This is a genomic window from Stenotrophomonas sp. NLF4-10 (assembly GCF_022359915.1).
GTDB lineage: Bacteria > Pseudomonadota > Gammaproteobacteria > Xanthomonadales > Xanthomonadaceae > Stenotrophomonas > Stenotrophomonas daejeonensis.
In genome coordinates this window covers 3145446-3578136 of sequence record NZ_JAKSEE010000003.1, presented here as the reverse complement: position 1 = coordinate 3578136, position 432691 = coordinate 3145446, and the positions used below count along the sequence as shown (strand labels likewise).

At 68.1% G+C, this 432691-nt stretch carries 372 protein-coding genes, 6 tRNA genes, 2 other RNA genes, 3 pseudogenes and 2 riboswitches (1 of these 385 running past the window's edge); of the genes and pseudogenes, 228 read left to right on the top strand and 155 right to left on the bottom strand.

Features of this window, described 5'->3' with window-relative positions:
- Positions 1–689: TonB-dependent receptor plug domain-containing protein (locus MIC98_RS16865; protein WP_239738226.1), on the bottom strand; the 689-nt coding region annotated here is incomplete at its 3' end.
- A gap of 578 nt (positions 690–1267) precedes the next feature.
- Between MIC98_RS16865 and MIC98_RS16860 the strand changes: the two genes are divergently transcribed.
- The 12 genes from MIC98_RS16860 to MIC98_RS16805 all read left to right on the top strand — a co-directional run bounded on the left by MIC98_RS16860 (position 1268) and on the right by MIC98_RS16805 (position 18471).
- Positions 1268–3712, top strand: a complete 2445-nt coding sequence (locus tag MIC98_RS16860; RefSeq protein WP_239734864.1) for a GH92 family glycosyl hydrolase — start codon at positions 1268–1270, stop codon at positions 3710–3712.
- A gap of 233 nt (positions 3713–3945) precedes the next feature.
- Positions 3946–4968 carry a N(4)-(beta-N-acetylglucosaminyl)-L-asparaginase gene (locus MIC98_RS16855; RefSeq protein WP_239734862.1) on the top strand — a complete coding sequence of 341 codons (1023 nt, stop codon included), beginning with the start codon at positions 3946–3948 and terminating at the stop codon, positions 4966–4968.
- Between the two features lie 2 nt (positions 4969–4970).
- Positions 4971–5708: a copper homeostasis protein CutC gene (locus MIC98_RS16850; protein ID WP_239734861.1), complete on the top strand. Its 738-nt coding sequence runs from the start codon at positions 4971–4973 to the stop codon at positions 5706–5708.
- A gap of 334 nt (positions 5709–6042) precedes the next feature.
- Entirely contained in the window at positions 6043–7044 is a 1002-nt protein-coding gene (locus tag MIC98_RS16845) for a LacI family DNA-binding transcriptional regulator (RefSeq protein WP_239734863.1), read from the top strand.
- Between the two features lie 38 nt (positions 7045–7082).
- Positions 7083–8393, top strand: a complete 1311-nt coding sequence (gene fucP / locus MIC98_RS16840; RefSeq protein WP_239734860.1) for an L-fucose:H+ symporter permease — start codon at positions 7083–7085, stop codon at positions 8391–8393.
- Positions 8394–8399: 6 nt separating this feature from the next.
- Positions 8400–9395, top strand: coding sequence for a carbohydrate kinase (locus MIC98_RS16835; RefSeq protein WP_057640207.1), 996 nt, complete (start codon positions 8400–8402; stop codon positions 9393–9395).
- Complete coding sequence (locus MIC98_RS16830) at positions 9392–10615, top strand: AGE family epimerase/isomerase (RefSeq protein WP_239734859.1); 1224 nt, start codon at positions 9392–9394, stop codon at positions 10613–10615. Before MIC98_RS16835 ends, MIC98_RS16830 begins: the two co-directional genes overlap by 4 nt.
- 157 nt (positions 10616–10772) lie before the next feature.
- Complete coding sequence (locus MIC98_RS16825) at positions 10773–13412, top strand: glycoside hydrolase family 2 protein (protein WP_239734858.1); 2640 nt, start codon at positions 10773–10775, stop codon at positions 13410–13412.
- Positions 13413–13438: 26 nt separating this feature from the next.
- Positions 13439–14878, top strand: a complete 1440-nt coding sequence (locus tag MIC98_RS16820; RefSeq protein WP_239734857.1) for a glycoside hydrolase family 47 protein — start codon at positions 13439–13441, stop codon at positions 14876–14878.
- A gap of 157 nt (positions 14879–15035) precedes the next feature.
- Entirely contained in the window at positions 15036–15683 is a 648-nt protein-coding gene (locus tag MIC98_RS16815) for a response regulator transcription factor (RefSeq protein WP_239737961.1), read from the top strand.
- 65 nt (positions 15684–15748) lie between these two features.
- Positions 15749–17506 (top strand): ATP-binding protein, encoded by a 1758-nt coding sequence (locus MIC98_RS17125; RefSeq protein WP_239737960.1) that lies wholly within the window; start codon positions 15749–15751, stop codon positions 17504–17506.
- A gap of 239 nt (positions 17507–17745) precedes the next feature.
- On the top strand, positions 17746–18471 hold the full coding sequence (locus MIC98_RS16805; protein ID WP_239737959.1) for a BTAD domain-containing putative transcriptional regulator: 726 nt from the start codon (positions 17746–17748) through the stop codon (positions 18469–18471).
- Between the two features lie 22 nt (positions 18472–18493).
- Here MIC98_RS16805 and MIC98_RS16800 read toward each other — a convergent pair whose 3' ends face one another.
- A complete protein-coding gene (locus MIC98_RS16800) occupies positions 18494–20689 on the bottom strand; it encodes a primosomal protein N' (RefSeq protein WP_239737958.1) in 2196 nt (731 codons plus the stop codon).
- Positions 20690–21110: 421 nt separating this feature from the next.
- Between MIC98_RS16800 and MIC98_RS16795 the strand changes: the two genes are divergently transcribed.
- The 4 genes from MIC98_RS16795 to sppA all read left to right on the top strand — a co-directional run bounded on the left by MIC98_RS16795 (position 21111) and on the right by sppA (position 26145).
- Entirely contained in the window at positions 21111–22067 is a 957-nt protein-coding gene (locus MIC98_RS16795) for a hypothetical protein (protein WP_239737957.1), read from the top strand.
- Entirely contained in the window at positions 22054–22620 is a 567-nt protein-coding gene (locus MIC98_RS16790; protein ID WP_239737956.1) for a DUF3106 domain-containing protein, read from the top strand. Before MIC98_RS16795 ends, MIC98_RS16790 begins: the two co-directional genes overlap by 14 nt.
- 183 nt (positions 22621–22803) lie before the next feature.
- On the top strand, positions 22804–24168 hold the full coding sequence (locus MIC98_RS16785; protein ID WP_239737955.1) for an MATE family efflux transporter: 1365 nt from the start codon (positions 22804–22806) through the stop codon (positions 24166–24168).
- A gap of 69 nt (positions 24169–24237) precedes the next feature.
- Positions 24238–26145, top strand: a complete 1908-nt coding sequence (gene sppA / locus MIC98_RS16780) for a signal peptide peptidase SppA (protein WP_239737954.1) — start codon at positions 24238–24240, stop codon at positions 26143–26145.
- Positions 26146–26351: 206 nt separating this feature from the next.
- Here the strand turns inward: sppA and MIC98_RS16775 are convergent, their stop codons facing one another.
- Positions 26352–26576 (bottom strand): hypothetical protein, encoded by a 225-nt coding sequence (locus MIC98_RS16775; protein ID WP_239737953.1) that lies wholly within the window; start codon positions 26574–26576, stop codon positions 26352–26354.
- A 101-nt stretch (positions 26577–26677) separates the two neighbouring features.
- On the opposite strand from MIC98_RS16775, the gene MIC98_RS16770 reads away from it, so the two are divergent.
- Both MIC98_RS16770 and MIC98_RS16765 read left to right on the top strand, forming a co-directional pair.
- Positions 26678–27451, top strand: coding sequence for an SDR family oxidoreductase (locus MIC98_RS16770; protein WP_239737952.1), 774 nt, complete (start codon positions 26678–26680; stop codon positions 27449–27451).
- Between the two features lie 360 nt (positions 27452–27811).
- Entirely contained in the window at positions 27812–30718 is a 2907-nt protein-coding gene (locus MIC98_RS16765) for a TonB-dependent receptor (protein WP_239737951.1), read from the top strand.
- A gap of 203 nt (positions 30719–30921) precedes the next feature.
- Here MIC98_RS16765 and MIC98_RS16760 read toward each other — a convergent pair whose 3' ends face one another.
- The 8 genes from MIC98_RS16760 to MIC98_RS16725 all read right to left on the bottom strand — a co-directional run bounded on the left by MIC98_RS16760 (position 30922) and on the right by MIC98_RS16725 (position 39840).
- Entirely contained in the window at positions 30922–31629 is a 708-nt protein-coding gene (locus MIC98_RS16760; RefSeq protein WP_239737950.1) for a DUF4124 domain-containing protein, read from the bottom strand.
- Positions 31630–31739: 110 nt separating this feature from the next.
- Positions 31740–32300, bottom strand: a complete 561-nt coding sequence (locus tag MIC98_RS16755; RefSeq protein ID WP_239737949.1) for a Sua5/YciO/YrdC/YwlC family protein — start codon at positions 32298–32300, stop codon at positions 31740–31742.
- A 135-nt stretch (positions 32301–32435) separates the two neighbouring features.
- On the bottom strand, positions 32436–34943 hold the full coding sequence (locus MIC98_RS16750; RefSeq protein ID WP_239737948.1) for a DNA topoisomerase I: 2508 nt from the start codon (positions 34941–34943) through the stop codon (positions 32436–32438).
- Between the two features lie 189 nt (positions 34944–35132).
- The gene (locus MIC98_RS16745; RefSeq protein WP_239737947.1) at positions 35133–36044 is read right to left on the bottom strand and encodes an RDD family protein; all 912 of its coding nucleotides are present in this window, start codon (positions 36042–36044) and stop codon (positions 35133–35135) included.
- Between the two features lie 40 nt (positions 36045–36084).
- The gene (locus MIC98_RS16740) at positions 36085–36804 is read right to left on the bottom strand and encodes a pilin (RefSeq protein ID WP_239737946.1); all 720 of its coding nucleotides are present in this window, start codon (positions 36802–36804) and stop codon (positions 36085–36087) included.
- 171 nt (positions 36805–36975) lie between these two features.
- Positions 36976–37449, bottom strand: a complete 474-nt coding sequence (locus tag MIC98_RS16735; protein ID WP_239737945.1) for a DUF494 family protein — start codon at positions 37447–37449, stop codon at positions 36976–36978.
- Positions 37450–37491: 42 nt separating this feature from the next.
- A complete protein-coding gene (dprA, locus tag MIC98_RS16730; RefSeq protein ID WP_239737944.1) occupies positions 37492–38625 on the bottom strand; it encodes a DNA-processing protein DprA in 1134 nt (377 codons plus the stop codon).
- 78 nt (positions 38626–38703) lie between these two features.
- On the bottom strand, positions 38704–39840 hold the full coding sequence (locus MIC98_RS16725) for a LysM peptidoglycan-binding domain-containing protein (RefSeq protein WP_239737943.1): 1137 nt from the start codon (positions 39838–39840) through the stop codon (positions 38704–38706).
- Between the two features lie 134 nt (positions 39841–39974).
- On the opposite strand from MIC98_RS16725, the gene def reads away from it, so the two are divergent.
- The 4 genes from def (at position 39975) to MIC98_RS16705 (ending at position 44405) form a co-directional block, all read left to right on the top strand.
- The gene (gene def, locus MIC98_RS16720) at positions 39975–40490 is read left to right on the top strand and encodes a peptide deformylase (protein ID WP_239737942.1); all 516 of its coding nucleotides are present in this window, start codon (positions 39975–39977) and stop codon (positions 40488–40490) included.
- A gap of 176 nt (positions 40491–40666) precedes the next feature.
- On the top strand, positions 40667–41590 hold the full coding sequence (gene fmt / locus MIC98_RS16715) for a methionyl-tRNA formyltransferase (protein WP_239737941.1): 924 nt from the start codon (positions 40667–40669) through the stop codon (positions 41588–41590).
- 4 nt (positions 41591–41594) lie between these two features.
- The gene (gene rsmB, locus MIC98_RS16710) at positions 41595–42932 is read left to right on the top strand and encodes a 16S rRNA (cytosine(967)-C(5))-methyltransferase RsmB (protein ID WP_239737940.1); all 1338 of its coding nucleotides are present in this window, start codon (positions 41595–41597) and stop codon (positions 42930–42932) included.
- Positions 42933–43085: 153 nt separating this feature from the next.
- Entirely contained in the window at positions 43086–44405 is a 1320-nt protein-coding gene (locus MIC98_RS16705; protein ID WP_239737939.1) for an O-antigen ligase family protein, read from the top strand.
- Here the strand turns inward: MIC98_RS16705 and MIC98_RS16700 are convergent.
- Entirely contained in the window at positions 44344–45156 is an 813-nt protein-coding gene (locus tag MIC98_RS16700) for a glycosyltransferase family 2 protein (protein WP_239737938.1), read from the bottom strand. The genes MIC98_RS16705 and MIC98_RS16700 overlap by 62 nt on opposite strands.
- Before the next feature lie 103 nt (positions 45157–45259).
- Here MIC98_RS16700 and MIC98_RS16695 point away from each other — a divergent pair, with 103 nt between their 5' ends.
- On the top strand, positions 45260–46291 hold the full coding sequence (locus MIC98_RS16695; RefSeq protein ID WP_239737937.1) for a CDP-glycerol glycerophosphotransferase family protein: 1032 nt from the start codon (positions 45260–45262) through the stop codon (positions 46289–46291).
- Between the two features lie 135 nt (positions 46292–46426).
- Here MIC98_RS16695 and MIC98_RS16690 read toward each other — a convergent pair whose 3' ends face one another.
- From MIC98_RS16690 to MIC98_RS16675, 4 genes are all read right to left on the bottom strand, one after another.
- Positions 46427–47932, bottom strand: a complete 1506-nt coding sequence (locus MIC98_RS16690) for a PH domain-containing protein (RefSeq protein WP_239737936.1) — start codon at positions 47930–47932, stop codon at positions 46427–46429.
- Positions 47929–48426, bottom strand: coding sequence for a PH domain-containing protein (locus MIC98_RS16685; RefSeq protein ID WP_239737935.1), 498 nt, complete (start codon positions 48424–48426; stop codon positions 47929–47931). Before MIC98_RS16685 ends, MIC98_RS16690 begins: the two co-directional genes overlap by 4 nt.
- 386 nt (positions 48427–48812) lie before the next feature.
- Complete coding sequence (gene ribA / locus MIC98_RS16680) at positions 48813–49937, bottom strand: GTP cyclohydrolase II RibA (RefSeq protein WP_239737934.1); 1125 nt, start codon at positions 49935–49937, stop codon at positions 48813–48815.
- 73 nt (positions 49938–50010) lie between these two features.
- Positions 50011–50931, bottom strand: coding sequence for a lauroyl acyltransferase (locus MIC98_RS16675; protein ID WP_345772168.1), 921 nt, complete (start codon positions 50929–50931; stop codon positions 50011–50013).
- Between the two features lie 63 nt (positions 50932–50994).
- Between MIC98_RS16675 and dtd the strand changes: the two genes are divergently transcribed.
- The 5 genes from dtd (at position 50995) to MIC98_RS16650 (ending at position 57394) form a co-directional block, all read left to right on the top strand.
- Positions 50995–51441, top strand: coding sequence for a D-aminoacyl-tRNA deacylase (gene dtd / locus MIC98_RS16670; protein ID WP_239737932.1), 447 nt, complete (start codon positions 50995–50997; stop codon positions 51439–51441).
- 113 nt (positions 51442–51554) lie between these two features.
- Complete coding sequence (rpoD, locus tag MIC98_RS16665) at positions 51555–53411, top strand: RNA polymerase sigma factor RpoD (RefSeq protein ID WP_057641257.1); 1857 nt, start codon at positions 51555–51557, stop codon at positions 53409–53411.
- 148 nt (positions 53412–53559) lie between these two features.
- A complete protein-coding gene (locus tag MIC98_RS16660) occupies positions 53560–55893 on the top strand; it encodes a GH92 family glycosyl hydrolase (RefSeq protein WP_239737931.1) in 2334 nt (777 codons plus the stop codon).
- Between the two features lie 66 nt (positions 55894–55959).
- A tRNA-Ile gene (locus tag MIC98_RS16655) sits at positions 55960–56035 on the top strand.
- Between the two features lie 180 nt (positions 56036–56215).
- Positions 56216–57394 (top strand): integrase arm-type DNA-binding domain-containing protein, encoded by a 1179-nt coding sequence (locus MIC98_RS16650; RefSeq protein ID WP_054659492.1) that lies wholly within the window; start codon positions 56216–56218, stop codon positions 57392–57394.
- 160 nt (positions 57395–57554) lie between these two features.
- Here MIC98_RS16650 and MIC98_RS16645 read toward each other — a convergent pair whose 3' ends face one another.
- The gene (locus tag MIC98_RS16645) at positions 57555–58484 is read right to left on the bottom strand and encodes a DUF3800 domain-containing protein (RefSeq protein WP_275584519.1); all 930 of its coding nucleotides are present in this window, start codon (positions 58482–58484) and stop codon (positions 57555–57557) included.
- A gap of 671 nt (positions 58485–59155) precedes the next feature.
- Between MIC98_RS16645 and MIC98_RS16640 the strand changes: the two genes are divergently transcribed.
- Positions 59156–64582: an ATP-binding protein gene (locus tag MIC98_RS16640; RefSeq protein WP_239737929.1), complete on the top strand. Its 5427-nt coding sequence runs from the start codon at positions 59156–59158 to the stop codon at positions 64580–64582.
- 122 nt (positions 64583–64704) lie between these two features.
- Here MIC98_RS16640 and MIC98_RS16635 read toward each other — a convergent pair whose 3' ends face one another.
- Positions 64705–65328: a tyrosine-type recombinase/integrase gene (locus MIC98_RS16635; protein WP_239737928.1), complete on the bottom strand. Its 624-nt coding sequence runs from the start codon at positions 65326–65328 to the stop codon at positions 64705–64707.
- Positions 65329–65546: 218 nt separating this feature from the next.
- On the opposite strand from MIC98_RS16635, the gene MIC98_RS16630 reads away from it, so the two are divergent.
- Positions 65547–66703, top strand: a protein-coding gene (locus MIC98_RS16630) for an IS3 family transposase (protein WP_239734866.1) whose coding sequence is annotated in 2 segments (ribosomal slippage) — positions 65547–65787 and positions 65787–66703 — 1158 coding nt in all. Because the reading frame shifts where the segments join, the coding sequence is not laid out codon by codon here.
- Between the two features lie 110 nt (positions 66704–66813).
- On the opposite strand, the gene MIC98_RS16625 is transcribed toward MIC98_RS16630, so the two are convergent.
- Positions 66814–67659 (bottom strand): HNH endonuclease signature motif containing protein, encoded by an 846-nt coding sequence (locus MIC98_RS16625; RefSeq protein WP_232528824.1) that lies wholly within the window; start codon positions 67657–67659, stop codon positions 66814–66816.
- 733 nt (positions 67660–68392) lie between these two features.
- Here MIC98_RS16625 and MIC98_RS16620 point away from each other — a divergent pair.
- From MIC98_RS16620 to MIC98_RS16610, 3 genes are all read left to right on the top strand, one after another.
- Positions 68393–69313 carry an MBL fold metallo-hydrolase gene (locus MIC98_RS16620; protein WP_239737927.1) on the top strand — a complete coding sequence of 307 codons (921 nt, stop codon included), beginning with the start codon at positions 68393–68395 and terminating at the stop codon, positions 69311–69313.
- A gap of 146 nt (positions 69314–69459) precedes the next feature.
- Positions 69460–70332 carry an alpha/beta hydrolase gene (locus MIC98_RS16615; RefSeq protein ID WP_239737926.1) on the top strand — a complete coding sequence of 291 codons (873 nt, stop codon included), beginning with the start codon at positions 69460–69462 and terminating at the stop codon, positions 70330–70332.
- A gap of 82 nt (positions 70333–70414) precedes the next feature.
- On the top strand, positions 70415–71416 hold the full coding sequence (locus MIC98_RS16610; protein ID WP_239737925.1) for a bestrophin family ion channel: 1002 nt from the start codon (positions 70415–70417) through the stop codon (positions 71414–71416).
- Between the two features lie 11 nt (positions 71417–71427).
- Here the strand turns inward: MIC98_RS16610 and MIC98_RS16605 are convergent, their stop codons facing one another.
- The 3 genes from MIC98_RS16605 to MIC98_RS16595 all read right to left on the bottom strand — a co-directional run bounded on the left by MIC98_RS16605 (position 71428) and on the right by MIC98_RS16595 (position 73443).
- Positions 71428–72315 carry an RNA polymerase sigma-70 factor gene (locus tag MIC98_RS16605; RefSeq protein WP_239737924.1) on the bottom strand — a complete coding sequence of 296 codons (888 nt, stop codon included), beginning with the start codon at positions 72313–72315 and terminating at the stop codon, positions 71428–71430.
- Positions 72316–72493: 178 nt separating this feature from the next.
- A complete protein-coding gene (locus MIC98_RS16600; protein ID WP_239737923.1) occupies positions 72494–72889 on the bottom strand; it encodes a cupin domain-containing protein in 396 nt (131 codons plus the stop codon).
- Between the two features lie 74 nt (positions 72890–72963).
- Positions 72964–73443, bottom strand: a complete 480-nt coding sequence (locus tag MIC98_RS16595; RefSeq protein WP_239737922.1) for a carboxymuconolactone decarboxylase family protein — start codon at positions 73441–73443, stop codon at positions 72964–72966.
- Between the two features lie 150 nt (positions 73444–73593).
- Here MIC98_RS16595 and MIC98_RS16590 point away from each other — a divergent pair, with 150 nt between their 5' ends.
- From MIC98_RS16590 to cueR, 7 genes are all read left to right on the top strand, one after another.
- Positions 73594–73848, top strand: a complete 255-nt coding sequence (locus MIC98_RS16590; RefSeq protein WP_239737921.1) for a sigma factor-like helix-turn-helix DNA-binding protein — start codon at positions 73594–73596, stop codon at positions 73846–73848.
- Positions 73845–74879: a LysR family transcriptional regulator gene (locus MIC98_RS16585; RefSeq protein WP_057641265.1), complete on the top strand. Its 1035-nt coding sequence runs from the start codon at positions 73845–73847 to the stop codon at positions 74877–74879. Before MIC98_RS16590 ends, MIC98_RS16585 begins: the two co-directional genes overlap by 4 nt.
- Before the next feature lie 132 nt (positions 74880–75011).
- Entirely contained in the window at positions 75012–75779 is a 768-nt protein-coding gene (locus tag MIC98_RS16580; protein ID WP_239737920.1) for an SDR family oxidoreductase, read from the top strand.
- 54 nt (positions 75780–75833) lie between these two features.
- The gene (locus tag MIC98_RS16575) at positions 75834–76331 is read left to right on the top strand and encodes an Ohr family peroxiredoxin (RefSeq protein WP_239737919.1); all 498 of its coding nucleotides are present in this window, start codon (positions 75834–75836) and stop codon (positions 76329–76331) included.
- A gap of 186 nt (positions 76332–76517) precedes the next feature.
- On the top strand, positions 76518–79172 hold the full coding sequence (locus tag MIC98_RS16570) for an EAL domain-containing protein (RefSeq protein ID WP_239737918.1): 2655 nt from the start codon (positions 76518–76520) through the stop codon (positions 79170–79172).
- An 82-nt stretch (positions 79173–79254) separates the two neighbouring features.
- Complete coding sequence (locus MIC98_RS16565) at positions 79255–81729, top strand: heavy metal translocating P-type ATPase (protein ID WP_239737917.1); 2475 nt, start codon at positions 79255–79257, stop codon at positions 81727–81729.
- 149 nt (positions 81730–81878) lie between these two features.
- Complete coding sequence (gene cueR, locus MIC98_RS16560; RefSeq protein WP_239737916.1) at positions 81879–82277, top strand: Cu(I)-responsive transcriptional regulator; 399 nt, start codon at positions 81879–81881, stop codon at positions 82275–82277.
- A gap of 190 nt (positions 82278–82467) precedes the next feature.
- Here cueR and MIC98_RS16555 read toward each other — a convergent pair whose 3' ends face one another.
- Together MIC98_RS16555 and MIC98_RS16550 are read right to left on the bottom strand one after the other, a co-directional pair.
- Positions 82468–82941: a DUF1456 family protein gene (locus MIC98_RS16555; RefSeq protein WP_239737915.1), complete on the bottom strand. Its 474-nt coding sequence runs from the start codon at positions 82939–82941 to the stop codon at positions 82468–82470.
- A gap of 75 nt (positions 82942–83016) precedes the next feature.
- Positions 83017–83445 carry a hypothetical protein gene (locus MIC98_RS16550; RefSeq protein ID WP_239737914.1) on the bottom strand — a complete coding sequence of 143 codons (429 nt, stop codon included), beginning with the start codon at positions 83443–83445 and terminating at the stop codon, positions 83017–83019.
- Between the two features lie 158 nt (positions 83446–83603).
- Here MIC98_RS16550 and MIC98_RS16545 point away from each other — a divergent pair, with 158 nt between their 5' ends.
- Both MIC98_RS16545 and MIC98_RS16540 read left to right on the top strand, forming a co-directional pair.
- The gene (locus MIC98_RS16545; protein WP_057641287.1) at positions 83604–83852 is read left to right on the top strand and encodes a hypothetical protein; all 249 of its coding nucleotides are present in this window, start codon (positions 83604–83606) and stop codon (positions 83850–83852) included.
- A gap of 94 nt (positions 83853–83946) precedes the next feature.
- Complete coding sequence (locus tag MIC98_RS16540) at positions 83947–86376, top strand: DUF3772 domain-containing protein (RefSeq protein ID WP_239737913.1); 2430 nt, start codon at positions 83947–83949, stop codon at positions 86374–86376.
- Between the two features lie 99 nt (positions 86377–86475).
- On the opposite strand, the gene MIC98_RS16535 is transcribed toward MIC98_RS16540, so the two are convergent.
- From MIC98_RS16535 to MIC98_RS16525, 3 genes are all read right to left on the bottom strand, one after another.
- Entirely contained in the window at positions 86476–88578 is a 2103-nt protein-coding gene (locus MIC98_RS16535) for a phosphoglycerol transferase I (protein ID WP_239737912.1), read from the bottom strand.
- 591 nt (positions 88579–89169) lie between these two features.
- The gene (locus MIC98_RS16530) at positions 89170–90189 is read right to left on the bottom strand and encodes an alpha/beta hydrolase (RefSeq protein WP_239737911.1); all 1020 of its coding nucleotides are present in this window, start codon (positions 90187–90189) and stop codon (positions 89170–89172) included.
- Between the two features lie 242 nt (positions 90190–90431).
- Positions 90432–92084 (bottom strand): AarF/UbiB family protein, encoded by a 1653-nt coding sequence (locus MIC98_RS16525; RefSeq protein ID WP_239738224.1) that lies wholly within the window; start codon positions 92082–92084, stop codon positions 90432–90434.
- A 180-nt stretch (positions 92085–92264) separates the two neighbouring features.
- Between MIC98_RS16525 and MIC98_RS16520 the strand changes: the two genes are divergently transcribed.
- Entirely contained in the window at positions 92265–93161 is an 897-nt protein-coding gene (locus MIC98_RS16520; RefSeq protein ID WP_057641273.1) for a DUF808 domain-containing protein, read from the top strand.
- Positions 93162–93224: 63 nt separating this feature from the next.
- On the opposite strand, the gene MIC98_RS16515 is transcribed toward MIC98_RS16520, so the two are convergent.
- The 4 genes from MIC98_RS16515 to MIC98_RS16500 all read right to left on the bottom strand — a co-directional run bounded on the left by MIC98_RS16515 (position 93225) and on the right by MIC98_RS16500 (position 97382).
- A complete protein-coding gene (locus MIC98_RS16515; protein ID WP_057641274.1) occupies positions 93225–94727 on the bottom strand; it encodes a GGDEF domain-containing protein in 1503 nt (500 codons plus the stop codon).
- Between the two features lie 342 nt (positions 94728–95069).
- Entirely contained in the window at positions 95070–95426 is a 357-nt protein-coding gene (locus MIC98_RS16510; protein ID WP_057641275.1) for a phasin family protein, read from the bottom strand.
- A gap of 68 nt (positions 95427–95494) precedes the next feature.
- Positions 95495–95851, bottom strand: a complete 357-nt coding sequence (gene queD, locus MIC98_RS16505; RefSeq protein WP_057641276.1) for a 6-carboxytetrahydropterin synthase QueD — start codon at positions 95849–95851, stop codon at positions 95495–95497.
- Between the two features lie 130 nt (positions 95852–95981).
- A complete protein-coding gene (locus MIC98_RS16500; RefSeq protein WP_057641277.1) occupies positions 95982–97382 on the bottom strand; it encodes a DEAD/DEAH box helicase in 1401 nt (466 codons plus the stop codon).
- A gap of 411 nt (positions 97383–97793) precedes the next feature.
- Between MIC98_RS16500 and MIC98_RS16495 the strand changes: the two genes are divergently transcribed.
- Together MIC98_RS16495 and maiA are read left to right on the top strand one after the other, a co-directional pair.
- Positions 97794–98783, top strand: a complete 990-nt coding sequence (locus MIC98_RS16495) for a fumarylacetoacetate hydrolase family protein (RefSeq protein WP_057641278.1) — start codon at positions 97794–97796, stop codon at positions 98781–98783.
- Positions 98784–99026: 243 nt separating this feature from the next.
- Positions 99027–99683 (top strand): maleylacetoacetate isomerase, encoded by a 657-nt coding sequence (gene maiA / locus MIC98_RS16490; RefSeq protein ID WP_239737910.1) that lies wholly within the window; start codon positions 99027–99029, stop codon positions 99681–99683.
- A gap of 163 nt (positions 99684–99846) precedes the next feature.
- On the opposite strand, the gene MIC98_RS16485 is transcribed toward maiA, so the two are convergent.
- Positions 99847–100980: a PilT/PilU family type 4a pilus ATPase gene (locus MIC98_RS16485; protein WP_239737909.1), complete on the bottom strand. Its 1134-nt coding sequence runs from the start codon at positions 100978–100980 to the stop codon at positions 99847–99849.
- A 95-nt stretch (positions 100981–101075) separates the two neighbouring features.
- On the opposite strand from MIC98_RS16485, the gene MIC98_RS16480 reads away from it, so the two are divergent.
- The 22 genes from MIC98_RS16480 (at position 101076) to MIC98_RS16375 (ending at position 125980) form a co-directional block, all read left to right on the top strand.
- Entirely contained in the window at positions 101076–101465 is a 390-nt protein-coding gene (locus tag MIC98_RS16480) for a DUF4398 domain-containing protein (protein ID WP_057641281.1), read from the top strand.
- Complete coding sequence (locus MIC98_RS16475) at positions 101462–102343, top strand: OmpA family protein (RefSeq protein ID WP_239737908.1); 882 nt, start codon at positions 101462–101464, stop codon at positions 102341–102343. Before MIC98_RS16480 ends, MIC98_RS16475 begins: the two co-directional genes overlap by 4 nt.
- 445 nt (positions 102344–102788) lie before the next feature.
- The gene (locus tag MIC98_RS16470; RefSeq protein ID WP_239737907.1) at positions 102789–103007 is read left to right on the top strand and encodes a YdcH family protein; all 219 of its coding nucleotides are present in this window, start codon (positions 102789–102791) and stop codon (positions 103005–103007) included.
- A gap of 174 nt (positions 103008–103181) precedes the next feature.
- Positions 103182–104552 (top strand): pyridoxal-phosphate dependent enzyme, encoded by a 1371-nt coding sequence (locus MIC98_RS16465; RefSeq protein WP_239737906.1) that lies wholly within the window; start codon positions 103182–103184, stop codon positions 104550–104552.
- A gap of 52 nt (positions 104553–104604) precedes the next feature.
- Positions 104605–106320 carry a type II/IV secretion system protein gene (locus MIC98_RS16460; protein ID WP_239737905.1) on the top strand — a complete coding sequence of 572 codons (1716 nt, stop codon included), beginning with the start codon at positions 104605–104607 and terminating at the stop codon, positions 106318–106320.
- On the top strand, positions 106313–107524 hold the full coding sequence (locus tag MIC98_RS16455) for a type II secretion system F family protein (RefSeq protein ID WP_239737904.1): 1212 nt from the start codon (positions 106313–106315) through the stop codon (positions 107522–107524). Before MIC98_RS16460 ends, MIC98_RS16455 begins: the two co-directional genes overlap by 8 nt.
- A 16-nt stretch (positions 107525–107540) precedes the next feature.
- Positions 107541–107987, top strand: a complete 447-nt coding sequence (gene gspG / locus MIC98_RS16450; protein WP_239737903.1) for a type II secretion system major pseudopilin GspG — start codon at positions 107541–107543, stop codon at positions 107985–107987.
- Positions 107872–108384: a prepilin-type N-terminal cleavage/methylation domain-containing protein gene (locus tag MIC98_RS16445; protein ID WP_345772167.1), complete on the top strand. Its 513-nt coding sequence runs from the start codon at positions 107872–107874 to the stop codon at positions 108382–108384. Before gspG ends, MIC98_RS16445 begins: the two co-directional genes overlap by 116 nt.
- Positions 108374–108793, top strand: coding sequence for a prepilin-type N-terminal cleavage/methylation domain-containing protein (locus tag MIC98_RS16440; RefSeq protein WP_239737901.1), 420 nt, complete (start codon positions 108374–108376; stop codon positions 108791–108793). The genes MIC98_RS16445 and MIC98_RS16440 overlap by 11 nt, the downstream gene beginning before the upstream one ends.
- A gap of 11 nt (positions 108794–108804) precedes the next feature.
- The gene (locus MIC98_RS16435; protein WP_239737900.1) at positions 108805–109395 is read left to right on the top strand and encodes a type II secretion system protein; all 591 of its coding nucleotides are present in this window, start codon (positions 108805–108807) and stop codon (positions 109393–109395) included.
- Positions 109385–110452: a type II secretion system protein GspK gene (locus MIC98_RS16430; RefSeq protein ID WP_239737899.1), complete on the top strand. Its 1068-nt coding sequence runs from the start codon at positions 109385–109387 to the stop codon at positions 110450–110452. Before MIC98_RS16435 ends, MIC98_RS16430 begins: the two co-directional genes overlap by 11 nt.
- The gene (locus tag MIC98_RS16425; RefSeq protein ID WP_239737898.1) at positions 110394–111455 is read left to right on the top strand and encodes a hypothetical protein; all 1062 of its coding nucleotides are present in this window, start codon (positions 110394–110396) and stop codon (positions 111453–111455) included. Before MIC98_RS16430 ends, MIC98_RS16425 begins: the two co-directional genes overlap by 59 nt.
- Positions 111448–112098, top strand: a complete 651-nt coding sequence (locus tag MIC98_RS16420) for a hypothetical protein (protein WP_239737897.1) — start codon at positions 111448–111450, stop codon at positions 112096–112098. Before MIC98_RS16425 ends, MIC98_RS16420 begins: the two co-directional genes overlap by 8 nt.
- A complete protein-coding gene (locus MIC98_RS16415; RefSeq protein WP_239737896.1) occupies positions 112095–112550 on the top strand; it encodes a hypothetical protein in 456 nt (151 codons plus the stop codon). Before MIC98_RS16420 ends, MIC98_RS16415 begins: the two co-directional genes overlap by 4 nt.
- A 116-nt stretch (positions 112551–112666) precedes the next feature.
- Positions 112667–114892, top strand: a complete 2226-nt coding sequence (locus tag MIC98_RS17120; RefSeq protein ID WP_239737895.1) for a secretin N-terminal domain-containing protein — start codon at positions 112667–112669, stop codon at positions 114890–114892.
- Positions 114893–115044: 152 nt separating this feature from the next.
- Positions 115045–116201 (top strand): IS3 family transposase gene (locus tag MIC98_RS16405; protein ID WP_239734866.1). Its coding sequence is split into 2 segments (ribosomal slippage): positions 115045–115285 and positions 115285–116201, totalling 1158 coding nucleotides; the frame shifts between segments, so codons are not numbered across the junction.
- A 180-nt stretch (positions 116202–116381) separates the two neighbouring features.
- Positions 116382–117782, top strand: coding sequence for a hypothetical protein (locus MIC98_RS16400; protein ID WP_239737894.1), 1401 nt, complete (start codon positions 116382–116384; stop codon positions 117780–117782).
- 179 nt (positions 117783–117961) lie between these two features.
- A complete protein-coding gene (locus MIC98_RS16395) occupies positions 117962–119050 on the top strand; it encodes an acyltransferase family protein (RefSeq protein ID WP_239737893.1) in 1089 nt (362 codons plus the stop codon).
- 117 nt (positions 119051–119167) lie between these two features.
- The gene (locus tag MIC98_RS16390) at positions 119168–120331 is read left to right on the top strand and encodes a cystathionine gamma-synthase (RefSeq protein WP_239737892.1); all 1164 of its coding nucleotides are present in this window, start codon (positions 119168–119170) and stop codon (positions 120329–120331) included.
- 43 nt (positions 120332–120374) lie between these two features.
- On the top strand, positions 120375–121172 hold the full coding sequence (locus MIC98_RS16385; protein WP_239738222.1) for an ABC transporter permease: 798 nt from the start codon (positions 120375–120377) through the stop codon (positions 121170–121172).
- 16 nt (positions 121173–121188) lie between these two features.
- Complete coding sequence (locus MIC98_RS16380; protein ID WP_239738220.1) at positions 121189–122529, top strand: ABC transporter ATP-binding protein; 1341 nt, start codon at positions 121189–121191, stop codon at positions 122527–122529.
- A gap of 415 nt (positions 122530–122944) precedes the next feature.
- Entirely contained in the window at positions 122945–125980 is a 3036-nt protein-coding gene (locus tag MIC98_RS16375) for a hypothetical protein (protein WP_239737891.1), read from the top strand.
- Between the two features lie 93 nt (positions 125981–126073).
- On the opposite strand, the gene galE is transcribed toward MIC98_RS16375, so the two are convergent.
- Positions 126074–127081 (bottom strand): UDP-glucose 4-epimerase GalE, encoded by a 1008-nt coding sequence (gene galE, locus MIC98_RS16370; protein ID WP_239738218.1) that lies wholly within the window; start codon positions 127079–127081, stop codon positions 126074–126076.
- A gap of 407 nt (positions 127082–127488) precedes the next feature.
- Here galE and MIC98_RS16365 point away from each other — a divergent pair, with 407 nt between their 5' ends.
- A complete protein-coding gene (locus tag MIC98_RS16365) occupies positions 127489–129240 on the top strand; it encodes an LTA synthase family protein (protein ID WP_239737890.1) in 1752 nt (583 codons plus the stop codon).
- Between the two features lie 40 nt (positions 129241–129280).
- A complete protein-coding gene (locus MIC98_RS16360) occupies positions 129281–129607 on the top strand; it encodes a hypothetical protein (RefSeq protein WP_239737889.1) in 327 nt (108 codons plus the stop codon).
- 74 nt (positions 129608–129681) lie between these two features.
- On the opposite strand, the gene MIC98_RS16355 is transcribed toward MIC98_RS16360, so the two are convergent.
- From MIC98_RS16355 to MIC98_RS16345, 3 genes are read right to left on the bottom strand one after another with little or no spacing between them, the layout of a single operon-like run.
- On the bottom strand, positions 129682–130113 hold the full coding sequence (locus MIC98_RS16355; RefSeq protein ID WP_239737888.1) for a hypothetical protein: 432 nt from the start codon (positions 130111–130113) through the stop codon (positions 129682–129684).
- An 11-nt stretch (positions 130114–130124) separates the two neighbouring features.
- Complete coding sequence (locus MIC98_RS16350) at positions 130125–131060, bottom strand: electron transfer flavoprotein subunit alpha/FixB family protein (protein ID WP_239737887.1); 936 nt, start codon at positions 131058–131060, stop codon at positions 130125–130127.
- Positions 131060–131806, bottom strand: a complete 747-nt coding sequence (locus MIC98_RS16345; protein WP_239737886.1) for an electron transfer flavoprotein subunit beta/FixA family protein — start codon at positions 131804–131806, stop codon at positions 131060–131062. Before MIC98_RS16345 ends, MIC98_RS16350 begins: the two co-directional genes overlap by 1 nt.
- Positions 131807–132043: 237 nt before the next feature.
- Here MIC98_RS16345 and rfbB point away from each other — a divergent pair, with 237 nt between their 5' ends.
- Genes rfbB through rfbD form a run of 4 tightly spaced genes read left to right on the top strand, consistent with a single transcriptional unit; the run spans position 132044 to position 135448 of the window.
- Positions 132044–133099: a dTDP-glucose 4,6-dehydratase gene (gene rfbB / locus MIC98_RS16340; RefSeq protein WP_239737885.1), complete on the top strand. Its 1056-nt coding sequence runs from the start codon at positions 132044–132046 to the stop codon at positions 133097–133099.
- Between the two features lie 11 nt (positions 133100–133110).
- The gene (rfbA, locus tag MIC98_RS16335) at positions 133111–133998 is read left to right on the top strand and encodes a glucose-1-phosphate thymidylyltransferase RfbA (RefSeq protein WP_239737884.1); all 888 of its coding nucleotides are present in this window, start codon (positions 133111–133113) and stop codon (positions 133996–133998) included.
- The gene (gene rfbC, locus MIC98_RS16330) at positions 133995–134552 is read left to right on the top strand and encodes a dTDP-4-dehydrorhamnose 3,5-epimerase (protein WP_239737883.1); all 558 of its coding nucleotides are present in this window, start codon (positions 133995–133997) and stop codon (positions 134550–134552) included. The genes rfbA and rfbC overlap by 4 nt, the downstream gene beginning before the upstream one ends.
- Positions 134549–135448 (top strand): dTDP-4-dehydrorhamnose reductase, encoded by a 900-nt coding sequence (gene rfbD / locus MIC98_RS16325; RefSeq protein WP_239737882.1) that lies wholly within the window; start codon positions 134549–134551, stop codon positions 135446–135448. The genes rfbC and rfbD overlap by 4 nt, the downstream gene beginning before the upstream one ends.
- A gap of 194 nt (positions 135449–135642) precedes the next feature.
- Here the strand turns inward: rfbD and MIC98_RS16320 are convergent, their stop codons facing one another.
- Positions 135643–137046, bottom strand: coding sequence for a mannose-1-phosphate guanylyltransferase/mannose-6-phosphate isomerase (locus tag MIC98_RS16320; protein WP_239737881.1), 1404 nt, complete (start codon positions 137044–137046; stop codon positions 135643–135645).
- Positions 137047–137055: 9 nt separating this feature from the next.
- Positions 137056–138402 (bottom strand): phosphomannomutase, encoded by a 1347-nt coding sequence (locus tag MIC98_RS16315; protein WP_239737880.1) that lies wholly within the window; start codon positions 138400–138402, stop codon positions 137056–137058.
- Positions 138403–138549: 147 nt separating this feature from the next.
- On the opposite strand from MIC98_RS16315, the gene MIC98_RS16310 reads away from it, so the two are divergent.
- Together MIC98_RS16310 and MIC98_RS16305 are read left to right on the top strand one after the other, a co-directional pair.
- Positions 138550–139284 (top strand): CoA transferase subunit A, encoded by a 735-nt coding sequence (locus MIC98_RS16310; RefSeq protein ID WP_239737879.1) that lies wholly within the window; start codon positions 138550–138552, stop codon positions 139282–139284.
- Position 139285: 1 nt separating this feature from the next.
- Complete coding sequence (locus MIC98_RS16305) at positions 139286–139918, top strand: CoA transferase subunit B (protein WP_239737878.1); 633 nt, start codon at positions 139286–139288, stop codon at positions 139916–139918.
- Between the two features lie 38 nt (positions 139919–139956).
- Here MIC98_RS16305 and MIC98_RS16300 read toward each other — a convergent pair whose 3' ends face one another.
- Complete coding sequence (locus tag MIC98_RS16300) at positions 139957–142023, bottom strand: glycoside hydrolase family 99-like domain-containing protein (RefSeq protein WP_239737877.1); 2067 nt, start codon at positions 142021–142023, stop codon at positions 139957–139959.
- 184 nt (positions 142024–142207) lie between these two features.
- On the opposite strand from MIC98_RS16300, the gene MIC98_RS16295 reads away from it, so the two are divergent.
- From MIC98_RS16295 to hemC, 5 genes are all read left to right on the top strand, one after another.
- Entirely contained in the window at positions 142208–142513 is a 306-nt protein-coding gene (locus tag MIC98_RS16295) for a DUF3817 domain-containing protein (protein ID WP_057641613.1), read from the top strand.
- Positions 142514–142778: 265 nt separating this feature from the next.
- Complete coding sequence (gene mdoH / locus MIC98_RS16290; RefSeq protein ID WP_239737876.1) at positions 142779–144686, top strand: glucans biosynthesis glucosyltransferase MdoH; 1908 nt, start codon at positions 142779–142781, stop codon at positions 144684–144686.
- A 449-nt stretch (positions 144687–145135) separates the two neighbouring features.
- A complete protein-coding gene (locus MIC98_RS16285) occupies positions 145136–145801 on the top strand; it encodes an alpha/beta hydrolase (protein WP_239737875.1) in 666 nt (221 codons plus the stop codon).
- A 93-nt stretch (positions 145802–145894) separates the two neighbouring features.
- Positions 145895–146614 (top strand): LytTR family DNA-binding domain-containing protein, encoded by a 720-nt coding sequence (locus MIC98_RS16280; RefSeq protein WP_239737874.1) that lies wholly within the window; start codon positions 145895–145897, stop codon positions 146612–146614.
- A 22-nt stretch (positions 146615–146636) separates the two neighbouring features.
- Positions 146637–147545 carry a hydroxymethylbilane synthase gene (gene hemC, locus MIC98_RS16275; RefSeq protein ID WP_239737873.1) on the top strand — a complete coding sequence of 303 codons (909 nt, stop codon included), beginning with the start codon at positions 146637–146639 and terminating at the stop codon, positions 147543–147545.
- 113 nt (positions 147546–147658) lie between these two features.
- On the opposite strand, the gene MIC98_RS16270 is transcribed toward hemC, so the two are convergent.
- Positions 147659–148435, bottom strand: coding sequence for a DUF481 domain-containing protein (locus MIC98_RS16270; protein ID WP_057641289.1), 777 nt, complete (start codon positions 148433–148435; stop codon positions 147659–147661).
- Between the two features lie 150 nt (positions 148436–148585).
- Between MIC98_RS16270 and MIC98_RS16265 the strand changes: the two genes are divergently transcribed.
- Together MIC98_RS16265 and MIC98_RS16260 are read left to right on the top strand one after the other, a co-directional pair.
- On the top strand, positions 148586–149551 hold the full coding sequence (locus tag MIC98_RS16265) for a YafY family protein (protein ID WP_239737872.1): 966 nt from the start codon (positions 148586–148588) through the stop codon (positions 149549–149551).
- 228 nt (positions 149552–149779) lie between these two features.
- Positions 149780–151246, top strand: coding sequence for a UbiD family decarboxylase (locus MIC98_RS16260; RefSeq protein ID WP_239737871.1), 1467 nt, complete (start codon positions 149780–149782; stop codon positions 151244–151246).
- Position 151247: 1 nt separating this feature from the next.
- Here MIC98_RS16260 and MIC98_RS16255 read toward each other — a convergent pair whose 3' ends face one another.
- On the bottom strand, positions 151248–151724 hold the full coding sequence (locus MIC98_RS16255) for a DnrO protein (RefSeq protein ID WP_239737870.1): 477 nt from the start codon (positions 151722–151724) through the stop codon (positions 151248–151250).
- Between the two features lie 176 nt (positions 151725–151900).
- On the opposite strand from MIC98_RS16255, the gene MIC98_RS16250 reads away from it, so the two are divergent.
- Positions 151901–152899 carry a peptidase U32 family protein gene (locus MIC98_RS16250; RefSeq protein ID WP_239737869.1) on the top strand — a complete coding sequence of 333 codons (999 nt, stop codon included), beginning with the start codon at positions 151901–151903 and terminating at the stop codon, positions 152897–152899.
- 10 nt (positions 152900–152909) lie between these two features.
- Positions 152910–153782, top strand: a complete 873-nt coding sequence (locus tag MIC98_RS16245; RefSeq protein ID WP_239737868.1) for a U32 family peptidase — start codon at positions 152910–152912, stop codon at positions 153780–153782.
- Positions 153783–154074: 292 nt separating this feature from the next.
- On the opposite strand, the gene MIC98_RS16240 is transcribed toward MIC98_RS16245, so the two are convergent.
- The 5 genes from MIC98_RS16240 to MIC98_RS16220 form a co-directional block, all read right to left on the bottom strand.
- Positions 154075–155499 carry an FAD-binding protein gene (locus MIC98_RS16240; protein ID WP_239737867.1) on the bottom strand — a complete coding sequence of 475 codons (1425 nt, stop codon included), beginning with the start codon at positions 155497–155499 and terminating at the stop codon, positions 154075–154077.
- Positions 155496–156524 (bottom strand): quinolinate synthase NadA, encoded by a 1029-nt coding sequence (nadA, locus tag MIC98_RS16235; RefSeq protein ID WP_239737866.1) that lies wholly within the window; start codon positions 156522–156524, stop codon positions 155496–155498. The genes MIC98_RS16240 and nadA overlap by 4 nt, the downstream gene beginning before the upstream one ends.
- A 70-nt stretch (positions 156525–156594) precedes the next feature.
- Positions 156595–157446 carry an SCP2 sterol-binding domain-containing protein gene (locus tag MIC98_RS16230; protein WP_239737865.1) on the bottom strand — a complete coding sequence of 284 codons (852 nt, stop codon included), beginning with the start codon at positions 157444–157446 and terminating at the stop codon, positions 156595–156597.
- On the bottom strand, positions 157439–157822 hold the full coding sequence (locus tag MIC98_RS16225) for a putative zinc-binding protein (protein ID WP_239737864.1): 384 nt from the start codon (positions 157820–157822) through the stop codon (positions 157439–157441). The genes MIC98_RS16230 and MIC98_RS16225 overlap by 8 nt, the downstream gene beginning before the upstream one ends.
- Before the next feature lie 260 nt (positions 157823–158082).
- Positions 158083–158685 carry a lipocalin family protein gene (locus tag MIC98_RS16220; RefSeq protein ID WP_239737863.1) on the bottom strand — a complete coding sequence of 201 codons (603 nt, stop codon included), beginning with the start codon at positions 158683–158685 and terminating at the stop codon, positions 158083–158085.
- Between the two features lie 136 nt (positions 158686–158821).
- Here MIC98_RS16220 and MIC98_RS16215 point away from each other — a divergent pair, with 136 nt between their 5' ends.
- Both MIC98_RS16215 and MIC98_RS16210 read left to right on the top strand, forming a co-directional pair.
- Entirely contained in the window at positions 158822–159124 is a 303-nt protein-coding gene (locus MIC98_RS16215) for a hypothetical protein (protein WP_239737862.1), read from the top strand.
- Between the two features lie 68 nt (positions 159125–159192).
- Positions 159193–161292, top strand: a complete 2100-nt coding sequence (locus MIC98_RS16210; RefSeq protein WP_239737861.1) for a prolyl oligopeptidase family serine peptidase — start codon at positions 159193–159195, stop codon at positions 161290–161292.
- A 200-nt stretch (positions 161293–161492) separates the two neighbouring features.
- On the opposite strand, the gene MIC98_RS16205 is transcribed toward MIC98_RS16210, so the two are convergent.
- The gene (locus MIC98_RS16205) at positions 161493–162671 is read right to left on the bottom strand and encodes a pyridoxal phosphate-dependent aminotransferase (RefSeq protein ID WP_239737860.1); all 1179 of its coding nucleotides are present in this window, start codon (positions 162669–162671) and stop codon (positions 161493–161495) included.
- Between the two features lie 126 nt (positions 162672–162797).
- On the opposite strand from MIC98_RS16205, the gene MIC98_RS16200 reads away from it, so the two are divergent.
- From MIC98_RS16200 to hslU, 10 genes are all read left to right on the top strand, one after another.
- On the top strand, positions 162798–164900 hold the full coding sequence (locus MIC98_RS16200; protein WP_239737859.1) for a S9 family peptidase: 2103 nt from the start codon (positions 162798–162800) through the stop codon (positions 164898–164900).
- 223 nt (positions 164901–165123) lie between these two features.
- Positions 165124–165507: a YbaN family protein gene (locus MIC98_RS16195; protein ID WP_239737858.1), complete on the top strand. Its 384-nt coding sequence runs from the start codon at positions 165124–165126 to the stop codon at positions 165505–165507.
- A gap of 198 nt (positions 165508–165705) precedes the next feature.
- Positions 165706–165918 (top strand): lipoprotein, encoded by a 213-nt coding sequence (locus MIC98_RS16190; protein WP_239737857.1) that lies wholly within the window; start codon positions 165706–165708, stop codon positions 165916–165918.
- Positions 165911–166753 carry a diaminopimelate epimerase gene (dapF, locus tag MIC98_RS16185; protein ID WP_239737856.1) on the top strand — a complete coding sequence of 281 codons (843 nt, stop codon included), beginning with the start codon at positions 165911–165913 and terminating at the stop codon, positions 166751–166753. Before MIC98_RS16190 ends, dapF begins: the two co-directional genes overlap by 8 nt.
- Complete coding sequence (locus tag MIC98_RS16180; protein WP_239737855.1) at positions 166750–167427, top strand: DUF484 family protein; 678 nt, start codon at positions 166750–166752, stop codon at positions 167425–167427. The genes dapF and MIC98_RS16180 overlap by 4 nt, the downstream gene beginning before the upstream one ends.
- Before the next feature lie 87 nt (positions 167428–167514).
- Positions 167515–168000, top strand: a complete 486-nt coding sequence (locus tag MIC98_RS16175; protein ID WP_239737854.1) for a helix-turn-helix transcriptional regulator — start codon at positions 167515–167517, stop codon at positions 167998–168000.
- Positions 167990–168400: a VOC family protein gene (locus MIC98_RS16170; RefSeq protein ID WP_239737853.1), complete on the top strand. Its 411-nt coding sequence runs from the start codon at positions 167990–167992 to the stop codon at positions 168398–168400. The genes MIC98_RS16175 and MIC98_RS16170 overlap by 11 nt, the downstream gene beginning before the upstream one ends.
- 118 nt (positions 168401–168518) lie before the next feature.
- On the top strand, positions 168519–168992 hold the full coding sequence (locus MIC98_RS16165; RefSeq protein WP_057641371.1) for a DUF1203 domain-containing protein: 474 nt from the start codon (positions 168519–168521) through the stop codon (positions 168990–168992).
- A gap of 179 nt (positions 168993–169171) precedes the next feature.
- The gene (hslV, locus tag MIC98_RS16160) at positions 169172–169723 is read left to right on the top strand and encodes an ATP-dependent protease subunit HslV (RefSeq protein ID WP_057641372.1); all 552 of its coding nucleotides are present in this window, start codon (positions 169172–169174) and stop codon (positions 169721–169723) included.
- 111 nt (positions 169724–169834) lie between these two features.
- The gene (gene hslU, locus MIC98_RS16155; protein WP_239737852.1) at positions 169835–171208 is read left to right on the top strand and encodes an ATP-dependent protease ATPase subunit HslU; all 1374 of its coding nucleotides are present in this window, start codon (positions 169835–169837) and stop codon (positions 171206–171208) included.
- 126 nt (positions 171209–171334) lie between these two features.
- On the opposite strand, the gene MIC98_RS16150 is transcribed toward hslU, so the two are convergent.
- Entirely contained in the window at positions 171335–171745 is a 411-nt protein-coding gene (locus MIC98_RS16150) for a hemerythrin domain-containing protein (protein WP_057641374.1), read from the bottom strand.
- A 101-nt stretch (positions 171746–171846) separates the two neighbouring features.
- The gene (locus tag MIC98_RS16145; protein WP_057641375.1) at positions 171847–172515 is read right to left on the bottom strand and encodes a TetR family transcriptional regulator; all 669 of its coding nucleotides are present in this window, start codon (positions 172513–172515) and stop codon (positions 171847–171849) included.
- 221 nt (positions 172516–172736) lie between these two features.
- Here MIC98_RS16145 and MIC98_RS16140 point away from each other — a divergent pair, with 221 nt between their 5' ends.
- On the top strand, positions 172737–173903 hold the full coding sequence (locus tag MIC98_RS16140; RefSeq protein ID WP_239737851.1) for an efflux RND transporter periplasmic adaptor subunit: 1167 nt from the start codon (positions 172737–172739) through the stop codon (positions 173901–173903).
- 12 nt (positions 173904–173915) lie between these two features.
- Complete coding sequence (gene smeE, locus MIC98_RS16135) at positions 173916–177062, top strand: multidrug efflux RND transporter permease subunit SmeE (protein ID WP_239737850.1); 3147 nt, start codon at positions 173916–173918, stop codon at positions 177060–177062.
- Between the two features lie 75 nt (positions 177063–177137).
- Here smeE and MIC98_RS16130 read toward each other — a convergent pair whose 3' ends face one another.
- Entirely contained in the window at positions 177138–177590 is a 453-nt protein-coding gene (locus MIC98_RS16130) for a nucleoside deaminase (protein WP_239737849.1), read from the bottom strand.
- 77 nt (positions 177591–177667) lie between these two features.
- On the opposite strand from MIC98_RS16130, the gene ubiE reads away from it, so the two are divergent.
- The 4 genes from ubiE to MIC98_RS16110 all read left to right on the top strand — a co-directional run bounded on the left by ubiE (position 177668) and on the right by MIC98_RS16110 (position 181728).
- A complete protein-coding gene (ubiE, locus tag MIC98_RS16125) occupies positions 177668–178432 on the top strand; it encodes a bifunctional demethylmenaquinone methyltransferase/2-methoxy-6-polyprenyl-1,4-benzoquinol methylase UbiE (protein WP_239737848.1) in 765 nt (254 codons plus the stop codon).
- 63 nt (positions 178433–178495) lie between these two features.
- Positions 178496–180430 carry a M1 family metallopeptidase gene (locus MIC98_RS16120; RefSeq protein WP_239737847.1) on the top strand — a complete coding sequence of 645 codons (1935 nt, stop codon included), beginning with the start codon at positions 178496–178498 and terminating at the stop codon, positions 180428–180430.
- 216 nt (positions 180431–180646) lie between these two features.
- Positions 180647–181381 (top strand): hypothetical protein, encoded by a 735-nt coding sequence (locus MIC98_RS16115; RefSeq protein ID WP_239737846.1) that lies wholly within the window; start codon positions 180647–180649, stop codon positions 181379–181381.
- A 107-nt stretch (positions 181382–181488) separates the two neighbouring features.
- The gene (locus tag MIC98_RS16110; protein WP_239737845.1) at positions 181489–181728 is read left to right on the top strand and encodes a hypothetical protein; all 240 of its coding nucleotides are present in this window, start codon (positions 181489–181491) and stop codon (positions 181726–181728) included.
- Between the two features lie 108 nt (positions 181729–181836).
- Here the strand turns inward: MIC98_RS16110 and MIC98_RS16105 are convergent, their stop codons facing one another.
- Positions 181837–182769 carry a carbohydrate kinase family protein gene (locus tag MIC98_RS16105; protein WP_057641146.1) on the bottom strand — a complete coding sequence of 311 codons (933 nt, stop codon included), beginning with the start codon at positions 182767–182769 and terminating at the stop codon, positions 181837–181839.
- Positions 182770–183049: 280 nt separating this feature from the next.
- Here MIC98_RS16105 and MIC98_RS16100 point away from each other — a divergent pair, with 280 nt between their 5' ends.
- The 9 genes and pseudogenes from MIC98_RS16100 to MIC98_RS16060 all read left to right on the top strand — a co-directional run bounded on the left by MIC98_RS16100 (position 183050) and on the right by MIC98_RS16060 (position 193780).
- Entirely contained in the window at positions 183050–184096 is a 1047-nt protein-coding gene (locus MIC98_RS16100) for a rod shape-determining protein (RefSeq protein ID WP_057641145.1), read from the top strand.
- Positions 184097–184274: 178 nt separating this feature from the next.
- A pseudogene (gene mreC / locus MIC98_RS16095) lies at positions 184275–185099 on the top strand (rod shape-determining protein MreC); the annotation flags it as partial.
- Between the two features lie 146 nt (positions 185100–185245).
- Positions 185246–185731, top strand: a complete 486-nt coding sequence (gene mreD, locus MIC98_RS16090) for a rod shape-determining protein MreD (protein WP_239737843.1) — start codon at positions 185246–185248, stop codon at positions 185729–185731.
- Position 185732: 1 nt separating this feature from the next.
- Positions 185733–187562 (top strand): annotated as a pseudogene (gene mrdA / locus MIC98_RS16085) (penicillin-binding protein 2); the annotation flags it as partial.
- Between the two features lie 185 nt (positions 187563–187747).
- Entirely contained in the window at positions 187748–188872 is a 1125-nt protein-coding gene (rodA, locus tag MIC98_RS16080) for a rod shape-determining protein RodA (RefSeq protein WP_057641142.1), read from the top strand.
- Positions 188873–189394: 522 nt separating this feature from the next.
- Positions 189395–190519, top strand: coding sequence for a lytic murein transglycosylase B (gene mltB, locus MIC98_RS16075; RefSeq protein ID WP_239737841.1), 1125 nt, complete (start codon positions 189395–189397; stop codon positions 190517–190519).
- Entirely contained in the window at positions 190516–191664 is a 1149-nt protein-coding gene (locus MIC98_RS16070) for a septal ring lytic transglycosylase RlpA family protein (protein WP_239737840.1), read from the top strand. Before mltB ends, MIC98_RS16070 begins: the two co-directional genes overlap by 4 nt.
- 93 nt (positions 191665–191757) lie before the next feature.
- Positions 191758–192951, top strand: a complete 1194-nt coding sequence (locus tag MIC98_RS16065) for a D-alanyl-D-alanine carboxypeptidase family protein (RefSeq protein WP_239737839.1) — start codon at positions 191758–191760, stop codon at positions 192949–192951.
- Positions 192952–193084: 133 nt separating this feature from the next.
- Positions 193085–193780, top strand: coding sequence for a hypothetical protein (locus MIC98_RS16060; protein WP_239737838.1), 696 nt, complete (start codon positions 193085–193087; stop codon positions 193778–193780).
- 46 nt (positions 193781–193826) lie between these two features.
- On the opposite strand, the gene MIC98_RS16055 is transcribed toward MIC98_RS16060, so the two are convergent.
- From MIC98_RS16055 to MIC98_RS16045, 3 genes are all read right to left on the bottom strand, one after another.
- Positions 193827–194153 carry a helix-turn-helix transcriptional regulator gene (locus MIC98_RS16055; protein ID WP_239737837.1) on the bottom strand — a complete coding sequence of 109 codons (327 nt, stop codon included), beginning with the start codon at positions 194151–194153 and terminating at the stop codon, positions 193827–193829.
- Positions 194137–194394 carry a type II toxin-antitoxin system RelE/ParE family toxin gene (locus MIC98_RS16050; protein ID WP_239737836.1) on the bottom strand — a complete coding sequence of 86 codons (258 nt, stop codon included), beginning with the start codon at positions 194392–194394 and terminating at the stop codon, positions 194137–194139. Before MIC98_RS16050 ends, MIC98_RS16055 begins: the two co-directional genes overlap by 17 nt.
- A 77-nt stretch (positions 194395–194471) precedes the next feature.
- On the bottom strand, positions 194472–195515 hold the full coding sequence (locus MIC98_RS16045; protein ID WP_239737835.1) for a lipid A deacylase LpxR family protein: 1044 nt from the start codon (positions 195513–195515) through the stop codon (positions 194472–194474).
- Positions 195516–195765: 250 nt separating this feature from the next.
- Here MIC98_RS16045 and MIC98_RS16040 point away from each other — a divergent pair, with 250 nt between their 5' ends.
- From MIC98_RS16040 to MIC98_RS15990, 11 genes are all read left to right on the top strand, one after another.
- Positions 195766–196743, top strand: a complete 978-nt coding sequence (locus MIC98_RS16040; RefSeq protein WP_057641137.1) for a CsgG/HfaB family protein — start codon at positions 195766–195768, stop codon at positions 196741–196743.
- A gap of 170 nt (positions 196744–196913) precedes the next feature.
- Positions 196914–197192, top strand: coding sequence for a DUF493 family protein (locus tag MIC98_RS16035; RefSeq protein WP_057641150.1), 279 nt, complete (start codon positions 196914–196916; stop codon positions 197190–197192).
- Complete coding sequence (lipB, locus tag MIC98_RS16030) at positions 197180–197881, top strand: lipoyl(octanoyl) transferase LipB (RefSeq protein WP_239737834.1); 702 nt, start codon at positions 197180–197182, stop codon at positions 197879–197881. Before MIC98_RS16035 ends, lipB begins: the two co-directional genes overlap by 13 nt.
- Positions 197882–197897: 16 nt before the next feature.
- The gene (gene lipA, locus MIC98_RS16025; protein ID WP_239737833.1) at positions 197898–198905 is read left to right on the top strand and encodes a lipoyl synthase; all 1008 of its coding nucleotides are present in this window, start codon (positions 197898–197900) and stop codon (positions 198903–198905) included.
- A gap of 299 nt (positions 198906–199204) precedes the next feature.
- Positions 199205–201379 carry a carboxy terminal-processing peptidase gene (locus MIC98_RS16020; RefSeq protein ID WP_239737832.1) on the top strand — a complete coding sequence of 725 codons (2175 nt, stop codon included), beginning with the start codon at positions 199205–199207 and terminating at the stop codon, positions 201377–201379.
- Positions 201380–201599: 220 nt separating this feature from the next.
- A complete protein-coding gene (gene gnd / locus MIC98_RS16015; RefSeq protein ID WP_239737831.1) occupies positions 201600–202511 on the top strand; it encodes a phosphogluconate dehydrogenase (NAD(+)-dependent, decarboxylating) in 912 nt (303 codons plus the stop codon).
- Between the two features lie 120 nt (positions 202512–202631).
- Positions 202632–204440: an ATP-binding protein gene (locus MIC98_RS16010; RefSeq protein ID WP_239737830.1), complete on the top strand. Its 1809-nt coding sequence runs from the start codon at positions 202632–202634 to the stop codon at positions 204438–204440.
- An 11-nt stretch (positions 204441–204451) separates the two neighbouring features.
- Complete coding sequence (locus tag MIC98_RS16005) at positions 204452–204892, top strand: response regulator (protein ID WP_057641131.1); 441 nt, start codon at positions 204452–204454, stop codon at positions 204890–204892.
- A gap of 6 nt (positions 204893–204898) precedes the next feature.
- Positions 204899–206410, top strand: a complete 1512-nt coding sequence (locus tag MIC98_RS16000) for a hybrid sensor histidine kinase/response regulator (protein ID WP_239737829.1) — start codon at positions 204899–204901, stop codon at positions 206408–206410.
- A 61-nt stretch (positions 206411–206471) separates the two neighbouring features.
- Positions 206472–206960 (top strand): 2-amino-4-hydroxy-6-hydroxymethyldihydropteridine diphosphokinase, encoded by a 489-nt coding sequence (gene folK, locus MIC98_RS15995; RefSeq protein ID WP_057641129.1) that lies wholly within the window; start codon positions 206472–206474, stop codon positions 206958–206960.
- A 116-nt stretch (positions 206961–207076) separates the two neighbouring features.
- Complete coding sequence (locus MIC98_RS15990; RefSeq protein WP_239737828.1) at positions 207077–209962, top strand: serine/threonine-protein kinase; 2886 nt, start codon at positions 207077–207079, stop codon at positions 209960–209962.
- A 96-nt stretch (positions 209963–210058) separates the two neighbouring features.
- On the opposite strand, the gene MIC98_RS15985 is transcribed toward MIC98_RS15990, so the two are convergent.
- Entirely contained in the window at positions 210059–210568 is a 510-nt protein-coding gene (locus tag MIC98_RS15985; protein WP_239737827.1) for an acyl-CoA thioesterase, read from the bottom strand.
- Positions 210569–210751: 183 nt separating this feature from the next.
- The gene (gene metK, locus MIC98_RS15980) at positions 210752–211987 is read right to left on the bottom strand and encodes a methionine adenosyltransferase (protein ID WP_239737826.1); all 1236 of its coding nucleotides are present in this window, start codon (positions 211985–211987) and stop codon (positions 210752–210754) included.
- A 143-nt stretch (positions 211988–212130) separates the two neighbouring features.
- Here metK and MIC98_RS15975 point away from each other — a divergent pair, with 143 nt between their 5' ends.
- Positions 212131–213177 (top strand): metal-dependent hydrolase, encoded by a 1047-nt coding sequence (locus MIC98_RS15975; RefSeq protein ID WP_239737825.1) that lies wholly within the window; start codon positions 212131–212133, stop codon positions 213175–213177.
- Positions 213178–213309: 132 nt separating this feature from the next.
- Positions 213310–213909, top strand: a complete 600-nt coding sequence (locus tag MIC98_RS15970; protein WP_057641124.1) for a nitroreductase family protein — start codon at positions 213310–213312, stop codon at positions 213907–213909.
- Positions 213910–214069: 160 nt separating this feature from the next.
- Here MIC98_RS15970 and dusB read toward each other — a convergent pair whose 3' ends face one another.
- The 4 genes from dusB to MIC98_RS15950 form a co-directional block, all read right to left on the bottom strand.
- On the bottom strand, positions 214070–215074 hold the full coding sequence (gene dusB, locus MIC98_RS15965; protein WP_239738216.1) for a tRNA dihydrouridine synthase DusB: 1005 nt from the start codon (positions 215072–215074) through the stop codon (positions 214070–214072).
- Positions 215075–215199: 125 nt separating this feature from the next.
- Positions 215200–215535 (bottom strand): YegP family protein, encoded by a 336-nt coding sequence (locus tag MIC98_RS15960; RefSeq protein ID WP_057641123.1) that lies wholly within the window; start codon positions 215533–215535, stop codon positions 215200–215202.
- Between the two features lie 73 nt (positions 215536–215608).
- Positions 215609–216559 (bottom strand): ribokinase, encoded by a 951-nt coding sequence (locus tag MIC98_RS15955; protein WP_239737824.1) that lies wholly within the window; start codon positions 216557–216559, stop codon positions 215609–215611.
- A 28-nt stretch (positions 216560–216587) separates the two neighbouring features.
- Positions 216588–217886, bottom strand: a complete 1299-nt coding sequence (locus tag MIC98_RS15950; protein ID WP_057641121.1) for a nucleoside transporter C-terminal domain-containing protein — start codon at positions 217884–217886, stop codon at positions 216588–216590.
- Between the two features lie 205 nt (positions 217887–218091).
- Here MIC98_RS15950 and MIC98_RS15945 point away from each other — a divergent pair, with 205 nt between their 5' ends.
- The 4 genes from MIC98_RS15945 (at position 218092) to MIC98_RS15930 (ending at position 223085) form a co-directional block, all read left to right on the top strand.
- Positions 218092–219063: an aldo/keto reductase gene (locus MIC98_RS15945; RefSeq protein ID WP_239737823.1), complete on the top strand. Its 972-nt coding sequence runs from the start codon at positions 218092–218094 to the stop codon at positions 219061–219063.
- Between the two features lie 475 nt (positions 219064–219538).
- Positions 219539–219736 carry a hemin uptake protein HemP gene (locus tag MIC98_RS15940; RefSeq protein WP_057641119.1) on the top strand — a complete coding sequence of 66 codons (198 nt, stop codon included), beginning with the start codon at positions 219539–219541 and terminating at the stop codon, positions 219734–219736.
- Positions 219737–219888: 152 nt separating this feature from the next.
- Positions 219889–222072: a TonB-dependent hemoglobin/transferrin/lactoferrin family receptor gene (locus MIC98_RS15935; protein ID WP_239737822.1), complete on the top strand. Its 2184-nt coding sequence runs from the start codon at positions 219889–219891 to the stop codon at positions 222070–222072.
- Between the two features lie 77 nt (positions 222073–222149).
- Entirely contained in the window at positions 222150–223085 is a 936-nt protein-coding gene (locus MIC98_RS15930; protein ID WP_239737821.1) for a DUF6607 family protein, read from the top strand.
- A 61-nt stretch (positions 223086–223146) separates the two neighbouring features.
- Here the strand turns inward: MIC98_RS15930 and MIC98_RS15925 are convergent, their stop codons facing one another.
- Complete coding sequence (locus tag MIC98_RS15925; RefSeq protein WP_239737820.1) at positions 223147–223500, bottom strand: DMT family protein; 354 nt, start codon at positions 223498–223500, stop codon at positions 223147–223149.
- Positions 223501–223638: 138 nt separating this feature from the next.
- Between MIC98_RS15925 and MIC98_RS15920 the strand changes: the two genes are divergently transcribed.
- From MIC98_RS15920 to MIC98_RS15890, 7 genes are all read left to right on the top strand, one after another.
- Positions 223639–224352 (top strand): response regulator transcription factor, encoded by a 714-nt coding sequence (locus MIC98_RS15920; protein ID WP_057641116.1) that lies wholly within the window; start codon positions 223639–223641, stop codon positions 224350–224352.
- 90 nt (positions 224353–224442) lie between these two features.
- Positions 224443–225717 (top strand): HAMP domain-containing sensor histidine kinase, encoded by a 1275-nt coding sequence (locus MIC98_RS15915; protein ID WP_057641115.1) that lies wholly within the window; start codon positions 224443–224445, stop codon positions 225715–225717.
- A gap of 235 nt (positions 225718–225952) precedes the next feature.
- Complete coding sequence (locus tag MIC98_RS15910) at positions 225953–226333, top strand: diacylglycerol kinase (RefSeq protein ID WP_057641114.1); 381 nt, start codon at positions 225953–225955, stop codon at positions 226331–226333.
- A 33-nt stretch (positions 226334–226366) separates the two neighbouring features.
- On the top strand, positions 226367–227116 hold the full coding sequence (locus MIC98_RS15905; protein WP_057641113.1) for a TerC family protein: 750 nt from the start codon (positions 226367–226369) through the stop codon (positions 227114–227116).
- Between the two features lie 145 nt (positions 227117–227261).
- Positions 227262–228167 carry a prolipoprotein diacylglyceryl transferase gene (lgt, locus tag MIC98_RS15900; protein ID WP_057641112.1) on the top strand — a complete coding sequence of 302 codons (906 nt, stop codon included), beginning with the start codon at positions 227262–227264 and terminating at the stop codon, positions 228165–228167.
- Positions 228168–228239: 72 nt separating this feature from the next.
- Positions 228240–229034 carry a thymidylate synthase gene (locus tag MIC98_RS15895; protein ID WP_239737819.1) on the top strand — a complete coding sequence of 265 codons (795 nt, stop codon included), beginning with the start codon at positions 228240–228242 and terminating at the stop codon, positions 229032–229034.
- Between the two features lie 50 nt (positions 229035–229084).
- Positions 229085–229624 carry a dihydrofolate reductase gene (locus tag MIC98_RS15890; protein ID WP_345772166.1) on the top strand — a complete coding sequence of 180 codons (540 nt, stop codon included), beginning with the start codon at positions 229085–229087 and terminating at the stop codon, positions 229622–229624.
- Positions 229625–229686: 62 nt separating this feature from the next.
- Here MIC98_RS15890 and MIC98_RS15885 read toward each other — a convergent pair whose 3' ends face one another.
- From MIC98_RS15885 to MIC98_RS15845, 9 genes are all read right to left on the bottom strand, one after another.
- A complete protein-coding gene (locus MIC98_RS15885; protein ID WP_239737818.1) occupies positions 229687–230673 on the bottom strand; it encodes a symmetrical bis(5'-nucleosyl)-tetraphosphatase in 987 nt (328 codons plus the stop codon).
- A complete protein-coding gene (gene apaG, locus MIC98_RS15880; RefSeq protein ID WP_239737817.1) occupies positions 230673–231056 on the bottom strand; it encodes a Co2+/Mg2+ efflux protein ApaG in 384 nt (127 codons plus the stop codon). The genes MIC98_RS15885 and apaG overlap by 1 nt, the downstream gene beginning before the upstream one ends.
- Positions 231057–231092: 36 nt before the next feature.
- Complete coding sequence (gene rsmA / locus MIC98_RS15875; protein WP_239737816.1) at positions 231093–231896, bottom strand: 16S rRNA (adenine(1518)-N(6)/adenine(1519)-N(6))-dimethyltransferase RsmA; 804 nt, start codon at positions 231894–231896, stop codon at positions 231093–231095.
- Positions 231893–232885: a 4-hydroxythreonine-4-phosphate dehydrogenase PdxA gene (gene pdxA, locus MIC98_RS15870; RefSeq protein ID WP_239737815.1), complete on the bottom strand. Its 993-nt coding sequence runs from the start codon at positions 232883–232885 to the stop codon at positions 231893–231895. Before pdxA ends, rsmA begins: the two co-directional genes overlap by 4 nt.
- A gap of 2 nt (positions 232886–232887) precedes the next feature.
- Positions 232888–234225 carry a peptidylprolyl isomerase gene (locus MIC98_RS15865; protein ID WP_239737814.1) on the bottom strand — a complete coding sequence of 446 codons (1338 nt, stop codon included), beginning with the start codon at positions 234223–234225 and terminating at the stop codon, positions 232888–232890.
- Positions 234222–236654, bottom strand: a complete 2433-nt coding sequence (gene lptD / locus MIC98_RS15860) for an LPS-assembly protein LptD (RefSeq protein WP_239737813.1) — start codon at positions 236652–236654, stop codon at positions 234222–234224. The genes MIC98_RS15865 and lptD overlap by 4 nt, the downstream gene beginning before the upstream one ends.
- Positions 236655–236743: 89 nt before the next feature.
- Positions 236744–237661, bottom strand: coding sequence for a histone deacetylase family protein (locus MIC98_RS15855; protein ID WP_239737812.1), 918 nt, complete (start codon positions 237659–237661; stop codon positions 236744–236746).
- Positions 237662–237871: 210 nt separating this feature from the next.
- Positions 237872–238426 carry a cob(I)yrinic acid a,c-diamide adenosyltransferase gene (locus tag MIC98_RS15850; RefSeq protein ID WP_057641102.1) on the bottom strand — a complete coding sequence of 185 codons (555 nt, stop codon included), beginning with the start codon at positions 238424–238426 and terminating at the stop codon, positions 237872–237874.
- Positions 238427–238438: 12 nt separating this feature from the next.
- Positions 238439–239020, bottom strand: coding sequence for a hypothetical protein (locus MIC98_RS15845; RefSeq protein WP_239737811.1), 582 nt, complete (start codon positions 239018–239020; stop codon positions 238439–238441).
- Positions 239021–239141: 121 nt separating this feature from the next.
- On the opposite strand from MIC98_RS15845, the gene ubiH reads away from it, so the two are divergent.
- Entirely contained in the window at positions 239142–240353 is a 1212-nt protein-coding gene (ubiH, locus tag MIC98_RS15840; protein ID WP_239737810.1) for a 2-octaprenyl-6-methoxyphenyl hydroxylase, read from the top strand.
- Positions 240350–241528 carry a UbiH/UbiF family hydroxylase gene (locus tag MIC98_RS15835; protein WP_239737809.1) on the top strand — a complete coding sequence of 393 codons (1179 nt, stop codon included), beginning with the start codon at positions 240350–240352 and terminating at the stop codon, positions 241526–241528. The genes ubiH and MIC98_RS15835 overlap by 4 nt, the downstream gene beginning before the upstream one ends.
- A 130-nt stretch (positions 241529–241658) precedes the next feature.
- Here the strand turns inward: MIC98_RS15835 and MIC98_RS15830 are convergent, their stop codons facing one another.
- From MIC98_RS15830 to MIC98_RS15805, 6 genes are all read right to left on the bottom strand, one after another.
- Positions 241659–242042 carry an EF-hand domain-containing protein gene (locus MIC98_RS15830; RefSeq protein WP_345772165.1) on the bottom strand — a complete coding sequence of 128 codons (384 nt, stop codon included), beginning with the start codon at positions 242040–242042 and terminating at the stop codon, positions 241659–241661.
- Between the two features lie 64 nt (positions 242043–242106).
- A complete protein-coding gene (locus MIC98_RS15825) occupies positions 242107–242829 on the bottom strand; it encodes a hypothetical protein (RefSeq protein WP_057641097.1) in 723 nt (240 codons plus the stop codon).
- Between the two features lie 63 nt (positions 242830–242892).
- Positions 242893–243852, bottom strand: coding sequence for an SMP-30/gluconolactonase/LRE family protein (locus tag MIC98_RS15820; protein ID WP_239737808.1), 960 nt, complete (start codon positions 243850–243852; stop codon positions 242893–242895).
- A gap of 125 nt (positions 243853–243977) precedes the next feature.
- Entirely contained in the window at positions 243978–245027 is a 1050-nt protein-coding gene (gene rlmM / locus MIC98_RS15815) for a 23S rRNA (cytidine(2498)-2'-O)-methyltransferase RlmM (RefSeq protein WP_239737807.1), read from the bottom strand.
- A gap of 166 nt (positions 245028–245193) precedes the next feature.
- Entirely contained in the window at positions 245194–245754 is a 561-nt protein-coding gene (locus MIC98_RS15810; protein WP_239737806.1) for a nucleoside deaminase, read from the bottom strand.
- A gap of 129 nt (positions 245755–245883) precedes the next feature.
- Positions 245884–247611, bottom strand: coding sequence for a glutamine--tRNA ligase/YqeY domain fusion protein (locus MIC98_RS15805; RefSeq protein ID WP_239737805.1), 1728 nt, complete (start codon positions 247609–247611; stop codon positions 245884–245886).
- Positions 247612–247707: 96 nt separating this feature from the next.
- Between MIC98_RS15805 and MIC98_RS15800 the strand changes: the two genes are divergently transcribed.
- Genes MIC98_RS15800 through msrA form a run of 3 tightly spaced genes read left to right on the top strand, consistent with a single transcriptional unit; the run spans position 247708 to position 249333 of the window.
- Positions 247708–248376, top strand: coding sequence for a glutathione S-transferase family protein (locus MIC98_RS15800; RefSeq protein WP_239737804.1), 669 nt, complete (start codon positions 247708–247710; stop codon positions 248374–248376).
- A gap of 18 nt (positions 248377–248394) precedes the next feature.
- The gene (locus MIC98_RS15795) at positions 248395–248661 is read left to right on the top strand and encodes a DUF2007 domain-containing protein (protein WP_057640853.1); all 267 of its coding nucleotides are present in this window, start codon (positions 248395–248397) and stop codon (positions 248659–248661) included.
- A gap of 15 nt (positions 248662–248676) precedes the next feature.
- Positions 248677–249333: a peptide-methionine (S)-S-oxide reductase MsrA gene (gene msrA / locus MIC98_RS15790; RefSeq protein WP_239737803.1), complete on the top strand. Its 657-nt coding sequence runs from the start codon at positions 248677–248679 to the stop codon at positions 249331–249333.
- A 103-nt stretch (positions 249334–249436) separates the two neighbouring features.
- Here the strand turns inward: msrA and MIC98_RS15785 are convergent, their stop codons facing one another.
- The 5 genes from MIC98_RS15785 to ahpC form a co-directional block, all read right to left on the bottom strand.
- Positions 249437–250393, bottom strand: a complete 957-nt coding sequence (locus tag MIC98_RS15785) for a transaldolase (RefSeq protein WP_239737802.1) — start codon at positions 250391–250393, stop codon at positions 249437–249439.
- Between the two features lie 33 nt (positions 250394–250426).
- Positions 250427–250852, bottom strand: a complete 426-nt coding sequence (gene rnk / locus MIC98_RS15780; protein ID WP_057640850.1) for a nucleoside diphosphate kinase regulator — start codon at positions 250850–250852, stop codon at positions 250427–250429.
- A 173-nt stretch (positions 250853–251025) separates the two neighbouring features.
- Positions 251026–251931, bottom strand: a complete 906-nt coding sequence (locus MIC98_RS15775; RefSeq protein ID WP_239737801.1) for a LysR substrate-binding domain-containing protein — start codon at positions 251929–251931, stop codon at positions 251026–251028.
- Positions 251932–252179: 248 nt separating this feature from the next.
- Positions 252180–253772, bottom strand: a complete 1593-nt coding sequence (gene ahpF / locus MIC98_RS15770) for an alkyl hydroperoxide reductase subunit F (protein ID WP_239737800.1) — start codon at positions 253770–253772, stop codon at positions 252180–252182.
- Between the two features lie 179 nt (positions 253773–253951).
- Complete coding sequence (ahpC, locus tag MIC98_RS15765) at positions 253952–254515, bottom strand: alkyl hydroperoxide reductase subunit C (RefSeq protein WP_057640847.1); 564 nt, start codon at positions 254513–254515, stop codon at positions 253952–253954.
- A gap of 270 nt (positions 254516–254785) precedes the next feature.
- Here ahpC and prmC point away from each other — a divergent pair, with 270 nt between their 5' ends.
- Positions 254786–255628: a peptide chain release factor N(5)-glutamine methyltransferase gene (gene prmC / locus MIC98_RS15760; protein WP_345772164.1), complete on the top strand. Its 843-nt coding sequence runs from the start codon at positions 254786–254788 to the stop codon at positions 255626–255628.
- Positions 255629–255741: 113 nt separating this feature from the next.
- Here the strand turns inward: prmC and MIC98_RS15755 are convergent, their stop codons facing one another.
- From MIC98_RS15755 to MIC98_RS15735, 5 genes are all read right to left on the bottom strand, one after another.
- Positions 255742–256425, bottom strand: coding sequence for a Shedu anti-phage system protein SduA domain-containing protein (locus tag MIC98_RS15755; RefSeq protein WP_239737799.1), 684 nt, complete (start codon positions 256423–256425; stop codon positions 255742–255744).
- Between the two features lie 97 nt (positions 256426–256522).
- The gene (locus MIC98_RS15750) at positions 256523–256927 is read right to left on the bottom strand and encodes a GFA family protein (protein ID WP_239737798.1); all 405 of its coding nucleotides are present in this window, start codon (positions 256925–256927) and stop codon (positions 256523–256525) included.
- 45 nt (positions 256928–256972) lie between these two features.
- Positions 256973–257356: a nuclear transport factor 2 family protein gene (locus MIC98_RS15745; RefSeq protein WP_239737797.1), complete on the bottom strand. Its 384-nt coding sequence runs from the start codon at positions 257354–257356 to the stop codon at positions 256973–256975.
- A gap of 54 nt (positions 257357–257410) precedes the next feature.
- Positions 257411–257767, bottom strand: coding sequence for a cupin domain-containing protein (locus MIC98_RS15740; RefSeq protein ID WP_239737796.1), 357 nt, complete (start codon positions 257765–257767; stop codon positions 257411–257413).
- A 502-nt stretch (positions 257768–258269) separates the two neighbouring features.
- Positions 258270–258926, bottom strand: coding sequence for a glutathione S-transferase family protein (locus MIC98_RS15735; RefSeq protein ID WP_239738210.1), 657 nt, complete (start codon positions 258924–258926; stop codon positions 258270–258272).
- A gap of 243 nt (positions 258927–259169) precedes the next feature.
- Here MIC98_RS15735 and MIC98_RS15730 point away from each other — a divergent pair.
- A protein-coding gene (locus MIC98_RS15730) for an IS3 family transposase (RefSeq protein WP_239738024.1) occupies positions 259170–260281 on the top strand; the annotation gives its coding sequence in 2 pieces (ribosomal slippage) (positions 259170–259365 and positions 259365–260281; 1113 coding nt in all).
- Between the two features lie 237 nt (positions 260282–260518).
- On the opposite strand, the gene gdhA is transcribed toward MIC98_RS15730, so the two are convergent.
- From gdhA to MIC98_RS15670, 12 genes are all read right to left on the bottom strand, one after another.
- Positions 260519–261862 (bottom strand): NADP-specific glutamate dehydrogenase, encoded by a 1344-nt coding sequence (gdhA, locus tag MIC98_RS15725; protein ID WP_239737795.1) that lies wholly within the window; start codon positions 261860–261862, stop codon positions 260519–260521.
- An 81-nt stretch (positions 261863–261943) separates the two neighbouring features.
- Positions 261944–263005: a 3-isopropylmalate dehydrogenase gene (leuB, locus tag MIC98_RS15720; protein WP_239737794.1), complete on the bottom strand. Its 1062-nt coding sequence runs from the start codon at positions 263003–263005 to the stop codon at positions 261944–261946.
- A 236-nt stretch (positions 263006–263241) separates the two neighbouring features.
- On the bottom strand, positions 263242–263820 hold the full coding sequence (gene leuD, locus MIC98_RS15715; RefSeq protein ID WP_239737793.1) for a 3-isopropylmalate dehydratase small subunit: 579 nt from the start codon (positions 263818–263820) through the stop codon (positions 263242–263244).
- Positions 263820–265238: a 3-isopropylmalate dehydratase large subunit gene (gene leuC / locus MIC98_RS15710; RefSeq protein WP_239737792.1), complete on the bottom strand. Its 1419-nt coding sequence runs from the start codon at positions 265236–265238 to the stop codon at positions 263820–263822. Before leuC ends, leuD begins: the two co-directional genes overlap by 1 nt.
- A 36-nt stretch (positions 265239–265274) precedes the next feature.
- A complete protein-coding gene (locus MIC98_RS15705; RefSeq protein WP_239737791.1) occupies positions 265275–266828 on the bottom strand; it encodes a 2-isopropylmalate synthase in 1554 nt (517 codons plus the stop codon).
- A complete protein-coding gene (locus MIC98_RS15700) occupies positions 266825–267922 on the bottom strand; it encodes a threonine dehydratase (RefSeq protein ID WP_239737790.1) in 1098 nt (365 codons plus the stop codon). Before MIC98_RS15700 ends, MIC98_RS15705 begins: the two co-directional genes overlap by 4 nt.
- Positions 267923–268153: 231 nt before the next feature.
- Positions 268154–268402, bottom strand: a complete 249-nt coding sequence (locus MIC98_RS15695) for an ACT domain-containing protein (protein ID WP_057640627.1) — start codon at positions 268400–268402, stop codon at positions 268154–268156.
- Entirely contained in the window at positions 268386–270113 is a 1728-nt protein-coding gene (gene ilvG / locus MIC98_RS15690) for an acetolactate synthase 2 catalytic subunit (protein WP_239737789.1), read from the bottom strand. The genes MIC98_RS15695 and ilvG overlap by 17 nt, the downstream gene beginning before the upstream one ends.
- 39 nt (positions 270114–270152) lie before the next feature.
- Positions 270153–271127 (bottom strand): ketol-acid reductoisomerase, encoded by a 975-nt coding sequence (gene ilvC, locus MIC98_RS15685; protein ID WP_239737788.1) that lies wholly within the window; start codon positions 271125–271127, stop codon positions 270153–270155.
- Between the two features lie 621 nt (positions 271128–271748).
- Positions 271749–273128, bottom strand: coding sequence for an FAD-linked oxidase C-terminal domain-containing protein (locus tag MIC98_RS15680; RefSeq protein WP_239737787.1), 1380 nt, complete (start codon positions 273126–273128; stop codon positions 271749–271751).
- Between the two features lie 4 nt (positions 273129–273132).
- A complete protein-coding gene (locus MIC98_RS15675) occupies positions 273133–273507 on the bottom strand; it encodes a YraN family protein (RefSeq protein ID WP_239737786.1) in 375 nt (124 codons plus the stop codon).
- The gene (locus tag MIC98_RS15670; protein ID WP_239737785.1) at positions 273497–275224 is read right to left on the bottom strand and encodes a penicillin-binding protein activator; all 1728 of its coding nucleotides are present in this window, start codon (positions 275222–275224) and stop codon (positions 273497–273499) included. The genes MIC98_RS15675 and MIC98_RS15670 overlap by 11 nt, the downstream gene beginning before the upstream one ends.
- A gap of 81 nt (positions 275225–275305) precedes the next feature.
- Here MIC98_RS15670 and rsmI point away from each other — a divergent pair, with 81 nt between their 5' ends.
- Entirely contained in the window at positions 275306–276130 is an 825-nt protein-coding gene (gene rsmI, locus MIC98_RS15665; protein ID WP_239737784.1) for a 16S rRNA (cytidine(1402)-2'-O)-methyltransferase, read from the top strand.
- 68 nt (positions 276131–276198) lie between these two features.
- Positions 276199–276550, top strand: an RNA gene (gene rnpB, locus MIC98_RS15660) — RNase P RNA component class A.
- A 118-nt stretch (positions 276551–276668) separates the two neighbouring features.
- On the opposite strand, the gene MIC98_RS15655 is transcribed toward rnpB, so the two are convergent.
- On the bottom strand, positions 276669–277502 hold the full coding sequence (locus tag MIC98_RS15655) for an NRDE family protein (protein WP_239737783.1): 834 nt from the start codon (positions 277500–277502) through the stop codon (positions 276669–276671).
- Positions 277503–277820: 318 nt separating this feature from the next.
- Here MIC98_RS15655 and mraZ point away from each other — a divergent pair, with 318 nt between their 5' ends.
- The 14 genes and pseudogenes from mraZ (at position 277821) to lpxC (ending at position 294080) form a co-directional block, all read left to right on the top strand.
- On the top strand, positions 277821–278267 hold the full coding sequence (gene mraZ, locus MIC98_RS15650; RefSeq protein ID WP_057640638.1) for a division/cell wall cluster transcriptional repressor MraZ: 447 nt from the start codon (positions 277821–277823) through the stop codon (positions 278265–278267).
- 14 nt (positions 278268–278281) lie between these two features.
- Positions 278282–279262: pseudogene (rsmH, locus tag MIC98_RS15645) on the top strand (16S rRNA (cytosine(1402)-N(4))-methyltransferase RsmH); the annotation flags it as partial.
- Between the two features lie 47 nt (positions 279263–279309).
- Entirely contained in the window at positions 279310–279573 is a 264-nt protein-coding gene (gene ftsL / locus MIC98_RS15640) for a cell division protein FtsL (protein ID WP_239737780.1), read from the top strand.
- Positions 279570–281429, top strand: coding sequence for a penicillin-binding protein 2 (locus MIC98_RS15635; RefSeq protein WP_239737779.1), 1860 nt, complete (start codon positions 279570–279572; stop codon positions 281427–281429). The genes ftsL and MIC98_RS15635 overlap by 4 nt, the downstream gene beginning before the upstream one ends.
- On the top strand, positions 281426–282904 hold the full coding sequence (locus MIC98_RS15630; RefSeq protein ID WP_239737778.1) for a UDP-N-acetylmuramoyl-L-alanyl-D-glutamate--2,6-diaminopimelate ligase: 1479 nt from the start codon (positions 281426–281428) through the stop codon (positions 282902–282904). Before MIC98_RS15635 ends, MIC98_RS15630 begins: the two co-directional genes overlap by 4 nt.
- Positions 282901–284340 carry a UDP-N-acetylmuramoyl-tripeptide--D-alanyl-D-alanine ligase gene (murF, locus tag MIC98_RS15625; RefSeq protein WP_239737777.1) on the top strand — a complete coding sequence of 480 codons (1440 nt, stop codon included), beginning with the start codon at positions 282901–282903 and terminating at the stop codon, positions 284338–284340. Before MIC98_RS15630 ends, murF begins: the two co-directional genes overlap by 4 nt.
- Entirely contained in the window at positions 284330–285415 is a 1086-nt protein-coding gene (gene mraY, locus MIC98_RS15620; protein WP_057640648.1) for a phospho-N-acetylmuramoyl-pentapeptide-transferase, read from the top strand. The genes murF and mraY overlap by 11 nt, the downstream gene beginning before the upstream one ends.
- Complete coding sequence (gene ftsW / locus MIC98_RS15615; protein WP_239737776.1) at positions 285415–286722, top strand: putative lipid II flippase FtsW; 1308 nt, start codon at positions 285415–285417, stop codon at positions 286720–286722. The genes mraY and ftsW overlap by 1 nt, the downstream gene beginning before the upstream one ends.
- The gene (murG, locus tag MIC98_RS15610) at positions 286722–287969 is read left to right on the top strand and encodes an undecaprenyldiphospho-muramoylpentapeptide beta-N-acetylglucosaminyltransferase (protein ID WP_239737775.1); all 1248 of its coding nucleotides are present in this window, start codon (positions 286722–286724) and stop codon (positions 287967–287969) included. The genes ftsW and murG overlap by 1 nt, the downstream gene beginning before the upstream one ends.
- Positions 287966–289405 (top strand): UDP-N-acetylmuramate--L-alanine ligase, encoded by a 1440-nt coding sequence (gene murC / locus MIC98_RS15605; protein ID WP_057640653.1) that lies wholly within the window; start codon positions 287966–287968, stop codon positions 289403–289405. The genes murG and murC overlap by 4 nt, the downstream gene beginning before the upstream one ends.
- An 85-nt stretch (positions 289406–289490) precedes the next feature.
- Positions 289491–290219, top strand: coding sequence for a cell division protein FtsQ/DivIB (locus MIC98_RS15600; protein ID WP_057640688.1), 729 nt, complete (start codon positions 289491–289493; stop codon positions 290217–290219).
- Positions 290216–291451: a cell division protein FtsA gene (gene ftsA / locus MIC98_RS15595; RefSeq protein ID WP_057640654.1), complete on the top strand. Its 1236-nt coding sequence runs from the start codon at positions 290216–290218 to the stop codon at positions 291449–291451. Before MIC98_RS15600 ends, ftsA begins: the two co-directional genes overlap by 4 nt.
- Positions 291452–291576: 125 nt before the next feature.
- Entirely contained in the window at positions 291577–292806 is a 1230-nt protein-coding gene (gene ftsZ / locus MIC98_RS15590) for a cell division protein FtsZ (RefSeq protein WP_057640690.1), read from the top strand.
- Between the two features lie 362 nt (positions 292807–293168).
- Positions 293169–294080 carry a UDP-3-O-acyl-N-acetylglucosamine deacetylase gene (gene lpxC / locus MIC98_RS15585; protein WP_239737774.1) on the top strand — a complete coding sequence of 304 codons (912 nt, stop codon included), beginning with the start codon at positions 293169–293171 and terminating at the stop codon, positions 294078–294080.
- 183 nt (positions 294081–294263) lie between these two features.
- On the opposite strand, the gene MIC98_RS15580 is transcribed toward lpxC, so the two are convergent.
- Positions 294264–294713, bottom strand: coding sequence for a DUF721 domain-containing protein (locus tag MIC98_RS15580; RefSeq protein WP_057640658.1), 450 nt, complete (start codon positions 294711–294713; stop codon positions 294264–294266).
- A 12-nt stretch (positions 294714–294725) separates the two neighbouring features.
- On the opposite strand from MIC98_RS15580, the gene MIC98_RS15575 reads away from it, so the two are divergent.
- From MIC98_RS15575 to MIC98_RS15565, 3 genes are all read left to right on the top strand, one after another.
- Positions 294726–295676 (top strand): M23 family metallopeptidase, encoded by a 951-nt coding sequence (locus MIC98_RS15575; RefSeq protein ID WP_057640661.1) that lies wholly within the window; start codon positions 294726–294728, stop codon positions 295674–295676.
- 163 nt (positions 295677–295839) lie between these two features.
- Positions 295840–298551 carry a preprotein translocase subunit SecA gene (gene secA / locus MIC98_RS15570; RefSeq protein ID WP_239737773.1) on the top strand — a complete coding sequence of 904 codons (2712 nt, stop codon included), beginning with the start codon at positions 295840–295842 and terminating at the stop codon, positions 298549–298551.
- A 396-nt stretch (positions 298552–298947) separates the two neighbouring features.
- The gene (locus MIC98_RS15565; protein WP_239737772.1) at positions 298948–299901 is read left to right on the top strand and encodes a Nudix family hydrolase; all 954 of its coding nucleotides are present in this window, start codon (positions 298948–298950) and stop codon (positions 299899–299901) included.
- On the opposite strand, the gene MIC98_RS15560 is transcribed toward MIC98_RS15565, so the two are convergent.
- From MIC98_RS15560 to grxB, 3 genes are all read right to left on the bottom strand, one after another.
- Positions 299891–300463 (bottom strand): DUF4124 domain-containing protein, encoded by a 573-nt coding sequence (locus tag MIC98_RS15560; RefSeq protein ID WP_239737771.1) that lies wholly within the window; start codon positions 300461–300463, stop codon positions 299891–299893. The genes MIC98_RS15565 and MIC98_RS15560 overlap by 11 nt on opposite strands.
- Positions 300464–300627: 164 nt before the next feature.
- Positions 300628–301458, bottom strand: a complete 831-nt coding sequence (metF, locus tag MIC98_RS15555) for a methylenetetrahydrofolate reductase [NAD(P)H] (protein WP_057640668.1) — start codon at positions 301456–301458, stop codon at positions 300628–300630.
- Between the two features lie 163 nt (positions 301459–301621).
- Positions 301622–302260 carry a glutaredoxin 2 gene (gene grxB, locus MIC98_RS15550; RefSeq protein WP_239737770.1) on the bottom strand — a complete coding sequence of 213 codons (639 nt, stop codon included), beginning with the start codon at positions 302258–302260 and terminating at the stop codon, positions 301622–301624.
- Between the two features lie 106 nt (positions 302261–302366).
- On the opposite strand from grxB, the gene MIC98_RS15545 reads away from it, so the two are divergent.
- Positions 302367–302921 (top strand): DUF3228 family protein, encoded by a 555-nt coding sequence (locus MIC98_RS15545; protein WP_057640671.1) that lies wholly within the window; start codon positions 302367–302369, stop codon positions 302919–302921.
- 104 nt (positions 302922–303025) lie between these two features.
- Here the strand turns inward: MIC98_RS15545 and MIC98_RS15540 are convergent, their stop codons facing one another.
- Together MIC98_RS15540 and ahcY are read right to left on the bottom strand one after the other, a co-directional pair.
- Positions 303026–303610 (bottom strand): YdeI/OmpD-associated family protein, encoded by a 585-nt coding sequence (locus MIC98_RS15540; protein WP_239737769.1) that lies wholly within the window; start codon positions 303608–303610, stop codon positions 303026–303028.
- Positions 303611–303774: 164 nt separating this feature from the next.
- Positions 303775–305244 carry an adenosylhomocysteinase gene (gene ahcY / locus MIC98_RS15535; protein WP_239737768.1) on the bottom strand — a complete coding sequence of 490 codons (1470 nt, stop codon included), beginning with the start codon at positions 305242–305244 and terminating at the stop codon, positions 303775–303777.
- Between the two features lie 33 nt (positions 305245–305277).
- A riboswitch (S-adenosyl-L-homocysteine riboswitch) is annotated at positions 305278–305369 on the bottom strand.
- 98 nt (positions 305370–305467) lie between these two features.
- On the opposite strand from ahcY, the gene MIC98_RS15530 reads away from it, so the two are divergent.
- Together MIC98_RS15530 and ppc are read left to right on the top strand one after the other, a co-directional pair.
- Positions 305468–307975: a prolyl oligopeptidase family serine peptidase gene (locus tag MIC98_RS15530; RefSeq protein WP_239737767.1), complete on the top strand. Its 2508-nt coding sequence runs from the start codon at positions 305468–305470 to the stop codon at positions 307973–307975.
- A 437-nt stretch (positions 307976–308412) separates the two neighbouring features.
- Positions 308413–311124 (top strand): phosphoenolpyruvate carboxylase, encoded by a 2712-nt coding sequence (gene ppc, locus MIC98_RS15525; protein WP_239737766.1) that lies wholly within the window; start codon positions 308413–308415, stop codon positions 311122–311124.
- A gap of 147 nt (positions 311125–311271) precedes the next feature.
- Here the strand turns inward: ppc and MIC98_RS15520 are convergent, their stop codons facing one another.
- Complete coding sequence (locus MIC98_RS15520; protein WP_239737765.1) at positions 311272–312009, bottom strand: pteridine reductase; 738 nt, start codon at positions 312007–312009, stop codon at positions 311272–311274.
- Positions 312010–312063: 54 nt separating this feature from the next.
- On the opposite strand from MIC98_RS15520, the gene MIC98_RS15515 reads away from it, so the two are divergent.
- Positions 312064–313248, top strand: coding sequence for an SAM-dependent methyltransferase (locus tag MIC98_RS15515; protein ID WP_239737764.1), 1185 nt, complete (start codon positions 312064–312066; stop codon positions 313246–313248).
- A gap of 20 nt (positions 313249–313268) precedes the next feature.
- A complete protein-coding gene (locus tag MIC98_RS15510) occupies positions 313269–313652 on the top strand; it encodes a VanZ family protein (protein ID WP_239737763.1) in 384 nt (127 codons plus the stop codon).
- 84 nt (positions 313653–313736) lie between these two features.
- On the opposite strand, the gene MIC98_RS15505 is transcribed toward MIC98_RS15510, so the two are convergent.
- The 8 genes from MIC98_RS15505 to MIC98_RS15470 form a co-directional block, all read right to left on the bottom strand.
- Entirely contained in the window at positions 313737–316073 is a 2337-nt protein-coding gene (locus tag MIC98_RS15505; protein WP_239737762.1) for a family 20 glycosylhydrolase, read from the bottom strand.
- Positions 316074–316284: 211 nt separating this feature from the next.
- Complete coding sequence (locus MIC98_RS15500) at positions 316285–319077, bottom strand: TonB-dependent receptor (protein WP_239737761.1); 2793 nt, start codon at positions 319075–319077, stop codon at positions 316285–316287.
- Positions 319078–319192: 115 nt separating this feature from the next.
- The gene (locus MIC98_RS15495) at positions 319193–320188 is read right to left on the bottom strand and encodes a glucokinase (RefSeq protein ID WP_239738208.1); all 996 of its coding nucleotides are present in this window, start codon (positions 320186–320188) and stop codon (positions 319193–319195) included.
- 350 nt (positions 320189–320538) lie between these two features.
- Positions 320539–322842 (bottom strand): family 20 glycosylhydrolase, encoded by a 2304-nt coding sequence (locus tag MIC98_RS15490; RefSeq protein WP_239737760.1) that lies wholly within the window; start codon positions 322840–322842, stop codon positions 320539–320541.
- 318 nt (positions 322843–323160) lie between these two features.
- Entirely contained in the window at positions 323161–323463 is a 303-nt protein-coding gene (locus tag MIC98_RS15485; protein ID WP_239737759.1) for a DNA-binding transcriptional regulator, read from the bottom strand.
- Positions 323447–323827, bottom strand: coding sequence for a type II toxin-antitoxin system RelE/ParE family toxin (locus MIC98_RS15480; RefSeq protein WP_239737758.1), 381 nt, complete (start codon positions 323825–323827; stop codon positions 323447–323449). The genes MIC98_RS15485 and MIC98_RS15480 overlap by 17 nt, the downstream gene beginning before the upstream one ends.
- A gap of 146 nt (positions 323828–323973) precedes the next feature.
- Entirely contained in the window at positions 323974–326679 is a 2706-nt protein-coding gene (locus MIC98_RS15475) for a TonB-dependent receptor (RefSeq protein WP_239737757.1), read from the bottom strand.
- Between the two features lie 74 nt (positions 326680–326753).
- Positions 326754–327779: a glucokinase family protein gene (locus MIC98_RS15470; protein ID WP_057641159.1), complete on the bottom strand. Its 1026-nt coding sequence runs from the start codon at positions 327777–327779 to the stop codon at positions 326754–326756.
- A 364-nt stretch (positions 327780–328143) separates the two neighbouring features.
- On the opposite strand from MIC98_RS15470, the gene MIC98_RS15465 reads away from it, so the two are divergent.
- The 4 genes from MIC98_RS15465 to nagA all read left to right on the top strand — a co-directional run bounded on the left by MIC98_RS15465 (position 328144) and on the right by nagA (position 332931).
- A complete protein-coding gene (locus MIC98_RS15465) occupies positions 328144–329433 on the top strand; it encodes a sugar MFS transporter (protein ID WP_239737756.1) in 1290 nt (429 codons plus the stop codon).
- A gap of 43 nt (positions 329434–329476) precedes the next feature.
- Positions 329477–330553, top strand: a complete 1077-nt coding sequence (locus tag MIC98_RS15460; RefSeq protein ID WP_057641153.1) for a LacI family DNA-binding transcriptional regulator — start codon at positions 329477–329479, stop codon at positions 330551–330553.
- A 4-nt stretch (positions 330554–330557) separates the two neighbouring features.
- Positions 330558–331583 carry an SIS domain-containing protein gene (locus tag MIC98_RS15455; protein ID WP_239737755.1) on the top strand — a complete coding sequence of 342 codons (1026 nt, stop codon included), beginning with the start codon at positions 330558–330560 and terminating at the stop codon, positions 331581–331583.
- A gap of 208 nt (positions 331584–331791) precedes the next feature.
- Positions 331792–332931, top strand: coding sequence for an N-acetylglucosamine-6-phosphate deacetylase (gene nagA / locus MIC98_RS15450; protein WP_239737754.1), 1140 nt, complete (start codon positions 331792–331794; stop codon positions 332929–332931).
- Between the two features lie 369 nt (positions 332932–333300).
- Here nagA and MIC98_RS17075 read toward each other — a convergent pair whose 3' ends face one another.
- A complete protein-coding gene (locus MIC98_RS17075; RefSeq protein ID WP_275584515.1) occupies positions 333301–333435 on the bottom strand; it encodes a hypothetical protein in 135 nt (44 codons plus the stop codon).
- A gap of 118 nt (positions 333436–333553) precedes the next feature.
- Between MIC98_RS17075 and MIC98_RS15445 the strand changes: the two genes are divergently transcribed.
- Entirely contained in the window at positions 333554–334639 is a 1086-nt protein-coding gene (locus MIC98_RS15445) for a heparan-alpha-glucosaminide N-acetyltransferase domain-containing protein (RefSeq protein WP_239737753.1), read from the top strand.
- Positions 334640–334829: 190 nt separating this feature from the next.
- Positions 334830–335636, top strand: coding sequence for a BTAD domain-containing putative transcriptional regulator (locus MIC98_RS15440; RefSeq protein ID WP_239737752.1), 807 nt, complete (start codon positions 334830–334832; stop codon positions 335634–335636).
- Positions 335637–335839: 203 nt separating this feature from the next.
- Here the strand turns inward: MIC98_RS15440 and MIC98_RS15435 are convergent, their stop codons facing one another.
- The 15 genes from MIC98_RS15435 to MIC98_RS15365 are packed head-to-tail and all read right to left on the bottom strand — an operon-like array spanning position 335840 to position 353853.
- Entirely contained in the window at positions 335840–337174 is a 1335-nt protein-coding gene (locus tag MIC98_RS15435) for a type II secretion system protein (RefSeq protein ID WP_239737751.1), read from the bottom strand.
- Complete coding sequence (locus MIC98_RS15430; protein WP_239737750.1) at positions 337171–338274, bottom strand: hypothetical protein; 1104 nt, start codon at positions 338272–338274, stop codon at positions 337171–337173. Before MIC98_RS15430 ends, MIC98_RS15435 begins: the two co-directional genes overlap by 4 nt.
- Positions 338271–341285, bottom strand: coding sequence for a hypothetical protein (locus MIC98_RS15425; RefSeq protein ID WP_239737749.1), 3015 nt, complete (start codon positions 341283–341285; stop codon positions 338271–338273). Before MIC98_RS15425 ends, MIC98_RS15430 begins: the two co-directional genes overlap by 4 nt.
- A gap of 44 nt (positions 341286–341329) precedes the next feature.
- On the bottom strand, positions 341330–342052 hold the full coding sequence (locus tag MIC98_RS15420) for a prepilin-type N-terminal cleavage/methylation domain-containing protein (protein WP_239737748.1): 723 nt from the start codon (positions 342050–342052) through the stop codon (positions 341330–341332).
- Positions 342053–342066: 14 nt separating this feature from the next.
- Positions 342067–343320 carry a type II secretion system F family protein gene (locus tag MIC98_RS15415; protein ID WP_239737747.1) on the bottom strand — a complete coding sequence of 418 codons (1254 nt, stop codon included), beginning with the start codon at positions 343318–343320 and terminating at the stop codon, positions 342067–342069.
- The gene (locus MIC98_RS15410; RefSeq protein ID WP_239737746.1) at positions 343317–345026 is read right to left on the bottom strand and encodes a type II/IV secretion system protein; all 1710 of its coding nucleotides are present in this window, start codon (positions 345024–345026) and stop codon (positions 343317–343319) included. Before MIC98_RS15410 ends, MIC98_RS15415 begins: the two co-directional genes overlap by 4 nt.
- Entirely contained in the window at positions 345013–346431 is a 1419-nt protein-coding gene (locus MIC98_RS15405) for an ExeA family protein (RefSeq protein ID WP_239737745.1), read from the bottom strand. Before MIC98_RS15405 ends, MIC98_RS15410 begins: the two co-directional genes overlap by 14 nt.
- Before the next feature lie 8 nt (positions 346432–346439).
- Positions 346440–347348, bottom strand: coding sequence for a tetratricopeptide repeat protein (locus tag MIC98_RS15400; RefSeq protein WP_239737744.1), 909 nt, complete (start codon positions 347346–347348; stop codon positions 346440–346442).
- On the bottom strand, positions 347348–349117 hold the full coding sequence (mshL, locus tag MIC98_RS15395) for a pilus (MSHA type) biogenesis protein MshL (protein ID WP_239737743.1): 1770 nt from the start codon (positions 349115–349117) through the stop codon (positions 347348–347350). Before mshL ends, MIC98_RS15400 begins: the two co-directional genes overlap by 1 nt.
- A gap of 31 nt (positions 349118–349148) precedes the next feature.
- The gene (locus MIC98_RS15390) at positions 349149–349901 is read right to left on the bottom strand and encodes a type II secretion system protein (protein WP_239737742.1); all 753 of its coding nucleotides are present in this window, start codon (positions 349899–349901) and stop codon (positions 349149–349151) included.
- A gap of 1 nt (position 349902) precedes the next feature.
- Positions 349903–350535 carry a hypothetical protein gene (locus tag MIC98_RS15385; RefSeq protein WP_239737741.1) on the bottom strand — a complete coding sequence of 211 codons (633 nt, stop codon included), beginning with the start codon at positions 350533–350535 and terminating at the stop codon, positions 349903–349905.
- Entirely contained in the window at positions 350532–351074 is a 543-nt protein-coding gene (locus MIC98_RS15380) for a hypothetical protein (RefSeq protein ID WP_239737740.1), read from the bottom strand. Before MIC98_RS15380 ends, MIC98_RS15385 begins: the two co-directional genes overlap by 4 nt.
- The gene (locus MIC98_RS15375) at positions 351071–352483 is read right to left on the bottom strand and encodes a hypothetical protein (protein ID WP_239737739.1); all 1413 of its coding nucleotides are present in this window, start codon (positions 352481–352483) and stop codon (positions 351071–351073) included. Before MIC98_RS15375 ends, MIC98_RS15380 begins: the two co-directional genes overlap by 4 nt.
- On the bottom strand, positions 352480–353025 hold the full coding sequence (locus MIC98_RS15370) for a hypothetical protein (protein WP_239737738.1): 546 nt from the start codon (positions 353023–353025) through the stop codon (positions 352480–352482). Before MIC98_RS15370 ends, MIC98_RS15375 begins: the two co-directional genes overlap by 4 nt.
- A gap of 6 nt (positions 353026–353031) precedes the next feature.
- The gene (locus MIC98_RS15365; protein WP_239737737.1) at positions 353032–353853 is read right to left on the bottom strand and encodes a prepilin-type N-terminal cleavage/methylation domain-containing protein; all 822 of its coding nucleotides are present in this window, start codon (positions 353851–353853) and stop codon (positions 353032–353034) included.
- Positions 353854–354136: 283 nt separating this feature from the next.
- Here MIC98_RS15365 and ggt point away from each other — a divergent pair, with 283 nt between their 5' ends.
- Positions 354137–355840 (top strand): gamma-glutamyltransferase, encoded by a 1704-nt coding sequence (gene ggt, locus MIC98_RS15360; RefSeq protein ID WP_239737736.1) that lies wholly within the window; start codon positions 354137–354139, stop codon positions 355838–355840.
- Between the two features lie 15 nt (positions 355841–355855).
- On the opposite strand, the gene MIC98_RS15355 is transcribed toward ggt, so the two are convergent.
- On the bottom strand, positions 355856–357421 hold the full coding sequence (locus tag MIC98_RS15355; RefSeq protein ID WP_239737735.1) for a BCCT family transporter: 1566 nt from the start codon (positions 357419–357421) through the stop codon (positions 355856–355858).
- Between the two features lie 256 nt (positions 357422–357677).
- Positions 357678–357779, top strand: a riboswitch (TPP riboswitch).
- Between the two features lie 102 nt (positions 357780–357881).
- Between MIC98_RS15355 and thiC the strand changes: the two genes are divergently transcribed.
- The 5 genes from thiC to MIC98_RS15330 all read left to right on the top strand — a co-directional run bounded on the left by thiC (position 357882) and on the right by MIC98_RS15330 (position 366703).
- Positions 357882–359759, top strand: a complete 1878-nt coding sequence (gene thiC, locus MIC98_RS15350) for a phosphomethylpyrimidine synthase ThiC (RefSeq protein WP_239737734.1) — start codon at positions 357882–357884, stop codon at positions 359757–359759.
- A 251-nt stretch (positions 359760–360010) separates the two neighbouring features.
- On the top strand, positions 360011–360277 hold the full coding sequence (locus tag MIC98_RS15345) for a hypothetical protein (RefSeq protein ID WP_239737733.1): 267 nt from the start codon (positions 360011–360013) through the stop codon (positions 360275–360277).
- 212 nt (positions 360278–360489) lie between these two features.
- Positions 360490–362796: a winged helix-turn-helix domain-containing protein gene (locus tag MIC98_RS15340; RefSeq protein ID WP_239737732.1), complete on the top strand. Its 2307-nt coding sequence runs from the start codon at positions 360490–360492 to the stop codon at positions 362794–362796.
- Positions 362797–362911: 115 nt separating this feature from the next.
- Complete coding sequence (locus tag MIC98_RS15335) at positions 362912–363814, top strand: helix-turn-helix transcriptional regulator (RefSeq protein ID WP_239737731.1); 903 nt, start codon at positions 362912–362914, stop codon at positions 363812–363814.
- A gap of 45 nt (positions 363815–363859) precedes the next feature.
- Positions 363860–366703, top strand: a complete 2844-nt coding sequence (locus tag MIC98_RS15330) for a TonB-dependent receptor (protein ID WP_239737730.1) — start codon at positions 363860–363862, stop codon at positions 366701–366703.
- A 185-nt stretch (positions 366704–366888) separates the two neighbouring features.
- Here the strand turns inward: MIC98_RS15330 and MIC98_RS15325 are convergent, their stop codons facing one another.
- From MIC98_RS15325 to MIC98_RS15315, 3 genes are all read right to left on the bottom strand, one after another.
- The gene (locus MIC98_RS15325; protein ID WP_239737729.1) at positions 366889–368004 is read right to left on the bottom strand and encodes an HDOD domain-containing protein; all 1116 of its coding nucleotides are present in this window, start codon (positions 368002–368004) and stop codon (positions 366889–366891) included.
- Between the two features lie 157 nt (positions 368005–368161).
- Positions 368162–368698: an inorganic diphosphatase gene (gene ppa / locus MIC98_RS15320; protein WP_057639274.1), complete on the bottom strand. Its 537-nt coding sequence runs from the start codon at positions 368696–368698 to the stop codon at positions 368162–368164.
- 151 nt (positions 368699–368849) lie between these two features.
- Positions 368850–370880, bottom strand: a complete 2031-nt coding sequence (locus tag MIC98_RS15315) for a sodium-translocating pyrophosphatase (protein WP_239737728.1) — start codon at positions 370878–370880, stop codon at positions 368850–368852.
- Between the two features lie 247 nt (positions 370881–371127).
- On the opposite strand from MIC98_RS15315, the gene MIC98_RS15310 reads away from it, so the two are divergent.
- Positions 371128–371628 carry a hypothetical protein gene (locus MIC98_RS15310; RefSeq protein WP_239737727.1) on the top strand — a complete coding sequence of 167 codons (501 nt, stop codon included), beginning with the start codon at positions 371128–371130 and terminating at the stop codon, positions 371626–371628.
- A 121-nt stretch (positions 371629–371749) separates the two neighbouring features.
- On the opposite strand, the gene MIC98_RS15305 is transcribed toward MIC98_RS15310, so the two are convergent.
- Both MIC98_RS15305 and MIC98_RS15300 read right to left on the bottom strand, forming a co-directional pair.
- The gene (locus MIC98_RS15305) at positions 371750–372382 is read right to left on the bottom strand and encodes an RcnB family protein (protein ID WP_239737726.1); all 633 of its coding nucleotides are present in this window, start codon (positions 372380–372382) and stop codon (positions 371750–371752) included.
- 98 nt (positions 372383–372480) lie between these two features.
- Positions 372481–373737 (bottom strand): 6-phosphofructokinase, encoded by a 1257-nt coding sequence (locus MIC98_RS15300; protein ID WP_239737725.1) that lies wholly within the window; start codon positions 373735–373737, stop codon positions 372481–372483.
- A 150-nt stretch (positions 373738–373887) separates the two neighbouring features.
- Between MIC98_RS15300 and MIC98_RS15295 the strand changes: the two genes are divergently transcribed.
- From MIC98_RS15295 to MIC98_RS15285, 3 genes are all read left to right on the top strand, one after another.
- Positions 373888–374451 carry an adenylate kinase gene (locus MIC98_RS15295; protein WP_239737724.1) on the top strand — a complete coding sequence of 188 codons (564 nt, stop codon included), beginning with the start codon at positions 373888–373890 and terminating at the stop codon, positions 374449–374451.
- A gap of 299 nt (positions 374452–374750) precedes the next feature.
- Entirely contained in the window at positions 374751–376199 is a 1449-nt protein-coding gene (gene mpl / locus MIC98_RS15290; protein WP_239737723.1) for a UDP-N-acetylmuramate:L-alanyl-gamma-D-glutamyl-meso-diaminopimelate ligase, read from the top strand.
- Positions 376196–376801: an LON peptidase substrate-binding domain-containing protein gene (locus MIC98_RS15285; protein WP_239737722.1), complete on the top strand. Its 606-nt coding sequence runs from the start codon at positions 376196–376198 to the stop codon at positions 376799–376801. The genes mpl and MIC98_RS15285 overlap by 4 nt, the downstream gene beginning before the upstream one ends.
- Positions 376802–376876: 75 nt before the next feature.
- Here MIC98_RS15285 and MIC98_RS15280 read toward each other — a convergent pair whose 3' ends face one another.
- Positions 376877–378877, bottom strand: a complete 2001-nt coding sequence (locus MIC98_RS15280) for a bifunctional DedA family/phosphatase PAP2 family protein (RefSeq protein ID WP_239737721.1) — start codon at positions 378875–378877, stop codon at positions 376877–376879.
- Positions 378878–378963: 86 nt separating this feature from the next.
- Between MIC98_RS15280 and MIC98_RS15275 the strand changes: the two genes are divergently transcribed.
- On the top strand, positions 378964–379620 hold the full coding sequence (locus MIC98_RS15275) for a serine/threonine protein kinase (protein ID WP_057639283.1): 657 nt from the start codon (positions 378964–378966) through the stop codon (positions 379618–379620).
- A 223-nt stretch (positions 379621–379843) separates the two neighbouring features.
- Positions 379844–380659, top strand: a complete 816-nt coding sequence (locus tag MIC98_RS15270; protein WP_239737720.1) for an NAD(P)-dependent oxidoreductase — start codon at positions 379844–379846, stop codon at positions 380657–380659.
- Between the two features lie 14 nt (positions 380660–380673).
- Here the strand turns inward: MIC98_RS15270 and MIC98_RS15265 are convergent, their stop codons facing one another.
- Complete coding sequence (locus MIC98_RS15265; protein WP_239737719.1) at positions 380674–381549, bottom strand: ion transporter; 876 nt, start codon at positions 381547–381549, stop codon at positions 380674–380676.
- 73 nt (positions 381550–381622) lie between these two features.
- Here MIC98_RS15265 and MIC98_RS15260 point away from each other — a divergent pair, with 73 nt between their 5' ends.
- Positions 381623–382849, top strand: coding sequence for an acetylornithine transaminase (locus MIC98_RS15260; protein ID WP_239737718.1), 1227 nt, complete (start codon positions 381623–381625; stop codon positions 382847–382849).
- A gap of 122 nt (positions 382850–382971) precedes the next feature.
- On the opposite strand, the gene MIC98_RS15255 is transcribed toward MIC98_RS15260, so the two are convergent.
- Both MIC98_RS15255 and hemL read right to left on the bottom strand, forming a co-directional pair.
- Positions 382972–383568, bottom strand: coding sequence for an HAD-IA family hydrolase (locus MIC98_RS15255; RefSeq protein ID WP_239737717.1), 597 nt, complete (start codon positions 383566–383568; stop codon positions 382972–382974).
- A gap of 138 nt (positions 383569–383706) precedes the next feature.
- On the bottom strand, positions 383707–385014 hold the full coding sequence (gene hemL, locus MIC98_RS15250) for a glutamate-1-semialdehyde 2,1-aminomutase (RefSeq protein WP_239737716.1): 1308 nt from the start codon (positions 385012–385014) through the stop codon (positions 383707–383709).
- A 147-nt stretch (positions 385015–385161) separates the two neighbouring features.
- On the opposite strand from hemL, the gene MIC98_RS15245 reads away from it, so the two are divergent.
- The gene (locus MIC98_RS15245) at positions 385162–386436 is read left to right on the top strand and encodes a membrane dipeptidase (RefSeq protein WP_239737715.1); all 1275 of its coding nucleotides are present in this window, start codon (positions 385162–385164) and stop codon (positions 386434–386436) included.
- A gap of 90 nt (positions 386437–386526) precedes the next feature.
- On the opposite strand, the gene thiE is transcribed toward MIC98_RS15245, so the two are convergent.
- On the bottom strand, positions 386527–387150 hold the full coding sequence (gene thiE, locus MIC98_RS15240; protein ID WP_239737714.1) for a thiamine phosphate synthase: 624 nt from the start codon (positions 387148–387150) through the stop codon (positions 386527–386529).
- A 69-nt stretch (positions 387151–387219) separates the two neighbouring features.
- Between thiE and MIC98_RS15235 the strand changes: the two genes are divergently transcribed.
- The gene (locus MIC98_RS15235) at positions 387220–387411 is read left to right on the top strand and encodes a rubredoxin (protein ID WP_057639290.1); all 192 of its coding nucleotides are present in this window, start codon (positions 387220–387222) and stop codon (positions 387409–387411) included.
- Between the two features lie 253 nt (positions 387412–387664).
- On the opposite strand, the gene thiL is transcribed toward MIC98_RS15235, so the two are convergent.
- The 6 genes from thiL to MIC98_RS15205 all read right to left on the bottom strand — a co-directional run bounded on the left by thiL (position 387665) and on the right by MIC98_RS15205 (position 391797).
- Positions 387665–388636: a thiamine-phosphate kinase gene (thiL, locus tag MIC98_RS15230; protein WP_239737713.1), complete on the bottom strand. Its 972-nt coding sequence runs from the start codon at positions 388634–388636 to the stop codon at positions 387665–387667.
- A gap of 52 nt (positions 388637–388688) precedes the next feature.
- Positions 388689–389168 (bottom strand): transcription antitermination factor NusB, encoded by a 480-nt coding sequence (gene nusB / locus MIC98_RS15225; RefSeq protein ID WP_057639292.1) that lies wholly within the window; start codon positions 389166–389168, stop codon positions 388689–388691.
- The gene (gene ribH, locus MIC98_RS15220) at positions 389165–389632 is read right to left on the bottom strand and encodes a 6,7-dimethyl-8-ribityllumazine synthase (protein WP_057639293.1); all 468 of its coding nucleotides are present in this window, start codon (positions 389630–389632) and stop codon (positions 389165–389167) included. Before ribH ends, nusB begins: the two co-directional genes overlap by 4 nt.
- Before the next feature lie 229 nt (positions 389633–389861).
- Entirely contained in the window at positions 389862–390710 is an 849-nt protein-coding gene (locus tag MIC98_RS15215) for a SirB1 family protein (protein WP_239737712.1), read from the bottom strand.
- Between the two features lie 65 nt (positions 390711–390775).
- Positions 390776–391228, bottom strand: coding sequence for a DUF192 domain-containing protein (locus tag MIC98_RS15210; protein ID WP_239737711.1), 453 nt, complete (start codon positions 391226–391228; stop codon positions 390776–390778).
- A 59-nt stretch (positions 391229–391287) separates the two neighbouring features.
- On the bottom strand, positions 391288–391797 hold the full coding sequence (locus MIC98_RS15205; protein WP_057639296.1) for a hypothetical protein: 510 nt from the start codon (positions 391795–391797) through the stop codon (positions 391288–391290).
- A 129-nt stretch (positions 391798–391926) separates the two neighbouring features.
- Here MIC98_RS15205 and MIC98_RS15200 point away from each other — a divergent pair, with 129 nt between their 5' ends.
- Positions 391927–392325: a hypothetical protein gene (locus MIC98_RS15200; protein ID WP_057639297.1), complete on the top strand. Its 399-nt coding sequence runs from the start codon at positions 391927–391929 to the stop codon at positions 392323–392325.
- 64 nt (positions 392326–392389) lie between these two features.
- On the opposite strand, the gene rpiA is transcribed toward MIC98_RS15200, so the two are convergent.
- The 6 genes from rpiA to MIC98_RS15170 form a co-directional block, all read right to left on the bottom strand.
- Complete coding sequence (gene rpiA, locus MIC98_RS15195; protein WP_057639298.1) at positions 392390–393037, bottom strand: ribose-5-phosphate isomerase RpiA; 648 nt, start codon at positions 393035–393037, stop codon at positions 392390–392392.
- A gap of 113 nt (positions 393038–393150) precedes the next feature.
- The gene (locus MIC98_RS15190; protein WP_239737710.1) at positions 393151–393633 is read right to left on the bottom strand and encodes an EVE domain-containing protein; all 483 of its coding nucleotides are present in this window, start codon (positions 393631–393633) and stop codon (positions 393151–393153) included.
- Positions 393630–394220: a 5-formyltetrahydrofolate cyclo-ligase gene (locus MIC98_RS15185; protein ID WP_239737709.1), complete on the bottom strand. Its 591-nt coding sequence runs from the start codon at positions 394218–394220 to the stop codon at positions 393630–393632. The genes MIC98_RS15190 and MIC98_RS15185 overlap by 4 nt, the downstream gene beginning before the upstream one ends.
- A 304-nt stretch (positions 394221–394524) precedes the next feature.
- Positions 394525–394709, bottom strand: a non-coding RNA gene (ssrS, locus tag MIC98_RS15180) — 6S RNA.
- A gap of 99 nt (positions 394710–394808) precedes the next feature.
- Positions 394809–395108, bottom strand: coding sequence for a cell division protein ZapA (locus tag MIC98_RS15175; RefSeq protein ID WP_239737708.1), 300 nt, complete (start codon positions 395106–395108; stop codon positions 394809–394811).
- Entirely contained in the window at positions 395105–395326 is a 222-nt protein-coding gene (locus tag MIC98_RS15170; RefSeq protein ID WP_239737707.1) for a TIGR02449 family protein, read from the bottom strand. Before MIC98_RS15170 ends, MIC98_RS15175 begins: the two co-directional genes overlap by 4 nt.
- 125 nt (positions 395327–395451) lie before the next feature.
- Between MIC98_RS15170 and MIC98_RS15165 the strand changes: the two genes are divergently transcribed.
- Both MIC98_RS15165 and pepP read left to right on the top strand, forming a co-directional pair.
- Positions 395452–395997, top strand: a complete 546-nt coding sequence (locus tag MIC98_RS15165) for a YecA family protein (protein WP_239737706.1) — start codon at positions 395452–395454, stop codon at positions 395995–395997.
- Positions 395998–396005: 8 nt separating this feature from the next.
- Complete coding sequence (gene pepP / locus MIC98_RS15160; RefSeq protein ID WP_239737705.1) at positions 396006–397331, top strand: Xaa-Pro aminopeptidase; 1326 nt, start codon at positions 396006–396008, stop codon at positions 397329–397331.
- A gap of 33 nt (positions 397332–397364) precedes the next feature.
- Here the strand turns inward: pepP and prfA are convergent, their stop codons facing one another.
- Both prfA and hemA read right to left on the bottom strand, forming a co-directional pair.
- Positions 397365–398450, bottom strand: a complete 1086-nt coding sequence (gene prfA, locus MIC98_RS15155; RefSeq protein WP_239737704.1) for a peptide chain release factor 1 — start codon at positions 398448–398450, stop codon at positions 397365–397367.
- Positions 398428–399711 carry a glutamyl-tRNA reductase gene (gene hemA / locus MIC98_RS15150; protein ID WP_239737703.1) on the bottom strand — a complete coding sequence of 428 codons (1284 nt, stop codon included), beginning with the start codon at positions 399709–399711 and terminating at the stop codon, positions 398428–398430. The genes prfA and hemA overlap by 23 nt, the downstream gene beginning before the upstream one ends.
- Before the next feature lie 67 nt (positions 399712–399778).
- Here hemA and MIC98_RS15145 point away from each other — a divergent pair, with 67 nt between their 5' ends.
- The 38 genes from MIC98_RS15145 to rplN all read left to right on the top strand — a co-directional run.
- Positions 399779–401473 carry a tetratricopeptide repeat protein gene (locus MIC98_RS15145; RefSeq protein ID WP_239737702.1) on the top strand — a complete coding sequence of 565 codons (1695 nt, stop codon included), beginning with the start codon at positions 399779–399781 and terminating at the stop codon, positions 401471–401473.
- Entirely contained in the window at positions 401470–402114 is a 645-nt protein-coding gene (gene lolB / locus MIC98_RS15140) for a lipoprotein insertase outer membrane protein LolB (RefSeq protein WP_239737701.1), read from the top strand. Before MIC98_RS15145 ends, lolB begins: the two co-directional genes overlap by 4 nt.
- On the top strand, positions 402111–402989 hold the full coding sequence (gene ispE, locus MIC98_RS15135) for a 4-(cytidine 5'-diphospho)-2-C-methyl-D-erythritol kinase (protein WP_239737700.1): 879 nt from the start codon (positions 402111–402113) through the stop codon (positions 402987–402989). The genes lolB and ispE overlap by 4 nt, the downstream gene beginning before the upstream one ends.
- A gap of 3 nt (positions 402990–402992) precedes the next feature.
- A tRNA-Gln gene (locus MIC98_RS15130) sits at positions 402993–403069 on the top strand.
- Positions 403070–403206: 137 nt separating this feature from the next.
- Positions 403207–404166 carry a ribose-phosphate diphosphokinase gene (locus MIC98_RS15125; protein WP_057639310.1) on the top strand — a complete coding sequence of 320 codons (960 nt, stop codon included), beginning with the start codon at positions 403207–403209 and terminating at the stop codon, positions 404164–404166.
- 108 nt (positions 404167–404274) lie between these two features.
- On the top strand, positions 404275–404886 hold the full coding sequence (locus MIC98_RS15120) for a 50S ribosomal protein L25/general stress protein Ctc (RefSeq protein WP_239737699.1): 612 nt from the start codon (positions 404275–404277) through the stop codon (positions 404884–404886).
- Positions 404887–404938: 52 nt separating this feature from the next.
- Positions 404939–405517 carry an aminoacyl-tRNA hydrolase gene (pth, locus tag MIC98_RS15115; RefSeq protein WP_239737698.1) on the top strand — a complete coding sequence of 193 codons (579 nt, stop codon included), beginning with the start codon at positions 404939–404941 and terminating at the stop codon, positions 405515–405517.
- Positions 405518–405623: 106 nt separating this feature from the next.
- Entirely contained in the window at positions 405624–406715 is a 1092-nt protein-coding gene (gene ychF / locus MIC98_RS15110; protein ID WP_239737697.1) for a redox-regulated ATPase YchF, read from the top strand.
- A 184-nt stretch (positions 406716–406899) separates the two neighbouring features.
- On the top strand, positions 406900–407922 hold the full coding sequence (locus MIC98_RS15105; protein ID WP_239737696.1) for an isoaspartyl peptidase/L-asparaginase: 1023 nt from the start codon (positions 406900–406902) through the stop codon (positions 407920–407922).
- A 120-nt stretch (positions 407923–408042) separates the two neighbouring features.
- Positions 408043–408128: transfer RNA gene (locus MIC98_RS15100), tRNA-Tyr, on the top strand.
- Positions 408129–408156: 28 nt separating this feature from the next.
- Positions 408157–408230 (top strand) — tRNA-Gly (locus tag MIC98_RS15095).
- Between the two features lie 37 nt (positions 408231–408267).
- Positions 408268–408343 (top strand) — tRNA-Thr (locus MIC98_RS15090).
- A 42-nt stretch (positions 408344–408385) separates the two neighbouring features.
- Entirely contained in the window at positions 408386–409576 is a 1191-nt protein-coding gene (gene tuf / locus MIC98_RS15085; protein WP_239737695.1) for an elongation factor Tu, read from the top strand.
- 103 nt (positions 409577–409679) lie between these two features.
- Positions 409680–409755, top strand: a tRNA-Trp gene (locus MIC98_RS15080).
- A gap of 50 nt (positions 409756–409805) precedes the next feature.
- Positions 409806–410213, top strand: coding sequence for a preprotein translocase subunit SecE (gene secE / locus MIC98_RS15075; RefSeq protein ID WP_057639236.1), 408 nt, complete (start codon positions 409806–409808; stop codon positions 410211–410213).
- Positions 410214–410218: 5 nt separating this feature from the next.
- A complete protein-coding gene (gene nusG / locus MIC98_RS15070; protein ID WP_239737694.1) occupies positions 410219–410785 on the top strand; it encodes a transcription termination/antitermination protein NusG in 567 nt (188 codons plus the stop codon).
- A 202-nt stretch (positions 410786–410987) separates the two neighbouring features.
- On the top strand, positions 410988–411416 hold the full coding sequence (gene rplK, locus MIC98_RS15065) for a 50S ribosomal protein L11 (protein WP_057639234.1): 429 nt from the start codon (positions 410988–410990) through the stop codon (positions 411414–411416).
- A gap of 4 nt (positions 411417–411420) precedes the next feature.
- Entirely contained in the window at positions 411421–412119 is a 699-nt protein-coding gene (rplA, locus tag MIC98_RS15060; protein ID WP_057639233.1) for a 50S ribosomal protein L1, read from the top strand.
- 384 nt (positions 412120–412503) lie between these two features.
- Positions 412504–413037 carry a 50S ribosomal protein L10 gene (gene rplJ, locus MIC98_RS15055; protein ID WP_057639232.1) on the top strand — a complete coding sequence of 178 codons (534 nt, stop codon included), beginning with the start codon at positions 412504–412506 and terminating at the stop codon, positions 413035–413037.
- A gap of 63 nt (positions 413038–413100) precedes the next feature.
- Positions 413101–413469, top strand: a complete 369-nt coding sequence (gene rplL / locus MIC98_RS15050; protein WP_057639231.1) for a 50S ribosomal protein L7/L12 — start codon at positions 413101–413103, stop codon at positions 413467–413469.
- Between the two features lie 295 nt (positions 413470–413764).
- Positions 413765–417958, top strand: coding sequence for a DNA-directed RNA polymerase subunit beta (gene rpoB / locus MIC98_RS15045; RefSeq protein WP_057639230.1), 4194 nt, complete (start codon positions 413765–413767; stop codon positions 417956–417958).
- Positions 417959–418047: 89 nt separating this feature from the next.
- Positions 418048–422274 (top strand): DNA-directed RNA polymerase subunit beta', encoded by a 4227-nt coding sequence (gene rpoC, locus MIC98_RS15040; protein WP_239737693.1) that lies wholly within the window; start codon positions 418048–418050, stop codon positions 422272–422274.
- A gap of 257 nt (positions 422275–422531) precedes the next feature.
- Positions 422532–422906: a 30S ribosomal protein S12 gene (gene rpsL, locus MIC98_RS15035; RefSeq protein ID WP_004145320.1), complete on the top strand. Its 375-nt coding sequence runs from the start codon at positions 422532–422534 to the stop codon at positions 422904–422906.
- 12 nt (positions 422907–422918) lie between these two features.
- Positions 422919–423386 carry a 30S ribosomal protein S7 gene (rpsG, locus tag MIC98_RS15030; protein WP_057639228.1) on the top strand — a complete coding sequence of 156 codons (468 nt, stop codon included), beginning with the start codon at positions 422919–422921 and terminating at the stop codon, positions 423384–423386.
- Positions 423387–423522: 136 nt separating this feature from the next.
- Positions 423523–425664, top strand: coding sequence for an elongation factor G (gene fusA / locus MIC98_RS15025; RefSeq protein WP_057639227.1), 2142 nt, complete (start codon positions 423523–423525; stop codon positions 425662–425664).
- Between the two features lie 99 nt (positions 425665–425763).
- Positions 425764–426954 carry an elongation factor Tu gene (gene tuf / locus MIC98_RS15020; RefSeq protein WP_239737692.1) on the top strand — a complete coding sequence of 397 codons (1191 nt, stop codon included), beginning with the start codon at positions 425764–425766 and terminating at the stop codon, positions 426952–426954.
- Between the two features lie 446 nt (positions 426955–427400).
- A complete protein-coding gene (rpsJ, locus tag MIC98_RS15015; RefSeq protein WP_057639413.1) occupies positions 427401–427712 on the top strand; it encodes a 30S ribosomal protein S10 in 312 nt (103 codons plus the stop codon).
- A gap of 11 nt (positions 427713–427723) precedes the next feature.
- On the top strand, positions 427724–428374 hold the full coding sequence (gene rplC, locus MIC98_RS15010) for a 50S ribosomal protein L3 (protein ID WP_057639414.1): 651 nt from the start codon (positions 427724–427726) through the stop codon (positions 428372–428374).
- 12 nt (positions 428375–428386) lie between these two features.
- On the top strand, positions 428387–428992 hold the full coding sequence (rplD, locus tag MIC98_RS15005; RefSeq protein ID WP_057639468.1) for a 50S ribosomal protein L4: 606 nt from the start codon (positions 428387–428389) through the stop codon (positions 428990–428992).
- Positions 428989–429288: a 50S ribosomal protein L23 gene (gene rplW / locus MIC98_RS15000; RefSeq protein WP_054663307.1), complete on the top strand. Its 300-nt coding sequence runs from the start codon at positions 428989–428991 to the stop codon at positions 429286–429288. The genes rplD and rplW overlap by 4 nt, the downstream gene beginning before the upstream one ends.
- A 10-nt stretch (positions 429289–429298) precedes the next feature.
- Complete coding sequence (gene rplB / locus MIC98_RS14995) at positions 429299–430126, top strand: 50S ribosomal protein L2 (protein ID WP_057639415.1); 828 nt, start codon at positions 429299–429301, stop codon at positions 430124–430126.
- A gap of 6 nt (positions 430127–430132) precedes the next feature.
- Entirely contained in the window at positions 430133–430402 is a 270-nt protein-coding gene (rpsS, locus tag MIC98_RS14990; RefSeq protein ID WP_057639416.1) for a 30S ribosomal protein S19, read from the top strand.
- Positions 430403–430414: 12 nt separating this feature from the next.
- Positions 430415–430750 carry a 50S ribosomal protein L22 gene (gene rplV, locus MIC98_RS14985; RefSeq protein WP_057639469.1) on the top strand — a complete coding sequence of 112 codons (336 nt, stop codon included), beginning with the start codon at positions 430415–430417 and terminating at the stop codon, positions 430748–430750.
- A gap of 2 nt (positions 430751–430752) precedes the next feature.
- Positions 430753–431487, top strand: a complete 735-nt coding sequence (rpsC, locus tag MIC98_RS14980; RefSeq protein WP_239737691.1) for a 30S ribosomal protein S3 — start codon at positions 430753–430755, stop codon at positions 431485–431487.
- A 5-nt stretch (positions 431488–431492) separates the two neighbouring features.
- Positions 431493–431906, top strand: coding sequence for a 50S ribosomal protein L16 (gene rplP / locus MIC98_RS14975; RefSeq protein WP_054663318.1), 414 nt, complete (start codon positions 431493–431495; stop codon positions 431904–431906).
- On the top strand, positions 431906–432091 hold the full coding sequence (rpmC, locus tag MIC98_RS14970; protein WP_057639419.1) for a 50S ribosomal protein L29: 186 nt from the start codon (positions 431906–431908) through the stop codon (positions 432089–432091). Before rplP ends, rpmC begins: the two co-directional genes overlap by 1 nt.
- A gap of 11 nt (positions 432092–432102) precedes the next feature.
- Complete coding sequence (gene rpsQ, locus MIC98_RS14965; RefSeq protein ID WP_239737690.1) at positions 432103–432369, top strand: 30S ribosomal protein S17; 267 nt, start codon at positions 432103–432105, stop codon at positions 432367–432369.
- A 13-nt stretch (positions 432370–432382) separates the two neighbouring features.
- Positions 432383–432691, top strand: the 5' portion of a protein-coding gene (gene rplN, locus MIC98_RS14960) for a 50S ribosomal protein L14 (protein WP_019186153.1). 60 nt of this gene lie beyond the right edge of the window; 309 of the gene's 369 nt are visible here — the first part of the coding sequence; it begins with the start codon at positions 432383–432385; the stop codon falls past the right edge of the window.

Below are 432691 nucleotides of genomic sequence, written 5' to 3'. Positions count from 1 at the left end.
GCGGTGCCGCCTTCATCGCGGCCATACCACTGCCAGCTCTCGGTGCTGGCGCCCATCGTGCGGGTGGTGCGCTTCTGGTCGGTATAGCCGACGAACACGCCGAAGCGGTCGTCCTTGTCATGCCAGGCGTACGAGGCGGAGAGCTGCCCGTCGGTCTTTTGGGTGGTGTCGGCCCGGGTGCCCTCGACGGAGACGAAGCCGGTATTGGATTCCATGTCCAGCGGACGGCGGGTGTGCAGGATCACCGTGCCGCCGATGCCGCCCTCGTCGATGCGCGCTTCCGGCGACTTGAACAGTTCGGCGCTGCCCAGCATGTTCGACGGCAGCAGCGTGTAGTTGAACGAACGGGTCGGGTCGCCGTTGGATTCGGCGGTGGCGATGTAGTTGCCGTTCAACTCGGTCAGGGTCAGCTCCGAGGACAGGCCGCGCACGCTGACGTTCTTGCCTTCGCCACCACTGCGGGTGACGATCACGCCCGGCACGCGCTGCAGCGCGTCGGCCACGTTCTTGTCGGGGAACTTGCCGACGTCCTCGGCATTGATCACCTCAACGATCGCATTGGCGTCGCGCTTCTGGTCCAGGCTCTTCTCGATGGCGTAGCGATAGCCGGTGACGGTGACCGCGTCGAGCGTGGTGGCGTCGGCGTTCTGGGTGCCGGCCTGCTGTGCGAAGGCGCCGGCCGGCAGCATTGCCGTGGCGACCAGTGCGGCCGTGATGGCCGCGGACAACGCATGGCGGCCGTGCGTGCGTGACATCTGTTTCATTCCGCTCTCCCTCTCCTGGATTGAAGTCGGTAACTGCACGAAGGTATTGAATCGATCTAAATTTGAAGCCGGACGAGGCGGGTACTTCGCCTGCCCCCGAAGGGGCGGTCCGACCCGTGGTTGTCCTGCAATCGCCGTCGAATTGATTTGGATCGATCTAAACGATTGGTGCGAAATTTTTAACACAGTGCCGGGGCCGACGCATGTTGCTGCGCAATATGGCGCTGGTCCCGGAGAGGCCGGATGAAGGGGAAGGGCCGGCCGATCCTGCCGGAAGGGCAGCGCCGCGATCAGGCGCGGGCAGAGGCGCGCCGGGCCGTGGATGTTGCGTTGCAGAATGCATCGGCCGAAATGGCCATGCTTTACTTGGATCGATCTAAATTCACTGGTGCCCGGCACTCTCCCCGTCCCGCAAGGGCGGGCCGGCCATCAACGGCCCGGCATTGCCGGGCCACCCTATCGCCGCACCGACATCGCCCCAGAGAATCCAGCCCGTGAGCCGAATGCCGTCCGCCACCGCTTCCCGTTTCCGCCGCCCGCTGGCCGCGGCCGCCTGCCTGCTGGCGGTGTCGCTTGCCCCGCTGTCGCAGGCCGCCCCGGCCACGCCCGAGCGCGAGGTCAACACCTTCATCGGCACCCAGGACGACGGCAATACCTTCCCCGGTGCGTCGGCGCCGTTCGGATTGATCCAGGTCAGCTCGATTGGCCTGCATTACGCCGGCTGGCGCTATGACGAGGACAAGATCCTCGGCTTCGGCCACTCCTTCGTCTCCGGCGCGGGCTGCTGGGAACAGGGCGGGCAGGTGTCGGTATTGCCGGTGACCGGCAGCATCGCCCCCGGTGGCGATTTCGATACCGGCGATGCGAAGAGCTTCGACCAGAAGCGCTACGGCGCGCGCTACACCCACGATGGCGAGGTCGGCCAGGCCGGCTACTACAGGGTGCGCCTGACCGACTACGGCGGCATCGACGCCGAGGCCACCGCGCTCACCCGCGCCGCCGCCGAGCGCTACACCTTCGCCGCCGATGCCGGTAGCGGCCACGTGCTGGTCAACGTCAGCCAGGCCAACAACCGCCACCGCGTCACCGGCAGCCAGGTGCGCGTGGTCGGCGACCGCGCGGTGGAAGGGCAACTGACCACGCTCAGCTTCTGCGGCGGCCACCAGTACACCACCTGGTTCCACATCGAGTTCGACCGGCCGTTCAAGGCGTTCGGCGTCTGGGGCCAGGCCGGCGGCACGCCCGGCGCGCGCTTCAGCATGGAAAGCGAGCACGACCCGTACAACGGCGCGTGGCTCAGCTTCGACCTGGAGGACGGGCGCAGCGTCACCGCGGTCAGCGCGATCTCGCACGTGGACATCGAAGGCGCGCGCGAAAACCTGCGCCGCGAGGGCAGCGACGGCAACGGCCGCCTGCTCGGCTTCGACGCCATGCGCAAGCGCGCGCAGGCCGACTGGGCGCGCGAGCTGTCCAGCGTCAAGGTGCATGGCGGCAGCAAGGACGAGCGCAGCGTGTTCTACACCGCGCTGTACCACGCCCTGCTGCAACCGATGACCGGCAGCGACGCCGACGGCCGCTACCGCGGCTACGACAACGCCATCCATATGGCCGACGGCTGGACCTACCACGAGTATTTCTCGCTGTGGGACACCTACCGCAGCCAGAACCAGCTGCTGGCGCTGCTGCGCCCGCAGCGCGCCCGCGACATCGGCCGCAGCCTGCTGGCGATCGACGCGCAGGGCGGCTGGCTGCCGCGCTGGGGCTATGCCGATTTCGACAGCAACGTGATGACCGGCGACCCGGTCACCCCGTTCCTCGCCGACCTGTGGCGCTACGGCGCACTGCAGGGCATGGAGCAGGAAGCGTGGCAGGCGCTGTGGAAGAACGCCGAAGGCGTGCCGCCGCTGGAATCGCGCCACGAGGGCCGCGCCGGCAACGCCAACTACCTGAAGGACGGCTTCGTGTTCTACGACCGCACCTTCCCGGCCAAGGGCATGGACGTCGATCCGCACCAGGGTGGTTCGGCGACGCTGGAATACGCGCTGGCCGACTGCGCGCTGGCGCCGATGGCCGCCGCGCTCGGCCATGCCGATGCCGCCGCGACGCTGCGTGCGCGCGCCGGCAACTGGCGCAAGGTGTGGGATGCCGACCTCGCCGAGGCCGATACCGGTTTCGCCGGCTTCCCGCGGCCGCGCATGGAAGGTGGCGAATGGTTCACCCCGCCCACCGGCAGCTACGACCCGCGCTCGCACTATGGCTTCCACGAAGGCACCAGCTGGCAGTACCAATGGCTGGTGCCGCAGGACCTGCCGTCGCTGGCGCAGGCGATGGGCGGGCGCGAGGCGATGGGCAGGCGGCTGGACGCGTTCTTCGCCTACGACGAACTGCTCGCCGACCCGGATGGCGCAGCGCGCAAGGCGTGGGTGGCCGGGCCGTACAGCTACTACGGCCAGTACCGCTTCAACCCGAACAACGAGCCGACCATGCACGTGCCGGGGCTGTACAGCCTGATCGGCCAGCCGTGGAAGACCGCCACCGTGCTGCGCGCGGCGCAGACGCTGTTCACCAACGCACCCAACGGCGTCACCGGCAACGACGACCTCGGCACCATGTCGGCGTGGTACCTGTTCGGCGCGATGGGCTTCTCACCGCTGATGCCCGGCAGCGGGCAGATGCTGCTGCACCCGCCGCGCTTCGACCGCATCGACATCGCGCTGGAGAACGGCCGCACCCTGAGCGTGCGTGCGCCGGGCGCCAACGACGGCGTGCGCTACATCCGCTCGGCCAGCCTCGACGGCAGGCCGCAGTCGGCGACGTGGGTGGACGTGGGCCGTTTGCAGCAGGGCGGCACGCTGGCCTATGTGCTGGATGCCGCGCCGGATACGCAGGGGTGGGGAACGCATGTTGCTGATGCCCCGCCGGCGTTGTGCCCGGCGGTGGTGCAGTGAGCTGTGGATGCTCCCTTCTCCCTCCGGGAGAAGGTGCCCGAAGGGCGGATGAGGGGCGAACGTAGTCCGTGATGGTTGATCATTCGTACTCCATTGCCCCTCACCCCAACCCCCGCTCCGCGTCCCGGCCCTTGCGCCAGCGCAAGGGCGTTCGAGGAACAGCGAACCAGTGGTTCGCGAACTGTCCCTCTCACCCCGAAGGGAGAGGGGCTTTGTAAAGCTGGAGCCATCCCATGAACACCCGACGCGAATTCCTGCAACAGATGGCCTTGGCCGGCGGCGCATTGGCGCTGCCGGGCATCGCAAGCGCGACCAGCAAACAACCAGTCATCGCCGCCGCCAACGGTGCGCGCGTCGTCTCCACATGGGATTTCGGCGTGCCCGCCAACCAGGCCGCATGGAATGTGCTGCACGCGGGCGGCACCGCGCTGGACGCGGTGGAGCAGGGCGCGCGCTGGGCCGAAACCGGTCTGTGCAACAGCACCGTCGGCCATTGCGGCTACCCCGACCGCGACGGCGTGCTGACCCTGGACGCCAGCATCATGGACGGCGACGGCCGCTGCGGCGCGGTCGCCGCGCTGGAAGACATCGACCACCCGGTCAGCGTCGCGCGGCGCGTGATGGAGCAGACCCCGCACGTGCTGCTGGTCGGGCAGGGCGCGCAGCAGTTCGCGGTCGAACAGGGCTTCGAGAAACAATCGCTGCTGACCCCGGAAGCGGTGCAGGCGTGGGAAGAGTGGAAGAAGACCTCGCGCTACCAGCCGCAGATCAACGCCGAGCGCCGCCTGATTCCCGGCAACAGCCAGAACCACGACACCCTTGGCATGCTCGCCATCGACCAGCGCGGCAACCTCGCCGGCGCCTGCACCACCAGCGGCATGGCATGGAAGCTGCGCGGCCGCGTCGGCGACAGCCCGATCGTCGGCGCCGGCCTGTACGTGGACAACGAGGTCGGCGCGGCCACCGCCTCGGGCGTGGGCGAGGAGATGATCCGTAACGCCGCCAGCTTCCTCGTCGTCGAACTGATGCGGCAGGGCCACTCGCCGATGGACGCCTGCCGCGAGGCCATCGACCGCGTGGTGCGCAAGCGCCCGGAGGCGAGCAAGTCGCTGCAGGTGTGTTTCCTGGCGATCAACCGCCACGGCGAGGTCGGCGCGTTCGCGCTGCACCCGGGCTTCGTCTATGCGGTCTGCGACGCGCAGCGGCAGGACGCGCTGCTGGACTCGGGCGCGGTGTATCCGGGCGAAGGCGCGTGAGCATGGCCGCGCGCTTCACGCTGGAGATCGCCGCCGGTTCGCTGGCCTCGGCGCTGGCCGCGCAGGCAGGCGGTGCCGATCGCGTGGAGCTGTGCGAAGGACTGGAATACGGCGGCACCACGCCGTCGTACGGCACCCTGGCCTCGGCGCGCGAGCGCGTGCGCCTGCCGCTGTTCGTGCTGGTGCGGCCGCGTCCGGGTGATTTTCTTTACGACGATGCCGAAACCGAGGTCATGCTGCACGACATCGAGCAGTGCGTGCGGCTGGGTTGCGACGGCGTGGTGATCGGCGCGCTCAATGCCGAGGGCGGGGTGGACATGCCGCGCTGCCGTGCGCTGGTAGCAGCCGCCGGACCGCTGGCGGTCACCTTCCACCGCGCGTTCGACGCGGCGCGCGCGCCGCTGCGGGCGCTGGAAAACATCATCGATCTGGGCTGCCGGCGCGTGCTCAGTTCCGGCGCGCAGGCCGGCGCGCCGCAGGGCGCGGCGCTGCTGGCCGCCTGCGTGCAGCAGGCCGGCGAGCGGTTGGCGGTGATGCCCGGCGCGGGCATCGACGCAGGCAATATCGCCGCGCTGGCGCGGGCCACCGGCGCGCGCGAGTTCCATGCCTCGGCCAAGGCCGTGCGGGCCTCGTCGATGCGCTTCCGCAACCGGGCGCTGGCCGGGCTCGCGCCGGATTGGCAGCAGACCGATCCGGCGCGCGTGCGTGCGCTGCGCGACGCGCTGGACCGGCTCGCATGACCGCGCCTGCCGCCAGTGCCGGATCGCAACGTGCGCCGTGCCGTGTCGCGGCACGCAGGGCCGTACATCGTGCCCGGTCCGTCGGCACCGGCCTTCATCCCGTATCGTCTGCAGCCCGCGCGCAAGTTGTCGGCGCGGGGACCCCGGCGCGATACGTGCCGGCCTTCCTTCCCATCCAGCAGGGCGCCGGTGCGCCGGCTGCCAGGAGCTGCCTGTCGTGACCCGAAAGTCCCCCTCTTCCCCACGCAAGCCCGCCACCAAGGCCTCCGCGGGCAATGCCGCAACCGCCGCCAAGGCACCGCGCAAGGAGCATGGCGCGCGCCGCAACGTCACCTTGTCGGACATCGCCGGCGCCATCGGCGTGTCGCGGGCGACGGTGTCGCTGGTGCTGCGCGGCAGCCCGCTGGTGCACGCCGACACCCGCGCGCTGGTCGAGGCCGAACTCAAGCGCCAGGACTATGTCTACAACCGCGCCGCGGCCAACCTGCGGCGGCGCACCTCGTCCAGCGTGGCGCTGGTGATCAACGACCTGTCCAACCCGTTCTTCGCCGAATTCGCCGCCGGCGTGGACGAGGCGCTGGGCGAGCGCGGCTACGTCACCCTGCTCGGCAGCACCGGCGAATCGCCGCAGCGGCAGCAGGCGGTGCTGTCCTCGTTGATGGAGCATTCGCCGGCCGGGGTGATCCTGTCGCCGGCCGAAGGCAGCGATGCGGCCATGCTGCGCCCGGTGCTCGGCCTGCGCGGTCACGTGCTGCTGTTCAACCGCGAACTGGACGGCGCCGACGACTGGGATTTCCTGGCGCTGGACAACGAGCGCGGCGCGCGCATGGCGACCGAGCACCTGATCGGGCTGGGCCACCGCCGCATCGCCTTCTTCGGCGGCCATGCCGATTCCAGCTCGTGCCGCCAGCGTCGCGCCGGCTTCCAGGCCGCGATGGCGCGCGCTGGGCTGGAGGTGGTGCCGGAGTGGCTGATCGAATCGGCGCCGACCCGGCTGGAAGCGGCCTCGCGCACCGCCGAGCTGTTCGGCGAGGGCGCCAGCCCCACCGCGGCGGTCTGCTACAACGACACGGTGGCGCTGGGGCTGATGCTGGGCCTGGCCTCGCGCGGCATCCAGCCGGGCAAGGGCTTCGCCGTCACCGGCTTCGACGACATTCCCGAGGCATCGGTCAGCATGCCCACCCTGACCACGCTGTCGGTGGCGCCACGCGAGCGCGGCCGCCAGGCCGCCACGCTGCTGCTGCAGCGCGTGGACAAGCCCGACGCCCCCGCGGTGCGCACCATCGCGCCGGTATCGCTGTGCATCCGCGAAAGCAGCGGCAGCCCGCGCACGTGAGCCCGTTTCCTTCCCACGCATCCCGAGGTCCGTAGCGCATGCCTGCCACTCCCACTCCCGTTCCACCCCTGTCCGCCGCGGCCGCGCCGCCGATCACGCCGCGCGCCGCGCTGGCGGTGGTCACCAGCATCTTCTTCATGTGGGGCTTCCTGACCTGCCTCAACGACATCCTGATCCCGCACCTGAAGGCGGTGTTCGAGCTGAACTACGCGCGCGCGATGCTGGTGCAGTTCACCTTCTTCGGCACCTACTTCCTGATGTCGCTGCCGGCTGGGCGGCTGGTGGCGCGGCTGGGCTACAAGCAGGGCATCGTCGCCGGGCTGGTGATCGCCGGCATCGGCGCGCTCGGCTTCTGGCCGGCGGCGGCGCTGCGCGAATACCCGGCCTTCCTCGCCGCATTGTTCGTGCTGGCCACCGGCATCACCGTGCTGCAGGTGGCGGCCAACCCCTACGTGGCGCTGCTGGGGCCGGAGCGCACCAGCTCCAGCCGGCTGACGCTGGCGCAGGCGCTCAATTCGCTGGGTACGGCGATCGCGCCGATCTTCGGCGGCCTGCTGATCCTCGGCAACACGGTCAAGGGCGCCGACGACATCGCCGCGCTGCCGCTGGCCGAGCAGGCGGCCTACCGCGCGGCCGAGGCGCAGTCGGTGCAGGGGCCGTACCTCGGGCTGGCGGTCGCGCTGTTCCTGCTGGCGCTGTTCGTGTTCCTGTTCCGCCTGCCGACCCTGAGCGAAAGCAGCGAACGGGCCGACCATGCGCGGCATACCTATGCCGACGCGCTGCGCCACCGCCACCTGCTGCTCGGCGTGCTCGGCATCTTCTTCTACGTCGGCGCGGAAGTGTCGATCGGCAGTTTCCTGGTCAACTACCTGTCGATGCCCGACATCGGCGGCTTCAGCGAGCAGGAGGCCACCGGCTACGTGTCGGCGTACTGGACGATGGCGATGATCGGCCGCTTCGCCGGCTCGGCGCTGCTGGCCCGCTTCTCGCCGAGCCGGCTGCTGGCGATCTTCGCGCTGGTCAACGTCGGCCTGCTGGCGCTGACCATGACCAACACGGGCGGTACCGCTCTGTATTCGGTGGTGGCGATCGGCCTGTTCAACTCGATCATGTTCCCGACCATCTTCGCGCTCGGCATCGAGCGGCTGGGGCCGCTGACCAACAAGGGGTCGAGCCTGCTGATCATGGCCATCGTCGGCGGCGCGGTGGTGCCGTACCTGCAGGGCCAGCTGGCCGATCGCATCGGCGTGCAGGCCAGTTTCATTCTGCCGTTGCTGTGCTACGGCTACATCATCTTCTACGGCATGGTCGGCGCGCGTGCCGCCAGCGGCAGCAGCCAGGGGGGCTGAGTCCAGATGGGCAAGATCGTTTGTTTCGGCGAAATTTTGATCGATCTACTGGCGCAGCCGCCGGCCACGCCGGAAACGCCGCGCGCCTTCCTGCAGTACGCCGGCGGCGCCCCGGCCAACGTCGCGGTGGCGGTGGCGCGGCTGGGCGCGCGCAGCCATTTCGCCGGCATGCTGGGGCGCGACATGTTCGGCGACTTCCTCGCCGACAGCCTGGCCGAGGCCGGGGTGCTCACCGACTGCATCGTCCGCACCGACGCAGCCAAGACCGCGCTGGCCTTCGTCGCGCTGGACGCCGCCGGCGAGCGCAGCTTCAGCTTTTACCGGCCGCCGGCGGCGGACCTGCTGTTCCGCGCCGAGCACTTCCAGCCGGCCTGCTTCGACGGCACCGGCTGCTTCCACGTCTGCTCCAACAGCCTGACCGAGCCGGAGATCGCCGCGGCCACCTTCGCCGGCATGGACCGCGCCCGCGCCGCCGGCGCGGTGGTCAGCCTCGACCTCAACCTGCGCCCGGCGCTGTGGCCGGCCGGCACCGACCCGACGCCGCGGCTGTGGCAGGCACTGGAACGCGCCGACCTGGTCAAGCTCTCGCACGAGGAACTGGACTACCTGGCACGGCCGCTGGGCAGCGACGGCCAGGCGCAGGTGCTGCGCCGGTTGCTGGCCGCGCAGGCGCGCTGGGTGGTGGTCACCGACGGCGCCGCGCCGCTGCGCTGGCATACCCGCGACGCTAACGGCGAGGTGCCGAGCTTCCGCGTGCCGGTGGCCGATACCACTGCGGCCGGCGACGCCTTCGTCGGCGGCGTGCTGTACGGGCTGGCCGAGCGCGGCGGCACCGGCGCCGCCTTCGCCGCCTTCTGCCACGACCCGGTGGCGATCAACGACACCCTGCGCTTCGCCGCGGCGGTGGGCGCGCTGGCGGTCACCCGCAAGGGCGCCTTCGCCGCGATGCCCACGCTGGACGAAGTACAACGACTGCTGAGCCAACAAGAGGCCACCGCATGAACGCTCCCGATTTCCGTTCGCCCGCCTTCCTGCGCGCGCACGTCGCCGACACGATGGCCTTCTACCACCCGCGCTGCATCGACCCGGCCGGCGGCTTCTTCCACTACTACAAGGACGACGGCACGGTGTACGACGCCGGCCATCGCCACCTGGTCAGCAGCACCCGCTTCGTCTTCAACTACGCGATGGCCTGGCGCGCGTTCGGCAATGCCGAGTATCTGGACGCGGTGAAGCACGGCCTGCGCTACCTGCGCGAGGTGCACCGCAACCCGGCCACCGGCGGCTACGCGTGGACGCTGCGCGATGGGCAGGTCGAGGACGACATGAACCACTGCTACGGCGTGGCCTTCGTGCTGCTGGCCTACAGCTGCGCGCTCAAGGCCGGCATCGAGCAGGGGCGCGAGTGGATGGACGAGACCTGGCAACTACTGGAGAAGCACTTCTGGGAACCGCAGCACGGCCTGTACCGCGACGAGGCCGACGCGCACTGGAACTTCACCGGCTACCGCGGCCAGAACGCCAACATGCACATGTGCGAGGCGATGCTGGCCGCGTTCGAGGCCAGTGGCGAGCAACGCTACCTGCAACGCGCATTGCAACTGGCCGACAACATGACCCGCCGGCAGGCGGCCAAGGCCGGCGGACTGGTGTGGGAACACTACGACAGCGACTGGAACATCGACTGGGACTACAACCTCGACAACCCGAAGCACCTGTTCCGGCCGTGGGGCTTCCAGCCCGGCCACCAGACCGAATGGGCCAAACTGCTGATGATCCTCGACCGCCACGTCGCGGCCGACTGGCTGCTGCCGACCGCGCGCCACCTGTTCGACACGGCGGTCGCGCGTTCGTGGGACGAGGCGCGCGGCGGCCTGTACTACGGCTTCGCGCCGGAAGCGCGGCGCCAGCCGGGCATGCACGGTGCGGCCATCGGCGGCGACAGCTTCGTCTGCGACGACGACAAGTATTTCTGGGTGCAGGCCGAGTCGCTGGCCGCTGCCGCGCTGCTCGCCCACCGCACCGGCGACGACGCGTACTGGCAGTGGTACGAAAAGCTGTGGGCGTATTCGTGGAAGCATCTCGTCGATCACCAATACGGTGCATGGTTCCGCATCCTCGACGCCGACAACCGCAAGTACGACGACGAGAAGAGCCCGGCCGGCAAGACCGACTACCACACGATGGGCGCCTGTCACGAAGTGTTGAACGTGGTGGGCTGAGCTTTGCTCCTCCCCTTTGCCTGCGGCGAAAGGGAGGGGGCACGAGACGGCGGCAACGGGCGAACGCTCGTCCGTCAAATGGCGAATCCCGCCTTCGCGGGGAATGACAGGGCAGGAGACAAACAACGTGCAGCACAGACGCATTCGATTTGGATCGATGCAAGCCCGGGTCTTCTGGCGATATGTACTGCTGCTCGCCCTGTGCGCGCTTGCCGGCATCGCGCTGGCCGCGCCGCTGCCGGCGCAATGGAGCTTCCGCCTGCTGCCGGGCGATGCGCAGTCGCAGGCGCATCCCGGGCTGGACGCGTGGCGGCCGGCGCAGGTGCCCGGCAGCGTGCACACCGACCTGCTGGCGGCCGGCGTGATCGGCGACCCCTACGTCGGCGCGGCCGAAGCCGGGCTGCAATGGATCGGCCTGGCTGACTGGGAATACCGCGCGCGCTTCGACGTCGATGCGGCGACGCTGGCCCGTCGCCATGCCGAGCTGCGCTTCGACGGGCTGGACACCTTCGCCGAGGTCAGCCTCAACGGCCAGCCGCTGCTGCGGGCCGACAACGCGCACCGCAGCTGGCGTGCGCGCGTCGATGGCCGCCTGCGCGCGCAGGGCAACGAGCTGCGCATCGTGTTCCGCTCGCCGATCCGTACCCTGTTGCCGCAGGTGCAGGCGATGCCGCACAGGATCGCCGGCAACTATCCCTCGCCCTATGGCGACGAGCCCGCCGACGCGATGGTCGGCAACTTCGCGCGCAAGCCGGCCTACCACTTCGGCTGGGACTGGGGGCCGCGCTACGTCACCGCCGGCGTGTGGCGCGAGGTGCGTCTGGACAGCTGGGATGCGCGCCGCATCACCGATCTGGCGGTGCGCACCGACGTGCTCGACGACCAGCGCGCCGCACTGACCGCGCAGCTGCAGGTGGAGCAGGGGGAAGCCGCCGGCAGCGCCCGCGTGACCGTGGAAGCGTTCGACCCGGACGGCAAGCGCGTTGCCGCCGTCGAACGCGAGGTGGCGTTGCGGCCCGGCGACAACCGCGTGCAGCTGCCGCTGGAAATCGCGCAGCCGCGCCGCTGGTGGCCGGTGGGCTATGGCGTGCAGGACCGCTACACGGTGCGCGCCAGCGTGCAGGGTGCGGATGCCGTCACCCGGCGCACCGGCCTGCGCACGGTGCAGTTGCAGCGCGACGCCGACGCCGAGGGCGGGCAGGGTTTCGCCTTCGTCATCAACGGCGTGCCGGTGTTCGCCAAGGGCGCCAACGTGATCCCGTTCGATGCGTTCCCGGCACGGGTCACCCGCGAGCGCCTGCGCCGCGACCTGCAGGCCGCGCGCGACGCCAACATGAACATGCTGCGCAACTGGGGCGGCGGCTACTACGAGAGCGACGATTTCTTCGACATCGCCGACGAACTGGGGCTGCTGGTCTGGCAGGACTTCATGTTCGGCGGCGGCATGCAGCCCGGTTACGACCCGGCGTTCCGCGCCAGCGTGGTGGCCGAGGCGCGCGACAACGTCCGCCGCCTGCGCCACCACCCCAGCATCGTGCTGTGGTGCGGCAACAACGAGGAAGAAACCGCGTGGAAGGACTGGGGCCACGGCAAGCAGCTGGCCGAGGCCGACCCCGCGTTCGCCGCGCAGGTGTGGCAGGGCTACGTCGACCTGTTCGGCAACGACCTGCGGCAGGTGGTGGCCGAAGAAGGGCTGGGCGTGCCGTACTGGTCCAGCTCGCCGGGCAATGACCTCGACGCGAAGGCCAACGACTCCCGGCGCGGCGACAAGCACTACTGGGACGTGTGGGGCGGCCCGGCGCTGCCGGCGACCGCCTACCTGCGCGAGACGCCGCGCTTCATGTCCGAATACGGCCTGCAGGCATGGCCGCGGCTTTCCACCGTGGATGCGTTCGCCGCGCGCGACGAGCAGGCCATCGACGGCCCGGTGATCCGCGCCCACCAGAAGTTCATGGCCGGCAAGGGCAACGAACGCCTGCTGCACTACATCGAGCGCGAATACGGCACGCCGCGCTCCTTCCCCGATTTCGTCTATCTGAGCCAGGTGATGCAGGCCGAGGGCATCGAGCTGGCCGCGCTGCACCACCGTGCCTCGCGTCCGTACACCATGGGCTCGCTGTACTGGCAGCTCAACGACGTGTGGCCGGGCGCGTCGTGGTCGAGCCTCGACTATTACGGCAACTGGAAGGCGCTGCACTTTCATGCGCGCCGCTTCTTCGCCGGGGTGGCGGTGGCGGCACTGCGCGACGATGACGGCGTTACCCGCTTCAGCCTGCTCAACGATGGCCGCGACGCGATCACCGCGCAGTGGCGCGTGCGGGTGATGGACGTCGATGGCCGCGAGTCCGCGCGCCAGCAGGAAACCGTCACCCTGTCGCCGATGGGCGTGACCGACGTGGCGCGCTTCGTCGATGCCGACCTGCTCAAGGGCCACGACCCGGCGCGCAGCGTGGCCGTGTTCGAGCTGCTGCACGACGGCACGGTGCTGGCGCGGCGGCTGGTGCATTTCGTGCCGGCGAAGGAACAGGCGCTGGCCGCCGGCCAGCTGCAGGCCGAACTGCGCGCCGATGGCGACCGCTATCGCCTGCGGTTGCAGGCACGCGGCCTCGTGCGCGCGGCGTGGATCGACTTCGGCGACGTCGCCGCCGAGCCGGAAGACAACGCCTTCGACCTGCTGCCCGGCGAAACCCGCGAACTGGCCGTGCGCAGCCGCGCCGACCTGCCCACCCTGCGTGCCGCGCTGCAGCTGCGGACGCTGGGCGACACCCTGCACGCTCCTTCCGTTCCATCCCGCTGAACCACTCCCACCCCGAGGACCCGATGATGACCCGAGCCCTGCGTACCGCCCCCCTGGTTGCCGCCCTGGTGCTGGCACTGTCCGCCTGCAACGACCCGCAGGCCCCCGCCCTGAGCGCCGTGCCCGCGGCGACCGATGCCGCTGCCGCCACGGCGGCAGCCACCGAAGTGCCGGCCGTCGACGACGCCGAGGCCGCGCGCATGGCCGAGCAGGTGCGTGAGGCCACCCGCCATGCGTGGCAGGGCTACATGCAATACGCCAAGGGCCACGACGACCTGAAACCGATCAGCGCGCAGCCGCGCGACTGGTACCCGGTGCCGCTGCTGATGTCGCCGGTCGATGCGCTGGACACGCTGCTGCTGCTCGGCCTGGACAAGGAGGCCGCCGAGGCGCGCGAGCTGATCGTCACCCGGCTCTCGTTCGACCAGGACATCGACGTGCAGAACTTCGAGGTCACCATCCGCCTGCTCGGCGGCCTGCTGTCCGGCTACCAGATGACCGGCGACGAGCACCTGCTCAAGCTCGCCGACGACCTCGGCACGCGCCTGTCGCCGGTGTTCGACAGCCCCACCGGCCTGCCGTACACCCACGTCAACCTGCGCACCGGCAAGACCAGCGGCACCATCAGCAACCCGGCCGAGACCGGTACCCTGCTGCTGGAGTTCGGCACCCTGGCCAAGCTCACCGGCAAGCAGGCGTACTACGACAAGGCCAAGCGCGCGCTGGTGGAAACGTACAACCGTCGCTCGAAGATCGGCCTGGTCGGCCTGAACATCAACGTCGAGACCGGCGAGTGGACCGACAAGGACGCCTCGATCGCCGGCGGCATCGACTCGTACTACGAATACCTGCTCAAGTGCTGGAAGCTGTTCGGCGACGAGGACTGCAAGCGCATGTGGGAGGACAGCATCGGCCCGCTCAACCAGTACCTGGCCGACGAGGTGCGCGAGGGCGAGCTGTGGTACGGCCACGCCGACATGGACAGCGGCGCGCGCACCTCCACCACCTACGGCGCGCTGGATGCGTTCATGCCGGGCCTGCTTGCGCTGGGCGGCGACCTCGACCGCGCCAAGCGCCTGCAGGAATCCAACCTGAAGATGTGGCGCCTGAACGGCATCGAGCCGGAATCGCTGGACTACGCGGCGATGGAAGTGCGCTCGCCCGGCTATGCGCTGCGCCCGGAGATCGTCGAGTCCGCGTATTACCTGCACCACTACACCGGCGACGCGCGCTACCGCGGCATGGGCAGGGAGTTCTTCGACGATTTCGTGAAGTACACCCGCACCGAACACGGTTTCGCCGCGCTGAAGGACGTGCGCAGCAAGGAGAAGGACGACTCGATGGAGAGCTTCCTGTTCGCCGAGACGTTCAAGTACTACTACCTGCTGTTCGCGCCGGCCACCGCGCTGGACTTCGACGCCATCGTCTTCAACACCGAGGCCCACCCGCTGCGCCGCACCTGGTAAGGCGGCACCCGGCATGGCGGGCAGGCATCCGGGCCTGTCCGCCATGTTTGCGATGGCGTCCACTGCGGCCGGCGGCGCAGGTTCGGCGTCGCCTGAGAGCATGGGAGAGGAAAGGTACACTCTGCCCATCGCAATCCGGGGAGCAGGGGCGTTGGCGTTGTCTTCCATCCTGATAGTCGACGACGATGCGGCCACGCAGGTACGCCTTGCCGGGCTGGTGCGCGAGGCGCTGGACGAGGCACCGGCCAGCGTGCGCACGGCGGCGGACCTGGGGCAGGCGCGCGCGTTGCTGGAAGCCGAACGCTTCGACCTGGCGCTGGTGGACATGCAGCTCCCCGACGGCAACGGCATCGAGCTGATCGGCTGGATCCAATCGCATGCGCCGCAGGTGCAGTCGGTGATCGTGTCCGCCTACGCCGAGGAACAACTGACCTTCACCGCGCTGCGGGCCGGGGCCATCGGCTACCTGATGAAGGACCGCGACGACGTGGAACTGGTCGTCGCCCTGCGCAGCCTGCAGCGCGGCGGCGCCCCGATCGACCCGATGATCGCCCGCCGCATCCTCGCCCTGCTTCCGGAGGAAACGGCGCCGGTGCCGGCGACGCAGGCGGTCAACCTCTCCGAGCGCGAGCGCGGCATCCTCGGCATGGTGGCGCAGGGCTATGGCAACCGCGAGATCGCCGAGCTGCTCGGGCTCTCGCGGCTCACCGTGGAAGCGCACACGCGCAACATCTACCGCAAGCTGGCCGTGGGTTCGCGCACGGCGGCGGTGTTCGAGGCGCGCGTACTCGGGTTGTTGCCGTGAGGCGCTGGCACTGGCTGCTCCTGCTGCTCTGCATGGCGGCGGGCGCGGCCCGGGCGGAGCCGGTCGTGCGCATCGTCCACGCCGAGGCCGCGCGCGCCGGCTGGGATTCGACGCGGCCGCCCGAACGGGGCTGGGTGCCGGTGACGCTGGCCGACCAGTGGCAGACCCGTTGGGCCGGGCACGACGGCGTGGTCTGGTACCGGCTGCGCTGGCGGCAGGACGATGCGCGGCAGCCGACCGGCCTGCTGCTCGACTACACCTGCATGGCGGCCGCGGTATACCTCAACGGCAGCCTGATCGACCGCGACCCCTCGCTGGTCGAGCCGCTGTCGCGCAGCTGGCACATGCCGCGCTATTTCCTGCTGCAGGCGCCGTTGCTCGAACCGGGCGAGAACGAGCTGCTGGTGCGCGTGTCGGGCCTGGCCGCCTACCAGCCGTCGTTCGGCGTGGTGGACGTGGGCGACCCGCAGGTGCTGCAGGCGCGGTATCGCCAAGGGGTGCTGGTCCGCCACGACCTGCAACTGCTCGACAGCGCCATCGGCTTCGTGCTGGCGGCGGTGATCGGCCTGTTCTGGCTGCTGCGCCGGCAGGAGACGATGTACGGCTGGTACGCGCTGAGCGCGGTGTTCGGGCGCCTGTACGACACCAATTTCTTCGCCGCCAGCCCGTGGCCGTTCGCCAGCACCGATGGCTGGCAGGCCTTCATCGGCGGTTGCTACGTGATGTCGGCCGCGGCGCACACGGTGTTCCTGCTGCGCTTCAGCCAACGGCGCTGGCCGCGCTTCGAGCGCCTGCTGCTGGGCATCGCGGTGGCGCTGATGGCCGCGGCGCTGCTGTGGCCGCAGTGGATGGGGCCGTACCGCAACGTCTACCTGGTGCCGGTCATCGCGTTCTTGTACCTGGTGTCGTTCGTCTTCATGGGCTACGCCGTGCGCAGCGACCGCCGCGACTGCCAGGTGCTGGCCCTGTGCATCGTCCTGCCCGTGGTGGTTTCGCTGCACGACCTCGGCGTGTACATGGGCTGGTACGGCGGCGTCAGCTACCTTGGCTCGTTCACCTCGCCGCTGATGCTGTTGGGCATGGGCTTCGTGCTGGCCTACCGCTTCGCCAACACCATGAAGCGGGTGGAAGGCTTCAATGCCGAGCTGAGCCGAGAGGTGCGGCAGGCCACCGGCCAGTTGGCCGAGACCTTGCGGCAACAACACGCGCTGGAGCTGGCGCATGGCCGGGCCGGCGAACGCCTGCAACTGGTGCGCGACCTGCACGACGGTTTCGGCGGCACCCTGGTCGGCGCGATCGCGCGGGTCGAGCAGGCGCCGGACGACATGCCGCGGCGGGAGATCGTCAGGCTGCTGAAGGAGATGCGCGATGACCTGCGCCTGGTGATCGACAGCACGGCGCGCGAGCATGCGGACCTGGCCGAACTGCTCGTGCCGCTGCGGCACCGCTCCAGCCAGTTGCTCGATGCCGCCGGCATCGACGCCCATTGGCACCTGGAGGGCGTCGGCGGCGTCGAGCTGGGCGCCGCCCGCAGCCTGGACCTGCTGCGCCTGCTGCAGGAAGCCCTGACCAACGTGTTCAAGCACAGCCGCGCGCGGCGCGTGGACATCCACGTGCGCCGGCAGGGGGACCGCCTGCAACTGCGGGTGGACGACGACGGCGTGGGCCTGCCTGCCGCGGGCGCCGCACCGATGCAGGGCGGTGGCGCCGGCTTCGCCAGCATGCGCCTGCGCGCGCAGCGGTTGGGGGGCGAACTGAGCGTGTCCGCGCGCAGCGACCCGCAAGGTACCCGGGTGGCGCTGGAGTTGCCGCTGGCCGCCTGAGTGGGGCCCGCTACCTGATTTCGTGGATGTGGCGCCGGTGGCACGCGGGCTAGTGTGCCCCGGCAGGCATGGCCGGGGCCGGCGACTGCGCGCGCCCCGCGCCGGGCATGCCCGGCTGATCGCCGGTGCCGACCACGGGATGCATGGGGGAAGCTATGGGGACTCGTCCAGCATGGCGGGAACAGGACGGCGCGGCTGCCGGAGGCGGAAGCATCCGGCTCCTGAGCACATGCGCCGCCATGCCGCCGCAACTGATCTACAGGAAAGGCTGGGCGTTGCTGGGCTACCTGGCCGCCAAGCCGGAACGCCGCCATTCGCGGCTGGCGCTGGCCATGCTGCTGTGGCCGCAGTTCGGCGAACCGCAGGCGATGACCAACCTGCGCCAGGTGCTGTGCAACCTGAACCGCTATTGCCGCGGGGAACTGGGGCCGGGCGTGCTGTGCGTGGAACGCGACGGCGTGGCGCTGCGGCGCGCGGGAAGGGCGGTCTTCGACATCGACCGGCTGGCCGGGGAACCGGCGGAAATGCTGGCGATACTGGAAGGGCAACGCATTTTCCTTGCCGGCATGGACGACGTGGCCGGCGTGGATTTCCGCGCATGGCTGGAAAGCACCCGCCTTGCGCTGGAAGCCGAGCTGGTGGGCGTCGCCGAGCGGCATTGCGACCGGATGCTGGTGGCCGGGAACTGGGACGCCGCGCTGCACATGGCGCGCCTGCTGCTGCAGCGCGACGCATGGAACGAAGCACATGCCCGGCGCATGATGCGCGCCTATGCCGGGCACGGCATGCGCGCGGCGGCGATCAATGCCTACGCGCGCATGCAGCAGGCGCTGCGCCGCGACCTCGGGGTCGACCCGCAGGACGAGACCCGCAGGCTGCTGGCATGGATATGCGAGGGCATCGACCTTGCCCCGCTGGAGGCGGACCTCCGCCGGCCGGATTTGCGTCGGGCGCTGGCGGTGTGACCACGTTGGTGGACGGCTGCGCTCAGTAGAGGTCTATCGGGTCCACGTCCAGCGACCAGCGCACCCGCCGCGCCTGCGGCAGTGCATATGCCTGCGGCATCAGCGCGTCGAGCAGGGCATGCAGCGCGCGGCGTTGCGGGGCCGACAGCAGCAGCTGCGTGCGCTGGAAGCCGGCGCGGCGCGGCATCGGCGCCGGCATCGGCCCGTAGCGTTCGACCGGATCGTCGGCGGGAATGGCTTGCTTCAGCGCGGCCAGGAATTCGTTGGCCTGTTCGACCTGCCTGGCCTCGGCGCGCAGCAGTGCCAGATGCGCGAAGGGCGGGAAACCGGCCGCTTCGCGCTGCGCCAGTTCGGCCTCGGCGAAGGCGTGGTAGCCGCCGTTTACCAGCGTGTGCAGCAGCGCGTTGTCGGGATGGTGGGTCTGCAGCCAGACCTCGCCGGGGCGCTCGGCGCGCCCGGCACGGCCGGCGACCTGGATCAGTTGCTGGGCGAGCTTCTCGCTGGCACGGAAATCGGCGGAGAACAGCCCTTCGTCGATGCCCACCACCACCACCAGCGTCAGCTTCGGCAGGTCGTGGCCCTTGGCCAGTATCTGCGTGCCGACGAGGATGCCGGCTTGTTCGCCGAGCGTGGCCAGCGTCTGTTCCAGCGCGTCGCGGCGCGCGGTGGTGCCGCGGTCGATGCGCAGCACCGGATGGTCGGGGAACAGTTGCAGCAGCCGTTCCTCCAGCCGTTCGGTGCCGATGCCCTGCGGCTGCAGCGCGAGGCTGCCGCAATCCGGGCAGGCCAGCGGCACCGGCGCGCGCGCGCCGCAGTGGTGGCATTGCAGGCGGCGCCCCGCGCCGTGCACGGTCATCGGCGTGGCATGCAGCGGCGTGCTGCAGCGCCTGCACGGCGCGGTCCAGCCGCAGTCGTGGCACAGCAGCACCGGCGCGTAGCCGCGGCGGTTCTTGAACACCAGCACCTGGTTGCCGGCCTGCAGGTGCCGGCCGATGCCTTCCAGCACCTCGGGCGACAGGCCGTCCTGCAACGGCCGCTTGCGCACGTCGAACACCCGCACCGCCGGCGGCCGGGCGTCGCCGGCGCGCTGCTGCAGGCGCAGGTGGGCGTAGCGGCCGGCGCGCGCGTTGTGCAGCGATTCCAGCGACGGGGTGGCGCTGCCCAGCAGCACCGGCACGTCCAGCGCCTTGCCGCGCACCAGCGCGAAGTCGCGGGCGTGGTAGCGGATGCCGTCCTGCTGCTTGTAGCTGCCGTCGTGTTCCTCGTCGACGATCAGCAGCCCGGCCTGCGGCAGCGGCGTGAACACCGCCGAGCGGGTGCCGACGACCACCCGCGCTTCGCCGCGCGCGGCCGCCGCCCAGACCCGCGCGCGCTCGTTGTCGTTCAGCCCCGAATGCAGCGCATGCACCGGGATGCCGAGGCGGGCGCGGAAGCGCGCCAGCATCTGCGGGGTCAGGCCGATCTCCGGCACCAGCACCAGTGCCTGCCGGCCTCGTGCGAGGCAGTGGACGATGGCCTGCAGGTAGACCTCGGTCTTGCCGCTGCCGGTGACGCCGTCGAGCAGGAACGGGTGGAAGCCGTCGGCGGCGGTGATCGCCTTGATCGCCGCCTGCTGCTGCGGGTTGGGCGTCGGCCCGGGATTCGGCCGGGCCCGCGGCGCCGTCGCCGGCACCGCCACGCGCTGCACGAACCCACGTTTGAGCAGGGTGCGGCTCGGCTCGCGCCAGTCGTGCATGCGCGCTTCGATCACCTCCTCGGCCAGCGCCCCGTCGGCCAGCAGCGTGGCCAGCCGTTGTGGACGGCTGCCGTTGCGCAGCCCGGGCAGGCCGCCGCGGCCGGCGTCGGTCAGTTCCCACGCCCAGCCGTGGGTGTCGGGCAGCGGCTCGCCGCGGCGCAGCGGCGCCGGCAACGCGGTGGCGGCCACCTCGCCCAGCGGCGCATGGGTGTAGCGCGCCAGCCAGCGCAGCGAGGCGAGCAGCTCGCCGCCCAGCAGGGGGGCGGGGTCCAGCCATTCCAGCGCGGCCTTCAGCCCGGCCGGGTCGTCGCTGCCGCCAATACCCTCGACCATGCCGACCAGCTCGCGGTTGCCGAAGGGCACCCGCAGCCTGCGTCCCACGTCGGCCTGCGACGGCGCGGGGCCGCCGGCCGGGGGCAGGTAGTCGAAGGCCTGTGGCAGCGGAACCGGCAGGGCGATACGCAGGGTGGGGCAGGAAGACATGGGGAGAGTGTAGGTGCCGGCCATGGGCGGCACACCTGCGGTCCCCTCCACTTGCCCGCGTTTGTTGTCGCGGCGAGCATAAATGGCGCGTAAACACCGGCCGCTACAGGGGATTTCGGTTTATCCACACAGATTGTGGATAAGTCTGTGCATCAGCCCTGTGCTCCACGCCCGCAGGGCGGTGACAGCGGCCTCTGCGTCGATTTGGACAAAAAATCGCCACACGATCAAGTCTTTTTAAATCAATGGCTTGGCCGTGAAACAAAGATGAAACAAGGCGTTGGGCAGAAAATTTGCGGAAATCGGCGCTGGCCTATTGACGCTGTGCACAAGTTGCGGCAGCCAGGCTCGGACGCGGCCCTGGGGCATCGGCAGCCGCCGGGGTGCTGGGTATCATCCGGGCGATGACGGAGTACGCCTGATGGCCGCAACAGCTTCTTCTTCCCCGGCCACGGCCAATGCTTCCTCCGCCTTCCTGCGCGGGGTCGAGCGCCGCGCGCTGGTGGTCGCCGACCTGCAGGCGGGCGCCGCCGGCACGCAGGCCGTGGCGGCGGCGATGCACGCCTTCGCCGGCCATGCCGCGGCTACCGCGATGGTCGACTGGCCGGCCCGGTTCTGGGGCCTGCTGTGCAATGCGCCGCAGCTGCGTGCGCCGGCGACCGGCACCGCCACATCGTTGCCGCACCTGTCGACGTTGCAGGCCGCGGATCGCCTGGCGTTGCTGCTGCGCGTCGGCGCCGGGCTGGACGAAGCCGTGGCGGCGGCCAGCCTGGGCATGGACATCGGCACCTACCGACAGGCGCTGGCGCGCGCCTGCCCGCTGGATGCGAAGGGCCAGCCCGATGCCGCCGCGTGGCGCACACTGGCCGAACAGGTGCAGGCGCAGGTGCGCGAGCTGTCGCCGGAGCGGCTGCGGCAACTGGGACAACTGCACGAGGCGGCGACCGCCAAGGCCGCGCCCGCGCCGATGGCGGCCAGGGCCCCGCGCCCAGCCGCGCGGCCACGCGCGCGCCGGGGCTGGCTGCTGCCGGGCCTGTTGGTGCTGGTGCTGGCCGCGGTGGCGGCCTGGTGGTGGCACGAACACGGTGCGATGCGGTCCGGCAGCGGCGGGCCGCCGGCCGAAGGCGCGCTGGGCGACAACGGCCCGATACAGGTCGAAAGCCTGCCGGACGATTCCGCGCCGGCCGCCGCCGTGGACAACCATGCGACGGACGATGCCGCGATGCTGGCCGATCCCGAACTGGCGCTGGCGCAGGACGCCGACTTCCATGCCTGGTACGCCGCCGGCGCGCCGGTGCCGGTGGACGAATCGCAGGCCGCGCCCGGCCATGCCGAACCGGCCTCGGCAGCGCTGGAGACCGTCGATGCGGAAGATTGAGGGCGCATGGCTGCTGCTGGCGTTGCTGCCGGCCGCTGTGTCGCTGGCCACCCCGGTCGCACTGCGGCCGCTGGTCGAGCCGCCACCGCGCGCGCCGCAGGCCACGGACCCGCAAGTACGCTGGGCGGCGCTGGCACCGGCGCAGCAGCGCGACGTGCGCACGCGCTACGCGGCATGGCGCGCCCTGCCCGAATCCGAACGGCAGCGCGTGCGCAAGGCCGCGGCGGAACTGGCGGCCCTGCCGGCGGCCGAACGCGACGCCCTGCGCGGGCGTTTCGCCGGGCTGGACCGCCTGTACCGCGACGGCTGGCAACTGGGGCCGCGGCTGGGCGCGCTGTACCCGAAGCTGCAGCCGCTGCTGGGCTACCTGCCGGAACCGCAGCGCGCCCCGATGCTGGCCCTGCTGCGCGAGCTCGACGCGGCGCAGCTGGCGCAGTTGGGCCTGCTGTCGCAACGCACGCCGCCGCAGGCGCGCGATGCCCTGCGCGAGGAACTGCTGGCCGTGCCCGCGACTGGCCGCGCGGAATGGCTGCGGCGGAAGCTGGACAAGTAGATGCGGGGCTTGCCCCGCATGAAGCTTTCCCGGTGAAGCCATGTGCCGGGCAAGCCCGGCACCTACGCTCGCTTCTGCGTCCGCTCGTTCCTCTTCACTCGTTCCTGGCCTTACAATGCCGCCCTTTCGCGACCCGGCAACAGCGCCTCCGCGCCGGCCGCAGTCCGCGTCTGCCGACTCCGCATGTCCACCTCTCCCGCCACGCCGCGCTTCGGCCATGAAGTGCGGACGACCGGCCTGCTCGCCCTGCCGCTGGTGCTGGGCCACGTTTCCGCCGGCCTGATCTCCTTCGTCGACAACACCATCGCCGGCCACCACGGCACCGGCACCTTCGCCGCGGTCAGCATCGGCACCGCGCTGCTGTGGCTGCCGATGCTGGTACCGATCGGCACCCTGATCTCGCTGACCGCCTCGGTGTCGCAGCTGCACGGCGCAGGCCGCGAGCGCGAGATCGGCCCGCTGTTCCGGCAGGCGCTGTGGCTGGGCGTGGGCCTGAGCGTGCTGATGTTCGCCTTCCTCAGCATCGTGCCGGCATTCCTGCCGGCGTTCGGCATCGCCGCGGACATCGTGCCCGGCGCCACCGCCTTCTTGCACGCCATCCGCTGGGGCGTGCCGGCGCTGACCCTGTATTTCTGCATGCGCTACCTCAGCGAGGGCATGCACTGGACGCTGCCGACCATGCTGCTCGGCTTCGGCGGGCTGCTGGTGCTGGCGCCGCTGGGCTATGCGCTGTGCAACGGCAGGTGGGGCTTCCCGGAGCTGGGCGCCGAAGGGCTGGGCATCGCCTCGGCGGTGACGATGTGGGTGCAGGCGCTGTGTTTCGCCGGTTACCTGTTCAAGACCCGGCGCTTCGCCCACCTGCAGTTGTTCGGTCATTTCGAGCCGCCGCGGGTGGCGGCGATATGGGACCTGCTGCGCACCGGCCTGCCGATCGGCATCACCGTGCTGATGGAGGGCGGGCTGTTCATCGTCACCGCGCTGCTGATCGGCCGCATCGGCGCGGTCGAGGCCAGCGCGCACCAGATCGCGATCAACGTCGCCCAGCTGTGCTTCATGATCCCGATGGGCGTGGCCGAGGCCACCACCGTGCGCGTCGGCCACGCGATGGGCCGCCACGATCCGACCGGCGTGCGCCGCGCCAGCTGGGCCGGTTACGCCATCGTGCTGGTCACGCAGATGCTGTCGATCAGCGGGTTGCTGCTCGGCCACCAGGCGGTGGTGCGGCTGTACACCGACGACCTGGCCGTGGCCATGCTGGCCTCCACGCTGCTGCTGTACGCGGCGGCCTTCCAGTTCCCCGATGGCGTGCAGGTGCTCTCGGCCGGCGCGCTGCGCGGGCTCAAGGACACCCGCGTGCCGATGTTCATCGCCATGTTCGCGTACTGGGGCGTGGGCATGCCGCTCGGCGCCGGGCTCGGCCTCGGCCTGGGCTGGGGCCCGCAGGGCATGTGGGTCGGCCTGACCGTGGGCCTGAGCGTGGCCGCGGTGCTGCTGGGCTGGCGCCTGCGGGTCAGCAGCCGGCGCCTGTTCCACCCTTCGGCCCCCTGACTTGAAGCCCATGCCGGCCGTGCCGGTCCTGTGTATCCTGCATTGCAACAAGCCCCATCCGGAGCCCTCATGAACCCCCCGCCCGTGCCCCGCCGCAACCCCGTCGCCCGCTTCTTCGTCGGGCTGTGGGACGTGATGAACTTCACCCGCCGGTTGATCCTCAACCTGCTGTTCTTCGGCCTGCTGTTCCTGATGCTGATCGTGCTGCTGGTGGCGATGGGCAAGGGCGCCTCGTCGGTCAAGGTGCTGCAGGACCGCACCGCGCTGGTGATCGCGCCGGAAGGGCGGCTGGTCGAGCAGTACAGCACCGACCCGGTCAGCCGCGCGCTGGCCAAGGCGATGGGCGAGCGCAACGCCGGGGAAATCCAGCTGCGTGACCTGATCCGCGCCATCGAGGCGGCCAGGGACGACAAGAAGATCGAGCGCGTGGTGCTGAACCTGGACCGCCTGCAACCGTCCGGCTTCGCCTCGATGCGTGAAGTGGCCGGCGCCCTGCAGGACCTGCGCGCGGCCGGCAAGCAGGTGGTGGCCTTCAGCGAGAACATGGGCCAGTCGCAATACCTGCTGGCAGCGCAGGCCGACGAGGTCTACCTCGACCCGATGGGCGGGCTGCTGCTGGAAGGCCTCGGCCGCTACCGCCAGTATTTCCGCACCGGCCTGCAGGAAAAGCTGGGCGTGGACGTGCACCTGTTCAAGGTGGGCGAATACAAGTCCGCCGCCGAGCCCTACGTGCTCGACGCCGCCTCGCCGCAGGCCAAGGAAGCCGACCTGTTCTGGATGAACGACGTGTGGCAGCGCTACCTGGGCGACATCGCCAGGGCGCGCAAGCTCGACGCCGCGCAGCTGGCTGCCGGCATCGACACCCTGCCCGAGGGCGTAGCCGCCGCCGGCGGCGACCTGGCCCGCTTCGCCCTGCAGCAGAAGCTGGTGGACGGCCTGAAGACCCGCGAGGAAGTGGACGCGCTGCTCACCGAGCGCGGCGTGGCCGACGGCGACGCCGATGGCGGCTACCGCCAGATCGCGCTGGGCGACTACCTGACCCAGCTCGACGCGCGCCGCTCGCCGCTGGACAAGCGCCCGCAGGTGGCGGTGGTGGTGGCCGAGGGCGAGATCGCCGGCGGCGACCTGCCGGCCGGCCGCGTCGGCGGCATCTCCACCTCGGCGCTGCTGCGCGACGCGCGCGACGACGACGACGTCAAGGCGGTGGTGCTGCGCGTGGATTCGCCCGGCGGCGAAGTGTTCGCCTCCGAGCAGATCCGCCGCGAGGTCGAGGCGCTCAAGGCCGCCGGCAAGCCGGTGGTGGTGTCGATGGGCGACCTGGCCGCGTCCGGCGGCTACTGGATCAGCATGAACGCCGATCGCATCTACGCCGACGAATCGACCATCACCGGCTCGATCGGCATCTTCGGCATGATCCCCAACTTCGCCCGCAGCCTGGACAAGATCGGCGTGCACACCGATGGCGTCGGCACCACCCGCTTCGCCGGCGCGTTCGACGTCACCCGGCCGATGGACCCGGCGGTGGGCCGGGTGATCCAGTCGGTGATCGACAAGGGCTATGCCGACTTCACCGGCAAGGTGGCGCAGGCCCGCGACCGCAGCGTGGAGGCCATCGACGAGGTGGCGCGCGGCCGCGTGTGGAGCGGCGCGCAGGCCAAGGAGCGCGGGCTGGTGGACGAGTTCGGCGGGCTCAAGGCCGCGGTGGCCGATGCCGCCAGCCGCGCCAAGCTGGGCGAGGAAGGCAAATACCGCGTGCGCTACATCGAGAAGGCGGCCACCCCGTTCGCGCAGTTCATGACCGGCTTCGCCGGCAGCCGCATGGGCGCGTGGATGCTGTCCGACTCGGGCATGGCGCGGATGCTGCTGGCGCGCACGATGCCGGAGATGGATGCCCAGCTGCGCTTCGTCGAGGACGCGGTGAAGGACCGCAACGGCGCGCCGGTCAAGGCCCTGGCCTATTGCTTCTGCGGCCTGTAACCGGCTTGGTCTGATGCAACCGACAACGCCGCCTTCGGGCGGCGTTGTCGGTTGTGGTCATCCCCTTCGCCACGGCCAGCGGTCGGGCGCTACCGCCAGCGTAGGTGCCGGGCTTGCCCGGCACGAGGCTTTCGCTGGGAAAGCTTCATGCGGGGCAAGCCCCGCATCTACGGAGTGTGGGCTTCCGCGCTGAACCTGGTAGGTCGTTACTCCGCCCCACTCTCCGCCTGCTTCAACGCGGCCCCTTCCGCCGCGGTGGCCCCTTCAACCGCCGCCTTGGCCGCCTGCGCTTTTTCCAATGGCTGAGTAATCGCTTCACGCATCGCGCCAGCCTGCGGCTCGGGGCGGCGTTCGGTTTCCGGCGGCTGCGGCTTGCCGCAGGCGGCGAGCAGCAGCATTGGCAGCATCAGTAAGCAAGGACGCAGTTTCATCGGCAGACTCCAGCGGAAACGGACTTCATCCTGCCACAACGGTGCGCACTGAAGCCCTCATTCGGTCACCACGCCCAACGGCGGCAGGTATCCTGTAGTGCATGGACACGAACCGCTGGCGGCTGGACGGACAGACCGCATTGATCACCGGCGCCAGTGCCGGCATCGGCCTGGCGATCGCGCGCGAACTGCTCGGCTTCGGCGCCGACCTGCTGCTGGTGGCGCGCGATGCCGACGCGCTGGCACAGGCGCGCGACGAACTGGCCGACGAGTTCCCCGGCCGCGGGATCCACGGCCTGTCCGCCGACGTCTCCGGCGACGAGGACCGCCATGAAATCCTCGACTGGGTCGAGGACCACGGCGGCCTGCAACTGCTGGTCAACAACGCCGGCGGCAACGTCACCCGGCCGGCCAACGACTACAGCGAGGACGAGTGGCGCGGCCTCTTCGAGACCAACCTGTTTTCCGCGTTCGAGCTGTCGCGGCTGGCCCACCCGCTGCTTACCCGGCACGCGAGCTCGGCCATCGTCAACATCGGCAGCGTCTCCGGCCTTACCCACGTGCGCAGCGGCGTGGTCTACGGCATGACCAAGGCGGCGCTGCACCAGATGACCCGCAACCTGGCCTGCGAATGGGCCGAGGACGGCATCCGCGTCAACGCGGTGGCGCCGTGGTACATCCGCACCCGCCGCACCTCCGGGCCGCTGTCCGACCCGGACTACTACGACGAGGTGATCGCGCGCACGCCGATGCGCCGCATCGGCGAACCGGAGGAGGTGGCTGCCGCGGTCGGCTTCCTGTGCCTGCCGGCGTCGAGCTACGTCACCGGCGAGTGCATCGCGGTGGATGGCGGGTTCCTGCGTTACGGGTTCTGAGGGGCTTGACCGGCATGGGAGGGCACCAGCCGGTCAGCGGCCGGGACATGCGGCTGATCCCGGCCCGGCTGATTTGCGGTGAGCCGCACATGCTTCAAGGCAGCCCAAACCCTTGCCCAGTCAGCGTTTGGGGACTTGGATAGCCAGTGCTCGGAGGAGCCGGCCCAATCTCACGGAAATTCCAATTTTCGTAAAAATTGCATTACTCTCCGTTCACCAGGCGCTCATTGTGAGTTCGTTCAGGTTGGGCGCCTGCTTGGTTGATGGCAACACTTTTGAACTTCACGGAGAGAGTCACGAATGGTTACTCATCACGGTTTCAATGTGTTTTCCAAGGGCGTGAGGCGTACCGCGCTCAGCATGGCACTCAGCATGTGCTTCGTCGGCGCGGCCATCGCGGATACCGGCGGCCTGCGCATCACCATCCGCGGTTCGGATGGCCCCGTCGCCGGTGCGACGGTGAAGATCAGTTCCCCCAGTAGCCTCATCAGCAAGACCGCCACGACGGCCGCCGACGGCACCGTGCGCGTCACCGGCCTCGACCCGGCCACCAACTACACGGTGGAGATATCGGCCACCGGCTACAACGACTTCAGCGCCAGCAACGTCGCGGTGGTCAGCGGCAAGGACCTCAGCCTGGGTTACGCGCTAGGCGGCGGTGGTGACAGCGGCAACGGCGCGATCAATCTCGATGCGATCATGGTGACCGGTTCGGGCCTTGCCGCCATCGACACCACTTCGGCCGTGGTCGGTACCACGCTGACCCTGGACATGACCGAGTCGCTGCCGACCGCGCGCAGCTACCAGAGCTATCTGCAGCTGGTGCCAGGCGTGAAGCCTTCCGTGGGCGGCAACCCGGCGTCGAAGTCCGGCGTGAACTACTCCGACATCGGCGGCGCCGTCGGCTCCTCTACCGACAACCTCTACTACATCGACGGCGTCAACGTCACCGACCCCTCGACCGGTACCTTCGGCTCCAACCTGAATTCCGAGATCATCCAGGAAATGCAGGTGCTGACCGGCGGCATCCCCGCCGAATACGCCGGTGGCCAGGGCCTGATTTCCAAGGTCATCACCAAGTCCGGCAGCAACGAGTGGCATGGCTCGGTCAACTACTACCTGCAGAACGACAGGCTGGTTTCCAAGAACAAGCATCTGGACGACTCCAGCTTCTCCACCTACGACACGGCCGTCACCCTGGGTGGCCCGATCATCAAGGACAAGCTGTGGTTCTTCGCGTCCTACCAGCGCGTCAACCGTGAGGAGGACGTGGTCGACCCGGTCACCCAGGACGTCATGCGCACGGTGAAGCAGGACAGCGACCGCAGCTTCGGGAAGCTGACCTGGCAGTTGACGGACCGCGACCGCCTGACCGCCACCTTCTTCAACGATCCGCTGGATCGCAGTGGCTCGCTCGATCCCACCGTGCCGAACAACCGCGACCTTACCCGCAAGCAGGGCGGCAACAACTACAAGTTCGAGTACTCCCACGACTGGGACAACCTGGGCCTGGACGTGTATGTGAACAAGCACGAGTCGGAGCTTTCCCAGTTCGCCGCGAGCAATGATCCGTTCAACAACGTGGCCTTCCACAATGGCCTTGACGGGGCAAGCAATACCGACATCAACCGCGGTGGCACGGGCTCCAACCTGATCACCAACCGCGACTCCAAGGAGTTCGGCGCCAGCCTGGATTACCTGCTGAGCACCAACTGGGGCGACCACACCTTCAAGGCGGGCTTCCTGAAGGGTGAGGGCACGTACGAAGAGCAGACCGTCTACCCTGCCGGTCCCCGCTATACCTCCATCAGTGCGGGGGATTCAGGCACGACGGTGGGTCAGTATATGGGGCAGGGCGGTTACGCGTGGCGAGGGCCCCGCGCCATTTCCTCAACGGACATCAGCCGGCTCATGGCCGCCACCGGCCTGAGCCAGGACGATCTGCTGGCGAAGACCTTCACCGATACCACCGGCAATCCCTACGACCAGGTCAACGTCTACCGCATCCTGCAGTCGGAGAACGAGGGGCTTGCGTACACGGTCAAGTCCAAGCAGACCTCGTTCTACCTGCAGGACAGCTGGACCCTGGACAAGTTCTCGGCCAACGTCGGTGCCCGCGCCGAGCGCACCGAGTTCGTCAATTCGGCCGGGACGTCGATCCACAAGTTCGACTGGAACATCTCGCCGCGCATCTCGCTGGCCTACGACATCAATGGCGACGGCCGCAGCAAGGTCTGGGCCTACTACGGCCGCTACTACGATCCGATCCGTGCGGACATGGCGGACTTCGCCGGCGCGGTCACCGGCCCGACCTACGACGAGCAGATCAACATCGACGGCCAGTGGTACACCTTCCGCCAGCGCGGGCCGGGTGATGCCGCCATCGCGCCCAACATCAAGACGCCGTACACCGATGAACTCATGCTCGGTTACGCCACCAACTTCGGCCAGGACTATGCGTTCTCGGTGACGCTGACCAAGCGCGAGACCAAGGACATCATGGAAGACTACGACCTGGGGCTGTACTCCGACCCCGATGGCGTGGGCGCGGACAGCCAGGCTCCGGAAGGATCGTACTTCTACCTGCCGTATTCCTATTTCGGCTATGCGGACAATCCGGGCACGAACTACGTGCTTGGCACGCTGAAGGGCGGCAAGCGCGAGTACAAGGGTCTGGAAGTCACCCTGCAGAAGGTCAAGAGCAACAACTGGCAGGGCATGATGTCGCTCACCTTGAACGACGCGCACGGCAATACCAACTCGGACGGCAACGCCGACTACCAGGGTGACTGGATCGCGCTGGACCCGCGCGCTCCCAATGCGTGGGGCCCGCAGCCGGGCAACATCAAGCGGCAGTTCAAGGCCTTCGCCACCTACTACTGGGACTTCGGCCTGGAGCTCAGCGGCGTGTTCAACTGGAACAGCGGCACGCTGTTCAGCCGTACCTGGCTGACGTCCAGCCGTCACCTGCCGATGATGGATGACCCCTACGAGTACGAAGGCGTGACCGATACCTGGCTGACGGCCGGTTCGGTGGGCAGCGAGGAAAGCCCGTCCTATTCCACCCTGGACGTGCGGGCCAAGTACACCAAGGAGCTCCCGGTGGGCAAGATGGAAGTGTTCCTCGACATCTTCAACATCCTGAACAGGCAGAGCACGACCCGCGTGCAGGATCTCGTCGCGGGTGATGGCATCTACAACTTCGGCGAAGCCGTTGAATGGGTCGAGCCGCGCCGTGCCTACTTGGGCGTGCGTTACTCGTTCTGATGGTTGGACCCTTGTAGTACAGGCTCCCGCTTCGGAAGAGGCTTGAGCGGTTTCATCGGGGAGCCCCGCGTTGCTGAAACGCGGGGCTCTTCTTCTGGGCTCGGCTCATGGTGGTCCTCCAGCCCGGAGTCCAGTTTCCGACGGAGAGGCGATGGGTTGGAAGAACACCTTGGCGAAGGAGCGATCGCCGGCGACCCGCAAGGTCAGGGAGCCGCGTCGCAATCCCGTCCCAGTCGCGCCTCGATGCCGCGTTGCTCGCGCTTCAGTTCCTGCCGCTCGCTCTGCAGGGCGCTGTTGTAGCGGCGTATCAGCTCCCAGCGGCGGTCGCGCAGGCGGTCGCAGACTTCCTGCTGCGGCAGCGGGTGGCAACTGTCGCGTATCCAGGTACCGCCTGCCACGACGGGGCCGGGCCGTGGATGCGGATGGCCGTGGCCGGGCGGCTGACCACCACGGATGGACAGCTGCCCGGAACCGAGGCTCAGGTTGCCGGAAACGCTGCCGCCGCTGCCGCGCGGCGGCGGGTAATGGCCGCCGACCCACAGCGGCACCCAGCGCGGGTTGCCGATGCCATCGTCGCTGAGGTAGCGCTCGCCGTCCGGGCCGACGCATTCGTACATGGGCTGTGGCGGCTGCACGGTGACGATGCGGACTTCGCGTTCGTTCGTGGCTGCGGCGGGAGCCGGTTGTGGCTGTGGCGGGGTGGCCGGTCGCGGCGGTGGGTCCTGCGGGCGCTGCATGTCCAGCACCTGCTGGCGGTGGGTGTCGTCGCAGGGCGTGGATTGCAGTGCCACCGTGCCATCGCTGGCCACGCAGCGGTAGACGCGCACGTTGCTGGCAGGCGGTGGTTCGGCGGCCAGCGCCACGGAGGGCGGCAGGATCAGGGAGCCGAGCAGGAGCAGGCGCGCATGCATGGGGCCATGGTGCCGCATCTGGCGGGCAACGGGTAGGAGCGCACCTTGGTGCGCGAAGGGCTTCCTCGGTAAATCCCCATCGCGCACCAAGGTGCGCTCCTACGGAGGCGTCAATCGCGCAGGGTCTGCCCGGTGGCGGCGATGCGGATGCGGGTGGGCTGGGCCAGGCCGCCGGTGGCGCCATCGAGCAGGCCGTCCAGTTGCGCGAGCAGGGCCGGGTCGAGCTGTTCGCGGCTGCGTGCCGGAGGCTGGCCGGCAAGGTTGGCGCTGGTCGAGACCAGCGGGCCGCCCCAGGCTTCGCACAGGGCATGCACCAGCGGATGCGCGCTGACCCGTACGGCGACGCCATCGTGGGCGCCGCTGATCCAGCGTGGGGTTCGGGGACCGGCTGGCACGATCCAGGTGTTGGCGCCGGGCCAACTGTCGAGCACGGCCTGATGGCGGTCGTCGGCCAGTGCGTCCAGCCGCACCCAGCCGTCCAACTGCGCCACGGCGGCGGCGACCAGGATCATGCCTTTCTCGACCGGACGTTGCTTGAGTGCCAGCAGCTTCATCACCGCTGCCTCGTTGGCAGGGTCGCAGCCCAGTCCCCAGACCGCCTCGGTGGGGTAGGCGATCACGCCGCCGGCGTGCAGGGTGGGAAGAATGGTCTGCGGATCGAATTCAAGCATGGTCGGTACCGTGGGATCTCCGCACGCTGAGCGGACGCGCAGGCGTGGATGGAGCGCAAATGGACAGGCCGCCCGGTGGGCGGCCTGCTGCGGGAGTACCGATTATCCTCCCGCCGGCATGGCGGTGGGCTGCCCTCAGAACGGCGGCGCGTCGTCAGCCGCTGCTGCTTTCTTCTTCACCACGGTCTTCTTCGCGGCGACTTTCCTGGTTGCGGTCGTCGCGGTCTTGGTGGCCGCCTTCTTCACCACTTTCTTCGCCGGCGCCTTTTTCGCAGCGGCCTTCTTCGGTGCCGCTTCTTTCTTCACCGCGGCCTTCTTGGCGGCCGCCTTCTTCGCGCCGAAGCCCTTGCGCGCCGGCTTGCCGGTCTCGGCCATCAGTTGCTGCACTTCGGCCAGGGTCAGCGAGGCGGGCTCGCGGTCCTTGGGAATCTTGCCGTTGAGGGTGCCGTCGCTGATGTACGGGCCGAAGCGGCCATTGAGCACCTGGATGTCCGAGCCCTCGAACTCCTTGATGATGCGGTTGCGTGCGATCTCTTCCTTCTCCTCGATCAGGAAGATGGCGCGTGCCAGGTCGATCTTGTACGGGTCGTCCTCCTTCTTCAGCGAGGCATAGGTGCTGCCGCGCTTGGTGAACGGGCCGAAGCGGCCGATGCCCACGCTCACTTCCTCGCCGTTGGCGTCGGCGCCGAGCTTGCGCGGCATGTCGAACAGCTTCAGCGCGTCGTCCAGCGAGATCGAATAGATGCTCTGGCCCGGCTGCAGCGAGGCGAACTTGGGTTTCTCCTCGTCCTCGACAGTGCCGATCTGCACCATCGGGCCGAAGCGGCCGATGCGCGCGCTGACTTCCTTGCCGCTCTTCGGGTCAACGCCAAGCACGCGTGCGCTACCGGCGTCGGTGCGGTCCAGCGATTCGCTCTTGTCGCTGACCAGCTCCTTGAACGGGCCCCAGAACCGCTGCATCAGCGGCACCCATTCCTCCTCGCCGCGCGACACTGCGTCCAGCTCGTCCTCGAGCCTGGCGGTGAAGTCGTAGTCGACGTAGCGGGTGAAGTGGCTGGACAGGAACTTGCTCACCGCGCGGCCGACGTCGGTGGGCTTGAAGCTGCGGCCCTCCATCTCGGTGTACTTGCGGAACAGCAGGGTCTGGATGATCGAGGCGTAGGTGGAGGGGCGGCCGATGCCGTATTCCTCCAGCGCCTTGACCAGCGCCGCTTCAGTGAAGCGCGGCGGCGGCTGGGTGAAGTGCTGCTCGGCGGCGATGCGCTCCAGCGGCACGTTGTCGCCGGGCTTCATCGCCGGCAGCTTGCGGCCTTCGTCCTCGTCTTCCGCATTCTTGTTGTCCTTGCCTTCCTCGTAGACGGCCAGGAAGCCGGGCACCACCACGGTAGTGCCGCTGGCGCGGAACACGTGCTCGCTGCCGGCGGACAGGTCCACGCTGACGGTGTTGAGCGTGGCCGGGATCATCTGGCAGGCCACCGCGCGCTTCCAGATCAGTTCGTACAGCTTGCGCTCGTCGTCGCTGAGGAACTGCGCCACCTGCGCCGGCGTGCGCAGCGCCGAGGTCGGGCGCACCGCTTCGTGCGCTTCCTGCGCGTTCTTGCTCTTGGTGGTGTAGGTGTTGGGCTTGTCCGGCAGCGAGGCGGTGCCGTAGTCGCGGGCGATCACGTCGCGGATCTCGATCAGCGCGTCCTGCGACAGGTTCACCGAGTCGGTACGCATGTACGAGATCAGGCCGACCGTGCCCTCGTCGCCGATGGCCACGCCCTCGTACAGCTTCTGCGCCACCTGCATGGTCTTGCGGGTAGTGAAGCCGAGCTTGCGCGAGGCTTCCTGCTGCAGGGTGGAGGTGGTGAACGGCGGCGCCGGGCGGCGCTTGCGCTCCTTGCTGGCCACGTCGGTGACGTGCAGCCGGCCCTGCGCGGCCTGCTGGATGCGCAGCCGCGCGGCCTCGGCGGTGTCGCCGTCGGTGATGGTGAACTGCTCGAACTTCTGCCCGTCAAGCTTGATCAGCTTGGCCGAGAAATGCTGCGTCGGATGCGCGCAGGCGGCCTCGATCGACCAGTATTCGCGTGCCTTGAACGCCTCGATCTCTTCCTCGCGCTCGACGATCATGCGCAGCGCCGGGCTCTGCACGCGGCCGGCGGACAGGCCGCGCTGCACCTTGCGCCACAGTACCGGCGACAGGTTGAAGCCGACCAGATAGTCCAGCGCGCGGCGCGCCTGCTGCGCGTCGACGAGGTCGGCGGCGATGGCACGCGGCTGGTTCATCGCTTCCTTGATCGCGCGCGGGGTGATCTCGGTGAACACCACCCGCTGCATCGGCTTGTCCTTCAGCAGCCCGCGTTCCTTCAGGATCTCGGCGATGTGCCAGCTGATCGCCTCGCCTTCGCGGTCCGGGTCGGTCGCCAGGAAGATGTCGTCGGCACCCTTGGCCGCCTTGGCGATGGCCTCGACGTGCTTCTCGTTCTTCTCGATCAGGTCGTAGCGCATCGCGAAGCCGTGGTCGGGATCGACCGCGCCTTCCTTCGGCACCAGGTCGCGCACATGCCCATACGAGGCCAGGACGGTGAAGTCCTTGCCGAGGTATTTGTTGATCGTCTTGGCCTTGGCCGGCGATTCGACGATGAGCAGGTGCTTGGGCATGTCGTTGCTTTCTTGGGGCGGGGGTGCCCCGGTGGGGCGCTAGGGTGGCGCAAACGCGCCCGTTAGTGAAGCCGATTCGGCCGTGATGGATATGCCGACGCCCGGGCAGGTGCCCGGGCGTTCAGCTTTCTTCCTTTTCTAGAGGAATCATGCCGGGGTGGGCGCTGTCAAGCACCCGCGGCCGGCGCCTCAGCGGCCGTGGCTGGCGAGGATGCCGAACAGGGCCACGATGCCGATGATGCCGACCAGCATCAGCAGGCCGAAGATCGACAGCACCACGATGGTCACCGTGCCCAGCCCGCGCTGCTGCCATTCCGGGTGATTGGTGAAGGCCCACCGGTCCACCACCAGGGTGTCGCAGATCATGTCGTGCACGCCCTGCTTGCGCTCGGTGAAGGCCACCATCAGGCCGGCGATGAACATGCCCAGGCCGCAGGTGACCAGGGTAAACAGGATCAGGGCGATGTAGCGCAGGAAGCTGCGCCAGAAGCTCAGGCGCTCGCCGTTGCCGCGCACCACCTTGATGCCCACCGCCATCTTGCCGAGGCTGGCCATGCTGCTGGACGACTGCATCCAGCCGAAATACAGCGCCGGCACCAGGATACTGATGGAGTACTGGGTCACCATGAAGCCGATCGACACGCCGGCGCCGGCCAGCTCGGACTGCGCCAGCGCGCTCATGCTCAGGCCGAACACCAGGAACAGCGGGATCAGCAGCGCATACGAGGCCACGGCGGTGACGATGCTGTCGATGCACGAGGCGGCAAAGCGCCGCCACAGCCCGGCGTGGACGATTTCCCCGCCCTGTACCGCCGAACTCCGTTCCTCCAGCGTGGCCGCCGACGCGGCATAGGGAGTGTAGGTGGCGGTACCGTTCTCGATGGCGGTGTAGTCCGCGCGCAGGTCGATGCCGGTATTGGCCTGCACCAGCAACTGCAGCTCGTCGGCCATCGCCGAAAGCGGCTTCCATTCCATCATGCCCTCGCACCAGACCAGCGTGGACAGGTCCAGTTCCCCGCTTCGGAACTTGTCGCGGATGACGCCCGCGTCCACCGGGCCGTGCCGCTCGCGCCGGGCATCGGCGTAGTACCACTCGCTCATCTCTTGGTTTTCCCCGGAAAGAATTGATTTGTGCCCGGCATCAGCCGCGGCAACCCGTGGGCAGGAACTTGTCTGCCACGTCGGAGCTGCATTGCCACGTGCCGGTGTCGCTATCGTAGTCGAGCCAGATCGCCTTGCCATCGAGCGCGTCGCGGCCGGGGACGTGCAGGCGCGCCTCGATGCCGCAATGCCCGTTCCCGAAACGGCCGACGCGCACCGAGGCCACCTCGCCGGCGGCCAGCGCTTCCGGTTCGCCGAAGCCGTCGTCGCCATTGACCGGGCAGCGGCCGTGGGCCTGCGCGAAGGCCGCCACTTCGGCCTGCAACGGCAACAGCTGGCCGTAGGCGATGGCGGTTTTCGAGCGCTGCACGTACTCGGCATAGGCCGGCACCGCGATGGCCGCGAGGATGCCGGCGATGGCGACCAGCACCACGCCGATCACCGCGACGACGATGCCGACGATGGCGCAGCCGGACAGGCCCGGTTTGGCAGGGGGCGTGGATATGACCGGGGCGGCCGGGGGCAGGTGCTGCACCGGCGGCGGCAATGGCGGCGCGGCGGGGCCGGCGGAAGACGGCGTGGCCTCGTCCAGCCCCAGCTCGGCGGCGAAGTTGCGCAGCGGCTGCCAGTCGCCGGCACCTTCGCGCCAGACCAGGGTATCGCCGACGATGCGGTCGGAACGGAACAGTTCGACGATGTTTTCGGCAGGCAGCGGGCCGCGGCGTTCGCGGTTGTCGTCGGCGTAAAACCACTGGCTCACGGGGGATTCCTTTGGTGTCAGTGCCGGGTTTTCCCTTCTCCCTTCGGGAGAAGGTGCCCCGAAGGGGCGGATGAGGGTACGAGCGAAGCCTCAAGGAGTTGGGTGCTGCGAGGCTTCGCCCGCACCCTCACCCCAACCCCTCTCCCGGTGAGAGAGGGGCTTCAGGTTGTTTCAGTGCAGGGGTTCGGGTTCGTCGACGAACATCTGGGTTTCCATCCAGGCGTAGGCGGCTTCCGCGCCGGGCTGGTTGAACAGCACCATCAAGACCACCCACTTCAGGTCGTCCAGGTCCAGCTCGTCCTGGTCCAGCGCCATCGCCCGGTCCAGCACCAGCTCACGCTGGTCGGCGTCGAGGATGCCCTGCTGTTCGAGGAACAGCAGGAAGCCGCGGCATTCCACGTCCAGCTTGTCCAGCTCGGCGCCGTGGAAGATGCGCACCGGCCCGGCGACATGTGGCCGGGCCACGGCCGGGCGTTGTTCGGCCAGGGCGTCGAGCCAGTCGAAGGCCTTGTTGATCTCGGTCGGGCTGAAGCCGGCCTGGATCAGCCCGGTCTGCAGGGAATCGCGGTCGCGGACCGGGTCGGCATCCTCGCTGAAATAGTGTTCGAACAGGTACAGCAGGACGTCCAGGATGCTCTCTTTCATTGCCCTCGGCCTGCGCCAACGGCGCTGTGGAGGTGAAGAACCTCAGATACGGGTATAGCGGCCGTGGGCGGCCGATACCTTACCTTCCAGTTCCATGACCAGCAGCATGGAGGACAGGCTGGCGGCCGTCAATCCGGTGCGTTCGATCAATGAATCCATACCGGTTGGGTCGTGACCCAGCGCTTGCCACAAGCGCTGGTAGTCCGGGTCCGGTGGGGGTGGGGCCGGAAGCGGTGCTTCCGGGTCGCTTTGGATGGGGGCGTGCAACCGCTTTTGCAAGGCGCCGGCCAGTTCCCCGGCCAGGTTGGCCACGTCGTCGAGAACGTCCCCGGTGCCTGTCACCAGCGTTGCACCATCGCGGATCAGGCGGTGGCAGCCGCGTGCCATCGGGTTGTGGATGGAGCCGGGCACGGCGAACACCTCGCGCCCGGCCTCGGCGGCGAGCCGGGCGGTGATCAGCGCGCCGGACCGCTCGGCGGCCTCGATCACCAGCGTGCCCAGCGTCAACGCGGCCAGCAGCCGGTTGCGCGCGGGGAACTGGCCGCTGCGCGGTGGCGTGCCCGGCGGGTATTCGCTGACCACCGCACCGTTGGCGGCCACCTGCTCCTGCAGCGGCCGGTGGTGGCGTGGGTAGGCGATGTCCGGGCCGGTGCCGATCACCGCGAAGGTGCCGCCGTCGCCGGTCAGGGCGGTCTGGTGGGCGATGGCGTCCACGCCGGCGGCCAGACCGCTGCCGATGGTGATGCCGGCGGCGGCCAGCGCGGCGGCGAATTCGCGCGCGTTGTCGCGGCCACCGGCGCTGGGGTTGCGGCTGCCGACCACCGCAACCGCCGGCCGCCACAGGCGGGTCGGGTCGCCATCGACGAACAGCGCCGGTGGCGGATTGGGGCTGTCGCGCAACAGGGGGGGATAGTCGGGATCGTGCCAGCCCAGCAGGTGGTGGCGCGGGTGCTGCAGCCAGCATTGCGCCCGTTCCAGCGCGGCGGCGTCGGGCGTGGCGAGGGCGCGGCATTGGCCGGGCGTGCAGCCGGCTTCGCGCCATGCGGTGGCAGTAGCCGAAAGGGCATGGGTGGCGTCGCCGCATTGGTCGAGCAACGTGCGCAACGGCCGCAGCGGGCCGCCGGACAGGGCCAGCACCAGCAATGCATCGGTGTCGCCGGGGACGAGGGAAGCCATCGGCCGATGCTGGCGTGGATACGACGACGGCGCCCTGGGGCGCCGTCGTGATGCTGCGTGGGGTTTTGCCGCGACGCCTTACTGCGCGTCGGGATGCTTGAGCTTGTAACCAACGCGGGCCGGCTTGGTGCCTTCCATCACCAGCGCGTAGCTGACCTTGTCGAAGGTGCGGAACACCATCGCGTGGGCAGCGTATTCGTCCGGCATCGCCACGCGGCCGGCGCCATGCTTGAGGGCGTCGTCGGCGCGCGAGCTGGCCATGCCGGCGACCTGGTCGTTGACGTGGCGGCCGCTGCGCCAGATGGAGAACACGGTGCCGTTGTCGATGCCGTCGCGGGCGCCGGCGGAGATGGCGATGACGTCGCGAGGGCCGCCGGAGGTGAAGGTGTCGGTCACCGCCAGCACGCGGATGTCGCCGTCGGCAAGCGTGGTGTTCGGCGCGTGCGGGATGAACTGCAGGTCGTAGGGCTGGGCCTGCACCGGCACCAGCCGGTCGCCGGCGCGCACCTCGCGGCCGCTGTCCTCCAGCAGCAGGGTGGCGACCCCGGCCTCGCCCGCGGCCACGTGGGTCACGCTGCCGAGGTTGACCTGGGCCAGTTCGTAGCCGAGCAGTTCGCTGCGGTCGCTGCTGGCGACGTAGCTCTTCCACAGGTTGCCGCTGAACCGGGTGGCGTCGCCGCGGGCGTCGAGGTCGTCGCTGGGCTTGGGCTGGCCGTAGCGCACGGTCGGGCGCACCACCATGTAGCGCTGGCCGGGCTGGGTGTCGGGCAACCCACGCACGTAGGCCTGCTGGCCGGCGCTGGCGCGCAGGCGGCTGTCTTCCAGGCTGACCACGTAGGGCAGCTCCTTGAAGCTGTCGACGATGTTCAGGTTCTTCAGGAACGGTTCAACCGCCGACAGCGGCACCGCATTGATCGGTGCGTCCTGGCGCGGGCCCGGCTCGACCTGCCCCTGCGGCGTCACCCGATCGAGGTAGGCCAGGCTCAGGACGTCGCCCGGATAGATCAGGTGCGGGTTCTGGACCTGCGGGTTGGCCTGCCATATTTCCGGCCAAAGCCACGGCTTCTTCAGGAAACGGGCGGCGATGTCCCACAGCGTGTCACCCTTCTTGACCACGTAGGTCTCGGGATGGGTGCCATTGGCTTCCACCGCCACGGCATAGGTCGTGACGGTCAGCAACGCGACGGCGGCGACCGTACGGAGTTGTTTCAGCATGATTGCGATCTGCCTGATTCCCCAACAGGTTCGCGCACTATAGTGCAGAACCCGGGGCGCCGGGCAAGCGCAGGCGCTAGAATTGGGACGTCCTGCCGAATTGCACGGCACAACCCCCATATCGGTAGCCCTTCATGGCCCTTTTGCCCATTCTCGAATTCCCCGACCCGCGCCTGCGTACCAAGGCCGCGCCGGTCGATGCCGCCGAGGTGACCACCCCGGCCTTCCAGCAACTGCTCGACGACATGTTCCAGACCATGTACGACGCGCCGGGCATCGGCCTGGCCGCCAGCCAGGTGGACGTGCACAAGCGCTTCATGGTCATCGACGTCAGCGAGGAGCACGATGCGCCGCAGGTGTTCATCAACCCGCGCATCGTCAACGCCAGCGAAGGCGGCCGCGTCTACCAGGAGGGTTGCCTGTCGGTGCCCGGCATCTTCGCCGACGTGACCCGCGCCGATGCCATCGTCGTGCGCTTCCTCGACCGCACGGGCACCGAGCAGGAACTGGCGGCCGATGGCCTGCTGGCCACCTGCATCCAGCACGAGATGGACCACCTGGACGGCAAGCTGTTCATCGACTACCTGTCCCCGCTCAAGCGCGAGATGGTGCGCAAGAAGCTGGCCAAGCAGCGCAAGCACGTGGCCTGACCGCCGGGAACGGGGAATCGGGGAACAGGGAATGATGTTTCCCTGAGCCCGGTCGGCCGCTGCGGTTCCCCATAGCCATTGGTTGCGCGCGACCGGGGGCGTCCGCGCCGTACCGTGGCGGCCCACGTGCACTTTCATTCCCCGTTCCCTGTTCCCCCATTCCCCGATCCATCACCATGAAAATCGTCTTCGCCGGTACGCCGGAATTCGCCGTTGCCTCGTTGGGCGCGGCCGCCCGCCAGCACGAGGTGGTGGCCGTCTACACCCAGCCCGACCGCCCGGCCGGCCGTGGCCGCGGGCTGATGCCCTCGCCGGTCAAGCTCGACGCGATCGCCCGCGGCATCCCGGTGTTCCAGCCGGAAACATTGAAGACGCCCGAGGCGCAGCAGCAACTGCGCGATTTGCAACCGGACCTGATGGTGGTGGTGGCCTATGGCCTGATCCTGCCGAAGGCGGTGTTGGCCATTCCCACCCACGGCTGCTGGAACGTGCATGCCTCGCTGCTGCCGCGCTGGCGCGGCGCGGCGCCGATCCAGCGCGCGATCGAAGCCGGCGATGCCGAAACCGGCGTCTGCCTGATGCAGATGGAGGCCGGCCTCGATACCGGCCCGGTGCTGCTGAGCCAGCGCACGCCGATTGCCGATACCGATACTGGCGGGCTGCTGCATGACCGCCTCGCGGCGCTGGGCGCGCAGGTGCTGTCCGACGGTCTGGGCCTGCTGCGCGCCGGGTTGAAGCCGGTGGCGCACCCGCAGCCGGCCGAAGGGGTCACCTACGCGCACAAGCTGGACAAGGCCGAGGCCAAGCTGGACTGGGCGCAGGATGCCACCGCACTGGCGCGCAAGGTGCGCGCCTTCAACCCGTGGCCGGTGGCCGAAGCCATGCTGGCCGGCGAGCGCGTGCGCATCCACGGCGCGGTGGCCCTCGACGACAACCGCGGCAAGGCGCCGGGCACGGTGCTCGGTGCTTCGCGCGACGGCATCGACATCGCCTGCGGGCAGGGCGCGCTACGCCTGCGCGTGGTGCAGCGCGAGGGCGGCAAGGCGATCACCGCCGCCGACTACCTCAACGCACGCCGCGACCTGCAGGCCGGGAGCTGAGCGCATGGCGGGAACAGCAACCGGCCCCCGGGATGGCGGCGCCGCCCGCGTGCCCGGCGTGCAGACGCGGATGCTGGCGGCGAAGGTGCTGGCCGCGGTCGTCGGTCGTGGGCGTTCGCTGAAGGCCGAACTCGCGGCTACCCTGCCGAAACTGGCCGACAGCCGCGACCGTGCGCTGCTCGAAGCCATCTGCTTCGCCGCCCTGCGCCGCCGCAACGTCTACGAGCAGGCGCTGCAGCGCTGGTTGCAGAAGCCGCTGGGGTCGCGCGATGCCGACCTGATGGGCCTGCTGCTGGCCGGCTTTGCCCAGCTCGACGCGCTGGCGCTGCCGGCGCATGCGGCGTTGTCGGCCACGGTCGAGGCAGCGCGCGCGCTGGGCCGCGAGCGGCAGGCCGGGCTGGTCAACGCGGTACTGCGCCGTGCCCAGCGCGAAGGCTTTCCCCCCGCACGCGCCGAGGACGCGTGGCCGCAGTGGCTGCTGCGGCAGGTGCGACAGGACTGGCCGCAGCAGGCCGACGACGTCCTTGCCGCCAGCCTGCAGCCGGCGCCGCTGTGGCTGCGGGTCAACCGCCAGCGGTATTCGCGCGATGCCTATCTGCAGTTGCTGCGCGAAGCGGACATCGCCGCCGAGGCTTCGCCGCTGGCCGCCGACGCCATCCGGCTGCAGGTGCCGGTGGCGGTGAACGGCCTGCCGGGCTTCGCGCAGGGCGCGGTGTCGGTGCAGGACCTGTCCGCGCAGCAGGTGGCCGACGCGCTGGCGCCGGCGGCTGGCGCGCACGTGCTGGATGCCTGCGCGGCGCCCGGCGGCAAGTCGGCGCACCTGCTCGAACGCGACCCGACGCTGCGCCTGCTGGCGCTGGACGTGGATGCGCGGCGCCTGCAGCGCATCGGCGAAACCTTCGCGCGCACCGGCGTGGGCGCCCATGCCCGGGTGCAGGCCGCCGACGCCGCCGATACCGCCGCATGGTGGGATGGCGAACCGTTCGACGCGGTGCTGCTGGACGCGCCGTGCTCGGCCACCGGCATCGTCCGCCGCCAGCCCGACGTGCTGCTGCACCGCCGCGCCGCGGACATCGATGCGCTGGTGGCGCTGCAGGCACGCCTGCTGGATGCGCTGTGGCAGGTGCTGCGCCCGGGTGGCGTGCTGCTGTATTCGACCTGCTCGATCCTGCGCCGCGAGAACCAGCAGCAGGTGGCGGCGTTCCTCGCGCGGACGCCGGATGCGCGCATCGACGCCCTGCCGGAAGCCTTCGGCCATGATGACGCGGGAAGCCGGCAGCGGCTCCCCGGCGAGCAGGATGGCGACGGGTTCTTCCAGGCGAGGTTGTTGAAGCGGCACTGAGCCTGCCGCGCTGCAGGTGGTTTTCATGGTGTTCGGCGGTGGGTTGGCGGTCAGGCTCCTGTCCGCATGCCCGCTATCATTTCGGCCTTGATGCCGGGGAAAGGACGGCCCGCCGTGAGGGACGGTTCACCGCGCAGGAGTCAATGCGTACCAATGAGTCTGCTCCCGCCACCGCCCATTGTTCCCGACGCCCCCGGCCGGCGTTGGCGGCTGCTGCACCTGATCGCGACATCGGCGCTGTTCCTGTTGCCGGCCCTCGTGCTCAGCCTGCCCGCGAACCTGCTGCCGTTCGGCCTGCTGCTGGTGGTCACCAGCCTGTTCGGGATCGACTACCTGTGGCATGCCCGCCTGCCGGTGAAACCCGTCGTGCGCCTGCTGCTGGGGTTGGCGGTGGTGGTCGTGGCGCTGGGCATGGTGTCGGCCTGGGGCAGTGACCGCTCCGTGCGCGAGGTGGACAAGGTCTCCCGCTTCCTGGTCATGCCGTGGGCGGCGCTGTGGGTATGTGCGTTGCGACCATCCAGGCAGGCCTTGTGGTGGGGAGCGTGGGCAGGGTTGTTCGCCACACTGGCGATAGCGGTGGCCCAGGTGGTCGGTGGCCAGGCGCGTGCCGAGGCGTGGACCAATGCCATCGTGCTGGCCGACGTCTCGCTGGTGCTGATGGTCCTGCTGGTGTTCTGCCGTACGCCCGGCCGTTGGGGCTGGATCGTGGCCGGCATGGCCGCAGGAGGCTGCGTGATCCTGCTCAGCGGCAGCCGTGGCGCATGGCCGGCGATGCTGGCGTTGCTGCTGGCGCTGGTGTTCTCGTTGCGCTGGGGTCGGGGGCACGTCCGCCTGGCGATGCTGTCGGGCCTGGTGCTGGCCGCCGCCGTGCTGTTGCTGGCGGTACCCGGGCTGCGCGAGCAGACCCGGCTGGACGAGCTGCACAGCGATGTCCAGCGGCTGGAACGGGGAGACATGAATTCCTCGGCCGGTGCCCGCCTGGAACTGCTGAACGTGGCCTGGGATACCTTCCGCGAACGGCCGTGGACCGGGATCGGCATTGGCCATTTCGACAAGGCCATGCAGCGCCTGCCCGATTGCATGCGGCGGGTGAGCGGAAGCGAATCACGCTGCCATCTGGGGCATGCCCACAATGATGTCGCCGAGTGGGCGTCCACCCAGGGCATCCCCGGCCTGCTGTTGCTGCTGGCGGTGTATGGCCTGCCGTTGTGGCTGTTCGTCCGCCTGCACCGGCGCAGCGGCGAGGACGGCTTCCGTGGCCCGGCCGCGGCCGGGGTGATGCTGGTGGTCGCCTATGCGCTGTGCGGCCTGACCCAGTCGATGTTCGCCCACCAGATCACCACGGCCACGTACGCCACGCTGGTGGGGGTGTTGTGCGGCCTGTCGCTGGTCGAGGCCGCCGGGCGCAGGCTCAGGACTGAGTGCGCGGCGGGTCGGCCAGGGGCTGCCCGTTCTGCAGCAACCACAGCATGATGGTTTTCTGCCGCACGTAGTTGGCGCTGACGAAGGCTTCGATCAGTCCCGGCCAGCCGTCCAGGAAGCCGCGCTTGAATACGTAGCTGCGGAAGAAGCGCCAGGCGGGCGCCGCGACCAGCTTGCCCAGGCTGGCGCGCTTGCCGCGGCTGAACTCGTATTCGGCCATCATCCTCGCGTATTTCTGCTTCTTGTCCAGCAATTGCAGGAAGCTGCGGTAGGGATGGTGCAGCAGGTCGCCCGGGAGCAGGGCGACCGGGCCATCCACCGTCACCGCCTCGTGTATCTCGCGGTCGCCGTGCCAGCCGCCGTGGCGGCGGTCGAACAGCCGCAGCACGCGGTCGGGGTAGGCGGTGCCGTGGCGCAGGAAGCGGCCGAAGTATTCCGAGCAGCGTGCGAAGCGGTAGCCGTTGCCGCGCGCGAAACCGGCACGGCGTTCGGCCTCGATGGCCGCGCGGAGCGTGGCGTCGATGCGTTCGTCCGCGTCCAGACACAGGACCCAGTCGTGGCTGGCCTGCGCCACGCAGAACGCCTTCTGGCTGCGGAAGCCATCGAAGGTGCGCTGCAGCACGCGCGCGCCGGCCGCTTCGGCGATGGCCACCGTGGCATCGCTGGAAAATGAGTCCACCACCACGATCTCGTCGCAGAATGCCAGCGAGGCCAGGCAGTCGCCGATCCGGTCGGCTTCGTTGAAGGCGATGATGCAGGCCGACAGGCGCGCGGGGGACGGCGAAGCGGACGGGCTCGGCATGAGGTGGTGGAATGGCGGCAACCGGGAGCAAAGCCTAGCAGCGACGTGCCGCACGGGCGATGCGATAATCGGCGTGTATCCGGGATATCCAGGGAGCCGCCACGTGCCACGCCACTATCTGCTGTATGGGTCCGAGCGCTATGCGCTGGCCATCCTGCGCCCGTTGCAGGCGGCGATCCGTGCGCGTGGCGACGAGGCGGCGTGGTTCTTCGATGGCCCCGGCGCGGAAGACCTCGCCGCCGACGAGACCCTACTCAGCGTGCAGCAGGTACGCGACTGGAACCCCTGCGCGGTGATCACCTCGTCGAACGCGGTGCCGCATTTCTTCCCGGGCGTGAAGGTGGAGACCTTCCACGGTTTCGATGCGGGCAAGCCGCGCCACATCTACATCCGCGGTTTCTTCGACCTGTACTGCACCACCGGGCCGCGCGATACCGCCGCGTTCACGGCGTTGTCGGAGAAGCTGGGGCACTTCTCGGTGGTCGAAACCGGGTTCCCGAAGATCGACCCGTTCATGAGCCAGCTGCACGATGAGCCGGAGCCGGTCCGCGAGCCGCCGGTGATCCTGTACCACTCCACGTTCTCGCCCTCGTGGAGCGCGGCCGGCATCCTGCATGACGAGATCCAGCGCCTGTCGCGGACCGGCGAGTGGCGCTGGATCGTCACCTTCCACCCGAAGATGGACCCGGAGATGGTGGCCAGGTACCGCGCGCTGGAAAACGACTACCTGCGCTTCGCCGACGACGACAACATCCTGGACCTGTTCCCGCAGGTCGACATGATGTGCTCGGATACCTCCTCGGCGCTCAACGAGTTCCTGCTGACCTACAAGCCGGTCGTCACCTTCAAGAACCGCCGCCCGGGCCCGCAGTTGATCGACATCGACGACCCGGCGCAGTTCGAGGGTGCCATCCGCACCGCCCTGTCGCGGCCGCCGGAACTGATGGCCGCGGTGCGCCGGTTCGCCGACCAGCTGCACCCGTACCGCGACGGCAGGTCCAGCGAACGCATCCTGCAGGCCATCGACGATTTCATCGCCGCCGGCGCGCGCAACCGCAAGCCCAAGCCGATGAACCTGTGGCGCAAGCTCAAGATCCGCAGGCGCATCGGCTATTGGGGCCCGGCGCGGCGCTGAAGGCGGGCCGCTATGCCCTCGATGCTTCGTGCCTGCATGCCGCCGTCGGGTACGTAGCCCCGACCTACTGGCTGGTCACGGGGACGGCCCCGTGCCGGGCAAGCCCGGCAGCTACGCCGCGGTGGTGGCGTTCGCTCACCAGCGCAACCGCCGCCGCGCCATCTCCTTGCCGAGCCGTTCCATCAGTTCGCGCGCCTGCGCTTCTTCGAGGAAGCGCAGCCGCAGCGGCTGCGCGCCGAAGGCGCCGGCGGTATCGAGGGTGAGCGTGGCGGTGCCGAAGCGGTGGTCCAGCGGTGAACGGTCCAGCCGCAGCGCCTGCAGCTTGTCCAGTTCGGCGATGCGCCACCAGCGGCTCCACCAGCCGCCGCGCACCGCCACCCGTCGCGCATCGATGCTGTAGGCCATGCGCGTGACCTGGCGGTGCGCGTTGAACAGCGACCACGGCAGCCACAGCAGCGGCAGCAGGCCCCAGCCGCCGAAACGCAGGCAGGCGAGGGTCGTCGCCACGCCGGTGACGAACAGCGCGGGCAGGCACAGTCGCCACCAGCCGCGGGTGGATACCGCCTGCCAGTGCGTCGGCGGCCACTGCACGCCGGGCAGCAGCTGTTGCAGCAGCGCATCGCAGGACGCCGGCGGTGCCAGCGGCACCAGTTCCTTCAGCGCCCGCCCGTCCTGCTCCCCGGTGCCGCCGCCGGCGATGTCCACGCGCAGCTGGCGACGCCGGAACAACCGGTGCAGCAGGCCTTCGCGCAGCGTCCAGGCCTGGATGCGGCGCCGGGCGACGCTGCTGCGCAAGCGGGTGAGCAGGCCGCGCTCCACGGTCAGGCGCCGCTCCTGCTCGCTCAGGCGGAAGCCGTGGTACTGCACGATCGCCAGCGCGATGGACAACAGCCGCATCAGCACCAGTGCGAGCAGCAGCAGGAGCAGGCCGCCGGCAAGCAGCGTCGGCGTAGCCAGCTGCAGTCCGCTGGCGTAGCCGAAGGCCTGGCGGCCCTGTTCGCGGATGAAGTCCTCGACCAGCTCGCGCGGGAACATCTGCCAGGCGGCGCCGACCAGCGCGGCCATCACCACCATCGCACGGTTGGAAATCAGCCCCTGCCGCACCAGCTCGGGCAACGGCAGCGTCAGCAGCACTTCGCTGGCCGGTTCGGCCGGGGCCTCGCCTGTGGCCGTGGCATGGCTGCCGTGGCGGATCAGCCGTTCCAGTTCCAGCGCCTGTTGCAGCCGCAGCACCCGCATCTCCGCCTCGGGCTTGCTGCCGGCCGCCGATTCCAGGCGCAGTTCGGCCACGCCGAACAGGCGGTGCAGCAGGTTCTGGTGGACGACGACGTTGTGGATGCGCGCGAACGGGATTTCGCGCCGGGTGCGTTCGAGGACGCCGCTGCGGATGACCAGCGCGTCGCGGCCGATGCGGTACCGGTAGGTCAGGTATTGCAGCAGCGCGCTGGCGACCAGTGCCACCACCACCGCCAGCGTGACCAGTTGGAATGGCCATTGGCCGTCCTCGCGGCGGCTGCCGAAGAACAGCAGCGCCACCAGCGGCAGCAGGAACTGCTGCACCTGCTGCTGCAACGCGAACAGCCACGACCACGGGTGCAGCCGCTGCTCCTGTCCTTCCGCCGGTGGCCCGGGGTGGTTCACAGCGCGTCGTCGTGGTCGAGCTGGCGTGCGAGCCGGTCGCGCAGGCGTTCGGCGTCGGCCTGTTCCAGCCCGGCGATGGCCACGGTGTTCATGCGGGTGCCGGCGGTATGCACGACCAGCGTCGCCAGCCCGGCGGCGCGTTGCAGCGGGCCGCGGCGCAGGTCCAGGTGCTGTACGCGCGATACCGGGACATGGCTTTCGCTGTGCCACAGGTGGCCGCGGCGCACGGCCAGCGCCTGCGCGTCCAGCTGCCAGAACGTGCGCCGGTGCCGGCGCCAGCCGAACCATGCGCCAATCAGGGCACCGACGGCGATGCCGGCAAGAATGGCCAGCAACGCCTGCGGAAGCCGCAGCACCAGCATCAGCAGGGCGCAGGCCATGCCCAGCATCAGCGCCATGCCCAGTCCGCTGCCGGCGGCGGCGAACAACGCGCCGCGCGCCGGCAGCGGTTGCCAGGGGGCGTCGGGGGGGGGCGGGAGTTCGGGTGGGTGCATGGGGCTGCGGGAGGAACGAGTGGGGAGGAACGAGGAACGAGTAGAAGCGGGTTCGCGGCGTGAAGCAACCGCAATCAAAAAGGTTGTTCGCCCGATGGCGGGGAGCCGCTTCGCGCGATGCCAAGGGTGTGCCATCTCTTGTAGAGCGGGGCTTGCCCCGCTGAGGCTCAGCCGGGAATGCCTCAGCGGGGCAAGCCCCGCTCTACGGAACATCTGCGTGCCTGCCCCGCAATCGGGCGAACCATCAGAATGCCACCATCAAGCAGGAGCCCATCATTCCCGCGAAGGTGAAAACGAAGGATTCGGGAAAAGGCGACGAACAAAGGCGGCCGACGCTTGCGGCAATCGCTGTTGCCTTTGCTCGTTCCTCTCCACTCGTTCCTGCCTCACTGCGCGGCCATGATCAGCGCGTCCACGTCCAGGTGGTGGCCGGCGCGCGTGGCCTTGGTGCGCAGGTAGTGCTCGTTTTCGGCGGTGATCTCGCCGGTCACCGGCACGCAGCCGAGCACCTCGATGCCGGCGTTGCGCAGGTGCTGCACCTTGGTCGGGTTGTTGGTCAGCAACTGGATGCGCTGCACACCGAGCGCGCGCAGCATCGCCACCGCGCTGCCGTAGCGGCGCTCGTCGGCGCCGAAGCCGAGCTGGGCGTCGGCGTCGATGGTGTCCAGGCCCTCGTGCTGGTAGCCGTAGGCGCGCATCTTGGCGGCGATGCCGGTGCCGCGGCCTTCCTGGTCCAGGTACAGCAGGATGCCGCCGCCCAGTTCCTTGAGCGTGCGCAGGCCGCGCCGCAGCTGGTCGCCGCAGTCGCACTTGAGCGAGCCGAACAGGTCGCCGGTCAGGCACGAGGAATGCACGCGCACCGGCACGGCGCCGGCCATGTCCGGGGTGCCGACGATCACCGCCACCTGGTCGCGCTGGGCCACGCCGCCGCGGAACACGGCGAACTCGGTCATGCCGATGTCGCGCAGCGGCACCGGCGAGCGGGTGACCAGCTCGTAGTCCTGCCCGGCCTGGGTGGCGCCGCTGCGCAGGTCGGCCAGCGCCAGTTGCAGGCAGCCGTCGAACGGCGTCGCGCCGGCCGGCAGTTCCACCGATATCAGCGCGGGCAGCAGTAGGCCCAGGCGCGCGATTTCGGTGGCGGCGTCGTCGAGGTCGTCGCCTTCGTGCAGGCCGTCCTGCGGTGCGGTCGCGTCGCGCAGCCATGCCAGGGCCGGCAGTTGCGCGAAGTCGTGCCCGGCCAGCGCGATGCGGATGCCGTGCGCGGTATCCAGCCCCAGCGTGCGGGCACGCGGGGCGGTCAGGAACAGGTAGTGCCGCCCATCGGCCGCCGCGGCGAAGGCGGCGTAGCCGGCCGGGGAAGCGCTGTCCAGCGCCAGCGTGGCCAGCCGCCGTTGGCCGCCGGTGACCACCACCGGCCGCCCGGCGCGCAGCTCGGCGGCGGCGCGCTCGCAGCGGATGGCAGCGGTTTCGCCGAAGGTGCGGGAGGCTTGGGAGGGGAGCGAGGCGTTCATCGTGAACCTGATGGGGGCCGCCGGCCGGGGATTCAATCGCCGTGGCGGGTGGAACGGTGTGTGGCGCGCGGGCTCAGTGCGGATGCCGCGCGGTGGCGTAGGGGTTGGCTTCGCCGCTGCCGGGTGGGCGCAGGCTGTAGCGCTTGTAGGTCCATTGGTACTGCGCCGGGTCGCGCCGGGCGATGCGCTCGACGCCGGTATTGAGGGCCGTGGCGGCGGTTTGCGGGTCGGGGTCGGCGATCCGTTTCGGCGCCGGCTCCACGTGCAGGGCGAACTGCAGGCCGGGTCCGGTGCGTTCGCACCAGGCGCAGAGCACGGTGGCGCCGGTGCGCTCGGCCAGCCGGTTGACCAGGGTCATGGTCAGCGCCTGCACGCCGAAGAACGGCACGAACACGCCGTCGCCGTTCTTCGGCTGCTGGTCGGGCAGGATGGCGACCGTGCCGCCGTCCTTGAGCACCTTGAACAGCTGCCGCACCGCCGCGCCTTCGGCGCGCACCTGGCGCACGTTGTCGCCGCCACGGGCCAGCTGCAGGAAGGCGTTGCCGGCGGGACTTTCGGGCGGGGCATAGACGAAGGCGAACGGCCCGCGCGAGGCCAGCCACTGGTTCAGCAGCTCCCAGTTGCCGTAGTGCGGGGCGACCACGATCACCCCCTTGCCGGAGGCCCGCGCCGCGTCGTACAGCGCCTGGCCGTGGCGCTCGCGCAGGTGGCGGGCAAGGTTGGCGGCGGGGGCGTGGGTCCACAGGTACAGCGTTTCCAGCGTTTGCCGGGCGGTGCTGCGCAGCACGTCGCGGTGCAGTCGCGCGCGCTGCGCGGCGGACAGTTCCGGGTAGGCCAGCTCCAGGTTGCGGCGGGTCACCCGGCTTTCCCTCGCGTCGATGCGCCGCCACAGCCATGCCGCGGCATCGGCCAAGGCGCGCAGCCACGACCACGGCAGGCCGGTCAGCGCGGCGGCAAGGCGATGATAGAGGCGGGCGGTGGTTTCAGGTTTCATCCGTGCAAGTCTAGCGGCTGCGCCCGGATGCCATGATGGGCGGCCCATCCCGCAGGAGTGTCCATGCTTGCCTTGATCCAGCGTGTTGCCCAGGCGTCGGTCAGTGTCGACGAGGCGGTGGTCGGGCAGATCGGCCCGGGCCTGCTGGCGCTGGTCGGGGTCGAACCGGGAGATGACGAGGCGGCGCTGGCGCGGATGGCCGAGCGTCTGCTCGGTTACCGGGTTTTCGCCGACGATGCCGGCAGGATGAACCTTTCCCTGCGCGATACCGGTGGTGGTCTGTTGCTGGTCAGCCAGTTCACGCTGGCCGCCGACACCCGCTCGGGCATGCGGCCCGGCTTCACCAGCGCGGCGGCACCGGCCGAGGCTGAACGGATTTTCAACCGATTGGTGGCGATCTGCCGTGAAAAACACACCGCAGAGGTGGAAACCGGCCGTTTCGGTGCCCATATGGTGGTCAGCCTGGTCAACGATGGCCCGGTCACCTTCCTGCTCAAGGCCGGCGCCTGAACCGCCGCCCGTCGACCGTGACGCCCGTGAAACCACCGCACGGCAGGCGTCCCGCAGCGCTGGTATAATAGTAGGTTCTCTTCCTTACCCCCTGCCGGTGGCGCGAGCACTACATGGCCAACGAACGTCCTGCCCAGCAATCCGATATCAAGCAACTGATCAGCAAGGGCCTGGAACAGGGCTACCTGACCTACGCCGAAGTCAACGACCACCTGCCCGACGACATGGTCGACCCGGAGCAGATCGAGGACATCATCGGCCTGATCACCGGCATGGGCATCGACGTCCATGAAGTGGCGCCCGATGCCGACACCCTGAGCCTGAGCGACGGCAACACCGGCAACCGCGAGGTGGACGACACCGCCGCCGAGGAAGCCGCCGCTGCACTTACCGCACTGGATACCGAGGGTGGCCGCACCACCGACCCGGTGCGCATGTACATGCGCGAGATGGGCACGGTCGAGCTGCTGACCCGCGAGGGCGAGATCGCCATCGCCAAGCGCATCGAGGAAGGCCTGGGCCGGGTGCAGGCCGCGCTCGGCACGTTCCCGCCGGCCGTCGAGTCGGTGCTGGCCGACTACGAGCTGCACAAGGAAGGCAAGAAGCGCCTGGCCGAAGTGATCGTCGGCTTCAACGACCTGGCCGAGGAAGTGCCGGCGCCGGCCGCCGCCGCCGACAGCGACGACAGCAGCGACGACGGCGATTCGGAGGCCGACGAGGACGAGGACGAGGACGGCGGCGAGGAGGATACCGGCCCGACCGGTCCGGACCCGGCCGAAGTCGCCAGCCGCATGGAACAGCTGGCCAGCGACCTGGCCAAGTTCAAGAAGGCCCACGCCAAGGGCGACGCCAAGGCGCAGGCCAAGCTGCGCGAAGAGCTGTCGGCCACCTTCGTCACCCTCAAGCTGCCGCTGCCGCTGACCGACGTGCTGGTGCGCCAGCTGCGCGACACGATGGCGCAGGTCAAGGCGCAGGAACGCCGCGTGCTGCACCTGGCCACGGTCACCGCACGCATGCCGCGCAAGGACTTCATCCGCTCCTGGGAAGGCAACCAGACCAACCTGGAATGGGTGGAGGACGCGATCAAGCGCAAGCAGAAGTGGTCCTCGGCGCTGCGTGACGTCAAGGAGCAGATCATCTCCGAGCAGCAGTCCACGCTGGACGTGGAGAAGGCCGCGCACCTGAGCCTGGACGAGCTGAAGGAAATCAGCCGCGTCATGGCCTACGGCGAAGCCAAGGCGCGCAAGGCCAAGAAGGAAATGGTCGAGGCCAACCTGCGCCTGGTGATCTCGATTGCCAAGAAGTACACCAACCGCGGCCTGCAGTTCCTCGACCTGATCCAGGAAGGCAACATCGGCCTGATGAAGGCGGTGGACAAGTTCGAATACCGCCGCGGCTACAAGTTCTCGACCTACGCGACGTGGTGGATCCGCCAGGCCATCACCCGCTCGATCGCCGACCAGGCGCGCACCATCCGCATCCCGGTGCACATGATCGAGACGATCAACAAGCTCAACCGCATTTCCCGGCAGATGCTCCAGCAGTACGGCCGCGAGGCCACGCCGGAGGAGCTGGCCAAGGAAATGGACATGCCCGAGGACAAGATCCGCAAGGTGATGAAGATCGCCAAGGAGCCGATCTCGATGGAAACCCCGATCGGCGACGACGAGGATTCGCATCTGGGCGACTTCATCGAGGACACCAACGTGGAGTCCCCGATCGACAACACCACCAACATCAACCTGTCCGAGACCGTGCGCGACGTGCTGGCCGGGCTGACCCCGCGGGAAGCCAAGGTGCTGCGCATGCGCTTCGGCATCGACATGAACACCGACCACACGCTGGAAGAAGTGGGCAAGCAGTTCGACGTCACCCGCGAGCGCATCCGCCAGATCGAGGCCAAGGCGCTGCGCAAGCTGCGCCACCCGAGCCGCTCCGAGCAGCTGCGCAGCTTCCTCGACATCGAGTGATCCACCCGACCCGCGCCCGTCGCGGGAGCGGCAGGAAAGGCCCCGCGCAAGCGGGGCTTTTCCGTTTATGGAAGGTCGTACCACCTTCGCGGCAGCGGCGGATGGTATTTTCGACGCCTGCATTGGATCGGTCCAAAAGGGGCGGGTGATGACGGTCGGACAGGCGAAGTGGGGGTTGGCGCTGGCGCTGCTGGCGGGCGCGGCGGTGGCGGGCGACGGTGCCGGCGAGCGCGCGGTGGCGGCGGTGGACCCGTTCATCGGCACCGGCGGCGAAGGCCACACCTACCCCGGGGCGACGGTGCCGCACGGCATGATCCAGCTCAGCCCCGACACCCAAATCAAGTCGCGCAAGGAAGGCTATGGCTGGGCGGCCGGCTACCGCCATGACGACCACACCATCGTCGGCTTCTCGCACACCCACTTCTCCGGCACCGGCCACTCCGACCTCGGCGACGTGCTGCTGATGCCGATCGCCGGCGAGGTGAAGTACGAACGCGGCGATGCCGACAGGCCCGGCAGCGGCTACACCTCGCGCTTCCGCCACGAGGACGAGAAAGCGGAGCCGGGCTACTACGCCGTCACCCTGGACGACTACGGCGTGCGTGCCGAGCTGACCGCCAGCGCGCGCGTGGGCATGCACCGCTATGCCTTCCCGCAAGGCCAGCCGGCGCACGTGCTGGTCGACCTGCGCACCAGCATGTACGACTACCCCGGCAAGGTCCTGTGGTCGCGCCTGCGGCTGCGCGCGGACGGCACCGTCACCGGCTACCGCCAAACTCGCGGCTGGGCGCCCGGCCGCCAGCTGTATTTCGCCATGCGCTTCTCGCGGCCGCTGGCCGGGCATGCCTTCCACGATACCGAGGCCGACGTCGCCTACCGCGGCTTCCCGCCGCCGGCGGAGAAGGACCCGGCCGCGCGCGCGCAGATCGAAGGCCGGCAACTCGTCGGCAGCTTCGATTTCGGCGATGGAGGGCGCGAGCCGCTGCTGGTGAAGGTGTCGATCTCCCCGGTCAGCGAGGACAACGCCATCGCCAACCTCGACGCCGAAGCGCCCGGCTGGGATTTCGACGGCATGCGCGCCACCGCCCGCACGCAGTGGGCGCAGGCGCTGGCGGCGGTGGACGTGGATGCGCCGGCGCCACTGCGCACCAGCTTCTACACCGCGCTGTACCACAGCATGCTCGGCCCGACCCTGTTCATGGACAGCGACGGCCACTACCGCGGCCCGGACAACGCCGTGCACCAGGCAAAGGGCTGGACCCACTATTCGACCTTCTCGCTGTGGGACACCTACCGCGCGCTGCATCCGCTGATGACTCTGCTGCAACCGCCGCAGCGCAGCAGCGACATGGTCAACTCGCTGCTGGCCGCGCGCCGCGAAAGCCCTTACGGCATCCTGCCGGTCTGGTCGTTCCACGGCCTGGAGACGTGGTGCATGATCGGCTACCACGGCGTGCCGGTGATCGCCGACGCCTACATGAAGGGCATCGGCGGCTTCGATGCCGGCGAGGCGCTGGAGGCGATGGTCGCCAGCGCCGACTACGGCCCCTACGACGGCATCGCCCAGTACCGTGAGCTGGGCTGGGTGCCGATCGACGAGGAAGGCGAGGCGGCGAGCAAGACGCTGGAATACGCCTACGACGACTGGAGCATCGCGCGCATGGCCGCGGCGATGGGGCGCGAGGACGTCGCCGCCGAGTTCGCCAGGCGCGCCGGCAACTGGAAGAACGCCTTCGACCCCGCCACCGGCTTCATGCGCGCACGCAAGCGCGACGGCGGCTTCCGCGAGCCGTTCGATCCCGATGCCAGCGGCTACGGCAGCGACTACACCGAGGGCAACGCCTGGCAGTACTCGTGGTACGTGCCGCAGGACGTGGCCGGGCTAGCCGCCGCGCACGGCGGCGCGGACAAGCTGCTGCAACGGCTCGACGACGTGTTTGATGCGCAGGTGGACCCGGCGGTGTTCGAGCACATGGAGGACATCACCGGCCTGATCGGCTGGTACGCCCACGGCAACGAACCCAGCCACCACGTCGCCTACCTCTATGCCTATGCCGGCCAGCCGTGGCGCACCCAGGCGCGGCTCAAGCGGATCATGGACACCCAGTACGCGCCGCGCCCCGACGGACTGGCCGGCAACGACGACCTCGGCCAGATGTCGGCGTGGTACGTGTTCACCGCGCTGGGCTTCTACCCGGTCACGCCGGGCAGCAACGAGTACGTCATCGGCCGCCCGTTCCTGCCGCGCGCCACCTTGAACCTGCCCAATGGCGAACGCTTCACCATCGTCGCCGACGGCCTCGACGACGCCCATCCCTACATCGGCGGCGCCACCCTCGACGGCAAGCCGCTGGAGCGCGCGTTCCTGCGCCACGAGGAGATCATGGCCGGCGGCGAACTGCGCTTCACCATGCAGGCCGAACCCAACCGCCAATGGGGCACCGATCCGCGGATGCGTCCCTATTCGCAGTCCACCCACTGACGCCGGCGCAAGGCCGGCGGTGTGGTCGCCCGCGCCGGCCTCCACTACACTTGCGCCCCTGCACGCGGGCCTATAGCTCAACGGTTAGAGCAGAGGACTCATAATCCTTTGGTTCCAGGTTCGAATCCTGGTGGGCCCACCATCTGCTGATCCGACCACGTCCAGATCAGTCCGAATATCCTAGCAAAGTGGCTGTGCTCCGTGGCTTTCGTGTCCGGCCGGGTCCGGTGGTGTGCACCCCCATCCGGCTGGAACGTGAGTAACGGTGCGAGTAAGATGGCCGGAAGGTCTTCGCTTACTCACATACCGGTTACTCACAGCCATGTTGACGGACACCAAGCTGCGCAGCCTCAAGCCCCAGGGCAAGGTCTATCGCGTCGCCGACGCCAATGGGCTGTGCGTCGAGGTGAGGCCTTCTGGAGCCAGGATCTGGCGTTATCGGTACCGGTTCGCCGGCAAGGCGAACATGCTGACCATCGGCGACTACCCGGCGGTTTCCCTGGCAGAAGCTCGCGCCGAGCGGGACAAGGCCCGGGCCCAGCTCAAGAAGGGCATGGACCCGGCTCTCGTGGTGAAGATCGAGCGGGCGGCACAGGAGGAAGAGGCCGGCAATACCTTTGGCGCGCTTGCTAAGGAACTGGTGGCGCAACGGGCCAAGAAGCTGACCCCCGGGTCAGTCGTACGGGAGCGCCGGATGCTGGAGCGCGACCTGGGAAGCATCGCTGATCTGCCCGTTCGGAGCGTGACTGCGCCAATCCTGCTGAAAGCCCTCCGGAAGATCGAGGCCCGTGGAGCGGTTGAGACGGCACATCGGGCTCGCGCCGCCGCGGGCATGGTCTTTCGCTATGCCATCGCCACCGGCCGTGCAGAGAACAACCCCGCCCTGAGTCTTGCCGGTGCGCTGACCCCTACGAAAACCAAGCACTTCTCCAGCCTGACGGAGCCGGGGGAGGTGGCGAAGCTTCTCAAGGCCATCTACGGCTACCAGGGGTCGCCGATCGTGTCCGCTGCGCTCAAGCTCTCGGCGCTCCTATTCGTCAGGCCGGGCGAGCTCCGTGCGGCGCGCTGGGAGGATATCGATCTGGATGCTGCTGAGTGGCGTTACATCACCAACAAGACCCAGACCCAGCACATCGTTCCTCTGGCTGGCCAGGTCGTCGAGCTCCTGGAGGATGTCCGGCCCTATGCAAGGAAAAGCCGGTACGTCTTTCCCAGCGTGCGCAGCATCCAGAAGCCAATCAGTGAGAACACGATCAACGCTGCTCTACGGAACCTCGGGTTCGATGGCGAGATGATGACTGCCCATGGATTTCGGGCCATGGCGCGAACCTTGCTGGACGAGGTGCTTGGGTTCAGGCCGGACTTCATCGAGCATCAGCTTGCCCATGCGGTGCGGGATCCGCTGGGGCGGGCGTACAACCGGACTACCCACCTGGGAGAGCGCAAGAAGATGATGCAGGCTTGGGCCAACTACCTGGACGAGCTAAGGCGTGGCACGTAGGCCTCGATCCATGGTTGAATTCATGCGTCGTCGCCAACTTTGCTCGGTGGGCGCGGATCTTGTCCGGTGCTTAGGCGGCCGCTTCCGACCCAAAGCGGACGTTAAACGAACTTCAGTCACAGGCTTGGCATGGGCCTGACGAGAAGAACAAGGTCTCGACCTAGCGCCCGAAAAGTCCGCGAAACCAGTTCTTGAATACACGAACCCGCTGCCAGCACATAAGAGCGCGGAAGTGAGCTTCGCGAGATGAAGTTGCCGGCGGTACGTAGCCTGCCGCCTGCAATCGCCGCGCCTCCTTCTTCATTCGCTGCCATTCGCCCTTCGATTTCAGGCCATCTACTCCGTCCATCAGTTCTGCCACTCCCTTGTAACTACTCGGGAGGACCATGTCGAGGTCACCGCAGTCGAGGTGAGCACCACTGCTAATGGGAGCGAGATCGTCAGATCCTTTGATCCATGAGCCGTGATCCTCATGTCTTCTGCGGAGGTGCCAGGCGAGCATGCCAGCAGCTTGAAGTGGAGCGAATGTTTTGTCGTCCTCGTATCTCGGTTTGCGCGCGATCAGTGCGCGTGCTTCTTTGGGAATGCTTTCCGCCATGTACTCAAAAAACAGATCAACCTCATCTTCGATTTCCGTCTGAGTGTCGAAGATGAACTCAATCTTGGTTGGAAGCTTATGTCTGGCGACGAACCGACAAACGGAGGAGACAATACCGAAGGTGCAGGAGAAATGTGCATTCCCTAGGCCCCGTGGGGCGATCGCCCTGAATGCCTCCCAATCAGCCGAACGACTCATTGAGTTATGAAAAGACATCGGCGCGAAGTGGTCGACGAGCGCCTTCAGGCGAGCTAGCTTTTGGCGGACCTCCTCGTGTGTCCAACCATAGAACTCCCCATCCCTGCTGTTTGCCTCACGCATCTTCAAGTAGTTAATGGGCTTCCCGGCCCGCAGTTCGGCCGCCCATGCGTCGGAAAACAATGCCCAGTTCTCGGCGGTAGAAACAAAGCCGGCCATGAACAACCTCCGGTCGCCCTTGTCGCTACCCGAGTCGTCAATCACAGCCTGGAGGCAAGTAAACGGTTCTCGCATTCCCAAAGCGTAGCCGTTGACGTCGCCAAGGGGCCACAGTCGAGGCCTCGAGTGCGGACCGGACGGCCATTATTATCGGGGCCATGAGTACAACCGACCCGACGGACCCTGACCTGCCTGGCGCTTCCCCAGGCCCCCAACGTTCCCCGACACCGCCCGGGGAAGGCGAACGACGAGCACAGCGTGGTTACACGCGGCAGTACGACGCCGCGGCCGCCGCCATTTATCACGGACTGGACCGCGGAGACCTACGCTGGATAGGCCTTGCAGATCGTTGTGCGGGAATCGCTGATGACGTCGTGTTGGGGTACGACGGTGATGTTGTGGGTCATCAGTTCAAGACTTCGCGAGACCCTGGAACCTTTCGCATCCGCACTCTACTTACGGGTGCGAATGGACTGCTACCCGGCTTGCTGGTCGCATGGGACGAACTCAGAGGCAGTTGTCCTGGACAGAACGTTCGCATCAGAGTGGTCGTGTCAGATGCGCCATCGGATAACGATGACGTGGGGGACGGAGCTGGATCTACGCGGCAGTTTGTCTCGCACTGGCAGTTGCATCCGTCGTGGAGCATAGCCGAGTGGCGAACCTCGCCATGGTGGCCGATTGTCGAGCACCTCCGGACGGCATCCAGTCTTGCAGAGCCAGAATTCGAAGAATTCTTTCGCCGATTGGAGCTGATTCATGGCGATCAGGCAGACTTTGCAACACGCTACGGCATTACGGCCCAGTCGCGACCACAGGTAGACTTGATCGCGCAACGATTGCCGAAGCTGGTCGCACGCGTTCCCGAGCAGGACCGATGGACGCGGGAGGAATTCCTCAGGGAAATGGGCTGGCGTGACACTGAGACGCGTCATCGCCATCAGTTCCCGATCGGCATTGCCGTGCAGCGCAATCCGACCTCGGAAATCCAGTTAAGACGAGCGCTGACCGCAACCCCCTCGGGCTACCTGTCGCTCGTCGGCCCACCGGGTTCGGGCAAATCGACTCTGCTCCAGATCGCGCTGGAATCCGAGCTGCAGTTGACTGTTGTCCGCTACCTTGCATTCGTGCCTGGAGCTGCTCAAGGAATCGGCCGCGCCGAAGCGGCCGACTTTCATGAGGATCTGATCGTTGGATTGAGGCGGACTGGCTTACCGGGCGTACGGTTTCGGCGAGAGTCGCCGCAAGACCGTCGAGAGGAATTCGAAGCCCTGCTGGCGGCGGCCGGTCAGCGATTTCAGGAGACGGGTGTTCGAACCCTTATCGTGGTGGACGGCCTGGATCACGTCCCACGCGAAGAGCGTCCTGAGCGATCGTTTCTTTCTGAACTCCCGCTGCCAGCCTCGGTTCCGCAGGGGGTCATCTTTCTACTCGGCACCCAGCGTCTGGACCTTCCCGGGGTCCCGCCTGCGGTTCGAGATCAGGCCGATACGGCGGCAAGACGCGTGGATATGGCCCCGCTTTCGCAGGCCGCGATTTCGTCAATGGCAGACGCCATGGGGTTGCCTGAGTCGGTGCCTAGATCGCGCCTTCGCGAGCTCGCCCACGGTCATCCGCTCGCCACGCACTACCTGATTCAGGCCTTGCTTTCGGCAGAAAACGAGCAAGCGAGAAACTCCATCCTAGATGATGGGTTCGAGTATGCGGGGGATATCGAAGCGTATTACGCGTCTGCTCTACGCGGGCTCGTCGACGACGATGAGGTCATGGACATCCTGGGTCTCGTCGCACTTGCCGAGGCGCCACTGGACTTAAGCCTCCTCGAGCACCTCTACTCACGGGCGGCGCTTGAAAAGGCATGGCGCGCCGCGCGTCACCTTCTGAAGCGTTCTCAAGGTGGCTGGTCGATTTTCCATAACAGCTTTCGGTTGTATGTCGCTCGCGTCCCTCGATTCCGGTTCGGTGAGCCGGATACCGGCTCTTCTTCGCGCCTCTACCGCCGACTTGTTGAGATTGCCGAGCAAGCGGGTCCTGATTCGCCGCAACGCTTCCTAAAGCTGCGCTATCTGATGAGGGTAGGCGAGCATGCGGACGTGCTCGCAGCTGCGACCCCCGCATCCTTTCGCGAGCAGTATCTGGCTGGTCGGTCGGCGTCCGACATTCAAGACGACATCAGGTTGGCCTTCAGTTCCCTCAAGTACATAAGGGATGCGACGGCTGCCTTCAACCTGATTCTTGCGTCCGACGAAATCTCTCGAAGGGCTTCTGCCTTCGAAGACGACCGCGAGACCATCAAAGCCCTGATTGCGTTGGGTCAGGTCGACGAGGCAGAAGCGCTCTTCGACGAGACAGGGGGCGATGGCTACGATGTCGTGGATGCTTGGCAGGACCAAGGAAACATTGAGCGCGCAAGGACGTTGTTCGAGCGCATCGAGCCATTGCACGACCTGGGCTCGGATTCCTCGATGAGCAGTCCGATGACCCGGCAGCGTGAGCTGCAGAAGTGGGCTGCACGCGCTGTCGATTTTCGCAGCTCCAGCGAGATCATGGCTGGTATCAACCGAATTGTTGAGATGGTTCGGCGCGAACGTGATCAATTCAATGACCCAGACGACCTAGGCTGGTCGATCCGTTGGGAGGCAGCGCTTGCCACGGTCACCTCAGATCCCTCGGCGGATATTGACGTGGTGATCGAAGCCTATGAGTTGGAACCATCTGTTCGCGCGACGATGCGGCTGGTTGCAGCTAGGCGCGCTCTTGAGGACGGCGTGCAGGAGCGCGCGACCTCAGCGATTGCTGAGATTGATGACGTCGCAACAGATGCTGCTGAGTTGGCCGAGGTGCCTCGCGGGTTGAGACGTGGCGTGTCACTAATTGCTGCGCGCAGCGGTGCCGTGGGAAGTGCGCAATCCTTAGCGGCCGGGTTGGCGGTTCCAGCCATCGCCGAAATGGACGACTCAACAGACTATGGACTTTCCAAGGACATCCCCCGGGCGGTCATAGAGCATGCCGAACTGGTAACCCTGCTCAATGAGGCTCTACCCACATCTTCCCCATCGAGTAAGCCTCAGCTCGTTCCGCTTCAGCAATTTGCGGAGCACGCTGGCATCCTGGCCGCCCGAAGCAGGCGCGATCCGCAAGGCATGCAGGCTGGTGAAGTTGCACAGGAGTGCGCAGCTTTCGTGCGCTACGTTTGTCGCACAGCTCCGGGTGGGGGTGGCGAATATTTCGTGATCGGCCAGCTGGACAGGGCGGCACCCGGAGTGCTGAGTTCGCTTTTGAAGACTGCGGCACGTATCAGCCGCGACGAATTCGCGCGAGCCATTGAAGCGGTAGACCGGATTCTCGGGGACCACCCGATGGTCCGTGGTCGCACGTTCTCTCTCGAGATGATGATCGCTAAGGCCGTCGCGAATCTGGGTCAGAACGCGGATGACGCGGATCGACGGCTGGATGGTTTGCTCGAGCGCCGCGACCAAGGGACGCCCGGTCAATTCCTGGAGAGCACCGCGCGCCTCGCCGAGGCCTTTGCGCGCGTAGGCCGTCCGGCACGCAGCCAAACCCTTCTGGTGGAGCAGCGAGCGCATACCTTGGGATATGCGCTGCGTGCCAAAAAAGACCCGCAGTACGCGTTCTGGATGACTTTATTACGGAAGGCCAACCAGGCGGATCCAAGTCGGCGCGCTGAGCGAGTTCGCGTGCTGGCGCGACAGGCGATTGGCATGGCCTCGACGGAGGGAAGCGATGCGGCAGGCCGGATCGCACATGGCCTGATTCTTGAGGCTGCCATGGACAGCGCGCAACTCGGCTCGAGTGTCGCTGATGCGCTTCTCGAGGCAGGTCTGATTGAAATGCCTGAAATCGTGGACGCATTGATGGCGGGCATGATCCGGCGCGATCCACGGATCGTCCTTTCGTGCGTGAAGACATGGCTTTCGCTTTGCCTGCCATTCCACCGGGCTGCCTACTACCGTGTATCCGAGGAGGGCAATTTCATTCGCGAGGCGATTCAGACCGCGGGTCCTGAAATTCTGGACGATATCGTGAGATTGCTGCTCGACAGCATCGCGATTCACGCTCAGGTTGATGTTAGGCCGGAGCTCATTGATGCGCTGAAGGCCGCGCTTTCCCTGCGCGGCGCAGACTTGGCTACCGTCGAAGCGGCGAGAGTTCGTATTGCCGGCGACGTGCCGTTGCCAAGAAGTGGAGGCAACTCCCCCATGCGCTACGACGACGCACTAGACATGCGGGAACTGGCGGATAGGTTGCACGCTGACGCTGCTTCAGGCGCCGCCAGCTTCGAAGCCGGATCGGCTTTTCGGCGGCTGGTGTCTGCCTCAGATTTCAACCTCGCACTGGAAGTATTTGATCGCCACCCAAAGATCCAGGAGGACAATCGAGCCAGATTCTCTCTCGTCGACAGAGCCTTGGTGGAGGGGCAGCGAGAGGTCGCCATTCGTTTGACGAATGAATATCAGCCCGATGCCGACCGCAGTTTCAGTTGGTCTTGGATGATGGGTGGTGGACGGCAACGCTACTTCCGTGCCCGCCTGCAATTGGAGGGGGAGAGCGTCTACGAATTGGCTTATGCAAATCTGGCCTCGAGCTTGGCCGCCGGAGACGACGCCACCAATTCGTTACTTTGGGACATCGATGACATCTGGCCACTTCTCGAATCTGCTCCAAACTGGCCTCGCATGTGGGCGTCAGTACAAGACCAGCTGCCACACACTCGTGATTACGCTTTAGGTCGGGATGTCGACCATGAAGATGGATTGTCGGATGCGGCACTGATCGCCAAGCTTTTTCATAAGGTCATATCCCTGCCCGTTTCGGAACTTCAGTGGCAAGCGGGGCGCGGAGCGCTGTCTCTCTCGGCTTCGGACCCGGCCGCCTTTGGGATTCTGATCAATTCTCTGCTGAGTGATTCGGGAGATTCGATCATCAAAGGGCTTCAACTGCTTCGGTCTACAAGCAACGCTGCGCTTCAGGAACAATTTGCCTCACAAATTGGCGATCTGGCAAACGATGACGACTTTGGAGTGCGCATTCTCGCGCGTAAGCTAGCCGAACATTGGGAATTGGAGCTCCGCGTTAGACGCAGCGCAGTACCGGCGTTTTATGGACTTGCCCTTCCTCCGCTTGAGGTGACCGAACGCGATGAAACGCTTCGCGAACGACCTTTCGGTGCGCCCCTCGTATCGGACGCTGTGGCGTGGTGCGCACCTTTCATCGACCTGATCGAGAAGATCGCGTCAATCGCCGGGGTAACCGAGGATCACATTCGCCACCGAGTCCAGCAACTGATAGACGGCTGGGGTGGTGTCCAGGCATTTGGATCGGCAGGCGCTGCTGAGCTCCGGGGAACCCTTCAGAACATGGGTTTGCAGCTGAAATACTTCGCCCCACATTTCGTTGGTGGGTTGCGCGCATTGCGACATGTGGCCGGCGAGTTGGACGGCTCCGGCCGAATCGACACCGAGGAAGTCGATTCACTGCTCGGCGACTTCGCGATTTCCCCGAAGTGGATGCGGAGTGCGATCGATCGAAGGCCGGAGTTTGTGGTCCGACCAGTACTGCCGCGCGGCTTCAGCGCGGAGGAAGAGGCTTGGCTAGCCCAAGTGGAGGAAGACCTCCCTGCCGCAGGAGGTGCCGAAACCGTCTTGGCGGAGCTGACCCACTTCCAGGGGCGATCCAGTTTCACGGCCTACGAGTGGAGTCGGATGCGCCTTCTTGGGACGAGGCTTCCTCCCGGTCGGGACCCCGTGTCGCTATTCGAGCGCCTGCCCGACTCTGGCTTTCCAGTCCGCGCCGTTACTCACCGAGGCCTTGCATCACTGCCGCGCTTTGAGTTGACACTCGATCCGGGCCTAGCCAATCGATTGGGGTGGCAGGCGGCAACGGACGGTACATCACGATGGTTCGATGCCAATGGCCAATTGGTGGCCACTGCGTATTGCTGGCGAGACGGTGGTCCGGACGGGCAAACGCACGGGGATTGCCTGCATGGCGACGGGGCGGCGATTGCGCTGACCGATGCCGGCCGCACGCAACTCGAAGAGTTGGCCGGACCCCTTCGCGTCGAGACCGTAGCTCGGCGTGCTCGATCACATAACGCGCAGAACCAAGAACGATTCGCTGCTTCGAGGACGCATGACGGGGTCCCAGAATAGTGCCGTCCAAGGCGCCGCTGGCTTTCGGAAGAAACCGTGCGGCCTTTTCGGTAGGACCTGATCGAGTGACGGCTCCTGGCCGCTCCTCGACCCTCAAAGGTCGAGGAGCGAGCCTTATGGCTTCAGACATCCGTTTGTTCGGCGATCTCCAGGGCATCATCAACCTCGATGCCCAGGTAACGCACGGTGCTTTCTAGCTTCGTGTGTCCAAGCAATAGCTGGACCGCTCTGAGATTTCGCGTCCGGCGATAGATCAACGAAGCCTTGGTCCTGCGCATCGTGTGTGTGCCGTAGGAGCCCGATTCGAGGCCAGCGTCTTCCACCCAACGATGGACAATCCTGGCGTACTGCCTCGTCGAAAGGTGACATGAGTCCGAAACTCGGCTGGTGAACAGGAAATCCGAGGACTTGAGTTCGGCATGGGTAATCCAAGCCTGCACGGCCTCGCGAGTCGATTGGGTAATCTCGAACTGGACGGGTCGCCCCGTCTTTTGTTGCATCACCATGGCGCGCGCCGCCATCTGCCCGCCATGGGAGACATCCGATACCCGGAGCTTCACCAAGTCGCAGGCACGGAGCTTGGAGTCGATTGCGAGGTTGAATAGGGCGAGGTCGCGGATATTGTGGTTCAGCTGCAACCTAATTCGGATGGCCCAGATGTCTTTCAGCTTCAGCGGGGCCTTCTGGCCTATCAGCTTTCCCTTGTTCCAAGGTTCGCGGGGCGGAGATGTGTTAAGAATTGCCATGACCAACTCCTTGTGAAGGGGTTGGTCAGCGTTCTCCTACGTCCAGAAGCTTGGCGTGATGCGACTCGCGTCAAACGTCCGGTTGTGGCCGAGAGCGGACGCACCACCTCATACTTCCAGGCTTTTGGGCCTTTTCTGGCTCATGGGGACTGACTCGGGGTTCACCCCCGTTTTCACGGACACTTACGAGAAGGCCGATCGAGGCCTGAGGAGTGTTCATGTCGAAGCGAAGGAAGTTCAGCGCCGAGTTCAAGCGCGGTGCTATTGAGCAGGCCAGCCAGCCGGGTGTGAGCTGTGCCCAAGTGGCTCGGGAGTTGGGGATCCGCGACACCCTGTTGACCCGCTGGAAGCGGGAAGCCCAGAGCCAGGGGGTGGTGGCTTTCGGCGGCAGCGGGACGCCCCGGGACGAAGAGCTGGCCCGCCTCAAGCGCGAGCTGGCCCGGGTGAGGAAGGAACGGGATTTTTTGCGAGAAGCGGCGACGTTCTTTGCCAAGGGATCATCCTGAGGTATCAGGTGATCGAACGTTGCCGCGACGCGTTTCCGGTTCGACTGATGTGCCGCTGCCTGAAGGTGTCGGCCAGCGGTTACTACGACTGGAGCCAGCGACTGCCCAGCGCCCGACAGCGCGACAACCAGCGCCTGGCCGCGCGAATCCGCGAGATGCACGAGGACAGCCGTGGCACTCTCGGCGCCGGTCGCATGCACGAAGACCTGGTCGATCAGGGCGAGTCGGCCAGCTTGAACCGCGTGGCGCGACTGATGGCGGCCGAGGGTTTGCAGGGCTGGCCGCGCCCGAAGCGGCGCGGTCAGCGCGGACGGCCGGCGCTCACGCCTCCGGGCGTGCGCAACCTGCTGGAGCGGGACTTCACCGCACTGGAGCCGGAGACCAAATGGGTCACCGACATCACTGAGATCAAAACAGGACAAGGCAAGCTGTATCTATGCATCGTGCTGGATTTGTTCGACCAGCGCGTGGTGGGTTGGTCGATGCACCACAGGCAGGACCGGCACATGGTGATCCGGGCGGTGCAGATGGCGGTATGGCAGCGGCAAGGCGCGGAGCCGGTGATCCTGCATTCCGATCGCGGCAGTCAATTCCGAAGCGGCGACTACCAGCGGTATCTGTCGAGAAACGGCCTGGTCTGTTCGATGAGCGCGGTGGGACACTGCGGCGACAACGCGGCCTGCGAAGGGTTTTTCGGCGTGCTCAAGCGCGAGCGGATCTACCGCACGAAGTACCTGACACTCGATGCAGCGAAGACTGATGTGTTCGAATACGTCGAGCGGTTCCATAACCCGAGGATGCGGCGAAGAGTCGCCAGGCGCGATCGGGAGTTCCAAGCTCTTTCACAACCGTCCGTGATTTCGGGGTAGAACCCTCCAGCGGCCGCTCGTTGCCGTTGTAACGCGCCAGGTGGACCTTGGCCTTTGACGCGTCAAACACGGGCTGCCACACCTTGAGCAGGTCGAAGAGTCGCATCGGCTTATAGCCCCGAGTGGCGAGCCTGGCACCGTGCCGCGTGATCGGCCAGATGAGCCGCGTTGGGGCGGTGGGCCCGTGAAGCGGGCAAGGCCAGTGCCTTGCCCTGCAAGCCGGCGTAGTCGGTGGTGAGTAGGGACGGCGCCAAGGCCACCGTATGCACGGGGGTGATCCACAGTAGTTGGCAATCGAAGAGCGTGTGGAGGTCGGCGCGCAGCAGAAGGCCGTTATCTACCCGGTTGCTATGTGTGCCCTTGTAGGGCAGCACGTGCGCGGCTTCCAGCACCTCAAGCGCCGAGCACCCGGTGATGGCGCAGCGACCGCCGTAGGCGTCCAGCAGCTTCGCGCGGAACAACGGCTGGCCGCGGCGCTGGGCCACGGCGCGCATCGCCCAAACGCGGGCGTCGTGGTCGCTATCCACTGGAGCGGCGAACGCCCCCGCTTGCGCATCTGCCTCCACCTGCCCCTGGTCATGGATGACCAGGGGCAGGACCTTCCACTTTCCGTCGCCACCCTTTTGCAGGGCTACGTGCCCGTGATCCGCTGGATTGAACAGCACGTAGCGGGTGCGCCGCGGCGGGCCGGGATCGACCAGTTTGAACAAGCGGTCGTGCGGGTGATCCTGGTCACTTCGCCAGTTCGTGCGCGAGTAGTTGTAGTGCACTCGACTGGGCGAGTTGACCGTGAACAGCTCCAGGTCGGCGCGGGCGTTGCCCAACGGGTCGTGAGGGTGGTGCGACAGGTCCCACTCCTCAACCTCGGCCAGCGACGCGCTGCCCAACGCCTCAATGGCGTCGACGGCTCGCCAATACTTGACGCCATCGCGTCCCGGCTTCTGTGTGGCGGCCATCGGCTACGTCCCCTGTCCAATTGTCCCCACGGCCCATGGGGGTGAGCCCCAAGCGCGGCACGATGAAGAAGACTGGAATAGTACTTTCCTGTACAGCGTGGGACCATTGCTCCACGGCTCACAGCGATCGTCAGGCTTCGAATCCAGTCCCCTTCTGGCGAATGTGAGTAACGCTGCGAGTAACCGCGGCGGGCCGTCAGAGAGAAGTTCTTCCCCAGCAATCTCTTGGGTGACGAATGTGATTGCTGGTGGGGCAACACAAGGTTGCATTCGTGCCGCGCAACGCAACCTGCGCATTCCGGCAACCCGCAGTGGCACTTGCCGACCATCAACGTGCACGAGCCTTCATTGCGATGGCCATTCTCATGATCGTCGTACCCGGGTTGATCGGCGCACCAATGCCGTCTTGAGCGATTTGCGTCACGCGGCACGTCCGGTTTTCCCGCCATTGCTGCGCAACGGGCAACACCGTGAGCCCGCCCACGGGTCTACTGCCTTTCCCCCGCGTTTCCTACGCTGATTCCACACGGCGCCCTGCCGTGGTCTGAGTCCAACGCCTGTGGCGAGGGACCTCGCCTTCAACCGAATTAGCAGCGCCGTCCTGCCGGGCACTCCGCCTCGCATCGATGTGCCCTGCGCCGGGCGAGGGCGGGCTTCAGAAACGTTCGGGCCACCGGCGACCTGCCAGCCCCGCATTGCTGCCAGCCAGCAGTCATCTCGTGGAGATCTCATCATGTTCAGCCTGGAAAGCACCGCAACTCCCACCGCCACCGCGCTCGACGAACTGGTTCCGTCGCGCTATGCACTGAAGGTCGGCGACATAGACGTGCTGGTAGTCAGCGACGGCGTGTTGCCGTTGCCGACGAAGATGCTCGGCCACAACGTCGAGCCGTCCGAACGCGCGGAGTGGTTCGAGGAAATGTACCTGCCGCAGGACGCGTTCGACTGGGCGTTGAACGTGATGGTGGTGCGCAGCGGCGACCGCACCATCCTGATCGACGCCGGCCTCGGCACGGACCCGGACCTGCAGCTGCCGCGCGCAGGCCAGTTGATCCGCCGCCTGGGCGCATCCGGCATCGACCTGGCCGAGATCACCGACGTGGTGATCACCCACATGCACATGGACCACATCGGCGGCCTGCTGGTGGACGGGGTGAAGGAGCGCCTGCGCCCGGACCTGCGGATCCACATCGCCGCCTCCGAAGTGGAGTTCTGGAAATCGCCGGACTTCACCCGCACCAACATGCCGCAGGGTTTCCCGGATGCGCTGCGCGCCACCGCCACGCACTTCTGGAGCGAATACGGCAGCTTCGTGCATACCTTCGAGGATGAGCACGAGGTGGCACCGGGCGTGACGGTGCGCCGTACCGGCGGGCACACGCCGGGCCACAGCGTGGTGCGGCTGGCCTCCGGTGGCGAAGCGCTCACCTTCGCCGGCGATGCGGTGTTCGCGGTCGGCTTCGAGCAGCCGAACTGGCACAACGGTTTCGAGCATGACCCGGAGGAGTCGGCACGCGTGCGCATCGCGCTGCTGCGGGAGCTGGCGGGGACCGGCGAGATGCTGGTGGCCACCCACTTGCCGTTCCCGTCCATCGGCCGCGTGTCCGCCGATGGCGATGCTTTCCGCTGGGTGCCGGTGTTCTGGGATTTCTGATCGCGCCTACCGGCCGTGCGTGCCTGCTTGCCCCGATGCAGGCACGCCCTTGTCCGAACTCCCACGATCAGCCTTGCGACACCGCACCCCCGTGGTTCCGGTTGGCGATTGCTGGGTTGCCTGTCACTCCCGCAGGAGACAACACCATGAACACCCTTGCCCATACCTCCATCACCACCGCCCGTACGGCCAGCTGCATCACTACCATTGATGGCGTGCAGCTGTACTACAAGGACTGGGGGCCGAAGGACGGCACGGTGGTGACCTTCAGCCACGGCTGGCCGCTCAGCTCGGACAGCTGGGAATCGCAGATGCTGTTCCTGGCCGGCCACGGCTACCGCGTGGTCGCCCACGACCGCCGCGGCCACGGCCGTTCCAGCCAGCCATGGGACGGCAACGACATGGACCACTACGCCGACGACCTGGCCGCGGTGATCGACACGCTGGACCTGAAGGACGCCACCCTGGTCGGTTTCTCCACCGGCGGCGGCGAGGTGGCGCGCTACATCGGCCGCCACGGCACCGGCCGGGTGAAGAAGGCGGTGCTGGTCAGCTCGGTGCCGCCGTTCATGCTCAGGACCGACGACAACCCGAACGGCGTACCGATTGAGGTGTTCGACGGCATCCGCAAGGCGCAACGGGAGAACCGCTCGCAGCTGTACCGGGACATCCCGTCCGGCCCGTTCTACGGTTTCAACCGTCCCGGCGCCGAGGTTTCGCAGGGCCTGATCGACAGCTGGTGGGCGCAGGGCATGCAGGGCGGGCACAAGAACACCTACGACTCGATCGCCGCGTTCTCGGCCACCGACTTCCGCGACGACCTGGAGAAGTTCGACGTGCCCACGCTGGTGATCCACGGCGACGACGACCAGATCGTGCCGATCGACGTGGCCGGCCGCCTGTCCGCCGCGCTGATCGAAGGAGCCAAGCTGATCGTCTATCCGGGCGCACCGCATGGCTTGACCGAGACGCACAAGGAGCGGCTCAACCACGATCTGCTGGCCTTCCTGCGGCCGTGACGCGGTTCCAAGGCGGGTCGGGTCGACCCGAGCTGGTTCGGCGAAGGATCGGGCCCTCCATGCCAACGAGGAGAACGCAGCCATGCATGCTGCAGACACGTGTGTTCCGGGTGACCGCATCCGCTGGACGAAACGCCCGCTGTTGCCGGCCACGGTTTATGCGGCGGCGGTCGTGGTGCTCTACCGCTGGACCGATGGCCAGTGGATCATCCTGCCGTGGAGCCTGCTGACGATGCTGGGGCTCACCCTGGCGGTCAGTGGTGGGTTCAAGGCCGCACGTGGCCATGCGCGTGCAGCCGATGCGCGGCGAGTGTGGGCGTCGATCGCCGCCGCCAGCCGCAGCTGGGCGCTGCTGGTCCGCAGCGCATTGCCGGACGATGCGGCGGCGCAGAAACTGGTCCATCGCCATCTGGCATGGCTGGCGGCATTGCGTCACCAGGTGCGGCCCGACGACGGCCGGGAAGCTGCCGGCCGTGGCATGGAGTACGACCTGGGCTGCCAGGCGCCCGGACAGATGGCGATCCTGAGGCGCGGGCTGGGCCGGCACGTCGATGCGCATGAGCGAAGCTGCATCCTTGCCGCGGACAACATGGCCGGCCAGGTACTGCAATTGCAGGGCGACGCATTGAAGGTGCTGTTGGCCGAGGATCGGTTGCATGCCGCGACGTTCCTGGAACTGCATCGCCTGTTGCATGAGCTGCAGAGGCGGCAGGCCGCCGCCGAGCGCCTGCGGGACGACACCGCCGCCGGCCGCCATGCCATCGTCGATGTCCTGCTGCCGGTCGCTTTCGGGTTGCTGCTGCCCTTCGGCCTGCTCGATGCAATGGGGCCGCTGGTGCTGTTCGACGACGACGTCATCGGCGCCATTGCGTGCTGGGCGATCGTGCCGCTGTCCGCGCTGCTGAGCTGGCTGTACCTGACGCTGGGCGACATGGGCCGCAATGCGGCGTACTGGACCGGCGACGATGCCGATGGCACGTCCATCGCAACAGCCTGTCGCGCGCTGGAGCGGGAATTGGAGATCGCGCCCGGCGTTGCCGCAACCTCCACCCCACCATCGCAGCAGGCGCCGCTCGCGCCATAGCGGCACGGGCGCTACCGGATGCTCGTCACCCGCTGTTCGAGCAGGCGCTGCAGCTTGTGCGGATTGCGCTGCACCAGGACTTCCACGATCCGCTCGCCATCGGTGTCGAAGGCCATCGCCGATTCCAGCATGCCGTCGAAATAGCGCAGCAGGCCCATGCGCCCGTTGAACATCGCCGGCACGATGCGCAGCTGGTCCCGGCGGCGCAGTTGCGGGGCATACAGCAACTGGGCGATGCGCACGCCGCCCCGCAGCGGCTGCGGGAAGCTGGTGACGATGCCGCCGCCGTCACCGACCAGCACCGCCGATTCGGCCATCAAGGTCTTCATCGTCGCGAAGTCGCCGCTGGACACCGCCTCGGCGAAGCGGCGCATCAGCCGCTGGTGCACGTCCTGCGACACGTTGTAGCGCGGCCGTTCCTGGCGCAGCTGCAGGCGCGCGCGGTGCACGATCTGCCGGCAGGCGGCCTCGGTCTTGCCCAGCGTGCGGGCGACGACGTCGTAGTCCTGGTCGAACACGTCGCGCAGCAGGAAGGCGGCGCGCGCGTCCGGCGCCAGCCGTTCCAGCACGTTGAGGAAGGCGAGGGACAGGTCGCTGGCGGTTTCCAGCACGTATTCCGGGGTGGCGCTGTCGTCGATGAGCAGCGGCTCGGGCAGCCACATGCCGACGTAGTGCTCGCGCGCGTGCCGGGCCAGGCGCAGGCCGTCGATGGCGCGGCGCGTGGTGGTGGCGACCAGCCAGGCCTCGGGGTTCGCGATGTCCTCCCGCTCGGCGCCATGCCAGCGCAGCCAGACGTCCTGCACCACGTCCTCCGCCTCGGCCGCGGAGCCGAGCATGCGGTAGGCCACGCCGAACAGGCGCGGACGCAGGCGGGTGAACAGGTCGGTGGGGTCTTCCACGCCAATGCAGACGGATGGGATGCCTGCATTGTGACACCGGCGCCGCCGGCCGCGGTTGCCGATGGGCGGACCCGTGGCGCGATGGGGCCGCGCTGTGCGTGGAGAGGGGAGCCGGGATGGCTGCGGCGGTTGCGCCGCGCTGCGCCCTCCGGAGAGGGCACAGTGCGGCGGGGTTGCCTCAGTGCGGCGGCAGCACCGCCGGCTTGCCGATGTCCTTGAGCAGGAACACGACGAACTTCGCCGGCTCGCTGGCGCTGGCGTTGCGGCCGATGGTGTGCAGGTCGTGCGGGCCCTCGTGGAAGGCCTCACCCGGGCCCAGGGCGACTTCGCGGCCGCCGGCCACGCCCATCACGATATGGCCTTCGAGCACGTAGACGAAGCCGTGTGCATCGTGGCGGTGCACCGGATCGGCACCGCCGGGCGGGTACTCGACGGTGAGGATCAACGCTTCCTTGCCGGGGTAGTCGGGCAGCGCCCGGGTCATCACGTCGTGCACGACCGGCCCGGGCGGCTCGGCGGCGGAACCACCCAGCGGCAGCAGGGCGAGCAGCGTCAGGAAGGGGAGGGAACGCATGGCGGATCTCCTGCAGTGGCCCATCGCGTCGCGGCACGTGGGCGGGATGGAAAGCGGCGCCGGCGCCACCGGCGTCAGGCCAGCCCGGCCTTGTCCAGGCCGAAGGCCTTGTCCAGCGTGCCCGCTTCGGTGCGGAAGGCGACGTTTACGCGGTTCCATGCGTTGATCGCCATCACCGCGTAGGTCAGCTCGACGATCTCCTGCTCGGACAGCTGCGTGCGCACGCGCTCGTACAGCTCGTCCGGCACGCCCTGCGCGGGCAGTTCGGTCAGCACCTCGGTCCACGCCAGACAGGCGCGCTCGCGCGGGCTGAACAGGTTCGATTCGCGCCAGGCGGCGACGTGGTGCAGGCGCAGCGGGCGCTCGCCGCGGATCGTGGCTTCCTTGACGTGCATGTCCAGGCAGAAGCCGCAGCCGTTGAGCTGCGATGCGCGGATGTTGACCAGGTCGTGGATCGTGGCCTCGATCGAGGTGGCGTGGGTGGCCTGCGAGAAGGTGGCCAGCTTCTTGAACAGTTCGGGCGACTGCTTGGCGTAGTCCAGGCGTGCGGTCATGGCGATGGTTCCTTGCGGTTGGGGTGACGGGAGCGGTGCGAGGCTACGGTCGCTCCGCCGCGGCCGGTAGGCCGGCGCGGGGACGCACCGTGGTGCGCGAAAGGCACCAATGCGCTGTCACAGCCGCGGGTGCCCGCCCGTCTGCCGGGCATGGACACCGCATCCGCCCATCGCCATGCCCTGCTGCCCGCCAGCGAGCGCGTCTGGCAGGAATTCCTTGCCGCGCTCGACGAACTGCCACCCGATGCCCGTGCGGTGCTGTTGCTGCACGACGTGCTGGGCGCCGGTTTCGACGACATCGCACCGCTGCTCGGGCTGGAACCACCGGCGTGCCGGCGGCGGCTGCAACAGGCGCGCGCCTGCCTGCGGGCCCATCGCGACCACCTGGAACCGGGAACCCCATGAAATCCACCTCGCAACCCTTCGCGGCCGCCGATGGCCGCGATTCCCTCAACGCCTCGTTCTCCACCAGCTATGCGGGCGTGCTGGCCTTCATCGCGGTGGCCGCGGAAGGCAGCTTCGCGCGTGCCGGCGACCGCCTGGGCATCGGCCGCTCGGCGGTCAGCCGCAGCGTGCGGAAGCTGGAGGACCAGCTCGGCGTGCGGCTGTTCCTGCGCACCACGCGCTCGACCTCGCTGACCGGCGAGGGCGAACTGTTCCTGGAGGGCTGCAGCCCCGGCGTGGATTGCATCCTGCAGGCGCTGGACGAGATGCGTGACCTGCGCGACGGCCCGCCCCGGGGGCACCTGCGCATCAGCGCCACCCACGGGTTCGGGCGCCGGGTGATCGCGCCGCTGCTGGCGGATTTCCGCGACGAATACCCCGAGGTTTCGGTGGAGCTGCTGCTGGACGAACAGGCACCGGACCTGGCCGCCGACCGCATCGACGTCGCCTTCCGCGACGGCCTGCTGGAGGACAGCCAAGTGATCGCCAAGCAACTGGTGCCGATGCAACTGGTGGTGTGCGCCGCGCCGGATTACGCGCGGGCCCGCGGCCTGCCGGCCAGCGTCGAGGAGCTGGCCGCGCACGCCTGCATCGGCCGGCGCCTGCCCGGCGGCCGCCTGCAGCGCTGGGACTTCCGCGTCGATGGCGACGCGGTGAGCCCGCAGCCAGCCACGGCGCTGGTGTTCAACGACGGGGACCTGGTGCTGCAGGCGGTGGTCGACGGGCTGGGCATCGCCCAGCTGCCCAGCTACCAGGCGTGCGAAGCGCTGCGCGCGGGCACCGTGGTCACCTGCCTGGACCGCTATGCGCCGCACGACCGCGGCCATTACCTGTGCTACCTCAGCCGCCGCCAGCTGCCCAGGCGCATCCGCGCGTTCATCGATTTCAGCACCCAGCGCATCCGCGCGCTGGACCTGGACGTGGTCTCGCACTGGGAGGCCCGCCAGCAGGCGGCGGCCCGGGAAGCACCGGCGCAGCCGGCGTGGGCGTGATTGCCATTGGTGCGCACGGGGCAACGCTGCGCGTCCCTGCGCGGGCCTACTGCCGCGGCCGGCGGCTTCCTAGGATGGCTTCCCGCGCCACCGGCACCCCGCGCGGCCTTCCCCACTTTCTGGAGACATGTCATGAAGCTTCTCGTCATCGGCGGCACCGGCCGCATCGGCAGCAAGGTGGTGGAGCGCCTGCGTGCGGCCGGCCATGAAACCGTGGTCGCCGCGCCGTCCACCGGCATCGACGTGCTGACCGGCGAAGGCCTGGATGCGGCCATGACCGGTACCGAAGTCGTGGTGGACCTGGCCAATTCGCCGTCGTTCGAGGACGCGGCGGTGCTGTCGTTCTTCGAGACGGCCGGCCGCAACATCCTCGGCGCCGCGGCGCGGGCCGGGGTGCGCCACCACGTCGCGCTGTCCGTGGTCGGCACCGGCAAGCTCGCCGCCAGCGGTTACTTCCGCGGCAAGATCGCGCAGGAGCGGCTGATCCGCGAGGCGGGCATCGCCTACACCATCATCCACTCGACCCAGTTCTTCGAGTTCCTGCCGGGCATCGTCCAGTCCGCCGATGACGGCGGCCCCCTGCGCCTGCCGACCGCGCTGGTGCAGCCGATCGCCGCCGAGGAGGTGGCCGACGCGGTGGCCCGCGTGGCGTTGATGCCGCCGGCCAACGGGGTGGTCGAGATCGCCGGGCCGGAGCGCGCGCCGATGGCCGCGCTGGTGCAGCGCTTCCTCGCCGCCACCGGCGATGCGCGCGAGGTGGTGGGCGATGCGCTGGCGAGCTACTTCGGTGCCCGGCTGCAGGACGACACGCTGGTGCCGGCCGGGTCGGCGTGGACGGGCAAGGTGGGCTTCGAGCAATGGCTGCGGCAGTCCGGCCTGGCGCAGGACCGGGCGGCCTGAGCCGCACATGAGCGCATCCCTGCGCATCCACGCCACCCCCTGCGGGAAGACCCGATGACCGGACTGAAGCCGCCGCCCTCCAGCGTGCTCGACAAATACCACGGCGATGCCGCGCGCCCGCTGTATACCGGCCGGGTGCGGGTGAGCGGAGGCGAGGCGCGGCACGGGCGCGCCTCCGGCGTGGTGCGCTCGGACGATGGCGCCCTTGCCGTCGACCTGCGTCTGCCGCCCGAGCTGGGCGGGCCGGGTGGCGGCACCAACCCGGAGCAGTTGCTGGCGGCCGGTTACGCGGGCTGCTTCCACGGCGCCCTGGTGCTGGTGGCCGCGCGCGCGGGGCTGGTGCTCGACAACCCCGGCATCGAGGTGGCGGTGACCTTCGCCCGCGACCCGGTGGATGGCCTGTACCTGCTGTCGGCGGAGATCGTCGTGTACCTGCCGGGCATGGATGCGACGCTGGCGGCCGAGCTGGTGCGCAACACCGAGCGGGTGTGCCCCTACGCGAAGATGTTCCATCGCGGGATCAACCATGTGGTGCGGGTGGCCGTGGCGTGATCCCGCGCCCCGCGCATCGCCGGTGCACGTTCCGCTTCCATCCCGCCGGATAGGGCGGCGCACCTGCTTCCATGTCCCGCCGCAGTCGCGGCCTGCAGTGGATTGTGCTAACAATCGCGGCGCAGGGTCATCGTGGGGCAGGACCACATGACAGGGGGAGCCGCCGGCATGGATGAAGAAGACACAATGCGAGGGCATGACGGTGTCGCCGCGGGCGTGCCGTCGTACCGCTTCGCCTCGCCGTTGTGGGCGCTGGCGGCGCTGCTGGCCGGCCTGCTGCTGACCGCCGAGCTGGCGCGGCGCGAATGGAAGGTCGAGCACCAGAAGGTCGAATCCCTGCAACGCTCGCTGGCCGACGCCGCGCCGCAGCGGCTGCGCGAATCGCTGGAAAACACCGCGCTGGTGCTGCGCTCGATGCAGACCGTGTTCCTGTCCAGCAGCCAGCCGATGGACCAGGCCGCCTTCACCGACTACCAGCGCAACCTGCGCTCGGGCGACTGGCTCCACGGCTACGTGCTGACCGGCTTCGCCGGCCGCGAAACCGCGCCGGATGACGGGCGCGGGATCTACCGCTACCTGTTCCTCGCACCGCTGCAGGGCAGCGAGGCGCTGCTGGGCTTCGATATCGCCAGCCAGCCGGAGAACATGGACGCGCTGCTGCGCGCGCGCGATGCCGACACCCCGGCGCTGTCGGCACCGTTCACGCTGCTGCAGTTCCGCGACCGTGAAGGGCAGGCGGCGCTGGGCGTCACCGTGCGCCTGCCGGCGTACACGCGCGGCCCGGCGCCGACGACGCTGGCCGAGCGGCAGGCGCGCGAACTGGGCGCGCTGGCGGTCAGCCTGCGGCTGGAGCCGATGGTCGGCAACGCGCTCAAGGGCAGCATCCTCGACCACATGCACGTGGACATCCGCGACGCGGGCGCGGCGCCGGAGCATGCGCAGGTATTCGCCACCGCGCCGCTGCCGGCCGACGATGCCGCCGCCGGCGTGCGGGTGCGCCGCGTCGAGTTTGGCGGGCGTACGTGGGAGCTGCGGCTGTGGCCGCGCGCGGAGCTGGGCAACTGGACGCAGCTGTGGCTGATCCTCGCCTCCGGCAGCGCGATCAGCGTGCTGCTGGCGCTGTTCCTGTGGTCGCAGGGCGCCACCCAGCGCCGCGCGGTGGACCTGGGGCGGAAGATGAGCGCGCGCTTCGGCGAGAGCGAGGCCCGCTTCCGCGTGCTCAACGAACTGCTGCCGGCGCTGGTGCTGCTGGCCGGTGCCGGCGATGGCCGCATCATCCACGCCAACCACGCCGCGCGCACCCAGCTCGGGCGCGTGGCCGGGATGCGGCTGGACGCGTTGTTCGCCGACCCGGCGCTGGGCGCGCAGGCGCTGGCCGCCGTCGCCGACGACGGCCATTGGGACAGCCGCGAGGCGGTGGTGCTCAACGGCATCGGCGCCGGCCTGTGGGTGCATGCCGCGCTGGCGCGGGTGGAAGTGGACGCCGCGCCGCACCTGCTGATGGTCGCCACCGACACCAGCGCGCAACGGGAAATGACCGAGCGCCTGCGCTACCAGGCCACGCACGACGAACTCACCGGCCTGTGCAACCGCCGCGAGTTCGAGCGCCAGCTGCGGCAGGCGCTGATGAACCGTGCCGGGCGTCTGGCGTCAGAGCCGTTCGCGCTGATGTACATCGACCTGGACCAGTTCAAGATCATCAACGACCTGTCCGGGCACATGGCCGGCGACCAGTTGCTGGTGCAGCTGGGGCAGGCGATGCGCGGCGGCCTGCGCCACGGCGACCTGCTGGCGCGGCTGGGCGGCGACGAATTCGGCCTGCTGGCCTTCGACGTCGATGCGGTGCAGGCGCTGGCGCTGGCCGAGCAGGTGCGCTGCTGCATCGAGCGCTCCACCTTCATGTGGCAGGGCCGTACCTATACGGTCAGCGCCAGCGTCGGCGTGGTCATGGTCGACCGCGACGGGCGCACCCTCAAGGACCTGCTGGCCTGGGCCGACAGCGCCTGCTACCTGGCCAAGGACGACGGCCGCAACCGCGTCCGCGTGCACGGCGACGACGATGACGCCACCCGGCGCATGGGCGAGATGGAATGGGCCAACCGCCTGCGCTGGGCGCTGGAGCAGGACCGGTTGCTGCTGGACTACCAGGAAGTGGTGCAACTGGATGGCACGCTGGCGCCGGCCACCCACGTCGAGCTGCTGCTGCGCATGCGCGACGAAAGCGGCGGCGTGGTGTTGCCGGGCGCGTTCCTCGGCGCGGCCGAACGCTACGGGCTGATGCCGGCGGTGGACCGCTGGGTGATCCGCACCGCGCTGTCCAACTTCGCCCGCCTGCACCCGTGCGGCGACACGCTGGCGACCTGCGCGATCAATCTTTCCGGCGCCAGCATCGAGGACGAAGGGCTGGCCGACTTCATCCTCGACACCCTCGAACGCCACGCGGTGCCGCCGCGCAAGGTCTGCCTGGAGATCACCGAGACGGTGGCCGTGCGCGACCTGCTGCGGGTGGTGCGGATGATCGAGCGCCTGCGCGCGGCCGGCTGCCGCATCGCGCTGGACGACTTCGGCGCCGGCATGGCCTCGTTCGGCTACCTGAAGAACCTGCCGGTGGACGTCATCAAGATCGACGGCAGCTTCGTGCGCAACCTCGACAGCGACCCGATGAACCGCATCATCATCGACGCGGTGGCCCGCATCGGCCACCAGCGCGGCGCCAAGGTGGTGGCCGAATGGGTGGAGGACGCGCGTTATCTGGAGGTGCTGCGCGCGCTGGGCGTGGACTACGCGCAGGGGTTCGCCCTGCACCGCTCCGAGCGCGTGCTGTTCCAGCGCACCCCGTAATGGCGTTGCCGATGGGTTGTTGACCTTCCCATGATGGGAAGCTTTATGGTGGCCGCCATCACGAATGCCTGCTGGTGAGCCGATGACATTCCCGAACAATCCGCTACCCGCCGCCGGTGGCCCGACACAGGAACTGGCGATTCTCGGCATGACCTGCGCCTCGTGCGTGGGCCGGGTGGAGCGCGTGCTGGCCGCGGTGCCGGGCGTGGCGCGGGCCAGCGTCAACCTCGCCAGCGGCCGCGCCACGGTGCAGGGCGCGGGCGTGGACCGGCAGGCGCTGGTGCGCGCGGTGGAGAAGGCCGGCTACGAAGTGGCGGCACCGGCGCCGTTGGAACTGGGTATCGATGGCATGACCTGCGCCTCCTGCGTCGGCCGCGTCGAGCGGGTGCTGGCGAAGGTGCCCGGCGTGCAGTCGGCCAGCGTCAACCTCGCCAGTGGCCGCGCGCGGGTGCTGGGCGATGCCAAGCTCGATCCGGCCGCGCTGGTCGCCGCCGTCGCCAAGGCCGGCTACGCGGCGCGGCTGCTGCAGGCCGCCGGCGACGACGCTGCGCAGGTGCAGCGCCAGGCCGATGAACTGCGCGGCCTCAAGCGAGACCTGCTGCTGGCGGCCGCGCTGACCCTGCCGGTGTTCGTGCTGGAAATGGGCGCGCACATGGTGCCGGCCTTCCACCACTTCATCGCCACCACGCTGGGCACGCGCAACAGCTGGCTGCTGCAATGCGCGTTGACCACGCTGGTGCTGCTGTTCCCCGGCCGCCGTTTCTACCGCGCCGGCATTCCCGCGTTGCTGCGCGCCGCGCCGGACATGAACTCGCTGGTCGCGGTCGGCACGCTGGCGGCTTATGGCTATTCGCTGGTGGCCACCTTCCTGCCGCGGCTGCTGCCGGCCGGCACGGTCAACGTCTACTACGAGGCGGCGGCGGTCATCGTCACCCTGATCCTGTTCGGGCGCCTGCTCGAAGCGCGGGCCAAGGGCCGCACCTCGGAGGCGATCAAGCGCCTGCTCGGCCTGCAGCCGCGCACCGCGCGGGTGCGCCGCGCGGGCGGCACCGTGGAGGTGCCGCTGGCGGAGGTGGCGGTGGGCGAGGTGGTCGAGGTGCGCCCGGGTGAGCGCATCGCGGTGGATGGCGAGGTGGTCGATGGCGACAGCTACGTAGACGAATCGATGATCAGCGGCGAACCGGTGCCGGTGGCCAAGGCCGTGGGCACCGGCGTGGTCGGCGGCACCGTCAACCAGACCGGCGCGCTGGGCGTGCGCGCCACCGCCGTGGGTGGCGCCACCGTGCTGGCGCAGATCATCCGCATGGTGGAGCAGGCGCAGGGCGCCAAGCTGCCGATCCAGGGCCTGGTGGACCGCATCACCATGTGGTTCGTACCGGTGGTGATGGCGCTGGCGCTGCTGACCTTCGCCACGTGGTGGCTGTTCGGCCCGTCGCCGGCGCTGAGCTTCGCGCTGGTCAACGCGGTGGCGGTGCTGATCATCGCCTGCCCGTGCGCGATGGGTCTGGCGACGCCGACCTCGATCATGGTCGGCACCGGCCGCGGCGCCGAGCTGGGCATGCTGTTCCGCAAGGGCGAGGCGTTGCAGCTGTTGAAGGAAGCGGCGGTGGTGGCGGTGGACAAGACCGGCACGCTGACCGAAGGCCGGCCGGTGCTGACCGACCTGCACGTGGCCGGGGGCTTCACCCGCGAACAGGTGCTTGCCGGCGTGGCGGCGGTGGAGGACCGCTCCGAGCATCCCATCGCGCGCGCGATCGTCGATGCCGCGCGGGAGGATGGGCTGGCGTTGCCGGTGGTGCAGGCGTTCGAGTCGGTCACCGGCTACGGCGTGCGTGCACAGGTGGCGGGCGTGCGCGTGGAAGTGGGCGCGGACCGCTTCATGCACAAGCTCGGGCTGGACGTGGCGGTGTTCGCCGATGCCGCGCAACGATTGGGCGAGCAGGGCAAGACGCCGCTGTACGCCGCGCTCGACGGCCGGCTGGCAGCGATCATCGCCGTGTCCGATCCGATCAAGCCCGACACCGCCGCGGCCATCGCCCGGCTGCACGCGCTGGGCCTGAAGGTGGCGATGGTCACCGGCGACAACCAGCGCACCGCGCAGGCCATCGCGCGCCAGCTCGGCATCGACGACGTGGTGGCCGAGGTGCTGCCCGAAGGCAAGGTCGATGCGGTACGGCGGTTGAAGGCTGAGTACGGCCGGCTGGCCTATGTCGGCGACGGCATCAACGATGCGCCGGCACTGGCCGCGGCCGACGTAGGCATGGCCATCGGCACCGGCACCGACGTGGCGATCGAAGCGGCCGACGTGGTGCTGATGTCCGGCAGCCTGCAGGGCGTGCCCAACGCCATCGCGCTGAGCCGCGCGACGCTGCGCAACATCGGCCAGAACCTGTTCTGGGCGTTCGCCTACAACGCCGCGCTGATCCCGGTCGCGGCCGGCGTGCTGTACCCCGCGTGGGGCGTGCTGTTGTCGCCGGTGTTCGCCGCCGGGGCGATGGCGCTGTCCTCGGTGTTCGTGCTCGGCAACGCGCTGCGGCTGCGCAGGTTCAAACCGTAACGATGGCTCTGAACTCTCCCGCCCTTTCGCGCGGAACCGCGAACAGCGTAGGTCGGGGTTACACCCCCGACGCGGCTTTACCCGGGGCAATGAACGTCGGGGGCGTAGCCCCGACCTACGCAATGCAAGAGACAACGATGGAAGACGCCATGAACATCGGACAGGCGGCCACGGCCACCGGCATCTCGGCCAAGATGATCCGCTACTACGAGGACGCCGGGCTGGTCGGCCCGATGGCGCGCACCGCCGCCGGTTACCGCGTCTATGGCCCGCGCGACATCCACACCCTCGGCTTCATCAAGCGTTCGCGCGACATGGGTTTCAGCGTGGAGCGTATCGGCGAGCTGCTGGCGCTGTGGCGTGACCGTTCGCGGCACAGCGCCGACGTCAAGCGCATGGCGCTGGAACACGTGGCGGTGCTGCAACGGCGCATCGCCGAGCTGCAGGACATGGTGCAGACCGTGCAGGCTCTGGCCGACTGCTGCGCCGGCGACGAACGGCCGGATTGCCCGATTTTGCGCGGCATCGAGGGCGGAGGTGGTCTGTAGGAGCGCACCTTGGTGCGCGATGAAGCGTTACCGACAACCCGGTGGGTGCCGACCGTTGGTCGGCACAGCCCTCGGCGCCTTGCGCCGCCGCCGCGACCAACGGTCGGGCGCCACCTGGGATGCATCTCCTGCGAAAGTCCCATCGCGCACCGAGGTGCGCTCCTGCCGAGGGCTATCGCTTGGACCAATGTCAGCCATTCCCGCGCAGGCGCGCGGTCAGGCCCTTGAGAAAGTTGCGCAGCAACTGGTCGCCGCAGGCGCGGTAGTTCTTGTGGTCGGGCTGGCGGAACAGCGCCGACAGCTCCGGCTTGGACAGCGGGAAGCCGGCCGCGTCGAAGATCGCATGCATGTCCACGTCCTTGAGCTGGAACGCCACGCGCAGCTTCTTCAGCACCAGGTTGTTGCTGATGCGCGCTTCCGGCGCGCGCGCCGGCTGGGTGTCGTCGCGGCCGCGGAAGTGGACGATCAGGCCGTCGAGGAAGCGCACCAGCGCCGCGTCCGGGCAGGGCTCGAACAGCGGCTCGTCGTCCCTGCGCAGGAAGTCGTGCACCTGCGCCTGGTCCACCGCGAAGGCGGGGTCGGCCAGCTGGATCAGCTCCACCACGTGCTTGTCGCCGAGGTCGAGCATGTGGCGGATGCTGCGCAGTACGTCGTTGTTGATCATCGCCATTCCGTCGTGGCCGTGGCGGAACCGCCCGGCGGGCGCGCATTGTAGCGCCGCGGCGTCATTGCCCCGGCGTCACCAGCCATGCCAGGGGCCGGGGCCGTAGCCGAACGGACCGGCGCCCTTGCCCTGGCTGATGTGGATGTTCAGGTCCACGCGGCGGGTGTTGCCTTCGTCGGTGGTGTAGTCCTTGCCCAGGTTGATGTCGGCCGAGGTCCAGTGGCTGTTGCCGAACGCCTTGGAATAGCCGATGCCGGTGCTGATCGCGCCATGCACCTGCAAACCATCGTCGTGGGTGGTGGCGGCAACGGCATCCCGCTTCGGGCGCGGGCCGCTGTGGTCGCCGTAGTAGGTGCCCGGCGCGTCGGACTGGTAGGACGGGTCGTTCATGTAGCGCAGCGGTGCCTGCGGCACGCTCAGGTCCAGCGCACCCGGCGTGGCGCTCTGCGCCGCCGCCGCGAACGGGGCCAGCAGGCAGGCGAGGAGGATCACGGGCGGTTTCATCGCGGGGCGCTCCGGAAGGTGTGGCTGCATCGTGGCAGGGACGATGCGGTCACGCTAGCGTCACCGGGGTGAACCCGGCCTGTCGCGCCGCGACCTTCCACCGGCCTGCCGACGGCGCTAGGCTGCAAGGCCTCTTCGCGGCAACACAGGAGGCGATGATGTACGCGGTGATCCTGCTCAAGGGGGCGCAAGGCTATGCGCGCGAACACTGGGAGCACGTGCCCGAGCTGGTCGATTACGAGGGCGAGAGCTATTCGCTGCGCGCCGGCCCGCGGCAGCCGCTGCCGACCGACCGGGAGTGGGAGCCGGTGGCGGTATACGCTCCGGACATGCTGACCGAAGAGGAATTCCAGGACCTGTACCAGCAGTACCGGCCGCAGGTCGCCGAGCTGGCGCTGAAATACTGAGGGGCGGCAGGCCCGCCATTGGCGGGGCGTGGACATCGGCTGACTTATAGTCCGCCCACGCGCGGTGGTCCGCGCATGCCGCGGATGCGCCGCCTTGTCTTCCCGTCCCCGTTTCCCGTTGTTGCGCGCGTGGTTGCTGGCATTGCTGCTGGTCGGCGCCGGGCCGTGGCCGTGCGCCGCGCTGGCCGCCGGCAACGTGGCCGACGAGGTCGACCTGCCGCAGGCGCGGCAGCGCATCGAGCAGGCCGGGGATGCGCTGCAGGCGGTGCGCCGCGGGCTGGACGACGCCGACGCGCAGGAAACGCTGCGGACGCTGTCCGAGCGGGCGCAGCAGGCGCGGCGCGACGCCGAGGCCGGGGTGCAGGCGCTGCAGCCGGCGCTGGAGCGGATGGACGCGCGCATCGCCCAGCTCGGGCCGCTGCAGGAGGGCGCGACCGAGGAGCGCGGCATTGCCCGCCAGCGTGGCGTGCTGGAGCAGCAGCGCAGCCAGCTCGACGCCGACGTCAAGCGTGGCCGGCTGCTGGCCGAAGAGGCGCGGCAGCTCGGTGATTCGATCGAGAAGATGCGCACCCAGCAGTTCGGCGCGCAGCTTGGGCGCAAGGTGGGCTCGCCGTTGTCGCCCGTGCTGTGGCGCAAGTTCGCCGACAGCCTGCCCGGTGACCTGCAGCGGATCCGCGCGCTGTACCGGCAGGCCGGCAACGCCCTGCACGACGCGGTGGCCGCGCACGGGGCGAAGGTCCCGTCGCTGGGGGTGTTGCTGGCGCTGCTGCTGGTGCTGCCGCTGCAGTTCTGGTTGCGCCGGTTCGGCCGCCGCCGCGCCGCGTCCGCGCAGGCCCCGGCCGGGCGCCTGCGCCGCACCGGGCTGGCGGTGTGGCTGCTGCTGGTCGGCACGCTGCTGCCGGGGCTGGCGGCGCTGGCGGTGGTGGGCGGCCTGCGCGCGGTATCGGCGATCCCGCCAAGGCTGGAGTCGGTGGCCGACGTGCTGGTCACGGCGACCTTCGTGTCCGCCTTCATCGCCGCCGTCGCCGCCTGCCTGCTGGCACCGCGGCGGCCGTCGTGGCGGCTGGCGAACGTGGACGACGCCAGTGCCCGGCGCCTGCTGGCGCTGGCCCGTGGCGCCGCGGCGCTGACCTGGGCGACCCTGCTGCTGCGCGCGCTGGCGCGTGCGGCGCGCACTTCGCAGGTGAGCGCGGTGCTGCTCGATGGGCTGGTCGCGCTGGGCTACGTCGCCCTGATCATGGCGATGCTGGTGACGCTGACGCGGCTGCACCGGCGCCGCGCCGCCGATGCGATGCGGGCCGAGCAGCGCGCCGATGCGGGCGCTGCGAAGCCGCCGCGGCTGCGCAGCGGCTGGCTGGTGCTGGCGCGGTTGGGTGGCCACCTGACCGTGCTGGCGGCGCTGCTGGCCACCCTGTTGGGCTACCTGAACTTCGCGCTGTTTGCCACCCAGCAGATGGTCGGGGTGACCGTGCTGGCGCTGGTGGTTTCGCTGCTGCTGAAATTCGCCGACGACCTGTCGCTGTGGCTGCTGGCGCCGGACAGCGGCTTCGGCCGCGTGCTGCGCCTGTCCACCGGCCTGCAGCCGGCGCAGCTGGAACAGGCCGGCGTGCTGCTGTCGGCCCTGCTGCGGGTGGTGCTGGTGTTGCTGGGCCTGGCCGCGCTGGTGGCGCTGTTCGGCAATGCCAGCGCGCTGTACGACTGGACCGCCGCGCTGGGCTCGGGCCTGAAGATCGGCGACCAGCTGCTGAAACCGTCGTCGCTGCTGTGGGCGGCGCTGGTGCTGGTGCTCGGCCTCGGCCTGGCGCGGATACTGCAGCAGTGGCTGGTGGGCACCTACCTGCCGAAGACCGGGCTGGATGCCGGCGTGCGCAATTCGGTCAGCACCGTGGCCCGCTACCTCGGCATCGTGCTGGCGGTGCTGTGGGCGCTGGCGACGCTGGGCATCGGCTTCGAGAAACTGGCGCTGCTGGCCAGCGCGCTGTCGGTGGGTATTGGTTTTGGCCTGCAGGCGATCACCCAGAACTTCGTCTCCGGCCTGATCCTGCTGGCCGAGCGGCCGGTGAAGATCGGCGACTGGATCAAGATCGGCGACCAGGAGGGCGACATCCGCCGCATCTCGGTGCGCTCGACCGAGATCCAGGTCGGCGACCGCTCCACGCTGATCGTGCCCAATTCGGAACTGATCACCAAGACCATCCGCAACATGACGATGGCCGGTGCGCTGGGCCGCGTGCAGCTCCAGTTCTCGGTGCCGTTGAACACCGACGTGGCGCAGGTGCGGCAACTGCTGCTGGACATGTTTGCAGGCCACGAAGGCGTGCTGGACGATCCGGCGCCCTCGGTGTTCATCGACTCGATCGCTGGCGGGCTGGTGGCGCTGAACTGCTTCGCCTACGTCTCCAGCCCGCGCAACGTGTACGGCACCCGCAGCGAGTTGCTGTTCGAGCTGCTGCGGCGCACCGCCGAGCAGGGCATCGCGCTGGTCACGCCGACCGACATCCACCTCGTGCGTGACGACCAGTGAATCCTTGAATCCCTTGCAGGAGTGACGTGAGTCGCGACGGGGCTCTCCCGTGCGTCCTGTCGCGACTCACGTCACTCCTGCAAGGGAGGATTCATGGGTTCAGGAACGCGGCCGGCTGCGGATCGCCGGCAGCAGCGCGTAGCTGTCCACCGCCAGCTTCTCGGCGTGGCTCAGCCAGGCGCGGATCTCCAGGTCGTCGATTTCCTCGTCCAGCCCCAGCGGCAGGATGATGCGGCCGTCGCTGTCGGCCTGCACCCATTGCTGGGCCACGACCACCTTGCGCTGCGATGACACCGCCTCGACCCAGAACGCACGCGCCGGGCGCTGGCTGGCGTACAGCTCCAGCACGTAGCGGCCGGGGCCGGTGTGCTGTGCCTGGCGGCTGATCATGCGCGACTGGCGCACGCTCGGGCGCGGGCCGTGGGACGGCTCCAGCGGCGCGTCTACGGCGATGCCGCGGCGCAGCTGGGCGTCGCGGTACAGGCGCATGCCCTGGTCGCTGTCCACCAGCAGCGCGCACCAGTCGCCGTCGGCCAGGCCGTCCTCGAACGCGGTGCAGCGGTCCACGTAGGCCAGCCGGTGGCCGGGGTCGGCCTCGTCGAACCTGCGCGAGGTGTTCTCCAGGTACACCGACTGCAGCGCCCACTGCGCGTCGTATTCCAGCAGTACCGGCGGCTGCACCTTCTGCACGCCGACCAGCACCTGGCCGTCGTCCAGCCGCAGCATGCGGGTCTTCTCGCCCAGCCACAGCGAGCGGGCGAAGGCGCGGTAGCGCGCGTAGTCGCTGGCGTCGTCCTTGAGCGCGGCGACGCTGGCGCTGGCCGCGCGCGGCGCGGCCAGCAGCGAGCGGCCGAAGCCGATCGCGTCGATGGCCGGGTCCAGCAACTGCAGCAGGGTGGCGCCGGAATCGAGCGTGGTGCCGGCGCTGGCCACCACCTGGCGCGGGGCGATGTCCGCGCCGAGGAACAGCAGCAGGTTCTCGCGGTGCAGGTTGGCCAGCACGTCGCTGAGGTCGTTGGGCATGGCCAGGTGGTCGGAGGCCACCACCACCAGCGTGTCCTGCCCGTATTCGCTGGCGCGGATGCGGTCCACCAGTTTCGAGATCAGCCGGTCGCTGCACTTGAGCGCGTTGAGCAGGCCGATGTTGCCGTACTGGCTGCGGTAGCGCGTGCCCTTGCAGGCCACCGGCAGGTGCCCGGCCGGGTGGTGGGTATCCATCGTCAGCGTGGTCAGCATGAAGGGCTGGCCGGCGCGGGAGAGCTCCATGAAGCGGTCGAAGGCGCGGTCCAGCAGCACGTCGTCGTGGATGCCCCAGTTGGAGAAGTGCTTGTCGGCGATGCGCTGCTGCTTGAACCACGCCAGGTCGCGCACCTCGTCGAAGCCGTGGGTGGCGAGGAAGTCGGCCTTGGCCGCGAACTGGCCGTTGGCGCCGCCCATGTAGTGGTTGTCGTAGCCCTGCTGCTTCAGGTAGTCGCCGAGGCAGAACGCCTCGGGCAGGAAGCGGCCCATGCGGCCCATGCTGTTCTCGTCGCCCTGCGCGGTGGTCAACGGCACGCCGCACATCGACGACACCAGCCCGGCGATGGTCCAGCCGCTGCCGTCGGCCGAGGCGATGTCGCGGAAGTCCAGCGCTTCGCCGGCCAGTCGCTTGAGGTTGGGCATCAGCCCGGGGAAGGCGGCTTCGTCCAGGTAGGTGCGCTCCAGGCTCTCGCCGTAGATCCACACGATGTTCTTCGGCCGCGCCAGTGGCTGCGCGGGGATAACGTACTCCGGCGCCACCGCGCTGTAGTCCACCGGCTGCATCTGCCGGTAGAGGCGCTGCGCGTCGCCGTAGAGCGGGCTGTGCAGGGTGGCGCCGACCAGCAGCGCGGCGAACGCGGCCGACAGCGCCCAGCCATGCCGCGGCAGGCGGAAGCGGCGCACGCGCACCAGCAGCAGCGGGGTCAGCGACAACAGCACCAGGGCGATGTACGCGACGATGTAGCCGCTGAAGTCGCCCACGCCGGCGCCTTCCATGTCGCTGCGCAGGTGGTAGAGCGTGGCCGAGTTGATGCCGTCGCCGCTGAGCCGGTCGATCAGCCACCACGTGCTCAACAGCAGCAGCAACAGCGACAGCAGGCCGGCCTTGAGCCGCGCCAGCCTGGGCGAGAGCAGCAACGGCAGGAACAACGCGGGCAGGTACAGCCAGATGATCCAATGCATGCGGTCACTTGGTAGTGGAAGGGAGAGAAAGCCTTCCCCTGGAAGGCCTGGCCCACGTGCCCGTGTCAGGCGCATGAAACGTGGATGACAGGATCATGCCGATGCGAACCTGACTGAAATGTTTGTTGGGACAGCTGACGGTCTGGCTCGACGCGCCGGATGTCTTTCCAGGTGGAGTGAGGTATGCGGACCGATCGTTGTACCTGCGACCGTGGTTCCCGCGACACCTCCGTGGATTATTGATTCCTGCCGATTCAGGCTGCCAGCCGACAAGGTGATGCACACGTGCCTGCGCATCGACGATTCCGAGTGGGGCTGTTGGACGACATGTGCAGCGGCCAGTCCGACTTCCAGGGCTGCCAGATGACCTTGGTATACATCGACCACCCGGGCCGCCCGCCGTTTCGAGGTGCTGGCAGATGGCGGCATGATCGAGGTGCCGCTGGCCGAGAGCTTCTCCGCCTCGTCGTTCGGGATGCTGGTCGACCGCTTCGGTCTGGGCTGGATGGTGATGGGGCCGAAAGCGATGGCGGGCTGGCCCGGCGTGACGGGATGCCGCCGGGCCAGATCGGCGGCGGCCCGGATGTGTCGTCAGTTCCCTGTTTTGCGCGACATGGCGGGCGGCAGCACCGACAGCACGACATCGGCGACCAGCTGTGGGGCGTCGAGCTGGACGTCGTGTGAGGTGCCGGCTTTCGACACGCGCCTGCCGGCGGTGGACGTTGCGGCGAGCGCGTCGTGGGTGCGTGCCTGTGCGGTCTGGAGTGCCTTGCGGACGGCGGGGTCGGCACCGGCGTAGGCATCGGTTGCGGTGATGACCACCAGAGGCTTGTCGCCGTGGGTTTCGTCGGCGGGGACCGGCGCATCGAACATGCCGATTTTCGCCTCGCTCGCCGAAAGGATGGTTTGCCAGAACGCGGGCGAGGACTTGTTGGCACGCACGGCGGCGTTGAGGTGGTCGCTCCAGGCCGGGTTCGGCGGGCGCAGGCAGCTTTGCAGGTCCGGCGGCGGCGCGGCGAGCTTGCCGTCCTTCGCGCCCTGTTCGCAGGCACGGTACGCGGCGAGCATCGCGGGTGCCATCGTGGCTTCTGCCTTGGCGTAGTCGGGTGCGGTCTCGGCCAGCCCTTGCGGCGGCGGTTCGACCAGGACCAGCGCGGCGACGTCTTCCGGATGCAACTGGTCATAGCGACGCACGATGTTGCTGCCGATCGAATGCCCGGCCAGCACCACCGGTGTCGTCAGGTGCGCGGCATGGATCAGGGCGTACAGGTCGGCGGACTCCGCTTCGATGTCGCGCGGCAGCGGCCCGGCGTCGCTGAAACCATAGCCGGCGCGGTCGTAGGCGCAGGTGCGCACGTGCGCGGCCAGCAGTGGTTGCAGCCTTGCCCATGCCATCGTGTCGGCGCCGAAGCCGGCTTCCAGTACCACGGTAGGCGTGCCGTCACCGCTGCAGCGCAGGTTGAGGTGGCGGCCGTTGCCGATGTCGACGCGCTCACCGGGGCTTGCGTAAACGTCCAGTTGCGTATCGGGTGGGGTGGGGGCGTCGGCGGCGATGCATGCCAGGGGCGGCAGGCAGGCGAGCAGGCAGGCGGCAAGGCGGGCGTGTTGCATTGGCGCTTCCAGCGAGGGTGGGGTGTGAACGCTAGCAACCGCGGCGGAAGGTTTTCGTTAGCGCAATCGCAGCCCGTCGAAACGGGATGCGCAATGGCAGGCGGGAACGGTGTACTGCGCATGGCGCGGGTTGGTGGCAACGTGTCGCTGATGCCCGGCATCTCCGTCCACCTGCTGCTGCGGGACATGGATAACCAGATCGTGCCGACGCGAACCTGACTGAAATGTTTGTTGGGGGCTCCCTAGCGGTGGCCCCGTTCCTCCCGCGCCCGGGCCCGGGTGTGGTGGTCGAACAGCAGCGCGCTGAGGATCAGCCCCAGCCCGATCCCGACCCCGAGCAGGAACAGCAGCATCGCCAGCGCCGGGTAGCCCAGCAGCGTGAACCGCGCCGGCACCCGCATCAGCAGCACCGAGGACAGCAGCAGCGCGGCGGTGATCAGCCCGGCGGCGATGCGGTTGGCGACCTTCTGGATGTTCTCCATCAGTCGCGATTCCTCTAGCCCGGTGACTTTCACCTGCAGGCGGTTCTCGGCCATCAGCCCGAGGATGTCGGACATGCGCCGCGGCCCGGTGCGCAGCAACTGCTGCAGCTCCATCGCCTCGCTGGCCAGGTTGGCCGCCGACAGCGACTTGCGCAGGCGCGCGCGCATCACGTGCTGCAGCTGGCTCTCGACCACGCCGCGGGTGTCCAGCTCCGGCGCCAGCTGCTGGCAGACGCCCTCCAGGTTGAGCAGCGCCTTGCCCAGCAGGCTCAGCTCCGGCGGCGTGCGCAGGTCGCTGGCGGTGGCGATGCGCACGATCTCCAGCACCACGTGGCCCTCGGACAGGGTGCCGTTGGCGGCGTAGCGCGCGATCATCTGCCCGGTTTCGCGCAGGTAGCGTTCCTCGTCGTAGTCCTCCAGCCGGGTGCTGATGCCGATGATCTCGTCGGCCACCTCCTCGCCGCGGCCATCGACCGCGGCGAACAGCACCTTCAGCAGGCGCTCGCGCAGGCGCGGCGGCACGTGCGCGACCATGCCCAGGTCGAAGATCGCCAGGCGCCCGTCGGGGGTGACGCGCAGGTTGCCGGGGTGCGGGTCGGCGTGGATCTCGCCGTGCACGAAGATCTGGTCGAGGTAGCCGCGCACCAGCGCCGCGGCCAGCGGCAGCATCGACTGCTCGGTGCGCCGCACCGGCGGGATGGCATCCACGCGCACCCCGTGCGCCAGCTGCATGGTCAGCACGCGGCGGCCGCACAGGTCCCACAGCGGCTGCGGCACCCACAGCTCCGGGTACGGCGCCAGGTGCCGGCCGAAGCGTGCGAGGTTGACCGCCTCGGCCTCGTAGTCCAGCTCCATGTGCAGGGTCTTGGCGAACTCGTCCAGCCAGTCGGAAAAGCGCACGCGGCGGCCGACCCGGGTCAGGTGGTCGGCGGCGCTGGCGAAGCTGCGCAGCACCGCCAGGTCCGAGCGCAACTGCGCGGCGACCTCGGGCTTCTGTACCTTGATCGCCACCTCGCGGCCGTCGTGCAGCACCGCTCGGTGCACCTGGGCGATGGAGGCGCAGCCCAGCGGCTCGGGGTCGAACGCCGCGAACAGCTTGCCGACCGGCGCACCCAGTTCCTCCTCGATCACCGCGCGCACCTGCTCCACCGGGATCGGTGCAACCTGTTCCTGCATGCGTGCCAGCACCGCCACGTAGTCGGGCGGGATCATGTCCGGGCGGGTGGACAGCACTTGGCCGAGCTTGACGAAGGTGGTGCCCAGCGCTTCGAGGTCGGCGACGAACTGGTCCGGGTCGCCGGCGGCCGGGGCCTTTTCCAAGCGCGGCAGTTCGCCGTCCAGCTGCAGGCCGGAGAAGATGCCCGAGTGCCGGTAGCGCAGCAGCAACCGGACTATCTGCTGGCGCCGGTTCATGCCGCCGATCAGCACGGGGCCGGGGGCATCGCATGCGGTGGTGGTCAAGGCCGGCCCTCGTCGTGCGTGGAGCCGGCAGTGTCGCCGGGGGGCGGTGGGCGGCGGGTGAATGCGCCGGAGCACGCCACCGCCACCGCGGATCGGCGAATATTCCGTTTTCCCATCCTCGGTGCCCCATCAATGGCCGGAGCCAGCCTGCTCGCCCTGCTCGACGACATCACCAGCCTGCTGGACGATGTTTCCATCCTCACCAAGGTCGCGGCCAAGAAGACCGCCGGCGTGCTCGGCGACGACCTGGCGCTCAACGCGCAGCAGGTCAGCGGCGTCACCGCCGCGCGCGAGTTGCCGGTGGTCTGGGCGGTGGCGAAGGGCTCGCTGCTGAACAAGGCGATCCTAGTGCCGGCGGCGTTGGCGATCAGCGCGTGGCTGCCGTGGGCGATCACGCCGCTGATGATGGCCGGCGGCGCCTTCCTCTGCTACGAGGGCGTGGAGAAGCTGGCGCACAAGTTCCTGCACCGGCACGAGGACGGCGGGCAGCGCCAGGCCGAGCGCCTGGATGCGCTGGCGAAGGAAACCGCCGACATGGCGGCGTGGGAGCGCAACAAGGTCCGCGGCGCGATCCGCACCGACTTCATCCTCTCGGCCGAGATCATCGTGCTGTCGCTGGGCGTGGTGGCGAAGCAGCCGTTCATGCAGCAGGTGCTGGTGCTGGCGGCCATCGCGCTGGCGATGACGGCGTTCGTCTACGGGCTGGTGGCCGGCATCGTCAAGCTCGACGACCTCGGCCTGTGGCTGTTGCGCCGGGGCCGCGCCGCAATGGCGGCCGGCCGCGCGATCCTGCTGGCGACGCCGTGGCTGATGCGCGGCCTGTCCGTCGCCGGCACCGCGGCGATGTTCCTGGTTGGCGGCGGCATCCTGGTGCACTCGCTGCCGGCGTTGCACCACTTCATCGTCGGGCTGGCGCCGGCGAACCTGGCATGGCTGGCCAATGCGCTGGGCAGCGTGGTGGTGGGCATGGTGATGGGCGCGGCGGTGCTGGCGGTGGTCGGCGGCGTGCAGCGTTTGCGCGGCAGGTAGGCAACCGGTTCCCGACAGTGCGGAGGGGGCTTGGAGTGGAGAGCGGATGGCGGCGGAACGCCGTTATTGCGCGCTACCCACCCGGTCGCGTCCGGCCTGCTTGGCCGCGTACAGCGCATGGTCGGCGCGCTGCAGCAGGGTGTCGGCCGCTTCGCCCGCCTGCCATTGCGCGACGCCGGCGCTGAAGCGCACCTGCACGCGCTGTTCGCCATGCAGGAACGGCCGCTGCGCCAGCAGTTCCTGCAGGCGCCGCAGCTGCGACTCGGCCTGCGCCTGCGCCATGCCCGGCAGGATCAGCACGAATTCGTCGCCGCCGAGCCGGGCGATCTGGCCGTGGCTGCCCAGCCGCGCCTGTATCGTGCCGACCATGTGGCGCAGCGCGTGGTCTCCGCCGGCGTGGCCGTGGACGTTGTTGATCTGGCTGAAATGGTCCAGGTCCAGCAGCGCCACGCTGAACGTCGAATCGGCGTTGCCGGTGGCCAGCGCGAGCTGCTCTTCCAGCCCGCGGCGGTTCAGCGCGCCGGTCAGCGGGTCGGTGCGCAGTTGGCTGTCGGCCTGTTCCAGCTGTTGTTCCAGCTGCAGCACGCGCTGCTCGGCGGCCTTGGCTTCGGCACGGGCGCGGGACAGGTGGTCGCGCGCGCGCAGCGCCTGCGCCTGCAGGCGCGCGGTGTCCTGCAGCACGTCCTGCAGCAGCTGGCCGAGGTCGGCGAGGTTGCGCGTCTGGCGCACGGCGACGGCGTAGCCGGCGATGCGGTCGTGGTACTCGCCGGTCTGCGCGGCCATGCCCTCGACCTGCTCGACGAAGTCGACCATCAGCTCCTGCATCGCCGCCTTGGATTCGTCGATGCCCTGCTTGAGCAGGCTTTGCCGGTAGATCACCTCGCGCAGGTCGTTGCGGGTGCGTTCCAGCGAGGCACGGTCGAGAGAGCCGGACAGCAGCTGGCGGATGGCGCCGATCTGCTCCTGCAGCCAACTGCCGCCGTCGATCAGTTCGGCGACGTTCTGCAGCAGCAGGTCGAACAGGCTCAGCAGCAGGTCATGCTGTTCGTGCAGCACGTTGTTGCGCACGCCTACCTGGTGGCACAGCTCGCGCAGGTGCTGCTCCACCGGTTCCAGCGGCTGCCCGCCGTGCCAGCCGCGTAGTTCCTCGCCCATGCGCCGCGCCTGCGTTTCCAGCTCCGGCGCTTGCAGCAGCAGGCTGCTGAGCACGGCGTCGAGGGTGTTGCGGAGCATGTCGCGCAGGCGCGCGGCTTCGCCGTTGCCGGCGTGTGCATGCTCCAGGTCGAGGTGGCGCAGGTACTTGTCGATCAACTGCCGCAGCAGCCGGCCGTAGCGCTTCCAGTCCCGGTTGGCATGGGCGCCGTGCAGCAGTTCCCCCAGTTGGCCGAGTTCGCCGGGCAGCGCGGCCATGCCTTCGGCGAAGACCAGCAGCAATGCTTCCGGCGCATGGGCCGCGGACTGCGGGTCGCTGGTATTGGCAGGTACCGTCGCGGCCGCTTTGCGGCGCGCGAGGATGCGCCCCAGGCCAGCGGGTTCGGGCGGCGGAGTGTCGGGGCTGTCGGCCATCACGGGCGTTCGGATACGGGCGGCAGGAAAGTGAACGATGCCCGATTATCGGCCGTCGCGGCACTGCCTTGAACCGCCGCCGGCCATTGTCCAGGCCTCCGATTGCGGGGATGGGCAAGCTGCGCGTGCCACGGCGGCGGCGCTTGGTAGAGCGGGGCTTGCCCCGCTGAGGCTCTACCGGGAAGACCCCAGCGGGGCAAGCCCCGCTCTACGAGGAAGCGGTGTACTCGGAATGGCTCCCCGGGGTTGGGAAATGAACCAAAAAAAGACCCGGCAACGGGGGCGTTGCCGGGTCCGGGATGCGCGGGGGAGGGAAACCGCGCAAATCGCTTGTCTGTTGCCTCAGCGCGCCTTGCGTGGCTGCGCCGGTGCCGGGGTGAATGGTTGCCGCGCCAGTTCGCCGATGGCGATGCCGGTCTTCAGGCCCAGGTCCAGCATTTCCTGGCCGGCATTGCCCAGCCGCTGCAGGTTGTCGCCCGCCACCTGCAGGCCCTTGGGCAGCAGCGTGGGCAGTTCTGCGCCAGCCTGCGACAGTTCGCCGATGAAGCCGGCGGTGGCATTGGCGTTGCGCTCGAAGGCGCGCAACTGCACGCCGAACGCGCTCTCGGCGTTCTCCAGCGCCAGCCGGTTGGCGCGATTGGCCGCGGCGGCAAGGTGCCGGGTGTAGTCGTTGAAGGAGGCGTCGAAGCGGGCGGACATGGCGGAACTCCAGCTTTGTTGCGTCGCAACATAACACGGCTGGCCGGGAATGCAAGCGCCTGGCGGCCTCAGTCGCCGCGGTAGCGGCAGCCGGAGGTGCAGGTCTCGTGCACGGTCACCGCGCTCAGCTGTGGCAGCGCCGGCTTGAGCCGTTCCCAGATCCACATCGACAGGCGTTCGCTGGTGGGGTTTTCCAGCCCGGGGATGTCGTTGAGGTAGTGGTGGTCGAGCTGCTCGTACAGCGGCAGGAAGGCGGCCTTGATGTCGCCGAAGTCCATCACCCAGCCGGTTTCGGCGCCCGGTTCGCCGCTCACTTCCAGGCGCACGCGGAACGAGTGGCCGTGCAGGCGCGCGCACTTGTGGCCGGGCGGCACGTTGGGCAGCCGGTGCGCCGCTTCCAGGGTGAAGTCTTTGAAGATGTCCATGCGTTGATTGTAGCGGCCGGGGTGGCCGGCCCTGTCGGTGAATAGGCGGGTGGAACATGCAAAAAGGCGGGAGCGCACGGCCCCCGCCTTTCCTGCCTGCGGCGCTGCGGGGGCCGGGCCCCCGCGGTATTCAGACCGCGCTGGTCGGCCGCGGCGCGCTGCCGGAGCGGCGGCCACCGCGGCGGCGGCGCGGTGCGCCGGCCGGCTGCTCGCGGTGCTGGCCACCGTTCTCGCTGCGCGACTTGCCGGGCTGGCCGGCATGGGCGCCGCGGCGCTGGCCCTGCGGGTTGCCATTGGGGCGCCCGGCGCCGTTGCCGCGCCGCGGCGGGCGCTCGCCGCCGGGCTGCTCGGCCTTGCCCGGGGCGCTGTTGCCCCAGCGGATCGGCGTCTGCGGCTCGAAGCCGGCGACGTCGCGGATGTCCATGTCGCGGTCCAGCAGGCGCACGATCTGGCGCAGGTACTTGGCGTCTTCCTGCGCCACCAGCGAAACCGCCTGGCCGTTGGCGCCGTTGCGGCCGGTGCGGCCGATGCGGTGCACGTAGTCCTCGGCCACCATCGGCAGGTCGTAGTTGATGACCTTGGGCAGCTCGTTGATGTCGATGCCGCGCGCGGCGATGTCGGTGGCCACCAGCACGGTGACGCGGCCGGCCTTGAAGTCGCCCAGCGCGCGCATGCGCTGGTTCTGGCTCTTGTTGCCGTGGATCGCCGCGGTCTTGATGCCGGACTTGTCCAGGAACGTGGCCAGCTTGTCGCTGCCGTGCTTGGTCTTGGCGAACACCAGGGTCTGCTCGCGCGAATCGGCGCTCAGCAGGTGCAGCAGCAGTTCGCGCTTGCGCCCGGCGTCGACCGGGTGCACACGGTGGGTGATGGTCTCGGCCACGGTGTTGCGCGGGGTGACCATCACCTCGCGCGGGTTGCGCATGAATTCCAGCGCCAGCTGCTTGATCGGGTCGGCGAAGGTGGCCGAGAACAGCAGGGTCTGCCGGTTCTGCTTGGGCAGCTTGGCGAGGATGCGCTTGATCGACGGCAAGAAGCCCATGTCGAGCATGCGGTCGGCCTCGTCCAGCACCAGCACCTCGATGCCGGACAGGTCGATGCTGCGCCGCTCCAGGTGGTCGATCAGGCGGCCGGGGCAGGCCACCAGCAGGTCCACGCCCCGGCGCAGCACGTTCAGCTGGTTGCCCATGCCGACGCCGCCGTAGATGCAGGTGCTGGGGATGCGCAGGTACTTGCCGTAGTCGCGCAGGCTGTCATGCACCTGCGTGGCCAGTTCGCGGGTGGGGGTGAGGATCAGCGCGCGCGGCCGGCGCGGGCCGTTGCGCACTTCCTGCGGGTTGGTCGCCAGGTGCTGCAGCAGCGGCAGGCCGAACGCGGCGGTCTTGCCGGTGCCGGTCTGCGCGCCGGCCAGCAGGTCGTGGCCTTCCAGCACCAGCGGGATCGCCTGCTGCTGGACCGGGGTGGGGGTTTCATAGCCCTGCTCGGCGAGCGCGCGCAGCAGGAAGGGCGCAAGGCCCAGGTCTTCGAACGACATGGATGCTCCAAAGGATAGAGGCGCCGGCCGGAAGCGGCTGGCGGTGCCGGTCGAGGCGACCGGCTGGCTCGGAGCGTTCCCGTGAACCGCGCTGCGAGGATCTGGGTGCGACCTGCGCGGTGCGCGGGCCGGAATGCATGGCGAATGGCGTCGGGTGGGAGGGGCGGGGCCGGTGGAACGGCACCGCCGGCCTTCCCGGAGGGAAACGGACGGCCGCTGGCAGACCGCGATAGTCTAGGGGAAGTTTGAGACGGGCACCAAAACCGCCCGTTCAGCTTGCCCCGCCGGATGCCGCCGTAGCGCCGGGTCTTGACCCGGCAGGCTTCCCCGGCGAGGTGCCATGCGGGGCAAGCCCCGCACCTACCTATTCGTTACAATCGAAACTTGTGCTCTCCAGAACTGGATGCTCCGATGAAGCTTGGTTCCCTGAAGGAAGGTGGCCGCGACGGCACCCTGATCGTGGTCTCGCGTGACCTGACCCGCGCCGTGCGCGCCACCGGCATCGCCGCCACCCTGCAGCAGGCGCTGGAAGACTGGTCCAACCTCGCGCCGCGGCTGAACGCGCTGTCCGACTCGCTCAACGGCGGCGACGCCGACGGCGTGTTCGACCTGGACATGCAGGCGCTGGCCGCGCCGCTGCCGCGCGCCTACGAGTTCGTCGACGGCAGTGCCTACCTGCCGCACGTGGCCCGCGTGCGCAAGGCGCGCGGCGCCGAGGTGCCGGAAAGCTTCTACACCGATCCGCTGATGTACCAGGCCACCAGCGCCGGTTTCCACGGCCCGCGCGACGCGGTGAAGGTGGTCAGCGAGGACTACGGCATCGACCTGGAGGCCGAGATCGTGGTCGTCACCGACGACGTGCCGATGGCGGTGACGCCGGAGCAGGCCGCCGGCCACATCCAACTGGTCGGGCTGGTCAACGACGTCAGCCTGCGCAACCTGATCCCGCCGGAGCTGGCCAAGGGCTTCGGCTTCCTGCAGTCCAAGCCGCGCTCGGCGCTGAGCCCGGTGTTCGTCACCCCTGACGAGTTGGGCAATGCGTGGCAGGGCAACAAGGTGCACCTGCCGCTGGTGACGCACATCAACGGCGAGTGGTTCGGCGCGCCGGAAGCCGGCGTGGACATGCAGTTCGACTTCGCGCAGCTGGTGGCGCACGTGGCCAGGACCCGGCCGCTGTCGGCCGGCACCATCGTCGGCTCCGGCACCATCGCCAACGAAGACACCGCGCTGGGTGCCTCCTGCTTCGCCGAACGCCGTACCGTCGAGGCGCTGCGCGACGGCAAGCCGTCCACCCCGTTCATGAGCTTCGGCGACGTGGTGCGCATCGAGATGTTCGACCGCGACGACAACAGCATCTTCGGCGCGATCGAGCAGCGCATCGAGCAGGCGCAGCGCCCCTGACTGCCGCTTTTTTTAAGCCCCTCTCCCTTCGGGAGAGGGGTTGGGGTGAGGGGCAACGGAGTCACGATGGTTCAACCATCATGGACTGCGTTCGCCCCTCATCCGCCCTTCGGGCACCTTCTCCCGAAGGGAGAAGGGGGCGATTGTTCCCATATCGCCAAGCGGCGCAAACAACCGACCGGCGGCAACGGCATCCCCACTGCCGGCCTGTATCGTGACCCGATGCAAGCAAGGACAACCGACATGGATGCAGCATTGACGCTCTACAGCTACTGGCGCTCCAGCGCGGCCTACCGCGTGCGCATCGGCCTGAACCTGAAAGGGCTGGACTACGCGCTGGTGCCGGTGCACCTGGTGCGCGATGGCGGCCAGCAACATGCGCCGGACTATGTCGCGCTCAACCCGCAGCAGCTGGTGCCGGCGCTGCGCGACGGCGGGCGCGTGCTGACCCAGTCGCTGGCCATCCTCGAATATCTCGAAGAAACCCGTCCGCAGCCACCATTGCTGCCGGCCGATGCCGCCGGTCGCGCGCGGGTACGCGCGCTGGCGCAGCTGGTTGCCTGCGACATCCATCCACTCAACAATCTGCGCGTATTGCAGTTCTTCGACCGGCAATGGCACGTGCCGCAGGCCGAGCGCGACGACTGGGTGCTGCACTGGATGCGCGAGGGCTTCGCCGCGATGGAGGCCATGCTCGCCGCCTCGGCGGACACCGGCCGCTACTGCCACGGCGACGCGCCGGGGCTGGCCGACTGCTGCCTGCTGCCGCAGCTGTACAACGCGCGGCGCTTCAAGCTCGATCTCGACGCCTTCCCGACCCTGCGCCGGATCGAAGCCGCCTGCCTGCAACTGCCGGCGTTCGATGCCGCCCGCCCGGAAAACCAGCCGGATGCGGCTTGAAGCACACCGCCGGCACTCGTAGGTCGGGGCTACGCCCCCGACGGCATGTTCGGGTGCACGGAACGTCGGGGACGTAGCCCCGACCTACGCCTTCGGCGACTCAATGGGTCGGGGGAAGCCCCCGTGCCGGCAAGCCGTCATGCCCCATTCCCCGTTCCCGGCTTCAAAACCCGTGCGTGATCGACGGCGCCGTCGCCGGGGCGGAGAAGTCCGCGTAGGGGTCGTGCTCGCCACTGCCGCCCTCGGACAGGCGGAACTTCAGCGCCAGCCCGTCGCGCGAATCGGCCGCGCGCAGGGCTTCTTCCTGCTCGATGATGCCGTCCTTCGCCATCCGGAACAGGCACTGGTCGAAGCTCTGCATGCCCTCTTCCAGCGACTCCTCCATCGCCTGCTTGATCGCATGCACCTCGCCGCGGCGCAGCAGGTCGCGGATCATCGGCGTGTTGATCAGCACCTCGGTGGCCGGGCGGCGGCGGCCATCCTTGCCCTTGACCAGGCGCTGCGAAATCACCGCGCGCAGGTTCAGCGACAGGTTCATCAGCACGTTCTTGTGCGCGCTCTCGGGGAAGAAATTGAGGATGCGCTCGATGGTCTGGTCGGCGTTGTTGGAGTGCAGCGTGGCCAGGCACAGGTGGCCGGTTTCGGCGAAGGCGATCGCCGCCTCCATCGTCTCCGCGTCGAGGATCTCGCCGATCAGGATCACGTCCGGCGCCTCGCGCATCGCGTTCTTCAGCGCGTTGTGGAAGGCGTGCGTGTCCAGCCCGACCTCGCGCTGGTTGACGATCGACTGCTTGTGCTTGTGCAGGAACTCGATCGGGTCCTCGATGGTGAGGATGTGGCCGGTGGAGGTGCTGTTGCGGTGGTCGATCATCGACGCCAGCGAGGTCGACTTGCCCGAGCCGGTCGAGCCGACCACCAGCACCAGCCCGCGCGGGGTCATGATCACGTCCTTGAGCACCTGCGGCAGGTTCAGCTCCTCGATGCTGGGGATGCGGCTCTTGATCGCGCGGATCACCATGCCGACCTCACCGCGCTGCTTGAACACGTTGACGCGGAAGCGCCCGGCGTCGGCCAGCGCGATGGCCATGTTCAGCTCCAGGTCGCGTTCGAACTGCGGTACCTGGCCCTCGTCCATCAGCGAATAGGCGATCTTCTTGACCATGCCCGGCGGCAGGCCGGTGTTGCCCAGCGGGTAGAGCTTGCCTTCGATCTTGATGTAGACCGGCGCCCCGGTGGTCAGGAACATGTCCGAAGCGTTCTTTTCGGTCATCAGCTTCAGGAAATAGCCGATATCCATAGGTAAAGTTTCCCCGCAGACGGCCCGGTGCCGTTGATGCACGTGGTGGCCTTGACGACAATGGCCGCGCTCATTCATTCCGCGACGGCTCCCCAATGAAACCTAGCTTCGCACAATTACGACGTCTCCTGTATGTGACCGCCTGCGCATCCGCGCTCTGTGCCAGCGCGTGGGCGCAGGACCCGGCCGCGGCCGACCTGCTGGCCGCGCAGCAGGCGGTGGAACGCGCCGACCGCGCCGATGCCGACCAGTACGCGCCGGACACGATGGCGCTGGCCCGCCAGCAGCTGGAACAGGCCCAGCGCGCCGCCGGCGACCGCCGGCAGCGCAAGCAGGCCCCGCTGCTGGCCCAGCGTGCCGCGGTCGACGCCGACCTCGCCCGCGCCCGCAGCGAGGAAGCGGTGGCGCAGGCCACGCTGGCCCAGCGCAAGGCCGAGGTGGAACGCCTGCAAAGGCAATTGGCAACCGGGGAGGCGCGCCGATGAACATCAGGAACCTGCTCGCCGCCGGCCTGCTGGCCCTGCCGCTGCTGGCCACTGCGGCCGAAGACCCGGCGGTGGCCGCGCTGAACCAGCGCCTGATCGCCCTGCAGGCGAATCTGGACACCGCCGACGTCGCCGCCTACGAGCGCCTGCAGGCACGGCAGGCGGTGGCGGAGCTGGCCAAGGCCAGGCGCAAGAACCTGGAACAGGCGCGCTACCTGGCCGAACGCCGGGTGGAGATCGCCGAAACCAGCGCCCGCACCGAGGTCGCCCAGCGTGAGGTCGAACGACTGGAGCGAACCCGCAGCGAACTGCTGATCGAGGCCAGCCGCCGCGACGCCGACCGCGCCCGCCGCGAGGCCGAGAAACTGCGCGTGCAGGCGCAGATCCAGGCCGAGGAAAGCGAGCGTCTGCGCCAGGCCGCCGAGGCCGAGATCCTGGCCCGGCAGGACGCGGAAATCGCATTGAGCAGCGTGGCCGGCAAGCAGGCCGCGCGGGTCAGCGCGGCCCAGCAGAACGCGGCCAAGCTGGCGCGCGAGGAAGCCGAACTGGTGTCCGGGCAGAAGTTGCCGAACTCCACCTTCGGCCGCCGTGGCGAGGTGTTCACCCTGCCCGGCGACGCCTTCGCCGCGGGGCAGGCCAGCCTGTCCGCCGGCGCGCAGGACCAGCTCAAGGCACTGGCCGAATACCTGAACATCGGCAAGAAGGGGCGGGTGACCATCGAGGGCTACGACAGCGCCAACGGCGTCGGCCAGCGCCGCGCGCAGGCGCTGAAGGATGCGCTGGTGGCCGCCGGGGTCGCTGCCAACCGGTTGCAGGTGAGCGGCAAGAAGGCCGCCGCCACCCGCGCCCGCTCGGCCGAGGTCATCATCGCCCCGTGACCCGGTGGCGCGCGTGATCGCGGGGCCTGCCGTACATGGCGGCAGGCCCCGTATCCGTAGGTGCGGGGCTTGCCCCGCACGGAGCGTTCCCGGCGAGGCCTCGTGCCGGGAAGCCCGGCGCCTGCATCAAGTTTGCCGGTGTCTTGAGGGCCTTCCCGAAGCCTGAATGCGCGGCCGGTCATGAACCGCGCCGATACCGGTTTTCGCCCCTTGCCGGAACCTTTTTTCAGGCGTAGGGTCAATCGTCCGGGCGGCAACGTCGTCGCCCGGACAGCAGGAGGACCGGGCCGGTGCAACAATGGCGCGAACCAGTACCAGGCAACTTCCGGGGCATGGCCCGGAAGCAGGGCGGGGGTTCGGCCATGCGCGGCCAGGTTTCTCCGATCCAGCAACGCCCCGTGCCGCAAGGCCGGGGCGTTCTTGTTTCCGCATGAAGGAGGTCACCATGTTCGAAGAGCAGCCGCAGAATGAAATCGATGCGCTGATGAAGACCAACCCCGAGTTCAAGCAGCTCTACCAGCAGCACAAGAAGCTGAACAAGAAATGCATGGATGCGGAGCTGGGCGTACTTCCCATCGACAACCTCACGCTGGGGTTGATGAAGCGCGAGAAGCTGCTGGCCAAGCAGCGGCTGTTGCGCATGTACGAAAGCCGACCCAACTGAACCTTCCCCACGCAGCACCTTTCCGTCGCGGGCGGTGGCGGCCTCCTCGTCGGCCGCCGCCGCCCGCGTCACCTGCCGGCCGCGGCACGGGCCGCGACCTTGCCTGACTTTCAGGCACATCCATCGGATAATCGGGCTCCAGCCGCAGTGCGGCGCGATTCCCAGACACATTCGATGGCCATCCATTCCTCCGTACTCGAACTCATCGGGCGCACGCCGATCGTCAAGGCGCAGCGCCTGGACACCGGTGTCTGCGAGCTGTTCCTGAAGCTGGAGAGCGCCAACCCGGGCGGTTCGATCAAGGACCGCATCGGCCTGTCGATGATCGAGGCGGCGGAAAAGCGCGGTGACCTCAAGCCCGGCGCGACGCTGGTCGAAGGTACCGCCGGCAACACCGGCCTGGGCCTGGCGCTGGTGGCGCAGCAGAAGGGCTACAAGCTGATCCTCGTCGTGCCGGACAAGATGAGCCGGGAAAAGATCTTCAACCTCAAGGCGATGGGGGCCGAAGTGGTGCTGACCCGCTCGGACGTGGCCAAGGGCCACCCCGAGTACTACCAGGATCTCGCCAGGACCATCGCCGAGCAGACCCCCGGCGCCTACTTCATCAACCAGTTCGGCAATCCCGACAACCCGGCCGCGCACGAGTTCGGCACCGGCCCGGAAATACTCGAACAGATGGAGGGCGAACTGGACGCCATCGTGTTCGGTTGCGGCAGCTCCGGCACCATGACCGGCCTGTCGCGCGCCTTCGCCAAGCTGTCGCCGGCTACCGAACTGGTGCTGGCCGACCCGGTAGGGTCGATCCTGGCCGAGTACATCAACGACGGCACGCTGAACGACAAGTCCGGCAGCTGGCTGGTGGAGGGCATCGGCGAGGATTTCCTGCCGTCGATCTCCGATTTCAGCCGGGTCAAGAAGGCCTACGCCATCAGCGATGCGGAAAGCTTCCACACCGCGCGCGAACTGCTGGCAAAGGAAGGCATCCTCGGCGGTTCCTCCACCGGCACCCTGCTGGCCGCGGCGCTGAAGTACTGCCGCGAGCAGGCCGCGCCGAAGAAGGTGCTGGTGCTGGTGCCGGACACCGGCAACAAGTACCTGTCGAAGATGTACAACGACTACTGGATGCTGGACAACGGCTTCATCGAGCGCCCGCAGCATGGCGACCTGCGCGACCTGATCCTGCGCCCGTACAGCCAGCGCGACACCGTGGTGGTCGGCCCCAACGACCTGCTGACCACCGCCTACCAGCGCATGAAGCTGTACGACGTCTCGCAGCTGCCGGTGATGGAGGGCGAGCAGCTGGTCGGCATCATCGACGAGAGCGACGTGCTGCTGCATGTCTACGGCGACGAGGCCCGCTTCCGCGACCCGGTGTCGGTGGCGATGGTCAGCAAGCTCGACCGGCTCGACGTGAAGTCGCCGATCGAGGCGCTGCTGCCGGTGTTCGACCGCGGCCAGGTTGCCATCATCATGGGCGACGGCTACTTCCTCGGCCTGATCACCCGTATCGACCTGCTGAATTACCTGCGGCGGCGGGTGCAGTGAAATCCCGAGCGGTGGATCGGTAGGTCCGGACTTTCGAACAACTGGGGAAGAGATGCAAAACAGCATGCAGGCGGGCTATACACCGGCAGCGCAACATCGGCTGCTGGGCGAACTGCTGGTTGAACGTCAACTGGTCAGCACGGGAGACGTGCAGAAGGCGCTCGCGTTCCAGGCACAGTTCGGAGGCCGGATCGGCAGCGTCCTCGTGAGGCTGGGGGCACTGTCGGAAGACAGCCTGGTGCCGGTGTTGTCGGATCAACTGGGCATTCCGATGCTCGCCGGTGATGAATGGCCGACAGATGGCGAAGGGGTACGGTCGATATTGGGCAATGCCGGTTACAACCTGGAATGGTGGCTGGACAATGGCATCGTTGCCTGGGAGGCCACGGAGGGAAAGGTTCTTGCAGTGGCGCGCGATCCGCTTGATCCATCGGTGAATGAAGCTTTGGACAAGGTGTTCGGATCGGAATGGTCCTGGCGACTGGCCAAATCCCAGGAAACGGAAAGACTGATCGACATGGTCGGGAATTCCCGCTCCCGCGGGGACATGGATCTGGATGATGATGTGAGCCATCTCCGCGAACTTGCGGAGGAAGCGCCGGTCATAGAGCTGGTCAACAACATCCTTGCCCAGGCGATGGATCAGCGAGCCTCCGATATCCACATCGAACCGGAGGAATCCGTATTCAATGTGCGCATGCGCACGGACGGCATACTTCATACGCGCATGGTGCTGCCGGCAAGCCGTTACCCGGCGGTCGCTTCCCGCGTGAAGCTGATCTCGGGAATGGACATCGCCGAACGCCGCCTGCCGCAGGATGGCCGCTTGAGCGTCCGTGTGAGTGGGCAGGAAGTGGACGTCCGCGCTTCGGCCGTTCCGGCGGTCCACGGCGAGTCGATCGTGCTGCGCCTGTTGCCCAAGGAAAGGGATGACCTGAGCCTCGAAAGGCTTGGCTTTTCCCCGCGTGACCTGGCCCTGTTCCGCACGTGGGCGGCAGAGCCTCATGGCGTTGTCCTGGTGACCGGCCCGACGGGGTCGGGTAAATCAACCACGCTTTACGCGACGCTGGAGGAAATGAACCAGCGGGATCGCAAGATCATCACCGTTGAAGATCCGGTGGAATACGAGGTGGATGGCGTCACCCAGATCCAGGCCAATTCGGATATCGGCTACACATTCGCGCGCGCACTTCGAGCCATCCTCCGCCAAGACCCTGACGTCATCATGATCGGTGAAATACGCGATCTGGAAACAGCGGAAATCGCGGTCCAGTCATCGCTTACCGGCCACCTTGTGCTTTCCACCCTGCACACCAACGATGCGGTGAGTGCGTTCACCCGGCTGGTCGATATGGGCGTGGAGCCTTTCCTCGTGGCGACCAGTGTGCGCGCCGTGCAGGCACAGCGCTTGGTACGCCGCCTGTGCCCGCATTGCTGCCGGCCGGCGGTGGTGTTGCCGGTGTTCGAGCGGATGGTCGGTCCCCTTGTTGATGAAGGCGACAATGCGTGCTGGAAAGAAGCGGTCGGCTGTCCGCGCTGTCAGGGCACGGGGTATCGCGGGCGCCTGGGTATCTATGAACTGGTCGATGTGACCCCCGAGTTGCAGGAGCTGGTCATTGCGGGCGCGACCGCCGAAAAGATGCGCAGTCTGGTCAACGCCCAAGGCGGCAGAACTTTGCGTGACGATGGCCTGCTCAAGGCGCGTGCCGGTCTGACTACCGTCGAAGAAGTCGTGCGTGTCACCGGGGGATTGGCCGCGGATGAGTGACATGCTGCAGTATCGCTATGAGGCATTGGACCGGGGGGGCAGCAAGCTGACCGGCGCCGTGGATGCATCTTCCGAAGCAGATGCGGCGCGGCGTCTGGCAGTCATGGGGTTGACTCCATATTCGCTGAAGCAATTACGCAGTGGCCGCTCCCTGTCCAGCCGTCGCAAGAATGCCTCGACACGCGAACTGCAATTGGTGCTGCAAGAGTTCACTGCGTTGCTGGAGGCGGGGGTTGGGCTCGTCACTTGCCTTTCATCGCTTGCCAAATCCAGCCATCACCCTTCCCTGACCAGCGCGTTTGCGTCGATGGAGAAAGCCGTGCGGCGGGGTGAAAGCTTCAGTGTCGCCCTGCGCGAGTCCAAGCTTCCCGTGCCGGAATACATGCATCAGCTGATGCAGGCCGGTGAGGCGACGGGGCGTATGGCCGAATCAATGCGCGGTGGTGTCCGCCAGTTCGAATACGACCAGCGTGTCCGCCAGGAAATGACCGGGGCGATGATCTACCCGGCAGTGCTCGTGCTTTCAGGGGTGGCGGCCGTTGGCATCATCTTCATGTGGGTCGTGCCTCGATTTGGTGGCTTGCTGACTCAGCATGGGGAGAGCATGCCTGCGCTTTCCCGCTGGGTCATCAGTACGGGTGTATGGCTCAGTTCCCATGCCTGGTGGGTCGTTGCCGCAGTGGTTGCCGTGGGGGCTTTGGCCCGTGCCTTGTATGTTCTTCCTGGGTTCCGGGAAAAGTTGGCCGAAGCACTCATTAAAATGCCCGTCATTGGCGAGTGGGTGCTGGAAGCGGAAGTGGGACGTTGGGCCAGCACGTTGGCGGCATTGCTGGAAGGCAAGGTCGAGCTGGTGCGTGCACTTGGGTTGTCTGCTGCTGCCGTGCGCTTTGGTTTCCTGCGCAATCGCCTTTCCGCAGTGGTCAAGGGGGTCAAGGGCGGCATGACCTTGTCTGCCGCCTTGCGCGAGCACCGTGCGCTGAATCCGACTGGCTATGATCTGGTCGCGGTGGGCGAGGCCAGCGGCGAGTTACCCAAGCTGTTGTCGGCTTTGGCCGGATTGTACGAGGCAACCGGACGCGACCGGATGAAGCGCGCCCTGCAACTTATCGAGCCGCTGGCGATCATCCTCATCGGTGTCGTGGTCGGCGTGATCATGACCGCGATCATCCTTGCGATCACGAGCGTGAATGATGTTCCCCTTTAGAAATCCGGAGAAAAAGATGAAAGTGCGCGAATATCGACGCATGCGTGGTTTTACCCTGCTGGAAATGCTGGTGGTGCTGGTCATCATCGGCCTGATTGCCAGTCTGGTTGGGCCGCGCCTGTTCAGCCGCGTGGACAGTTCCAAGGTGCAGGTGGCCGATACCCAGACACGGCTTTTGCGGGGTGCCATCGAAACCTTCCGTCTGGAAGTAGGGCGCCTGCCGACTACCGAGGAAGGGTTGGCGGTGCTCTACACTGCGCCGGCGGATGACCGGGCGCGGGCGCGTTGGCGCGGGCCGTACCTGGATGAGAGGGTGCCGACGGACCCTTGGGGTAACCCCTACCAATATGCCATCCCCGGGAGCGACGGGATGCCGTTTGCCATTTATTCCTATGGTGCCGATGGCAAGGCCGGGGGCGAAGGAAACGATGCGGATGTGGGCTTCCTGCCGCAGAACCGGTGATGTCCCGGCGGGAGCCTCGTGCAGGGGCTTTTCGTTGCTGGAATTGCTGGTCGTCCTTGCATTGATTTCATTCATGACGGCACTGGTCGCCCCGCGTCTGCAGAACACGGTCGAAGCCATCGCCCGCAGCGGCGAGCGTGCAGCGGCCGTCAGGCAACTGGAGCGGCTGCCCTTGCTGGCCCGGCGTGATGGTGCTGCCCTGAGCATCGCCAAGGGCCAGGAGCTGGCCATGCCGGGCCTGAAATTCCCCGATGGCTGGAGCGCCCGAGCCATCGATGACGTGCATGTGGCCGCCAATGGCTATTGCAGCCCGGCGATGCTGGAGGTGACCACCCCGACGGACAGCGAGCGCTGGATACTTGGCATGCCCGATTGCAGGGTGTCCGATGCGCCCTAGATCACTCCGGGGCTTTTCCCTGCTGGAAGCCATCGTCGCCTTGGCAATCGTCGCCACTGCGGGGCTGGCGCTGTTCGCCGCGATGAACCAGTCCATACAGATGGCGCTCAGGGCCGAGAACGCGCGCAAGAGCGATACCGCCATGCGCAACGCACTGGCCTGGATGGAAGTCGTCAATCCCGCGCTGACTCCCAGTGGCAAGAAGCAACTGGGGGAAATGGTGCTCGAATGGAAGTCCGAGCCCATCGAGCCGCCGCGCGACGCCATGACCGGCTATCTGCAGGCCGGCCTGTACCAGGTCGGCCTGTATGACGTGACCGTGGACGTTCGCGACAACGACGGGGTTTCGGCCTCGTTCCAGGTGCGCAAGGTCGGATACAAGCAGGTCAGGGAGCCGCCGCGGCTATGAATGCCTTGTGCATGAAAGGAGCGGGCGGTTCGCGCCAGCGGGGCTTTACCCTGCTGGAGGCGATCGTCACCTTGGTGATCGTGTCGCTGCTGGTCACCATCCTGATGCAGGCGCTGGGCCAGGCGATGAGCCTGCGCGGCCGTCTGTTGCGTTTCGAAGGCGAGGAACGAGTGGCTGGGCTGCAGGAGGTCTGGTTCCGGGAGTCCGTGGCCGGCATGCAGCGCGATCTGGACGAGCAGGGTGACGGAACATTGGGAACCCGCGACATCCTGGAGTATTCGACACCCTCACCGCTGGCCGCACAGGGCTTTTCCGGGGTGCGCTGGTGGTTGGACGGGGAGCGCCTGCATTACGCCGACACCAAGGTGAAGGATGTGGTGATCATTGCCGGCCCCTTGCGCAATGCGGCTTTTTCCTATCTGGATGAAAATGACGCCTGGGTGGACGAGTGGAAGTGGAAGGATCACAAGAACCCGCCCAGGTTGGTCCGCTTTTCCGCCAATACCGAACGTGGCTCGCTGGATTGGCTGGTGCCGATCATGGCCGACGGCATGGACCCGGAAGATATGAAGCTGGATGAGGTCGGCAGCAGTGGCATCTGATCGTCCCATCACCACCACGCGCCAGAATGGATTCATCCTGGCCGTCACTTTGTGGATACTCGCCGGTATAACCATTGCCGTGGCGTTCATGACCTTGTGGGCCGTCGAGCAGGTGCAGGATGCTCAGGTCGCGCGTGGGCAGTTCGAGGACGAAGCCTCGCTTCACGAAACGCGGGACACCCTGCTGTACCTGCTGGCCACCCGGGAAAAGACGTTGGCCGGCCAGCCTACCCGGGCGTTGAATGAGGACGAATTGGCGGTCCGCCGCCTGGATGAGTTGGGTGGCCTTTCCCGTGAGCCTGTGGGTGGGGAGCTGCAGTTGGATGGAACCTCCTACCAGGGGCTGGGTAGTTCCGTGTTTTCCTTGCAGGACGAAGCCGGCCTGTTTTCGGTGGTGTGGCCCGAGCCGGAAGCACTGGATCGCTTCCTCGATATATATGGAGTACAGCCGGAGAGCTGGCCGCGCCTGCGTGACACCCTGCTGGACTATGTCGATCCCGATGACCTGAGCCGGGTCAACGGTGCCGAAGCCCGTGATTACGAATTGGATCGGCGCCTGCCGCCGCCCAACCGCAGGCTGCTGGTGCCGGGCGAACTTGCCCGGGTGCTGAGCTGGGATCGACTGCCACCGGAGAAGCTGGCGGCCATGATCGAGCATGCGACTCCTTATTACTTGGGAGGCATCAACCCCAACACCATGCCCTTGGAGTTGCTGCCCCTTCATATCCCGGGTTGCCCGGAAACCTGTCGCCGGCTGGTCGAGCAACGCCGCCTTCGACCCTTCAGCTCCACCATCGATTTGCAGGCGCGGTTGGCCATCCGGGTGCCGGGTGACGATGCGCTGGATTACCGCTACCTGGCCGACGACACGATGCGGATCACCCTGTGGCGGCGCACGGGCGTGGCTTGGCGTATGCATGTAAGATTGACGCCCCTTGCGGACCAGCAAGGCCCTTGGTCGATCCTGGCCGCCTATCCCATCGCCCGCCCCACCTCCAATGAACCTGTGGAACAAACTGGCAGCCCTCTTTTTGCCGACAAGACGTCTGGTCAATGACGATCAAGGCAGGGTTTCACGTGGTGGCCCGTTTGGGGGCCAGCAATGGGTGGTAGGCCGGGGTAATTGCCAATATCGGCGTGAGGATCTGCAGGCATTGTCGGCAGGCAAGCGCCTGCAGGCTGCACGGCTGGCGGCGGTCCGGCATAGGCCCGTGCCATCGGCGCTTGCCTTCATGGCCTGGACCGGCGGCGTCGTCCATTTCTGGTTCTGGGACGTACCGGACGAGATCGGGACCGATGCGCGTCAGCGCTGGATTCCGGAAAGTTTGTTGTTGCCGCCGCCGGCCACCGATGGCGTGCGCCTGCTGAAGCTTGCACACGGTTACGAAGCGCAATTCTGGCAAAAGGGCATGCTTGCCGGCAGCCAATGGTGGGAACACATCCCGACGAGTGAATCCTGGCTGCGCTTCGTCCGTTCCTCCGGCCTGGATCCGACCGCCCTGCAGGATGTCCCGGATACGGTGTCCCTGTCCTGGTCCGATCAGCCGTGGGGCGAAACCAGTTGGTTGCAACGACTGGGCGGCCTGTTCGATGAGAAGGCCGCATGGCTGCTGCTGGCCGTCATGTTTGCCGCCGGGTTGGGGTGGCAGCTGTCGTCCCTGCTGCGTTGGCAACTGGCTGCCGACCAGCTGTCCACCCGGGTCGAGCGCATGCGCACGGAGGTTGCGCCGCTGCTCGCTGCCCGCGAGCAGGCCGAGCAGGCACAGGGCGAGCTGGAACGGCTGCAAGCGCTTCGCACGCCGAATGATGATTACGTGTTGATGGCCGGTGTGATTGCCCGCCTGCCCGAAGGCAGCACATTGCTGACATGGCGGCGCGAGGCGGGCAAGTTGCAGGTTTCCGTGCACAGTGGCGAAACCGATCCACGTGCCTTCGTCGTGGCATTCGAGGGTGATCCTCGTTTGTCCGATGTCGCCGTGACCCCCATGACCGGGGGCGGCATGCAACTGGTATTCGAACTGTCGACGGCTACCGCCGCCGGGGAGGAAGCGCATGGCTGACCTTCGTGGACTGCAGCAATTGCGCAGCCAATGGCAGGCCACCCCAAGGCTGCGCTATGGCGTCATGGTGATCGCGGCCATCCTGGGCCTGCAGGTCCTGTTCATGCTGTCCGACTTGGTGCACGCACGCGTTGCCGCCCATGCCGCCGACATGGAAATGCTCGCTCGGCTGGAAGGGTTGCACGGGGAGACATGGTGGCCGGAACGCGCCGGCAAGACGCAGGAGATGCTCGAAGCGATTACCGACCGCATCCCCGAGGTCGCGGGCAAGGGCATGGCCCAGGCGGAATCTCAGGCATGGCTCACGCGTTTGGCGGCGGACCAGGCACTGGCCGAGCCGCGGGTGAAGGTGGAAGACACGGTTGAGGTGGATGGCTACCCGGACATGTGGCAGGTGATCTCGCGTCTGGAAGGCAAGCTGCCGGGCTACGGCCATGAGGCTTTCATGCGTGCCGTGGCCGAAGCCTTGCCTTGGGTCCAGGTGGAGCGGATGGAAATCGCCGAGGGCAGCACCCCACGCGTCGTGGTGACCTTCCGCAGTTATTACCGCAAGGCGCCGCCAACCGCGGATGCCCCGTCGCATCCGGCGACGGACAAGCAAGAGCCCACTCCCAACCCCGATGCGGCGGACCTTGCCCGATGAAACCCCATCTGCGTATCGCCGCCGTCATCCTGCTTGCCTTGCTCGCCGGGGGGCTGGCCAATTACTGGTTGGGTGCCTCGCCTGCTGCCGTCCAGCCTGTCCGCCAGCCGCAGCAGGCCTGGGGCGAAGGGTGGGGCAGCGAGGATGACCTGCTTGCCGCCGGTAACGTGTGGCAGGAGCGGGCTCCCTGGGGGGCCGCCCCTGCTGCCCCGGTGGAGGCCGCGCCGCCACCACCACCGCCACCGACGCCAGTGGGGGTATCCAGGGACGGGCGGAACTACCAGGCCATCTTCCAGGTCAACGGCAGCGGCGTGGTTCGCCTTGGCGCCGGTGACCGGCTGCCTGATGGCGGCCAGGTGGTGCAGGTATCCGGCCGCCGCATCGTCTGGCTGGATGCCGAGGGCAAGCGGCAGCAACGCGAAATCTTCAACGACTTCCAGGATGGGCAATGACCTGTCCTGAAAGGTATCCGGGTGCGCCCCGTTCCAAGGGACGGGAGCCTGTGCAGGCTTTGAAAACGGTGGTTACCAGAATGATGAATCGGTCGCATGGGGATCAGGTGCGTGATGTGCGTACCACCTTGCGCGTTTCCCTTGGCGTTTTCCTGCTCAGCCTGCTGGCTGGCTGCGCCAGTGCGCCGGTGACCTTCCCCGAGCCACTGCGTCCGCCCAAGACGGTTGTCGGTGGCGATGAAGTGCTTGAAGGCGAGGGGGCCGTCGCCCGCAAGCGGCCCCTGGTCGAAGAGGGGCCCGTGCTGGCGCCTTCCCGGCAAGCCACGGCCGCGGCTGCAATGGCCCAGGCTCCGGACCCGGTGCCGCAGGTCATTCCGCGCAAGCGCACCGTGGCCATCGTGCTGGAAGGCGTCTCCATCGAATCCTTCATCAATGTCGTGTTCGGCATGGAGTTGGGTTTCGGCGTGCAGATCGACAAATCGCTGAGCGCGCGCCCGGAGCTGTTGAGCCTGAGCCTCACCGAGCCCCAAACCCCGGCCAAGGCCTATGCCATTGCCCAGGAAGTCCTGAATGCCTATGGGGTGAAGATCAGCGAACTGGGGGGCGTATTGCGCTTCCAGCCGGTCAGCCAGGGGCGTGGGAGCGGTGAACTGCCGGCATTGCTGGCCACCCGTTCGCTGCCGGATGTGCCGGCAGGCCAGCGCACCGTATTCGTCGCCATGCCGCTGGAAGTTTCCCAGCCGGGCGCGGTGGCCGGGCAGGTGCGCAGCCTGTTCGGTACCCATCAGGTCAACTTCACCGAGATGCTCGATGCCAACGCGCTGCTGATCAGCGGCCCCGGCGACGCCGTGCGCGCGGCCATGAGCGCGGTCATGACCCTGGACAGTGGCGGCCTGATCGGCAAGCGTTCGCTGCGCATCAATCCGCTCTATCTGCCCGCGGACCTGCTGGCCAAGGAACTGCGCGAGGTGCTGGCCGGGCAAGGCATTGCAGTCAAGGGGGGGGCGGGCAGCAACGGCGTGGTGACGTTCGTGCCGGTGTCCTCGGCCAATGCGCTGCTGGTGTTCAGCGAGTCGGAAACCGCGCTCAAGGCGGCGCAGGAATGGGCCGACCGCCTCGACCAGCCCAGCGAGGACAGCGCCGGCGGCGGCATGTACCTGTATGCGGCGCGCCACACCACCGTGGAGACCCTGCTGCCGGTGCTCCAATCCCTGCTCGGCGCGGGTTCCGGCAGCGCCGGTGGTTCCCCCGTGACCACCGGTACCGGCGCCGGCCCCGGCCAGTCCTCCTCTTCCTCATCCTCCAACGGCGGCGCGCGCAATGCCGGCAACAGCGCCACCACCATCTCCGGCGAGGGCGGGCGGGTGGCGGTCGATCCCATCCGCAATGTCATCGTCTTCCAGGGCGAGGCGCAGCGCTGGCGTGCCATCCAGGGCGTGCTGGCACGGCTGGACCAGCCGGCCCGGCAGGTGGTCATCGAGGTCACCGTGGCCGAGGTCACCATGACCGATGAATTCAGCCACGGCGTGGAATGGGCGCTGCGCAACATCACCGTTGACGGCATGTCCGGCCCGTTGACGGCCCTGCAAGGGCTGGCCGGCACCGGTGGCGGCGGGCTGGTCTGGCAGGGACTGTCCTCGTCCGGGCAGGTCAAGGCCATCCTCAACCTGTTCGCCAAGGACAGCCGCGTCTCCATCCTTTCCACCCCGCGCATCCTGGTCAAGAGCGGTGAGTCGGCCAGCATCGACGTGGGTACCGAAGTGCCCATCATCACCAGCCAGGCCACCGCGGCCGACCTGCCCAGCAGCGGCAACGGCAGCTCCATCCTGCAGTCCGTGCAGTACCGCAAGACCGGTGTGTTGCTCGATATCGAGGCGGTGGTCCATTCCGGCCAGCGCGTGGACCTGAAGATCAGTCAGGAAGTCAGCGAGGCGACCCCCACCGACACCAGCGAGATTTCCTCGCCCAGCGTGTTCAGCCGCAAGCTCAAGACCAGCCTGAGCCTGGCCGATGGCGAGAGCACCCTGCTCGGTGGCCTGATCTCCAGCACCCGCAGCGATGGCAAGACCAAGGTGCCGCTGCTGGGCGACATCCCGATCCTGGGCAAGGCCTTCCAGAGCGCCAAGCGCACCGGTACCCGTACCGAACTGCTGATGCTCATCACTCCCTACGTGGTGGAGGATGCGGCGCAGACCCGCGCCATCACCGACGCCATCCGTGCCCGCTTTGGCTCTGGTGAGAATTGGGGGGAAGGCGTACGCCAGCGCGCTCTGCCGCAACCGGAACCGGCGCCCGTCCCGGCACCGCAGGCCAGTGGGCCGGATGCGCAACCCGCACGATGAATAATGAATGGATGAAGCGCCACGTCCATCGCATTTAGGACTATTGACGGTGGCTTAACCCCATCCTATAGTTCTGCGGCACTGGGGACTGGGGTTCACCCCCGTTTTCACGGACACTTACGAGAAGGCCGATCGAGGCCTGAGGAGTGTTCATGTCGAAGCGAAGGAAGTTCAGCGCCGAGTTCAAGCGCGGTGCTATTGAGCAGGCCAGCCAGCCGGGTGTGAGCTGTGCCCAAGTGGCTCGGGAGTTGGGGATCCGCGACACCCTGTTGACCCGCTGGAAGCGGGAAGCCCAGAGCCAGGGGGTGGTGGCTTTCGGCGGCAGCGGGACGCCCCGGGACGAAGAGCTGGCCCGCCTCAAGCGCGAGCTGGCCCGGGTGAGGAAGGAACGGGATTTTTTGCGAGAAGCGGCGACGTTCTTTGCCAAGGGATCATCCTGAGGTATCAGGTGATCGAACGTTGCCGCGACGCGTTTCCGGTTCGACTGATGTGCCGCTGCCTGAAGGTGTCGGCCAGCGGTTACTACGACTGGAGCCAGCGACTGCCCAGCGCCCGACAGCGCGACAACCAGCGCCTGGCCGCGCGAATCCGCGAGATGCACGAGGACAGCCGTGGCACTCTCGGCGCCGGTCGCATGCACGAAGACCTGGTCGATCAGGGCGAGTCGGCCAGCTTGAACCGCGTGGCGCGACTGATGGCGGCCGAGGGTTTGCAGGGCTGGCCGCGCCCGAAGCGGCGCGGTCAGCGCGGACGGCCGGCGCTCACGCCTCCGGGCGTGCGCAACCTGCTGGAGCGGGACTTCACCGCACTGGAGCCGGAGACCAAATGGGTCACCGACATCACTGAGATCAAAACAGGACAAGGCAAGCTGTATCTATGCATCGTGCTGGATTTGTTCGACCAGCGCGTGGTGGGTTGGTCGATGCACCACAGGCAGGACCGGCACATGGTGATCCGGGCGGTGCAGATGGCGGTATGGCAGCGGCAAGGCGCGGAGCCGGTGATCCTGCATTCCGATCGCGGCAGTCAATTCCGAAGCGGCGACTACCAGCGGTATCTGTCGAGAAACGGCCTGGTCTGTTCGATGAGCGCGGTGGGACACTGCGGCGACAACGCGGCCTGCGAAGGGTTTTTCGGCGTGCTCAAGCGCGAGCGGATCTACCGCACGAAGTACCTGACACTCGATGCAGCGAAGACTGATGTGTTCGAATACGTCGAGCGGTTCCATAACCCGAGGATGCGGCGAAGAGTCGCCAGGCGCGATCGGGAGTTCCAAGCTCTTTCACAACCGTCCGTGATTTCGGGGTAGAACCCCTGCGCACAGTTAGATGCATGCGCAGATACGGTGCCAAGGGGGTGATTCAGGGGTTCCTGAGCGCACTCATGGCATCAGTGCCGGCGCCGGCACGTGCATGCGAGCGGCGTGTGGTGTCCAGTGATGCTGTTGTATTGCAAACAACAAATACCTAAGCTTAGGAGCTTTTCAAACATGTTGAACAAGAAGGTTCTCGCCGCCGCCCTCGTCGGCGCTCTGCTGACCGCCGCTGGCGCTGCCACCGCAGCCCCGCTGACCGTCACCAAGCAGTACTACGCCAACGAAATCGTGTTCCCGACCACCGGTCTGGTCCCGACTGCCGCTCCGTCCATCACCTGGGCTTCCGGCTACAACTACTCGATCAACGAAACCAAGTATGTCCGCGTCGAGCTGACCGGTGCCAAGTTCGTGACCGGCATGCCGGCCCCGACGGTGGCCAACGGTAACGTCGGTGCGATCAACGGCTTGGGTACCAACGTGCTCACCTTCTCGGTGACCTCCACCGGCCCCATCGTTGCTGCTGACAACTTCCAGCTGACCCTGTCGGCCGCTGGTGTCGGCTACATCAACATCCCGACCAAGGGTGATGTGTCGATCGAGGTCAGCCTGTACGACCAGGCCTCGCAGGCCCAGGCCGGCGGCCCCGATGGCCGTCTGCAGGTGGGTTCGTATGACGACACCGTGTTCCTGACCTTCAAGGACAGCTACGCGTTCACCAATGCCGCCAACAACATCATCGCCGATGTCGCCTCGGCGGCTCCCTCGGTGCTGTATGGTGACTTCCTGCCGGACGCTGGCACCACGCCGGCCACCACCATCACCGATGGTACCTTGAATGACGACCTGCACATTGGTCTGGTCGATCCGGACGGCGCCACCGGCCCGCAGACCGTGACCTTCAAGGCTGACGGCACGAACATCGGCTATGCCGATCTGTTCGCTGCGACTTCCGAGCTGGTTGTTGATGGTGACTGGTCGGCTGCGGACGCCGTGGCACTGGGCGGTACGGCCGCTACCGCGGTCACCGGCAGCGACACCAAGCTGGCTTGGGCGGGTATCCCGACCGGCGCCACTGCCGAGCTGGTGTACACCGTTGACGGCGATACCGCGATCGTTGCTGGTGACTACAAGGCGACCTTCACCCCGGTTTCGGCCGATGCGACGCAGTACACCGTCAAGGCGCTGACCGCCAACTTGGTGGGCTCGATTCGCCGCAACGGCCTGGAACTGCAGGCTCCGCTGGCCCAGGTTCCGAACGGCTGGCTCAGCCGTCTGGTGCTGACCAACACCGGTTCGGATTCGCCGAAGTACACCATCACCGTGCTGGGCGAAACGGGCAACACCATCACCACCGACGCTGCCAAGCTGACGGGTGAGGTTGCTCCGGGCACCAACGTGATCGACGTGAAGGACGTGCTGAAGAAGTTCAGCGCTGACCCGCGCGCCACCATCGTTGTCAACGTCGAAGCGAAGGATGCCCCGGGCGCCGGCAACATCCAGGGCCTGTACCAGATCGTCAACCCGGACAAGGGTTCGGTCAGCAACCACGTGATGGTTCGTCCGGGCACCAACTGATCGTTTGATCAGCGGTTGCAAGCAACATGGAAAGGCCCGCTTCGGCGGGCCTTTCTTTTGTTTCTCCGCATGGAAGCATGGCAACACTTCGATGGGATATCGCCCGGTGTTGCTCTGGCCAGGTGTGCTGCCCGGCACGGCGGGGTAAGTATTCTGAAGAACGGTTGAGAGGAGACGGCATGGGAAAGACACTGCAGCGATGGTTCCTGTCATCGCCAGGCGCCGGGGGCGGGCATGTACTGCTGCTTGATGGCCTGCGCGGCCTGGCGGTGCTGATCGTGATCGGCTCGCACCTGTCCAATGCGGGTTGGCTGCCGTTTCCCAATCTGTCAGGCATCGGCAAGAGCGGCGTCTACCTGTTCTTCGTGCTCAGTGCCTACCTGCTGGCAAATGCCATGCTCGGTCTCCCCTTGGCGGACCTGCTCACGCCCCGGTACTGGCTCAATTACGCGCTGCGCCGGATATTGCGCATCTGGCCGCTGTACCTGCTGATCCTGCTGCTGAGTTGGTGCCTGACCAGGGCTGGCGTTTCCGTCTGGCATTACCAGATCGACACCGCTGCACTCAAAAGCCACCTGGCGTTGCAGAAGGGGCAGAGCGTGCTGTGGTCCATCCCGGTGGAGTTCACCTTCTATCTCTGGCTGCCGTTCATCGTGCTGGCATTGCAACTGCTGCGGGGGCTCGCCGGAGGGCGCTGGCTCGGGCTGGCACTGCTGGTGTTGCTGGTGTTGCTGGCAAATTGGTGCTGGCCGGCGCGAGAGGCGGTTACCAATAGCGTCCTCCTGGGCCAGTATCTGGTGCTGTTCCTGTGCGGCGTGGCTGCAGCCTGGGTGCGCCGCTCATGGCTGGGCCTGGCCACGAACGGCCGCATCTGGCGGGGGCTGGCCTGGGTCCTGCTGGCGCTGCTGGTACTGGTCACGCCGTCAGTCTGGGCGGAGTTGACTGGAGGTACATTCCAATCCGAACTCAACCACCGCTGGTTTACCGCATTTGGCCTGGGTTGGGCGTTGCTGCTGCTGGCCCTGCCGTGGGGCGGTGGCTTGCTGGCGCGGTTCTTCGCCAGCGCACCGATGCGGCTGGTGGGGGTGGTCAGTTTCAGTGCCTACCTGTGGCACATGCCGGTGCTGCAGGCTGCCAAGGCGGCCGGTGTGCGGGAGTGGGGGTGGGTGGGGCTGTGCCTGCTCCTGATGAGCATACTGCTCACGGCGATGGTTTCATTCCTGCTTTTCGAGCGGCCTTGGCGCAATGTGCGCTACGGCAAGGGTTGACCCTCGGTTCTCGATCATGCGGCAGGCCATGCAAGCATCCGGTATCGCGATGCTCAGCTGACGGCAAGAACGGCTCAGGTATCATTGCGGGCTTCGTAAATGAACGGAATGGCGCTCATGGCTTACCGTATTGCAACGCTGGCCATCCACGGCGGCCAGTCGCCCGATCCGAGCACTGGCGCAGTGATGCCGCCGATCTACGCGACCTCGACCTATGTCCAGTCCAGCCCTGGCGTGCATCAGGGTTTCGAGTATTCGCGCACCCATAACCCCACCCGCTTTGCCTATGAACGCTGCGTGGCGGCGCTGGAAGGGGGTAGTCGCGGCTTCGCCTTCGCCTCGGGCATGGCCGCCAGCTCGACCGTGATTGAACTGCTCGATGCCGGCAGCCATGTGGTGGCGATGGACGACATCTACGGCGGCAGCTTCCGCCTGTTCGAGCGCGTGCGCCGCCGCAGCGCCGGGCTGGATTTCAGCTTCGTCGACCTGACCGACCTGGCTGCGTTCGAGGCCGCGATCACCCCGGCGACGAAGTTGGTGTGGATCGAAACCCCCACCAATCCGATGCTGAAGATCGTGGATATCGCCGCGGTCGCCTCGGTCGCCAAGCGTCATGGCGTGATCGTGGTGGTCGACAACACCTTTGCTTCGCCGATGCTGCAACGGCCATTGCAACTGGGTGCGGACATCGTCGTGCACTCGGCCACCAAGTACCTCAACGGCCATTCGGACATGGTCGGTGGCATGGTAGTGGTCGGCGACAACGCCGAATTGGCCGAACAGATGGCCTTCCTGCAGAACTCGGTAGGCGGCGTGCAGGGCCCGTTCGACAGCTTCCTCGCCCTGCGCGGGCTGAAGACGCTGCCGTTGCGGATGAAGGCGCACTGCGCCAATGCACTGGCATTGGCGCAATGGCTGGAAACCCACCCGGCCATCGAGAGGGTGATCTACCCCGGCCTGTCCTCGCATCCGCAGCATGAACTGGCGAGCCGGCAGATGGCCGGCTACGGCGGCATCGTGTCCATCGTGCTCAAAGGCGGCTTCGATGCCGCCAAGCGCTTCTGCGAGCAGACCGAACTGTTCACCCTGGCCGAATCGCTGGGTGGCGTGGAGAGCCTGGTCAACCATCCGGCGGTGATGACTCATGCCTCGATCCCCATTGCCCGTCGCGAGCAGCTCGGCATCAGCGATGCATTGGTGCGTTTGAGTGTGGGGGTGGAGGATGTCGGCGACCTGCAACTCGATCTGGCAAATGCACTGGACATGGCGGCAGGTCGTTGATAGTCCGGATACTGGACCTTTGGAGCAAGTAGTGGTGTCGATCATGGGTGGGCCATTTCGTGTGGCCGTTGAGCATGGGTCGCTAGTCCGCGAGCTGACCAAGCGCGAGATACTGGGCCGCTATCGTGGGGCCAATTTCGGATTGTTGTGGGCGCTTATCGCTCCCTTCCTGATGCTGGCAGTCTATTCGTTGGCCTTTGGCGGAATCCTTGGCAGTCGTTGGCCGACCGTTGGCGGCAAGCAGGGCAACTTCACCCTGATTCTCTTCATCGGGCTGATTCTTCATGCATTCCTGTCCGAATGCCTGACCCAGGCGCCGCGGCTGGTTTCCGGCAACCCAAGCTACGTCAAGAAGGTGGTGTTTCCACTGGAAGTGCTGCCGTGGCCGATGGTGCTGTCGGCGTTGTTCCATCTCTTCATGAACCTGATTGCCTATGCGGTGTTGGCGCTCCTGGTCGGACAAGGCATTGGCTGGACGCTTGCATTGTTTCCGCTGGTGGTATTGCCTCTGGTGCTGCTGGCGTTGGGATTGGGCTGGGGGCTGGCCGCACTTGGCGTGTACTTCCGGGATATCAACCAGATCATCGGCGTCTTGTCTGCTGCACTGCTTTTCACGTCCACGGCGATCGTTCCCATATCGGTGATTCCGGAGAAGATGCGCTGGATATACCAGATCAATCCGTTGAGTTTCATCATTGACCAGGCCCGAAACGTAATAATCTGGGAGCGGCTCCCGGATTGGCAAGGGCTGGCGATATATTCGTTGCTGGCGATGTTGGTTCTCTACGTGGGCTACGGCATGTTCCGTGCCACGCGCCGGGGGTTTGCGGATGTCCTGTGATGTGTCCATAGACGTGATGGACGTGGGCAAGGTATTCCCCGTCTATGAAAAGCCTCATCACCGCCTGTTGCAGATGCTGTCGCCGAAATCACGCAAGAAGCGGTGGTTTCGTGAATTCAGGGCATTGAACGGGATTTCGTTCCAGGTTCACCGTGGTGAAACGGTCGGTATTGTCGGGCGTAATGGTTCCGGAAAATCGACATTGCTGCAAATCATCTGTGGCACGCTGGCTGCCAGTACCGGAACAGTCGTTACCCGGGGGCGCATCGCCGCACTGCTCGAACTTGGTGCGGGCTTCAATATGGAGTTCACTGGGCGCGAGAATGTCTACATGAACGGGACGCTGCTCGGGCTGTCTCGTGAAGAGGTGCATGCCCGTTTCGATGAAATCGCGGCATTTGCCGATATCGGTGAATTCATCGAGCAACCGGTCAAAAGCTATTCCAGCGGCATGTTCATCCGTTTGGCCTTCGCGGTCGCAATTCATGTAGAGCCCGACATCCTGATTGTTGACGAGGCATTGTCTGTCGGGGATGAGGCTTTCCAGCGCAAGTGCTTTGCACGGATCGAGCGATTGCGTGACCAAGGGGCAACCATCGTCTTTGTCTCGCATTCGGCCGGGACTGTGCTGGAACTGTGCAACCACGCAATCCTGTTGGATCACGGCGACTTGTTGGCCTGCGGCAAGCCCAAAGACGTGGTGGCGCTTTATCAGAAGATGCTGTACGCATCGGCGGAAGCCGCGATGCAATTGCGTGCTGCCTGCCTCGCCAGGATGAACGGTACTGGCGAGGACGAGAGTGCATTGCCGCCGGCCGCCCTCGAAAAGCCACGTATTGATGACCGGCACGAGGATGAGGCCGCCCATTTTGATCCTGGGTTGGTTTCACGAAGTGTCCTGCGTTATGAGTCCCACGGGGCGCATATCGAGGATCCGCACATCCAGACCCTGGGCGGACGCAGGGTGAACGTGCTCAGCCATGGCGAGGAGTACATATATGCCTACACGGCCGTATTTGACCGGGTGGCGACGGGTGTGCGCTTCGGTATGCTGATCAAGACCGTGGCTGGTGTTGAGCTGGGTGGGGCGGTGTCCTCTCCGGTGCAGGATCCGATAGCGGTGGTCGAGGCTTCGGAACGGCTCCATGTCCGCTTCAGATTCCGTGCAATGCTGGCACCGGGAACCTACTTCATGAATGCCGGGGTTACTGGCAGGATCGGCGAGGAGGAATCATTCCTTGACCGGCTTGTTGATGTATTTGTTTTCCGTATACCACCGGATTCGGGACGAATCATCACCGGCTTCGTTGACTTCCACGTGGTTCCGGAGGTCAGTCAGGCGTTGCAGGTCGGGTAGGGGGCATGAATAACACGGGAACTGCCCCTCCCGAGGCACCGATGACAATGCTGGGCATGTGGCCGGCCAGTTGGAAAGCCGGGCTGGCCATGCATGGCAGGAGTTGGCTGCGACATGCACACGCCGTGAAAAGAGGCTTAATGCAGCAAGTTCACGCTGTGCATGATGCAAGCTTGGCGATCCTCATCCTGCAGCCTGGCGCCTGCCCGAGGCGGTGATGGGACTGGAATATCGCTCGCATTGCTTTTTCTCCGCCTATTGCAAGGTGCATGCGCCCTGCGTGCACGCTTTTCAGCGTTCTCCTGCCGGGGATGCAGGCTCCATTGGCGACGACATGCAAGCGGCGGACTCAGGGTTGCCCGATCGTGTGGTTGCGGGTTGGCGCGGTGGCGTCGACATGATTGGAATGTAAAGAATGGAACGATTGATGAAAGCAGATGGATCGGATGAAAGCCGCGGCACCGCCATTGTGGTGTTGGGCATGCATCGCAGCGCGACCTCAATGCTGGCCAAGGCGTTGCATGCGCGTGGCTGTGCGCTGTCCCGGCAATTGCTGGGGGCGAACCTGAGCAACCCCTCCGGACATTGGGAAAGCACGGTTGCCATCGACATCGATGACCGCTTGCTTGCGGTGTTCGGGCGCAGTTGGGACGATTTGCGCGCGATGCCGCCGGGCTGGCTGGAGACGGCGGATGCAACCGATGCTCGCAACCGGATACGGATCCTGGTCAACGAGGATTTCGGGAAGACACCGTTGTGGACGATCAAGGAACCGCGCATGTGCCGGCTGGCGCCGCTGTGGCTGGAAACGGTGGCGGACCTCGGCTTTGCACCCAAGGTAGTGATTGCGGTGCGCCACCCGTTCGAGGTTGCGCTGTCGCTGCTGCGCCGTGATGGCTTGCCGGTGGCTCATGGTCTGCTGCTGTGGGCGCGCCACCTGCTGGAAGCCGAAGCCGCCAGCCGCCAAGTGCCGCGGTTGGTGGTGGACCACCGGCAGATCACCGGTGATTGGCGTGCCATGACTCGACGGATTGGCGAGGCATTCGACGTGCAGTGGCCGATTGCAGAGGAGGAGGCGGGTAAAGACCTGGATGGAGTCATTTCCCGTGACAGGGTCAGCATCAATGAAGCGGCGGACGTGGCCGATGGCCAGGTGCCGGCGATGTGTTTGCAGCTCTACCGGCATGCGCTGGCGGCTGCCGAGGGCAATTGGGACGAGTTTGCTGCCCTGGCCGAGCGTTTCGAGGCTTTTGCGCAAGTCTATGATCCGGTCGTCGAGCTGGTGTACCGCAAGTACCAGGCGTTGGAGGCCGATACCCGTTCGTCGCGCGATGCACATGCGCAGTTGATCACGGCGATCAGCGAGAAACTGGATTTGGTGGAGACGCTGGAAGCGACAGGCAAGCGTTTGGTCGAGCAGGGCAAGCGGATCGAGGATCTGGATCGCTGGTTGGACGAGGCAAAGGAGCGGATCGGCTTGATGGATGCCGAGTTGGGTGCGCGCCAGGACCGGATTGGAGGGCTGGAAACGGCATTGGCCGATGTGGAAAGGCAACTGGTCGAATCCAATACGGCGGTATTGGCTGAGCGCGAGCATTTGACCACGCAGCAGGAGCACGTGGCTGCGCTGGCAACGGAATTGCAACGGATGCGCGAAAGCCGTTCATGGCGGGTGACGGCGCCGTTGCGCGGAACGACGACGCTCGTGCGCCGTGTCTATCGCCTGCTGGGCAACGGGTTCAAGGCACTGCGCTTCATTGTTGCGAATCCCGGTGACTTGCGGGGCGTATGGCAGCGTGCGCGGGAAGAGGGGCTGGTTAGTACCCTTGGGCGAGCGATTGGCTTTGCAAGGCGGGGTGGGCCACGCCCGCCGGAGGAGGCGCCGGCCGCGCCGCGCCTGTTACTGCGCGAGTCGGGTGCGGTGGTCCTGACCACACCTCATTGCCTGTACATTGCCAAACTGATGCGGCATGCATTGGCAGATGCGGGGATCGCGACGAAGATCATCCAGTCCGAACCCGGTGGCGGTTACGAGCCACTTCCGCATTTCGTGATTTGCCCGCAAATGTTCGAGCGGCTGCCCGACATGTATGTGGCGTTTCAGATGGAACAGTCGGTGAGTTCGCGCTGGTTCAACGACAGCTATTTCGAGATGCTGCGCAATTCGTTTGCTACCTTCGACTACTCGATCGAAAATATCCGTTACCTCGCCAAAAATGGCGTCAACACCAAGCAGGTCCATTATCTGCCGGTTGGTTATCTGGATGGCCATGCCGTAGATCCCGCTCCGGAAGAAGACTGCGACGTGGTCTTCTATGGTGATGCGAACTGCGAGCGTCGGCGCAATTTCCTTGATGCCCTGCGTGCGAGATTCAAGGTCAAGGTACTCTCCGAGGTATTCGGCGATGAGCTGCGGCATCAGCTTTCGCGCGCCAGAGTGGTGGTGAATATCCATTATTATGAAGGTGCGCTGCTGGAAACCACGCGAATCTGGGAGTGTTTGTCATTGGGCCGACTGGTGGTTTCCGAAGCTGCCGTGGACATGGAGCGGCACGCCAGCCTTGACGGCATGGTGGATTTCGTGGAAGTCGGTGACGTCGCGGGGATGGTCGAGCGAATCGCTTACTGGCTCGAGCACGAACCGGAACGCCGCGAACGAGTTGCCGGAAATACCTGCCGCCTTGCGTCGGGGTTTCGCGAGTTCGATTATTTCTTCCATCGCTTCCTGCTGGCCACGGACAACCTGTCGTTTGACGAGTTCTGGCAGTTGGCGGGGCGCAAGCTGCGCCTGCCCGTGGATCGGATCTGCCTGAATCTGCCCGAGTATGCCGACCGCGGCGACGACTTCAAGAAAGACAATGCATATGGATACTGGTGTATCCCCGGCCTGCGCCACGTGCAAGGTTGGATCGGTTGCGCGATGAGCTACAAGCTCATCATGCTGCTGGCGCAGCAGCAGGGCATGGCACGAATCAGCGTGTGTGAGGATGACGTACAGTTCCCGGAGGATTTCGAGCGGCGCATGGCCACGATCACGGGCTATCTCGATGAAATCGACGGGCAGTGGGACATCTTTTCCGGGTTGATGGCTGATTTCAGCAAGGATGCCCGGATCGATGCGGTCGTCGACCGTGACGGGGTGCGCTATGTGCATACCGACAAGCTGATCAGCACGGTCTTCAATGTTTATTCGAGCAGGATATTCGACCTGGTCAAGGATTGGGACGAGCGCAATCATGATGTCACCACGAATACCATTGATCGCTACATCGAGAGCCAATCCGATGTGAAGGTGGTAACGACCGATCCCTTCCTCGTCGGGCACAAGGAGGAGCAGGCCTCGACCATCTGGGGATTCCAGAACACCCAGTACAACGACTTGATCGAGGCCAGCCAGAAGGTACTGAGAGAAAAGGTCGCCGCCTATCTTTCCGGCAAGCCTTCCAGGTAGTAGTGCCGGTCGCCGGCCGGTAACCTGGCAAGACTTGGCGCCCACAATTGCCGGCCAGTGGCCGACACTGCTTGGGCCCGCGTGTTCTCGCCCTTATGCCACGCTGGCAGCGCAGCGTTGCCAGCGCCAGGCATCCCGGCACATCTCATCGAGGTCGCGGGTGGCATGCCAGCCGAGCAACTGGTGGGCCAGGGAAGGATCGGCAAAGCAACTGGCCACGTCGCCGGTGCGGCGCCCGGCGATGCGCACGGGGACCGTGCGCCCGCTGGCCCGCTCGAAGGCGTCAACCACTTCGAGAACGCTGTAGCCCTTGCCCGTACCGAGGTTGACGGTAAGGCTGCGGTTGCCGGCAGCAAGGTGATCCAGTGCCTTCACGTGTGCGCTGGCCAGGTCCACCACATGGATGTAGTCGCGTATGCCGGTGCCATCGGGGGTGGGGTAATCGTTGCCGAACACCTGGAGGTATTCGCGCTGCCCGCTCGCAACCTGGGACACATAGGGCATGAGGTTGTTCGGCGTGCCTCTGGGGGATTCGCCGAGCAGCCCCGATGGGTGTGCGCCGACCGGGTTGAAATAACGGAGTGTCGCGGCGTGTGGGCCCCGGCCCGAGGCAACGAGGTCCGCAATGATCTGCTCGCAGACGAGTTTCGTGCGGCCGTAGGGGTTGGTGGTGCGGAGCGGGGCCGTTTCCGGGATCGGGCATTGCTCCGGTTCTCCGTAGATGGTCGCCGAAGAACTGAACACGAAATGCCGGACGCCTGTCGCTTCCATCGCCTGCAGCAGGGCGATCGTGCCCGACACGTTGTTCTCGAAGTAGTCGAGGGGCCGCTGCCAGGATTCCCCGACCGACTTCAATGCGGCGAAATGGATGACTGCTTCGATGGCATGTTCGCGGAGGATGCGGGTAAGGGCGCTGGCGTCGCGCACGTCGCCCCGAAGGAACAGGGGGGCGATGCCGCTGACCATGCGAATGCGGTCGATGGTCTCGGCGCTGCTGTTGGCAAGGTTGTCGAGTACGACGACCTCATGGCCTCGTGCGATCAACTCGATGCAAGTGTGGGAGCCGATGAAGCCGGCTCCTCCGGTTACCAGTGTTTTCATTTCGTGTTGGCTTCTGTCGGTGCCCGGAGTGCCGGTTTCCTTCAAGGCCGGCACCCGGTCGGTCACCGGGCGGACGGTCAAGGGCAGCATTATTGCGCGATGTCACCGTCGATGTATGACCACGCCGGCGATGCTCGCACGTTTGGCTGCGCAGGCGTGCACGGTGGACGGTGAGCGATGGTTGGACAGGTGCGTGGCGATTTTCCGAAGGATGCAGTTGTTTGCTTGTCCTGGTCACCACGGGCGGCCATTGGAGGATGGGCGGTCGTGCTATGTCAGAATGGCAAGCGGTAACGACCCGAGGCGGATGGATGCAGGTTGCAGTGCGGCCACGATGGTGGCCATTCCAAGAAGGCCCTGTTGCGGCAGGCAGCGGGTGGTGGCGATGGTTGTGGTTGTGCCTGTCATTGCCGCTGCTGGTCGCCGCCTATGCGGCGGTGGCCTGGTACGTGGACCGCTACCTGCTCGGCGTCGACTGGAGGGCTTATTGGTCGTTGCAGCGGTTGGCCATGAACGGGTTGCCGGGAGTGCTTTGCATCCTGTTGCTGGCGGTGTTGACCCGGCGGGTATTGGTACCCACGGCCGTGGTGACGGCGTTGCATGTCGCGCTGCTGGTCGTTTCCAGGCTCAAGCTGGCTATCTTGCACGAGCCACTGGCCTTCCATGACATGCACTTCCTGACCAGCTTCGATCTTTCGTCGTTGCAGCTGTTTTCGTCCTACGTCAACCACTGGGGACGGGATCTGGCGATGCTCGCGGTGATGGTGCTGCTGCTGGGCGTGATGTGGTGGGCCGAACGCCCACGCAGCAAAACCGTGGTCGGCCCCGTGCTGGCGGTTCGCTTGGCGGTAGGTCTGGCGGTGCTATGGCTGCTGCTGGACCTGCATGCGGGGAGCTCGCCCTGGTCGAAGATCTACAGCAAGCAGAATGTGCGCCCGGTGGCGTGGGATGCCAAGATGGCACTGCTGCGCAGTGGCCTGGTCAGCAGCCTGATGCAGCAGGTGATGGCGGACCGGGCATTCACATTGGCGGTGGACTCCGATGCGCTGGATTACGTGAAGCGGGCCACCGGCTGGCAGGGCGACATGGGGAAGGCCGCGGCGGCGGGCAGGGATGATCTGCCGAACATCGTGGTCGTCCTGAGCGAATCGTTCATGGATCCGCGGGTGATGAAGGGCATGGCCGGGCTGGAGGAGAAAATCCCGACAGTGAGGCGGTTGCAGGATGCCGGCAGCGGTGGCTTGATGCGGGTGCCGACGTATGGCGGTGGAACGGTCAAGACCGAGTTCGAGGTATTGACCGGCATGCCGCTGGCGGCGTTCCCCGGCATCAATTTCCCTTATTTCACGCTGGCCGCACGTCAGCGGATTCCGGCGCTGCCCTCCATTCTGGAGGCGGATGGCTACCGCAGTGTCGCCATACATGGCAACTCTCCGGCTTTCTGGGGCCGCAACGTGATCTTCCGGAGCATGGGTTTCCAGGATTTCCAGGCGGAGGCCGCATTCGATAAACGGGGTATCAAGGATGGCCGCTGGTATTCGGACGCATCGATGACCGACCTGGTCCTGGATGAGCTCCGGGGGAGCAAGTCCCCCATGTTCGTCCTTGCGATCAGCATGGAGAATCACGGACCGTACACGGGCAAGTCGGCGGTGAGGGACCCCGGTCGCCGGGATTCGATCACGCTGCCGGAAGGCGTGGTGTCCGAGGGTGCGCGGCTTGAGCTGCGCAACTATCTCTATCACCTCGGCAATGCGGACAGCCAGTTGGCGCGGTTGATATCCGAATTGGGCAAGGAACCACGGCCCTACGTGGTGTTGTTCTTCGGAGATCACCTGCCCGCGCTCGGGGCGGCCTATGACGAGGCTGGCTTCGTCAACGGCCAGTCTGCGGGCCAGCAACTGGTGCCGTGGGTGATCGCGCGGGATCCCAGGCTGCCGCAGCACGAATTGTCCGGGGTGGCCGAATCGTGGCAGTTGCCGGTTGCCCTGTTCGATGCGGCGGGACTGGATGGCGGGGATTACCTGAGGTTGTCGCGCGAGGCGATGCGCCTCTATCGCGGAGAGGATGACCGCCAAGTGGCCCGGAAACTGCTGGATGGCCTGCATGCCGCCGCCAACCAGCACCTGGATCGGGGGTTGGAACATGGTGCACGTTAGTCTTTCACGGTGTTGCGTCCGCTGGGCGACTGCGCTGGGAATGGTCGGATTGCTGGCAGCATGCCAAGGCCAGCAGTACGACGTCGACTTGGCCATGACGCCATCGAGCGCGGGGGCATGTGAAGTGCCGGTCGCGGTCGATATCCGCTGGGATGCCTCGCGACTGGGATTGAAGGAGGCCTATCTGGAGTTCGGTTCGCTTGGCGGGCCGGCCCGGCTTTGGTACATGGGAGCCAGCAAGGGAGCGAAACGGACCGAAGCCTGGGTTCGTGACGGCACCACGGTGACGCTCAAGGCGCGGAATGGCGTGGTGCTGGCCAAGCGTACCTTCACCACCACGGTATGCCCCGGCAAGGAGTGGTTGTAGGCAGGACTCGCCGTTAGCCAGATGAGGTGCAGCCACTTCGGGTCTTCCCGGCCCGAAGTGGCCCGATTACAAGATCATTGGGGGTCAGGGTCGCACCGGGGGCCGCCGATGATGATGGATGCCAAATCCACGTTGCCGTCCGCATTGCGCAGCACGAACATCGTGCCGGGGCGGACCCATTCGTCGGTCCGGGCCTGGCCGGTTGCTCCGCTCTTGCTGAACAGCACTTCCTTGATCTTGCCGGGGCTCCGGACCATCACGTTCACCTGAGTGACGTCGTCATTGCCGCGGGCGTCCCAGCTGACGGTCGTGATGGCCCGGTCGCAGTTGGGCAGTGATGAGGGGGTGCTTGAAATCAGGTCCGAGGTCGTCGCCTCGATGACTTCCGGTTCGGCGGGAGCGGATGCCGCCTCCTGGACGGGAGGCAAGTCGCTGGGTGCCGGACCACACCCCCCGAGTGCACAAGCGAGTGCAAAGGCTGCGATGGTCTTGAGCGGGTAGCGCATGTCCATGCTCCTCAGAGAGCCGCATCCAACTCCGGCAGGATCGCGAACAAATCCCCCACCAGCCCGATGTCGGCCACCTCGAAGATCGGCGCGTCGCCGTCCTTGTTGATGGCGACGATGGTGCCGGCGTCCTTGATGCCGGTCAGGTGCTGGATGGCGCCGGAGATGCCGACGGCGACGTACAGTTCCGGGGCGATGATCTTGCCGGTCTGGCCGACCTGCATGTCGCTGGGGACGTAGCCGGCATCCACCGCCGCGCGCGAGGCGCCCACCGCCGCGCCGAGCCTGTCGGCCAGCTTGTAGATGATCTGGAAGTTCTCTTCCGAGCCGACGCCGCGGCCACCGGAAACCACGCGCTTGGCGCTCTGCAGGTCGGGGCGGTCGCTCTTGCCGGCGGCCAGACCGATGAAGCGGGTGTGCGAAGGCAGTGCGGCATCGATGCTGATCGCCTCGACCGGGGCGTTGTTGCCCCTGGCCGCTTCCGGCCACGAGGCGGCGCGCACGGTGGCCACGACCACCTGGTCGGCCGGCACTTCGACGGTGATGATGGCGTTGCCGGCGTAGATCGGGCGCTTGAAGACGTGCGGGCCTTCCACGCTCATCAGGTCGGAGACCTGGTTGACGCCCAGCAGCGCGGCCACGGCCGGCATCAGGTCCTTGCCGGTGGTGGTGGAGGGACCGAACACGTGGCTGTAGCCGGCGGCGGCCTTGGCGACCTGCGGGGCCAGTACTTGGGCGATGGCGTGTTCGTTGGCCGGGTTGGCGAGGGTCAGCACCTTGCCGACGCCAGCGATCTGCGCGGCTTCGGTGGCGACGGCGGTTGGGTCGGCGGCCAGCACCAGCACGTCGATGTCGCCACCGATGGCGGCGGCGGCCGAGACGGTCTTGGCGACGGCGCTGTTGAGCTTGCCGTCCAGGTGTTCGGCGATGACGAGAATCTTGGCCATTACAGCAACCCCTTCTGCTTGAGTGCAGCCACCAGTTCGGCGGCGTCCTTCACCATCACGCCCTTGCTGCGCTTGGCGGGGGCGGCGTAGTGGGTGGTCTTGAACGTGTCGGCAGTCTCGACGCCCAGGTCGGCCAACTGCAGCGTCTCCAGTGGCTTGGCCTTGGCCTTCATGATGTCCGGCAGCTTGATGAAGCGCGGTTCGTTCAGGCGCAGGTCGGTGGTGATGACCGCCGGCAGATCGACTTCCAGCGTTTCCAGGCCGGCGTCGACTTCACGGGTGACCGTGGCCTTGCCATCTGCAATCTCGACTTTGGAGGCGAACGTGGCCTGCGGGCGGCCCCACAGCGTGGCCAGCATCTGCCCGGTCTGGTTGGCGTCGTCGTCGATGGCCTGCTTGCCGAGGATCACCAGGTCCGGCTGTTCCTTCTCCACCAGCTTGAGCAGGGTGCGCGCGGCGGTCAGCGGCTGGATGGCCTGGTCGGTGACCACGTGGATGGCGCGGTTGGCGCCCATGGCCAGGCCGTTGCGCAGGTGCGCCTGGGCATCGGCCGGGGCGATGGTGGCGACCACGACCTCGGTGGCGATGCCCTTGTCGCGCAGGCGCAGGGCTTCTTCCAGCGCGATTTCGTCGAACGGATTCGGCGAGAGCTTGACGCCGTCGGTGACCACGCCGGAACCATCCGGCTTGACCTGAATGCGGACGTTGTAGTCCACCACGCGCTTGTACGCGACGAGGATTTTCATGTGCTGCGGGATCCTTCGGTTGCTGGGGGCCGGCGCCATGCCGGACGGATGAAAACCCGATTCTAGCGGGTGGGGGATTTCCATGCGAACGCGTATGGAAGCCTGCGCTGGCGGAGGGAGCGTTTGTCTCCGTTCAGGCCTGTCGCCGCTGCGTTGCCGGGGTGCCCTGTATCCTGTGCGGCCCGGAAACGGCGCGGACCACCGGTCCGCATGCATGACGCTACAGGAGAACAGACAGTGCCAACTTGGCTAGTGACCGGCGGCGCCGGCTTCATCGGCGGCAATTTCGTGCTGGAGGCGGTAGCCCGTGGCATCAGGGTCGTCAACCTCGATGCGCTGACCTATGCCGGCAACCTGCGCACGTTGGCTGGGCTGGAAGGCAACCCGGACCATGTTTTTGTCCACGGCGACATCGGTGACCGTGCGCTGGTTGGGCGCTTGCTGGCCGAGTATCAGCCCGACGCGGTGCTGAATTTTGCCGCCGAAAGCCACGTGGACCGTTCCATCGATGGTCCCGGTGCCTTCATCCAGACCAACGTGGTTGGCACCTTGGGCTTGTTGGAGGCTGTGCGCGACCACTGGAAGGGCCTGCCGGCCGACAAGGGCGCGGCGTTCCGCTTCCTGCACGTTTCCACCGACGAGGTGTATGGCACCTTGGGCGAAACCGGCAGGTTCACCGAAACCACGCCGTATGCGCCGAACTCGCCGTATTCGGCGTCCAAGGCGGCCTCGGACCATCTGGTGCGCGCGTTCCACCACACCTACGGCTTGCCGGTGCTGACCACCAACTGCTCCAACAACTACGGCCCGTACCATTTCCCCGAGAAGCTGGTCCCGCTGGTGATCGCCAAGGCATTGGCCGGCGAGCCATTGCCGGTCTACGGCGATGGCAAGCAGGTCCGCGACTGGCTGTTCGTGGCCGACCACTGCGAGGCGATCCGCACCGTGCTGGCCAAGGGCCGGGTGGGCGAAACCTACAACGTCGGCGGCAATTCGGAGAAGCAGAACATCGAGGTGGTGCAGGCGATCTGCGCGCTGCTCGACCAGCGCCGCCCGCGCGCCGACGGCCAGCCGCGCAGCAGCCAGATCACCCATGTTGCCGATCGCCCCGGCCATGACCGCCGCTACGCCATCGATGCGTCCAAGCTGAAGGACGAACTGGGCTGGGAGCCGAAGCACAGCTTCGCGCAGGGCATCGCCTTCACCGTCGACTGGTACCTGGACAATCAGGCATGGGTGAATGGCGTGCTCGATGGCAGCTATCGCCTGCAACGCATCGGCACCGCGGCTTGAGGATGGATGACATGACGCAACGCAAGGGCATCATCCTCGCCGGCGGCTCCGGCACCCGGCTGTACCCGATCACCAAGGGCGTCAGCAAGCAGCTGCTGCCGGTGTACGACAAGCCGATGATCTACTACCCCTTGAGCGTGCTGATGATGGCCGGCATCCGCGAGGTGTTGATCATCAACACCCCGCACGAACAGGCGTTGTTCCAGGCATTGCTGGGCGATGGTTCGCAATGGGGCATGGACATCCGCTACGCCGTGCAGCCCAGCCCCGATGGCCTGGCCCAGGCCTACCTGATCGGCCGCGAGTTCGTCGCCGGCAAGCCCAGCTGCCTGGTGCTGGGCGACAACATCTTCCACGGCCACGGCCTGCGCCAGTTGTTGCGCAATGCCGATGCGCGCACGCAGGGCGCCACCGTGTTCGGCTATTGGGTCAACGACCCCGAGCGCTATGGCGTGGCCGAGTTCGATGCCGCCGGCAAGGTCGTGGGCATCGAGGAAAAGCCCGCGCGGCCGCGCTCGAACTACGCCGTGACCGGCCTGTATTTCTACGACGGCAACGCCAGCGACCATGCCGCCGAACTGCGGCCCTCGCCGCGCGGTGAACTGGAAATCACCGATTTGAACAAGCGCTACCTGGATGCGGGCGAGTTGTACCTGGAGCAGCTTGGCCGCGGCTACGCCTGGCTGGATACCGGGACCCATGCCTCGCTGCTGGAAGCGTCCAACTTCATCGAGACCATCCAGACCCGGCAGGGCCTGCAGGTGTGCTGCCCCGAGGAAATCGCCTACGGGCAGGGCTGGATCAGCGCCGCGCAACTGGAAGCGCTGGCCGCGCCGCTGCTGAAAAACGGCTATGGCCAATATCTGAACAAACTGCTGCAACGTGGGGTAGTGCCTTGAAAGTGATCGAAACCTCTTTGCCGGGTTGCGCGGTGATCGAGCCGGCGGTATTCGGCGACGAGCGCGGCGTGTTCTTCGAAACCTGGAACGCCGAGCGTTTCGCCGAACACGGCCTGCCGACGCAGTTCGTGCAGAGCAACGTCTCCACCTCGGTCAAGGGCGTGCTGCGCGGCCTGCATTACCAGTGGCCACGGCCGCAGGGCAAGCTGGTCAGCGTGCTCGAAGGCGAGGTGTATGACGTGGCGGTGGACATCCGCCGCGGCTCGCCGACCTTCGGCCGCTGGGAGGCGGTGGTCCTCAGTGCCGAGAACCGTCGCCAGTTCTGGATACCGGAGGGTTTCGCCCACGGCTTTGCGGTGCTGTCCGAGCGCGCGGTGTTCAGCTACCTGTGCACCGACGTGTACGTGAAGGAAGCCGATGCCGGCGTGCGCTGGAACGACGCCGACATTGCCGTGGACTGGCCGCTCAGCGCGCCGGTGCTTTCGGCCAAGGACGAAAAGGCGCCGTTCCTTGGCGACATCGCGGAAGACCGCCTGCCGGTTTACCGGCCATGACCACGCTGGTATTCGGCGGCAACGGCCAGGTCGGGCAGGAACTGCTGCGCGCGCTGGCGCCGCTGGGCGAGGTGATTGCGACGACCCGTAGCGGTGCATTGCCCGATGGCAGTGCCTGTGAAGTGGCCGATTTCGACCAGCCCGGCAGTTTGCCGGCATTGCTGGATCGGCTGCGGCCCGCGCGGGTGGTCAATGCCGCCGCCTGCACCGCGGTGGATCGCGCCGAGCAGGAGCCGGAAGCGGCATGCCGCGCCAATGCGCAGGCGCCGGGCGTGATCGCGCGCTGGTGTGCGGCGCAGGGCGTGCCGCTGGTGCATTACTCGACCGATTACGTATTCGATGGGCAGGGAACGCGCCCCTATCTGCCGGATGATGCAACCGCGCCGCTGGGCGTCTACGGCCGCAGCAAACGCGACGGCGAGGAGGCGGTGCGCGCGGCCGGCGGCCGCCACCTGATCTTCCGCACCGCGTGGGTGTATGCCGCGCATGGCCACAACTTCCTGCGCACGATGCTGCGGGTGGGGCGCGAGCGTGACGAGCTGCGGGTGGTCGCCGACCAGATCGGCACGCCGACGCCGGCGGCGCTGATCGCCGATGCCACCGCGCGGGCATTGCGGCATCCGGGTGGGTTGTCCGGCACCTGGCACCTGACCGCGGCCGGGCAGACCAGTTGGCACGGTTTTGCCGAAGAAATCTTCGCGCAGGCGTTGGCTGCCGGCATGATCGGACGGGCGCCGCGGGTGACGCCGGTCACCACGGCGGAGTACCCGACGCCAGCGCGGCGCCCGGCGTATTCGTGCCTTGATACCTCGTCGCTGGAAACCGATTTCGGTATCGAACTGCCGGATTGGCGCGACGGCGTGGGCAAGGTGCTGCGCGAGTTGGCGCAGCGCTGAATCGAAAGGGCGACGTAGATGCGGGGCTTGCCCCGCATGAAGCTGTCTCGAGAATGCCCCATGCGGGGCAAGCCCCGCATCTACGGGAAAACCAGCATCTGCGAGTAGAGTAGGTCGGGGCTATGCCCCCGACGCTTTGCCCATTCAAGCATCAGGCGTCGGGGGCTACGGGTCATGCGTGGACGTTCGGGGTTTCAGCTGCGCCCGTAGGTGTCCTCGAAGCGCACGATGTCGTCTTCACCCAGATAGCTGCCGGACTGCACTTCGATCAGTTCCAGCGGCAGCTTGCCAGGGTTGCGCAGGCGGTGGGTGACGCCGAGCGGGATGTAGGTGCTCTGGTTCTCGCCCAGCAGCAGCACCTCGTCACCGCGGGTGACCTCGGCGGTGCCGCTGACCACCACCCAATGCTCGGCGCGGTGGTGGTGCATCTGCAGGCTCAGGGTGCCGCCGGGCTTCACGGTGATGCGCTTGACCTGGAAGCGCGCGCCGTTGTCGATCGAATCGTAGGCGCCCCACGGGCGGTAGACCTTGCGGTGCCAGCTGGCCTCGCTGCGGCCCTCGGCCTTGAGCCGCGCCACCACGTCCTTGACCTCCTGCATGCGGTCGGCCTTGCCGACCAGCACCGCATCGTCGGTCTGCACCACGACCACATCGTCCAGCCCGATCAGCGCCACCAGCTTCTCGCCATAGGCGTAGGTGTTGCGGCAGTCGATGGCGATGACGTCGCCGCGATGGGCGTTGCCGTGGCTGTCCTGGGTGGAAACATCGCGCAGCGCGGTCCACGAGCCGACGTCGTTCCAGCCTGCGTCCAGCGCCACCACCACCGCGTCGGCGGTCTTTTCCATCACCGCGTAGTCGATGGAGTCGGACGGCACCGCGGCGAATGCCGCGGCATCGAGCCGGGTGAAGTCGGCATCGCGGCGTGCACCCTGCCAGGCGCCGCGGCAGGCCTCGAGCATGGCCGGGTTGAAGCGCGCCAGTTCGTCCAGGTAGCGCGAGGCGCGCAGCAGGAACATGCCGCTGTTCCACAGGTAGTGGCCGCTGGCGACGTAATCGGTGGCGGTGGCGAGGTCGGGCTTCTCGACGAAGCGCTCGACCGCGCGCGCGCCCTCGCCGGGCGCGGCCTTGATGTAGCCGTAGCCGGTTTCCGGGCCGCTCGGCACGATGCCGAAGGTCACCAGCTTGCCGGCTTCGGCCGCGCCCGCGGCCAGCCGCACCGCGGCATGGAAGGCGGCCTCGTCGGCGATCACGTGGTCCGATGGCAGCACCAGCAGCAACAGGTCTTCGCCATTGCGCGTGGCTTCCAGCGCGGCCACGGCGATGGCCGGTGCGGTGTTGCGGCCGACCGGCTCGAGGATGATCGCCTGCGGCTGCGCGCCCACCTGTTGCAGCTGTTCGGCGGCGACGAAGCGGTGCGCCTCGTTGGCGATCACCAGCGGCCCGTGCGCGGCGATGGCGGCCACGCGCTGCCAGGTGGCCTGCAGCATGGTCGCCGTGCCGGCCAGCGGCAGGAACTGCTTGGGGTAGGCCTCGCGCGAGAGCGGCCACAGGCGGGTGCCGGAGCCACCGGACAGGATGACGGGAGTGATGGCGTTCATGGCAGGGCCTCAGGCCGAAAGCAGGGTGGAGATTTCGTCGGTGCGCGCGCGCATCAGCGCGGCGTCGCCGCGCGCTTCGACGTTCAGCCGCAGCAGCGGCTCGGTGTTGGAGCTGCGCAGGTTGAAGCGCCAGTCGCCGAAGTCGGCACTGATGCCGTCGGTGTGGTCGAGTACCGGCGATTGCGCGGCGAAGTGCCGCATCACCCGTTCGACGGCGGCGGTGGCGTCGGCGACCTTGAAGTTGATCTCGCCGCTGCACGGGTAGGCGGCCATGCGGTCCTCCACCCAGTCGGCCAGCGAGCGGCCCGATTCGCTGACCAGCGCGGCGATCAGCAGCCACGGGATCATCCCCGAATCGGCATAGGCGAACTCGCGGAAATAATGGTGGGCGCTCATTTCGCCGCCGTAGACCGCGTTATCGGCGCGCATCTTCTCCTTGATGAAGGCATGCCCGCTCTTGCACAGCACCGGCACGCCGCCGGCCGCCTCGACCATCTCCACCGTGTTCCACACCAGCCGCGGGTCGTGCACCACCTTGCCGCCCGGATTGCGCGCCAGGATCGCCTGCGCCAGCAGGCCGACCAGGTAATAGCCCTCGATGAAGCGGCCGTTGTGGTCGAAGAAGAAGCAGCGGTCGAAGTCGCCGTCCCAGGCGATGCCGAAATCGGCGCCGTGCGCGCGCACCGCCTCGGCGGTGGCGGCGCGGTTCTCCGGCAGCAGCGGGTTGGGGATGCCGTTGGGGAAGCTGCCGTCCGGCTCATGGCAGATGCGGATGAATTCAAACGGCAGGTGCGGCGCGAGCAGGTCGATGATCGCACCGGCGCCGCCGTTGCCGGCGTTGACCACCAGCTTCAGCGGCTTGAGTTTGGCGGCATCGACATACGAGAGCAGGTGCGCGATGTAGGCGCTCTTGTCGTGCCGTTCGACCTGCCCGGCACGCGGCGCGGTGGCTGGTGATTCATCGGCGGCCACCGCATCGGAAATGGCGAACAGGCCGGTATCCGAGCTGATCGGCCGCGCCTGCTCCTTGACCAGCTTCATGCCGTTGTAGTCCATCGGGTTGTGGCTGGCGGTGACCATCACCCCGCCGGCCGCGCCGAGGTGGTCGGTCTGGAAATAGACTTCCTCGGTGCCGCACAGGCCGATGTCGACCACCTCTCGGCCCGCGCCGCGCAGCCCGGCAGCCAGCGCTTCCTGCAGGCCGGGACTGGTCAGGCGCACGTCGTGGCCCAGCACCACCGCGCCTTCGCCCAGCCGCGCCGCCAGCGCCTTGCCGATCTTTCTTGCGAGGTCCTCGTTGAGTTCCCCGGGCACGCGGCCGCGGATGTCGTAGGCCTTGAAGGCGGGAAGCGGCATGCGGGCAACCTTGGCGACGTGTGGGAAGACTTCTAGTTTAGTCGCTTGGCGGTGGAGGGAATGTCGGCCGGGTGGACGAAGGTCCAAGAGGGCGGCCGTCCTGATGCGGCTAGAATGCGGGCATCTTTCGACTGCGGGCGTGGTGCAATGAGCGATCCCTCAACTTCGAGCGGGCGGCGCGGCAAGGTGTATGCCAGCGCGGCCGAGGCCCTGGACGGCATCGTCGCCGACGGGCAGACCCTGGCGGTCGGCGGCTTCGGCCTGTGCGGCATTCCCGAGGCGTTGATCGCCGCCCTGCGCGACAGCGGGGTCAAGGGCCTGACCGCCATTTCCAACAATGCCGGCGTCGATGGCTTCGGCCTCGGCCAGCTGCTGGCCACGCGCCAGATCAGGAAGATGATTTCGTCGTACGTGGGCGAGAACAAGGAGTTCGAGCGGCAGTTCCTGGCCGGCGAACTGGAACTGGAATTCAACCCGCAGGGTACCCTGGCCGAGCGCCTGCGCGCCGGCGGCGCGGGCATCCCGGCGTTCTTCACCGCCACCGGCTACGGCACGGTGGTGGCCGAGGGCAAGGAAACCCGCGAGTTCGACGGCAAGCACTACGTGATGGAAACCGCGCTGCGCGCCGACGTGTCGCTGGTCAAGGCGTGGAAGGCCGACGCGGCCGGCAACCTGGTGTTCCGCAAGACCGCGCGCAACTTCAACCCGGCCTGCGCGATGGCCGGCAAGGTCTGCGTTGTGGAAGTGGAGGAGATCGTGCCGGTTGGCGCGATCGAGCCGGACAAGGTGCACCTGCCGGGCATCTACGTGGACCGCATCGTGTTGAACGCGACGCCGGAAAAGCGCATTGAGCAGCGCACCGTGCGCGCGGAGGAGAACTGAAATGGCCTGGACCCGTGACGAGATGGCGCAGCGTGCCGCGCGCGAACTGACCGACGGCGCCTACGTGAACCTGGGCATCGGCCTGCCGACGATGGTCGCCAACCACATCCCCGAGGGCGTGGACGTGTGGCTGCAGTCGGAAAACGGCTTGCTCGGCATCGGCCCGTTCCCGACCGAGGCCGAGATCGACGCCGACCTGATCAACGCCGGCAAGCAGACCGTCACCGCGCGTGCCGGCGCCAGCTACTTCAGTAGCCATGACTCGTTCGCGATGATCCGCGGCGGCCACATCAACCTGGCCATCCTCGGCGCCATGCAGGTCACCGACAAGGGCGACCTGGCCAACTGGATGGTGCCCGGCAAGATGGTCAAGGGCATGGGCGGGGCGATGGACCTGGTGGCCGGCGTGCAGCGCGTGGTGGTGCTGATGGAGCACACCGCCAAGAACGGCGAGCACAAGATCCTGCCCGAATGCACCCTGCCGCTGACCGGCGTGGGCGTGGTGGATCGCATCATCACCGACCTGGCGGTGTTCGACGTCACCGAGGCCGGGCTGAAGCTGGTGGAAACCGCGCCAGGCGTGGAGCTGGAAGAACTGAAGGCCCGGACCGGCGTGGCGTTCCTGCACGGCTGATGCAGGAGGAGGGACCGGTGCGGCGCACCGGTCCTGTGTCAGTCGCGTTGCGCGTAGGCGTATGCGTCTTGTGCGTTGAATGGAATGCCAAGCAGTTCGGCGGCTGTCGTCACCTTGAAACCTGCATGGTGGGCGGCCAGGGAGAATATCCGTTCGATCGCATGTGCCAGGGTGCCATCCACCTGGCCCGCCTCGGTATCGAATAGCGATGGCTGAAGGTGGGTATCGAAGATGGGACGCAGGGCAGCCAGGCGGCCCCAGAACATGCTGCCAGCGATGAAGGTGTCGCGATCGACGTCGGGTTGGGCGATGCCGAAACGGCTCAGCAGGGTGCGTACATTGCGCTCGTTGGCTCCCCAGTAGAAATGCAGGGGTTGGACGTGGCCCTCCGGTGCGACCAGCCCCAGGTTGGGTTGGCTGCCGAAAGCCTGGATGATCTTCGATGCCCTGTCCGGCGCCAGCAGGCGCCCGGTCAGTTCGTTCCGCCATTGTTCGCCGTCCCGGCGATGGAGGGATTGCTTGGTGTGCAGCTTGAGCACCACATCCTCGCCTTCTTCGAGCAGGCGGTCGGCCACCTGCAGGAATGGCAGGATGTCCCGGCCGTGGTTGGCGAAGGCGTGTACCTCGATTTCCATGCCCCGTGCCTTCGCGATGCGTTCGATATCGGCCTGCCGTTCCGACGAGGTGGTGACCACGATGCGCCAGACCAGGCGACTGGCCGACAATGCTTGCAGCAGTTCATCGAACACGTCCGGATACCATGCATGGATGATGGCGCAGGGGCGGCCCGGGGCGGGAGGTGCCGGTGACAATGCCCGCCGCGTGGCTTCAAGCCATGCATGGCCCAGCCGCGCATCCGGCTCCAGTACCGCGCCTTCGGCCCATTCGTTCCAGGCGTTGATGAACACCAGGCGCCGGTCGGCGGGGAGAGCGGACAGCCGCTCGTGCACGGTCGTGCGCAGCCAGTCGCGGTAGCCGCGTGGCGAGGCATGCAGGTAGACGCGGCCCTTGCCGGGACGGCGTGGCTCATTGTCCCAGCCGGGGTTCACGCCGGGGTAGAGCGGGTAGTCCGGCAATGGTCGCGAAGCCGATTCTCGGGCCAGTTCGCGCCAATCGCGGACATCGCCGGCGAAGTCGGGGTTGAGCAGCCATTGCCCCTCGTTGAGACAGCGCGGATTGCTCATGTTGGGAGGAAATTCGACGGCAGCATCGAATCCGATATCGCGCGGGTCCGGGCGTTCGAACCCTTGCACGTAGGCCAGGTGGATCTCGCCGATGGCATGGTCGTGGCACCACTGGCGCCAGCGCTGTGCGGTGGCACGCGGGTCGGGCAGGAGATGCGGGCGATAGACCAGCAGCATCGGCTTGTCATCGACCTTCAGCACCCGGCGGTCGCGCAGGTAGGGGGCGATGTGGGAGATGAAGGCCAGGTCATCTTCGGCGCTGTGTAGCTGGCCGATCAGCACGTCTCCATCGCGCCCATCCCAACGCCGGGTCCAGTTCTCGTTGGCCCAGCACAGGCAGAATTGCAACTCGATGCCGTCATCCATCAGCCACTGCCGGAGCGGGGCCTCCATCAGGGTGCGGCCATTGAACCAATAGAAGTAGAAGCAGAACGCGCCAATGCCGTACTCGGCTGCCAGGCGTGCCTGGTCACGCATCACCCGCGGATTGCTCAGATCATAGAAGCCGAGATCGGCCGGAAGGCGGGGTTGGGCGTGGCCTTCGAACTGGGGCAGGGCGCGGGTGACGTTGCGCCATTCGGTAAAGCCCTTGCCCCACCATGCGTCGTTCTCGGCGAACACATGGAATTGCGGTAGATGGAACGCGACGAGTTTGGCCGGCAGTGGAGAGGGCAAGGCAGCCTTCCGGTAGGGAACGTGGCCTATCGCAGGTTCATCAGCCGTGCGCATCGGCCGGGAGATATGGGATCGGGTATCTCCGCCTTCGGGTGGGCGGCCACGCGCCTGGGCAGGAACCAGGTTGCCGTAGCGGCCCAGCAACTGGCCGCGCAGCCTGTCGCGCCGGGCATCGGAGAGTGGCAGTGCACGGAATATCCGCCGCAGGAATCGATAAAGCGTCCGATGCAGGAAGTTGAATGGCATTGATCGTGGCGTCAGGCGGTATGAACAAGAGCGTACGGCATGGAGGCTCGCGGCTCTCCGGCGTCGTTGCTGGGCGGGGATTCTAGGTCAATGGCCGGCTGGGCCAGCAGGGAACCTGAATGCATTTCCTCTACAATTCGCGGCCTTCCGAGCGAATGACGATGTGTTGATGCCCGCCAAGCCGATGTCCCCTGCCGGGAAACTGTTCGCCGCCGCCGCCTTCATCGAGGGTGCCACCTGGGCTGGGCTGCTGGTCGGCATGCTGCTCAAGTACGGTACCCAGACCACCGAGCTGGGGGTCTGGCTGTTCGGCCGCCTGCACGGGCTGGCCTTCCTGCTCTACGTGGTGGCCAGCGTGTACGCCGGCATCCGCCAGCGCTGGCCGCTGTGGGCGCTGCTGCTGGCCCTGCTGGCGGCGGTGCCGCCGCTGGTCACCGTGCCGCTGGAATGGTGGTTCCGCCGTCGCGGCCTGCTGTCGCCGCCGCGCTGAGCGATTCGCTGCCCCGCGAGCCGGGGCTGGGACGAACCCGGAGGATGGCGTCCGGGGAAGCCGACATCGGGGGCGATCGGGCGCACACTATGCCGTTTCCATCGGGGCGTCTTCGCGGTCCGTTTAGGTTTGATCTTCTAGATTTCCCCGTTTGCCTGTCCCTGGAGCCCCACGTGAACCACGGAAGCCGTGTTTCCCGCCATGCCGCCTGCCCGTTGGCGGCGCCCCCTTCCCGAAAGGCGCCTGCCGGCGCGTGGCATCGCCCATGACGGCGGGGCAAGGCACGGCCGTCGCCGTGGATGCCGGCAACGCGGTCCTGCCGGCGGAGCATCCGCTGCCGATGCCCGAGCAGTCGCTGCGGCAGGGGCGGCTGCAGGGACGCCGGCAGGACACCTCGCCGCCGAACATCGCATGGCGGCGCCTGTACGTGTTCGGCACCACCATCGCGATGACGCTGGTGGCGACGTGGATGATGGTGCAGGTGCTGGCCCGGGGCGGCATCGGCGTGCTCGAAGCCTGCCTGCTGGGCCTGTTCGTGCTGCTGTTCGCCTGGGTCGCGCTGTCCTTCGTCAGCAGCCTGGCCGGCCTGCAGGCGCTGCTGCGCGGGCGCCGCAAGCTGGGTATCCACCCCGATGCGCCGTTGCCGGAACTGCGCAGCCGCACCGCATTGCTGATGCCGACCTACAACGAGGACCCGCGGCGGATGATGGCCGGCCTGCAGGCCATCTACGAATCGGTGGCGGCTACCGGGCAGCTGGACCGCTTCGATTTCTTCGTGCTCAGCGACACCACGCGCGCGGCCATCGGCGAGGCCGAGGAGCAGGTATTCGCGCGCCTGCTTGCCGCCACCGGTGGGGCCGGGCGGCTGTTCTACCGGCGTCGCGCCGACAACAGCGGGCGCAAGGCCGGCAACATCGCCGACTGGGTGCGCCGCTTCGGCGGCGCCTACCCGCAGATGCTGATCCTGGACGCGGACAGCCTGATGACCGGCGAGGTCATCGTGCGGCTGGTGTCGGCGATGGAGAACCACCCCGGCGTCGGCCTGATCCAGTCGCTGCCGTCGGTGGTCGGCGGGCGCACCGCGTTCGCGCGCATGCAGCAGTTCGGCGGCCGCGTCTATGGCCCGGTGATGGCCTATGGCGTGGCCTGGTGGCATGGCGCCGAGAGCAACTACTGGGGCCACAATGCGGTGATCCGCACCCGCGCCTTCGCCGAGCAGGCCGGCCTGCCGGAGCTGCCGGGGCGCAAGCCGTTCGGCGGCCACGTGCTCAGCCACGATTTCGTCGAGGCGGCACTGATGCGCCGCGGCGGCTGGGCCGCGCACATGGTGCCCTACCTGCACGGCAGCTACGAGGAAGGCCCGCCGACGCTGACCGACCTGCTGATCCGCGACCGCCGCTGGTGCCAGGGCAACCTGCAGCATTCCAAGGTGGTCGGCAGCGCCGGCCTGCATTGGGTCAGTCGTGTGCACATGCTGATCGGCATCGGCCATTACTTCACCGCGCCGATGTGGGCGATGCTGATGCTGATCGGCATGGCCATCCCGCTGTTCCAGGGCGGCATCGACCTGGCGGAGGAACTGCATCTGCGGCTGTCGCCGCTGCATTACTGGCGCGGCTTGGACGAGCGGGGCGTGCTGTGGGTGTTCGTGGTGACGATGGCGGTGCTGCTGGCGCCCAAGGCGATGGGCTACGTGGCGATGCTGGCCTCGCGGAAGGAGCGCAGTGGTTGCGGCGGTGCGTTGCGCGCGCTGTTGAGCGTGCTGCTGGAAACGGTGCTGGCCGCGCTGATGGCGCCGGTGGTGATGTACGTGCAGTCGCGCGGCGTGGCCGAGGTGCTGTCCGGCAGGGATTCGGGCTGGGATGCGCAGCAGCGCGACGATGGCAGTGTTTCCTGGGCGGCGCTGCTGCGCAGCTACAGCGGGCTGAGCATGTTCGGCGTGGCGATGGGGGCGATGGCCTACGCGGTATCGCCGTCGCTGGCGGCGTGGATGGCGCCGGTGGTGATCGGCATGGCGCTGGCGGTGCCGGTGGTGGGGATTACGTCGTCGCGCAAGGTGGGTGACTGGTTGCGCCGGCATCGGTTGCTGTCCATTCCGGAGGAAAGCGTGCCGCCGCCGGTGTTGGTGCGGGCGGCCGAGTTGCGGGCCGCGGCGATGGTTGAGCCGCTTTAGGCCGCTCTGAAAGCCCCTCTTCCTCCGGGAGAGGGGTTGGGGTGAGGGGCGGCGAAGTCCTGATGTCCCTGTTGCTGGTTGGAAGTAGGTGAAAGCAAAGGCTTTCACTCCTGCTGCGCAGGAGCGAGTCACTTTTCTTTGCTTGTGCAAAGAAAAGTAACCAAAAGAAGAGCCTTTCCAACAGCCGAATGGCTGGTCAAGCACAGCCGGGACGCGAGCCGATGCGGCGCAGCCGCATCGGTCCCCTGCGCTCCTCGCGGAACGAGGGGACGGCGCACAACTCGCTTCGCTCAGACACGTGCGCCTCTTCGCCCCTCGTTCCACTGCGGTGCTCGGCTCGCTTTACGGCGGGGAAGTCAAAAGCCGGGAAGCAAAATCACGGCAACGGCAACGGCAGGCGTTCCGTTGGCGCAGGCATAATGCGTCCCGGTCCCTTGGAGTCGCATGCAATGCTGGAAACGGTGGAACAGCAGACCGGCGCGTCGCCGGAATGGTCGGTGATCTGGCTGCATGGGCTGGGGGCGGACGGGCATGATTTCGCGCCGATCGTGCCGGAGCTGGTGCGCCCGCACTGGCCGGCGATCCGCTTCGTGTTCCCGCATGCGCCCAAGCGCCCGGTCAGCATCAACAATGGCCTGCCGATGCGCGCGTGGTACGACATCACCAGCATGGATTTCCGCAATCGCGCCGATGCGGCGGGCGTGGCCGAGTCGGTGGCGCAGGTCGAGGAATTGATCGCCCGTGAGCAGGAGCGCGGTATTCCGCTCGAACGCATCCTGCTGGCCGGCTTCTCGCAGGGCGGGGCGATCACCTTGTCCGCTGGCTTGCAGCGCCGCCAACCGCTGGCCGGGCTGGTTGCCCTGTCCACCTACCTGCCGGAAGTGGATGCCGCCGCCGCGCAGCTGGCCGCAGGCGCCACCGCGCAGCCGGTGTTCATGGCCCATGGCAGCGGCGACCCGGTGATCCCGGCGCAGGTCGCCGAACACAGCATGCAGGTGCTGAAGGAACTGGGCTTCGGCGTGGAATGGCACCGCTACCCGATGGCGCACCAGGTCTGCGCCGAGGAAATCCACGCGCTGGGCGACTGGTTGCAGGCCCGTTTCGCGCAGCCGTGAGCCGCATCGCGGAATAGCCCCGCCGGCCGCCCGCATCGCACCGCGGATGGCTAACATGGGCACCTCGGGGAACTGACAGACGAGAGAAGGGCGATGCGGGTGCTCATTGCCGACGACGAACCGCTGGCGCGCGGGCGCCTGCGCGCGCTGCTCGCCGCGCACGCCGATGTGGGCGTGGTGGCCGAGGCCGGCAATGGCGCCGATGCGCTGGCGGCCTGCATGGCGGCGCCGCCGGACCTGGTGCTGCTGGACATCGCCATGCCCGGCAGCGACGGGCTGGCGGTGGCGCGGCAGCTGGCGCAACTGCAGCCGCGGCCGGCGGTGGTGTTCTGCACCGCCTACGACGCGCACGCGCTGTCGGCGTTCGAGGCGGCGGCCATCGACTACCTGATGAAACCGATCCGCGCCGAACGGCTGGCCGCCGCGCTGGAGCGGGTGCGCACCTTCCTCGCCGGCCGCGCCCCGGCACCGGGCACGCCGGCGCGCAAGGCGCTGTGCGCACGCCTGCGCGGCAGCCTGCGGCTGATCCCGCTGGAGGACGTGCTCTACCTGCAGGCCGACGAGAAGTACGTGGTGGTGCACCACGTCCACGGCGAGGACCTGATCGAGGAACCGCTGCGGGCATTGGAAGAGGAATTCGCCGCGCAGTTCGTGCGCATCCACCGCAACTGCCTGGTGGCGCGGCCGCGCCTGCGCGAATTGCGGCGCACGCCGGCCGGGCAGGTGCAGGCGCTGCTCCACGACGTGCCGCAACCGCTGGAAGTCAGCCGCCGCTGCGTGGCCGCGCTGAAGGCGGAACTGGCCGGGGCATGACCGCTGCGCCGATAATGGCGCCATGAACACGCTGCGCATCGCCACCCGAAAGAGCCCGCTTGCCCTGTGGCAGAGCGAACACGTCGCCGACCGCCTGCGCCGGGCGCACCCGGGGCTGGGGGTCGAACTGGTGCCGATGAGCACGCGCGGCGACGAGGTGCTGGACCGCTCGCTGGCCGCCATCGGCGGCAAGGGCCTGTTCCTCAAGGAACTGGAACTGGCGATGCTGCGTGGCGAGGCCGATTGCGCGGTGCATTCGCTCAAGGACGTGCCGATGGAACTGGATGCGCCGTTCGCGCTGCCGGCGATCCTGCAACGCGCCGACCCGGCCGACGCCTTTGTCTCCAACCGCTACGCCACGCTGGACGCGCTGCCGCAGGGCGCCTGCGTCGGCACCTCCTCGCTGCGCCGGCAGGCGCAGCTGCGCGCGCTGCGCCCTGACCTGCAATCGCGCGACCTGCGCGGCAACGTCAACACCCGCCTGGCCAAGCTCGATGCCGGCGACTACGACGCCATCATTCTGGCCTGCGCCGGGCTGGAGCGGCTGCAGCTGGGCGCGCGCATCGCCGACCGCCTGCGCGCACCGCAATGGTTGCCGGCGCCGGCGCAGGCAGCGGTGGCGGTGGAATGCCGGGCCGATGCGAACGCGGTGGTCGCGCTGCTGGCGGTGCTGGACGACGCCCGTACCCGGCCCTGCGTGGAAGCCGAGCGGGCGATGAACCGCGCGCTGGACGGCAGCTGCCACGTGCCGGTGGCCGGGCTGGCGCAGTGGCGCGGCGATGACCTGTGGCTGCAGGGACTGGTCGGTGGCGTCGCCGACGGCAGCAGCGTCCGCGCCGAGGCGCAGGGGGCGGGCAGCGACCCGGAGGCGGTGGGCCGGGAAGTGGCGCGGCAGCTGCTGGAGGCCGGTGCCGGCGAGCTGTTGCGGTAAGGCGGGGTGGGGAGTGAGCGTAGGAGCGCACCTTGGTGCGCGATGGGGCATTACCGGCAAGGCCATCGCGCACCAAGGTGCGCTCCCACGGTACGGTGCGTCGGGACGGTGGCTTACTTGAAGCTGTAGACCACGTTCATCGTGGTCAGGGTGTCGGTCTTGCGCTTGTCCTCGGTCACGTCGCTGTTGTAACGCGCTTGCCAGCCGGCCTTCAGCGCGAAGTGGCTGTTCATCGCCACCGAGACGCCGAAGTCGTTCTGCGCGAAGGTGTTGTACGAGCCGGACTCGACCAGCAGGGTGTTGACCAGTTCGGTGTTGTCGGTGATGCCGAACTTCAGGTCGAACAGGCCGCGGCCGATCAGCCCGGTGCGGTTCTCGTCGGTCGCCGCTTCGTGCGAGCGGCGCACGCCGGGGCCGACCTGGGTGTCCAGCACCAGCCGCTCGCCGTCGATCAGGCGGGTACCGTAGCCAAGGCCGAAGCTGCCCTGGCGGTCATAGGTGGCGAAATCGTCGCGCTCGTAGCGCACCGTGGCGGTCAGCTGGCGGTGCTCGCCCAGCTGCAGCGCGCTGCCGGCGCCGGCGGTGTAGCGGTTGGCCGTGGTCTGGCGCTTGCGGCTGGTGCTGCCGTCGTCGGCGGTCTCGGTGTATTCGGCGCTGGAGCGCAGGCCGAACAGGTCCATGCTGTGCACCCAGTCGTCGTCGGTGTAGCGCAGCTTCAGGCGGCCGTTGAAACTCTCGGTGGTGCTGTTGCCGTGGGCGGACGCGAAGCCGAGCTCGCCGCCGCTGCCGCTCCAGGGCGAGGTCATGGCGGCGGCATCGGAAGCGTCGTCGGCCCACGCCGACGGGGCGCACAGCAGCAGCGGCAGGAACAGGGAGGCGCGCAGCGACATCGGGAAATCTCCGGGCAGGGGGCGTGGATGGGAACGTTTTCATGATAGCGGATGCCCCCGCCGCGGCCGCCCGGGCGCGGCACCGGCTTCATTTGCGGTTCGGGCAGGGCGGGCACGGCGCCACGGCCCGGACTCGGACATAATCGGCGCATGGACCGCTACGAACGCATCAACGCGCTGCACCGCCACCTCAAATCGGCCCGCTACCCGGTCACGGTGGCGCAGCTTCAGGACGAGCTGGGCTGCTCCCGCGCCACCGTCTACCGCGACCTGGCCTTCCTGCGCGACGCGCTGATGGCGCCGGTGGAGGGCGACGGCGAGGCCGGTTTCCGCTACCAGAGCGGGGAGAGCGACCGCTTCGAGCTGCCCGGCCTGTGGCTCAGTTCCGAGGAATTGCATGCGCTGCTGGCGTCCCAGCACCTGCTGGCGCGCACCGGCGGCGGGGTGCTGTCGGCGGTGCTGGCACCGTTGCAGCAGCGCATCGAGAGCCTGCTGGCGGCGCAGGCCGGGGCGTCGTCGTGGCCGGTGGAGCGGGTACGGGTGATCCCGCACCGCGGCCGCAAGCTGGACGAGGCCAGCTTCCGCACCGTGGCCTCGGGCGTGCTGGAGCGCAAGCAGCTGTCCTTCGACTACCGCGCGCGTTCCACCGACGAGGTGACCCGGCGCACGGTCTCGCCGCAGCGCATCACCCACTACCGCGACAACTGGTACCTGGACGCCTGGGACCACGGCCGCGAGGCGCTGCGCAGCTTCGCGGTGGACCGCATCCACAAGGCACGGGTGGCCGACCAGCCGGCCCGCGACATCGCCGACGAGGAACTGGACGCGCAGCTGGGTGCCGGCTACGGCATCTTCTCCGGTGCGCCCAAGGGCTGGGCGACCATCGTGTTCAGCGCCAAGGCCGCGCGCTGGGTGGCCGACGAGCATTGGCACGCCAAGCAGCAGGGGCGCTTCCTGGCCGATGGCCGCTACGAGCTGAAGGTGCCGTACAGCGTCTCGCGCGAGCTGCTGATGGACGTGCTGCACTACGGCTCGGACGCGGAGATCGTCGAGCCGACCGCGCTGCGCGAGCAGGCCAAGGCGCTGCTGTCGTTGGCATTGAGCAACTACGACTGAAAGTCGGCTGCCGGGATGCCGTGGATGCGGGGCTTGCCCCGCATCTACGGGAAGCCAGCATTCATCGTAGGTGCCGGGCTTGCCCGGCACGGGCATCACCGGGAAAGCCCCATGCGGGGCAAGCCCCGCATCTACGGATTCCGGATTCCAGTGGGATTGACCCACGTCAAACGGTGGTGGCGGACGGCTTGCCAGAATCGACGGCCCTGAACACGCATGGGCTGCCGCATGGCCTTCCACGATTTGCGCAATTTCCTGCGGCACCTGGCCGCGCAGGGCCAGCTGCGCGAACTCGACGTGCCGGTGGACCCGGAACTGGAGAGCACCGCGCTGAGCCTGCGCGCGCTCAAGGCCGAGGGCCCGGCGTTGTTGATGCCGGCGCCCGGCTCGGCGCACCGGCAACTGGGCAACCTGTTCGGCCACCGCCGCCGCATCGAGCTGGCGCTGGCCGGGCGGCCGCTGGCCTCGCTGCGCGAACTCGGCGAACTGCTGGCCGCGATCAAGGAGCCGCGCTGGCCCGGCAACCTGCGCCAAGCGCTGGCGCAATGGCCGGAACTGGCGCAGCTGGCGCACGTGGCGCCGCGGCGGGTGCGCGAGGCCGCGTTCGACGAGGACGTGCGCTGCGGCGAGGCGGTGGACCTGTCCGTGCTGCCGATCCAGCGCTGCTGGCCGGAGGACGCCGGCAAGCTGATTACCCTGGGCCTGGTCGTCACCCGCGGCACGCGCCAGCCGCGGCAGAATGTGGCGATCTACCGCCAGCAGGTGATCGGCCGCAACCGGGTAATCATGCGCTGGCTGCCGCACCGCGGCGGCGCGCTGGATTTCGCTGACTGGCAGGCCGCGCACCCCGGGAAACCCTTTCCGGTGCTGGTGGCGATCGGCGCCGACCCGGCGACCCTGCTGGCGGCGGTGGCGCCGGTGCCGGACACCTTGTCCGAATACGAATTCGCCGGCCTGCTGCGCGCCGCGCGTACCCATGTCTGGCACAGCGAGCTGACCGGGCTGGAGGCGCCGGCCGGCAGCGAGATCCTGCTGGAAGGCTTCATCCACCCGGGCGACACCGCGCTGGAAGGGCCGTTCGGCGACCACACCGGCTACTACAACGCGCAGGCGCATTTCCCGGCGCTGACCATCGAGCGCATGCGCCTGCGCCGCGACGCCATCTACCACGGCAGCTACATGGGGCGGGCGCCGTTCGACGAGCCCTCGGTGCTGTCGATGGCGCTGAACGACGTGTTCGTGCCGATCCTGCGCAAGGTGTTCCCCGAGATCGTCGACTTCTACCTGCCGCCGGAGGCCTGCTCGTACCGCATCGCGGTGGTGTCCATCCGCAAGCAGTACGCCGGCCATGCGCGGCGGGTGATGATGGGCATCTGGTCGTACCTGCGCCAGTTCACCTATACCAAGTTCGTCATCGTCACCGACGAGGACATCGACGTGCGCGACTGGTCGCAGGTGATCTGGGCGGTGTCCACGCGGGTGGACCCGGCGCGCGACAGCATGCTGGTGGAGAACACGCCGATCGACTACCTCGACTTCTCCAGCCCGACCCCGAACCTGGGCTCCAAGCTCGGGCTGGACGCCACCAACAAGTGGCCGGCCGAGACCAGCCGCACCTGGAGCAGGCCGATCCGGCCCGACCCGGCGGTGGAGAAGCGGGTGGATGCATTGTGGCGGGCGGTGCTGGCGGGCTGAATCAGTCCGCCTCGGCGTCCCAGCGCGGGTCGTCGAACAGCTGCGGGTAGCGCGCCAGCGCCTGGCGCATCCGCGCGATTTCCGCCACCGGCACCTGCGGCGAGGTACGCACCGCCTCGGCGCCGGCCATGAATTCGGCCAGCAGGCCATGCAGTGCCACGTCGGCGTCCGGTTCAAGCTTGCAGTCGGCGAACATGCCGGCGATGGCGTCGTCGATCAGCGTCACCGCGGCGCTGGCCTGGGCGATGCCCATGTGGCCGTGTTCGTAGTGTTCAAGCCCCTGCACCGCCACGCGGATCCTGCGCATGCCCTCGCGCAGCGATGCGTCGGTGGGCCATTGCTGTGCCGGTGTGGCAGCAGGTGCCTGCGCGGCGTGCGTGGCATGGGCGTGGTCATGCGCCGGCCGTGCGGCCGCCGGCAAGGCGAACAGGCCGGCAAGGACGAGCGTGGTGGCGGAAAGCGGGATCAGGTGCCGCATCGGTAGCTCCGGGTTCGATGGGCCGCGTGCCCATGCTTGCGGCGCAGCATTGCACGCATCCGGCACGCGCCCCATGACGCATGTCAAAAGCAGGGGCCGATGCCGCTTGACCCAGGTCAAGGACGCATGCGGACGCGCACCGGATCATGCCCGCTCCTTCAGCCGGAGCCTTCCGCATGCAACTGGTGTGTCCCGCCGGCAACCTGCCGGCCCTGCAGGCGGCGGTGGATGCGGGGGCGAACGCGGTCTATGCGGGGTTCCGCGACCAGACCAACGCGCGCGCCTTCCCCGGCCTGAATTTCTCCGATGACGAACTGCGCGCCGGCATCCGCTACGCGCATGCGAAGAACGCCAAGGTCTACCTGGCGCTGAACACCTACCCGGACAGCGTGCGTCTGAAGGACTGGCACGCCGCGGTGGACAAGGCCGCCGCGCTGGGCGCCGATGCCATCATCGCCGCCGAGATGGCGGTGCTGGACTACGCCGCGCGCACCCACCCGCAACTGCCGCGGCATCTCTCGGTGCAGGGCAGCGCCACCACCGCGCCGGCATTGCGCTATGCGCACGAACGCTTCGGCATCAGCCGCGCGGTGCTGCCGCGGGTGTTGTCGCTGCAACAGGTCGAACGGTTGTGCGAGAAATCGCCGGTGGCGCTGGAAGTGTTCGCCTTCGGCAGCCTGTGCATCATGGTCGAGGGCCGCTGCCAGCTGTCCAGCTACGTCACCGGTGCTTCGCCGAACCGCCACGGCGTGTGCTCGCCGGCCAGGTTCGTGCGCTGGGACGAACAGGCCGACGGCAGCCGCAGCGTGCGCCTGAACGACGTGCTGATCGACGAGTTCAAGCCGGAGGAACCGGCCGGTTACCCGACCGTGTGCAAGGGCCGCTTCGCCGTTGGTGACGAAATTTTCCACGCGCTGGAGGAACCCACCAGCCTCAATACGCTGGAACTGCTGCCGCGGCTGAAGCAGATCGGCGTGGCCGCGCTGAAGATCGAGGGCCGCCAGCGCGGGGTGGCCTACGTGGGCTCGGTGACGCGCACGTGGCGCCGGGCCATCGACCAAGTGCTGGCCGACGAAGCGCATTGGCAGCTCAAGCCGGAATGGCAGGCCGAACTGTCGCGCCATGCCGAAGGCCACCAGACCACGCTGGGCCCGTACCACCGCGCCTGGCATTGAGGAAATACCGATGAAACTCAGCCTTGGCCCGTTGCAGTACTTCTGGCCGCGCGAGCGCACGCTGGCGTTCTACCGCGAGGCGATCCACTGGCCGGTCGACATCGTCTATCTGGGCGAGACCGTGTGCAGCAAGCGCCGCGAGCTGCGCACCGCCGACTGGCTGGCGCTGGCCGAGGAGCTGGCTGCTACCGGCAAGCAGATCGTGCTTTCGACCTTGGCGTTGATCGAGGCCGAATCCGAACTGAGCGTGCTCGACCGGCAGATTTCGCACGGCGCTTTCTGGATCGAGGCCAACGACCTGTCGGCGGTGCAGCTGTGCCGCGAGAAGGGCCGCCCGTTCGTGGCCGGGCCGTCGCTCAACGTCTACAACCACCGCGCATTGGCGATGCTGGTCGAGGACGGCCTGCGCCGCTGGGTGCCGGGCGTGGAGCAGGGCCGCACGCTGGTCGGCGAACTGAAGGACGCCTTCGTCGCCGAAGGCGGCGCGATGCCGGAGCTGGAGGTGACCGCATGGGGCCGGCTGCCGCTGTCGTACTCGGCGCGCTGCTTCACCGCGCGCGCGCTGGACGTGCCGAAGGACCAGTGCGGCTTCCGCTGCATCGACTATCCCGACGGCATGCCGCTGGCGACCCGCGAGGGCCGCCCGTTCCTGCGCATCAACGGCATCTCGGTGCAGGGCGAGGAAACCACCGACCTTGGCCCGGAACTGCCGGAGCTGCGCGCGCTGGGCGTGGACATCCTGCGGCTGTACCCGCAGGCCGAGGGCATGGAGGCGGTGGTGCGACATTTCGACGAAGCGCGCGACAGCGCAGCGGTTCCGCCGCGGATTGGCGAGCGCAATGGCTACTGGCATGGCGAGCCGGGGATGCGGGTGGGGGCATAAAGTGAGGTGCGGCTCCCTTCTCCCTCCGGGAGAAGGTGCCCGAAGGGCGGATGAGGGGCGAGCGGAGTCCGTGATGGTTAACCATTCGGACTCCGCTCGCCCCTCACCCCAACTCCCGCCCCTCACCCCAACTCCCGCCCCTCACCCCAACTCCCGCCCCGCGCCCCGGCCCACGCCAGCGGCGTGGGCGCTCCAAGGCACGCGCGCCAGTGGCGCGTAGGCCGTGCCTTCTCGCCCCGATGGGAGAGGGGCTCTGAAGCAGCGGAGCAATCCCGTGCCCCGCCGTTTTCTCTCAATCGGTCCGGAAATGCGCGCCAAGACTTTGCGTGCGGCGCAGCGCGGCTTCCAGCATCACCTGCGCCAATGCCCCTTGCCAGCCTTGTGCGGCCAATGCACTGCACTCCTGAAGTGCTGCCTGCAAGCTCTCGCCACTGCGCACCGGCCCCATCGCCTGCATCATCAATTCTCGCAAGCTGGCAAGGCGCGGTACGTCCAGCGATGATTTACGCAGCGCCAGCGTGCATTTGCCTTGCATGTCACCGGCATCGGGCAAGGCGCCCAGCAACGCACCCAGTCGCCGCCCGAACACCACGCCTTCCAGGAGTGAATTGCTGGCCAGGCGGTTGGCGCCATGCACGCCGTTGCAGGCGACTTCGCCCACCGCATGCAGGCCCGGCAGCGAACTGCGGCCATCGGCATCGACTGCGATGCCGCCCATGTGGAAGTGTGCGGCCGGGGCGACCGGGATCGGCTGTAGGCGCGGGTCGATGCCGTGCTGCATGCAGGCACCGAACACGGTGGGGAAACGCGCGGGAAACGCCGTGCCGATCCCGCGCGCGTCCAGCCATGTGCCACCGTCGCGGCAGGCCTGCCAGACCTGCCGCGCGACCACGTCGCGCGGAGCGAGGTCGGCCAGCGGATGCACGCCGTCCATCAACGGGTGGCCCTCCGCATCAAGCAGCCGCGCACCCGCGCCGCGCAATGCCTCGGTCACCAGTGGCAGGCTGTGCAGGCCGGGCAGGGCGAGCGCGGTGGGATGGAACTGCACGAACTCGATGTCGCGCAGGGCCGCGCCTGCGGCCAGGGCCAGCGCCAAGCCGTTGCCGTCGGCATCGGCCGGGTTGCTGGTGCGCGCGAACAACCCGCCGATGCCGCCGGTGGCCAGCACCACCGCGCACCCGTGGATCTGTTCGGCATTGCCATCGGCATCGAGCGCATGCACGCCGCAGGCGCGGCCGCCGTGCAGCAGCAGGCCATCGACGTCCACGTCCGTGCGGCGCCGGATGTGCGGTGCACGGCGCGCCGCCGCGACCAGCGCTTCCATCACCTTCGCGCCAGTGGCGTCGCCGCCGGCATGGACGATGCGCGGGCGGTCATGGCCGCCTTCGCGGCCGAGCTGCAGTGCGCCGCCGGCATCGCGGTCGAAGGCCACGCCCTGCCGCTGCAGCCAGTTCACCGCGGCGACCGCTTCGCCGGTCAACAGTTCGACCACGGTGCGGTCGTTGTGGTGGCTGCCGGCCTCGCAGGTGTCGCGCGCATGCGCCTGCGGCGTGTCGCCGCCGCCGATGGGCGCGGCGATGCCGCCCTGCGCCATCCCGCTGGCCGCGCCGGCGCTGTTGCGCGCACGGTTGAGCAGCAGCACCGGTGCGGGCGCGGCGGCCAGCGCCGTCGACAATCCGGCGATGCCGCCACCGACGATGATGAGGGGTGCGCTCACACCGCGTCGCGGCGGCCCACCGCCAGCATGCGTTGCAGCGCCCTGCGCGCGCGCAGGGCCACGTCGGCCGGCACCGTCACCTCGTGGCGCAGCTCGCGCAGGCAGGCGTGGATGTTGGGCAGGGTGATCCGCTTCATGTGCGGGCACAGGTTGCAGGGCTTGATGAACTCCACCTGCGGGAACTGGTTGCGCAGGTTGTCGGCCATCGAGCACTCGGTGATCATCGCCACCCGTGCCGGCTTTTCCTGCGCCAGCCAGCGCCCCATCGCGCTGGTGGAGCCGACGAAATCGGCCTCGGCCAGCACCTCCGGCGGGCATTCCGGGTGCGCCACGATCTTCGCGTCGAAACGCTCGCGGGTATGCCGCGCTTCCATCGCGGTGAACTTCTCGTGTACCTCGCACTGGCCGTTCCACAGCACCAGCTCGATGCCGGTCTGCTGCGCTACCCAGGCGCCGAGGTAGCGGTCGGGCAGGAAGATCACCTTGTCCACGCCGAATTCGGCGGCGATGGCTTCCACCACCTGCGGAGCGTTAGCCGAGGTGCAGCAGGCGTCGGATTCGGCCTTCACCGCGGCGCTGGTGTTGACGTAGCTGACCACCGGAATGCCAGGGTGCTGCGCACGCAGCGTGCGCACGTCGGCGGCGGTGATCGAAGAGGCCAGCGAGCAGCCGGCTTCCGGGTCGGGGATCAGCACGGTCTTGTGCGGGGCGAGGATCTTGGCGCTCTCGGCCATGAAGTGGACGCCGCACAGCACGATCAGCTCGCTGTCGCAGTCGGCCGCCGCCTGCGCCAGGGCCAGCGAGTCGCCGGTGACGTCGGCCACGCCGTGGAAGATCTCCGGCGACTGGTAGCTGTGCGCCATGATCACCGCGCCGCGCTGGCGCTTGAGTTCGCCGATGGCGTCGATCCACGGCAGGTGCAGCGGCACCTCCATGCACGGGATCAGCCGTTCCAGGGTTTCGACCAGCGGCGCGTGGCGGATTTCGAGCTCGGGATGCCAGGACGGCGTGGTGGAGGCGTTCATGCGGTCTCGGAGCAGGGACGGGCAAGGCCCGCGCACTGCAGGCGCGGGCAGGAAGGAAGCAACGCGGCGCTCAGGTTCCGGCCTGGTGCGCGCTGCGTGCCGCGCGGGCGAAACGCGCGCCGCGGTTGAGCGCGATGCGCAGGCCCAGCGGCACGGTTTCCCACGGCAGCCGCTCCAGCAGGTTGCGCGCGGTCAGGCCCAGCTCGACGTCGCCGGTGAGCACCAGCCGGCGCTGGAAGAACAGGGTGTCTGCATCCTCCAGCCGCCCGGCCAGCAACAGCAGGTCGGTGGCGCTGCCACGCACGGTGGCCTCGGCGTCGGCGTCGACCACCAGCAGGCGCTGGTCCTGCAACTCCACCACCCAGCGCAGGCCGAGGTCGTCGACCTCGATGCCGAGCCGGCGGCCGGCCATGAAGTCGAGCGTGCCGTCGGCCATCGGCCCGGCCAGCACCTTCGCCATCGCCCGCTCCAGCAGGCGCTTCTGCGCCGGGGGCGACAGCACGCGCAGCAGCGGGGCGATGCGGCGGGGCGGCGGCAGCCGCCGCAGCAGGGCGTGCGCCAGTGTCGGCGCGGAGGGGGAGGTGGTGTGCATGGTGGATGCGATCATGCGGTCATTGCCTGCGCTTGCTCCTTGATCCAGATCAGGTTCCAGCCCTTGCACGCGGCAGGCATCGCCGATGGCCAGCGCCAGCACGCCGCTGGCGGTTTCCGGCGCCAGCCCCAGCGCCGAGGCCAGGGCTTCGGCACGGCGCCGCACGCGCTGCTCGCGCGCGCCATCGCGCCCCTGCGCCCCGGCGCGGGCCTTGATGCGCCCGGCCAGCCGCGCCAGCCGCTTGCGCGTGGCCAGCAGCAGCACCAGCCCGTCGTCCACGCCGTCGATGGCCAGCCGTACCGGCGCCAGCCCGCGTGCATGCTCAGCCATGCGTGTTTCCCTTGTTGAGCGCCCGCGCCGCGGGCAGTACCTGCGCGGCATAGACCGCCTCGGCCTCGGCGGCATCGAAGTCGGCGTGCCTGCGCTTTTTCACCCCGTAGTCGGACAGCACCAGATGGGTGTCGGCGACCACGCCCGCGTTCGCCAGGCAGGCGGAAACGCAGCGCAGCACGCAGCCGTCCAGCGCGAGGATGGGGCGCTGGCTCCGCGCGGTGCGCACCAGTCCGGTGACGCCACCGCCGACGCCGGCGATGCAGGACATCTCGGCCTCGCCGGCGCGGTCCAGCTGCAAGGCGAGATGGTTGGCCATCTGCGCCGCGCTGGAACAGCCCGAGCACGAATACACCAGCGGCAGGGACCGGGTCATGCCATCACCCGCGGATGGTGGCAGGTGACGGGCGGCGGCAGGCCGACGCCATCGAGCCAGTCGATGGCACGATGCCGGGGGACCGGTGCCGCACGCTGTCGCCGCGCGTTCATCGCCGCCGCGCCAGCCGGGGAGCGGCAGGACGGGCAAGGTCGTTCGTCATGGCGTTGTCCCTGTCGAAGGGCACCCATGCTAGGCCGCCGTCGGCGGGCGGCGATTGACGCAGGTCAAACCCGCCCGATTCGGCGGGACGGGGCGGCTCAGTTGCGGTTGGGAACTTCGAAGCCGAGCTTGCCGACCTGCCCGGGGTGCTGCGGCACGCGCTTGAGCTTGTCGGTGTTGACCTCGTAGCGGTCGCGCAGCCGCAATGCCAGCTGCCGGTACAGGGTGGCGTCCATGTCCGGCTCGCGCGCGAAGATCCACGCCATCTCGCGGCCGGGGTAACCAATCAGCGCCCATGAGTAGTCCGGCGCCACTTCCAGGATGCGGGTGCGGGTCGGCACGATCCTGTAGAACCAGGTGCGCCAGCGGCGGTTGCCGCTGTCCTCGTCCACCGAGGCGCGCAGCTGCAGCTCTTCTTCCTGCTCGCCGAAGCCCTCGCGGTACTGGTAGCGGATGGCGACCTTGTCCTCGCCGCGCAGGCTGTAGGTGTTGGTGCTGGCGACGTGGCCGCGCTCGACGAAGTTGGGCACCCGGCCAATCACGTACCAGCGGCCCATGAAGCGTTGCAGGTCGATGGCGCCCTCGGCGATGCCCTCCTGCGCCTGCGGTGTTGCCGGGGGCGCTTCCTGCGCGTGGGCTGGCGCCAGCGGCAGGGTCAAGCTCAACAGCAGGGCGGGCAGGAACGCGGTGATCGATTGCATTGCGGGGCGGAGCGCCGTGGCGGTGGTGGTGGTGCCAGCATGTTCGGTGGGCGGCGATGGAAACGTCAACGGCTGGTCGCAGCCTGTGAGATGTGGCGCCGGCAGCATGGGGCCGAACCCGTTACCGGAGCGTGTCATGGCTGAATCGTCCCGCCGCAGTGCCGTCGAAACCCCCGATCCGCGCGTGCTGCGCTGCGTCAGGCAGCTGGCCCTGGCCGGCATCGCACTGGTGCTGGTGTGGCCGGCCCTGCGCGGCAGCAGCGCGTGGCTGGGCTGGCTGCCGCTGTGGCTGGTGGGCATGCCGCTGAGCGCGTGGTGGGCGCTGCATCGCTTCCGCCTGCCGGCGGCGTGGCGCAAACGACCGGCCGTGCGCCGTCGTGGCCCGCAGGCGCGACGCGCCCGCCGCCCGCTGCGGGCGCGCTGGCAGCAGGCTGCCTGACCTTCGACAGGGGAAGCACGGCCCCGGCCTGTGCTAGCGTGCGCGGCCTGTGACCGTATGGAGCCGCCATGTCCCGATTCACTACCGCCTGCCTCGCCGCGGGCCTGATTTCCGCTGGCTTGTCCGGGGCCGTCATGGCCGCTGACGAGGCGCAGGATCCCTATGCCTGGCTGGAGGACGTCACCGGCGACAAGCCGCTGGCGTGGGTGAAGGAACAGAACGCCAAGGCCGAGGCGCGGCTGGCGCAGAGCGCGCAGTTCAGGCAGATGGAGGCCGGCATCCGCGAGGTGCTGGATTCGGACGCCAAGATCCCGGGCGTGCAGAAGATCGGCGACTATTACTACAACTTCTGGAAGGACAAGCAGCACGAGCGCGGCGTCTGGCGCCGCACCACGCTGGTGGAATACCGCAAGGCCGAGCCGCTGTGGGAAACCGTGCTCGACCTGGACGCGCTGAACAAGGCCGAGGGCGAGAACTGGGTGTGGCACGGCGCCAACTGCCTGCGCCCGGAATACACCCGCTGCCTGATCGCGCTGTCGCGCGGCGGCGCCGATGCCGACGTCACCCGCGAGTTCGACCTGTCGAGGAAGACGTGGATCGAGGACGGCTTCTTCCGCCCCGAGGCCAAGGGCGGGCTGGGCTGGATCGACCAGGACAACGTGTTCGTCTATACCGATTTCGGCGACGGCTCGATGACCACCTCCGGCTACCCGCGCGTGGTCAAGCGCTGGAAGCGCGGCACGCCGATGGCGGCGGCCACCCCGGTGTACGAAGGCACGCCGGAGGACATGTACATCGCGGCGATGCACGACGACACCCCCGGCTTCGAGCGCGACTTCGTCAGCCGCACCATCGCCTTCTACAACAACGAGCTGTTCCTGATCGGCGCCGACGGCAAGCTGACCAAGGTCGATGCGCCGAACTCGGCCGAGAAGGGCGTGCGCCGCGAGTGGCTGACCCTGGAACTGCGCGAGCCGTGGACCGTGGGCGGCACGACCTACGCCGCCGGCTCGCTGCTGGCGACCAGGTTCGACGACTTCATGGCCGGCAAGCGCGCGTTCGACGTGTTGTTCGCGCCGACCGACACCACCTCGCTGGCCGGCGTGGCGTGGACGAAGAACCACGTGGTGCTGAACGTGCTGGACGACGTCAAGAACCGCCTGAGCGTGCTGACCCATGCCGATGGGCAGTGGAAGCGCAGTGAGTTCGTCGGCGCGCCGGCGTTCGGCACGATTGGCGTCGGTGCGGTGGACCCGGACGAAAGCGACGCGCTGTGGATGACGGTCACCGACTACCTGACCCCGACCACGCTGGCGCTGGCCGAGGTCGGCCAGCAGCCGGAGGTGCTCAAGACCATGCCGGCGTTCTTCGACGCCAGCGGCAAGGTGATCGAGCAGCATTTCGCCACCAGCAAGGATGGCACCCGCGTGCCGTACTTCGTGGTGCATGACAAGGCGATGAAGCTGGACGGCTCCAACCCGACCCTGCTGTACGGCTATGGCGGCTTCGAGATTTCGCTGACCCCGGGCTATTCCGGCGGCATGGGCCGCGCCTGGCTGGACAAGGGCGGCGTCTATGTGGTCGCCAACATTCGCGGCGGCGGCGAGTACGGCCCGCGCTGGCACCAGGCCGCGCTGAAGCAGAACCGCCACAAGGCCTACGAGGACATGGCCGCGGTGGCGCAGGACCTGGTCGCGCGCAACATCACCTCGGCCAAGCACCTGGGCGTGCAGGGCGGCAGCAACGGCGGCCTGCTCACCGGCAACATGCTGACCCAGTACCCCGAGCTGTTCGGCGCGGTGGTGGTGCAGGTGCCGCTGCTGGACATGAAGCGCTACAGCCACCTGCTGGCCGGGGCCTCGTGGATGGCCGAGTACGGCAACCCGGACACGGCCGACTGGGAGTTCATCAAGACCTTCTCGCCGTACCACCTGTTCGACGCGGGCAAGGACTATCCGCCGGTGCTGTTCACCACCTCCACCCGCGACGACCGCGTGCACCCGGGCCACGCCCGCAAGATGGCGGCGAAGATGATCGACGCCGGCAAGGACGTGACCTACTACGAGAACATCGAGGGCGGCCACGGCGGTGCGGCCAACAACGCGCAGGCCGCGCACATGTCGGCGCTGGCCTACGGCTTCCTGTGGGAGCAACTGGGCGGCAAGTAAGCCGCATGTCGGATGACGCAACGCCGCCGGAAGGCGGCGTTGTCGTTTCCGGTGGTGCCGGCCGCTGGCCGGCAACCTCATGAACCTTCGGCAAGACCGTGCGAATGCCGGGTAGGTCGGGGCCACGCCCCCGACGCTTCGTGCACACAGCCGTCGGGGCGTAGCCCCGACCTACGTCCGGTGGGCGAATGCCCCCTGCGCTACCGGGGGCGGCTGGCCCAGCTTTCCAGCCCGCGCGCGATCCGTGCCACCGCCTCCCGCAACCGCGCCACGTCCTGCGTATAGGCGATGCGCACGTGCTGGTTGGCGCGGTGATTGCCGAAGTCCAGCCCCGGCGTGAACGCCACGTGCTCGGTTTCGAGGAAATGCGCGCAGAACGCCTGCGCGTCGTCGGTGAATGCGCCCACGTCGCAATACAGGTAGAACGCACCCTGCGGCTCCACGTCGATGCGGAAGCCGAGTTCGCGCAGCGCCGGCAGCAGGTAGTCGCGGCGCTGGCGGAACTGCCCGCGGCGCTGTTCGAAAATGGCGATGGTTCCGGGCTCGAAGCAGGCCAGCGCGGCGTGCTGGGCCATCGACGGCGCGCTGATGTAGAGGTTCTGCGCCAGCTTTTCCAACTCCGGCACCGCCGCCGGTGGCGCCACCAGCCAGCCCAGCCGCCAGCCGGTCATGCCGAAGTACTTGGAGAAGCTGTTCAGCACGAAGGCCCCGTCATCGACCTCCAGCACGCTGGGCGCGTCCAGCCCGTAGGTCAGGCCGTGGTAGATCTCGTCCACCACCAGGTGCCCGCCGCGCGCCCGCACCGCCTGCGACAGCGCGGCCAGTTCCGCGCGCGCGAGCGTGGTGCCGGTGGGATTGGCCGGCGAGGCCAGCAGCGCGCCGACGCTGTCAGCGTTCCAGTACGCCGCCACGGCAGTGGGCGTGAGCTGGTAGCCGCTGTCCGGGCCGACCGGTACCAGCTGCGCGGCGCCTTCCACCAGCCGCAGGAAATGGCGGTTGCAGGGGTAGCCGGGGTCGGCCAGCAGCCAGTGCCGGCCGGGGTCCACCAGCAGGCTGGAAGCCAGCAGCAACGCGCCCGAGCCGCCGGGGGTGACCAGGATGCGCTCGGGGTCGATGTCCAGCCGGTAGCGGTCGCGGTAGAAGCCGGCGATGGCCTCGCGCAATGCCGGCAGCCCGCGCGCGGCGGTGTAGCGGGTATGGCCAGCGGCCAGCGCGGCCTGCCCGGCGCGGACGATGGGATCGGCGGTGGTGAAGTCCGGCTCGCCGATCTCCAGGTGGATCACGTCGAAGCCGGCCTGCTCCAGCGCGTTGGCGCGGGCCAGCAGCGACATGACGTGGAACGGGGCGATCTCGCGGCTGCGGCGGCTGTAGGCATTCATGACGCCATTGTAGGAGCGACGCGAGTCGCGACGAGGCCTTCCCGGCAAAGCCTCGTCGCGACTCGCGTCGCTCCTACAACGAGTCGGCTGTCTCGGGCACACTGTCGTCCTTCACGGAGTTCCGCCATGAAACCCACCCTTAGCCTGTTGATTGCCAGCCTGATGATGAATACCGCCGCCGCCCAGCCCGTTCCCCCGGATGTCGAGAAGCGCCCGCACACGGTCACCGCGCCGTTCGGCGCCGAGCGCCAGGACGAGTACTATTGGCTGCGCGACGACACCCGCGAGGACAAGGCCATGCTGGCCTACCTCGACGCCGAGAACGCCTACACCGACGCGCTGATGGCGCCGCTCAAGCCGCTGCAGGAAAAGCTCTACGGCGAGATCGTCGGCCGCATCAAGCAGGACGACGCCAGCGTGCCCTACCGCGAGCGCGGCTACTGGTATTACACCCGCTACGAGACCGGCAAGGACTACCCGATCCATGCCCGCCGCAAGGGCGACATGCAGGCGCCGGAGGAGGTGCTGCTCGACCTCAACCCGATGGCCGAGGGCAAGGGCTACTTCAGCGTCGGCGACATGGAGGTGAGCCAGGACAACCGCCTGCTGGCCTGGGCCGAGGACGCCGTCGGCCGCCGCCAGTACGTCATCCGCTTCAAGGACCTGGAAACCGGCAGGCTGCTGGACGACGTGATCGAGGGCGTGTCGGCGAACGTGGTCTGGGCCGACGACAACCGCACCCTGTTCTACGTCGAGAACGACCCGGAAACCCTGCTCACCGTGCGGGTGAAGAAGCACGTGCTCGGCACCCCGGCCAGCAGTGATGCGCTGGTCTACGAGGAGCACGACGACAGCTTCTACATGGGCATCGGCCGCACCCGCGACGACCGCTACATCACCATCGGAGTGGAAAGCACGGTGTCCTCGGAACTGCGCTATACCCCGGCGGCAAATCCGGGTGAATTCACCGTGCTGGCGCCGCGCGAGCGCGACGTGGAATACGACGCCGACCACTTCGACGGCCGCTGGGTGATCCGCACCAACGCCGACGGCGCGAAGAACTTCAAGCTGGTCACCGCGCCGGAAGGCGCAACCAGCCGCAGGCAATGGCAGGACTGGGTGGCGCACGACCCGCAGGTGCTGGTGGAAGGCTTCGAGCTGTTCGACGGCTACACCGCCATCGCCGAACGTGCTGAGGCGCTGGAGCGCGTGCGCCTGCTGTTCGCCGACGGGCGCAGCGAGTTCGTCAAGGCCGACGAGCCGGCCTATTCGATGGGCCTGTCGATCAACGCTGAACCCGATACCGATTGGCTGCGCTATGGCTACACCTCGCTGACCACCCCGGCCACCACCTACGAGCTCAACGTCAGGACCGGCGAGCGCCGCCAGCTCAAGCAGCAGCCGGTGATCGGCTACGACGCCTCGCAGTACGTCACCGAACGCGTCTGGGTGGACGCGCGCGACGGCGCCCGCGTGCCGGTGTCGCTGGTCTACAGGAAGGGCTTCAGCAAGGACGGCAGCGCCGCGCTGTACCAGTACGCCTACGGCAGCTACGGCATGTCGATGGACCCCGGCTTCAACCAGAGCGTGGTCAGCCTGCTCGACCGCGGCATGGTCTACGCCATCGCCCACATCCGCGGCGGCGAGGAAATGGGCCGCGGCTGGTACGAGGACGGCAAGCTGCTCCACAAGCAGAACACCTTCAACGACTTCATCGACGTCACCCGCGCGCTGGTGGCGCAGGGCTACGCGGCGAAGGACCGGGTGGCGGCCTCGGGCGGCAGCGCCGGCGGCCTGCTGATGGGCGCGGTGGCCAACCAGGCACCGGGCGACTACCGGGTGATGGTGGCGCAGGTGCCGTTCGTCGATGTGGTTACCACCATGCTCGACGCCAGCATCCCGCTGACCACCAACGAATATGACGAGTGGGGCAACCCGGAGCAGAAGACGTACTACGACTACATGCTCAAGTATTCGCCCTACGACAACGTCACCGCGCAGGCCTACCCGGCGCTGTTCGTCGGCACCGGCCTGTGGGATTCGCAGGTGCAGTACTGGGAACCGGCCAAGTGGGTGGCAAGGCTGCGCGACGTCAACACCGGCATCCACCCGATCGTGTTCCGCACCAACATGGAGGCCGGCCACGGCGGCAAGTCCGGGCGCTTCCAGCGTTACAAGGAACAGGCCGAGTCGTTCGCCTTCGTGCTGGACCAGCTCGGGGTGAGGTGACTTGCCATTCCTTCTCCCTTTGGGAGACAGCGTGGCAGGGTTGCCGAGCTGCACGGCGAAGCCGCCCGCAGGGTGAGGCACAGGGATGTGCCGAATGCAGGTGCCCAAAGGGCGGATGAGGGGCGAACGTAGTCCATGATGCTTGAACCATCGGGACTCCGTTGCCCCTCACCCCAACCCCTCTCCCGGCGGGAGAGGGGCCATATCTTCCCATCAACTTTCCATGACACGACCGACACGTTTCCGCTGGGCATGGTGGCTGCTGGCCTACGTCAGCCTCGGCATCGGCATCGTCGGCATCTTCGTGCCGGGGCTGCCGACCACCGTGTTCGTGCTGATTTCGGCATGGGCCGCCTCGCACGGCTCCGAGCGCCTGCACCGCTGGCTGCTGGCCCACCCGCAGTTCGGCCCGCTGATCGTCAACTGGCAGCGCCACGGCGCGGTCAGCCGCAAGGCCAAGTGGATGGCCACCGCGACGATGGCGCTGTGCGCGTTGATCATGCTCTGGTGCGTGCCGCTGGCCTGGGTGAAATGGTTCTCGATCGGCAGCATGGCCTGCGTCTGCATCTGGCTGTGGATGCGGCCGCTGCCGCCGCCTGTACCGTAGCTGCGGGGCTTGCCCCGCAGGGGCATTCCCGGTGAAACCCCATGCCGGGCAAGCCCGGCATCCACGAGAATCAAGCGGGCCGATATTCTCGTAGCTGCGGGGCTTGCCCCGCAGAGGCTTTCCCGACGAAGCCCACGCCGGGCATTGCTAGGCCTATGGGGAAATCGGGCTTCATCCGTGAATGGCTATACTTCGGCGATGAACAAAATGCCCCGCTTCCCGATGCTCGTTGCAGCCGCCTGCGCGCTGCTGGTCCTCACCGCCTGCGGCAACAAGGGGCCGCTGGTGATGCCGCAGAAGCCGGTGCCGGTGGAAGAGCAGGAAGTCGTGCCGGCGCATGACGCGCCGGCCGCCAACATGCAACCGGTGCAGGACACGGAAGCGCAGCCCGCCGCCGACGACAATGGTTGAGCCGCGGCTGCGTTTCACCAAGATGCATGGCGCCGGCAACGACTTCGTCGTGCTGGACCTGCGCGATGGCACGCCGCCGCCGGACGCGGCGCTGGCCGCGCAGCTGGCCGACCGCCACCGCGGCGTGGGCTGCGACCAGATCCTGACCATCGAGCCGCCGCGCAGCGAAGCGGCGGTGGCCGCCTACCGCATCTGGAATTCCGATGGCTCCACCTCGCAGCAATGCGGCAACGGCGCGCGCTGCGTGGCGGCGTGGCTGGTGCGCGACGGCGCCGTGCACGGCGATGCCTTCGTGATCGACAGCCCGCTGCGCAGCCATGCGGTGCAGCGGCTGGGCGGCGGCCATTATGCGGTGGCGATGGGCAGGCCCGAGTTCGCGCCGGAGCGGATCCCGCTGGCCGGCTTCCCGCATGCGCGCGAGGAATACGCGCTGCCGCTGCAGGGCGAGAGCCTGCGCTTCGGCGCGGTGTCGATGGGCAACCCGCACGCGGTGCTTGAGGTGGGGCTGCTCGACGCGGCGCCGGTGGAACGGCTGGGGCCGCTGCTGCAGCAGCATGCGACGTTCCCGGAATCGGTGAACGTCGGCTTCGCCCAGGTGCTAGACGAGGGGCGTGCGCGGCTGCGCGTGTTCGAGCGTGGCGTCGGCGAAACCCTGGCCTGCGGCAGCGGCGCCTGTGCCGCCGCGGTGGTGCTGATGCAGCGCGGCCGCCTGCGCCGCGACGCGGTGATCTCGCTGCCGGGCGGCGACCTGCGCATCCAGTGGCCGGACGACGGTGCGGAAATCGTCATGTCCGGCCCGACGGCTTTCGTGTTCGATGGAGAGTGGACGGCATGAACGATTCGCTGGAAAAGACCGGCGCCCATGAAATCGCGGCGTGGCTGCGCCGCCACCCGGGGTTCCTCAAGCAGTTCCCCGACCTGGCGCTGACCCTGGTGGTGCCGCGCGACGACGGCCCCACCGCCTCGTTGGCCAGCTACCAGCTGGAAGTGCTGCGCGACAAGAACCGCGAGCTGTCGCGGCGGCTGGCCGAGCTGGCGGCCAACGCGCAGGTCAACGAACGGCTGGCGGTGCGTACCCACCAGCTGACCCTGGCGCTGATGCGCCAGACCAGCGCCGCCGACACGCTGCGGGCGATGGCCGCGTCGCTGGAAGAGGACTTCGCCGGTGACCTGGTGCGCATCGTCAGCCTGCAGCCGGTGCCGGAACTGGAACAGGCGCCGTGGTTGCAGGTCATCGCCGCGGGCGATCCGAAGCTGGCGCCGTTCCACGACTGCCTGCAGGACGGCGAGCCGATCTGCGGCCGCCTGCAGCCGGAGAAGAACGAGGTGCTGTATGCCGAGCGCATCGGCGAAGTGGCCTCCACCGCGCTGCTGCCGCTGCCCGGCATCGGCCTGATCGCCGTCGGCAGCCACGATCCCAACCGCTTCTACCCCGGCATGGGCACCCTGTTCCTGCGCATGATGGGCGAGGCGCTGGCGGCAGGGCTGCGGCGTTTCCGCGACGCCTGAGGAAAACCGTTTCGGGCAGGCGTACCGTGGATGGGCACCTGCCCCGATCCGTGGCACCCGCTCCGCGGAAGCGACGCGAGGACGCGCATGAACCAGAGCCCCGAACTGCTGCGACGCCTGCTGCGGGCCAAGGACCGCATGGACGGCGCCTGCCATGAGGCGTGGCCGGTTGCGCGGTTGGCGCGGGTCAGCGCGGTGTCGCCGGCGCATTTCGCGCGTTCCTTCAAGGCCGCCTTCGGCATGCCGCCGCACCGCTACCTGCTCAGCCGCCGGATCGAGCGGGCGGTCGCACTGATGCGCGACACCGAACTTTCGGTCACCGAGATCGCGCTGTGCACCGGCTGGCGCAGCCTAGGTACGTTCGGGCGCATTTTCCGTGACATCACCGGCGACAGCCCCGGCAACGTCCGCGCGCGCGAACGCTCGGCCGCACAGGCGCGCGACCGGTTGCCCGAGTGCATCGCCCGCGCCGTCCACCGGCCGGACTTGAACAGCGCAGTTTCGGAGAAGCGCCGCCGCACTGCCGTTGCTACCGTGGACGCTCATTCGATGGAGGTCCCAAATGATTGGTGATGTGAACGTGGTCGGCCTGTACGTGCGCGACCAGGACGAGGCACTCGATTTCTACGTCGGGAAACTGGGTTTCCAGCTGCACACCGACGTGCGCAATGGCGACTACCGCTGGTTGACCGTGCAGGCCAGCGGGCAGGCGGCATTCCAGCTGGGCCTGTTCCGGCCCGGGCCGCCGGTGCACGACGCGGACACCGCGCGGACCCTGCAGCAGATGGTCGCCAAGGGCGCGATGCCGCCGCTGGTGCTCGCCGTGAACGATTGCCACGCCGCCTATCAGGAACTGAAGGCGCGCGGGGTGGAATTCACCCAGGAACCGATGGAACGCTACGGCGCCGTGGATGCCGGTTTTCGCGATCCCTCCGGCAACGGCTGGAAGATGATCGAGGCCCGCGGGCGCTGAGAGCGGGCCGCAATCCACTGCATGCGGGTGGCTGCCCACAGCGGTGTCCGGATATGGCCGGCAGATGCGCTGTACGGGCCGCATGCTGCACACCCGTTCGCTTCCCACCGCGTGCGTCATGGCCAGTTTCCTGCTTTCCGGCATCGACCCCGGACCCCTGCAAGCGCTGTTCGATCTCGACGCTGCGGGACTGGCCGCACACGGCGCGGCGCGCCGCGTTGCGGACAGCGAGCGTGGTTTCCCGTGCCGCGTCAGCCTGCGCGATGCCGCCGTCGGCGAGGAATTGCTGCTGTTGCCGTACTGGCACCAGCCGGCGGCATCGCCCTACCGCGCCAGCGGGCCGGTCTTCATCCGTCGCGATGCGGTGCCGGCGCGGCTGGCCATCGACGAGGTGCCGCCCTATGTCGCGCGGCGGCTGATCTCGCTGCGCGCCTATGACCATGACGACTGCATCGTCGCCGCCGAAGTGATGGACGGCACGCAGGTCGCCGGCTGGCTGCACGCGCAGTTGGATGACCACAGCGTCGCCTACGTGCACCTGCACAATGCCCGCTACGGCTGTTACTTCTGCCGCGCCGACCGGGTGGATTGAGCGGCCGAAGCGGGACATGCCCGTGGCCGGCAGGACGATGCCGGACATGCGGCGGAACACACCAAGGTGGGTGCGTTGGAGCGCCGGTTTGACCTGAATCAGGCGCCACCGTGCGGGACGCGGCGCTTGAACCACCCGGTGGCGTCCCCATTGTTTCCGGGACACCCCGGAGATGCCCGATGGACCCCAGCCAGAACCCGAATGTTTTCCACGCCACCACCATCTGCTGCGTGCGCCGCGGCGAGCACGTGGCGATCGCCGGCGACGGCCAGGTCACGCTCGGCCACACGGTGATGAAGGGCAACGCGCGCAAGGTGCGTCGGCTCGGCCGCGACGGCCAGGTGCTGGCCGGTTTCGCCGGCGCCGCCGCCGATGCGTTCACCCTGTTCGAACTGTTCGAGGCAAAACTCGAAAAGCACGGCCAGTTGCAGCGCGCCGCGGTGGAACTGGCCAAGGATTGGCGCACCGAACGCCGCCTCGGCAAGCTCGAAGCATTGCTGGCGGTAGCCGACCGGGAAACCTCGCTGATCATCAGCGGCACGGGCGATGTGATCGAGCCGGAGGACGGCATCATCGCGATCGGTTCCGGCGGCTCCTACGCACTGAGCGCGGCGCGCGCGCTGCTGGCGCACACCGAACTGGACGCGAAGGCGGTGGCGACCGAGGCGATCAACATCGCCGGCGGCATCTGCATCTATACCAACCGCAACGTGGTGGTGGAGGAGCTTTGAGGAACGAGTGGAGAGGAACGAGGAACGAGTGGTGAAGCCACGGCGTTCCTGCTCCTCGCCTTTACTCGTTCCTCGTTCCTCTCCACTCGTTCCTGCCCCTCGGGAAACCCCATGACCCACAAGATCGAAACCTCCTCCGCCACCATGACCCCGCGCGAGATCGTGCAGGAGCTGGACCGCCACATCGTCGGCCAGCACGACGCCAAGCGCGCGGTCGCCATCGCTCTGCGCAACCGCTGGCGGCGCATGCAGCTGCCCGAGGAACTGCGCAACGAGGTGATGCCCAAGAACATCCTGATGATCGGCCCCACCGGCGTCGGCAAGACCGAGATCGCGCGGCGTCTGGCGACGCTGGCCAACGCGCCATTCGTGAAGGTCGAGGCCACGCGCTTCACCGAGGTCGGCTACGTCGGCAAGGACGTGGAACAGATCATCCGTGACCTGGCCGACACCGCGGTCAAGCTCTATCGCGAGCAGGCCAAGGTGCGCGTGCGCACGCAGGCCGAGGAGAAGGCCGAGGACCGCATCCTCGACGCGCTGCTGCCGCGCCGCAGTGCCGGCATCGGCTTCGATGCGGAAGCCGCGCGCAACGAGCCGTCGGCCGCCGACAACGACACCCGCATCAAGTTCCGCCGCATGCTGCGCAACGGCGAACTGGACGAGCGCGAGATCGAACTGGAAATCGCCGCCAACGTCAGCATGGACATCATGACCCCGCCGGGCATGGAGGAAATGGGCCAGCAGCTGAAGTCGATGTTCGCCAACCTCGGCGGCGGCAAGTCGAACAAGCGTACGCTGACGATCAAGGCCGCGCGCCCGCTGCTGGTGGAGGAAGAGGCCGGCAAGCTGGTCAACGAAGACGATATCCGCACCGCCGCGATCGAGGCCTGCGAGCAGCACGGCATCGTGTTCATCGACGAGATCGACAAGGTCGCCAAGCGTGGCGACAACGTCGGTGGCGGTGATGTTTCGCGCGAAGGCGTGCAGCGCGACCTGTTGCCGCTGGTGGAAGGCAGCAACGTCAGCACCAAGTACGGCACGGTCAAGACCGACCACATCCTGTTCATCGCCTCCGGTGCGTTCCACCTGGCCAAGCCCAGCGATTTGATTCCCGAGTTGCAGGGCCGCTTTCCGATCCGCGTCGAACTGGGCGCGCTGAGCAAGGCCGACTTCGTGCGCATCCTCACCGAACCGAAGGCGGCGCTGACCAAGCAGTACGAAGCATTGCTGGCGACCGAGGGCGTCAAGATGGGCTTCACCGCCGACGCGGTGGACCGGTTGGCCGAGATCGCCGCGCAGGTCAACGAGCGGCAGGAGAACATCGGCGCCCGTCGCCTGCATACCGTGCTGGAGCGACTGCTGGATTCGCTCAGCTACGAAGCGCCGGATCGTGGTGGCGAAACCCTCGCCATCGACAGCGATTACGTCGACAAGCATCTGGGTGAGCTGGTGCAGGATCCGGATCTGAGTCGTTACATCCTGTAACCATGCGGATGCCCTCTGCGGGGCAAGCCCCGCAGCTACGGTTTGCCGCGTGGGTTCTCCCGTATCGAGTCTTTTCAGGTGGGACACCATGCGGGGCATGCCCCGCATGGTGTTGCCGGCAGGGGCTCAGGCCCTGCGTGCGGCCGGGTACAACTCGACGTTCTCGCGCTGCAGGCGCTCGAACAGCGCGCGCAGCACGGTGTTGGCGTCGCGGCGGAAGCCCTCGGGGTCGGCCGCCAGCCGCGACGGCACCCGCCACTGCTGCACGAAGCCGGCGAAGGCCTTGGCCAGCCCCTGCATCTCCTTGCGGTAGCGCTCGCTCATCGCGGCGATCTCCGGCTTGCCGCAGCGCGCCAGCGACGGGTACAGCACCTGGTCCTCGGCGGCCAGGTGGAACTTGATCTGGCTGGCGGTACTGGTGATGAGCTCGCCGATGGCTTCGGCGTTCTCGCGTATGCCTGCACGCGACAGTGCGCGCAGCGATTCGATCTGGCCGAGGATCTGCCGGTGATCGTGGTCGTACCTCTGGATATCCATTGTTTTCCGTTGCCTGCTGACTACCCGGCCCATGCCGGTCGCCCGCGGGTATCGGCCGCCGCGGGCGATGCTTGAGGCGCCGCCGCGACCGTCTTCAGGCTTCAGCCGGCTTCGTCGTCCGGCAGCGGCGAGGGTGGTGCGCCGGGGACGAACAGGCCGGGCTTCACGTACCAGCTGAACAGCGCGTCGATGGCCTCGGGCGCCTCGCGTTCCAGCGTGAAGTGCTCCGGCTCCATCATGCCGCTGCACAGCACGCCGGTCAGGCAGGCATGGAGCACGCGGGCCGGCGTGGCCGGGTCGACGCCGTCGCGCAGCTGCCCCAGTTCGCGCGCGCGGGCGAAGGCGCTGCGGAAGATCGCCAGTTCCTCGGCGGTGCCTTCGTGCTGCAGCCGGCGGATGGCCTGGCTTTCGGCGGAAGGGTCGTTGCGCAGCATGATCTCCATCATCGAGCGCAGCTGCGCGTCGGTGGCCAGCTCGTTGATCGACACCAGCATCACCGAGCGCAGGTCGAGGATGGGCGTACTGCGGCGGGGCGAGGCGGTGCGGCGCAGCCGTTCGAGGAACGGCAGGTGCTTGCGCCGGATCATCGCCTCCAGCACCTCGGTCTTGTTCTTGAAGTGCCAGTAGACCGCGCCGCGGGTGTAGCCGGCGCGCTCGCCGATGGCGGCCAGCGAGGTGCCGGCCACGCCGTGCTCGTGGAAGCAGGCCAGCGCCGCGTCAAGGATGCCCTCGCGGGTGGCGAGGGCCTCTTCTCTGGTTTTTCTGGCCATTGCCGCGTTACCCGTGCAAGTCGCTGGATCAAACCCGGCCGCCATCATAATTGTTTACAAACAGTCTTGCATGTATGTATATTTCCGCGCTTGCTCCGCAGGATGTGGTGTCATGCGCGCGGTGGCCGTCCGGGCCATTGGCCGTAACGCGTCCGGCACGGTGCCGATGGCACGATGCCGCCTCGTCCCGCGAGCGTTTCCCCTTCCCGCCGAGCCCCACCATGACCTCGATCCGCAACCGCCGCCTCGTCGCGCTGTCCCTTGCACTCACCGTCGCGCTTGCCGCCTGCAAGGGCGGCGAGGCCCCGCCGCAGGGCGGGCCCGGGCAGGTCACCGTGGTCACCCTGAAGGCCGAGCCGGTCACCCTGACCCGCGAGCTGGTCGGCCGCGCCACCGGCTACCAGGTGGCCGAGGTGCGGCCGCAGGTCAGCGGCATCGTTGCCAAGCGGCTGTTCACCGAGGGCGCGCTGGTCACGCAGGGCCAGCCGCTGTACCAGCTGGACGACGCCGCCTACCGCGCCCAGGCCAACAGCGCCCGCGCGCAGCTGGCCCGTGCCGAGGCCAGCGCCACTGCCGCGCGGCTGGCCGCGCGCCGCAGCGCCGAGCTGGTGAAGGTCAAGGCGATCAGCATGCAGGACGACGAGAACGCGCAGGCCGCGTGGAAGCAGGCCGAGGCCGACGTCGGCGCCGCGCGCGCGGCGCTGGACGCGGCCAACGTGACCCTGGGCTACGCGCGCATCACCGCGCCGATCGCCGGTCGCATCGGCAAGTCCAGCGTCACCCAGGGCGCGCTGGTCAGCGCCGGGCAGGCCGAGCCGCTGGCCACCATCCACCAGCTCGACCCGATCTACATCGACGTCACCCAGTCCTCGGCCGAACTGCTGCAGCTGCGCCGCGAGCTGGATGCCGGCCGCCTGCAGGGCAACGGCGAGCAGCCGGTGGACATCCTGCTGGAGGACGGCACCCCGTTCGCCCACAAGGGCACGCTGGAGTTCTCCGAGGTCAGCGTCGACCCGGGCACCGGCAGCTACGGCCTGCGCGTGCGCGTGGACAACCCCGGGCAGGTGCTGATGCCGGGCATGTTCGTGCGCGCGGTGGTCGGCAGCGGCGTGCGCCAGGACGGGCTGCTGGTGCCGATGCAGGGCATCGCCCGTGACGCCCGCGGCAACACCAGCGCGATGGTGGTGGACGGAGAGGGCAAGGTGGCGCTGCGCCAGGTCGCGGTCAGCCGCACGGTCGGCGACAAGTGGCTGGTGGAGGACGGGCTGGCGGCTGGCGACAAGGTGATCGTCGAGGGCCTGCAGAAGATCGGCCCCGGCATGCCGGTGCAGGCCACCGAGAAGGGTGCCGAAGCCGCCACGCCGGCCGCGCCGGCGGCCAAGCAGTAAGCGGGGGCGCACATGGCACGCTTCTTCATCGACCGGCCCATCTTCGCGTGGGTCATCGCCATCATCATCATGCTGGCCGGCGCGCTGGCCATGCTCAAGCTGCCGATCTCGATGTACCCCGAGGTCGCCCCGCCCGCGGTGTCGATCAGCGCCAGCTACCCCGGCGCCTCGGCCAAGGTGGTCGAGGACTCGGTGACGCAGATCATCGAGCAGAACATGAAGGGCCTGGACGGCCTGATCTACTTCTCGTCCAACAGCTCCTCCAACGGCCAGGCCAGCATCACCCTGACCTTCGCCAGCGGCACCAACCCGGACATCGCCCAGGTGCAGGTGCAGAACAAGCTGCAGCTGGCCATGCCGCTGCTGCCGCAGGAAGTGCAGCGCCAGGGCATCAACGTGGCCAAGTCCTCCAGCGGCTTCCTGCAGGTGGTCGGCTTCGTCTCCGAGGACGGCAGCATGGACGCCACCGACATCTCCGACTACGTCGGCTCCAACGTGCTGGACCCGCTGAGCCGGGTGCCGGGCGTGGGCAGCATCGAGGTGTTCGGCGGCAAGTACGCCATGCGCATCTGGCTGGACCCGAACAAGCTGCAGACCTACAAGGTGTCGGTCGACGAGATCACCGCCGCGGTCCGCGCGCAGAACGCGCAGGTCGCGGTCGGCCAGCTGGGCGGTGCGCCGGCGGTCAAGGGCCAGCAGCTCAACGCCACCATCAACGCGCAGGACCGCCTGCAGACGCCGGAGCAGTTCCGCGACATCGTGGTGCGCACCGAGGCCGACGGCTCCATGCTGAAGCTGGGCGACGTGGCGCGGGTCGAGCTGGGCGCGGAGACCTACGACTTCGTCACCCGCTACAACGGCAAGCCGGCCTCGGGCCTGGCCATCACCCTGGCCACCGGCGCCAATGCGCTGGACACCGCCGAGGGCGTCAGGAAGACCCTGGACGAGCTGAGCGCCAACTACCCGCGCGGGCTGAAGGCGGTGATCCCCTACGACACCACCCCGTTCGTGAAGGTGTCGATCGAGGGCGTGGTCGAGACCCTGGTCGAGGCCATCGTGCTGGTGTTCCTGGTGATGTACCTGTTCCTGCAGAACTTCCGCGCCACGCTGATCCCGACGATCGCGGTGCCGGTGGTGCTGCTGGGCACCTTCGGCATCCTTGCCGCGCTGGGCTTCTCGATCAACATGCTGACCATGTTCGCGATGGTGCTGGCGATCGGCCTGCTGGTGGACGACGCCATCGTGGTGGTGGAGAACGTCGAGCGCATCATGTCCGAGGAAGGGCTGTCGCCGCTGGAGGCCACGCGCAAGTCGATGGGCCAGATCACCGGCGCGCTGGTCGGCATCGGCCTGGTGCTGTCGGCGGTGTTCGTGCCGATGGCGTTCATGTCCGGCTCCACCGGCGTGATCTACCGCCAGTTCTCGGCGACCATCGTCTCGGCGATGGCGCTGTCGGTGCTGGTGGCGATCGTGCTGACCCCGGCGCTGTGCGCGACCATGCTCAAGCCGCTGAAGAAGGGCGAGCACCACGTCGCCCACCGCGGCCCGGCCGGCCGCTTCTTCACTTGGTTCAACAACGGTTTCGACCGTTCCAGCAGCAGCTACCAGCGCGGCGTGCGCGGCATCCTCGCCCGCCCGGGCCGCTTCATGGCGGTGTTCGCGGCGCTGGCGGTGGCGATGGGCCTGCTGTTCGTGCGCCTGCCCAGCTCGTTCCTGCCCAACGAGGACCAGGGCATCCTGATGGCGTTGGTCAACGCACCGGTCGGCGCCACCCAGGAGCGCACGCTGGAGTCGATCTACAAGCTGGAGGACCACTTCCTGCAGAACGAGAAGGACGCGGTGGAATCGGTGTTCTCGGTGCAGGGCTTCAGCTTCGCCGGCATGGGCCAGAACTCGGGCATGGCCTTCGTCAAGCTCAAGGACTGGGACGAGCGCACCGCGGACCAGGGCGTGGGCCCGATCACCGGCCGCGCGATGATGGCGCTGGGCCAGATCAAGGACGCCTTCATCTTCGCCTTCCCGCCGCCGGCGATGCCGGAGCTGGGCATCGCCTCGGGCTACACCTTCTTCCTGAAGGACAACTCCGGGCAGGGCCACGAAGCGCTGGTCGACGCGCGCAACCAGCTGCTGGGCATGGCCGGACAGAGCGGCAAGCTGGCCAACGTCCGCCCCAACGGCCTGGACGACACCCCGCAGCTGCGCCTGGACATCGACGTGGCCAAGGCCGGCGCGCATGGCCTGTCGCTGGATGCGATCAACAGCACGCTGGCCACCGCGTGGGGGTCGAGCTACGTCGACGACTTCATCGACCGCGGCCGGGTCAAGCGCGTCTACGTGCAGGCCGACGATGGCTTCCGCATGAACCCGGAGGACTTCAACCTGTGGACGGTGAAGAACGGTGCCGGCGAGATGGTGCCGTTCTCGGCCTTCGCCAGCCAGCGCTGGGACTACGGCTCGCCGCGGCTGGAGCGCTACAACGGCGTGTCGGCGCTGGAAATCCAGGGCGAGGCGGCGCCGGGCGTGGCCTCGGGCGACGCGATGCTGGAAGTGGAGCGGCTGGCCAAGCAGCTGCCGCCGGGCTTCAGCATCGAGTGGACCGCGGTGTCCTACCAGGAACGTGAAGCCGGCGCGCAGACGCCGCTGCTGTACACGCTGTCGCTGCTGATCGTGTTCCTGTGCCTGGCCGCGCTGTACGAGAGCTGGAGCGTGCCGACCGCGGTGCTGCTGGTGGCGCCGCTGGGCATCCTCGGCGCGGTGCTGGCCAATACCTTCCGCGGCATGGAGCGCGACGTCTATTTCCAGGTGGCGATGCTGACCACGGTGGGCCTGACCTCGAAGAACGCGATCCTGATCGTCGAGTTCGCCAAGGAGAACCTGGAGAAGGGCGCCGGCGTGATCGAGGCGACCATGCACGCGGTGCGCGACCGCCTGCGCCCGATCGTGATGACCTCGCTGGCCTTCGGCCTGGGCGTGCTGCCGCTGGCGATCGCCTCCGGCGCCGGCTCGGGCGCGCAGCGCGCCATCGGCACCGGCGTGCTCGGCGGCATGATCGCCGGCACCACGCTGGGCCTGTTCTTCATCCCGCTGTTCTTCGTGGTGGTGCAGCGGGTGTTCAACCGCAAGCGCCTGCCGGTCGAAGGTGGCAGCGCGGAAGGCTGAGCATTCCGCATGATCGCTTGAACCTCGAACGCCGGGCATGACGCCCGGCGTTCGAGGTTTCGGGGCAGGGACGGTTTACTCGCCGATGTCCTCGTTCCACAGCTCCGGCTGGGTGGCGATGAACTCGCGCATCATGCCGATGCAGCGCTCATCATTCAGGTCGATGACGTTGACGCCGTTCTCGCGCAGCCAGTCGATGCCGCCGCCGAAGGTCACCGATTCGCCGACCACCACGGTGCCGATGTTGAACTGCCGCACCAGCCCGGAGCAGTACCAGCATGGCGCCAAGGTGGTGACCATGATGGTGTCGCGGTAGCCGCGCTGGCGGCCGGCCTTGCGGAAGGCGTCGGTCTCGCCGTGGATCGACGGGTCGCCTTCCTGCACGCGGCGGTTGTGGCCGCAGCCGAGCAGGCGGCCGTCGGCGTGGTACAGCGCCGCGCCGATCGGGATGCCGCCCTCGGCCAGGCCCTGGCGGGCCTCGGCGATGGCGGTGTCGAGCAGGGCGCGGTAGTCGGGGGTGGTGATCATGGCCGGTTCCTTCGGGGTCATGCGGCCATGATAGGCGCGCAGGGCATGGCCGGCCCGTCGGTGCGATAATCCGGCGCATGAGCGAATCCCCCTACAAGAGCGGCACCACCCATTTCGGCTTCCGCGACGTGCCGGCCAAGGACAAGCAGAAGCTGGTCGGCCAGGTGTTCACCTCGGTGGCCGACAACTACGACCTGATGAACGACCTGATGAGCCTGGGCATCCATCGGTTGTGGAAGCGCTATTTCGTCGCCACCGCGCAGGTCAAACCGGGCGACCGCGTGCTCGACCTGGCCGGCGGCACCGGCGACATCGCGGTGCTGCTCAAGGAACGGCTGGGCGCCGAGGGCAGCGTGGTGCTGGGCGACATCAACGCCGGCATGCTGTCGGTGGGCCGCGACCGGCTGACCAATCGCGGCCATGTTTCCGGCTTCGAGTGGGTGCAGTGCAATGCCGAGGCGCTGCCGTTCCCGGACCAGAGCTTCGACCTGGTGACCATTTCCTTCGGCCTGCGCAACGTCACCGACAAGGACGCCGCGCTGCGCGAGATGTACCGCGTGCTGAAGGTCGGCGGGCAGGCGCGGGTGCTGGAGTTCTCCGAGGTCACCGCCGACTGGTTCAAGCCGATCTACGACTTCCACTCGTTCAAAGTGCTGCCGAAGCTGGGCAAGCTGTTCGCGCGCGGTGATGGCGACAGCTACCAGTACCTGGCCGAGAGCATCCGCAAGCATCCGCCGCAGGAAGAGCTGAAGGCGATGATGGGCGAGGCCGGCTTCGGCCGTTGCCACTACAAGAACCTCAGCGCCGGCATCGTCGCCATCCATTCCGGCTACAGGCTCTAGTTGCAGGTGCCGGCCGCTGGCCGGCACGCTGTTTCCGTTTCTCCGTTTTCCAGAGGTAACCCCATGCGTTCACCCTTCCTGATGCTTCCCTTGGCCGTTGCGCTCGTCGCCGGCTGCGCCAAGGAGCCCGCCGCCCCCGTCGCCGATCCCGTTGCCGAGAAGCCCGCCGCCGCCGTGAACACCGTCAGCCGCAGCCACGACGAGAGCTCCTACGCCGAGCCGGACAAGGTGGTCGTCAAGGACCTGGCGCTGGAACTGAACGTCGATTTCGACCAGAAGCAGATCGGCGGTACCGCCACCTATGCGCTGGAGTGGAAGGACAAGGACGCCAAACAGCTGGTGCTGGACACCCGCGAGCTGACCATCGAGAAGGTCGAGGCGCTGGCCGCCGACGGCGCCGCCACGCCGCTGCAGTTCGAGCTGGCGCCGGCCGACAAGGTGTTCGGCAGCAGGCTGGGCATCGAGGCGCCGCAGCAGCCGGCCAGCGTGCGCATCACCTACCACACCGCGCCGACCGCTTCGGGCCTGCAATGGCTGGAGCCGTCGATGACCGAGGGCAAGAAGCTGCCCTTCATGTTCAGCCAGTCGCAGGCGATCCACGCCCGTTCGTGGGTGCCGCTGCAGGACACCCCGAGCGTGCGCTTCACCTATGAAGCGCACGTCACCAGCCGCCCGGACGTGATGGTGCTGATGAGCGCCGACAACGATCCGAAGGCCGCGCGCGACGGCGACTACAGCTTCAAGATGCCGCAGCCGATCCCGTCCTACCTGCTGGCGATCGCCGCCGGCGACCTGGTGTTCGAACCGATCTCGCAGCGCTCGGGCGTGTGGGCCGAGCCGGCGATGGTCAACAAGGCCGCCAAGGAGTTCGAGGACACCGAGAAGATGATCGGCGCCGCCGAGAAGCTGTACGGCGACTACCGCTGGGGCCGTTACGACATGCTGGTGCTGCCGCCGTCGTTCCCGTTCGGCGGCATGGAGAACCCGCGCCTGACCTTCGCCACCCCGACCGTGATCGTCGGCGACAAGTCGCTGGTCTCGCTGGTCGCGCACGAGCTGGCGCACAGCTGGTCGGGCAACCTGGTCACCAACGCCAGCTGGAAGGACATCTGGCTCAACGAGGGCTTCACCACCTACGTGCAGGCGCGCATCACCGAGGCGCTGTACGGGCAGGAGGCGGCCGAGATGGAGCGCGAGATCGACCAGACCGACCTGCTGGCCGAGGTGAAGGAGATGAGCCCGGCCGACCAGGCGCTGGCGCTGCCGCCGCTGACCGAGCGCGACCCGGACGAGGCGCTGAGCAACGTGGCCTACGTCAAGGGAGCGTGGTTCCTGCAGTTCCTGGAGCAGCGCTTCGGCCGCGAGGTGTTCGACCCGTTCCTGCGCGGCTGGTTCGACGACCACGCCTTCCAGAGTGCCAACACCGACCAGTTCGTCGACTACCTGAAGCAGAACCTGCTGCCGAAGAACCCGACCGCGGTGACCGAGGCCGAACTGCACGCGTGGCTGGACGAGCCGGGCATCCCTGCGTTCGCGCCGAAGGCCCGTTCGCGCGGCTTCGCCGTGGTCGATACCGCGCGCATCGCCTTCCTCGGCAGCGACAGCCTGCCCAGCAACCAGGTGACCGGGCAGTGGAGCACGCAGGAATGGGTGCGCTTCATCGATGGCCTCGGCAAGACCGTGCCGGTGGAGAAGCTGGCGCAACTGGACAAGGCCTACCACTTCACCGGCACCGCCAACGGCGAGATCGCGATGCGCTGGTACCCGCTGGCGATCCGCAGCGGCTACGGCGAGGCGCAGGCCGCGGCCGGCGAGTTCATCCAGCGCGTCGGCCGCCGCAAGCTGATCCTGCCGATCTACGCCGAACTGCTGAAGACCTCGGAAGGCCTGGCCTTCGCCAAGGACGCGTTCGCCAAGGCCCGGCCCGGCTACCACCCGATCACCACCGCCTCGGTGGAAGACATGATCGCCAAGGCCGAAGCCGCACCGAAGCCGTAATCCGGCGGCATCGTGAACCAGCGCGACGGCGGGCGAAAGCCCGCCGTTGTCGTTTGCGTCGGCCATGTCGCAAACATCTTTGCTCTTGTTTGCTTTTGCAGGAGCGACGCAAGTCGCGATGAGGCTCCACCGGTACAGCCCCCTCGCGACTTGCGTCGCTCCTGCAACAAATACACTCTCGTCCACGCCATTCGTCGCCCGCAAAGGACCCCCGCCATGAAACGACTGATCCTGCTCGCCGCCTGCACCTTGGCCGTGGCCGCCTGCACCGACCCGGAGGCCGAGCGCCAGAAGCAGGAAGCCGCCGCGGCGCAGGAGCACGCGCGGCGCGAGGTCGACGCGGCCGCCATCGGCAAGCAGTACGACGGCGCGGTGGCCGCCGCCGACTGGGAAAGGGCGCGCATCTTCGGCGTGGCCCTGTTCGACCAGTACCCGGATTCGGATACCGCCGCGCGCATCGAGCCGGGTTTCGTCGAGGTGAAGGCAAAGGCCGAGGCCGCGCGCGAGCTGCGCCGCATGCAGGCATTGTGGAGCTACAACCAGGTGGCGGTGGGCAAGGGCGTGCAGCGCTCGGCGATGATCCAGGGCAAGGAGCGCGTGGACGTGGACGGCAGCGGCGCCAAGGTGGTGCAGCTGGTGTTCCGCGACCACCCGCAATGGAAGCGCCACGCCTACCTGGTGCTGCAGGCCGGCGACTTCGCCAGGGCCTGCTACCGCGCCTGCCAGGTCAAGGTCGGGGTGGACGGCGCCGCGCCGCGCGCGATGGCCGCGCACCGCCCGGACACCGACGAGGCCATCGCCATGTTCATCGACGACAACCGTGGGCTGTGGCGACAGGCGCGCAAGGCGAAGGTCATCGAGATCGAGTTTCCGGTGCAGGCCGGAGGCACCCGCAGCGTGGTGTTCGAGACCGGCGGCCTCGACGGCGGCCAGATGCCGGGCTGGGATTGAATCCGGAAGGCGATGTCGTAGGAGCGACGCGAGTCGCGACCGGGCGTTGTCAGGAAAGCGCCGGTCGCGACTCGCGTCGCTCCTGCAAGAAATCAGGAGGCGTCCGGATGGATATCGTGATCGTGGCGGTGGTCAGCGGGCTGGCCATCGCGTTGCACGTGGGCCTGTACCTGCTGTTCCGGCGCTGGATGGACCGTGACCTCGCGCTGTCCTTCGCCGGCGACGACGCGGGCAAACGCGGGTACATGCGCGAGTGTTTGCAGCGGGCAAGGCAGGAAGGCGTGCGCCATCGCGACTTGCCGGCGTGGCTGGAGCGCGAAGCTGCCCGCTACGAGGGGCCGGGGTAACCCTCCCGGCGCGTCTTTTCCAATCGAAGTGCAACCTCTTCCACACAACGAAAAACGGCGCCTTCCGGCGCCGTTTCCGCATGCGTTCGGGCGCCCCGGCTCAGAGCCTCAGAGCGCGTAGCCGAACTGCTGCTTGAACTGCTCGTTGAACTCGTCGAAGTCGAAGCGCTGGTTCTGGGTGCCGGGGTGCTCCACCTTCAGCGCGCCCATCAGGTTGCCCATGCGGCCGATGGTCAGCCAGTCGCGCCCGGTCTGGATGCCGTGGATCAGGCCGGCGCGGAAGGCGTCGCCGCAGCCGGTGGGGTCGACCACGCGGCGTTCGTGTGCCGGCGGGATGTCATAGGTCTTTTCCGGGGTGTGGATCACCGCGCCCTTCGGGCCCTGGGTGGTGATGTAGGCCTTGACCCGCTGCACGATGTCCTTCTCGCCCCAGCCGGTGCGTTCCTGCAGCAGGTTGGACTCGTAGTCGTTGACCACCACGTAGTCGGCCTGCTCGATGAACTCGCGCAGCTCCGGGCCGTTGAACAGCGGCATGGCCTGGCCCGGGTCGAAGATGAACGGCACGCCCATCTGCTTGAACTCGACCGCGTTCTGGATCATGCCCTCGCGCCCGTCCGGGCCGACCAGGCCCAGGGTCACGCCCGGCACGTCCTTCACGTGGTTCTCGTAGGACCGCATCATCGCGCCGGGGTGGAAGGCGGTGATCTGGTTGTTGTCGTGGTCGGTGGTGATGAACGCCTGCGGGGTGAACAGCTCGTCGATCACCCGCACCCGGCTCAGGTCGATGCCCAGCGCGTCGAAGTGCTCGCGGTACGGGCCGAAGTCCGAGCCCACCGTGCCCATCGGGATCGGGTCGCCACCCAGCAGGTGCAGGTTGTAGGCGATGTTGCCGGCGCAGCCGCCGAACTCGCGGCGCATGCGCGGCACCAGGAACGACACGTTCAGGATGTGCACCTTGTCCGGCAGGATGTGGTTCTTGAACTGGTCCGGGAACACCATGATGGTGTCGAAGGCAAGGGAACCACAGATCAGTGCGGACATCGCGGGAAGGCCTGGCAAGTGAAAAGGAAAACCGCCTCCCTTCGGGCGCGGGCGGGGTGGCGCGGGCGGCGCGCCAAGGTGCGAAGGTTAGCGGCTGAACCGGCGCACGGCCAGAACCCCGCCGCCGCCGAGGGGGGCGGAAACCGGTCCAAAGCCTGATGTCGCAACGGATTCTCCTTGCCGCTGCCGGGGGGGATTGATAGGCTAACCGCCCTCGTTTTCTGCCCATTTTTTCGCCATCCGGCGCGGGCGCGACACCCTTTCCAGGACCACTCCCCAGATGTTCAAGAAGCTGCGCGGCATGTTCTCCAACGACCTGTCCATCGACCTGGGCACGGCCAATACCCTGATCTACGTGCGCGGGCAGGGGATCGTGCTGAACGAGCCGTCGGTCGTGGCGGTGCGCCAGGACCGCGCCATCGGCGGTACCCGCTCGGTCGCTGCGGTCGGCGCCGAGGCCAAGCAGATGCTCGGCCGCACCCCCGGCCACATCACCACCATCCGCCCGATGAAGGACGGCGTGATCGCCGACTTCACCTACACCGAGGCGATGCTCAAGCACTTCATCAAGAAGGTGCACAAGAGCCGCGTGCTGCGCCCGAGCCCGCGCGTGCTGGTGTGCGTGCCGGCCGGCTCCACCCAGGTCGAGCGCCGCGCGATCAAGGAATCGGCCGAGGAGGCCGGCGCGCGCGACGTCTACCTGATCGAGGAGCCGATGGCCGCGGCGATCGGCGCCGGCATGCCGGTCACCGAGGCGCGCGGCTCGATGGTCATCGACATCGGCGGCGGCACCACCGAGGTGGCGGTGATCTCGCTCAACGGCATCGTCTACTCGGCCTCGGTGCGCATCGGCGGCGACCGCTTCGACGAATCCATCACCAACTACGTGCGCCGCAACCACGGCATGCTGATCGGCGAGGTGACCGCCGAGCGGATCAAGATGGAGCTCGGCTGCGCCTACCCGCAGGCCGAAGTGCAGGAACTGGAGATCACCGGCCGCAACCTCGCCGAGGGCGTGCCGAAGATGATCAAGATCAACTCCAACGAGGTGCTCGAAGCGCTGCACGAACCGCTGTCGGGCATTGTCAGCGCGGTCAAGCTGGCGCTGGAGCAGACCCCGCCGGAGCTGGGCGCCGACGTGGCCGAGCGCGGCATCGTGCTGACCGGCGGCGGCGCGCTGCTGCGCGACCTGGACAAGCTGCTGTCCGAGGAAACCGGCCTGCACGTGCAGGTGGCCGACGACCCGCTGACCTGCGTGGCCCGCGGCGGCGGCCGTGCGCTGGAGCTGGTGGACATGCACGGCAACGAGTTCTTTGCGCCGGAATGAGGCGGGGAACAGGGGACGGGGAACGGGGAATGAAAGATCATTGGTTTTCCCGGTATTCCCCGTTTTCCCCGTGCCTGCCGTTGTTTCCATCCGGGATTCCCGTGCCGTGCCATGACCACGGAAGGCGTCGTGCACGTCCATTCCCCGTTTCCCATCCCCCGTTCCCAGCAGCCACACCGTGCCTCCCTACGCCGGCCCTCCCGTAGCTTCCCGACAGGGTGATGCCGCCAGCACGCTGCGGTTGTTGGCGTACCTGGCGCTGGCGATCACGCTGATCGTGTTCGACGACCAGGGCAACTGGCTGGCGCGGCTGCGCGCGCAGGCCGAACTGGTGGTGCAGCCGGCGTGGGCGCTGGCCGGGCTGCCGGGGCGGGTGGGCGCCTCGGTGCGCGACAACGCCGCCAGCCACAACCAGCTGGTCGCCGAGAACCGCGCGCTGCGCAACGAACTGTTGCTGGCCAACGCACGGCTGACCCGGCTGCAGACCGCGGCGCTGGACAACGCCCAGCTGCGCGAACTGCTGAACGTGGCCGAGCGCGGCGGGCTGGACGTGCAGCTGGCGCCGATCCTCGACATCGACCTGGACCCGGTGCGGCAGCGGCTGGTGCTGGACGCCGGCAGCCGTGCCGGCGTGCACGTCGGCCAGGCGGTGATCGACGCCGGCGGGCTGATGGGGCAGGTGATCGCGGTGACCCCGCTGCATTCGACCGTGCTGCTGCTGACCGACCCGGACCATGCGGTGCCGGTGACGGTGGCACGCAGCGGCGTGCGCCTGGTCGCCTACGGCCGCGGCGACCGCCTGGTACTGCGCGACATCCCGCTCAGCGCCGGGGTCGAGGTGGGCGACGAGATCGTCACCTCGGGCCTGGGCGGGCGCTTCCCGGCCGGCTTCCCGGTGGGCAGGGTGGTCGAGCTGCAGCCGGACGACTCGCACGCCTTCCTGCTGGGCGAACTGGAACCGGCGGCGAAGCTGGACCGCGGCAAGGACGTGCTGTTGTTGCGGAGAGCGGGGAACGGGGAACGGGGAACGGGGAATGACGGTGCCACGAGTACCGCAGATTCCGTCGCTCCCCCCCCTTCCACGCCGGCAGCGCAGCAGGATGCAGTGCCGGCTACCTCCCATTCCCCGCCTCCGAAGGAGGCCACCCCATGAACCGCCTGCGCAACCGCACCTGGGTGCTGCCGGTCAGCGTGGCGCTGGCGCTGCTGCTGGGGCTGGTGCCGCTGCCGGCGCTGCTGCAACCGCTGCGGCCGTACTGGCTGGCGCTGGTGCTGACCTACTGGGTGATCGAGACGCCGGACCGGGCCGGGCTGGGCTTCGCCTTCTGCATCGGCCTGCTGGCCGACCTGCTGTACGGCGGCATCCTCGGCGAGCAGGCGCTGCGGCTGGTGGTGATGGCCTTCATCCTGCAGCGCTTCCGCGCGCGCATCCGCTTCTTCCCTCTGTCGCAGCAGGCGCTGGCGATCGGCGGCCTGCTGGTCAACGACCGCATCATCGACGCCGCCATCCATCTGTTCGCGGCCGAGCCGGTGCTGCCGTGGAGCTACTGGTGGGCGCCGCTGCTGGGCATGGCGCTGTGGCTGCCGCTGTACGTGCTGCTGGACGCGCTGCGGCTGGGCAAGCGCGGGCGCTGACGTGCACGCGCGGCGCCAGCAGAAGAACCCGCATGCCGAGGTCGAGCAGTTCCGGCGCCGCGCGGCGCTGGGTTTTTTCGGCGTGCTGCTGGGGCTGGGGGTGCTGGGCGGCTGGTATTTCAAGCTGCAGGTGCTGGACCACGACGTCTACGTCACCCGCTCGGAGGCCAACCGCATCAAGGCGCGGCCGGTGGTGCCCGGGCGCGGGCTGATCTACGACCGCAACGGCAAGCTGCTGGCCGAGAACGTGCCGGCGTTCCGCGTCGACGTGACCCCGAACAAGGTCGAGGACATGGCCGCCACGCTGGCCGGCCTGCGCGAAATCTTCTCGCTCGGCGACGAGGACATCGAGCGCTTCAACCAGTCGCGCAAGGCGCGCCGCAGCTTCGTGCCGGTGACGCTGAAGCTGCGCGTGTCCGAGGAGGAAATGGCGCGCTTCGCGGTGGACCGCTGGCGCTATCCGGGGGTGGAGCTGGAGCCGTACCTGACCCGCCGCTATCCCTATGGCGACCTGCTCGCGCACGTGATCGGCTACGTCGGCCGGGTCGACGACAAGGACCTGCAGGAGCTGGGCGAGGGCAACGCGGCGCTGACCCACATCGGCAAGTCCGGGCTGGAGCGCTATTACGAGCGCGAACTGCGAGGCAAGGTCGGCTACGAGCAGGTCGAGACCAACGTGCAGGGCCGCGCCATCCGCACCGTCGGCCGGGTGCCGGCGCAGTCGGGTACCGACCTGCGGCTGTCCATCGACATCGACCTGCAGCGGGCGATGGTCGAGGCCTTCGGCGAGCAGGAGGGCTCGGCGGTGGCGATCGACCCGCGCAGCGGCGAGATCCTGGCGATGGTCAGCCTGCCGTCCTTTGATCCCAACCTGTTCGTCAACGGCATCTCGCACGCCGATTTCAACGCGCTGAACGAGAACCCCTCGCGGCCGCAGTTCAACCGGCTGGTGCTGGGCGGCGTCGCCCCGGGCTCGACGGTCAAGCCGTTCCTCGGCCTGGCCGGGCTGGACAGCGGCCTGCGCCGGCCGGAGGACAAGATCCTCTCGCGCGGCATGTTCTACCTGCCCGGCGTCAGCCGCGGCTGGGGCGACGCCAACCGCGGCGGCCACGGCTGGACCGACCTGCGCAAGTCGATCGCGCAGTCGGTGAACACCTACTACTACCAGCTCGGCATCGACATGGGCGTGGAGCGCTACGACGAGTACATGGGCGGGCGCTACGGTTTCGGCCAGCCCACCGGCATCGACCTGCTCGGCGAGATCGACGGCATCCTGCCGTCGCCGGCGGCCAAGCACAAACTGCGCAACGAGCGCTGGTACCCCGGCGACATGGTCAACGCCAGCATCGGCCAGGGCCTGTGGAAGGTGACCCCGCTGCAACTGGTGCGCGGCGTCGGCGGGCTGGCCACCGGGCAGCTGCGGCGGCCGCACCTGGTGGTGCAGCAGCGGGTCCGCTTCGACCACGACTGGGCGCCGTTGCCGCAGCCCGCGGCCAAACCCATCAGCCCCAACCCTTCCAACCTGCGCGCGGTGCAGGAAGGCATGATGGCGACCATGCAGCCCGGCGGCAGCGGTTGGCGGGTGGCGGCCGATGCCGCGTACCGGATGGCCGGCAAGACCGGCACCGCGCAGGTGGTCAGCCGCAAGGGCACCGCCGCGGTGAACCCCAAGAGCCTGCCGATGCACCTGCGCCACCGCGCGCTGTTCATCGGCTTCGCCCCGGCCGAGGCGCCGGAGATCGCCATCGCCATCGCGGTCGAGGGCGGTGGCTACGGTGGCTCGGCGGCGGCGCCGATCGCGCGCAAGGTGTTCGATGCGTGGCTGCTGGGAGCGGAGCCGGAAACCGGCGGTCCCGCGCCGGCACAAGCGTCGTCCTCGCCGCCCGTTGTCGCGGCTGCCCCGGCCGTGGCGGACACGCCGCAGGCCGGCGCGCCCGTGGACGGATCCGCCGGGTCCCCGACATCGCCTCCGGCGGCCGATGCCGCTCCCGCCCCGGTGCCCGAAGGGAGGCAGCCATGAAGGATTTCCTGCGCTGGCTGAAGGGCCTCGCGCACTGGCTCGGCCGCGGGCTGGACTGGCCGTTGCTGATCGCGCTCGGCGCGCTGATGGGCATTGGCCTGGCGGTGCTGGACAGCGCCGGCGGCAGCGGCCTGGTGATGGCGCAGGGCGCGCGTTTCGGCGTCGGGCTGGTGGCGATGTGGGCGATCGCGCGGGTGCCGATCCTGCGCATCCGCGCGTGGACGCCGCTGGTCTATGCGATCTCGATGCTGCCGCTGCTGGCGGTGTTCGTGCTGGGCACCGGCAAATACGGCCGGCAATGGCTGAACCTGGGCTTCTTCTACCTGCAGCCGGCCGAACTGCTGAAGGTCAGCATGCCGATGATGGTGGCCTGGTACCTCAACCGGGTGCCATTGCCGCCGCGGTTTTCCACGGTGCTGGTGGCCGCGGCGATCCTCGGCGTGCCGACCGCGCTGGTGATGCTGCAGCCGGACCTCGGCACCGCGGTGCTGATCGCCGCCAGCGGCGTGTTCGTGCTGTACCTGTCCGGGTTGCCGTGGTGGTGGTTCATCAGTGCCGGCGCGCTGGGTGGCAGCGCGGTGGCGGTGGTGGTGTTCGCGCCGATGTCGTGGTTCTCGTTCCTGCGGCCCTACCAGCAGGACCGCATCATGACCTTCCGCGATCCGGACAACGACCCGCTGGGCGCGGGCTGGAACATCATCCAGTCCAAGATCGCCATCGGCTCCGGCGGCCTGACCGGCAAGGGCTGGGGCCACGGCTCGCAGTCGCACCTGAACTTCATCCCCGAGCAGACCACGGATTTCGCGTTCTCGGTGCTGAGCGAGGAATTCGGCTGGATCGGCGTGGCGCTGGTGCTGGCGCTGTACCTGTTCGTGATCGGCCGCTGCCTGTGGATCGCGGTCGAGTCCCGCGACGGCTTCTCGCGGCTGGTGGCCGGCGCCACCGGCCTGTCGTTCTTCGTCTACGCGCTGGTCAACGGCGGCATGATCTCCGGCCTGCTGCCGGTGGTGGGCGTGCCGATGCCGCTGATCAGCTATGGCGGCACCGCAGCGGTGTCGCTGCTGGCCGGGTTCGGGCTGGTGATGGCCGCGCGCGTGCACCGCCCGGTCCACGGCGGCTGAACGCGGGGATTGCACGGGTTTTGATCTCGGTCATCCCATTTGCTTCACAAAACCCTCACAATTGCGCCCGCCACCGGCCGCCATCGCGCCGTGGCAATACCGGGGTCCGTCGAACGGGCATGGGGAGATGCCCGCCGACGTCGGAATCCGGTCCGGGCGCCGGCCGCACCTGTGGGATGGGGGTGCGGCCGGTGCCCGGATTCTTGATGGAGCACCCACCGGGTCATGACTCCGGGGAAACCCTGTGGGGGCGGCGCATGGCCGCGATGCTCTACCGGCACAGCCCCAAAGCATCGCGAGCAACGCTCGCTCCCACACCGCAGCAGCAGCCTCGTAGATGCGGGGCTCGCCCCGCATGGGGTTTTGCCGGGAGAGCTCCGCACCGGGCAAGCCCGGTGCCTACGACAATCGGCGCGTCGTGAATCCTGTGGCACCCACCAGGGCAATATTCACCACGCGCTTCTCCTTGCAATTCATGATCTTGGCGCTGGAATTTCGACCTTGACCTGTTAATCTCGGCCGATGATCCGTCGTGCCCTTGCCTGTTGTCTCACCCTGGGCCTGGTCGCCTGCGCGACCCGGCCACAGGAACCCGTCCCATCGTCCACCGCCACGCCGCCGGCCAGCACGCCGAGCGAGGCCGCGCCGGAGCGCAAGCCGGACCTGCCGCCGGTGGACCTGACCCCGGTGCCGTTCGAGACCGCCCGCGCCAACTTCGTCCGCGACACCGCCGCCCGCTACCGGCTGGCCCCGGCCTACATCGAATCGGTGCTGGCGCAGGCGCAGATCCGCGAGCCGATCATCGCCGCGATGTCGCGCCCGGCCGAGCGGGTCAAGCCGTGGAACGAATACCGGCCGATGTTCATCAGCCAGGCCCGCATCGACGGCGGCAAGGCGTTCCTCGCCGAGCACCGCGAGCAGCTGCTGCGCGTGCAGGAACGCAGCGGCGTGCCGGCCGAAGTGATCGTGGCGATCATCGGCGTGGAAACCAGCTATGGCCGCAATGCCGGCAACCACCGCGTGCTCGATGCGCTGTACACGCTGGCGTTCAAGTACCCGCGCAGCGGCGACCCGGAAAAGCTTGAACGCGAGGTGCGCCGCGAGCTGTTCTTCCGCGACGAGCTGGCCAAGCTGTTCGAGCTGGCGGCGCTGGAGAAGCTGGACATCACCACGCTCAAGGGCAGCTACGCCGGGGCGATGGGCATGGGCCAGTTCATGCCGTCCAGCTACCTCGACTACGCCGTGGACGGCGATGGCGACGGCCGCCGTGACCTGTTCGGCAGCTTCGACGACGTGTTCGCCTCCATCGCCAACTACTTCGTGAAGAAGGGCGGCTGGGTGCGCGGCGGCACGGTGGCGGTGCCGGCCACGCTCGACGCCGGACGCGAGGAGTTCAACCCGGTCGACTGGACGCCGGACCTCGGCCTCGACGCACTGGCCGCGCGCGGTTACCACCCCGCCGGCCCGGTAGCCGCGGCGGACGCCACCGCCACCCCGGTCACGCTGGAAGGCAGTGACGGCAAGCAGTACTGGCTGGGCTTCCAGAACTACTACGCGATCACCCGCTACAACCTCTCCAGGATGTACGCGATGGCCGTGTTCCAGCTGTCGCAGGCCATCGCCGGCCGCGAGCTGCCGCCGGCATGAAACCGCGCTGGCTGGCGCCGCTGCTGGTCGTGCTCGGGCTGGCCGCCTGCAGCAGCGCGCCGAAGAAGCCGGCCGGCGCCAGCCACGGCAAGCCGGCGGGCAGCGTGGTGCAGGGCCACCAGGGCCGGCCGGCGCATTGCCCGGAAGGATCGCCCTACGCCAGCGCGCAGGAAGACCCCGGCACCCGCGGCCACTACCGCGCCGGCGGCCTGTACCGGCCCGGGGTCAAGGACAGCACCCCCGACTACGTGCCCGACGTGGCCTGCATCCCCGAGCCACTGGTCCGCAACGAACCGCGCTCGGCCGTCGGCAACAAGTCGCCCTACGTGGTGCTGGGCCGGGAATACAAGGTGCTGGACAAGGTGGACGGCTACACCGAGCGCGGCACCGCCTCCTATTACGGCGCCAAGTTCCACGGCCGGCTGACCTCCAACCGCGAGGTCTACGACATGTACGCGTTCACCGCCGCGCACAAGACCCTGCCGCTGCCCAGCTTCGCCCGCGTCACCAACCTGGACAACGGCGAGTCGGTGATCGTGCGGGTCAACGACCGCGGCCCGTTCCACGATGGCCGGGTCATCGACCTGAGCTACGCCGCGGCGGTACGGCTGGGCATCACCCAGCGCGGTACCGGCCGGGTGGAAGTGCGCGCGTTGACGCCTGGCGACGACCTGCCGCGGCAACCGCGCGACCGCGCCATCGCCGCGAAGCCGGCACCGGCGGCTTCTGCGCCGAGCCGCATGGACCAGCTGGTCGAACGGCTGCCGGCCACGCCCGTGGCCACCGCGCCGCAAGCGGCGGTGACCAGCGCTGCCGCCATCGAGGACGTGGCCGTGGCGGTACAGGCATTGCCCGCTGCCGCACCGCTGGCCAGCACCGATGCGGCCCCGGCCGGGCCGGTAGCGGCCACGCTCGGCGGCGTGCTGCTGCAGGTCGCCAGTTTCTCCAGCCGCGACAACGCCACGCGCGCGCTGGGCCAGCTGAGCTCGGCCGGCATCGCCGGCGCCACGCTCAGCGACGTGGTCAGCGGCGGCCGCACCCTGTGGCGGCTGCGGGTAAGCGCCGACGACCTGGCCGGCGCCGCGGAACTTGCCGGCCGCATCGCCGGTCTGGGTTTCGGCAAGCCGCAGATCGTCCGTGACTGACCCGCGTCCCGGTGCCGCCCGGAACGCATCGACGCATCCCCCTACAATGACGGCACGTTTTCCATTCCTCGCTGCAACAGGAACCGCTTTCCGATGAAATTCCGCTTTGCCGCCGCCCTGGCCACCACCCTGGCCGTTGGCCTGGCTTCCGCCCAGACTCCCGCGCCGACCCCGGCCACCGCCGCGCCCGCCCAGGTGGCGATCCCGCCGGCACCGGCGCCCTCCGCCGCCACCGCGTGGGTGCTGATGGACTACGCCACCGGGCAGGTGCTGGCCGGCGAGAACATCCACACCCCGGTGCCGCCGGCCAGCATCACCAAGGTGATGACCTCCTACGTGCTGGCGGCCGAGGCGAAGACCGGCAAGATCGGCCCCGACGACCAGGTGATGATGAGCGAGCGCGCCTGGCGCGAGGGCGGCGCCGGCACCGACGGCAGCTTCAGCGGCTTCCCGGTCAACAAGACCGCGCGGCTGGAGGACATGGAAAAGGGCATGGCGGTCCAGTCCGGCAACGATGCCGCCATCGCCCTGGCCGAGCACGCCGCCGGCAGCCAGGAGGCCTTCGCCGCGCTGATGAACAGCTATGCCGCCAAGCTCGGCATGAAGGACTCGCACTTCGTCAACGCCCACGGCCTGACCGCCGAGGGCCACCAGTCCAGCGCTTATGACCTGGCCCTGCTCGGCCGCGCCTTCGTGCGCGACTACCCCGAGACCTACGCCTACAACAAGATCAAGGAATTCACCGTAGGCAACATCACCCAGCCCAACCGCAACCTGCTGCTGTGGCGCGATGCCAGCGTGGACGGGATCAAGACCGGCCACACCTCGGCCGCCGGCTACTGCCTGCTCAGCTCGGCCCAGCGCGGCGACCAGCGCCTGATCGCGGTGCTGATGGGCGGCAGCTCGGAGAAGCAGCGCGCCGACGACAGCCTGGCGCTGCTGAACTGGGGCTTCCGCTTCTTCGAAACCCACCGTCTGTACGAGCCGGACAAGGCGGTGACCACGCAGAAGCTGTGGAAGGGTGCGGCCGACGAAGTGCAGCTGGGCGTGGCGCAGCCGTTGCTGGTCAGCGTGCCGCGTGGCCGCTACAACGACCTCAAGCCGAGCATGGACGTGCCCCGGCAGCTCGTCGCCCCGGTGGCCGCCGGCCAGCAGATCGGCATGGTCAAGGTGGCGCTGGACGGCAAGGTGATCGCCGAGGCGCCGCTGGTGGCGGTGGCCGCGGTGGAGCAGGGTGGCTTCTTCAGGCGCCTGTGGGATGCCTTCTGGATGTGGTGGGAGTCCTGACCGGCCTGCGTTGAACAACCCGCAAACCACCCAAGCCCTCGGCCGACACCGGGGGCTTGGCATTCATGGAGGGCGATTTCCCGCAATCTCGTGGTCCTGTGGGCCGGGCTGGCGATGAAAGTACAGTGCCGCCATGCTCGACATTCCATCCACGATGCCGGGCTTCGCCGAAACCACGAGCAAGGCCATGTTCAAGCCCCATCCCAGTCCCGCACTGAACGAGCACTTCGTGCGGAAGCCCTACCAAGGTACCGAGCCGGAGGACGCCCGTTTCCTGTTCATCGGGCTTGATGCGAACTACGCCAGCAACATTGAGCAGAGCCCGATATTCCCGAGCATTCTCCGTTACCACGACGATGGTCCCGGCTTTTGGCGCACCACTGGCGTCCACCATCCATTCCTGCTGCCCGGATACAGGGGCGACGGCAGGCGCTACCACCAGACGTTCGGCAGGGTCGGGTTCCAGCCTCGGCATGCGGACCTTGTTTCCTTCCTCGAATTGCTTCATGTCCCCACGGTCGGCAGGAGTGTGCTGGTAGCCGAGGACCTTCGGAAGTCGCATCTGGAGCGGATTCGCCACGGCATGTTCGCTGGCAACGCAAAATTCGTCTTCGTCTCAGCGGGCGTCCAGCGCCTTCTTGTGGCTACCGGCATGTTCCCGGAGGTCCGGCAAGTGCGCCGCAACCTTGGTGCATTGCGGGTACTGCACGAGAGCGAAGACCGGGCTGTCTTTCTGCATTTGCATTTCTCGAACTACGGGAAGTTCGAACAGCAGTTGCGCGCCGAGGCGAGTGCAATCACAGGGCTGCTTGCGTGCGACGACGCTTGAATTCGGTGTATCAGGCCAATGCGCCATGCCACTCCCGCCAGAGCGATCAGAAATCCAGCTGCTCCACGCTGATGCCCATCGCCTCGGCCGCGCGGGCCAGCGTGGTCTTGCGGGGACGGCTGGCGGCTTCCATCTGCGCGTAGGCGGCTTGGGTGATGCCCATGTGCGCGGCAACTTCGGCCTGGGTCAGGCGCAGATGTTCGCGCCACGCCTTCATCGGGCTGGTGCCATCCACCGTGGCGCTGACCACTTCGTTCGGGATCAGGTCGTTGCGGCGGGCGTACTCGCGCAGGAACAGGTCGTAGGGCATCACGACGAAGGCGGGATTGCCGTCGGCGCCCTTGATGGTCTGGATGTCAGTAGGTGTGTTCATCGCGTTTCTTGACCTCTTCGATGCTGACGATCTCGACATGGCTGTCGTGATTGAACAGGACGCGGTAATTGCCAACCCGGAGCCGGTAGTCGCAGGCGTGCTGGGTCAACGCCTTGGTACCGGAGCAATTCGGGAAATGAGGCAACTTCGTGGAGATGGCATCGCGAATATCGGCTTGCGCTTTGCGGTCCAGCTTGCGGAGCTGTTTGGCGGCTCTGGCTGTCCATAGCACCGAGTTCATATGGTGAAATATAAGTATTCAATAAGTATTGTCAAGCCAACGCCCAGCTGTGGAAGGGGGGAGCTCCCGTGCGCCTCTTACAGCGTCCGGCTGATGGTGAAGCTGCCGAACACCGGCAGTTCCTTCTGCCCGGCGAACTCGCGGGTGCGGTGGTAGCGGGCCAGCGCGAACTTCCACTTGCCGCGCATCACCGCCACGCCGTAGCCGATGTCGGCCACCAGCGGGCGCTTGTCCACGCTGTGGCTGTTGCGGAAGGTGTTGCCGTCCAGGGTGATGTCGCGCAGCACCCAGCGCGCGTCGGCGGTGAGGAACAGGTGGCCGGACCAGCCCTGCGCGCGCCCGGTGCGGGTGGGTGCGGTGTTCTCGCCGGCCGGGCGCGCCGGCGAACTGCCGAAGTCGTCCGGTAGCTTCCAGCCGAAGCGTGCCTCGCCGCCGACGTTGGCATGCGTGTCCAGGTTGCCGATCGCGCCGCCCCAGTGGCCGATGGCGTCCCAGCCCCAGCCCGTTCCGTTGGCCGACGGCCAGCGCCGCATGCGCTCGTGCAGCAGCTGGAACACCGGCTCGTCGCGCAGTTGGTTGCCCCAGCCCATGAACTTCTCGTCGCCGAGCAGGCCGTGCACGGCGTCCTGCACCTGCTTGCCCTGCGCCGACGGGCCGACCATGCCCAGCGCCAGCTGGGTGGTGCGCAGGCGGTCGCCGTGGCGCGCGTTGTAGCCGAAGTTGGCCAGCAGCACCGCGGCGTAGGGACGGTCGTCCTCGATCAGGTCCGCGCGTGCGTGGTCGGTCGGGGTGAACAGCCCCTGGCCGAAGCTGAAGATCATGTTCTGCTGCTCGAACTCGCCCGGGTGCAGGCGCTCCAGGTGGCGGTTCACCCAGCGCGCCAGCCGCGGCAGGCAGGGGTCGTCGGTGTAGTCCGCCAGGTTGGGCGATACCAGGGTGAGCAGGGCGCCATTGGTATAGCCCTGGTCCTGGTCGCGGCCGCCGAACAAGTCGTTGTCGATGCGGAAGTTGACCGCCGGCGGGTGGTCCTGCAATGCGCTGCGTGGGCAGGTATCGGCCGCATAGGCCGGCAGGGCCGTGCCGCATGCCAACGCCAATGGCAGCCATGCCGGAATCTTCATCCGCTCATTCTCGGGTCGGGAAACAGGGCGCAGCTTAGCGGGGCGGCGTGGCAACTGCAGCGGGGCCGGGCGGATCACATCGTTGCGGGGTGACGTGCGTTGTGGCAAACCACCGGGTGCCTGCGGTAGCATCGCCGCCGACCGGCCCGTGTTCTTCCGGGTGCGCCGCATGGCGCCAAGGGATCGCCGCAAGGTCGCCAAGCCAATGGAACGCACCGCAGACGGTGCAGGTAACGGGGGTTACACGAACATGCGTAATGTTTTCTCGCCGCTGGTTGCAGCGGCCATCACCGTGGGCATCGCCGCGGCCGTGGTCGGCCAGCCGGCACAGGCCGCTTTCAAGAAGAAGGGCACCCAGGCACAGGAGCAGCGCAAGCAGGCTACCGCCGAGATCCCGGTGTGCCAGCGCCCGCTGGGCACCATTTCGGTCATCGAGCCGGAGGATTCCACGCACTGGTGGACCGGCCAGCAGCTGCCGGCACCGTCGCGGCTGATCAAGGTGTTCGTCAACCGCTCGCGCTGCTTCACCCTGGTGGACCGCGGCGCCGGCATGGCCGCCAGCCAATACGAGCGTGAGCTGGCCGCCAGCGGCGACCTGCGCGGCCGCTCCAACGTCGGCAAGGGCCAGATCAAGGCCGCCGACTACGTAATGGTGCCGGACCTGATCTCGCAGAACAGCAATGCCGGCGGCAACGCCATCGGCGGCCTGCTCGGCGGCCTGGTCGGCGGCCGGGCCGGCGCGGTCATCGGCGGGCTGAACTTCCGCAGCAAGACCGCGGACGTGGTGCTGACCGTGACCGACGTGCGCTCCTCCGAGCAGGTGGCCATTTCCGAAGGCTCGGCGCGCAAGAGCGACATCGGCTTCGGTGCCGGCGGCGGCCTGTTCGGCGGCAGCGGCTTCGGCGCGGCCGGCGTTGGCGGCTATGCCAACACCGAGATCGGCCAGGTCATCACCATGGCCTACCTGCAGGCCTATACCGACATCGTCGCCCAGCTCGGCGGCCTGCCGGAGAACGCCTCGGCGGCCAGCGCCCAGCAGGCGGTCACGGTGGTCCGTGCCGGGCGCCTGCTGGCCAACGCCCAGGGCACCGGTGCGGCGGTGCGCTCGCTGGACCCGGGCATGATGCTGTACCCGACCGGCAACAAGGAAGGCGTGATGTGGGAGGTCGAGGACGAGCTGGGCAACAAGGGCTGGGTGTCCTCCACCCTGCTGGAACTGTCCAAATAAGCACGCTGTACCGGCCACGGCCGGTACGCCTTCGGTAGGTGCCGGCCGTTGGCCGGCACATGCTCCCGGAGGAACGGCAACGCAGCTTTCCGCGAAAGGGCCGCTTCCAGCGGCCCTTTCGTCGTATGCGGACCTTGGGTTTGCGGCCCCGCGGCCCGATAATGGCGGGCATGGAAATCAAGTCCGACAACCCCGACCACGGCTTCCAGTTCCCGGGCACCTTCGAGCTCAGCGCGATGGGCGCGGCCAACATCGGCCTGGAACATGAACTGCCGCGGCTGCTGCAGCTGTCCGGCGTGGACGTGCTCAGCGAGCGCATCAGCTGGAAGCATTCGTCCAACGGCAAGTACGTGTCCGTGCGCATCGCCTTCAAGGCCGACAACCGCGAGCAGTACGACGCCGCGCACGTGGCCCTGCGCAACCACCCGGAAGTGAAGTGGACGCTGTGAACACCTGCGCGGCCGTCCCGGCACGCGGCGCGCCGCTGCCGGCGACGGTACGCGACCTCGGGCGCCAGCCCTACGAACCGGTGTGGCACGCGATGCAGCGCTTCACCGACGCGCGCGGCGACGCCACCGGCGACGAGCTGTGGGTGGTCGAGCACGAGCCGGTGTTCACCCTCGGCCAGGCCGGCAAGGCCGAGCACGTGCTGGCGCCGGGCGACATCCCGGTGCTGCACGTGGACCGCGGCGGCCAGGTGACCTACCACGGCCCCGGCCAGATCGTGGTCTACCCGCTGCTGGACCTGCGCCGGCTCGGCATCGGCGTGCGCGACTACGTATGCCGCATCGAGCAGGCCATCATCGACACGCTGGACGAGTGGAACATCGCCGCCGAGCGGCGCGAGGGCGCGCCCGGCGTCTATGTCGGCGGCGCCAAGATCGCCGCGCTCGGCATCCGCGTGCGCCGCGGCTGCAGCTTCCACGGGCTGGCCTTCAACGTCGGCCTGGACCTGGAGCCGTTCCACCGCATCAACCCGTGCGGCTACGCCGGGCTGGCGGTGACCTCGGTGCTAGACTTGGGCGGTCCTTCGGGCATCGACGCGGTCAAGCCGGTGCTGCTGTCGCACCTGGCCCGGCAGTTCGGCCTCGAACTGCACGCCACCCCCGAATCGCCCGACCTGACAACGCGGTCCTGAGGCCGCCGGTAACGCCATGACTGAATCCACCAGCCGCTCCATCCCCCTGCAGGTCCTGCAGGACGACGTGCCGCCTGCGCCATTGCAGACCGGGGTCAAGCAGATCGGCGGCGACAAGATCGGCCGCTCGCCGGTGCAGTTCGCCGACGCACCGGTGCTGCGCAAGCCGTCGTGGATCCGCGTGCGCATCCCCTCCGGCAACGCCGTGCAGCAGCTCAAGGCCAAGCTGCGCGAGAACCGGCTGGTGACGGTGTGCGAGGAGGCCAGCTGCCCGAACATCCACGAGTGCTTCGGCCACGGCACCGCCACCTTCATGATCCTTGGCGAGGTCTGCACCCGCCGCTGCTCGTTCTGCGACGTCGCCCATGGCCGGCCCAAGCCGCCGGACGCGGCCGAGCCGCTGCACCTGGCGCAGACGGTCAAGGACATGGGCCTGAGGTACGTGGTGGTCACCAGCGTCGACCGCGACGACCTGCGCGATGGCGGCGCCGGCCATTTCGTCGATTGCATCAGCGCCATCCGCGAGTTCAGCCCCGGCACCAAAATTGAAATCCTGACCCCGGATTTCCGCGGCAAGGGCCGCATGGAGCGCGCGCTGGAGATCCTCGCGGTCAACCCGCCGGACGTGTTCAACCACAACATCGAGACGGTGCCGGACCTGTACCGCAACGTGCGCCCCGGCGCGGACTACCAGTGGTCGCTGACCCTGCTGAAGAACTTCAAGGCGCAGCACCCGACGATCCCGACCAAGAGCGGCATCATGCTCGGCCTCGGCGAAACCTTCGAACAGATCAAGGCCACCCTGCGCGACCTGCGCGCGCACGACGTGGAGATGGTCACCATCGGCCAGTACCTGCAGCCCACCCCGCACCACCACCCGGTGCTGCGCTACTGGACGCCGGACGAATACAAGGAGCTGGAGGTGTACGGCTACGAGCTGGGCTTCAGCCACGTCGCCTCCGGGCCGATGGTGCGCTCGTCCTACCATGCCGACCGCCAGGCCAAGGGCGCGGGCGTCGGCTGACATCCACCTCCGTGGTGGGCGGATGCGGTGGGTGCCGACCGTTGCTCGGCACATGGCCGCCAACCACCCGGCGCGCTGCGCCGCCGCCCGACCAACGGTCGGGCGCTACCGAATGTCCATGCACCACCGGGTGTGCGTGTGCTGCCGGCGCATCGCGGGAAAGGCCATTCACATTCCGCTACAGCCGGCCCGCTAGCCTGCGCACCGGGCCGGATGACAAGCATCGAAACTTCCGGCACTGTCCTGCTGTCCCATCCGGCTGCAGTCTCCCCCCATAGCACGGTGCCACGAGTACGTTGATGAACCATCGAGTTCCCGCTTTCCTGCTGGCCTTCGCGTTGACCCTGCCGGCCGCGCTGCTGGCGCGCGCCGACGCCCCGGCGCTGCCGTCCGCGGCCACGGTCGACCAGGCCACCACTTCCCGGCTGGTGTACGGGCTGTTGTCCGACAGCCGCTATGCCTACCGCCCGCGCGCGCTGGACGCGGCCACCTCGCAGGACGTGTTCGACCGCTACCTGAAGGCGCTGGACGGCGGCAAGCAGTTCTTTACCGCCGACGACATCGAGCGCTTCTCGCCGCTGGCCGAACAGACCGGTGCTGCGATCCGCAGCGGCGAGCTGGAGCCGGCCTTCCAGGTGTTCGCGGTGTACCGCCAGCGCGTGACCGAGCGCGTGGCCTATGTGCGCGGCCTGCTCAAGCAGGAACCGGACTTCACCCTCGACGAGCGCTTCGACTACGACCGCAAGGACGTGCCGTGGGCGAGCGGCGCCGAGCTGGACGAACTGTGGCGCAAGTCGGTCAAGAACGACTGGTTGCGGCTGAAGCTGGCCGGCAAGCCGGCCGCGGACATCCGCAAGACCCTGGACAAGCGCTACGCCACGCTGCTCAAGGGCATCAACGAGTGGAAGAACGAGGACGTGTTCTCCATCTACCTCAACGCCTACACGCGCGCCGTCGACCCGCATACCGACTACTTCACCCCGCGCACCGCCGAGAACTTCAACCAGGCCATGTCGCTGTCGCTGGAGGGCATCGGCGCGCAGCTGCAGCGCCAGGACGACGTGGTGGTGATCCGCGAGATCATCGCCGGCGGCCCGGCCTCGGTGGACGGCACGCTGCAGCCGGGCGACCGCATCGTCGGCGTCGGCCAGGGCAGGTCCGGCACGGTCGAGGACGTGATCGGCTGGCGCATCGACGACGTGGTGGCCAAGATCCGCGGCGCCAAGGACACCCAGGTGCGGCTGGAATACATCCCCGCCGCCGAAGGCCTGGACGGCAAGCACCGCATGGTCACGCTGACCCGGCAGAAGGTGCGGCTGGCCGAGCAGGCCGCCAAGGGCGAGACGATGACGATTCCCGGCAGCGGCGATGCGCCCGAGCGCCGCATCGGCATCGTCAAGCTGCCCACCTTCTATCAGGACTTCGAAGGCCGCCGCCGCAACGCCACCGACTACGCCTCGGCCACCCGCGACGTGGCCAGGCTGCTGGCCGGATTCAAGGCCGACAAGCTCGACGGCGTGGTGCTGGACCTGCGCAACAACGGTGGCGGCTCGCTGGACGAGGCGATCGAGCTGACCGGCCTGTTCATCGAGCAGGGGCCGGTGGTGCAGGTGCGCGAATCCGGCGGCCGCGTCACCGTCAACAGCGACCGCAACCCGGCGGTGGCGTGGGACGGCCCGCTGGCGGTGCTGATCAACCGCGGCTCGGCCTCGGCCTCGGAAATCTTCGCCGGCGCCATCCAGGACTACGGCCGCGGCCTGGTCATCGGCGAAACCAGTTTCGGCAAGGGCACCGTGCAGAACGTGGTGCCGCTGGACCGTTGGCCGGCCAGCGAGAAGGAACGCTTCGGCCAGGTCAAGCTGACCATCGCCCAGTTCTTCCGCGTCAGCGGCTCCTCCACCCAGCACAAGGGCGTGGTGCCCGACCTGGCGTTCCCGGCCAGCGTCGATGCCAGCGAGTACGGCGAGAGCACCTACGACAACGCGCTGCCGTGGACCCGTATCGCCGCGGTGCCGCACACCCGGTACGGCAATTTCGCGCCGATCCTGCCGCAGTTGGAAACGCGCCATGCCGGGCGCATCCAGGACGACCGCGAGTTCCAGTGGTGGCAGGAAGACGTCGAGCAGTTCCGTTCCGAGGCGGCGAAGAAGTACATCTCGCTCAACGAGGCCGAGCGCCGCACCGAGCGCGAGCGCCAGGATGCCCAGCGCAAGCAGCGCCAGGAAATCCGCAAGGAACTGGGCCTGCCGCTGGACCCGCTGGCCGACGACGGCAGCGACGACGGCCTGACCGGCAACGAGCGCGACATCGTCAAGGACGCCGCGCGCGAGAAGGCCGCCGAGAAGCGCCCCGACCCGCTGCTGAAGGAGTCGGCATCGATCCTGTCCGATGCGGTGAACCTGCTGGAGAACGACCGCCCGCTGTCGGCGCAGGTGCTGCCGCAGTCCAGCGGCCCCGGCCGTTGGGCCGATTGAGCGCCGGCAGCACGGCCAACCCGTAGGTGCCGGGCTTGCCCGGCACGGGGCTTTGCCGGGAAAGCTTCATGCGGGGCAAGCCCCGCATCTACCCCGTTGGCACGAGGCAGCCACGACGGGCAAACCGCGGACGCATTCCGGCGCGCCGGCCATGACCAGGTGAAACGCGCCGGCCACGGCGCTACGGTGGAGGCTGTTTCCAACGACGAGCGGAGTGGCAATGCAACTGGGCATGATCGGATTGGGGCGCATGGGCGCCAACATGGCGCAACGGCTGCAGCGCGGCGGCATCGCCGTGACCGGCTTCGACCCCGGCGCGGAGGCGCGCGAGCGTGCGGCGGCCGCCGGCCTGCCGGTCGTCGACGGCCTGCAGGCGCTGTTGCAGGCGCTGCCGGCCCCGCGCGTGCTGTGGCTGATGGTGCCGGCCGCCGCGGTGGATGCGCTGCTGGACGAACTGCTGCCGCTGCTGTCGCCGCAGGACCTGCTGGTCGATGGCGGCAACTCCTGGTACCGCGATTCGCAGCGGCGCGCGCAGCGCTGCGCGCAGGCGCGGCTGGATTACGTCGATTGCGGCACCAGCGGCGGCGTCTGGGGCCTGAGCGAGGGCTATTGCCTGATGCTGGGCGGCGCGGACGACGCACTGGCAAGGCTGCGGCCGGCGCTGCAGGCGCTGGCGCCGGCCCCCGACCGCGGCTGGGCGCACGTCGGCCCGGTCGGCGCCGGCCATTACTGCAAGATGATCCACAACGGCATCGAGTACGGAATGATGCAGGCCTACGCCGAAGGCTTCGCGCTGCTGCAGAAGAAGGCCGAGTTCGCGCTGGACCTGCCGCAGCTGGCCGAGACCTGGCGCCACGGCAGCGTGGTGCGCTCGTGGCTGCTCGACCTCAGCACCGAGGCATTGCAGCGCAACCCGCAGTTGCAGGGCATCGCGCCGTACGTGCAGGACTCGGGCGAGGGGCGCTGGACCGTCAACGAAGCCATCGAGCTGGACGTGCCGGCGCCGGTCATCACCCTGTCGCTGCTGGAGCGGCTGCGCTCGCGCGAGGACAACTCCTTCGCCGACCGCCTGCTGGCGGCGATGCGCGCCGGCTTCGGCGGGCATGCGCTGAAACGGTCCGCGGACGGCTGACGCGGCCGGCAGCCTGAACCGCGTCGCGTTCACTTCCAGCGGGCGGCATGCAATGCTTGCGGCGTTGTGGACGGTGCCGGCGCGGTCGCTGCGGCGCACTCCGCGCGGCAAGGAGAAAGGATGTTTTCCCGATTCACCGATGAAGGTTGGGATCGCTGGCGGTTCGCGGGGCTGGGGCTGGCCGCGCTGCTGATCGTCGTGGTGCCGTCGCTGACGCTGCTGCGCCTGTCGCGCGACAGCGTCAACGCCGCCAACTGGGTGGCCCACACCCAGGCCGTGAGTGCGCGCCTGTACGTGCTGCAGGCGGACATCCGCGACGTGGAATCGGCGGCGCTGACGCTGTCGCGCGGCATCGAGTCCGAGCCGCTGCGCCAGCGCCTGCAGCACGCCGAGCGCATCAAGGCCACGCTCGACGGGCTGGCCGCGCTGTTCAGCGACAACCCCGACCAGCTGCTGCGGATCGGCCGCATCAGCGCCATGCTCGAGCGGCGCATGGACGTGGCCCGGCAGGTCGCGGCCAGCCAGGACCCGCAGCGCCAGCGCGAGATGATCGAGGAGATGACCTTCAGCTACCCGATCCGCGACATCGTGGCCGAGCTGCAGCAACACGAGAGCGAACTGCTGCAGCGGCGGGTGACCGCCGCGCACAAGCAGCAACGGCTGGCGACCACGGTGACCTGGAGCACGCTGGCGGTGCAGCTGCTGCTGCTCGGGCTGGTGCTGTGGCTGCTGAAGCGCCAGATCGGCCGCCGCACGCGCGCCGAGCAGCGTTTCCTGCGCGCCAGCGCGCGCGCCAACTCGGTGCTGCAGACGGTGCGCGAGCCCATCGTCCTGCTCGACGGCGGGCTGCGCATCATCCTGCACAACACCGCGTTCTCCGAGCTGTACGGCATGGACGACGATCGCCAGGTCAGCGGCCGGCCGCTGCAGTCCATCGGCGACGGCGTCTGGGCCGACGCCATCATCCGCCAGCGCCTGGCCGACGTGCTGCTGCGCGGGCGCGAGCTGTGGGACTACGAGCACGAACAGCGCGGCGCCGACGGCATGGCCCGCACCATGCTGATCAACGCCCGGCGCATGCCGCTGCCGGACAGCGACGACGAAGTGGTGCTGATGACGGTCAGCGACGTCACCCTGCAGCGCCGCGTGCAGCTGCGGGTGGAGGAACTGAACCGGCAGCTGGAAGGCAAGGTCGAGCAGATGGCCGAGGTCAACCGCGAACTGGAGGCGTTCAGCTACTCGGTCTCGCACGACCTGCGCGCACCGCTGCGGCACGTGGCCGGCTTCTCCGACAAGCTCGGCCGCCACCTGGGCGAGGACGCGGACGAGAAGACCCGCCATTACCTGCAGGTGATCGGCGAGGCGGCGCAGCGCATGGCTTCGCTGATCGACGACCTGCTGGTGTATTCGCGGCTGGGGCGCGGGGCGATGCGCCTGCAGGCGGTGGACATGCAGTCGCTGGTCGCCGACACCCACGCGCTGCTGGATTCCAACCTGCGCGCCGAGGCCGGGGCGGACGGCAAGGTCCGCGACGTCGAATGGAAGATCGAGCCGCTGCCGGTGCTGGTGGCCGACGAGAACATGATGCGCCAGCTGTGGCTGAACCTGCTGGGCAACGCGGTCAAGTACACCGCCTGCCGCGAGCACGCGGTCATCGAGGTGAGCGCGCGGCAGCTGCCCGACGGCACCCAGCAGTTCAGCGTGCGCGACAACGGCGCCGGCTTCGACATGCAGCACGCCGGCAAGCTGTTCGGCGTGTTCCAGCGCCTGCACCGCGCCAGCGACTACCCGGGCACCGGCATCGGCCTGGCCAGCGTGCGCCGCGTGCTCACCCGCCACGGCGGCCGCATCTGGGCCGATGCCGTGCCGGACCGGGGCGCCACCTTCCACTTCACCCTGCCACCGCCCGCGCCCGACGCGCACCATTGAGGTCCACCCGCATGAATCCGCTCCGTACCATCCTGCTGGCCGAAGACAGCCCCGCCGATGCCGAGATGGCGATCGACGCGTTGCGCGACGCCCGCCTGGCCAATCCCATCGTGCACGTCGAGGATGGCGTGGAGGCGCTGGACTTCCTGCTGCGCCGCGGCGCCTGGAGCGAGCGCGGGGAAGGGCTGCCGGCGGTGCTGCTGCTGGATATCAAGATGCCGCGCATGGACGGCATAGAAGTGCTGCAACGGATCCGCGCCGAGGAGGAGCTCAAGCGCCTGCCGGTGGTGATCCTGTCGTCCTCGCGCGAGGAAAGCGACCTGGCGCGCAGCTGGGACCTGGGCGTGAACGCCTACGTGGTCAAACCGGTGGACATCGACCAGTTCTTCAACGCGGTCAAGACGCTCGGTACCTTCTGGGCGGTCATCAACCAAGCGCCGGACCAGGAGTAAGGCCCCATGCCCAACAAGGGAGCGCCCTTGGGTCCCCTGCACATCCTGCTGGTGGAGGATTCACCGGAGGATGCGGAACTGTTGTGCGACCAGATGCTCGAGGCCGGCCTGCAAGCCGGCTTCGAGCGGGTCGACAACGAGGCGGCGATGCGCGCCGCGCTGGCCGCGAAGGTGCCGGACATCGTGCTGTCCGACCTGAGCATGCCCGGCTTTTCCGGTTACCAGGCGCTGCGCATCCTGCGCGAACTGCATCCGCAGCTGCCCTTCATCTTCGTCTCCGGCACGATGGGCGAGGACACCGCGGTACAGGCGCTGCGCGAGGGCGCCAACGACTACATCATCAAGCACCAGCCGGCGCGGCTGCCCTCGGCGGTGGCGCGCGCGGTGCGCGAGGCGCGCGGCGAGCACGAGCGGCAGCGGGTGGCCGACGAGCTGATGCGCGCGCAGCGGCTGGAAAGCCTGGCGCTGCTCGCCGCCGGCCTCAGCCACGACCTGCGCAACATCCTGCAGCCGCTGCTGATCGTGCCGGACCTGATCCGCGACCGCAGCGACGACCCGAAGGTGACGCGGCTGGCCGACGTGGTGGCCGAAAGCGCGCGGCGCGGCCACGAGATGGTCGAGTCGATGCTGTCCTTCGTGCGCGGCTCGCGCCGGCCCAGCGAGCGCATCGTCCTGCCGCGCCTGTTCCAGGCGGTGGGCCTGCTGCTCAAGGGCAGCCTGCCGCGCAACGTCGCGCTGCAACTGGAGGCGGGCGACGAGCAGCTGGTGGTGGAGGCCAACTACACCGAGCTGCAGCAGGTGCTGATAAACCTCGCGCTGAACGCGATCCAGGCCATGCCCGAGGGCGGGCAGCTGCGATTGCTGGCCGAGCGCGCCGACGGCGAACGCCTGCGCATCCGCGTGCAGGACGACGGCATCGGCATGGACCGGGCCACGCAGGAACGCCTGTTCAGCCCGTTCTTCACCACCAAGGACAGCGGCACCGGGCTCGGGCTGGTGTCGTGCCGGCGCATCGTCGAGAGCCTGGGCGGCGAGATCGTGGTGCGCAGCCAGCCGGGGCAGGGCAGCTGTTTCGACCTGCTGCTGCCGTTGCAGGCCGCCGCTGCCGATGGCGCCGCCGATGAAGTGGCGATGCTGCCGGCCGGCCAAGGCCAGCGCATCCTCGTGGTGGACGACGAGGCCACGCGCCTGTCGCTGCTGGGCGACGCGCTGTCCAGCCAGGGCTATCGCCCGAGCGTGGCGCTGGATGGCGCCGCCGCGCTGCGGCTGGTGCAGGAAGCCGGCCTGCCGGACGCGGTGCTGGTCGATGGCGGCATCCCGCTGCTGTCGGCCGGGCAGCTGCTCGCGGAGATGCAGGGGCTGGGCTACGCCGGCCCGGCGATCGTGCTGGAGACCGACGACGGCCCCGCCTTCGCCGATGGCCCGGCGCCGGCCGGCCTGCAGGTGCACGTGCTGCCCAAGCCGCTGGAGATGCAGCGCGTGCTGCGTGCGGTGGCCGATGCGCTGGCGGCGGCGTGATCGCCGCCCGCCGGCCGTATCATTGGCGTTTCCCCCGGCAAGCCGCCCGCGCCAGACAACGATGACCACCGTGCTCCTGAGCCTGGGCAGCAACCTGCGCCCGCGCCATTACCTGCGCTCGGCGCTGCAAGTCCTGCAGGAGCGCTTCGGGCGGATCGTCGCCTCTCCTGCCTACCGCACGCCGGCGGTGGGCTTCGATGGCCCGGATTTCCTCAACAACGCGGTGATGCTGGAAACCGACCTGCCGCTGGCCGAGCTCGACGGCTGGCTGCACGCGGTCGAGGACGCCCACGGCCGCGACCGCAGCGGCCCGCGCTTTTCCGACCGCACGCTGGACATCGACGTGGTGTATTACGGCGACCTGGTGGTGGAAGGGCCGGGGCACCTGCGCATCCCGCGCCCGGAGCTGAAGCACGCCTTCGTGCTCAAGCCGCTGGCCGACATCGCCCCTGAGTTCGTCGACCCGGTGCGCGGGCTGACGCTGCGGCAGATGTGGCAGGCCCACCCACAGCACGGCGAGGCGTTCGACAGCGTCGAACTGGCGGAGTAAGGCACGGGCGCGGACACCGGCGCGCGTTGCCGCATGCGGCGGCTGCCCCCGATGCCGCTGTTACGGGGCAGGTGCAGAATGGCGGCTGACGGCGACAGGCCGGATGGGGCAGGGCGATGCGGGAAGGACAGGGGGACGGCGACGCGGCCGGGCACTATCACCGGGTCAAGCGGATCGTCATGCAGGCGCTGGAACTGCGCGGCGCGGCGCGCGCGGAACTGGTCGCGCGCGAAACCGGGGACGACGCGGAACTGGCAGCCGAGGTGCATGCCCTGCTCGCCGGCATGGAGGCCGAGCAGACGCTGCGGGTATCGCTGCCGCCGGGCATCGATGCCCCGGACCCGGGGCAGGACCTGAGCGGCCAGGAAGCCTCGGCCGATACCACCCGCGAATACCGCCTGCTGCGGCGCCTGGGCGCCGGCGGCATGGGCGTGGTCTACCTGGCCGAGCGCAGCGATGGCGGCTTCGTGCAGACCGTCGCGCTGAAACTGCTCAACCCGGTGGCCGAGGCCTCGCCGGAACTGCGCGAGCGCTTCGCCCGCGAGCGCGCGCTGCTGGCACGGCTGGACCACCCCGGCATCGCGCGCCTGCTCGACGGCGGCATCCTCGCCGACGGCCGCCCGTTTCTGGCGATGGAATACGTCGAAGGCGAGCAGATGGACGCCTACGCCGCGCGGCTGCCGCTGGACGAGCGCATCGCGTTGTTCGTCAAGGTCTGCGAGGCAGTGGCCGAGGCCCACCGCTGCCTGGTCATCCACCGCGACCTCAAGCCGGCCAACATCCTGGTCGACGCGCGCGGCCAGCCGCGACTGCTGGATTTCGGCATCGCCCGGCTGATCGACGAGGACAGCGCCGCGGCCGGCGACACCCGCACCGGCCAACATGCGCTGACCCTGGCCTATGCCAGCCCGGAGCAGCTGGCCTGCCAGCCGCTGACCACCGCCACCGACGTCTATTCGCTGGGCGCGGTGCTGTACCAGCTGGTCTGCGGCCAGGCGCCGTTCGCCGACCACGACAATCCGGCCGGGCTCTACCAGGCCATCATCCACACCGACGTGACCCCGCCCAGCCGGCGTCTGCCGCGCGAGCGCGCCGCGCCGGCGCGGAACCAGCAGGTGCCGGCCGACATCGACGCGATCGTGCTCAAGGCGCTGCGCAAGGAGCCGGGGCAGCGCTACGCCTCGGTCGCCGCGCTGGCCGACGACCTGCGCCGTTACCTCGGGCGCCGCCCGGTCAGCGCCCGTGCCGGCGAGCGCGGCTACCGCGCGCGGCGTTTCCTGCGCCGCAACGCCTGGCCGCTGGCGGCCGCGGCGCTGGTGGCGCTGTCGGTGCTGGGCGGCCTGCTGGCCTCGGTGCTGGCGCTGCGCGAGGCGCGGCAGCAGCAGGCGCTGGCCGAGCAGCGCGGCCACGACCTGCAGCGGCTGGCGGATTTCCAGCAGGCGACGCTGGAAAGCGTGGACATCGACGCGATGGGCCACGCCATGACCGACACCCAGCAGCGCAAGGTGCTGGACGTGCTGCAGCGGCAGGCGCCGGGGCAACCGCTGGAGGTGCGGCTGCGCCAGGCCTTCGCCCAGGTCGGCGCGCCGAGCATCGCCCGCGATGCGCTGGACCAGCAGGTGGTCTCGCATGCGTTGTCGCGGCTGGACCGCGATTTCGCCGACGCGCCGCTGCTGGCCGCCGACATGCGGCAATCGCTGGCGCGGGTACTGATCGCCATCGGCCACTACCCGCATGCGGCGCAGGAACTGCAACGGGTGCTGCAGGTGCGCGAGGCGGCGTTGCCGGCCACCGACGCGCGCATGGCGTCGGCGCGCATCGACCTGGGCCAGGCCTTGTTCCAGCAGGGCGAGCTGGCGCCGTCGGCGGAGGCCTTCGGGCAGGCGCTGGCGGCCACGCGCACGCTACCCGCGCTGGACCCGCTGCGGCGTGCCGCCGAGGCCGGCGCGGCGCGGGTGCAGGCCGCGCGTGGCGACCCGCAGGGTGCGCTGGCGAAGCAGCGTGCCCTGCGCGAGGCATGGATGGCGGCCCTGCCGGCCGAGGATGAAACCCTGCTGTTGCTACGCGGCGACTACGCGCGGACGCTGGACGAGCTGGGGCAGCGCGACGAGGGCAGCGCGGAGATGACCGAACTGCTGCCGTTGTACCGCGCCCACTTCGGGCCGGAATCCAACCGCACGCTGGCGGCGATGGACACGCTGGCCGAACTGCAGTTCGCCTATGCCTATTACGAGCAGTCGGCCGCGCTTGCGCGGCAGGTGGCGCAGGTGCGCGAACGCCGCCTCGGCGCCGAGCATCCCGACACGCTGAAGGCCTGGGGAACCGCCGCCACCAGCCTGGTGCGGCTGGCCGATTCCCCGCAGGGCTACGCGGAAGCCGAAACCCTGCTCGACCACCTGCTGCAGGCGCAGGGCCGGATACTCGGCATCGAGCACCCGGCCACGCGGCAGTTCGTCGTCGACAAGATCCGCCTGCTCTCCAAGCAGGACCGCAAGACGGAGGCGATCGCGCTGCAGCGCCGGCACCTGGCCGACTGCCTGCGCCTGCTCGGGCCGGACCACCGCGAAACCCTGTTCGCCCAAGGCGGGCTGGCCAGCATGCTGAGCGACCAGCCCGGCGGCCTGGACGAAGCGCGGGCGTTGGCGCAGGCAACGCTGGAGCCCATGCGCCGGCAACTGGGGAGCGAGCATCCATTGGTGACCGCCACCCTCGACCTGATCGGGCGCATCGAACGCAACGCCGGCCACTGGCAGGCCTCGCGCGACGCCCACGCGCAGGCGCTGGAGATCCGCGCACGCACCCGCGGCATGCTCGACGGCCATACCCTGGAAAGCGCGACCCGCCTCTATATCGCGCTGTTCAAGCTGCACGACGAGGCGGGCATGCGCGACATCCGCAGCCGCTTCCTCGACCCGCTGCTCAAGCTCGACCCGGCCACGCTCAATGCCAGCAAGCGCAGCCACCGCGAGTCGATCCTGCTGGCGCTGGAGGGGCGCTGGTGATGACCCGTGCGGGCCGGGACGTGGTGGCCCCTGCATCCGGCCGGACGATGCAGGCACAGCCGCGGATGCGCGAAACACCGGGGGCGTAGCCCCGGCCTACCCGGGTTCGGCGGCGGAGGCCGGGGGGCTCCCGAGCAGCTCCAGGTGGCGCTGCTCCATTTCCTGCCGCAGCTGGCGGCGGATCTGCGCGGCGGCATGGCGGCGGCGCGCGTCGCCGTCCTGCGGCTGCAACGGCGGCACCGGCGTCGGCCGGCCGTCCCCATCCACCGCCACCATCGTGAAGAAGCAGCTGTTGGCGTGGCGCACGCTGCCCCGAAGGATGTCCTCGGCCACCACCTTGACGCCCACTTCCATCGACGAGGTGCCGGTGTAGTTCACCGAGGCCAGGAAGGTGACCAGCTCGCCCACGGCGATGGGCTGGCGGAACATCACCTGGTCCACCGACAGGGTCACCACGTAGTTGCCGGCATAGCGGCTGGCGCAGGCATAGGCGACCTGGTCGAGCAGGCGCAGCACCGCGCCGCCATGCACCTTGCCGGAGAAGTTGGCCATCTCCGGTGTCATCAGCACGGTCATCGACAACTGGTGGGGCGTGGGTGCGGACATGGCCGGGAGCGCAGGGGAGGGTACGGCCGACTTTAGCGTAGGTCGGGGCTACGCCCCCGACGGCGTTGCCGATCGGATACCGCAAAACCGTCGGGGGCGTAGCCCCGACCTACCTGTGAAGCCGGCGGCCCAAAGAGAAGGGGCCGCTTGCGCGGCCCCTCCGTGTTTCCTGCCCGGCTGCCCTTACTTGAGCTTGGCGGCCTTGCGCAGCGCTTCGGCGCGGTCGGTCTTCTCCCACGAGAACGCCGTGGCGTTCTGGGTCTTGCCGTCGCCGTCGACGTACGAGAATTCCTTAGGCTTGCGGCCGAAGTGGCCGTAGGCGGCGGTCTGCTGGTACATCGGGTGGATCAGGTCGAGCATCTTGATGATGCCGTACGGGCGCAGGTCGAAGTGGGCGCGGATCAGCTTCTCGATCTGCGCGTCCGGAATCCTGCCGGTACCGAAGGTAGTGACCGAGATCGAGGTCGGCTCGGCCACGCCGATGGCGTAGCTCACCTGCACCTCGCACTTGTCGGCCAGGCCGGCGGCGACCACGTTCTTGGCGACGTAGCGGGCGGCATAGGCGGCCGAACGGTCGACCTTGGACGGATCCTTGCCGGAGAACGCGCCGCCACCGTGGCGGGCCATGCCGCCGTAGGTGTCGACGATGATCTTGCGGCCGGTCAGGCCGCAGTCGCCCACCGGCCCGCCGATCACGAAGATGCCGGTCGGGTTGATGTGCACCTTGTTCTTCGGCAGCTTGTCCAGCCACGCCTTGGGCAGCACCGGCTTGAGGATGTGCTCGCGCACGGCTTCGACCAGGTCCTTCTGCTTCACGCCGGCGTCGTGCTGGGTGGACAGCACCACCGCGTCCAGCCCTTCGATCTTGCCGTCGTTGCCATAGCGCAGGGTGACCTGGCTCTTGGCGTCCGGGCGCAGCCACGGCAGCGGCGAGTTCTTCTTCTTGCGCACCTTGGCCTGCTGCTCGACCAGGCGGTGGCTGTAGTAGATCGGCGCCGGCATGAATTCCGGGGCTTCGTTGCAGGCATAGCCGAACATCAGGCCCTGGTCGCCCGCGCCCTGTTCTTCCGGCTTCTTGGCCTTGCGGTCGGTGCCGTCCACGCCGGCGGCGATGTCCGGCGACTGCTTGCCGAGCATGTTGATGATCGCGCAGGTATGGCCGTCGAAGCCGACGTTGGAATTGTCGTAGCCGATCGAGTTGATGACGTTGCGGGTCAACTCCTCGATGTCCACCCACGCCGAGGTGGTGACCTCGCCGGCGACGATCGCCGCGCCGGTCTTCACCAGGGTCTCGCAGGCCACGCGGGCGCGCTTGTCCTGGGCCAGGATGGCGTCCAGCACCGCGTCGGAAATCTGGTCGGCAATCTTGTCCGGATGGCCTTCGGAGACCGACTCGGAAGTGAACAGGTAGCTGGACATCGGCTCTATATCCCTTGATTCGGATGAAAAGATGGGCGCGCATGATACACGGTGCGCTGCCGGGGTGCATTGTGCGCCCTGCGACGTTGCCGATGGTTAAGCCGGCAGGCGGGGAAGGCCGCCCGATCGGCTAGCATCGCGCGATGGATTCCCTGAGCCAGATCGTCCTCGGCGGCGCGGTCGCCGCCGCCATCGCCCCGTCCGGCCAGCGCCGCGCGGCCCTGCTGGCCGGTGCCGCGCTGGGCACCGTGCCCGACCTCGACGGCCTGCTGATCGCCGCCTTCACCCGCGACCCCGTCAGCCTGATGACGGTGCACCGCAGCTTCAGCCACTCGCTGTTCGTGCTGCCGCTGCTGGGCACGCTGCTCTGGTGGCTGTACCGCCGCTTCGGCCACGGCCGGGTGGCGGCGGCCCCGGTGCGCTGGTGGTGGGCCATCGTGCTGGCACTGGTCACCCATCCGCTGCTGGATGCCTTCACCGTCTACGGCACCCAGCTGTGGTGGCCGTTGATGCCGCACCCGACGATGTGGTCGAGCGTGTTCATCATCGATCCGCTCTATACCGTGTGGCTGGCGCTGGGCTGCGTGGTGGCGTGGTTCGCGCGGGAGCGGCCATTGGCGCAGCGTGCGTTGCTGGCCGGGCTGGTGTTGAGCTGCGGCTACCTGGGCTGGTCGCTGTTGGCCAAGCACAAGGTCGAGCGCGAGGCCGACCGCGCACTGGCGGCGCTGGGGCTGGGCGATGCGCCGCGCTTCTCGGTGCCGATGCCGTTCAACACGCTGCTGTGGCAGGTGGTGGCGATGACCCCGCAGGGCTACGTGACCGGCGAGCGCTCGCTGTGGGCCGACCGCGGGCCGATGCGTTTCGATGGCCACCCCTCCAACGTGCAGGCGCTGCGGCAGGCCGCGGAGCTGCCGGCGGTGGCGCGGTTGCAATGGTTCAACCGCGGCTTCATGCGCGCGCAGGTGCGCGATGGCGAGCTGGTGCTCAGCGACCTGCGGATGGGCATGGAGCCGGACTACAACTTCAACTTCGCCGTGGCCCGCGAACGCGGGGGCGGCTGGGAGGCGATCGCGCCGCGGCAGTTGCGCCCGATCTACCGGGAGCAGGGCGGGCGCGCGCTGCTGGAGCAGCGGCTGAAGCGGGTATGGGAGCGGATCTGGCGCGAGCCGGGACAGCGAGAGGAAGGCTGAATACCCATAATTACCAATTTATTTGGAACAATTAGTGATTTATTTGATATTTGTTCTGAATTTGTCGGTAAATACAATGGGCTCCATCGAATCACGACCGGCGGCCATCGCCGCTTTCATTCCGGAGCCCACATGAACAGCCAAGCCATTTCCCTGTACCAGAAGCGCCGTTCGCAGTACGCCCTTGGCCGCAACCTGCCGGTCGGCCAGGACCAGGCCACCGACCTGATCAAGCACGCCATGCGCGAAGCGCCGTCGGCGTTCAATTCGCAGCCCACCCGTGCGCTGATCCTGCATGGGGCGCAGAGCGTGAAGTTCTGGGAACTGGCCAAGGACGCGCTGCGGGCCATCGTGCCGGCCGAGGCCTTCGCCACCACCGAGGGCAAGCTGGACGGCTTCGCCGCCGGCGCCGGCACCGTGCTGTTCTTCAACGATGTGGACGTGACCAAGGGCCTGCAGGACCAGTTCCCGCTGTACGCGGACAATTTCCCGGTGTGGGCCGAGCACGCCAACGGCATCGCCCAGTTCGCGGTGTGGACGGCGCTGGCCGAGGCCGGCATCGGCGCCAGCCTGCAGCACTACAACCCGCTGGTGGACGAAGCGGTGCGCCGCGAATGGGGCATCCCGGAAAGCTGGCAGCTGCGCGCGCAGATGCCGTTCGGCTCGCACGAGGGCGGCTTCGGCGAGAAGGGCTACATGGACGACGAGGCCCGCTTCAAGGTCTTCGCCTGATCCATCCGGCGCGTTCCTCGTCCCGCGCCAGTCCGGGCCCGCCAGCTTCGCTGGCGGTCCTTCCTCCTCTTGTAGATGCGGGGCTTGCCCCGCATGAGGCGTTCCCGACAAAGCCCCATGCGGGGCAAGCCCCGCATCTACGGCAGGCCATGCAGGAACGTCAGGCCGCGACCCGCGGCTGCCCGGCAATCAGCCCGTCGAAATAATCGCGGGTCAACCGCAGTTGCGCGTCGGCGCTTTCGGCGGCGTTGACCACCGCGCGGAAGGCCGCCCGCTGTTCATCGGTGTGTTCCGGCCGGTCCTTCGCATACCAGCCCAGGTGCTTGCGGGCGATGCGCACGCCCTGCGGCTCGCCGTAGAAGGCGTGCAGCTCGGCCAGGTGGCCGAGCAGGATGTCGCGCACTTCCTGCAACGACGGCGGCGGCAGTTCCTCGCCGGTGCGCAGGTAATGGGCGATCTCGCGGAAGATCCACGGCCGCCCCTGCGCGGCGCGGCCGACCATCACCGCATCGGCCCCGGTATGCGCCAGCACCTGCGCGGCCTTGCGCGGCGAATCGACGTCGCCGTTGGCCAGCACCGGTATGCGCAGCTCGGCCTTGATCGCGGCAATGGTGTCGTACTCGGCCACGCCGGTGTAGTGCTGGTCGCGGGTGCGGCCATGCACCGCCAGCGCGGCGATGCCGCTGTCCTGCGCGATGCGGGCGATGGCCGGCGCGTTGCGCACTTCGGCGCACCAGCCGGTGCGGATCTTCAGCGTCACCGGCACTTCGACCGCGCCGACCACCGCTTCGAGGATGCGCGCCACCTGCGCCTCGTCGCGCATCAGCGCCGAGCCGGCCCACGCATTGCACACCTTCTTGGCCGGACAGCCCATGTTGATGTCGATGATCTGCGCACCGTGGTCGACGTTGTGGCGCGCCGCCTCGGCCAGCTGCCGCGGTTCGGTGCCGGCGATCTGCACGCTGATCGGCGCCGGCTCGCCGGCATGGTCCATGCGGTGGATCGACTTGCGGGTGTTCCAGAAGCGCGGGTCGGAAATGGTCATTTCCGACGCGGCCAACCCCGCGCCCAGCCGCTTGCACAGCTGCCGGAACGGCTTGTCGGTGACGCCGGCCATGGGCGCGAGCACCACGTTGGGGGCGATGGTGTAGGGGCCGATCTGCATGGCGCGCATTGTAGTGCGCCATGCAGCCGCGCGAATGTGCCCGCAGGAGCGACGTGAGTCGCGACCGGGCTTTACCGGTGAAGCCTGGTCGCGACTGGCGTCGCTCCTGCAGGGAGTAGTGGGGATCAGGCGGTCTCGTCCACCACCGCGGCGTCGGGCGCGTTGGCCTTCACCGAGGCGATGCCGTTGTCGCGCGAGGCGGTGCTTTCGTACATCTCGCTGCTGCCGATGACCTGGCCATTGGCCGCCAGCAGGTTGAAATAGGGCTTGCCGTTGCTGGAGGCCTTGCGTTCGTAGCGGGCGTCGTCGGGGCTGTTCTTCTTCACCGACTCGATTCCGTTCCTGCAGCCGGCCTTGTCGCTGTAGCCCTGGCTGGTCAGGATCACCTGGCCGTTGCCGGCCTTGAGGTTGAACTGGAAATCGCCGTTGCTGCGCTTGCCGATCACGAACTTGCCTGCCATGAAGCGTCTCCTGGTTGCCGGCGGGATGCCGCGGGCCAATGTAGCCCAGCGGCAGCGTCGCCGGTACCGGGGCTCAGGCGTCGGCCGGCGTCATCCGCGGCATCGACACCGCGGCGCCTTCCTGCTCGGTGGAACGCGCGGCGTACTGGTTGGCGAAGCGCACGTGCTTGATGAAGGCCGCCTCCGGCGCCTGCGCCAGCGAGGCCGCCAGCGCGCCGTTGAAGGCGTCGCCGGCACCGGTGGTGTCGATGGCCTGCACCGATTCGGCGGCCACCCGGTAGTAGGGCTGGCCGTCGCCGCGCAGGCGTTCCTCGTCGTGCGAGACGAACACGCCGACCGCGCCGAGGGTGACCACCACGGTGCTGGCCGACAGCTTGCGGCACAGCGCGTGCAGGCTGGCGCCGTCCAGCGCAGCCACGTCGTCGGCCTCCACCCGCTCGCCGACGTGGCGGCCGAGCAGGGCGGCGAACTCGGTTTCGTTCGGGGTCAGCACGTCGGCCAGCTTGAGCAGGCTGATGGTCGAGGGTGCGTTGGCCGGGGCGGCGTTGAGCACGGTCAGCACGCCGGCCTCGCGGGCGATGCCCAGCGCCGCCTCGATCGACTCCACCGGCGATTCCAACTGCGCCAACAGCACCTTGGCGCCGCCGATCAGCGCGGCGTTGGCGGTCATGAACGCGGTGCTCAGCGAGGCGTTGGCGCCGGGGCCGATGACGATGGAATTGCGGCCGCGGCCGTCCACGTAGATGCCGGCGGTGCCGGTGGGCTCGCTGCTGGCCTCGGCGACCAGGGTGATGCCGTCCGCGTCGGCCAGCTGCCTGGCCAGCACGCCGCCGGCGTCGTCGCCCAGCGCGCACAGGAAGGTGGTGGCGGCGCCGGCGCGGCCGGTGGCCACGGCCTGGTTGAACCCCTTGCCGCCGGGGCCGGTGCTGTAGCGCCCGGCGATGGTCGCGCCCGGCGCGGGCAGGGTTTCGCAACGCCAGACGTGGTCGACATTGAAGGAACCGGCAACAACAACGCTACTCATGGAATCTGTTTCTCGAAGTGGCCGTGGATCAGCCGAAATGGGTCAGCACGCCGGCAATGGTGGCGGTCATGAAGGTGGCGATGGAGCCGCCCAGCACCGCGCGCAGGCCGAACTTGGCCAGGTCGTGGCGGCGCTCCGGGGCCAGCCCGCCGATGCCGCCGATCTGGATGGCGATGGAACTGAAGTTGGCGAAGCCGCACAGCGCGTAGGTGGCGATCAGCCGGCCGTCGTCGCTGAGGCTGACCCCGGCGATGTTGCCCTTGATGATCTCCGACAGGTCCATGTAGGCGACGAACTCGTTGATCACCACCTTCTGCCCGATCAGCGAACCAACCGTGGTGGCGTCGGCCCACGGTGTGCCGATCACCCAGGCGATCGGCGCCAGCACGTAACCGAAGAGGGTGGCCAGGTTGGTCGGCTTGCCGATCACCTGGGCCAGCCCGGTGACGTCGCCCAGCCAGGTCAGCGGTGCGTTGATCAGCGCGATCAGGGCGATGAAGGCCAGCAGCATCGCGCCGATGTTCAGCGCCAGCCGCAGGCCGTCGCCGGCACCGGCGGCGGCCGCGTCGATGATGTTGGAGGAGGTCTTCTCCACTTCCATCTTGACCGTGCCGCGGGTCAGCGGCGTACCGGTTTCCGGCACCAGCAGTTTGGAGATCACCAGCGTGGCCGGTGCGGCCATGATCGATGCGGCCAGCAGGTGCTTGGCGTAGAACGCCTGCGCCGCCGGGTCGCCGCCGCCGAGCATGCCGACGTAGGCGGCCAGCACGCCGCCGGCGATGTGCGCCATGCCGCCGATCATCATCGTGATCAGCTCGGACTGGGTCATCTTGGCGATGTACGGGCGCACGGTCAGTGGCGCCTCGGTCTGGCCGATGAACACGCTGGCGCAGACGCTGGTGGTTTCCGCGCCGGACACGCGCATCACCTTGGTGATGGCCCACGCCATCACCCGCACGATCGCCTGCATCACGCCCAGGTGGTACATCACCGCCATCAGCGAGGAGAAGAAGATGATCGTCGGCAGCACCTGGAAGGCGAAGATGAAACCGTAGGTATCGGTGTTCATCAGGCTGCCGAAGATGAAGTTCGAGCCCTCGTTGACGAAGCTGAGGATCCTGACGAAGCCGTGGCCCAGCCAGTCGAACACGTCGCGCCCGCCGGGTACCAGCAGCACCAGCGCGGCGAAGCCGATCTGCAGGGTGATGCCGGTGCCGACCAGCTTCCAGTCCACCGCGCGCCTGTTGTTGGAGAACAGCCAGGTGATGCCGATCAGCACCGCCAGGCCGAACAGGCCGAAGCCGATCCTTCCCAAACCCTCGACCATGAGTATTCCCCGGGCACGCCCGCAAAAGCCGCAAGCCTAGTGCAGCGGCCGGTGGCCGGCAAGAATTACCGGTCACCGTGGCGCCAATTGCGGCGATCGCGCCGCCATCGGCAAGGTCCGTGGCGGCAAACCACCCGGTGGCGGCAGTTACACTGGCGGCCCGTCCGCGCCTGCCGCGCGGGCCGTACCCTTTCAGGAGCCAGCCATGCACTACCGTCGCCTCGGGTCGTCCGGCCTGCAGCTTTCCGCGCTGTCCTTCGGCGCCTGGGTCACCTTCGGCGGGCAGGTCGCCCGCGACGAGGCGCGCAACCTGGTCGCCGCGGCCTGGGACAACGGCGTCAACTTCTTCGACAACGCCGAGGTCTACGCGCATGGCCGCGCCGAGCAGGTGATGGGCGACGTGATCGCCGACCTGCGGCTGCCGCGCGACGGCTACTGCGTGTCCAGCAAGGTGTTCTTCGGCGCGGTCGAGAACCCGGCGCCGACCCGGCGCGGGCTGTCGCGCAAGCACGTGCGCGACGCCTGCCACGACGCGCTCAAGCGCCTGCGCGTGGATTACCTGGACCTGTACTACTGCCACCGCCCCGACCCGGACACGCCGATCGCCGAGACCGTGCAGGCGATGGACCTGCTGGTCCGGCAGGGCAAGGTGCTGTACTGGGGCACCTCGGAATGGCCGGCCGCGCAGATCGCCGAGGCGTTCGCCTTCGCCCGCACCAACGGCCTGTACGCGCCAACGATGGAGCAGCCGCAGTACAACCTGCTGCATCGGCAGCGGGTGGAGCAGGAATACGCGCCGCTGTATGCCGACGCCGGGCTGGGCACCACCATCTGGTCGCCGCTGGCCTCGGGGCTGTTGACCGGCAAGTACAACGACGGCATCGGCGCCGATACCCGGCTGGCGCAGTCCTCGCTGGACTGGTTGCAGGCCGCGGTGCTGGGCGAACCGGCGCAGGACCGGCTGGGCAAGGTGCGCGCGTTCACCGCGCTGGCCGCGGAGATGGGCGAATCGCCGGCGCAGCTGGCCATCGCCTGGTGCCTGCGCAACCCGCACGTGTCCAGCGTGATCCTCGGCGCCAGCCGGGTGTCGCAGCTGGAGGAAAACCTGCGCGCGCTGGACGTGGCCGCGCGCGTGGACGAGGCCGGCTGGCAGCGGATCGAGGCGGTCTTCGCATGATCGCCGGGTGTAGGTCGGGGCCATGTCCCCGACGCGGACTTGCGCTCGAATGTCCCGGGCGTCGGGGATGTAACCCCGACCTACGGCCAGCGCGTCTTTCCCCGACGCGGGCTTGTGCTTGAACGTCCCGCGCGTCGGGGATGTAACCCCGACCTACGGCTGTTTTTGGTTGAGCACGTGGAGGCCGCTCCCACACCCATCGCCATTCCCGGTGGTGCCCGACCGTTGGTCGGCGGCGACCGGTGATGGGCCGGCGAATGGACCTCAATGGAACACGGACTTCGTAGATGCGGGGCTTGCCCCGCATGAGGCGTTCCCGATAAAGCCCTGTACCGGGCAAGCCCGGTACCTGCATGGTCATTGGCCGACACCCGCCTCCCTGCACGCACCGGACTTCAAAAAATCTCCAAAAAATCCTTGCAACGCGAACGAGAATGATTATCATCAACTCGTCACCCAGCACGGAATCACCCCGATGTCCGCACAGCCCGCCACCCTGTTCCGCAACCGCACGCTCCACCTGCCGCAACGCCCGGTCCGGTTGATGCCGGCCGAAGAGGTGATCGACAGCGGCGCCCTGCTCAAGGGCCAGCGCGAGATCGTCATCCAGCATGGCGACAAGTTCTACCGCCTGCGCCACACCAGCAACGACAAGCTGATCCTTACCAAGTAATTCCCGGCCGCATTCGCCGCCAGCCGGCGCGCCCTCGCCGCGCCCAGCCCGCCTGAATCGCACGTTCTCTCCCCCCTTGGCAGCGGTCGGGTTGCATTCGCAACCCGGCAGCTTCGCCAAGGGTCTTGTTCGCCCATCGATTCCAGGTCCCCATGATTCGTCCCACCATTCTGAGCGCCGCCCTGTGGGTGGTGCTGTCCCCTGCCCATGCCGAAACCGCGGCACCGGCCGAGCCCCGCGACTTCGACCGCGTGCAGGTCACCGCCACCCGCACCGAGCGCGCGGTCAGCGACGTCGCCGCCACCGTCGACGTGATCGACCGCGAGCAGCTGGACCGGCAGCTCGCGCAGGACATCCACGACATGGTCCGCTACGAGCCGGGCATCTCGGTGACCCGCAGCGCGGCGCGCTTCGGCCTCGGCGGCTTCCGCATCCGCGGGCTGGACGGCAACCGCGTGCTGATCCAGACCGACGGCATCGCCATGCCCAAGAGCTTCGACATCGGCAGCTTCGCCAGCGCCAACCGCAACTTCACCGACCTGGAGACGCTCAAGCGCGTGGAGATCGTGCGCGGCCCGGCCAGCTCGCTGTACGGCTCCGACGCGCTCGGCGGCGTGGTCGCCTTCGTCACCAAGGACCCGGCCGACTACCTGAAGGACGGCAAGGGCAGCCACGTCGGCCTGAAGTTCGGCTACGACGGCGACTGGCAGGGCCTGCTGGGCGGGGCGACCGTCGCCTTCGGCGGCGAGCGCTGGAGCGGCATGGTCAACGCCAACCACCGGCAGGGGCAGGAAACCGGCAACAAGGGCGAGGTGCGCAGCCTCGACAACACCCGCACCGCACCGAACCCGCAGGACCGCGACGGCCGCAGCGTGCTGTCCAAGCTGGTGTACGCGCCGGACGAGGGCCAGCGCTTCCGCCTGACCGTGGAGGGCAACGAGGACATCACCGATACCGACGTGTATTCGGCGATCGACCACGCCACCACCACCGGCATGGCCGCGCACGACAAGCAGACCCGCGCCCGCGTGTCTTTCGCCCACGAGATGGACGCGCTGGACGCCGCGTTCGCCGACAGCCTGCGCTGGCAGCTGTACCGGCAGGACAGCGAGACCACGCAGGTCACCAACGAGGCGCGCGCCAACGGCAGCCGCCGCCATCGCGAGTTCAACTTCGACCAGCGCGTATATGGCGCGCAGGCGCAGTTCGACAAGGGCCTGGCCACGGGCGCGGTCGAGCATGCGCTGACCTGGGGCTTCGACGGCGCATGGACCGAAACCCGCCAGAAGCGCAACGGTTACCAGGTGCTGGCCGACGGCAGCACCAGCAGCACGGTCCTGCCCGACGTCTTCCCGGTGCGCGATTTCCCGATCAGCAAGACCACCGAGCTGGGCCTGTACGCGCAGGACGAAATGCGCTTCGCAAGCGGCCGCGTGTCGCTGGTGCCGGGCGTGCGCGTGGACCACTACCGGCTCTCGCCCGAGGCCGACGCGATCTTCAGCGGGGACAACCCCGGCGTCGCGCTGGCCTCGCTGCGCAAGACCAGCGTGTCGCCGAAGCTGGGCATGGTGTGGCGCTTCGACGAGCAGTGGTCGCTGTTCGCCGGCTATGCGCACGGCTTCCGCTCGCCGCCGTACAACGACGTCAACCTCGGCTTCACCAACGTGATGTTCGGCTACACCGCCATCCCCAACCCGGACCTCAAGCCGGAAACCAGCAATGGCCTGGAGCTGGGCCTGCGCTACCTGGCGCCGGCCGCCTACGTCAGCCTGAGCGGCTACTGGAACGACTACCGCGACTTCATCGAGTCGCAGCGCTACGTCGGCATCAATGCGCAGGGGCTGATGGTGTTCCAGTCGCAGAACATCGCCGACGCCCGCATCCACGGCGCCGAGCTGAAGGCCGGCGTCGATTTCGGTGAGCTGACTCCGGCGCTGGCCGGCTGGTCGCTGCGCGGCGCGGCGGCCTGGTCGCGCGGCCAGAACCGCACCGAGGACCTGCCGCTGGATTCGGTGGACCCGCTGCGCGGCACGCTCGGGCTGATGTACGACCGCGACGACTGGGGCGTGGAACTGGCCGGCACCTTCGCCCGCCGCAAGGACCGCGTCGCCAGCGACAGCGCCTGGCGCCCGGCCGGCTACGGCGTGCTCGACCTGATGGCGCACTGGACGTTCGCCCCGGGCGCCACGGTCAACGTCGGCGTGTTCAACCTCGCCGACCGCGCCTACATCGATTGGTCCAGCCTGGCTTCGACGCTGGCCGCGTCCAGCACCGTGCTCGACCGCTACAGCAATCCCGGGCGCACGCTGTCGGCCAGCCTGTCGGTGGCCTGGTAAGCGCCTGCCGCTTCTCTCTCCGTTGGAGCATCATCGGCCACGGACGGCCTTCTTCCCGCATGAACAAGGAACCCACGATGAAACCGCATCACGCCAGCCTGCTGCTGTTGTGCGCCGCCACCGGTGCCGCCAGCGCCGCGCCCGCCGACATCGCCCGCGACCACGACACCATCCTGCGCATGCAGGGCGAGTACGCCGTGGACTTCGCCTTCGACGAAACCGTGCTGCTCAAGCCCGGCTACGAGCGTGCCCCGGCGATGCGCAGCGGCGGCAACGAGCTGGTGGTGGTGGTCGAGGACACGCCGACCCGCGTCGTGCTGCAGCACCTGCTGGTGGACCCGAAGAGCGGCCACGTCACCAAGCACTGGCGCCAGGACTGGACCTACCAGGCGCCGAACCGCTTCGAGTTCAGCGCCGACCAGGTCTGGCAGGTGCGCGCCATTCCCGCCGCGATCAACCAGGGCGCGTGGACCCAGTGCGTGTACGAGGTCAGCGATGCCCCGCGCTACTGCGGCACCGGCAGGTGGAGCTACGACAACGGCGTGCCGAGCTGGACCAGCGACCCGGGCTGGCGCCCGCTGCCGCGCCGCGAATACACCCGCCGCAGCGACTACAACGCGCTGGCGATGGTCAACCGGCACACGCTCACGCCCGAGGGCTGGACCCACGAGCAGTTCAACACCAAGGTGCAGCGCAACGCCGACGGCACGCAGCAGGAAATCGCGCGCGAGTTCGGCTTCAACGACTACGTGCGCAGCACCGACGTGGATTTCACCCCGGCCCGCGACTACTGGAACGCCACCGCCGGCTACTGGGCGAAGGTGCGCCGGCACTGGGACGCTTTCCTCGGCCAGGCACCGGGCGTGCACCTGAAGACCAAGGTCGACGGCATGGCGATGATCATCCCGTTGTTCACCCAGGCTGACGACGTGCAGGCCGGCAGGAAGGTGGCCGATCAGCAGATCGACGCGGTGTTCGCCGCCCATGTCGAGAAGGCGCCCGGCGAAGGCTGAGCACCGCCGCCACGCCGTCGCGGGCCGGGCAGCGCCCGGACCCGGCGGCGTGGCCGTGGTTTCACTCCTTGAACATCAGCAGTGCCGCCAGCGCGATCAGTGCGAACGCGGCCCAGTGGTTCCATTTCAGCGGCTGCCCGAGGTAGCTGGCCGAGAACCCGGCGAACACCAGCAGGGTGATGACCTCCTGCATGCCCTTGAGCTGCGGCGCCGAATAGACCGCCGCGCCGAGCCGGTTGCCCGGCACCTGCAGGCAGTATTCGAAGAAGGCGATGCCCCAGCTGACCAGCACCACCAGCGCCAGCGGCGCGGCGCGGAACTTCAGGTGCCCGTACCAGGCCACGGTCATGAACACGTTGCTGGCCACCAGCAACAGCACGGGATACAGGTAGGCGGTGAAAGGCGCGGCGGCCATGTCCGGTTCCGGCGGAAGGGGCGCATAGCATAGGGCGGCGCGGTGGCGTTTCCGGCCGCCGGTCGCGACAGGGTTTCTTCACATCCGGTGCACCTGCCGGCCGGCATCCTTCACAAAGCTGAAGAATTGGGAGGCTGCATGCGACAGACCAAGGAATCGTCCGGATTGGTGCTGGTCATCGAGGACAACCGCAACATCTCCGAGATGATCGGCGAGTACCTGGAAGGGCGTGGCTTCGAGGTGGACTACGCGGTCGATGGCCTGGACGGCTATCGGCTGGCCGCCGAGAACAGCTACGACGTGATCGTGCTGGACCTGATGCTGCCGCGGCTGGACGGCCTGGAGGTCTGCCGCCGCCTGCGCAGCGAGGCGCGCAAGTCCACGCCGGTGCTGATGCTGACCGCGCGCGACACCCTCGACGACAAGCTCACCGGGCTGGGCTGCGGCGCCGACGACTACCTGACCAAGCCGTTCGCGATACAGGAGCTGGAAGCGCGCCTGCGCGCGCTGATCCGCCGCGAACGCCGCCAGGTGGGCGCCGAGGTGCTGAAGGTGGCCGACCTGGTGCTGGACCCGGTGAGCATGCGCGCCACCCGCGCCGGCATCGAGCTGCAGCTCTCGCCCATTGGCCTGCGCCTGCTGACCATCCTGATGCGCGAGTCGCCGCGGGTGGTGACCCGGCAGGAGATCGAGCGCGAGATCTGGGGCAATGGCCTGCCCGACTCGGACACCCTGCGCAGCCACCTCTACAACCTGCGCAAGATCATCGACAAGCCGTTCGACCGGCCGCTGCTGCACACCGTGCAGAGCGCCGGCTACCGCGTTGCCGACATCGCCCAGCCGATGGGCTGATGCCGCAATGGGCAGGGCAGGGCGCGACGCGGGCGGACATGGCCGCTGCGGTAGTGGCCCCGGCCGTGCGCGACAAGGGGGAAGGCTGTAATGCTGCACGGCTTGCCACGCAAGATCAGGACCGCGTTTCTGCTGCAGACGCTGCTGGCCAGCCTCGCGGCGCTGCTGGGCGGCTACCTGGTGCTGCTGGTGGTCAAGTTCGGGCTGGTCAACACGGTCCTGCAGGAAGAGGCCGCGCATTACTGGGAGCTGCACGCGGCCTCGCCGGCGCAGCCGCCGCCCAATACCCGCCACCTGCGCGGCTACCTGCTCGAAACCGGCGGCTCGCCGCTGAACCTGCCGCCGCCGCTGCGCGCGCTGCAGCCGGGTTTCCACGACCTGCGCGAAGCCGGGCAACTGGTACTGGTGGACCAGTCCCCGGCCGGGCGCCTGTACTTGGTGTTCCTGCGCTCGCAGGCGCAATGGCTGGCGTTCTGGTTCGGCGTGGTGCCGGTGCTGCTGGTGCTGCTGGCGATCTACGGCGCGTCGTGGCTGACCTACCGCGCCTCGCACCGCGCGGTGTCGCCGCTGGTGTGGCTGGCGCGGCGGGTGTCGCAATGGGACCCGCGCTACCCGGACGCCAGCGAGCTGGCGCCGGCGCGGCTGCCGGCCGACGTGCAGGGCGAGGTGCGGCAACTGGCCGCGGCGCTGCACGGCATGGCCGGGCGCATCGGCGACCAGGTGGTGCGCGAGCGCAATTTCACCCGTGACGCCAGCCACGAGCTGCGCACGCCGCTGACCGTGATCCGCATGGCCTGCGAAATGGCGATCGATGCCGGCGAGGAAGCCGGCCCGGTGCTGCAGCGCAGCCTGCTGCGCATCCAGCGCGCCGGCCGCGACATGGAGGCGCTTATCGACGCGCTGTTGATCCTGGCGCGCGAGGCCAACATCGAGCCGCAGTCCGAGTGGGTCGACGTCGGCGACGTCGTGCGCCGCGAGGCGGCCAGCGCCGAGGTTGGCCTGGCCGGGCGCCCGCTGGAGCTGCGCCTGCACATCAACGCGCCATGCCTGCTACGGGTGCCGCCGCAGGTGCTGCACGTGGTGGTCGGCAACCTGCTGCGCAACGCCTGCAACTACACCGACGCCGGCCACGTCGAGGTCGAGGTCGAGGCCGACCGGCTGGTGGTGCGCGATACCGGCATCGGCATGTCGCCCGAGGCGCTGTCGCGGGTCTTCGAGCCGTTCTTCCGCGCCGTGCCGGAGCGCCGCGAGGGCCACGGGCTGGGCATGCCCATCGTGCACCGGCTGTGCGAACGCTTCGGCTGGAAAATCGAGCTGGAAAGCGAGCCGGAGCGGGGCACCACCGCCACCGTGCGCTTCGCCTGACGGGCCGGGGAACCCAAGCCCCTCCGTAGTTGCGGGGCTTGCCCCGCATGGGGTTCCGGCAGGAAAACCGCCAGCGCGGCGCAAGCCCCGCATCCACGCATGGAAACGCCGGCGGCTGCCGTGGCAAGGCGGTCGCCGGGCGCCTGTGGCAGAATCCCGCGTTGCTCCTCCGTCACGGTCGTCCGCATGGTGTTCTCCCGTTCCCGCCCCTTCCGGTCCCCCCGGAGCCGCGCGCATGGCTGATGAAATAGGCAACCTGCCACGCGGGCCGGGGCGGATAGTGAAGGCCGCGATCTGGTCTTGGCAGGGGTTGGCGGCCGCGTGGCGGCACGAGTCCTCGTTCCGGCTGGAGGTCTACCTGTTCGTGCTGCTGGCGCCGCTGGCGTTGTGGCTGGGGCAGACCCCGGTCGAACGCGCGCTGCTGGTCGGCTCGATGCTGCTGGTGATGGCGATGGAGCTGGCCAATTCCGCCATCGAGGCGGTGATCGAACGCTACGGCCCCGAATTCCACGTGCTGGCCGGCCGCGCCAAGGACATGGGCTCGGCGGCGGTATTCGTGCTGATGGTGAACGTGCTGCTGTGCTGGGGCCTGATCCTGCTGCCCCGCCTGTCCTGAATGCAGCCCCGGTTCTATTGAAGGATTTTCCGAATGTCCCTTGAATTTCTTGCCGACCCGAACGTCTGGTTGACCCTGTTCACGCTCAGCGCACTGGAAATCGTGCTCGGCATCGACAACCTGGTGTTCATTTCCATCGCGGTCAGCCGCTTGCCCGAGGAGCGGCGGTCGTCGGCGCGGCGCCTGGGCATCGCCGTGGCCTGCATCACCCGCATCGCGCTGCTGGTGTCGCTGGCTTACCTGGCGCACATGGACAACAACCTGTTCACGGTGGCCGGCATGGGCATCTCGATCCGCGACCTGGTGCTGATCCTCGGTGGGCTGTTCCTGCTCTACAAGGGCGTGAAGGAAATCCGCGAGCTGATCAGCGGCGGCGAGGACGAGGACCCCACCACCACCAAGGCCTCGGCCGTGTTCGGCATGGTGATCGCGCAGATCGCGGTGATCGACATCGTGTTCTCGCTGGATTCGGTGATCACCGCCGTCGGTATCGCCGACCACGTGCCGGTGATGGTGTGCGCCATCCTGCTGGCGGTGGCGATGATGCTGCTGGCGGCCAACCCGCTGGGCCGCTTCATCGACGCCAACCCGACGGTGAAGATGCTGGCGCTGGCCTTCATCCTGCTGGTCGGCGTGGTGCTGGTGCTGGACGGCGTGGACGTGCACGTGCCCAAGCCCTACATCTACGCGGCGATGGGCTTCTCGGTGCTGGTGGAGTGGCTGAACCTGCTGATGCGGCGCCGTGCCAAGGCGCACCAGGTACCGGGCGCCGGCGACTGGTGATGGACGAAGGGCCGGCAATGCCGGCCCTTCCTGCATCCGTGGGTACCGGACCGGGTGGCGGGCATTCGATGGCGGGTGCCGGTCGTGGGTTGAGCCCCGCGGGCGCTGCCCCGAGAATAGGCACTTGTCCGCCGGGCCCTTCCGCATGATCTACCTCCACGACATCGACCCCATCGCCTTCTCACTGGGGCCGATCAAGGTGCACTGGTACGGCATCATGTACCTGCTCGGGTTCGCCGCCGCCTGGTGGCTGGGGCGCAGCCGCGTCCGTGCCGGACGCCTGCCGGGCGTGGACATGAACGGTTTCTCCGACCTGCTGTTCTACGCCATGCTCGGCGTGGTGCTGGGCGGGCGCATCGGCTACATGCTGTTCTATGCGACCTCCGAGTTCCTGCACAACCCGCTGATCCTGCTGCGGGTGTGGGAGGGCGGCATGAGCTTCCACGGCGGCCTGCTCGGGGTGATGGCCGCCGGCTGGTGGTGGACCCGCAAGCACCGCCTGCATTACTTCGACACCCTCGATTTCGTCGCGCCGCTGGTGCCGCTGGGGCTGGGCTTCGGCCGCCTCGGCAACTTCGTCGGCGGCGAGTTGTGGGGCAAGTTCACCCAGGCCGGCTGGGGCGTGGTGTTCCCGCATGCGCCGCTCAAGGACGTGCCGGCCGGGCTGCCGACGATGGAGCAGCTGATGTCGGCCGCGCAGATCCGCCAGGACTACGCCGCCGGCCTGCTCGACCAGTACGCGCGCCATCCTTCGCAGCTGTACGAAGCGCTGCTGGAAGGGCTGGTGATGTTCGCGGTGCTGTGGACGTTCTCGATGAAGCCGCGTGCCCGTTATGCCGTGTCCGGCCTGTTCGCGCTGCTGTACGGCTGCTTCCGCTTCCTCGTCGAGTTCGTGCGCATGCCCGACAACGGCGTCTACCTGGCCTTCGGCTGGTTCACCCGCGGCCAGCTGCTGAGCCTGCCGCTGGTCGCGCTGGGCATCGCCCTGCTGTGGCTGTCGCGGCGCGCGCCGACCCTGCAGCCGCTGCCGCCGACGGAGGACAAGGCATGAGGCCTTCGCCGGCGGCGAAAAACAAGCGCGTTGCCGGAGGTGAAAAATGAAGCCCTTCGCCGGAGGTGAAAAGTGAGGCAATACCTCGACCTGCTTGCGCACGTGCTCGAACACGGCGCGGAGAAGGCCGACCGTACCGGTACCGGCACCCGCAGCGTGTTCGGCTGGCAGATGCGCTTCGACCTGAACGAAGGCTTCCCGCTGGTCACCACCAAGAAGCTGCACCTGCGCTCGATCATCCACGAGCTGCTGTGGTTCCTGAAGGGCGACACCAACATCGCCTACCTCAAGGACAACGGCGTCAGCATCTGGGACGAATGGGCCGACGGGAACGGCGACCTCGGCCCGGTCTACGGCAAGCAGTGGCGGCGCTGGACCGGCCCCGATGGCAACGAGATCGACCAGATGCAATGGCTGGTCGATGAAATCAGGCGCAACCCGGATTCGCGGCGGCTGCTGGTCAGTGCCTGGAACGTCGGCGAGCTGCCGCAGATGGCGCTGATGCCGTGCCACAGCCTGTTCCAGTTCTACGTGGTCGATGGCCGGTTGAGCTGCCAGCTGTACCAGCGCAGCGGCGACATCTTCCTCGGCGTGCCGTTCAACATCGCCAGCTACGCGCTGCTCACGCACATGGTGGCCCGCGCCACCGGGCTGGGCGTGGGCGATTTCGTGCATACGCTGGGCGACGCGCACCTGTATTCCAACCATTACGCGCAGGCGCGCGAGCAGCTGTCGCGCGAACCGCGTGGGTTGCCGAAGTTGTGGTTGAACCCGGAAGTGACCGACCTGTTCGATTTCACCTTCGACGATATCCGCATCGACGGCTACGCCCCGCTGCCCGCGATCAAGGCGCCGGTGGCGGTATGAAGAAGGGCGGGGAACAGGGAACAGGGAACGGGGAATGTGGCGAGGCGGCGGTGTCGAAGCTTGCGGCGGACACTCATTCCCCGTTCCCCGCTCCCCCTTCCCGGCTCTCGCTCATCGCCGCGCTGGACCGCAACCGCGGCATCGGCCGCGGTAACGCGATGCCGTGGCACCTGCCGGACGATTTCAAGCACTTCAAGGCGCTGACCCTCGGCAAGCCGATCCTGATGGGGCGCAAGACCGCGCAATCGCTGGGGCGTGCGCTGCCGGGGCGGACCAACCTGGTACTTACCCGAAGCGGACAGGTGCCGTTCGACGGCATGCGCGCGGTGGCGTCGTTCGATGAGGCGTTGCGCATCGCGGCGGATGAAGGCGCGGGGGAGGTGTGCGTGATCGGCGGCGGCGAGGTCTATCGCCTGCTGATCGACCATGCGACCGATCTGTACCTCACATGGGTGGATGCCGCGGTCGAGGCCGACACGCACTTCCCCGAGGTCGATCCGGCACGGTGGCGGGAAGTGGACAGCCAGCCGCATGCGGCCGACGAGCGGCATGCATTCGCGTTCCGTTTCGTCCACTACTCGCGACTGTAGGTCGGGGCTACGCCCCGGCGCTTTGCGTATCCGGTAAAGCGCGTCGGGGGCGTAGCCCCGACCTACGGCTTTTCGGCGGATGTTGCCGGGCCATTGCCGCCATTGTGCGGACGGTGCCGGCGCGAGCGCCGCCGCTGTTCGCGGCGCTCGCCGGGTGCATCGTTGCGCGCTGCCGGGCCATTTTCGGTAGGTGGCCTGCGCGGCGGGCGCACGCCGGGCACCGGTGCCGGCACGTCGCGGCCCGGCACCTGCACCACGCGCAGGTCCTCGCTGTCCAGCTGCAGCGCGGTGAGCTTGCCGCCCCAGACCGCGCCGGTGTCGATGGCGTGCACGCCCTGGGTGATGGTCAGGCCCAGCGCCGACCAGTGGCCGCAGACCATCTTCAGTTCGCGCTCGACCCGGCCCGGTACCTCGAACCACGGGTACATGCCCTGCTGCTGGGTGCCCGGCGTACCCTTGTCCTCGATGCCGATGCGGCCGCGCGGGGTGCAGTAGCGCATGCGGGTGAGCAGGTTGATGATCGCGCGCGAACGCTCGTAGCCGCCCAGGTTCGGCGCCCAGCTGGGGCCGTCGCCGTACATGTTGCGCAGCAGCTTGCGGTAGCCGTTGCCGTGCAGCTGCTGCTCGACCTCGCGCGCATGCTTCTCGGCCATCGCCACGGTCCACTTCGGGGCGAGGCCGGCATGGAACATCATCCAGCCCAGTCCGCGGTCCACGTGCACCAGCTTCTGCAGGCGCAGCCAGTCCAGCAGCACGTCTCGGTCCTCGGCCAGCACCACGCGCTGCAGGTCGGGGTTGACCTTGCGCTGTTCCTCCTCGCTGCGCGCGCCGACGGCCAGCAGCGACAGGTCGTGGTTGCCCAGCACCACCACGCTGTGCTCGCGCAGCGAGTGCACCAGCCGCAGGGTTTCCAGCGACTGCCCGCCACGATTGACCAGGTCGCCGCAGAACCACAGCCGGTCTACGGCCGGGTCGAAGTTGATCCGGTCCAGCAGCCGCCGGGTGACGTCGTAGCAGCCTTGCAGGTCGCCGATCGCCCAGGTCGCCATCAGTGCAGCGTCCTGGGGACGGCCAGCACGAACGGGGCGATCGGCGCGGCGAATTCGGTGCCGTCGTCGGCCTGCATGTCGTAGTGGCCCTGCATGGTGCCGCGCTCGGTGCCGAGCATGACCCCGGAGGTGTAGCGGAATTCCTCGCCGGGGCGCAGCCGCGGCTGCTCGCCGACCACGCCTTCGCCGTCGACGTGCTCGGTGCGGCCGTGGCCGTCGGTGATGCGCCAGTGGCGGTTGATCAGCCGCGCCGCCACGGTGCCGCGGTTGAGGATGCGGATGCTGTAGGCGAACGCGTAGCGCCCGTCCTCGGGCGCGGAATGTTCGTCGATGAAGCGGGGGGTGACCTCGACTTCGATCGCGTAGTGGCGGGAGTCGTCCATGCGCGCAAGTGTAAGCAAAAGCAGGTGCAACCGACGTCAGGCAGCGGTGGCGTTGGCCAAGGCGATGAAGTCGGCCACCTGCAACTGCTCGGCGCGTGCGTCGCTGCGCACCCCGGCGGCGGCGAAACCGGCTTCGTCGACGACGCCGTTCAAGGCGTTGCGCAGGGTCTTGCGGCGCTGGCCGAACGCGGCCCTGACCACGTCGGCGAAGTGCTTCGGATCGATGATGCCGACCGTGGCCGGGTCGCGCGGTACCAGCCGCACCACCGCCGAATCCACCTTGGGCGGCGGCCGGAACGCGCCCGGCGGCACCACGAACAACGCGGTCACCTCGCACCACGCCTGCAGCATCACGCTCAGCCGGCCGTAGACCTTGCTGCCCGGCGCGGCGGCCATGCGGTCCACCACTTCCTTCTGCAGCATGAAGGTCATGTCCGAGATCGCCGCGGCATGGTCCAGCGCATGGAACAGGATCGGCGAGGAGATGTTGTAGGGCAGGTTGCCGACCAGGCGGATCCTGCCGCCGGCGGCCAGTTCGGTGAAATCCACCTGCAGCACGTCGCGGTGGACGATGCCCAACTCGCCCAGCGGCGCGGCGGCGGCGGTGAGCGGGGCGATCAGGTCGCGGTCGAACTCGATCACCGTCAGTTGCGGATGGCGGCGCAGCAGCGGGAAGGTGATGGCGCCTTGGCCGGGGCCGATCTCGACCAGCCGCTCGCCGGGCTTCGGGTTCACCGCCAGCACGATCTTCTCGACGTAGTGCGCGTCGGCAAGGAAATGCTGGCCGAGCTGCTTCTTCGCCGGGGCGGTGAAGCCGGCGCGCGGGGAGTGGGCGTTCATCGGGGAATCTTACGTTGTGCAGCCAGCCGGGCGCACAACGCGGTGGCGGCCAGCAGGCTGGAAGGATCGGCCACGCCCTTGCCGGCCAGCTCCAGCGCGGTGCCGTGGTCGACGGCCACGCGTGGGTAGGGCAGGCCGAGGGTGAGGTTCACCGCCTGCTCGAAGCCGCTGTATTTGAGTACCGGCAGGCCTTGGTCGTGGTACATCGCCAGCACCGCGTCGAAGCCGGCGAGCTTGGCCGGCAGGAAGGCGGTGTCGGCCGGCAAGGGGCCAACCAGGTCCATGCCTTCGCCGCGCAGTCGTTCGAGCAGCGGGATGATGACGTCCAGTTCCTCGCGGCCGAGGTGGCCGTCCTCGCCGGCGTGCGGGTTCAGCCCGAGCACGGCGATGCGCGGCCGCGCCAGCCCGAAGTCTCGGCGCAGCGCGGCATGGGTGGTGGCGATGACCTTGCGCAGGCCGTCGGCGGTGATCGCGTCGGCAACGTCGCGCAGCGGCAGGTGGGTGGTGGCCAGCGCCACGCGCACGATGTCGTTGGCCAGCATCATCACCACTTCGACGCCGGCCTGGTGGGCCAGCAGTTCGGTGGTGCCGCTGTAGGCGATGCCGCCTGCGTTGATGGCGGCCTTGTGCACCGGGCCGGTGACCACGCCATCGAGCTTGCCATCGGGCTCGCCGCTCAGGCAGGCCCGGCCGGCGCCGAGCAGGGCGTCGATCACTGCTCGCGCGTTGGCGACATCGGGCTGGCCGAAGCGGGAGGGAACGGCGTTGCGGATTTCGCGCAGGCGCAGCTCACCGGGCGCCCGTGCATCGGCGTCCTCGGGCAGCAGCTTCAGCGGCAGGCCGAGCGCGGCGGCGGCGGCGTGCAGGGTGTCCGGGTCAGCGAAGGCCAGCAGCCGGCAATCGTCGCGCGGCTGCTGGGCAAGGCGGATGCACAGTTCCGGGCCGATCCCGGAAGGCTCGCCCGGGACCAGAGCGAGCTGGGGCAGCATGGTTACGGCTGCTGCGGGGTTTCGGCGGTGCCCTCGGCACGGTCGCCGCTGCGGAAGCTGACGTAGGCCTCGCCACGCAGCTCCTGCAGGAAGCGGTTGTATTCCTCTTCCAGCTTGCGGCGGCCGATGGTCTCGCGGACCTGCGCGCGCTTGTTGGCGTCGCCGACGTCGGTCTGGCGGGTACCTACGCGCTGCACGATATGCCAGCCGGCGTCGGTGCGGAACGGCGCGGTGACGCCGCCGTCATCGACGCCCTCGACCTGCCGGCCGAAGTCCGGGCCGAAGGCGTCGGCGGGGAACCAGCCCAGGTCGCCGCCCTGGCCGCGGCTGTTGGCGTCGTCGGACGACTCCTTGGCCACGGCCTGGAAGTCGGCGCCGCCGGCGATGCGCGCGCGCAGGGTCTCGATCTTCGCCTTGGCGGCGGCCTCGTCGACCTGGTCGGTCACGCGCACCAGAATGTGGCGGGCGTGGTACTCGGTGACGGTCTGTGCGGCTGCGCCGTCGCTGTCGCGCACTTCCACCAGCTTCAGCAGCTGGAAGCCGCTGGGGCCGCGGATCGGGCCGAGCACGTCGCCGGCCTTCATCGCCTGGATCTGGCTGGAGAAGGCGTTGGGGATCTCGTCCAGGCTGCGCCAGCCGAGGTCGCCGCCTTCCAGCGCGTTGGGGCTGTCCGAATAGCGCACCGCGGCGGCCTGGAAATCCAGTTCGCCCTTGTCGAGCAGGTTCTTGATGCCCTCGATCTTGCCCTGGCCGGTGCTGATCTGCTCGGCGCTGGCGCCATCGGGCAGGCCGACGAGGATGTGCGCCAGGTGGTACTGCAGGCCGCCGGCGTTCTGCTGCGCCAGCGCGGCGTCGACTTCGCCTTCGCTGACGTTGATGCGGCTCTGCGCGAAGCTCTGGCGCAGACGCTGGGTGAGGATTTCCTCGCGCACCGAGCTGCGGAAGTCCTCGAAGCCGATGCCGTCCTGGGCCAGCCGCTGGCGCAGGCCGTCGACGTCGGTGCCGTTCTGCTGGGCGATGCTGGCGATGGCGTGGTTCAGCTCCTCGCCGCTGACGCGGATGCCGTTGCTTTCGGCGCGGGCGACCTGCAGCTTGACCAGCACCAGGCGTTCGAGCACCTGCCGTTCGAGCACGCTTTCCGGCGGCAGCTGGTGCTCGCGGCCGGCGTACTGGCCCTTGATGTTGTTGATCGCGCGCTGCAGCTCGCTCTGCAGGATCACGTCCTCGTCGACGACGGCGGCGATGCGGTCCAGCGGCTGGGTCTGCTGCGCGTGCACCGGTGCGGACACGGCGGTGAGCGCCAGCAGGGCGGCGAGGACTGCGGGTAGGGTCTTGGTCATGGAATCAGGTTCGGATCGTAGTCGTCGTCGTTCGCCTCGATGTTGCTGGGCGGAACGAGGTACAGGTCGTCGCGGTAGTAGCCGAGAATAGCACGGCGCAAGGTGCGGTCCGTGTCCTGCCCGACCGAGCTCAGGCCCTTGAGCACGAACTCGATCTGGAAGGAGTTGTTCATCTCGCCCTCGCGGTTGCGCACGTAGCGGCGGGCCAGCGCGCGCACCGCCAGGCAGCAGCTGTCCCACTGCACGCCGCCGATGATCTCCAGCGGCTTGTGGTCGTACATCGAGTAGTAGTAGCGGCCGACGAGGCTCCAGCGCGGGTTGACCGGGTACAGGAAGGACAGGTCGGCCTGCTTGAGCTGGTCGGCGCCGGTGCTGGGATTGCGGCGGTAGCGGTAGGCGAGGTTGACCACGCCGTCGTCCGGCATCAGGTAGCGGGCGCGGATGCTGGCCAGGTCTTCCTTGCGGTATTTCGGGTTCCACTGGTAGGTGCTGCCCAGCGTCCAGCGGTCGGTGAGGGCCCAGTTGACGTCGGCCACCCACGCCGACTTGCCCTGCTCGACCACGGCCTCGCGATCGTTCAGGGTGACCCGGGAGTCCTCGAAGTAGGTGATCTGGCCGATGCTGGCCGACAGCTTCTCGCGGCCGTCGGCCTGGCGGATCAGGCGCGTGGTCAGCGCCGCGGTCAGCTGGTTGGCGTCGTTCTGGCGGTCGGCGCCGCTGTAGCGCGAATCGCGGAACAGCTGGCCCCAGCTGAAGGTGAAGGCGCGGGTGTCGAACAGCGGCAGGTCGCCCTGGTCGCGGTAGGGCGTGTTCAGGTAGAACAGGCGCGGTTCCAGCGTGTGCAGGTAGGACTTGCCGTCCAATGTGGTTTCGCGGTCGAAGAACAGGCCCATGTCGAGGCTGGCGATGGGCAGGCTGCGATGGGGGGTGGTGTTGCCGCGCAGTTGTTCGGGCGTGGCGGTGTCCGGGTCGATGCCGGCGGCGGTCAACTGGTCGCGGCGCAGGTCGTCGGCCAGGCCGCGTTCCAGATCGTAGGCGGTGTAGCGCCAGGCCAGGGTCGGGGTGATGTACCACGAGGCGCCGGCCAGCGGCATCGACACGTAGGGCTTGATGTCCAGGCGCGCGCCGCCGTCCATGCGCGAGACGCTGCCGTTGCGCACGTATTCGCCATCGACGATGGACTTGCCGTGCACGTCGCCGTGGCTGAAGCGCACCGCCTCGGCGTAGACGCCGGCCTCGAACCAGCGGCCGAAGCCATCGCCCCAGTTGGCGTACAGCCGCGGCAGGCGGTCGTAGGGCAGGGCGCCTTCGGTCAGGGTGTAGTCGGTCAGCTGCCAGCGGTCGGCCATCAGACCCGCGGTCCAGGTGCGGCCGGTGCCGTACACGCCGACCGTGCTCTTCAGGTTGCTGGAGGTGACGCCGGCCAGGCGGTTGGCGAAATCCTCGACGTAGCGTTCGTCGCTGACCCAGGCCAGGTTGGCGCGGGCCTGCCAGTGGCGGTCGATGTTGTGGTAGCCGCGGAACTCGACCTTGCCGCGGTCGCGGTCGCGCAGTTCGTCGTTCGGCATCCACAAGGTGTCCAGCTGGCCCTTGCCGCCGCCATAGAGGTAGCGGAACTCGTTTTCCAGCAGCACGCCGCGCTGGCTCATCCAGCGCGGGGTCAGCGTGTCGTCGTAGTTCGGCGCCAGGTTGAAGTAGATCGGCTGCGCGTAGTCGAAGCCGTTGCGCCCGGACAGGCTCAGCTTGGGGTAGAGCAGGCCGGTCATGCGCCGGTCGTCGATCGGGAACTTGAACCACGGCATGTACATCACCGGCAGCTTGCCGATGCGCAGCACCGCGTTGCGGGCGGTGCCGAAGCCCTCGTCGTTGTCCACCTCGATCTGTGGCGCGGACAGCTTCCACACCGGCTGCGACGGGTCGCAGGTGGTGTAGGTGGAGTGATGCATCTGCCCGATCGAGCCCTGCAGGTCGATCGAATCGGCGCTGCCGTTGCCGCGCCGGGACACCAGCTGGTAGCGGATGTCGCTGATCTTGTGGCTGTCGGTTTCCTGGTTGCCCTCGGCGCGCTGGGCGGTCAGCCGGATCGACGAGTCGGAATAGCGCACGTTGCCGTCGGCGATGTAGTTGCCGGTCTCGGTGTCCAGGCGCAGGTTGTCGGTGCCCATGAACTGGTCGCCGCGCTTGAGCGCGACGTTGCCGCCATATTGCGGCACGGTGCTGGTGCCGGAGAGCTGGTCGCCCTCGATGTCGGTGGGCAGGGTGTCGCGGATGGCGGCGGCGTTCGGGTCGGCCGAGGGAGCGTCGTCGAATGCCGGGAGGGTGTCGGTGGCCGGGCACAGGTTCCAGTTCACCGGCTTTTCATCGGCAAGGGCCGGCAGGCAGATGGCGATGCCCAGGGGCAGGGGGAGCAGGCGAAGGGCTCGGCGCACGCGGTTCGGATTCGGGGGAAAACGGCCGCTAGCTTGCCGTATCGACTGCATGGGGGCAATGAAGGGGGCGGCCGGGGTTCATGCCGCCGTCACCCGTCCAGCAGCGCCTGCACGTGGGCCACGCTGCATTCGCGCAGGGCCTGCAGGTCGTAGCCGCCTTCGAGCATCGACACCATGCGGCCGCCGGCATGGCGCGTGGCGAGGGCGGCCAGTTCGCCGCTGAGCCAGCCGAAATCCTCGGCTTCCAGCATCAGGTCGGCCTGCGGGTCGCGCATGTGGCCGTCGAAACCGGCCGAGACGAGCAGCAGCTGCGGGCCAAAGGCGTCGAGCTGCGGCAGCAGCTCGTCGGCCCAGGTGTTGCGGAAGCGGAAGCCGCCGCTGCCTGGCGGCAGCAGGATGTTGCGGATGTTGCCGGTGCCGCGCTCGCGCATGTTGCCCGACTGCGGGAACAGCCCGGACTGGTGGGTGCTGCAGTAGGCCACGCGCGGGTCGTCCAGGAAGATCGCCTGCGTGCCGTTGCCGTGGTGGACGTCGAAATCGACGATGGCCACGCGTTCCAGACCATGCGCGTCGAGGGCATGGGCCGCGGCCACGGCGATGTTGTTGAACAGGCAGAAGCCCATCGCGGTGTCGGCGGTGGCGTGGTGGCCGGGCGGGCGCACCGCGCAGAACGTGCGGCGGTCGGGGCCGTCCATCACCGCCGACACCGCCGCCACGCCGGCGCCGGCGGCATGCAGCGCGGCGCTGGCCGAGCCGGGCGAGGTGAAGGTGTCCAGGTCGATGCGCCGCAGCGGTTCGGCCTGCGGCCGCAGCAGGTCGTCGATCAGCGCCCGGTCGTGCACGCGCGCCAGCTCGCCGAGCTTGACCGGCGGCGCTTCGCGCCAGTCGAGCCGGTCGGGGAAGGCCTCGCGCAGGGCGTCGAGCACCACCCGCAGCCGCTCGGGCGACTCGGGGTGGTCGATGCCGGGGTCATGGCCGAGGCAGGCCGCGTGGGTGAAGACGAGCATGCCCGGCACTGTAACCGACCGCCATGCCCCGTAGCTGCCGGCCTTGGCCGGCAGGAAAATGCCAAAGGGGGAGGTGCCGATGGGGCAAGCCGCGTCGCTACGGGTGGGTGCCGACCGTTGGTCGGCACAATCAATCGGTTTGCGGCAAGGCCATACGGCGCTGCGCGCCGCCGCCGCGACCAACGGTTGGGCGCTATATGGTAGAGCGCGTCAGCCGTGCCGGCGCTGGTGGTTCCAGGTCACCTCGCCGTGGCCGCCGGCGCGGGCCAGCACGCGGGCCAGCACGAACAGCAGGTCGGACAGGCGGTTGAGGTAGCGCACCGCCTCGTCGCGCACCGCCTCGACGCGGGCCAGCGCCACCGTCTCGCGCTCGGCGCGGCGCACGATGGTGCGCGCCAGGTGGCAGCGCGCGGCGCCCTCGCCGCCGGCCGGCAGGATGAACTCCTTCAGCGGCGGCAGGTCGTCGTTCCAGCGGTCCAGGTGCTGCTCCAGCGCGTCGATGTCGGCGGCCTGGATGGCGGCGTGGCCGGGGATGCACAGCTCGCCGCCGAGGTCGAACAACTGGTGCTGGATCGTGGTCAGCAATGCACGCACGTCCTCGGGCAGCTCCACCGCCAGCAGCACGCCGATGGCCGAGTTGGCCTCGTCCACCGTGCCGTAGGCGTTGACCCGGGCCGAATCCTTGCCGGTACGGCTGCCGTCGCCCAGCCCGGTGCTGCCGTCGTCGCCGGTGCGGGTGTAGATCTTCGAGAGGCGATTGCCCATGAGCGGGAGCCGTCAGTGGGCGATGCGGCCGCTGGCCGACTGGCGGCCGAAGGCTTCCACGGCAACCTGCACCAGTGCCGCGGCGCCGGTGTAGATGACGGCGGTGCGCAGGTAGGGCAGCAGCCAGTCGCCGTAGTTCTTGGCCCAGCCGGCGAAGGTCGGTTCGGCGACCACGCTGCTGGTCCAGTAGAAGCCGCCCTGCGCGAACAGGTGGCACACGGCCACGGCAACCACCAAGGTGGCGGCGAACAGGCCCAGCGCACGCCAGCTCGCGCCCTTGTACCAGCGGCGCAGCAGCATGCCGCCGGCCCACATCGCGAAGTAGGCCGGCACCAGCGCCCAGTAGCCGGAGGAGACACAGTAATGGCCCCAGAAATTCTGGCCCTGGCCGCTGATCACCGCCCAGTCGATGGCCACCGCCAGCGCCATCAGCAGCGGAAAGGCCCAGCGGGTCCAGCCGCGCAGGTAGAAGCCGCCGATGAAGAACACCGCCCACGACGCATCCGGGATCGGCGCGAAATGGTTGATGCGGGTGCCGGCCATCAACAGCACGAGCAGGCAAAGGACGAAGGTGCGTTGGACGTTGGCGGTCATGGCGGTGGTGGCTCCCTGGATTCAGGCGGCCATTCTAGCCAATCGGCGGGGAGCGGACAGGTGGCGCCGGCAACCGCAGCGTGTGCCTGCGGATGCGCTCCCCGCCGGTATCATGGCGGCCATGAGTGACCTGCATGATGTGGTGATCGTCGGTGGCGGGCTGGTCGGTGCCAGCCTGGCCATCGCGCTGGACCGGCTGGGGCTGGACGTGGGGCTGGTGGAAGCCAGCCCGGCCGGCGGCCTGCCGGCGGTGTTCGACCAGCGCAACCTCAGTTTCGCCGCGGCCACGGTCAACGCGCTTACCGCGCTGGGCGTGATGCAGCGACTGGAAGGGGCGCCCGGCCCGATCCGCCGCATCCACGTCAGCCGCGCCGGCGATTTCGGCCGGGTGCTGATGCAGGCCGACGACTACGGCCGCGAGGCCTTCGGCCAGGTGGTGGTGGCGCGTGATTTCGGCCATGCGCTGGAAGCCCGGCTCGGCGAACTGCAGCACCTCACCCGCTACCGCCCGGCGACGTTCGTGGCGCTGGGCGATTGCGCGGACGGCCGCCGCGAGGTGGTGATTGCCGACGCGGCCGGCGAACGCCGGCTGCGCGCGCGGCTGGTGGTCGGCGCCGACGGCACCCGCAGCGCGGTGCGGCAGGCGCTGGGCATCGCCACGCATGAACACGACTACCTGCAGACCCTGTTCGTGGCGCGGCTGCGTCCGGCCCGGGCGCCGGATGGCACCGCCTACGAACGTTTCACCGACACCGGCCCGACCGCGCTGCTGCCGCGCGGCGACCGCCACTACGGCGTGGTGCATGGCGTGGCCCGCGACGAGGCCGAGGCGGTGTTGGCGCTGGACGATGCGGCATGGCTGGCGCGCCTGCAGGGCGTGGCCGGCTGGCGCGCCGGGCGGTTGCTGGAGAGCGGCCCGCGCAGCGCCTACCCGTTGGTGCAGGTGCTGGCGCAGCGGCTGGTGGGCGAGCGCGCACTGCTGCTGGGCAATGCCGCGCAGACCATCCACCCGCTCGGCGCGCAGGGTTTCAACCTCGGCCTGCGCGATGCGCTGACCCTGGCCGAACTGATCGGCGATGCGGCGCAGGACCCCGGCGCCGATGCGCTGTTGCAGGCCTATGTGCAGCGCCGCGGCCCCGACCGCGAGCAGACGCTGGCGTTCTCCGATGGGCTGGCGCGGCTGACCGGCAATCCCTCGCCGCTGCTGCGGCCGCTGCGCAGCCTCGGCCTGCTGGCCGCAGCGCAGGCCGCGCCGCTGCAGTCCTTCCTGGTCGGCGGGGCGATGGGGTTCCGCGGGCAGGTGCCCGAACTGTGCAGGAGCCAGGCGCAATGAGCCGTCGTGGAATGCTGGATGCGGTGGTGGTCGGTGGTGGCGTGGTCGGCACCGCCTGCGCGTTGGCGCTGGCGCGGGAAGGCCTGCAGGTGGCGCTGGTGGAAGGGCGCGAGCCGGCGCCGTGGTCGGCGCAGAAGCCGGACCTGCGCGTATTCGCCTTCGCCCACGACAATGCCGCGCTGCTGGAGGCGCTGGGCGTGTGGCCGCAGGTCGCGCAGGCGCGGGCACGGCCCTACCTGCGCATGCGGGTGTGGGACGCGGCCGGTGGCGGCGAGCTGGCGTTCGACGCCGACACCCTGGGCCGGCGCGAGCTGGGCTGGATCGTCGAGAACGGGTTGCTGGTTGACCGCCTGTGGGCGGCGCTGGTACCTGCCGGCGTGCAGGTGCTGTGCCCGGCGCGGGTGGAGGAAATGGAACAGGACGCGCGCGGCGTGCGCCTGCGGCTGGACGACGGCCGCCGCATCGAAGCGGCCGTGGCCATCGCCGCCGATGGCGGCGAATCCACCCTGCGCATGCTGGCCGGGCTGGAGGTCGCGCGCCACGACTACGGCCAGCGCGGCGTGGTCGGCTACGTCGAAAGCGAACGGCCGAACGAGGACACCGCGTGGCAGCGCTTCCTCGACACCGGTCCGTTGGCGGTGCTGCCATTCGACCGGCATCGCAGCTCCATCGTCTGGACCCTGCCCGACGCCGAGGCCGAGCGCGTGCTGGCGCTGGATGACGAAGCCTTCGGCCGCGAGCTGACCAACGCCTTCGCCGGCCGCCTCGGCGCGATGCGTCCGGTGTCGCCGCGTGCGGCGTTCCCGCTGCGCCGGCAGCTGGCGAAGGATTACCTCGCCGGCCGCGTGCTGGTGCTGGGCGATGCCGCGCACGTGGTGCACCCGCTGGCCGGGCAGGGCGTCAACCTCGGCCTGCGCGACGTCGCCGCGCTGCGCGCGCTGCTGCGCGATGCGCTGCAACGGCGCGTGGACTGGACCGCGCCGCACCGCCTGCGGCGCTGGGCGCGCAGCCGCCGCAGCGAGAACACGGTGGCCGCCTACGGCTTCGACGCAATCAACAAGCTGTTTTCCAACGACGAGATGCACCTGACCCTGGCGCGCGGCGCGCTGCTGGGGCTGGCCGGGCGCATGCCGCCGCTGCTGTCGCTGTTCTGGAAGCGCGCCTCGGGGGTGTGACTGGCCGTAGGAGCGCACCTTGGTGCGCGATGGGGCTGTCATGCAGATCTCTCTGCAACAGCCCACACATCCATGTGCGGGGATTCAAAGGGGAAAGCTTCATCGCGCACCAAGGTGCGCTCCTACCGGTTCAATGCACCAACCAGCCGGCCAGTTGCTCGCGCGCCAGCTTGCCGCGCCGTGCGGTATCGAGTGAATCGAATTCGTCGGCCAGCGCCGGGTTGGCCTGCGCTTCGTCGCGGCCGATGAAGCCGTCGCCATCGACGTCGAGTGCGTCGAAGTCGATGTGGTAATTGCCGACCACGCTGTCCGGCTGGATCGAACGCACCACCACCGCGGCCTGTCCCGGTTCGGCCGGCAGCTGCGCCTGGTGGGTGACCGCGCCGCTGGCCAGCGGCTGTTCGCGCACGGCCACCGGCACCTGTACCAGCGGCGAACTGACGGCCTGTGCGGCGCAGTCGTTCCACGGCAGGGCGGCAAGGGCAAGCAGCAGGGCGGGGCGGATGATGTTCATGGCACGGTTCGCGGGTGGAAAGGGTGCGCCACGATGGTAGCCAGCACTGGCTGAACGTGCAGGTTCAGCCAGGGATGAAGGGGAAGACCAGCTTCAGCAGCCCCTTCAGCCCGCCTTCGACGGTGGAGCCGACCGCCTTGGCGCCGAGGCTGTTGAGCGCGCCGCGCACGTCGTCCCAGCGCAGCTGGGTGACGTCCTTCTTCAGCAGGTCGGCCACCTCCTGCGAGGCAGGGGCCAGCTTCTTCAATGCCGCCATCGTCGCCTGCGGGTCCGGTTGCAGGTAGCCCCAGCGCTCGGCGATCTTCAGCAGCGTGTCGAAACGCACCGCCACCACCTCGCGGTTGCGCTCGTACACCGGCAGCGCGCCCACCTCGAGGATGGCCTGCTCGAAACGCTGCGCGTCGTCGGGGTGCTCGATGCGGATGGCGAGGAAGCCTTCCCTGCGGCTGCGCTCGCTCACGTGCTTGGCCCCCGAGCGCAGGTTGGCCTCGGTCAGCACGGTGGCGGCGATGCGTCGCAGGGCGGCCTCGCCGTCCTCGGGCACCAGTGCGCGCCAGCGGGCGTAGCCGTCGCGGCGCAGGCCCTTGACCTTGGCCGGCGTTACCCGCAGCTGCAGCGCCACCGCGGCGTTGGAGGCGCCACGGTCGATGGCGCCGTCGCGTTCGAGCAGCACGAAGATCAGCAGCTCCAGGTCGCGCTTGGTCAGCGACTGGAAGCCCTGCAGCAGGGTCAGGCGCAGGAATTCGTTGCCGAAGCCGGCCGGGTCATTCAGTTCGATGGCGTGCATGCATGTCCTCCGGTGGAGTGCAGCATGCCCGATCGCCGTTTCACGGAACGAGACGGCAGGCGCTCACTGGCCGGCGGTGGGGCGCTGCCCGTATTCACGCCCGGGACGGTCGGCGCGGAAGGTCTCGACCGCGCCGCGGTCCTGCAGGGTCACGAACACCTGCCGCCCGTCGTCGCCGCCGAAGGCGACGTTGGTCGGCTTGCGGCCGGTGAGCGGTACCTCGCGCAGCAGCTCGCCGGCGGGCGAGACGATGGCGACCACGCCGGCGCCGTAGCGGGCGATGTAGAGGTTGCCGTCGGCGTCGCAGCGCATGCCGTCCAGACCGTGGTCGTCGAAGCGGATCAGCAGGCGCTTGTTCGACAGCGCGCCGGCTTCGTCGCGGTCGTACACCCACACGTTGCGCTGCACGCTCTCGTTGACGTACAGGCGGCGGCCATCCGGGCTGACCTCGACGCCGTTGGTGGTGCCCATGCCCGATTCGAGCCGGTGCGCGCCGCCGTCACGGTCGATGCGCCACAGCTGGCCGTTGTCGGGGTTGGCCCAGTCCGGGTCGCTGGCGTAGAGCGTGCCGTCCGGCGCCAGCGCGATGTCGTTGGGCTGGTGCGCGCCGGGCAGGTGCGCGAATACCGAGATGGCGCGGGTGGCCGGGTCGATGCGCAGGATGGCGTGGCCGGCGTAGTCGGCGACGAACATCGCACCATCGGCGGCGAAGCGGATGCCGTTGCCGACGCTGCCTTCGGGCAGGGTGACGAACAGTTCGGCCTTGCCGTGCTCATCGACGCGGCCGATGGTGCCGTCCTTGCCGAGGCTGACCACGTACAGCGCGCCGTCCGGGCCGGTGGCCGGGCCTTCGATGCCGGCGGTGAAGGTGCCGTCGCCGACGTGGTCACGGGCGATGAAATCGGTCGCGGTGGTGGCGCAGCCGCACAGGGCGAGGCACAGCGCGGCGGCGGCATGGCGCAGGACGTGGCGGGCGATGGCGGCAGTCTCCGGGTGGGGAGTTGCCGAGTGTGCCAGAGCCATGCTGGGGACGTGGCCGGTGGTTGCGCGGGCAACAACGTGTCCCCGTAGATGCGGGGCTTGCCTCGCATGAAGCATTGCCGGGAAGGCCACGGTGCGGGGCAAGCCCCGCACCTGCGCGGTGTGGTTCAACCGCGCGCTGGCGTGGCCAGCACGGTGATTTCCTCACGGTCGTGGTACAGCTGCTTGGCGCGGATCGTCAGTGGCTTGCCGGCCTGCGCGGCGAACAGCTCCAGGCACAGGCGGGTTTCGTCCCAGCGCTTCTTCATCGGCAGCTTGAGGTTGAAGATCGCGTGCCGGCACCAGCCCTCGCGCAGCCACGTCGCCATGCGTTCGGCCACGCGCCGCGGTTGTTCGACCATGTCGCAGACCATCCAGTCCAGCGGTGCTTCCGGCTGCCAGTGGAAGCCGTCGGCGCGCAGGTGTTCGACCAGCCCGGTGTCGAGCACGTGCTGGCGCAGTGGGCCGTTGTCGATGCTGCTCACGTGCAGGTGCTGGCGGGTCAGCACCCAAGTCCAGCCGCCGGGCGCGGCGCCGAGGTCGGCCGCGCGCATGCCGGGCTTGACCAGCGCCTCGCGTTCGTCGGGCGCGAGCAGGGTCAGCAGCGCTTCGTCCAGTTTCAGTGCCGAGCGCGAGGGGGCGTCGGGCAGCAGCTTCAGGCGCGGGATGCCCAGCGGCCACGGCGCGCTGTCGCGGGTGTCGGCGGTGGCGAGGAAGGCGTGGGTGCCATCGACGAACACCACGTGCAGGCGCGGGAACTTGCTGTTGTCCTTGTCGGTGAGCAGCCCGGCCTTGCGCAGCGCCGGGCGCAGCGCGTTGCCGAAGCTGCGTGCCAACCCGGCCAGCGGCTTGCCGGCGTCCGAATCGGGGTGCTCCACCCACAGGTCGCCGAAACGCGGCTGGCCTTGCAGGGCGGCGAGGATCGGGCTGATGCGGTCGGCTGGGTCCAGCTGCGGCAGCTCGGCCAGCAGGCGCAGTTTCTGCCGGGCGAAGATAAGTTCGCGCCACGGCAGCCTGCGGTCGAGCGTGGCGGCGTCATCGCTGGCGAACACCACGTAGCCGTCGTTGCGTTGCGTGCGCGCATAGCCGGCGATGCCGGCATGGGCGGCGCGTTCGGTCAGTTCGGCGGCCAGTTCCGGCTCGAAGCCTTGGCGGCAGTAGCAGAGCAGGCCGGTCATGGTGGTTCCTTGGATGTTGGGCGAAGCGAAGAGCATCCCTTCTCCCTGCGGGAGAAGGTGCCCGAAGGGCGGATGAGGGGCGAGCGGAGTCCATGACGTTTGAACTATCTGGACTCCATCGCCCCTCACCCCAACCCCTCTCTCGATGGGAGAGGGGCTTTGAAATTCAATACCGCGCGCCGTCGCTCTGGCCGTAGCGGTGCAGCACCGCGCGGGCGGCGTCGCGGTGCAGGCCCTGCACCACGTCGATGCCGCGCCGGTTCAGTTCGCCGACCCAGTCGGCCGGCAGCGGGCCTTCGTCGAACGCGGTCAGCTCTTCCACGTCGGCGGCGCTGGCACCGATCAGCAGGCGGTCGATGCCGGCCCAGATCGTCGCGCCGAAGCACTGGCAGCAGGGCTGCGAGGAGGTGGCCAGGGTCACCGGCGACAGTGCGTCGTTCAGGCGCGGGCTCTGCAGCCGCTGCTGGGCCAGCATGTAGGCCATGTTCTCGGCGTGCGCCAGCGAGGTGCAGTGCGGCACCACGCGGTTGACCGCCGCGGCGATGATGCGGTCGTCGGGGCCGAACACCACCGCGCCGAACGGGCCGCCGGTTTCCGCCTCGACGTTCAGCCGCGACAGCTCGATCGCCAGCGCGACCTTGGCCTCGTCGCCCGGGTATGCACGCCGGGTATCGACCACTTCGTGGATCCAGGCCGGCAGGGTGAGGTGGACTTGGGCGTAGAGCATGGCGTTCCGTGGGTCAGGGGGACGGAGATGCACCAGGGTGCGTTCCTGTGGAGCATTGGCGGTAGGTCGGGTGTACGCCCCCGACGTCCCGGGAAAGCGTGCGTCGGGGGCGTGACCTCGACCTACGGGTCAGCTGGCCCAGGTGTCGCGCAGGGTCACGCTGCGGTTGAACACCGGCTTTTCGGCCGTGTGGTCGCGGCGGTCGGCGACGAAGTAGCCGGTGCGCTCGAACTGGAACGACTGCTCCGGCACGGCGCTGGCCGCGGCCGGTTCGACGTAGCCGGTGACGACGGTGCGCGATTCCGGGTTCAGGTAGTCGCGGTAGGTCTTGCCTTCGGATTCGTCGTCCGGGTTTTCCACCGAGAACAGGCGGTCGTACAGGCGGATTTCCGCCGCCACCGCGTGCCTGGCGCTGACCCAGTGGATGGTGCCCTTGACCTTGCGGTTGGCGCCTTCCATGCCGGGGCGCGATTCCGGGTCGAGCCAGCCGCGCAGTTCGACGATCTCGCCGGCGGCGTTCTTCACCACTTCGTCGACGCGGGCGATGCCGGCCCCGCGCAGGCGCACTTCGCCGCCCGGTACCAGCCGCTTCCAGCCCTTGGGCGGCACTTCGGCGAAGTCCTCGCGCTCGATCCACAGTTCGCGCGAGAACGGCACCTGCCGTTCGCCGAAGGCTTCGTCCTTCGGGTGGTTGCTGAAGGCCAGCATTTCCTCGTGGCCTTCCGGCAGGTTGGCCAGCACGAACTTCAACGGCGCGACCACCGCCATCCGCCGCGGCGCGGCGCTGTCCAGGTCCTCGCGCAGCGCGCCTTCCAGCACGCTGAAGTCGATCAGCGAGTTCTGCTTGGAGATGCCCACGCGCTCGGCGAACAAACGCATCGCCGCCGGGGTGTAGCCGCGCCGGCGCAGGCCCTGCAGGGTCGGCATGCGCGGGTCGTCCCAACCGTCCACCAGTTGCTCGGTGACCAGCGCCATCAGCTTGCGCTTGCTCATCACCGTGTAGTTGATGTTCAGCCGCGAGAACTCGATCTGGCGCGGCTTGGCCGCCTCGCGCGGCAGGCCCTTGTCGGCCAGCGGCTGGGTCAGCGCGTCGTCGTGGGCGAAGTCGACGTTGTCCACGCACCAGTCGTACAGCGGGCGGTGGTCCTCGAACTCCAGCGTGCACAGCGAGTGGGTGATGCCTTCCAGCGAATCGCCCAGCGCGTGAGCGTAGTCGTACATCGGGTAGATCGGCCAGGCGTTGCCGGTGTTCTGGTGCTCGACGTGCTTGATCCGGTAGATCGCCGGGTCACGCAGGTTGATGTTGCCGCTGGCCATGTCGATCTTCGCGCGCAGGGTGCGGGCGCCGTCGGGGAACTCGCCGGCGCGCATGCGCCGGAACAGGTCCAGGTTCTCCTCGACGCTGCGCTCGCGCCACGGCGAGGGGCGGCCCGGCTCGGTCAGGGTGCCACGGTAGGCGCGCACTTCCTCGGCCGACAGGTCGCAGACGTAGGCCTTGCCGTCGCGGATCAGCTTCTCGGCGCCGAGGTAATAGGCCTCGAAGTAGTCCGAGGCGTGGCGCAGCTCGTTCCACGCAAAGCCCAGCCAGCGCACGTCGTCCTGGATCGCGGCCACGTATTCCGGGTCCTCGCGGGCCGGGTTGGTGTCGTCGAAGCGCAGGTTGCAGACGCCGCCGAACTCGCCGGCGATGCCGAAGTTCAGGCAGATCGACTTGGCATGGCCGATGTGCAGGTAGCCGTTCGGTTCGGGCGGGAAGCGGGTCTTGATCGCGGTGTGCTTGCCGCTGGCCAGGTCGTCGCGGACGATCTGGCGGATGAAGTCCCGCTTTTCGACGGCAGCAGGCGTGTTCTCGGACATGGGGGCGAGGTACAGGGAATGACAACCCCGAAGTTTAGCCGAGCCGGCCGCCGGTGCGGCGCTATGCTGGGAACCCCCCATCCGCAGGCTGCGCCCATGAATCGTCCGGTATTGGTGATCGGCAACAAGAACTACTCGTCCTGGTCGTTGCGGCCGTGGTTGCTGCTGCGGCATTTCGGCGTGGATTTCGAGGAAATCCGATTGCTGCTGGACACCCCCGGCTTCGCCACCGAGGTGCTGCGCCATTCACCCACCGGCAAGGTACCGGCACTGCATGACGGCGAGGTGGCGGTCTGGGATTCGCTGGCGATCTGCGAATACGCCAACGAGCGCTGGCTGGACGGGCGTGGCTGGCCGGCCGACCTGCGGCAGCGGGCGCTGGCCCGCGCGGCCGCGGCGGAAATGCATTCGGGCTTCACCGCGCTGCGCACGCAACTGCCGATGAACAGCCGCCGCCGCCCCGACGGCTACCGCTGGGACGCCGCTGCGCAGCACGACATCGACCGGGTACAGGCGCTGTGGCGCCAGCTGCGCCGCGACCACGGCGCCGGCGGTGACTTCCTGTTCGGCCGGTTCGGCATCGTCGATGCGATGTTCGCGCCGGTGGCGGTCCGCTTCGACGGCTACGGCGTGGCCGTGGACGACACCGCCGCCGCCTACCTGCAGGCGCTGTTCGCGCTGCCGGCCATGCACGAGTGGCGGCAGGCGGCGGCGCAGGAAAGCGAGCACGTCGCCGCCACCGACGCCCTGAGCCGGCCGCTCTGATCCCACCGGAGAACCCCCATGCAACTGGTCTACCAGGCGGAAAACCTGTTCGACGCGCACCTGGTCAAGCATGCGCTGGAAAACGCCGGCATCCCGGCCTTCGTGCTCGGCGAATCGCTGCTGGGCGCCGGCGGCGAGCTGCCGTTGTTCGGCCTGCTGCGGGTCTGCGTGCCCGACAGCGCCAAGGCCGAAGCCGACGCGATCGTGGCCGCGCTGGCCTTGGGCGAGGGCGCCGGCGCCCCCATCCTCGATGACGACGAAACGCCGGGCTTGCTGCCGGCCTGAAACGAGGAGATAAGCATGTTGGGAATCGGCGCGTTCAAGCAGCGCCTGCCGCGGCCGGAAGAAGCGCTGCCGGGGCGGGACACGCCGCTGCCGTTGCACAACGTGCACCACGTCAATGGCCAGCCGCTGCGCGGCGATTTCGCCGGGCTGGAGGTGCTGGACGTGGGCATGGGCTGTTTCTGGGGCGCCGAGCGCAAGTTCTGGCAGTTGCCGGGCGTGGTCAGCACCGCGGTCGGCTACCAGGGCGGCCTCACCCCCAACCCGACCTACGAGGAAGCCTGCTCCGGGCTGACCGGCCATGCCGAGGTGGTGCGGGTGGTGTTCGACCCGGCGCGGGTATCGCTGGAGACGGTGCTGCGCACGTTCTGGGAGAACCACGACCCCACCCAGGGCATGCGCCAGGGCAACGACGCCGGTACCCAGTATCGCTCGGCGCTCTACTGCCACACGCAGGCGCAGTACGACGCGGCCATTGCCAGCCGCGAGGCCTACCAGCGGCAGCTGCATGCCGCCGGCTACGGCGATATCACCACCGAAATCGTGTTTCCCTCGCCGCCGTTTCATTACGCCGAGGACTACCACCAGCAGTATCTGGCGAAGAACCCGAACGGCTATTGCGGCATCGGCGGCACCGGGGTGAGCTGCCCGGTGGGGCTGGGGCAGCAGCCGTAGGTCGGGGTTATATCCCCGACGTTCCGCGCAATGAATGCCGGGGGCGTAGCCCCGACTTACCCATCGAAGCCGACGGGTAGTGCCGGCCAGCGGCCGGCACTACTCAGGCCAACGCCTCGGCGATGCGCGCGCGCAGGGTCTGCAGGTCCTTGGCGAAGGCGTCGATGCCGGTGGCCAGCTTCTCGGTCGCCATCGGGTCGGCGGCCATGTCGGCGTCGAAGCGGGCTTCGTCGATCGGCGTCGCATCCACCGCCTCGGCGGCGCCGGCCACCAGCTTGCGCGGCAGTTCGCCGAAGTCGGCGTCGAGCTTTTCCAGCAGGTCCGGCGAGATGGTCAGGCGGTCGCAGCCGGCCAGTGCCTCGATCTGCGCGGTGGAGCGGAACGAGGCGCCCATCACCACCGTCGGCGAGCCACGACGCTTGAACTCGGCATACACGCCGCGCACGAACTTCACGCCGGGGTCTTCGTCGATGTTGGCCGGCGTCTGGCCATTGGCGACATACCAGTCGAGGATGCGGCCGACGAACGGCGAGATCAGGAACGCGCCGGCTTCCGAGCAGGCCAGGGCCTGGGTCGGGTTGAAGATCAGGGTCAGGTTGCAGTCGATGCCCTCGGCCTGCAGCACGCGGGCGGCCTCCACGCCGGCCCAGGTGGCGGCGATCTTGATCAGTACCTTGCCGCGCGGCACGCCGGCCGCCTCATACATGGCGATGAACTGGCGCGCCTTGGCGATGGTGGCGGCGGTGTCGTGGGCCTGGTCGGCATCGACCTCGGTGGACACGCGGCCGGGCACCAGTTCGGCCAGCATCGTGCCCACGCCCACGGTCAGGCGGTCGACCACGGCCTTGGCGACCTCCTGCCTGTCACCACTCTGGACGCGGCCCCATTCCAGCTCGCGCGCGGTCAGGTCGGCATAGACCGGCAGGTCGAGCGCTTTCTTCACCAACGTCGGGTTGGTGGTGCAATCGACCGGACGCAGGCGCTTGATGGCGTCGTAGTCACCGGTGTCGGCGACGACGACGGACAGTTCACGCAGCTGGGCAAGCTTGGAGGAGGGCATGGCGTTGTTCCTGTTGGGGCTGGCGCGGCGCGCTCAGCGGTTGAATTCACCGGCGGCTTCGGGCTGGTAGTGCACGGCGGTCACGCGCAGGCGCAACTGGCGGCCGCCGGGGGCGGTCCAGTCGATGGTCTGGCCCACGGACAGGCCGAGCAGCGCGCTGCCGACCGGCGCCAGCACCGAGACGTGGCCCTTGTCGAAATCCGCTTCCTGCGGGTAGACCAGGGTCAGTGAGTGCTTTTCATCGTGCAGCTCGTCGACGCATTCCACGCGCGAGTGCATGGTGACGATGCCGGTGGGGATCTCCTCCGGCGGCAGCACCTGCGCGCGTTCCAGCTCCTGCGAGAGGGCGACGGCGGCCGGGTGCCGGCTCAGGGCGGGGGAATCGAGCATGGCCTCGAGGCGGGCCAGGTCACGACTGGAGACGATGATCGACGGCGGCAGACCGCTGTTGGTCGGCATGGGAAAACTCCTGCAGTGTGTGAAAGGCATGCAAAAAGCGGCGCCGAACCGGCACCGCCCGGGGCCTATTGTGAGGGCAACGAAAGACGGATGCGAGCCACCCCGATCATGGGGGCGGCATGGCCCGGTTGCAATGCGGTGGGCGGGCGCTCCAGCGGGAAACGCGGGAGCGGTTATGCGGCCAGCAAGTCTGGCGGCAGGTCCCTGAACAACGGCGCCAACTGCAGCAGGAAGTCGCCCATCGCCGAGCTGCGGCGCCACGCCATCGCGATGCGGCGGCTGGGCGCGTCGGCGCCGTCGAAGCCGAGCAGGTGGATGTTTTCCGAGCGCGCCACCGGCGGTTTCACCGCCAGCATCGGCAGCAGGGTGACGCCGACGTTGGCCGCCACCATCTGCCGCAGGGTTTCCAGGCTGGTGGCCTGGAACTCGGATTTCTCCGCGGCCCCGGCCATGTGGCACACGTCCAGCGCCTGGTCGCGCAGGCAGTGGCCGTCCTGCAGCAGCAGCAGGCGCTGGTCGCCGAGATCGGCCAGGGTGAGGTGGGTGCGGGCCGTCAACGGGTGGCCTTCGGGCGCGGCCAGCACGAACGGTTCCTCGAACAGGAACTCGACGTGCAGCTGCTCGTCGTTGATCGGCAGCGCCAGCAGGGCGGCGTCGAGCTGGCCGTTGCGCAGCTGCGCCAGCAGCACGTCGCTCTTTTCCTCGACCAGCAGCAGTTCCAGCTGCGGGAAGCGCTCGCGGATGGTGGGTATCACGTGCGGCAGCAGGTAGGGGCCGAGCGTGGGGAAGATGCCCAGCCGCACCGTGCCGGCCTCGGGGTCGCGGCTGCGGCGCGCGGCCTCCTTCATCTGCTCGACCTCGGCGACGATGCCGCGCGCGCGCATCGCCGCCTCGCGCCCGGCCGGGGTCAGCATCACCTTGCGCGGCGCGCGTTCGACCAGTGGCACGCCCAGCTCTTCCTCCAGTTTCTTGATCTGGGTGGACAGCGTGGGCTGGCTGACGAAGCAGGCGGCCGCGGCACGGCCGAAGTGCCGGTGCTCGGCCAGTGCCACCAGGTATTTGAGGTCACGCAGGTTCATTTCGACGGCCTCGGAAGGGGGGCAGATTTCCTCCCTTCTCCCTGCGGGAGAAGGTGCCCGAAGGGCGGATGAGGGGCGAGCGGAATCCATGATGTTTGAACCATCGAGACTCCGTTCGCTCCTCACCCCAACCCCCGCTTCGCGCCCCGGCCCTTGCGCTGGCGCAAGGGCGTTCGAGGGACAGCGAACCGGTGGTTCGCAAGCTGCCCCTCTCACCCCGGCGGGAGAGGGGCATCAAGCATCAAGCATCAAGCAGTTTCGGCCACGGCCACCACCGGCTGCGGCGCCGAGGTGCGGATCAGGTGGTCGAAGGCGCTGAGCGCGGCGGTGGAGCCGGCGCCCATCGCGATGATGATCTGCTTGTACGGCACCGTGGTGCAGTCGCCGGCGGCGAACACGCCCGGCACGTTGGTCTGGCCGCGCTCGTCGATGACGATCTCGCCGCGGTTGCTCAGCTCCACCGTGCCGCGCAGCCACTCGGTGTTCGGCAGCAGGCCGATCTGCACGAAGATGCCTTCCAGCTCCACCCGGTGCGAGTCGCCGCCGACGCGGTCGGTATAGACCAGCCCGGTCACCTTCTGGCCGTCGCCGAGCACCTCGGTGGTCTGCGCGTTGAGGATCACGGTCACGTTCGGCAGGCTGTGCAGCTTGGCCTGCAGCACCTGGTCGGCGCGCAGCTTGCCGTCGAACTCGAACACGGTGACGTGGCTGACGATGCCGGCCAGATCGATGGCCGCCTCGACGCCGGAGTTGCCGCCGCCGATCACCGCCACGCGCTTGCCCTTGAACAGCGGGCCGTCGCAGTGCGGGCAGTAGGCCACGCCCTTGTTGCGGTACATGTCCTCGCCGGGCACGTTCATCTGCCGCCAGCGCGCGCCGGTGGACAGGATCACCGTCTTCGACTTCAGCGAGGCGCCGTTCTCCAGCTGCACTTCCACCAGCCCGTCGCTGCCGGCCGGCACCAGCTTGCGGGCGCGCTGCAGGTTCATGATGTCCACCTCGTACTCGCGCACGTGCTGCTCCAGCGCCGCGGCCAGCTTCGGGCCCTCGGTATGCTGCACCGAGATGAAGTTCTCGATCGCCATCGTGTCCAGCACCTGCCCGCCGAAGCGCTCGGCGGCCACGCCGGTGCGGATGCCCTTGCGCGCGGCATAGATCGCCGCCGCCGCGCCGGCCGGGCCGCCGCCCACCACCAGCACGTCGAACGCCTCCTTGGCGGCGATCTTCGCCGCCTCGCGCTTGGTCGCGCTGGTATCGAGGCGGGCCACGATCTGCTCCAGTGACATGCGCCCGGAATCGAACATCTCCCCGCTCTGGAACACCATCGGCACCGCCATCACCTGGCGCTGCTCCACTTCCTGCTGGAACGCGCCGCCCTCGATCACCGTGGTGCTGATGTTCGGGTTGAGGATCGCCATCAGCGCCAGCGCCTGCACCACGTCCGGGCAGTTGTGGCAGCTCAGCGACATGTAGACCTCGAAGGCGAACGTGCCGTCGATGGCCTTGATGCCGTCGATCACCTCCTGCGACACCTTCGGCGGGTGGCCGCCGGTCCACAGCAGCGCCAGCACCAGCGATTCGAACTCGTGGCCCAGCGGCAGGCCGGCGAAGCGCACGCCCTCGCTCTCGCCTTCGCGGGCGATGACGAACGACGGCCTGCGCGCGTCGCTGCCGGTGGTGTCCAGCGTCACCTTGCCGTTGGCGGCGGCGACGATGTCGTCGAGCAGGCCGCGCATTTCCCGGCTGGCATCGCCGTCGTCGAGCGAGGCGATCAGCCGCAGCGGCTGGCGCAGCAGGCCCATGTACTGCTGCAACTGGGTCTTGAGGGTGTCGTCGAGCACGATGCAACTCCTTCGTCGAGGCAAAGTGGGGGGAGGGCGCGGGCTGCACGAGGCAACGCGCCGGCAAAAGTAGGGGTGAACCGCAACCGGCTGGGGCTGGCTGGCGTGGTGCTGGCGGGCGGCAACAGGTTGCGGTTCACCCCCACGCCCGCCGAAGCGGGGTGGGAGCGAGGGATGGTTCAGATCTTGCCGACCAGGTCCAGCGACGGGGTCAGGGTCTTGTCGCCTTCCTTCCACTTGGCCGGGCACACCTCGTTCGGGTGGGCGGCGGTGAACTGGGCGGCCTTCAGCTTGCGCAGGGTCTCGGAGACGTCGCGGGCGATTTCATTGGAGTGGATTTCCAGCGTCTTGATCACGCCTTCCGGATTGATCACGAAGGTGCCGCGCAGGGCCAGGCCCTCTTCCGGGATGTGCACGCCGAAGGCGTTGGTCAGCGCATGGGTGGCATCGCCGATCAGCGGGAACTTCGCCTTGCCCACGGCCGGCGAGGTCTCGTGCCACACCTTGTGCGAGAAGTGGGTGTCGGTGGTGACGATGTAGACCTCGGCGCCGGCCTTCTGGAACTCGGCGTAGTTGTCGGCCGCGTCCTCGATCTCGGTCGGGCAGTTGAAGGTGAAGGCCGCCGGCATGAAGATCAGCACCGACCACTTGCCCTTCAGGCTCTCGTCGGTGACTTCGATGAACTTGCCGTTGTGGAAGGCGTTGACCTTGAACGGCTGGACCTGGGTGTTGATAAGGGACATGGAGCTTCCTCTGGGTTGAAGGGGTGGGTGGAGAACAGGGCAAAGACTAATAGGCGTTGCCTAATGAAACAAATGAATTGAATGCATGGAATCAATAGATAGGAGCTATCGATGCCTGCCATTCGATCCATCGTCTCCCTCGATATCGGGGGTCTTGCCGGGTTTCCAAGCCGTCGCCGGCGTTCCCTGGGCCCGCGCGGTAGGCAGGAGCCGGTCGGCTGACTATCCTCCCGGCTCCGGAAACATCCCGCGAAGAACCGAGGTTGCGCCGTGCCCACGTCGAAGGTTGCCGAACTGTTGCGGGAGGGCGCCGCGCGGCTGCCGGGCGAGGACGCCCGCTTCGATGCCGAGCAATTGCTGCTGCACGTACTGGGCGTGGACCGCGCCTGGCTGTTCGCGCATGCCACCGACGCGGTGGCCGACGACGCCCGCCAGCGCTTCGAGCAGTTGCTGCGGCACCGCGCCGAAGGCCAGCCGCTGGCCTACCTGACCGGCCGCCGCGGTTTCTGGACGCTGGACCTGCAGGTCAACCCCGCCACCCTGATCCCACGCCCGGAAACCGAACTGCTGGTCGAGCAGGCGCTGGCCCGCCTGCCGGCGGACAGGCTGCGCCGTGTGGCCGACATGGGTACCGGCAGCGGCGCGGTCGCCCTGTCCATCGCCAGCGAACGCCCGCTGGCCACGGTGATCGCCACCGACCTGCTCGGCCCCACGCTGGCGGTGGCGGTGAAGAACGCGCAGGCGCACACGCTGGAAAACGTCTGGTTCCGCCGCGGCCACTGGTACGCCGCGCTGGGCAACGACCGTTTCGACATGATCGTCAGCAACCCGCCCTACATCGCCGCCGGCGACCCGCACCTGCAACAGGGCGACCTGCGCTTCGAGCCGCCGCCGGCGCTGGCTTCCGGTGCGGACGGGCTGGATGCCATCCGCGAAATCATCGCTGGCGCGCCGGCCCACCTCGTGCGCGGCGGCTGGCTGCTGCTGGAGCATGGCCGGGACCAGGGCGAGGCGATCCGCGCGCTGCTGGAACAGGCCGGGTTCGCCGACGTGGAAACCGTGCGGGATCTGGAGCAGCGTGATCGGGTGACGCTGGGCAGCCTGCCGGGTTGATGCAGCGTTGTCCGTGCGGGTGAGCGGGGGTTGCCGGCAGTCTCCGTGGACCCTTGGCTTGCAATGGCCTGAAGCCTTGGTGCGCCGCCCGGCATGCCGGGCGGCGCGCGTCATCAGCCGAAATTGCGGTGGAATTCGGCCTTGTGCCTGGCTGCCCGTACAAGCGCATCGTGCGTGCGGATTTCAAGCCGCCCACCGACGAGGCGGTTCCATGCGGCCTTCAGCTTGCGAAGCCGTTCGTCGCCTTCCAATTCTTCTTCGTGGCCGATGACGAGCATTCCACGCGGCTCCCTGAAATCCGTGAGCTTCAGCTGGTCCCGCAGTGCCGATTGATGCTCGTTGCAGAAATCGATGTACTCAAGCAATTGCAGGATGCCTTTGTTCGCGGTGGCGCTGAATGAAACGCGGCCATCCTTGCCCGTGGTGAACAGCGGCTCATCGGCCCCCTTGAACTCGACCACCCACCAGGCGAGGCCGTCGGAACTTTTGCCGCAAAGCAGGTAGTCGGGAATCAGGTCGGTTCCCTCCCCGCGGAGGGCCGTCTTGATCTGCTGCTGCGGGAATACCCATGAACCCTGGTGGCCGGTGGAGACGAAATCGAGGGCGTTTACCAGCAGTTCCTTGTTGTCGCGGATGTAGTGATCCAGAACCGTTTCCCCGCTCCGCTCGGCGATGAGCCTGTCGTATTGCTCCACCTGGGCGATCGTGACTGCATTCTGCTCAACGAAGTTGCCGTACGGGGGCAGGTTGTAATGCTCGTAGTGCTTGTGGAATAGCGGTGATCGTTGATAGGGCATGGCGTCCAGTGGTCTCAGGGTCGGGTTTCATCGAATGATGGCGACATCGGATGGATGTCGAAGCCACGTCAGTTCGAATGGATTGTCAGGAAGAGGCTCAGTGGCGTGACTCCGGGAATACGGGAAGGTCATCCCCGAACGCCACCCATGCAAGGTCATGGCCCAGCCACGAATGATGCGTCGGAGGAAATTCCGATGGATCGTCCAGGCTGCACGTGACTACCTCGATGAAGGTAGGTTCGTCCGCGTGCACATAGGCCACATGGGTCCCGCACGCCGCGCAGAACCAGCGCGTCACCGGTGCGCTGGTCGAAAACGTGGCGGGCTTGCCGTGGATGAATTCGAAGCTGCCCGAGTCAACGGACAGCCATGCGACCACGGGCGCGGAAAACAGCCTGCGGCATGTCCGGCAATGGCAGATCATGCTTCCGTCGGGTTTGCTGCCGATCCGGTAGCGGATGGCTCCGCAGAAGCAGCCACCTTCAATCTGTATCGAGGTCACGGGCCTGCTTCCCTCCTGCGCCAGGAAGAGTCATCGGGCACGCAATCAGCTGCGATCGACGATCTTCGTGATCCGTCCATTGCCGAACGAGAATTCGGATATGCCCTGGAGATCGAGGAGGGTGCCGGCGGGCGGGCCATCGGGAATGTCCTTCGCCAGTTTTCCGCGATAGGCGATGGCGGCCACTGCCGATTCATGGCCGAGCTCCAGGTTCGTGATGCGCTGCTCGCGTTCGGAGAACAGGGACCTGGACTGCTCCGCGAGTTGCCTGAACTCCTCGATGCCGTTCGTCGCCGTCGTGAGCTGGCCACCGGAGTAGTTTTCGAAACGCACATCCGGGGAAAGAAGCGAAACCATGCCATCGATGTCGAAGGCGTTGTAAGCGACCAGATATCGGTCAACAAGGTCCTGAATGTTTGAACTGCCCATGATTTCTCCGCTGCATCCGATGTCCGGGTTCGGCAGTATGCGTGACGCCCCTGCTCATGCAACCTCGCCCCCCTTGGGGCCCCAGAAGATCGCCCAGGTGACCAGGTCATCCGTGAATTCCGCGAAACGATGCATGGCACCGGCCGCAACGAACAGCACGTCACCGGTGGTGAAAGGGTACTGCTGTTGCTCGACTACGAGAACGCCGCTTCCCGTCATGACGATGTAGATCTCGTCCTGTGCATGCGTGGTCTGGTAATCCTTCCCGCGTGGGGTGAACAGGATGACCGACATGCTGCCGTGTGCCATCGCCTCGATGTCCCAGACGCCCTGCGGCCAGAGATCGGTGGCCGGCAAGGGGAGGCGCGTTTGCCATTCGGATAGCGATATATGCATCGTGGTCTTTTCCATCCTTTCACGTAACCCGTTGCTTCGACGATGAGTCCATCGCGAACCCGCATCAGGTTGATGCCGCGGATGGACTGGCCGTTGTCTTCGCTCCAGCAATAGCGCCACCGGATGATGGCGCGCTTACCGACGACAAGCACCTCCTCACGGATGAACCGTGTAGCCGTCGACCTTGCAAGATCCTGCCAGTTCGCCAGGCATGCCGCCTTTCCGACGAGACGGGCTCCGTCCAGGGCGGGGTTCGTATTCTCGATCACGCAATCGTCTGACACCAGGTCCTTCATGGCCCCGGGATCGTGATGGTCGAATGCGTCATGAAATTTCCGGATGACCTCGCTGGTTGCAAGGGCTACGTCATCCGCAGTACCCAGCAAGGTGATCTGATCGGGGGCCAGGGATGGATGTTTCATCGGATGATCCTCGATGCGTGAGTGGTGCGGCTTGCCGCCTGGGGCCGGGTGCCGGTAGATGATGCAGCGGGATGGAGATCGGCCGCGGCATGCGGTCAGGCCCGGGCATTCCGGGCAGGGCTGTTGGCGGCCAATTGAGCGGCGAAAGCCCGCTTGTATGCGGGCCGTGCCTCCCCGCGGGCGACGTAATCGGCCAGATTCCGGAATTCATCGAGAAGGCCGGAGGGTTTCAATCTCTGCAGCACGTGGACCATCATCAGATCGCCTGCACTGAACGGACCATCAAGCCAATCGGTACCACCCAACCAGGCGGATAGCTGCTTCAGTCGATTGCGGATGCGATCCTGGATCAAGGGCAGGCGCTCCTTGCTCCAGGGCTTTTCCACCTCGAGGAACTTGGCTGTTGCAAGTTCAAATATGGGAGGCTCTACCGTGCCGAGCGCGGCAAACATCCATGTGATGGCGCGTGCCCGGGCATCGACATCCTTCGGCAGCAGACCCGGGTGGCACCCGGCGATATGAAGGACGATCGCGCCACTCTCGAACAATACGAGATCACCCTCTTCGTAGGTCGGAATCTGGCCAAAGGGCTGAATGCCGAGATGCGCGGGTTTCTTCATCGCCTGGAACGAAACGGGGCGAACCTGGTACGGCTGGTTCACCTCTTCCAACGCCCAGCGAACGCGCATGTCCCGCGCCAGCCCCTTGCCGCCATCGGGGGATTTTTCGAAGGCGGTAATGGTGATTGTCATGGATATCCTCCGGTTGGGTCGGGTTGGAGTGCAGGCCGCAACATCCGAATTGGCCTGCTCCATCAACCAGACGAACGAGGAGGCATGGAATCGACATGACATGAAGATCATTTTTCCGGGGCGCAGCACCAGCATCGGGGTTCACCCCCGTTTTCACGGACACTTACGAGAAGGCCGATCGAGGCCTGAGGAGTGTTCATGTCGAAGTGAAGGAAGTTCAGCGCCGAGTTCAAGCGCGGTGCTATTGAGCAGGCCAGCCAGCCGGGTGTGAGCTGTGCCCAAGTGGCTCGGGAGTTGGGGATCCGCGACACCCTGTTGACCCGCTGGAAGCGGGAAGCCCAGAGCCAGGGGGTGGTGGCTTTCGGCGGCAGCGGGACGCCCCGGGACGAAGAGCTGGCCCGCCTCAAGCGCGAGCTGGCCCGGGTGAGGAAGGAACGGGATTTTTTGCGAGAAGCGGCGACGTTCTTTGCCAAGGGATCATCCTGAGGTATCAGGTGATCGAACGTTGCCGCGACGCGTTTCCGGTTCGACTGATGTGCCGCTGCCTGAAGGTGTCGGCCAGCGGTTACTACGACTGGAGCCAGCGACTGCCCAGCGCCCGACAGCGCGACAACCAGCGCCTGGCCGCGCGAATCCGCGAGATGCACGAGGACAGCCGTGGCACTCTCGGCGCCGGTCGCATGCACGAAGACCTGGTCGATCAGGGCGAGTCGGCCAGCTTGAACCGCGTGGCGCGACTGATGGCGGCCGAGGGTTTGCAGGGCTGGCCGCGCCCGAAGCGGCGCGGTCAGCGCGGACGGCCGGCGCTCACGCCTCCGGGCGTGCGCAACCTGCTGGAGCGGGACTTCACCGCACTGGAGCCGGAGACCAAATGGGTCACCGACATCACTGAGATCAAAACAGGACAAGGCAAGCTGTATCTATGCATCGTGCTGGATTTGTTCGACCAGCGCGTGGTGGGTTGGTCGATGCACCACAGGCAGGACCGGCACATGGTGATCCGGGCGGTGCAGATGGCGGTATGGCAGCGGCAAGGCGCGGAGCCGGTGATCCTGCATTCCGATCGCGGCAGTCAATTCCGAAGCGGCGACTACCAGCGGTATCTGTCGAGAAACGGCCTGGTCTGTTCGATGAGCGCGGTGGGACACTGCGGCGACAACGCGGCCTGCGAAGGGTTTTTCGGCGTGCTCAAGCGCGAGCGGATCTACCGCACGAAGTACCTGACACTCGATGCAGCGAAGACTGATGTGTTCGAATACGTCGAGCGGTTCCATAACCCGAGGATGCGGCGAAGAGTCGCCAGGCGCGATCGGGAGTTCCAAGCTCTTTCACAACCGTCCGTGATTTCGGGGTAGAACCCTCGGGTGGCGGCGAGGTCATCCGCTGGGCACGGATCCGGCAGGGGGCATGCGTGGCGCGGCGCCTGCGGGCAAGCGCCGCATGTCCGCGCTCAACTGGTTGCCCCCAAGTCATCCGGCACGTCGCAGACGTTCATGCGCCTGGAAGGGTGGTGTCAGGCCAAGGTGTCGGGCCGATTGGGGTGGATACCGGCGATGTCCCTTCCTCCGCGCGGAAGAAGGGACGGGACATCCTCAGTACAGCCCCTGAGCCAGCATCGCGTCGGCCACCTTGACGAATCCGGCGATATTCGCGCCATCGACATAGTTGACGCTGCCATCGGCGCGCACGCCATGCTGCACGCAATTGGCGTGGATCTCCTTCATGATCACGTGCAGTCGTTCGTCGACGTCGGCGTGGCGCCAGGACAGGCGCAATGCGTTCTGGCTCATTTCCAGCCCGGAGGTGGCCACGCCGCCGGCGTTGCTGGCCTTGCCGGGGGCGTACAGGGTGCCGGCCTGCAGGAACACGTCCACCGCTTCCAGCGTGGAGGGCATGTTGGCGCCCTCGGCCACGCACAGCACGCCGTTGTGGACCAGGGTGCGGGCGTCCTCGCCGTCCAGTTCGTTCTGGGTGGCGCAGGGCAGGGCGATGTCGGCCGGGATGTGCCACGGGCGGTGGCCTTCGAGGTAGTCGAAGCGCTTGTCGTCGGCCAGTTCGGCGAGGCGGCCGCGGCGCTCGTTCTTCAGCGCCATCACTTCCTGCATGGCCTGCTCGTCGAAGCCATCGGGGGCGAACAGGGTGCCGCCAGAGTCGGAGAAGGTCAGCACCTGCGCGCCGAGTTCGGCGGCCTTGAGCGCGGCGAACTGGGCGACGTTGCCGGAGCCGGAGATCAGCACCTTCGCGCCGTGGGTTTCGCGGCGGGCGTGGTGCAGCATCTGCTCGACGAAATACACGGTGCCGTAACCGGTGGCTTCCGGGCGCATCAGGCTGCCGCCGTAGGCGATGCCCTTGCCGGTGAACACGCAGGCCGCGTCGTTGCTGAGCTTCTTCATCATGCCGGCCATGAAGCCGACCTCGCGCGCGCCCACGCCGATGTCGCCGGCCGGCACGTCGGTGTCCGGGCCGAGGTGGCGGTACAACTCCAGCATCAGCGCCTGGCAGAAGCGCATCACCTCGCCGTCGCTCTTGCCCTTGGGGTCGAAGTCCGAGCCGCCCTTGCCGCCGCCCATCGGCAGCGTGGTCAGGGCGTTCTTGAAGGTCTGCTCGAAGGCCAGGAACTTCAGGATCGACAGGTTCACCGAGGGGTGGAAGCGCATGCCGCCCTTGAACGGGCCGATCGCCGAGCTGTGCTGCACGCGCCAGGCGCGGTTGACGTGGGCGCGGCCGCTGTCATCGGCCCAGGCCACGCGGAACTGGATGACCCGTTCCGGTTCGACGAGGCGTTCGAGCAGGCCATGCCGGGTGTAATGCGGATGCCGTTGCAGGAACGGCCAGAGACTGTGGGTGACTTCCTTGACCGCCTGCAGGAACTCGGGCTGGTGCGCATCGCGGCTGGCGACATAGGCCAGGAAGTCATCGGGGCTGCGGTGGTTCAAGGGCGCTACCTCTGGATGGGAAAGTGGGACAAGGAAGGGACAATCGAAACAAGAACGCGGCCATTGGCCGCGTCATGGAAGTCATCGCAGGCGATCAAGAACCGCCTGTGCCGCTTGTCGCGTGGAAAGTGCCTGCCCCTGCGTGGCGAGGTCGGCGGTGAACAGGCCATCGTCGAGGGCGCGGGCGACGGCTTGCTCGATGGTGGCAGCTTCGGCTTCCAGCCCCAGCGAGTGGCGCAGCAGCATCGCCGCGCTGAGGAGGGTGGCGTAGGGATTGGCGATGCCCTTGCCGGCGATGTCCGGGGCCGAGCCGTGGATCGGCTCATAGATACCGACCTTGCCTTCCTCACCCAACGAGGCGGACGGCAGCAGGCCCAGCGAGCCGGCCAGCATCGAGGCCTCGTCGGTGAGGATGTCGCCGAACATGTTCTCGGTGACGATCACGTCGTAGGTGCGCGGCTTGGCGATCAGGTGCATGGCCATGGAATCGACCAGCTGGTGTTCCAGTTCGACGTCGGGGAATTCCTCGCGGCCGATGCGCGCGGCGACGTCGCGCCACAGCCGCGAGGTTTCCAGTACGTTGGCCTTGTCCACCGAGGTCAGCTTGCCGCGGCGCTGCTGCGCGAGCCTGAAGGCGCTGCGCAGCACGCGCTCGATCTCCGCGGAGGTGTAGCGGCACAGGTCGCTGGCGCTTTGCGCGTCGCGGGTCTTGTCGCCGAAGTAGATGCCGCCGGTCAGTTCGCGCACGACGATGAAATCCACGTCCCTGAGCAGTTCCGGCTTGATCGGCGAGGCATGCAGCGCGGCCGGGTGGGTGCGCACCGGGCGCAGGTTGGCGAACAGGCCCAGCGCCTTGCGGATCGCGAGCAGGCCCTGTTCCGGGCGCACCTTGGCGTTGGGATCGGACCACTTGGGGCCACCGACCGCGCCGAGCAGCACGGCGTCGGCCTTGGCGCAGGCGTCCAGCGTGGTGGCCGGCAGCGGCTCGCCGTGGTTGTCGATGGCGATGCCGCCGATGTCGTGCTCGCTGAAGCTGAAGTCGTGGCCGAAGCGGGTGGCGACGGCCTTGAGTACCTCGACGGCGACGGCGGTGATTTCCGGGCCGATGCCGTCACCCGGCAGTACGACGATGTTGGCTTGCATGGGGTCTTCCAGTGGTTTTGTTTTTGCTATTTGAAGCCCCTCTCCCTTCGGGAGAGGGGTTGGGGTGAGGGGCAATGGAGTCCGGATGACTAGCCATCATGGACTTCGTTCGCCCCTCATCCGCCCTTCGGGCACCTGCATTCGGCACATCCCTGTGCCTCACCCTTCGGGCGGCTTCGCCGTGCAGCTTGGCAATCCTGCCAAGCTGTCTCCCGAGGGGAGAAGGGAAAGGCAGGTCACGCCGCGTGTGAAGCCTCGTAGCGCTCGATCTCCGGCACGCGCCCCAGCAACCAGCCGAGCTGGTCCACGCCTTCCAGCAGGCAGGTCTGCGAGAAGCCATCCAGCGGGAAGGAATACACCTTGCCGGCAGGCGTGCGCAGTTCGCGTGCGGCGACGTCGATGGTCAGCTCGTCGTCCGGGTTCTGCATCAGTTCCTGCACGTCGTCCTCGTCCAGCACGATCGGCAGCAGCCCGTTCTTCAGCGAGTTGCCACGGAAGATGTCGGCGATCTCGCTGCTGACGATGGCGCGCAGGCCCAGGTCGGTCAGCGCCCACGGCGCATGCTCGCGCGAGGAGCCGCAGCCGAAGTTGCGTCCGGCCAGCAGGATGCTGCGGCCGGCGTTGTGCGGCTGGTTGAAGGCGAACTCCGGGTTCGGCGAGCCGTCGGCCTGCCAGCGCCAGTCGTTGAAGGCGTTGCGGCCCAGCCCCGCGCGCTCGGTGGTGGACAGGAAGCGCGCCGGGATGATCTGGTCGGTATCGATGTTGGTCCGGCGCAGCACCACGCTGCGCGAGCTCAGGGTACGGAAACCGGCCATCACGCCACCTCCTTGTTGAACAGTTCGCGCACGTCGGCGACATGGCCGTTCACCGCGGCCCATGCGGCGCTCAGTGGCGAGGCCAGCAGGGTGCGCGAGCCCGGCCCCTGGCGGCCCTCGAAATTGCGGTTGCTGGTGCTTACCGCCAGCTGTCCCGGTGCGACCAGGTCACCGTTCATCGCGATGCACATCGAGCAACCCGGTTCGCGCCACTCGGCGCCGGCGGCGCGCACGATCTCGTGGATGCCCTCGGCCTCGGCCTCGCGCTTGACGATCTCCGAGCCCGGTACCACCAGCATGCGCACGCCCGCGGCGACGCGGCGGCCGCGCAGCACCGTCGCCACGTCGCGCATGTCGCTGAGACGGCCGTTGGTGCAGGAACCGACGAACACCACGTCGACCGGCGTGCCGGCCAACGCGTGACCGGCCTCGAGCTTCATGTAGTCCAGCCCCTTCTGCGCGGCGGCGTCGTTGGCGGCGGGGATCGGCGCATCCACCGCAATCGCGGTGCCCGGGTGCGTGCCCCAGGTCAGGGTCGGGCGGATGTCGGCGGCGTCGATGCGCACCTCCACGTCGAAGCGCGCGCCTTCGTCACTGTTCAAGGTCTTCCAGTAACCGACGGTCTTGTCGAAGTCGGTGCCCTTGGGGCCGCGCGGGGTCTTTGCCACCCAGTCGAAGGTGATCTGGTCTGGCGCGACCATGCCGGCGCGGGCGCCGGCCTCGATCGACATGTTGCACAGGGTCATGCGCTGCTCCATGTCCATCGCACGGATCGCCGAGCCGCGGAACTCGATGACGTGGCCGGTGCCGCCGTTGACGCCGATCACGCCGATGATGTGCAGCACCACGTCCTTGGCGCCGACGCCCGGCGCCAATGCGCCATCGACGGTGATCGACATGGTCTTGGCCTTGCGTTGCAGCAGGCATTGCGTAGCCAGCACGTGGCCGACCTCGCTGGTGCCGATGCCGAACGCCAGCGCACCGAACGCGCCGTGGGTGGAGGTGTGGCTGTCGCCACAAACAATCGTCATGCCCGGCTGGGTGAAGCCCTGCTCCGGGGCGATGACGTGGACGATACCGCGGCTGCTCGAGGCCATGTCGAACAGCTCGATGCCGTATTCGGCGCAGTTCTTCGCCAGCATCTCGACCTGCGCTTCCGACGCCTTGCTCGCATACGGCAGCTTGCCGTCGGCGCCGGCCGGCAGGGTCGGCGTGGAGTGGTCCATCGTCGCCTTGGTGCGGTCCGGGCGGCGCGGCTTCAGGCCGCGTTCGCGCAGTTCGGTGAAGGCCTGCGGCGAGGTGACCTCGTGGATCAGGTGCAGGTCGATGTACAGCACGGCCGGCGCGCTGTCGCTTTCGGGGACGACGACGTGGGCGTCCCACAGTTTGTCGTACAGGGTCTTGGGTGCAGAGCTCATCGTGTTCGGTTCCGTTGCCTGTGCCGGCCGCCGCGCTCAGGCGCTGACGGCTTCCTCGTTGTCCACGCCTTCGCGCTGGCGCAGCAGGCGGTTGGTGACGTCCAGCCAGGCCAGCGCGCTGGCCTCGATGATGTCGCGGCTGGTGCCGGTGCCTTCCAGTATCTCGCCCTCGTGGCGCACGCTGAGGTTGGCCTCACCGCGCGCGTCGGCGCCGATGCCGACGCTGTGCACGTGGTAGCTGTCCAGGGTCAGCTGGATGCCGGTGGCGGCCGACAGCGCGGCGAACAGCGCGTCGACCGGGCCGTCGCCCTGCGCGGTCTCGGCCACGCGGTTGCCTTCCGGGTCGGACAGCTCGACCAGCGCGTTGGCGCGGCTGCCGACGTCGCTGATGGTCATCGACGCCAGCCGGTAGCCATCGTTGCCGGAGGTGCCCTGCATCAGTGCCTGCAGGTCGGCGTCGGTGACCACCCGCTGCTGTTCGCACACGTTCTTGAACTGCTCGAACACCAGCTTCAGTTCTTCCTCCTCCAGCCAGTAGCCCAGCGCGCGCAGGCGTGCCTCGACCGCGGCGCGGCCGCTGTGGCGGCCCAGCACCATCTGCGTGTCGGCCCAGCCCACGTCCTGCGGATGCATGATTTCGTAGGTGTTGCGGTTGCGCAGCATGCCGTGCTGGTGGATGCCCGATTCGTGGGCGAAGGCATTGGCGCCGACGATGGCCTTGTTGCGTTGCACCGGCATGCCCACCAGCCGCTGCAGCAGCTGCGAGGTCGGCACGATGCGGCGGGTGTCGAAACCGGTATCGAAGTTGTAGAAGGCGTTGCGCACCTTCAGCACCATCGCGATCTCCTCCAGCGCACAGTTGCCGGCGCGCTCGCCGATGCCATTCATCGAGCCTTCCACCTGCCGCGCGCCGCCCTCGATGGCGGCCAGCGAGTTGGCCACGGCCAGACCCAGGTCGTTGTGGCAATGGGTGCTGAACACCACCTTGTCGGTACCGGCGGCATTGGCGATCACGTGCTGGAACATCGCGCGGATCTCCTCCGGGGTGGTGAAGCCGACGGTGTCCGGCAGGTTGATGGTGCGCGCGCCGGCGGCGATGGCGACCTGCGCCACTTCGGTGAGGAAATCCAGCTCGGTGCGGGTGGCGTCCTCGGCGGAGAACTCGACGTCGTCGATGTAGCCGCGCGCCATGCTCACATGCTTGTGCACCGACTCCAGCACCTGCTCCTTGTTCATGCGCAGCTTGTGCTCGCGGTGCAGCGGGCTGGTGGACAGGAACACGTGCAGGCGCGGTTTCGCCGCCGCTTCCAGCGCCTTGACCGAGGTCTCGATGTCGCCCGGCAGGCAGCGCGACAGCACCGCCAGCACCGGTTCGCGCAGCTCGCGGCCGATCAGCGCCATCGCCTCGCGGTCGGACTGCGAGCTGGCCGGGAAGCCGGTTTCGATGACATCCACGCCCAGCTCGGCCAGCGCGCGTGCCATCACCAGCTTCTGCGGCGGGGTCATGCTGCAGCCGGGGGATTGCTCGCCGTCGCGCAGGGTGGTGTCGAAGATGGTAATTCGCGGGGTGTTGATGGTTGGAGTATTCACCAGAGGGTCTCCTCGACGGCGGTAGCGATGATGTTGGAAGGTTCGGTTCGGGGCGCGCGCGCCGCGCTGCCGGCGACGCGGCTGCGGAGTCGTTCGGGGTTGCGCCGTCGTGGTTTGCGCGGGGGGCTGGGGCGGACTTCGGAGAGCAGGGTGGCGAGCACGGCGGCGTCGATGTTGCCGCCGGACACCACCGCGCACTTGCGCTTGCCGGCCACGCGGCGACCGGCGGCCAGTGCCAGCGCGCCGGCGCCCTCGGCGATGACGTGTTCCTCCAGCGCCAGCCGCACCAGCGTCTCGCGCAGCTCGGCCTCGCGCACGATGACCACGTCGTCGAGCAGGCTGGCGCACAGCCGGCGGGTGATGAAGCCGGGGATCTTGACCTTGACGCCGTCGGCCAGGGTCGCCACCGGCGCGATCTCGCGCACGTCGCCCTTGATCGCGCGCGCCATCGAATCCACGCCCTCGACCTGCGCGCCGATGATGCGAACGCCCTGCGATTTCAGCGCCAACGCCACGCCGGACGCCAGGCCGCCGCCGCCGATCGGCACGATCACCACGTCCGGCGCGTGCGGGGCGATCTCGATGCCCAGCGTGCCCTGCCCGGCGATCACGTCGGGGTCGTCGAACGCGGACAGGAAGCGGTAGCCGTTCTGCCCGGCCAGCTCGCGGGCGAAGGCGTAGGCCTCGTCGTAGCTGCTGCCGTGCTGGCGCACGGTGGCGCCCCAGTGCTGCACGCCGGCGATCTTGGTGGCCGGCGCGCCATGCGGCATCACCGTGATGGCCTGCACGCCCAGCCGGTACGCGGCCCACGCCACGCCCTGCGCGTGGTTGCCGGCCGAGGCGCAGATCACCGGGCGCTCGTCGCCGCGCTCCAGCGCCGCCAGCATCGCGTTCAATGCGCCGCGCACCTTGTAGGAGCCGGTACGTTGCAGGTTTTCGAGCTTGAGCCAAGTGCCGAAGCGTTCGGCGTAGTGCAGCGGCGTCGGCGGCAGGAAACGGCGCAGCCGCGCCTGCGCGGCCAATACGTCGGCGACGCTGACGTTTACGTCGCCCGCGCTGTCGGCATCGGCGGTGGAACGGCCGCGGTCAGGCATGGAGCGGCCGGGAACGGGGAACAGGGAACGGGGAATGGAGGGGCGTCGTGTGGCGTCGAAGAAGACGCCTCCGTGAACGAGCCCCTCTCCCTGCGGGAGAGGGGTTGGGGTGAGGGGTAAACGGAGTCCGTATGCCTGAACCATCGGGACTCCATCGCCCCTCATCCGCCCCTACGGGGCACCTTCTCCCGATGGGAGAAGGGAAGGGCAGCGCTACAGCTACTTCAGAGTTCATGCCGTCACCCCGGCATCGTCCAGCTCCACCACCCGCACCGATTCGCAGTCATAGACCTTCTCCAACTGGTGCCGCAGCGTCTCCGGCGGACGCTGGCCGGAAATCTCCATGCGCACGCGCCAGCCGTCGGCGCTGCGCCTGCCGTCGATGTTGTGCGGGAAGAAGCCGCGGCGCTCGACCATGCCCAGCACGCGCAGCAGCGCGCCTTCGGCGGGCTTCAGCACCAGCTCAAGCCGGTATTGCATTGGGGTTCTCCTGCGTCGCCCGGGCATGGGCGGGGTTGCTGTCCAGCATGGTGCTGTTGGCGTTGTTCGGCGGCACCAGCGGCCACACGTTGGCGCGGGCGTCGATGCCCACGTGCAGCAGCGCCGGGCCGGGGGTGTCCAACAGCGCGGCCAGCGCGTCCTCCACTTCCGCGCGCTGGGTGATGTGCGTGGCGGGGATGCCGAACACCTGCACCAGCGCGGCGAAATCCGGGTTGTCGGACAGGTCGATCTCGCTGTAGCGCTCGGCGAAGAACAGCTCCTGCCACTGCCGGACCATGCCCAGCGAGGAGTTGTCCAGCAGCACGATCTTCACTGGCAGCCGGCAGCGGGCGATGGTCGCCAGCTCCTGCACGTTCATCATGAAGCTGCCATCGCCGGAGACCAGCACCACGGTGCGCTCGGGGCAGGCGAACTGCGCGCCCATCGCCGCCGGCAGGCCGAAGCCCATCGTGCCCAGCGCGCCGCTGGTCAGGTGGTTGCGCGGGTGGTTGAAGCGGCAGTGTTGCGCCACCCACATCTGGTGCTGGCCGACGTCGCAGGTGATCACGGTGTCCGGCGGGGCGATCTCGCTCAGCCGCTTGAGCAGCGCCGGGGCATAGATGTCCTTGCCCGGTGCGTCGTAGCGCGCGGCGAACTTCTCGCGGTTGGCCGCGCAGCGCGCGCGCCAGCTGTTGCAGTTCCCACGCACCTTGCTCAGCGCCTGCAGACCGGTTTTGACGTTGCCGGGAATGGCGATGTCGGCACCGCGCAGCTTGGAGATTTCATACGCATCGGCATCCAGGTGGATGACGCGCGCGAACGGTGCGAACTCGGCCAGCTTGCCGGTGGCGCGGTCGTCGAAGCGCGCGCCGACCACGATCAGCAGGTCCGATTCCTGCACCGCCATGTTGGCGGCGCGGGTGCCGTGCATGCCCAGCATGCCCAGGTATTGCGGGTGGTTGGCCGGCAGCGCGCCCAGCCCGCGCAGGGTCAGCACGGTGGGGATGCCGCTGGCCTCGACGAACTGGCGGAACTCGCCCACCGCCTCGGCCAGGGCAATGCCGCCGCCGCCGTAGATCACCGGCTTCTCGGCCGTGGCAATCATCGCCACCGCCTCGGCCAGCCGCTGTGCGTCCGGCGCCGGCACCGGCTCGACCGTGGCCGGCACGTGGTCGGGCAGGTGCGAGGCATCGGCCAGCTGCACGTCCTTGGGCAGGTCGATCAGCACCGGGCCGGGGCGGCCCTCGCGGGCGACGCGGAACGCCTCGGCCAGCACCCGTGGCAGCTCGTCGACGCTGCGCACCAACCAACTGTGCTTGACGATCGGCATCATCATGCCGAACACGTCCAGCTCCTGGAACGCATCGGTGCCCAGCAGCGGCGTGGCGACCTGGCCGGTGATGCACACCATCGGCACCGAGTCGAGCATCGCGTCGGCGATGCCGGTGACCAGGTTCGACGCGCCGGGGCCGGAGGTGGCCACGCATACGCCGACCTTGCCGCTGGCGCGGGCGTAGCCGTTGGCGGCCAGCGCCGCGCCCTGCTCGTGGCGCACCAGGATGTGCTTGAGGGTGGAATCCACCAATGCGTCGTAGAACGGCATGATGGTGCCGCCCGGATAGCCGAACAGCGTCTGCACGCCTTCGGCCTCCAGGGCCTGCGTCAACCAGCGTGCGCCGTTGCGTGGCGCGCCGTGGACGGGAGTGTTCATGCAGCGACCTTTGCCTGTTGCGGGTGGGGGACCGCGGGTTTACGCGTTCTGGGCTTGCAGCCAGACCATCTTGGCGCGCAGCTCCTTGCCCACCTTCTCGATCGGGTGCTCCAGGTCGGCCTGCTTGAACTTGTTGTAGTTCGGCAGGCCGGCGTTGTACTCGGCCACCCAGTTGCGGGTGAAGGTGCCGTCCTGGATGTCCTTGAGCACGTCCTTCATGCGCGCCTTGGTACCAGCGTCGATCACCCGCGGGCCGCTGACGTAGTCGCCGTACTGCGCGGTCTCGGAGACGAACTCCAGCATGCGGCTGATGCCGCCTTCGTAGAACAGGTCGACGATCAGCTTCAGCTCGTGCAGCACTTCGTAGTAGGCGATCTCCGGCTGGTAGCCGGCTTCCACCAGCGTCTCGAAGCCGGCCTGCACCAGCGACGAGGCGCCGCCGCACAGCACCGCCTGCTCGCCGAACAGGTCGGTTTCGGTTTCTTCCTTGAAGGTGGTCTGGATCAGGTTGGCGCGCGCGCCGCCCAGGCCGGCGGCATAGGCCAGCGCGTACTGCTCGGCCTTGCCGCTCTTGTCCTGGTAGACCGCCCAGATGCACGGCACGCCGCGGCCGATCTCGTATTCGCGGCGTACCAGCGCGCCCGGGCCCTTCGGCGCGACCAGCACCACGTCCAGGTCCACGCGCGGGGTGATCATGCCGTAGTGCACGTTCAGGCCGTGGGCGAACAGCAGGCACGCGCCCTGCTTCATGTTCGGCGCCAGCACTTCGTCGTAGAGCTTCTGCTGGACCATGTCCGGGGTCAGCACCGCGACCAGGTCGGCGTCCTTGACCGCCTCGGCGGGCGCCTTGACGGTGAAGCCATCGGCCTGTGCCTTGGCTTCGGTCGGGCCACCCGGGCGCAGGCCGACGGTGACGTCGAAACCGGATTCACGCAGGTTCAGCGCATGGGCGCGGCCTTGGCTGCCGTAACCGATGACGGCGATCTTGATCTGGGGCAGGTCGTTGGTGCTCATGGGGCTTGGTTCCTTGCGATGAAGAGAAAGGGTGCGGTGAAGAAAGAAACGGCCGTCGCGTCAGGACGCGGCGGCCGTCGGGGGAGGCGGGCAATGGACGCGGGCCGCTGCGGTGCGCGGTGCATCGCAGGCGGTGGTTTTCTGTTTGGCGGTAGTGGCGATGGACATGGTTTCAGTTGAAATAGATGCTGGAAACGAAAAACCCCGCACCGGGGCCGGTGCGGGGTTCTTGATCGAAACTGGCTTTTTTCGACTACGCGCCAGCTCGTCCCGCACCTGTGGGCCCGGTAATAAGCACGAGTACAAGCAGCGAGGCCGCGGCGGGAGCCGGGCTCGGCGACAGGTGGACGGTGGCGGTGTGGCGTTGCAGCATGGGTTCGAGATAAACATGCGACTTTTGCCGCTGTCAAGCCTTGTGCGCTGGATGCGCGGAGCGCCATGCCGCAATGCGGCGCGAATGCCCGCCACGGCAGCATGGTTGCCGTTGAAAACGATGCGGCAACAGCGTGGCGACGAAGGAGGGGAGCGGCCGATTGCGCGGTTCCGGCAGGTTTTTGTGGGAGCGACGCGAGTCGCGATGAGGCTTTCCCGGCAACACCAAGATCGCGACTCACGTCGCTCCTACGACGGCGGCAGCACCTTGCCGGGGTTGAGGATGCCGTCGGGATCGAGCGCCTGCTTGATCGCGCGCATCGCCGCCAGCGTGGCCGGGGTGAAGGCCCGTGCCATGAAGTCGCGCTTGGCCAGGCCGATGCCGTGTTCGCCGGACAGTGTGCCGCCCAGCGCCAGCGCCAGCGCGAACACTTCCGGCAACGCCGCATGCGCGCACGCGTTTTCGCCTGCGTCGTCCGGGTGGTAGAGGATGTTGATGTGCAGGTTGCCGTTGCCGGCATGGCCGAAGGTGACGATGGGCAGGTCGAACTTCGCCGACAGCGCCTGCACCCCGGCCACCAGTTCGGGAATGCGCGACACCGGCACCACGACGTCCTCGTTGATCTTGCCCGGCGCGATGCTCTTCAGCGCCGGTGACAACGCGCGCCGCGCCGCCCACAGTTTTTCGCGCGCGCTGCCGTCCATCGCCACGTCCAGCGCCAGCAGGCCATCGCCCTCGGCCGCCTGCGCCAGTGCGTGCAGCACGTTGGGCAGGGTGTCCTCGTCGCCATCGGCGTCGATCAGCAGCATCGCCCCGGCCTCGGGCACCTGTGCGCCATTGCGGCGCAGCAGCGCCAGGCTGCGCGCATCCATGAATTCCAGCGTGGTCGGTGTGGCCGGCTGGGCCATCACCCGCGACACCGCTGCCGCCGCGCTTTCGGCGTCGCGGTAGAGCACGCGCAGGCCGGCCTGCGCGCGCGGGCGTGGCGCCAGCTTCAACGTGGCCTCGACGATCAACGCCAGCGTGCCCTCGCTGCCGACGATCAGGTGGGTGAGGTCGTAGCCGGTGGCGTCCTTGGTCCACGGCCCACCGCATTCGATGATCTCGCCCGCGCCGGTGACGGCCACCAGCCCGAGCACGTTGTCGCGGCTGGTGCCGTATTTCACCGCGCGCGGGCCGCCGGCGTTGGTGGCGAGGTTGCCGCCGATGCTGCAGATCTCGAAGCTGGACGGGTCCGGCGGCCAGAACAGGCCGTGCGGCATCAAGGCCTGTTGCAGGTCGCCGTTCAACACGCCCGGCTCGACCACCGCGCAGCGGTCGCCGGGGCGGATGGCGAGGATGCGGTCCATGCGCGCGAACGACAGGACGATGCCGCCGGCGCTGGGCACCGCCGCGCCGGTGGTGCCGGTGCCCGCGCCGCGCCCGACCAGCGCCACGCCGTGTGCGCGGCACGCACGGACGATGGCCTGCACCTGTTCGCGGCTCGAAGGCAGCGCTACGCCCTGCGGCAGCGCGTGGCGCCAGGAGTTGTCCTGCGCGTGCGCGGCCAATGCGGCGGCGTCGGTGCGCCAGTGCTCGCCGAGCAGCCGCGACAGTTCATCGGTGAAGGCGGTGGGCAGCGGGTTCATCGCATCAGCAGTCGTCGGCACGGAATGCATCGCGCAGCCAGTTCAATCGCGGCGGTTCGCCACTGGCCTCGACCACGTCAAAGCGGCAGGGCGACTGCGCATGTTGCGGGTGCGCGGATAGATAGAGCTGTGCGGCCAGCAGCAACCTGCGGCGCTTGCCGGCATCCACCGAGGCCGCGCCGCCGCCGAACATGGCATGGCGACGGTAGCGCACTTCCACGAACACGAGGCTGCCGGCCGCCGGGTCGAACATCACCAGGTCGAGCTCGCCGCCGCGGTAGCGGACGTTGCCGGCCAGCCAGCGCAGGCCGGCGCTTTCCAGATGGCGGCGCGCGGCGGCCTCGACCGCCGCGCCACGGTCGGCCTGCTCAGCGACCATCACCGATCGGCACCGGCTGGCCACCACGGAAGGTGGACCATGCCGGGGTGCGCAGCACGTTGCCGAAGCCATCCAGGTGCAGGGTGCCGGTGGCCCCGGCCAGGCCGCTGCCACCGCTGCTGTTGGCCAGCTTTTCCAGATAGGCGGAAATCTTCCAGGCGTCGAAGCCGAAGGCGAACAGGCGCGCGGCGGCGCCGCGGGCGGTCGGCAGGGTGGCGGCCAGTTCGCTGGCGGCAGGCAGGCCGGCGGTACCACGGGTGGTCCATGCCTCGCTCGGGAAGGCGATGCCGTCCAGCGGCATGTCCTCCTCGGCCTTGCCGGTGCCGGAAACCAGTTGCGAGGTGCCCACGCGGGTGGTGCCGGCGAGCCCGGCCAGCGCCAGCTGCGGCGTCAGCATCCGCGCCTGCGGGCCCTTGACCGCCAGGAACACCGAATCCACCGTGCCGGCCTGGCGCAGCTGCGCGCCGATGTCGGCCGGGGCGTCGCCGATGCCGATGCTGGCCGCCACCTTGCCGCCGCGCTGGGCGAAGCGCTCGCCGAAGGCGGCCGCGGCGCGGCGGCCGGTGTCGTCGTTGCTGACGATCACCAGCACGTTGCCGCGCTCGCGCGCCAGCAGGTATTCGGCGGCCATGATGCCGTCGTCCTCCGGCGCCAGCGAGAAACCGGCGCTGCCCGGCGGTGGGGTGTCCTTGCCGCGGTTCAGCGCCAGCACCGGAACCTGCAACTGGTCGCGGGCGAACAGCGCGTCGACCTCGTCGCGGCCCAGCGGCCCGACCACGAAGTCGGCGCCGTCGGCCACCGCCTTGTCGTAGGCGGCGCCGGCGCCGGCCGGGGTGCCGCGGGTATCGATGAAGTCGAGCTGCGGGCGGCGGCGATACTCGGCGTAGTAGCCGGTCAGCAGGCCGTCGCGCACCGGCGCGGCGGCGGTGGCGAGGCTGCCGGACAGCGGCAGCAGCACCGCCATCTTCAGCGGCGGCCGGTAGCCGTCGGCCTCGGCCGGCGGGCGCTTGCCGGTGTCCATCTGCCAGGCGGCATCGCGGTCGAACGGGCGCGGCAGCGGCAGGCCGCGGCCGATCAGGGCACGGCCTGCATGGTTGTAGAGCGGGTCGCCCACCGGCAGCGCCGCGCTGCGCCGGGTGAGGGTGGCGTCGTCGAGGCTGGCCAGCAGGCGGACGATGGCGCGCTGGTTGTCGGCGCGGGCACTGCCGGACAGCAGCGGGTTGGCGCGTGCACGCTCGCCGGCGGTGGCGAAGGCATCACCGGCGGTTTCCTGTGCCTGCGCGCGTGCCAGGTACCAGCGCGCCTGCAGGGCTGCCGGCAATTGATCGGGCTGGCCGCCCAGTGTCTGCAGGAGGGTGCCCAACTGCTTGTCGGCCAGGGCCAGTTCCGCGACCAAAAGGGCATGGCGCTGCTGGCTGGCGCCGGCCAGCTGGCGGGCCTGCACCTGCGCCAGCAGCATGCGCGCGCGCGCATCGTCGCCGGCCTCGTGCCAGGCGAAGGCGGCGTCGGCCAGCAGTTGCGCACGCTGCGCGCCACGCGCCAGCGCTGCCTCGGCTTCCAGTTGCTGCGCCGCCTCGCGCGGCTTGCCCTGGTCGAGCAGGGCGATGGCCGCCTGCTGGCCCGGCGATGCGGTGGGCGCCATGCCGGTGGTGGCGCAGCCGGCCAACAGCAGCAGCGACAGTGACAGGGTGGTGATCCGTGCGGCGGGCTTGTTCATTCGAAGTCCATTCAACGGCATGCGGCGGCGCGGGGTGGAGGAGACGGTAGGATTCTACCCTTGCCCACGGAAAAGCCGATGATGCCCGCCCCTGCCGCCACCCTGTATGTCGTTGCCACGCCGATCGGCAACCTTGCCGACCTGAGCCCGCGCGCGCAGGAGGTGTTGCGTTCGGTGGCGGCGATCTGCGCCGAGGACACCCGCCACACCGGCCAGCTGCTGTCGCACTTCGGCATCGGCAAGCCGCTGGTGGCGCTGCACGACCACAACGAGGAGGCGATGGCCGAGCGCGTGGTGGCGCGCCTGCTGGGCGGCGAATCGCTGGCGCTGGTCAGCGACGCCGGCACCCCGCTGGTCAGCGACCCCGGCTTCCGGCTGGTGCGCGCCGCGCGCGCGGCGGGGGTGAGGGTCAGGCCGGTGCCGGGTGCCTGCGCGGCGATCGCGGCATTGAGCGTGGCCGGCCTGCCGAGCGACCGCTTCGTGTTCGAGGGCTTCCTGCCGGCCAAGGCCGCCGCGCGCCGCGAGCGCCTGCAACGGTTGGCCGGCGAGACCGGCACGCTGGTGTTCTACGAATCCTCGCACCGCATCGTCGAGTCGTTGGCGGACATGGCCGCCGCGTTCGGCGGCGAGCGCCCGGCGGCGGTCGCGCGCGAACTGACCAAGCTGTTCGAGACCGTGCTCGACGGCACCCTGGCGCAACTGCGTGCGGCGGTGGAGGCCGACGACAACCAGCGCAAGGGCGAGTTCGTGGTGATGGTGCAGGGCGCCGGCGACGACGGGGAGGCGAAGATCGCCGAGGGCCGCCGCCTGTACGCCAGGCTCCACGAACACCTGCCGCCTTCGACCGCGGCCAAGCTGGCGGCCGAGTTGAGCGGCGCGCCGCGCAAGGCCTTGTATGGAGGCTGACGCCTTGACCTGCGGATTGTCGAGGTAAAGCCCGCCAAGCAGGCATTACCCCGTACAATGCGCGCGGCGGAGTCGGCCGGACAGTCGCGTCGTTCCTTCGGGAGCGCCGAGGAAAGTCCGGGCTCCACAGGGCAAGGTGCCAGGTAACGCCTGGGCGGCGCGAGCCGACGGAAAGTGCAACAGAAAGATACCGCCTACGTCTTCTTCGGAAGGCCGGTAAGGGTGAAATGGTGCGGTAAGAGCGCACCGCGAGTCCGGCAACGGACCGGCACGGCAAACCCCACCTGGAGCAAGACCAAATAGGGATCCCATGACGTGGCCCGCGTCGGATCCGGGTAGGTTGCTCGAGCGTCGCGGTGACGCGGCGCCTAGAAGAATGACTGTCCACGACAGAACCCGGCTTACAGGCCGGCTTCGCCGCCTTTTCGGGCAACGCCCGAAAAGGCGCCCAATCTTTTGTACCGCCGGAGCGGCGGTACAAAAGATTGGGTCCCGCTCCATTTTCTGCCGAATTCCCGCGCCTGTCGGCGCGCCCCCTTTACCAAAGGGGGCTTTTCTCCAGAGGGTTTTCCGAGGCTCGCTTCGCATCGTTGCAGGAGCGCACCCTGGTGCGCTCCTGCAGTTCTATCCGTGTTTCGCCGTTGAACACGCCCTGCGGGCCGAAGCGGCGCTCGACGATGAAGCCGTGGCCGGCATGGTCGAGCGCGAGGATCGTGCTGGCGCGGGTGCCGTAGTCCTCGCCGCGGATGAAGGCGGCCGACAGGTGCCGCTCCACTTCCAGCGGGATGCCGGTGGCGGGCAGGTCGGAGTCGGCCGGACGCCATTCGTCGGACAGCGCGGTCCACAATCCGTCCAGCGCCGGGTCGTCCTGCGCCAGCCAGTGCTCGAGGGCGGCCATCAGCCGGCGGGTCTTCGGCCACGGTGCATCCAGTGCGCCGTTGGACATGCCGTGCACACCCGGCGCCAGCGCCTGTCGCGTCGCTGGATGGTTGCCGAGGTGGTGGCAGCCTTCGGCATCGGCCAGCAGCAGGTTGAACGGGGCGAAATCGCCGGCATTCCCGGCCAATGCGTCGATGCGGGTGGCCGCCGGGATCGTGCCGGCGAGGAAATCGGCGACCAGTGCGCCGCGCGATGGGCCGCCGGTGGCGGCGGTCGGGTCGCGCACGTTGGTGAGCACGGCCGCGTGGCCGGCATCGTTGATGCCCATCCAGGTGCCGCCCGAGCGCAGGTCGCGCCCGGCGACGACGCCCGCCTGCGGCGCCGGCCAGCGGGCGAGGGCGGTGGTGGGGCGGGCGTGGAATTCGTCGCGGTTGCCGGCCATCAGCAGGCGCCAACGGGGGTGGGTTTTCCAGGCAAGGGCGACCAGACACATGCGCTCCAGTGTGCCTTTTCGCGCAAGCGGCGGCCACGGCCGGCTGAATGGCAGCGTGGTCTTCACGCCGTCTCTACGCGCCTGAACTTCACCTCAATCTCAAAATTTGAGACGAAACAGCGACTTGTGGATAAACCTTGAACAATTCTCTAAAGATTGGCGCAAGCCATTGATGCGTCTGGCGATTTTGCGTCCCGAAAGTTGTTGACAAGCCCTTTGCCACTGCTAATGTGGGCATCGGAGGGAAAACCGGGTTATTCGTGGTTTTTCGTGGTTCAATGACCGCCCAGGCGGAATGACAGACGGGTAGGACGCGGCGTGTTTCAGGGTGAGACGGCCATCACGGTTGACGACAAGGGACGCATGGCGGTGCCCACCGCCCATCGCGACCTGGTCGCGCGTGCCTGTGGCAACCGCCTGGTGCTGACCTACAACCCGTTCGAAGCCGGTTGCCTGTGGCTGTACGCCGAAAAGGAATGGGAGCGGGTGCGCGACGAGGTGATGGCCAAGCCCAACACGCAGCGCGTGGTGCGCACCCTGCAGCAGAAGCTCGTCGGCTCGGCCGCCCATCTGGAACTGGATGGCAACGGCCGCATCAGCCTGCCGTCCAGCCACCGCAACGCGGTCGGCATCGAGAAGAAGGCGGTGCTGATGGGCATGGGCGACAAGTTCGAACTATGGAGCGAGCAAGCGCATCGCGCGTTGATCCAGCAGACGTTGTCTGATGGGGATCTGGGCGATGGGCTGCTCGACCTGAAGTTGTGAGCCGGGGTGCCCGGGTGCGCGGTCAAGCGCAGGCCGGTCACCCTCCGGTGTCGCAGCCGCCGGCGGCCCACCTGCCGGTGCTGTACACCCAGGTCCTGAGCGGCCTGAGGGTGATCGAAGACGGTACCTACCTGGACGGCACCTTCGGCCGTGGCGGCCATGCGCGCGGCGTGCTGGAGCAACTGGGGCCGCAGGGCCGGTTGCTGGTGATGGACAAGGACCCGGAAGCCATCGCCGTGGCGCAGCGCGACTTCGCGCCGGATGCGCGGGTGTCCATCCATCGCGGCAGCTTCGCCGACCTGCTGGACTGGAACGAGACGGCTGCCGGCCTCGACGGCGTGCTGTTCGACCTGGGCGTGTCCTCGCCGCAGCTGGACGTGGCCGAGCGTGGTTTCAGCTTCGGCAAGGACGGCCCGCTGGACATGCGCATGGACCCGGACGCGGGCGAGAGCGCCGCGCAGTGGCTCAATCGCGCCGAGGAGCGCGAGATCGCCGACGTGCTGTGGACCTACGGTGAAGAACGCCAGAGCCGCCGCATCGCCCGTGCTATCGTCGCCCGCCGTGCCAGCCAGCCGTTCGCGCGCACCGCCGAACTGGCCGAGCTGATCGCCTCGGCGATGCCGCGCGGGAAAGACAAGATCCACCCGGCCACGCGCAGCTTCCAGGCCATCCGCATCCACATCAACCGCGAGCTGGCCGACCTCGAGGCCGGGCTGGACGCGGCGCTGGCGCGGCTCAAGCCCGGCGGCCGGCTGGCGGTGATCAGCTTCCATTCGCTGGAAGACCGCATCGTCAAGCAGTTCATGAACCGCCACGCCAAGGCCCCGCCGAGCAACCGTCGGCTGCCGGAGATGGCGGCCTTCGTGCCGACGCTGGATTTGATTGGCGGTGCCACCAAGGCCGAGGACGACGAACTGGCGGCGAACCCGCGTTCGCGCAGCGCGGTATTGCGGGTGGCCGAGAAGCGGGGAACAGGGAACGGGGAACCGGGAATGAGGCTTTCCCGCGATCCGTCATTCCCTGCCTCCACAGGAGGCGGGCCATGAGCCGGCTCCTCCTCGTCGTGCTGCTGCTCGCTACCATCGCCTCGGCGATCGGCGTGGTCTACAGCCGCCACCGCCACCGCCAGCTGTTCGTCGAACTGACGCGGCTGGAGCACGCGCGCGACGAACTGAACATCGAATTCGGCCGCCTGCAGCTGGAGCAGGCCACGCTGGCGCAGGCCACCCGCGTGGATCAAGAAGCGCGCGGCCGGCTGGGCATGAAGTTCCCGGAAGCGGCCGACATCGTGGTGGTGCGCCCATGAACGCGCCGCGTCGCAATCGCAACCGCAGCCAGTTCAACCTGAGCACCCGCATGCTGATGGTGGGCGCCGGGCTGGGCCTGTGCGCGGTGACGCTGGTCGGCCGCGCCGCCTACGTGCAGCTGGTCAACAGCGACTTCTACCAGCGCCAGGGCGAGGCGCGCTACCTGCGCGAAGTGCCCATCGCCACCTCGCGCGGCATGATCACCGACCGCAACGGCGAGCCGGTGGCGGTGTCCACGCCGGTGGCTTCGGTCTGGGTCAACCCGCAGGAGCTGCTGCGCGCGCCCGAACGCATCCCCGAGCTGGCGCAGGCGCTGTCGCTGCCGGTGGACGAACTGACCGCGAAGCTCACGCAGAAGGCCGACAAGGAATTCCTGTACCTGCGCCGGCGCATGAACCCGGACGTGGCCGCGCAGATCGTCGCGCTGAAGATCCCCGGCGTGTTCTCGCAGCGCGAGTTCCGCCGCTATTACCCGCAGGGCGAGGCGCTGGCGCACGTGCTGGGCTTCACCAACATCGACGACCACGGCCAGGAAGGGCTGGAGCTGGCCTTCGACGACTGGCTGCGCGGCAAGCCCGGCGCCAAGAAGGTGATCCGCGATCGCAAGGGCGCGATCGTCGAGAGCATCGACCTGGTGCGGCCGGCCGAGCCGGGCAAGGACCTGACCCTGAGCATCGACCGCCGCATCCAGTTCCTGGCCATGCGCGAGCTGCGCAACGCGGTGGTCGAGAACAAGGCCGCCGGCGGCTCGGTCGTCATCATGGACGTGGCCACCGGCGAGGTGCTGGCGATGGCCAACCTGCCGACCTACAACCCCAACGCGATCAGCGGCGCCCGTGCGGATGCGCGCCGCAACCGCGCCGTCACCGACCTGGTCGAGCCGGGCTCGACGATGAAGCCGCTGACCGTGGCCACCGCGCTGCAGAACCACCTGGTCACGCCGGACACCCAGATCGACACCAACCCGGGCTACCTGACCCTGGGCCGCTACACCATCCGCGACGTGCCGCGGAACAACGGCGTGCTCGACGTCACCGGCGTCATCACCCGCAGCTCCAACATCGGCGCGGCCAAGATCGCCGCGCGCATTCCCGACCGCACCTTCTACGACTCGGTGCGCGCCTTCGGCTACGGCGTGGCGCCGCACAGCGGCTTCCCCGGCGAATCGGTGGGCGTGGTGCCGGTGCCGGGCAGCGCCGGCTGGTACGGCACCACCAAGACCACGATGTCCTACGGCTACGGCCTGTCGGTGACGCCGCTGCAGATCGCGCAGGCGTATTCGGCGCTGGCCAACGGCGGCCGGGTGATCCAGCCGACCTTCGTCAAGGGCCAGCACAACGAGGCGCGGCAGGTCATCGAGCCGGGCGTGGCGCGCGAAGTGGTGCGGATGATGGAGACGGTGGTGACCCAGGGCGGCGCCAAGGGCGCGGCGATCCTGGGTTACCACGTCGCCGGCAAGACCGGCACCGCGCGCAAGAACGGGCCGCGCGGCTATGAGCAGGGCCACTACAACCTGCTGTTCGCCGGCGTGGTGCCGGCGACCAACCCGCGCTTCGCCGCGGTGATCGTGGTCAACGATCCGCAGGGTGGCAAGTACTACGGCGGGCAGGTGTCCGCGCCGGTGTTCCACAGCGTGATGGAAGGCACGCTGCGGCTGATGGACGTGCCGCCGGATGACATCCAGTCGTGGCTGGCGGCGCAGGCCGCCGGCAAGGTCGGCAACGCCGCGGTGCTGCCGGTCGCCGCCGACCCGGCCGATGCGGCAGGCGCCGACATCGATGCCGCCACCGAATTCGACGCGGCCATGCCCACCGCCCGTGCGCCGCAGCCGGCCGCGCAGGAGGTGCGCCAGTGAGCCGCACGATGCCGCTGTCGCAGCTGCTGCCGGACGTGGCGCTGGCGCGCGATGCGCAGGTCGCCGGGCTGGTGCTGGATTCGCGCCAGGTGCGCCCTGGCGATGCCTTCGTCGCCATCGCCGGTTTCGGTGCGCACGGGCTGGGCTTCGTCGAGCAGGCGCGCGCGGCCGGTGCCAGCGCCATCCTGTTCGAGCCGCCGGCCCCGGCGGAACTGCCGGCGCCGGCCGATGCCATCGCCGTGCCCGGCCTGCGCGCACGCATGGGCGCGATGGCCGACCAGTTCCACGGCCATCCCTCGCGCGCGATGACGATGGTCGGCGTCACCGGTACCAACGGCAAGACCTCCACCGTGCAGTTGCTGGCGCAGGCGTGGCAGTTGCTGGGCACCCGCAGCGGCTCGATCGGCACGCTGGGCGTGGGCCTGTACGGCGAGGTGGTACCGACCGGCTTCACCACGCCGCTGGTGCTGCAGATGCATGAAGTGCTGGCGCAGTTGCGCGATGCGGGCGCGCAGGCGGTGGCGATGGAGGTCAGCTCGCACGCGCTGGACCAGGGCCGCGTCGATGCCGTGCACTTTGATGTGGCGGTGTTCACCAACCTCACCCGCGACCACCTCGATTACCACGGTGACATGGCCGGCTACGGCGCGGCCAAGGCGCGGCTGTTCCACCGCGACGGCCTGAAGGCGGCGGTCATCAACCTCGACGATGGCTTTGGCCGCGACCTGATCGCCACGCTGGCGGCGGACGTGCGGCCCATTGGCCTGAGTTCGACCGGCCAGTCGGGTGCAGGCGTGTGTGCCGAAAACCTGGTGCTGGACGGGCAGGGCATCGGCTTCGACCTGCGGGTCGATGGCCAACGCCACCCGCTGCGCTCGCCGCTGCTGGGCCGCTTCAACGTCGACAACCTGCTGGCCGTGGCCGGCGCGCTGCATGCGCTGGGCCAGCCGGCGGCGACCATCGCCGGCGTGCTCGGCCAGCTGCAGCCGATCCGCGGGCGCATGAACCGCCTCGGCGGCCACGGCGAGCCCACCGTGGTGATCGATTACGCCCACACCCCCGATGCGCTGGAACAGGCGCTGCGCAGCCTGCACGGCCACATCGACGGCCGCCTGCTGTGCGTTTTCGGTTGCGGCGGCGAGCGCGACACCGGCAAGCGCCCGCAGATGGCGGCCATTGCCGAACAACTGGCCGATGTGGTGTTCGTCACCGACGACAACCCGCGCGGCGAGGATGGCGACGCCATCGTCGCCCACATCATGGCCGGCTTCGCTGAGCCGTCGCGGGTGAACGTGCAGCGCGACCGCGCGCGCGCCATCGGCGCGGCCGTCGCGCAGGCCGACCCCGGCGACATCGTGCTGGTGGCCGGCAAGGGCCACGAGCCTTATCAGGAGATCGCCGGCATCAAGCACCCCTTCGACGACACCGAGGTCGCATCGCGGGCATTGGCGGCACGCAGGGGAGGTGCAGGGTGAAGCGCACTCCGCTGTCATTGATCGCGCACTGGGCCGGCGGCGAACTCCACGGCGACGACGCGAGCATCGAGGCCATCGGCAACGACACCCGCACGCTGGCGCCGGGCAGCCTGTACGTGGCCCTGCGTGGCGAAAATTTCGACGGCCATGCCTTCGCCGCCGACGCGCTCGCGCGCGGTGCCAGCGCCCTGCTGGTCGAAGCCTTGCAGCCGCTGGACGTGCCGCAGGTCGTGGTCGCCAATGCCGAACTGGCGCTGGCGAAGATCGCCGCCGCGATGCAGCAGGGCCGTGGCGCCAAGGTGTTCGCGATCACCGGCAGCAACGGCAAGACCAGCGTCAAGAACCTGCTGCTGGCGATCCTGCGGCACGCCGCCGCGTTGGAAGGCCGCCATGTGCACGCAACACCGGGCAACCGCAACAACGAGATCGGCCTGCCGCTGGCGGTGATCGACGCGCCGGAAGACGCCGATTACGCGGTCTATGAAATGGGCACCGGCAAGCCCGGCGACATCGCCTACCTGACCGCGATCGCGCCGCCGGACGTGGCGCTGGTCAACAACGTCGCCCCGGCGCACCTGGAGCGCATGGGCAGCCTGCTGGAGATCGCCAACACCAAGGCCGCGGTCTACGACGACCTGCGCGCCGGCGGCGTGGCGGTGGTCAATGCCGACGACGCGTTCGCGCCGTACTTCGCGGCGCGTGCCGGCGCGCACCGGGTGATCCGCTTCGGGCTGGACGCCAGCGCCGAGGTCACCGCAGGCGACATCGCGTTGGCCGAGGCCGGTTCGCGCTTCGTGCTGCGCACGCCGCAGGGCGAGGCCGCGGTGGAGTTGCCGCTGCCCGGCCGCCACAACGTGCTCAACGCGCTGGCCGCCGCGTCGCTGGCGCTGGCCGCCGGCATCGCGCTGGCGCAGGTGGCCGAAGGACTGGCGCAGGCGCGTCCGGTGCCCGGCCGCCAGATCGCGCATGTGCTGGACAACGGCGCGGTGCTGGTTGACGACAGCTACAACGCCAACCCCGGCTCGCTGGCTGCGGCGATCACCGCGCTGGCCGCCGGCAGGCAGCCCGGCTGGCTGGTGCTGGGCGACATGCGCGAACTCGGCCCCGATGCGCAGGCGCTGCATGCGCAGGCCGGCGTTCGCGCGCGCGAAGCCGGCTTGAAGCGCCTTTATACGCTGGGGCCATTGAGCGAAGCCGCAGCGCAGGCCTTCGGCGAAGGTGCGAGGCATTTCGAGTCGCACGCGGCATTGGCCGCGGCATTGATTGCCGATCTGTCCGCCACGAGCACTGCCCCACCGTCGCCCGAAAACGACCATTCCCCATTCCCCGTTCCCTGTTCCCCGCGCGTGCTGGTCAAAGGCTCGCGCGGCAGTGCAATGGACAAGATCGTGACCGCGCTGCTGCAGCGTGGCGAGGACACCCCGCATGTTGCTTGAACTGGCCCGTTGGCTGCAGCAGCTGGACGACCTGTTCCGGTTGTTCAACTACCTCACCTTCCGCGGCATCCTCGCCGCGCTGACCGCGCTGGGCCTGTCGCTGTGGCTCGGCCCGGCGGCGATCCGCCGGCTGGCGCAGCTCAAGGGCGGCCAGCCGATCCGCAAGGACGGCCCGCAGTCGCACTTCTCCAAGGCCGGCACGCCGACCATGGGCGGCGGCCTGATCCTGCTGTCGGTGCTGATGGCGGTGCTGCTGTGGGGCGACCTGCGCAACCGCTACGTGTGGTTGGTGATGGCGGTGATGCTGTGCTTCGGCGCCATCGGCTGGTACGACGACTGGATCAAGATCGCAAAACGCGACCCCAACGGCCTGAAGTCGCGCTGGAAGTATCTGCTGCAGTCGATCTTCGGCCTCGGCGCCGGCCTGTTCCTGTTCTACACGGCCGACGTGCCGGCGGCGCTGACCCTGTACATCCCGATGTTCAAGGCCATCGCGCTGCCGTTGGCCGGCATCAGCTTCGTGGCCATCGCCTACTTCTGGATCGTCGGCTTCTCCAACGCGGTCAACCTCACCGACGGCCTCGACGGCCTGGCGATCATGCCGACCGTGCTGGTCGCCTGCGCGCTGGGCGTGTTCGCCTACGCCTCGGGCAATGCGGTGTTCTCCAGCTACCTGCAGATCCCGCAGATTCCCGGCGCCGGCGAACTGGTCATCATCTGCGCGGCGATCGCCGGCGCGGGGCTGGGCTTTTTGTGGTTCAACACCTACCCGGCGATGGTGTTCATGGGCGACGTCGGCGCGCTGGCGCTGGGCGCGGTGCTGGGCACCATCGCGGTGATCGTGCGCCAGGAGCTGGTGCTGGTGGTGATGGGCGGCGTGTTCGTGATCGAGACGCTGTCGGTGATGATCCAGGTCGCCAGCTTCAAGCTGACCGGCAAGCGCGTGTTCCGCATGGCGCCGATCCACCACCACTTCGAGCTGAAGGGCTGGCCGGAGCCGCGGGTGATCGTGCGCTTCTGGATCATCTCGGTGGTGCTGGTGCTGATCGGCCTGGCGACGTTGAAGGTGCGCTGATGGACGATTACGCGCGCCAGGCGACCCGGCTCGAAGCGATCGGCGGCCACTACGACAAGTGGCTGCTGGGCGCCGCCGTGGCGCTGGCATCGCTGGGCATCGTGATGGTGGCGTCCAGCTCCATCGCGTTGACCCGGAGCCCGTTCTATTACCTCGACCGCCACCTGCTGTTCATCGCCATCGGCGCGGTGCTGGCAGCGGTGGCCATGCGCGTCGAGCTGAAGAAGGTGGAGGAGCACAACCGCCTGTTGCTGGTCGCCTGCGCGGTGCTGCTGCTGGTGGTGTTCGTGCCCGGCCTGGGCAGCACCGTCAACGGCGCGCGGCGCTGGATCAACCTGGGCGTCTCCAAGTTCCAGACGGTCGAGGCGGTGAAGGTGCTGTACATCGTCTGGCTGTCCAGCTACCTGGTGCGCTTCCGCGACGAGGTCAACGCCACTTGGCCGGCGATGCTCAAGCCGGTGGGCGTGGTCGGCTTCCTGGTGTGCCTGCTGCTGTTGCAACCGGATTTCGGCTCATCGACGCTGCTGCTGGGCATCACCATCTGCATGCTGGTGCTGGGTGGCGCGCAGATGAAGCGCATCGTGCTGCCGGCGCTGGTGCTGCTGGCCGCGCTGGTAATGCTGGTGATCATCGAGCCATACCGCATGGCCCGCGTCACTTCGTTCATGGACCCGTGGGTGGACCAGCTGGGTTCGGGTTACCAGCTGTCCAACGCCTTGATGGCGATCGGCCGCGGCGAATGGTTCGGCGTGGGCCTGGGTGCATCGATCCAGAAGCTCAACTACCTGCCCGAGGCGCATACCGACTTCATCTTCTCGGTGATCGCCGAGGAGTTGGGTTTCGCCGGGGTGTGCAGCATCGTCGCGCTGTACGCGCTGCTGGTCGGCCGCGCGCTGTGGCTGGGCATGCGCTGCATCGAGATGCGCCGCCACTTCGCCGGCTACATCGCCTTCGGCATCGCCCTGTGGATCGGCCTGCAGACCTTCGTGTCGATCGGCGTCAACCTCGGCATCCTGCCGACCAAGGGCCTGACCCTGCCGCTGATTTCCTCCGGCGGCTCCAGCGTGATGATGACCTGCGTGGCGATCGGCGTGCTGCTGCGGGTGTCGTGGGAATACAACCGCGCGGTGCGCCGCCAGGAAGTGCGCGAGGAGGACAGCGAGCTGCTGTTCGAGGCCGCCGAGGACGAACCGGCGGCGACGCCGGCCACCGCCGGCGCCATCGCCGTGGCGATGCAGCGGGGTGCCGCGCGCGGCACCAGCCGCATGCAGCAGCGGGTCGAACCCACCTTCGGGAGGATCGCGTGATGGCCGGCCCGTCGATGCGGCAGCGCCCGGTGCTGATCATGGCCGGCGGTACCGGTGGCCACATCTTCCCCGGCCTGGCGGTCGCCAAAGTGCTGCGCGCGCGCGGCATCCCGGTGACGTGGCTGGGCGCCGACGGCGCGATGGAAACCCGGCTGGTGCCGCAGCACGACATCGCCCTCGACACGCTCGCCATCAGCGGCCTGCGCGGCAAGGGCAAGCTGGCGCTGCTGGGCGCGCCGCTGCGGGTGATGCGCGCGATCCGCGCGGCCGGTTTCATCCTGCGCGAGCGCAACCCGCGCGCCGTGGTCGCCTTCGGCGGCTTCGCCTCCGGCCCCGGCGGCATCGCCGCGCGCCTGCACGGGTTGCCGTTGCTGGTGCACGAGCAGAACCGCGCGCCGGGCCTGACCAACCGCATCCTGTCGCGCGTCGCACGCCGCGTGCTGACCGGCTTCCCAGGCAGCTTCGCCGCGCGCGAGGAAGTGGTCGGCAACCCGGTGCGCGCCGAGATCGCCGCGTTGCCGGCGCCGGAACAGCGCCTTGCCGGCCGCGGCGGCCCGATGCGCGTGCTGGTGCTCGGCGGCAGCCAGGGCGCGCGCGCGCTGAACAACGCCATGCCGCAGGCGCTGGCCGGGCTGGGCAACAGCGTCGCCATCGAGGTCTGGCACCAGTGCGGCGATAAGCTGCACGGCGAAGCGCAGCAGGCGTACCGCGACGCCGGCGTCGAAGGCCGCGTCGATGCCTTCATCACCGACATGGCCGCGGCCTATGAATGGGCCGACCTGGTGGTGTGCCGTTCCGGTGCTTCCACCCTGGCCGAACTGTGCGCGGTCGGCATCGGCAGCGTGCTGGTGCCGTTCGCCGCCGCGGTCGACGACCACCAGACCCGCAATGCCGACTACCTGGTCGAACGCGGTGCCGCCGAGTTGCTGAAACAGGACGACGCGCTGGCCGCCAACCTCGAAGGCGTGCTGCGCGCGCTGGCCGGCACCGCCGAGCGTCGCCTGCGGATGGCGCAGGCCGCGCGCGCGCTGGCCATGCCCGATGCGGCCGAACGCATCGCCGACATCATTCTTGAAGAAGCCGGGAATGGTGATTCGGAATTGGTGATTCGGGACAGGCAGGAACAAGAGCAGGAACAACCGCAAATGCATGCAGATGCCAACACGGAGCAGGCTTCCGCTGTTGCTCCTTCGAATCCCGAATCCCGAATCACCAATCCCGGTGCCTCCGAAGGAGGCACAAAGTGATCCGCCGCCTGCACGACACCACCGACCTGGTGCGCGCCTTCCCGCGCGTGCATTTCGTCGGCATCGGCGGCACCGGCATGAGCGGCATCGCCGAGGTGATGCTGACCCTGGGCTATGAAGTCTCCGGCTCGGACAACGCCGACAACGCCGCCACCCGCCGCCTGGCGCGGCTGGGCGCACGGGTGATGCGCGGGCACTCGGCCGCCAACGTGCTGGGCACCGACTGCATCGTCGTTTCCAGCGCGATCCGCGACGACAACCCGGAGCTGATGGAGGCGCGCAGCCAGCGCATCCCGATCATGCCGCGCGCGGCGATGCTGGCCGAGCTGATGCGCTTCCGCCGCGGCATCGCCGTAGCCGGTACCCACGGCAAGACCACCACCACCTCGCTGACCGCCGCGGTGCTCAGCGAGGGCGGGCTGGACCCGACCTTCGTCATCGGCGGGCAGCTGCTCGCCGCCGGTGCCAACGCCAAGCTCGGCGGCGGCCAGTGGCTGGTGGCCGAGGCCGACGAGAGCGATGGCAGCTTCCTGCGCCTGAACCCGCTGGTGGCAGTGATCACCAACATCGACGCCGACCATCTCGAGAACTATGGTGGCGACTTCGCCCGGGTGCAGGCCGCGTTCGCCGAATTCCTGCAACGCCTGCCGTTCTACGGGCTGGCGGTGCTGTGCATCGACGACCCCGAGGTGGCCGCGCTGGCCGCCACCACGCCGCGCCACGTGATGACCTACGGCATGGGCGGCAACGCCGACGTGCGCGCCGAGGACGTGGTGCAGGACGGCGCGCGCATGCGCTTCACCCTGCGCCTGCCCGAAGGCAGCAGCGTGCCGGTGACGCTGGCGCTGCCGGGCCGCCACAACGTGCTCAACGCGCTGGCCGCGGCCGCCATCGGCTGGCAGCTGGGCGTGGCGCCGGAAACGATTGCCGCCGCGCTGGAAAAGTTCCAGGGCGTGGGCCGCCGCTTCAACGACCTCGGCGTCGTCGCCACCGGCAAGGGCGCGGCGGTGCGGGTCATCGACGACTACGGCCACCACCCGCGCGAACTGGCCGCGGTGTTCGCCGCCGCGCGTGGCGGCTGGCCGGAACAGCGCCTGGTGGTGGCGTTCCAGCCGCACCGCTACAGCCGCACCCGCGACCAGTTCGACGCGTTCGCCGCGGTGCTGTCGGAGGTGGACGCGCTGGTGCTCAGCGAGGTCTACCCGGCCGGCGAGGCGCCGATCCCCGGTGCCGATTCCCGGTCGCTGGCCCGCGCCATACGTGCGCGCGGCCGCAGCGAACCTGTGGTGGTCGGCCACGCCGGCGACCTGGTGTCGGTGCTGCCGGACGTGCTGCGCGACGGCGACCTGCTGCTGATGATGGGCGCCGGCGACATCGGCCACGTCGCCCAACAGATCGCCACCGGCGGCTTCCTGGCGGAGGGTGCCGACGAATGATCCGCGCCCTGCGCCCGTCGCGCCGTACCCATGCTGCCGCATCGCCGGCGCGCATGCGTGCGCGTGCGGCCCGGAGGTGCGCACGATGAACGCACTGTTGCGCATCCTCGCCTGGCTGCTGGCCATCGCCCTGGTGGCGTTGCCGGTGGTGGCCGTGCTCAACGGCTGGGTCGGCGCCGAGCGCTGGCCGCTGACGAAGCTGCGCGTGCATGGCGAGTTCAAGCGCGTGCCCGGCGAGGAGTTGCAGAAGGCGCTGCTGCCGTATGCGCGTGCCGGTTTCTTCGCGGTCAGGCTGCAGGACGCGCAGCAGGCGGTGGAGCAGTTGCCGTGGGTGGCGAGCGCGCAGGTGCGCAAGCAGTGGCCGGACGTGCTGGAGGTCAGCGTGGTCGAGCACAGGCCGTTCGCGCGCTGGGGCGAGGACCGGCTGCTGTCCGAGCAGGGCCAGCTGTTCGCGGTGCCGCGCGGGCTGGAGCACGCGCCGCTGCCGCAGCTCGACGGCCCGGACGGCAAGACCGCCGAAGTGGTCGAGCTCTACAACGATTCGCGCGCGCTGTTCGCACCGGCCGGGGTGGACGTGCGCCGGCTGGCGATGGACGCGCGCGGCAGCTGGTCGCTGGCGCTGGACAACGGCACCGAGGTCGTCGTCGGCCGCAACGACGCGCGCTCGCGGTTGGCCCGCTTCGTGCGCGTGCTGCCGCAGCTCACCCGCGCCCAGGTGCCGATCGTGCGCGCCGACCTCCGCTACACCAATGGTTTCACGCTGAGCTGGGGAACCCCGCCGCCGGCAACAAAGCAGACGCAGGACAGGACATGAATCGCAAGGGTGACAAATCGTTGATCGTCGGGCTGGACATCGGCACCTCCAAGGTGGTGGCGCTGGTGGGCGAGTATTCGCCGGGCAGCCCGATCGAGGTCATCGGCATCGGCTCGCACGAATCGCGCGGGCTCAAGCGCGGCGTGGTGGTGGACATCGAATCGACCGTGCAGTCGATCCAGCGGGCGATCGAGGAAGCCGAGCTGATGGCCGGCTGCGAGATCCGCTCGGTCTACGCCTCGATCTCCGGCAACCACGTGCAGTGCCGCAACTCGCAGGGCATCACCCCGATCCGCGAGGGCGAGGTGACCTGGGGCGACTTGGACCGGGTGCTGGAGGCGGCCAAGGCGGTGGCGATCCCGGCCGACCAGAAGATCCTGCACGCGATCCCGCGCGAGTACGTGCTGGACGATTCGCAGGAAGGCATCCGCAACCCGGTCGGCATGACCGGCGTGCGGCTGGAGGTGCACGCGCACCTGGTGGTGTGCGCGCAGTCGGCCGCGGCCAACATCAGCAAGTGCGTGCAGAAGTGCGGCCTGCAGGTCGATGACCTGGTGCTGTCGTCGCTGGCTTCCTCGGTGGCGGTGCTGACCGCCGACGAGCGCGAGCTGGGCGTGGTGATGGTGGACATGGGCGCCGGCACCACCGACATCGCGGTGTTCGTGCAGGGTGCCATCTGCCACACCGCCTCGCTGCCGATCGCCGGCGACCACGTCACCAACGACATCGCGCACATGCTGCGCACGCCGACCCCGGAGGCCGAGCAGATCAAGGTGCGCTACGCCTGCGCGCTGGCGCAGCTGGCCACCGCCGAGGAAAGCATCCAGGTGCCGTCGGTCGGCGACCGCCCGCCGCGGCGCATGCCGCGCGCCTCGCTGGCGCAGGCGGTGCAGGGCCGCTACGAGGAAATCTTCGAGATGGTGCAGGCCGAACTGCGTCGCTCCGGCTTCGAGGAGATGGTGCGCGCCGGCATGGTGCTCACCGGCGGCGCCTCGAAGATGGAGGGCGTGGTCGAGCTGGCCGAGGAAATGCTGCAGATGCCGGTGCGCGTGGGCATCCCGCAGCACGTCACCGGGCTGGGCGAGGTGGTCGGCAACCCCGTGCACGCCACCGGCGTGGGCCTGCTGCTGATGGGCAGCCAGATCGAGCACCCGCGGCGGCCGTCGCTGCCGGTCGGGCGCGCCGGCACGTTGTTCAACAAGTTGAAGAACTGGTTCCGCGGCGAGTTCTGAGCGTCGCGGGCCGGCTGTGGAAAGAGCGGAAGGCGGAAGGGCGGAAGACGATTGGCGGTAACGCAACACCAACTAGAAGAGATGCCGGCCCACGGGTCGGGTTCCAACATAACGAGGACATGGACATGGCACATTTCGAACTGATCGAGAAGATGGCACCCAATGCGGTGATCAAGGTGGTGGGCGTGGGCGGCGGCGGCGGCAACGCCGTGGCGCACATGGTCAACGGCAGCATCGACGGCGTGGAGTTCATCACCGCCAACACCGATTCGCAGGCGATCAAGAACTGCGGCGCCAAGCTGCAGCTGCAGCTCGGCACCAACGTCACCAAGGGCCTGGGCGCCGGCGCCAACCCGGAAGTCGGCCGCCAGGCCGCGCTGGAGGACCGCGAGCGCATCATGGACGCCCTGCAGGGCGCGGACATGGTGTTCATCACCGCCGGCATGGGCGGCGGCACCGGCACCGGCGCGGCGCCGGTGGTGGCGCAGCTGGCCAAGGAAATGGGCATCCTGACCGTGGCCGTGGTCACCAAGCCGTTCCCGTTCGAGGGCCGCCGCCGCATGCAGGTGGCGCTCAAGGGCATCGAGGAGCTGAGCCAGCACGTCGATTCGCTGATCACCATTCCGAATGAAAAGCTGATCACCGTGCTCGGCCGCAACGCGACGATGGTGCAGGCCTTCCGCGCCGCCAATGACGTGCTGCAGGGCGCGGTGCAGGGCATCGCCGACCTGATCGTGCGCCCGGGCCTGATCAACGTCGACTTCGCCGACGTGCGCACCGTGATGTCGGAAATGGGCCTGGCGATGATGGGCACCGGTACCGCACGCGGCGACGACCGCGCCCAGGCCGCCGCCGAGGCCGCGATCCAGAACCCGCTGCTGGACGACGTCAACCTGGCCGGCGCCAACGGCGTGCTGGTCAACATCAGCGCCGGCACCGACATCACCATGAGCGAGTTCGACGAGATCGGCCGCACCGTGCACGCCTTCGCCTCGGAGGACGCCACCGTGGTCATCGGCACCGTGATCGACCCGGACCTGGGCGACGAGATCAAGGTGACCGTGGTCGCCACTGGCCTGAACCGTGCCGTCGCCAAGGGCGCCCAGCGTCCCGGCGAGCGCGCGCCGATCAAGCTGGTGCGCAACGCCACCACCGGCCAGCCGGAGTTCGGCGGCGACTACGAGAGCCCGGCCGACGCCGTGGCCCGCGCGGTCGGCAGCTCGCTCAGCACCGGCCTGCGCCGCCCCAGCTCGGACACCGTGGCCGCCTCGGCCCCGGCCGCGCCGACCGCCGCCGCCGAACTGCCCAGCGACTACCTGGACATTCCGGCGTTCCTGCGTCGCCAGGCCGACTGATGCCATCCCTGGCGAGGCATCGCGACTGCGGGACGTCCGGCCCGGCCATCCGTGGCCGGGCGCTCACCGCCGCGCGAAGCAGTGCTTCGCAGACGCGGCGGTTCGCCCTGCGTCGCCAGGCCGACTGACCGCAGCGGAACGACCGGGTGGCCCTGGCCGCCCGGCCGCGGCAACACGACGCCGGGGTTGTCCTCCCCGGCGGGCGGCACCATGTCCTTTGTCGCCGGTCCGGTGCCGGACCGGCGGCATTTTCGGCAGCGCGGCGCTGCCGGCGCAGGCCGCTTCGCGGCGGCAGGGCGCGTGGTAACGCGTGTTATTCTTGTTTGAATGTCCGTGCCTGCACGGCCTCCGATCCCGAACCCATGATCCAGCAGCGCACCCTCAAGAACACGATCCGCGCCACCGGCGTCGGCCTGCACAGCGGCGACAAGGTCTACATGACCCTGCGCCCGGCCCCGGTCGACCACGGCATCGTGTTCCGCCGCGTGGACCTGGACCCGGTGGTGGAAGTGCCGGCCCGTGCCGACCTGGTCACCGAGGTGACCCTGTGCACCGGCCTGACCTGCGAGGGCGCCAAGATCCAGACCGTCGAGCACCTGATGTCGGCGATGGCCGGCCTCGGCATCGACAACGCCATCGTCGAACTGTCCTCGGCCGAACTGCCGATCATGGACGGCTCGGCCGGCCCGTTCGTGTTCCTGCTGCAGTCGGCCGGCATCGCCGAGCAGGGCGCGGCCAAGCGCTTCATGCGCATCCTCAAGCCGGTGGAAGTGCGCGACGGCGACAAGGTCGCCCGTTTCGAGCCCCACGAGGGCTACAAGCTCGGCTTCACCATCCAGTTCGACCACCCGATGATCCCGGCCCGGCAGTCGCGGGCGGAAATCGACTTCTCCACCGCCGCCTACATCAAGGAAATCTCCCGCGCGCGCACCTTCGGCTTCATGCGCGACCTGGAGTACATGCGCGAGCGCAACCTCGGCCTGGGCGGCTCGATGGACAACGCCATCGTGCTCGACGAGTTCCGCGTACTGAACGACGACGGCCTGCGCTACGCCGACGAGTTCGTGCGCCACAAGATCCTCGACGCCATCGGCGACCTGTACCTGGCCGGCGGCCAGGTGCTCGGTGCCTACGAAGGCTTCAAGTCCGGCCATGCGCTCAACAACAAGCTGGTGCGCGCCCTGCTGGCCGATGAAAGCGCCTGGGAATGGGTCCGCTACGACGCCGCGGCCGCGCCCGGCCCCGTCGTCTACGGCGACGTCGCCTACGCCTGAATGCTGAATGGGCGAAACGCACCCGTTGGCCGGCGGTGTGTCGGAAATGTGAAGCCCGCGGGAATTCCGGGCGACACTTAACTTTAATTTAACGTTTCGCTAACTCCCGCCCTTCCAGTCGCGGCTAGGATTCCTGCCGGCTTGTCGCGGCGACCTTCGGGGTGCCGCGAGCGTGGCGGAGGATCATCCGCCGTTTCCGGACCGGGTGCCTTTCACATCCGCCAGGCAAGCCAGGGCGTCGCGCAGGCCTTTGTGCGTGGCGGCCGTTACTGCGTGGGAACTGCGCTGGTCGTTGCGCACCGGGGAGGGTGCAGGCGCGGTAGCAGTCTTGACGGTCACCCGCGTGGCCTTCAGCCCGATGGATCGGGCCGCGTCGAGCAACTGCTGTTCGGCAAGCCGCACCTTGGCATGCCAGACCGGTGACTCGACGAGAAAAACGAGGTGTTCGCCGTCCACATTGGCCAGCCGGCAACGGCTCGCCAGCATGGGTGGCAACTGGGGGCGCAACTGCCGGTCCAGCGCATCGAGCCACAGGGCCCGCCGCAACGGATTTCCTGCTTTGTCCGCCATGACCGCTTCCAGCGCCTGTTTGGGCGCTGTACGGGAGCGAACACCGGATTTCGGCTCAGACATAAGAATTCTTCGATGACCTTCAGAAAGATCGTAATCAAAACACGGGGGCGGCAGGCGAAAACCCGGTTGGCACGCCTGCATGATTTTTTCGAGGAGCGACCGAAGGCGCTGGCTGGGGGCCTGCTGGGGCTGGGCTGCCTGCTGGGCATGGGGGTGACCCTGGCGGTGGGCGCGGCCGGTGACGCGATGCTGCGCACCGAGGTCGAGCGCCAGCAGCAGGAACTGGTCAAGGTGCGCGCCGACGCGCAGACCCAGGTCAACGCGCTGGCGGCGCGGATGGCCGAACTGCAGGCGCAGGCCACCCGGCTGAATGCGCTGGGCGAACGCCTGACCCGGATGGGCAAGCTGGAGGACGGCGAGTTCGACTTCAACGAAACCCCCGGCATGGGCGATGGCGACGCCGGTCCTGTCGAGGACATCCCGGCCGGCAAGGTCGACGCCGAATTACAGATGCTGCAGCAGCGCTTCGTCGATTCGGGCCGGCAGCTGTCGGTGCTGGAATCGCTGCTGTTCGACCACCAGCTGGAGCAGAACGCCGTGCCCTCGCGCATGCCGATCCGCAACAGCTACGTGACCTCCGGCTTCGGCACCCGCGCCGACCCGTTCGGCCGCGGCGCGGCCAGCCACAAGGGCATCGATTTCCATGCCCGCGTCGGCGACCCGGTGATGGCGGTGGCCGACGGCGTGGTGCGCTTTGCCGGGGTGAAGGGCGGCTACGGCAACGTGGTGGACGTGGACCACGGCAACGGCTACGTCACCCGCTATGCGCACAACTCGCGGCTGAGCGTGCGCGAGGGCGACCTGGTGCGCGCCGGGCAGGAAGTGGCCAAGGCCGGCTCCACCGGCCGTTCCACCGGCGCCCACGTGCATTTCGAGGTGTGGCAGGACGGGCGCGTGATGAACCCGCGCAAGTTCCTCGGCGAGGGCGGCAACACCCCGGTGGGGCGGATCGGCCGCGGCTGATCGCCGGGGCGAGGCGGCGGCGGGCGCTTGAATCGCCAGGCGCCCGCCCCAAGCTACAATAGGCATTGCCATCGACGGGGCGCGCTGCGCCCTGTTTCGTTTGTGCCGACAGGTTCCGCCCGGGGCGGGGGCGCGCGGCATTCCATCCAAACCGGTTCCTTCAATGATCAACAGCTTGCTTACCCGCGTTTTCGGCAGCCGCAACGAACGCCAGCTCCGCCAGTTCAACCGCATCGTCGCCAGAATCAACGCGCTGGAGCCGGAAATCGGCAAGCTTTCCGACGATGAACTGAAGGCCAAGACCCCCGAGTTCCGCGAGCGCATCGCCGCCGGCGAGGCGCTGGACAAGGTGCTGCCGGAAGCCTTCGCGGTCTGCCGCGAGGCCTCCCAGCGCGTGCTGGGCATGCGCCACTACGACGTGCAGCTGATCGGCGGCATGGTCCTGCACCTGGGCAAGATCGCCGAGATGCGCACCGGCGAGGGCAAGACCCTGGTGGCGACCCTGCCGGTGTACCTCAACGCGCTGGAAGGCAAGGGCGTGCACGTGGTCACCGTCAACGACTACCTGGCCAAGCGCGACGCCGCGCAGATGGGCAGGCTGTACAACTGGCTGGGCCTGAGCGTGGGCGTGGTCTACCCGAACATGCCGCACGGCGACAAGCGCGAGGCCTACGCCGCCGACATCACCTACGGCACCAATAACGAGTTCGGCTTCGACTACCTGCGCGACAACATGGCGCTGAGCCGCGCCGACCGCTACCAGCGCGGCCTGCACTACGCCATCGTCGACGAGGTGGACTCGATCCTGATCGACGAGGCGCGCACCCCGCTGATCATCTCCGGCCCGGCCGACGATTCGCCGGAGCTGTACATCCGCGTCAACCGCGTGGTGCCGCAACTGATCAAGCAGGAGACCGAGGAAGGCGAGGGCGACTACTGGGTCGATGAAAAGGGCAAGCAGGTGCACCTGTCCGAGGCCGGCATGGAGCACGCCGAGGACCTGCTGCGCCAGGCCGGCATCATCGGCGCGGACAACGAGAGCGGCCTGTACGCCGCGCAGAACCTGACCGTGGTCCACCACCTCAACGCCGCGCTGCGCGCGCACGCGCTGTTCCAGCGCGACGTGGACTACATCGTGCGCGACGGCGAGGTTGTGATCGTCGACGAGTTCACCGGCCGCACCCTGGCCGGGCGCCGCTGGTCCGACGGCCTGCACCAGGCGGTGGAGGCGAAGGAAGGCGTGCCGGTGCAGCGCGAGAACCAGACGCTGGCCAGCATCACCTTCCAGAACCTTTTCCGCATGTACAAGAAGCTGTCCGGCATGACCGGCACGGCCGACACCGAAGCCTACGAGTTCCAGAGCATCTACGGCCTGGAAGTGGTGGTCATCCCGACCAACAAGCCGACCATCCGCAAGGACCACCCGGACCAGGTGTTCCTCAACCGCACCGGCAAGTTCAACGCGGTGCTGGCCGACATCGAGGATTGCGCCAGGCGCGGCCAGCCGGTGCTGGTGGGCACCACCTCGATCGAAACCTCGGAAATGCTGTCCGAGCACCTGCGCAAGGCCGGGGTGAAGCACGAGGTGCTCAACGCCAAGCAGCACGACCGCGAAGCGACCATCGTCGCCAACGCCGGCCAGCCCGGTGCGGTGACCATCGCCACCAACATGGCTGGCCGCGGTACCGACATCGTGCTCGGCGGCTCGCTGGAAACCGAGCTGCACGAGCTGGGCGAGGAGGCGACCGACGCGCAGAAGGCCGCGGCCCGGGCCGCGTGGCAGCAGCGCCACGAGGCGGTGAAGGCCGCCGGCGGCCTGCACATCGTCGGCACCGAACGCCACGAAAGCCGCCGCATCGACAACCAGCTGCGCGGCCGCTCCGGCCGCCAGGGCGACCCGGGTTCCTCGCGCTTCTACCTGTCGCTGGAAGACAACCTGATGCGCATCTTCGCCTCGGACTGGGTGCAGAAGGCGATGCGCATGATGGGCATGAAGGAAGACGACGTCATCGAGGACCGCCTGGTCAGCCGCCAGATCGAGAAGGCGCAGCGCAAGGTCGAGGCGCACAACTTCGACATCCGCAAGAACCTGCTGGACTTCGACGACGTCAACAACGACCAGCGCAAGGTGATCTACGCCCAGCGCGACGAGCTGCTGGACGCCGAGTCGGTCAAGGACAACATCGACGGCATCCGCGACGACGTGATCTACGACCTGGTCGCCCGCTTCGTGCCGCCGAACTCGATCGACGAGCAGTGGGACCTGCCGGGCCTGCAGGCCACGCTGGAGTCGGACCTGGGCGTGCAGATGGACCTGGTGGGCCTGTTCAGGCAGCACGAGGAACTGGACGCCGAGGGCATCGCCCGGCAGGTGGCCGAGGCCGTCGACACGCATTTCACCGGGAAGGAAGCCGCGGTCGGCGGCGAGACCATGCGCGCGCTGGAGAAGCACGTGATGCTGACCGTGCTCGACCAGAGCTGGAAGGAACACCTGGCGCGCATGGACTACCTGCGCCAGGGCATCTACCTGCGCGGCTACGCGCAGAAGCAGCCCAAGCAGGAATACAAGAAGGAAGCCTTTGAGCTGTTCTCGGAGATGCTGGAGAACGTCAAGCGCGAGGTCGTGCACCTGCTGGCGCGCGTGCGCATCCGCAGCGAGGAGGAAGTGGCGGCGATGGAGGCACTGGAGCGCCAGCAGGCCGAGGCGCGCCTGCGCATGTCGCAGTTCCAGCACCAGGACAACGGCGGCTACGGCGCCGACGAGGAAGCCGCGCAGGTGCAGGCCGCGCAGGCCGAGCCCAAGGTCGGCCGCAACGAGCCATGCCCGTGCGGCAGCGGCAAGAAGTACAAGCATTGCCACGGTCAGCTCAGCTGAGGCTGAGCTGACCTGTGGTGTAGCCCGCGGAGCGGGCTACACACCCATGATCCGTGCAACGGATCATGGGCACACGGTCTTCATCTCCGATCCCCCGCGCCTTCGGCGCGCCCCCCTTACCAAGGGGGGCTTTCCTCCAGACATATCCGGTAGTGCCGGCCGCTGGCCGGCATCTGCACGATATCGGGGAATGCGAGGTTGCCGGCCAGCGGCCGGCATTACCCGGAGCCAGGATTTCCCGGTGGGTGCCGACCGTTGGTCGGCACTGATCCATCCGTTCACGCCAGGCGCGCTGCCGCCCGACCAGCGGTCGGGCGCCACAGGTGGGGGGAGGGTTTTACGACACCCGGCACCGGAGATTGCGCTGGCCGCCGGATTTTCGGCATTCTCGGTGCCATGACACCCCTGTTGCGCTCGATCCACGTCGTGGCCGCCGTCATCACCGACGCGCGTGGCCGCATCCTGCTCAACCGCCGCACCGGCGACAGCGACATGGCCGGGTTGTGGGAGTTCCCCGGCGGCAAGCGCGAGCCGGGCGAAACCTCCGAGCAGGCGCTGGCGCGGGAGCTGCACGAGGAACTCGGCATCGAGGCCGAGGTCGGCGAATGGTTGATGGACGTGCCGCAGCTGTACCCGGACAAGCGCCTGCGGCTGGAGGTGCGCCACGTGCGGCAGTGGAAGGGCAACGCCCGCGGCCGCGAGGGCCAGGCCATCACCTGGGTGGCGCCGGAGAAGCTGACCCGCTATTCGATGCCGCCGGCCGACCAGCCGGCGGTGGCGGCCTTGATGCAGGCAGACCGCTACCTGGTCACGCCGGAACCGGCCGCGGGAACGGCCGCCTGGCTGGAACGCCTGCAGGCCGCGGTCGAAGGCGGCATCCGCCGCGTGCAGTTGCGCACGCCGCGCAGCGAAGCGCGCATCGCCCTGGCGCACGACGCAGTGGACTGCGTCGGGCGCCATGCCGAACTGCTGCTCAACCGCGACATCGAACTGGCACGGGAGCTGGGGGTGGGGGTGCACCTGGGCAGCGAACAGCTGCTGCAACTGGAACGACGCCCACTGCCGGACGGCGTGCCGGTCGCCGCGTCCTGCCACGATCTGGCGCAGTTGCAGGCCGCGCAGCGGCTGGGCTGTGATTTCGCCGTGCTCGGCCCGGTGCGGGCTACTGCCAGCCATCCGGGCGCCGCGCCTTTGGGCTGGGAGGCATTCGAGCGGATGCGCGAGCAGGTGGCCCTGCCGATCTACGCCATCGGCGGCCTCGCCGCCGATGATGTCGATGCCGCGCGCCGGCATGGTGCGCAGGGCGTGGCGGCGATCCGTGCGTTGTGGCCGCACCCGGTTACAGGCTGATCCAGAAACAGTTGTACTGGCGCCGCAGGTTCAGCACGGTGCGCGCCGGCACGTGGCCGGTGCCCAGCGTCTGCTCCAGCCGCAGCGCGACCGGCCGCGGTGGCGTGGCCGGCATGTTGGTGATGAAGATCGGGCCGCCGCGGGCCTCCGTGCCGGGTGCGTCCACCGGTTCCAGTGCCGGGTCGTCCGGATACACCGGGGCGATGTCCACGAGGGGGCGTTGCACGATGGCATCCAGCCGGTCCATCACCCGCGCGGCGCTGGCATTGGACAGGCCGTTCCACAGGTAGATGCCGGACAGGCGGTTGGCGTCGCGCGCCTCCACCGCGCCGCGGATCTGCGTCACCACCTCGCTCAGGCGCCGCGCGCAGCTGTCGCGGTACAGGCCGCTGCCGCCCGCGGCGCGGGTATCCGGCGGCAGGCGCGCCCGCGCGCCCATCGTTTCGCAGGTCTGGTCGCCATACACGGTGCGCCCCTGGGCATCAGTGCAGCGGTTGACCTGCTGCGCGTGGGCGGCGGGAGCCAGGGCGCAACAAGCCAGCAGGAGGAGGGAGCGTCGCATCCGCCAAGACTAGCGTGCAAGGACGCATCCGGGTGCCCCAGTGGCGCCCGATCGTGTGCCGACCAACGATCGGCACCCACCGGCAGGGTCGGGAATCAAGTGCGTGGGTCGGGGTCACGTCCCCGACGTGCCATGCATCCGGAGCGAAGTCCCCGGCCCGTGGATCAAGCGCGGCCGAGGCGCTGCAGCACCGCGCCGGTCGGCTTGGCGAGGTTGAGCGTGTAGAAGTGCAGCGAGGGCGCGCCGCCAGCGCTCAGGCGCTCGCACAGCGCGGCCACCACGTCGGCACCGAAGGCGCGCACCGATTCGGCGTCGTCGCCGTAGGCCTGCATGCGCTTGCCGATCCAGCGCGGGATTTCCGCGCCGCATTGCTCGGAAAAGCGCCGCAGCTGGCTGAAGTTGGAGATCGGCATGACGCCGGGGATGATCGGTATGTCCACGCCCAGCCGGCGCACGTCGTCGACGAAGCGGAAATAGGCGTCGGCGTTGTAGAAGTACTGGGTGATGGCGGCGTCGGCGCCGGCATCGACCTTGGCCTTGAAGTGGCGCAGATCGGCCAGTGCGTCGCCGGCCTGCGGGTGCGTCTCCGGGTAGGCGCCGACCTCGATGCGGAAGGCGTCGCCATGCTCGGCGCGGATGAAGGCGATCAGTTCCGAGGCATAGCGCAGGTCGCCGGGGAAGCCCATGCCCGAGGGCAGGTCGCCGCGCAGGGCGACGATGCGCTTGACGCCGATGGCGCGGTACAGCTTGAGCAGCTCGCGGATTTCCTCGCGGGTGCCGCCGACGCAGGACAGGTGCGGCGCGGCCTCGAAGCCGTGGTGCTGGTTGAGGTGGCGCACGGTCTCGGAGGTGTAGCTCAGCGTCGAGCCGCCGGCGCCGAAGGTGCAGGACACGTATTCGGGGGCATGGACCTTGAGCTTGTTCGCGGCGCGGTCGAGCTGCGCGCGCTGGTCGTCGGTCTTGGGCGGGTAGAACTCGAAGCTGAGCGCGGTCATGGTGGGCGGGGATGTGGAATCGCGGCGAATTATATCTCTTTATCAAGATAGATATGCAAATGTTTCCGGCGTGACCGTAGGCGCGACGTGAGTCGCGACCGGGGCTTTATCGGGAAAGCTCCGGTCGCGACTCACGTCGCTCCTGCAGGGGGACAAGCCGTGGTCAGGCGGCCCTGTCGTCGAACAGGGCGACGCGGCAGCGTGCGCTGATGGCGTCGAGGTAGCGCCGGCTGTTGGCGCCGAAGCCGATGCCTTTGACGATGGTCAGCGAGCGCAGCAGCGGGAACAGGCGGAAGTCGCTTTCGTCGATGGCCTCGCCGCGCGTGGCGAGCAGTGGCTCCAGCTCGTCCAGCAGCGGGCGCAGTTCATCAAGCAGCTTGTCGCTGTCGTCCAGCAATGCCTGCAGATCGCCGAAGGCGCGGGTTTCGCGGGCGACGAATGCTTCGCGCGCGGCCGGCGTGGCCAGTTCGCGGAAGTCGGCGCGGGTGAAGCGTGGCACGCACAGGCGCAGCATCAGCGGCCACGCGTGCTCGACCCAGGCGTCGATGGCGTCGTCGCCGCCGCGCTGGACGAGGGCCGGCGCGACGGACTGGTCGAGGTAGTGCACGATGTCCATGCTCTCGGGCATGTGGCTGCCGTCCGGCTTGCGCAGGATCGGTACCACCTTGCGCCCGACCATGCGCGTGGGCGTCTCCACGTCGCCTTCCATGATGATGCCGATGTCCACGTCCAGCTGCTTGAGGCCGACGATCATCAGCGCGCGGCAGCAGAAGGGGCAGTGTTCGTAGATGAAGAGTTCCATGGCGTTGCTCGTTGTGGACAGGCGGACATGATCGCCGCTTTCGGCAGGCGCCGGCATGGCCGCGGCATCGGCGACAATGCGCCCCGGTCCACGCACGCACCTGCCCATGTCGATCTTCCTGACCCCGTTCGCCCGCACCCGCCTGTTCCCGCGCACGCCGCGCGGCAACACCATCCAGGACTGCACGCCGGAGCAGTTCGAGCGCCATCTCAACGAACATGCGCCGTTGAAGGTGCTCGACGGCTACGCGCCGTTCTGCAAGCTGCACGTGCACCGCAACTGGACTTCAACGCGCTGCCTGACGGTGCCGGTCACCGACGCCAACCGCCACCTGCTGCGCTCGGCCTACGAGGCGCGCACGCGCGAGGAACTGCCGGTGCTGGTGCGCTGGTTCGAGGGCGTGGCGCCGCCGGTGGCCGACTACCTGGTCGTCATCCTCTACAGCCGCGAGCAGCTGGCGAAGGAAGGCTCGCCGATCGACGCCGACTGGGGCGTGGTCGGCTGCCTCTACACGGCGACGCCGGAGGAAATCCCGATGGCGCCGATCACGATGCTGCGCAATGCGCTGGGCGTGGAGGAAGGCGGTTCGGGCGTGCCGATCGACCGCGACGCCTACCGCGGTGCGGTGGAGTTCTGGGAGAACAATGCCAACTGGCGCTAGGCAGGTCGGGGCGATGCCCCCGACGGACGACGATGCGGGCGCAGAGGCGTCGGGGGCGTAGCCCCGACCTACCCCATTGAGGGCGTCGCGTCGGGCTTCGCTGCCTATGCCTCTTCGGGCGCGGCGAAGGCTTTGCTGTAGAACCCGGAAGGATCGAAGCAGCAGACCCGGCGCTTGCCGGCGGCCAGCATGTCGCAGGCGTTGGCGATGCGCTGCGCGCGGGTCCTGGCCTGTTTGGCAGTGGTGATCCAGTGGATCCAGTCCACCCGCGCGAGGGTGGTGGTGGCCTCCCACGCTACCCGGGCCTCGGGTGCGGCCGCCAGCGCCGCGCGCAGGTCGGGCGGCAGTTCCGGCTCCGGCTCGCGTGCCACCGGCCGGATTTCGAGAGTGACGTCGTCGCCGATGGCCACGCCCGCGGCGTCGAGCAATGCCGCGTCCACACGCAGCCAATGGCTCAGCTGGCCGTCCGGTTCCAGCGTGGCCTGGAAGGCATGGCCGTCGAGGGTGCCTTCGATGCTGGTACGCCCGCGCCTTGGCAGCGTGTCGCTGGCTTCCCTGGGCAGGACCACGAAAGCCCACGGCGCATCGCCGTCCGGTTTGGCCGGGCGGCGCAGCCTGGCCTTGAAACGGGAAGTGGCGGGCTTGGTGCCCGTGTGCCTGTTGGATCGCGGTGTGCCTGAGCTTGTCATCGGCCCGGTCCGAGGGGTCCGGCGTCTGCGGAGATCGCGGAAAGATTCGCACATCTTCGCGCGCGAAGCCGGCTGCGATCCGATTCCGCTCGCGGAATACGCAAAAGAAAACGGGCGCCTTTCGGCACCCGTTTCCGCGAATCATCGGCCGAACGGCAAGCCGCTCAGTAGCGGTAATGCTCCGGCTTGAACGGGCCGTCCACCGGCACGCCGAGGTAGTCGGCCTGTTCCTGCGTGAGCGTGGTCAGCTTCACGCCGATCTTCTCCAGGTGCAGGCGCGCCACTTCCTCGTCCAGCTTCTTCGGCAGGCGGTAGACGGTGGCCTCGTAGCTGTCCTTGTTGGCCCACAGGTCGATCTGCGCCAGGGTCTGGTTGGCGAAGCTGTTGGACATGACGAAGCTGGGGTGGCCGGTGGCGCAGCCCAGGTTCACCAGCCGGCCTTCGGCCAGCAGGAAGATCGCGTTGCCCGGCTGTCCATCGGCACGGGGGAACACGTACTTGTCCACCTGCGGCTTGATGTTGACGTGCTGCACGCCCGGGAACTTCACCAGCGCGTCGACCTGGATCTCGTTGTCGAAGTGGCCGATGTTGCAGACGATGGCCTGGTCCTTCATCGCGCTCAGGTGCTCGATGCGGATGATGTCCTTGTTGCCGGTGGTGGTGACGTAGATGTCGCCGGTACCCAGCGTGGATTCGATGGTGTTGACCTCGAAGCCTTCCATCGCCGCCTGCAGCGCGCAGATCGGGTCGATCTCGGTGACCACCACGCGTGCGCCATAAGCACGCAGCGAGTGCGCGCTGCCCTTGCCGACGTCGCCGTAGCCGCAGACCACGGCCACCTTGCCGGCCAGCATCACGTCCATCGCGCGCTTGAGGCCGTCGGCCAGCGATTCGCGGCAGCCGTACAGGTTGTCGAACTTGCTCTTGGTCACCGAGTCGTTGACGTTGATCGCCGGCACCAGCAGGGTGCCGGCCTCGGCCAGCTGGTACAGGCGGTGCACGCCGGTGGTGGTTTCTTCGGAGACGCCCTTCCAGTCCTTGACCACGCGGGTCCAGTAGCCGGGGCGCTCGGCATGCACGCGCTTGAGCAGGTTTTTGATGACTTGTTCTTCGTGCGAGCCGGAGGCGCTGTTCACCCAGTCGCTGCCATTCTCCAGCTCGTAGCCCTTGTGGATCAGCAGGGTGACGTCGCCGCCGTCGTCGACGACCAGTTCCGGACCGAGCAGGGTGCCATCGCTTGCCTTGAAGGTCAGTGCTTCCAGCGTGCAGTCCCAGTATTCCTCCAGCGTCTCGCCCTTCCACGCGAACACGGGAGTGCCGGTGGCGGCGATGGCGGCCGCGGCCTGGTCCTGGGTCGAGAAGATGTTGCACGAGGCCCAGCGCACGTCGCCGCCGATGTCCTTCAGCGTCTCGATCAGCACCGCGGTCTGGATGGTCATGTGCAGCGAGCCGGTCACGCGCACGCCGGCCAGCGGCTTGGCGGCGGCGTACTTGCGGCGGATCGACATCAGGCCCGGCATCTCGTGCTCGGCGATGTCGATTTCCTTGCGGCCCCAGTCGGCCAGCGAGATGTCGGCGATCTTGTAGTCGCCTTCCTGCGAGAAGGCATCCTGCGAAAAAACATGGGTGTTCATGCGGTGTGCTCCGGTGGTTACGAGGGGACTCGTGTTCGCCGGGCGCCGTTCTGTGGGTAGCCGTCCGAGCCTGGCTGTATTGGGCGGCATGAACCGCCTGACAGTCGCAGCGCCCCTCGGTACGGGCCGGCGATTATATCGTGGCCCGGCCCAACCAAAGGCAGGGGAGCCGGCGGGCGCAGCTTGTTAACGTGACCCGCTGATTCCATTGGAGAGGATTGCCATGACGATGTTCGCTTCCCGCCGCCCACGGCGGGCTTCCGCGGCGCTGCTGCTGTGCGCGGGCCTGCTGCTGGCGGTGCCGCCGTTGCTGGCGGCCACGCCCGCGGCCCAGCCCGCCGCCAGTGACGGACAGGGTTACCGGCTGCCGTCGGCGGCGTTGCAGGCGGTGGTGGATGCGCCGCGCGCGCCCAGCCTGCACCTCTCGCCCCGGCGCGACATGGCGGCGATGCTGCAGACCCCGCCGCTGCCGTCCGTCGCCCAGGTCGCCGCGCCGGAGCTGAAGCTGGCCGGACTGCGGATCAATCCGAAGACGTTCTCCGACAGCCGCTTCTCCTTCGGCAGCAAGCTGTGGCTGATCTCCACCGTCGATGGCGCCGAACGCCAGATCAGCGGCCTGCCGCAGCCGCTGTCGGTGGCGTCGCTGGCATGGTCGCCGGACCAGCGTTACCTCGCCTTCAACCAGCTCGACCCGGCCAGCGGCCGCAACGAGCTGTGGCTGGTGGACGTGGCCGCCGGCAGCGCACGCAAGCTGGCCGAGCGGCTGAACAGCATCGCCACCGATGGCTATGCCTGGCTGCCGGGCGGCGACGCGCTGCTGGTGATGCAGCGCCCGGCCGGGCAGGGCGAGGCGCCGGCGGGCGATGGCGTGCCCACAGGGCCGGCGGTGCAGGAAACCGTGGCCGGGCAGGGCGTGCGTGCGGTGCGTACCTGGCAGGACCTGCTGAAGAACGAGGACGACGCACGCCTGTTCGAGCATTACCTGAAGGCGCAGCCGCTGCGGGTGGCGATCAACGGCCAGAGCGCGCCCATCGGCGCCCCCGGCCTGTACTTGGGCCTGTCGGCCTCGCCCGATGGCAACTACCTGCTCGGCCAGCGCGTGGAGCGGCCGTTCTCCTACGCGGTGCCGGTGAACCGTTTCCCGCGCCGCATCGAGGTGCTCGATGCGCAGGGCCGCGTGGCGCACACGGTGGCGAAGCTGCCGCTGGTCGAGGGCCTGCCGACCGGCAACGACGCGGTGCCGACCGGCGTGCGCGCGATCGGCTGGCGCGCCGACGCGCCGGCCACGCTGGTCTGGGCCGAAGCGCAGGACGGCGGCGATCCCTCGCGCGAGGCGGCCATCCGCGACGCGGTGCTGATGCAGGCCGCGCCGTTCGAGAAGCCACCGGTCACGCTGGCGCAGCTGGGTTCGCGCTATGCCGGCATCACCTGGGCGGACGACGGGCTGGCGCTGCTGGACGAATACTGGTGGAAGAGCCGCCAGGTGAAGCAGTGGAAGATCGCGCCGGACCACCCGGAGCAGGCGCCGGTGCTGCTGTACGCGCGCTCGGAGGACGACCGCTACGGCGACCCGGGCGAACCGCTGCTGCGGCGCGACGCCGCCGGCCGCACCCGCCTGCAGCTCAGCGCCGATGGCCGCAGTTTCTACCGCATCGGCGACGGCGCCTCGCCGCAGGGCGACCGCCCGTTCCTCGACCGCGTCGACCTGGCCAGCGGCGCCAGCGAACGGTTGTTCCATTCGCAGGCGCCGTACTACGAAGTGCCGCTGTCGATCATCGAAGGCGAGCACGCGCGCATCCTTACCTATCGCGAATCCAACGACGTGCCGGCCAACCTGTATGCCCACGCGCTCGGCGGCGATGCCGCACCGGTGGAACTGACCCATTTCGCGCATCCGCTGCCGCAGCTGCGCGGGGTGAAGAAGGAACAGATCCGCTACGCGCGCAACGACGGCGTCGAGCTCACCGCCGACCTGCTGCTGCCGCCCGGCTACGACCCGAAGAAGGACGGCCCGCGGCCGGTGTTGATGTGGGCCTACCCGGCCGAGTTCAAGTCGGCCGACGACGCCAGCCAGGTCACCGGCTCGCCGCACCGCTTCAACGCGATCAGCTACTGGGGGCCGCAGGCGTTCCTCGCCAAGGGCTACGTGGTGCTCAACAACCCGAGCATGCCGATCATCGGCGAGGGCGACGTCGAGCCCAACGACACCTACATCGAACAACTGGTCGCCAGTGCGCAGGCAGCGGTGGACGAAGTGGTGCGGCGTGGCGTCGGCGAGCGCGGGCGCATCGCCGTCGGTGGGCATTCCTATGGCGCGTTCATGACCGCCAACCTGCTGGCGCACACGCGCCTGTTCCAGGCCGGCATCGCGCGTTCGGGCGCATACAACCGCACGCTCACCCCGTTCGGCTTCCAGGCCGAGGAACGCAACTACTGGCAGGCGCAGGACACCTACCTGAAGATGTCGCCGTTCAATTACGCCGGCGACATCAAGGACCCGATCCTGTTCATCCACGGCGTGGACGACAACAACTCCGGCACCTTCCCGATGCAGAGCGAGCGCATGTTCGCCGCGGTCAAGGGCCTGGGCGGCACCGCGCGGCTGGTGATGCTGCCGAACGAATCGCACGGCTACCGCGCGCGCGAATCGATCATGACCATGCTCGCCGAAAGCGAGGACTGGCTTGACCGCTGGCTGGCCGCACCGGCGAAGGAGAGCAGGCGCCGTTGATGGCAGGTAGTGCCGGCCGCTGGCCGGCATCTGCCTGATGTCGGGAAATGCGAGGTTGCCGGCCTGCGACCGGCACTACCGGAGACAGGTTGGGCAGCACCGTCGGGGTGGGTGCCGACCGTTGGTCGGCATTACCGATCCGGTTGCGGGAAACCCATCGGCGCGGCGCACCGCCGCACACAATGCAACCCGTAGGTGCCGGGCTTGCTCGGCACGGGGGTTTCCCGGCAAGGCTCCATGCGGGGCAAGCCCCGCATCTACGGCGTCATGGCGTCATCGCCTGTCCACCACGGGGCGCTCGCGCCCCGTTTTCGTGTCCCTCCGGACAGCGACCGGACAACATGCAGATGCAACTGTTTCAGGTTTGATGCACTGCAAAAACCGGTGATTTTTTCGGTTAGGCTTGAATGCTTCCTCCCCGAGGTTCGGCATTCCGGATGAACGAGTACCGCAGCAGCGTCGTCTTCGCCACCCCCGACCTGCCCCTGCGCGACGATGTGCGTCGCCTCGGCACGATGGTCGGCGAGCTCATTTCCGAACAGGTCGCACCGGCCTTCCTCGATGAAGTGGAAGACGTGCGCACCGCTGCCATCGCGCGCCGCGAAAGCCAGGGCCCGCTGTCCACGCTGAGCGAGCAGTTGGCCGGGCGTGCGCCGCGCCAGGCCGAAGTGCTGGTGCGCGCGTTCAGCACCTATTTCCAGGTGGTCAACATCGCCGAGCGCGTGCACCGCATCCGCCGCCGCCGCGACTACCAGCGCGCCGGCACCAAGCGCCCGCAGCCGGAAGGGCTGCAGGACGCGCTGCAGCAGCTCAAGGCGCAGGGCGTGACGCTGGAAGAACTGGCGCAGTGGCTGCCGCGCATCGACATCGAGCCGGTGTTCACCGCGCACCCGACCGAAGCGGTGCGCCGCGCGCTGCTGGAAAAAGAGCAGCTGATGGTGGCCGCGCTGGTGGACAACCTCGACGGCCAGCGCACGCCGGGCGAACAGGCCGCCGATGCCGCGCGCTTCCGCATGGCGCTCACCGCCTCGTGGCAGACCGCCGACTCCTCGCCGGTGCGCCCCACGGTGGACGACGAGCGCGAGCACGTCGGCTTCTACCTCGCCCGGGTGCTGTACCGGGTGATGCCGGTGTTCTACGAATCGCTGGAACAGGCGCTGCTCGACACCTGGGGCCGCACCCTGCCGCTGCCGCGGCTGGTGCGCTTCGGCACCTGGGTGGGCGGCGACATGGACGGCAACCCCAACGTCGACGCCGGCACCATCACCGCCACCCTGGACGCGCAGCGCAACGCGGTGCTGGAGCTGTACCTGAAGGACCTGCTCAAGCTCGCCAGCCTGCTCAGCCAGTCCACCGAGCTGATCGGCGTCAGCGATGCGGTGCGCGCGCGCGTCGAGGAATACCGGCAGCTGCTGCCGCAGGTGCAGTCGCGCCCGCGCCACGCCGACATGCCCTACCGCCTGCTCAACGACCGCATGCGCGCGCGGCTGCAGGCCACGCTGGACGACGCGCCGGGCGCGTATGCCTCGCCGGAGGAGTTCATCGGCGACATCCAGCTGATCCTCGACAGCCTGGAGGCGAACAAGGGCAGGCATGCCGGCTGGTTCTCGGTGCGCCGGCTGCTGTGGCGGGTACGCACCTTCGGCTTCCACCTGGCGCGGCTGGACGTGCGCCAGGAGTCGAGCGTGCATTCGCGCGCGCTGGCCGAGGTGCTGGGTGGGCAGGAGGCATTCGATGCGCTCGACGACGAAGCGCGCGCCGGCACGCTGTCGCCCTACGCGGCCGGCGAGGCCGCGCTGCCGCCCGGCAACGACGAAACCGGCCAGCGCCTGGACAAGGCGTTCGCCGCGCTGGCCGACGCGCGCCGCCGCCACGGCACCGATGCGCTGGGCACCTACATCATCTCGATGGCGCACGACCGCGGCGACGTGCTGGCGGTGCTGGCGTTGGCGCGCCGCGGCGGCCTGGCCGATGCGCAGGGCGCGGTGCCGCTGGACATCGCGCCGCTGTTCGAAACCGTGGACGACCTGCGCCGTGGCACCGCCACCCTGCGCGACCTGCTGGCCGACCCGGTCTACCGCGCCCACCTGCGCGCGCGCGGCGACGTGCAGATGGTGATGCTGGGCTATTCGGACAGCGGCAAGGACGGCGGCATCGCCGCCTCGCGCTGGGGCCTGCAGCAGGCGCAGGTGGAACTGCTCAACGCCGCCAGCGAACAGCGCGTGCGGCTGAGTTTCTTCCATGGCCGCGGCGGCTCGCTCAGCCGCGGCGGCACCAAGACCACGCATGCGGTCGATGCCTCGCCGCGCGGCAGCATCGGCGGCCGCCTGCGGGTGACCGAGCAGGGCGAGGTGATCCACCGCAAGTACGGCATCCGCGCGCTGGCGCTGCGCTCGCTGGAGCAGGCCGCCGGCGCGGTGCTGCGCGCCAGCCTGCGCCCGCGCGCGCCGGAGCCGCGCGAGGCGCGCTGGAAGCCGGTGATGGACATCGTCGCCAGCGAGAGTTCGCGTACCTACCGCGCCTTCGTCGGCGATCCGCAGTTCATGGACTACTTCCGGCAGGCCACGCCGATCGACGTGATCGAGCGGATGACGCTGGGTTCGCGGCCCTCGCGCCGGCTCGGCCAGAACGCTGCGCTGTCCAACCTGCGCGCGATCCCGTGGGTATTCGCGTGGAGCCAGGCGCGCGCGGTGATCCCCGGCTGGTTCGGCGTCGGCAGTGGCCTGCAGGCCGCCGCTGCCGCCGGTCACGAGGACACGCTGCTGGAAATGGCGCACGACTGGCCGTTCTTCGCCACCTTCCTCGACGACATGGCGATGGTGTTGAGCAAGGGCGACATCGACATCGCCGAACAGTTCTCGACGCTGGCCGGGCCGCTGCACGAGCGCTTCTTCCCGCTGATTCGCGACGAACTGGCGCTGACCGCGCATTGGGTCAAGCGCCTGAGCGGCCAGCAGGAACTGCTGGAGCACGACCCGCGGCTGGCGCTGTCGATCCGCCTGCGCAACCCCTACATCGACCCGATCAGCACCCTGCAGGTGGACCTGCTGCGCCGCTGGCGCCAGAGCGGCCGCGAGGACGAGGCGCTGCTGCGCGCGCTGGTGGCCTGCGTCAACGGCGTCTCGCAGGGTGTGCAGAACACCGGGTGAGACGCGGGAGCGCCCGTAGATGCGGGGCTTGCCCCGCATGGGGCATTCCCGATAAAGCCCGTACCGGGCAAGCCCGGTACCTACGTGGCGCAGAGGCATCCACGAATAGCCCCATCGTGCGCGAAGGCAGGCTCCCGCGAGGCAGGTTCAGGTCAGCATCCGCCCGCCATCCAGCCACAGCGTCTGCCCGGTGACGTAGCCGGCGTCGTCGAGCAGCCAGCGCACCGCCGCGGCGATCTCGTGCGGGGTGCCGGTGCGCGCCAGCGGGGTGCGCTCCATCAGCCTGCGCTTGTCCGGCTCGCTCTTGCCCTGTTCCGGCCACAGGATCGCGCCCGGCGCCACGGCATTGACCCGCACGTGCGGGGCCAGTTCCAGCGCCAGCGTGCGCGTGGTCATCTCCAGCGCCGCCTTCGCCGCCGAATAGGCCGGGTGCTGGTGCAGCGGCCGGGTGGCATGCACGTCGGTCAGGTTGACGATGGCCCCGCGCTGGCTGCGCAGGTACGGGGCGGCGGCCTGGGCGAGGAAGAACGGCGCGCGCGCGTTGACCGCGAACAGCTCGTCCCACTGCGCCGTCGTCACCTGCCCGAACGGCGTGGGGAAGAAGTTGGAGGCATTGTTGACCAGCGCGTCGAGCTGGCCGAAGTGCGCCACCACCTGTTCGACCAGGTCCGGCAGCGCCTGCGGCTCGCGCAGGTCGGCCTGCACCGCCAGCACGCTGCCGGGGCGCTCGCTTTCCAGGTCGAAGGCCAGCGCCTGCAGTTCCTCGCCGGAGTGGTGCGCGTGCAGCGCCAGCCGGTAGCCGTGCGCATGCAGGTGGCGGGCGATGGCCGCGCCGATGCGGCGCGCGCTGCCGGTTACCAGGGCTACACGTTGCGGGTCGGTCATCTGTGGTTTCCTCGCTCGGCTATCCTGTGCATTGTCCCCGCAAATCGCCGTCCCATGCATTCCGACCTGCCCCTGCCCGAACCCGACGCGCTGGCCCACAGCGAGCAGCTGGCCGCGCACCTGCGCGCGGAGATCATGGCGCAGGGCGGCGCGATGCCGTTCTCGCGCTTCATGGAGCTGGTGCTGTACGCGCCGGGCTGGGGCTATTACAGCGCCGGCGCCAGCAAGTTCGGTGCCACCGGCGATTTCGTCACCGCGCCGGAGCTGGGCACGCTGTTCGCCGCGACCACCGCCAACGCGCTGGCCCCGGTACTGCGCGAACTCGGCGCGCAGGCGCGCGTGCTGGAACTGGGCGGCGGCAGCGGCGCCTTCGCCGAGGCCGCGCTGAAGCGGCTGGCCGAACTGGACGCGGCGCCGGCGCGCTACGCGATCCTCGAACCCAGCGCCGACCTGCGCCAGCGCCAGCGCCAACGCCTGCGCGAAGCGCTGGAACCGGCGCTGTTCGCCCGTGTGGAATGGCTGGACCGCCCGTTCGACGACGAATGGGACGGCGTGCTGTTCGCCAACGAGGTGATCGACGCGCTGCCGACGCCGCGCTTCTTCATCGACGAAGGCGAGGTGTACGAGGAAACGGTCGAGCTCGACGGCGAAGGCCGATTCGTGCGCGGTGCGCAACCGGCGGACATGCTGCTGCACGCGGCGGTGCGCCATGTCGAGCGTTACCTCGAACGCCCGTTCGCCAACGGCTATCGTTCGGAACTGCTGCCGCAGCTGCCGTACTGGATACAGGCAGTGGCCGGCGGCCTGCGCCGCGGCGCGATGCTGTTCGTCGATTACGGCTACGTGCGCGACGAGTTCTACCAGGACGACCGCAGCGACGGCACCGTGCGTGCGTTCTACCGTCACCGCGTGCACAACGACGTGTACCGGTGGCCGGGCCTGCAGGACATCACCGCCTCGGTGGATTTCACCGCGCTGGCCGAGGCTGGCACCGGCGCCGGCTTCGAGCTGGCCGGTTATGGCCACCAGGCCGGGTTCCTGCTCGGCAACGGCATTGCCGAGTTGTTGGAGGCCGCCGACGAGCACACCGACGAAGTCGGGCGCGTGCGCCTGCGCGAGCAGTTCAAGCGCCTGACCCTGCCGACCGAGATGGGCGAGCGTTTCCAGGTGATGGGCTTCAGCCGCGACGTGGACCTGTCGGCCGCGTTCGCGATGGGCGATTTGACCTGGCGCCTGTGAGCGGTGGGCTTGTGAACGGAATGTTCAAGCCGCTGCGGCACCCCCGGCTATGGGCCGCGTTGTGGGCATTGGCGGTGCTGGCGGTGATCGTGGTGTGCCTGGTTCCGCCGCCGCCACTGCCGCCATTGCCGGAAAACAGCGACAAGCTGGAACACTTCGCCGCCTACTTCCTGTTGGCCGCCGGTGCGGTGCAGCTGTTCCGCCGCGGCCGCGTGCTGCTGGCCGTGGGCGTGGCGCTGGTGGCGATGGGCGTGTGCATCGAGTTCGCGCAGGGCGCGTTGACTGAAACCCGCAGCGCCGATCCGCTCGATGCGCTGGCCAACACGGTGGGTGTGTCGGTTGGCCTGATGACGGCGTTCACGCCGCTGCGCGATCTGTTGCTGCGCTTGCAGCCGCGCCGATGACGAGGCAACCCTCGTAGGTGCCGGGCTTGCCCGGCACGTGGCTTTCCCGATGAAGCACAGCGGGGCAAGCCCCGCTGCTACGGGTTATTGCAGCGTCACCTGCTTCAACACCCACATCTGCGGCCGGGTATCGCCGCTGAAGGTCATGCACAGGTTGGCGACGTCGTTGGCCGGCGCATGCAACGGCGCTTCCAGCTCGATGAATCCATCCGTGCCCGGCGCCTCCGGCAGCGGCACCGAGGCCAGCACCGGGCCTTCGCAGCCGTCGCGCACCTCGAACTCGCCATGCGCGGCGACCGGCTTGCGGAAACCGCGCCTGGCTTCTTCCTCGCGCAGCAGGCCGAAGTTGTAGGGCAGGCGCCCGGCGCGGACGTGGATGCTGGCCACGTCCTGCAACTGCGCGTTCTCCCACAGCCAGCACGGGTTGAAGATGCTCACGTCGAAGTTCTCGCGCGGGCCGTCGAGCGGGTTGTCGTCCTCCAGCCGCAGCAGCAGCCGGCCGCCCTGCGGGCATTGCGCCAGCGTCTTGTCGTTGCGGCTCAGCAGCGAGGCAGCATCCAGCGTCCAGCTGCTGGCGGCGTCGGCCAGCGGCCTGCCGTCGAAGAAGGCGGCGGCCTTCAGCGTGGTCGGCACCGGCAGGGTCAATGGGCCATCGTAGGCCGGCGATTGCGCGGTGGGCGCGCTGCCGTCGGTGGTATAGCGGATGTCGGCATAGCCCATCGGGTTGGACAATTCGGCCGTCACCGTGCCGTTGGCGCGGTCGTCCCGGCGCTGCATCGCCACCGACAGCGCGGTCTGCGCATACGGGATGCCCAGTGCCTTGTAGCGCTGCAACTGCGCCGGCAGACGGGTGAGGAATTCGTCGTAATCCTTGCCCTCGACCGGCGACCACGCGATTTCGGCCAGCGCCGCCATGCGCGGGAACACGTTGTGCTGCACGCGCTCGAACAGGCGCATGTGTTCGGTCCATACATTGGCCTGCACGCCGAGCACGTGCTTGCGCTGCTCGGGCGTGAGCTGTTCCGGCACCGGGTCGAAGGCGTGGATCTTCTGCATCGGGGTGAACTTCGGCCGGCCCGGCGGTTCGTCCGGCAGGTCGGTTTGCAGGAAGTCCAGGTACAGCGTGTGGCCCGGCGCCATCACCACGTCATGCCCGTGGGTGGCCGCCTCGATGCCGCCCTCGGTGCCGCGCCAGGACATCACCGTGGCCTGCGGCGGCAACCCGCCCTCGATGATCTCGTCCCAGCCGAGCAGCTTGCGGTCGTGCGCTTCGAGGAACGTCTCCAGCCGCTTGAGCATGTACGACTGCATCGCCTCCTCGTCCTTCAGGCCGAGTTCGCGAATCAGCGCCTGCACTTGCGCCGAGGCCTGCCACTGGTACTTCACCGCCTCGTCGCCGCCGATGTGGATGTAGGCACCGGGGAACAGGTCGATCACTTCGGTGAGGATGCCTTCGAGGAATTGCAGCGTTTCCTCGCTCGGGTTGAACAGGTAGGGGTTCACGCCCCAGTTGTGCGACGGCTCGGTCGGGCCATCGACCACGCCATGTTCGGGATACGCCGCCACCGCCGCCTGCGCATGGCCGGGCACGTCGATCTCGGGGACGATGGTGATGTGGCGCGCGGCGGCGTAGGCCACCACGTCGCGGATCTGTTGCTGCGTGTAATGGCCGCAGTACAGGTTCGGCGAGCCATCGGCCTTGCGTCCTGCATCACCCTGCGGCACGCGGCAGCCGCCGATTTCGGTGAGCTTGGGGTAGCGCTTGATCTCGATGCGCCAGCCTTGGTCGTCGGTGAGGTGCCAGTGGAAGGTGTTGAGCTTGTGCACGGCCATTGCGTCGATCATCGACTTGACCTGCTCCACGCTCCAGAAGTGGCGCGCAGAATCCAGCATCAGCCCGCGCCAGCCGAAGCGTGGTGCATCCTCGACGTGCATGGCCGGCAACGACACCGCACCGGCCTGCTGCCCGGCCAGCAGCTGCCACAGCGACATTGCGCCGTAGAACAGGCCGCGCTCGTCGCCGGCTTCGATGCTGATGCCGTCGTTGCCGATGTCCAGCACGTAGGCTTCCGGCGATGCGCCGTCGGCGGCTTCGACGAGGCGGAAGTTGATGCCGCCGGCGCCATCGGTGGTTTTCAGTTGCAGCGGCGTGGTCCTGCCCAGCAGTTCGATGAACTGCGCCGCCACGCGGCCTGCGGCCTCGCCCTGCGCATGGATGCCGGTGGCGTTGTCGACGGTGTAGCGGCCTTCGCCGAGTTGCAGCGAAACCGGGCGCGGTATCAACGGCGCGCCGCTGACTTCCGCGGTTTGCACCTGCGCGGTGCTGGCGGTTGGGTCATTGCCGGTACAGCCGCCGAGCGTCACCAGCGAGGCGAACAGCGCGGCGGCAAGGACGGTGGCGGGGCGTCGGTGTCGGATCATGGTGGGTTCTCGTGGTGGCGTGCGGGGTGTGTGCAGGAACGTGCAGGAACTACGCAAGTCGCGATGGGGCATTGCCGGGAAAGCTTCATCGCGACTTGCGTCGCTCCTACAGGGGATACAGGGGATTTCGTGGTTTCAAAAAAACGGGCCTGGAATTCCCAGGCCCGTTGGAGGAGAAAAACAGCGTGAAACGTGTTGCGGTGGGACAGGGTCAGAACTGGAAGCGCAGCGAAGCCATCAGGCGACGGCCGGTACGGTATGCGCCGCGCACCAGTTTGTCGGTGTTGGCCACGCCCTTGACCTCTGCATAGGAGTAGTACTCGCTGTCCAGCAGGTTCATGCCGTCCAGCCCCAGGCTCAGGTTGTCGGTGATCTTGTAGTTGAGGCTGGCATCGAGCGAGGCATAGTCGTCGGTGACCAGATAGTTGCCGCGATCCACGTTGGTGTAGTACTTCGAACGCCACGAGTAGGTCACGCGCGCGCTCCAGCGGTCGTTCTCGAAGAACGGGCTGATGTTCAGCTGGTTCTTGGAGTTGTACGGCAGGAAGTCGCCGTTGTCGGCCTTGGCTTCGGCATAGGTGTAGTTGGCCAGCAGGCCGAAACCGCTGTCGAGGCTGGTCTGGAACGCCAGCGAAACACCCTTCACGTCCGCGCTGCCCGCGTTGTTCGGACGCGAGACGTTGAAGACGGTGTCCTTGCTCTGGTTCTGGTTGTAGTGGGTTTCCTCGCGGGTGGTGACCAGGATGTAGTTGTCCACCTTCTTGTAGAACATCGTGGCGGCCAGGATCGAGTTCCGGCTGAAGTACCACTCGGCCGAGAAGTCGTAGTTGGTGGATTCATACGGATCCAGGTCCGGGTTGCCGCCACCGCCGGTCAGGGTCTGGTCGCCCAGCCACAGGTAGCTGGACATGTCGCCATAGTTCGGGCGGGAGATGACCTTGGCCGCCGAACCGCGCAGCACCCACTGGTCGTTGAGGTCGAACGCCGCGTTCACGTTCGGCAGGACGTTGTTGTACTTCTTCTTGGTGCTGGTGGCCGCATAGTCGGTGGCCGGGCAGGGGCTTTGGTTGACCGTGCAGGCCCAGCCCATGCTGTCCGACTCGGTCTGCACGAAGCGCACGCCGAAGTTGCCGCGCAGGCGGTTGGCGCTGAAGTCGGCCTGCAGATAGGCGGAGGTCACATCCTCCTTGATGGTCCAGGTATTGGCCGCGAACGACGGGTCGTTGAACGTGCTCGGCTCGGGCATGGTCTGCCACGGCGCCAGCCAGTTGCCGCCGAGGATGTAGTCGGCCAACTGCCAGCCGTCAATGGTGAAGCGCTTGCTCAGGTCGCCGGTGTTGCTGAAGCCGTCGAGGTAGTTGCCCGGCAGCGGGCGCGGGGAGAAGTCGCTGGCCCTGGCATCGCCGTAACCGGCAACGGAGGCCAGCGAGACGCCGCCCATGCGCTGTGCGGTTTCGTGTTCGCGGCGCTTGGCACCGAAGCGGATCTGGTAGACCGGCGAATCCAGCCGGATGCCGAAGTCCGCTTGCGCGTACCTCTCCTTGTCCACGGTGGGCTTGAACACGATGTTGCCGCCCCAGCCCGGGTTCCAGTCGCTGTTGTCCGGGCTGCCCGAAGCGCCGGCCCAGCCGCCGTCGATCTGGAAGGCGGACGGGTCGAGGAACGGATTGTTGCCGTGGAAGGTCAGGCTGCGCTTGCCACTGATGTCGTAGCTGTAGTCGGACCAGTTCAGGAACTCGCCATAGACCTGGCGGCCGGTGCCACCAGTGGCCTTGGAGGTGCCGGCGTGGACCGAGGCGAACCAACGCTCGTCGTTCCACTTGGCCTTCAGGTCGTAGGAGTCGGTATCCACCGTGGCCTGGCGGTTGATCAGGTCGTAGACCACCAGCGCGTTCTGGAAATCGGCCTTGGTGATGACGCCGCCGTCGACGGTGAGGTCGGTCATCTTCATCAGGCCGTTGTAGGCGTTGCCGTTGAAGGCGAACATGGAGTGGCTGATGTTGTCGTAGCCGGCCTTGACGTCGAGCGCGTTGAACTCGATGTCCAGCTTGTCGTGCGGCTTGAACTGCAGGGACAGCGACAGGGTGTCGCGCTTGCGCTCCTGTTCGAAGTAGTGGGCGCTGACCGAGTTCGGGCCGACCGCATCCGGGTTGGCCAGCAGGGTGTCCGCGCAGCCGCCCTGACAGGAGGCGGGCTTGGTCTGCCAGTTGCCTTCGTCGTCGGCCGGCAACGACCAGTCGATGGGCAGGTTGTTGATCGAGCCGCCGCCGCCGGCGCCGTCGATGTAGTCCTTGCCGGTCACGGTGCCGTAGGATTCGATGCCGTCGCGGCGGATGTTTTCTTCCGAACGCTGCGCCGACACGATCAGGCCGAAGTTGCTGGCCTGGTTCTTCCAGCCGAGCAGTGCCGAGATGGACGGGTCACCGCTCTTGATGCGGTCGTTGTAGAGGTAGCTGACCGCGCCGGAGATGGTGGTGCCTTCCAGGTCAAGCGGCTTGCGGGTGGAGATGTTGACGGTGCCGCCGATGGAGCCTTCGTCCAGCCATGCTTCCGGCGACTTGTACACCTCGACCTTGCTGACCAGTTGCGGTGCCAGCAGCGAGTAGTTGAAGGTGCGGCCCGGCTGGTCGGTGATGAACCAGTCGGCCGAGGCCACGGTCTGGCCGTTGAGCACGGTGCGGTTCAGCGCCGGGTCGGTGCCGAGGATGCTGACCTTCTCGCCCTGGCCGAATGCCTTGTCGATGGTCACACCGGGGATGATGGTGATGGCCTCGGCGACGTTGGTGGCCGGGAACTTGCCCACGTCCTCGGCGGTGACCACGTCGACGATGGCGTCGGCGTCGCGCTTGGTATCCAGTGCCTGCCGCAGGCTGGCGCGGATGCCGGTGACGACGATGGTGTCCAGGTCGGTGGCTTGCGCGCCTTGCGCGGCTTCCTGCGCATGGGCCGAGAAGCTCAGACAGGTGACGATGGCAGCGGATAGTACGGACTTGCGGTACCTCATGATGTCTCTCCTCATCATTGACGGAATGTCCGGGGTGAGCCGGGATTGCCTTGCCTGTTGCGGGGGTGGGACCGTGCGCGGCGCTGGGTTGCCGGCACGGCGATGGATGGCCGGGTCAGTCGTTCCTCCGGCCCTGGTACCAGAGGGTGGCGCCGATGACGCCCAGTTGCCCGTGTTCGACGAGCTTCACGGGAATGCGTTGCAGCGCCTGCGCCATCGGCCCCTTGTTGAGGAAGCGCTCGACGAAGCGGCTGTTCTGGATGAAGGGGCCGAAGCGCGGCAGGAAGCCTCCGGCCAAGTAGACGCGCTGCGCGCCATAGAACAGCGCCATGTCGCCGATCGCCGAGCCGAGGAAATCGCAGAACAGCGAAAGGGCTTCGCGGGCCGGCGCATCGCCGCCATCGCAGGCGGCGGCGCTGACTGCATCGGGCGTGGCATGCGAGGGCGTGGCGCCGCGTATCGCACACAGTGCGCGATAGAGCTTGAGCAGGCCGGGGCCTGAAAGGATCTGTTCCATGGAGACATGGGCGCGTTCGTGCAGCAGGTGCTGCAGCACGGCGATCTCCAACTCGGTGGTCGGGGCGAGCGCGGCCTGTCCGGCTTCGGTGGCGAGCACGACGTTGCGCTTGTCGGCCGGAATCCACACCGCAGCACCGAGGCCGGTGCCGGGGCCAACGATCAGGACCGGCCCGGGTGTGGCTTCGGCAGGCCCGGCCAATTGCAGTACCTGGCTGTCGTCCATGTGCGTGGCGGCGTGGGCGACGGCCTCGAAATCATTGACCACGTGCACGGCACGAAAGCCCAGCGCATCGCGAATGCGCTGCGTGGAGAGCGGCCACGGCAGGTTGATGGAAATGACGGTGCCGTCGTCCTGCGCATAGCCGGCGGTGGCGATGACGCATTCGGCCACTGGCGGGTTGTGGCTGCCGAAGTCGGCGAGGATCGCATCGAGGCCGGGATGGTCGGCGCAGCGGTACTTGCGGTAGGCGAGCACCTCGATGGCGTCGCTTCCGTCGAGGCCCGTCCGGATCAAGCCCACGCGCACATGCGTGCCGCCCACGTCGGCGGCGATCAGTTGCGCGGCCGACGTGGAGGGAGCATGGGCGGGCATGATGCTGGCGGTCACTGGTTTTCCCCGATGGATGCGCGGCACTGCGTGGTGCCGTGATGGCTGGAGTGTCGGGGGGTGTGACAACGATGTCAAGCTGTCATGCAAAAAATTTTCAGAATGGTTTCAGTGCGTAATGTCGGGTGTATCCGGTGTTGCAGAAGGGAAAATTTGTTCCATGCGAAATCGATGGGGATGGGATGCCTGTCTTGCATCGGTTTTCAGGTTGTTTCATGAAAATTTTTCGCATCGCAACATCGGTCGCAATACCGGCTCCGGACACGCCAAGGCCACCGTTTCCGGTGGCCTTGGGGGAATCCTTGTCGCGGTAGCGAGGGGGTTTCCTCGTCTTTTCAGTTCCCGGTTTGCAGCCGCACCCAATCCAGTGTCCACATGTCCGGGCGGGTGTCGCCGGTGAAGCGGATGCACAGGTCGCCACGGGCCTTGGCCGGTGCGAGGGGCGCTTCCAGTTCGATGAAACCATCGGCATCCGGTGCGGCCGGCAGCGGCAGCGATACCAGCGGCTCGCCCTGGCACTGGTCGCCGAGGATTTCCAGTTCGCCATGCGCGCTGTGCGCCGGCGCGAACTTGCGGTTCGGCTCGTCGTGGGCCAGCTGGAAGTTGTAGGGAATGCGGCCGGCGCGCAGCTTCACCCCGGTCACGCCGCCCAGGTCGGCGTCCTGCCACAACCAGCACGGGTTGAAGATGTTGACGTTGAAGATGGCGCGCTGGCCCTCGGCCGGGCCGTCGTCTTCCAGCCGCAGCAGCAGCTTGCCGTCCCCGGGGCACAGGCCGAGCTGGGTGTCCTCGCGCACCAGCAGCGAATCGGCGGTGACCTCGAAGCGGCTGGCGGCGGCCAGCGGCTGGCCGTCGAAGAACGCCGCGGCGTTCACCTGCGCCGGCAGTGCTACCTGCAGCGGCTGGCTGTAACCGGGCGATGCCGCGCTCACCTCGCTGCCGTCCAGCGTGTAGTGGATGGCGTAGCCGAGCGGGTTGGCCAGCGTGATCTCGGCGGTGCCGGCGGCGCGGTTGCCCTGGTCCTGCATGTCCACCTGGAACGGCGTCTGCGCATAGCCGATGCCCATTGCCCGGTAGCGCTGCAACTGGCGCGGCAGGCGTTGCAGGAAGCCGTCGAAGCCGCGCTGTTCCGGCGGGCTCCAGCCGGTTTCGGCCACCGCGGCCAGGCGCGGGAACAGGTGGTGTTCCAGCCACGTGTCGTTGCGGGTGTGCTCGGTGAACAGCGTGGCCTGCAGGCCGAGGATGTGCGCGCGCTTGTCCGCGGCCAGCTCCGTCGGCACCGGTTCGAAGTCGTAGACCTTGCGCAGTTCGGTCGTCGTCGGCCGGCCCGGCGGTTCGTTCGGCGAGCCGGTCTGCAGGTAGTCCATGTACATGTGGGTGACCGGGGCCATCACCACGTCGTGGCCCTCGCTGGCGGCCTTCAGCCCGCCCTCGGTGCCGCGCCAGGACATCACCGTGGCTTCTTCCGGCAGCGGGCCTTCGAGGATTTCGTCCCAGCCGATCAGGCGGCGGTCGTGCTGCGCCAGGAATCGTTCGAGCCGGCTGACGATGTGGCTCTGCATCGCCATCTCGTCGCTGGCGCCGATCGCGCGCATGTGTTCCTGCACGCGGCTGGAGGCGATCCACTGGTCCTTGACCGCCTCGTCGCCGCCGATGTGCACGTAGCGGGCCGGGAACATGTCGATCACTTCGAGCAGCACGTTCTCCAGGAACTGCAGCGTGCTTTCCTCGGTGTTGAACAGGTTGGGGAACACGCCCCACTGGTTGTCGATGGTGAGCGGCTGGTCGATGCTGCCCAGCTCCGGGTAGGCGACGATGGCGGCGGTGGCATGGCCGGGCACGTCGATCTCGGGGATCACCTGGATGTGCCGCTGCGCGGCATAGGCGACGATCTCGCGGATCTGTTCCTGCGTGTAGTAGCCGCAATAGGTGCGCAGCTGCCCGGTGGCCTCGTCGCGGCCGGCGTCGCCCAGCGGCACGCGGCAGCTGCCCACCTCGGTGAGCTTCGGGTAGCGCTTGATCTGCATGCGCCAGGCCTGGTCGTCGGTGAGGTGCCAGTGGAAGGTGTTGAGCTTGTGCTGGGCCATCGCGTCGAGCAGCTTCCTGATCTCGTCCAGGCTCTGGAAATGGCGTGCCGAATCCAGCATCAACCCGCGCCAGGCGAAGCGCGGCGCATCGGCGATGCTGGCGGCGGCGACGCGGCCGGCGTCGTTGCCGGTGAGCAGCTGCGCGGCGGTCACCGCGCCGTAGAACAGCCCGGCCTCGTCGCGCGCGCTGACCTCGATGCCGGTGTTGGATACCTTCAACGCATAGCCTTCGGCGCCGGTGGCGGCCGCGGCATCGAGGTGGAAGCGGACCTGGGCCCTGCCGGCGGCCTCGGCAACGGCCAGCGTCGGCCCGCCGTTCTGCGCCAGCAAGCGCACGAACTGGCCGGCGACGCGGCGCGCGGCCTCATCGTTGCCGGCGACGCGGGTGGAAGGCTTCAGCGTGAAGTCCTTGCCAGTGGCCGCCTGGTAGTGGGCCGGCAGCGGGATCAGGGGCAGCGTGTCCGCGGCCTGTGCCTGCGGCATGCAGGCGCCGAGCAGCAGGCCGGCCGCGAGCCAACGGGTTCGCAAGGCGGCGGGGCGGGGCGTGGTCATGGGCGTGGCTCCTTGGATGGATGGTGAGGCGGATAAGCGGTTGTAGATGCGGGGCTTGCCCCGCATGGTGGCATTCACGGCAAGGCTTCATGCGGGGCAAGCCCCGCATCTACGAGACGCATTGCGCCACCGGGTTTTCCCGCGTCGGCCACGTAGGGCCGACCTACTTGCGGAGTACTCGCATTCGGCAGATCCATGTGCCTGGCTCTTTGGAGCGGCTTCACCGGGTAGCTCGGTGATCCTGTCGAGTCATCTCTCGCAGAGAAAAATACGGAGCGGATGCGGTGAGCTGAAAAGGTCGATTTACTCCTTCAGGCATCAGATGATGGCCTGCAGTCCCTTGTCCGCAATGACGTTGAGCAGCTTGAGTGCCGGGCCAGCCGGACGGGTCTCGCCCTGCTCCCATTTGCGTACCGTCGAGGCAGTGGTATGCAGGTGCAGCGCAAACACCGGCTGGCTGAACTTCAAGGTTTCGCGCAGGCGCTTGATGTCGGCGGCGTCGAACTCCCGCACCGGCGGCGGGCAGATGGCGTCGAACTTGCGCATCGTCACCTTGCCGATCGCTCCCGCTTCATGGAGCGCGGCCAGATCGCCGCGCAGGGATTCAATGATCTTGCTCACAACGCACCTCCAGTAGCACGCCCGATTGCAGTGCCTTCGACAAAGCCGCGGCCGACAGCTCCAGGTACATCCTGCCGACGAATTGCAGTGCCTTCTTCTCGTCCTGCGTGATGTTCGCCTTGTCGCTCTTGGGGAACCCATGCAGGAACACGTAGCGATTGCCGACCCGGGCCGACAGCAGCGTGCGATAGCCACCGCTCTTGCCGGCACCCGGGCGGGCTATCCGTTTCTTGTAGAGAGAACCGCCAAGGTCCGCGTCGATCAGGCCTCTTTCCATTTCCTTGACTGCCTTGCACAGGAAGGCATCGGACAGCTTCTCGGCTGCCTGCCATCGCGCGAAGTCCTTGCGCTTGAAAACTTTCATCCTGGCTCCAAAATATACCCGATACGGGTATGGTTTTCCATGTCCGGATTGCGGAGCGGCGTCCATGCACGCGTAAAAAAACGCCGGGCCAGAAGTATTTCGGGCCCGGCGCTTGTGGTGCTATCCGGCAATGCTGCCGGGGTGGATCAGAACTTCACGCGAGCGTTGAAGTAGTACTGGCGACCGTTGCTGTAGAACGCGGTCGGGATGCTGGCGCTCTGGTAGTACTTGTAGGTCGGGTCGTTGAGGTTCAGCGCATCCAGGCTGAAGCTCAGGTGGTCATTGACCTTGTAGCTCAGCGCCACCGACAGCGTGCCGAATTCGTCCTGGTAGTACGGGTTGGCACCGGACAGGCCGATCAGGAACTTCGAGCGGTAGGTGTAGCCCACGCGTGCACCGAAGGTGTCGTTCTCGAAGTAGGCACCCACGTTGTAGGTGTTCTTCGAGGTGCCGGTCAGGTTGTTGCTGCCGTCCGCCCAGGTGTGCGAGGTGCTGCCATCGGCGTAGGTGTAGTTGGTGGTGATGCCGAAGTTGTCGCCGAGCGGCTGCTCGTACACGAACTCCACGCCGGTGACCTTGCCGTCGGAATTGACCGGCACCGAGACGTTGTACGGCTCCAGCTGGTGGGTCAGTTCGCTGAACAGCATCTGGGTCTCGGTGCCGAAGGCCACGTAGTCCTTCAGGTTCATCGAGTAGGCGCCGATCGACAGCAGGCCGCGCGGCATGAAGTACCACTCGAGGTTGGCATCGAAGTTGGTGGACAGGATCGGCTTCAGGTGCGGGTTGCCGCCGCCGCCGGTCTTGTTCAGGTCCGAACCCCAGGACGAAGCACCCAGTGCCGAGAAGTCCGGCAGCGTCTGGGTCTGCGACGCAGCGAAGCGGAACACCAGGTTGTCGGCCATGTCGAACTTGATGTTCGCGCTCGGCAGGATGCGGCTGTGCTTGTTGCTGGTGTTCACGATCTTCCAGCCACCCCACACCGGGCAGCCCCAGCCGCAGGGATCGGGGCCCGGGCCCTGGGCGAACAGGCTGGTGACATCGGCGTTGGCGACGTCGCTGACCGACTGGTAGGACATGATGTCCTGGTCGATGTTGACGTAGCGCAGGCCGACGTTGCCGCTCCAGCTGTCACCAATGAAGTTGGCCTGCACGTAGGCGGAGAAGTTCTTCTCCTGCACCTTCCACTCGGCACCATAGTTGTGGCGGCCATTCGGGCCGTCATCGTCGGACAGCCAGGTGGAGTTGTTGACCACCGCGTCCTTCAGTGCGCCCGGGGTGAAGTACCACAGGTTGCGCGGGAAATCGCCGCCGATGTTGCTGGCGAAACCACCCGGATACGGTGAGGTGGCACCGTTCTGCAGCGCGCTCCAGATATCGCCGGGGCTGGCGCCTTCCGGGGACAGGGCTTCGCGCTTGTGGTCGGCGTAGCGGGCGCCGAAGTCGATCGAGCTCAGGGTGCCGTCGTTGAAGTACTGGCTGAAGTCGGCGGTGAACCACTTTTCCTTGTCTTCCGCGGTTACCTGCTGGTTGCCCCAGGTACCGAAGCTGGTCACGCCGGCCGGGGTGAGGTCGCCGCCGACGTTCCAGTCGATCGGAGAACCGTTGCCGTGGGTGCTCCAGCTGGCGCCGCCGCCGTTGGCCAGGGTCACCTCGGCGATGAACTGGCGCGGGGTCGAGCCTTCGCCCTTGGTGGAGCCGGCCTGGAACTTGGCGCTCAGGTTGTCGGTGACCTGCCAGTCGGCGTCGAGGGTGACGTAGCTGCTCTTGGCGGTGGCCTCGCGGTAGATCATGTCGTAGACCGCGTAGTCGGTACCCGCAACACCGGTGTACTTGGCATCGGTGAGCACGCCGTCCTTGACCACGTAGCCGGCATCCGGCGCCTGGCTGTTGGCGAAATGGCCGCCCCACATCATGAAGTTGCGGTTGTAGTTGTTGGCGTCCATCTTCGAGGTGAAGCCTTCGACGCCCAGGGTGAGGGTGTCGGACGGCTTGAACTGCAGGGACAGCAGGCCGCCCTTGCGCTCACGGGTCTGTTCGAACAGGGTCGAGCCGAGCAGGCCCGGTGCCCATACGCCGACCAGGTCGGGATTGGTGGCGGCCACCGGATCGGTGGCGCCGATCTGGAAGAAACCGCCCGGGATTTCCTGGGCTTCGCGGCGCAGCTCGCGCTTCTGGCTGAACGCCTGCACCATCACGCCGAAGGTGCCATCGTCGTTCTTGTAGTTGAACAGGCCCGACAGCTGCGGATCGTTGGACTCGGCCTGATCCGAGCGCACCAGGCCGACCGATGCCTCGGCGGTGATCTGGTTGGCGAACTCCAGCGGCTTGCGGGTGATGATGTTGACGGTACCGGTGGTGCCGCCGTCCTGCAGCTTGGCCTGCGAGGACTTGTTCACTTCCACCGAGCTGACCAGCTCGGACGGCAGCAGGGTGTAGCTGACGCTGCGGCCGACGTTATTGCCCTGGCTGAGTACGAACCAGTCGGCCGAGCCGACGCTGTGGCCGTTGATCAGGGTCTGGGTCAGGCTCGGACTGGTGCCGCGCAGGCTGACGCGGTCGGCTTCGTCGAAGCCGCCTTCATCGGCCGAGGACGAGCTGATGTTCACGCCCGGCAGGCGCTGCAGGGTGTCGGCGACGTTGTGCGCCGGCAGCTTGCCGACGTCTTCGGCGGTGACCACTTCGACGCGGCTGTTGGCTTCGCGCTTGGTGTCCAGCGACTTTTCCATCGAGCCGCGGATGCCGGTGACGATAACGGTGTCCAGGTCGGTGGCCTGGGGCTGCGCTTCCTGCGCGTGGGCGCCGAAGGCAAGGCAGCTGACGATGGCTGCCGAAAGCAGGGTCTTGCGATGCATGTTGTCTCTCCTCAACATCGGGGTGAATGGCACCGGGGTGCCGCGTTACTGCGTCTTGCTGGTGGTTCTGCTGCTTATGCTGCGAAGGCTTGGGTGGCCGACTTCTCCAGATACCAACTGGCCGCGCCGATGACGCCCAGTTGCCCGTGCTCGACCAGCTTCACGGGGATGCGCTGCAGCGCCTTCGTCATCGGCCCCTTGTTGAGGAAGCGTTCGACGAAGCTGCTGTTCAGAAGGAACTGGCCGATCTTCGGCAGGATGCCACCGGCCAGGTAGACGCCGCCCTGCACGCCGTAGAGCAGGGCCATGTCGCCGATGGTCGAACCCAGGATGCCGCAGAACAGCTGCAGGGTTTCGACCGCGAGCGGGTCGCTGCCGTCGCAGGCGGCGGCGCTGACCGCATCGGGCGTGGCATGCACCGGCGTGGCGCCGCGCACGGCGCACAGGGCGTTGTAGAGGTTGAGCAGGCCGGGACCGGACAGGGCCTGCTCGATCGACACGTGCGGGCGGTCATGCAGCATCTGCCGCAGCACCGCCAGCTCCAGTTCGGTGGTGGCGGCCAGCGAAGCCTGCCCGGCCTCGGTGGCGAGCACGACCGAGCGCTCGCCGACCGGGATCCACACCGCCGCGCCGAGGCCGGTGCCGGGGCCGACGACCAGCGTCGGGCCGCGCGGCGCGTCGGCCGGGCCGGTGAGCTGCAGCACCTGGCTGTCGCCGATGTGGGCCGCGGCGTGGGCGACGGCCTCGAAGTCGTTGACCAGGTGCACGTTGCGGAAGCCGAGCTCGTCGCGGATGCGGCCCGACGACAGCGGCCACGGCAGGTTGGCGGAAATGACGGTGCCGTCGGCCAGCGCGTAGCCGGCGGTGGCGATGACGCAGTCGGACACCGGCGGGTTGTGGCTGGCGAAGTCGGCCAGGATCGCGCCGAGGCCCGGATGGTCGGCGTTGCGGTACTTGCGGTAGGACAGCACCTCGATGGCGGAGCCGCTGCCGGCGCGGACCAGGCCGACGCGGACGTGTGTGCCGCCGACGTCGGCGGCATAGAACGGCTGTGGCGCGCGCTCGGGTGAAGAGGTCTGCAGTGTGGGGGCAGCAGCGATCACTCGGTTTCCCTGTGGCATGGGGCGCCGGTCAGGCGCCTTACGGGGGCCGAGTCTGTAATCGTTCTGACAACGATGTCAACGGATTTTTGCAACTTTCGATGCTGCAATGCGTCACATTTTGCGCGGGCTGTGGCGGTGCCGGGATCGTTGCATTCGACACCATGTAATTGATGTATCAAGTGCCTGCGCGGCAAGAGCATTGATGCGCGGCGCCCTGCGCTTTTCCGCATCGTCGCGCGGCGCCTCGCGGGCGGGATGCCCGGTTGACAAAGTTGTCAAGGCCAACGGATAAATGTGACAACGTTGTTCCCAGTTGCATGACCGGCGCGAGCCGCCCCTCACACGCTGCAGGAGCTTTTCCATGTCCGCTGTTCCCGCTTCCACGCCGCGCGCCGGCATGGCTTCGTCCATCGCCATCGTCGGTGGGTTGTTCTTCATCCTCGGCTTCTGTACCTGGATCAACGGGCCGCTGATCGCCTTCGTCAAACTGGCCTTCGAAGTCAGCGAGGTGTCGGCCTTCCTCGTGCTGATGGTGTTCTACCTGTCGTATTTCTTCCTCGCGCTGCCGGCCTCGTGGATCCTCGAGCGCACCGGCATGAAGAAGGGCCTGGCGCTGAGCCTGGCGGTGATGGCGGTGGGCGCGATGCTGTTCGGCCAGTTCGCCACCCAGCGCTGGTTCGCCGGCGCGCTCGGCGGCCTGTTCGTGATCGGCGGCGGCATGGCGCTGCTGCAGACCGCGGTGAACCCGTACATCTCCATCCTCGGCCCGATCGAGGGCGCGGCCCAGCGCATCGCGCTGATGGGCATCTGCAACAAGGTCGCCGGCATCCTCGCGCCGATCGTGATCGGCTCGCTGGTGCTGCACGGCATCGGCGACCTCGATGCGCAGGTGCAGGCCGCCGATGCGGCGACCCGGACGCAGCTGCTCAACGACTTCGCCGCCAAGATCCACACCCCGTACATGGTCATCGCCGGCGTGCTGCTGGTGGTGGCCATCGGCGTGCTGTTCTCGCCGCTGCCGGAAGTACGCGCGGCCGAGGCCAATGCCGGTGGCGCCGGCGGCAGTGCCGACAAGCGCAGCATCTTCCAGTTCCCGCATCTGTGGCTGGGCGTGCTGTGCCTGTTCCTGTACGTCGGTGCGGAAGTGATGGCCGGCGACGCCATCGGTACCTACGGCAACGGCTTCGGCCTGCCGCTGGACAGCACCAAGCTGTTCACCTCCTACACGCTGACGGCGATGCTGGTCGGTTACCTGGTCGGGCTGGTGCTGATCCCGCGCTTCGTTTCGCAGGAGCGCTGGCTGGCGGTGTCGGCGGCGCTGGGCGTGCTGTTCTGCGTGGGCGCCTACGTCACCCGCGATTACGTATCGGTAGGCTTCGTCGCCGCGCTGGGCTTCGCCAACGCGATGATGTGGCCGGCGATCTTCCCGCTGGCGATCCGCGGCCTGGGCCGTTTCACCCAGACCGGCTCGGCGCTGCTGGTGATGGGCATCGCCGGCGGCGCGATCATTCCGCAGCTGTTCGCGCTGCTCAAGCACCAGTACCCGGAGCAGTTCCAGCTGGTGTTCGCCGCGCTGATGGTGCCGTGCTACCTGTACATCCTGTTCTTCGCCGTGGCCGGGCAGCGTGCGGGGCGCGCGCACGGTGGCTGAATCGAGCATCATGGCGGCCATCCCAGCCAGGCAGGAAACAGGTATGCGCAGACCCACCATCAAGGACGTCGCCGAGCGCGCCAAGGTGTCGCTCAAGACGGTATCGCGGGTCATCAACAACGAGCCTTCGGTGATGCAGGCCACCCGTGCGCGCGTGCTGCGCGCGGTGGCCGAGCTGGACTACGAGCCGGACCCGTCGGCGCGCAACCTGCGCAGCAATACCTCCTTCGTGATCGGGCTGGTGTACGACAACCCCAACCCGTACCACATCATCGGCGTGCAGAACGGCGTGCTGTCGGCCTGCCGCGAAACCGGCTTCGGCCTGCAGATCCACCCCTGCGACGCGACCTCGCCGATGCTGGCCGAGGAACTGGCCGACTGGGTGCAGCGCTCGCGGCTGGCCGGGCTGGTGCTGACCGCGCCGATGTCCGAGCGCCCGGAACTGGTGGCCGCGCTCACCGCGCGCGGCATCAAGACCGTGCGCATCATCGCCGCCACCGAGGACCCGGACGACGGCCCCTGCGTGTTCGTCGACGACCGCGATGCGGCCTACGAGATCACCGAGCACCTGATCCAGCTCGGCCACCAGCGCATCGGCTTCCTGTGGGGCGGGCCGGAGCACCGCTCCAGCGGTGAGCGCCATGCCGGCTACGAGGCGGCGCTGAAGGACTACGGCATCCCGCTGGACAAGCACCTGGTGGTGCCGGGCGACTACACCTTCGATGACGGTTTCCGCGGCGCGCGGCGCCTGCTGGCGTTGCGCGAGCCGCCCACCGCGATCTTCGGCTCCAACGACGAAATCGCCGCCGGCGTGCTGGCCGCGGCCAATTCGGTCGGCCTGAACGTGCCCTACGACCTGTCCATCGCCGGCTTCGAGGACAGCCCGTTCTCGCGCCAGTCGTGGCCGCCGCTGACCACCGCCAAGCAGGCCACCGGCGACATCGCCCGGCATGCCGCGCGCCTGCTGATCAACCAACTGCGCACCGACGCCTACGACGACAACCCGATGCAGTTGCAGAACCAGGGTTTCGTGCCGCAGCTGGTGGTGCGCGGCTCCACCGCGCCGCTGCGCCAGCAGCCGCTGCGGCCAGCGACTTCCTCCCCCGATCTTTCCGAGTAGACCCATGTTGCCCAGCGAGACCGAAACCCTGATGTTCAACGAGGCGGCTTCCAGCGCCGCCGTCATCGCCGCCCAGTACGCGCGCAACCGCGAGGTGGTGCAGGCGCTGGCCGCCGACCTGCGGCAGAACCCGCCGCCGTTCGTGGTGACCTGCGCGCGCGGCAGCTCGGACCATGCCGCCACCTACGCCAAGTACCTGTTCGAGACCCAGCTCGGGCTGGTCACCGCGTCGGCGTCGCCGTCGGTCGGTTCGGTCTACGAGGCCTCGCAGCAGTTGCGGGGCGCGCTGTACCTGGTGATCTCGCAGTCGGGCAAGAGCCCGGACCTGCTGCGCAACGCCGAGGCGGCCAAGGCCGCCGGCGCGCGCGTGGTGGCGCTGGTCAACGTCGAGGATTCGCCGCTGGCGCAGCTGGCCGACACGGTGATCCCGATGGCCGCCGGCGCCGAGCGCAGCGTGGCCGCGACCAAGAGCTACCTCGCCTCGCTGGCGGCCATCCTGCAACTGGGCGCGTACTGGCGGAACGACCCGGCGCTGATCGCCGCGCTCGACGCGCTGCCGGCGGCGCTGTCGCAGGCATGGGAGTGCGATTGGAGCGCGGTGACCGATGGCCTGGTCGAGGCCCACAACCTGTTCGTGGTCGGCCGCGGCCCCGGCCTGGCCGCCGCGCAGGAGGCGGCGCTGAAGTTCAAGGAAACCTGCGGCCTGCACGCCGAGGGCTACAGCTCGGCGGAAGTGAAGCACGGCCCGATGGCGCTGGTGGGCAAGGATTTCCCGGTGCTGGCCTTCGCCCAGCCCGACGAAACCGGCGCCGGCACCCGCGCGCTGGCCGATGAATTTGCCGCTCGCGGTGCCCGTGTGTGGCTGGCCGGCGAGGGCGGCAACCTGCCGGTCGCCACCGCACCGCACCCGCTCTGTGCGCCGCTGCTGACGGTGCAGAGCTTCTACCGCGCGATCAACGCACTGGCGTTGCGCCGTGGCTTCAACCCGGATTTGCCGCCGCATTTGAACAAGGTGACCGAGACGGTGTGACGCTTTTCCCTTCTCCCGGCGGGAAGGGGCGGAGTTTCCCGTAGGTGCCGGGCTTGCCCGGCACGGGGACTTCGCGGAAATGCATACGGGGCAAGCCCCGTATCCACAGCAGGTAGGCCGGGGTTACACCCCCGGCGTTCGGGGAGTGCCGGTGTCGGGGGTGTAACCCCGACCTACGACCAAACTCCAGCAGCAGGAAACCGGAAAGATGACCAGTTACGCATTGACCAACGCCCGCGCCCTGACCGACGACGATTTCCAGTCCGGCATCGCCGTGTGGGTGCAGGACGGCAAGGTTGCCAGGCTGTTGCCGGAAGCGGCGCTGCCGGCGGGCCTGCCGCGCCATGACCTCGGCGGCGGCTGGCTGCTGCCCGGCTTCATCGACGTGCAGGTCAACGGCGGCGGCGGCGCGCTGCTCAACAACACCCCGGACGTGGATGCACTGCGCGCGATGATGCGCGGCCACCGCCGTTTCGGCACCACCGGCATGCTGCCGACGCTGATCAGCGATGACGCGGCGGTGATGGCGGAGGCCATTGCCGCGGTGCGCCAGGCCATCGCCGAAGGCGTGCCGGGCATCCTCGGCATCCACCTGGAAGGGCCGTACATCGCGCCGGCACGCAAGGGCACCCACGACGCCGGCAAGTTCCGCGTGCCGGGGGCGGAGGAGGTGGCGATGGCCACTTCGCTGGACAACGGCGTCACCCTAATCACGCTGGCGCCGGAGCGAGTGCCGGTGGCGACCATTGCCGCGATGGTCGGCAACGGCGCCATCGTCTGCGCCGGCCACACCGCCGGCACCTACGAGGAAACCCGCGCCGGGCTGGACGCCGGCATCACCGGCTTCACCCACCTCTACAACGCGATGACGCCGTTGCAGGGGCGCGAGCCCGGCGTGGTCGGCGCGGCGCTGGAGGATGCGGCCAGCTGGGTCGGGGTGATCGTCGATGGCGTGCACGTGCACCCGGCCAGCCTGCGCGTGGCGCTGGCGGCCAAGCCGCGCGGCAAGGTGCTGCTGGTGACCGACGCGATGCCGATGGTGGGCGCGGACGATCCTTCGTTCGAGCTGTATGGCGAGGTCATCACCGCGGTGGATGGCGTGGTGCGCAATGCGGCCGGCTCGCTGGCCGGTTCGGCGCTGGACATGGCCACGGCGGTGCGCAACACGGTCAACCTGCTGGGCCTGCCGCTGGCGGAGGCGGCACGGATGGCGTCGACGTATCCGGCACAGTTCCTGCGGCTGGATGATCGCTACGGGCGCATCGAGGAGGGGTATCAGGCGGATTTCGTACTGCTGGACGAGGCGTTGCAGGTGCAGGCCACCTGGATCGCGGGCCAGCAGGATTGATGTAGCCCCTCTCCCTTTGGGGCGAGATGGCGCGGTTTGCGCGCCACTGGCGCGCGTGCCTTCGAGTGCCCACGCCGCTGGCGTGGGCCGGGGCGCGGAGCGGGGGTTGGGGTGAGGGGCAATGGAGTCCAGATGCTGGGTTGATGGGTAAAGCAAAGGCTTTCACTCCTGCTGCGCAGGAGCGAGTTACTTCTCTTTGCTCGTGCAAAGAGAAGGTAACCAAGAGAAACACGGCCGGACGCGAGCCGATGCGGCTGCGCCACATCGGTCCCCTGCGCTCCTCGCGGAACGAGGGGACGGCGCACAACTCGCTTCGCTCAGACACGTGCGCCTCTTCGCCCCTCGTTCCACTGCGGTGCTCGGCTCGCTCTACGGCAGGGAAGTCAAAAGCCGAAAGGCAAAATCACTGGCAACGGCAACGGCAACGGCAACGGCAACGGCAACGGCAACGGCAACGGCAACGGCAACGGCAACGGCATGCTTTTGCTCGTCATGACCGGACATGCGTCCGTTGAATGCCCCGCGAAGGCGGGAATCGCTTCACAACAGCCGCAGGCTGGTAATCGCTCTTCGATGGATTGCTCGAAAGCCTCCTGACACTTGATTGCACGGGACACCACCCATGACCAGCTCCCAATCCGGCCAAACACCCACTCGCTACGCCTCGGTCGATGCGCTGCGCGGCATCACCGTCGCGGCGATGCTGCTGGTCAACAACCCCGGCACCTGGAGCCACGTGTTCGCGCCGCTGGAGCATGCGCAGTGGAACGGCTGCACGCCCACCGACCTGATCTTCCCGTTCTTCCTGGTGATCGTCGGCGTGTCGATCGGGCTCGGCGTGGTGCCGCGGGTCGAGCAGGGCGGTGACCGTGCCGCGCTCACCCGTACCGTGCTGGTGCGGGCCCTGCGCATCCTCGGCCTCGGGCTGTTGCTGCACCTGCTGGCATGGTGGTGGCTGGACCTGCCGCATTACCGGCCGTGGGGCGTGCTGCAGCGCATCGGCCTGTGCTTCGCCATCGCCGGCATGGCGGCCATCTGGTTGTCCGCACGCATGCAGTGGCTGTGCATCGGCCTGCTGCTGGGCGGCTACGCCGCCCTGCTGGTGGCCGGTGGGACGTCGCCGTGGCACAACCTGCCCAGCCGCGTGGACACCGTCCTGCTCGGCCCGTTGCTCTACCAGTACGATGCCGCCACCGGGCTGGGGCATGACCCGGAAGGCCTGTTGTCCACGCTGGGGGCGCTGGCCTCTACCCTGCTCGGCTTGCATGCCGCCGCGCTGTTGCGCAGCGGCCGTCCGCTGCGACTGCTGGCGGCAGCCATCGTGCTGCTGGTCGCCGGCGGCGTGTGGTCGCACTGGCTGCCGATCAACAAGAACCTGTGGACGCCGTCCTACGTGCTGTGGACGGCCGGCTGGGCGTATGCCGCGCTATGGCTGGCGCATCGGCTGGTAGACCGCAATGGCTGGCCGGCGCTGGGCCGGCGCTTCGGCGTCAACGCCATCACTGCCTATGCCGGCTCCGGCGTCATGGTGCTGGCAATGCTGGGCACGGGGAGTTGGGGCTGGTTGTACGCGCAGGTGTTCGACCGCTGGATCACCCCGCTGGCCGGCGCCGAAACCGCCTCGCTGGCGATGGCGCTGTCCTTCGTCGCGTTGTGGTGGCTGCCGATGGCCTGGCTGGACCGGCGGCGGATCTACCTGAAGATCTGAATGCGGCGCGTTTGAAAGAAAGTGTGATCGGGTGATCGGATTCGGCCGCTTTTCACGATTGGGTAGGTAAGCGCCGGGGAATCAGGGCGCCGTCCATCCATCTGCCGGGGAAATGCATGAGCCGTCGTCCTGTCTGCCTGCCGCGGACCGAAAACACGCACCGTCCCGCCCATCTGCCGGAGAAGCGGCAATGAGCGCCTGGATCGGCAACCGGCCGCCGCTGATCCGCCTGCTGGGCGAATGCCGCATCGGCGACGACGACCGGCCGCAGCGGCTGGCCTATCGCAAGGGCTGGGCCCTGCTGGCCTACCTGGCGGTGGAGCGCACGCGCACCCACCGGCGCAGCCAGATCGCGGCCATGCTGTGGCCCGAGCTGGAGCAGCAGGCGGCATTGACCAACCTGCGGCAGGTGCTGCGCGACCTGAACCAGGCGCTGCACGCCGCGGTGGGCGAGGGCGTGCTGCTGGTGGACCGCGAAACCGTGCGGCTGTGCCCGCAGGCCTCGCAGGGGCTGCTGGACATCGACCTGCTGGAAAGCGGCGGCGCCGACGCCGACTGGCTGCTCGATGCCGGCGAATTGCTGGACGGCATCGTGCTGGACCATTGCGACGATTTCGGCGAATGGCTGCTGGGCGTCCGCTCGTGGACGTGGCGGCGCCTGCTGGGGGCATTGGAACGCCGCCGCGACGACGCGGCCGCCGGCGGTGACCTGGGGCTGGCCGTGCGCTTGGCCCGCCGGCAGGTATCGCTGGACCGCTGGGACGAGGCCGGGCAGCGCGGGCTGATGCGCCTGTACCAGCAGATGGGCAAGCCCGGCATGGCGCTGGAGTGCTACCGCATGCTGGAGGAGCACCTGCGGCGCGAACTGGACGTGGAGCCGCAGGCGGCGACGCGCGCGCTGGCCGCGGAGATCGAGCAGCATGTCCCACGCTTTCCCGCACCACCGCCGATGCGTGCTGCCCGCATGAACCAGTTGTGGGCGGGCATGGCGGCGTAAGGGTTGTCCGTGGTGCCGTAGGTGCCGGGCTTGCCCGGCACGGGATTTCACCGGGGAGGCTTCATGTGGGGCAAGCCCCGCATCCACGAGGGGCCGGCGTTCCATCGTGGGTGTCAGGTTTGTCCGGCACGGTTTCACTCAGGGGCTACCTCTACCTGCACACTCCAAGATACCGTCATGGCAGCGGCATCCTGGGATGCGTGTCAGTTCGAATAATCGAATTGGCTGGCGGTATCGCGCACCGTCTTGTCGGGGTACAGCCCAAGCATGTCCGCGCGCCGGGCATCGACGGTGATGGCTTGCTCCAGTCCGCCGGCAAGGCCGGGGTAGTTCTGGGTCTTGGAGAACTCTTCCAGCAGTTCCCTGGAGGAGGTCGCGTAGGTGTCGGAGAGGCCCTTCATCACTCCAGCAGCAATCATCCCGCCTACCGCCGAGGCGAGGCCGCCGGTGGCTACTGCCACGCGCCAATTCCAGGCGCCATACTTGAGGATCGTCTCGGCGATGGTGTCGAATATGCCGGCGGTGGCGCTGGTGATCTGCCCGGCTGCGGTGACCAGGCCGGCATCGGCGCTTTTGACGTTGGCTTCCGCCAGGTCGAGCATGATCGCCAATTGTTCCTGGTAGTCGTACATGGCGGGGGTGGCCAAGCGCGCGGCTGCGGCCACGTTGGCATGGGCGTAGAGGGCGGCGCCATAGCTCTCGCCGCAGCGCAGCCGGGTCCAGAGCTGTTCCAGCCCGATGGCGCGGACCTTGTCGTGGTAGGTGGCGGACGAGGGCTGGCGCGGCGAATGGAAGGCCAGCGAGGTGCCAGTGTGCTCGGGTGCAGGCGACAGACGGTCGGTCATTGCCAGTGCATAGGCGACGTTGCCGGCGATCAGGCCCGGTGCATCCTCGTCCCGGGTGTGCAGGAAGTTGGGGCTGGGCGGCAGCAGCGAGGCATCGCGGATGGCTTCGCAGAAGTCCAGGCCGTTGTCGCGCAGTTGCGGCAAGTCCTCGCAGGTAGCCCCGGTAGCGGGCAGGTGGGCGCAATTGTCATTGAAACGGACAATTGCCGCGGCCTGGATGTCCTTGGAATTGGCAATCACCTGCAGGGTCTGTGCGCGGTCGGCGGCCTGGGCCAGGTCCGCGTCCACGGTTTTCTCTGAGGTCTTGTCGTCCCATTCCGGGATGGTGAGGGTGCCGTTCCGGCGCAGCACGCCATAGCGGATGGTGGCGGCGCGGCGGTCGGGCAGGCCGATGCTGGCATAGGGCAACTGGCCCACCGCCTGGCCGCCGCCGCAGTCCTCGCGGCCATCGGCGTCGGTGTCGGGGCAAGGCAGGCGTGACTGGATGGCGGCAAAGCCCATTACCGCGTCATCGGCGCGTTGCAGCAACTCGCGTTGGACGACCTGTTGGTGCTCGCTGGACTGCAGTTGTATCCAGCGCACCAGCAGGACGCCAATGATGCCCAGGATCACCAGGGCCACGGTGAGTTCCAGCAGCGAGAAGCCACGGTGGCGCTTGGATGCTGCGGGTGTGGTTGCGGAGTGCATCGTCATTGCTCCAGTCCTGCTTTTTCAAGCTTGACCGCGTCAAGGTTGGCGTCGAGGTACAGCGTGTCGATCCGGGTCTGTGCTGTTTCGGCCCTGACCAGGTTGTCTTCGGCGTCCTTGACGCCCTGTACGGCGCTTGCCTTGTCCTTCTCGGCCGCATCGACCTGTATGGCGGCAAAGATGATGGAGCCGACGGCGACGGCGTGCTCGCCGATACCGACGCCGATGGCGATCCCTTCCGGTGGCCAGCCGGCCGCGGTCAGGGTGATGGCAATGGCCTCGTCAACAATGGCCATTGCCAGGCCAACCCCCGCAAAGGCAAGGCCGGCTTCGGCCTGTTCCAGGGTCAGCTTGGCGACCTTGACGTCAAACGTGCGGAACTTTTCGTTGAAGTCGGCCATGCGTTTGGCGCTGTAGCTGGCCAGTGCGCTTTGCGCGCTGCCCTGGGCGCGGGCCAGCCGGTCCGGGCAGGACAGGCGCGCGGCGAACTCGCCGGGGCCGGCGGCGGCCAGTGCGACCGTTTCCGTCGTGGCGCTGCCCGGCAGCATCTGTGCCGTCTTGTCCCATACCTCGCCGGCATCGGCGCGGTCCTGGCCGCTGCCGCCGGAGTGGGCGAGGTAGTAGGCCACCGGCATCCCCAGCCCGCCCAGGGAGGTACCGCCGCGCTGGTCCAGCAGCAGCCGCATGCAGAAATCCAGGCCGTTGACGTTGCCCGCGGTCTGCGCGTCGTAGTCGGGCGGGAGCAAGGGGCGGAACAGGTCGCCCGCCGGCTGCAGGAAATGCGGCTGCACCTGGTAGTGGATGCGCATCCGCGACCCCAGTGCCAGGTCATTGACCGGCAGCCAGCCGGCGGCACTGCCGGCGTCGGCACGGCCATCGCCGTCGCTGTCGGCGGCGGGCATGCGTGCATGTACACGGGCATAGCCAAGCAGCGCCTCTTCGGCCTGGGACAGTTCCTGCTGCTGGTGCTCGCGGTCGAGGATGTGGCTGCCCAGCGGCAACAGCGTGACCAGCAGCACGGTCAGCAGCGCAGAGATGACCAGGCCGACGGCCAGTTCCACCAGCGACCAGCCTTGCTGGCGGGCGGGGCATGCAGGAAAGGTCATGGTGTGGTCACCGGTTGCGGGCCAACCGAGCCGCGCGCGTCGGCGCGTTCCAGCACCGTCTCGGCACCAAAGCTGACCGGGCTGGCGTTCTTGCCGCCAGGTTCTGCCAGGTCGGTGCCAAGCAGAGCCTGGTACTGCGCTTCCAGGCTGTCGAATTCTTTCTTGAGGCCGCCGTCACCTTTTCCATCGCCATCCAGATCCTCGCCTTCATAGGCAATTCTGGCCAGCTTGGTGGCCTCCTGAGCGCGCATCCAGTCATCGTAGCCACGGCTGTAGGGGTAGCGCTGGCAGTAGATGCCATGTTTGTAGGCATCGCCCCAGCCCATGTTCCACCAAGTGCCATTGAAGAAGCGGCACAGGTCCTTGTTGTAGATCTCCAGATTGCCGGTTACCAGCAACGGCGCGACGGAGCCGGTGTAGGGCTCCGGTGCGTAGTAGGGCACCCAGCGTTCACCCCAGCAGATAGCGTCTTTACCGTCCACCGTGCATGGCCAGGAATAGGACTCCTTGTTGCGGTTATCGTTCTGTGAATCCAGCCACTTGTAGTCGGTGGGGTTGCCGTCGGCGTCCTTGATGATCTCGATGGCGTGGTGGAACCAGCCGCCGGGGTAGGCCATGCGGGGGGCGGGCGCAGTGGAATACTTGGTTGCCTGGTCGGTCATTTGGGCCAGCGCGGCCTGTTCTTCAGCCTTTTTTGCAGTCAGCTTTTCCTGCATCCGGATTCTGCAGGTGGCGTTGGGGTTCTTGTCCTCGATGAGGATCTTTTCGCCGGGGTCGTTCGGGTCGATGTCGTGGCGCTTGCAGGTATCGATGTAGGTGACGGCTTCCTCCGCGTTGTCGCACTTCTGCTTGTTGACCTTGTCGGTCTGGTCCTTGGCGCAGTCGGTATCGCGTTCGTCCTGCATGCCTTTGAAGATTGCCTTGGCCGTCCCATCGCCGACGAACCACTGGTCCCAGCGCTTCTGCTGTTCTTCTGCCTCCTTCTTCGCTTCCTCCACGCTGCGGTTGGCTTCGACCCACTTTTTGGCAAATTCGCGCTTGGCGATGGCTTCGGCCACGGCTTTGTCCCAGTCGAATTCGTAACGCTTCTCTTCGCGCCGGTTGTACGCGCCGTCCTTGACCGTGCTGGTGCTGCCATCCGGCGCAGTTTCGATGTGGCTTCCTACATGGACGCAGTCATTGCCCTGCTTGTCGTATTCGCCATTGTTGGCGCCTACGTGATCGCAGAACACGTCAATCACTTCCTTCCTGTAGCGGCGGCCGGATTGCTCAAGGTCATTGCTGTAGGGGCTGATGCGGTCCTTGATGTGCTGGTCATCCCACGGCGTAATCCGGTTGACGAACAGCAACGTGGAATGCTCGGCCAACGCATCCCACTGTTCCTTGGCCTTGACGAGCTTGTCGTCTAGGCCCGGCGGATTGTTGTCGATCACGTATTCGTATTCGTACAGCGGCACGCCGTTGCTATCGAACATCTGCTTGCCGTCTTTGTCGCGCTTGGGGATGGGGAAGCCCTGTTCATCCAGTTTCTTGACCGGCTTGCCGTCTTTGTCGAGCTTTGCCGTATTTTCGGGTGCGCAGGGGTTGTCGCTGTAGGGGTAGGGCTTGTAATCCTTGTATTTATCCTCGCTGGGATAATTTTTCGGCGGATCATTGCCATACAGCTTGCAGGCCATCTGCTTGATCGTCGATTCCAGGTCAGCGGGTTTTTCCTCAGCCGCTTTCTTGGCGCGGTCACGGGCGTCGATGGTCATGGACAGCGCCTGTGCAGTGGGCACCAGCGCACCGATCTTGACGCCGAGGGCGACGGCTTGGGCCACGACACCGCCGACGGTTGACACGGCCAGGCCCGTGGCCTTGAGGGGTACATCAAAGCATGTGGTACCCAGCGAGGCGATGCAGGTGACAATTGCGGCGACCAACTCTACGGCTGCTGTGACCATTGTCGAGATGGCGTCGGTTATCTGCCCGACCGACAGCACCACCGCAGCAATCGCCACGGCTTGGGCAAAGCCGGCGGCGACAACCGAAGCGTTGGTGTTGCCGACGTTGTTGTCCTGCAACGCAGCAAGGGTGTCGTGCATGGTGACGGCTGCGGCCAGCATGTCCATGCTGGCCAGGGAGACGTCGTAGGTGGGCAGGGAGTCGGTGACCGCCGCCATTGCAAAGGGTACGGGCGCACTGGCTGCCGCAGCGGTGTGGTCACTTTGCATCCGGCAGCCCAGCATCTGGCCGACGGTGTCGAAGGTACGGATGCGGACCCGGTCGTCGTAGCCGGAATCCCACTCGCGCCAAGGCGCTTCCAGTGCCTTGGAGGCGGTGTTGGCGTTGCTGTCGTCCAGCCTCCCGGTGGTGCCTGCCTGCGGGCCGGCGGCGGCAATGCCGTAGGCCACGTTGACGGGCAGGCCGCTGCGGGCCTGGACGTTGGCCAGCGTGGCGCTGGGGGTGGCGTCGGTGGCCAGGGCCAGGGTGCGGCACAGGTCCAGGCCGTTGATGGAGCCCATTTCGCGGGTTTCGGTCGGTTCGCCTTTGTCGTTCGTGGCGACGACGATCTCGCGGTTCTCGCCGTCCAGCCCCGCCGGTTGGTAGGCGTTGCCGACGTCGGCCAGGTCGAGCTGGTTGCCGGTGTCGCCGCGGTAGACCATGTAGGCCATCGGCCCAACCTGCGGCCCGTTGCCGCTGGCACCGGCCAGACTGCGCCACGGCAGCCAGCCCTTGCTGCGTCCGGCGCTGCAGTCCTCGTACTGGTTGGGCAGCTGCGCCGGACAGGGCAGCCGCGAATGGGCCGCGGCGAAAGCGACGATGGCCTCGTCGGCCCAGCGCAGGTCCTGCTCCTGGGTGAGCGCCTGGGAGGGGGCTTTTTTCGATTGGAGCAGGATCGCACCGGCGCCCAACGTGGCGGCGACCAGCAGCAGGACCAGCATCACCTGGACCAGGCCGATGCCGGATTGCCTGCCCGCGTGGGGACGAGGGAAATGGGATATGCGCATGTTGGGCGGTTGCATGCTCATGGTCGTGGTCCTGTTGCTCTGGCAGGCGTGGTGTCGCGGTGGAATCACTGGTTCATTTTCAGGTAGGCGGTCATCACCCTCGATTGGCCGTCAGGCTTGCCATCGCGGGTGGCGGTGCTGTCCAGGCTCCACGGGTTGTCGTCCGGCGGGCTGCCGACGGCACCGGTGAGGTTGTATTGGGGGGCTCCCGACGTCGCCTCGCGCAGGCGACCGAAGCGGGCATCGATGCGGCCGTCGATACGGTTGTCGAGCTGGTTGGCCAGCTCCGGGGTCAGCCCGTTCAGGACCATCACGTTGCGGGTGCGCCCGATGTAGGTATTGCCGGGGCCGGGCTCGGCCCAGTCAGTGACCGAGGTGAAGCACACCTGCAGGTTCTGCGGTTCGCCGTTGCCGTCCTGGTAGACGTAATGCGACTCCATGCCTTCGGCGCGGCCGGTGGGCAGGGTGATGCCGCGCTTGAGCATCTCGTCGCGCAGTTCCTTGGTGCTGGCGGTGTCGCACAGCGGAGTAGTGCTGCCAGCGCGCACGCGGCCGGTCGGGTTGGCGAGGTTGTCCAGCGGCACCGTGCCCACCTGCGCCACGTAGCGGTCGTAGGCAACGATCCAGCCCTGCACGAACTCGGTGCTGATGCGCTCGGCCACGGCACTGCGGTAGACGTCGCGGCCGACGCTGACCGCGCCGATGATCAGGGCGATGACCACCAGCACCACGGACATCTCCAGGATGGTGAAGCCGTTGCAGCGGCGGCGATGGTGCGGGATCGGCATGGGGGTCCTCTCGTTCACAGCTTGGGTCCGGTGATGGCCTGCCGGACCAGGTCGTAGACCGGCAGCAGCAGGGCGACGATCAGGAACACGAACATGCCGCCGGCCAGCAGCACCACCACCGGCTTGATGACCTCGGACAGGTTGGTGATCAGCCGCTGCAGGCGCAGGCTGTATTCGGCCGACAGCCGCGAGAACTGCGAGTCGAGCGTGCCGGTTTCCTCGCCCACGCCGATCATGCGCACCATCATCGACGGGAAGCCGCCGACCTGGCGCATCGCCGAGGACACGCGGTCGCCGCGTTCGAGCACCTGGCGGATGGCGATGATGCGGTCGCGGTAGTACTCGTCGCGCATCGCCCGCTCCATCACCTGCAGGCTGCTGACCATGTCCACGCCGGCGCGGATCAGCAGCGACATGTATTCGGTAAAGAACGCCAGCCCCGAGGAATACATGATGGTGCGGGCGATCGGCAGCTTGTGCAGGGTGTAGTGGATGGCGCGGCGGAACGCGCGGCTGTAGCGCCAGGTGACCCAGAACACGAACGCGGCCACCACCAGCCCGGCCAGGATCCAGGCGATGTGCGCGATCAGCCATTCCGAGCCGGCCATCACCGCGATGGTCAGCGGCGGCAGCTTGGCGTTCATCTGCTTGAACAGGTCGGCCAGGTTGGGGATGACGTAGTAGATCCAGAAGCCGCCGGCGGCGAAGATCGCCGAGAACACGAAGGCCGGGTAGATCAGTGCCTGGCGGGTGTCGGCGGTCATCTTGGAGATGCGCTCGATGTGGTCGGCCGCCTCGCCAAGCATGCGGTCCATGGTGCCGGTCTCGTCGCCGATCATCACCAGGTTGCGCACGGTTTCCGGGAACGAATCGGGGAAGCGCGAGAACGCGTCGCTGAGCGACGCGCCGGCGTCCAGTTCCTCCAGCAGGCGCCGCGCCAGCCGCGCCGGGTTGGAGGCGCGGCCGCCGACCTCGTTGGCCACCGCGCGCAGTGCTTCCAGCACCGGGATGCCGCTGCTGGTCATCACCGCCAGGTCGCGCAGCATGCCGGCCAGTTCCGCCGGGCGGATGCTGGGCTTGATCAGGTGCGAGAGCGAGCGCTGGGTCTCGGCCAGCCAACCCGGCAGGCGGTACAGCGACAGCACCACCGCGTCGAAGTTCTTTTCCAGCCACATCCGCGCCGAGGCGTCGTGCTCGACCGAGAGCTGGGTGACGCCGCTGCGCACGCGGCCGCTGGAGAGCAGCAGGCGGTAGTAGTAGACGTTCATGGCGCCGGCCCCACGCCGGCCACGCGCATCACTTCCTCGCTGGTGGTCTGGCCGGCGATCACGCGTGCCTTGGCCACCTCCTCGATGCCGCGGAAGCCGGCGTTCATCGCCTTGTTGCGCAGCGTCTCGCGGCTGGCGTCGTCGGCGATGGCGTTGGCCAGTGCGTCGTCCACCACCATGATGTCGTACACCGGCAGGCGGCCGTGGAAGCCGCTGCCGCGGCAGCGCTCGCAGCCGGCGCCGCGCTTGCCGCAGCTGCCGGCGGGCAGGCCCAGCCATTCCAGTTCGCGCTCGCTGAAGGGCGCTTCCTGCGCGCAGAACGGGCAGTTCTGCCGCACCAGGCGCTGGTTGACCACCGCCAGCAGGTTGTCGGCGATGACCTGTGCCTCCAGCCCCAGCGGGCGCAGCCGCGGCACCACGCCGAACACCGTGGTCACGTGCAAGGTGGACAGCACCAGGTGGCCGGTGGCGGCCGCTTCCAGCGCCGCCTGCGCGGTTTCGGCGTCGCGCATTTCGCCGAGCAGGATCACGTCCGGGTCATGGCGCAGGAAGTGGCGCAGCGCCGAGCCGAACTCGTAGCCGGCGCGGCGGTTGACCTCGGTCTGGCCGGCGCCGGGCACGCGGTACTCGATGGGGTCTTCCACGGTGAGCACGTTGCGCTCGATCAGCGACTGCATGCGCAGCGCGGCGTGCAGCGAGGAGCTCTTGCCCGAGCCGGTGGGGCCGGTGATCAGGATCAGCCCGGCCGGGCGCGCGAACAGGCGTTCCAGCGCGGCCACGTCCTCCTCGAAGAAGCCCAGCTCCTTCAGTCCGTCCAGGTCGCTGTGCTCGGGCAGCAGGCGCATGACCACGCGCTCGCCGGGGTCGGTGATGATGGTGGAGATGCGCACGGTGAGCGCCGAGTCCAGCACCGTGGCGCGGAAGCTGCCGTCCTGCGGCCGGCGCTGCTCGGAGATGTCCATCTCCGCGGCCAGCTTGATGTAGCCGAGCAGGCGGTTGAGCGAGGTGGGCATGGCGAACATCGGCCGCAGCACGCCGTCGACGCGGAACAGCACGTGCAGGCTGTCGTCCGACGGCGCGATGTGGATGTCGGTGGTGCGCTCGCGCACCGCGTAATGCAGCAGGTAGTCGAGCAGTTTCTCGGGGCTGTAGGCGTGGTCGTTGTCGGCCGACAGGCGCTTGATCTCGCGCTCCAGCAGGCTCTCGACCGGGTTCTGCGCGAAGTAGTAGGTGTGGCGGATCAGCCGCGCGACCTTGCCGTATTCGCCCTGCAGGAAGCGGCAGCGCAGGCCGCAGCGCTGCAGTACCAGCTGCTGTACCGCCTGCGCGTCGGCGTCGCCGATCAGCACTTCCAGCGCGTCGCCGGTGCGGCGCAGCGGCAGGAACTGGCGCAGTTGGCACAGCTCGCGGTTGAAGATCGCCAGCACCTGCGGATCGGCCTGCGGCAGGGTGTCCACCTGCACGTAGTCGATGCCGTTCATCTCGGCCAGCGCCTGCACGACGTCCGACTCGTTGGCCAGGCCGTGGCGGATCAGGATGCGGCCCAGGCGCTGCTTCTCGACCTCGTTCTTCTGCAGCGCGTACTGCAGCTGGGTGGCGTCGATCAGGCCGTGGGCCAGCATCCGCTCGCCAAGGCGCATGCCGCTCTTCTGGACGGCATCCTGTGGCTGGGAGCGGGTGGGGGTGGTGGGGTCAACCGTGGCCATGCTGTTGCGGTTCCGAAGGGGTGGGGCGGCTGGCGGTGGCGGGCACGGCCAGCAGCGTGTCGAACAGGAGCAGGGTGGTGGGGTCGGGCAGGCCGCTGGCGGGCAGGCCGTGGCCTTGCTGGAAGCGGCCGATCGCCGCGCGCATGCGCGGGCCGTACAGGCCGTCCAGCGCGCCGTCGTAGAGGCCGCGGTCCAGCAGCAGGGCCTGCAGCGATTGCAGGCGCTGGCGGTCGCCGGCACCGTCGAGGAAATCCTCGGCGCGCAGGCCGGCGCGCCAGCCCGCCTGCCAGCCGTCGCCCTGCCGGCGCAGGCACAGGCTTTCGCGGGTGGGCAGCTGCGCGAGCAGTGCGGCGCTCAGTGGCTGCACCTGCAGGGCCTGTTTGCCGAGCCGTTGCAGGCAGGCGTTCCATTGCGCATCGACGTCTTCCACGGTGGTGGCGACGTCCGGCGATGGGGATGCGGTGGGGATCTGGTTGCCGGCATAGCTGTCGGCGCTGCGCACGGCCAGCAGCGCCAGCGCGGACACGGCCAGCAGCCCGGCCAGCGAGGCCGCCAGCGCCAGCGGCAGGCGCGGGCGCCGCCGCGGCAGGCGCAGCACGCCGGCTTCGGCGGCAGCGGTGCGCACCAGCGCGGCATCGACGATGCGCCGGCCGGCATCGCGGCCGTACAGCCCGTACAGGCAGCGGTCCATGATCTGGTGGATGCGGCGCGGGTTGCCGGCGCTGGCGCGGTGCAGGGCCAGTGCGGCATCTGCGGCCAGGGTGATGCCGGAATTGCCGGCCGCGTCGAGGCGGAACTGCACGTAGGGGCCGACGTCGCCGGCGTCCAGCGCGTCCAGCCGCACGTGCTTGCAGATGCGGCTGGTCAGCTGGCGGATGCGCGGTTGTTCCAGGTTGTGGTGCAACTCGGGCTGGCCGGCGAGCACGATCTGCAGCAGCTTTTCCTGCCCGGTTTCCAGGTTGGTCAGCAGCCGCAGCAGTTCCAGGCTTTCGAGGGTCAGGTTCTGCGCGTCGTCGATGACCAGCACGCAGGTGACCTGCGCGCGCCAGCGTTGCACCAGGAAGCGGTTGAGCGTCTCGATGTCGGCGGCGGGGTTGCCCCTGGCCTCCAGCCCGAAGTCGCGCAGCACCGCCGCCAGCAGGTCAGCACCCTGCAGGAAGGTGTTGAACACCATCGAGGTGACCACGTCTTCGCCATCCAGCGCCAGCAGCAGTCGGCGCAGGAAGGTGCTCTTGCCGGTGCCGACCTCGCCGGTCAGCAGCACGAAGCCGGCGCGGGTGCGCAGGCAATGCGCGGCTTCGGCCAGTTCCGCCTCCAGCCGCGTGGTCTGGAACCAGGCGGCGGCATCGGGCGTGGGCGGGAACGGCGCGCGTTCCAGTCCCAGCGTCTGCAGGTGGCGGGTCATGGCCGGGTTCATTGCCGTGCCGCGTCCAGTTCGGCGAGGGCTTGGGCGATCTGCGGCGAGCGCGAGTTGCGCGCGGCCATCTGGGTCAGTCGTGCGCGCGCGTCGTCCATGTCGCCACGGCGTGCATCGAGCAAGGCCAGGTTGATGCCGGCGTGCTCGTCGTCGGGTACGCGGTTGAGGATGGTGCGGTACAGGCGCTCGGCATCAACGTAGTCGCCGCTGCCGTGCGCGGCCCAGGCGCGGGCGCGCAGCAGGGTCAGGCTCTGCGCCGGCAGCAGGGTTTGCAGCTGTGCGATGGCCTGGGTGGTGGCCGTGGTGTCGTGCCTGGCGACGGCGGCATTGAGGGTGGACATGGCCATGCGCACGGCCACGGCGTTGCGCCCGTCGTCCGCTACCGCCTTGTTGCCGGTATTGCCAAGCCGGTGCACCGAAAGCTGGATCTGCGAGGGCGTGGGTGCACTGGCGGGTGCCGGCGTGTTGTCTGCAATGGCGGATACAGCGGGTGCGGGCGTCGCCACCGGCGCCGGTATGCGGGCAGGCGCGGGAGTTGCTTCAGGTGCCGGCGCGGGTGCAGGCACAACTGCCGATGCAATTGTCTGTGCAGGTGCAGGTTCCGCTGCCGGCACGGCAGGTTGCTGTTCCTGCGGCAGGGCGACCGGCACGGTGGCGGCGGGCGTGGGCATCACGGCAGCGGTGGGCATGACCGTGACCACGCTGGCCGGGGCGGCAGGCTGGCCCGGCTGTGGGCGCGCCAGCAGCCAGGCCACCGGCGCGGCAATCAGCATCCCGGCGGCCAGCCACGCCGCGGGGCGGCGGTAGCCGGCCAAGTGTTGCGGCCACGACGCGGCGGCCACCGGTGGCGGGTTGCCGCCGGCCGTGGTTGTCGATTGCCGCAGCGCGTCGTGGACCAGGCTCATCAGATCACCCGTACCCGCAGCACTACCACCAGCTCGCGGGTGCTGTGGTTCTTGCCGCGCGAGCCGAACATGCGGCCGAAGACCGGCACGTCGGACAGGCCGGGGATGCCGTTGTCGGTGGTGCCGGTGTTCTGGTCGATCAGCCCGCCGAGCATCACCGTGTCGCCGTCCTTGAGGTTGAGCGTGGTGGTGATGCCCTTGACGTTGATGATGGGCAGGGTGACCGCGTTGCCGTTGGGGAACTGCTGCAGGGCGAGGCTGGTGGGCACCACCTCGGTCTGCATCGGGTGCACCAGCAGCTCCACCGAGCCGTTGTCGTGGATCATCGGCGCCACGCCGATCACCACACCGGAGAACAGCGAGTCGGTCTGGATGTCCGAGGAGGTGAAGCCCGAGCCGGTGCCGGAGCCGCCGGAGAAGTTGGTGGTGGACTTGGTGACGTAACGGATGTTGGTGCCCACGCTCAGGTAGGCCGGGCTGCCGTTGCGCACGCGCACGCTGGGGTTGGACAGGATCTTGACGTTGCCGAACTCGCGCAGCACGTGCACCGCTGCCGAGAAGGTGTCGGTCATGTAGCTCAGGCCCAGCGAGCGGCCAATGGCCGAGCCCAGCGACTGGCTGGGGAACACGATCTGGCGGCCCTGGTTGCCGAAGCGGTTGTTGCTGAAGTTCGGGCCGTTGCCGTTGTAGCCGAGCAGGTTGGGGTTTTCGGGAATGCCCAGATCCGGGTTGGCGGGGGTGCCGGGCAAGGGCACGATGGTGGCCGGGCTGTCGCCGTAGATGCCGGCCACGCGGTTGCGCAGCAGGTTCCAGTCCACACCGTAGTTGGAATCGTCGTTGAGCGACACATCGAGGATCTGCGCCTCGACCAGCACCTGCCGGCGCAGTTTCTTCTTGCTGTGGTTGATCAGCTCTTCGACCGCGCGCATCTGCGAGGGGCGGGCGCGCACGTACAGCGTGCCGCTGCCCGGGTCGAGGTTGAAGCGCGCCGCTTCCGGCGGCGGTGGCGCACCCGGCACCTGTGCCGCGGGGGCGGCGGCCTTGTCGGTGCCGAGGATGGTTTCCAGCGCGGTGCCGAGCTGCTTGTAGGGGTCGTTGTCCTTGCCGACGCTGCCGGTCATGGTCAGGCTGCCGCGCAACTGCTGGCCGCCGCCGCCGGCGCTCTGCATGCCGGCGCCGAACACGTCGCCGCCGGTGGACAGGTCCAGCGAGGTGTTGGAGTCGAGCATGTCGACGTTGAAGATGCGCTCGCTCATCTGCGAGACGACCAGCGTGCCGCCGCGGACCTCGCCGTGCAGGTCGAAGGCTTCGAGGATGTTGTTGTAGACCTCGCGTGCGCTGACGTTGCGCAGGTGCAGGCTGGAGCGCTGGCGTTGTTCCAGCACCTGCGGATCGACGATCAGGTTCATCTTCAGTTCGTCGGCCAGCGCCCACAGCAGCTGGCCGACGTCGGCGTCGTACATGCTGATGCTGACCACGCTGTTTTCCAGCGGGTCATAGGTGGGGGCCACCGGTGCCACCTCGGCGCTGGCGGTGCTGGTTTTCTCGATGTTCTGGAACAGGGCGTCCTGTTGCGCCTTGAGCTTGGCCGACTCCTCGGCGATGGCGGTGTTGGTGCGCTCCAGTGCCTTGTATTCGGTGGGTGGCAAATCCCGCACGCTGCGAGGAGGCATGTTGGCGCACGAGGTCAGCACCAGCCCGCCGATCGCGATGGCAAGCAGGCGCGGTACGGCGCGGTATCGGGGTATCGAGGACGGGGTCGGGCTCATGAATGCGGACCTTTCAGCAAGAGTGAGGAGTTCAACGGGTGGATGCGAGGAACCAGCCAAGCAGGGTGCTGCTGCTTTCGGCGACCACCACGTCGTCGTAAGCGATGGAGGCCGGGCGCGCCGGCGCGGCAACGCATTTGGCGCTGCCTGCGGCGAAACCGAGATTGGGCGCGTCGAAACCGGCGTAGGTGCCGCCATCAGCGTCGCGGTCCGTTGCCGGGGCGATCAGCACGAAGGCGGGGTTGACCAGGTCGCCGCCGCCACACGTGGTGCCGGCGGCGGTCACCGTGGCGGCGTAGTACGGAAAGCTGGACGAGGGCGTTGCGCTGGCCGCTTTCGACAGCGCGCTGGCCAGGCCGGCCGAGCCTTCCAGGTCCAGGCCGTCGATGGCACCGGGTGTCGGTGCCGCCAGATCGGCACCGCTGCCACGGTGGACGCCATAACGCAGGCGCTGGGCACGCACGGGCAACTGCAGGCCAAGGCTTTCGTAGGGGAGCCAGCCGGTATCCAGGCCGCCGGGGCAACTGCCGCTGCCGCCGGCTTCGCGGCCACGGTCGCCATAGCTGCTGTTGTCGGGGCAGGGCAGGCGCTTGTTGCGCAGCAGGAAGTGCCGCAGCGCCTGACGTGCGGCTTCCGCATCGGCCTGCGCCCGGTTCTGCACGCGTGCCTGCTCCATGCCTTCGAACGCAGAGGTCATGGTCAGCGCCAACAGGCCGAGGATGCCGGCGACCACGGCCACTTCAACCAGAGTGAAACCCGCGTGCTGGCGCGAAGCACTACGCATTTCATTGCTTCCTGCCCAATACGGCGGGGGTGGCCTGCGCAGCCGTGGGGCCGCCGACGTCGTAACGCAGCTGCGATTGCAGCCCTTGCAACTCGTGGGTGATGTCTTCGATGCGCTTTTTACGCGCAGGGGTATCGGCCTGCTGGGTCAGCTCGGCGAGTTCCCGCGCCAATGCCTGCGCGCGCTTGGCCACCAGCAGGTTGCTGCGCAGTGCATCCAGGTTGACGCCCTTGGGCGCTTGGCCGCTGGCCTTCATCGCATCGATCTGGCGCAGCAGTTCATCGGCAGTGCGTTCGTTGTGGATTGCCTGCTCGCGCACCGCCACGACGGCACGGGCAACTTCACTGGCGGAGGGCTGCGGCGGGTTGATTGCCGAACGTGCGCGGGTTGCCGCCGCCGTCTGCCGGCTGGCGGCATTCGGGTTCATCCACGGCAACGTATCGCTGCCCGTGCCCGTGCCCGCGGCCGGGGGCGGCGTGGCCGGTTGTCCGGTTTGGGCGGGTGGGCTGCTTGCGGTGGTTTCCGGCGCGGGTGCCGGTGACGGTTCGGTGCCACGCGGGATCAGCATGACCAGCGCTGCCCCGACCACGACGATGCCGCCCAGCCATAGCAGGGGTTTCGTCAGCGACTTCACGGGCGCCCCCCGGCCTGGGTGGGCTGCAGCGGGTTGAGCACGCGGTAGGTCTGCGGATTGCCGGCCGGGTCGGTAAGGCGCACCCAATCCGGACCGATGGCGCGCACGCGGGTGCCGTCGGCCAGACGCGAGCCGATCTGCACGTACTGGCCGTCGATGACGGCGACGCGGCGGCCATTGCCGACCAGTACCAGCGAGACCGCATGCGGCATGGCGTCGGCTTCTGCTTCTGCTCCGGTATTGCCGTAGCCGGAAGTGGCCATGCCCTGTGCATTGGTAGCCGGAGCGGCGGCCACCGGCAGCGCGACCACGTTGCCGGTATCGACGACGGGGAACTGGCTGTCGCGCAGCGTGGCGAGGGTGGCCACGGCCTGGCGGTTGCGGTTGATGGCGTTGCGCAGCTCGGCCATCGCCGCGGTTTCTTCCGCCTGGTTGCCCATGCGCAGCACAGCGGGCTTGGCGATCACCATGCTCGCCAGCCAGCCGGCGACCAGCAGCCAGGCCACCAGGGCGAAGGCGGCGGTGTATTTCATCTTCATGGGGTGGCTCCGGTGGCCGCTGCCGGCACGGGGGCGATGGCGGAAGGACGCTTGAGGAGGTAGGAGAAAAAGCCGCCGGCCGAGCGCGAGGCGGTGGCGCTGGCCTGCGGGTCGAGCGCGACCGGCTCGAACCCGGCCCGGCGCAGGCGCTCGACGAAGGTCGGGATCTGCATGCCGGCGTCGCCGTGGGCGGCGTCGACCACCGCGTCCACGCGCAAGGTGGGCTCGGTTACCACCGGTGCATCGGGTGCACGCCCCGGTGCACCGGCCGGCATCGGCTCTTCCATGCGTACCCGCAGGATGCGCACCTGGCCGGCGGCGGCTTCACGCACCAGCCCCATGCCGGCAACCGGGTCGATGCCTTGTTGCAACGACTGCGCGCGCTCGATGAATTGCAGCATCTGGTCGAAGTGCTCGGGCATGGTGGCCTTGCCGTTCAACGCGGTGATGCGGGTTTCAAGCTCGCCAAGCTGCGTGCCAAGGGCTTCGGCGCGGGAACCGGCCTCATGCGCACTCAGCGTCCAGCGCGCACCCAGTGCGCCCAGCACCAGTGCGAACACCAGCGACGCGGCACTGGCCCAGGGCAGTGCCCATTCGGCCAGGTAGGCGGCACGGCTGCTGCCGGGGTTGACGGCGATGGCGGTGCTGGCAATGCGCTCCATCCAGGCCGCGCCGCTGCGGTATTCGTTGCCGGCGTTGTCCAGCACCCGCCGTACCGGCACGGTGGAAACGGCCAGGCCGCTGCGTGCGGAGAAGACCTCGCGCAGGCTGTCGTCCAGCCAGGGCTGGCCTGCACCGGGATTGGGCACCAGCAGCGGGCACCATTTCACCTCCAGCGGTTCGAGGTTGTCCTCGCTGCGGGCCAGGTCGTCGGCGATCTGTTCGCCCAGCGCGCCGGCGGTCATCGCCAGGTCGTCCGGGTCGTCGCTGTAGGCCAGCGAGCTGCGGTGGAGCATGCCGTGCTTGAGCAGGGCCAGCACGCTGATCTGGCGCCCGGATTGCAGGACTACCGCCTGCCCCGGCTTGAGCGCGCTGAACAGCAGCGAGGTGGCCGGTATCAGCAGGCAGTGGTCCGGCTGCGCCTCGGCCCAGGCGAAGGTCTGCTGCCAGGTGTCCAGCGGTACCGCGGTGAACAGGGTCTGGTAGCCGGCACCGACGGTACGGGTCTTGTGGATCAGCACCTTGGCTTCGCCGTCGACCATGCCGTCCGAGCGCAGGCGCCGTTCGATCAGGGCCACCGCATGCGCCGGGCTGCCTTCCAGGGCGAGCACGCTGCTGACCGCACCTTCGAAGTCGGCTATCGCCATCGCTGCGCGCGGCAGGCGCGGGCGGGTGTCGCTGCGGGTGACATGGGCGCCGTCGAAGACCAGCCAGGCGTGCTGCTGCTGGACGGTGAAAAGCAGGCTCATGGGGCGACTCCGGCGGGCAGGGGGGCCGCATCGGTGGCACCGGTGCGGAACAGGATCGCGCCGCGCAGCGTCAGTTGCAGCGGCGCCGGGGCGCGGTCGCTGACGACGGGAGCGTCGAACAGGCCCTCGTCCGGATGGGTCACCGACAGCTCGAACGCCTCCGCGCCGAACATGCGGTCGCCGCTGCGGGTGACCGCGCCGAGTACCGCGGCGGTGTCCTCGCGGCTCATCTGGCTTTGGCGCAGGTTGATCAGGCGCTCGCCCCAGGCCTCCGGCTGCAAGCCGTTGGCCTGGGCGGCGTCGAGCAACGCATGCGAGGAGTGCGCATGGTCCACGCGCAGTTGCGCCTCCTGCTCCCGCACCTGCGCCTCGGCCAGGGCCTGCTTGCGCTCGCCCAACTGGGCGTAGGCTTCGGCCAGCGCCGAGCGTGCGCTGAGGAACCACACGGCGGTGATCACCAGTGCAGCCAGGGTGATGCCGAACACCGTCAGTGACGACCGCCGGGACTGGCGCAGGCGGGAGAGCAAGGGAGGCAGGTTCATGGCGGCTTACTGGTTCATCTTGTAGTTGGCGACGACGGTCATGATCTGGTCGTCGTCGGTGGCGGTGCCGAAGGTGTTGCCATCGGTCACACCGGCGGTCATCGAACCGGTGTTGTTGCCCGCCCACTCGGTGCCGATGTCGGCGGCGGCCTGGGCGCCGCCGGTACCGGTGGCCTTGCGTGTCAGACCGGTGATGTACTGGCGGAACGCGCCATTGCCGGCGTCGGCCTTGCCGTCAATCATCTGGTCCAGGGAGCGGGCCAAGTCTGGGGTCAGGCCGGTGATGATCATCGAGTTGCCCGAGCCGTAAGCGGTGCCGGGCGGATTCCAGCCGAAGCAGACACGGATTTCCTGCGGGTTGCCGTTGGTGTCGAGGTAGGCGTAGCGGTCTTCCTTGCCCTCGCCACGGCCCGGCGGCAGGGTGATGCCGGCCTTGCGTACAAGGTCACGCAGGTCGAAACCGGTGTCGCTTTCCGGGGTGCCGCCCACATCCTTGTGAAGACCGTCGGTGCCGGAGCAGATAGGTGCAGGCGGAGTGACGCCGGTCATGTTGCCGCCGGAGAAGCCCGAGGTGAAATGAGCGCCGTTGACCATCAACTGCGGCGCAGCCTGGTTGTCGCCGATCGGCGCGCCATAACGCTGCTGGTAGCTGTTGTAGGTGACCACCCACTGGTCGACGAACTTCTGCTTGATACGGGTGTATTCGGCGTTGCGCTGCACGTCGCGGCCGATCATCACCGCACCGATGATGACGCCGATGATGACCAGCACCACGGCCATTTCGACAAGGGTGAAGCCGCCCTGGCGGCGCTTGGAAAGCATTTGCATTGGATTGCCCCTTTGATGGAAACCTGCGCGGCCCGGCGGACATGGCTGTCCACCGGGCGTGTTCTGTTTCGGAGCAACTAGATAGACGGCCGTCGTAAGAGAAACGTAAGAGGATGGCCGGGCCGGGTTTCGGTTGGGTCCGGCGGGGGCAAGAGCCATGTTCGGCAGGGCAGGTGCCATACCGGAGACGCAGGGAATGGGTACGGTTCCGTATGGGAGTGGAAGGTGCAGTGGCACTGCCGTGCCGGTTATCTTCCAGGCTCTCCATTGCCCAGGTTTGCCGATGAAGCGCCTTCCGCTGTTGTTGCTGTGCTGCCTCGCCATTCCATCCCTGCATGCCGCCGACCGCGTCACCGGCCACGGCTTCGCCACCCGTTCGGAGGTGATCGCGCCGCATGCGATGGCCGCCACCTCGCAGCCGCTGGCCACGCAGGTGGCGCTGGACGTGATGAGGTCCGGCGGTTCGGCGGTGGATGCGGCGATTGCCGCCAACGCCGCGCTCGGCCTGATGGAGCCGACCGGCAATGGCGTCGGCGGCGACCTGTTCGCCATCGTCTGGGATCCGAAGACGCAGAAGCTATACGGCTACAACGGTTCGGGCCGCTCGCCGCGTTCGCTGACGCTGGCCGAGTTCCAGCGACGCGGGTTGAAGGAAATCCCGGCCACGGGCCCATTGCCGGTGTCGGTCCCCGGTGCGGTCGATGGCTGGTTCGCCCTGCACGAGCGCTTTGGCCGCAGGTCGATGGCGGACAACCTCGCGCCGGCGATCCGCTACGCGCGCGAAGGACACCCGGTGGCCGAAGTGATCGCCTATTACTGGGATCGCTCGGTGCCGCGGTTGTCGCAGTATCCCGGCTTCAGCGAGCAGTTCACCATCGACGGCCGCGCGCCGCGCAAGGGCGAGTTGTGGCGCAACCCGAACCTTGCCGATACCCTGCAGAAGATTGCCGACGGTGGCCGCGATGCGTTCTACAAGGGCGATATCGCCCGCACCATCGACGCCTATTTCAAGGCCAATGGCGGCTTCCTGAGCTATGCGGACATGGCGGGCCACCACGGCGAATGGGTCGAGCCGGTGAGCAGCAACTACCGTGGCTTCGACGTGTGGGAGTTGCCGCCCAACAGCCAGGGCATCGCCGCGTTGCAGATCCTCAACATCCTGGAAGGCTACGACTTCTCCAAGATCCCGTTCGGCTCGCCCGAGCACGTGCACCTGTTCGTCGAGGCCAAGAAGCTGGCCTTCGCCGACCGCGCGCGCTTCTATGCCGACCCGGCGTTCTCGCCCGCGCCGGTGCAGCGCTTGATCTCCAAGGAGTACGCGGCGCAGCGGCGTGCGCTGATCTCGCCGGAAAGGGCGCTGAAAGAGGTGCAGCCCGGCACGCCGAAGCAGTTGGAGGAGGGCGACACCATCTACATGACCGTGGCCGACGCCGACGGCATGATGGTGTCGCTGATCCAGTCCAACTACCGCGGCATGGGCAGTGGCATGGCGCCACCGGGGCTGGGCTTCATCCTGCAGGACCGCGGCGAGATGTTCGTGCTGCGCAAGGACCACCCCAACGGCTATGCGCCGGGCAAGCGCCCGTTCCAGACCATCATCCCGGCCTTCATCACCAAGGACGGCCAGCCGTTCGCCAGCTTCGGCGTGATGGGCGGGGCGATGCAGCCGCAGGGCCATGCGCAGATCGTGATGAACCTGGTGGACTTCGGCATGAACCTGCAGGAAGCCGGCGATGCGCCGCGCATCCAGCACGAAGGCTCGACCGAACCGACCGGCCAATCCACGGTGATGAGCGATGGCGGCGAGGTCAATCTCGAAACCGGCTTCCCGTATGAAACGATCCGCGCACTGATGCGCAAGGGCCACCGCGTGGTGTTCGCCGACGGCCCGTATGGTGGCTATCAGGCGATCCTGCGCGACCCCGAAACCGGCGTGTACTACGGCGCTTCGGAAAGCCGCAAGGACGGGCAGGCGGCCGGTTACTGACCGGCCGGCCCGACTTCAGCCATCGTCCCTTGCCTGCGCGGCGTCGGCCTGCGCCGCCATCTCGCGCTCGATCCATGCCTGCACCGCGTGCCGCGCACGCTGCGCCTGCCGTCGTTCCAGCAGGTACTCCAAGTCCAGCACGCGGTACAGGCTGACCATCACCAGCACCATCAGCAGCGCGAACGGCAACGCGGCGATGGTGATCATGCCCTGCAACGCTTCCAGCCCGCCGGCCAGCAACAGCACCGCGGCGATCAGCGCCACCGCCACGCCCCACACCAGCTTGCGCGACAGCGGCGGGTCGCCAGCCTCGTCGGTGGACATGCTGGCCAGCACCAGCACCGCCGAATCGGCCGAGGTGACGAAGAAGATCACCAGCAGCATCAGCGCGACCACCGACAGCAGCAGCGAGCCGGGCAGGCTGTCGAACAGTGCGAACAGCACCGTCTCGTAGCCGCCGGCCAATGCCTGCAACAGGTCGGCATGGCCGGTCAGCTGCGCCCACAGTGCGCTGCCGCCGAATACCGAGAACCACAGGAAGCCGAGCAGGGTCGGTGCCAGCACCACGCCGATCACGAACTCGCGCACGCTGCGGCCGCGCGACACACGCGCGATGAACGCACCGACGAACGGTGCCCACGCGATCCACCACGCCCAGTAGAAGATCGTCCAGTCCGCCACCCAGGTGCTGCTGGAAAACGGCGACATGCGCAGGCTCATCGTCAGCAGTTGGTTGAGGTAGGAACCGAGCGTGGTGGTGAAGGTGTCGAAGATGAAGCCGGTCGGCCCCAGCACCAGCACCGCCGCCAGCAGCAACCCGGCCAGCGCCAGGTTGAAGTTGGACAGCCACTTGATGCCGCGGTCCACGCCGCTGGTGGTGGAGGCCATGTACAGCACGAAGGCGATGGCGATGATGGTCAATTGCACCGGCACCGTGGCGGTGATGCCGAACACGCGCTGCAGGCCGGCGGCGATCTGGATGGTGCCGAAGCCCAGCGTGGTGGCCACGCCGATCGCAGTGGCCACCACCGCGGCGATGTTCACCACCTGCCCGAACGCACCGCGATGGTGGCGCCCGATCACCGGCTGCAGCATGTCGCTGATAAGGCCACGGCCGTTGCGGTTGTACTGGAACCACGCCATCGCCAGCCCGATCAGCGCATAGATCGCCCACGGGTGCAGGCCCCAGTGGAAGAACGCGTAGCGCATCGCCGCGCGCGCCGCGTCCGCGCTCTGTGGCGGCAGCCCCTCCGGCGGCTTGGCGAAGTGCGAGATCGGCTCGGCCGCGCCCCAGAACACCAGGCCGATGCCCATGCCGGCGGCGAACAGCATCGACAGCCAGCTGGCGCGGGAGAAATCCGGTTCCGCATCCTCGCCGCCGATGCGCAGGTTGCCGAAGCGGCCGAACGCCAGGTACAGCAGGAAGGCCAGGGTGAGGAACACGATCAGCAGGTACAGCCAGCCGGCGTTGCGCACGACTTCGACAAGCAGGCCCTGCACCACGTCGTTGAACGGGCCGGGGGCGATGCCGGCCAGCAGCACCAGGGCGGCGACCAGCGCGATGGAAACACGAAACACCATGAAGGAGCTTCTCCGATCAGAGCATGAGGGGAGCGAGCCGGGGCTTGCAGCGGAACCGGCCACATGGGCGCGGTGGGGAAGGCCGTCGAAGCGGCGCAGGGGTGGCGAAGATGAACAACCACGCCACAGCCTAATGAACAAAACGTCATGGTTTCGTTAATGCATCCCGCACGGCCGTGGCTGAAGATCGGCCGCAATGACGCAAACAGCGGCCGCAAGGGCCGAAAGACGCACCCCTGCCTTTGTGGTCTAATGCCGGCCGAAGCGGGGGTACCGCGGCCGCAAGGCCACGGTTGAGACAGTCCCTTGGAACCTGATCCGGCTGATACCGGCGTAGGGAAGCTTTGCAATGTTCGATCGCGCGTGGACACCGCCCGAGGTGCGTCCGTGCGCCTGCGGCAATGCGCCTTCGCTTCGTTCAACCCGTACCTCCGTGCGGGATCCCAACAGGACGATGCCGATGAACGCACAGCTCTCCGCCCTGCAGCAGCAGGCACAGCAACTTTCCGAATCCGTGACCCGGCCGATTCCCGGCTCGCGCAAGATCTTCGTGCCCGGTTCGCGCCCGGACCTGCAGGTGCCGATGCGCGAGATCGCGCTGACCCGCACGCCGACGCTGTTCGGTGGCGAGGACAATCCGCCGGTCACCGTCTATGACACCTCCGGCCCCTATACCGACCCGGACGCGTGCATCGACCTGTCCACCGGTTTGCCGGCATTGCGCGCGCGCTGGATCGAAGAGCGCGGCGACACCGAGCCGCTTCCCGCGCTCAGCTCGGCGTTCGGCCGTTCGCGCGAGGGCAATGCCAAGCTCGACGCGGTGCGCTTCCCCAACCGTACGCTGCCGCGCCGCGCGCGGGCCGGCGCCAACGTCACCCAGATGCATTACGCGCGGCGCGGCATCGTCACTCCGGAGATGGAGTACGTCGCCATCCGCGAGAACCAGCGGCTGGAGGCGGTGCGCGAGGCGCATCTGCTTGCGCAGCATCCGGGGCAGAGCTTCGGCGCGAACATCCAGCAGGTCATCACCCCCGAGTTCGTGCGTGAGGAGATTGCCCGCGGCCGCGCCATCCTGCCCAACAACATCAACCACCCGGAAAGCGAGCCGATGATCATCGGCCGCAACTTCCTGACCAAGATCAACGCCAACATCGGCAACAGCGCGGTGTCCTCGGGCATTGCCGAGGAAGTGGAAAAACTGGTGTGGGCGATCCGCTGGGGCGGCGACACGGTGATGGACCTGTCCACCGGCAAGCACATCCACGAGACGCGCGAGTGGATCATCCGCAACTCGCCGGTGCCGATCGGCACGGTGCCGATCTACCAGGCGCTGGAAAAGGTGGATGGCCGCGCCGAGGAGCTGAACTGGGAAATCTTCCGCGACACCTTGATCGAACAGGCCGAGCAGGGCGTGGACTACTTCACCATCCACGCCGGGGTGCTGCTGCGCCACGTGCCGCTGACGGCCAGGCGCGTGACCGGCATCGTCTCGCGCGGCGGCAGCATCATGGCCAAGTGGTGCCTTGCGCACCACAAGGAAAATTTCCTCTATACGCATTTCGAGGATATCTGCGACATCATGAAGGCCTACGACGTGGCCTTCTCGCTGGGCGACGGCCTGCGCCCGGGCTGCATCGCCGATGCCAACGACGCGGCGCAGTTCGGCGAACTCGAAGCACTGGGCGAACTGACGAAGATCGCGTGGAAGCACGACGTGCAGACCATGATCGAAGGCCCGGGCCACGTGCCGATGCAACTGATCAAGGTGAACATGGACAAGCAGCTGCGCGAGTGCGGCGAAGCGCCGTTCTACACGCTCGGGCCGCTGACCACCGACATCGCGCCCGGCTACGACCACATCACCAGCGCGATTGGTGCTGCGATGATCGGCTGGTACGGCACCGCGATGCTCTGCTACGTGACGCCGAAGGAGCACCTCGGCCTGCCCAACCGCGAGGACGTGCGCGACGGCATCATGGCCTACAGGATCGCCGCGCACGCCGCCGACCTGGCCAAGGGCCATCCCGGCGCGCAGGTACGCGACAACGCCCTGAGCAAGGCGCGCTTCGAGTTCCGCTGGCAGGACCAGTTCCACCTCGGCCTGGACCCGGAGAAGGCGCAGTCGATGCACGACGAGACGATGCCGAAGGAAGCGCACAAATTGGCGCACTTCTGCTCGATGTGCGGCCCGCACTTCTGCTCGATGAAGATCACCCAGGACGTACGCGACTACGCCGCCGAGCAGGGCGTCGATGAAGCCACCGCGCTGGAAACGGGCATGGCCGGGAAGGCGAAGGAATTCCGCGAGCAGGGTGCGCAGGTCTATCGGGTGGAGTGATGTGCTTGCGCGTCGGGGCCTCTCTCCCTGCGGGAGAGGGCGCCCCTGGCTCCCATGGCTGAATCATCGGGACTCCATCGTCCTCGCCTCACTCCAGCTCTCGACAGGGGATACCTTTCCGGTGAGGTCCCGTGCCGGGCAAGCCCAGCCCAGCACCCACTCGGAATGCCGGGCTGCGGGGCTTGCCCCGCATGAAGCTTTCCCGACAGCATCCATGCGGAAGCAGGCTCGGCACTTGTGGCAGCAACGCCATGACCAGCATCGGTTCGTGGGTGACTGTGTTGTGTGATGCATTGCCGATTTATGCATCAGCAGCGCCACGACATCACGCCTGCGCGATGGCCCGGAGAGTGGCCGGAAATCGTGGTCTTCAGTTTTTCTTCAGCATGTTGAATGCATGCGAAATGCTGCTCTGGGCGATTGGCGATGAACGCGGGAGTACCCTTGTTTCAAGGCTTTTCCAGCTTCCTGGAGCTGGCGTCGCAAAAAAATTTCGCGCCCGAGGGCGCGAATCCTGAAACAGTTTGTATGAATCCGTCGGCGAGAGAGAGCCTGATGTTGCCCTGCACGAGAGCGCAGGAAACGATGCCTAGGCTAATATCCGCGCGCCTTGAAACATTTGCGGTTTGCGTTGACGCCATTTGCGGATTCTGGCGGTTCACTGGCGGTGGCATTCACCAGGGGGCGGGCACGGGAAGGTGCCCACCAGCGATTTCGTCCCTGACACGGTATGGAACACATCGACAACGACATGCCGGCCTTGGACCGGTTGCACATCGGCGAATGCCTCGTCGTCCTGTCTTCGCGCGAAGTGCACGCACCGGGCGCACGACGGCCGGTACGGCTGACGCCCAAGGCGGCCAGTGTATTGCTGGTGCTCGCGCGCAACGCCGGCAACGTGGTCACCCGTGACGATTTGTTCGCGCAGGTGTGGCCGGACACCTTGCCGACCAACGACGTGCTCACCCAGGCGATCACGCAGCTGCGCAAGGCATTCGCAGCAGGTGGCGCCTCCGCGGATGGCCACAGCAGCATCGAGACGATTGCCAAGAGTGGCTATCGCCTGCTGGCGCCCGTCACGTGGGACATGCCGGAGCCATTGCCCCCTCGGGCCGATGTCGTGGTGGACGCCGCTGCCCAGGCCGCTGTAGCCCCGCCAGCGCCAATCGAAGAAGGGGGAAAACCCCGCAACTGGCGCCGCATGCGCCGCCGCCTGTTGTGGCTGGTTGGACTGGCATTGCTGTGCAGCACGTTGCTGCTGGCCTGGTTGCTGTGGCAGCGGTCGGGGACGGAGACGTTGCAGGATGCGATCAACAGCGATGGCACCCGCGTGATAGGCAGCCCCGAGCCGCCATACCGGTTGATTACCACCACCGAGGGATTTGAAACCTGGCCGGCGTTGTCGCCGGACGGTGCATTGGTGGTCTATGCCGATGAAAGTGGCCGGCATTCCACGCTGAAAGTGCAGAGTACCGGCAATGCACCTGCGGTAGCGCTGGCGGAGACGCCCGACGACGCCTCCGATCGTCTGCCGGCGTGGTCGCCGGATGGACGCGAAATCGCATTCGCGCGTTTTCGTGAGCAGGGGCAGTGCGAAGTACTGGTGCGGGCAGTTACCGGTGGCGATGAGCGCCGGGTTGCCGATTGCAACGGTGCGGACATGCTCAGTTTCGACTGGACGCCGGATGGGCGAGGGTTGGTGTTCGGCTCTATGACCGGGCCTCGAGGTGCGCCCGGTATCCGCATTCTTGATTTGGCATCCGGCCGCTGGACGGCACTGGACTACACGCGTGGTCCTGATGATTTCGATTACGCACCGCGCTTTTCTCCGGATGGCCGGCACATCGGTTTTGCGCGCAACCCGCAGGTCGGTGACCTCTGGTTGATGGATGCCGATGGCGGCAATGCACGGCGCATGACCGAAGATGCTGCCGAGCTTCGTGGCTGGAGCTGGATGGATGATGCGACGATGGTGTTCGGTCGCCGCGTGGGTACCGAGTCGCGCCTGTACCGGCTGGACGTGAGTTCGCGAAAATTGCAGGACATGGATGTGGACGATGCACAAAGTCCTGCCGTGGCGCGGCTCAAGCCGATGCTGGCCTTCGTGCATCGGCGTCCGCAATTCGGCCTTTTCCGGATTGCGCTCGATGGCAGTGGTGACAGTCAGCGCCTGTTCGCCTCTTCTGGTCGTGATGCACAGCCAATGGTGGCCCCGGATGGGCGGCAACTGGCATTCACCTCCGATCGCTCGGGTATTTTCGGCTTGTGGTGGGGGCGGCTGGATCAGCCGGATTCATTGCGTTTGGTTGCCGGGTTGCGGCCAGAGGCACGGCAGGCCCCGGACTGGGCGGCCGACAGCCGTCGGTTGCTGGTCAGCGGGCGCGACGAGGCCGGACATCCCGGCATTTACGAGGTTGAACCCGCGCATGGGCGCTGGCAGCGGTTGCCGGTATCGGCGTATGAGCCATTGCAGGCGGTATATGGGCCTTCGCCGGAACGGCTGTACGTGATCGAGCGCGACGCCGACGAGCGGATGGTGCTGGTGCTATTCGACCGTTCGCGGATTCCGTGGCAACGGCTGGCCAGCCTGACAGGTGTTTCGCAGGTGCGCTACGACCGCAGCAGCATGCGTGTTCTGTTCACCCGCTTGGCCGGCGGTGGCTTGTGGCAAGCCGATGCGGCACTTTCGCCCGACAGTGTCCGGCAGATCAACGAGGTGGCTCCGAGTCGCTGGCGCTACCGCACCTGGGCCGTGGGTGCGGGCGGCGTAATCGAGTATCTGCGTGCCGAGGCCACTTGCCAGTCACGCCTGATCCGGTTGGATGGGCCAGAGCACGGCACGAGCCGCTGCCTGCATGCCGACGCATCGGCCGGCAGCAATGGCTTGAGCCTGGCGCCTGACGGCGACGCGGCTTATGTGGCATTGGCAGTGAACGATGGCACCAACATCGGTGTGATGCCGGTACCGAAAGAGCACCTGAAATTGCCGTTGGGTGTCCTCAAGTGGTTGCCACAGCTGGGGAAATCGGATTCGTGATTCCTTCGGATCGACCTTCGTGGAGATTTCGGCACGACCTCGCGAAAACTTCCTGACGGTTGCAGGCAGATTTGGCAAAACCATCGGCCAGTGAAGGCAAATGATGGTGTGTCACATGCGGCAGGTTTCCTGGGTCGATCGCGGCCAGTCGGTTTCGTTCGAGAAGCAAGGTGAAGAGGGCAGCCGCCCGAATTGCGTCGGTGTCGCGCGGCTGGGCAGCCTGCAGACATCCGGTACGGTGTTCACCTTGTGGATGCAGTTGCGTGGCAGCAGCTGGATCGAATCCAAGGAGGGCAAGTTCCGGCTGCACCAGCGCGAATGGATTGCATTCGAAAAGGAATCGCGGCCGATGGTCCAGGCCGGGCGCGATGGCATCTGCATCGGCATGGCCCTGGATGGCGATGCGCTGCGCCTGCTGGGTACCTTGGCCGACAGCAGTGTCTACACCGGCCACGGCCGCATGACCCGGGCCGAGGCGCGGCTGGCGTTGCGCCTGTGGCGCGAGGCACAAGCGGGTGTTCCGGGCGTGCATGCCCTGCGTCCGCTGCTGCTGCATGTGGCGTCGTTGCAACGCGAACTGGCCGATGGCGTGCAGCGCTGCCCCGGTCGCTCGCGGTTGCGCAAGCGCCAGGTGTTCAGCCGCATGCAGCGTGCCCGGATGTACCTGGAGGGCAACAGCCACCGCGTGGTGCGGATCGGCGAACTGGCCGAGCTGACCAACTTCTCCAGTTGGTACCTGTCCAAGACCTTCCAGAGCCTGTACGAAGAAAGCCCGCAGTCGCTGTCCGCGCGGCTGCGGCTGGAGCGCGCGGCGATGCTGCTGCGCGATACCGACATGATGATCGGTGAGGTGGCCTCGGCCAGCGGTTTCGACAACTGCTGCAGCTTCGCACGTGCATTTCGCGCACGTTTCGGTACCTCGGCCACCCGCTACCGGGAAACGGCATTGGGCTTCCCGCCAGAGTCGGCAAAGCCTGCGGGTGGTTCGCGCAAACCCATCGCATCGGTACGAACGTAACTTTCAGGGGTGTTTAACACACCACTAACGTAACCGGAGAGATTGATGAAATTTCGTACTCCCGCAATGCGGCTGGGCCTGCTCCCGGCCGGCATCGCGATCGCGTTGACCCCGGCCTTCGCCTCGGCGCAGGACACTGCCAAGGGCACCACCGACCTGGACCGCATCGAGGTCACCGGTTCGCGCATTCGTGGCGCGAACATGGAAACCCAGCAGCCGATCATCACCCTGAGCCGTGAGAACCTGGAAAAGCAGGGCTTCACCTCGGTTGCCGACGTGCTGCAGAACCTGACCTCGGCCGGCTCGCCGGCGATTTCCCGTGCCTACGCGCTGGCCTCCGGTGAAAACGTTGGCGGTTACTACGTCGATCTGCGCAACCTGGGTGCCAACCGCACCCTGGTGCTGATGAACGGCAAGCGCCTGGGTGCCACCACCGGCGGCTACCAGGACCTGAGCCAGATCCCGATGTCGGCCATCGAGCGCATCGAAGTGCTGAAGGACGGCGCTTCGGCCATCTACGGTTCCGACGCCATCGCCGGCGTGGTCAACGTCATCACCCGCAAGCGCTTCGATGGCGCTGAAGCCCAGGTCTACGTCGGCCAGTACGGTGAAGGCGACGGCGACACCAACCAGTATTCCTTCACCCTCGGCGCCGAAGGTGAGCGCGGTGGCGTGACCCTGTCGGCCGAATACTCCAAGCAGGATCCGGTGTGGGGTGCGGACCGCTGGTTCTCGAAGGATGGCGGCAAGGGCCCGAATTCCAGCACCGCCGATTGGAGCGCCATCAGCCAGAACGGCAGCTGGTGCCAGCCTTCGGTGAACGATTGCACCAAGGCCGGCTCGCTCTGGCAGACGCTGAACCCGAATGGTGATCCGACCAATCCGGCCGATTACCACGAGATCACCGGTGCCGAATACGCCAATGCCAACCAGCAGATGATGGTGCAGACCGGCATCGAGCGTAAGTCGGTGTACGTCAACGGCAACTACGACTTCACCGACTCGGTGTCGTTCAACGCCGACCTGCTGTACAACGAGCGCAACACCGACCAGCAGATCGCCGGTTACCCGTACCAGTCGCTGGCGTTCGGAACCCCGCTGTCGGCCGACAGCGCCTTCAACCCGGTGGGCGAGGACATCGAGTTCCGTCGCCGCCTGTGGGAAGTGCCGCGCACCACCGCCAGCCAGCTCAAGACCCTGCGTTTCGCCCCATCGATCAGCGGCTTCTTCGAGTTCGCGGACAAGTCCTTCGACTGGAGCGTCGGCGCGCTGTGGAACCGCAATGAGATCACCAAGTCTCAGCGCGGCGACATGAGCCTGATCGCTTCCGAGCAGGCGCTGGGTCCGTCGTTCATCGACGCCAACGGCGTCGCTCGCTGTGGCACTGCGGCCAACCCGATCGATGGCTGCTATGCCTGGAACCCGCTGCTGCCTTATGGCGTGAGCGGTCCTGGTTCGCTCACGGACAAGGATCTGCAGAACTTCCTGTTCCCGATCTACACCACCACCGGCACCACCAAGACCACCAGTTTCACGGCTGATCTCAGTGGTTCGATCGTGACCCTGCCGGCAGGCGACCTGGGCTTCGCCGTTGGCGTGGAGCATCGCAAGGAAGAAGGCCGTTATGTTCCGGATGCGTTCGCGCAGTCCGGCATGTCCACCGGCCTGGCATCGACCACGACCTCCGGTGAGTACGAACTGGACGAGGTGTACCTGGAGTTGAACATCCCGGTGCTGGCCGACATGCCGTTCGCCAAGGAGCTGACCGTCAACGTTGCCAGCCGCTATTCGGACTACAGCAACTTCGGCGGTACCACCAACAGCAAGTTCGGCCTGACCTGGCGTCCGGCGGATGACCTGCTGATCCGCGGCACCTACGCCGAGGGCTTCCGCGCGCCGTCCATCGACAACCTGTACGGCGGTACCGGTTCTTCGTTCGAGAAGTACACCGACCCGTGCTCGGTTGGTGTCGCTGGTAGTGTCGCCGGCAATGCCGCCTGTACCGCTGCTGGTGCACCGGCTGACTTCGTGCAGTTGGGCCAGGGCCTGGAGCCGTGCACCACCTGGCCATGCGCCACCCCGGATCAGTTCATCACCGGCTCCAACGAAAACCTGCTGCCGGAAACCTCGACCAGCAAGACCGTTGGCATCGTGTGGAGCCCGCGTTGGGTGCAGGGCCTGGACGTTTCGCTGGACTGGTTCCGCTACGAGATCAAGAACATGATCATCGAAGACAGCGTGGACCGTATCCTGCGTGACTGCTACGTGCTCGGAAATTCGGCCCGTTGCAATGGCGTGGTGCGTGCGGCCGATGGCCACATCACCCAGCTGTTCTACGGTCTGACCAACCTGGGCCAGATGGAAACCGAAGGCTACGACGTGGGCGTCAAGTACCGCCTGCCGGAGTTGGCCATCGGCCAGTTCAGCATCGACTGGCAGACCACCTACACCTCCAAGTACGACGAAGCCGGCCAGAACAAGAAGGGTGAGGACATCATCATCGGCAACGTCGGCGCTCCGGGCATCTTCCGCGTGCGTTCCAACATTGGCGTGAACTGGGAACTGGGTGACTTCGGTGTGAACTACACCGCCCGCTACTACTCGGGCATGAAGGAAAACTGCATCTCGCTGGCCGATGGCTGGTGCGACAAGCCGGATCACATTGCCAATGGCGAGACCGATCCGCTGCGCGTCACCGGTTCCAATACCTTCCACGATCTGCAGGTCAACTGGAAGGCACCGTGGGATGCCACCATCGCCGTCGGTGCGAACAACCTGTTCGACCACCGTGGCCCGCTGATGTACTCGGCCCCGAATTCGTCGTTTGCCTACTACGGTGGCTTCGATATCGGCCGTTTCATCTACATGAAGTACACCCAGCGCTTCTGATCCATCGAAGCTTGGTGCAGGACGAAAAGGGTGGGCCGTAAGGCCCACCCTTTTTCTTTGCCGTGCCCGGCGAGGCAACGGAATGCCTGCCGGTATCGCTCGGTCACCACGGATTTCGCCGGATCCCAAAACGAAACGGCCGCGTCAGACGCGGCCGTTCGGCAGTAGTTCCGTGAGATGCCGCCTCAGGCTTCCGCGGACAACCCTGCGTATTCGTTGGCCAGGTCGCGCCAGCCGTCGAGCTTGGACAATACGCCGGTGCGTTCCAGGTACTGCTCGTCGACCGGGGTGCCGCTGGCCAACGCGGTGGCCACGTGCACCGCGCCGCTCACCCAGAAGCTGCGCACGTTCGAGCGCTGCGGCTGCAGGTGGAAGGCGACGGCTTCGATGATCGCCATCGGCAGGCCCCACAGGCCCAGCAGGTAGGCGCCGGCCTCGGCGTGGCCGGGGCGGTCGTCGCCTTCGGCCAGCGCTTCGCGCTCGTTGCGCACCCCGGGCAGCAGCAGGCCGATGTCGGCCAGCAGGGCTGCGGTCGCGCCCAGTTCGGCGCTGCTGGCCGGCAGCATCTTCGCCGCCAGCCGCGAGGCCATCAGGGCGCGGGCCTGCAATGCGTTGCGCTCGGCCGGGGAAATGGCCGGCACGGCGAACACTTCGCTGGCCAGCACCAGGTCGCGCAGGGTGGACAGGCCCAGCCGGGTCACCGCGCCGCGAAGGTCGGTGATCGAGCGGCCGCTGTTGAAGAAGGCCGAGTTCGACAGCTGCAGCACCTTGGCGGCGATGGCCGGGTCGGCGGCGACCAGCTTGGCGATGTCGGTGGCGTCGCTGTTCTCGTCCTCCTCCAGCGCCTGCATCAGGCTCAGGTACAGGTGCGGCGGCGAGGGCAGCTTCTCGATGCGGCCGATGGCGCTGCTCAGGCGCGGGCTGTACAGCAGGTCGCGCAGCTCTTCCAGGCTGGTCAGGGCGTCGAGCAACACTTCCGGCGACAGCGGCAGCGGCAGGAAGCGGTGGGCGACGCCGATGATGCGGGCGGCGGGCGCGCGCTGGCTCTGCGCGGCCTCGATCAGCGCGATGCGGATCGTCTCCGGGCGCAGGGTGCGGATCTGCCCGAGCAGGGTGGCCGGGGTGAGGTCCGGCAGGGCCGGCGCGACGATGACCGCATCGACCGTGCTGGACGCCACCGTGGCAATGGCGGCATTGCCGTCGGCAACGCCCTGGACATGCCATTCGTCGCCCAGGTCGGCGATGTATTCGAGGAGTTCGGCCGACAGATTGGCATCGTCGCCGACTAGCAGGATACGCAAGGCACATTCCCCCAATGGAACCGCTCGACCATCATGTGGACGGGCCGGAAAATCTGGCCGCCAATGTAGCCGAATGCCCCGGCAAGGTCATGTGCCGGGCGGATGAAACGTGATCGTCGGCACCGGTACCGCCCGGGGCGGTACCGGTGCGCAGGGCTCAGCCCTGCTTGGCGACGAAATTCTCGTGGGCCTGGACCAGGATGCGCTTGGCCTCATCGGCGCCGCCCCAGCCTTCGATCTTGACCCACTTGCCCTTTTCCAGGTCCTTGTAGTGCTCGAAGAAGTGGCCGATGCGCTCCAGCCAGTGGCTGGACACCTGGCCGATGTCCTCGACGTGGGCGTAGCCGTTGAAGATCTTCGGCACCGGCACGGCCAGGATCTTCTCGTCGCTGCCGGCCTCGTCGCTCATCTTCAGCACGCCCACCGGGCGGCAGCGCACCACCGAGCCGGGCACCAGCGACAGCGGCAGCACCACCAGCACGTCGGCCGGGTCGCCGTCGCCGCACAGGGTGCTGGGCACGTAGCCGTAGTTGCAGGGGTAGCGCATCGGCGTGGACAGGATGCGGTCGACGAAGATCGCGCCGGAGTCCTTGTCCACCTCGTACTTCACCGGCTCCGAATCCTTCGGGATCTCGATGATGACGTTGATTTCTTCCGGCGGGTTCTTGCCCGCGGAGACGAGTTCCAGACCCATGCGCTGCTCCGAATCGTGCGTTTGACAGAAAGGCGGCATTCTACGCCTGCTGCTGGTGCGGCGCACCAAACGGTATCGGCGGACGGGACGGTGTGGTTCCCGGCCGCTCCCTTCCCCCAGGGGGGGGAAGGGAGCCGGGTTCCGGGGCGCCTTACAGCAGGGGCACCAGCAGCAGCGCCACGATGTTGATGATCTTGATCAGCGGGTTGATCGCCGGGCCGGCGGTGTCCTTGTAGGGGTCGCCGACGGTGTCGCCGGTGACCGCGGCCTTGTGCGCCTCGCTGCCCTTGCCGCCGAAGTGGCCGTCCTCGATGTACTTCTTGGCGTTGTCCCAGGCGCCGCCGCCGGTGGTCATCGAGATCGCCACGAACAGGCCAGTAACAATAGTGCCGATCAGCAGGCCGCCCAGCGCCTTCGGCCCCAGCAGCAGGCCGACCACCACCGGGACCACCACCGGCAGCAGCGATGGCACGATCATCTCCTTGATCGCCGAGCGGGTCAGCATGTCCACCGCCCTGTCGTACTGCGGCTTGCCGGTGCCCTGCATGATCCCGGCGATCTCGCGGAACTGGCGGCGCACTTCCTCCACCACCGCGCCGGCGGCGCGGCCCACCGCTTCCATCGCCATCGCGCCGAACAGGTAGGGGATCAGGCCGCCGATCAGCAGGCCGATGATCACCGTGTGGTCGGACAAGTCGAAGGCGAAGGTTTCGCCGGGGTTGGCGGCCTGCAGGTTGTGGGTGTAGTCGGCGAACAGCACCAGCGCGGCCAGTGCCGCCGAGCCTATCGCGTAGCCCTTGGTCACCGCCTTGGTGGTGTTGCCCACCGCGTCCAGCGGGTCGGTGATGTCGCGGATTTCGCTCGGCAGCTCGGCCATCTCGGCGATGCCGCCGGCGTTGTCGGTGATGGGGCCGTAGGCGTCGAGCGCGACGATCATGCCGGCCATCGACAGCATCGCGGTGGCGGCAATCGCAATGCCGTACAGCCCGCCGAAGTGGAACGCGCCCCAGATCGCCACGCACACCGCGATCACCGGCAGCGCGGTGGACTTCATCGACACGCCGAGGCCGGCGATGATGTTGGTGCCGTGGCCGGTGGTGGAGGCCTGCGCCACGTGCTGCACCGGCTTGTACTGGGTGCCGGTGTAGTACTCGGTGATCCACACGATCAGCCCGGTCAGCACCAACCCGATCAACGCGCAGAAATACAGGTTCGTGGCGCCGTAGCTGGAATCGGCCATCAGCTGCGTGGTCACCGGCCAGAACGCGATGGCGGCCAGCACGCCGGAGACGATCACGCCCTTGTAGAGCGCGCCCATGATCGAGCCGCCGGCCTTCACCTTGACGAAGAACGCGCCGATGATCGAGGCGATGATCGACACCCCGCCCAGCACCAGCGGGTACAGCACCGCGTTGCGGCCGACCTCGGCCAGCATCAGCCCGCCCAGCAGCATCGTGGCGATCACCGTCACCGCGTAGGTCTCGAACAGGTCGGCGGCCATGCCGGCGCAGTCGCCGACGTTGTCGCCGACGTTGTCGGCGATCACCGCCGGGTTGCGCGGGTCGTCCTCGGGGATGCCGGCCTCGACCTTGCCCACCAGGTCCGCGCCGACGTCCGCGCCCTTGGTGAAGATGCCGCCGCCCAGCCGCGCGAAGATCGAGATCAGCGAACTGCCGAACGCCAGCCCGACCAGCGCGTGCAGCGCCGCCTCGCCGGTCACGCCCAGGTGGCGGGTCAGCAGCAGGTAGTAGCCGGCCACGCCCAGCAGGCCCAGCCCGACCACCAGCATGCCGGTGATGGCGCCGCCGCGGAACGCCACGTCCATCGCCGCGCCGATGCCCTTGCGCGCGGCCTCGGCGGTGCGCACGTTGGCCCGCACCGACACGTTCATGCCGATGTAGCCGGCCGCGCCGGACAGCACCGCGCCGATGGCGAAGCCGACCGCCGTGTACCAGCTCAGGAACACGCCCACCAGCACGAACAGCACCACCCCGGCGATGGCGATGGTCAGGTACTGGCGGTTGAGGTAGGCGCGCGCGCCTTCCTGGATCGCCGAGGCGATCTCCTGCATGCGCGGGTTGCCGGCCGGCTGCCGCAGCACCCAGCGGGTGGAAATGAGACCGTAGACGATGGCGATGGCCGCGCAGGCCAACGCAATGACGAGACCGTGGTTTTCCAGCATGACCCCTCCAGCACAGGTGGATTCGTCCAGCGAAGCGCTGAACGCGGGACACGCCGGGGGTGAAGCACTGGAACAGACCCGGAGCCAAGCAGCGGCCGTGGTGCGTGTCGCGGTGTTCAACGTTTCCTGGAGCCGTGGCGAGTATGCGGTCAGGCGGCGTTCACTGTCATGACGCAGTGCGCTTGCCGTGCCGTTCAGCGGCGAACCGGCACCGTTCCGGTTCCGCAATGCGAACGAGGCAAAGCCGATGAACAACCGATGCAGGTGGTTGCCCGTCCTGCTGCTGGCGCCGCTGGCCGTGGCTGCGCGGGCGCAGGAAATCCAGCGCCCGCCGGCCGCCGCGCAGGCCGTGGACGTGCTGCATACCGTGCGGCAGGTTCCCGAGGCCTGCACCCGCATCGAAGGCCGCTTTACCGGCCAGGACGATGCGCCCTACGACATGCGGCTGGTGCGTCTCGGTGCGCAATGCCAGCCGCGCGCGGCTTGGCTGGATTTCGCGCAGGTCACGCCGGGTCAGGGCGGCTGGAAGCTCAACGACCGCATCCGGGTCCCGGCCGCGGAGTGCCCGGGGCAGCAGGCGCTGGTCGAGGTCTGGCGGCGTCCGGTCGAGCAGCCGCTGGACCGCGATGGTCAAGGTCAACTGCGGGTGTATCTGGATGAGGCACGCAAGCAGGCCGGGGCCGGACGACTGGCGGCATTGCCGGCCTATGCGGCGCGGCTGGAGATGGAGGGGCGGCCCTGCCGCTGAGCTGGATGAGTGTTTTCCGGGAACGCCCGTCCGCAGGTGCCGGGCTTGCCCGGCACGGGGCATTGCCGGGAAGGCCCCAATGCGTGGCAAGCCCCGCATCTACGGCAGGATGCCATCGCGATCAGCGCGACAGCATGTCCACGATCAGCTGGTTGGCGATTTCCAGCAGCAGGTAGTCGCCGCCATCGGTGCGCACCCATTGCTGGCCATGCGCGGGTTGGCGCAGGTGGTGGCGGTCCCAGTCGCGGACCACGTTGACCGGGCCGTCGTAGCGGCGGCCACGCTCCCAATGCGGATGGCTGCCATGACTGGCTGGATGGCCCTGCGCCGCGGCCCGGCGCCGCTGGATCGCCTCCTGCTCGCGCTGCCACGCCGCGTCGTGCCGGCGCTGCTGCTCGGCCCGGCGGCGCAGCTCCTGCTCCTGGCTGCGCTGCCAGGCTTCATCGCGCCGTCGTTGCTGCTCGGCGACACGGCGTTGCTGCGCTTCCTGACGCAGTTGTGCCGCTTCGCTGCGGCGCTGCTGCCGTTCGGCGAGGCGCCGCTGTTCTTCCTGCCGTTGGCGTTGCTGTTCCTGTTCGCGCCGGGCCTGTTCGCGCTGGCGCTGTTCCTCGCGGACCTGCCATTCGGGTTTGCCGGACGGGTCGTCGTTGCCGTGGCCCTGCCAGCGGCCATCGTCGTGGGCCATTGCCGGGGCCGTCCCGGCAAAGGCGGCGAGTGCGAGAACAAGGCCGGCGTTGCGCAGGCTGGGGAACATCGCTGTCTCCTGTCGTGGGGCCGGCACGCTGCCGGTGGTGCGAGGGTGCGGTGCGGCGGCCGGATGCCCGGCGCATCGCAGGGCGGTAAATGCTTTGCTCAGCCTTCCCACGCCGGCAGCTTCTTCGCCGCCGCCATGTTCTTCAGCGTCACGTACTTCGGCAGGCCGTCGCGGCCCCAAGGCAGCGGCGCCTCGCCGCGGATCAGCGGCTGCAGGTAGCGGCGCGCCTTGTCGGTGATGCCGAAGCCGTCCTTGCGGATGAAGCCGGCCGGCATCTTCTTCTCGTGGTTGGCCACCTTCGACAGCGGCGCGGCCTCGATCTTCCAGCGGTAGGGCGCGTCCGAGGTGCGCACGATCACCGGCATCACCGAGTTGCGCCCTTCCAGCGCGAACCGCACCGCGGCCTTGCCCACCGCCTGCGCCTGTTCCCAGTCGGTCTTGCTGGCGACGTGGCGGGCCGAGCGCTGCAGGTAGTCGGGCAGGGTCCAGTGCACCTTGTAGCCGAGCCCGGCCTTCACCCGGCCGGCGAGGTAGGAGGCCACGCCGCCGAGCTGGGTATGGCCGAACGAATCGGTGGCGCCGCCGGCATCGGCGACGAAGCGGCCATCGGCGGTGTGGATGCCTTCGCTGGCGACCACCACGCAGTAACCCACTTTCTCCACCACTTGTTTCACTTTGGTCAGGAACGCGGCCTCGTCATAGGCGCGCTCGGGCAGCAGGATGATCTGCGGCGCATCGTCGGGGTTCTCCCCGGCCAGCCCGGCCGCGGCGGCCAGCCAGCCGGCATGGCGGCCCATCGCCTCATAGATGAACACGCGGGTGGAGGTCTCGGCCATCGCCGCCACGTCCATCGCCGCCTCGCGCACCGACACCGCGGTGTACTTGGCCGCCGAGCCGAAGCCGGGGCAGGTGTCGGTGACGGCCAGGTCGTTGTCGATGGTCTTGGGCACGCCCACGCAGGTCAGTGGGTAGCCGAATTCCTTCGCCAGCTGCGACACCTTCAGCGCGGTGTCGGCCGAATCGTTGCCGCCGTTGTAGAGGAACCAGCGCACGTCGTGCACCCTGAGCACCTCCAGCAGCCGCTCGTACTTCGCCCGGTCCGCCTCCAGCGACTTGAGCTTGTAGCGGCACGAGCCGAACGCCCCGCCTGGGGTATGGGCGAGCGCGGCGATGCTGGCGGCCGCTTCCTTCGAGGTGTCGATCAGCTCCTCGCGCAGCGCGCCCAGGATGCCGTTGCGCGCGGCCAACACCTTGATTTTCTTCGCCCTGGCCTCGGTGATCACGGCAGAAGCGGTGGCGTTGATGACGGCGGTGACGCCACCGGACTGGGCGTAGAGCAAGGTGCCTTGGGACATGGGGAGACTCTCCGGGCGGGGGACATTTCCGGGACATTGGCCGGATGCGGTAAGCTGCGATATTGCGGTGCAGCGTGAATGAGCTCACAGGGGGCCCCTGAGTCTAACGCCGCTGTCCGTCCCGTTTCCTCAACATATTGGGAGTCAGGAATGCGATTGGTTCTGTTGGGACCGCCCGGTTCGGGCAAGGGCACGCAGGCAACCCGCCTGAAGGAAGAACTGCGGATTCCGCACATTTCCACCGGCGACCTGCTGCGCGCCGAAGTGGCCGCAGGCACCGAGCTGGGCAAGCAGGCCAAGGCGGTGATGGACGCCGGCAACCTGGTGTCCGACGACATCCTGCTCGGCATGCTCGAAGCACGCCTGGCCCAGGCCGACGTCGCCAATGGCTTCATCCTCGATGGCTACCCGCGCAACGTCGCCCAGGCCAACGCGCTGGGTGAACTGTTGGGCCGGCTGGACCAGCCGCTGGACGCCATCGTGCAGTTGGACGTGCCGACCGAACTGCTGGTCGAGCGCATCGCCGGCCGTGCCAAGGAACAGGGCCGCGCCGACGACAACCCCGAGTCGGTGCGCCAGCGCCTGCAGGTCTACAACGATTCCACCGCGCCGGTGATCGACTTCTACGCCGGCAAGGGCACGTTGGCCCGGGTCGATGGCGTGGGCGCGCTGGACGAAGTGCTGGCCCGCATCCTGGCCGCGATCAAGCGCTGATGCCGTTGCCGCTCCGGCTCGGCCGGAGCGGTCCGGGTTGGGCCCGGGCACGAAAACGAACGCCCCGGACCAGTGCATGGTCCGGGGCGTTCGTCTTGTAGGGGCCAGCAGGTGGGCGTGCTCAATGCCCCGCAGCATGAGCTCCCTGGGGATGGGCCTCTTGGGGAGTAGGACCTGAGGGATGCTGCGGCTGGCCGGGCCATTGTCCGGATCGGACACCGCGACGGGTATAGGAATTTTCCCTACACGACAGTGGGGAAAAGCGGACGCCGGGGCGCCGCATCGGTGACAATCGCCGCATGAGCAAGATCCACATCCTCGGCATTGCCGGTACTTTCATGGGGGGCGTGGCCGCACTGGCGCGTGAACTGGGGCATCGGGTCGAAGGCAGCGACCAAGCGGTCTACCCGCCGATGTCCACCCAACTGGAGACGCTGGGCATCGCCCTGTCGCAGGGCTATCTGCCCGGCAACATCGGCGACGATTGCGACGAGGTCGTCATCGGCAATGCGCTCTCGCGCGGCAACGCCGCCGTGGAAGCGGTGCTGGACGCGGGCCGCCGCTACACCAGCGGCGCGCAGTGGCTGGCGGAAAACGTGCTGCCCGGCCGCGACACGCTGGCGGTGGCCGGCACCCACGGCAAGACCACGACCACCACGATTCTGGCGTATTTGCTGGAAGCCGCCGGGCGCGAACCGGGGTTCCTGATTGGCGGTGTGGCGGAGGATTTCGGGGTTTCCGCAAGATTGGGGCGGGCTGTTGCCGCACCCTCTTCCGCCCCTGCGGGGCACCTTCCCCCGGAGGGGGAAGGAAACAAGGAGTCGATCCTGCCGGATCGACCGCTTTTTGTGGTGGAAGCCGACGAATACGACACCGCGTTCTTCGACAAGCGCAGCAAGTTCGTCCATTACCGGCCGCTGGTCGCCATCCTCAACAACCTGGAGTACGACCACGCCGACATCTTCCCGGATGTGGCCGCGATCCAGCGCCAGTTCCACCACCTGGTGCGCACCGTGCCCGGCCGTGGCCGGCTGGTCGTCAACGGCCATGACGCGCATCTGGCCGAAGTGCTGGCGATGGGTTGCTGGACGCCGGTGGAGCGTTTCGGCTTCGACGCCTCGTTCGAGTGGAGCGCGCGCAAGCTGGCCGACGACGGCAGCCGGTTCGCGGTGCTGCGCGGTGGCGAGCCGCTCGGCGTCGTGCAGTGGCCGCTGCTGGGCGACCACAACGTGCTCAACGGCCTGGCGGCGCTGGCGGCGTGCGCGGCGGTGGGGGTGGATGTCGCGGCGGTGATCCCGGCGTTGGCCGGGTTCCGCAGTGTCAAGCGCCGGCTGGAAGTGATCGGCGAACACGGCGGCATCACCGTCTACGACGACTTCGCCCACCACCCGACCGCGATCGCGACCACGCTCGCCGGCCTGCGCGCGAAGGTGGACGGGGCGCGCATCGTGGTGGCGATGGAACCGCGCAGCAACTCGATGCGGCTGGGCGCGCACGCCGATGCGCTGGCGCCGTCGCTGGATGTCGCCGACGCGGTGGTGTTCCTCGCGCGGCCGGAACTGCCGTGGGAGGCGGCCAAGGTGATCGCCGCGGTGCGTGGCGATGCGCAGGCGGTGGCCGATACCGATGCCCTGCTGGCGCGGCTGGGCGAGGTGGCACACGCCGGCGACCACGTGGTGTTCATGTCCAACGGCGGCTTCGACGGCGCGCCGCGGCGCTTCCTGGCGCAGTTGCAGGGCGGTCGATGACGGTGCAGGCGCTGCCGCTGTTTCCGCTGCACGCCACCTTGCTGCCCGGCGCCGCGCTCGGCCTGCGCGTGTTCGAGGCGCGTTACCTCGACCTGGTGCGCGAATGCGGGCGGCAGGGCAGCACCTTCGGCGTGTGCCCGATCCTGGAGGGCGAGGAAGTCGGCGCGCCGGCCACGCCGGCGGCGTGGGGCGTGGAGGCGCGCATCGAGGATTTCGACATGGGCGCCGACGGCGTGCTGCAGCTGAAGCTGCGCGGTGCGCGGCGCTTCCACGTGCTGAAGACGCACGTGCGCGACAACGGCCTGGTCATCGGCGAGGTCGAGTGGCGCCTGCCGGACGATGACGGCGAACTGCAACCCGAGCACGCACTGCTGGCGGTCCTGCTGGAACACATCCTCGAACAGGCCGGCAGCGAACTTGCCGGCGCCGGACAAGCGCAGATGGACCAAGCCGCATGGGTCGGCTGGCGGCTGGCCGAACTGCTGCCGCTGGAAGAAGAACAGCGCCTGCTGTTGTTGCAGGAGGACGACCCGTGCCGGCGGCTGGACCACCTGCTGGCATGGATTCCCGAATTCGATCCGCCCCCGGAAACCGATTTGTAGTGGTGGGGCTGGCCCGACCGCATCACGCGGTGCCGGGCTTCATCGGGAAGGCCCCATGCGGGGCAAGCCCCACATCTACGGCTGCGGTTCGCTGCGGATCATCAACAGCGGCACCCCGCTTTCCGGCAGCACCTGCTCGCGCGTTTCCACACCGTCCAGCGCCTGCCGCAGCGCCGCCAGCGCCGGCTCGGTGCCGGGCAACGGACGCCACAGGCCGAACAGCCGGAAATGGCGCTTGTAGTGCAGGGTCTGCGCGCTGCCCAGCCACAGCGGTGCCTGCCCGGGTTGCAACTGCGCCGGGGCCGGCCACAGGCGCAGCGCATACAACTCGTCGGCCCGGCTGCCGGGGCGCAGCATCAGCAGCGATTCGACGTGGGTGTCCAGCGTGGCCGGCAGCACCGGCACCTGTCCGGGCGCGGCCTTGCTGTCGAGCATCGCCAGGGCCTCCTGCCAACCGGCTTGGGCCTGCAGCTTCCAGCCGTGGCGTTCCAGTTGATGCTGCAGCGGCGCCAGCGGGCCGGCCACCTGCACGTCCAGCGGCCAGCGCAGGTCGTCGTCGAACTCGTTGCGGCGCGCCGGCAGTTCGCGCCAGCCGTCCTGCCACCAGTGCGCGGCATCCATCATCCGCGGCGCCTCGGCCACCGGCTCGAACTTGGCCAGCTTGCTCGGCACGTTGCGCGGCGCGTACCAGAACCCCGCCAGCAGGAAGATGCCATAGAACAGCCACGCCGCCGGCTTGACCCAGAACGAGCGGTTGAAGCGGCGGCGGTAGGCGATGCCCAGCACCAGCAGCCAGAAGATGCCGAACAGCATGCCGCCGATGACGTCGCTGACCCAGTGCGCGCCCAGGTAGATGCGGGCAAAGCCAATCACGGTGGCGACGATGCCCGACAGCAGGTACGGCCACACGCGGGTGCGGCCGGGCAGTTCACGGCCGATCAGCACGGCGAAGAAGCCGAAGGTGATGGTGGCCATCGTCACCGACACCGACGGGAAGCCGAAGCCGCTGCTGGCCGCCGGCGGCCGCACCACGTCCACGGTGGCGCCGAGCAGCTTGGTCAGCGCCAGGCCGAAGGCCAGCGCCGCCAGCCAGTGCGCGGCGGCCATCCAGCGCCGCCGCCACATCAGGTAGCCCATGCCGGCGGCGATGGCCGGCAGCAGCACCTGCCAGTCGCCCAGCGCGGCCAGCGCCGCCATCGGGTAGTCGGCCAGCGGGTTGCGCAGGGTCAGCATGAAGCGGTGCACGGCCAGGTCCAGCGCCAGCGGCTCGCCGTGGCCGACCACCACCATCAGCAGCGCGAACCAACCCCAGCCCAGCAGCAGCAACATCAGCGCCAGCATCGCCAGCGGCACCGACTCGCGCCGGCGCGGGTCGAACAGGTCGTTCCACCAGCGCCCGAGCAGGTGCGGGTGGCGCTGCGACCAGTGCAGCAGGCGCGCCAGCCAGCCGTCCATGCGCGCGGCCGACCAGCGGTAGCCGTACAGCACGGTGGCCCATACCAGCGCCAGCACCGCGCCGAGCAGGCCCACCACCAGGAACAGCCGCCCGGCCACCGCCGCCACCGCGTCGTAGGCCTGTCCCAGTGCCCAGCCCGGCAGCAGGAACAGCACCGCCCACGACAGGCAGGCGATGCCGCTGGCCTGCGCATAGCGCGCCAGCGGCATGTGCGCCATGCCGGCGATGGCCGGCACGAACGGGCGGATCGCGCCGACGTAGCGGGCCACGAGGATGCTCTTGAAGGCATTGCGCCGGAACAGCAGTTCGCCGCGTTCCAGCAACTGCGGGTAGCGGCTGAACGGCCACACCCCGCGCAGCCGTTCGCCCCAGCGCCGGCCGACCCAGTAGCTCAAGCCGTCGCCGGCGAACGCACCGAGCGTGGCGCAGGCCACCGCATAGGGGCCGGACAGCTCGCCCATGCCGATCAGCACGCCCACCGCGATCATCAGCGGCAATGCCGGCACGATCGCGCCGAGGATGATGACCGCGTCGCTGAAGGCGATGGCGAAGACGACCACGCCGGCCAGCGCGGGGTGTGCGGCGATCCAGGCCAGCAGGGAGTCGATCCAGGAATTCATCGCCGGATTATAAAAGGGCGGCGGTGTCGATCCGGTGGCCGGCGGCGATGATCCAGTCAGCGCACGTCCAATAAAATGCCGGGGTGATGAACCGCGACGACGACACCCGCATCCTCAAGTCCGACAGCTTCGGCCGCATCCTGCTGGTGCGCGACGGCGGGCGCCGTTTCGTGCGCCGCGACCTCGGCGCCACGCCGTGGTGGCTGCGCCTGCCGGCGTGGTGGCTGGCCCGGCGCGAGGCGCGCGCGCTGCGCAGGCTTGACGGCATGGCGGCGACCCCGCGGCTGCTCGGCTGGGACGGGCGCTGGCTGGACCGCAGCTACATGGAGGGCGCGGCCATGCACCAGCGCCCGCCGCGCGGCGACGTGGCCTGGTTCCGCGCCGCCCGGCGCCTGCTGCAGCAGGTGCACCGCAAGGGCATCGCCCACAACGACCTGGCCAAGGAAGCCAACTGGCTGGTGCGCGCCGACGGCTCGCCGGCGCTGATCGACTTCCAGCTCGCCGTCTGCGGCAACCCGCGCTCGCGCTGGATGCGCCTGCTCGCCCGCGAGGACCTGCGCCACCTGCTCAAGCACAAGCGCATGTATTGCCGTGATGCGTTGACGCCGGTGGAGCTGCGCCTGCTCAAGCGCCACTCGTGGGTGCGCGAGCTGTGGTTCGCCACCGGCAAGCCGGTGTACCGCTTCGTCACCCGCCGCATCCTGCATTGGGAAGACAACGAGGGGCAGGGGCCGAAGGCGTGATGGCTCCCGCAAGGCGGGAGCCATCACCCCGAAGTTGCTTCGCAACTTCGGGCCCCGGCCTTTGCCTTGCCTATCCCCTTAACAAAGGGGGCTCCACGCCGGAAAGGTAGGTCGGGGCTACGCCCCCGACGCTCCGGGCACCGCGGGAAAAGCACGTCGGGGACGTGGCCCCGACCTACGGTTGCTACTCTTCGCATTCCCTGTTGCCACGGTTCCCATGCCCATGTCCCTCGTCGGCAAAACCCTGTTCATCACCGGTGCCTCGCGCGGCATTGGCCTGGCCATCGCGCTGCGCGCCGCGCGCGACGGTGCCAACGTCGCCATCGCCGCCAAGTCGGCGGTACCCAATCCCAAGCTGCCCGGCACCATCCACAGCGCGGCCGAGGCGGTGACCGCGGCCGGCGGCACCGGGCTGGCGCTGAAATGCGACATCCGCGACGAGGACCAGGTACGCGCGGCGGTGGCGGCCACCGTCGATGCCTTCGGCGGCATCGACATCCTGGTCAACAACGCCAGCGCGATCTGGCTGCGCGGCGCGCTGGACACGCCGATGAAGCGCTTCGACCTGATGCAGCAGGTCAACGCACGCGGCAGCTTCCTGTGCGCGCAGGCCTGCCTGCCGCACCTGCTGCGCAGCGCCAACCCGCACATCCTCACCCTGGCGCCGCCGCCGTCGCTGGACCCGAAGTGGTGGGGGCCGCACACCGGCTACACCCTGGCCAAGATGGGCATGAGCTTCGTCACCCTCGGGCTGGCCGCCGAGTTCGGCCCGCAGGGCGTGGCGGTCAATGCGCTGTGGCCGCGCACGGTGATCGCCACCGATGCGATCAACATGATCCCCGGCGTCGATGCCGCCGGCTGCCGCCGCCCGGAGATCATGGCCGATGCCGCCCACGCGGTGCTGACGCGCCCGGCCGCCGGCTTCGGCGGGCAGTTCCTGATCGACGACGAGGTGCTGGCGCAGGCCGGCGTCACCGACCTGTCCGGCTACGCGGTCGATCCGTCGCGGCCGCTGCTGCCGGACTTGTTCCTCGGCTGACGCAGGCGGATGTCTCAGGGTTCCAGCGGCTCGGGCAACGCGTGCCCGCAGCGGTTGCAGTAGCGCGCGGCTGGCTCGTGGCCTTCGTGGCCGCAATCGGGGCAGCCGCGGTTGTCGCGGCGCTGCCGCTCCGCTTCGGCCTTGCGCATGCCGTTGGCCAGCTCGGCGGTGTAGATGCCGGTGGGCACGGCGATGATGCTGTAGCCGATCAGGATCAGCACCGAGGTGACGAACCGCCCCAGCGTGGTCTGCGGCACGATGTCGCCAAAGCCGACCGTGCCCATCGTCACCACCGCCCAGTACATGCTGGCCGGGATGTTGCTGAAGCCGTGGCCGGGGCCTTCGATCACGTACATCAGCGAGCCGGCGACGATGGCGATGGTGACCACCATCGACAGGAACAGCAGGATCTTGCGGCGGCTGCGCCACAGCGCCTGCATCAGGATGCCGCTCTCCTCGATGTAGCGGGTCAGCTTGAGGATGCGGAACACGCGCAGGATGCGCAGGGCGCGCACCACCAGCAGGGTCTGCGCGCCGGGCAGCAGCAGCGAGAGGTAGGTGGGCAGGATCGCCAGCAGGTCGATGACGCCCCAGATGCTGAGCGCGTAGCGCAGCGGCCGCCGCACCACCAGCAGCCGCAGCGTGTACTCGGCGGTGAACAGCAGGGTGAAGCCCCACTCGGCCACGTAGAACCACGACGCCCGGGCGGCGTGGATGTGCTGCACGCTGTCCAGCATCACCACCAGCACGCTGGCGACGATGGCATAGACCAGCAACAGGTCGAAGCGGCGCGATGGTGGCGTATCGCTGCGGTAGATGATGTCGAACCAGCGCTTGCGCCAGCCGGTCTCGGAGGCGGGGTTCAGTTGCGGGGCGGAGAACAGTCGCATGGCCGGCATTGTGCCGCAGCCGGCGCAATGGGGGACAATGCCGGCTTCGCCCGCAACCACCCACTCGAATGCCATGACCGCCGTCGCCGAACCGTTGCTGTCCCTGTCCCGGTACTACCTGCCGGTGTACCGGCCCCGCCAGCTGGTGCTGGAGCGCGGGCAGGGCGCCCGCTTGTGGGACACGCAGGGCCGCGAGTTCATCGACCTGGCCGCCGGCATCGCCGTGTGCAGCCTCGGCCACGGCAACGCCGAGCTGAAGGCGGCGCTGGTCGAGCAGGCCGGCAAGCTCTGGCACACCAGCAACATGTTCTACAGCGAGCCGCCGCTGCACTTGGCGCAGGAGCTGGTGGCGGCCTCGCGCTTCGCCGAGCGCGTGTTCCTGTGCAATTCCGGCGCCGAGGCCAACGAGGTGGCGATCAAGCTGGTGCGCAAGTGGGCCGCCGCACAGGGCCGGCCGCCGGAGCGGCGCGTCATCGTCACGTTCCGCGGCAGCTTCCACGGCCGCACGCTGGCCACCGTCACCGCCACCGCGCAGCCGAAGTACCAGGAGGGCTACGAGCCGTTGCCGGGTGGTTTCCGTTACGCCGACTTCAACGACGTGGCGCAGCTGGAAGCGGCGATGGCCGGCGGCGACGTCGCCGCGGTGATGTTCGAGCCGGTGCAGGGCGAGGGCGGGGTGATGCCGGCCACGCCGGAGTTCATGCGCCGCGCCCGCGAGCTGTGCGACCAGCACGACGCGTTGCTGGTGCTGGACGAAATCCAGGTCGGCATGGGCCGCACCGGCGAGCTGTTCGCGCACTGGCACTGGGGCGTGACCCCGGACATCGTCACCCTCGCCAAGGCGCTGGGCTGCGGCTTCCCGATTGGCGCCATGCTCGCCGGACCCAAGGTGGCCGAGGTCATGGGCGTGGGCGCGCACGGCAGCACCTTCGGCGGCAACCCGCTGGCCGCGGCGGTGGCGCGGGTGGCGCTGCGCAGGCTGGCTTCCGATGAAGTCCGCGCCAACGTCGCCCGCCAGTCGGCCGCGCTCCGCGCCGGGCTGGAAGCCATCGGCGCCGAGTTCGGCGTGTTCGAGCAGGTGCGCGGCATGGGCCTGATGATCGGCGCGGTGCTCAAACCGGAATATGCTGCCGATATCGGCACCCTGCTGGACCTGGCCGCGGAGAAACAGGTGCTGATCCTGCAGGCCGGCAGCAGCGTGCTGCGCTTCGTGCCGCCGCTGAACATCACCGACGAAGAGCTGGCCGAAGGCCTCAAGCGCGTGCGCGAGGCGATCGCGGCGTTCGTGGCCGTGCGCTGATCGGGGGTGTGGGGGGGCTTTGCTCGCGATGCGCCTGGTTGTGCTGGAAAAAGCATCGCGGCCAAGGCCGCTCCCACAGGGGTGCCTTGTTTCACTCCTGAAAGTGTTCTTGCAAGGGCTGGTCAGAGCAGCCGGTAACGCCGCAGCACACGCTGCAATGATTTCGCGTGGAAGGCGGTGTCCGCGTGCAGGCCGGCGCTGCGCGCGCCCTGCACGTTGCGGAACAAGTGGTCGATGAACAGCGTGCGCGCCGGTTCGCAGCCGAGCCGGGCAGTGGCTGCCAGGTAAGCTCGTGGGTCGGGTTTGCGCACGCCGAGCGTGGCGCTGTCGAGGACGGTGAAGTCGGGCAGCAGCGCGGTGATTGCGGCCACGCTCAACGGGCCGTTGTTGGTCAGTACGGCGATGTGGACGCCGGGGCGAACCTGTTTCAGCACCGCCAGCGCATCGCGGCGCAGCGTGCTGGCAGCGGTGCGTGCGGTGAGCCAGTGTTGGGCATGTAGCCGGCTGCCGAGGCGTGCGTTCAGTTCATGCAGCAGGGCGTCGCCGTCGAGTTCGCCGCGGGCGTGGGCCAGTTCCAGCCCTTCGCCGCGCAGGGCTGCGTCCACCTGTGCGGGCGTGCAGCCGGCTGCGTCGGCGAGGTGCTGAAGATGGACGTGGTGGTCGTAGCTGGCGAGCAGGCCGTCGAAGTCGAGCAGCAGGGCGTGCGGGGTGGGAATCATGAAGGTCGCTCGTAGGAGCGCACCTCGGTGCGCGATGGGGCTTTCATGCATTTCCCCCCGCAACAGCCTGCACATCCCTGTGCGGGGATTCGAATGGGAAAGCTCCTCGCGCACCAAGGTGCGCTCCTAAGGGAGCAATCAGGCGGCGACGGCTTTGAACGCTTCGCGTGCGGCCGCCAGCGTGGCCTCGATCACCGCATCGTCATGCGCGCTGGACAGGAAGCCGGCTTCATACGCCGACGGTGCCAGGAACACGCCGCGCTCCAGCATCGCGTGGAAGAAGCGGTTGAACGCGGCGGTATCGCAGGCGGTGGCCTGTGCATACGTCTCCACCTTCTCGTCGGTGAAGAACAGCCCGAACATGGCGCCGACGCGGGTGGTGGTGACGGCCACGCCGGCCTCGCGCGCGGCTACTTCCAGTCCTTCGCACAGGCGCGTGGTGGCGGCGCCCAGGCGCTCGTGGAAACCGGGCTGCTGGATCAACTCCAGCATCGCCAGCCCGGCCGCCATCGCCACCGGGTTGCCGCTCAAGGTGCCGGCTTGGTAGATCGGGCCGGCCGGGGCGATCTGCTGCATCAACTCGCGGCGGCCGCCGTAGGCGCCTACCGGCATGCCGCCGCCGATGATCTTGCCGAAGGTGGTCAGGTCGGGCGTGATGCCGTAATGCGCCTGCGCGCCGCCCAGTGCCACGCGGAAGCCGGTCATCACCTCGTCGAAGATCAGCAGCGTGCCGTGCCGCGTGCACAGTTCGCGCAGATGCTGCAGGTAGCCCTCGCGCGGCGGGATGCAGTTGGCGTTGCCGACCACCGGTTCGATGATCAGGCCGGCGATCTCGCTGCCTTGCTGCTCGAACAATGCAGTGGCCGCGTCGAAGTCGTTGTAGGGCAGGGTCAGGGTGAGTTCGCTCAGGCCGGCCGGCACGCCCGGTGAGGTCGGCACGCCGAGGGTCAGCATGCCGCTGCCGGCCTTGACCAGGAACGAGTCGCCGTGGCCGTGGTAGCAGCCTTCGAACTTGACGATCTTCATGCGCCCGGTGGCGCCGCGCGCCAGCCGGATCGCCGACAGCGTGGCCTCGGTGCCGGAGTTGACCATGCGCACCATCTCGCACGAGGGCACCAGCCGGGTGATGGTTTCGGCCATCGTCACCTCGGCCGTGCACGGTGCGCCGAACGACAGGCCGTTGCCGATCGCCCGCGCCACCGCTTCACGCACTGCCGGGTGGTTGTGGCCGACGATCATCGGGCCCCACGAACCCACGTAGTCGATGTAGCGGTTGCCGTCCACGTCGAACAGATACGGGCCGTCGGCGCGCTGCACGAAGAACGGCTCGCCGCCGACCGACTTGAACGCGCGCACCGGCGAGTTGACGCCGCCGGGCAGCAGCTGCTGCGCGCGGGTGAACAAGGCATGGGACTGGTCGTGTTCGTGGTTCGTGGTCGGGGACATGGCATCGGTGCGTGCGGGGAATTGCGCCCATTGTCCGCTTTCGCGCCGGGGCCTGCCACGCGCATCGGAATCCATGACCTATGGCCTGCATGGCGCGTCCGCACCGCGTGCCAGAATGCCGGAGCCATCCATCCCGAAGGGAGAGCCATGAAGTTCGTTGCGACGTTCAAGACCGGTGCACTGGCGAGCGCGCTGCTGCTGGCCGTTGCCGCCGGCGCACAGGCCGGCACCGGCCCGGCGGAGATCTCCGCGCATGCCCGCGCGCTGCAGGCGCAGGCGATCAACCTCGACACCCACCTCGATACGCCGGCGCTGTTCTCGCAGCCGGGCTGGAAGATCAGCGACCGCCATGCGTTCAAGGACGACGGTTCGCAGATCGACTACCCGCGCATGGTCGAGGGCGGGCTGGATGGCGGTTTCTGGGTGATCTACACCGGGCAGGGCGCGCGCGACGAAGCCGGCAATCTGAAGGCGCGCGACGCCGGCCTGGCGCGGCTGGCCGAGATCCGCGAGATGGTCGCGGCCAATGCCGACATCTTCGAGCTGGCCACCACCGCCGACGACGCGGCGCGGATCAAGGCGGCGGGGAAGAAGTCGGTCTACATCAGCATGGAGAACGCCTACCCGCTGGAGCACGACCCCAGCCTGCTGAGTTTCTACTACAGGCAGGGGCTGCGGATGATCTCGCTGGCGCATATCGGCCACAACGATTTCGCCGACTCGGCGGGCATGGGTGTGGCGCCGGAAGGCGAGCATGGCGGCCTGAGCGAAAAGGGCCGCGCGCTGGTTGCGCAGGCCAACCGGCTGGGCATCGTCCTCGACCAGTCGCACGCCTCCAACGCGGTGTTCGACCAGATGCTGGAGCTGAGCAGGGCGCCGATCATCCTCTCGCACAGCGGTGCGTATGACGTGTTCGCGCACTCGCGCAACATCGACGACGCGCGCATCCGCGCACTGGCGAAGAAGGGCGGGGTGATCCAGGTCAACTCGCTGGGTGGCTACCTGATCGACACCGGCGCCACGCCGGAGTACCGCGCCGAGCGGCGCAAGGTCTACGCGTCCTTCGGCGACCGCCACGAGCTGACGGCCGAGGAACGCGAGCAGGCCAAGGCGAAGTTCACCGAACTGGATGCGAAGTACGGCATCCGCAAGGCCGATTTCGACGACTACATGCGCCACCTGCTGCACATCATCGAGGTGGCCGGCTGGGAGCACGTCGGCCTCGGCGCCGACTGGGACGGCGGCGGTGGCGTGGACGGCTACGAGGACATCACCGCGCTGCCGAAGGTGGTGCAGGCGCTGCTGGACGCCGGCTACGACGACCGCCAGGTCAGCGCGATCCTCGGCGGCAACACCGTGCGCCTGATCCGCCAGGTGCAGGCACTGGCCGACCCGGAAGCGGTCAAGGCGGCACTGGAGTAACCCATGCGCTCCTGCGGGAAGCATGGGTAGGTCGGGGCTACGTCCCCGACGCGCGGAACCGGCGATGTGCGTCGGGGGCGTAGCCCCGACCTACACAAAACAAGCCTGGTAGGCGCGCAGCGCAGCCACCGGGTCTTCGGCCGCGAACACGCCGCTGATGACCGCCACCAAGTCGGCGCCGGCCTCGACCAGCGGCGCGATGTTGTCCACCGCCAACCCGCCTATCGCCACGCGCGGCACGCCCAGCGCGGCGGCATCGCGCAGCAGCTGCGGCTGCGCCCGCCGCGGGGTGGCCTTGCTGCGGCTGGGGAAGAACGCGCCAAAGGCGACGTAGCTGGCGCCGGCGGCCACCGCGCGCTGCGCCAGTTCCAACTGGTCATAGCAGGAGGCGCCGATGATCGCGCCGGGGCCGAGCAGCGCGCGCGCGGCGGCGATGTCGCCGTCGTCCTCGCCCAGGTGCACGCCGGCCGCGCCGACCTCGGCGGCCAGCGCGGCATCGTCGTTGACGATCAGCGGCACGCCGGCTTCGGCGCACAGGGCCTGCAACGCATGCGCCTGTTCGCGGGCGGTGGCGGCATCGACCGCCTTGTTGCGGTATTGCAGCCAGGTGGCGCCGGCCAGCAGCGGGCGCACGCGGGCGAGCAGGCGTGCGGTGTCGGGTTCGTCCGGGGTGATCAGGTAGACGCCGCGGGGCGTGTGGGAAGCGTGGGGCATGCAATGGCTACCTGTGCGGCGGCGGGAGTGGGACAATCGGCAACCGTCCCGTATTGCCGTGATTATCCGATGTCCGATGCCTCCGCCTCCACCTTCCGCACCTGGATGTGCGTCGTCTGCGGCTTCATCTACAGCGAGGCCGATGGCCTGCCCGAAGAGGGTATCGCGGCGGGCACGCGTTGGGCCGACGTGCCGGATACGTGGACCTGCCCGGATTGCGGCGCGACCAAGGACGATTTCGAGATGGTGGAACTGGATTGAGTACGTAGATGCGGGGCTTGCCCCGCATGAAGCCTTCCCGGTGAAGCCCCTGTGCCGGGCAAGCCCGGCACCCCCGGTCGTTGCGCCGAGAATTTCGTGAGTACGTAGGTCGGGGCTACGCCCCCGACGGCGGTACGCACGAAGCGTCGGGGGCGTGGCCCCGACCTACGGTTGGCTGTTGTGAATGTGGGGCTTGCCCTGCATGCAGCCTTCCCGGTGAAGCTCCCGTGCCGGGCAAGCCCGGCATCCACGGTCATTGCGCCGCGAAGTGGCGGTAGCCGGTGGCGTGCCCGGTATCCGCATCGCCTTCGCAGGAGACGCCCCGGCCTTCGACGACGTGGCCGATGCGGGTCAACGGCAGTGCCAGCCGCGATGACAGCGCCTGCAGCGCGTCGCGCCGTTCCGGTGCGGCGGTGAAGCACAGTTCGTAGTCGTCGCCGCCGCGCAGGGCGCAGTCGCGCGCGGCATCGGCGCCGAGCGCGTCGCGCAGCGCCGACGACAACGGCACGCGCCCGGCCTGCACCACCGCGCCGACGCCGCTGCGCGTGGCGATGTGGCCGAGGTCGGCGAGCAGCCCGTCGGACACGTCGGCCGCGGCACTGGCCACGCCGTGCAGCGCCTGCCCCAGTTGCAGCCGCGGCGTCGGCCGTTGCAGGCGCTGGCGCAGGATTTCGTGGCCGGCATCGGCCGCGGGCGCGCGCACGTCCAGCGCCCCGCGTTGCCACAGGCGCAGTGCGCCGGCTGCCTCGCCGGGCATGCCGCTGATCCAGATGTCGTCGCCGACGCGGGCGCCATTGCGGCGCAGCGCCTGCCCGGCCGGCACCGCGCCCATCGCGGTGATCGACAGCGACAGCGGCCCGCGCGTGGTGTCGCCGCCGACCAGGGCGATGCCGCTGGCGTCGGCCAGCGCGAAGAAGCCGTCGACGAAGCCCTCCAGCCAGCCGGCGTCGGCCTGCGGCAGGGACAGCGACAACGTGCACCACAGCGGCGCGGCGCCCATCGCGGCCAGGTCGGAGAGGTTCACCGCCAGCGCCTTCCAGCCGATGTCGGCCGGCAGGGTTTCGGCGGGGAAGTGCACGCCGGCATTGAGCGTGTCGGCGGTGACCGCCAGTTGCCGGCCCGGCGGCGGTTGCAGCAGGGCGGCGTCGTCGCCGATGCCCAGCACCACGTCGGCGCGCAGGCGCGCGCGGCGGGCGATGTGGTCGATCAGGCCGAACTCGTCCATGGGGGAGTGAAGCGAGGGAAGGCCGGAGCGGCTTGCGCTCGGGCCGCGTTCCTCACTCCTTGGCCTCGACCTTGCGCCATTCCAGCGCGGCGCGGTCCAGCACGCCGTTGACGTAGGTGTGGCCGTGCTCGGAGCCGAAGCGCTTGGCGGTTTCGATGGCCTCGTTGATGACCACGCGGTACGGCACGTCCGGGCGGTGGTGCAGTTCGTAAGCGGCCACGCGCAGTACCGCGCGTTCGATGGCGTCGACGTCCTCGACCGGGCGGTCGACGAACGGGGCCAGCGCCTCGTCCAGTGCGCGGCGGTGGTCGAGCACGCCGCGCAGCAGGTTCTCGAAATAGGCCAGGTCGGCCACTTCGTGCGCCTGTTCGTGGGCGAACTGGGCCAGCAGCGATTCGGCGCTGCCGCCGGAAATCTGCCATGCATAGACCGCCTGCAGGGCGCGGCGGCGCGCGCGCGAGCGCAGCACCGGGTCGATGCCGTCGTGGCGGCGGGGCTTTCCGGCAGGCTTGCCGTGGTGCTTGTTGTTCATGGCAGCTGCTCCAGGAGGTTGACCATTTCCAGCGCCGTCAATGCGGCTTCCTCGCCCTTGTTGCCGTGGCTGCCGCCGGCGCGGGCCTCGGCGTCCTCCACGCGTTCCACCGCCAGCACGCCGTTGAGCACCGGCACGCCGAAATCCAGCTGCACGCGCATCAGGCCCTCGGCGCAGCGGTCGGCCACGTGTTCGTAGTGGCGGGTGTCGCCGCGGATCACGCAGCCCAGGGCGATGACGGCCGCGTGCTTGCCGGTGGCGGCCAGGCGTGCGGCGACCAGCGGGATTTCCCACGCGCCGGGTACGCGCACCACGTCGATGGCGTCCTCGCCGATGCCGTTGCCGGCCAGGCTCTGCCGCGCGCCGGTGACCAGCACGTCGGTGATGCGGGCGTTCCAGCGGCTGGCGATGATGACGAAACGGGCCGATTCGGCCGGGCGGAGGTCGCCTTCGTAGTGGCTCATGGGGTGTGGCGGAGCAAAGGGTGCGCCAGTTTAACGCGTGGGCGCGCCAGCGGCTTTTGTTCTGACGCTGCTCCGGGTTGAGCGCCCACGCCGCTGGAGTGGGCCGGGGCGCGGAGCGGGGGTTGGGGTGAGGGGCACGCGTAGTCCAGATGGTTAACCATCATGGACTACGTTTGCCCCTCATCCGCCCTTCGGGCACCTTCTCCCGAAGGGAGAAGGGCTCAGCCAATCAGTGCAGCCGCGGGCGCCCGCTGCCCAGTCCGACCAGCCTGTCGCGCACCTGGGTGGCGTCGTCGGCGTCGGGTTCGCGCTGGAGGTAGCCGGCCAGGTCGCTGCGCGCGCCGGCGTCGTGGCCCAGGTGCAGGTAGGCCATGCCGCGGTCGCGCAGGGCGTCGTTCTGCCTGGGGGCGAGGGTGAGGATGCGGTCGGCGCTGCGCGCGGCGCGGTCCCATTGCCCGGCCTCGGCATAGACGCCATGCAGGTTGCGCAGGATGCGGACCAGGATGGCGCGGTGCGGGGCGGGGTCGAGTATCCGCGCCAGTATCTGGTCGTCCGGGGTGCGCCCGCCGAGGTTGCTGCGCGCGCGTTCGCGCAGTTCGTCCACGCCCAGCGGGCGGCCGCCGTTGAACGGGTCCATGACCAGCACGCCCTCTTCCACCGGCAGCCGCACGAGGAAATGGCCGGGGAAGGAAATGCCTTCCAGCGGCAGGCCGAGCCGGCGCGAGACTTCCATCTGCACCAGCGCCAGCGAGATCGGGTTGCCGAGCCGGCGCGCCACCACTTCGTTGAGGTAGCTGTTGCGCGGGTCGTAGTAGGCGTCGTGGTCGCCGCTGTAGCCCAGTTCGTTGAACAGGTGGTGGTTGATGGCGGCCACCTTCAGCGGCCATTCGCCGATGGCCGAGACTTCGGTGCGCAGGTGGTCGGCGTGGGCCTGCAGCAGGCGGTCGCAGCACGCCGGGTCCAGCTCCGGGTATTCGTCGCGGGCGATCAGCAGCGCGGTGGCGAACAGGGGCAGGTCGGCGTCGGCCAGGCCGGCAAGGGTGTTCCAGCTCGGCAGGGTGAAACGGGTGTCGGGCATGGCCCAAGACTGGCGGCAAAGCGCGACCTATTCAAGGCACGGCCAAGGCATGGCGTGCCGCGGGGTCATTCGCCCTTGGGAATGCCGGGGCCGAAGGTTAGCTCGGTGCCGTCCTCCAGCTTCAGTTTCGCGGCCTGCCCGGCGTTGAGTTCCAGCACGTAGCGCGCCGGCTTGAAGCTGGGGTAGGGCGGGCAGGCGTCGCCGGCCGAGCAGGGCGGCACGTCGCGCTGCTGGCTGACCAGCCGGCGGGCATCGTCGAAATAGAGGATGTCCAGCGGGATCCTGGTGTTCTTCATCCAGTACGCCTGCGGTTCCAGGCGGTCGTGGACGAACAGCATGCCGCGGTCGGCGTCCATGTGCTCGCGGAACATCAGCCCGCGCGCGCGGGTGGCGTCGTCCTGCGCCAGTTCCACCTGGTAGCGGGTGCCGGCCAGTTCCACCCAGTGGCCACCGGCGCTGGCGCAGCCGGCGAGCAGCAGGAGCAGGGCAAGGCAGGCGGCGCGGCGCGGCAGGGACATTGGTGGTATCCGGAAGAAGGGAACGGCGCTGCGCACCTTCGGGGATGCGCCGGATGGCGTCAAGCCGGGGAGGACGCCGGCGTGGCGCAGGCGGCGAGCATCCGCGCGAACAGGTGGCGGGTTTCGGCCTGCAGGTAGGCGCGTGCGATCGGCGGCGCCTGCACGAACAACTGGCAGGAAAGCGCCAGCGCCGCGGCGTCCAATCCCTGCGGGTCGGCGGCGTTGTGGCCGAGCAGGACGAAGCGGTCGTACAGCTGCAGCCGGCTTTCCAGCAGCGGCACCAGGCCGCGGCCGAGCATGCGCTCGACGTCGAACCCGGAGGCATGGCGCGGCAGCGGCCAGCCCGCCGGCGGCCGCAGCGGCGTCGGCGTATCGGCGTTGCCGGCATGGGCGTGGTGGTGCGCGCGGCAGGCCAGCCAGAAGCGGAACAGGCACAGCTCGGCGATGGCCTCCGGCGGCGCGGCGACCATGCGCAGCAGTTCGGCGTAGTGGTGGCGGTAGTTCACCCGCATGTAACCGTCCACCGGGTTCAGTGGCGGCAAGGCTGCGGTGTCCTGTGTCGTTTCCATGCGGGTCCTTTGTCGGGAGGCCGGCGGGCGCCGGCCTGCGAAATCCTTTCGCCAATGAAAGCAATAAGTTGTCTAGAATGGAAGTGAGTGGTGAATCGGCCGCGGACACGGTCCGTAACGTTGCCGGCCATGAGCGAAGAACGCTTCGAATTTTCCCGGCGCTTGGCGCAGGCAATGAGCATGGCCGGCTACGAGCCGCGCCCGGCGGTGTTGTTCCGCCTGTTCAATGCCCGCTACCAGGGGCGTTCGGTGAGCTTTCAGAGTGCTTCGCGCTGGCTCGGCGGGCGTTCGATTCCCGAGCAGGACAAGCTGCAGGTGCTGGCCGAACTGTTCGGCGTGGAGCCGCACCAGCTACGGTTCGGCGGCGGCCAGCGGGTGGCCGAGCCGCGGCAGCCGTGGCAGGTGGTGGGAGTGCGCGAACGCGAGGTGATCGATGCGTTCCTCGCCTTGCCGCAGCGCAAGCGCGAGTTGGTGGGCGCGCTGGTGGAAGCGCTGGGCGAAGAGGAAGAGGAAGAGCGCAAGCCGTAGGCGGACTTGCCGTGCCGGATGACGAAATCCCCGCCATTGGCGGGGATTCGCGTGTCCCGCAGGCTTACAGCACCTGCGGTGGTTGCCCGCCGACGATCACCACGTCGGCCGGGCGCCGCGCGAACAGGCCCACGGTGACCACGCCGGGGATCTGGTTCAGTTCCTGCTCCAGCTTCACCGGATCGGTGATGGACAGGTTGTGCACGTCGAGGATCAGGTTGCCGTTGTCGGTGACCACGCCGTCGCGCCATACCGGCTGGCCGCCGGTGAGCGCGAGGATCCTGCGGGCGACCAGGCTGCGTGCCATCGGGATCACTTCCACCGGTAGCGGGAACCTGCCCAGCACCGGCACCTGCTTGCTCGGGTCGACGATGCAGACGAAGGTCTCGCTGGCCTCGGCAATGATCTTCTCGCGGGTCAGCGCGGCGCCGCCGCCCTTGATCAGGTTCTTGTTGCCATCGCACTCGTCGGCGCCGTCAACGTACAGCGACAGCCCGCCGGTGTGGTTCAGGTCCAGCACCTCGATGCCGTGGCCCTTGAGCAGGGCGGTGCTCTGCTCGGAGCTGGAGACGGCGCCTTCGATCCGGTCCTTGATGCGCGCCAGGGCTTCAATGAAGTAAGCCACGGTGGAGCCGGTGCCGACCCCGACGATCATTCCCTTCTCGACGTATTCGATGGCTTTTTCGGCGGCCAGGCGCTTGGCTTCGGACATGGTGGGCTCGGAGTTGGAGGAATGGGAGGTGCAGGAGCGACGCAAGTCGCGACCGGGGGCTTCCCCGGTAAAGCTTCATCGCGACTTGCGTCGCTCCTACAGGAAAGCGGGTATCAGGCCGGCTTCTTTTCCAGCGACAGCAGCAGCTTCCACTGCGCAGCGGTCACCGGGAACACCGACAGCCGACTGCCGCGCGCGGTCAGCGCGAAGCCTTCGCCCAGTTCGTCGGCGTACTGCTTGATCTCCTCCAGCGGGATCACCTGCGCCAACTTGCGCTCGAACGCCACGTCCACCAGGTACCAGCGCGGCTGCTCGCGGGTGGCCTTGGGGTCGAAGTAGGGCGTCTTCGGGTCGAACTGGGTGTCGTCCGGATAGGCTTCGCTGGCCACGGTGGCGGTGCCGACGATGCCCGGCACCTTGGTGTTGGAGTGGTAGAACAGGATGCCGTCGCCGACCTTCATGCCGTCGCGCATGAAGTTGCGCGCCTGGTAGTTGCGCACCCCGTTCCACGGTTCGGTGCCCACGCGCTGCAGGTCGTCGATCGAAAAAGCGTCCGGTTCGGACTTCATCAGCCAGTAGCGCTTGCGGGCGGTCATGCGTGAAACGGTTCCGGTTGGAGGGTGGCTTGCTCGGTGCAGATCGCGTCCACCGCCACGTCCCAGTCCTCGACCGGCAGCGCCGGCACCTGCTGGGCGGCGAAACCGACGCCGACCAGCCACGGTGGCGCGCTGCGCCGCTGGCGGAAAGCGAAGCTGCGATCATACCAGCCGCCTCCCATGCCCAGCCGCCGGCAGCGCGCGTCGAAGCCGGTCAAGGGCGCGACGACCAGCGCCATTTCCTCGGGCCGCAGGGCCTGCGCGGGGTCCACGTCCGGCTCGGGTATGCCGTAGCGGTTGGCCACCAGCGGCTGCCCCGGCCGCCATGGCACGAAGCGCAGCAGCTTGCCGTGCAGCACCGGCAGGCAATAGGTCTGCTGCGGAGGCAACTGCATCTGCCAGCGGTGCAGCGCGATCTCGCCATCCATCGCCCAGTAGCCGGCGACCGGGCCGGCGACGTCGGCGAAGGGCAGCGCCAGCAGGTTCGCGGCCAGCGCCTCGGCGGCGGCGATGCGCGCGGCGGCGGGGATTTCGCGGCGGCGCTGGCGCAGGTTCTGGCGCAGGGCGTGGCGGTGGTCGGAAGTCATGGACGGGAAGTATGCCCCTCTCCCTCTGGGAGAGGGGTTGGGGAGAGGGTTGGGGCGAAGCCCTCGCAATGTTTGGTTGCACGAGGCTTCTCCCGTACCCTCATCCACCCCTGCGGGGCACCTGCATGCGGCACATCCCTGTGCCGCCCCCTTCGGGCGGCTTCGCCGTGCAATTCGGCAGTCCTGCCGAATTGTCTCCCTGCGGGAGAAGGAAAAGAGTCGAACCCCCGCACATGGATGTGCGGGCCGTTGCGAGGGACTCGCACAAAGAAACGGCGCCTTGCGGCGCCGTTCCGGAATGATTGCATTCTCCGCCATGACGATGCGTGCGAAACGACCTTGAACCCGGGGTTCAAGTGGGGACGTTGGGGAACCATCGGGCTTCCCGCTGCAAGGCGGACCTGCACACCCGGTACCGTCGCGCCCCCGTGGTCGTCATTAAGGGACAAGGCGAATGTTTGCACACGCCGTCGTTCACGGCAGAGAACGCGCCGCCAGTATAGCCATGTTGGGTGCGCTTGCCAGCCTGTTTTCCACGGTTCCGGATGAATGCGGCGAATGCCCGTTCATGCGCCGCCGCCGGCCGTGTCAGTGACCGTCGTCGAGGGCGCCATCGAGGCGCCGGTTGAGGCCGTCCAGGGTGGACTGGAAGCGCTGCTGCTGCCGCGCCAGTTCGTCGCGCACCAGCTGCAGTTCGTGCGCCAGGTTCAGCGCCGCCAGCACCGCCACCCGGTCTACCGCGGCCATGCGGTTGCTGCCACGGATCTCGCGCATCCTGGCATCGAGCATGCGCGCGGCGGCGGTGAGGCTGTCGCGCTCGGCCGGTTCCACGCCGACGGTGTATTCGCGGTCGAGGATGTGGACGCTGACCGGTTCGTTCTGGCTCACGTGTGCTGCTCCAGCGACTTTAGGCGGGTGATCATCGCTTCCACCCGCGAGCGCGCCTGCTCGTTCTTGGCCAGCAGCTGCGCGCGCTCGCCGACCAGTTGCTCCTGCTGCTGGCGCAGGCTGCGGTTCTCCTCGGCCAGCCGCCGGTTGCGTTCGAACAGGGCGTCGAGGCGGGTGGCCAGGGCCTGCAGCTGGGCGGCGGGGTCGAAGGAATCCATTGCGGCACGATAGGCATGGGGATCGGGGGTGGTCAAGATGGGCGCGTGCGCGTGGTTGCTACACTGTGCGGCCGTCGCCACGCGTTGTGCGGGCGCGGGTTTTCCCCGTTGCAAAGGCCAGTGACATGACCGAACTCCCCGCCGTCCACGACATCCTCCAGGCCAGCCGTGCGCTGGGCCTGGCTGCCTCGGCGGCCGAACTGCACGGCGGGCTGTGCGGCTGGCTGGCGGCCGGCGGCGCCGACGTGCAGGCGTGGCCGGCCAAGGTGCTGGCCGACGATGGCCTGCCGGCGCCCGAGCCGGGCAGCGCGCTGGACCGGCTGCGCCAGGCCGTGGTGGCGCAGCTGGAGGACCGCGACTTCGCCTTCGAGCTGCTGCTGGCCGAACCCGGCGCGCCGCTGCAGGCGCGGACCGATGCCTTGTTCGACTGGTGCCGCGCCTTCCTCGGTGGTTTCGGGCTGGCCGCGGACAAGCGGCCGGTGCTGAGTGAGGAGGGCGAGGAGGCGTTGCAGGACCTGGCGCGGCTGGCGCAGGCCTCCAGCGACCAGTTCGACAGCGCCGACGAGGACGAGGATGCGCTGGCCGAGATCGAGGAATTCGTGCGCGTGGCGGTACTGCTGCTGCACGGCGACTGCGTGATGGGCGCGCGCCACCGCCAACGCCTGAACTGAGGGTGGCGATGAAGCACCTGACCGGCATCGCCCCCGCCGAATACGCGCAGCGCCGCCGCCAGCTGATGGAGGCGGCCGGCGACGACGCCATCCTGGTCCTGCCGGCCGCGCCCGAGCGCGTGCGCAGCCACGACACCTTCCATCCCTACCGGCAGGATTCGGACTTCTGGTACCTGTGCGGCTTCCCCGAGCCGGAGGCGGTGCTGGTGCTGGTCCCCGGCCGCCGCCACGGCGAGGCGATCCTGTTCTGCCGCGAGCGCGACGCCGAGCGCGAGGCGTGGGACGGCCCGCGCGAAGGGCAGGAAGGCGCGGTGTCGCGCTACGGCATGGACGACGCCTATCCGATCGAGGACCTCGACGACATCCTGCCGGGCCTGCTCGAAGGCCGCTCGCGGGTCTATTACCACTTCGGTCGCGACGCCGACTTCGACCTCAAGCTGATCGGCTGGGTCAACCGCGTGCGCTCGCAGGTGCGCCACGGCGCGCAGCCGCCGCACGAGTTCCTCGAACTGGGCCACCTGCTGCATGAGCAGCGCCTGTTCAAGTCGCCGGCCGAGATCGCGCTGATGCAGCAGGCCGCCGACATCAGCGTGCGCGCGCACCGCGCGGCGATGCGTGCGGCGCGGCCGGGCGTCTTCGAATACGAACTCCAGGCCGAGCTGGAGCGCGAGTTCCGCCGCGGCGACGCGTGGCCGGCCTACAACAGCATCGTCGGCGCCGGCAGCAATGCCTGCGTGCTGCATTACCGGGCCAACAACGGCGGCAGCCGCGACGGCGAGCTGGTGCTGATCGACGCCGGTGCCGAGTTCCGCGGCTATGCCAGCGACATCACCCGCACCTTCCCGGTGGGCGGCCGTTTCAGCGCCGAGCAGCGCGCGCTGCACGACCTGGTGCTGGCCGCGCAGGCGGCGGCGCTGGAACAGGCGCGGCCCGGCGTCGCCTACGAGGAAGGGCATCTGGCTGCGGTCGAAGTGCTGACCGAAGGCCTGCTGCGGCTGGGGCTGCTGGAAGGCGACCTCGAGGAAAACATCATCGAAGGTCATTACAAACGTTTCTACCGGCACAAGACCGGGCATTGGCTGGGGCTGGACGTGCACGACGTCGGTGACTACAAGCTCGCCGGCGAATCGCGGTTGCTGGAGCCGGGCATGGTGTTCACCATCGAGCCGGGGCTGTACGTGTCGCCGGACGACGCCAGCGTGGAGCCACGCTGGCGCGGCATCGGCATCCGCATCGAGGACGACGTGCTGATCACCGGCGATGGCCATCGGGTGTTGACCGGCGAGCTGGAGCGCGGTGCCGAGGAAATCGAGGCGTTCATGGCGGTGCCATGAAGTACATGGCGTAGCGCCTGTGGTCCGGTGTGGTCAGGTGCCTTCGGCCAACCGCGCCAGCTCGTCCACCTGATGCTCGTGCTGCAAGCGCCCCACCAGCGCATCGAGATCGCCCTCGATGATGTTCGGCAGGTCGTACAGGGTCAGGCCCTCGACGCGATGGTCGGTGATGCGGCCCTGCGGGAAGTTGTAGGTGCGGATGCGCTGGCTGCGGTCGCCGCTGCCTACCTGCAGCTTGCGGGTCTGCGCCTCGGCCGCCGCCTGCCTGCTGCGTTCGGCGTCCAGCAACTGCGCCTTCAGCCGCTTCATCGCCTTGTCGCGGTTGGCGTGCTGGCTGCGCTCGGTCTGGCACTCGACCACCACGCCGCTCGGCACGTGGGTGATGCGGATCGCCGATTCGGTCTTGTTGACGTGCTGGCCGCCGGCGCCGGAGGAGCGGAAGGTGTCCACCTTCAGGTCGGCCGGGTTGATCGCGACGTCCTCGACGTCGTCGGCCTCGGGGATGATCGCCACGGTCGCCGCCGAGGTGTGGATGCGGCCCTGCGACTCGGTGGCCGGCACGCGCTGCACGCGGTGGGTGCCGGACTCGAACTTCAGCTTCGAGTAGGCGCCGCGGCCGACCACGCGCGCCACCACTTCCTTGTAGCCGCCGTGCTCGCCGGGGTTGTCGGACTCGACCTCGACCTTCCAGCCCTGGCGCTCGGCGTAGCGGGCGTACATGCGGAACAGGTCGCCGGCGAAGATCGCCGCTTCGTCGCCGCCGGTGCCGGCGCGCACTTCCAGGAACAGGTTGCCGTCGTCGCGCGGGTCGCGCGGCACCAGCAGCAGCGCCAGTTCTTCGTCCAGCGCCTGCAGGCGTGCCTGCGCCGCGGCGATTTCCTCCTCGGCCAGCTCGCGCAGTTCCGGGTCGGCGCGCATCGCCTCGGCCGAGGCGAGGTCGGCGCGTGCGCGGGTTTCGGCGGCCAGCGCGGTGGCGACCGGTTCAAGCTGGGAAAACTCGCGGGAGAGATTGCGGAAGCGCGCGTTGTCGGCGACCACGTCCGGGTCGGCGAGCAGGCGTTCCAGTTCTTCGCGGCGCTCGGCCAGGGCCAGCAGTTTACGGCGCAGGGTCGGCGTCATCGGTTCTCGCAATGGGGTGGCGGTACCCGGGGGCGGCCGGGAACAGGCGCTCGGCGGCGCGGGTCAGGTCGGCGTCGCCTTCCAGCGCGGCCTGCCGCAGCGCGGCGGTGGGCGGGTGCAGCAGGCGGTTGGTCAGGCCGTGGGCGAGGTGTTCGAGCACGTCCTCGGCGGTCTTGCCGTGGGCCAGTTGCTGGCGGGCCTTCTCCAGCAGCTCGGCGCGGGTGGACTCGCCGAACGCGCGCAGCTGCTTGAGCGGCGCCTGCAGGTGGGTGGCGCGCAGGTTCTCCATGTAGCGCGACACCTGCAGGTCGATGATGGTCTCGGCCTCGGCGGCGGCCTCGCGGCGGCTGCGGCGGTTTTCTTCCACTGCGCGCTCCATGTCGTCGACGGTGTAGAGGTAGGCATCGGCCAGTTCGCCGACGCCGGCCTCGATGTCGCGGGGTACCGCCAGGTCGAACAGCAGCATCGGTTTGTGCCGGCGCGAACGCAAGGCGTTGGCGACCTGCCGCTGCAGGATCACCGGCTCGCGCGCGGCGGTGGCCGAGAACACCACGTCGGCTTCGGCCAGGTGCCGCTCCAGCTCGGCCAGCGGCAGCGCCACGCCGCCGTGGCGGCTGGCCAGGTCCTGCGCGTGGGCGAGGGTGCGGTTGGCCACCAGCAGCCGCTTCACCCGCGCTTCGCCCAGGTGCCGGGCGGCCAGCTCGATGGTTTCGCCGGCGCCGACCAGCAGCACGGTGGAGTCGTCCAGCCGCGCGAACGAGTCCTGCGCCAGTCGCACCGCGGTGGATGCCACCGAGATCGGGTTGGCGCCGACGCGGGTGTCGGTGCGGGCGCGCTTGGCCACCGAGAAGGTCTGCTGGAACAGCCGGTCCAGGTGGTGGCCGATGGCGCCGCTGTCGCGGGCCAACGACCAGGCGTCCTTCACCTGGCCGAGGATCTGCGGCTCGCCCAGCACCATCGAGTCCAGCCCGGTGGCGACGCGGAACAGGTGGCGCACGGTGGCATCGTCGCGGTGCTGGTACAGGTAGCCCTGCAGGTCGCCGGCATGACCCTGCAGCCAGTGTTCCAGCGCGCTGCCATCCTCGGCCACGGCGTACAGCTCGGTGCGGTTGCAGGTGGACAGCAGCACCGCTTCGGCAAGCTGCGGCGTCTCGCGCAGCGAAGCCATCGCGCGCGGCAATGCGTCGCCGCCGAAGGCCGCGCGTTCGCGCAGTTCCACCGGCGCGGTCTGATGGTTCAGTCCGAGCACCCACAGGGTCATCTGTTCAGTTGCTTGCGATAAGCTGCTGGCTGTTGAGGCCCGCCATTTTACGGCCCGGTTGCAGTAGATGCCCAATTTCAGCCGAACACGTTTCCGCACATGCAGCGTTCTGCTGCTTTCCCTGTTGCCGTGGCAGTTGCCGGCCGCCCCCGCGCAGCCGGCACCGGCGGCCGTGGCCGGGCAGGAAACCCCGCTGGAGCCGGTGCTGGCCGGCGAATTCGCGCTGCAGGCCGGCAAGCTGGCCGATGCCGCGCGCTGGTACCTGCAGGCGGCGCAGCAGACCACCGGCGACGTGGGCCTGGCCGAGCGCGCCACCCGCATCGCCATGCTGGCCGGTGACGACGCGCGCGCCCGGCAGGCGCTGGCGCTGTGGGCGCAGCGCGACCCCGGCTCGCTGGCGCTGCGCGGCACCCGCGCGTCGCTGGCGCTGCGCCAGGGCGATACCCGTCTGGCGCGCAAGGAGTTGCTGGCGGTGCTGCGCTCGCCCGAGCCGCGGGCGTGGCGCCACGCCTTGCTGGCGCTGGCTGCCGGCGGTCGCGACCCGGCCGCGCCGGCCAAGGTGCTGGGCGAACTGGTCGATGCCGGGGCGATTCCGGACGAACTGGAAGCCTGGCAGGAGTTCGGCCGGCTGGCCCTGCGCATGGAGCGGCCGCAGCTGGCGCAGCGCATGGTCGGCGAGGTGGTCAGGCGCTTTCCCGACGAGCCGCGCGTAGCCCTGCTGCATGCCTCCCAGCTCAACCAGGCCGGCAAGAAGGAGGAGGCATTGGCGCTGCTGCGCGGCATCGAGCCGAAGGCGGCCGACGATGCCGAGCTGCGCAATGCGCTGGCCTATTCCTACGATGCCTTCGGCGAGCCGGGGGCGGCCGAGCGGGTGCTGTCGGCCGGCGAACAGGACGTGCAGACCTGGGGCATGCGCGCGGCGCTGCTGGCCAAGCAGAAGGACGACGCGGCGCTGCAGGCCCTGTACCGGGACATCGCGGCCCGGGCGGACAAGCCCGATCCTGACCAGCGCCTGCTGCTGGGGCGGATCGCCGAATACCTCAAGCATTACCGCGAGGCGGTGGACTGGTACCACGGCGTGCCGGGCGGCCCGCATCGCGGCGAGGCGCGGCTGCGCGCGGTCAATGCCCTGCACGAGCTGGGCGAAAAGGCGCAGGCCGGCGACGAGGTCCACGCGATCCAGGCCGATGCCGCGGTGGACGACGACCTGCGCCGCGACGCCTACCTGCTGGAAGCCGAACTGCAGCAGCGCGACGGCCACAACGATGCCGAGGTGGCGGTGCTGACCCGTGGGCTGGCCGCCTGGCCGGACGACAGCGCGCTGCTGTATGCACGCGCGCTGGCCTGGGAACGCGGCGACGACATCCCGCGCGCCGAGGCCGACCTGCGCAAGATCCTGGTCGCCGAGCCGGAGAACGTGGCTGCGCTCAACGCGCTGGGCTACACCCTGGCCGACCGTACCGAGCGCCACCAGGAAGCGCTGGAGCTGATCGACCGCGCCCGCGTGGCCGAGCCGGACAATGCCGCCATCGTCGACAGCTATGGCTGGGTGCTGTACCGGCTGGGCCGCAACGAGGAGGCGCTGGTGCAGCTGCGCCGGGCGTGGAGCCTGAATCGGGACCCGGAAATCGCCGCGCATGTCGGCGAGGTGCTGTGGGTGCTGGGGCGGCGCGACGAGGCGCGGCACTTCTTCGAAGAGGCGCGAAAGCTGGACCCGGACAACCGCGCCCTGCTGCGCGCGATGGAGGCACTGGGCGCATGACGGCAACGGCATGGCGGGCGGCGGCGGTGCTGCTGGTGGCGGGTGCATTGGGCGGCTGTGGTTCATTGGCGACGCGGCAGGCGCCACCGGAGGACGTCGCGTTCATGCCCGAGCCGGCGGTCGAAACGGCGCGGCAGGCGATGCTGGCGCTGTCGCCGCAATGGTCTTTCCAGGGCCGGGTCGCGGTCAGCAAAGGACGCAACGGCGGCAGCGGCCGCATCGATTGGCAGCAGCAGGGCGACGCCTACCAGGTCAGCCTCGCCGCGCCGGTGACCCGGCAGAGCTGGCAGTTGAGCGGCGGCGCCGGGCAGGCGGTACGGCTGGACGGACTGCAAGGCGGCCCGCGCAGCGGCGGCGATGCCGGCCAGCTGTTGCTGCAGGCCACGGGCTGGGAGATTCCAGTGGAACAACTGGCCGCCTGGGTGCGCGGCATGCCCGCAACGGGCGCGCAGGCGGCCAGACGGGGTTTCGATGCCGAGGGTCGCCCGCGCGTGCTGCAGCAGGACGATTGGCGCATCGACTATCTGGACTGGTACCCGCCGGAAGGCGAGCGCCCGCCGCTGCCGCGCCGCATCGACGCGGTCAACGGCGACGCCAAGGTGCGGCTGATCGTCGACGAATGGACGTTGGGCCAGCCATGAATGCCGTCGCGCAAGCGGCGGGCTGGTCGCATTGGCCGGCCCCGGCCAAGCTGAACCTGTTCCTGCACGTCACCGGCCGCCGTGCGGACGGCTACCACGAGCTGCAGACCGTGTTCCGCCTGCTGGACTGGGGCGACCGCATCGCGCTGCGCGTGCGCGACGATGGGCAGATACGGCGTGTCGGGGCTTCCGTGCCGGGCGTCGCCGAGGCCGATGACCTGGTCGTGCGTGCGGCCATCGTTCTGCAAAAAGCCGCTAAATCATCGAAAGGTGCCGATATCGGCGTCGAAAAACGGATTCCCGCCGGTGGTGGCTTCGGTGGTGGTTCCTCCGACGCGGCCACCGTGCTGGTGGCGCTCAACGCGCTGTGGGGCACCGGGCTGGACGAGGACGCACTGGCGGCCCTCGGCCTGCAACTGGGGGCCGACGTGCCGGTGTTCGTGCGCGGACACAATGCGTGGGCCGAGGGTGTGGGCGAAAAGCTGGCGCCGCTGGTGCTGCCGCCGGCCTGGTACCTGCTGGCCGATCCGGGTGTCCACGTGCCCACCGCCGAGCTGTTCCGCTGCCCGGATTTGACGCGGGATGCTGCGCCCGCGAAAATAGCGGACTTCGCTTCCGGGACCGTCCTCGGGAACGCATTCGAACCGGTGCTGCGGCGCCGGGAGCCCGCCGTCGAAGCGGCGTTCCAGGCGCTTTCGCGCGTCGGTCGGGTGCGGCTTACCGGGTCGGGAGGCGGTTGCTTCGTCGAATTCGCCACGCGCGCCGCCGCAGAGCAGGCGCTGGCGGAATTGCCGGGGGAACTGCGGGCGTGGGTGGTCGCGGGCGTGCAGCGCTCGCCATTGCTCGATGCACTGGAGGCAACGGAAATCGTTTGATGCAGGGGCGTCGCCAAGAGGCCCAAGGCACCAGGTTTTGATCCTGGCATTCGTAGGTTCGAATCCTACCGCCCCTGCCACTTCGAACATGCAGCCCCCTGCTGCGCAGGCCGCACACCCGCGTGCGGCGCCAGGGGAAAAGCCCGGCACCGGATGGTCGGGGCCAGCGTTGTCCCACCCGCTCCACGCTCTTTCGCCGCCGCCCGAGAAAGCCCACATGCAAGACTCCCCGAACCTGCTGGTCTTTTCCGGCAATGCCAACAAGCCGCTTGCGCAGAGCATCTGCAAGGAACTGGGCGTGCAGCCGGGCAAGGCGCTGGTCTCCAGCTTCTCCGACGGCGAGGTGCAGGTCGAGATCCAAGAGAACGTGCGCAAGCAGGACGTGTTCGTGGTGCAGCCGACCTGCGCGCCGAGCGCCGAGAACCTGATGGAGCTGCTGGTCATCATCGACGCGCTCAAGCGCGCCTCGGCGTCCAGCGTCACCGCGGTGGTGCCGTACTTCGGCTACGCCCGCCAGGACCGCCGCATGCGTTCCTCGCGCGTGCCGATCACCGCCAAGGTCGCGGCCAAGATGTTCTCGTCGGTGAACACCGACCAGATCCTCACCGTCGACCTGCATGCCGACCAGATCCAGGGTTTCTTCGACATGCCGGTGGACAACGTCTACGCCTCGCCGCTGCTGCTGGCCGACATCTGGCGCGCCTACGGCACCGACAACCTGATCGTGGTCAGCCCGGACGTGGGCGGCGTGGTGCGCGCGCGCGCCGTCGCCAAGCGCCTGGACGACGCGGACCTGGCGATCATCGACAAGCGCCGCCCGCGCGCCAACGTCGCCACGGTGATGAACATCATCGGCGACGTCGAGGGCAAGACCTGCGTGATGGTCGACGACATCGTCGACACTGCCGGCACCCTGTGCGCCGCCGCCGCCGCGCTGAAGGCGCGTGGCGCGGTCAAGGTCGCCGCCTACTGCACCCACGCCGTGCTCTCCGGCCCGGCGGTGGACAACCTCAACAACTCCCAGCTCGACGAGCTGGTGGTGACCGACACGATCCCGTTGTCCGACGTGGCCCGTGTCTGCACCAAGATCCGCCAGATCAGCGTGGCCGAGATGCTGGCCGAGACGATGCGCCGCATCGCCTTCGGCGAGTCGGTCAGCTCGATGTACGTGGATTGACCCGATCCGGCCGCCGGCAACCGCCGGTGGCCGACACCGGTCCTTCTGGTCGCGGAAGGGCCTTCATCACGCACCGCTGGCGGTGCACCAACTCAAGAGTAGTCAACAATGGCAAAGTCCCACGAAATCAAGGTCGCCCGTCGCGACGTGCAGGGCAAGGGTGCGAGCCGCCGCCTGCGTCACGCCGGCGTGGTCCCGGGCATCGTCTACGGCGGTGACCTGGACCCGGTGATGGTCGAGTTCAACCACAACGAAATCTGGCTGGCCCAGCACAACGACTGGTTCTATTCCTCGATCATCGGCCTGAACCTGGATGGCCAGGTGCAGAAGGTGCTGCTGCGCGACATCCAGCGCCACCCGTACAAGCAGCTGATCATGCACCTGGACTTCCAGCGCGTGAACGAGAATGAAGTGCTGCACGCCACCGTGCCGCTGCACTTCGTCAACGAAGACGTCTCGCCGGCCGGCAAGGCCGCCGACGTCGCCGTCACCCACGAGCTGAAGGAAGTCAGCATCGCCTGCCTGCCGGGCAACCTGCCGCAGTCGATCGAAGTCGACCTGGCCGAGCTGAAGGCCGGCGACATCATCTACCTGTCGCAGATCAAGCTGCCGGCCGGCGTGGAAATCCCGGCGCTGAAGCTGGGCAAGGACCACGACGACGCCGTGGTCATCGCCAAGGCGCCGACCGCTGCCGACGAAGACGAGGCCGCTGCCGAGTGATCGGCCGGTTGCGTCCGCCCCTCCCGGGGCGGGCGCAGCCAACGGTGAATGCATGGCTGGCTTGCGACTTATCGTCGGTCTGGGCAACCCCGGCACCGAACACGCCCGGACCCGGCACAATGCCGGGTTTCATTTCGTTGAGGCCCTGGCCGAGCGCGCGGGCGCGCGCTGGACGCTGGAAAGCAAGCTGTTCGGCGAGGTGGCCAAGGTCGACGTCGGCGGCCAGCCGGTGTGGCTGCTGAAGCCGGCCACCTTCATGAACCTGTCCGGCAAGTCGGTCACCGCCGCGCAGCGGTTCTGGAAGATCGAGCCGGAACAGACCCTGTTGGCGCACGACGAACTGGACCTGCCGCCGGGCACGGCGCGGCTCAAGTTCGATGGCGGCCACGGCGGCCAGAACGGCCTGCGCGACACCATCCGCCTGCTCGGTCACGGCAGGTTCCACCGCCTGCGCATCGGCATCGGCCACCCCGGGCACAAGGACCGCGTGGTGCCGTGGGTGCTGGGGCGCGCGTCGAAGGACGACGAGGTGCTGGTCGCCCGCGCCATCGACGCGGCCATCGACGTGCTGCCGCTGGCGGTGGCCGGCGATTTCAACGAGGCCATGAAGCGCCTGCATACGCCAAGGTAGCGCCGGCCGCCGGCCGGCAACCGCGATCCACCCGAACCCGAGATGGATTGGCCAAACGACGCGCGCGCCGTTTCGCCAATCACTTTCACCCAGGAGGTTGTCAAACATGGGCATCAAATGCGGCATCGTCGGCCTGCCCAACGTCGGCAAGTCGACCCTGTTCAATGCGCTGACCAAGGCGGGCATCGCCGCGGCCAACTTCCCGTTCTGCACCATCGAACCGAATACCGGCATCGTGCCGGTGCCCGACCCGCGGCTGGATGCGCTGGCCGCGATCGTCAAGCCGGAGCGGGTGATCCCGACCACGATGGAGTTCGTCGACATCGCCGGCCTGGTCGCCGGCGCGTCCAAGGGCGAGGGCCTGGGCAACAAGTTCCTCGCCCACATCCGCGAAACCGACGCCATCGCCCACGTCGTGCGCTGCTTCGAGGACGGCAACGTCATCCACGTTTCCAACAAGGTGGATCCGATCGCCGACATCGAGACCATCGACACCGAGCTGGCGCTGGCCGATCTCGAATCGGTGCTGAAGGCGCTGGACCGCGCCAACCGCGCGGCCAAGGCCAACGACAAGGACGCGCTGGCGCGCAAGCCGGTGCTGGAGAAGCTGGCGGCCACGCTCGACCAGGGCCGCTCGGCGCGTTCGGCCGGCCTCGACGCGGACGAGAAGGCGCTGGTCCGCGACATGTTCCTGATCACGCTCAAGCCGCTGATGTACATCGCCAACGTCGCCGAGGACGGCTTCGCGGACAACCCGCACCTGGATGCGGTGCGCGCCCGCGCCGAGGCCGAGGGCGCCGAGGTGGTGCCGGTGTGCGCGGCGATCGAGGAAGAGCTGTCGCAGCTGGAGGACGCCGACCGCGACGAGTTCCTCAAGGACCTCGGGCTGGACGAGCCGGGCCTGAACCGGGTGATCCGTGCCGGCTACAAGCTGCTGGGCCTGCAGACCTACTTCACCGCGGGCGTGAAGGAAGTCCGCGCGTGGCAGCTGCGCGCCGGTTCCACCGCGCCGCAGGCGGCGGGCGTGATCCACACCGACTTCGAGCGCGGCTTCATCCGCGCCGAGACCATCGGTTACGACGACTTCATCAACCTCAAGGGCGAGCAGGGCGCCAAGGAAGCCGGCCGCCTGCGCCTGGAAGGCAAGGATTACATCGTCAAGGAAGGCGACGTGCTGCATTTCCGCTTCAACGTCTGATCGGCCTGCCCGACGACGATGCGAAAACCCGCCGCGAGGCGGGTTTTTCGCTTCCGCGCAACGGAGGCGGGCATGGGGCAGTCGCGGCGGCGATGCCGCCGGGACGGAAGCCGTGCCCCGTCCGGCACTTGTTTGTCGTTGCGGCGGCATGCCTAGAATCGAGGCCCGTTCCAGGAGCGCACACATGAAGCTGACTTCCGCGGTATTGCTGGGTCTGGCGTCGCTGTCATCGGCGGCCGCCGTGGCCGCGCCGGCCACCTCGCCCCTGTTGGTGATTCATGGCGGCGCGGGCGTGGAACGCGGCAGCCTCGGCCCGGAAGAGATGCAGGCCGCGCGCACCGCGCTGGAGGCCGCGCTGCGCAAGGGCCACGAGGCGCTCGCCGCCGGCCGGCCGGCGATGGATGCGGTGACCGCGGCGATCATCGTGCTGGAGGACGACCCGACCTTCAACGCCGGGCGCGGCGCGGTGTTCACCCACGACGGCAGGAACGAGCTGGATGCCGCGCTGATGGACGGCGCCACCCAACGCGCCGGCGCGGTGGCCGGCGTGCACACGATCAGGAACCCGATCCTGCTGGCGCGCGCGGTGATGGAGCATTCCCCGCACGTGATGATGGTCGGGCAGGGCGCGGAGATGTTCGCCGCCGAGCAGCAGATCGAGCAGGTCGATCCATCGTATTTCCGCACCGAGAAGCGCTGGCAGCAGTTGCAGCGTGCCCTGAGGGAGGAGGCGGCCGGGCAGGCGCATGCCGATCTGGAAACGGCCAGGCACTTCGGCACCGTCGGCGCGGTGGCGCTGGATGCGCAGGGCGGGCTGGCCGCCGGCACCTCCACCGGCGGCATGACCAACAAGCGCTATGGCCGGGTCGGCGATTCGCCGGTCATCGGCGCCGGCACCTGGGCCGACGCGCGCTGCGCGGTGTCCGGCACCGGCTGGGGCGAGTTCTACCTGCGCCTGGCGGCCGCGCACGAGATCTGCGCGCGCATGCACTACCTGGGCGAAAGCCCGGCCGCGGCGGGCGAGGAGGTGATCGTCAGGCAGGTGCCCGGGTTGGGCGGCGACGGCGGCGCCATCGTGCTGTCGGCCGACGGCCGCGCCGCCATGCCGTTCAACACCGAAGGCATGTACCGCGGCTGGATCGGCGCCGACGGCGTTCCGCACGTGGCGATCTTCACCGGCGATGCGCTGCAGATGCCGAATGAATGAGCGGCGGGAAATTTCGCCGGAAGTGAAAATTCCTGTTGACACTATCCGGACGATCGCCATAATAGCGGGCTCTTCCACCCCTGACCGGTAAGGCCAAGGTCACCCAAGAGGGGCGGAAACGGAGGGATACCCAAGCGGCCAACGGGGGCAGACTGTAAATCTGCTGGCTTACGCCTTCGGTGGTTCGAATCCACCTCCCTCCACCAGTTTCACGTTGTGGCAGTCGTTCCCGGTGCGGGAGTAGTTCAATGGTAGAACCTCAGCCTTCCAAGCTGATGGTGCGGGTTCGATTCCCGTCTCCCGCTCCATTGAACGCAGCGCGATTCATGCCATAATGCACAACTCGCTCACGTAGCTCAGTCGGTAGAGCACCTCCTTGGTAAGGAGGAGGTCGAAGGTTCGATTCCTTTCGTGAGCACCATCCTTCGCATCACACTCAAGACGAATTTCGAGATAAGCAGCCATGGCCAAGGGTAAGTTCGAGCGCACCAAGCCGCACGTCAACGTCGGCACCATCGGTCACGTCGACCACGGCAAGACCACGCTGACCGCCGCGCTGACCAAGATCGGCGCCGAGCGCTTCGGTGGCGAGTTCAAGGACTACTCCTCGATCGACGCCGCGCCGGAAGAAAAGGCACGTGGCATCACGATCTCGACCGCGCACGTCGAGTACGAATCCGACACCCGCCACTACGCGCACGTCGACTGCCCGGGGCACGCCGACTACGTGAAGAACATGATCACCGGCGCCGCGCAGATGGACGGCGCGATCCTGGTGTGCTCGGCCGCTGACGGCCCGATGCCGCAGACCCGCGAGCACATCCTGCTGTCGCGCCAGGTCGGCGTGCCGTACATCGTCGTGTTCCTGAACAAGGCCGACATGGTGGACGACGCCGAGCTGCTCGAGCTGGTCGAGATGGAAGTGCGCGAGCTGCTGAGCAAGTATGACTTCCCGGGCGACGACACCCCGATCATCTCGGGCTCGGCCCGCCTGGCGCTGGAAGGCGACCAGAGCGAGATCGGCGTGCCGGCGATCCTGAAGCTGGTCGATGCGCTGGACAGCTGGATCCCGACCCCGGAGCGCGACATCGACAAGCCGTTCCTGATGCCGGTGGAAGACGTGTTCTCGATCTCGGGCCGCGGCACCGTGGTGACCGGCCGCATCGAGCGCGGCATCATCAAGGTGGGCGACGAAATCGAGATCGTCGGTATCCGTCCGACCGCCAAGACCACCGTGACCGGCGTGGAAATGTTCCGCAAGCTGCTGGACCAGGGTCAGGCGGGCGACAATGCCGGCCTGCTGCTGCGCGGCACCAAGCGTGACGAAGTGGAGCGCGGCCAGGTGCTGGCCAAGCCGGGTTCGATCACCCCGCACACCGAGTTCGACGCCGAGGTGTACGTGCTGTCGAAGGACGAAGGCGGCCGTCACACCCCGTTCTTCAAGGGCTACCGTCCGCAGTTCTACTTCCGCACCACCGACATCACCGGTGCGGTGCAGCTGCCGGAAGGCGTGGAGATGGTGATGCCGGGCGACAACGTGAAGATGGCGGTCACCCTGATCAACCCGGTGGCGATGGACGAAGGCCTGCGTTTCGCGATCCGCGAAGGCGGCCGTACCGTCGGCGCCGGCGTGGTCTCCAAGATCACCAAGTAAGCCTGCAGTACCCAGCGGTAATCTGCTGCTGGTTACGCGAACGGCGGGCCGGGAACCTCGGTCCGCCTTCGCCGTCTAAGGGACGTGCAACAGTTCAAGTCATACGCCAGTAGCTCAATTGGCAGAGCAGCGGTCTCCAAAACCGCAGGTTGGGGGTTCGAGTCCCTCCTGGCGTGCCACTTGCCACTCACCCTCCCGTGACCTTGGTCGCACCTGCAGCAAGAGTCGGATGAACAGCAAGATCGAACGCTCCAAGGGCGCCACTTCCGGTGGCGATATGCTCAAGTACGTTGGCGCCGCATTGCTGGTGCTGGCGGGTCTGTTCGTCTGGTTCTGGTTCTCGGCGGATGTTGCGACGGCGAAGCTGGGCGCATGGGGCAGCCCGCTGCGCGCGCTGGCGGTCCTTGTCGGCCTGGTGGCCGGTGGCGCCGTGTTCATGCTGACCGAAAAGGGTCACTGGGTCCGGTCGTTCCTGTCCGAGTCCCGCTTCGAGCTGCGCAAGGTGGTGTGGCCGACACGCCAGGAAGCCATCCGCATGACCTGGGTGGTGATTCTGGTGGTGGTCGTGCTGAGCCTGCTGCTGGGTGGATTCGATTTCGTGATCCAGAAGTTGACCCAGCTGTTCCTGGGCCATTGAGGGAGATGACAGTGAAGCGTTGGTACGTCGTCCACGCCTATTCGGGTTTCGAGAAGTCGGTGGCGCAGGCATTGCGCGACCGCATCGTGCGTGACGAAATGCAGGAGCGTTTCGGTGACGTGCTGGTGCCGACCGAGGAAGTGGTCGAGATGCGCGCCGGCCAGAAGCGCCGTTCCGAGCGCAAGTTCTTCCCCGGCTACGTGCTGGTCCAGATCGAGACCCACGAGGAAGCCGGCATCCCGCGCATCGACAACGAAAGCTGGCACCTGGTCAAGGAAACCCCGCGCGTGCTGGGCTTCATCGGCGGCACCGCCGACCGTCCGTTGCCGATCCGCGACGAGGAGGCCGCCGCCATCCTCGACCGCGTGCAGGAAGGCGTCGAGAAGCCGCGTCCGAAGGTGCTGTTCGAGCCGGGCCAGATGGTCCGCGTCATCGACGGCCCGTTCAACGACTTCAACGGCGTGGTCGAGGAAGTCAACTACGAAAAGAGCCGCCTGCGGGTGTCGGTGCTGATCTTCGGTCGCGCCACCCCGGTCGAGCTCGAGTTCGGGCAGGTCGAGAAGGCCGCCTGAGCATCGGCGCCAGCCTGTTCAGGTTGGCGCCACAAAAACTGCTAGAATCTCCGGCTCCCTTCAACGGGGGTCGACACGAAGGCTGCCGCGAGGTGGCCTTCGGTGCGATTCGAGGATTTCAAGACGCGATGCCGGGACGCGTGATTCCCGGTCCGATGGGGAGCCTGTTGTCGCAAGGCGCTAGCACCCGGAGAGCACTCTAATGGCAAAGAAAGTTGTCGGTTACATCAAGCTGCAGGTGAAGGCCGGTCAGGCCAACCCCTCGCCGCCGGTCGGTCCTGCGCTGGGCCAGCGCGGCCTGAACATCATGGAGTTCTGCAAGGCGTTCAACGCCGCCACGCAGAAGCTGGAGCCGGGCATTCCGGTGCCGGTGATCATCACGGCCTACTCGGACCGTACCTTCACCTTCATCACCAAGAGCACCCCGGCCACCGTGCTGCTCAAGAAGGCGGCGGGGATCACTTCCGGTTCCAAGCGTCCGAACACCGAAAAGGTGGGCAAGGTCACCCGCGCGCAGCTGGAAGACATCTGCAAGGCGAAGGAGCCGGACCTGACGGCTGCCGACCTGGACGCCGCCGTGCGTACGATCGCGGGCTCGGCCCGTTCCATGGGCCTGGTGGTGGAGGGTTAAGCAGATGGCACAGACCAAGCGTGAAAAGGCCATCAAGGCCGCCGTCGTTCCGGGCAAGGCGTATGCCTTCGAGGACGCGATCAACATCCTGAAGACCGTCGCCAAGGCCAAGTTCGTCGAGTCGATCGACGTGGCCGTGCGCCTCGGCGTGGACGCCAAGAAGTCCGACCAGCAGGTGCGCGGTTCGACCGTGCTGCCGGCCGGTACCGGCAAGTCGGTGCGCGTGGCGGTGTTCGCCCCGGCCGGCGCCAAGGCCGACGAGGCCCTGGCCGCTGGCGCCGAAGCCGTCGGCATGGACGACCTGGCCGAGAAGATGCAGGCCGGCGACCTGAACTACGACGTGGTCATCGCGACCCCGGACGCGATGCGCGTCGTCGGCAAGCTGGGCACCGTGCTGGGCCCGCGCGGCCTGATGCCGAACCCGAAGGTCGGCACCGTGTCGGCGAACCCGGCCGAAGCGGTGAAGAACGCCAAGTCGGGCCAGGTGCGCTACCGCACCGACAAGGCCGGCATCATCCACTGCACCATCGGCAAGGCCAGCTTCGACAACGCTGCGCTGCAGTCGAACCTGCAGGCGCTGCTGCTGGACCTGATCAAGGCCAAGCCGGCCACCTCGAAGGGCACCTACCTGCAGAAGGTTTCGGTCAGCTCGACGATGGGCCCGGGCGTCACCGTCGACCAGTCGTCGCTGACCCTGAAGTAATCGTTTCAAGCGGGTGCGGCGCCTTGGCGTCGTGTCCGTCATTTTGAAGGCGTCGCAAGGGTCCGCCCGCGCGATAGCCGTCAAAGACCGCAGGCGCGGTCAGCGCATACCGGCGACGGGCACGGAAGCTCGATCTGGCAAGGAGTCGCCGCCGGGACAGCGGGATCGCTTAATCGATTCTTCGCGAATCACCCTGCGTAGATGGTGCCGCCCTTCTGGAGTTTTTCTGGTTTCACGCAGGTCCGGGATGTCCGGGCCGGCACACTCCAGGTCTGGAATGGCCACCACCGGAGCGTCACCCCGATGCTCCCGGCGTCCAGGACGGATGCCGCACAGGACCGCACACGGCAGGAGCCGTAAGCGGAGTTCAATTGGAGGAGTGCAATGGCTCTCAATCTGTCCCAGAAGCAAGAAGTAGTCGCCGAGCTGGCAGACGTCGCCGCCAAGGCCCACTCCTTGATCGCAGCCGAATACGCTGGCACCACGGTCGCCCAGATGACCGCGATGCGCAAGCAGGCCCGCGAAACCGGTGTTTTCTTGAAGGTTGTCAAGAACACGCTGGCCTCGCGCGCCGTTGAAGGCACCGATTTCGCAGTCGCAAAGGACCAGATGGTCGGTCCGCTGCTGTATGCGTTCTCGCTCGAGGAGCCCGGCGCCGCCGGTCGCCTGATCAAGGAAGCTGCCAAGGGCAACGACAAGCTGAAGGCGAAGGTCGTGGCGATCGGCGGGGAAGTGTTCCCGGCCAGCCACGTCGACGTGCTGGCATCGCTGCCGACCCGTGATCAGGCCCTGGCCATGCTGGCCCGCGTCCTGACCGAGCCGGTCACCATGTTCGCGCGCGCCGTCAAGGCTGTCGGTGAGAAGCAGGAAGGTGGTGCGGCCGTCGAAGCCGCCGAGCCGGCTGCCGAAACCGCCTGAGTCGACGTTCACGTGGTTCCTGACGGAACCTGAATCCCAGAATATTTTCCAAAGGTAATCAAAATGTCCCTTACCAACGAGCAGATCGTCGACGCCATCGCCGAGAAGTCCCTGATGGAAGTGATGGAGCTGGTCAAGGCCATCGAAGACAAGTTCGGCGTTTCCGCCGCCGCCCCGGTTGCCGTGGCCGCCGCCGCCGGCCCGGCCGCCGCTGCCGAAGAGCAGACCGAGTTCAACGTCATCCTGAAGGATGCCGGCGCCAAGAAGGTCGAGGTCATCAAGGCCGTTCGCGCCATCACCGGCCTGGGCCTGAAGGAAGCGAAGGACCTGGCCGAGGCCGGTGGCGTCGTGAAGGAAGGCGCTTCGAAGGAAGACGCCGAGAAGTTCAAGAAGGATCTGGAAGCCGCCGGCGCGACCGTCGAGCTGAAGTAAGCAGTTCCCTTGCGTCGCCATCGAATCACGGCGATGCAGCCAAGGCTGGGGGCGTAAGCCCCCGGCCTTTGGTCGTTTCAAACCGCAAGCGGGTTTGCGGAGGTTGCAACCCGGTGCCGGCGCTTCGCGCGGGGGTACCGGTCAAGTCCAGCTCCGCATTCCAGGCGAGTTGGCAGTTGGAAGTAGCGGGAGAAGGCGTGCTGGTGCCGGCAATACCAGCGACTTCCAACTGACAATTTGAAAGTTCCCTTCCGGGTCGTGGACGCACGGCCTGCACAACAAGGTGGAAAGTCCCATGACGTCGTATTCGTACACCGAGAAAAAGCGCATCCGCAAGGATTTCGGCAAGCAGAGCTCGATCCTCGAGGTGCCGTTCCTGCTCGCCATTCAGGTCGATTCGTACCGTGAATTCCTGCAGGAAAACGTCGACCCGGCCAAGCGCGCCGACCACGGCCTGCACGCCGCGCTGAAGTCGGTGTTCCCGATCTCCAGCTACAGCGGCAACGCCGCGCTGGAATACGTGGGCTACAAGCTGGGCGACCCGGTGTTCGACGAGCGTGAGTGCCGCCAGCGCGGCATGAGCTACGGCGCGCCGCTGCGCGTGACCGTGCGCCTGGTCATCTACGACCGCGAGTCGTCGACCAAGGCGATCAAGTACGTGAAGGAGCAGGAGGTCTACCTCGGCGAGATCCCGCTGATGACCGACAACGGCACCTTCATCGTCAACGGTACCGAGCGCGTCATCGTCTCGCAGCTGCACCGTTCGCCGGGCGTGTTCTTCGACCACGACCGCGGCAAGACCCACAGCTCGGGCAAGCTGCTGTACAGCGCCCGCATCATCCCCTACCGCGGCTCGTGGCTGGACTTCGAGTTCGACCCGAAGGACGCGCTGTTCACCCGCATCGACCGCCGCCGCAAGCTGCCGGTGTCGATCCTGCTGCGCGCGCTCGGCTACAGCAACGAGGAGATGCTGGCCGAGTTCTTCGAGATCAACACCTTCCACATCCTGCCGGAAGGCGAGGGCGTGCAGCTGGAGCTGGTCGCCGAGCGCCTGCGCGGCGAGACCCTGGGCTTCGACCTGGCCGACGGCGACAAGGTCATCGTGGAAGCCGGCAAGCGCATCACCGCGCGCCACGTCAAGCAGCTGCAGGCCTCGGGCATTGCCGCGCTGGCGGTGCCGGACGACTACCTGGTCGGCCGCATCCTGTCGCACGACGTGGTCGACGCCAACACCGGCGAACTGCTGGCCCAGGCCAACGACGAGATCACCGACGAGCAGCTGCAGGCCTTCCGCAAGGCCGGCGTCGATGCGGTCGGCACCCTGTGGGTGAACGACCTGGACCGCGGCCCGTACCTGTCCAACACCCTGCGCATCGACCCGACCAAGACCCAGCTCGAAGCGCTGGTCGAGATCTACCGGATGATGCGCCCGGGCGAGCCGCCGACCAAGGACGCCGCGCAGAACCTGTTCCACAACCTGTTCTTCACCTTCGAGCGCTACGACCTGTCCACGGTCGGCCGCATGAAGTTCAACCGCCGTGTCGGCCGCAAGGAAGTCACCGGCGAGGCCGTGCTGTACGACAACAAGTACTTCGGCGAGCGCAACGACGAGGAGTCCAAGCGCCTGGTCGCCGCGCATGGCGAAGGTTCGGACATCCTCGACGTGATCAAGGTGCTGACCGAGATCCGCAACGGCCGTGGCGTGGTCGACGACATCGACCACCTCGGCAACCGCCGCGTGCGTTCGGTCGGCGAAATGGCCGAGAACGTGTTCCGCGTCGGCCTGGTCCGCGTCGAGCGCGCGGTCAAGGAGCGCCTGTCGATGGCCGAATCCGAGGGCCTGACCCCGCAGGAGCTGATCAACGCCAAGCCGGTGGCCGCCGCGATCAAGGAGTTCTTCGGCTCCTCGCAGCTGTCGCAGTTCATGGACCAGAACAACCCGCTGTCGGAAGTGACCCACAAGCGCCGCGTCTCGGCCCTCGGCCCGGGCGGCCTGACCCGCGAGCGCGCCGGCTTCGAAGTGCGCGACGTGCACCCGACCCACTACGGCCGCGTCTGCACCATCGAAACCCCGGAAGGCCCGAACATCGGCTTGATCAACTCGCTGGCGGTGTTCGCCCGCACCAACAAGTACGGCTTCCTCGAGACCCCGTACCGCAAGGTCGTGGACGGCAAGGTCACCGACGACGTCGAGTACCTGTCGGCGATCGAGGAGAACGAGTACGTCATCGCCCAGGCCAACGCCCTGACCGACGGCAAGAACATGCTCACCGAGCAGTTCGTGCCGTGCCGCTTCCAGGGCGAGTCGCTGCTCAAGCCGCCGGCGGAAGTGCACTTCATGGACGTCTCGCCGATGCAGACCGTGTCGGTCGCCGCGGCGCTGGTGCCGTTCCTGGAGCACGACGACGCCAACCGTGCGTTGATGGGCGCGAACATGCAGCGCCAGGCGGTGCCGACCCTGCGTGCGCAGAAGCCGCTGGTAGGTACCGGCATCGAGCGCGCCGTGGCGCGTGACTCGGGCGTGACCGTGAACGCCCGCCGCGGCGGCCAGATCGTGCAGATCGACGCCGGCCGCATCGTGGTCAAGGCCAACGAGGACGAGATCACCGATGCCGCCGACGCCGGCGTCGACATCTACAACCTGATCAAGTACACCCGCTCGAACCAGAACACCTGCATCAACCAGCGTCCGCTGGTGAAGGTGGGCGACGTGATCGCGCGTGGCGACGTGCTGGCCGACGGCCCGTCCACCGACATCGGTGAACTGGCGCTGGGCCAGAACATGCTGATCGCGTTCATGCCGTGGAACGGCTACAACTTCGAGGACTCCATCCTGCTCTCCGAGCGCGTGGTGGAAGAGGATCGCTACACCACGATCCACATCGAGGAGCTGACCTGCGTCGCGCGCGACACCAAGCTGGGGCCGGAGGAAATCTCCGCCGACATCCCCAACGTCTCCGAGCAGGCACTGAACCGCCTGGACGAGAGCGGCGTGGTGTACATCGGCGCCGAAGTGCGCGCCGGCGACATCATGGTCGGCAAGGTCACGCCGAAGGGCGAGAGCCAGCTGACCCCGGAAGAGAAGCTGCTGCGCGCGATCTTCGGCGAGAAGGCTTCGGACGTTAAGGACAGCTCGCTGCGCGTGCCGCCGGGCATGGACGGCACCGTCATCGACGTGCAGGTCTTCACCCGCGACGGCATCGAGAAGGACAAGCGCGCGCGCCAGATCGAGGAAAACGAGATCAAGCGCGTCAAGAAGGACTTCGACGACCAGTTCCGCATCCTGGAAGGCGCCATCTACGCGCGCCTGCGCTCGCAGATCGTCGGCAAGGTCGCCAACGGCGGCGCCGGCCTGAAGAAGGGCGACGTCATCAGCGACGCGTTCCTCGATGGCCTGAAGAAGGCCGACTGGTTCGCCTTGCGCATGAAGGACGAAGACGCCGCCGAGGCGATCGAGCGCGCGCAGATGCAGATCCAGGCCCACGAGCAGGAGTTCGAGCGTCGCTTCGCCGACAAGCGCGGCAAGATCACCCAGGGCGACGACCTCGCCCCGGGCGTGCTGAAGATGGTCAAGGTGTTTCTGGCGGTGAAGCGCCGCATCCAGCCGGGCGACAAGATGGCCGGCCGCCACGGCAACAAGGGCGTGGTGTCCAACGTGGTGCCGGTCGAGGACATGCCGTACATGGCCGACGGTACTTCGGTCGACATCTGCCTGAACCCGCTGGGCGTGCCGAGCCGCATGAACATCGGCCAGATCCTCGAAGTGCACCTGGGCTGGGCCGCCAAGGGCCTGGGCAAGCGCATCCAGAAGATGCTGGAGCAGCAGCGTGCGGTCAGCGAACTGCGCGGGTTCCTCGGCAAGATCTACAACCACGACAGCAAGCTGGCCGGCGAGCGCGTGGATCTGTCGCAGTTCAGCGATGAAGAGCTGATCGCGCTGGCGAAGAACCTGACCGACGGCGTGCCGATGGCCACCCCGGTGTTCGACGGTGCGCACGAGGACGAGATCCGCGAGATGCTGAACCTGGCCTACCCGGACGGCGACAGCGACACCGAGCAGCTCGGCTTCAACGCCAGCAAGACCCAGATGCAGCTGTACGACGGCCGCACCGGCGAGGCGTTCGACCGCAAGACGACGGTGGGCTACATGCACTACCTGAAGCTGAACCACCTGGTCGACGACAAGATGCACGCCCGTTCGACCGGCCCGTACTCGCTCGTCACCCAGCAGCCGCTGGGCGGCAAGGCGCAGTTCGGTGGCCAGCGCTTCGGTGAAATGGAAGTCTGGGCGCTGGAAGCCTACGGCGCGGCCTACACCCTGCAGGAAATGCTGACGGTGAAGTCCGACGACGTGCAGGGCCGCAACCAGATGTACAAGAACATCGTCGACGGCGAGCACGAGATGGTCGCGGGCATGCCGGAGTCCTTCAACGTGCTGGTGAAGGAAATCCGCTCCCTGGCCATCAACATGGAACTGGAAGACAACTGACCGCGCAGGCGCCGCCGCAGTGATGCGGCGGCGCCGCCAGCAGTGACCGACAGCCCATCGACCAAGATTTCCTCCTTTCGGAGAACACCATGAAAGACCTGCTCAACCTCTTCAACCAGCAGCGCCAGACGCTGGACTTCGACGCGATCAAGATCGCGCTGGCCTCGCCGGACCTGATCCGTTCGTGGTCCTTCGGCGAAGTGAAGAAGCCGGAAACCATCAACTACCGTACCTTCAAGCCCGAGCGCGACGGCCTGTTCTGCGCCGCCATCTTCGGCCCGGTCAAGGACTACGAGTGCCTGTGCGGCAAGTACAAGCGCATGAAGCACCGCGGCGTGGTCTGCGAGAAGTGCGGCACCGAAGTGACCCTGGCCAAGGTGCGCCGCGAGCGCATGGGCCACATCGACCTGGCCTCGCCGGTCGCGCATATCTGGTTCCTGAAGTCGCTGCCCTCGCGCATCGGCCTGATGCTGGACATGACCCTGCGCGACATCGAGCGCGTGCTGTACTTCGAAGCCTACGTGGTGACCGAGCCGGGCCTGACCAGCCTGGAGCGCCGCCAGCTGCTGACCGAGGAACAGTACCTGCAGGCGCGCCAGGAGCACGGCGACGACTTCGACGCCGCGATGGGTGCCGAGGCCGTGTACGAGCTGCTGCGCACCATCGACCTGCAGGCCGAGATGGTACGGCTGAAGGAAGAAATCGCCGCCACCGGTTCGGAAACCAAGCTCAAGCGCCTGACCAAGCGCATCAAGCTGGTCGAAGCCTTCCTCGAATCCGGCAACCGCCCGGAGTGGATGGTGATGACCGTGCTGCCGGTGCTGCCGCCGGACCTGCGCCCGCTGGTGCCGCTGGACGGCGGCCGCTTCGCGACCTCCGACCTGAACGACCTGTATCGCCGCGTCATCAACCGCAACAACCGCCTGCGCCGCCTGCTGGAGCTCAACGCCCCGGACATCATCGTGCGCAACGAAAAGCGCATGCTGCAGGAATCGGTTGACGCCCTGCTGGACAACGGCCGCCGCGGCCGCGCCATCACCGGCACCAACAAGCGCCCGTTGAAGTCGCTGGCCGACATGATCAAGGGCAAGCAGGGCCGCTTCCGCCAGAACCTGCTCGGCAAGCGCGTGGACTACTCCGGCCGCTCGGTGATCACCGTCGGCCCGTACCTGAAGCTGCACCAGTGCGGCCTGCCGAAGAAGATGGCGCTGGAGCTGTTCAAGCCGTTCGTGTTCGCCAAGCTGCAGCGCCGCGGCCTGGCCACCACCATCAAGGCCGCCAAGAAGCTGGTCGAGCGCGAGGAAGGCGAGGTCTGGGACATCCTGGAAGAAGTCATCCGCGAGCATCCGGTGCTGCTGAACCGTGCGCCGACCCTGCACCGTTTGGGCATCCAGGCGTTCGAGCCGCTGCTGATCGAAGGCAAGGCGATCCAGCTGCACCCACTGGTCTGCACCGCGTTCAACGCCGACTTCGACGGTGACCAGATGGCCGTGCACGTGCCGCTGTCGCTGGAAGCGCAGCTGGAAGCGCGCGCGCTGATGATGTCCACCAACAACATCCTGTCGCCGGCCAACGGCGAGCCGATCATCGTGCCGTCGCAGGACGTGGTGCTGGGCCTGTACTACCTCAGCCGCGCCCTGATCAACAAGAAGGGCGAGGGCATGGTGTTCGCCAACACCGACGAGGTGAAGCGCGCCTACGACAACCGCGTGGTCGAGCTGCACGCCAAGGTCAAGGTGCGCATCGTCCAGGTCGAGCGCGACGAAGCCGGCAACAAGGTCAGCAAGAGCTCGATCGTGGACACCACGGTCGGCCGTGCGCTGCTCAGCGAGATCATGCCGGAAGGCCTGCCGTTCGAGCTGTGCAACACCGAGATGACCAAGAAGAACATCTCGCGCCTGATCAACCAGAGCTACCGCCTGCTCGGCCTGAAAGACACCGTGGTGTTCGCCGACAAGCTGATGTACACCGGCTACGCCTACGCCACCCGCGCCGGCGTGTCGATCGGCATCGACGACATGCTGATCCCGGCCGAGAAGAAGGGCATCCTCGGCGAAGCCGAGCAGGAAGTGCTGGAAATCCAGGAGCAGTACCAGAGCGGCCTGGTCACCGCCGGCGAGCGCTACAACAAGGTGGTCGACATCTGGTCGCGCACCAACGAGCGCATCGCCAAGGCGATGATGGAAACCATCGGCACCGAGAAGGTCGAGGACGCCGAAGGCAAGACCGTCGACCAGAAGTCGATGAACTCGCTGTACATCATGGCCGACTCCGGCGCGCGTGGTTCGCAGGCGCAGATCCGCCAGCTGGCCGGCATGCGCGGCCTGATGGCGCGCCCGGACGGCTCGATCATCGAGACGCCGATCAAGGCGAACTTCCGCGAAGGCCTGAACGTGCAGGAGTACTTCAACTCCACCCACGGCGCGCGCAAGGGCCTGGCCGATACCGCGCTGAAGACCGCGAACTCGGGCTACCTGACCCGTCGTCTGGTGGACGTCGCGCAGGACGTGGTGATCACCGAGGTCGATTGCGGCACCACCGAAGGCCTGACCATGACCCCGATCGTGGAAGGCGGCGACGTGGTCGAGCCGTTGAAGGACCGCGTGCTGGGCCGCGTCGTGGCCGAGGACGTGTTCCTGCCGGGCAACGACGAGGACCCGATCGTCACCCGCAACACGCTGCTCGACGAGCAGTGGGTGAACAAGCTGGAAGAAGCGGGCGTGCAGACCATCAAGGTCCGTTCGACCATCACCTGCGAATCGTCCTTCGGCGTGTGCTCGCACTGCTACGGCCGCGACCTGGCCCGCGGCCACATCGTCAACATCGGCGAAGCGGTCGGCGTCATCGCCGCGCAGTCGATCGGCGAGCCCGGCACCCAGCTGACCATGCGTACCTTCCACATCGGTGGTGCGGCCTCGCGTGCGGCGGCGGTGGACAACATCACGGTCAAGACCACCGGTTCGGTCAAGTTCACCAACCTCAAGTCGGTCGAGCACGCCAACGGCTCGCTGGTGGCGGTGTCGCGTTCGGGCGAGGTGTCGGTGCTCGACGCCCACGGCCGCGAGCGCGAGCGCTACAAGCTGACCTACGGCGCGACCATCAACGTCAAGGACGGCGCCGAGGTCAAGGCCGGCCAGACCGTGGCCAACTGGGACCCGCACAACCACCCGATCGTGTCGGAAGTGGCCGGTTTCGTGCGCTTCATCGACTTCGTCGACGGCGTCACCGTCATCGAGAAGACCGACGAACTGACCGGCCTGGCCTCGCGCGAGATCACCGATCCGAAGCGCCGCGGCTCGCAGGCCAAGGACCTGCGCCCGCTGGTGCGCATCGTCGACGGCAAGGGCAACGACCTGACCATCCCGGGCACCGACCTGCCGGCGCAGTACCTGCTGCCGCCGCGCTCGATCGTCAACCTGCAGGACGGCGCCCCGGTGGGCGTGGGCGACGTGGTCGCCAAGATCCCGCAGGAAGCGTCCAAGACCCGCGACATCACCGGCGGTCTGCCGCGCGTGGCCGACCTGTTCGAGGCGCGCAAGCCGAAGGATCCGGCGATCCTGGCCGAGCGTTCGGGCATCATCAGCTTCGGCAAGGACACCAAGGGCAAGCAGCGCCTGATCATCAAGGACACCGACGGTTCCGAGCACGAGGAGCTGATCCCGAAGTACCGCCAGATCATCGTGTTCGAAGGCGAGCACGTGACCCGCGGCGAAACCGTGGTGGACGGCGAGCCGAGCCCGCAGGACATCCTGCGCCTGAAGGGCGTGGAGGAACTGGCGCGCTACCTGGTCAAGGAAATCCAGGACGTGTACCGCCTGCAGGGCGTGAAGATCAACGACAAGCACATCGAGGTGATTTCCCGCCAGATGCTGCGCAAGGTCGAGATCACCGACCAGGGCGGCAGCAAGTTCCTCAACGGCGAGCAGGCCGAGCGCCAGCGCGTGATCGAGGAAAACGCCAAGCTGGTGTCCCGCAACGAACTGCCGGCCCGTTTCGAGCCGGTGCTGCTGGGCATCACCAAGGCCTCGCTGGCGACCGAATCGTTCATCTCGGCCGCGTCGTTCCAGGAGACCACCCGCGTGTTGACCGAGGCCGCCGTGCGCGGCACCGCCGACAACCTGCGCGGCCTGAAGGAAAACGTGATCGTCGGCCGCCTGATCCCGGCGGGTACCGGCCTTGCGTACCACACCAAGCGCCGTCGCGGCGCCTCCGGCCTGACCGAGTCGGAGATCGAGACCCTGGCCGGTACGGCCGCGGTGGTCGAACCGGAGGTTGCGTCGACCAAAGCCGGACAGGCGGCGGGCGGCGAAGAGTGAGGTAGGTCCGGCCCTCCGGGGCCGGGCGCTTTGAAGGATTGCCGGCCCGTCCGCGGGCCGGCCGTCCAAACCTGAACGGGGTACATGGAGGCCCCCCTGTAACGGTCCCGGATAAGGGCTGGCCCGGAAGGAGTGCGTTTGACTGCGTTCCGGAGGGGTTGCTACAATCGTCTGTCTCGGCAGGCCTGAATTTCGGGCCTGCTTTCCATTTTCCGCATCTGGCCGTTTTTCGCGGCCCCAATCAGAAGAACCTACTGATGGCGACGATCAACCAGCTGGTCCGCAAGCCGCGGCAAGCGACCACCTACAAGAGTGCCTCGCCGGCGCTCGACAAGTGCCCGCAGCGCCGTGGCGTCTGCACCCGTGTCTACACCACCACTCCGAAGAAGCCGAACTCGGCGCTTCGCAAGGTTGCCAAGGTCCGCCTGACCAACCAGGAAGAAGTGATTTCCTACATCGGCGGTGAAGGCCACAACCTGCAGGAGCACTCCGTGGTCCTGATCCGCGGCGGTCGCGTCAAGGACCTGCCGGGTGTGCGTTACCACACCGTCCGTGGCTCGCTCGACGCCGCCGGCGTCGCCAAGCGCCGCCAGGCCCGTTCCAAGTACGGCGCCAAGCGTCCGAAGGCCTAAGGGGAGAGCACTATGTCGCGTAAGGGTAATACTCCGCAGCGTTCCGTCCTGCCCGATCCGAAGCACGGGAGCGAAACCATCGCCCGCTTCATCAACATGGTGATGCAGAGCGGCAAGAAGTCCGTGGCCGAGAAGATCGTCTACGGCGCGATGGACGTCATCGGCGAAAAGAATCCGGATGCCGTCGAGCTGGTGCAGAAGGCGCTGGACAACGTCGCCCCGTCGGTCGAGGTGAAGTCGCGTCGCGTCGGCGGTGCCACCTACCAGGTGCCGGTCGAAGTGCGCGCCTCGCGCAAGATGGCGCTGGCCATGCGCTGGCTGATCGAGTCGGCGCGCAAGCGCGGCGAGAACAGCATGCCGCGCAAGCTGGCCGCCGAACTGCTGGATGCCTCCGAGAACCGTGGCGGCGCCATCAAGAAGCGTGAAGAAACCCACCGCATGGCGGAAGCGAACAAGGCGTTCGCGCACTACCGCTGGTGAGTTTGACGGCCTTGTGAGACAGGCCCGGTGACGCCCGAGGGCGTCACTTCGCGGCGACAGAATCGCCGCGTCAACCCGAAGGCCGCCGCAAGGCGGCATTCGGCCATTCCGAAATCCGAAAATTGAGAGGCTCCCCGTGGCCCGCACCACTCCCATCGAGCGTTACCGCAACTTCGGCATCATGGCCCACATCGATGCCGGCAAGACCACCACGTCCGAGCGCATCCTGTTCTACACCGGCAAGAGCCACAAGCTGGGTGAGGTGCACGATGGCGCCGCCACCATGGACTGGATGGAGCAGGAGCAGGAGCGTGGCATCACGATCCAGTCCGCTGCCACCACCGCGTTCTGGAAGGGCATGGACAAGTCGATGCCGGAGCATCGCTTCAACATCATCGACACCCCCGGGCACGTCGACTTCACCATCGAAGTGGAGCGCTCGCTGCGCGTGCTCGACGGCGCGGTGTTCGTGCTGTGCGCCGTCGGCGGCGTGCAGCCGCAGTCGGAGACCGTGTGGCGCCAGGCCAACAAGTACCACGTGCCGCGCATCGCGTTCGTCAACAAGATGGACCGCACCGGCGCCAACTTCTTCAAGGTCCGTGACCAGCTGAAGGCCAAGCTGGGCGCCGTGCCGGTGCCGATGCAGGTGCCGATCGGCGCCGAGGAAGGCTTCAAGGGCGTCGTCGACCTGCTGAAGATGAAGGCCATCCACTGGGATGAAGCCTCGCAAGGCATGAAGTTCGAATACGGCGACATTCCGGCCGATCTGGTGGAAACGGCTGAAGAAGCCCGCACCTTCATGATCGAGACTGCGGCCGAAGCCAACGAAGAGCTGATGGAAAAGTACCTGGGCGGCGAAGAGCTGGCCGAGGCTGAAATCATCGAGGCGCTGCGTGTCCGTACCCTGGCCACCGAGATCGTGCCGATGTTCTGCGGCTCGGCGTTCAAGAACAAGGGCGTGCAGGCCATGCTCGACGGCGTGATCCAGTTGCTGCCGTCGCCGGTGGACGTGCCGGACGTGAAGGGCACGGACGTCGACGACGACACCATCGAGATGACCCGCAAGTCGGACGACAAGGCCCCGTTCTCGTCGCTGGCGTTCAAGATCATCACCGACCCGTTCGTCGGCGCGCTGACCTTCTTCCGCGTCTATTCCGGCGTGCTGAACGGTGGCGACACCGTGCTGAACTCGGTGAAGAACAAGAAGGAGCGCATCGGCCGCATCCTGCAGATGCACTCGAACAACCGCGAGGAAATCAAGGAAGTCCTGGCCGGTGACATCGCTGCTGCCGTGGGCCTGAAGGACACCACCACCGGTGACACGCTGTGCTCGATCGATTCGCCGATCGTGCTCGAGCGCATGACCTTCCCGGAGCCGGTGATCTCGATGGCGGTCGAGCCGAAGACCAAGTCGGACCAGGAAAAGATGGGCCTGGCGCTGGGCCGTCTGGCCCAGGAAGACCCGTCGTTCCGCGTCAAGACCGACGAGGAATCCGGCCAGACCATCATCTCCGGCATGGGCGAGCTGCACCTGGACATCATCGTCGACCGCCTCAAGCGCGAGTTCAACGTCGAGGCCAACGTCGGCAAGCCGCAGGTCGCTTACCGCGAAACCATCCAGGCCGCTGACGTCAAGTCGGACTACAAGCATGCCAAGCAGTCCGGCGGCAAGGGCCAGTACGGCCACGTCGTGATCGAGCTGTCGCCGATCACCGCCGAGGACCGTGCCGATCCGAAGATCGCTCCGCTGATCAAGGACGATTTCCTGTTCCTGAACGAAATCACCGGTGGCGTGATCCCGAAGGAATTCATTCCTTCCGTGGAGAAGGGCCTGCGCGAAACCATCACCAGCGGCCCGCTGGCCGGCTTCCCGGTGGTGGACGTTAAGGTCAAGCTGGTGTTCGGCTCGTACCACGACGTCGACTCGTCGGAAATGGCGTTCAAGCTCGCCTCGTCGATGGCGTTCAAGCAGGGCTTCGCCAAGGCCAAGCCGGTGCTGCTGGAGCCGATCATGAAGGTCGAGATCGTCACCCCGGAGGACTACCAGGGCGACGTGATGGGCGACGTGAGCCGCCGCCGTGGCGTGCTGCAGGGTTCGGGCACCACCGGTGACGGCTCGGCCAGCATCATCAATGCGATGATCCCGCTGGGCGAAATGTTCGGTTACGCTACCGCGCTGCGTTCGCAGACCCAGGGTCGCGCGACCTTCACGATGGAATTCGACCACTACGAGCCGGCGCCGAGCAACATCGCCGAAACCGTCATCAAGAAGGCCTGAGTGCCGTGAACGGGTGACCGGGCCCCGTGATCCGAAAGGAGCACGGGGTTCGCCCCACCAGTCACACATAACCAATCACGAATCACGGAGCAAACAACCATGTCCAAGGGCAAGTTCGAACGCACCAAGCCGCACGTCAACGTCGGCACCATCGGTCACGTCGACCACGGCAAGACCACGCTGACCGCCGCGCTGACCAAGATCGGCGCCGAGCGCTTCGGTGGCGAGTTCAAGGACTACTCCTCGATCGACGCCGCGCCGGAAGAAAAGGCACGTGGCATCACGATCTCGACCGCGCACGTCGAGTACGAATCCGACACCCGCCACTACGCGCACGTCGACTGCCCGGGGCACGCCGACTACGTGAAGAACATGATCACCGGCGCCGCGCAGATGGACGGCGCGATCCTGGTGTGCTCGGCCGCTGACGGCCCGATGCCGCAGACCCGCGAGCACATCCTGCTGTCGCGCCAGGTCGGCGTGCCGTACATCGTCGTGTTCCTGAACAAGGCCGACATGGTGGACGACGCCGAGCTGCTCGAGCTGGTCGAGATGGAAGTGCGCGAGCTGCTGAGCAAGTATGACTTCCCGGGCGACGACACCCCGATCATCTCGGGCTCGGCCCGCCTGGCGCTGGAAGGCGACCAGAGCGAGATCGGCGTGCCGGCGATCCTGAAGCTGGTCGATGCGCTGGACAGCTGGATCCCGACCCCGGAGCGCGACATCGACAAGCCGTTCCTGATGCCGGTGGAAGACGTGTTCTCGATCTCGGGCCGCGGCACCGTGGTGACCGGCCGCATCGAGCGCGGCATCATCAAGGTGGGCGACGAAATCGAGATCGTCGGTATCCGTCCGACCGCCAAGACCACCGTGACCGGCGTGGAAATGTTCCGCAAGCTGCTGGACCAGGGCCAGGCGGGCGATAATGCCGGCCTGCTGCTGCGCGGCACCAAGCGTGACGAAGTGGAGCGCGGCCAGGTGCTGGCCAAGCCGGGTTCGATCACCCCGCACACGGAGTTCGACGCCGAGGTGTACGTGCTGTCGAAGGACGAAGGCGGCCGTCACACCCCGTTCTTCAAGGGCTACCGTCCGCAGTTCTACTTCCGCACCACCGACATCACCGGTGCGGTGCAGCTGCCGGAAGGCGTGGAGATGGTGATGCCGGGCGACAACGTGAAGATGGCGGTCACCCTGATCAACCCGGTGGCGATGGACGAAGGCCTGCGTTTCGCGATCCGCGAAGGCGGCCGTACCGTCGGCGCCGGCGTCGTCTCCAAGATCACCAAGTAAGCAGCCGCGCCAACCCCTGTCTGCAGGGGCGAAGTGCAGGGAAGGGCGGTCCTCGGGCCGCCCTTCCGCTTGCCGGGACTCCCGCGGGATGGCCGGCAGCTGAAGCGTCCGCTTTTGTCGAGGGGCAGGGCTTGCAATGGCCCGGAAATCCTGACAGAATGCGCGACCACTGTGGAATGCGTGCATCGCACCCGTTCCGCAACCAGCGAAATGAGGGGCAGGAAGCGCCTCGTATTCGCCAGACTAAGGACAGGTCGCGTGGATCCTCCGGTGGTTGACGGAGGGGTTTCTGCGCGTTTGTTTGTGTCTGGGGCGGGCCGGGAAACCGGGCCGCCTTAGTGTTTTGAAGGGATTCGCGCGGCAAGGGCATGCCTGCTGCCGCATTCATGGGGTCCGGTACACAAGAGGCCGGGCCCGTCGCTCTTTAGACCTACAGGAACACCGTCATGGCGGACCAAAAGATCCGGATTCGGCTGAAGGCTTTCGATCATCGTCTGATCGACCGCTCGGCCAGCGAGATCGTCGAGACGGCAAAGCGGACCGGCGCACAAGTGTGCGGCCCGATCCCGCTGCCGACCAAGATCGAGCGCTACACCATTCTCGTCTCCCCGCACGTCGACAAGGACGCGCGCGACCAGTACGAGACCCGCACGCACAAGCGCGTGCTCGACATCATTGATCCCAACGACAAGACCGTGGACGCGCTGATGAAGCTCGAACTGGCCGCTGGCGTTGACGTGCAGATCAAGTTGACCTGAGGACTACGACCATGACGAAGAAATATTCGTTGGGCTTCGTGGGCCGCAAGGCCGGCATGAGCCGCGTTTTCACCGAGGACGGCCAGTCCATTCCGGTGACCCTGATCGAAGCCACCCCGAACCGCATCGCGCAGGTCAAGACCGTCGAAACCGACGGCTACAGCGCCGTGCAGGTGACCGTCGGCGCCCGCCGCGCCGCCCTGGTGAACAAGCCGGAAGCCGGCCATTTCGCCAAGGCCAAGGTCGAGGCCGGTCGTGGCCTGTGGGAATTCCGTGTCGAGGACACCAAGGTCGGCGATTTCGCCGTCGGTGGTGAAATCAAGGCGGACATCTTCGAGGTCGGCCAGAAGGTCGACGTCCAGGGCGTCACCAAGGGCAAGGGCTTCCAGGGCACCATCAAGCGCCACAACTTTCGCATGGGCGACGCCACCCACGGTAACTCGCTGTCGCATCGCGCGCCGGGTTCGCTGGGCCAGCGCCAGACCCCGGGTCGCGTTTTCCCGGGCAAGAAGATGTCCGGCCACATGGGTTCGGTGCAGCAGAGCACGCAGAATCTGGAAGTGGTCAAGGTGGACGTCGAGCGTGGTCTGATCGCCATTCGCGGCGCCGTTCCCGGTGCTGCCGGCGGTGACGTGATCGTGCGTCCGGCGAGCAAGGCATAAGGAGAGATGACGATGGAACTCGTTATCACGGGTAGCAACAACAAGGTGTCGGTCTCCGAAGCCGTGTTCGGTCGCGAATTCAGCGAGGATCTGGTCCACCAGGTCGTCGTCGCCTACCGCAACGCCGCTCGCGCCGGTACCAAGGCACAGAAGACGCGTTCGGAAGTCGCCGGCACCACCAAGAAGTCGAAGAAGCAGAAGGGTGGTGGCGCTCGCCACGGTGCCCTGACCGCTCCGATCTTCGTCGGCGGTGGCGTGACCTTCGCAGCCAAGCCGCGCAGCTTCGAGCAGAAGGTCAACCGCAAGCAGTACCGTGCGGCCATCTGCGCGATCCTGTCCGAGCTGAACCGCCAGGGCCGCATCAAGGTCGTCGAGTCGTTCGACGTCGAGGCGGTCAAGACCAAGGCGCTGATCGAGAAGCTGGCCGGTCTGGAAGTGGGCAAGCGCCCGCTGATCGTGACCGAGGACGCCTCCGAGTCGCTGTACCTGTCGGCCCGCAACCTGCCCTACGTGCAGGTGCGTGACGTGCAGGGCATGGACCCGGTCGCCCTGGTCGGTGCCGACACGGTCGTCATCACCGCTGACGCGGTCAAGAAGGTCGAGGAGTGGCTGGCATGAGCAGCAACGAAAAAATCTTCAGCGTGCTGCGCGCTCCGCGAGTCTCCGAGAAGACCGCGCGCCTGCAGGAACTCTCCAACCAGTACGTCTTCGAAGTCTCGAACGAAGCCACCAAGGCCGATGTGAAGGCCGCGGTCGAGCAGCTGTTCGACGTCAAGGTCGAGGCCGTCAACGTGGTCAACGTCAAGGGCAAGAGCAAGTCCTTCCGTAACCGCGCTGGCCGTCGCGGCGATTGGCGCAAGGCGTACGTGCGTCTGGCCGATGGCCAGTCCATCGATGTAACGGCCAAGGCCTGAGGTACATCCCATGCCATTGATGAAATTCAAGCCCACCTCCGCAGGCCGTCGTTCGGCCGTGCGCGTGGTCACGCCCGATCTGCACAAGGGCGCACCGCACGCAGCGTTGCTGGAGCCGCAGAGCAAGTCCGGTGGTCGCAACCACCACGGTCGCATCACCACCCGTCACGTTGGTGGTGGCCACAAGCAGCACTACCGCATCATCGACTTCAAGCGCAACAAGGAAGGCATTCCGGCGCGCGTGGAACGCATCGAATACGATCCGAACCGCACCGCCCACATCGCCCTGCTGTGCTACGTCGACGGCGAGCGCCGCTACATCATCGCCCCCAAGGGCCTGAAGGCCGGTGACCAGGTCATCTCGGGCGCGCATGCCCCGATCAAGACCGGCAACACCCTGCCGCTGCGCAACATCCCGGTCGGCACCACCATCCACGGCATCGAGCTGAAGCCGGGCAAGGGCGCCCAGATCGCCCGTGCCGCGGGTGCTTCGGTGCAGCTGGTGGCCCGCGAAGGCATCTACGCCACCCTGCGCCTGCGCTCGGGTGAAATGCGCAAGGTGCCGGTCGAGTGCCGCGCCACCGTCGGCGAAGTCGGCAACGACGAGCACAACCTGGAGAAGCTGGGCAAGGCCGGCGCCAAGCGTTGGCGCGGTGTCCGCCCGACCGTCCGCGGTGCTGCCATGAACCCGGTGGATCACCCGCACGGCGGTGGTGAGGCCAAGGCCGGCCAGGGCAACCCGCATCCGGTCACCCCGTGGGGCGTGCCGACCAAGGGTTACAAGACGCGCCATAACAAGCGCACTCAGCAGTTCATCGTCCGCGATCGTAGGGGCTAATCGACCATGGCACGTTCACTCAAGAAGGGCCCGTTCGTCGATCACCACCTCGTCAAGAAGGTGGAGGCCGCCGCGGGCAGCAAAAGGCCGATCAAGACCTGGTCGCGCCGTTCGATGATCCTGCCTGAAATGGTTGGATTCACCATTGCCGTGCACAACGGCAAGAACCACATCCCGGTTCTCGTCAACGAGAACATGGTTGGCCACAAGCTCGGCGAATTCGCCATCACCCGGACCTTCAAGGGTCACGGTGCTGACAAGAAGTCGGGCAAGTAAGGAGAGATGACGATGGAAGCGAAAGCAATCCTGCGCACCGCGCGCATCTCCCCGCAGAAGGCCCGTCTGGTCGCCGACCAGGTGCGCGGCCTTCCGGCCGAGCGTGCGGTCAACCTGCTGAAGTTCTCGGACAAGAAGGCCGCCGCCCTGATCAAGAAGGTCGTGGAATCGGCGATCGCCAATGCCGAGAACAACCAGGGCGCCGACGTCGACGAGCTGAAGGTCAAGACCATCATGGTCGACGAAGGTCCGACGCTGAAGCGCTTCATGGCCCGTGCCAAGGGCCGCGGCACGCGCATTCTCAAGCGCACCAGCCACATCACCGTGGTCGTGGGCGAGGGCAAATAACGATGGGTCACAAAGTACATCCGATTGGTATCCGCCTCGGTGTTTCCAAGGACTGGAACTCCAAGTGGTACGCCAACAAGAGCGAGTTCGCCGGCTACCTGGCGGCCGACCTCAAGGTCCGCGAGATGCTTCGCAAGAAGCTGGCTCAGGCGGGTATCTCCAAGATCCTGATCGAGCGTCCGGCCAAGACCGCGCGCGTGACGATCCACACCGCCCGCCCGGGCGTGGTGATCGGCAAGCGTGGTGAGGACATCGAGAAGCTGCGCAAGGAAGTGAGCGAGATGATGGGCGTCCCGGCGCACATCAACGTCACCGAAGTGCGCAAGCCGGAGCTGGACGCGCAGCTGGTTGCCGAATCGATCGCGCAGCAGCTGGAGCGCCGCATCATGTTCCGCCGCGCGATGAAGCGCTCGGTCGGCAACGCGATGCGCCTGGGCGCGCTGGGCATCAAGGTTAACGTCGCTGGCCGCTTGAACGGCGCTGAAATCGCCCGTTCGGAGTGGTACCGCGAAGGCCGCGTGCCGCTGCACACCCTGCGTGCCGACATCGACTACGGTTTCGCTGAGGCCAGCACCACCTACGGCATCATCGGCATCAAGGTCTGGATCTACAAGGGCGAGGTCTTTGATTTCTCCCAGGTTGGCCAGGAAAAGCAGGACGACAGCCCGCGCAACGATCGCAATGATCGTGGCGACCGTGGTGACCGTCCGTCGCGCCCGGCTCGTGAAGCGAGGTAACGGCAATGTTGCAACCCAAGCGAACCAAGTACCGCAAGATGTTCAAGGGCCGCAACGACGGCCTGAGTTGGAGCGCCAATGCCGTCAGCTTCGGTGAGTACGGCCTGAAGGCAACCGCCCACGGTCAGCTGACCGCGCGCCAGATCGAAGCGGCTCGCCGCTCGATCAGCCGCTACGTCAAGCGCGGTGGCAAGATGTGGATCCGCGTGTTCCCCGACAAGCCCATCACCAAGAAGCCCATCGAAGTCCGAATGGGTGCCGGTAAGGGTGGCGTGGAATACTGGGTCGCCCAGATCCAGCCCGGTCGCATGATCTATGAAATCGAGGGTGTCTCCGAGGAAGTGGCGCGCGAGGCGTTCCGTCTTGCTTCGGCCAAGCTCTCGGTCACCACCACTTTCGTGACCCGGACGGTGCGCTGATGGACATCAAACAACTCCGCGAAAAGTCGGCTGACGAACTCAAGGCCCACCTGGGCGACCTGCGCAAGGAGCAGTTCTCGCTCCGCATGCAGGCCGCCACCGGCCAGCTGCCGAAGACCCATGAAACCCGCCGGGTGCGCCGCGAGATTGCTCGCGTCAAGTACCTGATCGGCAGCACGAAGTAAGGATGGCTGCGATGAGCGAAAATACCGAAAAGACGCTGCGCACGGTCGTTGGCCGTGTCGTCAGCAACAAGATGGACAAGACGGTCACCGTGTTGGTGGAGCGCCAGGTCAAGCACGCCCTGTACGGCAAGTACATCAAGCGCTCGACCAAGCTGCACGCACACGACGCCGACAATGCCTGCAACGAAGGCGATGTCGTGCGCGTGACCGAGATTGCTCCGATGTCCAAGACCAAGAACTGGCGGGTGGTGGAAGTCGTCACCCGTGCGGCCGAATAAGGAGATCTGAATCATGATCCAGATGCAGAGCTACCTTGACGCCGCGGACAACTCCGGTGCCAAGGAACTGATGTGCATCAAGGTGCTGGGTGGTTCCAAGCGCCGTTACGCGCACATCGGTGACATCATCAAGGTCACCGTGAAGGACGCGATCCCGCGCGGCAAGGTCAAGAAGGGTGAAGTGTATGACGCCGTAGTGGTGCGTACCCGCAAGGGTGTGCGCCGCGCCGACGGCTCGCTGATCCGTTTCGACGGCAACGCCGCGGTCCTGCTCAACAACAAGCAAGAGCCGATCGGCACCCGTATCTTCGGGCCGGTGACC

What these genes read in the sequence shown, in the direction of transcription:
- MIC98_RS16230 (WP_239737865.1), bottom strand. Translation starts at nt 157,446, where the DNA reads ATGGCTGAGCATGCACGCGGGCTGGCGCCGGTACGGCTGGCCATCGAC.
- MIC98_RS15885 (WP_239737818.1), bottom strand. Translation starts at nt 230,673, where the DNA reads ATGGCGACCTGGGCGATCGGCGACCTGCAAGGCTGCTACGACGTCACC.
- MIC98_RS15120 (WP_239737699.1), top strand. Translation starts at nt 404,275, where the DNA reads ATGGCAAAGTCCCACGAAATCAAGGTCGCCCGTCGCGACGTGCAGGGC.
- MIC98_RS16310 (WP_239737879.1), top strand. Translation starts at nt 138,550, where the DNA reads ATGAGCGATCCCTCAACTTCGAGCGGGCGGCGCGGCAAGGTGTATGCC.
- MIC98_RS16100 (WP_057641145.1), top strand. Translation starts at nt 183,050, where the DNA reads ATGTTCAAGAAGCTGCGCGGCATGTTCTCCAACGACCTGTCCATCGAC.
- MIC98_RS16685 (WP_239737935.1), bottom strand. Translation starts at nt 48,426, where the DNA reads ATGCACCCACCCGAACTCCCGCCCCCCCCCGACGCCCCCTGGCAACCG.
- MIC98_RS16305 (WP_239737878.1), top strand. Translation starts at nt 139,286, where the DNA reads ATGGCCTGGACCCGTGACGAGATGGCGCAGCGTGCCGCGCGCGAACTG.
- dusB (WP_239738216.1), bottom strand. Translation starts at nt 215,074, where the DNA reads ATGCAGATCGGCCCCTACACCATCGCCCCCAACGTGGTGCTCGCGCCC.
- MIC98_RS15410 (WP_239737746.1), bottom strand. Translation starts at nt 345,026, where the DNA reads ATGGCCACGGTTGACCCCACCACCCCCACCCGCTCCCAGCCACAGGAT.
- rplC (WP_057639414.1), top strand. Translation starts at nt 427,724, where the DNA reads ATGACGAAGAAATATTCGTTGGGCTTCGTGGGCCGCAAGGCCGGCATG.
- MIC98_RS16005 (WP_057641131.1), top strand. Translation starts at nt 204,452, where the DNA reads ATGAATCCGCTCCGTACCATCCTGCTGGCCGAAGACAGCCCCGCCGAT.
- MIC98_RS16510 (WP_057641275.1), bottom strand. Translation starts at nt 95,426, where the DNA reads ATGTCCGCCCGCTTCGACGCCTCCTTCAACGACTACACCCGGCACCTT.
- ispE (WP_239737700.1), top strand. Translation starts at nt 402,111, where the DNA reads ATGAATGCCGTCGCGCAAGCGGCGGGCTGGTCGCATTGGCCGGCCCCG.
- MIC98_RS16270 (WP_057641289.1), bottom strand. Translation starts at nt 148,435, where the DNA reads ATGTCGCTGCGCGCCTCCCTGTTCCTGCCGCTGCTGCTGTGCGCCCCG.
- MIC98_RS16600 (WP_239737923.1), bottom strand. Translation starts at nt 72,889, where the DNA reads ATGCGTTCCCTCCCCTTCCTGACGCTGCTCGCCCTGCTGCCGCTGGGT.
- MIC98_RS15695 (WP_057640627.1), bottom strand. Translation starts at nt 268,402, where the DNA reads ATGCAATACCGGCTTGAGCTGGTGCTGAAGCCCGCCGAAGGCGCGCTG.
- MIC98_RS16120 (WP_239737847.1), top strand. Translation starts at nt 178,496, where the DNA reads ATGCGTTCACCCTTCCTGATGCTTCCCTTGGCCGTTGCGCTCGTCGCC.
- ftsW (WP_239737776.1), top strand. Translation starts at nt 285,415, where the DNA reads ATGGACGATTACGCGCGCCAGGCGACCCGGCTCGAAGCGATCGGCGGC.
- MIC98_RS16625 (WP_232528824.1), bottom strand. Translation starts at nt 67,659, where the DNA reads ATGGCCGCCACACAGAAGCCGGGACGCGATGGCGTCAAGTATTGGCGA.
- MIC98_RS15205 (WP_057639296.1), bottom strand. Translation starts at nt 391,797, where the DNA reads ATGGAAACGACACAGGACACCGCAGCCTTGCCGCCACTGAACCCGGTG.
- MIC98_RS15445 (WP_239737753.1), top strand. Translation starts at nt 333,554, where the DNA reads ATGACCAGCTCCCAATCCGGCCAAACACCCACTCGCTACGCCTCGGTC.
- ilvG (WP_239737789.1), bottom strand. Translation starts at nt 270,113, where the DNA reads ATGAACACTCCCGTCCACGGCGCGCCACGCAACGGCGCACGCTGGTTG.
- MIC98_RS16850 (WP_239734861.1), top strand. Translation starts at nt 4,971, where the DNA reads ATGGCCGCGCGCTTCACGCTGGAGATCGCCGCCGGTTCGCTGGCCTCG.
- MIC98_RS16200 (WP_239737859.1), top strand. Translation starts at nt 162,798, where the DNA reads ATGAAACCCACCCTTAGCCTGTTGATTGCCAGCCTGATGATGAATACC.
- MIC98_RS15635 (WP_239737779.1), top strand. Translation starts at nt 279,570, where the DNA reads ATGAACGCGCCGCGTCGCAATCGCAACCGCAGCCAGTTCAACCTGAGC.
- rpiA (WP_057639298.1), bottom strand. Translation starts at nt 393,037, where the DNA reads ATGTCCGAAGCCAAGCGCCTGGCCGCCGAAAAAGCCATCGAATACGTC.
- secA (WP_239737773.1), top strand. Translation starts at nt 295,840, where the DNA reads ATGATCAACAGCTTGCTTACCCGCGTTTTCGGCAGCCGCAACGAACGC.
- MIC98_RS15850 (WP_057641102.1), bottom strand. Translation starts at nt 238,426, where the DNA reads ATGGGCAATCGCCTCTCGAAGATCTACACCCGCACCGGCGACGACGGC.
- MIC98_RS15675 (WP_239737786.1), bottom strand. Translation starts at nt 273,507, where the DNA reads ATGGTCGCTGAGCAGGCCGACCGTGGCGCGGCGGTCGAGGCCGCCGCG.
- nusG (WP_239737694.1), top strand. Translation starts at nt 410,219, where the DNA reads ATGACAGTGAAGCGTTGGTACGTCGTCCACGCCTATTCGGGTTTCGAG.
- MIC98_RS16610 (WP_239737925.1), top strand. Translation starts at nt 70,415, where the DNA reads ATGCATGCTGCAGACACGTGTGTTCCGGGTGACCGCATCCGCTGGACG.
- MIC98_RS15855 (WP_239737812.1), bottom strand. Translation starts at nt 237,661, where the DNA reads ATGCTCGTCTTCACCCACGCGGCCTGCCTCGGCCATGACCCCGGCATC.
- MIC98_RS15945 (WP_239737823.1), top strand. Translation starts at nt 218,092, where the DNA reads ATGCACTACCGTCGCCTCGGGTCGTCCGGCCTGCAGCTTTCCGCGCTG.
- prfA (WP_239737704.1), bottom strand. Translation starts at nt 398,450, where the DNA reads ATGACGCCGACCCTGCGCCGTAAACTGCTGGCCCTGGCCGAGCGCCGC.
- MIC98_RS16205 (WP_239737860.1), bottom strand. Translation starts at nt 162,671, where the DNA reads ATGAATGCCTACAGCCGCCGCAGCCGCGAGATCGCCCCGTTCCACGTC.
- leuC (WP_239737792.1), bottom strand. Translation starts at nt 265,238, where the DNA reads ATGAGCTCTGCACCCAAGACCCTGTACGACAAACTGTGGGACGCCCAC.
- MIC98_RS15235 (WP_057639290.1), top strand. Translation starts at nt 387,220, where the DNA reads ATGTCCGATGCCTCCGCCTCCACCTTCCGCACCTGGATGTGCGTCGTC.
- MIC98_RS16215 (WP_239737862.1), top strand. Translation starts at nt 158,822, where the DNA reads ATGGCTGAATCGTCCCGCCGCAGTGCCGTCGAAACCCCCGATCCGCGC.
- MIC98_RS16105 (WP_057641146.1), bottom strand. Translation starts at nt 182,769, where the DNA reads ATGTCCGCACTGATCTGTGGTTCCCTTGCCTTCGACACCATCATGGTG.
- MIC98_RS16825 (WP_239734858.1), top strand. Translation starts at nt 10,773, where the DNA reads ATGCAAGCCCGGGTCTTCTGGCGATATGTACTGCTGCTCGCCCTGTGC.
- MIC98_RS15400 (WP_239737744.1), bottom strand. Translation starts at nt 347,348, where the DNA reads ATGAGCCTGGTCCACGACGCGCTGCGGCAATCGACAACCACGGCCGGC.
- MIC98_RS16660 (WP_239737931.1), top strand. Translation starts at nt 53,560, where the DNA reads ATGACGGTCGGACAGGCGAAGTGGGGGTTGGCGCTGGCGCTGCTGGCG.
- MIC98_RS15215 (WP_239737712.1), bottom strand. Translation starts at nt 390,710, where the DNA reads ATGCCCGACACCCGTTTCACCCTGCCGAGCTGGAACACCCTTGCCGGC.
- MIC98_RS15960 (WP_057641123.1), bottom strand. Translation starts at nt 215,535, where the DNA reads ATGGCAGGCAAGTTCGTGATCGGCAAGCGCAGCAACGGCGATTTCCAG.
- rpoB (WP_057639230.1), top strand. Translation starts at nt 413,765, where the DNA reads ATGACGTCGTATTCGTACACCGAGAAAAAGCGCATCCGCAAGGATTTC.
- MIC98_RS16285 (WP_239737875.1), top strand. Translation starts at nt 145,136, where the DNA reads ATGCTGGAAACGGTGGAACAGCAGACCGGCGCGTCGCCGGAATGGTCG.
- hslU (WP_239737852.1), top strand. Translation starts at nt 169,835, where the DNA reads ATGACCCACAAGATCGAAACCTCCTCCGCCACCATGACCCCGCGCGAG.
- pdxA (WP_239737815.1), bottom strand. Translation starts at nt 232,885, where the DNA reads ATGCTGCCCCAGCTCGCTCTGGTCCCGGGCGAGCCTTCCGGGATCGGC.
- MIC98_RS16420 (WP_239737897.1), top strand. Translation starts at nt 111,448, where the DNA reads ATGGCTGACCTTCGTGGACTGCAGCAATTGCGCAGCCAATGGCAGGCC.
- MIC98_RS16615 (WP_239737926.1), top strand. Translation starts at nt 69,460, where the DNA reads ATGAACACCCTTGCCCATACCTCCATCACCACCGCCCGTACGGCCAGC.
- MIC98_RS15285 (WP_239737722.1), top strand. Translation starts at nt 376,196, where the DNA reads ATGACGGTGCAGGCGCTGCCGCTGTTTCCGCTGCACGCCACCTTGCTG.
- MIC98_RS16805 (WP_239737959.1), top strand. Translation starts at nt 17,746, where the DNA reads ATGCCGCCGCAACTGATCTACAGGAAAGGCTGGGCGTTGCTGGGCTAC.
- MIC98_RS16750 (WP_239737948.1), bottom strand. Translation starts at nt 34,943, where the DNA reads ATGCCCAAGCACCTGCTCATCGTCGAATCGCCGGCCAAGGCCAAGACG.
- tuf (WP_239737695.1), top strand. Translation starts at nt 408,386, where the DNA reads ATGGCCAAGGGTAAGTTCGAGCGCACCAAGCCGCACGTCAACGTCGGC.
- MIC98_RS16760 (WP_239737950.1), bottom strand. Translation starts at nt 31,629, where the DNA reads ATGCATGCGCGCCTGCTCCTGCTCGGCTCCCTGATCCTGCCGCCCTCC.
- MIC98_RS15670 (WP_239737785.1), bottom strand. Translation starts at nt 275,224, where the DNA reads ATGAACAAGCCCGCCGCACGGATCACCACCCTGTCACTGTCGCTGCTG.
- msrA (WP_239737803.1), top strand. Translation starts at nt 248,677, where the DNA reads ATGTTGGGAATCGGCGCGTTCAAGCAGCGCCTGCCGCGGCCGGAAGAA.
- MIC98_RS16675 (WP_345772168.1), bottom strand. Translation starts at nt 50,931, where the DNA reads ATGAAACCTGAAACCACCGCCCGCCTCTATCATCGCCTTGCCGCCGCG.
- MIC98_RS16195 (WP_239737858.1), top strand. Translation starts at nt 165,124, where the DNA reads ATGACACGACCGACACGTTTCCGCTGGGCATGGTGGCTGCTGGCCTAC.
- nagA (WP_239737754.1), top strand. Translation starts at nt 331,792, where the DNA reads ATGACCAGTTACGCATTGACCAACGCCCGCGCCCTGACCGACGACGAT.
- ppc (WP_239737766.1), top strand. Translation starts at nt 308,413, where the DNA reads ATGAACGAGTACCGCAGCAGCGTCGTCTTCGCCACCCCCGACCTGCCC.
- MIC98_RS15170 (WP_239737707.1), bottom strand. Translation starts at nt 395,326, where the DNA reads ATGGATTCCTTCGACCCCGCCGCCCAGCTGCAGGCCCTGGCCACCCGC.
- MIC98_RS16580 (WP_239737920.1), top strand. Translation starts at nt 75,012, where the DNA reads ATGAAGCTTCTCGTCATCGGCGGCACCGGCCGCATCGGCAGCAAGGTG.
- MIC98_RS15300 (WP_239737725.1), bottom strand. Translation starts at nt 373,737, where the DNA reads ATGTCCCAAGGCACCTTGCTCTACGCCCAGTCCGGTGGCGTCACCGCC.
- MIC98_RS16010 (WP_239737830.1), top strand. Translation starts at nt 202,632, where the DNA reads ATGTTTTCCCGATTCACCGATGAAGGTTGGGATCGCTGGCGGTTCGCG.
- MIC98_RS15575 (WP_057640661.1), top strand. Translation starts at nt 294,726, where the DNA reads ATGACCTTCAGAAAGATCGTAATCAAAACACGGGGGCGGCAGGCGAAA.
- MIC98_RS16520 (WP_057641273.1), top strand. Translation starts at nt 92,265, where the DNA reads ATGGCCGGAGCCAGCCTGCTCGCCCTGCTCGACGACATCACCAGCCTG.
- MIC98_RS16170 (WP_239737853.1), top strand. Translation starts at nt 167,990, where the DNA reads ATGATTGGTGATGTGAACGTGGTCGGCCTGTACGTGCGCGACCAGGAC.
- MIC98_RS15435 (WP_239737751.1), bottom strand. Translation starts at nt 337,174, where the DNA reads ATGACGATGCACTCCGCAACCACACCCGCAGCATCCAAGCGCCACCGT.
- fmt (WP_239737941.1), top strand. Translation starts at nt 40,667, where the DNA reads ATGAAAATCGTCTTCGCCGGTACGCCGGAATTCGCCGTTGCCTCGTTG.
- mraY (WP_057640648.1), top strand. Translation starts at nt 284,330, where the DNA reads ATGTTGCTTGAACTGGCCCGTTGGCTGCAGCAGCTGGACGACCTGTTC.
- MIC98_RS15270 (WP_239737720.1), top strand. Translation starts at nt 379,844, where the DNA reads ATGTCCCTCGTCGGCAAAACCCTGTTCATCACCGGTGCCTCGCGCGGC.
- MIC98_RS16575 (WP_239737919.1), top strand. Translation starts at nt 75,834, where the DNA reads ATGACCGGACTGAAGCCGCCGCCCTCCAGCGTGCTCGACAAATACCAC.
- MIC98_RS15310 (WP_239737727.1), top strand. Translation starts at nt 371,128, where the DNA reads ATGAACAACCGATGCAGGTGGTTGCCCGTCCTGCTGCTGGCGCCGCTG.
- MIC98_RS15560 (WP_239737771.1), bottom strand. Translation starts at nt 300,463, where the DNA reads ATGCGACGCTCCCTCCTCCTGCTGGCTTGTTGCGCCCTGGCTCCCGCC.
- MIC98_RS15355 (WP_239737735.1), bottom strand. Translation starts at nt 357,421, where the DNA reads ATGGTGTTTCGTGTTTCCATCGCGCTGGTCGCCGCCCTGGTGCTGCTG.
- MIC98_RS15305 (WP_239737726.1), bottom strand. Translation starts at nt 372,382, where the DNA reads ATGTTCCCCAGCCTGCGCAACGCCGGCCTTGTTCTCGCACTCGCCGCC.
- MIC98_RS16595 (WP_239737922.1), bottom strand. Translation starts at nt 73,443, where the DNA reads ATGACCGCACGCCTGGACTACGCCAAGCAGTCGCCCGAACTGTTCAAG.
- MIC98_RS16150 (WP_057641374.1), bottom strand. Translation starts at nt 171,745, where the DNA reads ATGGATATCCAGAGGTACGACCACGATCACCGGCAGATCCTCGGCCAG.
- MIC98_RS16425 (WP_239737898.1), top strand. Translation starts at nt 110,394, where the DNA reads ATGAACCTGTGGAACAAACTGGCAGCCCTCTTTTTGCCGACAAGACGT.
- MIC98_RS15265 (WP_239737719.1), bottom strand. Translation starts at nt 381,549, where the DNA reads ATGCGACTGTTCTCCGCCCCGCAACTGAACCCCGCCTCCGAGACCGGC.
- MIC98_RS15545 (WP_057640671.1), top strand. Translation starts at nt 302,367, where the DNA reads ATGTCGATCTTCCTGACCCCGTTCGCCCGCACCCGCCTGTTCCCGCGC.
- tuf (WP_239737692.1), top strand. Translation starts at nt 425,764, where the DNA reads ATGTCCAAGGGCAAGTTCGAACGCACCAAGCCGCACGTCAACGTCGGC.
- MIC98_RS16495 (WP_057641278.1), top strand. Translation starts at nt 97,794, where the DNA reads ATGAAGCTTGGTTCCCTGAAGGAAGGTGGCCGCGACGGCACCCTGATC.
- MIC98_RS16020 (WP_239737832.1), top strand. Translation starts at nt 199,205, where the DNA reads ATGAACCATCGAGTTCCCGCTTTCCTGCTGGCCTTCGCGTTGACCCTG.
- MIC98_RS16255 (WP_239737870.1), bottom strand. Translation starts at nt 151,724, where the DNA reads ATGCGGCACCTGATCCCGCTTTCCGCCACCACGCTCGTCCTTGCCGGC.
- MIC98_RS16820 (WP_239734857.1), top strand. Translation starts at nt 13,439, where the DNA reads ATGACCCGAGCCCTGCGTACCGCCCCCCTGGTTGCCGCCCTGGTGCTG.
- MIC98_RS15975 (WP_239737825.1), top strand. Translation starts at nt 212,131, where the DNA reads ATGGATTCCCTGAGCCAGATCGTCCTCGGCGGCGCGGTCGCCGCCGCC.
- MIC98_RS15245 (WP_239737715.1), top strand. Translation starts at nt 385,162, where the DNA reads ATGAAGTTCGTTGCGACGTTCAAGACCGGTGCACTGGCGAGCGCGCTG.
- ppa (WP_057639274.1), bottom strand. Translation starts at nt 368,698, where the DNA reads ATGGGTCTGGAACTCGTCTCCGCGGGCAAGAACCCGCCGGAAGAAATC.
- MIC98_RS16375 (WP_239737891.1), top strand. Translation starts at nt 122,945, where the DNA reads ATGGAACGATTGATGAAAGCAGATGGATCGGATGAAAGCCGCGGCACC.
- MIC98_RS16040 (WP_057641137.1), top strand. Translation starts at nt 195,766, where the DNA reads ATGCGTAATGTTTTCTCGCCGCTGGTTGCAGCGGCCATCACCGTGGGC.
- MIC98_RS15505 (WP_239737762.1), bottom strand. Translation starts at nt 316,073, where the DNA reads ATGATCCGACACCGACGCCCCGCCACCGTCCTTGCCGCCGCGCTGTTC.
- MIC98_RS17075 (WP_275584515.1), bottom strand. Translation starts at nt 333,435, where the DNA reads ATGTCCGGTCATGACGAGCAAAAGCATGCCGTTGCCGTTGCCGTTGCC.
- MIC98_RS15910 (WP_057641114.1), top strand. Translation starts at nt 225,953, where the DNA reads ATGGCTGATGAAATAGGCAACCTGCCACGCGGGCCGGGGCGGATAGTG.
- rsmI (WP_239737784.1), top strand. Translation starts at nt 275,306, where the DNA reads ATGCCCGCCCCTGCCGCCACCCTGTATGTCGTTGCCACGCCGATCGGC.
- MIC98_RS15865 (WP_239737814.1), bottom strand. Translation starts at nt 234,225, where the DNA reads ATGACCAAGACCCTACCCGCAGTCCTCGCCGCCCTGCTGGCGCTCACC.
- MIC98_RS16700 (WP_239737938.1), bottom strand. Translation starts at nt 45,156, where the DNA reads ATGCCGAGCCCGTCCGCTTCGCCGTCCCCCGCGCGCCTGTCGGCCTGC.
- MIC98_RS15390 (WP_239737742.1), bottom strand. Translation starts at nt 349,901, where the DNA reads ATGCGTAGTGCTTCGCGCCAGCACGCGGGTTTCACTCTGGTTGAAGTG.
- MIC98_RS15530 (WP_239737767.1), top strand. Translation starts at nt 305,468, where the DNA reads ATGACGATGTTCGCTTCCCGCCGCCCACGGCGGGCTTCCGCGGCGCTG.
- MIC98_RS15415 (WP_239737747.1), bottom strand. Translation starts at nt 343,320, where the DNA reads ATGAACGTCTACTACTACCGCCTGCTGCTCTCCAGCGGCCGCGTGCGC.
- rsmB (WP_239737940.1), top strand. Translation starts at nt 41,595, where the DNA reads ATGGCGGGAACAGCAACCGGCCCCCGGGATGGCGGCGCCGCCCGCGTG.
- MIC98_RS15345 (WP_239737733.1), top strand. Translation starts at nt 360,011, where the DNA reads ATGACCAGCATCGGTTCGTGGGTGACTGTGTTGTGTGATGCATTGCCG.
- MIC98_RS16500 (WP_057641277.1), bottom strand. Translation starts at nt 97,382, where the DNA reads ATGTCGTTCGAAGACCTGGGCCTTGCGCCCTTCCTGCTGCGCGCGCTC.
- ubiH (WP_239737810.1), top strand. Translation starts at nt 239,142, where the DNA reads ATGAGTGACCTGCATGATGTGGTGATCGTCGGTGGCGGGCTGGTCGGT.
- folK (WP_057641129.1), top strand. Translation starts at nt 206,472, where the DNA reads ATGACCACCGTGCTCCTGAGCCTGGGCAGCAACCTGCGCCCGCGCCAT.
- def (WP_239737942.1), top strand. Translation starts at nt 39,975, where the DNA reads ATGGCCCTTTTGCCCATTCTCGAATTCCCCGACCCGCGCCTGCGTACC.
- MIC98_RS15805 (WP_239737805.1), bottom strand. Translation starts at nt 247,611, where the DNA reads ATGTCCGAGAACACGCCTGCTGCCGTCGAAAAGCGGGACTTCATCCGC.
- ahcY (WP_239737768.1), bottom strand. Translation starts at nt 305,244, where the DNA reads ATGAACACCCATGTTTTTTCGCAGGATGCCTTCTCGCAGGAAGGCGAC.
- MIC98_RS16065 (WP_239737839.1), top strand. Translation starts at nt 191,758, where the DNA reads ATGAAATTCCGCTTTGCCGCCGCCCTGGCCACCACCCTGGCCGTTGGC.
- MIC98_RS15465 (WP_239737756.1), top strand. Translation starts at nt 328,144, where the DNA reads ATGTCCGCTGTTCCCGCTTCCACGCCGCGCGCCGGCATGGCTTCGTCC.
- MIC98_RS16445 (WP_345772167.1), top strand. Translation starts at nt 107,872, where the DNA reads ATGCCATCCCCGGGAGCGACGGGATGCCGTTTGCCATTTATTCCTATG.
- MIC98_RS16545 (WP_057641287.1), top strand. Translation starts at nt 83,604, where the DNA reads ATGTACGCGGTGATCCTGCTCAAGGGGGCGCAAGGCTATGCGCGCGAA.
- MIC98_RS15800 (WP_239737804.1), top strand. Translation starts at nt 247,708, where the DNA reads ATGAATCGTCCGGTATTGGTGATCGGCAACAAGAACTACTCGTCCTGG.
- MIC98_RS16650 (WP_054659492.1), top strand. Translation starts at nt 56,216, where the DNA reads ATGTTGACGGACACCAAGCTGCGCAGCCTCAAGCCCCAGGGCAAGGTC.
- MIC98_RS15825 (WP_057641097.1), bottom strand. Translation starts at nt 242,829, where the DNA reads ATGCACGCCATCGAACTGAATGACCCGGCCGGCTTCGGCAACGAATTC.
- MIC98_RS16300 (WP_239737877.1), bottom strand. Translation starts at nt 142,023, where the DNA reads ATGCCATTCAACTTCCTGCATCGGACGCTTTATCGATTCCTGCGGCGG.
- pth (WP_239737698.1), top strand. Translation starts at nt 404,939, where the DNA reads ATGGCTGGCTTGCGACTTATCGTCGGTCTGGGCAACCCCGGCACCGAA.
- rpsJ (WP_057639413.1), top strand. Translation starts at nt 427,401, where the DNA reads ATGGCGGACCAAAAGATCCGGATTCGGCTGAAGGCTTTCGATCATCGT.
- MIC98_RS16350 (WP_239737887.1), bottom strand. Translation starts at nt 131,060, where the DNA reads ATGGCCAAGATTCTCGTCATCGCCGAACACCTGGACGGCAAGCTCAAC.
- MIC98_RS15745 (WP_239737797.1), bottom strand. Translation starts at nt 257,356, where the DNA reads ATGGGCAGTTCAAACATTCAGGACCTTGTTGACCGATATCTGGTCGCT.
- MIC98_RS15955 (WP_239737824.1), bottom strand. Translation starts at nt 216,559, where the DNA reads ATGAGTAGCGTTGTTGTTGCCGGTTCCTTCAATGTCGACCACGTCTGG.
- rplW (WP_054663307.1), top strand. Translation starts at nt 428,989, where the DNA reads ATGAGCAGCAACGAAAAAATCTTCAGCGTGCTGCGCGCTCCGCGAGTC.
- MIC98_RS15380 (WP_239737740.1), bottom strand. Translation starts at nt 351,074, where the DNA reads ATGAAGATGAAATACACCGCCGCCTTCGCCCTGGTGGCCTGGCTGCTG.
- mltB (WP_239737841.1), top strand. Translation starts at nt 189,395, where the DNA reads ATGATCCGTCGTGCCCTTGCCTGTTGTCTCACCCTGGGCCTGGTCGCC.
- rfbA (WP_239737884.1), top strand. Translation starts at nt 133,111, where the DNA reads ATGACGCAACGCAAGGGCATCATCCTCGCCGGCGGCTCCGGCACCCGG.
- MIC98_RS15785 (WP_239737802.1), bottom strand. Translation starts at nt 250,393, where the DNA reads ATGCCCTCCTCCAAGCTTGCCCAGCTGCGTGAACTGTCCGTCGTCGTC.
- MIC98_RS16250 (WP_239737869.1), top strand. Translation starts at nt 151,901, where the DNA reads ATGCAACTGGTGTGTCCCGCCGGCAACCTGCCGGCCCTGCAGGCGGCG.
- rpsQ (WP_239737690.1), top strand. Translation starts at nt 432,103, where the DNA reads ATGAGCGAAAATACCGAAAAGACGCTGCGCACGGTCGTTGGCCGTGTC.
- rpoC (WP_239737693.1), top strand. Translation starts at nt 418,048, where the DNA reads ATGAAAGACCTGCTCAACCTCTTCAACCAGCAGCGCCAGACGCTGGAC.
- MIC98_RS15185 (WP_239737709.1), bottom strand. Translation starts at nt 394,220, where the DNA reads ATGACTTCCGACCACCGCCACGCCCTGCGCCAGAACCTGCGCCAGCGC.
- rnk (WP_057640850.1), bottom strand. Translation starts at nt 250,852, where the DNA reads ATGCCGACCAACAGCGGTCTGCCGCCGTCGATCATCGTCTCCAGTCGT.
- MIC98_RS16530 (WP_239737911.1), bottom strand. Translation starts at nt 90,189, where the DNA reads ATGCAACACGCCCGCCTTGCCGCCTGCCTGCTCGCCTGCCTGCCGCCC.
- MIC98_RS15460 (WP_057641153.1), top strand. Translation starts at nt 329,477, where the DNA reads ATGCGCAGACCCACCATCAAGGACGTCGCCGAGCGCGCCAAGGTGTCG.
- MIC98_RS16315 (WP_239737880.1), bottom strand. Translation starts at nt 138,402, where the DNA reads ATGCCGCTTCCCGCCTTCAAGGCCTACGACATCCGCGGCCGCGTGCCC.
- MIC98_RS16860 (WP_239734864.1), top strand. Translation starts at nt 1,268, where the DNA reads ATGCCGTCCGCCACCGCTTCCCGTTTCCGCCGCCCGCTGGCCGCGGCC.
- MIC98_RS16280 (WP_239737874.1), top strand. Translation starts at nt 145,895, where the DNA reads ATGCGGGTGCTCATTGCCGACGACGAACCGCTGGCGCGCGGGCGCCTG.
- MIC98_RS16000 (WP_239737829.1), top strand. Translation starts at nt 204,899, where the DNA reads ATGCCCAACAAGGGAGCGCCCTTGGGTCCCCTGCACATCCTGCTGGTG.
- MIC98_RS16070 (WP_239737840.1), top strand. Translation starts at nt 190,516, where the DNA reads ATGAAACCGCGCTGGCTGGCGCCGCTGCTGGTCGTGCTCGGGCTGGCC.
- MIC98_RS16415 (WP_239737896.1), top strand. Translation starts at nt 112,095, where the DNA reads ATGAAACCCCATCTGCGTATCGCCGCCGTCATCCTGCTTGCCTTGCTC.
- rplJ (WP_057639232.1), top strand. Translation starts at nt 412,504, where the DNA reads ATGGCTCTCAATCTGTCCCAGAAGCAAGAAGTAGTCGCCGAGCTGGCA.
- MIC98_RS15440 (WP_239737752.1), top strand. Translation starts at nt 334,830, where the DNA reads ATGAGCGCCTGGATCGGCAACCGGCCGCCGCTGATCCGCCTGCTGGGC.
- pepP (WP_239737705.1), top strand. Translation starts at nt 396,006, where the DNA reads ATGAAGCACCTGACCGGCATCGCCCCCGCCGAATACGCGCAGCGCCGC.
- MIC98_RS16225 (WP_239737864.1), bottom strand. Translation starts at nt 157,822, where the DNA reads ATGACCCGGTCCCTGCCGCTGGTGTATTCGTGCTCGGGCTGTTCCAGC.
- MIC98_RS16555 (WP_239737915.1), bottom strand. Translation starts at nt 82,941, where the DNA reads ATGATCAACAACGACGTACTGCGCAGCATCCGCCACATGCTCGACCTC.
- MIC98_RS15480 (WP_239737758.1), bottom strand. Translation starts at nt 323,827, where the DNA reads ATGAAAGTTTTCAAGCGCAAGGACTTCGCGCGATGGCAGGCAGCCGAG.
- MIC98_RS16725 (WP_239737943.1), bottom strand. Translation starts at nt 39,840, where the DNA reads ATGCTGAAACAACTCCGTACGGTCGCCGCCGTCGCGTTGCTGACCGTC.
- MIC98_RS16790 (WP_239737956.1), top strand. Translation starts at nt 22,054, where the DNA reads ATGCGGAAGATTGAGGGCGCATGGCTGCTGCTGGCGTTGCTGCCGGCC.
- rplD (WP_057639468.1), top strand. Translation starts at nt 428,387, where the DNA reads ATGGAACTCGTTATCACGGGTAGCAACAACAAGGTGTCGGTCTCCGAA.
- MIC98_RS16110 (WP_239737845.1), top strand. Translation starts at nt 181,489, where the DNA reads ATGGATATCGTGATCGTGGCGGTGGTCAGCGGGCTGGCCATCGCGTTG.
- ribH (WP_057639293.1), bottom strand. Translation starts at nt 389,632, where the DNA reads ATGAGCCACTACGAAGGCGACCTCCGCCCGGCCGAATCGGCCCGTTTC.
- rplB (WP_057639415.1), top strand. Translation starts at nt 429,299, where the DNA reads ATGCCATTGATGAAATTCAAGCCCACCTCCGCAGGCCGTCGTTCGGCC.
- mpl (WP_239737723.1), top strand. Translation starts at nt 374,751, where the DNA reads ATGAGCAAGATCCACATCCTCGGCATTGCCGGTACTTTCATGGGGGGC.
- MIC98_RS16380 (WP_239738220.1), top strand. Translation starts at nt 121,189, where the DNA reads ATGGACGTGGGCAAGGTATTCCCCGTCTATGAAAAGCCTCATCACCGC.
- MIC98_RS15940 (WP_057641119.1), top strand. Translation starts at nt 219,539, where the DNA reads ATGTCCGCACAGCCCGCCACCCTGTTCCGCAACCGCACGCTCCACCTG.
- MIC98_RS15795 (WP_057640853.1), top strand. Translation starts at nt 248,395, where the DNA reads ATGCAACTGGTCTACCAGGCGGAAAACCTGTTCGACGCGCACCTGGTC.
- MIC98_RS15990 (WP_239737828.1), top strand. Translation starts at nt 207,077, where the DNA reads ATGCGGGAAGGACAGGGGGACGGCGACGCGGCCGGGCACTATCACCGG.
- MIC98_RS15475 (WP_239737757.1), bottom strand. Translation starts at nt 326,679, where the DNA reads ATGCATCGCAAGACCCTGCTTTCGGCAGCCATCGTCAGCTGCCTTGCC.
- MIC98_RS16755 (WP_239737949.1), bottom strand. Translation starts at nt 32,300, where the DNA reads ATGCTTGAATTCGATCCGCAGACCATTCTTCCCACCCTGCACGCCGGC.
- MIC98_RS15340 (WP_239737732.1), top strand. Translation starts at nt 360,490, where the DNA reads ATGGAACACATCGACAACGACATGCCGGCCTTGGACCGGTTGCACATC.
- MIC98_RS15565 (WP_239737772.1), top strand. Translation starts at nt 298,948, where the DNA reads ATGACACCCCTGTTGCGCTCGATCCACGTCGTGGCCGCCGTCATCACC.
- hemC (WP_239737873.1), top strand. Translation starts at nt 146,637, where the DNA reads ATGAACACGCTGCGCATCGCCACCCGAAAGAGCCCGCTTGCCCTGTGG.
- apaG (WP_239737817.1), bottom strand. Translation starts at nt 231,056, where the DNA reads ATGGACGACTCCCGCCACTACGCGATCGAAGTCGAGGTCACCCCCCGC.
- MIC98_RS15820 (WP_239737808.1), bottom strand. Translation starts at nt 243,852, where the DNA reads ATGGCTCTGGCACACTCGGCAACTCCCCACCCGGAGACTGCCGCCATC.
- MIC98_RS16360 (WP_239737889.1), top strand. Translation starts at nt 129,281, where the DNA reads ATGGTCGGATTGCTGGCAGCATGCCAAGGCCAGCAGTACGACGTCGAC.
- MIC98_RS15145 (WP_239737702.1), top strand. Translation starts at nt 399,779, where the DNA reads ATGCCCAATTTCAGCCGAACACGTTTCCGCACATGCAGCGTTCTGCTG.
- metF (WP_057640668.1), bottom strand. Translation starts at nt 301,458, where the DNA reads ATGACCGCGCTCAGCTTCGAGTTCTACCCGCCCAAGACCGACGACCAG.
- MIC98_RS15735 (WP_239738210.1), bottom strand. Translation starts at nt 258,926, where the DNA reads ATGACAATCACCATTACCGCCTTCGAAAAATCCCCCGATGGCGGCAAG.
- nadA (WP_239737866.1), bottom strand. Translation starts at nt 156,524, where the DNA reads ATGAACGCCTCCACCACGCCGTCCTGGCATCCCGAGCTCGAAATCCGC.
- fucP (WP_239734860.1), top strand. Translation starts at nt 7,083, where the DNA reads ATGCCTGCCACTCCCACTCCCGTTCCACCCCTGTCCGCCGCGGCCGCG.
- MIC98_RS15510 (WP_239737763.1), top strand. Translation starts at nt 313,269, where the DNA reads ATGTTCAAGCCGCTGCGGCACCCCCGGCTATGGGCCGCGTTGTGGGCA.
- MIC98_RS15280 (WP_239737721.1), bottom strand. Translation starts at nt 378,877, where the DNA reads ATGAATTCCTGGATCGACTCCCTGCTGGCCTGGATCGCCGCACACCCC.
- MIC98_RS15905 (WP_057641113.1), top strand. Translation starts at nt 226,367, where the DNA reads ATGTCCCTTGAATTTCTTGCCGACCCGAACGTCTGGTTGACCCTGTTC.
- MIC98_RS15315 (WP_239737728.1), bottom strand. Translation starts at nt 370,880, where the DNA reads ATGCTGGAAAACCACGGTCTCGTCATTGCGTTGGCCTGCGCGGCCATC.
- MIC98_RS15165 (WP_239737706.1), top strand. Translation starts at nt 395,452, where the DNA reads ATGACCGAACTCCCCGCCGTCCACGACATCCTCCAGGCCAGCCGTGCG.
- MIC98_RS16175 (WP_239737854.1), top strand. Translation starts at nt 167,515, where the DNA reads ATGAACCAGAGCCCCGAACTGCTGCGACGCCTGCTGCGGGCCAAGGAC.
- sppA (WP_239737954.1), top strand. Translation starts at nt 24,238, where the DNA reads ATGAACCCCCCGCCCGTGCCCCGCCGCAACCCCGTCGCCCGCTTCTTC.
- MIC98_RS16460 (WP_239737905.1), top strand. Translation starts at nt 104,605, where the DNA reads ATGCAAAACAGCATGCAGGCGGGCTATACACCGGCAGCGCAACATCGG.
- MIC98_RS16515 (WP_057641274.1), bottom strand. Translation starts at nt 94,727, where the DNA reads ATGGCCGACAGCCCCGACACTCCGCCGCCCGAACCCGCTGGCCTGGGG.
- MIC98_RS15210 (WP_239737711.1), bottom strand. Translation starts at nt 391,228, where the DNA reads ATGTCCCTGCCGCGCCGCGCCGCCTGCCTTGCCCTGCTCCTGCTGCTC.
- MIC98_RS15260 (WP_239737718.1), top strand. Translation starts at nt 381,623, where the DNA reads ATGACCGCCGTCGCCGAACCGTTGCTGTCCCTGTCCCGGTACTACCTG.
- MIC98_RS15520 (WP_239737765.1), bottom strand. Translation starts at nt 312,009, where the DNA reads ATGACCGACCCGCAACGTGTAGCCCTGGTAACCGGCAGCGCGCGCCGC.
- MIC98_RS16800 (WP_239737958.1), bottom strand. Translation starts at nt 20,689, where the DNA reads ATGTCTTCCTGCCCCACCCTGCGTATCGCCCTGCCGGTTCCGCTGCCA.
- MIC98_RS16635 (WP_239737928.1), bottom strand. Translation starts at nt 65,328, where the DNA reads ATGGCAATTCTTAACACATCTCCGCCCCGCGAACCTTGGAACAAGGGA.
- MIC98_RS16855 (WP_239734862.1), top strand. Translation starts at nt 3,946, where the DNA reads ATGAACACCCGACGCGAATTCCTGCAACAGATGGCCTTGGCCGGCGGC.
- ftsL (WP_239737780.1), top strand. Translation starts at nt 279,310, where the DNA reads ATGAGCCGGCTCCTCCTCGTCGTGCTGCTGCTCGCTACCATCGCCTCG.
- MIC98_RS16590 (WP_239737921.1), top strand. Translation starts at nt 73,594, where the DNA reads ATGGACACCGCATCCGCCCATCGCCATGCCCTGCTGCCCGCCAGCGAG.
- rfbD (WP_239737882.1), top strand. Translation starts at nt 134,549, where the DNA reads ATGACCACGCTGGTATTCGGCGGCAACGGCCAGGTCGGGCAGGAACTG.
- lolB (WP_239737701.1), top strand. Translation starts at nt 401,470, where the DNA reads ATGACGGCAACGGCATGGCGGGCGGCGGCGGTGCTGCTGGTGGCGGGT.
- hemL (WP_239737716.1), bottom strand. Translation starts at nt 385,014, where the DNA reads ATGTCCCCGACCACGAACCACGAACACGACCAGTCCCATGCCTTGTTC.
- MIC98_RS16570 (WP_239737918.1), top strand. Translation starts at nt 76,518, where the DNA reads ATGCGAGGGCATGACGGTGTCGCCGCGGGCGTGCCGTCGTACCGCTTC.
- galE (WP_239738218.1), bottom strand. Translation starts at nt 127,081, where the DNA reads ATGAAAACACTGGTAACCGGAGGAGCCGGCTTCATCGGCTCCCACACT.
- MIC98_RS15740 (WP_239737796.1), bottom strand. Translation starts at nt 257,767, where the DNA reads ATGGAAAAGACCACGATGCATATATCGCTATCCGAATGGCAAACGCGC.
- leuD (WP_239737793.1), bottom strand. Translation starts at nt 263,820, where the DNA reads ATGGCCGGTTTCCGTACCCTGAGCTCGCGCAGCGTGGTGCTGCGCCGG.
- MIC98_RS15540 (WP_239737769.1), bottom strand. Translation starts at nt 303,610, where the DNA reads ATGACAAGCTCAGGCACACCGCGATCCAACAGGCACACGGGCACCAAG.
- MIC98_RS15370 (WP_239737738.1), bottom strand. Translation starts at nt 353,025, where the DNA reads ATGAACCTGCCTCCCTTGCTCTCCCGCCTGCGCCAGTCCCGGCGGTCG.
- rplK (WP_057639234.1), top strand. Translation starts at nt 410,988, where the DNA reads ATGGCAAAGAAAGTTGTCGGTTACATCAAGCTGCAGGTGAAGGCCGGT.
- MIC98_RS16295 (WP_057641613.1), top strand. Translation starts at nt 142,208, where the DNA reads ATGTCCCCTGCCGGGAAACTGTTCGCCGCCGCCGCCTTCATCGAGGGT.
- MIC98_RS16455 (WP_239737904.1), top strand. Translation starts at nt 106,313, where the DNA reads ATGAGTGACATGCTGCAGTATCGCTATGAGGCATTGGACCGGGGGGGC.
- maiA (WP_239737910.1), top strand. Translation starts at nt 99,027, where the DNA reads ATGGATGCAGCATTGACGCTCTACAGCTACTGGCGCTCCAGCGCGGCC.
- MIC98_RS16060 (WP_239737838.1), top strand. Translation starts at nt 193,085, where the DNA reads ATGCTCGACATTCCATCCACGATGCCGGGCTTCGCCGAAACCACGAGC.
- MIC98_RS16180 (WP_239737855.1), top strand. Translation starts at nt 166,750, where the DNA reads ATGAACGATTCGCTGGAAAAGACCGGCGCCCATGAAATCGCGGCGTGG.
- gnd (WP_239737831.1), top strand. Translation starts at nt 201,600, where the DNA reads ATGCAACTGGGCATGATCGGATTGGGGCGCATGGGCGCCAACATGGCG.
- rsmA (WP_239737816.1), bottom strand. Translation starts at nt 231,896, where the DNA reads ATGAACGCCCACTCCCCGCGCGCCGGCTTCACCGCCCCGGCGAAGAAG.
- rlmM (WP_239737807.1), bottom strand. Translation starts at nt 245,027, where the DNA reads ATGACCGGCCTGCTCTGCTACTGCCGCCAAGGCTTCGAGCCGGAACTG.
- MIC98_RS16245 (WP_239737868.1), top strand. Translation starts at nt 152,910, where the DNA reads ATGAAACTCAGCCTTGGCCCGTTGCAGTACTTCTGGCCGCGCGAGCGC.
- rplA (WP_057639233.1), top strand. Translation starts at nt 411,421, where the DNA reads ATGGCACAGACCAAGCGTGAAAAGGCCATCAAGGCCGCCGTCGTTCCG.
- ahpC (WP_057640847.1), bottom strand. Translation starts at nt 254,515, where the DNA reads ATGTCCCTTATCAACACCCAGGTCCAGCCGTTCAAGGTCAACGCCTTC.
- MIC98_RS16395 (WP_239737893.1), top strand. Translation starts at nt 117,962, where the DNA reads ATGGGAAAGACACTGCAGCGATGGTTCCTGTCATCGCCAGGCGCCGGG.
- lgt (WP_057641112.1), top strand. Translation starts at nt 227,262, where the DNA reads ATGATCTACCTCCACGACATCGACCCCATCGCCTTCTCACTGGGGCCG.
- ftsZ (WP_057640690.1), top strand. Translation starts at nt 291,577, where the DNA reads ATGGCACATTTCGAACTGATCGAGAAGATGGCACCCAATGCGGTGATC.
- ychF (WP_239737697.1), top strand. Translation starts at nt 405,624, where the DNA reads ATGGGCATCAAATGCGGCATCGTCGGCCTGCCCAACGTCGGCAAGTCG.
- rpsL (WP_004145320.1), top strand. Translation starts at nt 422,532, where the DNA reads ATGGCGACGATCAACCAGCTGGTCCGCAAGCCGCGGCAAGCGACCACC.
- MIC98_RS16035 (WP_057641150.1), top strand. Translation starts at nt 196,914, where the DNA reads ATGGAAATCAAGTCCGACAACCCCGACCACGGCTTCCAGTTCCCGGGC.
- MIC98_RS16525 (WP_239738224.1), bottom strand. Translation starts at nt 92,084, where the DNA reads ATGAACCGGCGCCAGCAGATAGTCCGGTTGCTGCTGCGCTACCGGCAC.
- MIC98_RS15365 (WP_239737737.1), bottom strand. Translation starts at nt 353,853, where the DNA reads ATGCAAATGCTTTCCAAGCGCCGCCAGGGCGGCTTCACCCTTGTCGAA.
- MIC98_RS16145 (WP_057641375.1), bottom strand. Translation starts at nt 172,515, where the DNA reads ATGGCCAGAAAAACCAGAGAAGAGGCCCTCGCCACCCGCGAGGGCATC.
- MIC98_RS16765 (WP_239737951.1), top strand. Translation starts at nt 27,812, where the DNA reads ATGGCACTCAGCATGTGCTTCGTCGGCGCGGCCATCGCGGATACCGGC.
- MIC98_RS15105 (WP_239737696.1), top strand. Translation starts at nt 406,900, where the DNA reads ATGAAGCTGACTTCCGCGGTATTGCTGGGTCTGGCGTCGCTGTCATCG.
- MIC98_RS16835 (WP_057640207.1), top strand. Translation starts at nt 8,400, where the DNA reads ATGGGCAAGATCGTTTGTTTCGGCGAAATTTTGATCGATCTACTGGCG.
- lpxC (WP_239737774.1), top strand. Translation starts at nt 293,169, where the DNA reads ATGATCCAGCAGCGCACCCTCAAGAACACGATCCGCGCCACCGGCGTC.
- MIC98_RS15930 (WP_239737821.1), top strand. Translation starts at nt 222,150, where the DNA reads ATGAAACCGCATCACGCCAGCCTGCTGCTGTTGTGCGCCGCCACCGGT.
- MIC98_RS16550 (WP_239737914.1), bottom strand. Translation starts at nt 83,445, where the DNA reads ATGAAACCGCCCGTGATCCTCCTCGCCTGCCTGCTGGCCCCGTTCGCG.
- MIC98_RS16785 (WP_239737955.1), top strand. Translation starts at nt 22,804, where the DNA reads ATGTCCACCTCTCCCGCCACGCCGCGCTTCGGCCATGAAGTGCGGACG.
- MIC98_RS16130 (WP_239737849.1), bottom strand. Translation starts at nt 177,590, where the DNA reads ATGATCACCACCCCCGACTACCGCGCCCTGCTCGACACCGCCATCGCC.
- MIC98_RS16620 (WP_239737927.1), top strand. Translation starts at nt 68,393, where the DNA reads ATGTTCAGCCTGGAAAGCACCGCAACTCCCACCGCCACCGCGCTCGAC.
- MIC98_RS15495 (WP_239738208.1), bottom strand. Translation starts at nt 320,188, where the DNA reads ATGCCCGCCCATGCTCCCTCCACGTCGGCCGCGCAACTGATCGCCGCC.
- MIC98_RS15985 (WP_239737827.1), bottom strand. Translation starts at nt 210,568, where the DNA reads ATGTCCGCACCCACGCCCCACCAGTTGTCGATGACCGTGCTGATGACA.
- MIC98_RS16050 (WP_239737836.1), bottom strand. Translation starts at nt 194,394, where the DNA reads ATGAACTCGGTGCTATGGACAGCCAGAGCCGCCAAACAGCTCCGCAAG.
- smeE (WP_239737850.1), top strand. Translation starts at nt 173,916, where the DNA reads ATGGCACGCTTCTTCATCGACCGGCCCATCTTCGCGTGGGTCATCGCC.
- MIC98_RS15580 (WP_057640658.1), bottom strand. Translation starts at nt 294,713, where the DNA reads ATGTCTGAGCCGAAATCCGGTGTTCGCTCCCGTACAGCGCCCAAACAG.
- rpoD (WP_057641257.1), top strand. Translation starts at nt 51,555, where the DNA reads ATGGCCAACGAACGTCCTGCCCAGCAATCCGATATCAAGCAACTGATC.
- ftsA (WP_057640654.1), top strand. Translation starts at nt 290,216, where the DNA reads ATGAATCGCAAGGGTGACAAATCGTTGATCGTCGGGCTGGACATCGGC.
- ggt (WP_239737736.1), top strand. Translation starts at nt 354,137, where the DNA reads ATGAAGCGCCTTCCGCTGTTGTTGCTGTGCTGCCTCGCCATTCCATCC.
- MIC98_RS16475 (WP_239737908.1), top strand. Translation starts at nt 101,462, where the DNA reads ATGAACATCAGGAACCTGCTCGCCGCCGGCCTGCTGGCCCTGCCGCTG.
- MIC98_RS16190 (WP_239737857.1), top strand. Translation starts at nt 165,706, where the DNA reads ATGAACAAAATGCCCCGCTTCCCGATGCTCGTTGCAGCCGCCTGCGCG.
- MIC98_RS15830 (WP_345772165.1), bottom strand. Translation starts at nt 242,042, where the DNA reads ATGAACATCATCCGCCCCGCCCTGCTGCTTGCCCTTGCCGCCCTGCCG.
- rodA (WP_057641142.1), top strand. Translation starts at nt 187,748, where the DNA reads ATGAAGGATTTCCTGCGCTGGCTGAAGGGCCTCGCGCACTGGCTCGGC.
- MIC98_RS16260 (WP_239737871.1), top strand. Translation starts at nt 149,780, where the DNA reads ATGGCCTTCCACGATTTGCGCAATTTCCTGCGGCACCTGGCCGCGCAG.
- rpsS (WP_057639416.1), top strand. Translation starts at nt 430,133, where the DNA reads ATGGCACGTTCACTCAAGAAGGGCCCGTTCGTCGATCACCACCTCGTC.
- MIC98_RS15655 (WP_239737783.1), bottom strand. Translation starts at nt 277,502, where the DNA reads ATGTGTCTGGTCGCCCTTGCCTGGAAAACCCACCCCCGTTGGCGCCTG.
- MIC98_RS16735 (WP_239737945.1), bottom strand. Translation starts at nt 37,449, where the DNA reads ATGAAAGAGAGCATCCTGGACGTCCTGCTGTACCTGTTCGAACACTAT.
- MIC98_RS16770 (WP_239737952.1), top strand. Translation starts at nt 26,678, where the DNA reads ATGGACACGAACCGCTGGCGGCTGGACGGACAGACCGCATTGATCACC.
- MIC98_RS16565 (WP_239737917.1), top strand. Translation starts at nt 79,255, where the DNA reads ATGACATTCCCGAACAATCCGCTACCCGCCGCCGGTGGCCCGACACAG.
- rplP (WP_054663318.1), top strand. Translation starts at nt 431,493, where the DNA reads ATGTTGCAACCCAAGCGAACCAAGTACCGCAAGATGTTCAAGGGCCGC.
- MIC98_RS15810 (WP_239737806.1), bottom strand. Translation starts at nt 245,754, where the DNA reads ATGCTCTACGCCCAAGTCCACCTCACCCTGCCGGCCTGGATCCACGAA.
- MIC98_RS15700 (WP_239737790.1), bottom strand. Translation starts at nt 267,922, where the DNA reads ATGCCTGACCGCGGCCGTTCCACCGCCGATGCCGACAGCGCGGGCGAC.
- MIC98_RS16165 (WP_057641371.1), top strand. Translation starts at nt 168,519, where the DNA reads ATGGCCAGTTTCCTGCTTTCCGGCATCGACCCCGGACCCCTGCAAGCG.
- rplL (WP_057639231.1), top strand. Translation starts at nt 413,101, where the DNA reads ATGTCCCTTACCAACGAGCAGATCGTCGACGCCATCGCCGAGAAGTCC.
- MIC98_RS16440 (WP_239737901.1), top strand. Translation starts at nt 108,374, where the DNA reads ATGCGCCCTAGATCACTCCGGGGCTTTTCCCTGCTGGAAGCCATCGTC.
- thiC (WP_239737734.1), top strand. Translation starts at nt 357,882, where the DNA reads ATGAACGCACAGCTCTCCGCCCTGCAGCAGCAGGCACAGCAACTTTCC.
- ubiE (WP_239737848.1), top strand. Translation starts at nt 177,668, where the DNA reads ATGAGCGAATCCCCCTACAAGAGCGGCACCACCCATTTCGGCTTCCGC.
- thiL (WP_239737713.1), bottom strand. Translation starts at nt 388,636, where the DNA reads ATGGACGAGTTCGGCCTGATCGACCACATCGCCCGCCGCGCGCGCCTG.
- MIC98_RS15295 (WP_239737724.1), top strand. Translation starts at nt 373,888, where the DNA reads ATGCGATTGGTTCTGTTGGGACCGCCCGGTTCGGGCAAGGGCACGCAG.
- MIC98_RS15680 (WP_239737787.1), bottom strand. Translation starts at nt 273,128, where the DNA reads ATGAACCCGCTGCCCACCGCCTTCACCGATGAACTGTCGCGGCTGCTC.
- MIC98_RS16705 (WP_239737939.1), top strand. Translation starts at nt 43,086, where the DNA reads ATGAGTCTGCTCCCGCCACCGCCCATTGTTCCCGACGCCCCCGGCCGG.
- MIC98_RS15515 (WP_239737764.1), top strand. Translation starts at nt 312,064, where the DNA reads ATGCATTCCGACCTGCCCCTGCCCGAACCCGACGCGCTGGCCCACAGC.
- grxB (WP_239737770.1), bottom strand. Translation starts at nt 302,260, where the DNA reads ATGGAACTCTTCATCTACGAACACTGCCCCTTCTGCTGCCGCGCGCTG.
- mshL (WP_239737743.1), bottom strand. Translation starts at nt 349,117, where the DNA reads ATGAGCCCGACCCCGTCCTCGATACCCCGATACCGCGCCGTACCGCGC.
- MIC98_RS16745 (WP_239737947.1), bottom strand. Translation starts at nt 36,044, where the DNA reads ATGAGCGAGTGGTACTACGCCGATGCCCGGCGCGAGCGGCACGGCCCG.
- rpmC (WP_057639419.1), top strand. Translation starts at nt 431,906, where the DNA reads ATGGACATCAAACAACTCCGCGAAAAGTCGGCTGACGAACTCAAGGCC.
- murG (WP_239737775.1), top strand. Translation starts at nt 286,722, where the DNA reads ATGGCCGGCCCGTCGATGCGGCAGCGCCCGGTGCTGATCATGGCCGGC.
- MIC98_RS16345 (WP_239737886.1), bottom strand. Translation starts at nt 131,806, where the DNA reads ATGAAAATCCTCGTCGCGTACAAGCGCGTGGTGGACTACAACGTCCGC.
- MIC98_RS15490 (WP_239737760.1), bottom strand. Translation starts at nt 322,842, where the DNA reads ATGACCACGCCCCGCCCCGCCGCCTTGCGAACCCGTTGGCTCGCGGCC.
- MIC98_RS16535 (WP_239737912.1), bottom strand. Translation starts at nt 88,578, where the DNA reads ATGCATTGGATCATCTGGCTGTACCTGCCCGCGTTGTTCCTGCCGTTG.
- metK (WP_239737826.1), bottom strand. Translation starts at nt 211,987, where the DNA reads ATGTCCAGCTACCTGTTCACTTCCGAGTCGGTCTCCGAAGGCCATCCG.
- MIC98_RS15935 (WP_239737822.1), top strand. Translation starts at nt 219,889, where the DNA reads ATGATTCGTCCCACCATTCTGAGCGCCGCCCTGTGGGTGGTGCTGTCC.
- MIC98_RS16385 (WP_239738222.1), top strand. Translation starts at nt 120,375, where the DNA reads ATGGGTGGGCCATTTCGTGTGGCCGTTGAGCATGGGTCGCTAGTCCGC.
- nusB (WP_057639292.1), bottom strand. Translation starts at nt 389,168, where the DNA reads ATGAACAACAAGCACCACGGCAAGCCTGCCGGAAAGCCCCGCCGCCAC.
- MIC98_RS16435 (WP_239737900.1), top strand. Translation starts at nt 108,805, where the DNA reads ATGAAAGGAGCGGGCGGTTCGCGCCAGCGGGGCTTTACCCTGCTGGAG.
- MIC98_RS15425 (WP_239737749.1), bottom strand. Translation starts at nt 341,285, where the DNA reads ATGAGCATGCAACCGCCCAACATGCGCATATCCCATTTCCCTCGTCCC.
- gspG (WP_239737903.1), top strand. Translation starts at nt 107,541, where the DNA reads ATGAAAGTGCGCGAATATCGACGCATGCGTGGTTTTACCCTGCTGGAA.
- MIC98_RS15335 (WP_239737731.1), top strand. Translation starts at nt 362,912, where the DNA reads ATGCGGCAGGTTTCCTGGGTCGATCGCGGCCAGTCGGTTTCGTTCGAG.
- MIC98_RS16265 (WP_239737872.1), top strand. Translation starts at nt 148,586, where the DNA reads ATGGACCGCTACGAACGCATCAACGCGCTGCACCGCCACCTCAAATCG.
- MIC98_RS16795 (WP_239737957.1), top strand. Translation starts at nt 21,111, where the DNA reads ATGGCCGCAACAGCTTCTTCTTCCCCGGCCACGGCCAATGCTTCCTCC.
- MIC98_RS16390 (WP_239737892.1), top strand. Translation starts at nt 119,168, where the DNA reads ATGGCTTACCGTATTGCAACGCTGGCCATCCACGGCGGCCAGTCGCCC.
- MIC98_RS16140 (WP_239737851.1), top strand. Translation starts at nt 172,737, where the DNA reads ATGACCTCGATCCGCAACCGCCGCCTCGTCGCGCTGTCCCTTGCACTC.
- MIC98_RS16585 (WP_057641265.1), top strand. Translation starts at nt 73,845, where the DNA reads ATGAAATCCACCTCGCAACCCTTCGCGGCCGCCGATGGCCGCGATTCC.
- MIC98_RS15125 (WP_057639310.1), top strand. Translation starts at nt 403,207, where the DNA reads ATGCAAGACTCCCCGAACCTGCTGGTCTTTTCCGGCAATGCCAACAAG.
- dtd (WP_239737932.1), top strand. Translation starts at nt 50,995, where the DNA reads ATGCTTGCCTTGATCCAGCGTGTTGCCCAGGCGTCGGTCAGTGTCGAC.
- leuB (WP_239737794.1), bottom strand. Translation starts at nt 263,005, where the DNA reads ATGCAAGCCAACATCGTCGTACTGCCGGGTGACGGCATCGGCCCGGAA.
- ilvC (WP_239737788.1), bottom strand. Translation starts at nt 271,127, where the DNA reads ATGAGCACCAACGACCTGCCCCAGATCAAGATCGCCGTCATCGGTTAC.
- cueR (WP_239737916.1), top strand. Translation starts at nt 81,879, where the DNA reads ATGAACATCGGACAGGCGGCCACGGCCACCGGCATCTCGGCCAAGATG.
- rplV (WP_057639469.1), top strand. Translation starts at nt 430,415, where the DNA reads ATGGAAGCGAAAGCAATCCTGCGCACCGCGCGCATCTCCCCGCAGAAG.
- MIC98_RS16775 (WP_239737953.1), bottom strand. Translation starts at nt 26,576, where the DNA reads ATGAAACTGCGTCCTTGCTTACTGATGCTGCCAATGCTGCTGCTCGCC.
- dprA (WP_239737944.1), bottom strand. Translation starts at nt 38,625, where the DNA reads ATGGCTTCCCTCGTCCCCGGCGACACCGATGCATTGCTGGTGCTGGCC.
- lipA (WP_239737833.1), top strand. Translation starts at nt 197,898, where the DNA reads ATGACTGAATCCACCAGCCGCTCCATCCCCCTGCAGGTCCTGCAGGAC.
- MIC98_RS15845 (WP_239737811.1), bottom strand. Translation starts at nt 239,020, where the DNA reads ATGACCGCCAACGTCCAACGCACCTTCGTCCTTTGCCTGCTCGTGCTG.
- mdoH (WP_239737876.1), top strand. Translation starts at nt 142,779, where the DNA reads ATGACGGCGGGGCAAGGCACGGCCGTCGCCGTGGATGCCGGCAACGCG.
- MIC98_RS15455 (WP_239737755.1), top strand. Translation starts at nt 330,558, where the DNA reads ATGTTGCCCAGCGAGACCGAAACCCTGATGTTCAACGAGGCGGCTTCC.
- MIC98_RS16045 (WP_239737835.1), bottom strand. Translation starts at nt 195,515, where the DNA reads ATGAAGATTCCGGCATGGCTGCCATTGGCGTTGGCATGCGGCACGGCC.
- MIC98_RS15950 (WP_057641121.1), bottom strand. Translation starts at nt 217,886, where the DNA reads ATGGTCGAGGGTTTGGGAAGGATCGGCTTCGGCCTGTTCGGCCTGGCG.
- MIC98_RS15925 (WP_239737820.1), bottom strand. Translation starts at nt 223,500, where the DNA reads ATGGCCGCCGCGCCTTTCACCGCCTACCTGTATCCCGTGCTGTTGCTG.
- MIC98_RS16480 (WP_057641281.1), top strand. Translation starts at nt 101,076, where the DNA reads ATGAAACCTAGCTTCGCACAATTACGACGTCTCCTGTATGTGACCGCC.
- hslV (WP_057641372.1), top strand. Translation starts at nt 169,172, where the DNA reads ATGGACCCCAGCCAGAACCCGAATGTTTTCCACGCCACCACCATCTGC.
- MIC98_RS16320 (WP_239737881.1), bottom strand. Translation starts at nt 137,046, where the DNA reads ATGAACGCCATCACTCCCGTCATCCTGTCCGGTGGCTCCGGCACCCGC.
- MIC98_RS16645 (WP_275584519.1), bottom strand. Translation starts at nt 58,484, where the DNA reads ATGCGAGAACCGTTTACTTGCCTCCAGGCTGTGATTGACGACTCGGGT.
- rpsC (WP_239737691.1), top strand. Translation starts at nt 430,753, where the DNA reads ATGGGTCACAAAGTACATCCGATTGGTATCCGCCTCGGTGTTTCCAAG.
- MIC98_RS15755 (WP_239737799.1), bottom strand. Translation starts at nt 256,425, where the DNA reads ATGCCCTATCAACGATCACCGCTATTCCACAAGCACTACGAGCATTAC.
- thiE (WP_239737714.1), bottom strand. Translation starts at nt 387,150, where the DNA reads ATGCCCCACGCTTCCCACACGCCCCGCGGCGTCTACCTGATCACCCCG.
- MIC98_RS15405 (WP_239737745.1), bottom strand. Translation starts at nt 346,431, where the DNA reads ATGACCCGCCACCTGCAGACGCTGGGACTGGAACGCGCGCCGTTCCCG.
- queD (WP_057641276.1), bottom strand. Translation starts at nt 95,851, where the DNA reads ATGGACATCTTCAAAGACTTCACCCTGGAAGCGGCGCACCGGCTGCCC.
- MIC98_RS15275 (WP_057639283.1), top strand. Translation starts at nt 378,964, where the DNA reads ATGAACCGCGACGACGACACCCGCATCCTCAAGTCCGACAGCTTCGGC.
- MIC98_RS15375 (WP_239737739.1), bottom strand. Translation starts at nt 352,483, where the DNA reads ATGAGCCTGCTTTTCACCGTCCAGCAGCAGCACGCCTGGCTGGTCTTC.
- MIC98_RS15915 (WP_057641115.1), top strand. Translation starts at nt 224,443, where the DNA reads ATGCTGCACGGCTTGCCACGCAAGATCAGGACCGCGTTTCTGCTGCAG.
- MIC98_RS15835 (WP_239737809.1), top strand. Translation starts at nt 240,350, where the DNA reads ATGAGCCGTCGTGGAATGCTGGATGCGGTGGTGGTCGGTGGTGGCGTG.
- MIC98_RS15190 (WP_239737710.1), bottom strand. Translation starts at nt 393,633, where the DNA reads ATGACCGCCCGCAAGCGCTACTGGCTGATGAAGTCCGAACCGGACGCT.
- MIC98_RS16400 (WP_239737894.1), top strand. Translation starts at nt 116,382, where the DNA reads ATGTTGAACAAGAAGGTTCTCGCCGCCGCCCTCGTCGGCGCTCTGCTG.
- MIC98_RS16830 (WP_239734859.1), top strand. Translation starts at nt 9,392, where the DNA reads ATGAACGCTCCCGATTTCCGTTCGCCCGCCTTCCTGCGCGCGCACGTC.
- MIC98_RS15420 (WP_239737748.1), bottom strand. Translation starts at nt 342,052, where the DNA reads ATGCCGATCCCGCACCATCGCCGCCGCTGCAACGGCTTCACCATCCTG.
- hemA (WP_239737703.1), bottom strand. Translation starts at nt 399,711, where the DNA reads ATGACCCTGTGGGTGCTCGGACTGAACCATCAGACCGCGCCGGTGGAA.
- MIC98_RS16465 (WP_239737906.1), top strand. Translation starts at nt 103,182, where the DNA reads ATGGCCATCCATTCCTCCGTACTCGAACTCATCGGGCGCACGCCGATC.
- MIC98_RS15775 (WP_239737801.1), bottom strand. Translation starts at nt 251,931, where the DNA reads ATGAACCTGCGTGACCTCAAATACCTGGTGGCACTGGCCGAGCACCGG.
- MIC98_RS16355 (WP_239737888.1), bottom strand. Translation starts at nt 130,113, where the DNA reads ATGCGCTACCCGCTCAAGACCATCGCAGCCTTTGCACTCGCTTGTGCA.
- MIC98_RS16210 (WP_239737861.1), top strand. Translation starts at nt 159,193, where the DNA reads ATGTCCCGATTCACTACCGCCTGCCTCGCCGCGGGCCTGATTTCCGCT.
- MIC98_RS15920 (WP_057641116.1), top strand. Translation starts at nt 223,639, where the DNA reads ATGCGACAGACCAAGGAATCGTCCGGATTGGTGCTGGTCATCGAGGAC.
- secE (WP_057639236.1), top strand. Translation starts at nt 409,806, where the DNA reads ATGAACAGCAAGATCGAACGCTCCAAGGGCGCCACTTCCGGTGGCGAT.
- MIC98_RS16220 (WP_239737863.1), bottom strand. Translation starts at nt 158,685, where the DNA reads ATGCAATCGATCACCGCGTTCCTGCCCGCCCTGCTGTTGAGCTTGACC.
- MIC98_RS15500 (WP_239737761.1), bottom strand. Translation starts at nt 319,077, where the DNA reads ATGAGGTACCGCAAGTCCGTACTATCCGCTGCCATCGTCACCTGTCTG.
- MIC98_RS15430 (WP_239737750.1), bottom strand. Translation starts at nt 338,274, where the DNA reads ATGACCTTTCCTGCATGCCCCGCCCGCCAGCAAGGCTGGTCGCTGGTG.
- MIC98_RS15255 (WP_239737717.1), bottom strand. Translation starts at nt 383,568, where the DNA reads ATGATTCCCACCCCGCACGCCCTGCTGCTCGACTTCGACGGCCTGCTC.
- mreD (WP_239737843.1), top strand. Translation starts at nt 185,246, where the DNA reads ATGAACCGCCTGCGCAACCGCACCTGGGTGCTGCCGGTCAGCGTGGCG.
- MIC98_RS15600 (WP_057640688.1), top strand. Translation starts at nt 289,491, where the DNA reads ATGAACGCACTGTTGCGCATCCTCGCCTGGCTGCTGGCCATCGCCCTG.
- MIC98_RS16485 (WP_239737909.1), bottom strand. Translation starts at nt 100,980, where the DNA reads ATGGATATCGGCTATTTCCTGAAGCTGATGACCGAAAAGAACGCTTCG.
- rpsG (WP_057639228.1), top strand. Translation starts at nt 422,919, where the DNA reads ATGTCGCGTAAGGGTAATACTCCGCAGCGTTCCGTCCTGCCCGATCCG.
- MIC98_RS15970 (WP_057641124.1), top strand. Translation starts at nt 213,310, where the DNA reads ATGAACAGCCAAGCCATTTCCCTGTACCAGAAGCGCCGTTCGCAGTAC.
- MIC98_RS15200 (WP_057639297.1), top strand. Translation starts at nt 391,927, where the DNA reads ATGAGCGAAGAACGCTTCGAATTTTCCCGGCGCTTGGCGCAGGCAATG.
- MIC98_RS15330 (WP_239737730.1), top strand. Translation starts at nt 363,860, where the DNA reads ATGAAATTTCGTACTCCCGCAATGCGGCTGGGCCTGCTCCCGGCCGGC.
- MIC98_RS16055 (WP_239737837.1), bottom strand. Translation starts at nt 194,153, where the DNA reads ATGAACACACCTACTGACATCCAGACCATCAAGGGCGCCGACGGCAAT.
- MIC98_RS16470 (WP_239737907.1), top strand. Translation starts at nt 102,789, where the DNA reads ATGTTCGAAGAGCAGCCGCAGAATGAAATCGATGCGCTGATGAAGACC.
- ribA (WP_239737934.1), bottom strand. Translation starts at nt 49,937, where the DNA reads ATGAACGCCTCGCTCCCCTCCCAAGCCTCCCGCACCTTCGGCGAAACC.
- MIC98_RS16115 (WP_239737846.1), top strand. Translation starts at nt 180,647, where the DNA reads ATGAAACGACTGATCCTGCTCGCCGCCTGCACCTTGGCCGTGGCCGCC.
- dapF (WP_239737856.1), top strand. Translation starts at nt 165,911, where the DNA reads ATGGTTGAGCCGCGGCTGCGTTTCACCAAGATGCATGGCGCCGGCAAC.